This window comes from Bifidobacterium primatium (assembly GCF_002802875.1).
Lineage (GTDB): Bacteria > Actinomycetota > Actinomycetes > Actinomycetales > Bifidobacteriaceae > Galliscardovia > Galliscardovia primatium.
This window is the reverse complement of the sequence record NZ_PEBI01000004.1, coordinates 1-373,181: the sequence shown is the minus strand read 5'-3', so window position 1 is coordinate 373,181 and position 373,181 is coordinate 1. Positions and strand designations below refer to the sequence as shown.

Annotated in this window: 288 protein-coding genes, 2 tRNA genes, 1 other RNA gene, 2 pseudogenes, 1 CRISPR repeat array and 2 riboswitches; of the genes and pseudogenes, 195 read left to right on the top strand and 98 right to left on the bottom strand. The window is 64.3% G+C overall.

The features are described 5' to 3' along the window. Positions 1 to 41 precede the first annotated feature (41 nt). From CS006_RS09475 to serB, 3 genes are all read right to left on the bottom strand, one after another. The gene (locus CS006_RS09475; RefSeq protein WP_225432970.1) at positions 42 to 701 is read right to left on the bottom strand and encodes a potassium channel family protein; all 660 of its coding nucleotides are present in this window, start codon (positions 699 to 701) and stop codon (positions 42 to 44) included. A gap of 70 nt (positions 702 to 771) precedes the next feature. Beyond that, positions 772 to 2,190, bottom strand: a complete 1,419-nt coding sequence (locus CS006_RS09470; protein ID WP_243386985.1) for a TrkH family potassium uptake protein — start codon at positions 2,188 to 2,190, stop codon at positions 772 to 774. A 69-nt stretch (positions 2,191 to 2,259) separates the two neighbouring features. Continuing rightward, a complete protein-coding gene (gene serB, locus CS006_RS09465) occupies positions 2,260 to 2,937 on the bottom strand; it encodes a phosphoserine phosphatase SerB (protein ID WP_100511567.1) in 678 nt (225 codons plus the stop codon). A 160-nt stretch (positions 2,938 to 3,097) separates the two neighbouring features. Between serB and CS006_RS09460 the strand changes: the two genes are divergently transcribed. From CS006_RS09460 to pafA, 6 genes are all read left to right on the top strand, one after another. Next, positions 3,098 to 3,796 carry a DedA family protein gene (locus CS006_RS09460; protein ID WP_100511566.1) on the top strand — a complete coding sequence of 233 codons (699 nt, stop codon included), beginning with the start codon at positions 3,098 to 3,100 and terminating at the stop codon, positions 3,794 to 3,796. A gap of 71 nt (positions 3,797 to 3,867) precedes the next feature. After that, on the top strand, positions 3,868 to 5,388 hold the full coding sequence (gene arc / locus CS006_RS09455; protein ID WP_243387016.1) for a proteasome ATPase: 1,521 nt from the start codon (positions 3,868 to 3,870) through the stop codon (positions 5,386 to 5,388). A gap of 65 nt (positions 5,389 to 5,453) precedes the next feature. Next, a complete protein-coding gene (dop, locus tag CS006_RS09450) occupies positions 5,454 to 7,016 on the top strand; it encodes a depupylase/deamidase Dop (RefSeq protein ID WP_100511564.1) in 1,563 nt (520 codons plus the stop codon). A gap of 91 nt (positions 7,017 to 7,107) precedes the next feature. Beyond that, positions 7,108 to 7,938, top strand: a complete 831-nt coding sequence (locus CS006_RS09445) for an inositol monophosphatase family protein (protein ID WP_100511563.1) — start codon at positions 7,108 to 7,110, stop codon at positions 7,936 to 7,938. A 78-nt stretch (positions 7,939 to 8,016) separates the two neighbouring features. After that, positions 8,017 to 8,214 (top strand): ubiquitin-like protein Pup, encoded by a 198-nt coding sequence (locus CS006_RS09440; protein WP_100511562.1) that lies wholly within the window; start codon positions 8,017 to 8,019, stop codon positions 8,212 to 8,214. Continuing rightward, a complete protein-coding gene (pafA, locus tag CS006_RS09435) occupies positions 8,215 to 9,684 on the top strand; it encodes a Pup--protein ligase (protein ID WP_100511561.1) in 1,470 nt (489 codons plus the stop codon). A 114-nt stretch (positions 9,685 to 9,798) separates the two neighbouring features. Here pafA and CS006_RS09430 read toward each other — a convergent pair whose 3' ends face one another. From CS006_RS09430 to CS006_RS09375, 12 genes are all read right to left on the bottom strand, one after another. Beyond that, entirely contained in the window at positions 9,799 to 10,080 is a 282-nt protein-coding gene (locus CS006_RS09430; RefSeq protein ID WP_093959424.1) for an HU family DNA-binding protein, read from the bottom strand. A 162-nt stretch (positions 10,081 to 10,242) separates the two neighbouring features. Next, complete coding sequence (locus CS006_RS09425) at positions 10,243 to 12,732, bottom strand: lysylphosphatidylglycerol synthase transmembrane domain-containing protein (RefSeq protein ID WP_100511560.1); 2,490 nt, start codon at positions 12,730 to 12,732, stop codon at positions 10,243 to 10,245. Further along, positions 12,732 to 14,162 (bottom strand): adenylosuccinate lyase, encoded by a 1,431-nt coding sequence (gene purB, locus CS006_RS09420; protein ID WP_100511559.1) that lies wholly within the window; start codon positions 14,160 to 14,162, stop codon positions 12,732 to 12,734. Before purB ends, CS006_RS09425 begins: the two co-directional genes overlap by 1 nt. Before the next feature lie 27 nt (positions 14,163 to 14,189). Beyond that, entirely contained in the window at positions 14,190 to 15,677 is a 1,488-nt protein-coding gene (locus tag CS006_RS09415; protein WP_100511558.1) for an esterase/lipase family protein, read from the bottom strand. Continuing rightward, positions 15,674 to 16,033, bottom strand: coding sequence for a hypothetical protein (locus CS006_RS09410; protein ID WP_100511557.1), 360 nt, complete (start codon positions 16,031 to 16,033; stop codon positions 15,674 to 15,676). Before CS006_RS09410 ends, CS006_RS09415 begins: the two co-directional genes overlap by 4 nt. A 170-nt stretch (positions 16,034 to 16,203) precedes the next feature. Continuing rightward, positions 16,204 to 16,812: a DUF6466 family protein gene (locus CS006_RS09405; protein WP_100511556.1), complete on the bottom strand. Its 609-nt coding sequence runs from the start codon at positions 16,810 to 16,812 to the stop codon at positions 16,204 to 16,206. Next, complete coding sequence (locus CS006_RS09400; protein WP_100511603.1) at positions 16,809 to 17,825, bottom strand: vWA domain-containing protein; 1,017 nt, start codon at positions 17,823 to 17,825, stop codon at positions 16,809 to 16,811. The genes CS006_RS09405 and CS006_RS09400 overlap by 4 nt, the downstream gene beginning before the upstream one ends. Before the next feature lie 2 nt (positions 17,826 to 17,827). After that, positions 17,828 to 18,901, bottom strand: a complete 1,074-nt coding sequence (locus tag CS006_RS09395; RefSeq protein WP_100511555.1) for a vWA domain-containing protein — start codon at positions 18,899 to 18,901, stop codon at positions 17,828 to 17,830. Continuing rightward, positions 18,898 to 19,377 carry a hypothetical protein gene (locus CS006_RS09390; RefSeq protein ID WP_133119560.1) on the bottom strand — a complete coding sequence of 160 codons (480 nt, stop codon included), beginning with the start codon at positions 19,375 to 19,377 and terminating at the stop codon, positions 18,898 to 18,900. Before CS006_RS09390 ends, CS006_RS09395 begins: the two co-directional genes overlap by 4 nt. A gap of 47 nt (positions 19,378 to 19,424) precedes the next feature. Continuing rightward, positions 19,425 to 20,417, bottom strand: coding sequence for a DUF58 domain-containing protein (locus CS006_RS09385; protein ID WP_100511553.1), 993 nt, complete (start codon positions 20,415 to 20,417; stop codon positions 19,425 to 19,427). Then, positions 20,414 to 21,481 carry an AAA family ATPase gene (locus CS006_RS09380; protein WP_100511552.1) on the bottom strand — a complete coding sequence of 356 codons (1,068 nt, stop codon included), beginning with the start codon at positions 21,479 to 21,481 and terminating at the stop codon, positions 20,414 to 20,416. Before CS006_RS09380 ends, CS006_RS09385 begins: the two co-directional genes overlap by 4 nt. Before the next feature lie 135 nt (positions 21,482 to 21,616). Beyond that, complete coding sequence (locus tag CS006_RS09375) at positions 21,617 to 22,324, bottom strand: uracil-DNA glycosylase (protein ID WP_100511551.1); 708 nt, start codon at positions 22,322 to 22,324, stop codon at positions 21,617 to 21,619. Between the two features lie 149 nt (positions 22,325 to 22,473). Here CS006_RS09375 and CS006_RS09370 point away from each other — a divergent pair, with 149 nt between their 5' ends. The 3 genes from CS006_RS09370 (at position 22,474) to groL (ending at position 25,415) form a co-directional block, all read left to right on the top strand. Continuing rightward, positions 22,474 to 23,133 (top strand): LytR C-terminal domain-containing protein, encoded by a 660-nt coding sequence (locus tag CS006_RS09370; RefSeq protein WP_165777330.1) that lies wholly within the window; start codon positions 22,474 to 22,476, stop codon positions 23,131 to 23,133. Between the two features lie 214 nt (positions 23,134 to 23,347). Continuing rightward, a complete protein-coding gene (locus tag CS006_RS09365) occupies positions 23,348 to 23,551 on the top strand; it encodes a cold-shock protein (RefSeq protein WP_100511549.1) in 204 nt (67 codons plus the stop codon). 247 nt (positions 23,552 to 23,798) lie between these two features. Further along, the gene (gene groL / locus CS006_RS09360) at positions 23,799 to 25,415 is read left to right on the top strand and encodes a chaperonin GroEL (protein ID WP_100511548.1); all 1,617 of its coding nucleotides are present in this window, start codon (positions 23,799 to 23,801) and stop codon (positions 25,413 to 25,415) included. A 213-nt stretch (positions 25,416 to 25,628) separates the two neighbouring features. Here the strand turns inward: groL and CS006_RS09355 are convergent, their stop codons facing one another. Beyond that, positions 25,629 to 25,919, bottom strand: coding sequence for a WXG100 family type VII secretion target (locus CS006_RS09355; protein WP_100511547.1), 291 nt, complete (start codon positions 25,917 to 25,919; stop codon positions 25,629 to 25,631). Between the two features lie 152 nt (positions 25,920 to 26,071). Between CS006_RS09355 and CS006_RS09350 the strand changes: the two genes are divergently transcribed. From CS006_RS09350 to CS006_RS09330, 5 genes are all read left to right on the top strand, one after another. Then, the gene (locus CS006_RS09350) at positions 26,072 to 26,926 is read left to right on the top strand and encodes a TPM domain-containing protein (protein WP_165777329.1); all 855 of its coding nucleotides are present in this window, start codon (positions 26,072 to 26,074) and stop codon (positions 26,924 to 26,926) included. Between the two features lie 3 nt (positions 26,927 to 26,929). Continuing rightward, positions 26,930 to 27,673 carry a response regulator transcription factor gene (locus tag CS006_RS09345; protein ID WP_100511545.1) on the top strand — a complete coding sequence of 248 codons (744 nt, stop codon included), beginning with the start codon at positions 26,930 to 26,932 and terminating at the stop codon, positions 27,671 to 27,673. Between the two features lie 80 nt (positions 27,674 to 27,753). After that, the gene (locus CS006_RS09340) at positions 27,754 to 29,523 is read left to right on the top strand and encodes a sensor histidine kinase (protein ID WP_165777328.1); all 1,770 of its coding nucleotides are present in this window, start codon (positions 27,754 to 27,756) and stop codon (positions 29,521 to 29,523) included. A gap of 95 nt (positions 29,524 to 29,618) precedes the next feature. Continuing rightward, the gene (locus CS006_RS09335; RefSeq protein WP_100511543.1) at positions 29,619 to 30,008 is read left to right on the top strand and encodes a cold-shock protein; all 390 of its coding nucleotides are present in this window, start codon (positions 29,619 to 29,621) and stop codon (positions 30,006 to 30,008) included. A gap of 39 nt (positions 30,009 to 30,047) precedes the next feature. Next, entirely contained in the window at positions 30,048 to 31,157 is a 1,110-nt protein-coding gene (locus CS006_RS09330) for a DUF3027 domain-containing protein (RefSeq protein WP_100511542.1), read from the top strand. Between the two features lie 121 nt (positions 31,158 to 31,278). Here CS006_RS09330 and CS006_RS09325 read toward each other — a convergent pair whose 3' ends face one another. Beyond that, complete coding sequence (locus CS006_RS09325) at positions 31,279 to 32,280, bottom strand: universal stress protein (protein ID WP_100511541.1); 1,002 nt, start codon at positions 32,278 to 32,280, stop codon at positions 31,279 to 31,281. A gap of 159 nt (positions 32,281 to 32,439) precedes the next feature. On the opposite strand from CS006_RS09325, the gene CS006_RS09320 reads away from it, so the two are divergent. Beyond that, positions 32,440 to 35,022, top strand: a complete 2,583-nt coding sequence (locus CS006_RS09320) for an ATP-dependent Clp protease ATP-binding subunit (protein ID WP_100511540.1) — start codon at positions 32,440 to 32,442, stop codon at positions 35,020 to 35,022. A gap of 74 nt (positions 35,023 to 35,096) precedes the next feature. Here the strand turns inward: CS006_RS09320 and CS006_RS09315 are convergent, their stop codons facing one another. Together CS006_RS09315 and CS006_RS09310 are read right to left on the bottom strand one after the other, a co-directional pair. Continuing rightward, a complete protein-coding gene (locus CS006_RS09315) occupies positions 35,097 to 37,790 on the bottom strand; it encodes an energy-coupling factor transporter ATPase (RefSeq protein ID WP_100511539.1) in 2,694 nt (897 codons plus the stop codon). Positions 37,791 to 37,871: 81 nt separating this feature from the next. After that, positions 37,872 to 38,483, bottom strand: a complete 612-nt coding sequence (locus CS006_RS09310) for an ECF transporter S component (RefSeq protein WP_100511538.1) — start codon at positions 38,481 to 38,483, stop codon at positions 37,872 to 37,874. Between the two features lie 6 nt (positions 38,484 to 38,489). Next, a riboswitch (FMN riboswitch) is annotated at positions 38,490 to 38,634 on the bottom strand. Positions 38,635 to 38,777: 143 nt separating this feature from the next. Between CS006_RS09310 and CS006_RS09305 the strand changes: the two genes are divergently transcribed. From CS006_RS09305 to tpiA, 6 genes are all read left to right on the top strand, one after another. Beyond that, complete coding sequence (locus CS006_RS09305) at positions 38,778 to 40,010, top strand: pyridoxal phosphate-dependent aminotransferase (RefSeq protein WP_100511537.1); 1,233 nt, start codon at positions 38,778 to 38,780, stop codon at positions 40,008 to 40,010. 121 nt (positions 40,011 to 40,131) lie between these two features. Continuing rightward, a complete protein-coding gene (locus CS006_RS09300) occupies positions 40,132 to 40,578 on the top strand; it encodes a MarR family winged helix-turn-helix transcriptional regulator (protein ID WP_165777327.1) in 447 nt (148 codons plus the stop codon). 132 nt (positions 40,579 to 40,710) lie between these two features. Continuing rightward, the gene (locus CS006_RS09295; RefSeq protein ID WP_100511535.1) at positions 40,711 to 42,228 is read left to right on the top strand and encodes an MDR family MFS transporter; all 1,518 of its coding nucleotides are present in this window, start codon (positions 40,711 to 40,713) and stop codon (positions 42,226 to 42,228) included. Between the two features lie 322 nt (positions 42,229 to 42,550). Next, complete coding sequence (locus tag CS006_RS09290) at positions 42,551 to 43,600, top strand: class II fructose-bisphosphate aldolase (protein WP_100511534.1); 1,050 nt, start codon at positions 42,551 to 42,553, stop codon at positions 43,598 to 43,600. Between the two features lie 232 nt (positions 43,601 to 43,832). Then, positions 43,833 to 44,489, top strand: a complete 657-nt coding sequence (locus CS006_RS09285; protein ID WP_100511533.1) for a histidine phosphatase family protein — start codon at positions 43,833 to 43,835, stop codon at positions 44,487 to 44,489. 46 nt (positions 44,490 to 44,535) lie between these two features. Further along, positions 44,536 to 45,987 carry a triose-phosphate isomerase gene (tpiA, locus tag CS006_RS09280; RefSeq protein WP_100511532.1) on the top strand — a complete coding sequence of 484 codons (1,452 nt, stop codon included), beginning with the start codon at positions 44,536 to 44,538 and terminating at the stop codon, positions 45,985 to 45,987. Between the two features lie 194 nt (positions 45,988 to 46,181). On the opposite strand, the gene CS006_RS09275 is transcribed toward tpiA, so the two are convergent. The 3 genes from CS006_RS09275 to CS006_RS09265 all read right to left on the bottom strand — a co-directional run bounded on the left by CS006_RS09275 (position 46,182) and on the right by CS006_RS09265 (position 47,640). Beyond that, on the bottom strand, positions 46,182 to 46,586 hold the full coding sequence (locus CS006_RS09275; protein WP_100511531.1) for a Fic family protein: 405 nt from the start codon (positions 46,584 to 46,586) through the stop codon (positions 46,182 to 46,184). Then, a complete protein-coding gene (locus tag CS006_RS09270) occupies positions 46,583 to 47,095 on the bottom strand; it encodes a Panacea domain-containing protein (RefSeq protein WP_100511530.1) in 513 nt (170 codons plus the stop codon). The genes CS006_RS09275 and CS006_RS09270 overlap by 4 nt, the downstream gene beginning before the upstream one ends. A 353-nt stretch (positions 47,096 to 47,448) precedes the next feature. Then, the gene (locus CS006_RS09265; protein ID WP_133119559.1) at positions 47,449 to 47,640 is read right to left on the bottom strand and encodes a hypothetical protein; all 192 of its coding nucleotides are present in this window, start codon (positions 47,638 to 47,640) and stop codon (positions 47,449 to 47,451) included. A 952-nt stretch (positions 47,641 to 48,592) separates the two neighbouring features. Between CS006_RS09265 and CS006_RS09260 the strand changes: the two genes are divergently transcribed. From CS006_RS09260 to ppgK, 6 genes are all read left to right on the top strand, one after another. Continuing rightward, a complete protein-coding gene (locus CS006_RS09260) occupies positions 48,593 to 50,518 on the top strand; it encodes a SpaA isopeptide-forming pilin-related protein (protein ID WP_243386997.1) in 1,926 nt (641 codons plus the stop codon). A 132-nt stretch (positions 50,519 to 50,650) separates the two neighbouring features. After that, positions 50,651 to 52,396 carry a SpaH/EbpB family LPXTG-anchored major pilin gene (locus tag CS006_RS09255; RefSeq protein WP_100511527.1) on the top strand — a complete coding sequence of 582 codons (1,746 nt, stop codon included), beginning with the start codon at positions 50,651 to 50,653 and terminating at the stop codon, positions 52,394 to 52,396. 222 nt (positions 52,397 to 52,618) lie between these two features. Beyond that, entirely contained in the window at positions 52,619 to 53,500 is an 882-nt protein-coding gene (locus CS006_RS09250) for a class C sortase (protein ID WP_163199078.1), read from the top strand. A 2-nt stretch (positions 53,501 to 53,502) separates the two neighbouring features. Further along, the gene (locus tag CS006_RS09245) at positions 53,503 to 54,003 is read left to right on the top strand and encodes a hypothetical protein (protein ID WP_100511525.1); all 501 of its coding nucleotides are present in this window, start codon (positions 53,503 to 53,505) and stop codon (positions 54,001 to 54,003) included. A 75-nt stretch (positions 54,004 to 54,078) separates the two neighbouring features. After that, positions 54,079 to 55,344 carry an MFS transporter gene (locus CS006_RS09240; RefSeq protein WP_100511524.1) on the top strand — a complete coding sequence of 422 codons (1,266 nt, stop codon included), beginning with the start codon at positions 54,079 to 54,081 and terminating at the stop codon, positions 55,342 to 55,344. A gap of 94 nt (positions 55,345 to 55,438) precedes the next feature. Next, on the top strand, positions 55,439 to 56,203 hold the full coding sequence (gene ppgK / locus CS006_RS09235) for a polyphosphate--glucose phosphotransferase (RefSeq protein ID WP_100511523.1): 765 nt from the start codon (positions 55,439 to 55,441) through the stop codon (positions 56,201 to 56,203). 27 nt (positions 56,204 to 56,230) lie between these two features. On the opposite strand, the gene CS006_RS09230 is transcribed toward ppgK, so the two are convergent. Continuing rightward, positions 56,231 to 58,522, bottom strand: coding sequence for a hypothetical protein (locus CS006_RS09230; protein ID WP_100511522.1), 2,292 nt, complete (start codon positions 58,520 to 58,522; stop codon positions 56,231 to 56,233). 242 nt (positions 58,523 to 58,764) lie between these two features. On the opposite strand from CS006_RS09230, the gene CS006_RS09225 reads away from it, so the two are divergent. Next, positions 58,765 to 62,397 (top strand): tetratricopeptide repeat protein, encoded by a 3,633-nt coding sequence (locus tag CS006_RS09225; RefSeq protein WP_133119558.1) that lies wholly within the window; start codon positions 58,765 to 58,767, stop codon positions 62,395 to 62,397. A 98-nt stretch (positions 62,398 to 62,495) separates the two neighbouring features. Beyond that, positions 62,496 to 65,180 (top strand): NAD-dependent DNA ligase LigA, encoded by a 2,685-nt coding sequence (ligA, locus tag CS006_RS09220; RefSeq protein ID WP_100511520.1) that lies wholly within the window; start codon positions 62,496 to 62,498, stop codon positions 65,178 to 65,180. Between the two features lie 3 nt (positions 65,181 to 65,183). Here the strand turns inward: ligA and CS006_RS09215 are convergent, their stop codons facing one another. Further along, positions 65,184 to 66,299: an Mrp/NBP35 family ATP-binding protein gene (locus CS006_RS09215; RefSeq protein WP_100511519.1), complete on the bottom strand. Its 1,116-nt coding sequence runs from the start codon at positions 66,297 to 66,299 to the stop codon at positions 65,184 to 65,186. Between the two features lie 218 nt (positions 66,300 to 66,517). On the opposite strand from CS006_RS09215, the gene CS006_RS09210 reads away from it, so the two are divergent. Continuing rightward, positions 66,518 to 68,872: an alpha-galactosidase gene (locus CS006_RS09210; protein WP_243386981.1), complete on the top strand. Its 2,355-nt coding sequence runs from the start codon at positions 66,518 to 66,520 to the stop codon at positions 68,870 to 68,872. Positions 68,873 to 68,882: 10 nt separating this feature from the next. Here the strand turns inward: CS006_RS09210 and CS006_RS09205 are convergent, their stop codons facing one another. Then, on the bottom strand, positions 68,883 to 71,972 hold the full coding sequence (locus tag CS006_RS09205) for a DEAD/DEAH box helicase family protein (protein WP_100511518.1): 3,090 nt from the start codon (positions 71,970 to 71,972) through the stop codon (positions 68,883 to 68,885). 448 nt (positions 71,973 to 72,420) lie between these two features. Here CS006_RS09205 and CS006_RS09200 point away from each other — a divergent pair, with 448 nt between their 5' ends. The 5 genes from CS006_RS09200 (at position 72,421) to CS006_RS09180 (ending at position 79,121) form a co-directional block, all read left to right on the top strand. Next, positions 72,421 to 73,872: a tagaturonate reductase gene (locus CS006_RS09200; RefSeq protein ID WP_100511517.1), complete on the top strand. Its 1,452-nt coding sequence runs from the start codon at positions 72,421 to 72,423 to the stop codon at positions 73,870 to 73,872. Between the two features lie 144 nt (positions 73,873 to 74,016). After that, the gene (locus tag CS006_RS09195; protein WP_100511516.1) at positions 74,017 to 75,588 is read left to right on the top strand and encodes a UxaA family hydrolase; all 1,572 of its coding nucleotides are present in this window, start codon (positions 74,017 to 74,019) and stop codon (positions 75,586 to 75,588) included. Positions 75,589 to 76,005: 417 nt separating this feature from the next. After that, positions 76,006 to 76,992, top strand: a complete 987-nt coding sequence (locus tag CS006_RS09190) for a LacI family DNA-binding transcriptional regulator (protein WP_100511515.1) — start codon at positions 76,006 to 76,008, stop codon at positions 76,990 to 76,992. Positions 76,993 to 77,084: 92 nt separating this feature from the next. Next, positions 77,085 to 77,465: a glycerophosphodiester phosphodiesterase gene (locus CS006_RS09185; protein WP_100511514.1), complete on the top strand. Its 381-nt coding sequence runs from the start codon at positions 77,085 to 77,087 to the stop codon at positions 77,463 to 77,465. A 90-nt stretch (positions 77,466 to 77,555) separates the two neighbouring features. After that, positions 77,556 to 79,121 (top strand): MFS transporter, encoded by a 1,566-nt coding sequence (locus CS006_RS09180; RefSeq protein ID WP_165777326.1) that lies wholly within the window; start codon positions 77,556 to 77,558, stop codon positions 79,119 to 79,121. A 26-nt stretch (positions 79,122 to 79,147) separates the two neighbouring features. Here the strand turns inward: CS006_RS09180 and rhaM are convergent, their stop codons facing one another. After that, positions 79,148 to 79,462, bottom strand: coding sequence for an L-rhamnose mutarotase (rhaM, locus tag CS006_RS09175; RefSeq protein WP_100511512.1), 315 nt, complete (start codon positions 79,460 to 79,462; stop codon positions 79,148 to 79,150). A 178-nt stretch (positions 79,463 to 79,640) separates the two neighbouring features. Next, positions 79,641 to 80,528 (bottom strand): AraC family transcriptional regulator, encoded by an 888-nt coding sequence (locus tag CS006_RS09170; RefSeq protein ID WP_100511511.1) that lies wholly within the window; start codon positions 80,526 to 80,528, stop codon positions 79,641 to 79,643. A 219-nt stretch (positions 80,529 to 80,747) separates the two neighbouring features. On the opposite strand from CS006_RS09170, the gene CS006_RS09165 reads away from it, so the two are divergent. Together CS006_RS09165 and CS006_RS09160 are read left to right on the top strand one after the other, a co-directional pair. Then, complete coding sequence (locus tag CS006_RS09165) at positions 80,748 to 81,596, top strand: sugar phosphate isomerase/epimerase family protein (RefSeq protein ID WP_100511510.1); 849 nt, start codon at positions 80,748 to 80,750, stop codon at positions 81,594 to 81,596. A 258-nt stretch (positions 81,597 to 81,854) separates the two neighbouring features. Beyond that, positions 81,855 to 82,676, top strand: a complete 822-nt coding sequence (locus CS006_RS09160) for an endonuclease domain-containing protein (protein WP_133119557.1) — start codon at positions 81,855 to 81,857, stop codon at positions 82,674 to 82,676. Between the two features lie 420 nt (positions 82,677 to 83,096). Here CS006_RS09160 and CS006_RS09155 read toward each other — a convergent pair whose 3' ends face one another. From CS006_RS09155 to bglB, 3 genes are all read right to left on the bottom strand, one after another. After that, the gene (locus tag CS006_RS09155) at positions 83,097 to 83,735 is read right to left on the bottom strand and encodes an RpiB/LacA/LacB family sugar-phosphate isomerase (protein ID WP_100511508.1); all 639 of its coding nucleotides are present in this window, start codon (positions 83,733 to 83,735) and stop codon (positions 83,097 to 83,099) included. Positions 83,736 to 84,090: 355 nt separating this feature from the next. Continuing rightward, positions 84,091 to 84,900: a gluconate 5-dehydrogenase gene (locus CS006_RS09150; protein ID WP_100511507.1), complete on the bottom strand. Its 810-nt coding sequence runs from the start codon at positions 84,898 to 84,900 to the stop codon at positions 84,091 to 84,093. 101 nt (positions 84,901 to 85,001) lie between these two features. Beyond that, positions 85,002 to 86,117 (bottom strand): beta-galactosidase BglB, encoded by a 1,116-nt coding sequence (bglB, locus tag CS006_RS09145; RefSeq protein ID WP_100511506.1) that lies wholly within the window; start codon positions 86,115 to 86,117, stop codon positions 85,002 to 85,004. A 389-nt stretch (positions 86,118 to 86,506) separates the two neighbouring features. Between bglB and CS006_RS09140 the strand changes: the two genes are divergently transcribed. The 6 genes from CS006_RS09140 to CS006_RS09125 all read left to right on the top strand — a co-directional run bounded on the left by CS006_RS09140 (position 86,507) and on the right by CS006_RS09125 (position 92,682). Then, entirely contained in the window at positions 86,507 to 87,985 is a 1,479-nt protein-coding gene (locus CS006_RS09140; RefSeq protein ID WP_100511505.1) for an MFS transporter, read from the top strand. 297 nt (positions 87,986 to 88,282) lie between these two features. Beyond that, positions 88,283 to 88,408: a hypothetical protein gene (locus tag CS006_RS11050; protein ID WP_279324831.1), complete on the top strand. Its 126-nt coding sequence runs from the start codon at positions 88,283 to 88,285 to the stop codon at positions 88,406 to 88,408. Positions 88,409 to 88,677: 269 nt separating this feature from the next. After that, a complete protein-coding gene (locus CS006_RS09135; RefSeq protein ID WP_100511504.1) occupies positions 88,678 to 89,655 on the top strand; it encodes an SGNH/GDSL hydrolase family protein in 978 nt (325 codons plus the stop codon). Positions 89,656 to 89,911: 256 nt separating this feature from the next. Continuing rightward, positions 89,912 to 91,255, top strand: a complete 1,344-nt coding sequence (locus CS006_RS09130) for a glycoside hydrolase family 28 protein (protein ID WP_100511503.1) — start codon at positions 89,912 to 89,914, stop codon at positions 91,253 to 91,255. Between the two features lie 34 nt (positions 91,256 to 91,289). Further along, positions 91,290 to 92,024 (top strand): hypothetical protein, encoded by a 735-nt coding sequence (locus CS006_RS10795; RefSeq protein ID WP_163199112.1) that lies wholly within the window; start codon positions 91,290 to 91,292, stop codon positions 92,022 to 92,024. Continuing rightward, entirely contained in the window at positions 92,011 to 92,682 is a 672-nt protein-coding gene (locus CS006_RS09125; RefSeq protein WP_163199114.1) for an SGNH/GDSL hydrolase family protein, read from the top strand. Before CS006_RS10795 ends, CS006_RS09125 begins: the two co-directional genes overlap by 14 nt. 10 nt (positions 92,683 to 92,692) lie before the next feature. Here the strand turns inward: CS006_RS09125 and CS006_RS09120 are convergent, their stop codons facing one another. Next, entirely contained in the window at positions 92,693 to 93,754 is a 1,062-nt protein-coding gene (locus tag CS006_RS09120) for a LacI family DNA-binding transcriptional regulator (protein ID WP_163199116.1), read from the bottom strand. Between the two features lie 123 nt (positions 93,755 to 93,877). Here CS006_RS09120 and CS006_RS09115 point away from each other — a divergent pair, with 123 nt between their 5' ends. The 6 genes from CS006_RS09115 to CS006_RS09090 all read left to right on the top strand — a co-directional run bounded on the left by CS006_RS09115 (position 93,878) and on the right by CS006_RS09090 (position 103,889). Then, entirely contained in the window at positions 93,878 to 97,051 is a 3,174-nt protein-coding gene (locus CS006_RS09115; protein WP_100511500.1) for a glycosyl hydrolase 115 family protein, read from the top strand. Positions 97,052 to 97,364: 313 nt separating this feature from the next. Then, a complete protein-coding gene (locus tag CS006_RS09110; RefSeq protein ID WP_100511499.1) occupies positions 97,365 to 100,079 on the top strand; it encodes an exo-rhamnogalacturonan lyase family protein in 2,715 nt (904 codons plus the stop codon). 32 nt (positions 100,080 to 100,111) lie between these two features. Beyond that, the gene (locus tag CS006_RS09105; protein ID WP_100511498.1) at positions 100,112 to 101,695 is read left to right on the top strand and encodes a GDSL-type esterase/lipase family protein; all 1,584 of its coding nucleotides are present in this window, start codon (positions 100,112 to 100,114) and stop codon (positions 101,693 to 101,695) included. A 36-nt stretch (positions 101,696 to 101,731) separates the two neighbouring features. Next, entirely contained in the window at positions 101,732 to 102,466 is a 735-nt protein-coding gene (locus CS006_RS09100) for an SGNH/GDSL hydrolase family protein (protein ID WP_100511497.1), read from the top strand. Positions 102,467 to 102,532: 66 nt separating this feature from the next. Continuing rightward, a complete protein-coding gene (locus CS006_RS09095) occupies positions 102,533 to 103,354 on the top strand; it encodes an alpha/beta hydrolase (protein ID WP_100511496.1) in 822 nt (273 codons plus the stop codon). Positions 103,355 to 103,628: 274 nt separating this feature from the next. After that, entirely contained in the window at positions 103,629 to 103,889 is a 261-nt protein-coding gene (locus CS006_RS09090) for a hypothetical protein (RefSeq protein ID WP_100511495.1), read from the top strand. A gap of 662 nt (positions 103,890 to 104,551) precedes the next feature. Here the strand turns inward: CS006_RS09090 and CS006_RS09080 are convergent. Beyond that, positions 104,552 to 106,114 (bottom strand): MFS transporter, encoded by a 1,563-nt coding sequence (locus tag CS006_RS09080; RefSeq protein ID WP_100511493.1) that lies wholly within the window; start codon positions 106,112 to 106,114, stop codon positions 104,552 to 104,554. A 408-nt stretch (positions 106,115 to 106,522) separates the two neighbouring features. Between CS006_RS09080 and CS006_RS11045 the strand changes: the two genes are divergently transcribed. After that, positions 106,523 to 111,328 carry an Ig-like domain-containing protein gene (locus CS006_RS11045; protein WP_100511492.1) on the top strand — a complete coding sequence of 1,602 codons (4,806 nt, stop codon included), beginning with the start codon at positions 106,523 to 106,525 and terminating at the stop codon, positions 111,326 to 111,328. Between the two features lie 40 nt (positions 111,329 to 111,368). On the opposite strand, the gene CS006_RS09070 is transcribed toward CS006_RS11045, so the two are convergent. Further along, positions 111,369 to 112,367, bottom strand: coding sequence for a LacI family DNA-binding transcriptional regulator (locus tag CS006_RS09070; protein WP_100511491.1), 999 nt, complete (start codon positions 112,365 to 112,367; stop codon positions 111,369 to 111,371). Positions 112,368 to 112,695: 328 nt separating this feature from the next. On the opposite strand from CS006_RS09070, the gene CS006_RS09065 reads away from it, so the two are divergent. Then, positions 112,696 to 114,174 (top strand): amino acid permease, encoded by a 1,479-nt coding sequence (locus CS006_RS09065; protein ID WP_100511490.1) that lies wholly within the window; start codon positions 112,696 to 112,698, stop codon positions 114,172 to 114,174. A gap of 146 nt (positions 114,175 to 114,320) precedes the next feature. On the opposite strand, the gene CS006_RS09060 is transcribed toward CS006_RS09065, so the two are convergent. From CS006_RS09060 to CS006_RS09030, 7 genes are all read right to left on the bottom strand, one after another. Further along, positions 114,321 to 114,396: transfer RNA gene (locus CS006_RS09060), tRNA-Asn, on the bottom strand. A gap of 256 nt (positions 114,397 to 114,652) precedes the next feature. Further along, positions 114,653 to 116,311 carry an ATP-binding cassette domain-containing protein gene (locus CS006_RS09055; RefSeq protein WP_100511489.1) on the bottom strand — a complete coding sequence of 553 codons (1,659 nt, stop codon included), beginning with the start codon at positions 116,309 to 116,311 and terminating at the stop codon, positions 114,653 to 114,655. Between the two features lie 356 nt (positions 116,312 to 116,667). Then, positions 116,668 to 117,174, bottom strand: a complete 507-nt coding sequence (locus tag CS006_RS09050) for a hypothetical protein (RefSeq protein WP_100511488.1) — start codon at positions 117,172 to 117,174, stop codon at positions 116,668 to 116,670. 160 nt (positions 117,175 to 117,334) lie between these two features. Next, positions 117,335 to 118,783: a type I glutamate--ammonia ligase gene (gene glnA / locus CS006_RS09045; RefSeq protein ID WP_100511487.1), complete on the bottom strand. Its 1,449-nt coding sequence runs from the start codon at positions 118,781 to 118,783 to the stop codon at positions 117,335 to 117,337. A gap of 356 nt (positions 118,784 to 119,139) precedes the next feature. Next, on the bottom strand, positions 119,140 to 119,859 hold the full coding sequence (locus CS006_RS09040) for a DUF4191 domain-containing protein (protein WP_100511486.1): 720 nt from the start codon (positions 119,857 to 119,859) through the stop codon (positions 119,140 to 119,142). A 108-nt stretch (positions 119,860 to 119,967) separates the two neighbouring features. Further along, a complete protein-coding gene (locus tag CS006_RS09035) occupies positions 119,968 to 121,467 on the bottom strand; it encodes an FAD-dependent oxidoreductase (RefSeq protein ID WP_165777325.1) in 1,500 nt (499 codons plus the stop codon). Between the two features lie 141 nt (positions 121,468 to 121,608). Beyond that, positions 121,609 to 122,226: a DUF3043 domain-containing protein gene (locus tag CS006_RS09030; protein WP_100511485.1), complete on the bottom strand. Its 618-nt coding sequence runs from the start codon at positions 122,224 to 122,226 to the stop codon at positions 121,609 to 121,611. 75 nt (positions 122,227 to 122,301) lie between these two features. Between CS006_RS09030 and CS006_RS09025 the strand changes: the two genes are divergently transcribed. Next, positions 122,302 to 123,672 (top strand): dipeptidase, encoded by a 1,371-nt coding sequence (locus CS006_RS09025; RefSeq protein WP_100511484.1) that lies wholly within the window; start codon positions 122,302 to 122,304, stop codon positions 123,670 to 123,672. A gap of 192 nt (positions 123,673 to 123,864) precedes the next feature. On the opposite strand, the gene CS006_RS09020 is transcribed toward CS006_RS09025, so the two are convergent. The 4 genes from CS006_RS09020 to CS006_RS09005 all read right to left on the bottom strand — a co-directional run bounded on the left by CS006_RS09020 (position 123,865) and on the right by CS006_RS09005 (position 128,853). Further along, entirely contained in the window at positions 123,865 to 124,665 is an 801-nt protein-coding gene (locus CS006_RS09020; RefSeq protein ID WP_100511483.1) for an SDR family oxidoreductase, read from the bottom strand. A gap of 26 nt (positions 124,666 to 124,691) precedes the next feature. Then, positions 124,692 to 126,230: an acyl-CoA reductase gene (locus CS006_RS09015; protein WP_100511482.1), complete on the bottom strand. Its 1,539-nt coding sequence runs from the start codon at positions 126,228 to 126,230 to the stop codon at positions 124,692 to 124,694. Next, entirely contained in the window at positions 126,227 to 127,354 is a 1,128-nt protein-coding gene (locus CS006_RS09010; RefSeq protein WP_100511481.1) for a LuxE/PaaK family acyltransferase, read from the bottom strand. Before CS006_RS09010 ends, CS006_RS09015 begins: the two co-directional genes overlap by 4 nt. A gap of 143 nt (positions 127,355 to 127,497) precedes the next feature. Continuing rightward, on the bottom strand, positions 127,498 to 128,853 hold the full coding sequence (locus CS006_RS09005) for a solute carrier family 23 protein (RefSeq protein ID WP_100511480.1): 1,356 nt from the start codon (positions 128,851 to 128,853) through the stop codon (positions 127,498 to 127,500). Between the two features lie 164 nt (positions 128,854 to 129,017). Next, positions 129,018 to 129,123: riboswitch (TPP riboswitch) on the bottom strand. Positions 129,124 to 129,231: 108 nt separating this feature from the next. Between CS006_RS09005 and CS006_RS09000 the strand changes: the two genes are divergently transcribed. Then, complete coding sequence (locus CS006_RS09000) at positions 129,232 to 129,429, top strand: hypothetical protein (RefSeq protein ID WP_100511479.1); 198 nt, start codon at positions 129,232 to 129,234, stop codon at positions 129,427 to 129,429. Positions 129,430 to 129,619: 190 nt separating this feature from the next. Here CS006_RS09000 and phnX read toward each other — a convergent pair whose 3' ends face one another. The 5 genes from phnX to CS006_RS08975 form a co-directional block, all read right to left on the bottom strand. Further along, positions 129,620 to 130,402 carry a phosphonoacetaldehyde hydrolase gene (gene phnX, locus CS006_RS08995; protein WP_100511478.1) on the bottom strand — a complete coding sequence of 261 codons (783 nt, stop codon included), beginning with the start codon at positions 130,400 to 130,402 and terminating at the stop codon, positions 129,620 to 129,622. Positions 130,403 to 130,636: 234 nt separating this feature from the next. After that, a complete protein-coding gene (locus CS006_RS08990) occupies positions 130,637 to 131,845 on the bottom strand; it encodes a 2-aminoethylphosphonate--pyruvate transaminase (RefSeq protein ID WP_100511477.1) in 1,209 nt (402 codons plus the stop codon). A gap of 76 nt (positions 131,846 to 131,921) precedes the next feature. Beyond that, on the bottom strand, positions 131,922 to 134,762 hold the full coding sequence (locus CS006_RS08985; protein ID WP_207760037.1) for an extracellular solute-binding protein: 2,841 nt from the start codon (positions 134,760 to 134,762) through the stop codon (positions 131,922 to 131,924). Between the two features lie 2 nt (positions 134,763 to 134,764). Beyond that, a complete protein-coding gene (locus CS006_RS08980; RefSeq protein WP_100511476.1) occupies positions 134,765 to 135,553 on the bottom strand; it encodes an ABC transporter ATP-binding protein in 789 nt (262 codons plus the stop codon). 317 nt (positions 135,554 to 135,870) lie between these two features. After that, entirely contained in the window at positions 135,871 to 136,737 is an 867-nt protein-coding gene (locus CS006_RS08975) for a MurR/RpiR family transcriptional regulator (RefSeq protein WP_100511475.1), read from the bottom strand. A gap of 166 nt (positions 136,738 to 136,903) precedes the next feature. Here CS006_RS08975 and CS006_RS08970 point away from each other — a divergent pair, with 166 nt between their 5' ends. From CS006_RS08970 to CS006_RS08860, 23 genes are all read left to right on the top strand, one after another. Next, the gene (locus tag CS006_RS08970; RefSeq protein ID WP_100511474.1) at positions 136,904 to 137,812 is read left to right on the top strand and encodes a TrmH family RNA methyltransferase; all 909 of its coding nucleotides are present in this window, start codon (positions 136,904 to 136,906) and stop codon (positions 137,810 to 137,812) included. 74 nt (positions 137,813 to 137,886) lie between these two features. Continuing rightward, complete coding sequence (pheS, locus tag CS006_RS08965) at positions 137,887 to 138,954, top strand: phenylalanine--tRNA ligase subunit alpha (protein ID WP_100511473.1); 1,068 nt, start codon at positions 137,887 to 137,889, stop codon at positions 138,952 to 138,954. Between the two features lie 6 nt (positions 138,955 to 138,960). Continuing rightward, complete coding sequence (pheT, locus tag CS006_RS08960) at positions 138,961 to 141,576, top strand: phenylalanine--tRNA ligase subunit beta (protein WP_100511472.1); 2,616 nt, start codon at positions 138,961 to 138,963, stop codon at positions 141,574 to 141,576. 166 nt (positions 141,577 to 141,742) lie between these two features. Continuing rightward, complete coding sequence (locus CS006_RS08955) at positions 141,743 to 142,324, top strand: hypothetical protein (RefSeq protein ID WP_100511471.1); 582 nt, start codon at positions 141,743 to 141,745, stop codon at positions 142,322 to 142,324. Positions 142,325 to 142,467: 143 nt separating this feature from the next. Then, positions 142,468 to 143,562, top strand: coding sequence for an N-acetyl-gamma-glutamyl-phosphate reductase (argC, locus tag CS006_RS08950; protein ID WP_100511470.1), 1,095 nt, complete (start codon positions 142,468 to 142,470; stop codon positions 143,560 to 143,562). Further along, the gene (argJ, locus tag CS006_RS08945) at positions 143,559 to 144,728 is read left to right on the top strand and encodes a bifunctional glutamate N-acetyltransferase/amino-acid acetyltransferase ArgJ (protein ID WP_100511469.1); all 1,170 of its coding nucleotides are present in this window, start codon (positions 143,559 to 143,561) and stop codon (positions 144,726 to 144,728) included. The genes argC and argJ overlap by 4 nt, the downstream gene beginning before the upstream one ends. Positions 144,729 to 144,779: 51 nt before the next feature. Then, the gene (gene argB / locus CS006_RS08940) at positions 144,780 to 145,751 is read left to right on the top strand and encodes an acetylglutamate kinase (RefSeq protein WP_100511468.1); all 972 of its coding nucleotides are present in this window, start codon (positions 144,780 to 144,782) and stop codon (positions 145,749 to 145,751) included. Further along, positions 145,738 to 147,027 (top strand): acetylornithine transaminase, encoded by a 1,290-nt coding sequence (locus tag CS006_RS08935; protein ID WP_100511467.1) that lies wholly within the window; start codon positions 145,738 to 145,740, stop codon positions 147,025 to 147,027. Before argB ends, CS006_RS08935 begins: the two co-directional genes overlap by 14 nt. 93 nt (positions 147,028 to 147,120) lie before the next feature. Next, positions 147,121 to 148,095 carry an ornithine carbamoyltransferase gene (argF, locus tag CS006_RS08930; RefSeq protein WP_100511466.1) on the top strand — a complete coding sequence of 325 codons (975 nt, stop codon included), beginning with the start codon at positions 147,121 to 147,123 and terminating at the stop codon, positions 148,093 to 148,095. Positions 148,096 to 148,117: 22 nt separating this feature from the next. Beyond that, on the top strand, positions 148,118 to 148,669 hold the full coding sequence (locus CS006_RS08925; RefSeq protein WP_100511465.1) for an arginine repressor: 552 nt from the start codon (positions 148,118 to 148,120) through the stop codon (positions 148,667 to 148,669). An 87-nt stretch (positions 148,670 to 148,756) separates the two neighbouring features. Continuing rightward, positions 148,757 to 149,995 (top strand): argininosuccinate synthase, encoded by a 1,239-nt coding sequence (locus tag CS006_RS08920; RefSeq protein ID WP_100511464.1) that lies wholly within the window; start codon positions 148,757 to 148,759, stop codon positions 149,993 to 149,995. A 611-nt stretch (positions 149,996 to 150,606) separates the two neighbouring features. After that, the gene (gene cas7g, locus CS006_RS08915; RefSeq protein ID WP_100511463.1) at positions 150,607 to 151,812 is read left to right on the top strand and encodes a type I-G CRISPR-associated RAMP protein Csb1/Cas7g; all 1,206 of its coding nucleotides are present in this window, start codon (positions 150,607 to 150,609) and stop codon (positions 151,810 to 151,812) included. 16 nt (positions 151,813 to 151,828) lie between these two features. Beyond that, positions 151,829 to 153,544 carry a type I-G CRISPR-associated protein Csb2 gene (gene csb2 / locus CS006_RS08910; RefSeq protein ID WP_100511462.1) on the top strand — a complete coding sequence of 572 codons (1,716 nt, stop codon included), beginning with the start codon at positions 151,829 to 151,831 and terminating at the stop codon, positions 153,542 to 153,544. After that, on the top strand, positions 153,541 to 156,651 hold the full coding sequence (gene cas3g, locus CS006_RS08905; RefSeq protein WP_100511461.1) for a type I-G CRISPR-associated helicase/endonuclease Cas3g: 3,111 nt from the start codon (positions 153,541 to 153,543) through the stop codon (positions 156,649 to 156,651). The genes csb2 and cas3g overlap by 4 nt, the downstream gene beginning before the upstream one ends. 3 nt (positions 156,652 to 156,654) lie before the next feature. After that, positions 156,655 to 157,773, top strand: coding sequence for a hypothetical protein (locus tag CS006_RS08900; protein ID WP_100511460.1), 1,119 nt, complete (start codon positions 156,655 to 156,657; stop codon positions 157,771 to 157,773). Then, positions 157,770 to 159,365 (top strand): CRISPR-associated endonuclease Cas4/Cas1, encoded by a 1,596-nt coding sequence (locus tag CS006_RS08895; RefSeq protein WP_100511459.1) that lies wholly within the window; start codon positions 157,770 to 157,772, stop codon positions 159,363 to 159,365. Before CS006_RS08900 ends, CS006_RS08895 begins: the two co-directional genes overlap by 4 nt. A 30-nt stretch (positions 159,366 to 159,395) precedes the next feature. Then, positions 159,396 to 159,665 carry a CRISPR-associated endonuclease Cas2 gene (cas2, locus tag CS006_RS08890; protein WP_165777324.1) on the top strand — a complete coding sequence of 90 codons (270 nt, stop codon included), beginning with the start codon at positions 159,396 to 159,398 and terminating at the stop codon, positions 159,663 to 159,665. 245 nt (positions 159,666 to 159,910) lie between these two features. Next, positions 159,911 to 161,466: direct repeats of the CRISPR family, unit length 36 nt; unit sequence AACTCTAGAGCCTCAGCTCTAGAGCTTCATTGAGGA. A gap of 2,115 nt (positions 161,467 to 163,581) precedes the next feature. Beyond that, positions 163,582 to 163,791, top strand: coding sequence for a hypothetical protein (locus tag CS006_RS08885; RefSeq protein ID WP_100511457.1), 210 nt, complete (start codon positions 163,582 to 163,584; stop codon positions 163,789 to 163,791). A gap of 623 nt (positions 163,792 to 164,414) precedes the next feature. Continuing rightward, a complete protein-coding gene (gene argH / locus CS006_RS08880) occupies positions 164,415 to 165,893 on the top strand; it encodes an argininosuccinate lyase (protein WP_100511456.1) in 1,479 nt (492 codons plus the stop codon). Between the two features lie 243 nt (positions 165,894 to 166,136). After that, positions 166,137 to 166,703: an alkyl hydroperoxide reductase subunit C gene (gene ahpC, locus CS006_RS08875; protein WP_100511455.1), complete on the top strand. Its 567-nt coding sequence runs from the start codon at positions 166,137 to 166,139 to the stop codon at positions 166,701 to 166,703. A 132-nt stretch (positions 166,704 to 166,835) separates the two neighbouring features. Further along, positions 166,836 to 168,587: an FAD-dependent oxidoreductase gene (locus CS006_RS08870; RefSeq protein ID WP_100511454.1), complete on the top strand. Its 1,752-nt coding sequence runs from the start codon at positions 166,836 to 166,838 to the stop codon at positions 168,585 to 168,587. 149 nt (positions 168,588 to 168,736) lie between these two features. Continuing rightward, the gene (locus CS006_RS08865; protein WP_100511453.1) at positions 168,737 to 169,273 is read left to right on the top strand and encodes an HD domain-containing protein; all 537 of its coding nucleotides are present in this window, start codon (positions 168,737 to 168,739) and stop codon (positions 169,271 to 169,273) included. After that, positions 169,273 to 170,205: a putative ABC transporter permease gene (locus tag CS006_RS08860; protein WP_207760036.1), complete on the top strand. Its 933-nt coding sequence runs from the start codon at positions 169,273 to 169,275 to the stop codon at positions 170,203 to 170,205. Before CS006_RS08865 ends, CS006_RS08860 begins: the two co-directional genes overlap by 1 nt. A gap of 141 nt (positions 170,206 to 170,346) precedes the next feature. On the opposite strand, the gene CS006_RS08855 is transcribed toward CS006_RS08860, so the two are convergent. Together CS006_RS08855 and thiS are read right to left on the bottom strand one after the other, a co-directional pair. Then, the gene (locus CS006_RS08855; protein ID WP_165777323.1) at positions 170,347 to 171,213 is read right to left on the bottom strand and encodes a thiazole synthase; all 867 of its coding nucleotides are present in this window, start codon (positions 171,211 to 171,213) and stop codon (positions 170,347 to 170,349) included. Between the two features lie 40 nt (positions 171,214 to 171,253). Further along, on the bottom strand, positions 171,254 to 171,448 hold the full coding sequence (gene thiS / locus CS006_RS08850; protein WP_100511451.1) for a sulfur carrier protein ThiS: 195 nt from the start codon (positions 171,446 to 171,448) through the stop codon (positions 171,254 to 171,256). A gap of 281 nt (positions 171,449 to 171,729) precedes the next feature. Between thiS and CS006_RS08845 the strand changes: the two genes are divergently transcribed. The 10 genes from CS006_RS08845 to CS006_RS08805 all read left to right on the top strand — a co-directional run bounded on the left by CS006_RS08845 (position 171,730) and on the right by CS006_RS08805 (position 180,347). Beyond that, positions 171,730 to 172,059 carry a putative heavy metal-binding protein gene (locus tag CS006_RS08845; protein ID WP_100511598.1) on the top strand — a complete coding sequence of 110 codons (330 nt, stop codon included), beginning with the start codon at positions 171,730 to 171,732 and terminating at the stop codon, positions 172,057 to 172,059. A gap of 124 nt (positions 172,060 to 172,183) precedes the next feature. Beyond that, a complete protein-coding gene (locus tag CS006_RS08840; RefSeq protein WP_100511597.1) occupies positions 172,184 to 172,993 on the top strand; it encodes a HesA/MoeB/ThiF family protein in 810 nt (269 codons plus the stop codon). 84 nt (positions 172,994 to 173,077) lie between these two features. Further along, a complete protein-coding gene (locus CS006_RS08835; protein WP_100511450.1) occupies positions 173,078 to 173,404 on the top strand; it encodes a rhodanese-like domain-containing protein in 327 nt (108 codons plus the stop codon). A gap of 108 nt (positions 173,405 to 173,512) precedes the next feature. Further along, positions 173,513 to 174,826, top strand: a complete 1,314-nt coding sequence (gene tyrS / locus CS006_RS08830; RefSeq protein ID WP_100511449.1) for a tyrosine--tRNA ligase — start codon at positions 173,513 to 173,515, stop codon at positions 174,824 to 174,826. Then, on the top strand, positions 174,823 to 176,700 hold the full coding sequence (locus CS006_RS10865) for a tetratricopeptide repeat protein (RefSeq protein WP_100511448.1): 1,878 nt from the start codon (positions 174,823 to 174,825) through the stop codon (positions 176,698 to 176,700). Before tyrS ends, CS006_RS10865 begins: the two co-directional genes overlap by 4 nt. Continuing rightward, positions 176,700 to 177,773, top strand: a complete 1,074-nt coding sequence (locus CS006_RS08820) for an HAD-IIA family hydrolase (RefSeq protein ID WP_100511447.1) — start codon at positions 176,700 to 176,702, stop codon at positions 177,771 to 177,773. Before CS006_RS10865 ends, CS006_RS08820 begins: the two co-directional genes overlap by 1 nt. 15 nt (positions 177,774 to 177,788) lie before the next feature. Continuing rightward, the gene (locus CS006_RS10785) at positions 177,789 to 177,938 is read left to right on the top strand and encodes a hypothetical protein (protein ID WP_165777322.1); all 150 of its coding nucleotides are present in this window, start codon (positions 177,789 to 177,791) and stop codon (positions 177,936 to 177,938) included. A gap of 10 nt (positions 177,939 to 177,948) precedes the next feature. Next, the gene (locus CS006_RS08815) at positions 177,949 to 178,692 is read left to right on the top strand and encodes a TlyA family RNA methyltransferase (RefSeq protein ID WP_100511446.1); all 744 of its coding nucleotides are present in this window, start codon (positions 177,949 to 177,951) and stop codon (positions 178,690 to 178,692) included. 126 nt (positions 178,693 to 178,818) lie between these two features. Then, on the top strand, positions 178,819 to 179,070 hold the full coding sequence (locus CS006_RS08810; protein WP_100511445.1) for a hypothetical protein: 252 nt from the start codon (positions 178,819 to 178,821) through the stop codon (positions 179,068 to 179,070). Further along, positions 179,067 to 180,347, top strand: coding sequence for an aryl-sulfate sulfotransferase (locus CS006_RS08805; RefSeq protein WP_100511444.1), 1,281 nt, complete (start codon positions 179,067 to 179,069; stop codon positions 180,345 to 180,347). The genes CS006_RS08810 and CS006_RS08805 overlap by 4 nt, the downstream gene beginning before the upstream one ends. Before the next feature lie 24 nt (positions 180,348 to 180,371). On the opposite strand, the gene CS006_RS08800 is transcribed toward CS006_RS08805, so the two are convergent. After that, entirely contained in the window at positions 180,372 to 180,728 is a 357-nt protein-coding gene (locus CS006_RS08800) for a hypothetical protein (RefSeq protein ID WP_100511443.1), read from the bottom strand. Between the two features lie 315 nt (positions 180,729 to 181,043). On the opposite strand from CS006_RS08800, the gene CS006_RS08795 reads away from it, so the two are divergent. The 8 genes from CS006_RS08795 (at position 181,044) to xylA (ending at position 193,869) form a co-directional block, all read left to right on the top strand. Further along, entirely contained in the window at positions 181,044 to 182,669 is a 1,626-nt protein-coding gene (locus CS006_RS08795) for an ABC transporter substrate-binding protein (protein ID WP_100511442.1), read from the top strand. Positions 182,670 to 182,922: 253 nt separating this feature from the next. Next, the gene (locus CS006_RS08790; RefSeq protein ID WP_243386991.1) at positions 182,923 to 183,948 is read left to right on the top strand and encodes an ABC transporter permease; all 1,026 of its coding nucleotides are present in this window, start codon (positions 182,923 to 182,925) and stop codon (positions 183,946 to 183,948) included. 1 nt (position 183,949) lies between these two features. Then, on the top strand, positions 183,950 to 185,059 hold the full coding sequence (locus CS006_RS08785) for an ABC transporter permease subunit (RefSeq protein ID WP_165777321.1): 1,110 nt from the start codon (positions 183,950 to 183,952) through the stop codon (positions 185,057 to 185,059). Further along, positions 185,056 to 186,789 (top strand): dipeptide ABC transporter ATP-binding protein, encoded by a 1,734-nt coding sequence (locus CS006_RS08780; protein WP_100511596.1) that lies wholly within the window; start codon positions 185,056 to 185,058, stop codon positions 186,787 to 186,789. The genes CS006_RS08785 and CS006_RS08780 overlap by 4 nt, the downstream gene beginning before the upstream one ends. A 198-nt stretch (positions 186,790 to 186,987) precedes the next feature. After that, entirely contained in the window at positions 186,988 to 188,610 is a 1,623-nt protein-coding gene (locus CS006_RS08775; RefSeq protein WP_100511440.1) for an ABC transporter substrate-binding protein, read from the top strand. A gap of 242 nt (positions 188,611 to 188,852) precedes the next feature. Next, entirely contained in the window at positions 188,853 to 190,490 is a 1,638-nt protein-coding gene (locus tag CS006_RS08770; RefSeq protein WP_100511439.1) for an ABC transporter substrate-binding protein, read from the top strand. 179 nt (positions 190,491 to 190,669) lie between these two features. Then, entirely contained in the window at positions 190,670 to 192,295 is a 1,626-nt protein-coding gene (locus CS006_RS08765) for an ABC transporter substrate-binding protein (protein ID WP_165777320.1), read from the top strand. A gap of 224 nt (positions 192,296 to 192,519) precedes the next feature. After that, on the top strand, positions 192,520 to 193,869 hold the full coding sequence (gene xylA, locus CS006_RS08760) for a xylose isomerase (RefSeq protein ID WP_100511437.1): 1,350 nt from the start codon (positions 192,520 to 192,522) through the stop codon (positions 193,867 to 193,869). 177 nt (positions 193,870 to 194,046) lie between these two features. Here xylA and CS006_RS08755 read toward each other — a convergent pair whose 3' ends face one another. Further along, positions 194,047 to 195,549, bottom strand: a complete 1,503-nt coding sequence (locus tag CS006_RS08755) for a xylulokinase (protein ID WP_100511436.1) — start codon at positions 195,547 to 195,549, stop codon at positions 194,047 to 194,049. A gap of 204 nt (positions 195,550 to 195,753) precedes the next feature. Between CS006_RS08755 and CS006_RS08750 the strand changes: the two genes are divergently transcribed. Next, positions 195,754 to 196,980, top strand: coding sequence for an ROK family protein (locus CS006_RS08750; protein WP_100511435.1), 1,227 nt, complete (start codon positions 195,754 to 195,756; stop codon positions 196,978 to 196,980). Positions 196,981 to 197,051: 71 nt separating this feature from the next. Here CS006_RS08750 and CS006_RS08745 read toward each other — a convergent pair whose 3' ends face one another. The 3 genes from CS006_RS08745 to CS006_RS08735 all read right to left on the bottom strand — a co-directional run bounded on the left by CS006_RS08745 (position 197,052) and on the right by CS006_RS08735 (position 199,646). Next, positions 197,052 to 197,342: a hypothetical protein gene (locus CS006_RS08745; protein ID WP_133119555.1), complete on the bottom strand. Its 291-nt coding sequence runs from the start codon at positions 197,340 to 197,342 to the stop codon at positions 197,052 to 197,054. A 176-nt stretch (positions 197,343 to 197,518) separates the two neighbouring features. Further along, positions 197,519 to 198,019 (bottom strand): NUDIX hydrolase, encoded by a 501-nt coding sequence (locus CS006_RS08740; protein WP_100511433.1) that lies wholly within the window; start codon positions 198,017 to 198,019, stop codon positions 197,519 to 197,521. Between the two features lies 1 nt (position 198,020). Next, a complete protein-coding gene (locus tag CS006_RS08735) occupies positions 198,021 to 199,646 on the bottom strand; it encodes an aminopeptidase P family protein (RefSeq protein ID WP_100511432.1) in 1,626 nt (541 codons plus the stop codon). Between the two features lie 615 nt (positions 199,647 to 200,261). On the opposite strand from CS006_RS08735, the gene CS006_RS08730 reads away from it, so the two are divergent. Next, positions 200,262 to 201,695, top strand: a complete 1,434-nt coding sequence (locus CS006_RS08730; protein WP_100511431.1) for a bifunctional folylpolyglutamate synthase/dihydrofolate synthase — start codon at positions 200,262 to 200,264, stop codon at positions 201,693 to 201,695. 72 nt (positions 201,696 to 201,767) lie between these two features. Then, positions 201,768 to 205,352, top strand: a complete 3,585-nt coding sequence (gene smc / locus CS006_RS08725) for a chromosome segregation protein SMC (protein ID WP_100511430.1) — start codon at positions 201,768 to 201,770, stop codon at positions 205,350 to 205,352. A gap of 83 nt (positions 205,353 to 205,435) precedes the next feature. Here the strand turns inward: smc and CS006_RS08720 are convergent, their stop codons facing one another. Continuing rightward, the gene (locus CS006_RS08720) at positions 205,436 to 206,686 is read right to left on the bottom strand and encodes a carboxylate--amine ligase (RefSeq protein ID WP_100511429.1); all 1,251 of its coding nucleotides are present in this window, start codon (positions 206,684 to 206,686) and stop codon (positions 205,436 to 205,438) included. A gap of 196 nt (positions 206,687 to 206,882) precedes the next feature. Between CS006_RS08720 and CS006_RS08715 the strand changes: the two genes are divergently transcribed. Then, positions 206,883 to 208,094: a DegT/DnrJ/EryC1/StrS family aminotransferase gene (locus CS006_RS08715; RefSeq protein ID WP_100511428.1), complete on the top strand. Its 1,212-nt coding sequence runs from the start codon at positions 206,883 to 206,885 to the stop codon at positions 208,092 to 208,094. A 133-nt stretch (positions 208,095 to 208,227) separates the two neighbouring features. On the opposite strand, the gene CS006_RS08710 is transcribed toward CS006_RS08715, so the two are convergent. From CS006_RS08710 to CS006_RS08700, 3 genes are all read right to left on the bottom strand, one after another. Then, entirely contained in the window at positions 208,228 to 209,229 is a 1,002-nt protein-coding gene (locus CS006_RS08710) for a lipid II:glycine glycyltransferase FemX (protein WP_100511427.1), read from the bottom strand. A gap of 90 nt (positions 209,230 to 209,319) precedes the next feature. After that, complete coding sequence (locus CS006_RS08705; protein WP_100511595.1) at positions 209,320 to 210,876, bottom strand: UDP-N-acetylmuramoyl-L-alanyl-D-glutamate--2,6-diaminopimelate ligase; 1,557 nt, start codon at positions 210,874 to 210,876, stop codon at positions 209,320 to 209,322. A 155-nt stretch (positions 210,877 to 211,031) separates the two neighbouring features. Next, positions 211,032 to 211,790 carry an exonuclease domain-containing protein gene (locus tag CS006_RS08700; RefSeq protein ID WP_100511426.1) on the bottom strand — a complete coding sequence of 253 codons (759 nt, stop codon included), beginning with the start codon at positions 211,788 to 211,790 and terminating at the stop codon, positions 211,032 to 211,034. Between the two features lie 161 nt (positions 211,791 to 211,951). On the opposite strand from CS006_RS08700, the gene CS006_RS08695 reads away from it, so the two are divergent. Beyond that, positions 211,952 to 212,593 carry a sigma-70 family RNA polymerase sigma factor gene (locus CS006_RS08695; RefSeq protein WP_100511594.1) on the top strand — a complete coding sequence of 214 codons (642 nt, stop codon included), beginning with the start codon at positions 211,952 to 211,954 and terminating at the stop codon, positions 212,591 to 212,593. Further along, positions 212,590 to 212,901, top strand: a complete 312-nt coding sequence (locus CS006_RS08690; protein WP_100511425.1) for a hypothetical protein — start codon at positions 212,590 to 212,592, stop codon at positions 212,899 to 212,901. The genes CS006_RS08695 and CS006_RS08690 overlap by 4 nt, the downstream gene beginning before the upstream one ends. 100 nt (positions 212,902 to 213,001) lie before the next feature. On the opposite strand, the gene CS006_RS11140 is transcribed toward CS006_RS08690, so the two are convergent. Beyond that, positions 213,002 to 213,076 (bottom strand): 50S ribosomal protein bL37, encoded by a 75-nt coding sequence (locus tag CS006_RS11140; RefSeq protein WP_369299097.1) that lies wholly within the window; start codon positions 213,074 to 213,076, stop codon positions 213,002 to 213,004. A gap of 123 nt (positions 213,077 to 213,199) precedes the next feature. Further along, entirely contained in the window at positions 213,200 to 214,153 is a 954-nt protein-coding gene (locus CS006_RS08685) for an aldose 1-epimerase family protein (RefSeq protein ID WP_100511424.1), read from the bottom strand. Positions 214,154 to 214,282: 129 nt separating this feature from the next. Here CS006_RS08685 and CS006_RS08680 point away from each other — a divergent pair, with 129 nt between their 5' ends. Together CS006_RS08680 and CS006_RS08675 are read left to right on the top strand one after the other, a co-directional pair. Beyond that, a complete protein-coding gene (locus tag CS006_RS08680) occupies positions 214,283 to 215,266 on the top strand; it encodes a 4-hydroxy-3-methylbut-2-enyl diphosphate reductase (RefSeq protein ID WP_100511423.1) in 984 nt (327 codons plus the stop codon). A gap of 112 nt (positions 215,267 to 215,378) precedes the next feature. Then, positions 215,379 to 216,656 (top strand): zinc ribbon domain-containing protein, encoded by a 1,278-nt coding sequence (locus tag CS006_RS08675; protein ID WP_165777319.1) that lies wholly within the window; start codon positions 215,379 to 215,381, stop codon positions 216,654 to 216,656. A 42-nt stretch (positions 216,657 to 216,698) separates the two neighbouring features. On the opposite strand, the gene ybaK is transcribed toward CS006_RS08675, so the two are convergent. The 3 genes from ybaK to CS006_RS08660 are packed head-to-tail and all read right to left on the bottom strand — an operon-like array spanning position 216,699 to position 221,221. Further along, complete coding sequence (ybaK, locus tag CS006_RS08670; protein WP_100511593.1) at positions 216,699 to 217,205, bottom strand: Cys-tRNA(Pro) deacylase; 507 nt, start codon at positions 217,203 to 217,205, stop codon at positions 216,699 to 216,701. A gap of 51 nt (positions 217,206 to 217,256) precedes the next feature. Next, the gene (locus CS006_RS08665; protein ID WP_243386978.1) at positions 217,257 to 219,824 is read right to left on the bottom strand and encodes a bifunctional lysylphosphatidylglycerol flippase/synthetase MprF; all 2,568 of its coding nucleotides are present in this window, start codon (positions 219,822 to 219,824) and stop codon (positions 217,257 to 217,259) included. Then, positions 219,824 to 221,221, bottom strand: coding sequence for an alpha/beta hydrolase (locus tag CS006_RS08660; protein WP_165777318.1), 1,398 nt, complete (start codon positions 221,219 to 221,221; stop codon positions 219,824 to 219,826). The genes CS006_RS08665 and CS006_RS08660 overlap by 1 nt, the downstream gene beginning before the upstream one ends. A 370-nt stretch (positions 221,222 to 221,591) precedes the next feature. On the opposite strand from CS006_RS08660, the gene gap reads away from it, so the two are divergent. Continuing rightward, the gene (gap, locus tag CS006_RS08655) at positions 221,592 to 222,647 is read left to right on the top strand and encodes a type I glyceraldehyde-3-phosphate dehydrogenase (RefSeq protein WP_100511420.1); all 1,056 of its coding nucleotides are present in this window, start codon (positions 221,592 to 221,594) and stop codon (positions 222,645 to 222,647) included. 148 nt (positions 222,648 to 222,795) lie between these two features. On the opposite strand, the gene CS006_RS08650 is transcribed toward gap, so the two are convergent. The 3 genes from CS006_RS08650 to CS006_RS08640 are packed head-to-tail and all read right to left on the bottom strand — an operon-like array spanning position 222,796 to position 224,621. Then, positions 222,796 to 223,173: an arsenate reductase family protein gene (locus CS006_RS08650; RefSeq protein WP_100511419.1), complete on the bottom strand. Its 378-nt coding sequence runs from the start codon at positions 223,171 to 223,173 to the stop codon at positions 222,796 to 222,798. 60 nt (positions 223,174 to 223,233) lie between these two features. Then, positions 223,234 to 224,013, bottom strand: a complete 780-nt coding sequence (locus CS006_RS08645; protein WP_100511418.1) for a thiamine diphosphokinase — start codon at positions 224,011 to 224,013, stop codon at positions 223,234 to 223,236. A gap of 32 nt (positions 224,014 to 224,045) precedes the next feature. Further along, entirely contained in the window at positions 224,046 to 224,621 is a 576-nt protein-coding gene (locus tag CS006_RS08640) for a TetR/AcrR family transcriptional regulator (protein WP_100511417.1), read from the bottom strand. A 282-nt stretch (positions 224,622 to 224,903) separates the two neighbouring features. Between CS006_RS08640 and CS006_RS08635 the strand changes: the two genes are divergently transcribed. Both CS006_RS08635 and CS006_RS08630 read left to right on the top strand, forming a co-directional pair. Next, on the top strand, positions 224,904 to 227,669 hold the full coding sequence (locus CS006_RS08635) for an FtsX-like permease family protein (protein WP_207760035.1): 2,766 nt from the start codon (positions 224,904 to 224,906) through the stop codon (positions 227,667 to 227,669). A gap of 119 nt (positions 227,670 to 227,788) precedes the next feature. Continuing rightward, complete coding sequence (locus CS006_RS08630) at positions 227,789 to 228,193, top strand: pyridoxamine 5'-phosphate oxidase family protein (protein ID WP_100511415.1); 405 nt, start codon at positions 227,789 to 227,791, stop codon at positions 228,191 to 228,193. Between the two features lie 98 nt (positions 228,194 to 228,291). Here the strand turns inward: CS006_RS08630 and CS006_RS08625 are convergent, their stop codons facing one another. Next, positions 228,292 to 229,947, bottom strand: coding sequence for a PH domain-containing protein (locus CS006_RS08625; protein WP_100511414.1), 1,656 nt, complete (start codon positions 229,945 to 229,947; stop codon positions 228,292 to 228,294). Next, complete coding sequence (locus tag CS006_RS08620; protein WP_165777317.1) at positions 229,944 to 230,477, bottom strand: PH domain-containing protein; 534 nt, start codon at positions 230,475 to 230,477, stop codon at positions 229,944 to 229,946. Before CS006_RS08620 ends, CS006_RS08625 begins: the two co-directional genes overlap by 4 nt. A 107-nt stretch (positions 230,478 to 230,584) precedes the next feature. Between CS006_RS08620 and CS006_RS08615 the strand changes: the two genes are divergently transcribed. Beyond that, on the top strand, positions 230,585 to 231,382 hold the full coding sequence (locus CS006_RS08615) for a Cof-type HAD-IIB family hydrolase (protein WP_100511412.1): 798 nt from the start codon (positions 230,585 to 230,587) through the stop codon (positions 231,380 to 231,382). A gap of 119 nt (positions 231,383 to 231,501) precedes the next feature. Here the strand turns inward: CS006_RS08615 and CS006_RS08610 are convergent, their stop codons facing one another. After that, complete coding sequence (locus tag CS006_RS08610) at positions 231,502 to 231,855, bottom strand: VOC family protein (RefSeq protein WP_100511411.1); 354 nt, start codon at positions 231,853 to 231,855, stop codon at positions 231,502 to 231,504. 142 nt (positions 231,856 to 231,997) lie between these two features. Here CS006_RS08610 and CS006_RS08605 point away from each other — a divergent pair, with 142 nt between their 5' ends. From CS006_RS08605 to CS006_RS08550, 12 genes are all read left to right on the top strand, one after another. Next, positions 231,998 to 233,767 carry a spermidine synthase gene (locus CS006_RS08605; RefSeq protein WP_243386975.1) on the top strand — a complete coding sequence of 590 codons (1,770 nt, stop codon included), beginning with the start codon at positions 231,998 to 232,000 and terminating at the stop codon, positions 233,765 to 233,767. Positions 233,768 to 234,093: 326 nt separating this feature from the next. Then, positions 234,094 to 234,819: a translation initiation factor IF-3 gene (gene infC, locus CS006_RS08600; RefSeq protein WP_163199505.1), complete on the top strand. Its 726-nt coding sequence runs from the start codon at positions 234,094 to 234,096 to the stop codon at positions 234,817 to 234,819. Further along, on the top strand, positions 234,800 to 234,994 hold the full coding sequence (gene rpmI, locus CS006_RS08595) for a 50S ribosomal protein L35 (RefSeq protein WP_100511409.1): 195 nt from the start codon (positions 234,800 to 234,802) through the stop codon (positions 234,992 to 234,994). Before infC ends, rpmI begins: the two co-directional genes overlap by 20 nt. 50 nt (positions 234,995 to 235,044) lie before the next feature. After that, positions 235,045 to 235,428 (top strand): 50S ribosomal protein L20, encoded by a 384-nt coding sequence (gene rplT / locus CS006_RS08590; RefSeq protein WP_100511408.1) that lies wholly within the window; start codon positions 235,045 to 235,047, stop codon positions 235,426 to 235,428. A gap of 122 nt (positions 235,429 to 235,550) precedes the next feature. Then, complete coding sequence (gene xerD, locus CS006_RS08585; RefSeq protein WP_100511407.1) at positions 235,551 to 236,456, top strand: site-specific tyrosine recombinase XerD; 906 nt, start codon at positions 235,551 to 235,553, stop codon at positions 236,454 to 236,456. An 86-nt stretch (positions 236,457 to 236,542) separates the two neighbouring features. Then, positions 236,543 to 237,382, top strand: a complete 840-nt coding sequence (locus tag CS006_RS08580; RefSeq protein WP_100511406.1) for a ParA family protein — start codon at positions 236,543 to 236,545, stop codon at positions 237,380 to 237,382. Positions 237,383 to 237,386: 4 nt separating this feature from the next. Beyond that, positions 237,387 to 238,235, top strand: coding sequence for a segregation and condensation protein A (locus CS006_RS08575; protein ID WP_100511590.1), 849 nt, complete (start codon positions 237,387 to 237,389; stop codon positions 238,233 to 238,235). After that, positions 238,235 to 238,825, top strand: coding sequence for an SMC-Scp complex subunit ScpB (scpB, locus tag CS006_RS08570; RefSeq protein ID WP_100511405.1), 591 nt, complete (start codon positions 238,235 to 238,237; stop codon positions 238,823 to 238,825). The genes CS006_RS08575 and scpB overlap by 1 nt, the downstream gene beginning before the upstream one ends. Before the next feature lie 173 nt (positions 238,826 to 238,998). Beyond that, a complete protein-coding gene (gene typA, locus CS006_RS08565; RefSeq protein ID WP_100511404.1) occupies positions 238,999 to 240,921 on the top strand; it encodes a translational GTPase TypA in 1,923 nt (640 codons plus the stop codon). A 250-nt stretch (positions 240,922 to 241,171) separates the two neighbouring features. Continuing rightward, on the top strand, positions 241,172 to 241,588 hold the full coding sequence (locus tag CS006_RS08560; protein WP_133119554.1) for an alcohol dehydrogenase: 417 nt from the start codon (positions 241,172 to 241,174) through the stop codon (positions 241,586 to 241,588). A 92-nt stretch (positions 241,589 to 241,680) separates the two neighbouring features. Further along, positions 241,681 to 242,634 carry a prephenate dehydratase gene (locus CS006_RS08555; protein ID WP_100511402.1) on the top strand — a complete coding sequence of 318 codons (954 nt, stop codon included), beginning with the start codon at positions 241,681 to 241,683 and terminating at the stop codon, positions 242,632 to 242,634. Positions 242,635 to 242,639: 5 nt separating this feature from the next. After that, positions 242,640 to 243,695 carry a prephenate dehydrogenase gene (locus tag CS006_RS08550; protein WP_100511589.1) on the top strand — a complete coding sequence of 352 codons (1,056 nt, stop codon included), beginning with the start codon at positions 242,640 to 242,642 and terminating at the stop codon, positions 243,693 to 243,695. Between the two features lie 33 nt (positions 243,696 to 243,728). Here CS006_RS08550 and CS006_RS08545 read toward each other — a convergent pair whose 3' ends face one another. The 3 genes from CS006_RS08545 to CS006_RS08535 all read right to left on the bottom strand — a co-directional run bounded on the left by CS006_RS08545 (position 243,729) and on the right by CS006_RS08535 (position 246,377). Beyond that, a complete protein-coding gene (locus CS006_RS08545; RefSeq protein ID WP_100511401.1) occupies positions 243,729 to 244,331 on the bottom strand; it encodes a TetR/AcrR family transcriptional regulator in 603 nt (200 codons plus the stop codon). Positions 244,332 to 244,413: 82 nt separating this feature from the next. Continuing rightward, the gene (locus CS006_RS08540; RefSeq protein ID WP_100511400.1) at positions 244,414 to 244,683 is read right to left on the bottom strand and encodes a DUF6725 family protein; all 270 of its coding nucleotides are present in this window, start codon (positions 244,681 to 244,683) and stop codon (positions 244,414 to 244,416) included. 263 nt (positions 244,684 to 244,946) lie between these two features. Further along, on the bottom strand, positions 244,947 to 246,377 hold the full coding sequence (locus tag CS006_RS08535) for a DASS family sodium-coupled anion symporter (RefSeq protein WP_100511399.1): 1,431 nt from the start codon (positions 246,375 to 246,377) through the stop codon (positions 244,947 to 244,949). 296 nt (positions 246,378 to 246,673) lie between these two features. On the opposite strand from CS006_RS08535, the pseudogene CS006_RS08525 reads away from it, so the two are divergent. The 3 genes and pseudogenes from CS006_RS08525 to CS006_RS08515 all read left to right on the top strand — a co-directional run. After that, positions 246,674 to 248,308: pseudogene (locus CS006_RS08525) on the top strand (NAD-dependent malic enzyme); the annotation flags it as partial. 28 nt (positions 248,309 to 248,336) lie between these two features. After that, positions 248,337 to 249,332, top strand: a complete 996-nt coding sequence (locus tag CS006_RS08520) for a LysR family transcriptional regulator (RefSeq protein ID WP_165777316.1) — start codon at positions 248,337 to 248,339, stop codon at positions 249,330 to 249,332. Positions 249,333 to 249,452: 120 nt separating this feature from the next. Then, positions 249,453 to 250,211, top strand: a complete 759-nt coding sequence (locus tag CS006_RS08515; RefSeq protein WP_100511395.1) for a carboxymuconolactone decarboxylase family protein — start codon at positions 249,453 to 249,455, stop codon at positions 250,209 to 250,211. A gap of 102 nt (positions 250,212 to 250,313) precedes the next feature. Here CS006_RS08515 and CS006_RS08510 read toward each other — a convergent pair whose 3' ends face one another. Then, positions 250,314 to 252,350: a bifunctional ADP-dependent NAD(P)H-hydrate dehydratase/NAD(P)H-hydrate epimerase gene (locus CS006_RS08510; RefSeq protein ID WP_207760033.1), complete on the bottom strand. Its 2,037-nt coding sequence runs from the start codon at positions 252,348 to 252,350 to the stop codon at positions 250,314 to 250,316. A 205-nt stretch (positions 252,351 to 252,555) separates the two neighbouring features. Here CS006_RS08510 and CS006_RS08505 point away from each other — a divergent pair, with 205 nt between their 5' ends. Next, the gene (locus CS006_RS08505; protein WP_100511394.1) at positions 252,556 to 253,206 is read left to right on the top strand and encodes a GNAT family N-acetyltransferase; all 651 of its coding nucleotides are present in this window, start codon (positions 252,556 to 252,558) and stop codon (positions 253,204 to 253,206) included. Between the two features lie 118 nt (positions 253,207 to 253,324). Beyond that, the gene (locus CS006_RS08500; protein ID WP_100511393.1) at positions 253,325 to 254,056 is read left to right on the top strand and encodes an SGNH/GDSL hydrolase family protein; all 732 of its coding nucleotides are present in this window, start codon (positions 253,325 to 253,327) and stop codon (positions 254,054 to 254,056) included. A 39-nt stretch (positions 254,057 to 254,095) separates the two neighbouring features. On the opposite strand, the gene CS006_RS08495 is transcribed toward CS006_RS08500, so the two are convergent. Both CS006_RS08495 and CS006_RS08490 read right to left on the bottom strand, forming a co-directional pair. Continuing rightward, a complete protein-coding gene (locus tag CS006_RS08495; protein WP_100511392.1) occupies positions 254,096 to 254,953 on the bottom strand; it encodes an exodeoxyribonuclease III in 858 nt (285 codons plus the stop codon). Between the two features lie 27 nt (positions 254,954 to 254,980). Further along, positions 254,981 to 255,955 carry a tyrosine recombinase XerC gene (locus tag CS006_RS08490; protein ID WP_100511588.1) on the bottom strand — a complete coding sequence of 325 codons (975 nt, stop codon included), beginning with the start codon at positions 255,953 to 255,955 and terminating at the stop codon, positions 254,981 to 254,983. A 119-nt stretch (positions 255,956 to 256,074) separates the two neighbouring features. Here CS006_RS08490 and CS006_RS08485 point away from each other — a divergent pair, with 119 nt between their 5' ends. From CS006_RS08485 to CS006_RS08450, 8 genes are all read left to right on the top strand, one after another. Next, complete coding sequence (locus tag CS006_RS08485) at positions 256,075 to 257,097, top strand: glycosyltransferase family 2 protein (protein ID WP_100511587.1); 1,023 nt, start codon at positions 256,075 to 256,077, stop codon at positions 257,095 to 257,097. A 107-nt stretch (positions 257,098 to 257,204) separates the two neighbouring features. Then, a complete protein-coding gene (locus CS006_RS08480; protein WP_100511391.1) occupies positions 257,205 to 258,050 on the top strand; it encodes a DUF3710 domain-containing protein in 846 nt (281 codons plus the stop codon). A gap of 13 nt (positions 258,051 to 258,063) precedes the next feature. Beyond that, the gene (locus tag CS006_RS08475; protein ID WP_100511390.1) at positions 258,064 to 258,795 is read left to right on the top strand and encodes a DUF3159 domain-containing protein; all 732 of its coding nucleotides are present in this window, start codon (positions 258,064 to 258,066) and stop codon (positions 258,793 to 258,795) included. Further along, positions 258,792 to 260,051: a class I SAM-dependent RNA methyltransferase gene (locus tag CS006_RS08470; RefSeq protein ID WP_100511389.1), complete on the top strand. Its 1,260-nt coding sequence runs from the start codon at positions 258,792 to 258,794 to the stop codon at positions 260,049 to 260,051. The genes CS006_RS08475 and CS006_RS08470 overlap by 4 nt, the downstream gene beginning before the upstream one ends. 47 nt (positions 260,052 to 260,098) lie before the next feature. Next, a complete protein-coding gene (locus CS006_RS08465; protein WP_100511388.1) occupies positions 260,099 to 260,644 on the top strand; it encodes a substrate-binding domain-containing protein in 546 nt (181 codons plus the stop codon). A gap of 56 nt (positions 260,645 to 260,700) precedes the next feature. Continuing rightward, entirely contained in the window at positions 260,701 to 263,163 is a 2,463-nt protein-coding gene (locus tag CS006_RS08460; RefSeq protein ID WP_100511387.1) for an HAD-IC family P-type ATPase, read from the top strand. A gap of 39 nt (positions 263,164 to 263,202) precedes the next feature. Further along, positions 263,203 to 265,905, top strand: a complete 2,703-nt coding sequence (acnA, locus tag CS006_RS08455) for an aconitate hydratase AcnA (protein WP_100511386.1) — start codon at positions 263,203 to 263,205, stop codon at positions 265,903 to 265,905. A 366-nt stretch (positions 265,906 to 266,271) separates the two neighbouring features. Continuing rightward, positions 266,272 to 266,898, top strand: a complete 627-nt coding sequence (locus tag CS006_RS08450; RefSeq protein WP_100511385.1) for an isochorismatase family protein — start codon at positions 266,272 to 266,274, stop codon at positions 266,896 to 266,898. Between the two features lie 17 nt (positions 266,899 to 266,915). Here CS006_RS08450 and CS006_RS08445 read toward each other — a convergent pair whose 3' ends face one another. Together CS006_RS08445 and CS006_RS08440 are read right to left on the bottom strand one after the other, a co-directional pair. Next, entirely contained in the window at positions 266,916 to 267,620 is a 705-nt protein-coding gene (locus tag CS006_RS08445) for a response regulator transcription factor (protein WP_100511384.1), read from the bottom strand. A 4-nt stretch (positions 267,621 to 267,624) separates the two neighbouring features. Further along, positions 267,625 to 269,001, bottom strand: a complete 1,377-nt coding sequence (locus CS006_RS08440) for a sensor histidine kinase (RefSeq protein WP_165777315.1) — start codon at positions 268,999 to 269,001, stop codon at positions 267,625 to 267,627. 174 nt (positions 269,002 to 269,175) lie between these two features. On the opposite strand from CS006_RS08440, the gene CS006_RS08435 reads away from it, so the two are divergent. After that, entirely contained in the window at positions 269,176 to 269,799 is a 624-nt protein-coding gene (locus tag CS006_RS08435; RefSeq protein ID WP_100511382.1) for an Ltp family lipoprotein, read from the top strand. 310 nt (positions 269,800 to 270,109) lie between these two features. After that, positions 270,110 to 270,265: a hypothetical protein gene (locus tag CS006_RS10780; RefSeq protein ID WP_165777314.1), complete on the top strand. Its 156-nt coding sequence runs from the start codon at positions 270,110 to 270,112 to the stop codon at positions 270,263 to 270,265. Between the two features lie 123 nt (positions 270,266 to 270,388). On the opposite strand, the gene CS006_RS08425 is transcribed toward CS006_RS10780, so the two are convergent. From CS006_RS08425 to CS006_RS08415, 3 genes are all read right to left on the bottom strand, one after another. Next, entirely contained in the window at positions 270,389 to 271,336 is a 948-nt protein-coding gene (locus CS006_RS08425) for a DMT family transporter (protein ID WP_165777332.1), read from the bottom strand. Positions 271,337 to 271,550: 214 nt separating this feature from the next. Next, on the bottom strand, positions 271,551 to 272,396 hold the full coding sequence (locus CS006_RS08420; protein WP_100511379.1) for a Bax inhibitor-1/YccA family protein: 846 nt from the start codon (positions 272,394 to 272,396) through the stop codon (positions 271,551 to 271,553). A gap of 114 nt (positions 272,397 to 272,510) precedes the next feature. Then, positions 272,511 to 273,209 (bottom strand): GTP pyrophosphokinase, encoded by a 699-nt coding sequence (locus tag CS006_RS08415; protein WP_100511378.1) that lies wholly within the window; start codon positions 273,207 to 273,209, stop codon positions 272,511 to 272,513. Between the two features lie 104 nt (positions 273,210 to 273,313). Between CS006_RS08415 and miaB the strand changes: the two genes are divergently transcribed. The 9 genes from miaB (at position 273,314) to CS006_RS11135 (ending at position 283,105) form a co-directional block, all read left to right on the top strand. Continuing rightward, entirely contained in the window at positions 273,314 to 274,771 is a 1,458-nt protein-coding gene (gene miaB, locus CS006_RS08410) for a tRNA (N6-isopentenyl adenosine(37)-C2)-methylthiotransferase MiaB (RefSeq protein WP_100511377.1), read from the top strand. Further along, positions 274,755 to 275,807, top strand: coding sequence for a tRNA (adenosine(37)-N6)-dimethylallyltransferase MiaA (gene miaA / locus CS006_RS08405; protein ID WP_100511376.1), 1,053 nt, complete (start codon positions 274,755 to 274,757; stop codon positions 275,805 to 275,807). The genes miaB and miaA overlap by 17 nt, the downstream gene beginning before the upstream one ends. An 86-nt stretch (positions 275,808 to 275,893) precedes the next feature. Further along, a complete protein-coding gene (locus CS006_RS08400) occupies positions 275,894 to 278,701 on the top strand; it encodes an FtsK/SpoIIIE family DNA translocase (RefSeq protein ID WP_100511375.1) in 2,808 nt (935 codons plus the stop codon). A gap of 120 nt (positions 278,702 to 278,821) precedes the next feature. Beyond that, positions 278,822 to 279,466 (top strand): CDP-diacylglycerol--glycerol-3-phosphate 3-phosphatidyltransferase, encoded by a 645-nt coding sequence (pgsA, locus tag CS006_RS08395; RefSeq protein WP_100511374.1) that lies wholly within the window; start codon positions 278,822 to 278,824, stop codon positions 279,464 to 279,466. 97 nt (positions 279,467 to 279,563) lie between these two features. Next, positions 279,564 to 280,127 carry a CinA family protein gene (locus tag CS006_RS08390; protein WP_100511373.1) on the top strand — a complete coding sequence of 188 codons (564 nt, stop codon included), beginning with the start codon at positions 279,564 to 279,566 and terminating at the stop codon, positions 280,125 to 280,127. A gap of 124 nt (positions 280,128 to 280,251) precedes the next feature. After that, complete coding sequence (locus tag CS006_RS08385) at positions 280,252 to 280,782, top strand: helix-turn-helix domain-containing protein (RefSeq protein WP_100511372.1); 531 nt, start codon at positions 280,252 to 280,254, stop codon at positions 280,780 to 280,782. A gap of 11 nt (positions 280,783 to 280,793) precedes the next feature. Next, positions 280,794 to 281,036, top strand: a complete 243-nt coding sequence (locus CS006_RS08380) for a DUF3046 domain-containing protein (protein ID WP_100511371.1) — start codon at positions 280,794 to 280,796, stop codon at positions 281,034 to 281,036. A gap of 198 nt (positions 281,037 to 281,234) precedes the next feature. Then, entirely contained in the window at positions 281,235 to 282,350 is a 1,116-nt protein-coding gene (gene recA / locus CS006_RS08375; RefSeq protein ID WP_100511370.1) for a recombinase RecA, read from the top strand. Next, a complete protein-coding gene (locus CS006_RS11135) occupies positions 282,347 to 283,105 on the top strand; it encodes a regulatory protein RecX (RefSeq protein ID WP_100511369.1) in 759 nt (252 codons plus the stop codon). The genes recA and CS006_RS11135 overlap by 4 nt, the downstream gene beginning before the upstream one ends. A 93-nt stretch (positions 283,106 to 283,198) precedes the next feature. Here the strand turns inward: CS006_RS11135 and rnpB are convergent. Next, an RNA gene (gene rnpB / locus CS006_RS08365) (RNase P RNA component class A) lies at positions 283,199 to 283,562 on the bottom strand. 155 nt (positions 283,563 to 283,717) lie between these two features. On the opposite strand from rnpB, the gene hpf reads away from it, so the two are divergent. The 4 genes from hpf to CS006_RS08345 all read left to right on the top strand — a co-directional run bounded on the left by hpf (position 283,718) and on the right by CS006_RS08345 (position 289,971). Then, positions 283,718 to 284,380: a ribosome hibernation-promoting factor, HPF/YfiA family gene (gene hpf, locus CS006_RS08360; protein ID WP_100511368.1), complete on the top strand. Its 663-nt coding sequence runs from the start codon at positions 283,718 to 283,720 to the stop codon at positions 284,378 to 284,380. A 239-nt stretch (positions 284,381 to 284,619) separates the two neighbouring features. Continuing rightward, positions 284,620 to 287,535, top strand: a complete 2,916-nt coding sequence (gene secA, locus CS006_RS08355) for a preprotein translocase subunit SecA (RefSeq protein ID WP_100511367.1) — start codon at positions 284,620 to 284,622, stop codon at positions 287,533 to 287,535. A gap of 174 nt (positions 287,536 to 287,709) precedes the next feature. Continuing rightward, positions 287,710 to 288,762, top strand: a complete 1,053-nt coding sequence (gene trpD, locus CS006_RS08350; protein ID WP_100511366.1) for an anthranilate phosphoribosyltransferase — start codon at positions 287,710 to 287,712, stop codon at positions 288,760 to 288,762. Between the two features lie 255 nt (positions 288,763 to 289,017). After that, positions 289,018 to 289,971, top strand: a complete 954-nt coding sequence (locus CS006_RS08345) for an ROK family glucokinase (protein WP_100511365.1) — start codon at positions 289,018 to 289,020, stop codon at positions 289,969 to 289,971. 156 nt (positions 289,972 to 290,127) lie between these two features. Here the strand turns inward: CS006_RS08345 and CS006_RS08340 are convergent, their stop codons facing one another. Continuing rightward, positions 290,128 to 290,604, bottom strand: coding sequence for a hypothetical protein (locus CS006_RS08340; RefSeq protein ID WP_243386969.1), 477 nt, complete (start codon positions 290,602 to 290,604; stop codon positions 290,128 to 290,130). A gap of 117 nt (positions 290,605 to 290,721) precedes the next feature. Between CS006_RS08340 and CS006_RS08335 the strand changes: the two genes are divergently transcribed. Continuing rightward, positions 290,722 to 291,417, top strand: a complete 696-nt coding sequence (locus CS006_RS08335) for a lysophospholipid acyltransferase family protein (protein WP_100511363.1) — start codon at positions 290,722 to 290,724, stop codon at positions 291,415 to 291,417. A gap of 103 nt (positions 291,418 to 291,520) precedes the next feature. Here the strand turns inward: CS006_RS08335 and CS006_RS08330 are convergent, their stop codons facing one another. Next, positions 291,521 to 293,533 carry a protein kinase domain-containing protein gene (locus CS006_RS08330; RefSeq protein WP_100511362.1) on the bottom strand — a complete coding sequence of 671 codons (2,013 nt, stop codon included), beginning with the start codon at positions 293,531 to 293,533 and terminating at the stop codon, positions 291,521 to 291,523. Positions 293,534 to 293,550: 17 nt separating this feature from the next. Next, positions 293,551 to 294,741 carry a polyprenyl synthetase family protein gene (locus tag CS006_RS08325; protein ID WP_423734839.1) on the bottom strand — a complete coding sequence of 397 codons (1,191 nt, stop codon included), beginning with the start codon at positions 294,739 to 294,741 and terminating at the stop codon, positions 293,551 to 293,553. Positions 294,742 to 294,916: 175 nt separating this feature from the next. Between CS006_RS08325 and CS006_RS08320 the strand changes: the two genes are divergently transcribed. The 9 genes from CS006_RS08320 (at position 294,917) to CS006_RS08285 (ending at position 311,270) form a co-directional block, all read left to right on the top strand. Next, a complete protein-coding gene (locus CS006_RS08320) occupies positions 294,917 to 295,675 on the top strand; it encodes a hypothetical protein (protein ID WP_133119553.1) in 759 nt (252 codons plus the stop codon). Positions 295,676 to 295,751: 76 nt separating this feature from the next. Beyond that, the gene (locus CS006_RS08315; RefSeq protein WP_100511360.1) at positions 295,752 to 297,200 is read left to right on the top strand and encodes an RNA polymerase sigma factor; all 1,449 of its coding nucleotides are present in this window, start codon (positions 295,752 to 295,754) and stop codon (positions 297,198 to 297,200) included. Between the two features lie 127 nt (positions 297,201 to 297,327). Continuing rightward, positions 297,328 to 299,613, top strand: a complete 2,286-nt coding sequence (locus tag CS006_RS08310; protein WP_100511359.1) for a DNA gyrase/topoisomerase IV subunit B — start codon at positions 297,328 to 297,330, stop codon at positions 299,611 to 299,613. 200 nt (positions 299,614 to 299,813) lie between these two features. Further along, a complete protein-coding gene (locus CS006_RS08305) occupies positions 299,814 to 300,809 on the top strand; it encodes a ribokinase (protein ID WP_279324830.1) in 996 nt (331 codons plus the stop codon). Between the two features lie 12 nt (positions 300,810 to 300,821). Beyond that, entirely contained in the window at positions 300,822 to 301,838 is a 1,017-nt protein-coding gene (locus tag CS006_RS08300) for a LacI family DNA-binding transcriptional regulator (RefSeq protein ID WP_100511358.1), read from the top strand. Positions 301,839 to 301,967: 129 nt separating this feature from the next. Next, the gene (locus tag CS006_RS08295; RefSeq protein ID WP_100511357.1) at positions 301,968 to 303,488 is read left to right on the top strand and encodes a purine-cytosine permease family protein; all 1,521 of its coding nucleotides are present in this window, start codon (positions 301,968 to 301,970) and stop codon (positions 303,486 to 303,488) included. Positions 303,489 to 303,519: 31 nt separating this feature from the next. Further along, on the top strand, positions 303,520 to 306,318 hold the full coding sequence (locus tag CS006_RS08290; protein ID WP_100511356.1) for a type 1 glutamine amidotransferase family protein: 2,799 nt from the start codon (positions 303,520 to 303,522) through the stop codon (positions 306,316 to 306,318). Positions 306,319 to 306,387: 69 nt separating this feature from the next. Next, on the top strand, positions 306,388 to 306,546 hold the full coding sequence (locus CS006_RS10775) for a hypothetical protein (protein ID WP_165777313.1): 159 nt from the start codon (positions 306,388 to 306,390) through the stop codon (positions 306,544 to 306,546). Then, positions 306,543 to 311,270 carry an ATP-dependent helicase gene (locus CS006_RS08285; protein WP_100511355.1) on the top strand — a complete coding sequence of 1,576 codons (4,728 nt, stop codon included), beginning with the start codon at positions 306,543 to 306,545 and terminating at the stop codon, positions 311,268 to 311,270. The genes CS006_RS10775 and CS006_RS08285 overlap by 4 nt, the downstream gene beginning before the upstream one ends. Before the next feature lie 21 nt (positions 311,271 to 311,291). Here the strand turns inward: CS006_RS08285 and CS006_RS08280 are convergent, their stop codons facing one another. Then, complete coding sequence (locus tag CS006_RS08280) at positions 311,292 to 313,940, bottom strand: DNA gyrase/topoisomerase IV subunit A (RefSeq protein ID WP_243386963.1); 2,649 nt, start codon at positions 313,938 to 313,940, stop codon at positions 311,292 to 311,294. Positions 313,941 to 314,018: 78 nt separating this feature from the next. Between CS006_RS08280 and CS006_RS08275 the strand changes: the two genes are divergently transcribed. Next, positions 314,019 to 315,236, top strand: coding sequence for an alkaline phosphatase family protein (locus CS006_RS08275; protein ID WP_100511354.1), 1,218 nt, complete (start codon positions 314,019 to 314,021; stop codon positions 315,234 to 315,236). A gap of 45 nt (positions 315,237 to 315,281) precedes the next feature. Here the strand turns inward: CS006_RS08275 and sepH are convergent, their stop codons facing one another. Then, positions 315,282 to 316,295, bottom strand: coding sequence for a septation protein SepH (sepH, locus tag CS006_RS08270; RefSeq protein ID WP_165777312.1), 1,014 nt, complete (start codon positions 316,293 to 316,295; stop codon positions 315,282 to 315,284). Between the two features lie 166 nt (positions 316,296 to 316,461). Here sepH and CS006_RS08265 point away from each other — a divergent pair, with 166 nt between their 5' ends. The 3 genes from CS006_RS08265 to CS006_RS08255 are packed head-to-tail and all read left to right on the top strand — an operon-like array spanning position 316,462 to position 319,615. After that, positions 316,462 to 316,758 (top strand): DUF4193 domain-containing protein, encoded by a 297-nt coding sequence (locus CS006_RS08265; RefSeq protein WP_100511352.1) that lies wholly within the window; start codon positions 316,462 to 316,464, stop codon positions 316,756 to 316,758. Position 316,759: 1 nt separating this feature from the next. Then, positions 316,760 to 317,233, top strand: coding sequence for a dUTP diphosphatase (dut, locus tag CS006_RS08260; RefSeq protein ID WP_100511351.1), 474 nt, complete (start codon positions 316,760 to 316,762; stop codon positions 317,231 to 317,233). 51 nt (positions 317,234 to 317,284) lie between these two features. Then, on the top strand, positions 317,285 to 319,615 hold the full coding sequence (locus tag CS006_RS08255; RefSeq protein WP_100511350.1) for a RelA/SpoT family protein: 2,331 nt from the start codon (positions 317,285 to 317,287) through the stop codon (positions 319,613 to 319,615). A 204-nt stretch (positions 319,616 to 319,819) separates the two neighbouring features. Here the strand turns inward: CS006_RS08255 and CS006_RS08250 are convergent, their stop codons facing one another. Beyond that, positions 319,820 to 321,217 (bottom strand): DUF349 domain-containing protein, encoded by a 1,398-nt coding sequence (locus tag CS006_RS08250; RefSeq protein ID WP_100511349.1) that lies wholly within the window; start codon positions 321,215 to 321,217, stop codon positions 319,820 to 319,822. A gap of 88 nt (positions 321,218 to 321,305) precedes the next feature. On the opposite strand from CS006_RS08250, the gene hisS reads away from it, so the two are divergent. The 3 genes from hisS to CS006_RS08235 all read left to right on the top strand — a co-directional run bounded on the left by hisS (position 321,306) and on the right by CS006_RS08235 (position 325,400). After that, entirely contained in the window at positions 321,306 to 322,691 is a 1,386-nt protein-coding gene (hisS, locus tag CS006_RS08245; RefSeq protein ID WP_100511348.1) for a histidine--tRNA ligase, read from the top strand. 82 nt (positions 322,692 to 322,773) lie between these two features. Continuing rightward, positions 322,774 to 324,573 carry an aspartate--tRNA ligase gene (gene aspS, locus CS006_RS08240; protein WP_100511347.1) on the top strand — a complete coding sequence of 600 codons (1,800 nt, stop codon included), beginning with the start codon at positions 322,774 to 322,776 and terminating at the stop codon, positions 324,571 to 324,573. A 275-nt stretch (positions 324,574 to 324,848) separates the two neighbouring features. Then, positions 324,849 to 325,400 carry a YbaK/EbsC family protein gene (locus CS006_RS08235; protein WP_207760032.1) on the top strand — a complete coding sequence of 184 codons (552 nt, stop codon included), beginning with the start codon at positions 324,849 to 324,851 and terminating at the stop codon, positions 325,398 to 325,400. A gap of 128 nt (positions 325,401 to 325,528) precedes the next feature. Here the strand turns inward: CS006_RS08235 and CS006_RS08230 are convergent, their stop codons facing one another. From CS006_RS08230 to CS006_RS08220, 3 genes are read right to left on the bottom strand one after another with little or no spacing between them, the layout of a single operon-like run. Further along, the gene (locus CS006_RS08230; RefSeq protein ID WP_207760031.1) at positions 325,529 to 326,299 is read right to left on the bottom strand and encodes an ABC transporter ATP-binding protein; all 771 of its coding nucleotides are present in this window, start codon (positions 326,297 to 326,299) and stop codon (positions 325,529 to 325,531) included. 14 nt (positions 326,300 to 326,313) lie between these two features. Beyond that, positions 326,314 to 327,117, bottom strand: coding sequence for an ABC transporter permease (locus CS006_RS08225; RefSeq protein WP_100511346.1), 804 nt, complete (start codon positions 327,115 to 327,117; stop codon positions 326,314 to 326,316). A 2-nt stretch (positions 327,118 to 327,119) separates the two neighbouring features. After that, positions 327,120 to 328,127 carry an ABC transporter substrate-binding protein gene (locus tag CS006_RS08220; protein WP_100511345.1) on the bottom strand — a complete coding sequence of 336 codons (1,008 nt, stop codon included), beginning with the start codon at positions 328,125 to 328,127 and terminating at the stop codon, positions 327,120 to 327,122. Between the two features lie 213 nt (positions 328,128 to 328,340). Here CS006_RS08220 and CS006_RS08215 point away from each other — a divergent pair, with 213 nt between their 5' ends. The 18 genes and pseudogenes from CS006_RS08215 to CS006_RS08130 all read left to right on the top strand — a co-directional run bounded on the left by CS006_RS08215 (position 328,341) and on the right by CS006_RS08130 (position 352,217). Continuing rightward, on the top strand, positions 328,341 to 329,111 hold the full coding sequence (locus CS006_RS08215) for an amino acid ABC transporter ATP-binding protein (RefSeq protein ID WP_100511344.1): 771 nt from the start codon (positions 328,341 to 328,343) through the stop codon (positions 329,109 to 329,111). Between the two features lie 70 nt (positions 329,112 to 329,181). After that, on the top strand, positions 329,182 to 330,021 hold the full coding sequence (locus tag CS006_RS08210) for a glutamate ABC transporter substrate-binding protein (protein WP_100511343.1): 840 nt from the start codon (positions 329,182 to 329,184) through the stop codon (positions 330,019 to 330,021). 1 nt (position 330,022) lies between these two features. Then, positions 330,023 to 330,700: an amino acid ABC transporter permease gene (locus tag CS006_RS08205; protein ID WP_100511342.1), complete on the top strand. Its 678-nt coding sequence runs from the start codon at positions 330,023 to 330,025 to the stop codon at positions 330,698 to 330,700. A 7-nt stretch (positions 330,701 to 330,707) separates the two neighbouring features. Beyond that, positions 330,708 to 331,748 (top strand): annotated as a pseudogene (locus tag CS006_RS08200) (amino acid ABC transporter permease); the annotation flags it as partial. A 347-nt stretch (positions 331,749 to 332,095) separates the two neighbouring features. After that, complete coding sequence (locus CS006_RS08195; RefSeq protein WP_100511340.1) at positions 332,096 to 332,836, top strand: ubiquinone/menaquinone biosynthesis methyltransferase; 741 nt, start codon at positions 332,096 to 332,098, stop codon at positions 332,834 to 332,836. A gap of 13 nt (positions 332,837 to 332,849) precedes the next feature. Continuing rightward, complete coding sequence (gene ptsP / locus CS006_RS08190; RefSeq protein WP_100511339.1) at positions 332,850 to 334,484, top strand: phosphoenolpyruvate--protein phosphotransferase; 1,635 nt, start codon at positions 332,850 to 332,852, stop codon at positions 334,482 to 334,484. Between the two features lie 80 nt (positions 334,485 to 334,564). Beyond that, positions 334,565 to 336,172, top strand: a complete 1,608-nt coding sequence (locus CS006_RS08185) for a bifunctional metallophosphatase/5'-nucleotidase (RefSeq protein WP_133119552.1) — start codon at positions 334,565 to 334,567, stop codon at positions 336,170 to 336,172. Between the two features lie 47 nt (positions 336,173 to 336,219). Beyond that, positions 336,220 to 337,200, top strand: coding sequence for a PPK2 family polyphosphate kinase (locus CS006_RS08180; protein WP_100511337.1), 981 nt, complete (start codon positions 336,220 to 336,222; stop codon positions 337,198 to 337,200). Between the two features lie 57 nt (positions 337,201 to 337,257). After that, the gene (locus CS006_RS08175; RefSeq protein ID WP_100511336.1) at positions 337,258 to 339,816 is read left to right on the top strand and encodes a DEAD/DEAH box helicase; all 2,559 of its coding nucleotides are present in this window, start codon (positions 337,258 to 337,260) and stop codon (positions 339,814 to 339,816) included. A gap of 74 nt (positions 339,817 to 339,890) precedes the next feature. Continuing rightward, positions 339,891 to 341,288 carry a replication-associated recombination protein A gene (locus CS006_RS08170; protein ID WP_100511335.1) on the top strand — a complete coding sequence of 466 codons (1,398 nt, stop codon included), beginning with the start codon at positions 339,891 to 339,893 and terminating at the stop codon, positions 341,286 to 341,288. Between the two features lie 133 nt (positions 341,289 to 341,421). Continuing rightward, a complete protein-coding gene (gene mtrA, locus CS006_RS08165) occupies positions 341,422 to 342,093 on the top strand; it encodes an MtrAB system response regulator MtrA (RefSeq protein ID WP_100511581.1) in 672 nt (223 codons plus the stop codon). 27 nt (positions 342,094 to 342,120) lie between these two features. Continuing rightward, the gene (gene mtrB, locus CS006_RS08160) at positions 342,121 to 343,797 is read left to right on the top strand and encodes an MtrAB system histidine kinase MtrB (protein ID WP_100511334.1); all 1,677 of its coding nucleotides are present in this window, start codon (positions 342,121 to 342,123) and stop codon (positions 343,795 to 343,797) included. Continuing rightward, the gene (locus CS006_RS08155; protein WP_165777310.1) at positions 343,794 to 345,542 is read left to right on the top strand and encodes an LpqB family beta-propeller domain-containing protein; all 1,749 of its coding nucleotides are present in this window, start codon (positions 343,794 to 343,796) and stop codon (positions 345,540 to 345,542) included. Before mtrB ends, CS006_RS08155 begins: the two co-directional genes overlap by 4 nt. 311 nt (positions 345,543 to 345,853) lie before the next feature. Further along, positions 345,854 to 346,840 carry a fructose ABC transporter ATP-binding protein FruE gene (fruE, locus tag CS006_RS08150; protein ID WP_100511332.1) on the top strand — a complete coding sequence of 329 codons (987 nt, stop codon included), beginning with the start codon at positions 345,854 to 345,856 and terminating at the stop codon, positions 346,838 to 346,840. 135 nt (positions 346,841 to 346,975) lie between these two features. Then, a complete protein-coding gene (fruK, locus tag CS006_RS08145) occupies positions 346,976 to 348,505 on the top strand; it encodes a fructose ABC transporter ATP-binding protein FruK (protein WP_100511331.1) in 1,530 nt (509 codons plus the stop codon). A 1-nt stretch (position 348,506) separates the two neighbouring features. Continuing rightward, positions 348,507 to 349,580, top strand: coding sequence for a fructose ABC transporter permease FruF (gene fruF, locus CS006_RS08140; RefSeq protein ID WP_100511330.1), 1,074 nt, complete (start codon positions 348,507 to 348,509; stop codon positions 349,578 to 349,580). Continuing rightward, positions 349,577 to 350,596 (top strand): fructose ABC transporter permease FruG, encoded by a 1,020-nt coding sequence (fruG, locus tag CS006_RS08135; protein ID WP_100511329.1) that lies wholly within the window; start codon positions 349,577 to 349,579, stop codon positions 350,594 to 350,596. The genes fruF and fruG overlap by 4 nt, the downstream gene beginning before the upstream one ends. A gap of 307 nt (positions 350,597 to 350,903) precedes the next feature. Next, positions 350,904 to 352,217 (top strand): MFS transporter, encoded by a 1,314-nt coding sequence (locus CS006_RS08130; protein WP_243386957.1) that lies wholly within the window; start codon positions 350,904 to 350,906, stop codon positions 352,215 to 352,217. Positions 352,218 to 352,364: 147 nt separating this feature from the next. On the opposite strand, the gene CS006_RS08125 is transcribed toward CS006_RS08130, so the two are convergent. Beyond that, a complete protein-coding gene (locus CS006_RS08125; protein ID WP_100511328.1) occupies positions 352,365 to 353,399 on the bottom strand; it encodes a threonine aldolase family protein in 1,035 nt (344 codons plus the stop codon). 216 nt (positions 353,400 to 353,615) lie between these two features. On the opposite strand from CS006_RS08125, the gene CS006_RS08120 reads away from it, so the two are divergent. Together CS006_RS08120 and CS006_RS08115 are read left to right on the top strand one after the other, a co-directional pair. Further along, entirely contained in the window at positions 353,616 to 354,818 is a 1,203-nt protein-coding gene (locus tag CS006_RS08120) for a pyridoxal phosphate-dependent aminotransferase (protein ID WP_423734837.1), read from the top strand. 39 nt (positions 354,819 to 354,857) lie between these two features. Further along, positions 354,858 to 355,844 carry a D-2-hydroxyacid dehydrogenase gene (locus CS006_RS08115; RefSeq protein ID WP_243386955.1) on the top strand — a complete coding sequence of 329 codons (987 nt, stop codon included), beginning with the start codon at positions 354,858 to 354,860 and terminating at the stop codon, positions 355,842 to 355,844. 88 nt (positions 355,845 to 355,932) lie between these two features. On the opposite strand, the gene CS006_RS08110 is transcribed toward CS006_RS08115, so the two are convergent. From CS006_RS08110 to CS006_RS08095, 4 genes are all read right to left on the bottom strand, one after another. Further along, on the bottom strand, positions 355,933 to 356,613 hold the full coding sequence (locus tag CS006_RS08110) for a methionine ABC transporter permease (protein WP_100511327.1): 681 nt from the start codon (positions 356,611 to 356,613) through the stop codon (positions 355,933 to 355,935). A 1-nt stretch (position 356,614) separates the two neighbouring features. Then, positions 356,615 to 357,415, bottom strand: coding sequence for a methionine ABC transporter ATP-binding protein (locus CS006_RS08105; RefSeq protein ID WP_100511326.1), 801 nt, complete (start codon positions 357,413 to 357,415; stop codon positions 356,615 to 356,617). A gap of 113 nt (positions 357,416 to 357,528) precedes the next feature. Beyond that, the gene (locus CS006_RS08100; protein WP_165777308.1) at positions 357,529 to 358,371 is read right to left on the bottom strand and encodes a MetQ/NlpA family ABC transporter substrate-binding protein; all 843 of its coding nucleotides are present in this window, start codon (positions 358,369 to 358,371) and stop codon (positions 357,529 to 357,531) included. A gap of 193 nt (positions 358,372 to 358,564) precedes the next feature. Continuing rightward, positions 358,565 to 359,101 carry a peptidylprolyl isomerase gene (locus CS006_RS08095; protein ID WP_100511325.1) on the bottom strand — a complete coding sequence of 179 codons (537 nt, stop codon included), beginning with the start codon at positions 359,099 to 359,101 and terminating at the stop codon, positions 358,565 to 358,567. A 136-nt stretch (positions 359,102 to 359,237) separates the two neighbouring features. On the opposite strand from CS006_RS08095, the gene CS006_RS08090 reads away from it, so the two are divergent. From CS006_RS08090 to CS006_RS08035, 12 genes are all read left to right on the top strand, one after another. Continuing rightward, the gene (locus CS006_RS08090; protein WP_100511324.1) at positions 359,238 to 360,935 is read left to right on the top strand and encodes an NAD+ synthase; all 1,698 of its coding nucleotides are present in this window, start codon (positions 359,238 to 359,240) and stop codon (positions 360,933 to 360,935) included. Between the two features lie 63 nt (positions 360,936 to 360,998). Next, entirely contained in the window at positions 360,999 to 361,181 is a 183-nt protein-coding gene (locus tag CS006_RS08085; protein WP_100511323.1) for a hypothetical protein, read from the top strand. A gap of 258 nt (positions 361,182 to 361,439) precedes the next feature. Next, positions 361,440 to 363,815 (top strand): formate C-acetyltransferase, encoded by a 2,376-nt coding sequence (gene pflB / locus CS006_RS08080; protein WP_100511322.1) that lies wholly within the window; start codon positions 361,440 to 361,442, stop codon positions 363,813 to 363,815. 92 nt (positions 363,816 to 363,907) lie between these two features. Beyond that, positions 363,908 to 364,789, top strand: a complete 882-nt coding sequence (gene pflA, locus CS006_RS08075) for a pyruvate formate-lyase-activating protein (RefSeq protein ID WP_100511321.1) — start codon at positions 363,908 to 363,910, stop codon at positions 364,787 to 364,789. Positions 364,790 to 364,960: 171 nt separating this feature from the next. Then, complete coding sequence (locus CS006_RS08070; RefSeq protein ID WP_165777307.1) at positions 364,961 to 365,599, top strand: DUF3000 family protein; 639 nt, start codon at positions 364,961 to 364,963, stop codon at positions 365,597 to 365,599. Continuing rightward, a complete protein-coding gene (locus tag CS006_RS08065; RefSeq protein ID WP_100511319.1) occupies positions 365,571 to 366,881 on the top strand; it encodes an HRDC domain-containing protein in 1,311 nt (436 codons plus the stop codon). Before CS006_RS08070 ends, CS006_RS08065 begins: the two co-directional genes overlap by 29 nt. A 51-nt stretch (positions 366,882 to 366,932) precedes the next feature. After that, positions 366,933 to 368,294 (top strand): trigger factor, encoded by a 1,362-nt coding sequence (gene tig, locus CS006_RS08060; RefSeq protein ID WP_100511318.1) that lies wholly within the window; start codon positions 366,933 to 366,935, stop codon positions 368,292 to 368,294. A gap of 310 nt (positions 368,295 to 368,604) precedes the next feature. Beyond that, positions 368,605 to 369,219, top strand: coding sequence for an ATP-dependent Clp protease proteolytic subunit (locus CS006_RS08055; RefSeq protein WP_275575984.1), 615 nt, complete (start codon positions 368,605 to 368,607; stop codon positions 369,217 to 369,219). A 1-nt stretch (position 369,220) separates the two neighbouring features. Further along, positions 369,221 to 369,874 carry an ATP-dependent Clp protease proteolytic subunit gene (locus tag CS006_RS08050; RefSeq protein WP_100511317.1) on the top strand — a complete coding sequence of 218 codons (654 nt, stop codon included), beginning with the start codon at positions 369,221 to 369,223 and terminating at the stop codon, positions 369,872 to 369,874. 119 nt (positions 369,875 to 369,993) lie between these two features. Further along, positions 369,994 to 371,292, top strand: coding sequence for an ATP-dependent Clp protease ATP-binding subunit ClpX (clpX, locus tag CS006_RS08045; protein WP_100511316.1), 1,299 nt, complete (start codon positions 369,994 to 369,996; stop codon positions 371,290 to 371,292). A 111-nt stretch (positions 371,293 to 371,403) separates the two neighbouring features. Beyond that, positions 371,404 to 371,476: transfer RNA gene (locus CS006_RS08040), tRNA-Asn, on the top strand. A 173-nt stretch (positions 371,477 to 371,649) separates the two neighbouring features. Next, positions 371,650 to 372,633 carry a GmrSD restriction endonuclease domain-containing protein gene (locus CS006_RS08035; RefSeq protein ID WP_207760029.1) on the top strand — a complete coding sequence of 328 codons (984 nt, stop codon included), beginning with the start codon at positions 371,650 to 371,652 and terminating at the stop codon, positions 372,631 to 372,633. A 156-nt stretch (positions 372,634 to 372,789) separates the two neighbouring features. Here the strand turns inward: CS006_RS08035 and CS006_RS10770 are convergent. Beyond that, positions 372,790 to 373,181, bottom strand: a 392-nt coding sequence (locus tag CS006_RS10770) for a hypothetical protein (protein ID WP_165777306.1), incomplete at its 5' end; no start/stop codon positions are given.

The window sequence follows — 373,181 nt, the reverse complement described above, 5'->3', positions numbered from 1 at the left end:
GTCGCCGTCATGACGCGGTATGGCCGCCGCCGTCGGGATTCTCAGGATTCGATGAACTTGTCGATCTGCTTCTGCGATCCGAGGATGATGATCTCGCCGTTGTGACGCATCACGATGTCGTTCGAACCGTATTGGAACTCCTCGCCGGGGTTCTTCACGCCGATGACGCTCACGCCATAGCGGCCGTGCACGTCGGCCTCGGCGATGGTCTGGCCGCACACCGCCGGCGGCGTCAGCACCTTCACCACGGAATACGGGCCCTCGATCTCGATGTAGTCGAGGTAGCGGCTGGCCAGCAGATGACCGACGCGCTTGCCGCCGTCGGTCTCCGGGCGGAACACGTGGCTGGCGCCGATGCGCTGCAGGATGCGCGTGTGCTGATGCGAGATCGACTTCGCCCACACGTCGGGGATGCCGGCGTCAAGCAGATTGCCGGTGGTGAGGATCGACGCCTCGACGCTGTCGCCGATGGCGACCAGCGCGGCGTCGAAATTCGAGGCGTTGATCTGCTCCACGGCCAGCGGGTCGGAAAGATCGGCCTCCATGACCGGCACCTTGCCCGCCCAGCGGGCGATGATCATCGGATCCTTGTCGACGGCGAGCACGTCCTCGCCGAGCTCGCCCAGCGTGCGCGCGGCGGCCGTGCCGAAACGTCCCAGCCCCACGACCAGAACCGACCGGTTCTCATTGCTCGAACCCATCTGCTCATTCCTCCTCGGGCGAGTGAACAAATCCTGTAACAGTGACATCATAGTGAACCATCCGTCCCGGTCATCCGACGATGATGCTTTCCGCCGGGTATCGAACCGCCTGCGGCGGCTGCGGCTTCGAGATCGCGTATGCGACGGTCATCGGGCCCAGACGTCCGACGAACATCAGTATGGCCAGCACGTACAATGTGCCGGGATTGGCGGGATCGGCCACGCCGAGCGTATAGCCGCCCAGACCGAACGCCGAACACACCTCGAAGAGGATGTCGGTCAGGGACCGCTGGGTGATCGTCAGCAGGATCAACGATGCGATGTACACCATCGCGCCGCAGGTGGCGGTGATGGCGATGGACATGATGACCGTCTGGGTGTGCAGGCGCTTGCCGAACACGGCGTCGTCCTTGCGCCGCAGGATGGCGGCGCGGCACACCAACACCAGCACGGCGAGCGTGGTGACGCGGATGCCGCCGGCCGTCGAGGCGCTGCCGCCGCCGACGAACGTGACCATCGACATGAACAGCTTCGTCTGCTCGCTCACATGTGGCATCCACGAGATGTCGAATCCGGCCGACCTGGGCATGACCGCGGCGACGAGGGAATGCCACAGCTTCGACGAGATGTCGGAGTTCCAGAACAGCGTCTGGTTGTTCCATTCCACCAGGAGGAACCAGACGAGCGACATGGTGACCATCGACAGCGTGGTCACCATGGTGAGCTTGGTGTGCAGGTTCCAGCGCCTCGGGCCTTCAAGGCGTTTCGTGCAGCGGAAGATGTTGAGGATCACCGGGAAGCCGAGCGTGCCGACGAAGGCGCTGAGCAGGATCGGCAGGCCCACAGACCAGCTGTTGACGTAGAGGCCGGCGGAATCGGGGGTGAATCCGGCGTTGTTGTATGATGCCACGGCGAAGAACAGGGCCTCCCACAGCGAATTGCCCAGACTGCCCGAGTTGATGTGCAGCAGACCCGGCAGCAGCATGAGGAACGCCACCGTCTCCACGCTGAACGTGCACACCAGCACCACGGCGATGACCGACTGCACCTCGCTGAGTTTCGAAGCCCCCAGTTCATCGGCCGTCAGCAGCTTCTGCGATACGCGGATGCGGCGGCTGATGGTCATGGTGATCAGGGAGGCGAAGGTCATGACGCCGAGGCCGCCCAGCTGGATGGCGATGAGGATGACCGCCTGGCCGAAATACGTCCAATAGGCGGCGGTGTTGACGATGGCGATGCCGCACGTCGACAACGCCGAGACCGCAGTGAAGAACGCGGTGTTGAAATCGGTGAACTCGCCGCTGCGCGACGAGACCGGCATGGCCAGCAGGAATGTGGCCAGAAGGATTAGCACGATAAAATATGCGAGCGACAGGCGTCCCGGATGCGATGCCACCTTCTCGATGAGCGCCTTGTTCAGGGCCGTCGGGGAGGAATCCTGCGAATTGCGCGAGCCACCGCCGAACAGCCGGAGTCCGTCGTTATGCACGTCGATACGCTATCTCGCCTCTGCGACAACGCCGACCGTCGTCGCAGAGGCCATGGGAGGCCGGGAGGACTACTGCTCGTCGACGATGTCGAAGACGCGCATCAGGTCGCGCTCGTTGAGCACATGGGGGGCGGCCTGCTGCGTCTTCGGCTTGGCGCAGAACGCGATGCCGACGCCGGCGGCCTGGATCATGGGGATGTCGTTGGCGCCGTCGCCGATGGCGACGGTGTGCGCCATGTCGATGCCCATGCGTTCGGCCCACAGACGCAGGGAGTGGAGCTTGGTCTGCTTGGTGACGATGTCGCCGACCAGACGTCCGGTCAGCACGCCGTCGTGGATCTCCAGGCTGTTCGCGGTGCAGAAGTCGATGCCGGCGTCGGCGACGAGCCGGTCGGCGATCTCATGGAAGCCGCCGGAGACCACGCCGACCTTCCAGCCGCGTTCATGGCAGGTGCGGACGAGGTCGAGCGCGCCGCGGGTGAAATGGCAGCGGTCGTAGACCGTGTCCAGCACCGACGCATCCATGCCCTCGAGCAGGGCCACGCGTTCGTGCAGCGCCGCGTCGAAGTCCAGTTCGCCGCGCATGGCACGTTCGGTGATGGCGGCCACGCGCTCGCCGATGCCGGCCTCCTCGCCGAGCATGTCGATGACCTCCTCGTCGATCAGCGTGGAGTCCACGTCCATGACGACGAGTCGACGGTCCTGTTCGGCGGAGACGTCAGAATGAGAGAAAACTTGTGCGCACATTCTTCTTATTGTCGGTCGGCGTTGGACAAAGGCGACGTGGGGACGGCCGGCGTGGGGACGACGGGGGAACCGGGGAAGCCGGCGGGAAGATTGAAAGATTGTGTGTGCGGCGGACACCGAAGCCGGCCATGGCGCGCCGATGCTGGAAGAATCATGAACCATGACATTCGCGAATACCGTCACCGCGGCCGCAGCGGCCCCGGTGTGCCCCTCCGCCCAGCCCGGTCTCGTCGGCGCCATGACGGACTGGCTGGTCTCCCTGATGTCCGTGCTCGGCGGCCCCGGCGTCGGACTGGCCATCGCATTGGAATCCGTGTTTCCCCCGATTCCCAGCGAGATCATCCTGCCGTTGGCCGGATTCACCGCATCCACCGGTCGGCTGTCGCTGCTGGAGGCCATCATCTGGGCGACCATCGGCTCGCTGGCCGGCGCATGGGTGTTGTACGGGGTCTCACGATGGATAGGTCTCGAACGACTGCTGGCGATCGCCGACCGCATCCCCGGCGTCTCACGCGCCGACATCGAGAAGGCCGACCGCTGGTTCGCCAGATTCGGCTCCTGGTCGGTGCTCATCGGCCGTGTGATCCCCGTGGTGCGCTCGCTGATCTCCATCCCCGCAGGATTCAACGCCATGAACTTCGCGCGGTTCACAGGCTGGACGCTGCTGGGCTCGTCGGTGTGGAACACCATACTCATCGGCTCCGGATACCTGCTGGGCGAGAACTGGTGCTCCATGCTCGGGGCGCTCGGCGTGTTCGAGGACGTGGTCGTCGTCGTGGCGGCGCTCGTCGTGGTGGCGCTGCTGGTGCGATGGGTGCATAATCTGATAGGAAACGCGCGGAAAGGCGGCGACAGATGACTGACGCAACGGCGGAGCGGACGTCGGCGGGGGAGCACGACGACGAAGGACTGGAACAGCGGTACCGGCGGATGGCCGAGCATGCCGACGTGCTGCAGGCGAAGAACCATGCGCTCGCCCAGGCGCTGAACCGCGCCGGCAAGGAGCTGAGGCAGGCGAAATCCCAGCTGGTGAGCCTCGCCCAGCCGCCCGAGAACTTCGCCGTGTTCGTCCGCGTCGACTCCAGCCGTGTCGACGACGACGGCGTGCGGCACGCCGCCGCAGAGGTGGTGATGGGCTCGCGCCGCATGGTCGTGCCGGTCTCCGGCCTGGTGAACGTCGATCGGCTCTCCTGCGGGCAGACGGTGCTGCTCAACGAGAACATGGTGATCGTCGCCACACGTGATGTGGCCCTCGCCGGCACCGTGCGCACGCTGACGGAGATCCTGCCGTCAGGCCGTCTCGTGGTGTGCGACCAGAACGGCCAGGCCAGCGTGGTCATACGGGCCGGAGCATTGACGAACGCCGACCTGGAGCGTGGTGACCGTCTGCTGACCGACCCCTCCGGCACCATAGCCGTCGAATCGCTGCCCAGGCAGGACGAACGCGACCTCGTGCTCGAGGAGGTGCCGGATGTCTCCTTCGCCGACATCGGCGGACTCGACGCGCAGATCGACCAGATCCGCGACGCCGTGGAACTGCCGTTCCTGCATCGCGACCTGTTCGAACGCTACGATCTGAACCCGCCGCGGGGCGTGCTGCTGTATGGTCCTCCCGGCAACGGTAAGACGCTGATCGCCAAGGCCGTGGCGAATTCCCTCGCCCGGGGCAGCGGTTCTGAGGCCGGCGTGTTCCTTTCGGTCAAGGGACCGGAGATCCTCAGCAAGTTCGTCGGCGAATCCGAACGCATCATCCGCTCCATCTTCGACCGGGCGCGCAAACGCGCCGCAAGCGGCGTGCCGGTCATCGTGTTCATCGACGAGATGGACTCACTGCTGCGCACGCGAGGCTCGGGCGTCTCCTCCGACGTGGAGACGACGATAGTGCCGCAGTTCCTCGCCGAACTCGACGGCATCGAGACCCTGCACAACGTGATGGTCATCGGCGCATCCAACCGCGTCGACATGATCGATCCCGCCGTGCTGCGGCCGGGAAGGCTCGACGTGAAGATTCGCATCGACCGTCCGGGCCGAACACAGGCCGCGTCGATCCTGCGGCACTACCTGACCGACGACCTGCCGCTGGCCGCGGGCACGACCGCCGACGATCTGATCGCCGTGATGGTGGGCGACATCTTCCGCCGTGACGACAGCCGGCACGTATGCGACGTCGAGGACGACCACGGCGAATGGACGGGCGTGTACTTCGGCGACCTGATCTCCGGCGCGATGCTGAAGAACATCGTCGACCGGGCGAAGACCGCCGCGGTCAAGTCGTCGCTGGTCTCCGGTCGCGAGGCCGAACTCGACGCGACGGCGCTCGGCCGCGCCGTCGACGAGGAATGCCGCGAATCCATGGACTCCATCACCGGAGCGAATCCGAGGCAGTGGACCATGCTCAACGGCATCGACGTGAACCGAGCCACCGCCGTGGTGCCGGCCCGACGCCGGTAGGCCGGCGGCCCGGCATCGCGCCGACAAGACCGACGAAATGCTTTCGACTAAAGAGGTTTGACTATATGAGCGTTCTTCGACCAATGGGCACCGAAACCGAATACGCCGTCGTCGACAGGGCCGACCCCCGCGCCAACCCGGTGCAGTTGTCGTTCGACGTCGTGGCCGACGCCGCCGACGAGCGGACGCGGCACATCCGCTGGGACTACCGTCCCGAGGACCCCGTCAACGACGCGCGCGGATACCGGCTCGAACGCGCCGCCGCGCGTCCCGACATGCTCACCGACGCGCCGCAGCTGCAGATCACCAACACCATCGCTCCGAACGGCGGCCGCATCTACGTCGACCACGCGCACCCCGAATACTCGTCTCCCGAGACCTGCGATCCGTTCGAAGCCGTGCGCTACGACCACGCCGGCGACCTGCTCATGGCGCAGGCGGCCCGCAAGGCCAGCGCCACCACCGGCAAACGCATCATGCTGTACCGCAACAACGTGGACGGCAAGGGCGCCAGCTGGGGATCGCACGAAAGCTACCAGATCTCACGGGCCGTGCCGTTCGACACCCTCTCGGCGCTGATGACGGCGCACTTTGTCACCCGGCAGATTTACTGCGGCTCCGGCAGAGTGGGACTGGGAGAACGCAGCGAGACCGCGGGATTCCAGCTCAGCCAGCGCGCCGACTACATGCACGCCAGAGTGGGACTGCAGACCACGTTCGACCGGCCGATCGTCAACACCCGCGACGAATCGCACAGCACCGACGAATACCGCCGTCTGCATGTGATCGTCGGCGACGCCAACCGCATGGACGTGCCCGACGCGCTCAAACTCGGCACGACCAGCATGCTGGCGTGGCTGGCCGAACAGGCCCCGGCCGTCGGCTACGACCTGGACGGCCTGCTGAAACGCCTCGCGCTCGCCGACCCCGTCGACGCCATCCACACCGTATCCCACGATTTGACGCTGCGCGCCCCACTGGCGCTCGAGGACGGCGGCTCCATAACGGCATGGCAGATGCAGGTGATGCTGCGCTCCGCCGTATACGAGGCGGCGGCCGCGGCCTACGGCACCGACATCGAGGGCGAGCCGCTGTGGCCCGACGATCCCACCAGGCGCATCATGGCCATGTGGGGCACCGCACTGGAGGACGTGATCCGCGTGGCCCATGCGGACGATGCCGAACGCCTGGGCATGGCCTCGGCCGCCAGCCGTCTGGAATGGCTGCTCAAATGGCAGCTGATGGAACGCCTGCGCGTCAAGCGCGGCACGGATTGGGACGATCCGCGGCTCGCCGCCATGGACATCGCATGGGCCGCGCTGGAACCCGGGGCCTCGGTCTTCGAAGCCGTGCGGTCGCACGCATGCAGCCTGTCGGACGACGAGACGGTGCGGTCGGCCGGCGTCACGCCGCCGGAACAGACGCGAGCATGGTTCCGCGCCGCGCTCATCGACCGCTTCCCCGACGACGTGGTCGCCGCCGCATGGAAAAGCGTCACCGTGCGTACGGCCGACGGCACGCTGCACGACATCGACATCGCCGACCCGTGCGGGCATGCGGCCGGCCGATATCGCGTCGCGCTCGAATCCGCGCGCAGCGTGGACGACCTGATCGCCGGTTTGGAATGAGGCCGGCGGCCCGTACCATGGAGACGGAACACGATACGCGGACACGGATACGAACGAACGAAACCGACGATACGAACGAGGAGCATACTGCATGGATTTGCGCGAACTCGCGGTGAAGGTCTCCGCGGTGGTGAGCGAGGCCGGAACCCTTGCCTACCAGGACCAGATGAAGCCCCATGATTTCATAGAGGACGCGCGCGAGGACCGTTCCCGCAAGCGCCAGTACACCACCGTGGACGATCGCCTGGTGCGGTTCTGCCACGAACGCATCAATGCCATCCACCCCTACGAATGCTGGGAGGAGGCCGGCTCCGACCGCAAACCCGGTGAACGGTACTGGTGCATCGGCCGCATCGACGGCGCCATCAACTACATGAGGAACATGCCGGAGTGGACGGTCACCGTGTCCCTGTTCGAAGTGGACGAGGACGGTACCAACGTGCCCATCCTCGGCGTGGTGCACGCGCCGGTCCAGGGACTGACCTACATGGCGGCGAAAGGCTACGGCGCCATCCGCATCCGTTCCACGGCGCTGGGGGAGAAGCGCGAGAAGATCATGCCCTCCACCACGGCGACGCTCAAGGAGTCCGTGGTGAGCTTCGGCATGTCGTACTTCCCCGACGAATCCAAGCGCGCGCTCAACACCGCCGCCGCGCTCGCCGGCAAGCCCGCCGACATCAAGCGCGTCGGACCGGTCTCCATGGACCTGTGCAAGGTCGCCGACGGCACCTACGACGCCTACTTCGAGCCCTCGCTGCATTCGTGGGACGTGCCGGGGGTATCGGCCGGCGCAGTCATCCTGCGCGAGGCCCAGGGGCGTCTCGAACGCTGGGACGGCAGCGACATCATGTGGGGCGCGTCGAACGACGTCGTGGCGTCGAACGGACCCATCATGGACGAACTGCGCCCATACCTGCGGTGATGCGCTATCGTGCAATCGAAGCATCGAATAAACCGGATGCAGGACCGGATACCAGACCAGACAAAGGAGCGTCGCATCATGCCACAGGAACAGCGGTCGGCACAGTCGTCCGACCTCACCCAGCAGGAAACGGACCAGCAGGACGTCACCCGTCAGGAGGGCGACTTCGCCGAGCAGGCGTCGAGCCTGGATTCCCTGCTCGACGACATCGAATCCACGCTGGAGACCAACGCCGAGGAGTACGTGTCCAGCTTCGTGCAGAAAGGCGGCGAGTGAGTGCCGCAGCTACGCGACAGCCGTGACACCGGCGCCGAACATGGCCACGCCGGCGCGGAGCACGCCCACGATTTCGCCCGCATATTCGGCGTGGAGACCGAATACGGCGTCGCCGTGACCGAATCGGACAGGCCCGTGGACCCCGGACAGGTGGCGATGACGATGTTCCGCCCCGTGGTCTCCCGCTCCCGCTCCACCAACACGTATCTGGTGAACGGCTCGCGTCTCTACCTCGATGTGGGCAGCCACCCCGAATACGCCACGGCCGAGGCCGTCCGTCCGATGGACGCGCTGGCCCAGGACCTCGCCGGCGAACGGGTGATGCGCCGTCTCGCCCTGCAGGCGCAGGAGAGCCTGCACGAAGGCTATGGGCAGCGTGCCCGCATCCACCTGTTCAAGAACAACGTGGACTCCGCCGGCCACTCCTTCGGATGCCATGAGAACTACCTGCTGCGTCGACAGGTGCCGCTCAGCGCCATCGAACACGAGCTGGTGCCGTTCCTCGTCACCCGTCAGCTGTTCACCGGCGCCGGACGGTTCACCGCCGATCCGACCGTCGAGGACGGGTTCGAGATCTCCCAACGTGCGGAATTCCTCGACGATGCGGTCTCCAGCTCCACCACACGTTCACGACCGATGGTGAACACCCGCGACGAACCGCACGCCGACTCCGACCTGTTCCGCCGGCTGCATGTGATCGTCGGCGATTCGAACCGCTCCCAGACGGCGACATGGATGAAGATGGCCATCACCCACCTGGTGCTGTGCGTCATCGAGGAAGCCTGGCGAAAGGACGCCGTCAGCGAATGCGCGTCGATGACGCTCGCCGACCCGAGCGAGGCCATCCGCGCGGTCAGCCGCGACCGTACCGGCACGGCGCCGGTGACGCTCGCCGACGGCTCGACCACCAATGCGCTCGCCATGCAGCGACGCTACCACGACATCGTCAGCGGATTCATCGACCGCCACGCCGACGCGATGGCCGCCATCCTGCCGGATTACGAACAGGCGATGGCATTATGGAGCCAGGCTCTGGACGCCATCGAGTCCGGTGACTGGCGGCGGCTGGCCTCCTGGGTGGACTGGGCGGCCAAGCTCCAGCTCATCCAGGCGATGAGACGACGCGACCCGAATCTGTCGGACGCCCGTATCAGGCAGATCGACTTCGATTACCACGACATCGTCAACGGCACGATCTTCCCCCGGCTCGAACGCGGCGGCTTCATCCGCACCATGGTCGACGAGGCGCACATCGAACAGGCCGTCGAGCAGCCGCCGGCCGACACCCGTGCCGCCCTGCGCGGACGGTTCGTGCGCGAGGCGCTGCGCACCGATGCGCACTGGTCATGCGACTGGACGCATGTGTCGCTGATCGGTCCGGTGAAACTCGAGGCCGAGATGCTCGACCCGTTCGATCCCAGGCCCGACGACGCCTACGACGCCGTTCTCGACACGTTGCGTTCCCTGTGACGCATCGTCGTTGTCGTTTGCGGTCGGGACGGGATGCACGCAAAAAAGAGCCCCGCAGCCATGATGGCTGCGGGGCTCTTCTACAAGTCTTTTCGCGTTGCTGGCGGCTTATGCTTACTCGGCGACGGCCTTCTTCAGCAGGGAGCCGGCGGAGAGCTTCACACCGTAGCCGGCCGGAATCTTGATGGTCTCGCCCGTGCGCGGGTTACGACCGGTGCGGGCGGCGCGCTTCACACGCTCGGCGGAGAAGACGCCGGTGAGCTTCAGGCCTTCGCCGGACTTCAGGGACTCGACGAGCACTTCCTGGAAGGCGTTCACAGCTGCCTCGGACTGGGCCTTGGTCAGGTTGGACTTCTGAGCGATCTTGGACACCAGGTCAGACTTGTTGTATGCCATAATGCACAATTTCCTTCTGTCAGTGGGTCAACCCTCTAAATCGGGAAAACCCTTGGAACACAACCGATTGTAACGTATCGCTGGGGCAATTTACGCATTCTTCGCGAAAAACCCGCCCTTTTGGCGTTTGCGTGAAGATTCTGTGCCCGATACGTCTGCGACTCATAGCAAATCATGGGAATTCATCCATTTCATGGCCATGCCGCCGATGGGGATGCGCAGCCAGTACGTGAGCAGACGGAACAGCATCGTGGACGACAGAGCCACCGCCGAGGGGATGCCGACCGAGGTGAAGCCCAGGGTCAGCGCCGCCTCGATGGCGCCGAGGCCGCCCGGCGTCGGAACGGCCGAGGCCAGCGTGTTGGTCAGCACGTAGATGAACACGGTCTCCAGCGGATTCGTGTACTGGCCGAACGCCATGAGCGACGCCCAGAAGCTCATGCCCAGCATGGAGGTCTGGAACAGCCAGCCCAGCGTGGCGATCGCCAGCCTGCGCGGTTGGGACAGCAGGTCGACGAGCTGACGGGCGTAGGAGAGCACCACCGGCATCACCTTGTCGAGGACGAGCCTTCTGGTGAACGGGATGATCATGACCAGCGAAACCACCGCGGCAGCCAGACCGATCACCGTGACCAGCGTATTGGTGGGAATCATGCCCGAAAGCGAATTGCGGCCGGTGAAGACGCCGATGACCAGCAGCAGCGACGTGATGGCGATCGCCTGGATCACGATGATGGCGCTGGTAATCGCCGTCGCCGCCGAATTGCGGTAGCCGCTCTTGCGCAGATACTGCAGCATGACGAACGCGGGGCCGACGCCGGCGGGCATCGATATGGTGGTGAAACCGGAGGCCGCCTGCACGGCGAGCACGCCGGAGGGATGGCAGCGGTCCCTATCGACATACACGTACAGCGCCACGGCGGAACCGACCCACGACAGCAGGCCGAAGAGATAGCCGAGCGCCGCCATCCACGGGTTCGCACGGGAGACCGCCGTGATGACCTCGTGCATGTTGAGCTGGGTGAACACCACGACCACCGCCACGATGATCAGGGCGATCATGATGACCGAACGGGCGTTGAAGCGGGAGAGCGTGACCTGGGGGAGAGCCTCGGCCTCCTCGGCCGGTGCCAGCGCGCTCAGACCGCCGCGCAGCTCGCGCATGGTCTGGCGCGACCAGAACTCATCGGCCTTCGTCTCCTGGGGAATCGCCACGTTCTGCACGAACGGCACCAGCGCCACCAGCGCCTGCCTGCCCCAGCAACGCTCCGCGCACGCGATGACGCGGGCTATGCTGGTACGGCAGCTCAACGCCGTCAGCAGCTGGATGCGGTCGATGGCGACGTTCGCCGCGGAACTGGCGTCGTCGCCGTTCTGCCACCCGGCAAGCACCAGACGGCCGGAAGCGGACCGGGCGAACGACATGGGCGTGATCGCGCGATGCGTGATGCCGCGCGCGTTCGCCGTGCCGAGATACTCCATCACCGACGTCAGGTCATCGTCGTCGACCTCGTTCCAGTCGACGGGCGAACAGGGGTGCGTGCCGGCGAAGACGACGATGGACGATTCGCCCACCTCGGCGCGGCCATACACCTCCGGCGTCTCCAGACCGATGTTGCGCAGGGTCAGCAGCAGGTCGACGTGATGATGCGTGGTCGCGCTCATCGACCGGTCGGTGCGCAGGTCGACGCCGCTGGCCAGGCGCAGCCACTGCCACAGCTGGGAGAGATAGCCCACGGTGCGCGTCTGTTCGTCGCGGACGGACACGATATAGGTGTCGCCGTCACGGGTCTTCGCCTTGTAGATGCGCGACAACGGCGCCAGATCGTCGACCAGCGACGGGCGTTTTGCCCCGGCCGGGCCGTGGATGCCCTCCTGCCGGATCAGTTCCGACACGTCCAGTCCTATGGACGACATCGACTGAACGATCTGCATGCCCCACGCGCCCTTGTTCTGCGTGCCCATGGCGAACCGCACCAGCAGGCCGATGAGCCGACCGCTGGCCAGGGCCACGGCCACGCCGGCGATGGGATCGATGGAGATGACCACCAGCAGTATGGCCAATGAGAACAGGCTGTTCCATCCCCATTTCACCGTACCGCGCAGCCGATGCGGGCCTGCTGCGGTAAGGAACGCGGCGAGGCCGGCGAACATGTCGGGCAGCAGCGGACCATGTCCCAGCACACCGGTGGAGTCCAATGCGGTCACCAGCTGGTCGGAGCCGAACAGGTCGATGACGAGGCTGAGCCCGCCCGCCAGCCCGTAGCCGAGGAACATCGAGACGATGGAGACGATGGCCTGCACCCATTCCCTGGCGATGAGCAGCTGCACGAGCACGGAGCCCACCACCAGCACGGTGACGACCTGCTGCAGCAGCGATAGCGGCAGCTCGACCAGCCAGCCCACCGCGGTGCCGGCATGATGCACGTCGGACTCCACGCCGCTGGATATGCCGGTGAGATACACGGAGGCCAGCATCACCAGCACGGCGATGGCGACGGCGCCGGCGGCGCTCACCAGATCGGAGAAATCATGGACCCTGGTGGGAGGGACGTCGCAAATGGAGACGTCGTCCCCTGCTGCCTCGGCGGATGCGTTGGCGGAGGGAACGACGTCTTCGGAAATATCGGTTGAATCGTCGCGAACGGACATCAGTCGAAATCGACGAGCTTGTCGGCGATACCGGTGTAGGTGGCCGGGGTCAGCGCGCTCAGACGCTTCGCGGTCTCTTCGTCGAAGTCGAGCGTGGCGATGAAGCTCTCCACATCCTGCTTGGAGATGGAGTGGCCGCGCATGAGCTCCTTGACCTTCTCGTACGGCTTGTCCATGCCTTCGCGGCCCTCGAGGGCGGCGGCGCGCATGGCGGTCTGGATCGGCTCGCCGAGCACCTCCCAGTTCTCGTCGAGCTCGCGTTCGATGACGATGTCGTTCGGGTGGATGGAGTTCAGGCCGCCCAGCAGGTTGTTCAGGGCGAGCAGCGAGTAGCCGAGGCCCACGCCCACGTTGCGCTGCGTGGTCGAATCGGTCAGGTCGCGCTGCCAGCGGCTCTCGACCAGCGTGGCGGCGAGGGTCTCCAGCAGCGAGCAGGAGATCTCGAAGTTCGCCTCGGCGTTCTCGAAGCGGATCGGGTTCACCTTGTGCGGCATGGTGGAGGATCCGGTGGCGCCCTTGACCGGGACCTGGGCGAACACGCCGCGGGAGATGTACATCCATACGTCCACGCACAGGTTGTGCAGGATGCGGTTCACGTGGCTGATCGTGGAGTAGAGCTCGGCCTGCCAGTCGTGGCTTTCGATCTGCGTGGTCAGCGGGTTCCAGGTCAGACCCATGCGGTTGGTGACGAACTCGCGGGAGACGGCGACCCAGTCCACGTCCGGATAGGCGGCCAGATGCGCGCCGAACGTGCCCGTGGCGCCGTTGATCTTGCCCAGGTACTCCTGGTCGGCGATCTTCCTCATCTGGCGGCGCAGACGGTACACGTACACCGCCAGCTCCTTGCCCAGCGTGGTGGGCGTGGCCGGCTGGCCGTGCGTCAGGCTCAGCATGGCCTTGTCCTTGAACTCCTCGGCCTTGCCGGCGAGATGGTCGACGATCTTCTCGGCGGCCGGGGTCCACACGTTCTCGACGGCCTGCTTGATGCACAGCGCGTAGGAGAGGTTGTTGATGTCCTCGGAGGTGCAGGCGAAGTGCACCAGCTGCTTGATGTGCGGCAGCTGCGTGTCGGAGCCCAGCGCCTCGGGGGCCTTGTCGAGCTGGTCGTCGATGTAGTACTCCACGGCCTTCACGTCGTGGTGGGTGATGGCCTCGTGCGCGGCCATCTGGGCGATGCCCTCGGCGCCGAAGTTCTCCGGGATGGCGCGCAGGTACGCGATCTCGGCGTCGGTGAACGGCTTCACGCCGCCGACGATCGGGCCGTCGCCCATGCCGTTGGCCAGCAGGATCATCCACTCGACCTCCACGTGCAGGCGCTCGCGGTTGAGCGCCGGCTCGCTCATGTACTCGGTCAGTTCGGCGGTCTGCTTGTGGTAGCGCCCATCCAGCGGGCTCAGTGCGATTGCGGGGGAGATGTCAGTCAACTTCATGCACAACACAATACGTGAAGCCGTACCCTACTTGGATATGCGGCCGCGCCAGTATGTGGTCTCCTTCAGCTCGCCGCCGATGACCTCCCGGAAATGCCGCTCATGGCCCTGCAGCGCGGTGGAGCCGAGCTTCTCGGCGTCGCGCCACGTCGCCTTCATGTAGTTCATGTCGTGCGTGATGGACTTGCCGTCCCCGGTGTTCTCCACGGCGGTTCCCCGTTCGACGCCGAGCGGCTGGCTCATGCCGCGCACGGTGAGCCATGTGGGCGACATCGGGTTCTGGGCGCCGTCGAGGTTCGACACCAGCTCGTCGTTCACCTCGATGCTCGTGACCCACGTGTTCGGGCCGATCGGATGGTTCGCGACGGGCGACCCGGCGGTGACGATGTGCTGGATGTTGTACTTGTCGGAGAAGTCTGCGGCCATCGTCGCCGCCACAATGCCGCCCTGCGAATGGCCGACGATGGCCACCGGATCGTCGGGTCCGATGCCGGCTCGGCTCATGGCCTCGTCGACCATGCGCGCGCTGTCGGCGGCCTTGCGCTGTTCGGCGTCGGAGCTCATCAGCTCCACGTTCGTCTGCCAGCTGAACGGCGAATCGAAATGTCCGTCGGTGCCGGGCACCGTGACCATCCACGCGGTCGTGCCGTCGTCGCGCAGATAGCGCTGGATGGCGATGGAACCGTAATCCACCTTGTTGAGCCTCATGTCATGCACGTTCGTCAGGGAATCCGCGATGGTCCGCGTCTCGCCGATGCCATGCAGCGGACGTATCCGGGTCACCATCAGCCTGTCGCCGAACGCGGCGTTGTTCAGGGGAGCGAGATACTCCGATATCTTTCCCGCGGCCTCGTTGACCTCGTTCGTGGATACGGCACCGTGCAGCTTCGCCTTGCCGCCCGTGCCGTTGGTGATGCCCGTTCCCAGCGCCGCGAGCAGGCCCTCCTGCGCCCACCACGAATCGGTCACCGCATATATCGGGTTGAACCGGCCCTCCTCCAGAGAACCCTTCAGCACGCTCGCCCCGGCCAGCGCCGCGAATATGCCCGCGGCATACCCCGGCTCCGTAAGCGCGCCGAGCTGCAGCATCTCGCCCACGATCCGGGCCGCGGCATGTTCGGCATTGGAATACAGCGAATACGCGCGGATGATGCGGTCGGACAGGTCCTGCAGCGTCGACGAGAGCTTCGCCGCCTCGGCCGCCCGCGCGTTCGCGTGGCTTGTCACCGCGGCATAGTCCAACGACACATGCGCTCCGCCCGTTCCCCCGACCACGCACGAGCCGTCGGCCATGACGGAACCGGATGCGGCCGTCCCGCCGAGTTTCGGGCAGAACGGGGCGGCGGAACGCCGGTGCCGCAGCTGTATGGGCAGCGACTGCCAGTGGCCGTCTATGCGTTCCGCCGCCAACGCGGCCGATTCCAGGGCCTTCGCGACCTCGCCGAAACGGTCGAGGTCGGCGCTCGTCGTCGTTCCCGTTCCGCCGTATACGCGGGATTTCACATGCGCGCTCATAATACGGCCTCCGCGCTGTCGAGGAACCCTGCGGTGCCCCGCGATCCCGATTCGAGGTCCTGCGCTAATACGGAGGCCTTGCGCACCGTGGCGTGGAAGCGTTCTCCGGCCTCGCCCTGCCAGGTGAGCGTCGCCGCGGAGGCCAATGCGTCGGCCGCCTGCTGGGCGATGACCGCCGACGATGCGGCCAGGGTGAGGGCCTGCGCGCGTGAGTCCTCAAGCACTGCGGCGCAGCCGCATTGCGCGGCCGGCGTCTGGCCGGAGGAGGCGCGGATCGCCTGTGCGAGCGGACTGCCCGACGGCGCCTGGCCGAAGGAGGCCTGTCCGAACGATGGTGTTGGGGTGTTCTGCGTCATACCGCGATTGAACCATGGGCATCCCGCGCGTGGGAACCTCCTCCGGCAATGTTGACGAACGGCCCACCCATGCGACGAAAATGTGGATGGATGGGCCGTTCGTCAACATCGGTCCGATGATTCGCTCGGCGCGCCGGGCCGATGCCCGTTGCGCCGGAGGACGGTCCGCGTCACCAGGGTTTGGCGTTGCGGTTGGTGTCGCCCTCCGTCTTGGTGGAGTCGCTTGGCGTATTGCTCACGTTGGCCTTCGAGCCTTGCGAGTTCTGCCTGAGCAGACGATCGATCTTCTCGGCGTCGGCGCTGTCCTGCGACGAAGCCTTGCCCGACTTGCCCTGAGCGGTCTTCCCGCCCGTGGCCGTGCCGTTCGACGTCGTGTTCTTCCGGCTCTTCTGTCTGTTGAGGTCGGACTCGATTTGCCGGGTCAGTCGCGCGGATTGCGCGGCGTTGTCGGCGATGGTCCTCTTCACCTGCGGCAGCTGCACAGCCGAAAGGCTTTGCGCATCGGCGAACTGCGCGTCGTTCTGCTGCTGGGCCTTCCGCAGCGCGTTGAGGTCTGGCGAGTCCTTGGCATAGGCGGCGATGGCGGCGTTGAGGCCGGACACCGCCGTGTTGTTGGTGGACAGCGAGCTGAGGTTGAGCGCCGCCACCGCAGCGCCGACCAGCATCAGCGCAGCCAGGATTCCCAGTGCCACGCGCACCGCCAACGGCGCTCGTGCGGTGCCGGCTGCGGCGCGTGCGGCACCCCTCGTGCTCTTCGTGTTCTTGGAGCTCCGGTTCACAGCAGCCTCCTTGAGGTTCGGGCCCAGTCCACGGCCTCCCATGCGAGCAGCAGCGTCAGCAGTATCGCGAACGGCCACACCAGGGGAACGACCCGCTCGCGGTCCTGATGCGTGTTCGCCATGCGGTAGTCCTTCGACGTCGTCTTCGCGTCCTGCGAGCCGAGCGTCCGATCGGCGTCCGCATGCACGTATGAGCCGCTCATCTCGTCGGCGATGGTCTTGAGGCTCTTCTCGTCGAGCATCGACACCCCCGGCTGCTTGGTCGTCGGGTCGGTGACGAATTTGTCGGACCGGATGGCGCCGGTGCTGTCGATCTGCGGTATCCTGCCGCCCTTGGTCGAGCCCACGCCCACCGCGACGGCGTCGTCGGCATAGGCACGCAGCGAGGAGAACGTCCGTCGGGTTTTCGTGCTGGTCTGCTCCCCGTCGGAGATGTAGTAGACCAGCATCGTGTCGTCGGGGTGCTGGTCGTGGGCGCTTTTCATCGTCGTGAGCAGCGGGTCTATCGCCTTGTCCAGGTTCGATCCCGCCGAGGACGACGTCGGCTCCAGCGTCAGCGCCTCGGCCCAGTTCGTGATGGCCTGCGCGTCCGGCGTCAGCGGGACGTCGAGCGTTCCGGAGGTGCCGAAGCCGACGGCGGCGAAGCTCGCGTCGGGATACAGCGCGGTGATGTCGGCGACGGCCTTGCGCGCCGCCTCGATGCGCGTGATCGTCGCCGACGATCCGTAGTGCGCATCGGCGACCGCCATGGATCCGGTGATGTCCACGGCGATGAACACGTCGGTCGTGTTGACGGCCTTGCTCTGCGTGACCCGCACCGTGCCCGGCGTGACCAGCATGACGGCGATCGTGACCGCCGCGAGTATGCGGCGGACATACGTCGCCTTCGTGGCGTCCACATGTCGGCGGCTCGTCATCCACATCACATGGCCGATGGCGGCCGCGATGACGAGTGCCGCCAGCAGCGGCGAGATGATCCACCCGAACACGGGGGAGAGGGTCAGTCCGTTCAGATTCATCGTTGCAGCCTCCCCGCCGTCAGCAGGAATCCCAGGAACAGCACCACGATGACGGGAATCCAGTACTGCGGGGCGTCCACGAGATTCGATTGGTTCCGCTTCTCGTCGTCGGCATGGCGTTGGTTCTCGATGGTCCGCACCAGGGCCGACACCGACGAATCGCCGCCCTGGGTGAGGAACGTGCCCCCATGCGACTCGATCTGGCTCTTCATCTCCAGCGTGGTCTGCTCGCCGTTCGTCGAAACCGGTCCGGAATACAGGCCGTCCACCACGATTCCCGAACGCCTCGTCAGGTCGAGCGCCTTGCCCAGCTGGTATGTCGGCGTGCCGGAGAGCACGTTGTCGGTCGCCAGCACGATGGACGCGTTGCGGTTCGTGTTCGCCGAACCGCCCGCGGCGGTGAACTCCGGCAGCATGGCGGCGCAGCTGACCAGTCCGTCGCCGATGAGCGAGGTGACGTTCTTGCGGTTCTGCGTGCCTTCGAGCCAATCGGAGACCTGCTGGTACTGCTCGTCGCTCATCTTGTCGATGCTTTCCTGATTGACGACGCCCTTGAGAATCGTGTTCGCGTAGGACAGCTGCTTCTCGACGAGGTCGTAGTCGTCGGTCAGCGGGAACACCGTGCGCGACGTCGAGTTGAAGATGCTCAGGCCGATGCGCTCGCCCTGGAAATGCTGGATGAGGTCGAGATACGTGGCGATGACCTCGCGGTCGTACGGCAGGGTGGAGCCGGAGACGTCAAGGCACAGGATGATGTCGCGGGTGGAATTGCTGCTGGACTCCGAATCGATGTGCGACGGCCTCGCCGCCAGCGTCACGGCGGCGACCAGGCCCAGCGTCAGCAAGGCCACGGCGACGCGGTTGAGCAGCCGCCACCGACGCCACTGCGCGGCGACGTATTCGGTCTCCATGTCGTCGTCGAGATTCCATACCCGCGCGTCGGCATCGCCGCCGTCACGTTGCGGGGCGTCGCGACGGGCAAACCCCCACAGGAGCAGCGCGCCCGCCGCAACGATGACGAGGCCGATCAGGGCCCACGGCCACTGGAACGTTATCCATGATGACGTCATGCGCGCCACCTTTCCACAAGCCTTGCGACCCAGCCGGCGGCGTCGTCGACCGACGCGTCCGCATGGGCGTGGGTGAACGGGCCGGCGAATTCCGGCGGATACAGCGCCGAGATGGTCTGACGCAGCAGATCGAGGCCACGGCCGTTGCCACGGGAGCGCGGCAACGTGCGCAGCTCCGCGAGCGTATGGCTGGTGACGTCCCTACCCAGACGCGACGACGCGAACCGGCGTGCGATGCCCGCAAGCTCGCTGAACGCATCGTCCTCATCGATCTCGCCGGCATGGAACCGTTCTCGAACATCGTCGATCTGACGCAGCCACTCGTCATTTCCCGTCGACCGGCGGTGCACGCCGCCCGGCGCGGGCACGACGCGACGCGGCCGTCCAAGCGCCATCACGATGACGCACAGCAGCACCGCCGCAACCGCCAACGCCACGGCGGCGGCGACGAACGGCCTGACGTCCGTCTGACTCACCGGTGCGAACCTCTGCGCCGAGAGCGTCAACGAACCAAGTCGAGACATCACGACAATCCTCCTGACGTGTCCGATCCCCCTGACGCATCCATGGCCGTCACGTCGCCGGCGCCCGCAGGCGGCGACTGACGGAATCCGCCCCTCGCCAGCGTCGTGGAGACGAGGGACACGAACTCATTGAACATGGCGTCGCTCGAGGCGCCGCGTATCATCGTCGAACCGTTTTTCACGACCTCGCGCGCGGCCGCAGCGGCCTGGAACTCTCGATGGACGTCCACGCTGGAGGCGACCTTCTCCGTCCTCATGAACGCGGGGACGCGGCGGCCGTCGCGCGCGTCGACGACATGGTCGAACCGGTCGGTGAAGGCGAACGGGTTGATGGTCGACACATTCACCGTGATGATGGGATGCGTCTGCGCCAGCGTCCGCAGCCGACGGGCGCGCTCGCCCGTCCACACGGCCTCGTCGGTGGCCAGCACCACCAGCGACCTGCGGTTGCGAATCCGGCCCGCATAGTCGATGAGCGCGTCGAAGTTGCGGGGACGGACGAAATCGCGGTCGAGCAGGTTGTCGAACACATGCTCGAACTTGGCGAAACCGCCGTTGAACGGCACGCGCGTGATATGCGAGTCGTCGCCAAGCACGATGGACAGGTCGTCGCTGCGTCGCAGCGACAGCATCGCGAACATGCGCAGTGCGTTGGCGGCCACGTCGATGGCGCGTTCGCCGCTCGGGCAGGCGCCGGTCATCTCTCGGCCGATGTCGAGCAGCAGCCATACGTTGCCGTTGCTCTCCCGCTCCTTGTCGATGATCATCGGGCGTCCCGCGCGGGCGCTCGCCTTCCAGTCGATGAGACGGGCCTCCTCGCCGGGCTCGTACGGGCGGATGTCGAGATAGTCATAGCCGGTTCCCCGCCGGGACGCGGGATGCTCGCCCTCCAGCACGCCCAGGGCCTTGATGACGGTGGGCAGGCTGAGCCGGGTCCCCAGCGATTCGATCTTGCGACGAATCGGGTCGCCTGACCTGGGCGCCTCGATCATGGTACGGGAACCGCCTCAAGCATCGAATCGATGACCTGATCGGCGTTCACGCCCTCGGCCAGCGCCTCGAACGTCAGCAGGATGCGGTGGCGGAACACCTCGTGGGCGAACGCCTTGATGTCCTCGGGCACCACATAGTCGCGGCCCGCCATCAGGGCATGAGCCTGGCCGATGCGCACCAGGGCGATGGACGCACGGGGGCTGGCGCCGAGACGGACCAGGCTCGACAGTCCCTTGATGGGGCGGGGCCCCCCGCCGCGGCTGGTCTGCGCAAGCTCGACGGCGTACTTCATGATCGGCTGGGACACATGGACCCTGCGGGCGCTCGTACGCAGGAACTCCACGTCGGCGATGGAGATCGCGGCGGGATCGACCATGGCGTCCTGCTGATCGGTGCCGCGTCGGGTGAGCAGGTCCAGCATGGCGATCTCATCGTCCTCGGTGGGGTAGGTCAGCACCGTCTTCATGTAGAAGCGGTCCATCTGCGCCTCGGGAAGGTTGTAGGTGCCCTCCTCCTCGATGGGGTTCTGCGTGGCGATGACCATGAACGGCCTCGGCAGCAGGATGCGCTCGCCGCCGATGGTGGTGGCGCCCTCGGCCATGGCCTCGAGCATGGCCGACTGGGTCTTCGCCGAGGAGCGGTTGATCTCGTCGAGCAGCACGAGGTTGGCGTGGATGGGGCCGATCTGCGTGCTCATCTTCTGGGTGGAGAAGTCGAAGATCTGCGTACCCACCAGATCGGAGGGCATGAGGTCGGGCGTGCACTGGATGCGCTTGAACGTGCCCGAGACGGATGTCGCCAGAATCTGCGCGGCCGTGGTCTTCGCCAGACCGGGGACGGATTCGATGAGCATGTGCCCGCCGGCGACCAGGGTGACGATCAGGGATTCGCGCAGCGTCTCCTGAGCCACCAGGCCCTGGGCGAAGTGCTGGCGAATGCGGTTGGTCAGGTCCTGCACGCGCTGCAGGTCGTCACGCGACACCGTGCCGTTGCCCGGGGTCGCGATCGGGGTCATCGGCAGGTCGGCCGGTTGCTGTGAAGGTCGGGGTGGGAATAAAGCCATGCAGTCCACTGTAACGTGCCGCATGACTTTTCACGCCGCATAAGCGTGCGGCGAACCCCGGCCCCGCCCCCGTCGGGGTCCGCCGCGACAGGGGCGGGGCCGATTCGTGTTCCTCCGTATTCCGTTGGAGAGGCTCTACGCCTCGGCTGCGGGCAGCGACCAGTCCACGGGCTCGGCCCCCATGGATGCCAGTGCCTCGTTGGCCCGGGAGAACGGCCTGGACCCGAAGAACCCGTATCGTGCCGACAGCGGGCTCGGATGCGGCGACTTGATGATGACGGCGTGTTTGAGCAGCGGCTCGAGCGTCTGCGCCTGCCGTCCCCACAGGATCGCGACCAGCGGCCGGGGATTGCCTTCGTCGTCGGTGCGGGAGTCCAGTGCCCGGATGGCGGCGTCGGTGACCTGCTCCCAGCCCTTGCCGCGGTGGCTGGCGGGCTTGCCGACCTGCACGGTGAGGCATCTGTTGAGCAGCATGACGCCGCGCTGCGTCCAGGGTGTCAGGTCGCCGTTCGCCGGCCGGGGCACATGGACGTCGTCCATCAGTTCCGTGTAGATGTTGCGCAGGCTTCCCGGAATCGGATCGACCTTGGGATCGACCGAAAAGCTCAGCCCCACGGGATGGCCCGGGGTGGGGTAGGGGTCCTGGCCCACGATGAGCACCTTGATGGAATCGAAGGGAATGGTGAACGCGCGCAGGATGTTATGGCTCGCCGGCAGATACCGGCGTCCCTGCGCCAGCTCGCCGCGCAGGAAATCCCCCATGGCGTGGACCTGCGGCTCCACGTCGGCAAGCGCATGGGCCCAGCCGGTTTCGACGAGCTCGTCGAGATTCTTGATCGTCATGGACCCCACTGTAGGACATGCCCGCCGATATCGGCCGTCCCTTGAACTACGATGAGGACAGACGTACATCCGACGGGGGATTCGACCACGGCGCTGGTACACTGTGGTTGTTGAAACGAGCGGTTGTCGCAGATGCAAGAGGAGTTCGCATGTCCGATAAGCAACACGGTGTCTATCCGGCCGATGAGTTCGACAATCCCTCGCAGGGGCCGGTCGGTCTTCATCGCGGGCCCCGCAGTCTTGCGTCCCGTGCGCTGCCGTACGTGATCGTGCTGCTGGTCGCCGCGGCGCTGGCGTTCGGCGTCTTCGCATGGCTCTCCCACGCCAACGCCGGCTCGTCGTCGGAGGCGTCGCAAAGCGCGTCGACGTCCGTCTCCTCCGCGACGTCGTCCAAGTCATCCAAGTCGGCATCCACGAAGACGGCCACGAAATCCGCCACCAAGGCGGCGACCACGGCGAGCCAGACGCCGACCGCCACGGAAACGGCCACTCCCACGTCGACGCCGAGCACGACGACCCCGACCCCCACGGCGACCGTGAACAAGTCCACGTCCGTCACCGTATACAACGGCACCCGTCGCTCCGGTCTGGCGGCCTCGAGCGCGACGACGCTGCGCAACGCCGGCTACGCATCCGTCTCGGCAAGGAACCCCAGCAACCGCAATACGTTGCCGTCGACGAGCACCGTGTGGTACTCCTCCTCCGAGGACGAGGCCACCGCCCGCGACATCGCATCCCAGCTCGGCATCGCCCAGGTGACCCGGGTCGACGGCCTCGGCACCGGGGTCGCCGTCGTCCTCATGCAGTGACGAAGGGGGCGCCGGACCCGTTCTGACCGCCATGTTTGTGCGGTTTGTCGGCGATTATGTAACGAAATTAACCTTTGCGATTATCGGATACGGACGATAACGGCCTAGAATAGGTAGCTAGCGCGCGGCGAAGTGCGCGACCGTCGAACTCCATGATGTGCGGTTTTGTCATGCGTGGGGCGGTGTTGGTACAGCTACTATAAGGGAAGTTGTTATGGCAACGGGTACGGTAAAGTTCTTCAACGCGACCAAGGGGTATGGTTTCATCACTCCCGAGGACGGCGGAGAAGACGTTTTCGTTCATTATTCGGCAATCAACGCTCAAGGGTATCGAACCCTGGATGAGGGGGACAAGGTCGAATACGAAGCGGAGAAGGGACCGAAGGGGATGCAGGCCACCAAAGTGACCAAAATCTGAACGGTTCCATGATGTGATGGCCCCGATGCGCGGTGTGGTGTGAGGCGCGTCGGGGCTTTTTCATGCCCTTTTCGCGTATTGCGCGCGTATTCGCTCGGCGAACAGTTGGCACTCTGCCGCCGAGAGTGCTAATCTCGCTTTTAGCACTCGAAGCGTGAGAGTGATAACGCGGCAGCTGACGGCCGGGTTCCTCGCGATCCGTGGACGGTGAATACGTAACACAAGCCATTTGGAGGAAATGACAACCATGGCAAAGATCATCTCTTACGACGAGGAAGCTCGCCAGGGAATGCTCGCCGGCCTCGACAAGCTGGCCAACACCGTCAAGGTTACGCTGGGCCCGAAGGGCCGCAACGTTGTGCTCGACAAGACCTACGGTGCCCCGACCATCACCAACGACGGTGTCTCCATCGCCAAGGAAATCGAACTTGACGATCCGTTCGAGCGCATCGGCGCCGAGCTGGTCAAGGAAGTCGCCAAGAAGACCGACGACGTCGCCGGCGACGGCACCACCACCGCCACCGTGCTCGCCCAGTCCGTGGTGCACGAAGGCCTGAAGAACGTGGCCGCCGGCTCCAACCCGATCGCCCTGCGTCGCGGCATCGAGAAGGCCACCGACGCCATCGTCAAGGAGCTCGTCGCCGCCGCCAAGGATGTCGAGACCAAGGACCAGATCGCCGCCACCGCCACGATCTCCGCCGCCGATCCCGAGGTCGGCGAGAAGATCGCCGAGGCCCTGGACAAGGTCGGTCAGGACGGCGTCGTGACCGTCGAGGACAACAACCGCTTCGGCCTGGACCTCGAGTTCACCGAGGGCATGCGCTTCGACAAGGGCTACATCGCCCCGTACTTCGTGACCAACGCCGACGAGCAGACCGCCGTTCTCGAGAACCCGTACATCCTGCTCACCTCCGGTAAGGTCTCCAGCCAGCAGGACGTCATCCACATCGCCGATCTGGTGATGAAGTCCGGCAAGCCGCTGCTGATTATCGCCGAGGACGTTGACGGCGAGGCCCTGCCGACCCTGATCCTGAACAAGATCCGTGGCACCTTCAACTCCTGCGCCGTCAAGGCCCCTGGCTTCGGCGACCGCCGCAAGGCCATGCTGCAGGATATGGCCATCCTGACCGGCGCCCAGGTCGTTTCCGAGGAGCTGGGCCTCAAGCTCGACTCCATCGACGCCACCGTGCTCGGCTCCGCCGCCAAGGTCATCGTCTCCAAGGACGAGACCACCATCGTCTCCGGCGCCGGCTCCAAGGAGGACGTGGCCGCCCGCGTCGCCCAGATCCGTGCCGAGATCGAGGCCACCGACTCCGACTACGATCGTGAGAAGCTGCAGGAGCGTCTCGCCAAGCTCGCCGGCGGCGTCGCCGTCATCAAGGTCGGCGCCGCCACCGAGGTGGAGGCCAAGGAGCGCAAGCACCGCATCGAGGATGCCGTGCGCAACGCCAAGGCCGCCATTGAGGAAGGCCTGCTGCCCGGTGGTGGCGTGGCCCTGATCCAGGCCGCCGCCAAGGCCGAGGGCGATGTCAAGCTCGAAGGCGACGAGGCCACCGGTGCCTCCATCGTCTTCCGTGCCATCGAGGCCCCGATCAAGCAGATCGCCGAGAACTCCGGCCTGTCCGGCGACGTGGTGATCGACAAGGTGCGCTCGCTGCCTGACGGCCAGGGCCTGAACGCCGCGACCAACACCTACGAGGACCTGCTGGCCGCCGGCGTCGCCGACCCGGTCAAGGTGACCCGTTCCGCTCTGCAGAACGCCGCCTCCATCGCCGGCCTGTTCCTGACTACCGAAGCCGTCGTGGCCAACAAGCCGGAACCGCCGGCCGCCGCTCCGGCCGCCGGTGCCGACATGGGCTACTGATCGGCGGATGAACCCCGCCCGGGGTATCGTCGATAGTGCTCGAATGCGCTGATGCGCATTGATGTGCAATCGCATTGATATGCAATGACCGGTTCCGAACCGGTGAAGGGCTCCGACCCATATGGGTCGGAGCCCTTTTCGCATGTCACCGCATATCACATGGTCATGGTTTCACATGGACCTCGGATGCGGGCTTCGATCGCCGGGCCGCGGTCAGCCGGCGAACAATCTCGCCGCCTGTGCCTCGGCGTCGGAATAGACCATGGACGCCTGGGCCAGGGCGTTCTGGATGGATTCCAATGAAGCCTCCATCTGCTGCTGGGCACCGCGCCACTGCGCGGCCACCGACGCGAACTGCGCGGAGGCGCCTCCCGTCCACACGCTTTGAAGCTGGTTGAGATTGGCGTACATGCCGTTCACCGCCTCGCGTATCTGGCTGACGGAGGCGGAGACGGCGGCGCTTGACGACTGTATCTGTTCGGAATCCACTTGGTATTGCGGCATGGGCGTTCCTTTCGCTGGTAGGGTGATGTCGTGGTCCACGGTTTCCGCGCTATCGCGGAGCCGTTACAGTTGAGGGTATGGAAAGCAATCAGATGGAGCCAAGTGTTATGGGGAATGTTGACGGACGGGGCACCCTCGCGGGGAAAATGTGGATGAACGCGGCCCGTGCCGCGCGGGTGTGGATGCTCGTGGCGTCGCTCATCATCGCGGCCATGGTCGGCGGGGCCGCGGCCCCGGCCGTCCACGCCGCCGATGCGACGTCCACGCCGTCGGCCTCCGCCACGGCGTCCGGCTCCTCCTCGTCCTCGGATTCGGGTGATGCGGTGACCGTCACCGACAACATCACCGATACCGAGAACCTGCTCGGCGACAACCTCGGCAAGGTCTCCGACGCCCTCGACCGGGTGAAGAAGGAGGACGGCGTCACCGTCAAGCTCATGTTCCTGCCGAAGTTCGTCGAAGGCAAGGATCCGAACGAATGGGCCAAGGAGGTGCTCAAGGCCACGAATCCCGCGCCGAACACGGTGCTGCTGGCCGTCGCTTCCGAGGACGGCAACCTCGTCGTGGCGGTCTCCGCGAACTCCGATGACTGGCTGAGCAGCAAGGAGGCGGTCGACTCGCTGTCGAAGGCCGCATGGGCGCCGCTGAACGAGCAGACCCCCGACTGGTCCGGTTCCGCGATCGCCCTGGCCACGCAGATATCCGCGTTGAAGAAGTCGTCCTCGTCGTCGCGCTTCAGCACGGTGGGCATCGTCGTCTTCGTGATCGCACTCGTGGTCCTGGCCGCCGCCGCCACCGCCTTCGTCGTCATCCACCGCCGTCGCAAGGCGAGGATCAACAGGCAGCTCGCCCGACGCGAACGCCGGCGCGCGCGCCGCAATGCGGGCTCGGCGAATGATTCCACCGACGGTTCGGCCGATGGTTCGTCAAGTGTCGGTTCGCCCGATGATTCAACGAACGATTCAGCGGACATTCAGGAAACATCCAGTACCGAGGTCCATGCTTAGACCATGAGCAAATCCATTGAAGCATCCATTGTTGTTGTCGACGACGAGCCGTCCATCCGTGAGCTGCTGGTGGCTTCGCTTCATTTCTCCGGTTTTGAAGTGCATACCGCCGCTTCCGGTTCCGAGGCCATCGAGGTCATCGAGAAGACCGAGCCGGACCTTATCGTGCTTGACGTCATGCTGCCGGACATCGACGGATTCACCGTCACCCGACGCATCCGCCAGGAGGGCATCGATGCGCCGGTGCTGTTCCTGACCGCCCGCGACGACACCCAGGACAAGGTCATGGGCCTGACCGTCGGCGGCGACGACTACGTGACCAAGCCGTTCAGCCTGGAGGAGGTCGTCGCCCGAATCCGCGCGATCCTGCGCCGCACGCGCGAACAGGTCGAGGACGATCCGATCATCCGCGTGGCCGACCTCGAGATCAACGAGGACTCGCACGACGTCACCCGTGCCGGCCAGGTCATCGAGCTGAGCCCCACCGAATACAAGCTGCTGCGATACCTCATGGACAACGAGGGCAGGGTGCTCTCCAAGGCGCAGATCCTCGACCACGTGTGGCAGTACGATTGGGGCGGGGACGCCGCGATCGTGGAATCCTACATCTCCTATCTGCGTAAGAAGGTCGACGGCATCACCTACACCGACGAGAACGGCGAGACCCGCAAGGTCGACCCGCTCATCCAGACCAAACGCGGCATCGGCTATATGATTCGTTCGCCGAAGTCGGCTCCGGGGGCGTGACCCTCGTGGGCGGTATGGCGCAGTCCGGCACCCCAGCCCATCCGGGTGCCGGCGGGTCCGGGTGCGCCGGTACGAGGCCGGTGGCGGCACACCCGCAGCAGGTGAAGAAGGGCAATTGGCTGACGCATCGTCTGGACGCCGTCTCCCTCTCCACGAAGCTGATCTCCATCATCCTCGTGCTGCTGCTGGTCAGCGGGGGCATCATCGCGTTCGCTGTGCGGCAGCTGGTGAGCGCCTACATCATCGACAAGACCGACACGCAGCTTTCCCGACAGTCGACTCTGGTGCTCAACAGCATCAGCGAGCTGCAGCAGTCCGACAACTTCGGCACGTTGGGCCTCATCGACTACTATGTGCAGATTCGCGACTCCGACTTCAACATCACCTCCACGCCGGTCGTGCCCAAGCTCTCCGACAACGTCATCTCCGAACCGGTGCTGCCGGTCTCGGGAAGCAGCGGCGGCGTCGAGTTCAACAAGCCGTACACCACAGCGGCGCGCGTGCAGATGTCTTCGGGCGGCGACGTGAGCCGCACGTCCCTGCAGATGGCCTCGGCGCCGTGGCGCGTGATAGCCGTCAAATGGAAGATGAACGGCAACGGCACCACGCCTGCCACCACGGGCGTGGCGTTCATCGCGTTGTCGCTGCACGACATGCAGGACACGCTCGCCATCATCACCAAGTACTTCCTCGTCGTGGGCATCGCCATCATGGTGTTCGCCACCGTCATGGCCACGCTCGCGATAGACCGGACGCTGCTGCCGCTCAAACGCATCGAAAAGACAGCCGCGAAGATCGCCAACGGCGACCTGTCGCAGCGTGTGCCGCCCGCCCCCGAGAACACGGAGGTCGGCTCGCTCTCCTCGTCGCTCAACCAGATGCTCTCGCGCATCGAGCACAGCTTCCATGAGCAGCAGGAGACCACCGAGAAGATGAAGCGGTTCGTCTCCGATGCCAGCCACGAGCTCAGGACGCCGCTCGCCGCCATCCACGGCTACGCCGAGCTGTACAAGATGCAGCGCGAATACCCGGGTGCGCTCGAACGCGCCGACCAGGCCATCGACCACATCGAGAAGTCGAGCACCCGCATGGCGAGCCTCGTGGAGGATCTGCTCTCGCTGGCGCGCATGGACGAAGGCCGCGGCGTGAACATCAACCAGAAGGCGAAGCTCCACGAGATCGTGGCGGAATCCGCCGAGGACCTCCACGCGCTCGATCCGGGCCGCTCCATCCGGCTCGGCGGCATCACCGTCGCCGGCGGGGACGCGCCGCTGGTCTCCGGCGACGGGACGCAGCCCATGCCCGCGCATCTGGCGTTCGTGCCCGGCAAGGTCGAGAACGTCACGCTGCAGGGCGACCCGGCCCGTCTGCGCCAGGTCATCACGAACATCGTGGGCAACATCCATCGCTACACGCCGGCTGATTCGCCCGTGGAGATGGGCATCTCCGTGGTGCCGGCGTCACTGCATCTGGTCGACCTGGGCAAGATGCCATCCACCGACGTGTCGCTGGACCAGTTCATCCAGGCGGCGCAGGTGGCGGCGTCCACCGGTTCCGGCCGCAGGTATGCCGTGCTGCAGGTCATCGACCACGGTCCCGGCATGCCGGGCAAGGCCAGGCAGAAGATCTTCGAGCGCTTCTACACCGCCGACCCCTCGCGCGCCCGCGAAAAGGGCGGCACCGGACTCGGCATGGCTATCGCGCAGTCCGCCGTCAAGGCCCATCACGGTCTGATCTGCGCCTCGGAGACGTTCAACGGCGGCCTCACCTTCACCGTGATCATCCCCATGCCCGAGGAGGCGCCGCAGGCGTCCCCGTCATCCGACGGCGTAGCGCCGGCGAAGGCGTAGGATATAATAATCCTTTGGCATTGCGGGACGGATACGCCGCCGCCCCGAATATACGGGTAGAGAAGTTTGTTTGTATCAGTGAGGTGTGAGTAGATATGCCCAGCGGAAAGATTCGTTGGTTCGACGCGAAAAAAGGCTACGGTTTCATCACCGCCGACGACGGCAAGGACGTGTTCCTGCCGTCCTCGGCCCTTCCCGCCGGCACCGCCAACCTGCGTAAGGGCGCCAAGGTGGAGTTCTCGGTCGTCGACGGCCGCAAGGGGCCGCAGGCCATGGGCGTGACCCTGGTCGGCCCCATGCCGTCGATGGTCAAGGCCGCCCGTCCCAAGCCGGACGACATGGCCGCCATCGTCGAGGACCTCATCAAGCTGCTGGACGCCGCCGGCAACGGCCTGCGCCGCCACCGCTATCCCTCGCCCGCCGAATCGAAGAAGCTCGCCACGCTGCTGCGCGCCGTGGCCGACAACTTCGACGTACAGGATTGATGACCAGCCGTGACCGATAACGTGAATGAAGGTGCTGCGATGAACGCAACCGCTGAAGATCCCCGTTCCCTCGCTAGGGCCGTGGCCTGCGAGGTGGCGGACGAGACGTCGCACGTCGGCGATTTCCTGGGCGCCACGGAGCTCGGTGACGGCGTCAGCGACTTCAGGTTCGCGTCCAACATCGTCGGATACGAAGGCTGGCAGTGGTCGGTCACGCTGTACCACGACGTCGAGCGGGACGCGTGGACGGTGAACGAATCCTCGCTGGTCCCCGGCGACGACTCGCTCATGCCGCCGAAGTGGATTCCCTGGAAGGACCGTCTGCTGCCGACCGATCTGGCGGTGACCGACGCTTTGGGCACCGAGCCCGACGACCCGCGTCTCGAAGACGGCGGGGAGTCGCTGAAGACCGTCGAGAAGAGCATCGAGGAAAACGGCGTGAAGCCTGCGGAGACGCGGAACGACGACGAGGCAGGGGAGTCCGACGGCTCCGATGCCTCTGCCGTTGTCGGCGACTCCGGCAATGACGACGCCGCAGCCGCCGACAACGGCGATGCCGGGGCCGCCGCGAACGCGGAAGACGCTGAAACGGCCGACGCCGCCGACGACACCGGCGCCGCGAAGTCGGCCGTGAAGGACGAACTGGCGCAGACGGCGGCCATCGCCAAGGAGTTCGAGCTCTCCCGCCGTCGCGTGCTCACGCCGCTGGGTCGTGCCCAGGCGGCGCAGCGCTGGTACTCCGGGCCGCACGGGCCCAAGTCCCTCTCCACCAAGACCGCCGACGGCCTGGCCTGCCAGACCTGCGGATTCTTCGTACCGCTCACCGGTGAGCTGAACCTGATGTTCGGCGTCTGTGCGAACAAGTGGAGTCCTGACGACGGCCGCGTGGTCTCGCGCGACCATGGTTGCGGCGAGCATTCGGAGATCGAGCCGCCGGAGCCGAGCAGTCTGTGGATCCAGTCCAAGCCGGCGTTCGACGACATGCACATCGACATCGTGCGGCAGGCGCCGCGCGAGGAACGCGGCGACGTGGAGGCCATGGAATCGGCCGAGAAGCCCCGATTCGACGCCGCCGGCCATTATCTCGGCGTCAAGGCGGGAGACGTCGTGCTGTTCCATTCCCAGATGCCCGAACGCGAACAGGCGTAAGGCGGACGCAGTCGATCGCCATACGAGAATCGGCCGGCGGCCATGGAATCGAATCCATGGCCGCCGGCCGATTCATATCGTCTATCGTCAGTGCATCGTCAGTACATCATGCATGACCGTGTCAGTGCACCACGGTGACGGTGCATTCGGCGTCGTTGAGCACCTGCGAGGACACCGACCCGAGGAAGTGAGCGTCAAGGCCGGAAAGGCCTCGCGTGCCGACGACGATCTGATGCGCGTATCGGGAGGCGCTCACCAGGCCCTTGCCGGCCGAGATGTGGAAGGCGCTGGGACGCACGTCGATGGATTCGGGGATATCCGCCTCGGCGAGCGTCCTGCGCAGAATCTTCTCGGCGCGCTCCTGGCCTTCGGCCACCGACGGCACCGTCGTCTCGAAACCGGGAATCCTGCCAAGATCCTTCATCTGCCAGCAGAACAGCACATGCAGCGGACGGCCGTCGATCGCCGCCGCATGCACGGCGAACCGCAGAGCGCGCTGCGCTCCCTTGGAGCCGTCGATGCCGACGACGACCGGCAGATGACGTTCCGGTCCCCTGGAGGTGTCGTCGACGGCGTCGGGATTCAGCGTGCGGGCGATGGCATCCTGCATCGAGGTCTCGGAATCCCTGGCCCCGGCTCGCACGACGGTCACCGGCACCTTGGCCTCCTCGGCCAGCGAGGACGACATGGATCCGAGGAACCATCGGGCCACCCGGCCTAGGGACCGACGCCCGACCACGATCTGCTCGGCGTACGAGCCGATCTGCAGCAGCGCCGCGGAGCCGGACGCCTTCACCGACGTGAGCTTGAGGTTCTCCGGATTGAAGTCGATGCCCTCCGAGGCCTTGTCGACCCACGAGCGCAGCGTTTCTGTGATCTGCTTGCGGACCGTCTTCCAGGCCTCGTCGCTGTCGGGCTCCGAGCCGACGTCCCATGAATGGGTCCAGCCGAATACGGCGTTCACGTGCTGACCGGTCTTGCCGGCCTCGATAAGCGCCCACTTGAGCGCGGCGAACGATTCCTCGGAGCCGTCGACGCCGACGACGATGTCCTTCAACCGGCCGTCCGCGGCATCGCCGGCCTGCACCACGCCCTCGTTGGCATGAATGTGTTCAGCGGTCATGACACACCTCCTGATGGTCGTAACGATTCCAGCATAGCCGACCGCAACGGGAATGTGGGGTATATCAATTTCCGTTCACAGCGCAATATATGGGCGCCGAGGAATGTTCGTCACAGCAAATCGGTAGAGTGATACAGAGTTTTATTAGGGAGGACAAGCATGTTCGAACGGTTTACCGACCGTGCTCGTCGCGTCATCGTGCTCGCTCAGGAAGAGGCACGCGCGCTGCAGCACAACTACATCGGTACTGAACACCTGCTGCTCGGCCTGATTCGCGAAGGCGAAGGCAACGCCGCCAAGGCGCTGGCCTCCAAGGGAGTCGAACTCGACGCCACGCGCAAGCAGGTCGAAGAGATGATCGGCAAAGGCAACGCCGCTCCGAACGGGCACATTCCGTTCACGCCGCACGCCAAGCAGGTGCTGGAGCTCAGCCTGCGCGAGGCGCTGCAGCTGGGCCATAGCTACATCGGCACCGAGCACATCCTGCTCGGCCTGATCCGCGAGGGCGAGGGCGTGGGCACCCAGGTGCTCATCAAGATGGATGTCGACCTGGGCGAGCTGCGCACCGCCACCATCGACCTCATCCGCGGCAACCACGAGGGCGCTGACGGCGGCAAGGGAGACCTCGCCAACGCCGGAGGCGTGCAGAACAAGAGCAGCCAGACCGGTTCCGCCATCCTCGACCAGTTCGGCCGCAACCTGACCGTCGAGGCCGCCGAAGGCAAGCTCGACCCGGTCATCGGTCGTTCGGGCGAGATCGAGCGCGTGATGGTCGTGCTCTCCCGTCGCACCAAGAACAACCCGGTGCTGATCGGCGAGCCCGGCGTCGGCAAGACCGCCGTCGTCGAGGGACTGGCCCAGAAGATCAACGCCGGCGACGTGCCGGAGACGCTCAAGGGCAAGCAGATCTACTCGCTCGACCTCGGTTCCATGGTGGCGGGCTCCCGCTACCGCGGCGACTTCGAGGAACGCCTCAAGAAGGTGCTCAAGGAGATCAAGACCCGCGGCGACATCGTGCTGTTCATCGATGAGATCCACACCATCGTCGGCGCCGGTTCCGCCGACGGCGCGCTCGGCGCCTCCGACATGCTCAAGCCCATGCTGGCCCGCGGCGAGCTCCAGACCATCGGCGCCACCACCACCGAGGAGTACCGCAAGTACATCGAGAAGGACGCGGCCCTCGAACGTCGATTCCAGCCCATCCAGGTGCATGAGCCGACGATCGCCGAGACCATCGAGATCCTTAAGGGTCTGCGCGAGCGCTACGAGAACCATCACCACGTGACCATCACCGACGGTGCGCTGCAGTCCGCCGCCGAGCTGTCGTCCCGTTATATCCAGGACCGTCATCTGCCCGACAAGGCCATCGACCTTATCGACGAGGCCGGCGCCCGTCTGCGCATCAAGCGTCTCACCGCGCCGCCCGAGCTCAAGGAGATCGACGCCAAGGTGGCGAAGGTCAGCGCCGAGAAGGACAAGGCCATCAAGGACCAGGACTTCGAGAAGGCCGCCGAACTGCGCGACCGTCAGGAGAAGCTCGAGTCCGAGCGCAAGGAGAAGGAGAAGGCCTGGCGCGAAGGCGAGTCCGACGTGTCGATGACCGTGGACGAGGACGTGATCGCCCAGGTGATCTCCTCCACCACCGGCATCCCCGTGTTCAAGCTCACGCAGGCCGAATCCAAGAAGCTGCTCAACATGGAGAAGGAGCTGCACAAGCGCATCATCGGCCAGGACGACGCGGTCACCGCGCTGTCCCGCTCGATTCGTCGCGCCCGTGTGGGGCTCAAGGACCCGAAGCGTCCTGCGGGCTCGTTCATCTTCGCCGGTCCCACCGGCGTGGGCAAGACCGAGCTGGCCAAGACGCTCGCCGAGTTCCTGTTCGACGACGAGGACGCGCTCATTCGCGTCGACATGTCGGAGTTCTCCGAGAAGTACGCGGCCTCGCGACTCTTCGGTGCGCCTCCGGGATACGTCGGCTACGAGGAGGGCGGCGAACTCACCGAGAAGGTGCGTCGCAAGCCGTTCTCCGTGGTGCTGTTCGACGAGATCGAAAAGGCCCACCCCGACATCTTCAACACGCTGCTGCAGGTGCTGGACGACGGCCATCTGACCGACGGTCAGGGACGCAAGGTGGACTTCAAGAACACCATCATCATCCTGACCACCAACCTCGGCACCCGCGACATCGCCAAGGCCGCCAACACCGGCTTCAACGTGGGCGGCAACACCGAGACCAGCTACCAGCGCATGAAGGACCAGGTGAGCTCCGAACTCAAGCAGCAGTTCCGCCCCGAGTTCCTCAACCGTCTGGACGACATCATCGTGTTCAAGCAGCTCACCGAGCCGCAGGTGCGTCAGATCGTCGACCTCGACATCAAGCGCCTCAACGACCGTCTGTTCGAGCGCCACATGTCCATCGAGCTGACCGACAAGGCCAAGGACCTGCTCGCCGAGAAGGGCTTCGACCCGCTGCTCGGCGCACGTCCGCTGCGCCGCGTCATCCAGCGCGACATCGAGGACGCCATCTCCGAGAAGATCCTGCTCGGCGAACTCGGCGACAACGAGGCCGTGGAAGTGGATTCCCAGGGCGAAGGCCTGCTGGGCGAGTTCACCTTCACCGGCAAGCCGATCCTCGACGCCACACCGGCCAAGGACGATGACGACGCCGACAAGGCCGATACCGCGGCCGAACCGGAGCCGGTGGCCGCTGCAGCCGAAGGCGACAAGCCGGCCGAAGAGTAAGACCTCGAGACAAAAACAAATAAGCTCCCTCGTCAGAGGGAGCTTTTTCTGTTCTGTATAGGGGAACGCTAACGCTATACCAGCGGTACCGCGAACAGCACTACAAGATACAGCACGCAGAACACGGCGAAGACGCCGTCCCGCCATGAAATCCGCAGCAGCCGGTAATACGTGCGGTTGGCGCCGCCCTCATAGCAGCGGGCGTCAAGCGCCAGTCCAAGATTCTCGGCATGACGCAGCGCGCCGGCGAACACCGGCACAATGATGGCCGTCAGCGCGCGAAGCCGCTGCAGCGGCGTGCCGGATTCGATGCTGCCGCCGCGGGCCGACTGCGCATCGATGATGGCCTTCGTCTCGCCCGTCAACGTGGGAATGAACCGCAACGCCAGACTCATGACCAGTGCGATCTCGCCGGTATGCACGCCGAGACGACGCAATGGACGCAGCAGCGCCTCGAACGCATCGGTCAGCCGAGTCGGCGTGGTCGTGAGCAGCAGCACGGCTCCCAGCACCACCACCAGCGCGAGACGCCCCGCATAGACGACCGCCGTCCAGACGCCGTCGTCGGTGATGGGAACAGGGCCGAGATGCACCAGCGGCGTGCCCGTACGTACGAAGAAGACATTCAATGCGCTCATGACGACGAACAACGCCAGAAACAGCCGCACCGAATGCAATACGGCAACCGGATTAAGCCGGGACGCCGCCAATATGGCACCGACCGCAACAGCGGCGACACCCAACTGAACCGGCGTCCCGATGGCGAACGCGGTGAACATCAGCACCAGCGTCAGCACCATCTTCACGCGCGGGTCAAGGCGTGCGACGAAGGATGCGTTGTCGCTGCGGCTGCCGGCGTCCGGTGGTTCGACCCCCTCAGTCCGACGTTCGTCGGACAGCTCCCCCTGCCAGGGGGAGCCAGAGAAAGAGGAGACTGTGTTATTCCTCTGGCTCCCCCTAGGTTCAGGGGGAGCTGTCGGCGTGAGCCGACTGAGGGGGTTCGTCTCCGATTGCGCGTTTCGATTGGTAATCTCGCCGTCGCGCAGTTCGACCACGCGGTCGGCCAACGCGGCCTCCGCCTCGTCATGCGTGACGATGATCACCGTCACGCCCTGCGCTTTCAGATCGGCAAGCAGCCGATGGATGCGGGCCGCCGCATCCACGTCAAGACTGCTCGTCGGCTCATCCATGATGAGAATCCTCGGCCGGCAGGCCAGAATGCCGGCGATGGCCACCATGCGCTGCTGGCCGCCGGAAAGACCGAACGGCGAACGGTCGGCAAGATGACCGATATGCAGGGCGTCGAGCGTTTGCCGCACCCGTGCGTCAAGCTCATCGCCGGAAAGACCGAGATTGCCCGGTCCGTACGCCACATCCTCGGCCACGGTCTCGGCGAACAGCTGACGTTCGGGATGCTGCATCACATAGCCGACGACGCCTCGCAGCCGACGACGGTCGCGCTTGCTCGGCGGCTTGCACCGCCTGCCTGGGCTCCTGGCCACGGCGATGCCATCCACGGTGATGTCGCCGCCGGATGGTGTCTCCAACGCGCACAGGAGGCGGGTGAGCGTGGACTTGCCGCCGCCGTTGCGCCCCATGATGGCCACGGTCTCGCCGGCGTCTATCGTAAGGTTCACGTCGCGCAGTACCGGATGATCATGGTCATAGGCGAACGAGACATGCGACATCGTGACGATGGGGGAGGGGGTTGCGGTGTCGCGAATGGCTGGGGCGACATCGGTGTGTGGGGTGTCGACCCCCTCAGTCCGGCTTTCGCCGGACAGCTCCCCCTGCCAGGGGGAGCCAAGGGAAGGAAATATGCCGGCAGCGGTCGCGAAACCGCGCCAGGGGGAGCCAGGGGAAGAGGGGCGTGCATCCTCCGCGAAACCGCGCCAGGGAGAGTCGAAGGAAGAGGAGACGATGTCATTTTCTTGGCTCCCCCTGGTATCAGGGGGAGCTGTCGGCGACAGCCGACTGAGGGGGTTCGTCCCCGAAGCATGTCCGTTCTCATCATCGTTTTTTGCATCCTCTGCGATTCGGCCGTCGCGCATCACGATCACGCGGTCGGCGGCGACCGCCTCGGCGGCCGAATGTGTGATATGCACGATCGTCGTGCCCTGCGCATGCAGATCATCCAGTACGGTCATGATCTCCGCGCGGCCCGATTCGTCAAGCATCGCGGTCGGTTCGTCCAATACCAGCATGCGCGGCCGCATGGCCAGCATGCCGGCGATGGCCACGCGCTGCTGCTGGCCGCCGGACATCCGCGTCGGATCGGCGACACCGAAACCATCCATATCGACCTGACGCAACGCCGTATCGACGCGCTCGCCGATACGCTCATGCGGCACGCCGAGATTCTCCGGTCCGAACGCCACGTCGTCGTCGACTATCGTCGTGACGATCTGATCCTCCGGATTCTGGAACACCGCGCCGATGTCATGCCGGGCCTCGCGATACCGGTCGGCATGCGCCTCGCCATCGAACACGACACGGCCGAACAGGGTCACGGTGCCGGAATCCGGCGCGGCAAGCGCGGCGATGATGCGGCCCAACGTCGACTTTCCCGAACCGTTGGCGCCGACGACGGCGATGCGCTCGCCGGCGCGAATCGTCAGACCGACGCCGTCGACCGCCCAGGAGGCGCCGTCGTCATAGCTGAATCGGACGTCGTCGAGCGCGACGATGGGGGAGTCGGTGTCATTCACGGGAGAATCGGGGCCTTTCTTATATCGGTATATCGATACATACAAAATTCGTCGGAACATCCGGGGATCCGGAATGTTCCGACGAACATCATTCCAACAGATCGTCAGGTATCGCGATACCGTTGATTCTACTTGCTGATTCTACTTGCGCAGCAGGTTGGCGATGGGCTTGTAGACGAGGAACGTCACCACGCCGTGGATGGCGAACTTCAGCAGATTGAACGGCAGCAGGATCGGCACGATCATGGCCGCCACCTGTGCCACCGTCATATGCGCGTAGATGGGCGTGACCACCAGGTTGCCGCCGATGGCCACGGCCAGCGCCAGCACGGCGCCCAGCAGGATGCCGGCCACGGCACCCTTGCGTGAGCGCCAACGGCGATACACCAGCGAGGCCGGCACGCTCAGCGCCAATGCCACGCCGACGGCCATCAGCGTGCCCCACGGGTCGCCGAACAGGTGCGGCGCGAAGCCCAGCACGCTTACGATCGCCGCGGCCGACGGGCCGAACGCGAAGCCGGCAATCAGGCACACGATGCCGGACGGATCGTACTTGAGCCACGGGGCCGCAGGGAAGATGGGCAGTTCGATGAAGCTCGTCACCATGGTCAGCGCCACGAACAGCGCGTAGATGGCGATGCGTTTGGTGGACCAGCGTCCGGAATCGGAGACGCCGGTGGCATGGGAACGATTGGACGATGCCCGATTGGACGATGCCCGATTGGACGATGCGGAAGATGAAGAAATGCTCATGAGAGCCCCTCGTTTCTTTCATCCGGACTATACCGTTGGCTCCGGAATTCCACCGGATCAGCCGCTTTCGCGGGTCGCGGGCTGTGGCCGGCGCGAACCGCCGTGTGCCATCACCGCCAGTAGGGAATTGCACCCTGCCCTGAAACTTGCGTTTCCGACTGTATCACGGCGGATGCCCCCACGGCGCGGAATCATGCCGAAAACGGCCGTTCTTCGCTATACGAGGATTGTATGGCCCGCTATCGGGGCATCGGCCTCCAACGTTTTTCGCCGCCAAGTGCCACAATGCAATATATGTCTGTGCATTTTTCCTCTAGGGTGGATGGGTCCCGGCCAAATGCGATTTCCTTGGCGGAGGCGCGGTGCCGGCGCGACGGTGTCGCACTGACGAAGCTCAACGACTCGAACCCGACCCGTCACGGACTGGCGCCGGCGTTGGTGCCGGGCGTGTACGAGGCGAATCCGCGCGGACCGCTCGCCGCCCGACGGGCGCTCGCCGAATTCCTTGCGGCCGGTGGCGCCGACAAGGGTGCCGGAGAGAATGCCGGCGGAATCCCCGCCGAGGCTCATGACGAGTGCAGCGGCGTCGACCCGGATCGGCTGTACCTGCTCAGCTCCACGTCGGAGGCGTATTCGTGGCTGATGAAGCTGCTGTGCGATCCCGGCGACGCCGTGCTCGCACCCAAGCCCGGATACCCGCTCATCGAATCCATCGCACGGCTCGAGAACGTGGAGACCATCGAATACTCGCTGATGTTCGACGGCTCGTGGTTCTTCGACCTGCCGCGCATCGAGGAGATCCTCGACTCCGACGAGGGCTCGCGGATCCGCGCCATGGTGCTCATCAACCCGAACAATCCGACCGGCTCATACGTGAAGCCGGAGGAGCGCCGTCGGCTGGTGGCGATGTGCCGCGAACACGAGGTGGCCATCATCGCCGACGAGGTGTTCTTCGGCTACGATTTGGAGCCGTTCGCCGGCAACGCGCGGCTCGCGGGGGAGTCCGGCGTGCTCACGTTCGCGCTCGACGGGTTCTCGAAGATGCTCGCCGCCCCGCACGCCAAGGTCGGATGGATAGAGGTCTCCGGCCCGGAGGCCGACGTGGCCGAAGCGCAGGCGCGGCTCGACGTGATCGCCGACGACTTCCTGCCGATGAGCGACATCATCGCCGAACGCATCCCCGACCTGCTCGCCGCCGCGCCCGGACAGACCGCCCGCGTGCGCGAGCGTACTCGCGGCAACCTCGCGCGACTGCACGACCTGCTCGCCACCGACCCGTTGGGCGTGACGAGCGTGCTGCGCGCCGAAGGCGGCTGGAACGTGCTGCTGCGCTTCCCCTCGAGCATCGACGAAAGCGAGCTCGTGCTCTCGCTGATTCGCGATCATCGGGCCACCGCGCAGCCGGGGTTCTTCTTCGACATGACCTCCAACGGGTATCTGGCGGTGTCGCTGCTGCCCGAGCCCGACGTGTTCGAGGCGGGGATCCGCGCCGTGCTCGCCGCCATAGGCGAGATGCTCGGCGAATAGCGACGCATCGTTTTTCCTTCCGCGTGTCGCATGGTCCAATGCTGTCGTAGAATATTTATCGCAGATAGTTATCAGATATAAATATCTATCATAAATAAATAAGTCGTATATGGTGGAAGGCATGGATATCAACCTGCTCGACAGGATTCTGCACGCCATGGAAGAGGCCGGCTCCGTACGGACGCTGGTCCCCGAACTGCCCAAAGGCGTCCGGCCGGTGCATCTGCGCGTGCTCGACGCGCTCAGCCGCACCCGCGGCGACGACGGATGTGCCCGCGTCTCCGACATCGGCGACGCGCTCGACATGCGCATGCCCAACGTCACGCGCGCCGTGCGCGAGATGACCGACCTCGGTCTGCTCGACAAGACGGCCGACCCGTCCGACCGTCGCGTGGTGCTCATCCGCGCCACGCCGACCGGCGGGGAATACATACGCCGATACGTCGTCGGCGTGCGCCAGCGCGTCGAGACCGAGCTCATGGCAACCGTGAGCGAGGAGGACATCGATTCCATGATCGCCACCATCGACGCAGTGAAAGCCGCGGTCGGCAAGGCCTGCGGACGATAACCGCACAATCCCGAACATGACTGCCGCGTGAGGGCGCATGCCTTGGACTCCCATGTCCCAGGCGCAAAAGGTTCCCGTACGCGGGCGAAGCCATGCCCGGAAGGCGGTGCGATCAGAAGGAAGAAACGGATTATGGCCGAAACCCGGCATGATGATATGAACCGCATGAAGGCCCGCGTGGACGTGAGGCACCCCGCGCTGGTGATGCTCGGACTGTACCTGGGCGCGTTCCTGGGCATGCTCAGCGAAACGTCGATGAACATCGCGCTGCCCAGCCTCATGGAGGCGTTCGGCGTGAGCGCCGGCACCGCGCAGTGGCTGGTCGTCGGCTACATGCTCGTCATCGGCGTGGTGCTGCCGTTCGTCGGACTTCTGCTCAAGTGGTTCCGCGCCAAGACCCTGCTCATCGTGGCGTTGGGCGCGTTCCTCGTCGGCTCGCTGATGTCGGGCTTCGCGCCCACGTTCGCGCTGCTGCTCGCCGGCCGCATGATCCAGGGCATCTCCACCGGCCTGGTGCTGCCGATGATGTTCTCCGTGCTGCTCGAGGTGTTCCCCAAGAACAAGATCGGCGCCGCCATGGGCCTGACCACGCTCATCATCATGTTCGCGCCGGCCGTAGGCCCGACCCTGTCCGGCTTCTTCATCGGCGTGCTCAGCTGGCGCTGGATCTTCCACTTCTTCGCCATCGTGGCGGCCGTGGCCCTGCTGTGCGCCATCGCGTTCATGGTCAACCCGTATGAGCTCACCCGCCCGCGCATCGATGCGTTCAGCTGCGTGACGTCCGTCGTCGGCTTCGGCGGCCTCGTGCTCGGCGTGAGCCTCATCAGCGAATTCGGCCTCTCCCCGGCGGTCGTGGCCATCCTCGTGGTCGGCGTCGTCGCCGTGGCGCTCTATGGCCGCCGCCAGCTGAAGATGGACGTGCCGGTCATCAACCTGCGAGCCTTTGCCATCCCGCAGTTCACCACCGGCGCCATCGTGGTCATGATGAACTTCGGCATCACCCTGTGCGCCATGTACCTCATGCCGCAGGAGATCCAGGACGGCATGGGCATCCCCGCCGCCATGGCCGGCCTCGTCATGCTGCCCGGCGGCGTCATCAACGCCGTGGTGTCGCTGCTTTCGGGCCGCCTGTACGACGTCATCGGCCCGAAGATCCTCGTGCGCTCCGGCCTCGTCGTCTCCGTCGTCGGCCTGGGGCTGCTCATGGCCGCTGGTACCACCAGCTCCGTGCCCTACATCATCGCCGCGCACGTGGTGCTCATGATCGGCGTGCCGCTCGCCATGAGCCCCGCCCAGTCCACCGCGCTCGCCGCCCTGCCGCCGCAGCTGGCGACCGACGGCAGCACCATCCTCAACACGATGCAGCAGGTGTGGGGCGCCATCGCCACCGCCGTGGCCACCGTGCTGCTCGGCGTCGGCCAGTCCTCCGCCGTGCGTGCGGGCGCCGGCCATGCGCAGGCGTTCGTCACCGGCTCCCGCTTCGGCTTCGCGTTCGCTGTGGCGTTGGCCGTTGTCGGATTCGTGGCCGCGCTGCGCATCACGTCGCTCAGCGGCCTGACCCGCGCCGAGAAGGTGCCGGACGTCGAGGTGCGCGACCTCAAGGCGGGTAAGGCCGCCAAGCCGGCCGTCGCCCGCGAACGCCGCGCCTGACGGCCGGCTCCGTCGGAGCGCAACTGACGAATGTTGCGTTTTGATGTGCGTTTTCTTGCCAGGGCGCACGACACCGAACATGAAAATTCGTTCTTGTTCGCGTGTCGTGCGCTTTTGTTGTCTCTTCTGTTGTTTTGCACCGTTCAAACCGACCGCAGTGAACGCTTTTGTGCGCTCTTGCGTGCTGATTATGTGACCTTTCCGCGTTGCCACAGATTGCACGCGCCGGTGCTTGCAAATCGAACATCGGAAGTGCGACCATTGGTTGTGGCGAGGCAAACGGACGCCCCGCCGCACACCGGATGTTCCAAAGGGGACGGATATGAGCGAGGATATGAGCGAAACCAAAAGCACCTTTGCAATGACCTCCGCCGAAGTGAAGCAGCTGCTTGACGAGGCGCACGACGGGGGATTCGCCTACCCCGCCATCAACATCAGCAATCTCGACACCGCCATCGCCGCCATGGAGGGCCTCGAGCAGGCGAACAGCGCCGGCTTCGTGCAGGTGAGCATCGGCGGCGCCAAGCAGGCCAGCCCGGTGGGCGACCCCGTCGAGGGCTCCATCATCATCGGCCGCATGATGCGCGACCTGCGCAAGAGCCATCACGTGCCCATCATGCTGCACACCGACCATTGCCACGCCGACTACGTGGACACCTGGCTCAAGCCGCTGCTCGTCGAGCTCAAGAGGCTCAAGGACGCCGGCGAGGAGAAGATCTTCGACTCGTTCATGTTCGACGGCTCCCATGACGAGATCCACGACAACGCCGCCACCATCAAGGAGCTGCTGCCGCTCGTGCAGGCCGTCGACGGCGTGCTCGAGGTCGAGGCCGGCGGCAAGTGGGGCGGCATGGAGGACGGCGTCGCCGACCAGGCCGTCTACTCCACGCCCGAGGACGTGGCCGTGATCCAGAAGACGTTCACCGACGCCGGACTCGACGAGGACGACTACCTGCTCGCCGTCGCCTTCGGCAACGCGCACGGCACCGCCGTCATCCCCGACCTCAAGCCCGAACTGCTCAGCGAGATCGCCGAGAAGACCGGCGTGCGCAACATGTACGTGTTCCACGGCGGCTCCGGCTCCTCCGACGAGGACGTGAAGGCGGCCGTCAGGGACGGCGTCGTGAAGATGAACGTCGACACCGACACCCAGTACGAGTTCACCAACGGCATCGACGCGTTCTTCGTCGCCGCCGACGGCAAGCAGCGCTCACACCGCGTGGGCAAGAAGTTCTTCGACCCGCGCAAGTGGAACGCCGCCGGCCGCAAGGCCATGACCGCCAAGGTCGTGCAGGTGGCCGAACTGCTCGGCAGCGCCGGCCACGCCAAGGCCGTCGACTACAAGTCGGTGCTCGAACCGGTGCTCGCGTAGCGCAGCCCATCCGACACGCCGATATGATTCCGCCCGAGCCGACGCCGACGACACGCCCGAAAACCGGGCGTGCGGCATCGGCGGGCGGACCTCCGGATTTTCCCGCATCGGATTCCATCCGGTCGGGCGGCGACCGCGCGACGACACGCCCGGACGCAAAATCGCCAAACAATCACAATTCACCGCAACGAAGCAACACACAGTACACAGTGGTACGGAAAGCGTAATACGAATGAAACCAGGCAACGTCTATCTTCTCCGTCATGGCCAGACCTACTGGGCCATGTCCGGCCAGCACACCGGCAGGACCGATGTGCCGCTGACCGAGGTCGGCAAGCAGCAGGCCGTGGCGGCGGGGGAGCGCGTGCGCGAGGCCCATCCCGAAGCCTTCGCGGCCGTCTGGTGCTCGCCGCTCATCCGAGCCAGCGAAACCGCGAAGCTCGCCGGATTCGACGCCAAGCCGTGCGACGACCTCATGGAATGGGACTACGGCCGCGCGGAAGGCCGCACCCGCGGCCAGATCGGCGAGGCCCTCGGCCGCGCATGGAACCTCTGGCTCGACGGCCCGCAGGCCGTTCCCGAAGCCCTCGGCGCCGAACGCGTGGAGACCCTGCCCGACGGCCAGCAGGTGCAGGTGCACCTGACCGAAGGCGAAACCCTCGACGAGGCGTTCGCCCGCGCCCGCCGCGTGGTCGAGAAGGTGCGCGCCTACTCCGAAGAAGGCAAGGACGTGCTCCTCGTGGCCCACTCCCACATCCTGCGGCTCGTGGCCATGGCCTGGGTGGACCTGCCGCCCGTCGAAGGCCGCAAGTTCGAACTCGGCACGGCGCGATACATCGTGCTGGGCGACCACAAGGGCCAGCCGGTCATCGAACACTGGGGCGCGTAGCCGCCCCGCGTAATCCGCAGCGCGACACGGAAGTAAGGAAACGTCAATGAAGTACAACGACACCGTCAAGCGCCGTCCGATGGTCATCGGCAACTGGAAGATGAACCTCGACCACGTGCAGGCGAGGCAGTGGCTGCTCGAATACGCAAGCTCGAACACCGCATGGCAGCATCGCATGGAAGACGCCGACGTGGTGGTCAACCACGTCGAGATCGGCGTGCTGCCCTCATTCACCAGCCTGCTGGCCATCCGCGACATGGCCCGCGACACCACGCTCGACCCCGAGCTCTTCTTCGGCGCGCAGAACGTGAGCGAGCTCGACGCCGGCGCCTACACCGGCGACATCAGCGCCCAGATGCTCGCCGCCCTCGGCTGCCGCTACGTGCTGCTCGGCCACTCCGAACAGCGCCGCTACCACCCCGAGGACGACGACAAGATCGACCGGAAGATGCGCGTCGTGCTCGACCGCGGCATGACGCCCATCGTCTGCATCGGAGAGACCAAGCTCGGACGCGAGGACGGCATCGGCATCGACTACGCGCTCAACCAGCTCGTCTCCGCCGTGCGCCTGCTCTCCGGCGAGGACATGAGCCGCGTCATCGTGGCCTACGAGCCCGTATGGAGCATCGGCACCGGCAAGACGCCCGACCCGTCCGTCATCGAATCCGCGCTCGCCGACATCCGCGACTTCATCAACGCCACATTCGGCGCCGACGTGGCCGCCAAGGTGCGCATCCTCTACGGAGGATCCGTCAACCCCGGCAACGCGGCGGAGATTATCCGCCGCTACGGCGTCGACGGGTTCCTCGTCGGCGGCGCCAGCCTCGACCCCGCCAAATTCGCCGAGATCTGCCAACTGGCCGCCGAGGCGAGCGTGGTGAGGCTGCGCCGCAGCGCGCACACCATCTACCGGCCGGGCAAGCGCACCGTGGAGGAGTTCACCGACTCCACGCTCGAGGCGCCGCATCGCATGACCGCCACCAAGGTGGCGCAGAACCATCCCGACGCCATGGCCTGGCGCGCCGCACTGGCGCTCGCCGCCTACCGCACCGTGGGCTTCCAATGGCTCGAGGAGCAGGCCGCCATCGAGCTCGAGGACGCCGCCGACGCCTCCGGCAACACGTACGTGGGATTCGACGCCGACGTATTGCGCGACATGATCTGGGCGAACAGGCTGCGCATCATCGAATCGATGATGAAGCTCATCGACGAACGGCGCATCCGCGGCATGTTCTCCATACGCCAGTGGCTCATCGAATGCGACGACTCGCTGAGCGCCGACCGCCGCGACGAGCTGCTCGCCGAGGAGTTCGCCACCGTGGCCTGCATGCGCGCCTACCATGAGATGGACACCGGCCTCGAGTTCGAGCAGTTCCGCAAGCCGTTCGTGGCCGGATATCTGCTCAGCGACGTCGATACCAAGAACCGCCTGTGGCGTGTGCGCGGCATCGACCGCAAGCTCCACAGCCCCTGGAAAAACGGCAGGGGAGGGCTGTAGGGAATAACGGCCTGTTGGCGAACTGACAGCGCCTTATGGGGAATCGCATCAATGACGATGTGCAACCCCATAAGGCGCTGATTTCGTGTGGGTATTCAGGCTATTTGAGCATGGCTGCGGAGAAAATCCGCCAGTTCGCTTTGCCTGCGATTTTTGGTTACCACGTCCTGAATCCATCGATACATTCCATTGGACTACGTGTCGTCCGTATCCGGGATGCCTACGAGACGAATGTCGGCAAGGTTTAGAAGACCAAGTGAAATCTGCATCGTGGTTCTTTTGTTCCCATCGGGAAAGATGTGGTCGCCCGCCAGATGTTCCGCCAGTCGGCCTATCTGCTCGAAGATATCGGCATAGCGTTCGGACGGCGGCTGTCCGTAGATAATGCTGAATATGGGATAAAGTACGGATTCGATTTGCTCAAGTTTCTCTTGCTTATACCGGTCTTCATCGGTAGGGGACAGGTCGAATCCGGCATGTTGCACGGTCTTGGTGTGGATGTCATACACCATTTCGGCAAAGGCTTCCATCACGGCCTGTGATTCAAAGACGATTGGAGGAGCGACGCTCCTCCAATCGATGTGTTCGCCTTCCATCATGAGTTCTCGAGCATGCGGAGGGCGTTCGGCCAGGAACGATTGACTCGCTCGATGCCTTCGGCCAGGGTGTTGGACAGGATTCCGTCCGTTTGCCAGTCCTTGGAATCCAGGATCATCTGATTCGTGATGGCATTGTTTTCGTGGGCGACGTAGGCCGAATCCCAAGCGCTGCCCTTGCGATGGGTGCGCCGGACGAGGTCGAACGCGGTCAGTCTGCCGAAAGAACCCATTACATCCTTCGCTACTGAGGCCAGCTGCTCGGATGTCTGAAAATCGCCGCTTGCCCGGAAGATTCGGGCGCTGCCGAATGTTCGGAACGTCCTATATACAAGAGGCTCGACGGGGCCGTAGTCCCAAGCCTGAATCTCATCGTCGAAAAGGGGAGAACCGAATCGCTTCAGATGAAGGGCCTGTGCGAAATACACCAGCTTATTCAACTTCAGATTCGTCAATTCCTCTTTATCGCCGTAATTGGCAATGAAATAATTCGCCACATCCAATGATTTCATCGGTTCCTCCTTTCATAAATCCTTCGCAATAAAGATTTTCTCACGATTGTAGTTGTGATGTGTGCCGGGCGGCAAGATACGACTCATAAGACGGGTATATTGCCTGGCGTCGTGAATCGGCTGGAACGAGGGCTTGATTCCGGCTTTTTGCGTGGGGTGGAGTGGCTGGCTGTCCCCGTAAGTCAACGGGGGGGGGTATATGTTGACGAGGGTCAACAGAAGGTGTGCCGGTGTTGGGACATACAGGTCTTTTCTACTTGACACTGATGGGACGTAGCTTGTGGTATCCGCTGTCGGCATGCCTCGTAATGGCCCCCTATGGGCGGTGAAGAGCCGCCCTGGGGTGGGTGCCATTAAAGGAGAAGGAGCAAAGCCATGGGCGGAACCGGAAAGCACCAGACGGCAAGAGGAGTGACATACATATGGCGCGCGATGCTGGGCGCGCTGCTGGCGGTGGTGACGCTGGCGACGATGGCGCTGCCGATGAACGCCGCATACGCGGCGGACGACGACCCGGCATGTTCCACCACCACGCTGCCGGTCAAAAGGGACGGCACGTCGGTGACGTGGGCCGAGGTGCGCGACTACATCGACAAGAACTTCACCGGCTCCAAGGTGTTCGCCGATGCTGTATACGACGCGATCTGCAAGTCGGGGCAGGACTTCTCGCGCAAGGATTATTACTACAACGACAAATACAATCAGACGCTGCGCGATGCGGAAGCAGTGATTAGGACTTATGGTGCGTATGATTCCAATGGTGATTTCGGTTCCCGAAATACGTCGATTACGCTTACCAAGCGTTTGGAGGATAACGCGGTACTGACCGGCATCGGCCAGCTACGGTATGTGTCCAGTCTGTATGTAGAGGACGTTGGCTCTCATAGAGGATTGGACTTTATAGAAGATGCCTATGAACCGGCCAAGGATGAAATTCATCCCAAAGAAAGCGACCCAATGGGGCCGGCGGTCATTGTAAAGAAAATTGCTATTACTGAGTTTCCCAAGAACCCGTATACATGGAACCTTTCTAGAACTATCGGCGTTAACTTGCATAATTTCCAGAGCACGAATTACATCAGTCTGTTGATACCGATTCTGCGTAAACCGGGCGGTGCCAAGACCACTCCAGTAGTCATTGACACGGCATTAACTGGGCGTGGTGGTTCCTCGGTGGATTTAACGCCCGCAGCCGATGCCGCATCTATCGCAGCGAAAAACGGTGTAATACATCCAACTGATGTGAGCATGATGCAAAACGATGATTTTGGTTGTGATCCCTTCCAATATAAGATTTGTGCGGATACGTCGACCAGCGGCGGGTATACGGCTTCGGGAAATCGTCTTTCCGTATCGATTCCTAACGATGTTAAACAGAGCAGGGCTTATTGGTCGCAGCTCATTTTCAACGAGATGTATTGGTACTTCGCGAATGCTGCAAGGCAGAGGAATTCTCCCGACTACTACTATCGTACGAGTGCTGATTACTTGAACCGTGTGACGCTGGTCGGCTCACAGGTGGTGATTTCCGGTGCTCGCGTGCAGAAGGTCGATGAAAACGATTCATCGAAGGGACTGAATGGTGCCGAGTTCGAACTCTATACGGACAAGGATTTCAAGCACCGTGCCCAGCAGGCCAAGCTGACCGCTGCCGGTAAACCGCAGTTCGAGACCAAGGACGGCAAATCGTCCTTGAAGATGACGGACACCGGCACGTATACATCCGAAACCAAGGACGGCAAGGACGGCATCATCGTTCTCGATAATCTGCTGCCAGGAACGTACTACCTCAAGGAGGTTAAGGCTCCGGAGGGGTATCAGACCGAATCAAATCCTCGACCCATCGAGGTGCTGGTCTCCGGCGAAGGAACCAATGCCGCGAAGGTGTCCGGTGGCGTGGGCGAGAGCGCCACGGTGGCCAAGGATGGGGAGACGGTTACCGCCGTTGCCGATCAATTCGCGGGAGCTACTACTTGGGCATCTACTTCCCTCAACAACGTGCGTGTCACCGCCGGCACCGAGGAAACATCCGCTTTGCTGAAGGACCAGCAGGGGAAGGACATCGCCGGTAGTGGCGTGTTTGTGAAGAACGATGACAGCAATGGTGGCGAGGGCAAGAGCGTCACCTTCACCAATGCGACCGCCCCCAAATCCACGACGCTGCTGGGCTCCTCCTCCGACACGGTGAAGGTGACCACCACCGACATGGACAAGGCGTCCTCCTCGGAGAACGTCGCCGACCTCGCCGCCGCGCAGACCAAGGTGAACGATCTGATTGCCAATAACAAGCTGGATGCGTCGAACGCGCTCATCGCTGTGGACACCGGCGTGAAGGTGTACCACAAGGCCATTCCGGTTACCGTGCAGACGACCATCACCAACAAGAAGTCCGCGAAGCCGCAGCCGGTGAACGTCACCCTGCAGGCGCGGAAGCACTTCACGTCGAACGGCAAGGACCAGCAGATCACGGCCGGCAGGTTCGCGTTCGACCTGACGCCGAAGCAGAACGACAACGCGCAGCTGCTTTCCAAGAGCACGCTTACCGCCAAGGTGGGCGCGGACGGCAAGGCCACGTGGACGCTTCCGCAGATTACCTCCGACATCTATGAGAAGGCCACGAAGAACGCCTCGGGCGTCGCCTCGTTCAACTTCACCGCCACGGAACAGAAGGGCGACGACAAGAACATCACGTACAGCGATGCCAAGATTCCCGTGCGCATCGACGTGTCGAACGTCTCGCCTGCCGACAACAACGGCAATGCCGGACTGAAGACGGAGGTGTTCGTCGACGGCACGTCGAAGGGGTCCGCGACAAGTGGCAAGGACGCCATCGACCTGCACATCACCAATTCGGGCGTCGAGTTCACGAACGTGCTCAAGCCGTCGTTCGAATTCACCAAGGCCAACGGCAGCGACCACGCGCAGCACCTGCAGGGTGCCGGGTTCACGCTGTACCGCTGCAACGCCGCCGACAAGCCGTGCGACGTCCGCGAGCTGGTCGACTGGCAGGGCAGGTCCAACATCGGCGCCGACAAGGCATGGTCCGAATTCGGCGCGCAGACCAGCGACGCGGACGGCAGGGTGAGGTTCTCCAGCCTCGACGACGGCGAATACCGACTCGTGGAAACCAAGGCCCCGAACGGGTTCACCCTTCCGAGCGGCCAGTGGAAGGTCACCGTCAAGAACGGCGTGGTCTCCATGCCGGAAGCCATCGCCGACAAGGAAGGCAACGAGCCCGCCGGCTTCGGAACCCCGACAGGCGGCGGACTCGAGCTCTACAACTACAAGCCGTTGAACGTGCCCTCCACCGGTGGACGCGGCCTCGTGCTGTTCGCCTCGCTCGGCGGCGGACTGCTGCTCGCCGGCGCAACGGTGGTGCTCATCGACTCGCGTCGCAGGAAGGCGCGCGCCGTAACCGCCTGACCGGTAGTCGGCGACAGTCAAGCCGGCGGCAACCAGTTTTCGGATGGTCGCGCCCACGGCGCCGCGAAGCGTCATGGGCTTGGCCATCCATTAATCCGAAATCAGCATTTCCGAGAAAAGAAAGGAAGAATCATGTTCCATCTCAAGAAAGGCGGCCTGAGGGCCGTCGCCGTCGCGGCAGCCGTCGCGACGCTCGGCTCCCTCGGCCTCGCCGCCCCGGCCATGGCCGCGGACGCGACGCCGAACGGCGCCGAGACGAACCAGGGCTCCATCACCGTCAAGAACGTGCAGGGCGGCGCAACCGTCACCGCATACAAGGTCATCGACGTCAACTACAAGAACCTGGGCACCGCCGACAATCCGTCCTACGTGCCCACCACGCCGCAGTACGAGTGGAATGCCGCCGTCGTCCAGTGGGTCAAGGACTATGACACCGAAAACGGCGTCGACTACATCGGCGACAACAACGCCGTCACCGACCAGTACGCGGCACTGCCGAGCGACACCAGCGGCGCGCCGAAGGCGGACGGCTCGTACTCCTCCAAGATCGCGAAGTTCTACGACAAGCTGTCCGCCGCAGTCGGCAGGGGCGAGGTCAGGCTGACCTCGTCGAAGGCGGTCACGGTCGGCGGCACCGCGGACGCGACCACGGTCACGCTCGACGGCCTGGAAGTCGGCGGCTACCTGGTGAAGATCACGAACACGAGCGGCAACACCGAAGGCGTCGGAACCGTCGCCGACTATTCATACCGTCCGGTCGTCGTGACCATCGGTTTCAGCCAGGAGGGAACCGGCCCCTGGACCATCGCCAACGCCGAGATCGACTCCAAGCGCGACAAGGCCACCATCGACAAGTCCGTCAACGAAGACACCTCCGGCCACAAGACCGGCGAGGGCGAGAAGAACACCGGCTCCGACACCGTCGGCATCGGCAGCGTCGTGACCTACAACGTGCGCTCCGATGTGCCCGTCTTCCCGAAGGACGCCATCGAGAAGAACTACGTCATCGCCGATACGATGGACAAGGCCCTCACCCCGAACTACACGAACTCCGGCAGCCACAAGTTCAAGGTCTACGGCGTCGACTCCAACGGCAAGGAAACCCCGCTCGGCGAAGGCGCAAGCAACGAGTACTACACGCTGACCACCACCGATGCCAAGGACCTCGACGGCAAGGCCGCCACCTGGGTGCTGAAGTTCGACTACGAGAAGATCCGCCAGTACAGCAAGATCCACGTGGAATACACCGCCACGGTGAACGAGCACGCCGTCGTCGCCTCGCCCATCAAGAACAGCGTGAAGCTCCAGTACACCAACAACCCGTACGAGCAGGACTCGCACCGCACGGTGCCGGACGAGGTCAAGGTCTACACCTTCGGCATCAAGGTCCACAAGGTGTTCATCGAGAACGGCGTGGAGAAGACCGACAACCTCCCCGAAGGCGCCGAGTTCGCCGTCTACAAGGACGGCGCCTCCACCCCGCTGCAGTTCGTCAAGACCGCAGACGGCGAATACCGTCTGGCCAAGGCCGGCGAGACCGGCACCGTGACCAGCCTGCCGGTCAAGGACGGCTACCTGAAGGTCACCGGCCTTGACGACGGCAAGTACCAGCTCGAGGAGACCAAGGCCCCGGCCGGCTACGTCAAGCTCGAAGGCAAGCAGGACGTCACCATCACCCCGGTGAAGGACGACGCCTCCGGCGAATACACCGGCGCGGTGTCGGCCCCGACCGACGAGATCGGCTTCGTCTCCACCGAGGTCAAGAACACCAAGGGCATGCTGCCGCAGACCGGTAGCGTCGGCATGGTGCTGATGACCGTGGCCGGCGTGCTGCTCATCGCGGGCGGCGTGACCGTGCTGCGCAGGCGCCGCGCCTGACGCATCCGCCTCGATGCGATGACCGGCCGGCCGTCGTCCGGCATCTCAGGCTTCGGCCGGCCGTCCATTGCATCGGCGGCGCCCCATGACGATCCCCGCGGAATGGCGATACGCATTCTGCGGGGATTTACGCTATCCAAATCACATACTCGGGCAACCCAATACCTGGGCAACCACATGCCCGGGCAACCACATATTCGAACAACCAAGGAGTCGGAGGACATGGCGAAACACAAGACGTCCCGAAGCAGGGCGTCCGACCGCCTCATCACCGTGGCGGCGATGCTGCTCATCCTCGCCGGCATCGGCGTGTTCTCCTACCCGATCCTCGCCGACCTGCTCTCCACGCGGCAGCATGACCAGGTCATCGCCGACTACAGTGGCACGGCCTCCACCATGTCGGCCGCCGAAAAAGCGAAGCAGCTCAAGCTGGCGCGCGAATACAACGACAATCTTTCCGGCGAGCCGCTGCACGATCCGTTCGTGCCCGGCAGCGGCTACGCGTTGCCGCAGAACTACACCGACGTGCTCAACATCAACGGCGACGGCGTGATGGGCACCATCAGCATCCCCAAACTCAAACTCAACCTGCCCATCTACCACGGCACCGACGACGAGACCCTCGCCAAAGGCATCGGCCACATGCGGCAGACCGCACTGCCCATCGGCGGCAAAGGCAACCGCAGCGTGCTCACCGGGCATCGCGGGCTGCCCGACGCGGAACTGTTCACCCGGCTCGACGAGCTGAAGAAGGGCGACGTCTTCCTCATCGGCGTGCTCGACGAGACCCACGCCTATAAGGTCGTGGACATCCGGGTGGTGAAGCCCGACGAACTCTCTTCGATTCGCGCCATCAAGGGGCGCGACCTCGTCACGCTCGTCACCTGCACGCCCTACGGCATCAACACGCACCGTCTGCTCGTCACCGGCGAGCGCACCGCCTACCATCCCAGCCAGAGGAAGGAGCCCGTCGTGTCGTTCTCGCCCACCTCGCCCGACACCTGGTTCCGGTTCGGCGGCATCGCGGCCGCGGCCACGCTGCTGGCCATCGGCGGCGCGCGCTGGTGGCGGGGCCGGCGGAACTGCCCTGCAAAGGAGGCATAACCATGACACAAGAATTCACGCCGATGCAGATTGCGATGCTGCAGCAGCTTCCCGTGGTCCGCAAGGTCAACGCCACGCGCATCCAATACACCGACGCGTTCCGCAGGGAGTTCCTGCTGCGTGACAGACGCGGCGAGTCGCCGACCGTGATATTCCGTTCCGTCGGCCTCGGTCCCGAGGTCATCGGACACAAGCGCATCGAGCGGTGCACCCGGCGGTGGCGCGACACCGCCGATGCCATCCTGGCCAGAGGGGGAAAGCCCGTGTGGGGCGATGACGCGGACGGCTCCGAGGGGGCCGGCGGCGCGGACGTCACCGACTTCCTGAAGTTTCTGGACGACATGCCGCGCAGCGAATCCGACAGCGTGCTCTCCGAGATGATGATCATCATCAACGGGCGTCGCATCGCGCGATTGGAGAAGGAGGTCGAGAGACTCACCAGGATCGTTCATGACATGGAGGGGGCGACGTGGGATGACGGGACCGGCGAGAACGCGGAATAGAACGGTCTAATCCTTGTGGCACCATGATGTGTACATACGTACATATTCATTATCGCGACCTGAGGAGAAACGCCCATGGGCAATCTGCTGCTCGCCGTCATCTACGTGGCCTTCATCAGTCTCGGCCTGCCCGACGCCGTGCTCGGCTCGGCATGGCCGGTCATGTACCACCAGTTCGCCGTGCCGGTCTCATACGCCGGCGTCGTGTCCATGATCATCAGCGCCGGCACCATCGTGTCGTCGCTGATGAGCGACCGGCTCACCCTGAAGCTCGGCGCCGGCAGGATCACCGCCATCAGCGTGGCCATGACGGCCGTCTCGCTCGGCGGATTCTCGTTCTCCTCGCAGTTCTGGATGCTGTGCCTGTGGGCCATACCCTACGGTCTCGGCGCCGGCGGCGTGGACGCCGCGCTCAACAACTACGTGGCCCTGCACTACGCGAGCCGTCACATGAGCTGGCTGCACTGCATGTGGGGCCTCGGCGCCACCGCCGGCCCGTACATCATGGGATTCGCCCTCACCCGAGACTTCGGGTGGAACAACGGCTACCGGTGGATCTCCATCCTGCAGATCGTGCTCACCGCGCTGATCGTGCTCAGCCTGCCGCTGTGGAAGGCGCGTTCGGGGGTCTCGGCCGGCGGTGGTGATGGCGCCGATGTCGGCGCCGATGACGGGACCGGCGAGGCCGGCGCCGCCGATGCCGGACGCAGGCCGCTCGGCCTGTTCGGCGTGCTCTCCATTCCCGGCGCGAAATCCATCCTCATCATGTTCTTCTGCTACTGCGGCCTCGAACTGACCGCAGGGCTCTGGGCGGCGAGCTACATGGTGCTTGACCGCGGCGTCGGCGCCGACCAGGCCGCCGCATGGGCGAGCCTGTTCTATCTGGGCATCACCGCCGGTCGCGCCATCAGCGGCTTCATGACCATGCGGTTCGACGATCCGACCATGATCCGCATCGGCCAGGCGATCATCGCCGTCGGCGTCGTCGTCATTGCCCTGCCGTTCGGCGGCACCATGACGCCGCTCGTCGGCCTCGTCCTCATCGGCCTCGGATGCGCGCCCACCTACCCGTGCATGATTCATTCCACGCCCGCGTATTTCGGCGCCGACAAGTCGCAGGCCATCATCGGCGTGCAGATGGCCACCGCCTATCTCGGCAGCCTCTCCGCGCCGCCGCTGTTCGGTCTCATCGCCAACCACGTCTCCATCGGCCTGTTCCCCGTCTACCTCGGCGTGATCCTCGTGCTCATGGTGCTCATGCATGAGAATCTTCGCCGTGTGCACGCTCACCAGAGCGAAAAACAGCCGGAAGCTGCCGGCGACGGCGAAAAAACGCGGTAGTGTTGGAACGGAATGATAACGGAACGGCTGCTATGGCAGCAGCCGGACGCCCGCGAACCCGTCGGCGTCGACATTCAGACCGAGGAGGAAAACCATGATTGAAACCGCACAGGCCTTCGGCATCGACATCGGCGGTTCCGGCATCAAGGGCGCGCCCGTCGACCTCAAGGAGGGCAAGTTCGCGGCGGAACGCCTGCGCATCCCCACGCCCGAGGTCTCCACACCGGACGCCGTGGCGGCGATTGTCAAGGAGATCCTCGACCACTACGAGGTCGAGGACGGCACTCCCATCGGCGTGGCGTTCCCCGCTCCCGTCAAGCCCGGCCGCCCGCTGAACTTCATGGCCAACCTCGACCAGTCCTGGGTGGGCGTCGACATCAACAGGCTGCTCAGCGAGAAGACCGGCCGCGAGGTGCATGTGGTCAACGACGCCGACGCCGCCGGCCTCGCCGAAGCCCAGTACGGCGCCGCCAAGGGCAACAAGGGCCTCGTCATCGCCACCACGCTCGGCACCGGCATCGGCACCGCGCTCATCATGAACGGCGTGCTCGTGCCGAACACCGAGCTCGGCCACCTCATCCTCGACGGCAAGGACGCCGAGAAGTATGCCGCCGACTCCGCGCGTTCGCGCAAGGAGCTCTCGTGGAAGAAGTGGGGCGCCCGCCTCACCAAGTACTACCGTCTGCTCGAGCACTACTTCAGCCCCGACATCTTCGTCGTCGGCGGCGGCGTGAGCAAGAAGCACGAGAAGTTCTTCCCCTACATCGAGGTCGAAACCCCGATGGTGCCGGCCACGCTGCTCAACGCCGCCGGCATCGTGGGCGCCGCCTACTTCGCCAGCACCCAGATGGGCAAGTAGCGGAAGCCGCCGGGGAAGCGGCGTCCGCTACCACACGAACCAGGACCTCACGGCGTAATACGCCGTGGGGTTCGTTCGTATCAGGGGGCTGACCTTGCTCGGCACGAACGTGCCGGCGATGGTCATGAGCATCGTGGCGAACACCAGCGCCACCACCACGCACACCGCGATGCGCGCGAGCCGCGCCTGACTGGTGGAGAACAGGAACCGGCGGTTCGCCGACCATTCGAATATCGCCGGAATCGTCATCGCCGCGACCAGCGAGAACAGCCAGCCGAAATCGCTCACATACCGCCAGTCGAGGCCTCCCTTGTAGGCGACGAACACCAGCTCCAGCACGCCCAGCGCCAGCAGCGAGCAGGCCAGGCCCCAGATGCGGTGGCGCATCAGCGTCCGACGCATCGCGGGCAGGGCGGCGATCAGCAGGCAGGCGGGCATGAACCACAGGAAGCCGCATATCATGCGTTCCGTGTACTGCCACGGCTCCACATGCGTGAAGGGCACGTCCAGCCACGGGAACGAGTCGATGAGCCGCGGCGGCTGGAACAGGTAATAGCCCAATATCTGCGGCAGCACGGAAAGCGGCTCGCGGTAGCGCGTCAGGTCGGTGACGGTGAGCTGGTAGTCGTTGCCGAAATCCAACGGCGAGCCGAAACGCCAGAGATTGTAGGCGAACAACGCGGCGAACACGGCCGCAGCCGGCAGCATCGCCGCAAGGTCGGCCCGCCATGTGGCCCACAGGCCACGGCGGGGCCACGGCAGCAGGCGCATGCGGCGGGGGAGCAGCGCGCCGAGGAAGCGCAGCATGCGGCCGGCGCGGATCTCGTCGGCGAAGATCGGCAGGAACAGCAGCGCCGAGAAGATGAACGTGGCGCGGCAGCCCAGCGTCAGCGCGATGCACAGCGACCCGAACGCCACACGCCGAAGGTCGATGCGGATCCCATCGGCCTCGCGGTCGGCGGTCAGGGCCGGGTCGTTGATGGTCCAGGTGCGCCAACGCGGCCTGTCGTTGTTATCGCCATTGCTGTCGCCGTCGTCGTCGCCGCCGGGCATGCGGACGCGGCGGGCGCTCAGCCAAAGCCACAATCCCAGGGCGGTGAACATCAGGGCCGAGGACGGCGCCAGCTCGTAGAACGTGGGGCGCAGCCACAGGAACCACGCGTTCGACCCGCAGGCGAACACGACCAGCAGCAGGATGACCACGCCGACGCTGATGGTGGGGAAGAACCGGTCGATGATGCGGATCACCAGCAGCAGGCTGAAGATGAGGAACCCGAACAGGAATACGGCTGTGGCCACCGACGTCGGCAGCCATGCGCCGCCCTCGATCCACAACGACGTGACGGCCCGATATGGCAGGAACAGCAGCACCGACGGCACCACGCCGAAATACGTGTACCAATGGCCATTGAAGAACACATGATCCCAGTAGATGTCGCCCACGCCCTGGGAGAGCAGCCGGTCGCGCGTGGCCACATCATACGGGTTGGCGGCGTCGAGCAGCGCCTGCGGCACGGGAAGGTCGAGCCACGGCCGGCCGTGCAGCAGCGAATCGGCGACCTGCGCATACTGGTTGAAGTCATACACATATGAATACGGCTGGTGGAACGTCTCGGAGGAGGCGGACCATATCGCGTTACACACCGTGAAGGCGAACATCGCGGCGAACGGCACGATGATCGCCGCGAAGGCGATGCGCTGCCTGCGGCTATGCGTATTCAACGCGATGCGGTAGAGCCTCGACCGGGGCCGGAGCATCGCGAACACGATGGCCACGGCGCTCATGGCCAGAATACGAACCGGGCTGATGCGCAGCGGCGGATGCGCGTTGACCTCCAGGGTGTCGAACGCGAACTGCGCGCCCTGCGTCTCCTGGACCCACACGCGCACGGCCTCGACAGGCCCGTCGCTTGCGCGGTTGCGCAGATAGGTGCTGGGCCTCACATGGCGGTGGAACGAATCATCGGTGCCGGTATGCCATACGCCGTCGGTCGTGCGCGCGTCGACGCGCACATGCAGCGCCCAGTCGAACGGATGACGGTCGTCATGCAGCGCGGCGTCCCTGTTCGTGGCGGAGCCCGGGTCGAAACGGATGTATCGCACGGTCTCGCCGGCGGCCCCTGCGGAATCGGCCAGTCCGCCGACCTCGATGTACGCCTTGGTCGGGTCGTCGACGCGCAGCACGCCGGCGCCGCTGCGGGCCAGTCCCTCGCCCAGCGTCATATGCGGCGACGTCACCGGGGCGGGGGCGCTGATGGCGGTCCAGAACGGCAGATTGAAGCAGACGACTTCAAGAATCAGGATGACGGCCGCCGCCACGCAACCATATCGGTGGTTGGAGAACAAGGAGCGCAGCCAAGGCCGCACGGAAGCGATTCGGGCATTCACGTTACCTTATTGTAAGGGCACCGGTGCGGACGGGGCCCGCGCCCTGCCCGGCCCACGGGGAACGACGGCTGCGCGGACGACCCGGCGGGCGTCCCTCCGGGCGTTCCGCCGCATGTTCTCTTGTGGCATGAAAACGGTGGGGCATGTCGTGATTGATTGTGACAATGGGCGGTATGTCTATGTCATCCTCCTCCCATCGTCATGACCGCAAACGCTCCCGTTATGCGCGTCTGCTGCGTTCCTTCGTCGACCGTACGACAGGGAGGATCAAGGATGCCGCCGGATTCGGCCATATCGAATCCGATCGTGCCGCCGGCCATGGCGGCGATGGCCGCGCCGACGCCGACAGGACGGCGGCCGCGGCCCGTGCCGCCGGCCCCGATGCGGCGGCGAAACGAACGCCGGCGTCGAAGCGGACGTCGGTCCGAACGCCGGCGGGACGCGCGGCGTTCGACGCGTTCCTCGATCACAAGGTCACGTTGAAGCCGCTCGTACGACGCCATGTGCTGCCGAAACTGCCGGGGCTTCCCCCGCATCTTTCCGTCGGCTGGGTGCAGTTCCCCGAAACCGGCGGCGACGGCTACTCGCTCGCCGTGTTCACCGACCGCAACCATTGCGCGCCCATCGCCTTCGTCGACCGTCAGGGCCGCGTATTCGCCGGCACGCAGATCCGTCCCGACGTGCAGCGTGCCGAACCGGTGTTCCTCTTCGCCAAGGAAAGCGAGATCGAAGTGCCGCGCAGCCGCCTCGACGGCCAGGGGCCGATGGGCTCGGACGAGGACGACGGCGAACTCTTCCACGCCCTGCAGGGCGGCATCGTCGGACGCGACGAAACCGGCGAGATGACGTGGCTCGCCTCCTGGCTCAAGGCCGACAACCGATACACGCTCGAACAGATGCGCGCCGACCTGCCGGTGTCGCTGCGCGCCGACCTCGAATTCCGCGACGCCATCGCCATCGCGTTCTTCGCCGCATACCTGCTGCCCACGCTCGACGGCTTCGTCGTCGGATTCGGCGCGGGCAACATCTTCCGCCGCCTTCGCCGCGAGGCCCCCGTAGGCGCCATCCGCCGCAGCATCAAGGACACCTTGCAGGCGCGGGCCCACGGCATGCGCGCCTCCGGACTCGAGGACCACTTCGCCGACCTGATGAACGAGGCCGGCGCGCTCGACACCATCGAAGGGCTCGAGGCCGTGCACGGCGCCGAACCGCTGCACCTCTACTCGTCGCCCTACTCCGGGGCCTACTTCTTCGGCTGGGACTCCAGCCTCGAATTCAGGCCCGCGCTGGCGTCGCTGCGCATCGAAGGCAACCTCAACCGCTTCGCCGCCGTGAGCATGTGGCTCGAACGCAACGCGCGCATCGGCGTATACCCCACGGAAGACACCGTGACGCGCGCGCAGGCCGCCCAGCTCGACCGCGCGCTCCTGCTCAACCCCGCCCTCACCGCACTGCCGTTGGAGGAGGAGCCCGGCGACTCGTTCGACCCCGTGCACGGCGACGGCACGTCCGCGCTCATGGCCATGGTGGACGCCGCCCGCGAGGCCGCGCGGGAAACCGCCATGGGACGGGGATCGCGCGACGCCAACGGCTCCGAATGGGTGTACCGCCAGACGTTCGCTTCACTGGTGAGGAAGCTCCGCCTGCCATACCGCTTCGACGTGGAGTTCCGCTCCAACCTCGCGGAAGGCAACGTCGCCATCGGATTCACCACCGCCGGCACCTCGATGATGCCGTCGACCCGCTACGACGAGAACCGCCGCGAATGGGTCAGGCTCACCGACGCCGAACGCGCCTCGTTCGGCGTGGACTACAACCTGCGCGTCGGCCTCATGCTCGCCGCGCTCGCCTTCGGCGTGGACTCGCATGTGAGCCACGTGTCGCTGCACATCGACTCCATCGGACTCGAGGAGGCGGTCGCCGAGCAGAACTCCGCCATCTCGGCCATGATGAACGAGGCCCTGACCACGTTCGAACGCATGCGTACCGGAAGCATGGGCGGCGGCACGAAGGCCGACCCCAAGGACGGCGACTTCCACGGCAATCCCTCGGCCCAGATGCCGGCCGCCGCGGAGACGATAGCCACCACGGATGCGCCGTCCCACACGGAGCCGTCGTCCATGGGGGAGACTCCGACGGCCGCCGACCCGTCATCCGGCATCGATCCGTCGGCCGTGGAATCGTCGGGCGTCTCCGGAACGTCGGGCGTCTCCGAGACGTCGTCGAATCCCGAAGGAACGACGGACGCCGCCGACGGCGAGTCCGTCGACCGGGCCTTCGAAGACCTCATGCAGGGCATGGACCTCGACGAAATGGCGTTCTCGCTGTCGCCGGACGATATGGACGGCGAAAACGGCGGCGGCTTCCCCGACGGATACGGTGACGGCTTCGCCGGCGACTACGGCGACGATTACGACGGCGAGGCGGCCGGCGACGCCATGGCCGCCGACGGCGACGTGGCGCAGGACGACCCCATCGCCGCATTGCGGCGCAACCCCACCGTGCGCAACCTCGTCACCGTGACGTTCGACCGTGACATGTTCCTCGACCATGTGCGCTCGCTCGGACTGGGCGAGCCGCGCAAGGTGTACCGCGACTTCCACGCCGTGATGGACATCGACGGCGCCGGCGCGCTGCAGCCCATCAACGCGGAATTCGACATCCGCGACAACAAGTACTCGCCGCTCGGCTCCCAGGAGGAGCCCGAGCTGAGCGACCAGCACTTCAGCCGGCCGCTGTCGACCGTGCTGGGGGCCAAGGACGCGCTCGGCCTCTCCATCCAAAGGGCCGACGTGCTGCAGCACGCCGTCAACGAATTCCATCGACTCGCCGACGATACGGGCTCCTCGGTCGACAAGGCGAGGCGTGCGATGGAGGTGATCCAGCGCATCGCCGACCCCGAACTGTTCGACATCGCCTCCGACGTGACCAGCGCGCTGATCGACGGCAGGGACACCCCGGACGCCAAGTTCACGCTCACCGACAGACTGGACGCCGAACGCGTGAAGGCCCGCGACCTGCTGTTCGGCGGGCAGCCGCAGAAGGCCGTGGAGGTGGCCGAGTCCGCCGTCGCCGACCTGGACTCGCTGTTCGCCGGCTCCGGCGGCGTGCCACGCTACTTCAACTCGTATGCCGAACGCGTGGTCTACAACCGGCTGTTCGCCACGCCCGACGAACGCACGCTGCTCATCCCCGACAACCTGTTCTACGCGCATATGGAACTCGCCGACGTGCGCGCCCAGCTCGAGGGGCCGGAGAAGGCGCTGCCGCATCTCAACGCCATGGTGTCGTACGCGCCGGCCTACCCGCTCTCGCACCTGCGGCTCTCCATCCAGCTCGCCCGGGCGCAGGACTGGGATTCGGCACGCGCCGCATGCCTCAACGCGCTGCGCGTGGCGCTCGACCGGGACGACGCCGCATTCGCCTACTACCGCCTCGCCTATGCGGAATGGATGCGCGACGAATTCGACGTGGCGGCCGCCGCCTACCTGATGAGCGACTACATCAGCTCCGGTGCCGTGCCCGCGCTGGAAGGCGAATTCAACGAGCTCATGGCCCGCGCGCGCTCGCAGTGCATCCCCGTGCCGCAGAACGTGGACGACGCCAAGCGGGTGCTGGCCGAGCACGACCTGCCCGTGTGGCCGGCTCCGGAAACGCTGTCGATCGTGCGCGACGCGGCCCGCATGTGCGTGGACAACGCGCTGTTCGTGCCCGCGCGTACATTGTCGATGGCCGCGGCCCGCATGGACGAGCACGACGGGCTTGACGCCATACAGATTCAGTTCCTCCGTTCGCTGAACAACTGAGTTCGGAGTTCGCCGAACACCGAGCCGGTTGGCGACCGAGTTCGCCGAACAACCGAGTCTGCCGAACAACCGAGAGAAAACAGGGAAACATCGAGATCATGAGCGCACACAAGACCACCGACTCCGCCGACCAGCTCGCCTGGGACTTCGACGGCACGGGCGACGTCACCGAAGACACGACGCTCGCCTCATACGAGCCCGGCTCCGCGCAGTGGGTGGCCGCATTGGGCGCCACCGACGCCGACGCCCTGCGGCTCGACGGACTCGACGTCGCCGCCATGCGTTCCGACGACGCCGCACGCCTGTGGACCAAGGTGGCCGCTTGGGTGGAGTCCGACCAGATCGCCTACTACATCGACGACGCGCCCACCTCGTCGGACGCCGCCTACGACGCGCGTCTGCGCTGCCTGCAGCGGCTCGAGGCCGCGTTCCCCACGCTCGACTCGCCGCAGTCGCCCACCCATCGCGTCGGCGGCACGTTCTCCAACGACTTCGCGTCGGTGCGGCATCCCTCGCGCATGATGAGCCTCGACGACGTGTTCAGCATCGAGGAACTGCGCGACTGGTACGATTCCGTGATCCGCGACCTCGACTGGCCGGAGGGCAGGCCGCTGCCCATGACCTGCGAGGTCAAGATCGACGGCCTCGCATTGAACATCATCTACCGCAACGGCGTGCTCGAACAGGGCCTGACGCGAGGCGACGGCGTGACCGGCGAGGACATCACCATGAACGCGCGCACCATCGCCAACATCCCGCAGAACCTCGGCGGCCCCGCCGACGACATCCCCGACATGGTGGAGGTGCGCGGCGAGGTGTTCATGCGCTTCGACGACTTCAAGGCGCTCAACGAACGCCAGGAGGAGGCGGGGCGGCCGCCGTTCGCCAACCCGCGCAACGCCGCCGCCGGCTCGCTGCGCCAGAAGGACCCGCGCATCACCGCCACGAGGCGGCTCACGTTCTACGCGCACGGCATCGGCACGCTCGACTGGGGCGCCGACCATCCGCGCGGCACCCACGACGTGGTGCACAACCAGTCCGAGGCGTACGAACTGTATACGAAATGGGGCGTGCCCGTCTCGCCGCACAACCGCGAGGTCACGTCGTTCGACGAGATCCTCGACATGATCGACTACTACGGCGAGCACCGCGACGACATCGAGCACGCGCTCGACGGCATCGTCGTGAAGGTCGACGACCTGGCGCTGCAGCGGCGCCTCGGCGCAACCTCGCGTGCGCCGCGCTGGGCCATCGCCTACAAATACCCGCCCGAGGAGGTCAACACCGAACTGCTCGACATCACCGTGCAGGTGGGCCGCACCGGCCGCGTGACCCCCGTGGCCGTATTGAAGCCCGTGTACGTGGCCGGCTCCACCGTGGCCCGCACCACGTTGCACAACCCGTTCGAGGTCAAGCGCAAGGGCGTGCTCATCGGCGACACCGTGATCGTGCGCAAGGCCGGCGACGTAATCCCCGAGCTCGTCGGCCCCGTGCTGGAACGCCGCAAGGGTCGGGAACACGAGCTGCGCGAGTTCGTGATGCCCGAGCACTGCCCCAGCTGCGGCTCGAGGCTCGCCCCCGCCAAGGAGGGCGACAAGGACATCCGCTGCCTCAACATGGCATGCCCGGCGCAGCTGACCGAACGCATCATCAACCTCGCCTCGCGCAAGGCGTTCGACATCGAGCATCTCGGCGACCAGAGCGCCATCGCTCTGACCAACCCCGAGGAGAACCGACCCGACACGGTGGACACCTACGACCCGAGTCGTCACGAGATCCTCGTCGGACCGGGGGAGGAACCCAAGCCGTACGAGCCGCCGGCGGGATTGCATCTGCCCGAACGCCAGCAACCGGTGTTGACCAGCGAGGCCGGCGTGTTCGACCTCGCCGTCGATGCGCTGCGCGACGTGTACGTGTGGCGTGAGATTCCCATCATCGAGGTGCGCGAGGGCGTGAGCGCGAAGACCGGCAAGCCGACCAAGAAGCGCAAGCGTCTCGGCGGTTCCGGTCTGTGGTATCGCACGCCGGCGTTCTGGACAGCCCCCACCGACGCGAAGAAGGCCAACGACAGGACCCCGGCCGAGGAGATCCGTGCCGACTATCCGGACTACGCCGTGCCCGCCGACGCGGTGATCGTGGACCATAGGACCCGCAAGGTTCGTGGCGGCGGCATGGTCGAACAGCCGGTGTATGTGCGCCCCGGCGAGAACACGCGCAAGATGCTCGAGGAGATCGAGAAGGCCAAGCACACGGACCTGTGGCGCGTGCTCGTGGCGTTGTCCATCCGCCGTCTCGGCCCGCCCACCGCGCGCCTCATCGCCAACCAGTTCGGCTCGTTGGACGCCATCGAGGCGGCGAGCGCGGAGGAGCTTTCCGAAATCGACGGCATCGGGCCGGAGATCGCCGAATCCATCGTGCAGTGGTTCACGGCCGCCCGCCGGCCAGACGACTGGCGTGGAAGGATCCTCGACGCATGGAAGGCCGCCGGCGTGGGCATGGTGGCCGAAACGAACGATACGCCGCAGACGCTCGACGGCATGACCGTCGTCGTCACCGGCTCGTTGGAGGGCTTCAGCCGGGACTCCGCGAAGGAGGCCATCATCGCGCATGGTGGCAAGGCGGCGGGTTCGGTGAGCAAGAAGACCACGTACGTGGTGGTCGGCGCCAACGCCGGCTCCAAGGCCGCCAAGGCCGAGACGCTGGGCATCCCCATGCTTGACGAGACCCAGTTCGCCCGGCTGCTGGAGACCGGCGAACTGGGGGAGAGGACGGAGTCCGAGTAGCGGCTACTTCATCAGCTGTTCGGCGATGGACTTGAATTCGGCGGCGAGCGGGGTGTCGGCGAGCGTGCCGTCGTCGTTCAGCACTACGGGGCGGCCGGCCTCGCCGTCGATGCGCACCTCGGGTTCGAGCGGCAGCGTGCCCAGCAGCGGCACGTCGTGCTTGAGGTCCTTGGTGAGCTGTTCGGAGACGCGCCGGCCGCCGCCCTCGCCGAAGATGCGCAGCTTCTCGCCGTTGTGCTCGTAGTAGCTCATGTTCTCGATGACGCCGCGCACCTTCATCGGCACCTGCAGGGCCACGAGGCCGGCGCGCACCGCCACGTCGGAGGCGCTCGGCTGCGGCGTGGTCACCACCACGAGCTCCGCGTTCGGCAGCGCCTGCGCCACCGAGATCGCCATGTCGCCGGTGCCGGGCGCCAGGTCGAGCAGCAGCACGTCCGGCTCGCCCCACCACACGTCGGAGAGGAACTGTTCGAGCGAACGCTGGAGCCTCGGCCCGCGCCACAGGATCGCGCGGTCGGCGCCGGCGAACATGCCGATGGAGATGAGCTTGACGCCCCACGACGTCACCGGCATGAGCATGCCGTTGAGATTCGTCGGATGGTCGTGCGTGCCGAACAGCGCGGGCAGCGAGAAGCCGTAGATGTCCGCGTCGATCGCGGCGGTGTCGTAGCCGAGCGCCGCGAACGTGGCGGCGAGGTTCGCCGTCACCGACGACTTGCCCACGCCGCCCTTGCCGGAGGCGATGGCGAAGATGCGGGTCTTCGTGCCCGGCTTGGTGAACGGGTTCTGCTTGCGTTCCGCCTTGAGGTCGTTGACCAGGCCGGTCAGCTTCGACTGGCTCATCGACGCCACGTCGATGTGCGGCACCAGCTTCGCCGCCGGATACGACGTCACCGCCTCGTTGATCTTGTCGATGATGGTCTGCGTCAGTGGGCAGCCCTCCACGGTGAGTTCCACCTTCACCGTCACGTCCACGATGGAACGGCCCGAATCGATGACGTCGCGCGGCACCGCCTCGATGCCGACGATCATGCCGAGGTCGGTGATGGACTTGCCCAGCTCCGGGTCGATGACGCGGCTCAGCCGGTCATGCACGTTCCGCTCGATCACATCGGTCATTCCCACCTGGTTCGCAGCCGCCATATCGTCCTTTCGTACGCCGAACGCCAATCCCGATCGCCAATCGTCGTGGGTCGCAATCGTTGCAGGTCGTATCCGTCTATTCGTGTCATTGACACTGTACCGTGAAGTCGTCCGGCGTGCCAGAGAAACCGGACATGGAAAACGAAATATGATGGGCGTGAATCCGTTTGCAGCGACACGAAAACGAGGTAACGATGCCGCAGTTCACGCCACTTCCGGCCCATCCCATCATCGAACGATACGACGGCACGTCCTCGGACGGCACGCGGGTGCATGTCGTCTACATGGAACAGACGACGGCGGACGTGGCGTTCGCGCTGGTGTTCCCCGATCATCTGCATGACGATGCCGGTCGCGACGATGCCGGCGGCATGGGTGGCGGCATCGTCGGTGAAGCCGGTGATGTCGCGGAGGGCATGGAACCGCCGCGCATTGTGCACTGGGGGCGGCCGTTGCCGGGCGTCGGACGCAAGGTCGTGCTGCTCGGCGCCTACGACGCATTGAAACCGCAGCGTGTCTCCGGCGCGCTGAGCGAGACGCCGTGGCCGAGCATCCTGCCCACGCAGGCCGAATCATGGCTGGGCAAACCGCGAATCGTCGTCCGACGAGACGGCGTGGAACTCTTCTGCCGATTCGCCGTCACCGGTGTGGCGGCGGCCGTCGACGGCGACACCGCGGCGGTGGACGTCGCCATGCGGGACGCCGAACAGGGCGTGCAGGTCGTCTGGCGGGCCGAACTCGAACCCAGTGGACTCGTCCGGCAGCGTGCCGAGATGCGCAATCTCCCTGCCGGGAATACCACCGACGGAACCGCTTGCGCATCACCGCTGGAGGTCGGCGGCATCGAACTCGGATTCCCCATCCCCGAAACCGCCTCCGAAATCCTCACCGCCACCGGCCACCACCTGCGCGAACGCTCGCCGCAACGCCAGCCGCTGACCATCGGCCGGTTCGAAAAGAACTCGCTCGCCGGCCGCCCCGACTTCGACGCCTCCCTGCTGCTCACCGCCGGCACACCCGGATTCGGCTTCGAACACGGCGAAGCGTACGCCGTGCACGTCGGGTGGAGCGGCAACTCCACCCTCTCCGCCGAACGCCTGCCCTACACCACCGGCATCATCGGCGGCGGTGAACTCCTCTCCGGCGGCGAAATCACCCTCGATGCCGGCGAAAACTACACGACCCCATGGGTCTACGGCTCATACGGCGACGGACTCAACGAGATCGCCGCACGATTCCACCATCATCTGCGCGCACTGCATCCGAACCTCAGCGCCAAGCCACGGCCCGTCATCCTCAACACCTGGGAGGCCGTGTACTTCGGGCAGAACTACGACACCTTGGCCGCGCTCGCCGACAAGGCCGCGGAAATCGGCGTGGAACGATTCGTCGTCGACGACGGCTGGTTCGGCTCCCGACGCGACGACACATCCGGCCTCGGCGACTGGCAGATCGCGAAATCGGTCTGGCCCGACGGCGAGAAAAGCCTCAAGGCGCTCGCCGACCACGTGCACGGCCTCGGCATGGAATTCGGCCTGTGGTTCGAGCCGGAGATGGTCAACCCCGATTCCGACGTCGCCCGCGAACACCCCGACTGGATGCTTGCGCCCACGCCGAACCGGGTGCCGATGGAAGGACGCAGCCAGCAGGTGCTCGACCTGACCAATCCGGATGCGTCCGCCTATATTCTCGGCAGCATCGATGCGCTGGTGAACGACCTCGGCATCGACTACATCAAATGGGACCACAACAAGCTCGTCACCGAGGCCGCAAGCCCGGTTCATGGCTACCGTCCCGCCGTGCATGCGCAGACCATGGCCGTATACGATATCTGGCGCACGCTCAAGGAACGCCATCCCGGACTCGAGATCGAAAGCTGCTCGTCGGGCGGCGGACGCGTGGACCTCGGCATCCTCGAATACGCGGACCGCATCTGGGCGTCCGACTGCGTGGACCCCGTCGAACGCGCCGACATCCAGCGCTACACATCGCTGCTCGTACCGCCCGAGATGATCGGCGCGCACGTGGGCGCCAGCCCCGCGCACTCCACCGGCCGCGCCACGACGCAGACCATGCGCATGGCCATGGCGTTCCTCGGCCACCTCGGCGTCGAATGGAACCTGCTCGATCAGCCGCAGCAGGACCTCGACCTGCTGGCCGAATGGATAGCCGAATTCAAGAAGCATCGCGAATGGTTCGCCATCGACACCATGGTGCACGCCGACAGCGCCGACCCGTCCGTGCGGCTCGACGGCGTGGTCAAGCCCGACCGTTCCGCCGCCATCTACCGGTTCACGCAGCTGACCACGTCGGCCACCTATCCCGTCGCGCCGATGCACGTGCCCGGCCTCGACCCCGCGAAGAACTACCTGCTCCAGCCCGTGCCGGTGAACGTCGACATCTCGGCGATATCCAACGGCCAGACGCCGCTCGGCTGGTGGAACGCCGACGGCATCACGCTCTCCGGCGCACAGCTCGCATCGTATGGACTGCGCATGCCAAGTCTCGACCCCGCCAACGCGGTGCTGTTCTGGGCCATCGAGGTGTGAGAGAACGACATCAGCGAATCATCGTCGTCACGGTGTTCGGCGTCCTGCCGCCGCGATTGAGGAACGACCGTAGCCGGCAGCGCAGCAGGATTCGCCGACCTTCCTCGGTGTGCGTGTCGATGATCGTGCAGCCGGCCCAACGCCGTTGCAGACTTCTCCGCAACACTTCGACGTCCCGCCTGCGTCGGGCGAATATGGCCGGACATGGCAGACTCACGCCATACTCGCGCACGCCCCACTCCCGCCCGACGATCACATACCTCGGATTATCGATAGGGGAGAGAAGTTCCGCCATGGTTTCGGCGAAGACGACCTGCTCGCGCCGCGTGCCGCCGACGGCCATGCATCGCAACGCTGTCCGCTCGTCATCCAAACCGGGAGCCGGCACATCCTCGATCGTCACGAACATCCGGTCGCCGATGCCGGTCCGTTCTCCATCGGCCGTAATACCGGGCAAAATTCCGGTCGACACATCGGACGATATCGCGCCGACGCCACGCAGCGCATCGAGCACCGCACACGACAGCGCGAACAACGATTGCCTCGGCACCATGACGGCCCGCCAACGCATGACCGCCCGTCCTATCGGTACCAGCGCCATCGCACCGCATATGAGCATCGTAGGCCAGAATCCGAAATTCGCGCCGGAACGGGCCGAGGAACGCGCCATGCCCGTCGCGACGTTCACCATCAACCCCACAACCTGCGACAACATGGCATACACAAGAATCTCGCCCAACGGCAGCAACAGCAGCGCCCGTGGCGGCGCAATCGGCCGGACCGATTGCACGGCCTGCGAAACCCGGCCGTCCGTATCGTCTACCGCGTTCCGCCATAGTTCGGCGGTCCGTGCACGATTCGCGCTTCGTCGCAGCATCACCGCATTGATGCGCGCGATGCCATCATGGTCGTATGGCGGCGTGAACACGCCCAGCCGGTCGATGCCGCTTTCCACACTGCGCGACACATACGACGGTCCGAGAAAACAGTCGAACCGACGACGCAGCATCGCGAAATCATCGCCGTGAATGGTCGAATCATCCGGCGGGTCAAGCCATCGCATCGTCTGCTCGCCGACGTCACTGAACGTCAGATGTTCGGGCTCCACGGCCGCCAGATGCCAGATGTTCGCCACCTTGCCCGGGTCGGCGGCCAGAGCGCGAATCGCGCGGCCTCGCATCTGATTGGTCAGCATGAACGAACCGACCGTGCTGGCCAGCACCAGCGTGTTGACGCTCGGCGAATCCCAGCCCTCACCCAGCAGCGACTTCGTGCCGACCAGCACATGCAGCAGCCCCGTCTCGACCAGTTCGGTAACGACGGCGGTCTTCACGCCATTCGACGAACCCAGGTCGACCTCGCAATACCGTTCGTCCGGCAGCGGACGATATGCGGGCATTACGCCGCGCAAGGACGCCAGCCGGTCGATATCGTCGGTCAGGCTCGCCGGCATGATGGTCAGACTGCCGGAGACGGCGCCGACCATCGGTATGAAATCGTTCGCCGGATCGGCCGGATCGGCCTTTGCATCCGCGATTGCCATATCCGAGCTGGCCATGTGCGGAGCCGCAGTGTTCAAGGCCGTTGCCCCTGAGACGGCACTCGCCGCCGTCGCATCCACCGTCCGGCGAATCGTCTCGAAAATCGGCACCAGTCCCATCGAGGTGATCGGCCCGTCGTCGCCGATGCGGCGCTTCTCGTCGGCGCGAATGTAGTCGGTCAGCACCAACATCCGCAGCCGTCCGCCCATCGACGTGCTCTCATGGCGGACGATGCGGCCTATGGACTCGAGTTTTCCGGCCGACGACACCAGCCGCCGGGTCAGCCCGTCATTGTCCAACAGGCAGACGCGGCCACGGTCGGTCATACCGAGGCGGGTCAGCTCGTGTTTGAGACGGTCCGACAACGACTTGCCGAACAGTTCCGGCGTGCCGACGATGAATCGGAACGCCCGCTGCGCGTACGCCATACGATACCGCGGCAGCATGCGTTTCGTTGTGACCAGACGAATCAGCCGCTTCGGCGGAACCATGCCGTCACGACGGTCCATCAGCACCAACAGCGCAAGATAATCGTCGGGATGGCTGTACAACGACGGCGGCACATGCTGCTGCCTGCCGTCGGCCGCGATACCGGCCACGGCGACGGCCTTCGCAAACAGATCGCCGTCCACGATCCGCCGCACGGCATCGCCGGCCTTGATGCGGAACCGGCGGATCTCCGCCGTCTCGGCCGGCGTCGGATAACCGAACATCACGAAATCCTGATGCGGGCACAGGTCACCGCTTTTGACCAGTTCCGGAGTGAAGATCTCCTCATCGATATCGCCGCACAATGCAATATATCGTTTCCATTCGTTGGCGTTCGCATCATATGGTGGCGTGGCCGTCAGGGCGATGACGAGGATGTCGTTGTTGACGCGCGGATTGGCACGCAACGCCGCGACGAACGCCTCGAGGATTCGCTGCCACTCGCGACGCAGATGATGCGCCTCGTCAAGACAGATGATTCGCACGCCGGCGTCGACAAGACGGTCGACCAATGCGGCAAGCAGACGGCGCTCGCGGTCCTTCGGGGATTCGGTGGTGGTGCTGGTTGTGTCGGTAGCGTCGTCGATGTTGACGGCATCGCGCTCGCTGACCGCCGCGTGCAGCGCCTGATACGTCACCGAGGTCAGGGCTTTGGGATGGTGAAGGTCGTCGGACACCATGGAACGCAGAAGGGAGGCGTTGTCGTCGGTGGTATCGAGGCCGTTGCCATCGGGATTGATCCGGTTGTCGCCGGTATCGGTGTAAGCGTCGCCGGGCTCGCCATTGCCGGTCTCGTCGTTCGGTTCAAAATTCTCGACGAACCGATTCGTCCATTGATCGGCGATGGCGACGGTGGGGGAGAGCACCAGCGCATTGCCGCCGTGTCGACTCCCATGCCGGCGGATGAGCTCGAGGCCAAGGATGGTCTTGCCGCTGCCGGGAGGCGCCACGATATGAACATGACCGTCGGCGGCATGAGTGCCGGCGGCGTCGAGCACGCGCCGCTGGTAGTCGCGGAACTCGCCACGGAACCGTAATCGCCGCCAGATGTCGTTGTCGTCCATCATCATGCTCCCCGCCGCCCAGCAACTGCCAACTGTCGCAGATTATCACGGCGGGTGGGGCTGTTGAACGATTGCCTGGCACGGAGTCGCGGAATGCCGGGAATCGCGTCCTCTGCCAAGCGCTCTTGGCACGGAGTCGCAAATACGCGACGTCACGTATCCCGTGTCACGGTTCTTCGCCACGGAACGGCGAATGCGCGGCATTATGTATTTCCGTGCCGCATCTTCCCGCCTCTGCGACGCATTCCGGCCCCATGTACGCCCATATCGCGGCGATGTCAAGACTTGACATCGGAATATGGTCAAAACAAGGCAACGATTGGCAACAATTTCCCTGCGAAAAGCCGCAAGCACATACGCTGAAATCAGCCAAACGAAGTGCTGGAATACGAAGCTGTAACGGCGTTTCGCCAAGCTGGATCATCGCATTTCACCGAGCAGAAAGCAGGGAAAAATGACAGACAACAATCTTCCGGTTCTCAATGCCGAGGTCGCCATCGAGAAGGGTCTGACCACTGCGGATGCCGCCAAGCGTCCCATCAAGGTCATCCAGTTCGGCGAGGGCAACTTCCTGCGCGCATTCGTCGACTGGACCATCCAGCAGCTCAACAACAACGACCTGTTCGGCGGCAACGTCGCCATCGTGCAGCCGATCTCCCAGGGCCGCGCCAAGGAGCTCGCCGCCCAGGACAACCTCTACACCGTCGTCCTCGAAGGTCTCAAGAACGGCGAGCAGGTGCAGTCCCGCGAGCTCATCGACTCCATCGGCAAGTCCCTCTCCGCCGTCGGCGACTGGGAGGAGTTCCTTGCCCTGGCCGACGAGCCGGAAGCCAAGATCATCATCTCCAACACCACCGAGGCCGGCATCGCCCTCGACGACTCCGACACCGCCGAGACCGTGCCGCCGAAGAGCTACCCGGCCAAGCTCGTCCACCTGCTCAAGCGCCGCTTCGACAACGGCCTGCCCGGCTTCCTCATCATCCCCTGCGAGCTGATCGCTGACAACGGCGACACCCTCAAGAAGTACCTGCTCGAGCTGGCCGACAAGTTCGGCTACGGCGAGGACTTCAAGGCCTGGCTCGAGAACGACAACAAGTTCTTCAACACGCTCGTCGACCGCATCGTCCCCGGCTACCCGCGCGACCGCGCTGAGGAGCTGTGGAACGAGCTCGGCTACGTCGACAACAACATGGTCAAGGCCGAGCCGTTCCTGCTGTGGGTCGTCTCCGGCGACGCCGAGGCCATCGACGAGGCCCTGCCGGCCAAGAAGCTCGGCATCGACCTGGTCACCCCCGAGTCCGTCAAGCCGTACCGCGAGCGCAAGGTGTTCCTGCTGAACTGCCCGCACACCACGCTCGCCTCCGTGGCCCGTCTGGCCGGCGTCGCCACCGTGGGCGAGGCCATGAACGACGCCGACGTGCGTCCGTTCATCGAGAAGGAGATGCACGAGGAGATCATCCCGGTGCTGTCCCTGCCCGAGGACGAGCTCAACAAGTTCGCCGAGGCCGTGCTGGAGCGCTACGCCAACCCGTTCGTCAAGCACGCGCTCGACGCCATCGGCCTGAACTCCGCCGCCAAGTACGTCACCCGCTGCCTGCCGGTGCTGCTCAACAACGTGAAGGAGGGCCACGGTCTGCCCAAGCGCCTGGTGCTGGCCCTCTCCGGTCTCATCTACACCTACGGCGGTCTGGCCGAGGGCAAGGTCAACATCTCCGATGACCCGGCCGTCGTCGCCAAGTTCGAGGAGGCCGCCAAGAGCGAGAACTACGCGGCGACCATCCTCGCCGACGCCTCCGTGTGGGGACAGGACCTCACCGAGGTCGAGGGCCTGGTCGACGCCGTGGCCGCCAACCTCGAGGCCATCAAGGCCGAGGGCATGCGTCCGCTCATCAAGGCGCTCGCCTGATTCATTCGCCCATGGGAGCGAACAGCTCCCCCGGTCCGATTCCACTGGTTCGGCTCCCCTCCCGACGGAGGGGGAGCCGTCATGCCTGGCATGACCGAGGGGAGCCATCCCATGCATGCACGTTTTATAGGAAGGGCTTTCATCATGGATACGATTCATCTCGATCCGCATGACAAGGTCGCCGTCGCCGCACGCGACCTGAAGAAGGGCGAGGCCGTCAAGGTCGAGGGGCTCGCCGAACCGGTCGTCGCGCTTGAGGACGTCGGCCGCGGCCACAAGATCGCCATCGAGGACATCCCCGAAGGCGAGCAGATCATCAAGTACGGCTATTCCATCGGCCATGCGAAGTGCGACATCGCCAAGGGCTCGTGGGTGCACACGCACAACACGAAGTCGAACCTCGGCCCGGACCTGCAGTACACGTACGATCCGGTGCCGGACGTCGTCAAGCCGGGCAGCAAGCCCAGCGACCTGACGTTCCAGGGCTACCGCCGCTCCACCGGCAAGGTCGGCATCCGCAACGACCTGTACATCGTGCCGGCCGTCGGCTGCATCAACTCGCTGTGCGACAACATCGCCAAGCAGTTCGAGGCCCTGCATCCCGACCGCGGCGCCTTCGACTCCATCATCATCGCGCATCATCCGTACGGCTGCTCCCAGCTGGGCGGCGACCATGAGATGACCAAGCGCATCCTGCAGGACATCGCCATGCATCCGAACGCCGGCGGCGTGCTCGTCGTGGGCCTCGGCTGCGAGAACAACCAGATCCCGCAGTTCAAGTCGGAGATGACCCCGCTCATGGGCTGCTGCGGCACGGACGCCGAGCCGAGCGACGCCGTGGTCAAGGACCTTCAGGAAGGCCTCGTCTACGACCCGCATCGCGTGAAGTTCATGATCTGCCAGCTTGAGGACGACGAGTACGAGACCGCCGCCAAGCTGCTCGAGGAGCTCAACACCGAGGCGCTGAACGACCATCGCGAGCCCATCCCGATCAGCGAGCTGACCGTGGGCGTCAAGTGCGGCGGCTCCGACGGCCTCTCCGGCGTGACCGCCAACCCGCTCGTCGGCAAGTTCGCCGAATGGCTGGCCTCGCAGGGCGGCAAGGTCGTGCTCACCGAGGTGCCCGAGATGTTCGGCGCCGAGCAGGTGCTCATGAGCCAGGCCAAGGACGAGGAGACCTTCGAGGACATCGTCCACCTGATCAAGAACTTCAAGGACTACTTCCGCAAGTACAACCAGCCGATCGGCGAGAACCCGTCGCCGGGCAACAAGGCCGGCGGCATCACCACGCTCGAGGACAAGTCGCTCGGCTGCATCCGCAAGGGCGGCAAGTGCGAGGTCACCGACGTGATCGCCTACGGCCATCAGGCCTCCGAACCGGGTCTGACCCTGCTGCAGGCTCCCGGCAACGACCTGGTCTCCTCTTCCGCGCTGGCCAGCGCCGGCTGCAACATCGTGCTGTTCACCACCGGCCGCGGCAACCCGTACGGCACCTACGTGCCCACGTACAAGGTCGCCACGAACGTGCCGCTCGCCACCAAGCATTCGCGCTGGATCGACTTCAACGCCGGCCGTCTGCTCAGCGAGCACATGGAGGACGTGCTGCCCGACTTCATCGCCAGCGTGATGGCCACCGTCAACGGCGAGCGCAGCACGCGCAACGAGGAGTACGGCATGCACGAGATCGCCATCTTCAAGGACGGCATCACCGAGTAGTCGGGGTCCGGCGTCCGACATCGTCTGGTCGGAACCGCCCTTCGGCCCGTATTCCGTCTGCAGGCGTCCCTGCCGTCTGCAGACGGAATCCCCTCGGACGGCCTGGCCGATGCCTCTTCTCCGAAAACGAGGGGAAGTCGCCTATTCGCATATCTATACCCAATAAAGGAGCGGCCTTCGTTTCCATCTCTTCTTTCCTGTGATCGGTTTGTCAATGTCCCGAAGACGTCACGTCGTCTTCGGGACATTCTCGTATGCGCGTCCATATCGACATGTGAACGCTTACATGTCCATTGAAGTCGTCGCCACGCGTCGCGGGCGACGGAGAAAAACGATATATTGCACGAAAATAAGCCGTTTTTGGCATCCGTTGCGTAAACTCGACAAGAGAAGAAGTCTTGTTTTGATGGAGAAGTAATGAGCAAGGTGACGATTCGCGATGTTGCGAAAGCCGCAGGGGTGTCTCCCTCGACCGTTTCCAGGGCGTTTTCCATGCCCGGCAGGGTCAGTCCGGAGACCACGAAACGTATCTTCCAGGTGGCCGACGAACTCGGCTACCACGGCGTGCCCATCGAATCACGTCCGAGCGTGGGATACAAGGGGCTGGTCGCCATCATCGTCCCCGACATGACCAACCAGTTCTTCACCGACATCATCCGCAGCGTGCAGCGCGAATGCGCCAACCATGGCGTCGGCCTGCTGGTGAGCGAATCGCGCGAGTCGGCGTCCATGGAACGCGTGGCGTTCGACCGGGCCGTCTACTATGCCGACGGCGTCGTGCTCGCCTCCAGCCGCATGCCCGATTCCATGATCCGCAAATGCGCGCAGGTCAAGCCGGTCGTGGTCACCAACCGCATCATCCGCGGCGTGCCATGCGTCATCACCGACGTGGCGCCGGGCATGCGGCAGGCCGTGCGTCATCTCAAGGAGCTTGGATTCGGCAGGGTCACGTATCTCGATGGCCCGGCGCATTCATGGTCGGCCGGCATGTGCTGGAACGCGCTGACGCGCGCCTGCGGCGAGGAGGGCATGAAGATCAAGCGCCAGTGGCCGGGCGTACCGACGGTCGAGGGCGGCTTCCAGGCGGCGAAGGAGTATCTGAAGAACCCCACGGGCGCCGTGATTGCCTACAACGACCTGATGGCCGTGGGTTTCCTCAGCGCGATGCGCCAGAGCGGCTACGAATGCCCGCGCGACTTCTCCGTCATCGGCATCGACGACGATATGGCCGGCAGGCTCGCCGTGCCGCCGCTGACCACCATCCACCGGTCGACCAGACTGGTGGGCGCGCAGGCCGCGCAGACGCTGCTCCAGCGGTTCTCCTCGGGAGGTGCGGACACGTCCGTGCAGAGCACGCCGACGCGTCTGGTCGTGCGCGAAAGCACCGCCCCGCTTGCCGTGTGACCCGTATCGTTCGCCGGTTTTCCGTTGACCGGTAGTGGGTGTAAACATGATGGTTGGAAAAACGTTTGAACCGACCATGATAGGGGACTGACATGCCGCTGCCCACACCGCCGGAGGACTCCGGATACGACCGCGCCACCGCCGACGACCTCGCACGCAGGGCCGGCGCGCAGGACGCCGACTTCCCGATTGCCGACGCCTACGGTGCCCTGCTCGACGAGCACCACGCCTGGGGGCTGCCGTTCAACGGCTACGCCAACGCTGCCGGCTACGGCTATGTGCAGGAGCCGACGCTCGGTGTCGCGCAGGACGGATGGGACTCCCACAAGGCGTTCAAGGAGCTCACGCCCGGCGCGCAGACCATCGTCGTCTACCGCAGCCTCGAGCGCGGCCACGACATCGACCGCGAATCCGCCCGCAACTTCCTCAAGCACGAGCGCGGCATCATCATCCACGGCAACCAGCCGTACTAAATCGCATACGCTGGCATCAGGGGGTTGATACCCGGCTGGGAGTAGTCCGGACGCTGCAATCCCGACGTGACCATGAGAAGAGGACGGGCATTGACGACCCAGACGCAGTCAGAACCGCAGCAGGGCAAGCCGCAATCCAGACGACACGGCAAGATCACCATAGGCAACGCGTTGAGCTATGCCATGGGCGACGTCTACGGCGGCGGCGGACCGACGCTCGCCGGAACCTACCTCGCCGTGTTCTGGACGCACTTCTGCGGATTCGACATCTCCACCGCCCAGGGCATCATCGGCGGCGCGGCCGTCGTCAGCGCCGTTTGCGCCATCCTGTTCGGCCTATTGTCCGAACGGTTCTACCTGTACCGTCTGGGACGCCGGTTCGGCCGGCGACGCTTCTTCATCATGCTGTGTTCGCCGCTCGTGCTGGTCACATTGCTCATGTGGGTGCCGGGGCTGCCGCAGCCGTTGTATTTCGCGCTCTACGTGCTCTACATCGTGCTATTGCAGATGTTCGGCGTCTGCTATGCGGCCCTGCCCGGCGAGATGACCACCGATTTCGCCGGACGATCCATGCTCTCCACGGTGCGGCTGCTGCTCAGCGGCATATCCACGGCGGTCATCCCCATGTTCGCCAGCTGGGTGCTCTCTCATCTCGGCGAGACCAACGCCTACTCGTACCAGCTGTTCGCCACCGTGGTCACCGTGGTGTTCGCCTGCGTCACGTTCGCCAGCTCCCGGCTCACCTGGGAGCTCACGCCCGAGGAGGCGGGATTCGGCGAGGCCGAACTCGCCCGGCGCCGCGCCGCGGCGCATCGGAGGACCCCGCGCGAGATGCTCGCCGCGGCCGGGCGCGTGGTGAGCGAATACGCGTCCACGTTCCGCATCGCCACGTTCCGCATCCACATCACGCTGTATCTTATCTGCCTCACGTTGCAGGACATGTTCACCCAGACGTTCGTGTTCTTCGTGCTCTACGACTGGAACAGGACGGCCGCCTTCGCCTCGCTGCTGCTTTCGCTCGCCATCATCGCCGAGGTGTTCAAGCCGCTGTGGGGCTGGCTGTTCATCCATATCGGACCGAGGAACCTGTACGCCGTATGCTATACGGGCGCGCTCACCGGACTGGCGCTGCTGTTCCTCGCATGGCGCACGGCCGGCGTGCTCTCCGGCGCGGCATGGACCGCGCTCGCCGTCGCCGCGTTCCTTGTCTGGTGCGTGTTCCGCTCGCTCTCCGGCACGCTGCCGTGGCTCATCTTTCCGTTCATCCCCGACGTCGACATGATCGTGACCAAACGCAACCGCGCGTCGATCTTCTCGGGTATCACCACGTTCCTGCGGTTCATCTGCACCGGCGTGGCATCCATAGCCTGCGGCGCGTTCCTCGCGACCACCGGCTTCGAACCGAATCACGCCGGCGGGCAGAGCACCGGCGCCCAGATGGGCATCGCCTTTGTCTGCCTCGGATGGTCCGCCATCGGATTCCTGGTGGCGTTCGTCATCTCGCGTCGTTTCGCGCTCGACCAGCGTGGCGACCTCATGCTGCTGCACGAAATCGACCGTCTCAGGTCCGGCGGTTCGAAGGAAGACGTCGAACCGGAGGTGCGAAAGACGGTCGAAAAACTCACAGGCGTGCCCTACGAGCGGTGCTGGCGGTAGCTTGGATTGGCGCGGATCGGTCCGAATCAGTCCAGATGGAACACCTCACGCAGGTCCTCGCACACGGGGGAGTTGTCGGGATTCGTCTCCATCACCGGCGCCATGAAATCCCACCATTTGCGGTTGATGGGCGTATCGGCCGACTCGGCCCAGCGCGCCTCGTCCTCCACCTCGATGTAACCGAACAGCGTGTTCGTCTCGGCATCGAACGAAATCGTGTAGTTGTGGCCGCCGTATTCGTGGATCATCGCCTTCATCTCAGGCCACAGCTCGTTGTGGCGTCTGGCGTACTCCTCCACCATGCCGGGATAGAGATGCATCTTGAACGTCTTGCGGGTCATCGGTCCTCCTTTGGACTGCGCGTAATCATTCATACGCATCGTAGGCAGCGTGCCGACGGCATATGGCATGCGAAACATATCGGGAATTGACTTCGGGCTTGCCGAAGTTGCGGCAGGCGATGCCGCCGCAGGCCGAGGAAGGTCCACGGCGACGCGTCCGCATCTCGATCCCGGCCGGTTATTCGTGCGCGGTGAAATACACGACGTCCGTGCTGTCGTTGCGACTCAGGAACTCCTTCGTCGTCATATGGAACTCCTGCTTGAAGCAGCGCAGGAAATGCGTGTACGAGGCGAAGCCGCACTGCCGGTACACGTTCTGCGCGCTGCCGTATTCGCGCAGCAGCTCCTTCGACCGCAGCAGACGGCGCTTGAGGATGAACTCATGCAGATTCAATCCCGTGCTCTTCTTGAACTGTCGCGAAAGATAGTACTTGTTGATGAAGAACCGGCTTGCGATATGATCCAGCGAGCAGTCGCCGTCAAGATTCTCGCTCACATACTCCATCACGTTCGTGATGAGCGAGGAGACCGGCTTGTTCACCGGCGCCACATCGGTGCTTGAATCGGCGACCGCCTTGTTCAGCGTCACCATGAAGTTCAGGAACCGCTGTTCGTACTCCAGGTCCTCGCCGTAGCCGTCGCCCGGCTTTTCGTCGAGCGTGGCGAACTCGCGGCGCAGCGCATCCGGATCCATGGTGATCACACGGCTCGCCGGCTTGCCGTTGTTGGAGAAGCAGGCGGTGAGATTCGTGTTCGAGGTCGAACGCGAGGCGAGGAAATCGTCACGCACGTAGATGTACGCGCGCTCGTAGTAGTCGCTCGACTGCCGCACGATGTTGTGCAGGTCGTTGCTGTGCGCGAACGTGACCGTGCCCGGCCCGGTCGTGTACTCCTTGCCGCCGAGATGGAAGACGCCCGTGCCCTGCAGCACGCAGTTGATCTCATGGAAGTCGTGGTAATGCAGCTGGGCGTGCTCCACGACCTGCGAATCGACATGATAGATCTCGAAACGGTCGGAGATCATGGAATTCACGATGACCGCGCGCGGCTGATCCTGATGCGTCATTGCATATGCTCCTGTGTCTGTGTCCGCCATCCCGCGACGAGAGGGGTGGGATGACGGCTGTTGCGGCGGGGCCGCCGTATATATCCATTGTTGATTTCATGGTACCCGTGGAATCAAGGATGGATAGTAATTCAGCAAAACATACGCACTCATTCATATATTCGGTCGGCTGGCGGTCTCTACACTCAACAAGTGATAGACGGACACAATGGAGGTGCCATGATCAATTTCGGAGCGCGCGGACACGACGTGACCGACGCCGATACACCGGAGAAACTCGCCCGCGGACTCGCCGAATACGGCGTTCACAACGTGCAGCTGGCGTTGCCCCGCCAGTTCCCCGACCTCGCCGACGCGAAGAGGATCAACCCCGGCATGGGCTCATACTTCCGCCGCGTGCTGGGGGAGTGCGGCGTCGGCATCGCCGTGCTCGGCTGCTACATCAACATGACCCATCCCGACGACGCCGTGCGCGAGGCGCTGTTGCGGCGGTTCGAGGCATACCTGGCGAACGCGCGGTTCTTCGGCGCGCCCGTGGTCGCCAGCGAGACAGGCTCCGTCGACGCCGATCCCGGCCGGTTCACCGAGGAGAACTTCACCGAGGAGATGTACCAACGCTCGCTGGCGTCAGTGCGACGGCTCGCGGCCGTGGGGGAGCGGTTCGGCACCATTGTGGGCGTGGAGCCCGGCGCGAACCATCCGATCTACGACATCGCCACCACCGAACGGCTGCTTGCCGACGTGGACTCGCCGTATCTCGGCATCGTGTTCGATCCGACCGCGTACACCGCGCCGAACGGCCGGACCGTGCACGACGGCGACCAGGTGGAGGTCACCCGCAAGGCGCTCGAGACGTTCGGCGACCGCATCGTGGCCGTGCATATCGACGACTTCACCGTGGACCCGAACGGCGGCGGGCTGCATCGCTGCAACGTGGACGAGGGCGTGATGGATGTGCGTGGCATCCTCGAGGCCGTCTCCGCGGCCCGCCCGTACATTCCCGTGATTCTCGAGGAGACCCGCGACGAGGCCATCGCCCGCACCGTGCGCCGCTATGGCAGCCTGTGAGGGGACTTCGGGTTCACTCTTTTCCGGAGTGTATGAAGAGTGAATCGGGAAAGTGCCCTGTTGTTCTCTTTGAATGTCGTTTCCGGACATTTTAACCTCATTGACGTTTAAAAAATTGCGGTTTGGACTCACTCTTTTGGGATGTCGAAAAAGAGTGAATCCAACCATCGGATTGAGGGTGGTCCGTTCGTCAACATTTCCGCGAAACAATGCGCTCGGATGCCAATGTCCGCTAGCGTCGGTTTCATGATGAGTGATATGGGCAGAGAAGCCGGTCTGAGGAGTATTCAGCAGCGAATGACCTGCGCCGATGCTGCAGAACGTATGGGGTTCATTCCTACGTTCTCGCATGTTACGGCATTGCAGTGTTTTGGGGTTCAGGTTCCTGACGACTGTAATTTTCCTGCTGATTCTCTGCATATTGCTTTTGCGCAGCGAAAGGCGCGACGATGGTGCAAGGGCATGTACACCCATTACTGGAGTGGCGAATTCCGAGTATTGGCTTGTAATGCAGGATCATTCTTCATAACCGATCCGGCGATGACCTGGGCGCAGATGGCGAACCATGTTGGTGAGGAAGGTCTGATCGTGATTGCCGGTGCCCTGACTTGCCGTGACCCCGTACGTAAGGTTGCGTCTCTTGATGACTTGGAACGGTATGTGCGTGATAATCCTGGGTTTTATGGTCGCAGTAAGTGCAAGGCGGTATTGCCGTTCTTGATTGAGAATTCCGATTCCCCTCCAGAGTCCATTCTGGCCGTATTGATTATGAGAGAAGGGCTGGGGCGTCCCGTGGCGAACTTCAGGATTGAGTTGCCGGATGGTGGATATCGTTTGGCGGACCTTGCCTATCCTGACTTGAAACTCGCCATTGAGTATCAGGGAGCATATCATGCCAATCCCGCGCAGATGAGAATGGATGCCGCTCGGTGGAACCAGCTTCGTGCACTTGGCTGGGAGATTGTGTTCGTCACTGCTGATGATATGCGTACTGAGCGGACGCGATTTCTGATTGTGCAGACGATTCGTGCGATGATGCATCGTCAAGCCGCTTTGCTGAATCTTTCCACCGTGCTGTAATCGGAATTCAATTCACTCTTTTCGCCAGTTGTAAAAGAGTGAATTGGAAATGCACTTTTGTAAACATGAAAATACGGTTTTTGGTTCTTTTTCTTTGGAAAATATGTCCATGTAAACAAATCCAAGTTCACTCTTTGCGGCGCTTGAAAAAGAGTGAACGTGTAAGTATGAAAAACGCTCGCCGGGGAGGAACCGGCGAGCGGAAAATAACCGAGGAGAAGGAAAGGGATGATCCTATAACCGTCGGGGTCGGGCGCGAGGAGGAGATTCGCCTATCCGACGGCCACGGATCGCGCGAGACTGGCGGATACCGTTGAACCGGTGCCGCGGTCGGTGACCGGTTCAACAGCCGGTGCCGGCGTTCGCCAGTCGAAGCCGCAGGAAACCCGCGATGATGGCGGGAGTCCTGCGGCGACGGAGCTAGTCGATGAGGCTCAGGACGTAGTCCTTGATTTCGCCGTCCTTAGCGTTGGCGGTGAAGAGCTCCTTGAAGTGTTCGCCGGCGAAGGCGCCCTTGACGAGTTCGGGGTCGAGGGCCTTGTAGATGTCGACCAGCGGCTTGTAGGCGGCGGCGCGCACGCCGTCGAGGATCTTCTTGTTGCGCTGTTCGGGGACGACGCGGTCCTTCGGGTATCCGGAGCCCGGCTCCTCAAGCCACATCTGCTCGAAGATATACTTGAGCTGCAGTTCCTGACCCCAGCCGTTCTTCAGCGCGAACGGGATGGCCATGGCGTTGCCGTCGTTGATCTGGGCGAAGGTGTAGGCGTCGAGCGGATCCTCGACGTGGCCGCAGATGACGCCGGGGAAGGAGTTGAGGGCCAGCATGGCGCCCTCGCCGGTGCCGCAGCCGGTGACGACGAAGTCGGCGGCGCCGGTGTTGAGCAGGGCGGCGGCGAGGATGCCGTTCTGCACGTAGGTGAGCTGGGCGGCGTCATCGGCGGCGTACATGCCGTAGTTGTCGACGTCGAAGCCCTTCTCGTCGGCGACCTTCTTCAGGGCGCCGTAGATGAGACCGTTCTTGGCGGCCTGCGAGTTCTCGTTGATGAGTGCGATACGCATTGGTGTTTTCCTTTCGTGAGGTGTGGGATGACTGGAGGGGCGGTGCCTGCCTCCCCTCCAGTCAGCTCCGTTGGCAGCTCTTTCCAAGAGGGGAGCCGTCGAATGTCTGGTGCATGTATGGGTAAAACGGCGGCGTGTGGTTTCGGCCGTCGCCGGGCGAAGACCGAAACCACCTCCTGAGGGTGATTGTTGCCTGATGCGTGCGACTTCAAGGCGTGGGCGACGAAGCACGCGGATGCATCAGGCAGCTATGAAGTGAAAATGCCGGCGTGTGTGGTTTCGGCCGTCGCCGGGCGAAGGCGTACGAATGGTACGTCGAGCCCGCCGTAAGGGCGAAAACGCCCCGCCGTCATTTTCACGGCTGCTTGCCGATGTAGGCGAGGATGCCGCCGTCAACATACAGCACGTGTCCGTTGACGAAGTTGCTGGCGTCGGACGCGAGGAACACGGCGGGACCCTTGAGGTCGTCGGGGGTGCCCCAGCGGGCGGCCGGGGTCTTGGCGATGATGAACTGGTCGAAGGGGTGGCGCGATCCGTCGGCCTGGCGTTCGCGCAGCGGCGCGGTCTGCGGGGTGGCGATGTAGCCGGGGCCGATGCCGTTGCACTGGATGTTGGCCTCGCCGTATTCGGAGCAGATGTTGCGGGTGAGCATCTTGAGTCCGCCCTTGGCGGCTGCGTAGGCGGAGACGGTTTCGCGGCCGAGTTCGCTCATCATGGAGCAGATGTTGATGATCTTGCCGTGGCCCTTCTCGATCATGCCGGGGATGACGGCCTTGGAGACGATGAACGGTCCGTTGAGGTCGATGTCGACGACCTGACGGAAGTCGGCGGCGCTCATCTCGGTCATGGGGATGCGCTTGATGATGCCGGCGTTGTTGACGAGGATGTCGATGACGCCGTACTTCTCGTTGATGTCCTTGACCATGGCCTGCACGGCGTCCTCGTCGGTGACGTCGCACTTGTAGCCGTGGGCCTCGTAGCCGAGGGCGGCGTAGTCCTTTTCGGCCTGGTCGATCTTGGCCTGGTCACGGTCGTTGAACACGATCTTGGCGCCGGCCTGGGCGAACGCCGAGGCGATGGCGAAGCCGATGCCGTAGGTGGCGCCGGTCACGAGGGCGAGCTTGCCTTTGAGGGAGAAGCTGTCCATGGAGAATTCGTCTGCCATGATTCCTTCTTTCTGTCGGTTGGGTTGGATTGGTGATGGTTGGTTGCGTTCTGTCTATAGCTATAGTCGCGTCCTGCGCCGAATGCGCGCCGTCGTCGCGTTCAGCAGAACGAGACGAGATACTCGGTGAAGGCGAGCACGGTGAGCGACTGACCGTAGGGCATGGCCGTGCGGTCGATGTTGCGGTAGTAGTCGAGGCTGTCTTCGAGGCCGGTGCCGACGGAGACGTTCTGCACTTCGCCCTTGTCGTCGATCTGGCCGAGCAGCGCCTTGATGGCCTTTTCGGCGACGGCGGCGTACTTGGGGTCGATGTAGCGGCGGTGCACGGCCTTGAGGATGCCGTAGGCGATGCCGGCGGTGGCCGAGGACTCCACGTAGGAGTTCGGGTCGTCGAGCAGGGTGTGCCACATGCCGGACTCGTCCTGGAGTTCGGCGAGCGTCTCGACCTGCCGGTTGAGCAGGGTGATGAGCCATTCGCGCACGAGGTCGCCCTTCTTGAGTCCGGCGGTCTCGATGAACTCGGGGATGCCGATGGTGATCCAGCAGTTGCCTCGCGCCCACAGGGCTCCGGCGTAGTGGTCGCGGCGGTTGAAGTTCCAGCCGTGGTACCACAGGCCGTTGGTGCGGTTCATGAGGTATTCGGCGTGGATGAGGAACTGGTACTTGGCCTCCTCCACGTAGTCGGGGTGGTCGAGCAGGCGGCCGATCTTGGTGAGCGGCATGACCGTCATCATGAGGGTGTCGTCCCACAGCTGTTCGAGATGCGGGTCCTGGATGGTGGCGTGCGCCATGCCGCCGCCGGTGGTGCGGGGCATGTCCTCCATGGCCCACTTGGCCCACTGGTCGAGGTAGGGGTGGAAGCGGGTGTCGCCGGTGTCCTCGTAGAGGCAGGCCATGGCGAGCAGCGGCGCCATGGAGTTGACGTTCTTGGAGGGGGAGCCTTCGGCGAGCGCGTTGTCGAACCAGTCGGTGACGACCTTGAGGGCCTTCTTGTTGCCGGTGAGCTTGTAGTTCTTGTAGATGCCGTAGAGTCCGACGCCCTGCGGCCAGTTCCAGACCTTCCAGCTCTTGTCGTCGACCACGATGTCGCCGAAGTGCAGGAGGAACTTGCCTTCGGGGTCGTCGATCGTGGTGAGGTTCTCGATCATGAGGTCGATCTTGCTTTGGATGAGTTCGCGGCTCGGCCGATCGTCGGTGGTCTTGTCGTTGGTGGTCATTGCTGTGGCGTTCCTCTTTTCTGTCATCGCCGTTGATGCGGGTTGGGTGGATGCCTCCATCGTATGGTGTTTGGTTCTGTGACATCCGTTGAAATAATTGCAGTTTTTGACTGTGAACTATGGAAAATTGAACAAAGTCGTGCGATTGGCGATAGGTTCCCTGATGAAGACTATGTCATGTTGTCGAAAAACGTTGTTTGGGAGAAGATGGCAATTTTGCATAGTTGCTCGGCGTCTTTTGATATTTCTTGCCGATGTTTACCGAATTGATATCGATTACATTACGTAATCGTATTCGCAATTCAAACAAAAGCGAACAGAATCAATCATTTAATGTTCCAGGCCGAACGTCTATGGAGACTCCGGCCGTGGGACGAAAGGGGAAAGACATGGCTTCGGCAACAGCACCAAGGGTGGTGTCGCGCACACCGTCCGCACGGAACCACGATGGCGGGCCGTCCGTAAAGGCCGCGCCGTTCGGCATCAGGGACAAGATCGGCTACATGTTCGGCGACGTCGGCAACTGCTTCATCCTGAGCCTGGTCAACGGCTTCGTGCTGAAGTTCTACACCGACGGCCTCGGCATCCCCGCCGCCATCGTCGGCGTGACCATGATGCTCACCAAGGTATTCGACGCATTCGTCGACGTCTACGTGGGCAACAAGGCCGACGAAAGCCACGCCAAGCCCGGCGAAGGCCGCTTCCGTCCGTGGATCCGCCGCTTCCGCTACCCGTTCATCCTCGTCTCCATCCTGCTGTTCCTGCCGATGGTGGCCTCGTGGGCGCTGCCCGCCAAGGTGGCGTACATCGCCGTCACCTACGTGCTGTTCAACGTGTTCCTCTCGACCGTGAACATCCCGTACGGCGCCCTCGCCTCCGCGCTGAGCGCCAGGTCCGACGAGCGCGCGTCGCTGTCCACCTACCGTTCCACCGGATCGGCCATCGCCAACGTCGCCACCGGCTACATGATCCCGATGTTCATGTACGAGACCGACGCGAACGGCAACCTCGCCGTCTCCGCAACCCACTTCTTCCTCATCGCCATCGTCTGCGGCGCGCTCGCATACCTCTCCTACGAGATCACCGTGCGTCTGACCACCGAACGCACCAACGTGCAGACCGGCCGCAAGCTCGACGCGAAGAAGATGGTCACCTCCATGTTCCAGGACCGCGCCCTGCTCGCCCTGATCGTCGCCGACTTCTTCGTCGTCATCAACCAGCAGCTCGCGTCCATCAACCAGACCTTCCTGTTCGACACGTACTTCCACAGCAAGACCGGCATGGCCATCGCCGTGATGTTCAACTTCATCACCGTGCTCGTGCTCGCCCCGTTCGCCACCGGCATCGCCCGCCGCTTCGGCAAGCGCGAGACCTCCGTGGTCACGCTCGCCTTCGCCGTGGTCATCTACGGCATCATGTACTTCGCGCACCTGACCGACTGGCGCGTATACCTCGTGCTCATGTTCTTCGGCGCCATCGGCGCGGGCTACTTCAACCTCATGGTTTGGGCGTTCATCACCGACGTCATCGACCACCACCAGGCCATCACCAAGATCCGCGAGGACGGCACCATCTACGGCCTTAACTCGTGGGCCCGCAAGATGGGCCAGGCCGCATCGAACGGCATCAGCGGCCTGCTGCTCGGATTCATCGGCTACCGGTCCGCCGCCGGCCACGCCGTGACGCAGTCCGCCGGCACCGTCGAGGGCGTATACGCGCTCACCACGCTGCTGCCCGTCGTCTGCCTCGGCATCGCCGCGCTGATCCTCGCGTTCTGGTACCCGCTCGGCAAGAAGGAGATCGCCGAGACCGAACGCATCCTCGCCGAGGACCGCGCCAAGCTCGAGGCCGAGGGCGCCAAGGCCTGATGCCCCGTCGGATCGCCGACGTCCGCCGGCCGTTTCCGCGGATGGTATGACCGCCCGCCCGTGCCGACGTCCGACGGGTGGATCGGCATGGGCCGTGTGGCCATGATGGCGGCATGATTCCCGTACGGGGTCATGCCGCCATCGTCGTTTTGGCTGTGTTGCCGGCCTGATATCAGCGATGTCAACGAACGATAGATAACGAACATCATTTGATATTTATTGCGCCGTATTGCCGGGAAAACCGCATATATTACTAACTGTCAACGAAAAACGATGAAAAAAGGAGGTGAACGAACGATGGGATTCAAGAAGAACCTGATGCGTGGCATGGCCCTCGCCGGTTTCGCCGGCATGTCCTTCATGTCTGACGAGATGGTACACACGGCCTACGAGGTGGCCCGCGAGGTCGAGAACGATCGCTGACGCGACCCGAAATCGACCGGGATTGCGATACGGCCAATGGCGTCCGTACCAGCCATCGACATATCCCCGATGGGAGAATGCCTGAAATGCATGACCTTTGGATTTGATGATCATGGACTTGTGATCTCGCCGATTCGGCGGGATTTTTTGTATTCCGGCAACGACCGGCAAGGCGTCGTCGCCGCGGTCCGGCCTCGTATACGCTGGTCCCGTGAGGCGGCGTCGATGTGAGGCGGCGTTGACGCCGTGATTCCGCGTAAGGAGCATGAATGAACATCGAGGATGTATTCCATAACTGCGTAGGCGTGAAGACCGAACCGGACGGGCTGCGTCCGGTGAGGTTCCCCGACCGGCTGCTCGACCTCTACCGCGAACGCGGCGAGATGACCGACATCCGCGCCAATTCGACCGCCGGCATCACCATGGATTTCGTCACGTCGGCCGACACGGTGCGGTTCGACTACGCCACGGGCCGGTTCTGCCGTCCGTTCGTCACGTTCGACGTCTACGAGAACGACGTGTTCATGGCCACGATCCGCGAACCCGACGAATCGCCGTGTGGCACGGTGGCGTATGCCAAGCGCAATCCCGGCGCCGCGCGGCTGACCTTCGTGCTGCCGTATACGACCGACGTGCGCATCTCCCACTGCGACTTCGGCGCCGACGCGCGGCCGGTGAACGCCGCGGACGACGACCGGCCGCTCATGCTGTTCCTCGGCGACTCCATCACCCAGGGCATGACCTCGCTGCGCCCCTCGCAGGGATACGCGTACCTGCTCGCCCGCACGCTGGGGTTCCGGCCGCTCAACTGGGGCGTGGGCTCCTATGTGTTCGACGCGCGTACGCTCGGCGACGTGGCCGGCGTCGGCGCCGCCGCGATCGTGGTGGCCTATGGCACCAACGACTACACGAAGATCCGCGAGGGGGAGATGACGTTCGAACGGTTCGAGGCCACGGTCGCGGAATATATGACGACGCTGCGTCTCGCCGTCGGCGAGGGGACGTCCGTCAGGGTGGTCACGCCGCTGTGGCGTTCCGCCGGATGCTCCACCGACGAGGACCGTGCGCTGCTGGACCGTGTGCGTGCGACGATCGCTAACCAGGCGATGCGCCGGCGGTTCGACGTGGTCGACGGCCTCGCGCTGGTCGGCCATGACGATGTGTTCCTCGCCGACGGCCTGCATCCCAACGACCTCGGTGCCGCCATGATGGCGAACAACATCGTCCGCGCGATGCTGGGGCAGTGAGGGCGGATTCGGTGCTGAATGGCTGAGATGCGGTGGCTCCCCTCAGTCGACTGCGTCGACAGCTCCCCTTGGAGAGGGGAGCCAAGGCGGTGAGATGCTCGTCGTCGACTTCGTGCGATGCCGGGGTGGCGGGAGTCGTCGGTAGGCCGGCCAGAGGGGCCGAAACGCGTCTTGGCGGAACCGTTTCCGTTGGTGTAGACTCGTTGTTATTCATCGATGTTATCGATGTCATTTTTTATTCAACGGAGAACCACCCATGGATTACCTCATCACCGCATACGGCGCCGTCGCCGACGGCGTGACCAACAACCGCAAGGCCATCCAACAGGCCATCGACGCCGCCAACGAGGCCGGCGGCGGTCGCGTCGTCGTGCCGACCGGCCGGTTCCTCACCGGAGCACTGGTATTGAAAAGCAACGTGACGTTGCATCTCGGGACCGGCGCATGGCTCATCGGCAGCCTGGACCTCGCCGACGGCATCGACTTCGCCGCCGAATTCGACGACGACACCGAGAACGCCGGCTGGACCGGCGGCTGCTTCCTCTTCGCCCGCCACGCCGAGAACATCACCATCGAAGGCCACGGCACCATCCACGGCCAGGGCGACACGGTGTTCTACGACGACAACGCCGACAATGGGCTGCACGAATGTCCCAAGAACGTACGCACCCCCGCGTGGGAACGCCCGCGCACCACGTTCTTCGAGGACGTGGAGAACCTCACCGTGCGCGACGTCACCTTCCGCGACGCCGCGTTCTGGACCCTGCACATGGCCGGCTGCCGTCACGTGCTCGTCGACGGCGTGCGCATCCTCAACGACCAGCGCGGCGCCAACAACGACGGCATCGACCCCGACACCTGCCAGGACGTCGTCATCACCAACTGCATCGTCAAGGCCGGCGACGACGCCATCGTCGTGAAGAACACCCCGCCCATGGCCGCCAAATACGGCGCCTGCGAGAACATCGTCATCTCCAACTGCGTGCTGTACTCGCATGACTCCGCATTGAAGATCGGCACCGAGACGGCGAACGCCATCCGGCATGTGGTGCTCTCCGACTGCGTGTTCCGCGACTGCTCGCGCGGTGTCGGCATCTGGGCGCGCGACGGCGCGACCATCGAGGACATCCACGTGCATCACGTCTCCGGCAACACCCGTCACTTCGCCGACTGCCCGCAGCGTGAGTTCGCGCCGCGCTGGTGGGGCAAGGGCGAGCCCGTCTTCATCTCCGCGACGCCGCGCGTCAGGCCGTCGTCGCCGCTGCCGGGCGTGATCCGCGACGTGACGTTCGACCACATCTGGATGACCTGCGAATCGGGCGTGTTCATCGCCGGCGAGGAAGACGCGGTCATCGAGAACGTCGACATCGCGGACCTTTCGCTCACCCAGCGCGTGCAGGGCACGCAGAGGCCGGCCCTCTTCGACGAGCAGCCAAGCGTGCACGGCGTCTACGAGCACGAGATCCCCGCCCTGTACGTGCGGCATGGGCGCGATATCCGCGTTTCCGGTACGGTGCGGCGCGAGGGCGAGTTCCGCGCGTTCCCGCTCGTCGAGACCGAATCGTCCGAACGCGTGAGCGTGAACCTGCGCGAACGGTGATGAGGCGAAGTACGGACCTGAAGGAGTGATGATCATGGCGAATGTTGAACGGGCGTCGTATCGGGCGGTGCTGAGGCCCGGGGCCGACGGCACCGAATCCCTGGAGGCCGCGGTCCGGGACGCCGCCGCGCAGGCGAAGCGCCTCGTCGACGACGGAGCGCTGCTTACGGTCGGCATGTACCGGCACGGCGACCAGCTGTTCCTGTACGCCGAGCACATGTACGAAGGCGATTGCCGTTCCGGTTCGGACGCCGTCCGCCGCGCGCCCGACGACTGGGGCTGGCTGCATGGTCTGCTCAGGCCGTTCCCGTCCATGAACGGCCGTGACGTCGAAGAGGTCGAATGGGCGGCCATGCATCCGGTGTTCTGGTTCGACGAGCCGAAAAGCGCGGACTATTACACGCGCCGTCCGAGGCCGGACGCCCGGTGCGGACGCATCGCCGTGCTCTACCCGGACAAGCTCATGGACTACGTATGCCATCATCAGGCCATCGTGCGCGAGGGTCTGCTCGTCGGCGACCGCTACCAGTTCATCTCCATCCACGACAATGTGCTGTTCAGCTACTTCGAACGGCCCCGTGACCGCGGCCGGCGGAACATCAGCGGCGTCGACCGGCCGTCCGAGGAGATTCGGCGGTGGCTGGACGTCGACCCCGCCTCGCATTTCAATCATTTCCCCGAGGCGAACGGTGACGACTTCCTCGTCATCGACACGCTGTTCGATTTCGGACTGTCATCGGTCCAAGAAGGGAATCATGATGATGCGTGATTTCTCACGGGTCTCCATCAACTGTCTCGGCGATTCCACCACATGGGGTGACGACGGCACGCGCGGCGGCGGTCCGACGATCTCCTGGCCGGCCCATCTGCAACGGCTGCTTGGGGCCGGGACGGTGCGCAACTACGGCATCAAGGGATGCAGCGTGGCCAAACACCCCGACCGCACCGACAGTTTCATCGAGCGCTATGGGGATATGGACCCGGACGCCGACATCGTCCTGGTGTTTGGCGGAGTCAATGACTTCAACTATGGATTGCCGCTTGGCGGTATGGGCGATACCGATGTGCGATGCTTTTTCGGCGCGGTCGATACGCTGATTCGCGGGCTCGTCCACCGGTATCCGGATGCCGACATCGTGTTCATGACATCGGCGAAGACCGGAGGGGTGGATCATGGGCATTTTCCTGCGTTTTTCGACCATAACGCCGCCGGTCTGCAGCAGGCCGACTATGCCGATGCCATGAAGCGGGTGTGCGCATGGTATGGCGTTCCCGTCATCGACATGTTCAACGAATCCGGGATGTCGGCATTGACGCCGGAGCATCAACCGGCGTATCTGCCGGATGGACTGCATTACAGCATCGCCGGGTATGATCGGTTGGCTCGGCGCGTCGCCGCGGAGCTGCTGCGGTTCGTGGCGTTCTGAGGTCGCCCGGTCAACGTTCCCCATCGGCCCATCGTGTGGACCGCCTTCGGGGATGTCGCTTCTTCGGGAGAGCGGTTGATGACGTGGAGGCGCGCTGGATCAGGTTGCCCGAAACCGTGATCATGCCGTGATGGGGGTTGCCTTGGATGGCGTCGAGCAGCGCCATCGCCGCCACCCGGCCGATGCGTTCGCAGTCGCTGTCCACGGTGGTGAGCGGCACGGCGGCATCGACGATCTGCCGTTCCCAGTTGTCGTGTCCGATCACCGCCACGTCGTCGGGCACATGCAGGCCGTGTCCCATCAATGTCTCCAGTGCCCCACGGGCGATGCGATCGTTGAGGCAGTACAGTCCGTCAAACGGCATGTCGTCCTGCAGCAGCAGTTCGGTGGCCTTGCGTCCCCAAGAGACATCCCAGCTGCCGAATCTTGGCGGGGCCACCGGGCGAAGCCCATGCATGGCGAACGCGTGTTTCACGCCGATCATGCGTTCGGATGTGGCGCGTGCATGCTCGGGTCCTCCGATCACCGCGATGCGTCTTCGACCGCGGTCGATCAGATGGCTGATCGCCAACTCGGCCCCTTGCCGGGAATCCGCCGTCACGGAACAATCGTCGGGATCGCGTGACGGGCCATAGACGTATACCACCGGGGTGTCCCCGATCAGGCTACGGGGGATGGGGGAACGCGGATCCACGGACTTGTTGACGACGAGCAGTCCGTCAATGTTGCGGGACATAAGCTGCTCTATGCGACTGGTCTCCAATCTGGCGTCGCCGCGCGAATTGGCCAGCAGGATGGAATGCTTCATCGGGCCCAGCGCGTCTTCGGCCCCGATGAGCACCGGCAGCGACGGTCGGCCCTCAAGATCGGTGGTGATGAGTCCGACCATGCCGGAATGCCAGGTCTTGGCGCGTCCCTTGTCGCCCGGGGTGTATCCCAATTGCACGGCGACCTGATGTACGAGTCTCTTGGTGCCGGCCGCGGTGCCGCCGTGGTCGGCCAATGCGCGGCTCACCGTGGACACCGATACGTGCGCCGCTCTGGCGATGTCCTCCATCGTTGGTTTGACCATGCCGGCCATCATAGACGATGCCCATTGCAAAATTGCAAAAACGGATGCGCCGCGAGTGCACTGCCGGAATAGTCGGTACCGTGGGAATGTAATCGATGACAAAGTGGTCTGTAAGGAGTACTCATGACCTCCACCATGATCTACGACGGCGTACGTACTGCCCCGATACTGACTGACGCCGCCTACGAGCCCAACGCATCCGATCCGTTTGCGCCGCGCAGCTACGCGCAGGTCCTACGGGCGGTCGGCGACCTACGCCAGGACATCGCCATGGTCACGGGGGCGATTCGCTATCACGTCGTGCGTGACGCCATGGTCGACGACGCCGTCGCCCGTGATGCCCGACTTGCCGCTGCGGACGGGAACAAGGTCCCGGCGCTGGAGACGGACCCCGCCCTGGTCGCCGGTTCGAATGCGATCATCATCGGATCCATGGCGTCAAGCGCACTGCTGCGTGCCATCGTGGCCAACGGCGGGTTCGACGAAGCGCGGACCATCGCCGGCGAGCGCGAGTCCTATGCGATCAAGTCCATAGACGATCCGCTGCCCGGTATCGGTCATGCGCTGGTCGTCGCCGGCTCGGACGCCAGGGGGACGATCTACGGCACCTACGCGGTGTCGGAACGCATTGGCGTCTCCCCGTTCTACTGGTACAGCGATGTTCCGGTCGTCGTGCGCCCCCATATCGACGTCGATTTCACCGAAGCCCTCGTTGTGCATGCGCCGGCGGTGCGGTTCCGCGGATTGTTCATCAACGATGAGGATCTGTCCGTCACCAATTGGGCGGCCCGCAAGTTCCCGGTCGGTCATGGCACTCCCGACGTGAACTACTACCGGCACCTGTTCGAGATGATGCTGCGACTGGGGCTGAACACGTTATGGCCGGCCATGCATCCCGTATCCACGGCGTTCAACATGGCCGAAGACGATGCCGGCGTGCCGATCAACGCCAGGGAGGCATCCCGATACGGCATCGTCATCGGTACTTCGCACTGCGAAAACATGCTGCGATCCAATCCGGGCGAATGGGAGCCGTGGTACCGTGCGCACAAGAGCGAATACGCCATGACGAGCAATGGCGTCGAGCATGCCGATTACACGGGTGCCCAGCGCGCCCGGTTCACCGGCGTCTCCTTGGAGGCCGACCGCGCGTTCGATTTCACGACCAATCGTGACGCGGTGATTCAGTATTGGCGTGAACGACTGGAGGCGAACAAGGGTTTCGAAAGCATACTCACACTCGGCATCCGAGGCATTCACGACGGCGGATTCAATGCGAGCGGGCTCGACGAATGCTATGAGGGCGCCACCGTTCAGGAGCGTCAGGTGGCGTTCATGACCGACGTGATTCGTACGCAGCGTGCGCTCATCGACGAGGTGTATGGCGAGGGCGCCTCCCGCAGCGTGCCGCAGGTGCTTATCGTGTACAAGGAGATCGCCGACGTCTACAATGCCGGCCTGCGCGACGTCATGACGTCCGAATTCGACGATGTCATGCTCATGTGGGCCGAAGACAACTACGGGTATCTGCGGCAGTATCCCACCGGACGCGAAGCGGCCCGTTCCGGCGGTTCCGGCGTATACTACCACAGTTCGTATCTTGGTTCGCCCGGTTCGTGGCTGTGGCTCAACAGCATCCAGCCGGCTCTGATGGGCGAGCAGTTGCGCCGTGCCTACGACACGGGCATGCGCGCTGTGTGGATCCTCAATGTTGGCGATGTCAAGCCGGGTGATCTGGTCACGGAATATTTCTCCCGGCTCTCATGGGATCCCGATATGTGGAGCGCCGACCGGATCCGTGAATATCTGGTGGGACAGGCCCGGCGCGACTATCGGCTCGACGGTCCGGACGCCGCCGCGGTGGCCGAGGCCGTGTCCGACTATCATCGGCTGATCGGTGTCAAGCGAGCCGAGTTCTACACCACGTTCTATCACGATTTCGACCTGAGCGTCACCGACGAGGGGGATGAGGCGCAGCGCATGCTCGATCGCGCCCGCGATGTGGTGGAGCGCCTTGATCGGGTGGCGGCCCGTCTTGACGGGGACGCCGCCGACGCCTTCTATGAGCAGATCCGCTACCACGCGCTGTCCATGTTCGACGTGCTGGACGAGTATGTCAACTGGTGGAAGTGCCGGAGGGCGGTGAAACAGGGGCGCTTCGGCAGCGCCCGTGTTCACGAGCGTGCATCGATCGCCGCCGCCGATCGCATCAGGGCGCGTGTGCAGGACTTCGGCGGGTGCACTCACGGCAAGTGGGTGGGATACATGGGCTGGCAGGGCATTATGTGCACCAATCCGATAGACGTCGAAACCTGGGGCGCCGACATCATCCAGCGTGACCAGTATCCGTATCTTGACGAGCCGGGGACGGGTGTGGGCGCCGTCGCCGAAGGGGAGACGGACGTCCTGCGGTTCAGCGTCCGCGAACCCCGACGGCATCTGTTCCTCGACGTGTTCTCCCGTGCGGACGGGCCGGCTGCGTGGGTCATCGACGCGCCGCAATGGGTGGTTCTATCGTCCCGTTCGGGCGTCACCGACACCGAGCGGCGCATCATCGTGGGCATCGACTGGAATGCGGTCGCCGCCGCCGGCGCGCATGCGGACGTCGTCGTTCGCAACGCGGCGCTCGGCGAGGACGGGGAGGCCGGGGAACCCGGCGACGTGGCGGCCGTGTTCCATGTGGAGGCCGACGCCGCATGGCCTGATGCCGCCGTCGGTGGACATGGTTTCGTGGAGGCCAACGGCCGGGTGGTGATGCGGGCGGAGCATAGCTCAAAGGTCGTCGTGGGGGCGGACGGCAGCGAATGGCGGTATGTCGCCGATGAAGGGCCGCATGGCGGCGTGATGAAGGCGTATCCGCAGACCGGACGGTCGGCTGTCGGTCGCGGGGCGGCGATGCTGTTCGATGCGTATTTCGACCGGGCCGGCGACTATCGCGGCATCGTCAAGCGTCTGCCCACGCTGAGCGAGGGGGTCGAGGACGACGGATCCGAGCGTTCGTGCGCCCTCGCCGTGGAGGTGAACGGCGGCGGCGCGCAATTGCTGCGGGGCAATCGTTCGTGGATCGCCCAGAAAGGCAACAGCTTCACCGTGGCGGACATGGGCAATCCATGGGTCGTGAACATGCTGCGCGGGGTGGAGCCGTTGGAATTTCGTGTCAGGGCCCGCGCCGGATGGAACACCATCGTGGTGCGTCGTGTCGATCCTTCGATAATCGTCGACGGCATTGAGGTCGAAACACGCGAGGGTGCTTTGGGGGCGTCTCTGACCGGTCCTGGTGAGAGTCCTCGGGCGTGAGCGCCGGCCGCCGGATGCATCGATATGACCTTGTGGTGATATCGATAGGGAGATATGCGTATTCATCATGGGTAAACCCTTTGCTATCATTAATGTTATCGATAAAATTACAGAATCAAAAAAAGATATCTATCTATCACGATTTGATATTTTTTGACCTGTAAAACGATGGCAACGCTGATAGATTGTTCAGCAAGAGGCAGCCCGCCGCGAATGCGGCGGACCGCCCGACAAACGACGATGTTGCACAGCGACAACCGTTCCCACCACAACGGCGTAGGACGATGGGGCGGTCGTAAGGAGATGAACGCAGATGAAACTTCATGCGATGCGAAAGAACGGCAGTGGCGGATACGTCACCTTCGGCAGCATGTGGAAGCGCGGCGAATGTTCCGCCGACGCCGCCCGCGCCAATTCCTTCAAAATCACGACGGCCGACGGCGCCGAGGTGCCGGCGCAGTCGCGCATCACCGCCTACTGGCCCGACGGCACGGTCAAGTGGATGGCCCACACCGCCGACGCCGCCAGGCTCGGCGACGAGATCGACGTGACCATGACCGACGGCGCCAACCCCGTCGCCGCCGCCGAATCCCAGACCGTCGAGGACGACGGCACGACCATCACCGTGACCGGCGGCAGGTCCAGGGTCGTCATCCGCCGCGGCGCCAACCGTCTCGTGGAATCCTTCGACTTCGACGGCCGCCGCATCGTCTCCGACGCCGTCGAGGTGCTCGACCTCGAGGACCCGAACGCCGGCGAACATGAGGGCGACGTCGTGCGCCGCACCTCGTACACCGGCCGCATCGACGACGTCGAACTCGAGGAGCGCGGCCCGCTCGTCACCGTCGTCAGGTTCACCGGCACCCACGTGGCCGCCGACGGCACCGAACGACTGCCGTTCATCATCCGCATGACCATCGGCCACGACGCCGACCGTCTCGACTTCCAGCACACGTTCATCTACGACGGCGACGAGAACCACGACTTCCTCAAGGGCCTCGGCGTGCGGTTCGAGTCCCCGATGGCCGGCAAGCCCTACAACCGCCACGTGCGGTTCGAAGGAGACCACGGCACCATCCACGAATGCCTCGCCCAGCTGCTCACCTGGAAGCCCGTCATCCCCAGCCACCTGTACGAGGACCAGCAGGCCGGCAGGCTCATCCACCCCAGCGACGAGACCGGCGAGACCATCGACGCCTCCGGCGTGCTCAACCAGACCGCCAACTCCGATTCCGACAACGAGAAGGTCGAGACGGTGCTCAAGGACATGCCGTGGTGGGACGAATACCACATGGTGCAGGATTCCCCGAGCCACTTCGCCATCACCAAGAAGACCGCCGACGAGCAGGTGTGCCGCCTGACCACGCTGCACGGCAGGCGCACGCGCGGCGGCGCTTCCTTCGGCTCCGAGGCCGGCTCCGTGATGTTCGCCGTCAAGGACTTCTGGCAGAAGTACCCCACCGGCTACACCTTCACCGGACTGACGACGGACACCGCCACCGCCACCGTATGGCTGTGGAGCCCCGACGCGCAGGCCATGGACTTCCGCCACTACGCGCAGGACGGCTACCAGTGGGCCTACTACGAGGGCTACGACTACAAGGGCGCCGACCCCGTCGGCATCGCCTGCACCAACGAGTTCTCCGTCGCCGCCGGTCCCACGCCCATCCCCGACGACGAAACGCTGCTCGCGTTCTCCACCGCCGTCGACAAGCCCGAACAGTACCTCGCCGACCCCGGGTTCTACCACGACATGGGCGCCTTCGGCCGCTGGTCGCTGCCCGAGCGCGGCACCGAGATGGAGAACTGGATCGAGGACCAGCTCGACCGCGCCATCGCCTTCTACGAGAAGGAGATCGACCTGCGCAACTGGTACGGCATGTTCGACTACGGCGACATCATGCACTCCTACGACTCCGCCCGCCACCAGTGGCGCTACGACATGGGCGGCTTCGCCTGGGACAACGCCGAGCTCGTGCCCACCTACTGGATGTGGTACGCGTTCCTGCGCTCCGGCCGCGAGGACATCTTCGACATGGCGAGCAAGCTGTGCCGCCACGTCTCGGAAGTGGACGTCTACCACCTCGGCCGCTACAAGGGACTCGGCTCGCGCCACAACGTGCGCCACTGGGGCTGCCCCTGCAAGGAGGCCCGCATCTCCATGGCCGGCCACCACCGCGTCTACTACTTCCTCACCGGCGACCGCCGTTTCGAGGACCTCTTCGACGAGCTCGGCGACGTGGAGCAGACGTTCTTCGAGAAGGACCCGCTCGGCGACTGGTACGACAAGGACTCCATGGTCTACCCGGCGCACGCCCGCTCCGGCCCCGACTGGTCGAGCCTGTGCTCCGACTGGATGACCCAGCTCGAACGCACCAACTCGCCGAAGTTCCTGAACAAGATCCAGACCGGCATCGACGACATCAAGGCCATGGACCTGCAGCTCAACTCCGGCGTCGACATGGAATTCGACCCCGCCACCTGCCACCTGCGGTTCATCAACAACGAATCCACCGGCGGCGTGCACCTCGCCATCTGCCAGGGCGCCCCCGAGGTGTGGATCGAGATGAAGGACCTCGTCGACGACCCCGACTGGCCGAAGATGGTCGCCGACTTCGGACGCTTCTACTTCCTGCCCCACGAGCAGGTCGTCAAGGAGTCGAACGGCGCGCTGGCCGACCGCGCCTACCCGTTCCCGTTCTTCGCCTCCGCCATCGGCGCATACGCCGCCGAATACTACGGCGACAAGGACATCGCGCGCAAGGTGTGGAAGTACCTCATCCACGCGCTCATGGACTCCGCCGACCACACCGGATTCGACACCGTGACCCTGCACGACGTCGGCAACCACGCCGAACTCGAGGAGATCCCGTGGGAGAACCCGTGGGTCAAGACCAACTTCGTGGCCCAGTGGTGCCTCAACGCCATCGTCACGCTCGACTTCATCCGCGACGACGCCCCGAAGACCCTCGCCGAAGCCGACGAGCTCACCGAAGGCCTCGGCTACGACACCCAGCGCAAGTCGTGATTTCCCTCCCGACGGATTGTAAGGAAGCTTCAATGACCACCATCACCTTCACCGAACCATACGAGCATGCATTCGTGCGCGACTATCCGGACGAGGCGGCCGGCTGGGTCGACGGCGCCTACGAGCGCCGCGTCGCGACCGTCGCCGACGTGCCCGCCGACGCCTACGGCCCCGACGGACTGCGATTCACCACGCGTCGTCTCTCCGAGGAATCCGAGGCGCTGAACGGCGATCCCAACACCATCGCCCGCACCTCCTACTTCATCGGCACCGCCGTCACCGTGCCGGCGCCGTCCAAGGGCTACCATCTCGTCGCCGACGTGCTCGGCTCCGACGAGATCGGGCGCACCTTCCGCGCCATCGTCAACGGCCAGGACGTCGCCCAGTTCACGCTGCTGCCCGGCCAGCGCCGCGAAATCGGCTTCGACGTGCAGCTCACCAAGCGCGACATCGAGCTGACGTTCGTGCCCGTCGAGGGCGACGACGACGCGACCACCGGCCGGGGTGCGCTCACGCTTGCCTCGCTCTCCTACGAGGAGCTCGCCGCACGGCGCGCCAGCAGCCCGAACATCTTCATCGCCGCCGACTCCACCGTGCAGACCTACTTCGACGAGGAGGCTCCGCAGGCCGGCTGGGGCGAATACCTCTACTGGTTCCTCTACCGTGGCCACGCCGGCACGTACGAGCACGACGCCGCCTCCACGGTGCCGCAGGCCCGCGTGTTCCGCGGCGACGGCCCCACGATCCACAACCGGGCGCTCGGCGGCCGCGGCCTGCGCAGCTACCTCAACGAGCATCGCTTCCACAAGCTGCTCGGCTCGCTCGCCCCGAACGACGTGGTGCTCATCCAGTTCGGCATCAACGACGAGTCGAAGACCCGCCCGATGCGCTACATCCCGCTCGACGAATACGCCTCCTGGCTCGACCGTTACGTGGTCAGCGTCGCCGACCGCGGCGCGCGTCCGGTATTGGTCACCGCCATCCCGCAGTATCCGCAGGGCGCCGGCGTGGCAGTGGGCGAGGCGCTCGACCCGTACGCCGAGGTCACCCGCAGGTACGCCGCGGAACACGACGTGCCGCTCATCGATCTGCGACGCCTGGCGGGGGAGTACCTCGCAAGCCTGCCGGCCGAGAACGTGGACGCCGTCTTCCTGCGCGCCTCCGCGCTGCAGTACCCGCGCCACCTCGACGGCATCCAGGACATCGTGCACATCGGCTTCACCGGGGCCAAGGCCTATGCGCGCCTCGTCGCCGGCCAGCTTGCGAGACTGTATCCGGAATTCACCTTCCACGACGAGGAGGAGGGCGCGCCCGAACCGGTCGCGAACCTCACCGCCGCAGGCGTCACCGGACTCATCGGCGCCGAGGTCGACCTCACCTGGGACGCATCCCCGCACGCGAACTACTATGTGGTGGAGAAGTCCAACGCCGAAGGCCGCCTCTACTCGCGCGAGGTGATCGTCAAGCCCGGGTTCCACGACCTTCCGCTGCCCGGCCAGAGCCGCCACGTGGTATACAAGGTCACCGCATGGCGTGACGCCGTGGCCGCCGAATCAAGGCAAATCAAGGTCACGATTCCCGCCTCCGACGACATCTGCGCCATAATCGAAGACTGAACCGAGCCTGCAAGCCATAAGCAAAGGAGCTTTTCCATGAGCGAATCCATTCTCAACGGCAAGGTGCTGTATGCGTTCGGCGACAGCATCATCGACGGCCACTACTACACCAGGCGTTCCTGCGTGAACGTCGTGGCCGACAACGAGGGCATGACCCTCGTCAAGCGTGCACGCAACGGCGCCACCATCCGCTTCAGCACCATCAAAAACGGCCTTGAGGGGCAGATCCTCCAGCAGGCCGAATTCGTCGGCATCGACCAGCCCAAGCCCGACGTCATCATCTTCAACGGCGGCGCCAACGACGCCTGGCCCGAAACCATCCCCGCCTATCTGGGCGCCGTGGGCGAGGCGAAGGATCCGGCCGAGCTGGACCTCACCACCTACGCCGGCTGCTTCGAGGCCACCATCCTCGCGTTCCGCCGCCACTGGCCGGACACTCCGATCGTCTACCTCGCCGTCGCCAAGATCGGCCGCGACTGGGCCGTGCAGAACTACCTGCGCCAGGTGCAGCTCGCCGCCTGCAGGAAGTGGGGCGTCACCGTGGCCGACGTGTTCGGCGAAACCGACCTCGACGCCCGCGACGAGGAGATGCGCGTGAAGTACTCCTTCGACATGCTCGGCACCGACGGCCTGCCCGGCACCCCCGAGACCGCCACCTACCCCGACCCGGACGTGCATCCCTCCGGCACCCACCCGAACTTCGCGGCCATCGACAAGTACTACGCACCCGTCATCACCAAGGCGCTCAGGACGGCGCTGGGCGGCGAGTGACCGCATCGGCCCATTTCGGCCCATATATTGATTCGTCCGTCAACCATATGAAATCAGGCGTCAATCATGATCAATGAAAAAGTCTCGCTATCCGTGGCCGGTTCCTCCGCCACACTCAGCACGTTCTTCCTCGAGAACTGGGAGACCATCGACCCCAAGCGCAAGCGTCCCGTGGTGCTTGTGGTGCCCGGCGGCGGCTACCACTTCTGCTCCGAGCGCGAGGCCGAGCCCATCGCCCTGCGCATGGTGGCCGAAGGCTTCCAGGCCTGCGTGCTCAACTACAGCGTGGCGCCGGCGCGTTTCCCGCAGTCGCTGCTCGAGCTCGTCAGCGCGGTCGCCTATCTGCGCTTCCACGCCGAGGAGTTCAACATCGACCCCGACCGCATCATCCTGTGCGGCTTCTCCGCAGGCGGCCATCTGTGCGCCAGCCTCGGCACCATGTGGAACGAATCGTGGCTCGTCGACAAGACCGGCATGCCGGCCAACCGATTCAAGCCCAACGGCATGATCCTCGGCTATCCGGTGATCACGTCCGGCGAGTTCGCCCACCGCGGCTCGTTCGACAACCTCGTCGGCACCGACGACCCCGAGCTCGTCGAGCGGCTGTCGCTGGAGAAGCGCGTGAGCGCCGACACCGTGCCCACGTTCCTGTGGCACACGTTCGAGGACCAGCTCGTGCCCGTCGAGAACAGCCTGCTGTTCGCCGCCGCGCTGCGTCGCGCCGGCGTGCACTTCGAGATGCACATCTTCCCGTACGGTCCTCACGGACTGGCCCTGGCCAACGACGAGACCACCACCGTCGGCGAGGACGCCTACAACCAGCCGCTCGCCGAATGCTGGCCGCATCTCGCCGCCGAATGGGTGCGCGCCCTGCCCAAGCAGCAGTAGGTCGCAGCCATGCCCCGCATGTGATTCGACGGCTATGGGCCGGACGAGGCCTCCGACCCGTCTGCCAGACCGTCGAATCCTTAAAGATTTGGTTTGGAAGTATCGCTGTGCTGACAACCGTTGCCAATCCTTCCTGCCTCTCGATATTCCAAGCCAATATGAATCCTCCCCGCGTTGGGTTGCGGGGAGGATTTTTCATGCCGTTCAGGCGCTCCACAGGAACGGTGCGTATCATCGCGTCGGTAACTATCGAGGAATCCCGCAAGGAGCGCATATGCAATCGTCCATCAACGACATCATCCTGTGGTACGGCCAGCTGCCGGACACGGCACGGACGTTGGTCACCGTAGTCGTCGGCGCCATCGTGGCCTACGTCGTCTTCAAGATCGTCGTACGCCTGCTTTCCGGTCTGCTGGCCGCCGCCATCGCCGCGGCTCTGGCGTTCCTGCTCACCACGGTCCCCGGCAACATGCTGCTCTCTCAGGCGTACGACCGCATCGAGCAGGAGGTCTCCAACAGCTCGCTCATCCAGTGACGTTGGAGGGCGAAGAGGCGTCATGGCCCGTATGGAGGTTGTATGCGACGGCATGGAGCGAAATATGGGGTGGTGTCATCGTTCTGTGCCATGCGCTGCGGCAGGGAATGGCGGGATGGAAGGATTTTGGATTGCATGACGATGCAATGTGGCAGGCGATGCAAAAATCCATTGGTTCCGTATTCCGTGCCATGAGATCCTGGCAGGCGGCGCCGAAAACGTCGAAAATCGAATTCGCTGCCGCATCCTGAATGATGGTAGGCAGCCCAATCGTTGCAATTGCAATGATGCGGAGCTGGTTCGCATGGTGTCGCCTGGCAGGGAATCGTCATCGGGGCGGATTCGGTACTCCGTGCCGTGAAATCCTGACGGGGAATATCGAAATCGGTCAGAATCGGTCTGCGTGCCAGTCGACTGCGACGGGCGGCGTAAAAAACGGATGTTATCGGGTTCCGTGCCACGGATGATGGCGGGAACGTTCTTATGGAGAGATGGTTGCGTTCCTCGCCATGGTCGCCGACCTCCCGCGGAGCCGATCATCGATGCCGACGGCCGTTCGTCGGCATCGGCCGGACCGGCAGACGCGAAAAATCCCCTGCCGTAGGGGAAGGGTTCCTACGGCAGGGGATTCGAGAAAGAAAACCGAAAACAGGAGTTACAGATCAGGCAGTGGCACCCTCCTTTTCCTTGTGGGCGGCGTTGATCACGTTGTTGTGGCCCCAGCACTGCTCGTACTTGAAGCCGGAGAGCTCCTCGATGACGGCCTTGGTCTCGTCGTCGACGTCCTTCATGTCGCCGCCGTTGCGCAGACGGGTGACCTCGGCGAGGACCTTCTTGTGGTTGGCGCTGGTCATCTTGAGCAGGCGGGAGACGATGTTGCCGAGGATGACGAGCACGACCGGGACGACGGTGTAGAGAATCATGATCCAGTCGACCGTGGCGGCGGGCTGCGTGGTGGCGCCCTCGACGAAGCCGGTCCAGCTCAGCACCATGCCGATGATCAGGGTCTCGACGGCGGTGAAGATGACGTCAAGCGTGGAGTTGATGCCGGCGTACTGGCCTTCGCGGCGCTTGGAGGTCACGATCTCGTCGACGTCCGGAACCAGGGTGAACACGAACTGGGTGGCGTTCACGACGCCGGAGATGCCGAAGTTCATGAGGATGAGGAACACGACGAACAGGGTGGCGCGCAGGCCGCTGGAGACGCTGGCGTGGAAGATGCCGAGGCCCAGCATGCAGGCGAAGGCGAGGATGCAGGCGTAGCCGCCGAGGCGGAAGGTGCGCATGCCGTCGAGCTTGGCGGTCAGCCAGATCCACATGGCCACGAACGCCATGCCGAAGATGAAGCCGACGCCGGTGCCGAGGGAGACGGTCTGCGGGTCAAGCAGCAGCACGAACATCACGAAGTAGGTGTTGATGGTGCCTCGGATGGCGCGGAAGGTCTGCTCGCAGATGTACATGCCCAGGTAGACGCGGTAGGACTTGACGCGCATGGCGGAGATGAAGTTCCAGAACACGCTGAGGAAGCCCGCGGCCTTGCTGTCGGAATCGGCCTCGGCCACGTCGGTGGACTCGTCGTACGGGCGCTCCTGCACGGTCAGGAAGCCGATGAACAGCACCACGGTGCCGACGATGCCCCACAGCAGGGCGATCTTGAAGTAGGAGTCCCAATCGTCCTTGCCCCAGACGGTGAACAGCCAGATGTTGAGCATGGACAGGGCGGTGCCGCCGATGGCGCCGGCGATCTGGTTGATGCCGACGATCTGGGCGCGCTGGGTGGTGTTTTCGGTCATCTCGGCCGGCAGCGCGTACTGCACGGTGGTGATGCCGGCCCAGGAGGCCCAGTAGAGGATGTTCACGGCGAAGTAGGCCCAGGTGGGCAGGCCCATGACCCACAGGCCCATGTAGAAGACGAAGTTCAGCGGGGTGGCGAGCAGCAGCACGGCGCGGCGGCGGCCGAACCTGCGGCCGAAGGCGGTGCGGTAGAGGCGGTCGGAGAGGTAGCCCCAGAACGGGGTCGCGATGGCGCCGACGACCTTGCCGACGGTGAGCATGAGGGTGACTAGCATCACCGACATCTTGACGAACGTGGTGAAGTAGAACATCTGCCATGTGATGACCATGGTCTGCATGACCCAGGAAAGCGGAATCATGGCGAAGCCGAATTTGGCGAGCAGGGGGACCTTGCCCTGCAGGTCGTAGCTCATGGTGTTATTGCCCGACATTATTGTCGTCCTTTCTCTTCATCGAGATAGAGGGACCGCTGGGGACCCAACTGACTTTAGTTATATCGACGCCGGTTGCAACTCTGCCGGCGGAACACTGGCGGCTGTTGCCGTGGGGCTATGAATAAATGACCTTCATGGACGCTTATTCATAACGAATCCATAACGTTATCGATATAACGTCAAGCTGAAATCGAGAGGTTGTTTAGCTTGTTGATTGGTACTATAACACGAATTTTATCGATGTAAAAATCAGTGATACACTTCAATCATCGACCACGAATAATCGTGGCAAGAACAGGCAGTCGGCAACGTTCGCCGATTGCAAGAATCCATAGTTTTCTGACCGAAGAACCCGCGAAGCCGCGTAGACGTCGGTCACGAATCGACAGCAAAGGAGCGTTGGTCATGGCAACGGACATCAACCACGGCGGCACGGATATTCCGCGCGTGTCGGACTTCAATGACGGATGGAAATTCCATCGCGGCGTGTCGTCGGGCGCGCAGCAGGAGTCGTTCGACGACACGTCATGGAGGGACGTGCGCCTGCCGCACGACTTCGGCGTCGAGGGCGCGTTCTCCAAACTCGCCCGCTCGACCGTCGGATTCCTGCGCACCGGCGAAGGCTGGTACCGCAAGACGTTCGAGGCTCCCGAGGCCTGGCGGGGCCGCCGCGTGTCGCTCTCGTTCGACGGCGTGATGGAGCTGGCCGAGATCTGGGTCAACGGCGAGAAGCTCGCCGAACACCACAACGGCTACGCCCCGTTCTTCGTGGACGTCACCGACGCCCTGCGCTTCGATGCGCCGAACGTGCTGGCCATACACACCAACACGCCCGAGCCGTGCTCCCGCTGGTACCCCGGCGCCGGCCTCTACCGTGGCGTCGAACTCGTCGTCACCGACCGCGTGCACGTGCGCGACTGGGGCGTGCGCATCGCCACGCCGACGCTCGAGGACGACGTGAAGCTCGACGTGGCCAAGGTGCATGCGGAGACCTGGCTGGTCAACGAGACGTCCTCGCCCGTCGACGTGACCCTGCACAGCACGGTACTCGACGCCGACGGCGCGCCGGCATCCTCCAGCGAAAGCTCCTTCACGCTGAATCCGGGCACCTCCGCCGACGTGGAAAGCCACATGCCCGTCAGCCAGCTCATCATGGTCTCGAAACCGCACCTGTGGAGCACCGACGACCCCTACCAGTACACGTTGCGCACCGACGTCGTAGTCGGCGGCAAGGTCGTCGACCGTGTCGACACGCGATTCGGCCTGCGCTGGGTGGGCATGTCGAGCGAGACGGGACTGTCGCTGAACGGAGTGCGCATGAAGATCGCCGGCATGTGCATGCACCACGACCTCGGCTCCCTCGGCGCCGCCGTATACCGCCGCGCCGTGGTCCGCCAGCTCGAGATCCTCAAGGAGGCCGGTGTCAACGCCATCCGCACCTCCCACAACATCGGCTCGAAGATCCAGGTGGAGGAGGCCAGCCGCATGGGCCTGCTCGTGCTCGAGGAGCTCGCCGACATGTGGACCGCGCCCAAGGACCGCAACGACTACAGCAACTACTTCCTCGCCGCCTCGGCCACCGACCTCGAGGCCATGATCGGCCGCGACCGCAACGAACCCAGCGTGTTCATGTGGAGCCTCGGCAACGAGGTCGCCTGGCAGGAGAGCGAACTGCCCCTGGCCGAGAGGCTCGTGGCCGTCGCCCACGCCGCCGACCCGACCCGCCCGGTGTGCATCAACGACTCCTCGTACCTGAGCAAGGGCATCGACGGCATCGGCAACGAGATCCACAAGCGCATGGACGTGCGCGGCTACTCCTACGCCTCCGAGGACCACCTCGTCGCCATCCACGCCAAGCATCCGAACGACCTCATCATCAACTCCGAAAGCGGATGCAGCCTCGGCTCGCGCGGATACTACGTGTATCCGACCGACGTGCCCGACGGCGTGCGCGGCACCGAGTTCCCGTTCGAACCCGGCCGTCAGCCGTGGGACGACGACACGTACGAGATCACCTCCTACGACATCACCGCCAACCGCGGCACGCCCATCCGCAAGGACTTCATGCGCTCCATGAACCTCGACTTCCACATGGGCGAGTTCACCTGGACCGGCTTCGACTACATCGGCGAGCCGGCGCCCTACATCGGCAACTTCTACTGGAACGACCAGTCGCAGACCGAATCCGACGGCACCGTGCTCGCGCCGAAGACCGCCTACTACGGCATCGTCGACTCCGCCGGATTCCCCAAGGACGAATGGTGGCTCTACCGAAGCCTGTGGACCGACCCCGACGACGCGCCCATGGTGCACCTGCTGCCGCACTGGAACTGGCGCCAGGGCGAACCCGTGCAGGTGTGGGCGTACTCCAACGCCGCCAAGGTCGAACTGTTCCTCAACGGCCGTTCGCTCGGCGTGCGCGAATTCGAGCCGCACGCCACCGGATTCCACATCGACACCGCCCACCCCGACAAGCCGTTCGAATACCGGTTCGCCAAGGGCGACCCGCGCGACTCCATCTACCTGCACTGGGACGTGGCGTTCGAACCCGGCGAGCTCAAGGCCGTGGCCTACGACGCCGACGGCGACGAGGTCGCCCAGGACGTGCTGCACACCGCCGGGTCGCCGGCCGCCGTGCGCCTGACCCCCGACCGCGCCGTGCTGCATTCGGGCGAGACCAGCGCCAACGACCGCGACATGAGCTTCGTCACCGCAGACATCGTCGACGCCGACGGCACCATCTGCCCCGACGCCGACGACCGGCTGACCTTCACCGTCGAGAACGGCGTCATCCTCGGCACCGACAACGGCTACCAGGCCAGCACCGAGGCGTTCCAGCTGCCCGTGCGCAAGGCCTACCGGGGCAAGGCGCTCGCCATCGTCGCCTCCGACGGCTCCGGCAGGCCCATCATAGTGCGTGCGAAGGCCAACGGCATCGACGCCGGCGAGACCGTCATCGACGTCAAGGCCGCCTCCGCCGTCGAATCCGTGCCGGCCTCCGCGGCCCGCGAAACCGTCGCGGCCGAGGACGCCGCGTCCCACGACGGAAAACGGCCGCGCGTGCGCCGCCCGTTCGCCGTCGTCCCCCATACCGCCGCCGTCGCCGCAGGCACCGTCCCGTCCCTGCCCGACAACGCAACGGTCGTCTACGACGACGGCGGCAAGCGTTCCGGACACGTCACCTGGCAGATGCCCGACGACCACGACTGGTCCGGCGTCGGCCTGGTGACCGTTCGGGGCGCCGTCGCCGATCCGGATGGCGCCGTCGACGGCGGACTCGCCACGGAGGCCGCCATCCGTGTGCTCGACGCCGGCGAGGACGCATCATCGTCCGTGCTGCTCGACGACCTGCACGTCAACGGCGCGACCATCGACGGCTTCGCCCCCGACAGGCGTCATTACACACTGTCGTTGCCATACGACGCCGGGGCCCCCGCATTCGAGCCGATCGCGCGCGACAACGCCGCAGCGGCCGTCATCCCGCCCGTCGACCCGGCCAACGGCAGATACCTCATCGAAATCACGTCCGAGGACCACAGTCGCGGCGCGACCATCGACGTCACCGTCGTCACGCAGCCGGCACCCATCGACTCCATCTCCGCGCACCTCGCCGACGTCGCCGGCCTCATCGAGGACCGGTCCGCGGCATTGGCCATCGAGGCCCGCGACGTACTGGGCCGTCCGATCGACGTCGCCGATCTCGACCTGCACATCGACATCGACGACCCGTCGGTGCTTGCCGTCGTCGGCGGCAACGATGCCGACGGCAACGCCGCCGGTCTCGCCGTCGCCGGCACGCTCGCCGGCGAGACCGAGCTGACCGTCCACGCCGCATACGCCGGCGCGACCGTCATCTCGTCGCCGCTGCCGGTCACCGTCGGCAAGGCCGCATACGAGAAGCGGCCCGTCGCCGCGGAACCCGTGCGCGTACGCTGCGAAGTGGGGGAGTGGCCCGACCTGCCGAGCCTCGTGACCGTACGGTTCGACCATGGCCTCGACGCCACCATGCCCGTCACATGGAGCGCCGACGGCGACCTGTGGCAGACCGTCGGCGAGCACGACATCACCGGAACGATCACTGGACCGGGCGGATTCGATGCCGCCGATGTCGTCGCCAAGGCGACGGTCGGCGTAGTTGACGTCATCGCCGTGCAGAAGACCTCCGCGGCCACGGTGACGGGCATCGTCCCCGATCTGGCCGAAACGACGCCGACCGTGCGCGTATGGTGGAGCGACGGCCTCGCCGAGGAAAGGCCCGTCGTCTGGCATGACGCGCTGCCGGAGGACTACGGCCGGCCCGGATCCTTCACCATGGCCGGCGACGTCGACGGCATCGACGCCAAGGCCGAAGCCACCGTGCGCGTGACCGACGAATACACGAAGAACCGCGACCTGTTCTCGTTCCGCAACGACGTATACCCCACGGTCGAGGCCTCCTACACCAACCCCGACCCCAAGATGATGGAGGACGTCTCCAACCTCATGGACGGCACCGTGTCGTACACCGCCCGCGCCGGATACAACCTCAAGAACCGCTGGTCCACCTACGGCGACCCCAGCCGCGAGGCATGGCTCGAATACCGGTTCGGCTACGGCACCGAGACCCCGTTCATGCTGAACTCCTTCACCATCTACTACTGCCTGGAAGGCAAGGACGTGGCATTGCCGCAGGACGTGCGCGTGCTGGCATGGGACGGCGGCACGGGAGACGACGGCGAGTGGAAACCGGTGACGAACCTCAGGACCCACGACAAGCCGGTCGAGCAGCAGGGCAGCGCGGGCTGGATCTACGGCTCCTTCGGCGACAAGACCAAGTCGGAGAAGATCGACCATGGTCTCGAACGCACCTACACGTTCGACATGGTGAAGACCTCGCGCATCCGCATCGAATTCACCGCGAACGAGGGCGAATGCGTGGCCATCACCGAGATTCGCGGCGACGCGCAGGTCGCCGTCGTCAACGAGAGCTGCGCGCTCGCCGGCCTCGCCGTCGACGGCGTCGACGTGCCGGGCTTCTCTCCGGACGTCGAATCATATACGGTAGCGCGCGGCGACGATGACGGCCATGTGCCGAACATCGAGCCGAGGCCGGCCGGCGACAACGCCGCGGTCACCGTCGTACCGCCCGTTACGGGCGGTGACGCGGTCCTCGTGGAGCTCACGGCCGAAAACGGCGTCACCAAGCGCACCTACACGGTTCGATTCGCGTAGGCATGTCTGCCGTTTCCCATCGGGATCATCCGTCGGTCGGCTATCGCCTCGTCGACTCGCGTTCGATGAGGCGATAGCCGACCGTCACCGTCTGCGGATAGCGTTCCTCCTCCGGATGATTGATGCGATGCGTCAGCAGCGAGACCGCCGCCTGCGTCATGCTGGTGAAATCCACGGCGATGGTGCTCAGCGTCGGCACGCTGTACTCGCCGTCGGTGATGCCGTCGAACCCGATGACCGCCACATCCTTCGGCACGTTTACGCCGCGGTCGGCCAATCCGCGCAGCACGCCCAGCGCCAGGCCGTCGCTCGGGCAGAACAGGCCGTCGAACCCGAGCCGCTCGTCCGCCCAGCGATGACCGGCCTCCACGCCGCCGGCCCGCGACCACGGCACGCTGATCAGCGAATGCTCGTCGAATTCGAGGCCGAGCTCCTGGCATTCGTGCTTGGCGGCCAGCATGCGCACCTGCTGCGAGGCGCCGGGGTTCGACTCCGGCGGAATGTCATGGCCCACCAGGCCGATGCGACGGCATCCCTTCTCATACAGGTGGCGAATCGCCGCGCGGGTGCCGGCCTGGCTCGGTGCGTTCACCTGATCGTACGGGCTGTCGATCGTGTAATCCTCCAGAAGGACGGAGGGGTGCGAGGCCAGCGCCTTTGACGCATGCTTGGCGTTGATGCCGATGATGCCGTCGGAGAACAGGTACGACATGTCCTTCTCGTTGCCATGCTCGTCCACCAGATACTGCGACGATTCGATGAGCATGTGCATGCCCTGTTTGTTCAGCTCCGCGGCGAACCGCATGGCCAGGCTGGAGAAGTAGGCGCCGTCGATGCCGGCGGTGAGGAACGTGACGGTGCCGCTTTTGCCCGTGCGCAACGATTGTGCGGAGATGTTCATGCGATAGCCGAGCTTCTCCGCGGCGGCCAGCACCTTCTGCGTGGTCTTCGGCGTGACCATGTCCATGCCGCGCAGGGCCCGTGACGCGGTGGTCGCGGTCACCCCGGCCTCCTTGGCGACGTCCTTGAGCGTGACCATGCCGCATCATCCTTTCCCGAGGCGCACAACCGGGCGCCTCGCTCCCATCGTCGTGGTTTCAAAGCGAATTCAATGATGACATCGATAATATCGCGGTCGGCCGAGCGACATTCGCAATGGCGTCACCGTATGGCCGCAGCCGTTGTGCGCTGCGGAATAATAGCCGGCCATAGGCTATTGCTATAGCCCCGATGGCATATTCCTTGGCAAAGGCGTGGTGGGGGTGCGCCGCTTCGGCATACAGTGATACGGATCGGGCCGACCGGGGGAAGGGGCCGCAGGTGCGGACGCCGGATCGGCGAAACACAGAACGAAGGGACGACGAACCATGGCTTCGGCCACAACAACCACAACGGACAGCAGGACGGCGGAGCCGGCGACGCACGACGCGGCGGCCGGCGGCGCGGCAGGAGCGGCGAACGGCACGGCGAACGGCCACACCGGACTCCAGCGCAAGATGGAGACGCGCCACCTCATGATGATCTCCCTGGGCGGCGTCATCGGCACGGGACTGTTTCTGAGCTCCGGATACACCATCCACCAGGCGGGGCCGCTCGGCACCATACTCGCCTACGCCGTCGGCGCGCTCAACGTATACATGGTCATGCTGTGCCTCGGCGAGCTCGCCACCGCCATGCCGCAGACCGGCTCCTTCCATGTGTACGCCGGCCGGTTCATCGGCCCCGGCACCGGATTCACCGTCGCCATCATCTATTTCCTGGCATGGATGGGCGCCCTCGGCTCGGAATTCACCGCCTCCGGCCTCATCATGCAGAAATGGTTCCCCGGCTCGCCGGCATGGGCATGGAGCGCCCTGTTCATCGCGTTCATCTTCACGCTGAACGCATTGTCCGTGCGCTCATTCGCCGAAGCGGAGTTCTGGTTCGCCGGCATCAAGGTGGTCGCCATCATCGTGTTCATCGCCATCGGCGCGCTCGCCATCATCGGCGTCATCCCCATCGCCGGGTACTCGCATGCGCCGGGACTGACCAATCTGGTCAAGGACGGCGTGTTCCCCAACGGGTTCGCGCCGGTGTTCTCCACCATGTCGACGGTGGCGTTCGCGTTCTCCGGCACCGAGCTGCTGGGCGTCACGGCGGGGGAGACCAAGGATCCCGGCAAGAACATCCCCAAGGCCATCCATACGACGTTCTGGCGTCTGGCCATCTTCTTCATCGGGTCCATCGTGGTGATGTCGGCGCTTATCCCATGGCAGGACGCCGGAGTCGACAAGAGCCCGTTCGTGCTGGTGTTCGACGCCATCGGCCTGCCGTTCGCCGGCGACATCATGAACTTCGTCGTGCTCACTGCGATCCTCTCCGCCGCCAATTCGGGTCTGTACGCCTCCACGCGCATGCTGTGGTCGCTGTCGAACGAGCATATGATCCCGAGGGTGTTCGCGCGTACCACGAAGCACGGCGTGCCGCTGATCGCCCTGTGCACGGCGATGGTCGGCGGCCTTATGGCGCTGCTCTCCTCGGTCACCGCCGCATCGGTCATCTATCTGGCATTGGTCTCCAGCGCCGGTCTCGCCATCGTCATCGTATGGGTCGTGCTGGCGGTGTGCGAGATCCGGTTCCGCCTCGAGATGCGTCGGGAGGGCAGGGGCGTGGATGAGCTGTCGTTCCATACGCCGGCCTGGCCCGTCGTGCCGATCGTGGCGCTGGTGCTCAGTGTGGGGACGATCATTCTGTCGGGCGTGTATGAATCCATGCGGCAGTCGCTCATTTATATGGCCGTCATCGTTGCGCTGTGCTATGCGGTCTACGGCGTGAAGCGCCTCGTCTCCGCACGACGCCGTGGCTGACCGGACGCGATAAGTCGGATTTGTGGGTCTGCGGCATACAGGAGGACATGGTTTTCGGTGTCCCCGTGTATGCCGCAGACCCGCTTTTCGAAAAAGAAAAGAAAAAATATGAAAAACCCGAGGCTTTATGGCCTCGGGTTTTTCATTGGCTCCTGCGGCTGGGCTTGAACCAGCGACCGTCCGATTAACAGTCGGATGCTCTGCCAACTGAGCTACGCAGGAATATTTCCTGTGCAAGCTTTGTGCTGTGCACAAGACATAAATAATACATATGGAGCGTCGATATGCAAATCATCGGCGTGTCGCGTGTTGTTCATTGTGTTGTACGTAGGTCGTCCGTGGGAACTGATGGAGCGTTTTGGGCATGAATCCCCGCACGACATGGTCGACAATCCCGAAATCCGGAATCTACGGTGTTTTCCGGTCGTTGCATGCACCGAAAACGACCGAAGAACACCGTAAATTGCCGGGAACGGGGCTACCGGCGCAGAATCGAGCCGTTGCCGTTGCCGTTGCCGTTGCGGGCTTCGCATCGCCAGAGCGTGCGGATGCCGGCGTCCCGCAGGAACGCACGATTATGCGAGACGACGATGACGGCGCCGGGGAACGTGGCCAGAGCCTTTGCCAGGGCCTGTTGCGAATGCAGGTCCAGATGGTTCGTCGGCTCGTCCAGCATGATAAGATGCGGATGGCTTCTCGTTCCCAGACACAGCAGCAGCTTGCGCAGTTCGCCTGGGGAGGGGACGCCGCCGGCCAGCAGACGATCGGGGTCGGCATTCAGCTGGGCATAGGCACCGAGCGTGAGCGAGCGTCCGGCGTCGTCAAGGTCATTCAATCGCCGCAGCGCATCCTGTGCGTCGGCGGCCGTGGTGTTCTGTGATATCGACAACGTCGGAACCGGCGGAAGGACATCGTGAAGCCGCCGTAACAGCGTTCGGCACAGCGTCGACTTTCCGCTGCCGTTCACGCCGACGATGCCGATGTGGTCGTGTGGCCCCACACTGAGCGCGGGAATGGCCAGACCGGGGACCGGATCCTCGGCGAGGAAGCGGCCGCCGTGGCCGGAAGCCCTGTCATTGCCGTCCATGCGGCCGTCCGCGCCGATACGGGGTTCCACGGTGTCGCCGCCGTATCGAATCAGTCCCTCCTCCAGCCTCACCAACTGCGGTCGATGACTTGCCTCGGCATCCATCCAGATGTCGCCGTCATAGCGTTTCGCCGCGGTCGCCACGGCCTCCGTGCGCCTTCGCGCCGCATCCGTTCGGGATGCGATTCGCGCACTCGCCGCGCCGGCGCTGCCGTCGGTGCTCAGCGATTTGTGCAGCTTCAGCAGATTGCGTGCGTCATGGTCCCTCCGGTTTACGCCGGCGCCCACGGCGCGCGCCCTTGTGGCCGCCAACGCCGCCTCATGCCTGCGCTGCGCGGCCACGTCGGCCAATCGTGACGCCTCGTGCCGGGACCGCTGCAGCGCCGCGTCCGCCGAGCGCCGGTCGTTTTCCGCCGTCGCGTTGGCCTGGCTGTAGTTTCCCGGTCGGGTCCTCACCACGGTGACGTTACGGCCGTGCACATGGTCGCGTTCGAAGAACACGCATCGTGTGGCCAGTCGGTCGATGAAGTCGACGTCATGGGAGACGACGATGCCGATGCCGCGGAAATCTTGCAACGCCGAAACGATGCGCGTGATGACGGCCTCATCCACATGATTCGTGGGTTCGTCGAGCATCAGCACATCGGGGCGTTTCGCCAGTGCACAGGCGATCTGCAATCGTTTGGCCTCACCACCGGAAAGTTCGTCGTACCGCCATGGCCAGTCGTCGCCGATGCCGAGATCGCGTCGGACACGCATCGTCTCCGGTGACCAATCCGCGGCGAAATCGTCGAGGTCGTCCGGCCGCTCGTCGGTGTTCTGCGGACAGTATCCGACGATCGGCGTGCCGGGGGAGGGGCTTACCGTACCGGTATCCGGTCGGAGCCAACCCATGGCGATACGCAGCAGCGTGGTCTTGCCGATGCCGTTGTCGCCGAGGACCGCCGTCCACCCTCGCGGAAACGTTGCCGACACGTTCTCGAACAGCGGTTCCGTCGCCTCCGGCGGGGTGTAGGTGATGTGCGCAAGCGTGAGTGTTGATAGGGGCATGACGGTTCTCCTTTTCGATTCGTTTCGACTGCATACGACGATGTATGGCGGAGAATGCGAAACGTCATGCATGAATGCCGGCGTCTTTCGACGACGTCGGTGATTCGGGAAATCGAAGGATTCAAGGCAATGCCGTGGCCGTGATCGAAAACGACGGGGTATGCCGCGATAGCCAGCATGACGGGGCGCGACGGCGCAGTCGGCCGTCACATTCCGCATTGTCCGCTGTCTATCGGGAAATCAATTCGAGAAAACTCCTTCATATGGATTCCCCGGCATATCGGGAACCCGTGAAACATTCGACGGCAAGCATAATACCTTTGCCTGCCGTCGTGCAAATCGGTATGGCGGGCGGCCTATAGTTCGCGCTGCATGGGGCCGTGCCAGGAGACGTTGGGGCACATGATGTCGTTGCCGTGAAGGCCTCCGAGACGCACGCAGTCATCGCAGCGTGCGACGAAGCAGTACGGGCACAGGTAGTGGCAGTCCTTGCAAGCCACCTTCTTGCAGTCCACGCAGCGTACGTAGAAGCGGTCGTCCTTGTGAACGTATTTGTGGCAGACGCAGCAGGTGTCGATGATGCCCTGCTCGTTGAAGGCGAACCAGGTGTGCTGTTTGATCCATCCTGCATACCTGGATTCCTTGGGGGCCATCACGACGGTGTTCGGCGGTGCGTTGCGAAGATCGCGGCCGGGGGCGTACGGGATGATCGGGCTGTTCATCAGGACGCTGTCTGGAATGGTGCGGGTGGTGCCTTGGCCTGTCGACTGGTCGGCTGGCTTGCGTTCGTTCTTTCGCTTCGTCATCTTGACGGCCATGAAGATGCAGAACGCGATGAACGCGAGCATGAGGATGAGAACCATGATGGGGTTTCCTTGGTGGTTGATGAAATATCGAGGGAGACGGTCGTGGAAAACGAATAGGCCGTTCATCCGGCATTGCGAATGAACGGCCTATTGACTACCTACTGGCTGCCCCTAATGACGGAATCGCCGCAACTGCAACGATTCCGAGGGTGATCGATCAGATGTGGTAGTAGAGCTCGTACTCGAGCGGGGTCGGGGCCAGACGGGCCTGGTCGATTTCGCCGCGCTTGAGGTCGATCCACGTCTCGATGAGATCCTCGGTGAAGACGTCGCCGGCGGAGAGGAAGTCGTGATCCTCTTCGAGGGCGTCCATGGCCTCGGCCAGAGAGCTCGGAACCTGCTTGATGCCGGCGTGCTCTTCCGGAGGAAGCTCGTAGAGGTCCTTGTCGACCGGCTCCGGGGGCTCGATGTGGTTGAGAATACCGTCGAGACCGGCCATGAGCTGGGCGGAGAAGGCGAGGAACGGGTTGCAGGACGGATCCGGAGCGCGGAACTCGATGCGCTTCGAAGCCGGGGAGGTGCCGGCCAGCGGAATACGGATGGCGGCGGAGCGGTTACGGGCGGAGTACACCAGGTTGACAGGAGCCTCGAAGCCCGGAACCAGACGGTGGTACGAGTTCAGCGACGGGTTGGTGAAGGCAAGCACGGAGGAGGAGTGCTTGATCAGGCCGCCGATGTACCAGCGAGCGAGGTCGGAGAGCCCGCCGTAGCCCTTCTCGTCGTAGAACAGCGGCTTGCCGTCCTTCCACAGGGACTGGTGGCAGTGCATGCCGGTGCCGTTGTCGCCTGCGATCGGCTTCGGCATGAAGGTCACGGACTTGCCGTTGAGGAAGGCGGTCTCGTGAACGACGTACTTGTACTTCATCAGGTCGTCGCCGGCGTGCTGCAGGGTGTTGAAGCGGTAGTTGATCTCCTGCTGGCCAGCGCCGCCGACCTCGTGGTGGGAGCGCTCGAGCTGCAGGCCGACCTTCTGCAGGTTGGCGACCATGTCGTCGCGCAGGTCCTGGTAGTGGTCGATCGGCGGGACCGGGAAGTAGCCGCGCTTCACACGGTTCTTGAAGCCGATGTTCGGGGTGCCGTCCTCTTCGGTGTCGACGCCGGAGTTCCACGGAGCCTCGATGGAGTCCACCTCGTAGAAGGAGCGCTGCATGTTGTTCTCGAAGCGCACCTTGTCGAAGATGAAGAACTCGGCCTCAGGAGCGAAGGAGGCGGTGTCGGCGATGCCGGTGGACTTCAGGTAGGCCTCGGCCTTGGCGGCGACCTGACGCGGATCGCGCGAGTACGGCTCGTCGGTCAGCGGGTCGACGATGGAGAAGGCCACGTTGAGGGTCTTGTGCTTGCGGAACGGGTCGACGTAAGCGGTGGTCACATCGGGAACCAGCTTCATATCGGACTCGTTGATGGCCTGGAAGCCCTGCACCGAAGAGCCATCGAACGGCATGCCGTCGGTGAAGGCGTTGTCGGTGAACTCGCTGGCAGGCACGGTGAAATGCTGCTGGACGCCGATGAGGTCGGTGAAGCGGACGGAGACATACTCGATGCCTTCCTTGTTGATCAGCGCTTCGACTTCTTCAGGCGTGTGGGCGAAAATCTTATTCTCTGCCACAATCGCTCCTTTATTCGTGAGAACTTACGTATGAAGAATGTACTCTCGGATATTTCCCACAGGGTGCCGTTGGGTTACGAGAATGTTTCGCGAAGAGAAAAACAGGGAAAAAGTGTGTGTCAGTATTTGATATGACCTTGACAATCGTTTGAGAGGTTCCCCGTGATGTCGCGCCATGTGACGTGATCGCCGGATAAAGCGTTCGATGCCGGTTCCGAAAGATGCGTTCCGACGGTGATGATGCCGTCTGGAGGGCCGAATACGAAAAATGTCGGTAATGTCACATTTCGTGCATTACCGACATTCCTATGAAATGAATCTTCCGCGATGCGAGACCGAACCGCGGAAGGGGCGGGTCACCTGCCTCGCATCGCGCGGCGGCTGACGTGCATCCTGCTCGGGTCCATGCCCTTGGGCATGCCCATCGTGTTCTTGGCCTGTAGGGTCTTCAGACGGGAGTTCAGTTCGTCGAGCTCGTATTTGGTGAGCTTGACCTTCTGCTTCATCACGGTCTTCTGCAGCTTGTCCAGTGGAACCTGCTTCTCGCCGTGGCCGACGCAGATCTTGATGACGGGGATGTCGGAGCCGCGGGTGATGCGCTTGACCTTGGCCTCCTCCTTGTCGATGGCCTTCATCACGCGACCGTACTCGCCTTCGCCCACCAGGTAGACGCCGGTGCGGCCGGTGCCGCGCCAGATGGCGTCCTTGGTCTTGGCATCGACCCACACGGGCTCCTGCGGGAACGAGAATCCGCCCTTGGTGATGTTGTTCAGGATGGCTCCGGTGGCGCCGGGGCGTCCGTCCATCTGACGGAAGCCGACCTTGTCGGCGCGGCGGGTGAGCACCAGCGTGCCGAACAGCAGGCCCACCATGACGCCGAGGATGATGGTGAAGATGTCGGTGATCCAGGAGAACCAGAGGACCGCGACGATGACGGCGGCGACGATCGGGATCACGATGGCACCGGCGATGAGGAACGGCAGCTGCTTGTCGTCCTGGGCGGTGAACTTGTAGATCTGGATGATCTGGCTGATGGTGCCTTGCTTCTTCGGCTTCTGTTCTTTCTTCTCTGCCATGATGTCCTTTTATATAGAGCGTTGTCGGGGTCGTTGAGACAATTGCTGGACAACCAGTGTACTTGGTTTTCTGCCAAATGGCGCCTTCGGCCTTGGTGCCGGCCCCGGTCAGCGCATATGCAGCGGCCGGCCGTCCGCCTTGAGCAGCGCCTCTCCCAATGCCTCGCCGAACGTGGGATGCGGATGGATCAGGCGTGCCGCACGGCTGAGAGGCACCGCGTTGCCGACGAGCTGCTCGGCCTCGCCCGCCAGCTCGTTGACCTCCGGTCCGACCATGTGCACGCCGACGATGACGCGGCGCGACTCGGGCTCGTCGGCCGGCACCGCGCCGATCACCGTGACCGATCCGTTCTCGCCGGTCATCAGCGTGCGGGCGTTGCCCATCATCGGATATATGGTCTCGGTCACGTCGTCATAGCGGTCGTCAGCCTGGGCCTGCGTGCGGGTCAGGCCCACGGCCGCGGCCTCGGGGGAGGAGAACACCACGCGCGGAATCGTCTCCTCGCGCACGGGTTCGGGGTCGAGGCCCGCGATGGCCTCCGCCACGACGATGCCCTGTTCGAATGCACGGTGGGCGAGCTGATAGCCGCCGGTGATGTCGCCGACCGCCCATATATCTGCCAGGTTCGTGCGGCCGAGCCCGTCCACGCGAACGTAGCCCGAATCATCGCGGGCCAGGCCAAGGGAATCGAACCATGGGGCGTCCGTGTTGGGGTCGCGGCCTATCGCGACCAGCACGATCTGCGCGGCCGCGGTCCTTTCCTCGTCCGTCCTGCCGGCGTCGACCCGGTAATGCACCGCGGCGCCGAGGTTCACGCCGGTGTCGATGCCGGTCACCGAGGCCTTGGTGACCACGTCGATGCCGCGGCGCTTGAGCTCGCGAGTCATCGTGGCGCTGGTGCGGCGGTCCCAGTTCGACAGCACGCCGTTTTTGCGGGCCAGCAATGTGACGTGGCTGCCGGCGGCGTTCCACAGCGAGGCGAACTCCAGGGCGATGGCCCCCGATCCGATGATGATGACGTCGTTCGGGAACTCGTTGAGCTCCAATGCGGCGTCGGAGTTGATGACGCTCTGGGAGAAGGGGATGCCGGGCAGCGGACGGGGCCGCGAGCCGGTGGCCACGACCACGTGACGGGCGAGCAGGGTCCGGGATCCGCCTTCCCCGCCGGACCGCAATGCGACGTCGACGGCGTATGCGGCGGCATCATCTTCCCCGCCGTTCGCGCGGGCGACGCCGCGCACCTCGCCATGGATCATCTCGACGCCGCGGAAGCGAAGCAGGCCGGAAAGCCCCTCGACGACGGTGTGCACCGTGCCCCGGCGGTAGTCGCGCAGCGCGCCGAAATCGATGCCGTTGACCGACATGTCGATGCCGTAGCGCGAGGCATGGCGGCCGGTCTCGACGCTGCGCGCAGCGGTGATGAGCGCCTTCGTGGGAATGCACCCGCGATTCAGGCAGGTGCCGCCCGGCCTCTCGTCCCTTTCGACGAGCGCGACCTTCAATCCCAGTTCGGCGGCGCGCAGGGCGGCGGAATATCCGCCGGGACCCGCGCCCACGATGACGACGTCGTAATCCATCGCGTTCTCCTCGGCAGTGATGCCCGTCATGATGGGACCCCCTTATTCGAATGTATATGTATTGATATGGTCGTGAACGAATGACGCCTGATGGCGTCCGGTCATGAAAAAACGCCGATACCCAGCATAATTCGCCGGGCATCGGCGTTCTCGCTCATACGCTCCGTCTCATCATTCCGGCCACACGCCGCGCTTCTGGTTGCGCGGGCGGGGCAGGCGCCAGCGACGCATCTGCATGGAACGCGACCAGGCGTAGCTGGCCGAACGCGTGCCCTTGGCCACGGACTTCTCGCCGTACTTGGCGATGAGCTTCTTCTTCAGGCCATGCCACATGATGGCGATGTCGATGATCGCCGCGAAGAAGTAGGCGTACATCACCAGCATGAGCAGCCACGTGATCTGCGGGTTCGTCGACGTGATGAACATCGAGGCGACCAGCATGATGATGACGAACGGCATCATGAACTCGGCCAGGTTCCAGCGGGCGTCAACATAATCGCGGATGTAGATGCGGTAGTCGATGCGCTCCGACTTCGGCATATGGGCCAGGTCGCCGCTCTTCATGGCGGCGTACTCCGAATCCTGCTTCTCACGCAGCTTTGCCTTGGCGACCTTGTTGCTGGCCTTGCGGTCCTTCGGCACCAGCGGACGGATCTTCGCCGCCTGCGCGTCCTTCATCTTCGGGGTCGGACGGTTCTTCTTGCCGTTATTCGGCTTCGTCTCGGCCGCGGCGGGGGATTCCTCGCTCTTTTCCTTGTCTTCTGAACGTTTGAAGGGGTTCCATGTCATGCGAACAGGTTACGGTGACGCCTAGACTCATTCGGCTTGATTGCCAATGCCGAACACCTATCGAAGGAGGTTGCAATGACGGACATCACCGTGGAGGAGCTCCGCGCGCGCATCGACGACGACTGGAAGCGCGTGGTGGCCGCGCTGAGCGACAAGATCGCGCTCGGATCGGTCTCCGCCAAGGGCATCACCGGCGAGCACATGAAGCGCTCCGCCGAATTCGTGGCCGACCTGCTGCGCAAGGAGGGCGTCGACGCCCGCGTCGTGCAGTCCACGAACCCCGACGGCACACCCGGCGCATGGGAGGTCGTCGGCTCCCGCATCGTGAACCCCGAAGCCCCGACCGTGCTGCTGTACGCCCACCACGACGTGCAGCCCGTACCCGACCCGGCCGAATGGGAGACCGAACCGTTCGTCGCCACCACCAAGGACGACGGCCGACTCTACGGCCGCGGCGCAGCCGACGACGGCGGCGGCATCGCCATCCACTCCGGCGCCCTGCACGCGCTCGGCGACGACCTCGGCGTGAACATCAAGGTGTTCATCGAAGGCGAGGAGGAGATGGGCTCGCCCAGCTTCATCCCGTTCATCGAGGCCCACAGGGACGAATTCGACTCCGACGTGATCATCGTGGCCGATTCGGGCAACTGGTCCGCCGAAATCCCCTCGCTCACCACGTCGCTGCGCGGCAACACCTGCGTGGACGTGACCGTGCGCGTGCTCGGCCATCCCGTGCACTCCGGCCAGTTCGGCGGCCCGATCCTCGACGCCAACACGCTCGCCTCCATGCTCATCGCCTCCATGTACGACGAGAACGGCAGCCTCGTGGTGCCCGGCGTCGCCTCCGAGGAGCCCATCGGCGGCCTGCAGCGCGATCTCGACGAGGCCTCGCTGCGCGCCGACGCCGCCATCGTGGACGGCTACCGTCTCGCCGGCACCGACTCGCTCGCCTCCCGACTGTGGACCAAGCCCTCCGTCACCGTCATCGGCTTCGACGCCCACCCGGTCGACGGCTCCTTCAACGTGATCGCCGACTCCGCACGGTTCCGCCTCTCCATGCGCACCTCGCCCAACCAGAAGCCGGCCGAGGCGCAGCAGGCGCTCGCCGACTTCCTCGTCGCCCACGCGCCGTTCGGCGCCGAAGTGAGCGTCGAGCCATTGGAGAACGGCCAGGGCTGGGCCATGGATCCGGACAGCACCGTCGTGAAGGACGCCGAGGAGGCGCTCGCCGAGGCGTTCGAGACCGAGCCGGCCAACAAGGGCGAGGGCGGATCCATCCCGTTCATCCCCGAACTGCAGCGCATCTTCCCCGGCGCCCAGGTGCTCGTCACCGGCCCCGAGGACCCGAAGGCCAATGCGCACAGCCCCAACGAGTCCATCGACCTGCCGAGCCTGAGGAAGAACATCCTCGCCGAGGCGCTCATCCTCGCCAAGCTCGCGAAGTAGGGGAGCGCGGGTCTCTGTCAACTCCCCTCAGTCAGGCAAAGCGGAGATGGTTTGGCTCCTTTCGGAAAACGAGGGGAGTCGGAGCGGAGACGGTTTTCTTATTGGCTCCCCTCGGAGATCGAGGGGAGGTGTCCGCGTCAGCGGACTGAGGGGAGTGTGACACACCCCGCCGGAGCCGCTCCAACCGTGCCGCTACCGCATCACCAGGCCGCCGTCGGCGTGCAGGGTCTGGCCGGTGATGAACGCGGCGTCGTCGCCGGCCAGCATCACCACGGCCCCGGCGATGTCGTCGGCGGTGGCGAGACGTCCCAGCGGCGTCATCGCCACGATGCGCTCGCGCACGTCCTCCGTGGTGGCGCGGCTCGAATCCGTGCCGACGGTGAGCCCCGCCGCCACGGCGTTCACGCGGATGCCCCACTTGCCCAGCTCCTGGGCGAGCGAACGGGTGAATCCCACGAGCGACCCCTTTGCCGCCGTGTAATCGTGGTATGGCACGATCGGCGCGTCGACGAGGTTGCTCGACACGTTGACTATCGCGCCGCCGGCCTGCCTGCGCATCCGCGGCAGGCAGGCGGCGCATGTGTTGTAGGCGCCGCGCAGGCAGCCGTCGATCTGCTCGCGGTAGTCGTCCCACGAAATGCCGTCGAACGTGCGGCGCTGGCGCGGGTCGAACGAATAATGGCTCAGCGCGTTGTTGACGAGGATGTCCACGCCGCCGAACGTCTCCTCGGTGAACGCCGCCAGCGCACGGACCTGCTCCTCGTCGCGCACATCCGCCCTGAACACGGCCACGCGGCCTTCGGCGCCGGTCTCCCGTTCGATGGCCGTGGCCGTGGCGAGGGCGCGCTCGTCGTTGCTCAGATAGTCGATGACCACGGCCGCGCCGAGCTCGGCGAACCGTCTGGCGATGGCCGCGCCGATGCCACGGCTTGCGCCGGTGACGATCGCCGCCTTGCCGGCGAGGGGCAGGGTCGGGGATGATGCTGTTGTCATGATGATGCTCCCGAAATGTATCGTTGTTATTCGAAGTCGTCGTCGAAGGAGTCGGCGAACCGGTCGGTGCCGCGTTCCACGTCCACCGCACGCACCAGGTCGAGCAGGTTGAATCCGCCGTCATGATGCCATCCCGACTTGGCGCGGTTCATTTCGCCGACCGGGCATATGCGGTCGATGCCCAGTTCTCCCACCCGCTGCGCCAGCGGGAACAGCCGCGTGCTGTCCACGGCCACGCCACACGACTGGAGCCATTGGCGGTACGGTGTCATCACCGGCAGGGCGTCGGCGAGATCATTGACCGCCACCACGGTGATGGTGCGGTTCAACGGGGAGGCCGGCGTGGGCAATGACGCCGCATCTGGGTAGTACAGCACCGTCCAGTCGGTGCCATGCGGCGACGCGATGACGAACGGTCCGGAACCGTCGTCGGCCATGCCCGTGCCGGAGCCGCCGGCGAACAGCGACATCATCTCCACGGAGGAGCGCATGCGCCGGATGGCCAGCGACTCCTCCTGCGTGGGCGTGGACCGCGGGTACTTGCGCTGCTGGGACTCCAATTCATGGGCCAGCAGCTCGGCCGTCTCATGCGGAGCCAGCACGCCGCCACGCTCCACGAACACCGTCTGTGCGGCCAGACAGCTTTGCTGGTCGTACGTGGCCACATCCACCGCCATGTGATGAATCGTGGACTCGTAGCAATCCGCACGCAGCGACTCCCGGCCGACAAGCGAGAATCCGATGCGCGCCCCATAGCTGAGGAACGGCTTGCTCTCCGCCACCTTCGGGCGCAGCAGCTCCGTCGTATGCGAGGAACCATAGACGATGACCGCGTTCGCCTCCCCGATGGCGGCGTTCTCCAACGGCTCCGTCCCGCCCTTCCACGGCACCACGGCGATCGCATCCGCCAGTTCGGGGTCGACCTCGCGAATCGACTTCGCGAACAGCACCGGCATCAGCGGCTCGTCGAACGACGACTTGCCGACGATACCGCTTTTGACCAGCAGGCCCATCGTCATGCTCCACACCGGAATGCCCGGCACGTTGCTTGAAAACACGTGGAACGAGAGGTCCGGACCATACAGTCGCGTATAGCCGCCGGACCTGTTCGGACGGTACTCGTCCAGCATCTGCGGACACGGCAGGTCGTCGTCCACGAACCTCAGCAGCTCGCGACGACGGAACATGCGCATATAGCGTTTGAGCTCGATCCGCGTCATATCCGCGTCGTATCCGGTGATCGCCGGGACCAGCCGTTCGGCAAGACGACGCAGCGGATAATCGGGGTCCGTCCACAGTTCCACGGCCTTCGCCAACACGTCGATGATGTCGTTCACGGGCATGGAAGCAAGACAATCATTGCGGTTCTTCCGAACGTCATCGCACAACGCATGAATCACATCGGCGTCAAGACGCGGATACCGCAGCGACACAGGTCCATCGGGCGTCGTGATTTCGCGTGTATCGAACGCAGTAAACGAAAAACCGGCCGGAGCATGGAAGACATCGACGATATCGGCGTTATCGACGACATTGCCGCCAACGGAGACGCCGTCGCCGCTCATGCGTTCGCCGCCATGACCTCGTCCACCGTGATGGAGCAGCCACGCGCCTCCGCGCCCTTCGCACGACCCAGCAGACGATAGCCATCCGCCGAGCGCACACCCAGATCCTCGGTGAGAATCGCCAGACACGAATTCCAGTTCGCAAGATCGTAATGCGCGATCACACCGGTCTCGCCGTCGGCCACAGGCGTCAGCGTCTGCGGATCCAGCATGACCGAACGCACCCACGCCGGCGTGGCCTTCAGCGTATTGACCGAACCATCCGTGTAGTACGACAGCAGATTCTGATCGTAGATCTGCGAGCTCAGCTCCGTCATGCCGTACATGTTCACGCAGTGCGTGCGGTCCACGCCGAACACGTCGGCGAACATCGCATACATGTCATCCACGGTGATGCCCGTCTTCGTGCTCTTGAAACCACCCGTATCGAACAGGCGGGAATCGTCCGGCAGAACGAACGTGCGGCCCGACTCGCGCAGATGCTCCAGCAGATACCAGTACGCCGACGACGCGCCCATCAGCATCACCGGCACATCGTCCGTCACCGCCTGCTCAAGGAATCGTTCGATGCGATCGAACTCCAGCCCCTGCTCATGGAAGAAGTAGTCACTGCCCTCGGCACCGCACTGCTCAAGCGCGCGCGTCAGATACCGCGACAGCGACGAATGCTCGTTCATATCCCACGCCGGCGAGATCACGCCGATACGGATGCGCTCGCGGTCGGGCAGGATGAAATGACGGAACGGGCCGATCATCGACGCATCCCAGACCTCGAGGTCGGGATGGAAATTGCGGCCCTTCTGACCGGGGCGCGTGGTGCCGCTCGTCGTGAACACGGCCTCGCAGTCGGCCTCCGGTGTGGACGTGAGCGTAAGCATCTTGAAGCCGTCCACCGGCATCGGCGGAATCGACGACCAGCTGTCGAGCGTCGGCGGCGTCACGCGCTTCGACGTGCAGTAGGCGCGGTACGGCACGTTGTTGGCGAACTGGAAGGCGAAGATCAGGCGGGCGAGCCTGTCGAATTCCTCGTCCGGGGCCTGCTCGCAGCCGTAACGGTCGATGAAGTCCAGCACCGCCTGCTTCACGGTTTCGCGGGCGGGGGAGACGGCTGGCTGTATGGGCATGATGGGTCCTTTCCTTGGGGCTGCCGGGCCTGCTATACGGACATATGGAACAGGCGCGAACGATGCTTCCGTCCGCGCCTGTTCCATATGCCTTGTGGCATGGGATATCGGCTATCGTCTGATACCGATTCTAAATGGTGAGACTACTTGGTCTCGGACGCGCCGTCGCCGGCATCAGTCGTTTCGGCAGCCGCCTTGGCAGTGGTCTTGCCGGTCTTCCTGGCGACGAGATTCGGCAGGTCGATGAGCAGCAGCTTGAGGATGACCACGGCGAACGCACCGACGAGGATGCTGTTCGAGAAGAACACGTGTGCGCCGCCCTCGAGGCCGCTCAGCGCGCTCGGCAGGGCGATGCCCAGCAGCAGCGACAGACCGATGACCACCTGGTTGCGTTCGGTGGACTCCACCTTGCGCAGCGTGTTGAAGCCGGTGGAGATGAGGCTGGCCGCGGCCGGCAGGAAGATGCCGCCGATGACCGGCGAGGGGATGAGCGAAAGCACGGCGCCGGCCTTGGGGATGAAGCCCAGCACCACGAAGATCACGCCGGCGATGATCACCGGCACGCGGGTGCGGGTCTTGCCCTCGTCCGTCACCTTGAGCAGCGCCACGTTCTGCGGGTAGGCGGTGGTGGTGAAGCCGCCGATCAGCGACGAGAGCGCCGAACCGGCCGCCTCGCCGGCCAGACCGTAACGCACCTGCTTGTTCTCCAGCTTCGTGCCCTGGATCTCCGTGGCGGCCTGGTAGACGCCCAGCGCTTCCATGACGGCCACCATGTAGGCGATGAAGAACGGCACGAAGATAGCGGCATCGAACGTGAAGCCGCCGTACGGCATGAACGTGGGCAGGCCGATCCACGGCTTGGAGGCCACACCGGAGAAGTCGGACAGGCCGAAGGCGATGGCCAGGGCGGTGCCGGCCACGAGTGCGATCAGATACGAGAGCGAACGCCACAGACCCTTGCCGAACTGCGAGAGCACCACCACGAGCACGGTGGTGAGGATGGAGACGGCCAGCACCTTCGGGTCGGCGAAGCCCTTGTCGCCGGGCGCTCCGCCGAGGAACTCGCTGAGCGTGAAGCCGGAGAGCGAAACGCCCACGAGGAAGATGATGACGCCGGAGACGATGGGCGCGAACAGGAACCGCAGGTTCTCGATGACGCGCGTCAGGCACAGCACCAGGAAGATCAGCGAGGCGATGAAGATGGACGTGCCGGCCGCGGCGAGCGAGCCCGCGGTGCCGGCGGCGATCATCAGCGCGTCGAACGCGGCCGACGGGCCCTGCACGATCGGCAGGCGGACGAGCCTCGTGGCCTGCACGAGCGTGACCAGGCCGGAGATGATGAAGATGGCGTTGACCATGTTCGACGACAGCGCCAGAGGCAGGCCGATGGCCGCCGCGACGAACACCGGATCGAGCCAGACGTTGGAGACGAGCACGTGCTGGAAGCCCAGCAGCATGTTCTTCGGGGTGAGTTTGGGGCTCAGTGATTGCTGAGTCATGGAGTCTCTTCCTCTCGGTTTTCGGGCCCGCGCGGCGTCACGCATCGCGACGCATTGTGTTTGTCGCTTGCGCTGCGTGCGTTTCAATTGGGGTGCCAAGAGGCCGAGAAGACCGGTGCCTTTCCTCGCATGTGTGGGCACACGAGACCGGCGTGCATGGGCCGGCATGATGCGGCGTGACATCCCTACGCAGGCATTATCCTGTTCAGGTCAACGGGTTCGGGCGGCGTTCCGCCCATCTCAGCCATGAAGGCACCCCCGTCAGTCCGTCCCACAGACGATACCGAAAACCGTCACGCCACGCAATAGCCGACCATGGAATATTCGTTGTGTGTTTTCGATTATTGTGGGAGCCGGGCCACGGAAGGAGATTCGGATATGGATTTGGAGACACGGCGGAAGCTGCAGATGCAGTTGCTTCGCATCGACGGACTCAAGGATGAGATAGGGGAGCTGCGGGACAGGCTGCAGGAGCCTGACGTCGATGCCGGGGCGATCACGGCGCGGATTGCGCAACTTCAGGGCGAGATCGACCGGATTCACGAAGCGGTCGAGCGGGCGAAACGCGGCGAGTAGGAATGTGTGGCCGATACGGTTCGCGATTACTCACCAATATGGACGCAAAGCCGGTCACTCACTGTTTCCGGACGCGACACGCCGAAGGGGCGGCTCGTACGTGGCGGAAAACGGTGAGTGACCGGCTTTGCGGTGGATTTGGCGAGTAACCGGATCGGGGCGGACGGACCGGCCGTCCGGTCACGGAGCGTCAGGCGATCTGGGCGATCAGGGTCGGCAGCTCGGCCATCGTGTTGATGACGGCGTCGGCGCCGGCCTCGGTGAATGCGGCCTTGGCCTTTGCGCGGGCCTCCGCCTTCCCGGTCTCGGACAGCGCCTCGAACTCCTCCTGGCTCAGCGCCAGCTGCGAGCTGCCCTCGACCACGCCGATCGTGAACACGCCGGCGTTCTTGCCCTCGCGGATGTCGGACAGCGTATCGCCCACCTTGGCGGCGGCATGCACGGAGGAGACACCCAGCTTCTCAAGGTTCCTGAAGATCATGTACGGGTAGGGACGGCCGAAACCGTTCGTGCCGTCCGGGCTGATCCAGAAGTCCGGATCGTAGCCGTTCTCCTTGGCCTTCGGCACCACGATGTCCATCATCTTGTCGGTGTAGCCCGTGGTCGAACCGATCTTCAGACCGGCCTCGCGCAATGCGGCCACCGCATCGAGCACACCCGGCTTCGGGCCGGCGTAGCCGTCCAGAATCGACAGCAGCTTCGGCTCGAAATGCGCGTACACGTCATCCACGTCCTTGTCGGTGGGGGCGTGGCCGTGCTCGTCCTCCCATGCGCGGGCGATGCGCTCCATGTGCAGCATCGTGTTGATGTGGTCGTGCTTGAGCATGCCCATCGGCTTGCGGGTCTCCGCCATCGTCGGATCGATGCCGAACTCGCGGAACGCCTCCTGGAAGGCGCGGACGGGGGCGAAGCAGCCGTAGTCGACGGTGGTGCCGGCCCAATCGAAGATGACGGCCTCAAAACGGTTGGTCATAGTGATGTTTCCTTTTTGCTGGTTTGTTGATGATGTCATGTAACGCGCGGTAGGCCGGAGTCGAGATTGGCACCCTTGTTCGACACACTCAAGGCCGTTCGGCCTCGCTCCGTCGTTTGCTCGCAAAGCGTAGCAAACGACTTCGCTGCTTACGGTCGAACAAGGGTGCCAATCTCTCCAGAGGATTTCACGTTGATGCCCGGCCTGTTTTGAGCGGGCCGGGGAGCGGGAGGGTCAGGCGGCGAGCTTGACACCCATGGGGGCGGCGGCCTTGATGGGCTCGCCGGCCTTGTCCATGGCGGCGATGGCGGCCGGCACGGAGGCCGAGCCGGTGGCGGCCTCAAGCAGGCCGCGCTCGCCCATGTACATGGCCAGCAGCTCGGTGACCTTCTCGATGTCGTCGGCGTAGATCTCGCCGATGTTGCCCAGACGGAACGTGTCCTCGTTCGTCAGCTTGCCCGGGTAGATGGCGTAGCCGCGTTCCTTGATGAACTCGTACATGTCGTGGAAGTCGAAGCTCGTGCCCTTCGGGTAGAGGAACGTCGTGATGATCGGGCCCTGGTGGTCGGCGAGGAACGTGGAGAAGCCCAGCGCCTTCATGCGGGCGATCAGCAGGTCGTTGTTCAGCTGGTAGCGGGCCGAACGCACCGGGATGCCGCCCTCCTCAAACATCTCGTCAAGCGCCTTCGAGAAGGCGAGCACCACGTGGGTGGGGGAGGTGTAGCGCCACTTGCCGTTGGCCTTCTCCAGCGTGTTCCACTGGTCCCACAGGTCCAGAGACAGGCTGCGGGCCTTGCCCTTGGAAGCTTCGAGCTTCGCCTTGTTGCAGATGATGAAGCTGAAGCCGGGCACGCCCTGGATGCACTTGTTGGCGGAGGAGACGATGAAGTCGATGCCCCAGTCGGCAACCGGGATGTCCACGCCGCCGAACGAGCTCATCGCGTCCACCATGAACGTCTTGCCGTGCGCCTTGGCCACCTTCGCCACGGCCTGGATGTCGTTGAGCAGGCCGGACGTGGTCTCGGAGTGGATCATCGACACGTGCGTGATCGACGGGTCGGCGTCAAGATACTCGGCCACCTTCTCGGCGCTCGGAATACGGTCGTACGGCTCGGCGTACTGCGTGTACGCGATGCCCGCGTGCTCGCAGATCTTCACCTGACGGTCGCCGTAGGCGCCGTTCGTGCACAGCAGCACCTTCTCATCCTTGCTGACCACCGAGGTCAGCACGCTCTCCACGCCGAACGTGCCGGAGCCCTGCATGACCACGACGGTGTACTCCTGCGGATCGCAGTGCGCGAGCTCGAGCAGCTGGCGACGGATCTTCTGCGTGATCTGCTGGTAGTCCTCGTCCCACGTGCAGTGGTCGAAGAGCATCTCCTCCTTGACCGTTCGGGTCGTGGTCAGCGGTCCGGGGGTGAGCAGCTTGTATTCGTTGGTCATTGTTGTTCCTTCTCTATTGGTTGGTTGAATTATGGGATGAAAGGTTGGGCTGTGCGGGAGGGCTGCCTTCGAAGGGTCAGCCCTCCTTGGCGGCGCGCTTGCAGGCCTCGGAGAAGTCCTGGTGCTGTTGCAGCAGGTCCACCGTCAGCGGCTTGTCGAAGGTCTTCGGATACTTCGAGCCGTTGGCCGGTTCCTTCTCGCCCTGGTAGAGCGGCGTCGGATACGTCTCGAGCAGTTCCTTGCGGCCCTGATCGATGATCACCCCGGCCATCTTCTGCGCCAGCGGATTGGTCTTGGAGCCCTTGTCGAGCACCGCCACCGATTCGGTCAGCGAGTAGTTGCCCTCGGTCGGGTCCACGTAGTCGATGGGCAGACCCTTCTTCTTGTCGGCCGCGGCCTGATGCCTCAGACCGAATCCGACGGCCACCTCGCCCGAACGCACGGACTTGAGCGGGCCGGAGCCGGACTGTTCCAGATGCGGGCCGGCGTTCCTGTAGATGTCGGTCAGGATCTGCTTGCCCTCGTCGCCGGTGCCGTAGGCGCCCACGATGGCCTGCACCATGAGCCAGCCGGTGGAGGAGCCCTCCATGTCGGGCACGGAGATCAGGCCCTTGTACTTCGGGTCGGCGAGGTCCTTGAAGCTCGTCGGCACGGGCACGCCCGCCTGCTTGATGGCCTCGGTGTTGTAGAAGATCGCGCCCTCCTGGGCGGTGGTCGGGCGGCGGTAGTCCGGCGCCTTGGTGTTCACGTTCGTGTTCAGCAGCTTCGACTTCACGTCGGTGAGCGGCTGGAACATGTGGTTGCGCTCCTGGGCGGAGTCCACGTAGTAGGAGCTCATGGTGATCATGTCGGCCTCGAGGCTCCTGCCCTCGGCCAGCATCTTGCCGCCGAGTTCGGAGGTGCCGAAGCCCTGCATGATGTACTTGCCCTTGTAGCCGTTGTTGTCGAGCGCGTGCTCGAACGCGGCCACGGCCTCGTCATCAGCGTTCGTGTAGATGACGACCTGCTGGCTGGCGGCGGCGGTGCCGGAGAAGGCTCCGAAGCCGAAGGCCACGAGGATCGCGGCGGCCACGCCGGAGGCGATGCCCGTCACCACGTTGCGGTTACGCGAGCGCGGGTTGATGGGAGGCAGCGCGAAGCTGCCGGCGGCGACCTGCTCGGCCGTCCTGCGGGCGCCCTGCTTCACGGTGGCGGCCGCGGCCTCGGTGGCCTTGACCTTCACCGGCTTCTTGCGGGTGGCGAAGGCGATGACGCCCTTGACCACGAGGTTCGTCACGAGGATGAGCAGCGACAGGGCGAAGATGTCGTCGAACTTGGCGAGGTGCTGGAGCGCGGAGATCTTCGTGGTGATGACCTGCGTCTTGGCGCCGGTGAGGAACACCACCGCGGAGATGGTGACCATGGCGTTCACGAAGTAGTAGCCGAACACCTGCAGCACGGTGGGCCACGCGTTCGGCGTGACCACGCGCACGATGGTCTTGAACCAGCTGTCGCCCATGAGCTTGGCCGTGGTCTCCCACGAGGCGTTCATCTTCGACAGCGAGTCCTTCATCATCTGGTACGGGGTGGCGAAGTAGTGGATCATGTTCGCGATGATGAGGATCCAGAAGGTGTTCTGCATCGGCGTGCCGCTGAACGCGAACAGGAACGCGATGCCGAGCACCATGCCCGGCACGGTGTTGATGATGGAGCTGATGGAGTCCACGAACCGCTTGGCGGCGGCCGGCAGCTTCGAGCGCGACGTCACCAGGGCGGCGGCGTAGGCGAACACGCAGCCGAGGATGGCGGTCATCACGGCCACGTACACCGAGTTGGTGAACACGGCCGTCAGCTCGGAGTCGGCGAAGATGCCGGTGATGTGGCTGAGCGTGAAGTTCAGCTTGAACGGCCACATCTCGACGAACGGGATGAGCAGGATCACGGCGAACACGCTCAGCACGCACACGAGCACGACCGCGGAGGCGACGGCGCAGAACGTGTCGCGCTTCCTGCCCTCCGGCAGGTCGATCTGCGAGACCTTGGAGTAGCGGATCGAGTACTTCTCGAGGATCGTCATCAGGATGATGGAGATGATCGACGGGATGAGCATGAACACGGCGATGACGGCGCCGCGGTTGAAGTTCGGGATGGAGCCGAGCATCTGGTTGAACAGCGTCATGGCCAGCACGTCGTAGGTGCCGCCCACGGATGTAGGAATACCGTAGTCGGTGAAGCTCAGGAAGAAGCTCTGGATGAACGCCACGCACATCGTGCCGATGAGCGGACGCACGGTCGTCATGAAGAACGTCTTGACGTGGCTGTCGCCCATGATGTGGGAGACGATGATGAACTTCTTGTCGACGAACTGGAACGAGTTGTTGATGAGCAGGAAGCAGGTCGGCAGCGTGTAGATGACGTAGCCGATGAGCAGGCCGTTGAACCCGTAGATGTCGAACAGCTGGTGGCCGAACAGCTTGGTGATCAGGCCCTCCTTGCCGAACGAGTAGATGATGGCGAAGCCGTACGTGATGGTCGGCAGCAGCATCGGCACCTGCGTGAGCAGGGCGATGGCCTTCTTGAACTTCGGCGGCAGGTTCGTGCAGTTGACGGCGTAGGCCAGCAGGAACGCCAGCAGCATGGCCACGAGGGCGGCGGCCGCGGCGACCTTGAGGCTGTTGAACACGGAGGTGAGGAACTCGGGCCGTGCGAGGATGGCCGCGTAGTTCTCCATGGTGGCCGCGCCGCTTCCGGTCTGGAACGACTTGGCGAGCACGAGGATCATCGGCACCACCAGGAAGATGGCGAAGATGACGGTGACGGCGACGAGCAGGGCGGTCAGCTCGGGCTGCCGCGGCTTCATCGGGCGGGGTTCGTGGTTCTTGATCTCAGGCGCGATGTTCGGCAATTGCTTGCCGGCCTGAATGGATTCGACGCTCATGCTCAGGCCTCCTGTCCGGCGAGGGCGGGCTGCTTGGCGGCGGGGGAGCCGTCCTCGTTGAACAGCGTGTAGATGTTGTTGCGCTTGACCTCCAGCTGGTGGAGGATGAACTTGCGCACGAACTCGCTGGCCGGATGGTGGATGATGTCGTCAGGCGAGGCGAACTGGGCGATCCTGCCCTGGTTGAGGATCAGCACCTTGTCGCTCATCGTGCAGGCCTCCTCGGGGTCGTGGGTGACCATGATCGTGGTGAGGTTGTACTGGTTGACGATCTGCTTGATCTTCGACTTGATGGACTCCTTGATGACGCCGTCCAGTGCGGAGAGCGGTTCGTCGAGCAGCAGCTTCGGCTTCATCACCAGCGTGCGGGCGAGGGCCACGCGCTGCTTCTGGCCGCCGGAGAGCTCGTCGATCTTCTTGGTCAGATGCTCCTCGAGACCGAGCAGCGAGATCATCTCCTTGATCTCCTTCTCGGTGGAGATGCCGGGGTTGTTCTTCAGACCGTACGTGATGTTCTCGTAGGCGTTGAGGTTCGGGAACAGCGCGTAGTCCTGGAACACGATGTTGAATCCGCGCTTCTCCATCGGCACGTTCGTCAGGTCCTCGCCGTTGTAGACAATCTGTCCGCTGGTCGGCTGCGAGATGCCGAGGATGATGTTCAGCAGCGTGGTCTTGCCGCCGCCGGAAGGACCGAGAATCGACATGATCTGGCCGTCCCCAATGGCCAGTGAGATGCCGTTGAGCACATGGGTGTCACCAAACGACTTGGTGATGTCCTTGAGTTCCAACATGATGTTGCCTTTCACGGAGCATTGACCGGTTCCGCACGGTGTGATGGTCTGTATGTCTTTACTGCAAAATTCGTGACTTACACATGTTCATTTGTATGGAGATCAGGTGTTTCCCCGACTTCCTCTACGATTCTGGCATCGAAATCGGCGGCGATGGGAGGCCTGCGCTGAAGCTTTGAGGAAACCAAGGTGAACAGCAAACGAACTTACGCGTCGAGCATGTAGTTTCTTGTGTTTTTCGATTGACTATGTAAATGGATTACATATGAAAAGGCCTCGGATTCGCAAGGAACCCGAGGCCTTGATATGAAAACCGTTCAGCCGTGGAACACGCGGTCGCGGATGTAGCGTCCGGAGTCGTCCAGCGCGGACGAGTACCTGGTGTAGTTGCTCAATATGAGCCCCATGTACAGCATGTCGACGATCGCGACGTGCGAGACCCTGGAGAAGATGGCGTTGCCGTAGATCGTGCGCTCGCCATGCCCGGCGCACAGACAGATGTCCGCCCAGTTGGCGAGCGGCGTGCCCGACGAATTGGTCACGGCGATGGTCTTCGCCCCCTGGTTGCGTGCCAGACGCAGCGCCTTGACGGTATCGTCGGAGCTGCCGGAGTACGAGAACGCCACCGCCGCGTCTTCGTCGGTGAGATGTCCGGCGGAGATCTGCTGCATGTAGGCGTCGGTGTGCATGCGGCACTGCAGGCCGAGATACGTGAGCTTCGTCAGCAGGTCGTTGGCCGGGACCATGGAGTTCTCCACGCCGTAGATATCGATGACGCGCGCCTTGCCCAGGGCGTTGACCGCCTTGTGGAATTCCTTGAGCGACAACGAATCGAGCATGTCGTCCAGCATGGATTTCGCCCCGGCCGCGGCACGCGCCGGAACGTCGTCGATGCTGTCCCACGGATGCAGGTCGAATCCTTCGAGCGGATCGAACGACTGCGCGTTGTCCGTCGGATGCCGGAGCACATAGCGCATCTCCCGGTAGCCATTGAACCCGAGCTTTCGGGCGAAGCGGATGACCGTCGGCTGGCTCACCGACGCCGCGTCGGCCAGCTCGGAGACGGTGAGCGAGGCTATCTCGTCATAATGGTCCCGGATGTACGAGGCCACGGACTTCTCCGCGGGACGAAGCGCGGAATAGATGTTGCTGATGCGCTGCCGAATATCGACCGGAACGCCCACGTCGTCCCCTTTCGTGTCCCGAACATGCGGATTGAGAGCGGATTGAAATACCAGAACCGACAATAGCGGTCGTTTGCGTATGCATGCCCCCGCCAATCTGACGGCAATATGAATTGTTGATGAATCCGCTCCGCACGGTCCCACGCCCGTGAGTTACAGTTGACCCATGCCATTGACTCAAGGAACGATGACCAATCCCAATGCCGACCGCGTCCGCCGCATCGCCGAGCTGACGCGCGCCAAGACCCGCCGCAAGGTGGGCAGGATGCTGGTGGAGGCGCCCCAGGCCGTGCGCGAGGCCGTGACGTTCCATCCGGAACGCGTCGAGGACGTCTACATCGCCATCGACGAGGACGGCAACACCGTCAGCGCGAGGGCCGCCGAGATCGCCGCATACATCATGGGCCACAAGGACGAATGCGGGGGCATCTATGTGCACTACGTCACGCAGCGCGTGATGGACGCCATCAGCGGCGACGCCCAGGGCATCGCCGCGGTGGCGTCCACGAAGGGCATGGCCGGCCGCCTCGCCGACTTCGCCGCCGGAGGCGATAACGACGTCGACGGCCGGCGCGGCCCGTTGACCATCGCCGCATTCTGGCAGGTGCGCGACCCCGGCAACGCCGGCACGGTCATCCGCACCGCCGACGCGGCGGGCGCCGACGCCGTGGTGTTCGTGGACGACTGCGTCGACCCGCTCGGCCCCAAGGTCGTGCGCTCCACCGCCGGCTCGCTGTTCCATATCCCCGTGCTGCGCGCGAGCGTCGACGAACTGTTCGCGTGGAACGCCGACCACAACGCATCCGTGCTCGCGGCCGACGTGCGCGGCACGGGAGACCTGAAGCCGGTGCCGCTGCCCGAGCTGCTCGCCGCCGAACCGAAGGACGATGCGCACACGTCGCGTTCGATCCTGTTCGGAAACGAGGCCCGCGGATTGGACGACGACATCCTCGAGAGATGCGACGGCATCGTCTCCATCCCCATATACGGCAAGGCCGAATCGCTGAACCTCGCCACCAGTGCGGCGGTGCTGCTGTATTCCCTCGCTATGTCTAGTCATGTGGGGAAAATGTGAGATTGGTGTTTCGCGTGTATGCCACGCGATATGCAGTTGTGTAAGCGAAATTTTGCCAACGGAAAGGTGTCCCTGTGGCAGATATTGCAACCTTCGACGCCCAGGCGGTGACGGCAGACGTCGCCGAGGGTATCGAAAAGATCCAGAACGCCTCCACACTGGAGGAATTGAAGGCTTTGAAGTCCCGCTACGCCGGGGCTGATTCGGCGATGACCAAGGCCAGCAAGGCCATCGGCGGTCTGCCGAAGGACCAGAAGAAGGACGCGGGCAAGCTCATGGGCAAGCTGCGTGCCGATTTCGGCCGCGCGTTCGGCGCCAAGGAGGCCGAGGTCAAGCAGGCCGCGGAAAAGGCCAGGCTCGTCGCCGAGACGGTCGACATGACCCAGCCCGTGCGCCGCCACCCGCTCGGCGCCCGCCACCCGCTGCCCAAGCTGCTCGAGGACGTCGAGGACTTCTTCGTCTCCATGGGCTGGCAGATCGCCGACGGTCCCGAGGTGGAGACCGAATGGTACGACTTCGACGCCCTGAACTTCGGCCCCGACCACCCGGCCCGCCAGATGCAGGATACCTTCTACGTCAAGGGCAACCAGGCCAAGGACGCCGCCGGATTCGTCGGCTCCAACATGGTCATGCGCACGCAGACCTCCTCCGACCAGGTCCGCGCCCTGCTCACCCGCGGCGTGCCGCTGTACATCGCCAGCCCCGGCCGCGTGTTCCGTACCGACGAGCTCGACGCCACGCACACCCCGGTCTTCCACCAGTGCGAGGCGCTCGCCGTCGACAAGCACCTGACCATGGCGAACCTCAAGGGCGTGCTCGACAAGCTCGCCGTCGCCATGTTCGGCCCCGAGGCCAAGACCCGACTGCGTCCGAGCTACTTCCCGTTCACCGAGCCGAGCGCCGAGCTCGACCTGTGGTTCCCCGACAAGAAGGGCGGCGCCGGCTGGCTCGAATGGGGCGGCTGCGGCATGGTGAACCCGAACGTGCTCAAGTCCGCCGGCATCGACCCGGACGTCTACACCGGCTTCGCGTTCGGCGTGGGCATGGAGCGCACGCTGCTGCTGCGCCACGACATCAACGACATGCACGATCTGGTCGAGGGCGACGTGCGTTTCAGCGAACAGTTTGTTATGGGGGAGTGAATCCACATGCCAATGATTGATATTGACTGGCTCAAGGACCATGTCGAAGTCCCCGAAGGCCTGACGTACGAACAGCTCGCCAAGGACCTGGTGAGGGTCGGCCTTGAGGAGGAGGAGATCCACCAGTCCCAGGTGACCGGACCCATCGTGGTCGGCTACGTGGTGGATGCCACCCCGGAGCCGCAGAAGAACGGCAAGACCATCAACTGGTGCCACGTGGACGTCGGCGACGAATACAACGACGTCGACGAGAACGGCAACAAGGTGCCGCGCGGCATCGTGTGCGGCGCGCCCAACATGGCCGCCGGCGAGAAGGTCGTCGTGACCCTGCCGGGCGCCGTGCTGCCGGGCGACTTCCGCATCGAGCCTCGCAAGACCTACGGCCACATCTCCGACGGCATGTGCGCCTCCGAGCGCGAGCTCGGCCTCGGCGACAGCCACAACGGCATCATCCTGCTGCGCGAATACGGCTTCTCCAAGGAGGAGTACGAGGCGCTCAAGCCGGGTGACGACGCCATGGAGCTGCTGCACATGAACAACCCCGTGCTGGAGATCAACATCACGCCGGACCGCGGCTATGCGTTCTCCTACCGCGGTGTGGCCCGCGAATACCATCACTCCACCGGCGCCAAGTACATCGATCCGGTGATCGGTCTGAACGAGAAGGCCCCCGCCGAGCCGAAGGGCATCGACGGCCAGACCGAGCACGACATGGACGTGCTCATCGAGGACAACAACCCGATTCACGGCGTCGTCGGCTGCGACCGCTACTACGGCCGCATCGTGCGCGGGTTCAACCCCGCCGCCCCGACGCCGAACTGGATGCGCCGCCGCCTGATCCGCGCCGGCATGCGCTCCATCTCGCTTGCCGTGGACGTGACCAACTACGTGATGCTCGACCTCGGTCAGCCGCTGCACGCCTACGACCTGAACAAGATCGAAGGTCCGGTCGTGGTCCGTCGTGCCAACGAGGGCGAGGAGCTCACCACCCTCGACGAGAAGAACCACAAGCTCAGCCCCGAGGACCTGCTCATCACCGATTCGCCGAACGGCGAGCACGGCTCGCGCATCCTCGGGCTTGCCGGCGTGATGGGCGGCCTGTACGGCGAGGTCACCTCGGAGACCACCGACCTGTTCATCGAGGCCGCGCACTTCGACCAGGTGTCCATCGCCCGCTCCGCCCGCCGTCACAAGACCCCGTCCGAGGCGTCCCGCCGCTTCGAACGCGGCGTCGACACGCAGCTGCAGCCCGCGGCCGTGGAGAAGGCCGTCGAGCTGCTCACCCGCTACGGCGCCGGCGAAGGCTCGCGCACCCCGGTGGACGTGAACAACACTAAGCGCCCGGCCGACATCCGCTTCAAGGTGAGCGAGGTCGCCCGCGTCGCCGGTCTCGACACCGACACCAACACCATCTCCGACATCCTCACCGACATCGGCTGCAACGTCGGAGGCGGCGGCAATGGCGAGTTCTCCGTGGCCCCGCCCACGTGGCGCCCGGACCTCACCGAGCCGTGCGACCTGGTCGAGGAGGTCGCCCGACTGGTCGGCTACGACGAGATCCCCGTCACCGTGCCTGCGGTCCCGGTCACCGGCGTCACCGGTCTGACGCTCGAACAGCAGCGTCAGCGCTGGATCGCCAACACGCTCGCCCAGTACGGTCTCGTGGAGACGCTGAGCTACCCGTTCGTCGGCGATGCCGACTACAAGGCGTTCGCCATCGACGCCGAGGCCATCAAGCCCGTCAGCGTCGAGATCGCCAACCCGCTGGCCGGCGACCGTCCGTTCCTGCGCCGTTCGCTGCTGCCCACGCTCGCCCGCACCGTGCAGCGCAACATCCGCCGCGGCCTGATGGACGTGAGCCTGTACGAGATCGGCCATGTGTTCCTGTGGGATCCCGAGGCCCCGGCCATCCCGGCGCTGCCCGGCGGCGTCAAGCCGACCGACGAGCAGCTCGCCGCGCTCGACGCCGGCCTGCCCGAGCAGCCGCAGCACGTCGCCGCCATCCTCACCGGCAAGGCCGAGAACTCCGGCTGGCTGGGCGAGACGCGTGACGTCGACTGGTCCGACGCCGTCGAGGCCGTCATGCGCGTTTCCGACCGTCTCGGCGCCAAGCTGCAGCTCAAGCAGCCCGCCGCCGAGGACGTTCCGGCCACCTGGCACCCCGGACGCTTCGCCGAGGTCGTGCTGCCCGATGGTACGAAGGTCGGCACGGTCGGCGAATTCCATCCGCACGTCAACGAGGCCCTGGGCTTCCCGGAGCACTCCGCCGCGTTCGAGCTGAACCTCTCCGCCCTGCTGCCGGCCCTGAACGACAAGCCGGTGCAGGCCAGGCCGATCTCCACCTTCCCGCCGGTCCGTCAGGACCTGGCGTTCACGGTGCCGGCCGAGGTCACCGCCCAGCAGCTCAGCGATGCGATTCGCGCGGCCGCCGGCGACAGCCTCGAGTCCATCGAGCTGTTCGACGTCTTCACCGGCGATCAGGTGGGCGAGGGCGCGAAGTCGCTGGCATTCGCCGTCACGTTCCGTTCCCCGGACAAGACGCTCGAATCCTCCGACAGCGAGGCCATCCGCAAGGCGATCGTGGAGAAGGCTGCCGAGCTCGGCGCGCAGCTGCGCGCCTGATTCGATGGGATGCGGCCGGGCATCGAGCCGAACCGCATCCCGTGGCTTCCTCCGCCGCCCATAGGGCGTGACGGAGGAAGCCACGACGGCCGGTAGGCCGTCTTCCACTCTTACACTGCGGGCGAAATCCTGTGATTTCCCCGCAGTTACTGCTATCAAGGGAACTATGAACCGCATCGTATGGAACAGCCAGAGCGACGGACCCGCTCCGCAGCAGCCCGCCTACGGTGGCGCACCACGGCAGGACCAGCCGCAATACGGCCAGTACAAGGAGCCGGAATACGGCGAGATGGCCAGCCGATATCCAGGCTGGAACCCCTATGTATATGGAGCCCCCGAACCTGAGCCGAGCGACAAGGGCGATGCGGACGATGAGCGTCGGAATCCGAAGGTGCCGGGCGGTCCGGGCAATGCCGGCGACAATTACCGCAACGGCATCGATCTCGACGATCCCGCGCAGAACCCGTTGTACGGGCGCTGGGACCCGGCCGCCATCATCGCCTTCATCTCGGCGCTGATCGGAGTTCCCGTCCTGCCCGTGCTGCTCGGCGCCTTCGCCATATACCGTTCCGGGCTCTTCCGTATGAAGGGCAGGGCGCTGGCCGTCGCCGCCGTGATCATCGGACTGCTGACCACCGCCTTCGACATCTATGTGATGGCGACGGGAGTCGACCCCTACCAGCTGATATATCAGCTGTACGGCATCGACATGGGCGGCTCGTCGGGCTCGGGGGAGACTTCGGTCTGAGCCGTGTGTTTCCGGTTGCGCGGCCGTATGTTACGGCTTGATGTCATCGCGAGAAACGCGAACTGCATAGTTATGCATAAGTCTGCATAGTGTGTATAATCGGCGCTGTTGTAGTTTTCTAACGAACTCGAAAAGAGAGACCTATGCCGAAATACACGGTCGCGGTCGCCGGAGCCACCGGATACGCGGGTGGCGAGGCCCTGCGAATTCTCGCCGCGCACCCCGATATGGAGGTCACCTGCGTTGCCGGCCATTCCTCGGTCGGAGACAAGCTGGGCAAGCATATGCCGCACATTCCGCAGCTCGCGGACCTGACGGTGGAGGACACCACCGCCGACGTACTCAACGGGCATGATGTCATCGTGCTGGCGCTGCCGCACGGCGCCTCGGGCGCACTGGCCGCACAGCTCGACCCGAACAGCGTCGTCGTGGACCTCGGCGCCGACCACCGACTTGAGGAGCGTTCGGCCTGGGATGAATACTACGGCGGCGACTTCTACGAACACTGGACGTACGGCATGCCGGAGCTCATCGTCGGACGTGAGGCCGACGGCTCCTATGCCCGCCAGCGCGAGGCGCTCAAGGGCGTCAAGCGCATCGCCGGCCCGGGCTGCAACGTGACCGCCACCACGCTGGCCATGCAGCCGGGCATCGCCGAAGGCCTTGTGCAGCAGGACGATCTGGTCGCCGACCTGGTGGTCGGGTACTCCGGTGCCGGCAAGAACCTCAAGCGCATCAACCTGCTGGCCGCCGAGGCATTCGGTTCGGCCGTCCCCTACGGCGTCGGCGGCACCCACCGCCACATTCCCGAGATTCTGCAGAACTTCGCGCACGCCGCCGGCCTGAGCGCCGACAAGGCCGGCGAGTTCACCCTCGGCTTCACCCCGATCCTGGCTCCGATGTCGCGCGGCATCCTTGCCACCGTATCCGCCAAGCTTACCGACAAGGCCCTGGCGATGAGCGACGCCGAGATTCGCGCCGTCTGGGAGAACGCCTATGCCGGCGAGCACTTCATGAACCTGCTGCCCGAGGGCGTGCTGCCTGCCACCGCGAACATCATCGGCTCGAACGCCGCCCACATCCAGGTGGCCGTGGACCGCAAGGCCGGCAGGCTTCTGGCGTTCAGCGCCATCGACAACCTCAACAGGGGAACCGCCGGACAGGCGGTGCAGTCGCTGAACATCGCATTGGGACTTGACGAAAGCACAGGATTGACGACGATTGGAGTGGCACCGTGAGTGTAACGTTCGCACAGGGATTTTCCGCAAGTGGAGTGGCGGCTGGGGTCTCGGCCGTCGAAGGCAAGAAGGACCTCGCCGTAGTGGTGAACAACGGTCCTCTTGACGTGGCCGCAGGCGTGTTCACCGCCAACCGATTCTGCGCAGCGCCCGTGCAGTGGTCGCGCAAGGCCGTGGCCGACGGCCACATCAAGGCCGTGGTGCTCAACTCCGGCTGCGCCAACGCATGCACCGGCAAGGAGGGCTTCCAGCAGTCCGCCGACACCGCCGCCAGGCTCGGCGAGCTCGCCGGTGTGCCGGCCGAGTCCATCGCCGTATGCTCCACCGGTATGATCGGTGATCTGCTGCCGCTCGACAACGTGCTTTCCGGCGTGGAGAAGGCCTACGGCGAAGTCTCCGACTCCGCCGAGGCCGGCGAGCTCGCCGCCGAGGCCATCCTCACCACCGACACGAAGAAGAAGACCGTCGCGCTCGAAGGCGCCGGCTACCGCATCGGCGGCATGGTGAAGGGCTCCGGCATGATCGCCCCGCAGCTGGCCACCATGCTGTGCGTGATCACCACCGACGCCAAGGTCACCGCCGAACAGGCCAGGGCCGCGCTGTCCGCTGGAGTGGAGACCTCGTTCAACCGCATCGACGTGGACGGCTGCATGTCGACCAACGACACCGTGCTGCTGCTCGCCTCCGGCGCCTCCGGCGTGGAGCCCGACGCGGCCGAGTTCAACAAGCTGGTCGCCGATGCGTGCGCGTCGCTGTCCCGCCAGATCATCGGCGACGGCGAAGGCGCATCCCACGACATCCGCGTGAAGGTCACCGGCGCCACCAGCGAGGACGCGGCCCTGGCCTGCGCCCGTGCGGTCGCCGCATCCAACCTGCTCAAGTGCGCCGTGGCCGGCAACGACCCGAACTGGGGTCGTGTGGTCTCCTCCCTCGGCACCGTGCCGCAGGACGTGGCCCCCTACGATCCGAACAACGTGACCGTCGACGTCAACGGCGTGCGCGTATGCGACGGCGGCCGTCCGGGCCGTCCCCGCGCCGAGGTCGACATGACGCCGCGCGAGGTGCACTTCGACATCGACCTGGGCGAGGGCGACGCCGAGGCCACCGTATGGACCGATGACCTGACGCACGAGTACGTGCACATCAACGCCGACTACGAGTCGTGACGAAACAAGGAGCCGCCGGGCAGGACCGGCCCGGCGGCCATAGGAGCAAGCATGGTTAAAGCAGAGACAAAGAACGTAATCGGACCGGGATTCCACTTCGACGTGCATACCGACCTCCGTGCCGATCAGAAGGCGGAGGTGCTCATCGAGGCACTGCCGTGGCTTGAGGAGTTCTACGGCCAGCGCATCGTCATCAAGTACGGTGGCAACGCCATGGTCGACGAAAAGCTCAAGCAGAACTTCGCTGAGGACATGGTGTTCCTGCGCCAGGTCGGCCTCCACCCGGTCGTGGTGCATGGCGGCGGTCCGCAGATCTCCTCCATGCTCAAGGCATTGGGCATCAAGTCGGAGTTCAAGGGCGGCCTGCGCGTCACCACGCCCGAGGCCATGGACGTGGTGCGCATGGTGCTCACCGGCAAGGTCTCCCGCGAACTGGTCGGCCTCATCAACTCGCACGGTCCGCTCGCCGTCGGTCTTTCCGGCGAGGACGGCGGACTGTTCTCCGCCATGCAGCGCAAGCCCATCATCGACGGCAAGCCGACCGACATCGGCCTCGTCGGCGACGTGGTCTCCGTCGATGCATCCGCCGTGGAGGACCTCATCTCCGCCGGCCGCATCCCCGTGGTCTCGTCCGTCGCGCCGAACGAGGACGACCCCACCGAAGTGCTCAACGTGAACGCCGATTCGGCCGCCGCCGCACTGGCCGCCGCGCTCGGCGCCCGCAAGCTGGTGATCCTCACCGACGTGGACGGTCTGTACGCCGACTGGCCCGACAAGGATTCGCTGATCGGCCGCATCGGCGTGGAGAACCTGCGCGACATGCTTCCCGATCTCGAGTCCGGCATGAGGCCGAAAATGGAAGCGTGCGTGCGCGCGCTCGACGGCGGCGTCGAGGAGGCCCACATCATCGACGGGCGCAAGCCGCATTCGATTCTGAACGAGATATTCACCTCCCAGGGCATCGGCACCATGGTCATCCCCGAGGACGGCATTGAAATGAGGAGCTCCTATGTCAGGTCTTGAAACAGCAGGCATCAACGACAACAAGTGGCTGGGCGAGTACAGGAACGTCCACATGAACGTGTTCGGCACCCCGCTGCGCGTCATGGACCACGGTGAAGGCGCGCACATCTGGGACGTCGACGGCAACAAGTACCTCGACTTCCTCGGTGGCATCGCCGTGAACTCCCTCGGCTACGCCCACCCCAAGTGGGTCAAGGCCGTGGCCGAGCAGGCCGCCAAGGTGGCCCACACCAGCAACTACTTCGCCACCGAGCCGCAGATTGAGCTCGCCGCCAAGCTCATCGAGCTCGCCGGCGCACCCGAAGGCTCCCACGTGTACTTCGGCAATTCCGGCGCCGAAGGCAACGAGGCGGCCATCAAGCTGGCCAAGCTCTACGGTCGCACGCTGCCGGGCGCCCTGCCCGACATCGGCGGCAAGCCCGCCCGCATCATCTCGATGACCCACGGATTCCACGGCCGCACGCTGGGTGCACTGAGCGCCACCTGGAAGCCCGCCATCCGCAAGCCGTTCGAACCGCTGGTCCCGGCCATCGAATTCGCCGAGGCCGGCAACATCGAATCGCTGCAGCGAGCCTTCAACGAGACCGGCGTCGGCCGCTACGGCAAGGGGCCCGTCGCCGCCGTGATCATGGAGCTCATCCAGGGCGAGGCCGGCGTGGTGCCGATCGGCGCGGACTTCGTCAAGGCCGCCCGCGAACTGTGCGACAGGAACAACGCCCTGCTCATCGTGGACGAGGTGCAGACCGGCGTCGGCCGCACCGGCGAATGGTTCGCCTTCCAGCGCGAGGACCTTTCCGGCGGCGTGACCCCCGACGCCATCACCTTCGCCAAGGGCGTGGCCGGCGGCTTCCCCATGGGCGGCCTCATCGCCTTCGGCGAGAAGCTCTCCGCGCTGTTCACCCCCGGCTCCCACGGCTCCACCTTCGCCGGCAACCCGCTCGGCGCGGCCGCCGGTCTCGCCACGCTCGGCGTGATCGAGGACGAGGGCCTGGTCGAGAACGCCGAGAAGCGCGGCAGGCAGCTGCGTGAAGGCCTCGCCGGTCTCGACAACCCGCTGTTCGGCGAAGTCCGTGGCCGTGGCCTGCTCGACGCCGTCGAACTTGCACATCCGTGCGCTCACGCCGTCGCCGACTGGGCCCTCGAACGCGGCCTCATCGTCAACGCCGTGGCGCCGAACGCCCTGCGCTTCGCCCCGCCGCTGATTGTCAGCGAGCAGGACGTCGACGAATGCCTGTCCATCCTCTCCGGCGTGCCAGCCGACCTGCCCAACGACTGAGTCCCGGACGACATCGCCAATCAAGCAAAGGGGAGTGGTCTTCACACATCGAAGAAGGCCACTCCCGCACCTTTTCCAAGTAAGGAGTCCACGATGACCCACGAACTGCGCCACATGCTGCGCGACGACGACATCAACCACGAGGAGCAGAAGCAGATCCTCAAGCTCGGCATGAAATTCCGCGAGAACCGCTTCTACGCCCGCCCGTTCGAAGGCCCGCAGGCCGTCGCCGTGCTGTTCGACAAGCCCAGCACCCGAACGCGCTCCAGCTTCTCCATCGGCGTGGCCGAGCTCGGCGGATACCCGCTGGTCATCGACAAGTCCAGCTCCCAGCTGGGCCGTGGCGAGCCGGTCGAGGACACCGCCCGAGTGCTCACCCGCATGGCCTACGGCATCGTGTGGCGCACGTTCGGCCAGGACCGCGTGGAGACCATGGCCAAGTACGCGACCTGCCCGGTCATCAACGCGCTGACCGACCAGTTCCATCCCTGCCAGATCCTCGCCGACTTCCTCACCATGGCGCAGTTCCGCGGGGGAGTGGACGCTCTGGCCGGCCAGACCATCGCCTACCTCGGCGATGCGGCCAACAACATGTCGAACTCCTACCTGCTCGGCGGTGCCGTCGCCGGCATGCACGTGCGTGTGGCCGGCCCCGAAGGCTACCTGCCCGACCCGCAGATCGTCGCCGACGCCAAGGCCATCGCCGAGAAGACCGGCGGCTCCATCACCGTCACCACCGATTCGCAGGCCGCCGTCGCCGACGCCGACTGCGTGTTCACCGACACGTGGGTCTCCATGGGCGAGGAGGCCGAGTACGCCATCCGCTCCAAGCCGTTCTGGGATTATCAGGTGAACCCCGAGCTCATGAAGCTCGCCAAGCCCGATGCGCTCTTCCAGCATTGCCTGCCCGCCTACCGCGGCAAGGAGGTCACCGCCAGCGTGATCGACGGCCCGCAGTCCGTCGTCTGGGACGAGGCGGAGAACCGTCTGCACGCGCAGAAGGCGCTGATGACCTGGCTGATCGCATGGCAGCGCGAGGACCCGTCCCTGCTTGGCGACCTCGACTGACCGCATCTCACAAGAGGGGAATATGTCCGGCGATACTCCGTCTTTGCAGCGTCCGACGACGCGGGCGGCGCGACTGAGCGCCATCGAGCAGGCCCTGCTCACCCACGTCGTCACCTCGCAGTCGCAGCTTTCCGAGATTCTGTCGAATCAGGGGATCGAGGTCACCCAGGCCACGCTCAGCCGCGATCTCGACGAGATGAACGCCGTCAAGGTGCGTACGGCAAGCGGTTCGATGGCCTATGCCATCGAACCAATGCCGAAGCATTCCGCATCGTCGCATTCATCGTCCGACGCGAACCGCGCCAAGGGCGAGCAGCAGATGACCCGTGTGCTTTCCGGCCTGGTCACCTCCGTGGCGGCGGCCCGCAACCTCGTCGTCGTGCACACGCCGTCAGGTGCCGCGCAATATGTCGCCAGCGTGATCGACAAGCAACCCATGACCGATATTTTGGGCACCATCGCCGGGGATGATACGGTGATGATGATCTGCACGGATGACGATACCGCGCGCACCAGCGCCGAATGGCTGCTGTCTCTCGCCTCGCAAGGCCGGGACAAGGCCGATCGGGCATAGCGCGACGCACCGATTGCATAAATATACGGGATTATGTATATAATACATCCCAGTGTTCGATAACCGTTAAGAAAGGTAGCCACTCTCATGGCAGATAACAAGCGCCTCGTTCTGGCGTATTCCGGTGGTCTTGACACCTCCGTCGCCATTCCGTACCTCAAGGAGCGCACCGGCAAGGACGTCGTCGCCGTCTCGCTCGACGTCGGCCAGGGCGGCGAAAGCCTCGAGACCATCAAGCAGCGCGCCCTCGCCTGCGGCGCCGTCGAAGCCTACGTGGTCGACGCCCGCAACGAGTTCGCCGAGGAATACTGCATGAAGGCCCTCAAGGCCAACGCCATGTACGAAGGCGTGTACCCGCTGGTCTCCGCCATCTCCCGCCCGCTCATCTCCAAGCACCTCGTACGCGCCGCCCACCAGTTCGGCGCCGACACCATCTCCCACGGCTGCACCGGAAAGGGCAACGACCAGGTGCGCTTCGAGGTGTCCATCGCCTCCATCGACCCGACGCTCAAGGCCATCAGCCCGATCCGCGACCTCGCCCTGACCCGCGACGTGGAGATCGCGTTCGCCAAGGAGCACAAGCTGCCGATCACCCAGACCGAGAAGAGCCCGTACTCCATCGACCAGAACGTGTGGGGCCGTGCCATCGAGACCGGCTTCCTCGAGGATCCGTGGAACGGACCGACCAAGGACTGCTACTCCTACACCGACGATCCGGCGTTCCCGCCGGTCGAGGACGAGGTCGTCATCGAGTTCAAGCAGGGCGTTCCCGTGAAAATCGACGGCCGCGACGTCACCCCGCTGCAGGCCATCGAGGAGATGAACCGCCGCGCCGGCGCCCAGGGCATCGGCCGCATTGACCTCATCGAGGACCGTCTCGTCGGCATCAAGTCCCGCGAGCTGTATGAAGCCCCGGGTGCCGTGGCCCTCATCACCGCCCACCAGGAGCTCGAGAACTGCTGCCTCGAGCGCGAGCAGCACCGCATCAAGCGTGACATCGACAAGCGTTGGGGCGAGCTCGTGTACGACGCCCAGTGGTTCAGCCCTGCCACCCAGTCGCTTAACGCCTTCATCGAAGACACGCAGAAGTACGTCTCCGGCGAGATCCGCATGACCCTGCATGGCGGCCGCGCCGTCGTCACCGGCCGTCGCTCCGACAGCTCGCTGTACGACTACAACCTGGCCACCTACGATTCCGGCGACAGCTTCGACTCGAAGTCCTCCAACGGCTTCATCGACATCTACGGCCTGCCGAGCCGCGTGGCCGCCGCCCGCGACGTCAAGTTCGGTAACGGCATCGACGTCCCGGAAAACGCCGTGGAGTAGTCCGCTGAACGCTTTTTAGCCTAACCGAGGCCCGCATTCCTGATAGGGAGTGTGGGCTTTTTTGCGTTTTGAGCAGAAGTATAGGTGTATGATATGGCTCATAAGTCAATTGACCTAGTAATATAAAGTAAGTCCGACTGCCTGTAAAGCGCCAATAATGCAGTCGGAAGTTGGGAAAGGAGGTTTTCGTCTATGGCCGAATTAAAGCTCGTAGTAGTTATCGTTGTTCTGCTGATGCTACTGTGACGAGCTAACCAAAGTCTCTCCCTTTTGCCAAGGATACCTTGGCAAAAGGACAGGGGCTTAAAAATCGCTTTGACTCCACTCTTGGTTTTATTCATTGAGGGTAGGTTAACTGACTTATCTTGATGGAGCTGAAGCGAACACAGCCTCTACTGGTGTGGAGGCCTTCATTGGAGATGCCGCTCCGGGGTTTCCGGAGCGGCATCAAATTTTTGGGTGTTTTGAAAGACCGTTTCGCTGTCTGAGGCGCCATTCCATGGATGTACTCTGCTTTTCAGGTAGAGTTGGAGAGCAAAGAGGCAGGGCATGCTTCTCATGGAAACTACGAAGTTTCTTTGAAGATTTGATATTGATGGAAGGGGTGCGTAATGGTACGCAAATTGACTCTTGAGGATTTGAACGAAGCCGCTCGTCTTGGTGGCCCGAGTACTTTGTCGGAAAAAACGCTTCTTGAACCGGCGGCGGGTAAGGAAGGGGTCGTCGCACCGGCCAAATACACGGCGGGGAGAGCCGCCACCTATATTTTCGAGGATCGATATATTGATGGCAAAGCGGTTCACACGGTTCTGATTGATTCGCGTACATCGCAGAGCAACAGGCTCGAGGAATATATCATGCAGGCCATTAAAGATGGTCATCCCGTTTTTTCTCGGATGCCTCGTATCAAGGTGACGTATAAGGCTGCCGATGAGCTGGGAAATATGATTGAGCGTTCCTATCTTGATATTCAGCTTCCGCATCGTGCGTTTGATGCGCATTTCCGAATTGGAACGGTGAATGGAATTCCGGCATCGGAGTTTCCTGAATATGTCCAGGCACGAAATTCGACTGCGGATGACATGATGCCGCTGTTTGAGCTCTCCCCGGTCACCGTGGCGTTCGGAGGCTGGGATTCCACCCGGAAGAAGAACCAGCTGCGTATCGCCTCGTCCTTCAACGGGGAGATCATCGGTGTATTGGCCAATCAGGATGACGGTCGCCCTGTGTTCCGTGCCGGTGCGCGTGTGGATCCCGTTGCCGCGAGCATCAAGTTCAGCACGAGCGATGCCAAGAAAATCGGCAAGATTGTCGAACCGGAGGTCAGCAAGAACCTAAAGGACAAGTTTGAAAAAGAGGGTAAAGGTTCCGCTATCGGTCTTGGCGCCATACCGCCGTCCAGTGAGGAGACAAACTATGATGGCATCGCGGTCAGCGATATCATTCGCACGCATGTGCTGAGTTTTTCCACGTTGCGTGCATTGCGATTTGGCAAGGGGCGGGAAGGAGACGAGTCCGTCAGGGTTCTCGTCGCCGCAATGATCATTAATGCCATGGCTGGCAGTAACGCCGAGCTCAACTTGCGCGCGAATTGCCTTTTGCGTGAATCCGAGAGGCCGACGACCATTCTCGACAAGCGTTTTGGGGAGAGCGAGGAGCTGTCGATGATTACGCTTGATGACGCCGATGTACTTTTCGAACAGGCTTATGAGCAGGCGCATGCCAAGGCGGGTGTCGATTGGCATGGTCAGGTTCTGGAAGTCGAAGGCAATCCGCTGGTGATGAAGTCTGGCAGCGATGACGAAGACAACGAGTAGGGGAGGGCGATAGCTTATGCCTTTCGCCATTTCCGCTGGATTTCTAATGCACACCTATCAAGGAGCGGACGATACCGGCAGCGCCGAATGCTACCCATCACCTGAACGCCTGTATAGGGCATTGGTTTCGGTTGCCTACGGGGTGTTCGGATTTCATTCCGACTATGGTCAGCGTGAGAGCGGGATAACCGATGCCCAGCTGGAGTCGGTATTCCACTGGCTTGAGTCCAATCCTCCCGATTGGATTCGGCTACCGATGCATATGCGAGACAACAGGCGCTCATCGGTGATTGTGTATCGCAATCGCGGGTCTTATAGCAGGAAAAAGGTCAAGAGCGCAAATGCCATGTCTTCGGTTGCGTATGGTGATACCGAGGAGGATTCATTGCTCTGGCAGTGGGAACAGGAGCCTGACCACGAAACCGCCGATCTGCTTGCCCGCATGTGCTGGGAGATTCCGTATCTCGGAGAGGCGTGCACTCCTGTCAGAGTCACTGCAGCGGTGATCGATGCCGGAAGCTTCCCGATCGATGAGGAGCATTCGTTGCAAATCAGTGATGACGACCTGTCCTTTGGCGGTATGTCGTCAATGCTGGAATTCCCCATGCCTTGGGAAGGTCATCTCCAGGAACTGCAAAAAGGGCATGCCAGTGTGTATCCGCGGAAGCCTTCCGCAATACGAGGCAACGGTGGCGAGGAGGAGAAGCAGGCACTGCCTAATACTCTGATCTCATGCGTGCGTCATATCGGGTATATACGTCCCACGGCTAATGATGAATACGAATCGTTACATCCGTGGACTCAAGGATTCTTCATTCCCGCTCGTGTCATTGCTGATAAGGGGAGCACTCGCTCCGTTTCCGACCGATACGAGGAATGGGAGCCCAAGGAATCGACGTTGGTCGCATGGGCTGTCGCCATGCACCGTATGCTGATTCGCGAGTGGGGCTACGGAGCCTCTCCCATGCTTACCGGAAAATACGGGAATATCGATGCCGTGGAACGGCCTGCGAATAACGTGGCCATACAGATACTGACGTCGGACATGCCGGTCAGTCCGGAACTCAACCTTGAACTTCCGGGATTCCTATTGATGATTCCCCGTGACATGCCGGTGGAAGAAATAGGAATGCTGGCGAATGTGTGCGACCGTATGCAAGGCCGGAAGCTGTTTTATTCCAGACATTCCCAGACGTTGGAATTGGGTTTTGCTGACACGACGGTTGACCTCGACAGGCTATGGCAACCGGTCGAGCAGGGACACACGCGATTGTGGGTGCCTTATCCGCTATGCATGAGGGAGACGAGGAACATCCCCGATCCGACAGGTACTCGCAAATGGGGCGCGAGGGAGAGCATCGCACTTGCGGTGGCTCACATATGGCGTGATTATCTCAACCAATCGGTTGATGACGGCGAGTATGAAAATCCTGACAGGGAGATGCAATATTGGCGACAGTCCGATTGGTGCCTTGACGAGAGCAGTCCCGTTGGAATCCATGACGCACATACGGTGATCCGTACTCATATGAGTGATTACGTGCATAAGACGCAGCCGGGAAACCTATTGGTTGGATTGTCCGCATTGCTGTCCTTCGATACGCAGTGCGGTCTGGACAGAACCGCACTGGCGATTGGGCAGAGTCGGCACCTGGGTGGAGGACTGCTCGTTCCGATGGATGTTCCCAAGCAACTGCTCGATGATACAGGGAAGCCGAAGTGGATACGATGATTGACGATACGATTGCAATGGTTATCGAGGATCGGTTCGAGCGGTTTATCGCCGCAGTGCATGACGGTCGCCGGCCATACCAATGGCAGAAGCGTTTGGTCCGCACTATTATTGATGCGGGGCGCTGGCCGGACCGGTTGTCGGCCCCCACCGGTTCGGGCAAGACCATGGTCATTGATGTGCATGTGTTCCTCAATGCCCTTGCCGGTCTGTCCCGATCGAATGACGAATCCTTCGACCCCGAATTGGTTGATGCAATACGAGGCCTGCACTTGGAGGAACTTCCTCGTCGTCTGGTCATGACTGTGAACCGACGTTCCTTGGTGGACGATCAATATGATGAGGCAGTCGAACTGCGAAACCTCATCCGGACGACCGATGATGATGGTGGAGTCGGCGAACAGGAGCGAGGACGTCATGTTCTTTCCTTGATTCGGCAGGGATTGAATGTACGTGAAGGCACCATTGTCCGAGACGGGGATGAAGCCGATTCATACGACTCATTCCGAGTCACCAGATTGCGCGGCGGCGAGCCTGTCGACCGTGCAGTCAGGGAATGGAGATATCGGCCAACCGCATGCCAGGTAATCTGCGCGACACCTGACATGTTCGGTAGCCGCCTGCTGTTCAGTGGATATGGCACGACGCCGCAGGCGCGCCCGATTGAAGCCGGTCTGCTCGCCTACGATACGGTGCTGGTCGCCGATGAGGCTCATCTCAGCCGGCAGCTGGTCGAGACCGCAAAATCCATACGGCGGTTGGAGCAATCCGGAGAAAGTTCCGTGCTGCGTGGAGTGTCGCCGTTGCAGGTGATGTCTACCACGGCGACGCAGACAATCGGTGACGATGATCTGAATGTCGCCGTCGAAGAACCCGATTTCGATACGGATATCGAACTGCGTGATCGTTTGACCAAACCCAAAACCGTCGAAATCGTCACTACCGAACAAAAGAGTCTGGCAAGGGCCATGGCTGAACGATGCGTTGCCGAATACGATGGGACGGCCGTCGTGGGATGCATTGTCAATTCCGTGAAAATGGCCGAGAATGTGATGAAGGCCATGAAAGCCATCCAAAAGGAATGGAAAAAGGCCGGAAAGCCATTCCAAGGGGAAATTCGCTCCTTCGTGGGACCGATGCGACGATACGACAAGAAACAGCTCACCGGCAGTGCCCTGTTCCAGGCCATGAAAGGCGATGAACAGGCCGTTGAATCTACAAACCTGCACTATGTCATTGCCACGCAGACCTTGGAAGTGGGCATTGACGCCGATTTCTGCACTCTGATTACCGAATTGCCTTCGGCCAGTGCGTTGGTACAACGCGCCGGTCGAGTGAATCGTCGTGGACAAAGGGATTCCGGCCATGTCATCGTGTTCCGGGAACCGGATTTGTCCAAAGTCAAGAACAGTGTGTATACGTCTGATGAGTTGCAGTATGCCGCGCAGTGGTTGGAGACCTTCGAGGAAACCGATTCCGGCCTTTCCGCTTGGGCTTGTGCACAGAATCCTCCACGGTCTGCCGAATTGCCGCGCGTCGCGCTGCAACGGCTGGAGACATGGGATGTGGAGAATCTCTCCCACACGGATGAGGAACTGGCGGCCGGAATGGCTCTGCCGTCGCAGAGCTCGTTCGACGTCAACCTGTGGCTACGCGATGACTTGTCGTCCGAAGACACTCCCAATATCGGCGTGGTCGTACGGTCTCTGCCGGAAAATGATACAGATGCATTGGGCTTGCTCGAGGTTGCCGCTCCGACGGCGGACGAGGCTTTTCCCGTTCGCAACCGTAGCCAGCTCGCGGAGATTGAGAAACAGTTCGACTTCCGCAAAGCGTTTCGTATCTTCATCGTGCGTGCCAGGGAAACGGATGAGGATACGGTGACCCTATGGGATGACCGGTCGGGCTCTTTGATTGATTGTCTGCATTCCGGCGATACGCTGGTCGTGGACGCATCCGCTCCGCTGTTCGATGCGAATCTTCATATGCTCAAGCCGACAGGAGGGGCATGCGAAGCCGATGTGTACGACCTGTGTCAAGACCGAGGCATTATACTCTCGACGGGGTCTGGCAACGACGACGATGGCAGCGACCTTAAGAGAATATTCTCCTTGATTCGGTTGCAGGATATTTCCGCGGATACCGCTGATGGTTCTTTGAAGACGGACGCGGGGAATAGAGAGAATATGAACTCTCAGTTATTGCGGAATGTGCTTGTCGATGAGCGTGATCGAGAGATTCTTCGACATGCGATTCGGAAGTGGATGCTTAGGGAGATAAGTCCCCGCGAATATGACGCCGTTTCCGATATTCCGAATGGGTTCGTTGAAAACTATGAAAACGTGCTGACGAGCTGGTTCACGTTCCCCGCGATTGACGTCGGAGAGGAGGGGCCTTCCTGGTTGTTCATCCAACGAGCCGAGGATTCCCTGGATGATGTTGCCCAACAGGAAATTCGAAAAACGGTTTCTGGGCGGAAAGATGTCCCCGTATATTTGGATACGGACGACGGACATCAGCGTTCTGTGGAACGCCGGGCTGGACGTTTCCTGCGTACGCTTGGCCTGTCCGATGAGATATGCCGGGACGTCATGGTTGCGGCCCGCCATCATGATGACGGAAAAAAGGATTCACGATTCCAACGGCTGCTGCGGGGGGAGAGCTCCGAAAACCATGATGGACAGTATCTTGCCAAGAGCCGCCCTCGCGCGCTCATATATGAGGCCAGCATTCGACGGGAGCTGAATTTGCGTGGCTGGCGGCATGAACAACGGTCCGCCGCTGAATGCTGGGCGAACCGTACTGGTATCGGTGCAAACGACGTCGAGTTGGTGACGCGTCTGGCTGGTACATCCCACGGTCATGGTCGTTCATGTTTCCGAGACGACGCGGCGGCCCTGATTCCAAAGTACGTGTTGGACCATCGTGATCTCGACTTGGCATCGAATCTTGATGAGATTCGTGCCGCCGCCGAGGAACTGTTCGATGATGGTGTATGGGAGCGAATCATCTCCCGAACAAATATGAGATATGGGTACTGGGGAATTGCCTATCTCGAAGCGATTCTACGTTCCGCCGACATCACAATCTCCGCAGAAGGACGGTGAGCGATGGATTTGGAAATCAACGGACGATATGACGATGCGTTCTCCCACCTGTTTTTGGTGGGTCTCGCCTCCATTCTTGAAGACGCCGATGATCATCGCGCTTGCATGATTTGGTGGAAGGGACGCGGAAAGGCGCTGCTCCGTACCAGCGACGATCTGTCCTGGGACGATTGTTCCGCGATCGTTCAGGCGCATGCCAGCCGTTGGAGGGATTCATCGTGGCTTAACGCCAGTGATGTGTATGCAGAGGTCAAGAAGGGTGCGAAGAAAACGGGCAATGCGGTCCCGGCGGAGCGTGCGACATTGAGTCCTCGACTCGGTACTCCCGGCTCGCTGGATAAATGGCGGCTGCTGGAGCGGAATCGTGCGCGGGCCATTGACGCGTTGCAGACGGATTTGGATCGTCGGTACGTTGGGGCCTTGGGCGAACCGTCGTATTGGTCCGGCGATGTATATGCGAATGGATACAACCCCGATCGGGGTGCTTCCCGATGGGAGATGGTGGCACGAAACCGGGGACAGGAGTTCATCACCGGGCGTCTGCGTCCTTTGGCCGGAACGGTGTCTTCGCGTAGTCTGTCGCAGATCAGGGACGGATTGCAGGGAACGAAAGTCGTCGATGAGACCGGAAAGAACAAGGACGACAGTCGTACTCCCACCGGTTTGAGAAGTCCCTCAGTCACGGACAATGCAAGGGCATGGTGTGCGCTGTTCGGCGTTTCTGCCTTTCCGGTTATGAAGTCAACGGCTCCCAGACGCGGTAGTACGGCGGCATTTGCCCAAATCAGCGGACGGAATCCATTCGCGGTGCTACCAATATGGCTGAATCCATGGACTCTTGACCGATACCGTGCCGTCGTGCGTAGCCGCGCATTGCTGACGGTTGGCCTGGATGAGGTTCTGGGACCAGTCTCAAACGAGTCTGAGCAAGACCTCCGTGTTCGCTCCGGCATCACGACGGTAACGGTGGGACAGAGCCGTCAATGGCTGAAAAAGAAGGGAGTGGAGTACTGCATGCTGTTCTCGCAATATGCGTCGGACAATAAGGTTCCCGAACGTTGGCTGTTGAAGGGACATCCTGTTTTTCTGGAAGATACGGTGAAGCAAAGGAGCGTCTCATGAACGATGACCCCATTCCCATTAGCTTGGTAGCCAACTACATGTTCTGTCCTAGACGGGCATGGCTGGAATCGGTTGGCGAGCAAGTGGATTCCGCTCAGATGTCGCAGGGCCTCTACGATCATCGCAAGGTTGATCGCAATAGGAATTCTTCCGCCGAAGATGGTGGAGATTACCAGTCCATCAACATTCGACATGAGGGGTGGGGAGTTTCTGGGAGGCTTGATGCGGCGAAGTTGACGGACGACGGGGTGATTATACGAGAATACAAAGCTACGCCGGTCAAACGAGAGATGATCGTTACGGATGCAATGCGTACGCAGCTTGCGTTGCAGGCGGCATGTTTGGAAGATATGGGATATCGCGTCGCGCGCACTGAGATTTTCTTTACCACCCATCACCGAAATGTAGAGGTGGAATTGACGGTTGAAGATTATTCCAAGGCTCGTTCGGCGGTTGAAGAGACCAAGCGGTTGATTAGTTCCGATACTGCGCCTGAACCGTTGGAAGATAGTCCTCGGTGCATGAAATGTTCTCATGTGGGAATCTGTCTTCCCGAGGAACGTCGTCTAAAACCCGTCAATCGACGTGTCATGGTCTCTTCGCCGGATAATCAAGTGACGCATCTTGTCACTCCGGGTGCCAAGGCATTCAGCCGGTCCGGTCGGATGCTTGTTTTCAAGGACGGTCAGGAACTGGCCTCTATACCAATTGACACCATTCAAGGGCTGCAGGTACATGGAAACACTGATCTTTCTAGTGGGCTGATTCGTGAATTAATGTGGCGGAATGTTCCGATTCTATGGTGTAGTGGCACTGGTCGCTTATACGGTTGGGCCATGTCCACTTACGGTCCCAATGGATTACAACGTGTGGAACAGCATGTGGCTTCTCAGGAGGGGAGACTGGGACTGGCCAGAGAATTTATCATCGCAAAAGTGCATAATCAGTCGGTTTTGCTACGTCGCTCCGATAAAGACAATCCGATAGTGGAACAATTGCGGGATATTGAAAAGACCATTGGCAATGCCAATCGTTGGCAGGATGTATTGGGTTTGGAAGGAGAGGCCGCCTCTCTGTATTTTTCCCAATTCGGTATTCTGATTAAACCGGGCCGTCGTAATTGCTGGCCATGGAACGGCCGCACCCGCAGACCGGCGCTTGATGAATTGAATTCTTTACTGGACTATACATATGCGCTTCTTCTTTCGGATTGCATACGTGCATTGATTTCCTGTGGTCTGGATCCTCACGCAGGTTTTCTGCATAGTAGTAAACGCAATAAGCCGGCTTTGGCGTTGGACCTCATGGAAGAATTCCGTGCCCCTGTGGCTGACTCTGTTGTGCAGACGGTAGTGAATAACGGAGAAGTTCGTTCTGATGGGTTCGTTCACGCTCTTGGCTCAGTAAGAATGAAAAACGAAACCAGAAAAGCATTAATCGGAGCCTACGAACGTCGAATGAGTACCGAACTGACCCATCCGATTTTCGGGTACAAAGCCTCATGGAGACGTATCATCGAAATACAGGCGAGAATGATTCTCGGGTACCTTGACGGAACGCAATCCTCGTATCGTGGAATCAGAGTGAGGTAAGCCATGACTGCGGTACAAAGGAGCTACCTAGTGGCATACGACGTCAATGATGACGTAAGAAGAGCGCACATTGCCCGAATTTTGCAGGGTCATGGCGAGAGATTGCAGTACAGCGTGTTTCTGCTGCGGATACGTCCATCGAAGATGTTGGAGGTTCAGGCGTCCATAGAGGAAGAACTTGACTCTGCTACGGATTCGATACTGATTTGCGATTTCGGACTTAGCGAACAGGCGGAACAGTCCATGCTGTTTCTTGGCAAACGAGGGTACCGAGACACGGTAATTCCTACAATTATTTAGGCCGTTCATCTTGGGATTGGCCATGTGTGGAAGATGGTTGATAACTTCAAAGAGTATTCATTTCGTCTATGAACTATATTGCGAATGCTGAATCACTTTGGCTTTTGCAAGTCAGCTCTCGCGGCTGGTATTCCCTGCATATCGTTTGGCAGGAGCAGGAGCCCCCTTTTGGATTTCCTTGTTTTTCGAAGCCTCTCGCAACGTTCCTAAAAACGACTATAGTGCTAGGCTATTTACTGTCCACGAACTCTAGAGCCTCAGCTCTAGAGCTTCATTGAGGATCCGTTTCTACCCATGGGCCCATGTTAGCGCGTGATTAACTCTAGAGCCTCAGCTCTAGAGCTTCATTGAGGAGCGCGTATAGAGGACCTGTCTACCGCGTATATAAGCGAACTCTAGAGCCTCAGCTCTAGAGCTTCATTGAGGATGAACAGTACTGATGCCCAGGATCACGCCAATAAATAACTCTAGAGCCTCAGCTCTAGAGCTTCATTGAGGACCGACACAAATCGCGCAGTGTGAATGAGCGACGACCGGAACTCTAGAGCCTCAGCTCTAGAGCTTCATTGAGGATACGGGTTCGCCATCAGCAGCTCCGACGCGCAGATTAACTCTAGAGCCTCAGCTCTAGAGCTTCATTGAGGAGGCATCAACTACGGCACCCCCTCCATAAACAACTCGGAACTCTAGAGCCTCAGCTCTAGAGCTTCATTGAGGAACCCGTAATCCCGCGCCACGCTACTGCCTCAATTGCGAACTCTAGAGCCTCAGCTCTAGAGCTTCATTGAGGAACGCGGTCGAACGGCATGATCGACGTGGCCGACACGAACTCTAGAGCCTCAGCTCTAGAGCTTCATTGAGGAAAAAGCCTCAGCAAGGACGGCAACCCCAGCTTCGCCAACTCTAGAGCCTCAGCTCTAGAGCTTCATTGAGGAGACGAGATCGCGGCCGCACTCATGCCCAACCCCGAAAACTCTAGAGCCTCAGCTCTAGAGCTTCATTGAGGATTGATGACGCCGGCGTAGGGTACGCGCTTGCTGCCGAACTCTAGAGCCTCAGCTCTAGAGCTTCATTGAGGAGAGCAACATCACCTACCATTTCAAACTGAATAACTCAACTCTAGAGCCTCAGCTCTAGAGCTTCATTGAGGAGGCATCAGCCTTAACGACGCCACGCTGAAGGCTCAGAACTCTAGAGCCTCAGCTCTAGAGCTTCATTGAGGAAGGGTGACGGTGCCGCCATCCGTGGCCGTCAGGTTAACTCTAGAGCCTCAGCTCTAGAGCTTCATTGAGGAGCTTGATGGCATCCGGGTCACTGATATGCGACAGCAACTCTAGAGCCTCAGCTCTAGCGCTTCATTGAGGAATCATCCCCTCCGACACGTCGCAGAAGCTCCTCGAAAGCTCTAGAGCCTCAGCTCTAGAGCTTCATTGAGGACAACAGGTCCTCGCTCATACGGTCAGCCTTTGCACGAACTCTAGAGCCTCAGCTCTAGAGCTTCATTGAGGAGCCTTGGTGAATACGACGTCGTCGATGAGGTTGCCTTAACTCTAGAGCCTCAGCTCTAGAGCTTCATTGAGGATGCGGCCAAGCATGACCCTCCATCGCTTGCAGACATCAACTCTAGAGCCTCAGCTCTAGAGCTTCATTGAGGACATCGCGGCCGGTCGCCGACGATTCGCGGTGAATGCGAACTCTAGAGCCTCAGCTCTAGAGCTTCATTGAGGAGTATCCGACGAAACCATGCAGCAGGGATTCATGCAGGAACTCTAGAGTCTCAGCTCTAGAGCTTCATTGAGGATTCTCGGGCGTCGCCCGCTTCGACCCGTACGAACTAACTCTAGAGCTTCATTGAGGACAGCTGACCACCCAGCCCAAGCTGCCCGCCGAACTCGCAACTCTAGAGCCTCAGCTCTAGAGCTTCATTGATGAGGCGCTCAGGGCATCGCCGCCGCGCTGTCCAAGCTGTTAGCTCTAGAGCTTCATTGAGGAGTGAAGAAGCTCAACCTCAAGGGCCCCAAGGACGATTTCTAGAGTCTTAGCTCTAGCTTCATTGAGGAGCGGCTCGCGCCATGTCAGCCCTCGGCCGGTTTCGTATCTCTAGATCCTCGGCTCTAGACCTTCATTGAGGAATCGGGGACGAATACTGGAACCGCCTCGACGACCTCATCTCTAGAGCTTCGTTGAGAAGAGAATCAGGGCGGTCCACAGACTGAGCAGGTCGGATCTCTAGAGCTTCATTGAGGACCCCTGCTCGGCAAGGAAGGCGACCTTGACCTCGACATCTCTAGAGCCTCGGCTTTAGAGCTTCATTGAGGAACGACCGGCGCGGAAAGCCGCCAATACTCGGCGGCATCTCTAGAGCCTCAGCTCTAGAGCTTCATTGAGGGGAGAAAACGCAGGCAACCCGTCCTACCGCAAGATGGGATCTCTGGAGCTTCATTGAGGAGAGGGCGTTCTCAACGTCCGATACACGAGCAACGCATCTCTAGAGCCTCGGCTCTAGAGATGCATTGAGGATCCGACGAATCGTCCAATCTGCGTGATCTTCTCGACATCTCTGGAGCCTCAGCTCTAGAGCTTCATTGAGGAACGTTCGTCACTGATCTGTCCGGCGCGCAGGGCATCCATCTCTGGAGCCTCGGCTCTAGAGCTTCATTGAGGACTGGGCCGGTACAAGGGCGAGAAGATTCTGTGGGGGCAGATCGCTAGAGTCTTGACTCTAGAGCTCCATTGAGGAGACGCGGGCCAGAACGTGGAGTTCGGCATCTACCTGATTTCTAGGGCCTTAGCTCTAGAGCTTTATTGAGGAACGGGGATCTTTGTTCTCACCCAACCCACGAACAACGATCTCTAGAGCCTTGGCTCTAAGGCTTCATTGAGGAAAGGACGACGTGTATGCCCTCAAGACCGGCGGGATATCTCTAGAGCCTTAGCTCTAGAGCTTCATTGAGGATGGCGGATGAAACACGAATACGCGCCCTCGTTCCATGATTTCTGGAGCCTTAGCTCTAGAGCTTCATTGAGGAGAGCTCACCAGCAGCGAGGGCACCGAACCCGCGAACAATCTCTGGAGCCTTAGCTCTAGGGCTTCATTGAGGATGCTTTTCGAGGCCCATGGAAGCGGCCTGAGCCTTATCTCTAGAGCCTTAGTTCTAGGGCTTCATTGAGGACCTGGACAGAAGGTCGAATACCAGCTGACCATCCAGCCCATCTCTAGAGCTTCATTGAGGAGTGTTCATGTGTCACGGACCTCCCGAGGAGAACCAATATCTCTAGAGCCTTAGCCCTGGAGCTTCATTGAGGACGCGTCGAGGGTGGACTCCGCTGCAAGGTCACCGACATCTCTAGAGCCTTAGTTCTAGAGCTTCATTGAGGAAGCACTTGCGAGGAACGTTACCGGTGTGCGCTCGGCCATCTCTGGAGCCTTGGCTCTAGAGCTTCATTGAGGAGAGCTCGCCAAGCTCGCCGAACTCGATGCCGACTGCTGATCTCTAGAGTCTTAGCTTTAGAGCTTCATTGAGAATCGAACACGTGCCATTGGTCGTCGATGCCGGCAATGCTCTCTAGAGCTTTAGCTTTGGAGCTTTATTGAGGACAGGACATTCAGGCCGCGCCAATCGCGCCCAAGACGATCTCTCGAGCTTGCTTCATTGAGGAGAGCCGCTCATCACCCAGGTCGACACCACCGGCGTAATCTTTAGGGTCTTAGCTCCAGAGCTTCATTGAAGATTCGGCGGGACGAAATGCCACGACCTGACCCACCCCATCTCTAGAGCTTCATTGAGGAGAATGCGACCGCGACGGATGCCCAGTCAAGGAATAATCTCTGGATTCTTATCTCTAGAGATTCGTTGAGGACAGAATATTTTTCGGTAAATTGATACGTCATAATTGCTTATATGAAGGAGGAAAGATGACCATTCATTATCTCGGCGTCACCGATGTCGCCAATAAGCTTGGCATAGCCACGTCTGCCGTCAGTGCCTATAAGCTTCCTGAACCGGACGTCATGATAGGACGTACCCGAGGCTGGAAAGAAGAAACCATCGACGCGTGGAATGCCGCTCGTCCCGGGCGTGGCGTTGGTGGGGGTCGGCCGCGCAAGAAGCCGAAGACCGACTGAAAAAATGACGAGGCTTCAAAGTGGACGAAGAACATGACACGGAATTCGATATCACGTTGGTTGAGGATTCCGTGCCAGGTTTCAGCTTGTTGTTACCGGTAGAATCGTTGAAATTTCAACGATGATGGCTGCCTGACTTGCGTGGATTGTGGCAGGGAAGGATGATTTGGGCGAAACTGGTGTTCCGCGCCGCTGATTTGTGGCAGGGAGTGGCGATGGTGAGGGGATTGTCGTTCCGTGACAGAGGATGATGGCAGGGAGCGACGATTTCAGGAATCGCCACGTTCCGTGACGGATATCGGTGGCAGGGAGGAACAAGGAACGCATGTTATGCCGTTCCATGACAAGAAGTCGTGCCATGGGACGACGATGCCGGGGATTCTTTCGCTCCGTGATAAGGAACCATGCCACGAAACGACGATACGGGGAATTGTCACGTTCCGTGCCGTGGGACCTGGCCGTGGAACGGCTGCATCGAACGCGTCTCGCATTCCGCCGCAAACCGACCCTATGTAGCCATACGCTGATAGCCTTGCAAACAGCTTCGTACACGCGCGTGCGTTCGCATCTACGCATACGCACGCGCGTACACGCATGTCCACGATGACAGAAGGAGAGCATCCATGACCGAACAGTCCGAACACCTCGCCCTGTGGGGCGGCCGCTTCACCTCCGGTCCCTCGCCCGAACTGGCCCGACTGAGCAAGTCCACGCAGTTCGACTGGCGACTGGCCGACGACGACATCGCCGGTTCGCGTGCCCACGCCCGCGCCCTCGGTCGTGCCGGCCTGCTCACCGACGACGAGCTCAAGCGCATGGAGGATGCCCTCGACGAACTGCAGCGCCGCGTCGACTCCGGCGAATTCGCCCCCATCGAAGACGACGAGGACGAGGCCACGGCCCTTGAGCGCGGACTCATCGAAATCGCCGGCGACGAACTCGGCGGCAAGCTGCGCGCCGGCCGCTCCCGCAACGACCAGATCGCCTGCCTCATCCGCATGTGGCTGCGCCGCCACTCCCGCGTGATCGTCGGCGAGCTCATCAAGCTCGTCAGCGCCATCATCAAGCAGTCCGAGGCCGCCGGCCACACCGTCATGCCCGGCCGCACCCACATGCAGCACGCCCAGCCGGTGCTGCTCGCCCACCAGCTCATGGCCCACGCCTGGCCGCTCATCCGCGACATCCAGCGCTTCATCGACTGGGACAAGCGCATCGACGCCAGCCCGTACGGCTCCGGCGCGCTCGCCGGCAACACACTCGGTCTCGACCCGCAGGCCGTGGCCCGCGAGCTCGGCTTCTCCCGCGTGACCGACAACTCCATCGACGGCACCGCCGCCCGCGACTGCGTGGCGGAGTTCGCGTTCATCGCCGCCATGACCGGCGTCGACATCTCCCGCCTTTCCGAGGAGATTATCATCTGGAACACGCAGGAGTTCGCGTTCGTCAAGCTCGACGACGCCTACTCCACCGGTTCCTCCATCATGCCGCAGAAGAAGAACCCCGACATCGCCGAGCTCGCCCGCGGCAAGTCCGGCCGCCTCATCGGCGACCTGACCGGCCTGCTTGCCACGCTCAAGGGCCTGCCCACCGCATACGCCCGCGACCTGCAGGAGGACAAGGAAGCCGTGTTCGACCAGGTCGACACGCTCGAGGTGCTGCTGCCCGCCTTCACCGGCATGGTCGCCACCATGCGCTTCGACGACAAGCGTCTCGAGGCAGAGGCCCCCACCGGCTTCGCCCTCGCCACCGACATCGCCGAATGGCTCGTCAAGAACGGCGTGCCGTTCCGCCACGCGCACGAGCTCTCCGGCGCCTGCGTGAAGATCGCCGAAAACCGCGGCCAGGAGCTGTGGGACCTCACCGACAAGGACTTCGCCGAGACATTCGCCGAATTCCTGCCCGAGGAGAAGGCCCCCGGCGTGCGCGAGGTGCTCTCCAGCCGCGGCTCCGTCAACTCCCGCAACGGCAAGGGCGGCACCGCCTACGGCTGCGTGCGCGAGCAGATCGTCGACGCCAAGGCCACCATCGAACCGCTCAAGCTGTTCGCCGACTCCCGTTCCGACGGCACCGCATACAAGGCCCCGAGCGAGCTGCTGCGCTAGTCGCTTCATAGGATTCGAAGGATTCCGAGAAGACCGGGAAGACCATGAAGGCCCGCATCCCCGAACGCAAACAGGGGAGTGTGGGCCTTTTTATGCGTCCGCCGGCTAATGTGATGTTGCTCATGATTCGCCGCGTGTCCCGGTGTTGTTGCGCCGAGGGTGAATCCCCGGCGGATACACTGGAAGGCGGATAGCACAGGGCTGCGGAATCGCGGCCGCGTAGTTGCGCAGAAAGGACATCGCATGGGCAACTTCATCAACACCGAACTCGAGGACTTCACCGTCAACGCCTACCACGACGGCGAAATCGAGACCGTCTCCAAGCAGGACCTGCTGGGCCACTGGTCCGTCGTCTTCTTCTACCCGGCCGACTTCACCTTCGTCTGCCCGACCGAGCTGGGCGACCTGGCCGACCACTACGCCGAATTCAAGGATGCCGACGCCGAGGTCTACTCCGTCTCCGAAGACACCGAATTCGTGCACAAGGCCTGGGCCGAGGCCACCGACACCATCGCCAAGGTCAAGTACCCGATGCTCGCCGACCCGGCCGGCAAGCTCGCCCGCTTCTTCGGCGTGCTCGACGAGGAGGCCGGCCTGGCCTTCCGCGGCGTGTTCATCATCGACCCTGACGGCAAGATCAAGTCCTACACCATTAACGACAACGGCATCGGCCGCAACGCCGAGGAGATCCTCCGCACGCTTGAGGCCGCCAAGTTCGTCCGCGAGCACGGTGACAAGGTGTGCCCGGCCAACTGGCACCCGGGCGAGGACACCATCGCCCCGAGCCTCGACCTCGTCGGCAAGATCTGATTTTTCGATGATCGCTTGATTGTAGATAATCGATAGTTTCCTCAAGGCGCCCGAATCGTATTCGAGCGCCTTTTTGACAATTCCAGTCATTTCTCCCATCAGCCGTTTCATCAGCAAAGGCAAAAGCAAACCATGACCAACGAACACATCTACGACGTCATCATCGTCGGCGGCGGCCCGGCCGGACTCTCGGCCGGCATCTACGCAGGCCGCGCCACCATGGACACCCTGATCATCGAGAAGGACCAGGTCGGCGGCCAGGTCACCACCACATCCGTCGTCGTCAACTATCCGGCCGTCAAGGAGATCGAGGGCACCGCCCTCATGAACCTCATGAAGCAGCAGGCCGAAGGCTTCGGCGTCGAGATCGCCCACGACGACGTCACCTCCTACGAACTCGACGGCGACGTCAAGGTGCTGCACGGCAACAAGGGCGACTACAGGGCGCGTGCCGTCATCATCGCATCCGGCGCGCAGCCGCGGCAGCTCGGCATCCCCGGCGAGCAGGAGCTGCGCGGCAGGGGAGTGGCCTACTGCTCCACCTGCGACGGCGAACTGTTCAGCGGACTGCAGGTGTTCGTCGTCGGTGGCGGATTCGCTGCGGCCGAGGAGGCCGACTACCTCACCCGCTACGCCCGCAAGGTCACCGTGCTCGTGCGCGGCTCGCAGTTCAGCTGCCCACCGCTCACCGCCGCCCGCGCGCTCGACAACCCCAAGGTCGAAGTGCTCTACAACACCGAGGTCGAGTCGCTCGCCGGCGACGACTACCTCACCGACGCCACGTTCGTGAACAACAAGACCGGCGAGAAGACCCACTACCACGTCGAGGACGGCGACAACGTGTTCGGCATGTTCATCTACGTGGGCACCACGCCCGAAACCACCGGCCTCGACGCGCTCGCCAAGGATGAGCGCGGCTACATCACCGTGGACTCCTGGCAGCGCACCAACATCCCCGGCGTGTTCGCCGCCGGCGACGTCGTCTCCAAGCCGCTGCGCCAGATCGTCACCGCCGCGGCCGACGGCGCCACCGCCGCCACCGGCGCCGAGGAATACGTGACCGCCGAGAAGAAGCGCCTCGGCATCCCCGTCGTGCCCAAGCAGACTAAGGCCAAGGCCGCTGCGACCGACGAAGGCAAAACGGCCGCGAAGTCCGCGTCGAAGTCCTCCGCCAAGCCGCAGGGCTCCGCCACCGTCGGCCAGACCAGCGCCATCGCAGACACCCCGTCCGTGCCCCAGCACAAGGGCGTATGGTTCAGCGCCGAAATGAAGCAGCAGCTCGCAGGCATCTTCAACCGTCTCACCGAGGACGTCACCCTCCTGCAGGTCGACGACGGCGGCCAGCCAAGCATCGAGCTCGCCAGCTTCGCCAAGGAATTCGCCTCCATGCACGCGCACCTGCATTATCGCAGCGTCGCCGCCGACTCGGCGGAAGGCAAGGCCATCATCGACAAGGCCGCCATCGTACGCTACCCGGTCTTCGTGCTTCTCGACAAGGACGGCGAATACACCGGCGTCAAGTACAGCGGCATCCCCACCGGCCACGAGGTCAACTCGCTCGTGCTCGGCGTCTACAACATCGCCGGTCCCGGTCAGGCCGTGGACCCGCAGCTCGCCGAACGCATCAAGGCCCTGCCCGAAACGCACATCGAGATCGGCGTCTCGCTCACCTGCCACTTCTGCCCCGACGTGGTCGCCGCCTGCCAGCATATGGCCGCGATGAACCCCAACGTCACCGCCGAAATGATCGACCTCGGGCTCTTCCCCGAGATTCGCAAGGAACGCAAGATCATGAGCGTGCCCGCCACCACCATCAACGGCGGCGACATCCTCTTCGGCAGCCAGAGCCTCGAACAGCTCGTCGCCGCCTGCGAAGCGGCGTGACGGTACCGTCCCCGCGAAACCGCATGATATGAATCATCCCGCATCGAATCATCCGCGGGGATGAATACGCCAGCAAAACCCATCGTCTACAATCGGAATGTCGAAATACCATCGTCATTCCGATTGCAGACCCGGGGAGGGGCTTTATCGTGCTGGCACGCCAGAGAATCCACGAACTCGTACACGAATACGGCCACGATGTGCTCGAACACGAGCGCATGCGCATCGAAAAGCACTGCTACCAGCATGGCGCCGTCACCACGTTCGAGCATTCCGTACGCGTCGCCTGCCTCGCCGTCTACTTCGCCGACCGACTGCACCTATGGCGCTTCATCGACCTGCGATCGCTCGTCCGCGCCGCGCTCCTGCACGACTACTTCCTCTACGACTGGCACTACGACGGCGACGGCACGCACAAACTCCACGGATTCACCCACCCGCGCCGCGCCCTGACCAACGCGCTCGAGGACTTCGACCTCAACCCTGTGGAGCGCAATTCCATCCTGCGGCACATGTTCCCGCTCACCCCCATACCGCCGCGCTACATCGAAGGCTACCTCGTCACCATGGCCGACAAGATCAGCGCCACCCGCGAGACCTTCTCCATGGCACGCTTCTCCAAGCCCGCACTCGCGCCCGTGCCCGAACGCCTCGTCATCACCGACAGCACGAAGAAAGCCGCGTGATGGCCTCGGAACTGCTTGATAACATCCAGTACCTCGACAGCATCCAGTACCTCGAACGGCTCTTCCTCTGGGCGGTGTTCTACAGCTTCCTCGGCTGGGTGTACGAATCCATCCTCGTCTCCGTGCAGGAGCGCCGACCCGTCAACCGAGGATTCCTCAACGGGCCGCTCTGCCCCATATACGGTGCCGGGGCGGCGCTCGCCATCGTCGTGCTCACCCCGCTCAAGGACGTCCCCGCCGCACCGGCCGTGATGTTCATGCTCGGCGCGTTGGGCGCATCCGTACTGGAATACGTGACCTCGTGGGCCATGGAGAGGATATTCCATGCCAGATGGTGGGATTATTCGCATTTCCGATTCAACATCAACGGTCGTGTATGTCTCATCGGAGCCATCGTCTTCGGCGTATTCGGCATCATCATCGTCGACGTCACCCAGCCATGGGTCGAACATTGGACCGACATGATACCCACGACGGCGTTCCACATCCTGGTCTCGGTGCTCTTCGTGGCGTGTCTCGTCGACTTCATCGTCACCGTCGTCGGCGTCAGCGGATTCCACCGTCGTCTCGCCGAATTCGCGCGTGTGCTCGAGCGGGGCAGGGAGAGGATGGCCGACGGCGTCAACCTGTTCGACGGCGTCAGTCTGCTTGACGTGAGCGAGGCGCTGCAGCAGTACACCGACGCGGCCGCCGGTCGTCTTCAGACGTATCGCGACGCCGCCACCGGCAAGGTGCGTGAGCTTTCCGAAAACCTCACGGAGAACATGCCGAAGCCGTCCGTGCCCTCCGTTCCCGTGGCCAAGCTGTATGGCAAGCTGCTCGGGGCCCTGAACTTCCAGCAGCGCCGAATGCTGAGCTCCTTCCCGCGTATGACGTCCGACGAATACGGCGACCTCATCAAGAAGCTCCGCGAGAAGCTGGTGCGCAAGTAGGGTGCATTGTCATCCCTGGCGGAGCCATGGAATGACAAAGCCGAAGGTCCCCGTGACCATCACAAGGATCCTTCGGCTCAGGTCTCTTCCTCCGTCACGCCTTACGGCGTGCCGTCTCCCTTATTATCGCCGATTCCGTTATCAGTGCAGATAGCCGGTCGTCGGGCTGGAGGGGACGGCATGGCCCTCCGTCACCTTGCCAAGACCCGAAAGATAGGCCGCACGGCCGGCGGCGATCGCGTCCTTGAACGCCTTCGCCATCAGCGGGATGTTGCCGGCGCTGGCCACGGCGGTGTACGCCATCACCGCGTCCGCGCCCATCTCCATCGCCTCGCACGCCTGGCTCGGCCGGCCGATGCCCGCGTCGATGATGACCGGCACGTTCGCGTTCGCGATGATGATCTGGATGAAGTCGCGCATGCGCAGTCCCATGTTCGAGCCAATCAGCGAGCCGAGCGGCATTACCGCCGCAGCGCCCGCCTCCTCGAGCTGACGGGCTGCGATGGGATCGGGAAACATGTACGGCATGACCACGAATCCCTCCTTCGCCAGCATCTCCGTCGCACGGATCGTCTCCGCGTTGTCGGGCAGCAGATACTTGGTCTCATGCTCGATCTCGACCTTCACGAAATCGGTCTGGCACACCTCGCGGGCCAGACGTGCGATGCGCACCGCCTCCTCGGCGTTGCGCGCGCCCGACGTGTTCGGCAGCAGCGTGATGCCCTCGGGAATGTAGTCGAGCACGCTGTTCTCCGTGGTCTGCGCGCGACGCAGCGCCATCGTCACGATCTGCGTGCCGGCATGCTCCACCGTGGCCTTGATGAGATTGAGATCGTAGCGGCCGGACCCCAGAATGAACCGGGACTCGAACTCATGGCCGCCGAGATTCAGCGGCTTGTCGACGACGGGCGTCACCGGCGCGGCCGTGCCCACCGGATTCGTGACCTCCGGCTGCGGCGGCAGAGGGGTGTTGGCTACGGACTCTTCGGTTACGGGATTGGGAATCATGATTGCTCCTTGATTGCTTGACGACGATTTGCCTGACGGCTCAGCCGCCCTGAACGAACTGGACGATCTCCATCACGGACCGATCGTCGAGCATGGCCTCCTCTCGCTTGCCGCGCGGCACGATGGCTCCGTTGAGCTCCACCGCAACACGCTCGGCACGATATCCGTGCTCGGCAAGATAGTCGGACACGCTCAGCGGCTTCTCCAACGTGACCTGTTCGCCATTGACCTGCATATATCCTCCGATTATGAGACTCCAAATATGAAAGACGCACAGTATGAAAAAAGGGCGCACGAAAGCAAGCCGTACCCGTGGTGGTGCGCCCCTTCATGAACCCAATCATTCTGTATTCGGTTATCGTCGATAATCCGTTATCTCCGGTCATATTCAGCGTACCTGTCCACCCAGACCGGTGTTTCGCGTTTCGCGGGGCGCGTGCACGACACCCGTATGCGAAGATGGAACCACATCGGCCGCGAAAACGGGTTCGTGCCGAGATCCCAAGGAGGGGAAGCATCATGATCGTCACCACCACACCCACCGTCGAGGGATACGCCATCACCGGCTACTACGGCATCGTATTCGGCGAGGTCGTCTCCGGAGTCAACTTCCTCAAGGACATCGGCGCCGGACTGCGCAACGTGTTCGGCGGCCGCAGCCAGGGCTACGAGGACGAGCTCGTCAAGGCGCGCGAGGGTGCGCTCGCCGAAATGCAGGAGCGTGCCGCGGCCCTGGGCGCACACGCCGTGGTCGGCGTCGACATCGACTACGAGGTGCTTGGCGAGGGCGGCAACATGCTCATGGTCACCGCATCCGGCACCGCCGTGCAGCTGGCCAGGGCGTAGCCGCAAGGGGGCGGGTCTCCGATTCGCCGTCCAGCCTTGAACCCAAGATGATGAACAATCGAATTGGCCAGAAAGGACGGCACCAATGACCGAATCGCAGCAGACGGGCTCGCCGAAGCCCCGCATCACGCTTTCGGACGACCAGCTCGAACGCTATGCCCGGCATCTGATTCTCAAGGGCGTCGGCGTGCGTGGGCAGAAGCGTCTGCTTGCGGCGAAGGTGCTCATCATCGGCGCGGGAGGTCTCGGATCGCCGGTCGCGCTGTATCTCGCCGCGGCCGGCGTCGGCACGATCGGCATCGTGGACGACGACGTGGTGGACGTCAGCAACCTGCAACGCCAGATCATCCACGACGACGACCGCGTCGGCATGCCGAAGGCCGAATCCGCGAAGCTGAGCATCAATCGGCTCAACCCCGACGTGAAGGTGAACGTGCATGGGACGCTGTTCACCGCCGACAATGCCGCGGACATCATCGACGGCTACGATCTCGTGATCGACGCCACCGACAACTTCGCCGCGAAATTCCTCATCAACGACGCCTGCGTGCTCGCCGGCAAGCCGTTCATCCACGGCGGCGTGGTGCGTTTCGCCGGCCAGCTCATGACCTATGTGCCCGGCGAGGGCCCCTGCTACCGCTGCATCTTCCGCGAGATGCCCGCGGCCGGCGAGGTGCCCACCTGCCGTGAGGCCGGCGTGCTCGGCGCGGCGGTCGGCGTCGTCGGCAGTCTGCAGGCCGTGGAGGCGGTGAAGATGATCACCGGCGCCGGAGACCTCCTGACGGCGCGCATGCTCACCGTGGACCTGCTCACCATGAACATCCGCACCGTGCCGCTGCCCAGGCATGAGCCCGACTGCCCGGTATGCGGCGAGCATCCCACGATCACCGCGCTCGAGCCGGACAACTACATCCAGCCGGCGTGCGCGGTCTGACCGGCACGGCCGGACGCAGCCGGAGCGCGGACGACGATACGGCGAGGAGACGATTCATGAAGAAGAAGGGAAAAGGGGAACACCATGTTCGATGACGACGAGATCGAAGTGAGGCAGATGACGCCCGAGGAATTCGCCGGGCTCGACTATTCCTCGGTCACGCTGCTCGATCTGCGCGAGCCGCACGAGGTGGCGGCACACGGCATTCCCGGCGCATTGAACGTGCCGTTCGACCCGCTGCCGCACGTACTGCGCAACGTGCCCAAGGACAAGCCGGTCGTGGTGTACTGCCGCGAGGGCAGCTGGAGCGAGGAGGTCGCCGAGATCCTCGCCGACCGCGGATACGATGCCGTCAACCTCACCGGCGGCTTCGAGGCCTACGAACGCTATCTCGCCGACCGCGAAGAGTAGCCGCTCCGACAGATGCCGGCCCGCCCGTGCTTGTCATACTCTACTGTCAAACTGATGGATGCGAATATGCGCATTTTCACCAATTCAACAGGGAGTGACAGGGAACACATGTCTCAGGTCAGAAGTTACAAGGAAGCGGGGTTCGATTCTCTTCTCGAAGAGCTCGAATGGCGCGGTCTGGTCAATCAGTCCACTGACAAAGAGCAGCTTGCCGAAGCGCTGGACGGCGATCCCATCACCTATTACTGCGGCTTCGACCCCACGGCGGCCTCCCTGCACATCGGCAACCTCGTGCAGCTCATCAACATGAGGCACCTGCAGGCAGCCGGACACCATCCCATCGCCCTGGTCGGTGGCGCCACCGGTCTGATCGGCGACCCTCGCCAGTCGGGCGAGCGCACGCTCAACCCCAAGGAGACCGTGGCCCAGTGGGCCGAGAAGCTGCGCGTGCAGATCAGCCGGTTCCTTGAGGCCGACGGCGACAACCCGGTGCGCTTCGTGAGCAACTACGACTGGACCGCGCAGATGTCGGTCATCGACTTCCTGCGCGACGTCGGCAAGAACTTCCGCATGGGCACCATGCTGGCCAAGGACACCGTCGCCCGCCGTCTGAACTCCGAGGAGGGCATCTCCTTCACCGAGTTCAGCTACCAGGTGCTGCAGGGCAACGACTTCCTGCACCTGTTCGACGAATACCACTGCGTGCTGGAGCTCGGCGGCTCCGACCAGTGGGGCAACCTCACCTCCGGTCTCGACCTGATTCGCAAGGTGCGCGGCGAGAGCGTGAACGTGTTCACCAGCCCGATCATCACCGACAGCCAGGGCAAGAAGTTCGGCAAGTCGGAGGGCAACGCCATGTGGCTCGACCCGACCATGCTCAGCCCGTACAAGTTCTACCAGTTCTGGTTCAACCAGCCCGACGACCAGGTGGTGAAGCTGCTCAAGGCGTTCACCTTCCTGCCGAAGAGCGAGATCGAGCGTCTCGCCGCCGAGGTGGAGGAGAACCCGGGCCGTCGCGAGGCGCAGAGGACCCTCGCCTGGGAGGTCACCAGCTACGTGCATGGCGAGCAGGCCACGCAGCAGGCCATCGACGCGGCCGCCGCCCTGTTCGGCCGTGGCGGCGACCTCGGCTCCATCGACGAGGACACGCTCGAATCCGCGCTCGGGGGCCTCAAGCAGGCCGACGGCACGTTCGCCCGGGCCAAGGCCGGCGACCGCATCATCGACGCGGCCGCGGCGGCCGGACTGTTCAAGTTCGCTTCGGAGGCGCGTCGCGCCATCAAGTCCGGCGGCGTGTACGTGAACAATGCGCGTGTGGAGGACCAGGAACAGACCCTTACCGCAGAAGATTTTCTGCATGACCGATTCGTATTGATCCGCCGCGGCAAGAAGTCGCTGGCAGCATTGGAGGAGACTCGATGAGCGCTGAGAATTCCGGCAATCGTTCAGGAAACCGTTCGGGACGTTCCGGCGGCTATGGCAACGGCAACCGCGGCGGCAAGTCCTACGGTCCACGCCGCGGCGGCCAGGGACGCGGCGGCTTCGGCCACCGCGGCGGCGGCAACGGGGGCAGGCGCTTCCACCGCGACGGCGAGTTCCACAAGGACCGCGACTTCCGTAGGGACGGCGACGCCCCGCGCCGCGACGGCGAGCACGGTGAGGGACAGCGTCGCGAAAACGGCCAGCACGGCGGCTTCCGCCGAGGCGACCGTCAGGGCTTCCGCGGCAACGGCGGCAGGTTCCACCGCGACGGCGATCGACGCGGCTTCCGTCGTGACGACCGCCGCGACAACCGCGACGGAGAGCGCAGGGACTTCCACAAGGACGGCGAGCGTCGCGATGGCGAACGTCGTTTCGAGGGGCGTCGTGATGATCGTCGCGACAACCGTCGTTTCGATGACCGTGGCGGCAAGCGCCGCTTCGACGACCGTCGTGGCGATCGCCGCGGCAATGACGGCGGCTACGACAAGGGCGGACGCAGGTTCGATCGTGACGACCGTCGTGGCGGTCGTGACTTCGATCGCAAGCCGCGCCGCTCCTTCGACGACAAGCCACGCAATCCGCGTTACGAGCGTGACGGCGAGCATCAGGAGCATCGTTTCGACGGTCAGGGAGAGATTCGCGAGAACCGTCGCGACTTCCATCGCGACGACCGCCGCAACAATCGCTATGAGCGCAGCGGCAAGGGATCGCATGGCTTCTATCAGGACGGCCGTCGCAATTCCGACGGCACGGTGAGCTACCCGTCGCAGAACCCGTACACGCACCGCCGCCCCGATGAGCCGAAGATGCCGAAGGGCCTGGAATGGTCGATGCTGTCGACCGATGAACGTGAGCGTCTGCGCGGTCTGAGCAAGGAGCACGCCGAGAACATCGGTCTGCACATGCTCGCGGCCTACACGCTGGAGGAGGAGCATCCCGAAGAGGCGCTCGAACACGCGAAGTGGATCGCCCGACAGGCCTCCCGCATCGACATGACCCGTGAGGTGCTGGCGCTGATCGCATACCGTCAGGGCGATTACAAGCTCGCGCTGCGCGAGTTCCGCACCGCCTACCGCATGAACGGCTTCCTCGACTACCTACCGTTCATCGCCGACTGCGAGCGTGGCGTGGGCAATCCGAAGAAGGCCATCGAGCTCGCCGCCTCCGATGAGGCCAGGGCTCTGCGCGGCGAGGCCAAGGCCGAGATGTTCCTCGTCGTGGCCGGCGCCTACGGCGACCTCGGCAACTGGGACAAGGCCATCGAGCTCGTGCACACCGTCGGCCGTTCCAAGGGCATTTCCGGCGAATACCGCATGCGTGCCGTGCAGGCCGAGCAGAACTTCCTCGAGCAGGCCGGCCGTACCGACGAGTCCCTGGCCCTGGACGGTCTGGTCGACCGTCTTGAGGACGAGTACGCCGAAGTCGATGACGAGGATGACGACACCATCATCGACAACGATCTCGAGGACATCGACGACGAGCTGCTCGAAGGTCTCGGCATCGACCTGTCCGTCCCCGACGACGACGATGAAGCCGAATCCGAGGATGCCGACGCCGAAGAGTCCGAGGACTCCGAGGAAGGCGCCGCGGAGACCGAAGGCGAGCAGACCGAGGAGGCCGGGGACGCCGAAGAGGCGGCGCCTGCCGATTCCGACGGTTCCGAGGAACCCGAGACCGAAGCTGAGGCCGAGTCCGAAGCCGAATCCACGGACGGCGAGCCGGCCGAGGAGGGTACCGAACCCGCTGAGGATGCGAAGTCCGACGATTCCGATGAAGCCGATGATTCCGTCGAAGCCGAGGAGCAGGCCGAGTAATGACCGGCGCATACCTCAAAGGCTCCGACCGGCCCCTGAGCCAGGCGTACCGTCTGGCGCTACTCGACCTTGACGGCGTGGTCTACCGCGGCAAGAACCCGGTGGAGCATGCCGCCGACTCCATCGCCCAAGCCGAATCATCCGGCATGGCGATGGAGTACACGACGAACAACTCCTCGCGATTCCAGTCCGTCGTCGCCGAACAGCTGCGCGGCTTCGGACTGAACGTCGAACCCTGGCAGGTCATCACCTCGTCCGTGGTGGCCGCCCGCATGGTCGCCCATCACGTTCCCGCCGGCACCAAGGTGCTGGCGGCCGGCGCCCCGCATCTGCGCGAGGAGGTCGCCAAGGCCGGCCTCACCCTGGTGGATAGCGTGGAGGATGGGCCGGAGGCCGTCATCCAGGGCTGGTATCCCGAGATCACGTGGAACGAGCTCGCCGCCGTGGCATACGCCGCACAGCGGGGAGCCAGGTTCTTCGTGACCAACCGCGACCTGACGATTCCGCGCGAACTGGGCATCGCCCCCGGCTGCGGATCGCTGGTGAACGCCGTCATTGAGGCCGTGGGCCGTCAGCCCCTCGGCTCGGCCGGCAAGCCCGAATCCGCCATGTACGACGAGGCCCGGCAGCTCGTGGCCGACGCGCAGAGCGCGCAGGGCAAGGCCGCCGAACCCGTGGCCAAGGAGCAGTGCCTCGCGATCGGCGACCGTCTCGACACCGACATCGAGGCGGGCAACCGCGGCGGCTATGATTCGCTCGTCGTGCTCACCGGCGTCGCCGACCCCAGGGGCATCATGCTCGCCGAGCCGATCCTGCGCCCCACGTACATCGCCAAGGACCTGCGCGGTCTCAACGAGGCGCATCCGGCTCCGGCGCCGCTTCCCGAGGGAGGATACGCCTGCGGCCGGGCCAGCGCATGGATCGACGGCGGCGAACTGCATGTGGCGTCGCAGGGCGACGTCGAGGCGCCGTCGGCGCTCGACGCGCTGCGCGCCGCCTGCTGCACGATGTGGCAGGCCGCCGACCGCGGCATCGACACCGGCGCCATCGTCCTTCCCGATTTCGACATCTGACGGACGATGCGATCCATGAACGACAGCATTGATACCGGCGCCGATCTCGCCGATCGTTTTCCCGTTCTCGGCGAGATCGACGCCGCCGACTATGACGCCCAGATCGTGGCCTACCGCGACATCCTGCGCACTCTCGGCGACGAACTTGATCGGCTCAAGAACTGAAAGGCGGCACATGGCATCATCGCGTCTCGACGCCGAACTCGTCTCCCGAGGACTGGTCGACTCCCGATCGCGCGCGCAACGGCTCATCAGGGATGGTGCGGTGGTCGTCAACGGCACGGTCGTGACCAAGCCCGCCGCCAAGGTGTACACCGCCGACGACATCGTCGCCGACAATGGCGACGACTACGTCTCCCGCGGCGCCTACAAGCTCATCGGCGCCTATGAGCACTTCGGCCCGATGGGACTGCTTTCGCCCGAGGGGCTGGACTGCCTTGACATCGGCGCCTCCACGGGCGGCTTCACCGAGGTGCTGCTGCGCAGGGGCGCAGCGCGTGTGCTGGCCCTCGACGTCGGCCACGGACAGCTGCATCCGCGCGTCGCCGACGATCCGAGGGTCATCGACATGAGCGGCACGAACATCCGTGACGTGCAGGCCGACGACCTGCCGTTCACTCCGCGGCTCATCGTCTCCGACGTCTCCTTCATCTCGCTCACCTATGTGATACCCGTCATCGAACGCATAGCGCCGGCCGGAGCCGACGTGGTACTGCTGGTCAAGCCGCAGTTCGAAGTCGGTCGCGAGCATCTCGGCAGGGGCGGCATCGTGACGGACGACGACGCGCGGCGACAGGCCTTCGACCGTGTCGTCGCCTGCGCGAAGAATCACGGTTTCGATGTAAGGGCCACATCCCCCTCGCCGATCACCGGCACCCACGGCAACGTCGAATACCTGTTGTGGATCACCCGCCGATAGCGACGCTCGACGAGCGTCACCGGCGTCGCCGTCGACGGCGGGAGCGAGGTGTGCCGCAGGTTACATCTCCATGAAGAGACTCCCACACCTTCCGTCGCGCGGAGTGCACGGCGGAATAATGGCGGTATGAGGGATAAGATTATCGCGGCCGTCGTGGGGGCGGTCCTCGTCATTCTCGCCGGTCTTGTCGGCGTCGGGGGATTCCTCGGCTACCAGGCCATCGAACGGCTCGACGCCAACGCGCAGACGACGGCATCCAACGTCAAGGAACTCGACGAAACCATCCAGGACCAGTCCGACAGCCAGTCCTCGCGTATCGACGATTCGCTCAGCGGCGTCGACCTCGGCTCAAGATCAATGGCATTCCCACGCCGGTGAAGCTCAACGTCGTCAATCCGAGGGTCAACGCCAAGTCGCTGGCGGTCGGCATCGACAACCGTCTGACCCTCGACGTCCCCGTCAACAGCGTCGTCACGGTCAACGGCCGCCGATACACGGGGACCGTGAACCTCCGGTTCGACCGGCTGTCGCGTGAGGTCAGCCACAACACCGTCATCAAGATCAGCCGCACGACGGGCGAGCAGCGTACGATCACCATCCCGGCCCTGCCCGGCGACTTCCCGAACCTGGAGGTGTCCGGCCAGAACTTCACCACGCCCAAAGGCGACTACTACGGCAACGTCGGCACCGGCGCCAGCACCTACGTCTATCGCATGACCCCCGACGGCCGCATCCTCTACTACCGCCGCGGACAGGATATCGACAACCTCAAGAAATACACGTTCGGCGGCAAGACCTACTACTCGTTCTTCGAGGCGGTGCCCGAATACAACCAGATCGAGGACTTCAGCCTGAAATTCGGACAGATCGTACTGCTCGACGACCAGTACCGGCAGATCAGACGCATCCGTCTGACCCCCACGAGGAAACTGCCGCAGGGAGGGTACGCGGAGAACCACGACTACATCTTCCTCTCGCCCACGCACTACATCCTCATGGGGGAGGTGTACTCGCCCATCAAGGACGGCAAGGGCAACACCAACGAGATGCGCTCCACGTACATCCAGGAGCTCGATGGCGGCAAGGTCACGTTCGAATGGCTCAGCAGCGAGCATCACGAACTCGACGACAGCTACCAGGAGCTCATGGACAACAACGAGGACTACATGCACTCCAACAGTCTCGTCCTCGACCCGAAGGACGGCAATTTCGTCCTTTCGGCGCGCAACCAGGACGCCGTCATGAAGATAGACCACCATACCGGCGCCATCGTATGGACGCTCGGCGGCAAGAACGACCAGTTCTCCCTGCCCAAGGACCAGAGGTTCTCGCGCCAGCACTACGCCTACTTCGACGACGACCACAACCTGCTGCTGTTCGACAACGGCGTCTCGTCCGGGCACACGACCATCAAGCGCTACACCCTCGACGAGAAGGGCCACAAGGTGACGGCGTTCAGGAACTTCGACCTCGGCGACCACTTCTCCATGTACTGCGGCAGCGTGCAGCAGATCTCCGCGGACCGGTACTTCATCGGATGGGGCATGGCCTCCAACAAGGTGCTCGCCACGCTCTACGACTTCAGGAACGACAAGGTGATCAGCGAGATCGTCTCGTCGACGTCGCAAAGCTACCGCACGCAGTACTTCGAATAGACGACGACGTTCCCGAAGGGGACGTTACTTGCGCTTCGAGCCCTTCTTCGGGGATTTCGGGGACGAGCCCTTCGCGGGTTCGTCCTTCTTGGGCTTGACCGGGGGAGCGAAAAGCACAAAACGCTCCTGAAGCCCGCGCTTCACCGGCGGAATGGAGCCGATCACGAAGCCGACGAGCCCGCCTCCGATGATGCCCCACGATTCCAGGTCGCGTCCGGCGATCATGAAGACGAAGAACAGCAGACAGAATACGACGCCCAGCGCCTGGGAGACCTTGCGCTGCAGCGCGTCCATATCGGTCGTGCGGCGGGGCAGCACCGCGAAGACACAGCCGATGACGGCGCACGCCACGGCGATCACCGCCACGAAGACATACTGCATGGCCCCATCCTTTCCCTGATTTCGCCATAAGCATAAACAGGCATACATGCATGGCCGTCACCGACGGCCACCGGAACCATTCCATCGTTCGCGGTATGCCATATCCGTCCCATTCTATGGGCATTGTGGGAAAAACCGTGGAAATATCAGGAAAAAATCCGGGGTTTCGGATATAACTCTAAGTTGTACTTCCGTACCCCGGGTTTGTTTCGGCTTCATGCCACGGCAACATATTCGTTGCCCGCCGGACATGTCGCAGAAATCCGGGCCCGGCGGCCCCGGCCGCAGGGACGATTGATATGAAGAGAGGTACTCGTGCAGAGTAAAAAGATTCTCGCGGCAGTCGCTTCCATCGCCGCGATCGCGTCGCTCGCGGCCTGCGGCGGCGTCAAGGACGGCGGCACCGCCTCCGATGCCAACGCCATCACCATCGGTACGACCGACAAGATCGTCAGCCTCGATCCGGCCGGCCAGTACGACAACGGCTCCTTCGCCGTGATCATCAACGTGTTCCCGTTCCTGTTCTCCCAGAACTACAACGAGTCCGAGATGAGCCCCGACATCGCCGCCGATGACGGCAGCTGGAACGCCGATGGCACCGAGTTCACCGTCAAGATCAAGCCGGGCCTGAAGTGGGCCAACGGCCACACGCTCGACTCCAAGGACGTCAAGTTCTCCTTCGACCGCGTGAAGAAGATCAACGACGAGAACGGCCCCGCCTCGCTGCTCGCCAACATCACCGACATCGAGACCCCGGACGCCACCACCGTGGTGTTCAAGGACTCCGTGAAGAACGACGTGACCCTCAAGCAGGTCCTCGGCTCCCCGGCCGGCCCGATCGTCGACGACGAGGTCTTCAGCGCCGACAAGCTCACCTCCGCCGACGACATCATCAAGGCCAACGCCTTCGGCGGCCCGTACAAGCTCACCTCGTTCAAGCTCAACGAAGCCGTCAGCTACGAGAAGTACGACGGCTACAAGGGCCTGACCCCGGCCAAGAACAACGCCGTGCAGGTGAAGTACTTCGCCGACGCCTCCAACCTGAAGATGGCCATCGAGCAGAACCAGGTGGACGTCGCCTACCGCACGCTGACCCCGACCGACATCTCCGACCTCAAGAAGAACGACAAGGTCAAGGTCGTCACCGGCCCCGGCGGCGAGGAGCGCTTCATCACGTTCAACATGAACATCATGCCGTACGGCACCAAGCAGAAGGACGCCGACGCCAACAAGGCCAAGGCCGTCCGACAGGCCGTCGCCAACCTCATCGACCGCGAGGAGCTGGCCCAGACCGTGTACAAGGGCACCTACACCCCGATGTACTCCTACATCCCGTCCGGCATCACCGGCCAGGTGAACACCTTCAAGGAGAAGTACGGCGAGAACGGCAAGCCGAGCCTCGAGAAGGCCAAGAAGGTCCTCGCCGACGCCGGCGTGAAGACCCCGGTCGACCTCAAGCTGCAGTACAACGCCGAGCACTACGGCTCCAGCTCCGCCGACGAGTACTCCGCCATCAAGTCCCAGCTCGAGCAGGGCGGCCTGTTCAAGGTCGATCTGCAGCAGACCGAGTGGACGCAGTACCAGAAGGAGCGCGTCGTCACCGACTCCTCCGACGGCGTGTACCCGGCATACCAGCTCGGCTGGTACCCGGACTACTCCGATCCGGACAACTACCTGTCCCCGTTCTTCCGCGACGGCAACTTCGTGAACAACGGCTACGCCAACAAGAAGATCAACGACCTGATCGTGCAGCAGGCCGGCGAGCAGGACAAGGCCAAGCGCGTCGCCCTGCTCAAGCAGATCCAGGAGCTGGAGACCGAGGACATCTCGACCCTGCCGCTGCTGCAGGGCGCCCAGGTCGCCGTCACCGGCACCAACATCTCGGGCGTGACGCTGGACGCTTCGTTCCGCTTCCGCTACGCGTCCGTCACCAAGTCCTGAAAACGGGTTCCCCGATGACGGCGCGATGATTTTCGCGAAACATTGGGGAACTACGCTCGGCGCTTAGCCATTTGGGGGATGCCAGAGGCCATGCGGTCGTCTTCGGATGACCGACACGGCCCCTGACATCCCCCTTAAACAGTAATTTCATCAATCCAAGGAGAAACGAGTGGCGTCGAAAGCCCAAGCTCAGACCGAGCAGCCGCAGAACAAGGCGGTTGACACTCCTGAGAACAAACCGAAAAAGAACAGGATATCGGGCGGGTTCTTCCGATTCGTCATCGTCCGCTTCCTGCTGATCATCCCCACCATCTTCATTCTGGTCACCATCGTGTTCTTCGTGATGCGCGCCACCGGCGACCCCATCACCGCAGCACTCGGCGGACGACTCACCCCGCAGGAGCTGCAGGCCAGAATCCACGCAGCCGGCTATGATCGGCCGCTGCTGTCGCAGTACATCGACTACCTCGGCGGTCTGCTGCACGGCGACCTGGGCACCACCCTCACCGACAACCAGCCGGTCATCACCGTGCTGACCCGCTACGGCGCCGCCACGTTCGAGCTGGCGCTGCTCGCGCTGATCATCGCGCTCATCGTCGGCATCGGGCTCGGCCGCATCGCCGCCCGCCGCCGCGACCAGGCCGTCGACGCCGGCATCCGCACGTTCGCCATCCTGTGCTACGCCACCCCGGTGTTCTTCCTCGGCCTGCTGCTCAAGCTCATCTTCTCCGTCTGGCTCGGCTGGCTGCCCAGCTCCGGACGCTCCTCGCTGGCCTCCGAGATGCAGTTCTCGCGTCTTGTCTCGCCGACCGGCTTCTACGTCATCGACGCCTTGCAGCTCGGTGACCCCGCGGTGCTGCTCGACGTGCTCCAGCACGCCATCCTGCCGGCCCTGGCCCTCGGCCTGCTGACCGCCGGCGTATTCATCCGCCTTGTGCGCACCAACGTGATCAGCACCTACACCTCCGGCTACGTCGAGGCCGCCCGCTCCCGCGGCGTCTCCGAGAAGCGCCTGCTGAGCAAGCACGCCTGGAAGCCGGCCCTCATCCCGATCATCACCGTCATGGGCATGCAGATCGCCCTGATGCTCGCCGGCGCCGTGCTCACCGAGACCACCTTCGAATGGAAGGGTCTCGGATTCATGCTCTCCACGTACCTCAAGGCCCGAGACTTCGTGGCCGTGCAGGGCATCGTGATCCTTATCGCAATCATCGTTTCGGTGGTGAACTTCATCGTGGATGTCGTCAGCGCCCTTATCGACCCGAGAGTGAGGTACTGACATGAGTGCAGCGAATTCCACTCCCACCGTTCCCGGCGACGACCGTCTCGCCGAGCTCAAGGCCAAGAGCCGTGAGACCTTCTTCTCCAAGCTGCCGATCGTCAAGCAGCTGAAGATCGCCGTTGGCTGGCAGAAGGGCATGCTCATCACCGGTCTGGTGCTGTGCGCCTTCTTCCTGCTGGTCGCCATCTTCGCGCCGCTCATCGCCCCCTACGGCTTCTCCCAGATCAAGGACGCCTCCGGCAAGGCCTTCGACACGCAGGCCGCGCCGAGCGCCGAGCACATCTGGGGCACCACGGTCGGCGGCTTCGACGTGTTCAGCCGCACCGTCTGGGGCGCCCGCACCGCCGTCATCGCCATCATCATCGCCGTGCTGTGCTCCATCTTCATCGGCGTGCTCCTCGGCCTCGTCTCCGGCTACTTCGGCGGCTGGATCGACCGCGTGCTCGTGGTCATCGCCGACGCCGTTTACTCCTTCCCGTCGCTGCTGCTCGCCATCCTCATGGCCATCATGATCTCCGGCGGCCAGTCCAGCCTGTGGGGCGGCATCCTCGCCTCCGGCCTGTCGATCACCGTGGTGTACATCCCGCAGTACTTCCGCACCATCCGTGCCGAGGTCGTGCGCATGAAGGAATCCGCGTTCATCGAGTCGGCCCGCGTCATCGGCGCGCCGACGTGGCGAATCCTCACCAAGCACCTGCTGAAGAACTCGACGCGAACCCTGCCGGTCATCCTCACGCTGAACTCCTCCGAAGCCATCCTGACCCTCGCCGGCCTGGGCTTCCTCGGCTTCGGCATCGAACCGACCGCCGCCGCCGAATGGGGCTACGACCTCAACCGCTCCGTCTCCGACGTGACCGCCGGCATCTGGTGGACCGCCGTGTTCCCCGGTGTCGCCATCGTGCTCATCGTGCTCGGCATCACGCTCGTCGGCGAATCGCTCAACGATCTGGCCGATCCGCGCCTGCGCGCCCGCAAGTCCGCAGGCGAGGTCATCGGCAGCATCGAGGACACGTCCGTCGATCCCTCCACCCAGAAGTCCGCCGCCGAGGTCGTGCTCCCCGGCGAGCAGACGCCCGACGCCAAGGCAAGCAAGGGAGAAGAATCATGAGTGATTCCGTGAAGACCACGCAGGACGCCGTCAGCGACGGCGACCTTGCCGCCATCAAGGACCTGAGCGTCTCGTTCGTCACCGACGCCGGCCCCATCAAGGCCGTCGACAAGGTGAACCTCACCATTCCGAAGAAGTCCATCGTCGGCATCGTCGGCGAATCCGGCTCCGGAAAGTCGGTCACCGCGCGCTCCATCCTCAAGCTGCTGCCGGCCACCGCCTCGACCGCAGGCGCCATCTACCTCAAGAGCCGCGACGGCTCCAAGGAGCTGGACGTGCTCTCGCTCTCCGGCGAGGAGCTGCGTCAGATGCGCGGCGAAGAGGCGGCCATGGTGTTCCAGGAGCCGAACTCCGTGCTCAACCCGGTGTACACCATCGGCTGGCAGATCGCCGAGGGCCTGCGCGCCCACGGCATCACCGACAAGCACGAGCAGCGCGTCAAGTCCATCGACATCCTCAAGAAGGTCGGCATCCCCGACGCCGAGACCCGCATCGACTACTACCCGCACCAGTTCTCGGGCGGCCAGAAGCAGCGCATCGTCATCGCCATGGCCCTCGTGCTCAACGCCGGCCTGATCCTGGCCGACGAGCCGACCACCGCACTGGACGTGACCGTGCAGGCCGAGATCCTCGACCTGCTGCGCATGGCCCGCGACGAGTTCGACGCCTCCGTGCTCATCATCACCCACAACATGGGTGTGATCGCCGATGTCGCCGACAACGTCATCGTCATGTATCGCGGCCACGTGGTCGAGCAGGGAAGCGTGGAGCAGATCTTCTACTCCCCGCAGCACGCCTACACCAAGCGTTTGCTCTCCGCCGTGCCGCGCATCGGCCAGAAGCTCGTCGTGCGCGGCGACGACGGCAAGATCGTCGAGCGCAAGCAGGACTGGCGCACCCAGCCCATCGCCGTCAAGGCCAAGGGCCTGGAGATCACCTACCCCGGCCACCTCATGCAGCCCGACTTCAAGGCCGTCAAGGGCATCGACTTCGAGATCCACCGTTCCGAGGTCCTCGGCCTCGTGGGCGAGTCCGGCTCCGGCAAGTCCACCACGGGCCGCGCCATCGCCGGCCTGCAGCGCATCTCCGGTGGTTCGCTCAACGTGCTCGGCATGGAGATGAACGGCTTCAAGGAGCGTGAGTTCAAGTCCAAGCGCGCCGACATCGGCTTCGTGTTCCAGGACCCGGGCAGCTCGTTCAACCCGCTGATGACCATCGCGCAGAACGTGGCCGAGCCGCTGCTCGTGCACAAGCGCTACGATTCGCTTGCCGCCGCCCGCAAGTACGTGGAGGAGCTGCTCGAAATGGTGCAGCTGCCCAAGGCGTACATGGACCGCTTCCCGCACGAGCTCTCCGGTGGCCAGCGTCAGCGTGCCTCCCTGGCCCGCGCCCTCGCCCTCAAGCCGTCGCTGCTCATCGCCGACGAGCCGACCTCCGCACTCGACGTGTCGGTGCAGGCCAAGGTGCTCGAACTGTTCAAGCGCCTGCAGGTCGAGATCGGATTCGCCTGCCTGTTCATCACCCATGACCTCGCCGTCGTCGACATGCTCGCCGACCGCATCATGGTGATGCACCAGGGCGAGATCGTCGAACACGGCGAGGCCGACCAGATCCTCGGCGACCCGAAGAACCCGTACACGAAGAAGCTGCTCGCCTCGCTGCCGATCCCCGATCCGCGCGAACAGCAGAAGCACCGTGCCCACCTGCACGAGCTGCTCGCCGCCGAATAATCGACGGATCTTCGTCGCGATACGGAAAACGAAGGGCGCGCATCGTTGAGATGCGCGCCCTTCGTTTATTTCGCGCAGGAAAATTCCGTACGTCATTATCGTTTCCGCATAATCTGCGCGAAATCGCAAGGCAACACCGTCGCCGGATAGTACTCCCTAGTCCCATGGTTTTCAGATGGGCAAGGAGGACGGAAGTACATGAACATCAAGAAGATCGGAGCGGCGGTGGCATCGCTCGCGGCCATAGCCTCGCTCGCGGCATGCGGCGTGAAGGGCGGCGACGCCGCATCGGACGGCAACGCCATCACCATCGGCACGACCGACAAGATCGTCAGTCTCGACCCGGCGGCATCCTACGACAACGGCTCCTACGCCGTGCAGATCCAGGTGTTCCCGTTCCTGTACGCGCAGGACTACGGCAGCTCCGAAATGAGCCCGGACATCGCGGCCGACAACGGCACGTGGAGCAAGGACGGCACCGAGTTCACCGTCAAGCTCAAGAGCGGCCTCAAGTTCGCCAACGGCCATGACCTGACCGCCTCCGACGTGAAGTTCTCCCTCGACCGCATCAAGAAGATCAACGACGAGAACGGCCCGGCATCGCTGCTCGCCAACATCTCGTCCGTCGAGGCGCCGGACGACACGACCGTCGTCATCAAGGACTCCGTGAAGAACGACGTCACGTTGAAGCAGGTGCTCGGCTCCCCGGCAGGCCCGATCGTGGACGAGCAGGTGTTCTCCGGCAGCAAGGTCACCGACGCCGACACCATCGTCAAGGGCGACGCCTTCGCCGGCCCCTACAAGCTCACCTCGTTCAAGCTCAACGAGGCGTTGAGCTACGAGAAGAACCCCAGCTACAAGGGCCTCACCCCCGCGAAGAACGACGCCGTGCAGGTCAAGTACTTCGCCGACGCCTCGAACCTCAAGCTCGCCATCCAGCAGGGACAGGTCGACGTGGCCTACCGCCAGCTGACCCCGACCGACATCTCCGACCTGCAAAAGGACAAGAACGTCAAGGTCGTCAACGGCCCCGGCGGCGAGGAGCGCTTCATCACCTTCAACATGAAGATCCAGCCGTACGGCACCGCCCAGAAGGACGCCGACGCGAACAAGGCCAAGGCCGTGCGTCAGGCCGCCGCCAACCTCATCGACCGCGAGGCGCTGGCGACCGACGTGTACAAGGGAACCTACACCCCGCTGTACTCGTTCATCCCCGACGGACTGGCCGGCCATGACGATACGTTGAAGGCCGTTTACGGGGACAACGGCAAGCCCAGCCTCGAGAAGGCCAAGAAGGTGCTCGCCGACGCCGGCGTGAAGACCCCCGTGGAACTGAAGCTCCAGTACAACGCCGAACATTACGGCGCCTCCTCCGCCGACGAGTACTCGGCCATCAAGTCGCAGCTGGAGACGGGCGGCCTGTTCAAGGTCGATCTGCAGCAGACCGAGTGGACGCAGTACCAGAAGGAGCGTGTGGTCACGGAAAGCTCCGACGGCGCCTATCCCGCCTACCAGCTCGGATGGTTCCCCGACTATTCGGATCCGGACAACTACCTGTCCCCGTTCTTCCGCGACGGCAACTTCGTGAACAACGGCTATGCAAACAAGGAGGTCAACGACCTGATCGTGCAGCAGGCCGGCGAGCAGGACAAGGCCAAGCGCGAGGAACTGCTCAAGCAGATTCAGAAGCTCGAAACCGACGACCTCTCCACACTGCCGCTGCTGCAGGGCGCCCAGGTCGCGGTGACGCGCACGAACATCTCGGGCGTCAAGCTCGACGCCTCGTTCCGATTCCGCTATGCCTCGGTGACCAAAGGCTGATACGCCGACCACTGCATGAACGTGAGATTGGTCACGCGGCCGTATCGTTCAGGCCCGCTCCCCAATACGGAGAGCGGGCCTTTTCGCGTTCGTTCGTGTTCGATGGCCAGGGTTCTAAGTTTTCCCTATAACAAAGCGCGTCGCGGCAATGGGCCGAAGGTCGATAATGATGATTTGGCCGCGGTCCCGGCAATCTATCGGGGAACAGCATGAACCGGGGATGACGGTCATGGAGGGGAATCATGCATAATTTCGTCATACGACGCGTCGCGGCAACGCTCATCGCCATGCTGATGATGACACTCGCGGCCTGCGGGGGAGTGAAGGCGGTCGGCGGGACCACGGCCGGCGATGCCATCGCCATCGGAACCACGGACAAGGTCAACATGCTCGATCCCGCAGGCACCTACGAGATGGGATCGTTCGCCGTGTTCGTGCAGATATACCCGTTCCTCTACTCCCAGAACTACGGCAGCGCGGACATGAGCCCCGACATCGCGGCCGACAACGGTACGTGGAGCAAGGACGGCACCGAGTTCACCGCCAAGCTCAAGGGCGGCCTCAGGTTCGCCAACGGCCATGACCTGACCGCCTCCGACGTGAAGTTCTCATTCGACCGCATGAAGCGCATCGACAGCGCGAACGGTCCGCTGCCGCTGCTCGCGAACATCGAGTCGGTCGCGGCTCCCGACCCCACGACCGTGGTGTTCAGGGACTCCGTGAGAAACGACGTCACGTTGAAGCAGGTGCTGGGCTCCCCGGCCGGTCCGATCGTCGACGAGCAGTCGTTCGACGCCGACCGGCTCACGCAGGACGCCGCCATCGTGAACGCCGACGCCTTCGCCGGCCCATACCGTCTCTCCGCCTTCAAGCTCAACGATTCCGCCACCTACGAGCGCAACCCCGCATACCGGGGCCTCGCCCAGGCGCGCAACGACATCGTGCAGGTGAAGTACTTCGCGGACTCGGCGAATCTGAAGCTCGCCGTGCAGCAGGGACAGGTCGACGTGGCCTACCGGACGCTCACCCCCACCGACATCGAAGACCTCAGAGGCGGTGCCGGCAACGTCCGGGTCGTCGCCGGTCCGGGCGGCGAGGAACGGTACCTCGTGTTCAACATGAGGCTCATGCCGTACGGTTCGTCGAGGGCCGACGCCGACCCGGCCAAGGCGCTGGCGGTGCGCAAGGCGATGGCCGACCTCGTGGACCGCCCGGCATTGGCACGAGATGTCTACAAAGGCACCTACGAGCCGTTGTACTCGTTCATCCCGAACGGTCTCGCCGGTCACGAGGACACGCTCAAAACCGCATACGGCGACGGCAGGGGAGGTCCAAGCCTGAGCAAGGCCGGGAAGACCCTGCACGAGGCGGGCGTGAAGACCCCGGTCCGGCTCGCCATCCAATACAACACCGACCACTACGGTCCGACCTCCGCCGACGAGTACGCCGCCGTGAAGGCCCAACTGGAGAACGGCGGACTGTTCTTCGTGGACCTGCAGCAGACCGAATGGACGCAATACACCAAGGACCGGGTGGTCACCGGGACGTCGGACGGGAACTATCCCGTATACCAGCTCGGCTGGCTGCCCGACTATTCGGATCCGGACAACTACCTGTCCCCGTTCTTCCGCGACGACAACTATCCCGCCAACGGATACCGCAACGAACGCATCAACGAACTGCTCATCCGTCAGGCCGGCGAACAGGACCGCCGGCGCCGCGCCGAACTGCTCGGACAGGTCCAGGAGCTGGAGACCGCGGACCTTTCGACGCTGCCGTTGCTGCAGGGGTCGCAGGTCGCCGTCGTCGGACGGAACGTGCATGGCGTGACGCTGGACGCCTCGTTCCGTTTCCGCTACGCGCCCATCACCAAAGACTGACATCGCCGAGCGGATATCACGCGATGCATCGCAACGTAGGGCTATAGATTTTTCCTATGCCGTCTCCGACTTTCGTCCGCGGCGTTTGCACCATAATGGGACGCGGCTATATGCGTATATGCAATTGACGGGGGAGCTGACGACACATGACGAAAACGTTGAGGGCGTTTGCCGGCATCATGGCAGCGGTCATGACATTGGCCGCGCTGTCGGGATGCGGAACACGCGTGGATTCCGCCGGCGAGGCCGTGGACTCCGCGCGAACCATCACCATCGGCACGACCGACAAGGTCTCGACCATCGACCCGGCGGGATCGTACGACATCGGATCGTCGACCGTGAAAATCCAGATATACCCGTTCCTCTACGCCCAGAACTACGGCAGGACGACCATGAGCCGCGACCTCGCCGCCGACGACGGCGCATGGAACGGCGATGGCACACGCTTCACCGTCCATATCAAACCCGGTCTCAAGTGGGCGAACGGGCACGCATTGGACGCGCACGACGTGAAGTTCTCGCTCGACCGCATGCGTGCCATCGACGACGCCAATGGACCGGCTTCGCTGCTCGCCAACATCTCGAACATCTCCGTGACGGACGCCACGACCATCGTGATTGACGACAAGCTGCCGTACGACGTCACGCTGAAGCAGGTGCTTGGCTCCCCGGCCGCCGCCATCGTCGACGACGAGGTCTTCCCCGCGGACAGGCTGGCCGACGGTCAGGCCATCATCGCGGCGGACGCGTTCGGAGGACCGTATTCCCTGACGTCGATGAAACGCGACGAACTGTTCGAATACCGTCGCAATCCGAACTATCGTGGACTCACGCCGGCGAAGAACGACATCGTGCAGGTGAGGTACTTCGCCGACTCGGCGAATCTGAAGCTCGCCGTGCAGCAGGGGCAGGTCGATGTGGCCTACCGTTCGATGACCCCGACCGACGTCAACGACCTGCGGCGGCATGACGGGCTGAAGGTCATCACCGGCGCGGCAGGCTCGCAACGGTATTTGACGTTCAATCTGCGCACCCAGCCATACGGGACGAAACAGCCCGGCGCCGACGCGAAGAAGGCACTCGCCGTGCGTCGTGCCGTCGCCGATCTCATCGACCGCAAGGCGTTGAGCAACAGCGTGTATTTCAAAACATATCTGCCTACATATTCGTATCTTCCCGACGACTACCTCGGTCATGAGGATACGTTCAGGTCGTCGTACGGCGACGGCAGGGGAGGAGCGAGCCTCGCCGCCGCCCGCCGTGTGCTCGCCGAAGCCGGCGTGGAGACGCCGGTGACGCTGAGCATCCAGTACAACACCGACCATTACGGCCAGAGCTCCGCCGAGGAGTACGCGGCCATCAAATCCCAGCTGGAGTCCGGCGGTCTGTTCCGCGTGGACGTGCGGTCGACCGAATGGACGCAATACAACAAGGAGCGTGTGGCCACCGAGGATTCCGACGGCGCCTACCCGGCCTACCAACTCGGCTGGGGGCCCGACTTTCCCGATTCGGACGACTATCTCTCGCCGCTGCTGCGCGACGTCGGACTCGGCAACTATCTCGGCAACTATCTCGGCAACGGCTACCGCAGCGACGTGGTGAACGGTCTGATCGCGAGGCAGCAGTCGGAACGTGACGAAAGCCGCCGTGCGGAGCTGCTGCGGCAGGTGCAGCGACAGGCCACGAAGGACGTGCCGGCGATACCGCTGCTCGAGGTGCCGCAGATCGCCGTGGCGCGCTCCGGCGTCTCGGGGGTGGTCCTCGACTCGTCGCTGCGATTCCGCTACGCGGGAATCGCCGGATAGTCGTCGAAGGGCCGCGTTCGCCGGGCGCCGACGGCTTCGATAGATTCGCCGGCTCTGCCGGCGCGGCGAAATGACACGCCATAGTTGGTTTTATCATTTGACAAACTTAGTTCAAGCGATTTACTATATGGGTGTCAGCGCGAGGCCGGAGCGTCCGGCGCATCGCGGGGAAGCAGTACGCATCATGGCGCGGCAGCGACGCGCTTAGGACCGAAGGAGTTCTCATGGCATTGTGGGACATCGACAAGATTCCGTTCGTCGGCAAGGAGAAGGGGCTGCAGCAGGGCCTCGGCTTCCACTACTACGACGCCGACCGCGTGGTCGCCGGCAAGAAGATGAAGGACTGGCTGCGCTTCGGCGTCGCCTGGTGGCACACCTTCGATCAGGAGCTCGTCGACCCGTTCGGCGTGGGCACCGCGCAGCGTCCGTGGCAGGGCAAGTACTCCGATCCGATGGACGAGGCCCTCGCCAAGGTGGACTACGCCTTCGAGTTCTTCACCAAGCTCGGCGCCGAATACTTCTGCTTCCACGACCGCGACATCGCCCCCGAAGGCGACACCCTGCGCGAGACCAACGCCAACCTCGACAAGGTCGTCGACAGGATCGAGGAGAACATGAAGTCCACCGGCGTCAAGCTGCTGTGGAACACCTCCTCGCTGTTCACCAACCCGCGCTTCGTCGCCGGCGCCTCCACCTCGCCGTACGCCGACATCTACGCCTACTCCGCCGGCCAGCTCAAGCACTCGCTGGAGATCGCCAAGCGTCTCGGCGCCGAGAACTACGTGTTCTGGGGCGGCCGCGAAGGCTACGAGAACCTGTGGAACACGCAGATGAAGCGCGAGCAGGAGCATATGGCCAGGTTCTTCCATATGTGCCACGACTACGCCAAGGAGATCGGCCTCGACGCCCAGTTCCTCATCGAGCCGAAGGCCAAGGAGCCCACCACCCACCAGTACGACTTCGACGCCGCCACCGCCATCGCGTTCCTGCGCGGCTACGACCTCATCGACATCATGAAGCTCAATCTGGAAGGCAACCACGCCAATCTCGCCGGCCACACCTACCAGCATGAGATCCGCACCGCCCGCGACGCCGGCGTGCTCGGATCCCTCGACGCCAACCAGGGCGACAAGCTGCTCGGCTGGGACCTCGACGAGTTCCCGACCGACCTCATGGAGACCGTCTCCGTGATGTGGGAGGTGCTCGACGAAGGGCAGATCGGCCCCCATGGCGGACTCAACTTCGACGCCAAGCCGCGTCGTTCCTCCTTCTATGCCGAGGACCTGTTCCGCTCGCACATCGCCGGCATGGACACCTACGCCGCCGGTCTGCTCGTCGCCGCCAAGCTGCACGAGGACAAGGTCATCGAGAACCTGACCGCCGACCGCTACAGCTCCTACGACTCCGGCATCGGCGCCACCATCGAGAACGGCACCGCCACGCTGGCCACCCTGGAGGAGTACATCCTCGACAAGCCGCAGTCCGAGCTGATCGCCGCCACAAGGTCCGATCACCTCGAATGCGTCAAGGTGACCCTCAACAACTACATGATCGAGGCGCTCGCCGAGGCATGACATGGATTTCGGCGATGTGAGTCGCCGCTTTGCCAAGGGAATGAAGGGGCATCCGGTTCGCCGGATGCCCCCTTTTCGTTCCTTTTGCCTGATTGGCGATTCCGGCGATATACGAAGTCCGGTCATACGAACCGTTGTGTATGACCGGACTTGCGTTATCTCGGGACTTCCCGCCCGTCAGCCGCGCCACCTGGCGTAGGCCTCATAGACCTCGGGGGTCGGTGTCGCGGACTCGGTGCCGTCGATGGAGATTCCCCATGTCGGTGGCTGTGCGTCGGAATTATCCTTCGACGCCAGTACCCATGCCGCCTGACGCGCGGCGCCGATGGCCACGTATTCGTCAGTCGCCGGCAGGGTCACGTCCATGCCGAAGACCGCGGGCGCGAGCTCGCGAATCGCCCGGGACTTGGCGCCGCCGCCGATGAGCAGGATGCGGTCGATGCTGGCGCCGAGCGCGCGGACCAGTTCGATGCAGTCACGCTGCGAGCACAGCAGCGACTCCACGAATGCACGGGCCAGATTCTCGCGTGTGGTGTTCGCCAGCGTCAGTCCCTCGAAACGGGCCTTGTCGTCCGGACGGTTCGGCGTGCGCTCGCCGTCGAAATACGGGATGAGCGTGATGCCGCCGGCGCCCGGCTCGGCCGCGAATGCCAGCTCGGCCAGCTCGTCGTAGCCGACACCGAGGGCGTGACGGCCGGCGTCGAGGATGCGCGAGCCGTTGATGGTGCAGGCCAGCGGCAGGAAGTGCCCGGTGCAGTCGGCGAAGCCGCTGATCGCGCCCGTCATGTCGTACACCGGGTTCTCGGCGATCGCCGCCGCCACGCCCGAGGTGCCCAGCGACACCGACACGTCGCCGACGGCCATGCCCAGACCGAAGGAGGCCATGGCATTGTCTCCGCCGCCGGGGCCGATGAGGCAGCCGCCGGGCACGTCCTTGCCGGCGATGGCGGGATCGGCCTTCGCCGGGGCCGCGGCGTTGGGGCCGAGCACCGCGGGCAGGATGATGTCGTGACGGCCTAGGGCCATGTCGATGAGGTCCGGGCGGTACGTGTCGTGGGCGGCGTCATAGTAGCTGGTGCCGGAGGCGTCGGATCGGTCGGTGAACAGGACGTCGAGATGCGCGTCCTCGTCGGGGCCGACCGGGCCGAATCCGGCGATGCGCCAGCTGAGCCAGTCGTGCGGCAGGCAGACGGCGGCGATGCGTGCGGCGTTCTCCGGCTCGTTCTGGGCCACCCACATGATCTTGGTGAGCGTGTACGAGGCGACGGGGGAGGAGCCCACGGCCTTGACCCAGCGCTGCACGCCGCGCTCATGCGGGTCATCGCTTTCGCCCTCGGCCGCCGGCGCCTCGCCGAGCATGCCGATGAGCCGCTCGGCCTGGGGAGCGCTGCGAGTGTCGTTCCACAGCAGCGCGTCGCGAATCACACGGCCCTGCTCGTCAAGCAGCACCATGCCGTGCTGCTGGCCACCCACGGCGATGGCGGCCACGTCATCGAGACCACCCGCCTTTTCGGCTGCCTCGAGGAAGGCGTTCCACCAGGCCTCGGGGTCCACGCTGGTGCCGTCCGGATGCTTCGCCTGACCGAACCGGACGAGTTCGCCGGTGGCGGCGTCGGTGACCCGGACCTTGCAGGACTGCGTGGATGTATCCACGCCGGCGACCAGAATGCTGTCTGCCATGACTGCTCCTCATCGATTGAGATATGGATGTGCGATATGAATCTATCGTGTTCGCCAGTATACCAAGTTAATTAGACGAAAAAACTAAATGGCGATATTCAATCCACACGACAGGCCGTGCGGATGCCTCGCGGTGTGAAAAATGCTGTATTCTTAAGTGGCTACAATTAGTTCATTACGATTCCTAAAGGCTGGTCAAGCGATATGCCGCGTTCCCGAAGCATCAATCAGGACGACCTGCGCAACCATAATCTCTCGGTCGTGCTCAAGACGCTGCTGCAGTCGCGCACACCACTCAGCCGAGCGCAGCTCGCCAAGCAGACGGGCCTGACGAAGGCGACGATGTCGCTGCTTTCGGAGATTCTGCTCGGCAACGACGTCGTCGAGCAGCTGGCCCCCCTGCAGGAGTCCACGAACGGCCGACCGAGCACGCCTCTCGGATTCCATGCCGGCCGTTGGGCGGGCATGGGCATGCAGGTCAATACCGACGGCTACGGATACACCGTGCTCGACATCGCCGGCAGGGTCGTCATGACGCAGTGGGTCGACCGCGATATGACGCAAAGCACGCCCGACGACGTCTTCGAGGCCCTTGACGATCTGGTCCGGCCCGTCGAGGTCAGGCTGAAGCGCCGTCGCTACCGCCTCGTCGGCACGGGGCTAGCCTTGCCGGGACTGATCGCGGACGACCGGCATCTGATCATGGCCCCGAATCTGGGATGGGCGAACCTCGAACTCGAACGCTTCGCCGTGGTGAGGCGCCTGGACGCCGATGTCGACAACGAGGCGAACCTTGCGGCCATCGCGCAGATTCCCGGCTATGCGGTGCACCGTGCGGCCGACGAAACCGGGCTCGAACCCGACGATTCGTTCCTGTACATCTCCACCGACATCGGCGTCGGCGGCGCCATCGTGCGATCGGGCGGCGTCATGCGTGGCGACCACGGCTTCGGCGGCGAACTCGGCCACATGTCCGTCGACATGAACGGGCCGAAATGCCGGTGCGGCCGTCGCGGCTGCCTCGAAATGTATGCGGGGCGCCGCGAACTGGTACGGGCCGCCGGCATCGCCGATGGCGCCGATGCGGCCGCCGCCTCGCACATCGACGAACTGTACCGTCGTTGGAAAGGCGGCGATGTCAGGACCGTCATGGCCATCGAACAGGCGTTGGACGCCATGGCTTCGGCGGCGGTGTCCGTCATCAACATGGTGGATGTGAGCACCATCGTGCTCGGCGGGTTCTGGTCGGGGTTCGAGGAGGACCTGGCGTCGAAGCTGCGTATCCGCATCGTGCCGCAGCTGCTCGCCCGGTACGCCATGGATGTGCGTGTGCTCGACTGCAAGACGGTGGAGCGGCCGGCGCTATACGGCGCGGCCTGCCTCGGCATGCGCAGGTTCATCGACCGTCCCGTGGGCTACCTGGATATCTGACGTATCTGACGGTCCGGCATCCGGATAGCCGGACCGTCATGGAACACCGACTGCCGGCCCGGTGACTGGCATTACCGAAGCGCGAACAGATCCCACGGATCGTGGTCGACGATGAACTCGTTGACCGGACGCAGACGGCCGATGATGTTGCCCGCGAATGCGGCGATGATGATCGCCCACGACGCCGGCTCGCTGTGGAACATATAGGTGGCCGCCAGCACGCCGATGAGCAGTATGGTCAGCAGCAGCATGACGATGAGCTGTGCGCGGCTCATCATGCGGGCCGAACGCGGCAGCGACGCCATCAGCATGCCGATGAGGAACGCGGCGATGGTCAGTATGGTAATCAGTGCATAGAACATGGTCACCATCATCGCTCACCGATTCGACCACAAGCGCAACCGGCCGTCATATCCACCGCAATGCGCCGGCATTCGAAGGGAATATACGGAAAATATGACGAGCGGCCGGGCTCCGCAGACGAATCGGTGAACGATTCGCTTCGCGGAACCCGGCCGCTCGTTTCCTGAAAACGCCGCTATTCGGCGGAAAACAGCGCGCGATGGTCGCCGCGACGACGGAACTCGCGAACGTAGCCCATGCGCTCCACCGTGGTCTTCGCCAGCGGCTGCGGCAGGTCGTCGGGGGAGAACCAGCCGACGGTGAGGCTCTCGTCGTCGCCGACGAACGGCTCCGCATTGCCGCCCGGCTTCAGCGAGCACAGGAACAGATGGTCCATGTACATGGCCTGGTCGCCGTTCGCATACGTGAGCATGACGGTGGAGGACTTGACCGAGACCAGTTCCGTGGGCACGCAGTCCACGCCGGTCTCCTCCTTCACCTCGCGCATCACCGTGACGGCAGGCTCCTCGCCCGGCTCGTTGATGCCATAGACCAGGGCCCATTCGCCCGTGTCGGCGCGACGGCCGAGCAGCACGCGGCCCTCGCCGTCCTCCACGTAGGCGGAGACGCCACTGAGCCACAGCGGGTCATGGCCGATCTTCCTGCGCAGCTCGAGAATGAACTCGGGGGTCGCCATGTCAGTCGGCCTCTCCATCGGCGGAACCGGCCTTTGCCTTCGCCGCCTGCGCGGCCATCCACGCCTCCACGTCGTCGGGCTGCTTCGGAATGGCCTTGCTGATCCATTCGGGGCCGTTCTCGGTCATGAGCACGTCGTCCTCGATGCGGATGCCGATGCCACGGTACTCGGGCGGCACCAGCAGGTCGTTCTCCTTGAAGTAGAGTCCCGGCTCGATGGTGAACGTGATGCCCGGCGTGATGGGACGCTCCTGATACGACTCGAAACGCGCCTGCGCGCAGTCGTGCACGTCGAGGCCGAGATGATGCGCCACGCCGCAGGCGAGCCAACGGCGGTGCTGCTGGCCCTCGGGGGAGAGCGACTCCTCCACGCTCACCGGCAGGATGCCGAACTCATGCAGGGATTCGGCGATCGAACGCATCACCGCATCATGGATGTGGTGGTAGGTCACGCCCGGCTTGGCGGCGTCGAAACCGGCCTGCTGCGCCTTCAGCACGGCCTCATAGAGACGACGCTGGAACGGAGTGAACTTGCCGTTCGTCGGGAAGGTTCGCGTGATGTCGGCCGTGTACAGGCTGTTGACCTCCACACCCGCGTCGATGAGCAGCAGCTCGCCGGAGCCGATGCTGCCCGTGTTGCGCACCCAGTGCAGCGTGGCCGCATGCGGGCCGGACGCCACTATGGTCTCATAGCCTTCGTCGTTGCCCTCCTCGCGGGCGTTCGCATTGAACGCGCCCTCGAGGATGCGCTCGCTGCGCGGCTTGCCGAGCGCGCGCGGCAGGGCGGCGAGCATACGGTCGAAGCCGCGATGGGTGGCGGCCACGGCCTTGCGCAGCTCGCCCACCTCGTACTCGTCCTTGACCATGCGCGCCTCGGCGGCGAACTCGTGCAGACGGTCGTCGGCCGCACGGTTGCGGTCCGGATCGTCCCAGCCGTTCTGTTCGCGGATGCGCTCCACCTCGCCGGTGATCTGCGGATCGGCCTCGCGGATTACGCGCAGCTGCACGGCGCCGGCCTCGGGGCCGACGTCCTTGCTCAGCGCATCATCGAGCTGGGAGATGTCACGGGTTTCGAGCCCGGTCATCGTGGTGAACTCCTCCAGACCCGGGCGTGCGCCCACCCAGTACTCACCGTAGCCGGAACGATAGTAGTCCTCGGTGGTCTGGTCGGCGCGGGGCTTGAGGAACAGCGTGGCCGTATGGGTCCTGCCCGCCTTCGCCTCGGGGGAGTCCGGCGCCACCGGGTCGAGCACCAGCACGGCGCCCGCCTCATAGTCCTCGCCAAGGCCCGTGTAGTAGGCGAACGAGGTGTCGGCGCGGAACGCATAGTCGCAGTCGTTGTTGCGGGCCTTCGGCTGGCCGGCCGGCAGCACGATGCGGCTGTCGGGGAACCGGCGGCCCAGGGCCTCGAGACGGGCCGGAATGTACTTGCTGGACTCCAGCGGCTTGACGCCGGGATCGACCGCGCCCCAGCCCTCGGTCATGAACGCCTTGAACGACTCCGACTTCGGGGAGAGCGTGCGGTTCGTCACGCGCTCGCCGACCGCCTGCGCGGTCAGCTCCTCCTCATCCGCCTCGTATCGTTTCGCCGCCTGCGCCCTGCGCGCCTCGTCATCTGCCGACACCATCCGCTCCTTTCATGAGAACAGTCAATAACCTCTGCTCATTGTAGGGCCCGTAAGCTGGTCCATCCGTTCACAAAGACGTCGTTTTCCGCCTCTTCGTAAACGTTTTGGCCAAGTGTCCGTTGGGTGGAAGACCATTCGGCCTTATTGCGGTGACATGGAATGAGTGGACACGCCACTCGATGATTCCGTGCCGGGAAATCGTGGCAGGGAACGTCAATGGCAGATGGATTCGGATTCCGTGACGGAACCATCGCATACCGGTCGGACGCGAACGTTGAAATCATGCGGTTTCGTATTGGAAAGGTGCGGGGAATCCTGTCAGGGAACGATGAAATAGGAAGTCTCGTTCTTCCATGCCAAGGAATTGTGGCGGGGAATGGCGGGATGAGGAACTTCGGCACTCCGTGCCAAGAGAGTCGCGTCACGGAATGGGACATCGACGGTGATGAATGTTCCGTGGCATCGTGCTCATGTGGAAAGGCTCGATCCTTGGGGAGAACGCGGCGGATGTTCGCCCACACCGTAGCGGGTGAGCCCGGTCACGGCGATTGCCTAGAATACATCGAGCGAAAAAGTAAGTGATTCGACGCCCTGATCGGGCAATGAAGGCGGAGTATGTCGTTCGAACATCCCAACAGGGAGGGCAAGACCCTCGACGAAGTGTACCGTACGATCATGGGGCGTGCCCCGGAGCATGACTTCGATCCGAAGATCGACCGCATGGCCGAGATCATGGACATGTTGGGCAACCCCCAGCAGTCGTTCCGCGTGGTGCACATCACCGGCACCAACGGCAAGGGATCCACGGCCCGCATGGTCGAATCCCTGTGCCGCCACTACGGACTGCGCACCGGCCTGTATACGTCGCCGCACGTGGAGAAGGTGACCGAACGCATCCGCATCGACGGCCAGCAGCTCTCCGACGACGAGTTCATCGACATCTGGGACCAAGTCAAGGGCTTCATCGACATGCTCGACGCCAAGTCCGCCAAGCTCGGCGACCCGAAGATGAGCTTCTTCGAGGTGCTCACCACCATGGCGTTCTGGGCGTTCGCCGACGCCCCGGTCGACGTGGCCGTTGTCGAGGTCGGCATGGGTGGCCTATGGGATGCGACCAACGTGCTTGACGGCGACGCGTCCATCATCGGCCCCGTCGACATGGACCACATGCAGTGGCTGGGCGACACCGTCGAACAGATCGCCGAGCAGAAGGCCGGCATCATCAAGCCGAACTCCACCGTGATCGTCGGTCCACAGCCTCATGCCGAGCAGGTCATGCCGATCATCGAAGGCACCGTGCGCGAAAAGCACGCGCAGGGACTGGTGCGCGACGGCGAGGAGATGGAGGTCGTCTCCCGCAAGCCCGCCGTCGGCGGCCAGCTCGTCACGCTGCGCACCCCCAACGGCCTGTACGAGGACGTTCCCGTCTCCATGTTCGGCGAGCACCAGGCGCACAACGCGCTGAGCGCCCTCGCCGCGGCCGAGGTGGTCGTGCCGGTCAACGGCCCGCTCGACGGCGACGTCGTCGCCGAATCGCTGAGCTCCGTCAGGGTGCCGGGCCGCATCGAGGTGGTCCGCACCTCGCCGACCATCATCGTGGACGGCGGACACAACCTCAACGCCGTCAATGCGCTGCGCGACGCCATCGAGGAGAACTTCGACTTCCAGCAGCTCGTCGGCGTGGTCTCCATGATGGCCGACAAGGACGTGGAGGATGTGCTCGGCGTGCTCGAGCCCATGCTCGACACCATCGTCGTCACCGAGAACTCGTGGAAGGGCCGCGTCATGTCGGCCGAGGATCTTGAGAAGATCGCCGTCGACGTGTTCGGAGAGGATCGCGTGATCCGCAAGGACTTCCTGCCCGACGCCATCCAGACGGCTGTCGACCTCGTCGACGCCGCCGACGAGACGGGCGTCGGCTACGGCCACGGCGTGCTCGTCTGCGGCAGCTTCGTCACCGCCGGCGACGCCCGTCATCTGCTCAAGGAGCAGATGAACGAGGACCTGAAGAAGCCGAAGTCCGAGCGCGTCGATTCCGAGCAGGACTGAACGAGGCGGTTCCCCACACGCACCACGGCGCCGCCGCGCGCGGCGCCCAGATCACCATATAGGCATCACCATATGTATCTCAAGGAACTCACGCTCAAGGGGTTCAAATCCTTCGCATCGGCCACCACGCTGCGGTTCGAGCCGGGAATCACCGCCGTGGTCGGCCCCAATGGGTCCGGCAAATCCAATATCGTCGACGCCCTGACCTGGGTCATGGGCGAACAGGGGGCCAGGAACCTTCGCGGCACCTCCATGGAGGACGTGATCTTCGCAGGCACGTCCTCCAGGCCGCCGCTGGGCCGCGCGCAGGTGAGCCTCACCATCGACAACACCGACCGTACGCTCGACATCGACTACACGGAAGTCACCATCACCCGCACGATCTTCCGCAGCGGCGGCTCGGAATACGCCATCAACGGTTCCCCATGCCGACTGCTCGACATCCAGGAGCTGCTCAGCGACACCGGTCTCGGCTCGCACATGCATGTGATCGTGGGTCAGGGGCGCCTCGACCAGATCCTGCGCGCCGACCCCTCCGGCCACCGCGCCTTCATCGAGGAGGCCGCCGGCATCCTCAAGCACCGCAAGCGCAAGGAGCGCGCGCTGCGCAAGCTCGCCGCCACGCAGACGAACCTCTCCCGTCTCGACGACCTGCTCGGCGAGATCCGCCGGCAGATGGGGCCGCTCGGACGCCAGGCCCGAGTCTCGCGACGCGCCGACGCCATACAGATCGCCATGCGCGACGCCCAGGCGAGACTGCTGGCCGACGACGCGTCCCACATCGTCGGCCAGCGCGACGACGTGCGCGGCCGGCTTACGAAGGTCCGTGGCGAACTCGCCGGACTGCAGCGGGAGATGGCGGGTATAAAACTGCGCATCGAACAGGCCGAGAACGCCTCCCGTGCGGCCAGCCCCGAAATATCGAGGCTCACCGGCATATGGCATGAGATGGGCCAGATTCAGGAGCGTCTGCGCTCGCTGGGCTCGCTCGCCGAGGAAAGGCGACGCTCGTTCGAAGACCAGATCGTCACCGATTTCGGCGACGACCCACAACTGCTCGACAACCGCGCGAACGAGCTCGCCGGTCAGGCACGGCAACGCGAACGCGAAGCCGACGACCTGCGTCGGGAACTCGACGGCACCATCGAACATCGTTCCGACATCGAACGGCGTCTCGCATCGCTGCAGCAGACCAGCGAGGAACTGCGCACGGCCACCCGGCAGCGCGAGTCTCAGCGGTCGTCCCTGCGCGAACGCATCGCCCGCGAGGAGACGATGGCGCAGGCCGTCGCCATGCGTCACGACGACGCCGTCGCCCAGCGCGAGGCATCGGCCGCCGACCTCGCCGCCGCAACGGACACGTTGCGCACGGCACAGGCCTCGGCCACGGAATCCGGCGACGACGAGACCTCTCTGACCAAGGCCCGGCGCGATCTCGCACAGGCGAACGCCGCCACCGGAGACATCGAGAACCATCTGCGCAGCCTGGACACGGACATCGCCTCATTGCAGGCCAAGGCCGAGGCACTCGCCGACACGTTGGCGAACCGTAGCTCCTCGACGGTCTGGGAGAGGAACCGCTCATTGCCGACGCTGGGACGGCTCGTGGACTTCATCCGCGTGACCGAAGGCTGGGAGGACGCCGTCTCCCGCGCGCTCGGCGACCTCGCCGGCGCCATGATCGTTCCCGACGACGACAGCATGCTCGCCGCATTGCGGCAGGCCGTAGACGACCGTATGGGCAAGGCCTCGATAGTGCGACCGGGCATGGACGTCGCCCGTTATGATGATGGTCATTCGCATGATGGGACCGATGCCGATGCGATCTCGCCGGCGACGCTGATCGACGCCAACCCCCATGCCACGGACGAGCGTGTCGCGCGCGCGGTCGTGCATGCGGTGGTCACGCTGCTTGACGACGTGGCGTTCGTGCATACCCGGCAGGAGGCGCTGGACGCCGTGGCCCACGGCCGTCACCGTGCGGTGACGATCCAGGGCGAGGTCTTCCAGCGGGGCGTGGCCGCCACGGGCGGCACGGCGTCATCCCACAGCGATCTGAACCTGGCCGCACGCCGTGACAAGGCCATCGCACGGGCGGCCGAACTGCGGGCCGAACGCGAACGCATCGTTCGCAGCCTCGACGAGGCGCAGAGGTCCGTCTCCGCCGCCGCACAGCGCGTGCAGCAGGAACAGGACGCGCTCACCGAACGCAGGATGCATGCGCAGCAGGCCGCCGCCGCGGTACGGGCGGCACGGCATGACGTCGAATCGCTGACCTGCGCCATGGAGGCGGCGGAGCGGAAGATCGCACAGCTCGCCGAAGAACGAAAAACCCATCTGGCAACGGTACAGGACCTCCATGACGCACTGCAGGCGTTGGAGAACACCGAGGACGCCGACACGGACCTCGACGCGCTCGCCGGACGCGAGCGGGAGCTTGCGGCCTCGCTCGCGTCCGTTCGGGAAACCGAGCTTGCCGTCACCATGCGTTGGAAGGACGCCGGACGCGAGGCCGCCTCATACCGTCGTCAGGAGACGCTGCTGCGGGACAATGCCGAACGCAGCCGTCGTCGTCGGACGGAACTCGAGGCATCGAACCGACGTCGACGCGAGCAGGCCGAGCAGGCCGCCGGCATCGCCGCAATGGCCGCCGCAGCCGCCGAAAGCCTCTCCACGAGAATCGCGACGGTGGAGGCGCGCCGTGAGAAGCTTCAGAGGGAATCCTCGGCGTACGACGACGAACTTGCTGGACTCAGGACCCGTCGTGACGAACTCGATCCGCAGGTATCCGAGCTGCAGCGCAGCGAGCATGCGCTGGACGTGGACCGCGAGCGCCTGACGACGCGGCACGACGAACTCGCCGAACGGATATCCGATGTGCTGGGCATGACGTTCGACGAGGTAATCGCGCAATATGGTCCCGATCAGCCCGTGCCGGTCGTCGACTCCGACGGGGAGGTGTCCGGCGGGACGCCGTATGTGCGCGAGGAGCAGGAGCGCAGGCTGGAGCAGGCGCGCCGCGACCTGGCCAGGCTTGGGCGAATCAATCCTCTGGCCACGGAGGAGTTCGAGGCGTTGCAGGCGCGCAACAGGTATCTCAACGAGCAGCGCAACGACGTCGTCAAGTCGCGTGACGATCTGATGACGCTGGTCGATGAGCTCGACCGGACGATGATCGATGTGTTCCGCAAGGCCTTCGACGACACCGCCGAGGCATTCGAGCGGATGTTCTCCGTGTTGTTCCCCGGCGGACATGGCTCGCTCGTGTTGGAGAACCCCGATGACCTGCTGTCCACGGGCGTGCTGGTGCGGGCCAGACCCGCCGGCAAGCGGGTGCGTCAGCTGAGCCTGCTTTCCGGCGGCGAGCGCTCGCTGACCGCGCTGGCGTTCCTGCTCGCCATCTTCGAGGCGCGTCCCAGCCCGTTCTATGTGATGGATGAGGTGGAGGCCGCTCTCGATGATGTGAATCTCACGCGTCTGCTCAATGCGCTCGATGAGCTGCGGGAGCATGCGCAGCTCATCGTCATCACGCATCAGCAGCGCACCATGGGAGTCGCCGATGCGCTGTATGGGGTCACCATGCGTGCGGACGGCGTGACCGCTGTGGTCTCGCAGCGGTTGGAGCATTCCTTGGAGCGGATTGCCGCGGGCGACTAGCGTCTGTGCGAATACAGGGCGGGACGGGAGGATTCCTGGGAATCCATCCCGCCCCGCCCTTACGTTTTCCGTGGGGAACGTTCCTAGAAGCCGGTGTCAGTGGGCTTCGGATAGTACTTGCCGAACTTGCGGTACTGGTTGAGCTCCGATTCGGTCAAGTGCAGCCAGCGCTTGAATCCGCCGTCCTTCGGGTTGCGCTGCGGATTGATGCGGCCGGCCTTCTGCAGTCGCCTCACCTGTGCCTTGAGATCGGGGTCGACCACATAGCGCAGCAGCAGACGGTCGGGGATGATCGAGTACAGTACTTCGCCGTCGGCCACGCGGGGCGCCATCGGATGCCCGTCGATGACGTCGGAGACGAGCACCTCCATCGGGTTGATGCCGGCGCCGTACACGTAGAAGCTGTTGCGGCCGATACGTGGATTGACCTCGAGGAAATAGAATTTCCCGGTGTTCGGGTCGCGTTTGACGTCGAAGTTGGCGAAACCGCGGTAGGGGAGCGATTCGAGGAACCGCTTCGCCGGCTGGAGGATCTCGTCGATCGGTTCGGTGATCATGGAGCACGGGTTGCCCAGCGTGGCGGGATGATGCTCCTCCAGCAGCACGCGTGCCGAGCACAGCAGCGACACCGTTCCCGTGGAGTCCACGTATGCGGTGACCGAATACATCTCGGTGTCGTCGCCCTCGACGAGCTCCTGTGCGACGAACGTGCCGCGGAACCCGGCGTCGGCCAGCCTGTGCCACAGGGCGGTCAGCTGCTCGTTCGTGTCGATGCGGTAGACCTTCTGACGTCCCTCGAACATCAGGTTCTCGTATTCGGAGCTGTCGGCCGGCTTGGCCACCACGGGGAACGCGAGGTCGGCCGGCGTGGGCTGCGGCTGCCATCCGTTCGTGTCGGCGCCGGAGAAGTCCTCGTAGAACGACTTCGGCACGGGCATGCCCTGCGCGGTCGCCAGTCGCTCGAAGCCCTGCTTGTCGCTCACCTGCTCGATGACGTCCAACGGCGGGATCGGCACCACGTAGTAGCGTTCCAGCTCCTCGCGGTGCGACGCCAGCACATGGATGCGCCAGTCGGTGTTGGCCAGCAGCAGCAGTCTGCGCTTCGGATTGCGGGTCCTGAGGTCCTTGCCCAGTCGGAGCAGCTCCTCGACCAGGGGGCCTTCCTCGTTGGCCTCGGCGAATTCGTGGCGCGTGATGATCGCCGAATCACGGATCGCGTTGGGGTTATAGGCGGTCACCATAATCGGCTTGACGCCATAGGCGTCATTGAGTTCGCGGGCCAGCGCATAGGCGCCGAGGTCGCCGCCGAGGATGATCGGCTGAAAAGATGCCATATCGTATTACGTCCTTATCAATACCATTGTCGTATGCTCGGCCATCCCCGCGGGATGGCCGTTCCAAGGCTTCTGTCATTCTACAATCACGTATGATGGCGTGGCGCGATTCGGCCGTCGGACACGGTGTCGGCATGCCGCATCATCGGTCGTGCCGCGATATCGTGGTGTCATCACCGTCGAGGAAAGAGGTTTCATGAACGATCGACTTTCGGCCCGTCAGCGGGTCTCGGGGCTGTGCGACGCCCTGGCCGCACGCACGGGAACGGACGCCCGGGACTGGTTCCCGGTGTTCAAGGCGCGCTACGGCATGCAGGTGGCGTTCGATGCCATCAAGGGCAGGCGCGGCAGGGGAGCCGTGATGACCCAGCTGTTCACCTGCTGCACGGCGGTCGACCCCATCGTATGCACCGGGTTCGCGCCGCAGTACGCCGATGTGGACGCCGATACGCTGTCCATCGACGTGGACTCGGCGAACCGCCTCGCCGCCGTCGACGATCTTCGCGCAGTCATGCTGCAGCACACGTTCGGCCTGATCGACGACGCATCGTCCCGGCGACTGGCTTCCTTCGCCCGCGAACGCAAGGCCCTGGTCATCGAGGACTGTGCCCACTGCGTGACGCGCATGGCCCGCGACGGCGGGGAAACGCCATTGGCCGACATATCCGTGCACTCCTTCGGCGTGGAGAAGATTCTGCCCACGCGTTTCGGCGGCGCCATCTGGATCAATCCGAGACTCGCCGCGACCGACCCCCAGCTGGACGCGGACCTGCGTCGCCATCTCGGACGTCTGCCGCGTCCCACGAAACGCATCGGCATGGTCACCAGACTGTATGTGAACGAGAACCGTGTATTGAGCAGACTCCCCGGAGGCTCGGGCGGCGCGCTGCGCTCGCTGCTGACGAACATCGGCCTGTATGAGCCGCCGATCGCCGAATCCGAGCGTCGCGGCCGGCTTGCCTACGGACCCATGGGCATGACCCCATGGATGGCACGCCGCGCCACGGCCGGCATCGACGCCCTCGACGCCAACGAGACCGGCCGCCGCCGGGTGACGGCGATATACCGCGACGGGCTGCACGATCTCGAAGCCGTGCACATCCCCGGCCGCATCCTCGACGGCGAGGCCCAGCCGCTGCTGCGATTCCCCCTGTTCGCCCAGGACACGCCGCAGGCCGAACGCATCATCGCTTCCGTGAGGGCCGTGGGCGGCTACGCCGAACGCTGGTATCGTCCCGAACTGTTCCCCGGGGTCGTCGACGGGCACGCCTACGGTCTTGACACGCTCGACCGTTCGACGGTGCAGGTCACCGGTCGATTGGTCGAAGGAGCGGTGAGCCTGCCCACCGAGGTCGGTCTCGACAGGGCCGGCGAGATCGTTACCGCCGTGCGTTCCGCAATCGCATAGCGGATGCCGTCGCCGACGGTGACACCATGTCGGCGAATGCGACAAAGAAAGGGCCGTCGTCCGGGATGAACCGGACAACGACCCTTTTTGCGTGTGGCAGGCGGTGAGGACAGGAATCCGCCTGACCTGCCGCCTACTTCTTCAGCGCGTTCTTGACGGACTTGGCGACCTTGAGGGAGCGGTAGAACGCCTTCTTGATCGGCATGTCGTGGCCGGCGGCCACAGGCGTGATCTCGTCGGTGAACTTGCACTTGAACTCGTTAAGGCCCTTGAGGCTCGGTGCGAAGTCGGAGCCGATGCCCATGAGGTCGTATTCGGTGATGCCCTGGGCGCCCAGCATGCAGCACTCGTTGTACAGCAGCTTGTCGGTCACGTGCAGGCGCATGACCTCGTTGCGCATGCCGGCGTAGTAGCGCACCGCATGCGTGCCGTTCACGGTGACGATGGACCAGGCGACCACACGGCCGTCGATGCGGGCGGCGAACACACGGCAGTGGTCGGGGCCGAGCGCGCCGATCATGTCGGAATAGTCGGTGATGGGGGCCGGGGTGAAGCCGTCGCGCTTGCCGGTCTCCACCATCACGTCGTAATACTCGGTGAAGTCCTTGAGCGCCTGCCGGGTCTCGTCGGCGCTGTCGGCCGGGCATTCGCGCAGCGCCTTGCGCACGTCGCGGCGTCCGCGGCGCTTCATGCGCTTGAGGATCTCCTCGTCGCCGCCGGTCACGTCGATGACCACGGTCTGGTCATACGGCACGGTGGACAGCACGGTGTCGTAGTCCTCGCCGAACCACACGTCAAGACGCAGGAACGCCTGGCGCTTGTCCTCGCCGTGCACGAAATCGACGACGGCCCTCACCACGTCGCGCTCCAGTTCCTGCTCCGGCTTGCCGGACAGCCACACCGGGCCGTGCATGGAACGCAGGTAATGATAGCCGTGCGTCTCCATGTCGATGAGCAGCAGCACGGCCACCGGCTCGCCGTCGCGCTTCGCGACGAGCGTGCCCCACGGTTCGCGGCCGGGGATGTCCTTCTGGAACCTCGCCCACACCTCGGTCTGCTCGATCGGCAGCGTGACGCCGGCCTCGCCGGCCAGACGCTCGCATTCCTCGAACGACGTCTTCTCAACGGAAATCATGAAACCTCCACTCGGGTCTTTCATTTGCGTAAGTCAACAGATCGGCGGCCACGATTCGGACCGCCGCTTCAGGCATTGCCGAGCCGGTCGTCAGGCGTTGCCGCCCAGGCCGAACAGCCGTTCGATGATGCGGTCGTCGCCCTCGAACGGCACATGCTTGTTGTGCTCCTTGATCCAGCGCTCGTCGCCCTTGCCGATGATCAGGATCACATCGAAACGGTCCTGATGCGCACGGGCGTCGTACACGGCGCTGGTGATGGCGGTCGGACGATCGGAGATGACCGTGGAGGCGACGTCCTTGTTCGTGATGTAGCCCTGCATCTGCATGCAGATGTCGATGAACGGCTCGGTATCGGTGTCTTCCGCGGTGAACACGAAGTTGCCGATGCGGTCCTGCGCGGCCCTGACGATCTCCTCGCGGCGGTCGTACGCCTTGTTGCCGGCCGAGCCGGTGATCAGCGTGATGTGCGGGGAGCGGGCGCCATAGCGTTCGTCCACGAAGTCCAGCAGCGCCGTGACGCTGGCGTAGTTGTGGGCGTAGTCCACGATGGCCAGCGTATCGCTCTGCGTGTCGGTGAACTGCTCCATACGGCCGGCGATGCGGACCGATTCGAGCGCATGCAGCGCCTCGACGTCGTCGGACGGCACCCCCGCCGCCCTCGCGATGGTGATGGCCGCAGCGGCGTTGGCGTAGTTGAAGTCGCCGTCGATCGCCAGATGGAACCTGCCGAGGTCCTCGCCCTTGCACGTGATGTCGAAGTCGACGTGATCGGCGTCGGCGGGGCTCGCCACCGTGTCGGCCGGGGTGGAGGAGCCTGCGGTGTGCAATGCGAACGTGTCGACGTCGATGCCGTGCGCCGCCGCGTCCTCGCGCAGCAGGTCGGCGTGCGCGGCGTCGACGTTGAGCACCAGACGGCGGCTGTTGGCGACCAGCTGGCGCTTGCAGTGGAAGTAGTCCTCGAACGTCGGATGCTCGATGGGGCTGATGTGGTCGGGGGAGATGTTGAGGAACGCGCCGACGTCGAACGTCAGACCGTAGACGCGGTCCACCTTGTACGCCTGCGACGAGACCTCCATGACCAGATACCTCATGCCGTTGTCGACGGCGGTTCGCATCATGCGGAACGCGTCCATGGACTCCGGCGTGGTCAGGTCCGACTCCTCGTAATGCTCGCCGTCGAGGCAGTTGTCGACGGAGGAGAACAGCGCGGCCTTGCCGTGCGAGGCGGCATTGAGGATGGCCTGCGTGAAGTACGCCGTGGTCGTCTTGCCCTTGGTGCCGGTCACGCCGACCACCGTGAGCGAATCCTGCGGACGGCCGTAGAACGCCGACGACAGCAGGCTCATGGCCTTGCGCACGTCGTCGACGATCAGGCCCGTGGCGCCGGTCACGTCGGAGTAGTCCGTCTCGGCCACGTAGCACGGCAGCTTGGCGGCGTCGGCTCCCGCCAGATACTCGGCCTTGAACCGTCCCTTGCAGAACAGCAGCGTGCCGTCGTTTATGGCACGAGAATCATAGGAGACCGCGGTGAACTCGGTCTCGGGCAGACGGCTCGGATCGAGGGTCCACATGGACGGGGTGATGATTTCACGAAGCAGATGATGTTCTTTGAGCAGGTCTACGGCCGAAGCGAGTGTAAGGGTCATGTTCTCCATAGTTCTTTCATGCGCCGATGGTTGTGCATCGTCGGCTTCCATGACCGTATGCGGCCGTGAAAGCCAACTGCCAGTCTACATCCCGCGCGCTCGCGGGATATGTCGAGCGTGTACCGATTTGGTGAGGAAGCACGGGGCGGCCTCCGCTAGTCCTGGTCCTTCCCGAACCAGTCCTCGCGGATGGGACGTCGTCCCCTCGCCTCGAGCCAGCGGTTGAACGACTCCTTCCATTCGGCGTGGGCCGCGCGCTGCCAGTCCATGAGTTCATCGAGCCTCAGGGCGGCGGCGTCCGGATGCAGCCGTGCGATTGGCGCGACCAGGTCCACGGCGGCGATGGTGTCGGCGGTGGCGTCGTGGAAGTCCCCGTGGGGCTCCACGCCGTAGTAGAAGGTGGTGTCGGTGAGCGTGCGCTTGCCCTTGCGGTGGGAGACCTTGCGGTCGATGACCAGAGGATCGATGACGAGCAGGCCGTCGTTCAGACGCTCATGCAGCGGCTTGAGATCCCACCGGGCCAGATCGCCCTCCAGCATATGCACGTCGAACGGCGCGTTGTAGGCGAGCAGGGGGACGCGACGGTTCTGCGCCTCGGCGATGACGGAGGCGATGGCTTCGAGCAGCTCGACCGGCTCGCCGCCGTTGGCCTGCAGGAACTCGTCGGTGAAGCCGTTGACGCGCGAGGCGCCGGGGGAGACGGGGCGGTGCGGGTTCATCAGCCATTCGCCGACGACGTCGCCGTCGTGTCCTTTGGCCGGGTCACGCAGCACCAGCGTCGCCGAGCAGATGGCGTCGCTGCCGGCCCGTGTGCCGGTGGTCTCGGTGTCGAATCCCAGGATGCGGGTGTCCGCCAGCGTCGTGTCCTCGGATTGGGCGGCAATGGAGTCAAGGGCCTGAAGCAATTCGGTCATGCCATGTATTGTCGCGATGTTGCCCGACAAATCACGGCCGTGAATCGCCGGCCCGTTCAGCAGGGGCGCCGCGGACGGCGTGGCACAATGGAGGGGTGGCTGAGACGAATACACCGGAAACCGATGGCGAGGCGAGGCGCGCCGAATTCGAGGCGCTGGCCATGCCCGTCGTCGACGGCCTGTACCGGCAGGCCATGAAACTCACCAACAACCCCGACGACGCGCAGGACCTCGTGCAGGACACGTTCGAGCGCGCCTACAAGCATTACGGATCGTTCAGGCAGGGCACGAACTTCGCCGCATGGATGACCACCATCGAACGCAACCTCTACTTCAACCAGTACCAGAAGGCCAAGCGCCGCCCGCAGCGCGCCAACGACTCGACCGGCGAATACGACGACTGGGACATCTATTCCGCGTCCGAACACAGTTCGGAGGGGCTCAAATCCGCCGAGGAGACATATCAGGACGCGTTCGCGCCCGAGGAGATCATGGCGGCGCTGGACAAGCTCAGTCCCGAACGCCGGCAGGTGTTCATCGACGCGGCCATCGACGGCAAGTCGTACCAGCAGGTCGCCGACGAGCAGGGCGTGAAGATCGGCACGGTGATGAGCCGTCTCAACCGCGCCCGCGCCCAGCTCAAGCAGGAGCTCGCCGCATATGCGAAGGAACGCGGATACCGGACCGGCGGCGGACGGCGCGGACGGGTTTCACCAACCGCGAACGGCAAGGCCGGGCATTCGGGCGATAATGGAGGAAGCGCCGTGAAACGCGGCGCGGACACGGAAGGGAAGCGACTATGAACGGGCATGTGGAACGCCATACCAGCGTGAGCGTCACCGGCGACGCTTCCGGCGTCGTACGACGCACCATGGTGGAGGAGACGGTCATCAGGGTCGACGGCGGTGATGCCGCGACGACGTCGTTGCCGGCATCCGACGGCATGGGAGACTGCTTCGACATCGACAGCTGCTGCGATGCGCGCGAGAAGGCCATGATCGAGGCGCTGCGCGCCTACCTTAGGCCGGTGAACGCCCCGGACTGCCTGATAGACCGGCTCCATCGATGCATCCGGTCGGCTGCGCAGGACGCCGCCCGCGAGCAGCGATAGCATCCGACGGCATGTGCAGCCCCGAAAGGGCGGAAACGTACGAAAAAGGCTCCACGGTTTCCCGTGGAGCCTTTTGAGCTTCATCGAAGCCTGAATGAAATCAGGCGTTCGGCCTCTTGCCGTGGTTTGCAGCCTTCTTACGGCGGTCACGACGCAGACGTCCGCGCTTGCCCATGTTGGACTCCTTTACTTTGATAGATAAGCCTTGTGGATTATCTCACACATCGCGCGAGTTTACAACTCGCACCGGAAAACACGGAATCACGCGGTCGCGCGTCATGGGCCGGAAACGATGCGATCAGACCTCGGCGGCGCTGATGAACAGCTTCGTCTCGCTCGTCTCGCCCGGCTTGATGACGATGAGGTCGTCGCCGGTGTTGAAGGCGTTGGCATAGGCGGTCTGCGGCTCGACGGCGGTGCCTGCCGGATGCTGGAACGCCGGGAAGCCGGTGCCGGTGCACACCTGGAAGGAGGTGACGGTCTCGTCGCCGCCGACCTTGATCTGCAGGCCGTCGGGGCGGGTGAACGTCGCGTGCACGCTGCCGTCCTCCTCGCGGTACAGGTCGGTCCAGGCGTCATCGAACGGCTGGTTGACCAGCAGCGGATTGTCGCGCATGTCGTACTTCGTGCCGTCCACCGGTTCGGTGCCCGTGGGGATGAGGTTCTCGTCCACGGTCACGTGCGTGTCGGCCGGAACGGTCAGATGGCACTGGGCGTTATGGCCGTCGATCTCGTCGCCGTAGCCGTTGAAGCCGTTGTCGAGCCACGGGTGGATGGCCAGGGCCCACGGGGCGTCCTCGCCGCCGTTGTTGTAGGCGCTCACCGTGATGTGCAGACCGTCCTCGGCGAGCTCGTGCTTCGCGGTGACGATCACGTCGAACGGGTAGCCGTTCATGTTCGGCACGCGCCACGACTGCGTGACGGACGATTCGGTGAGCTCCTCGAGCTTCCAGTAGGAGCGGTAGCCGTAGCCGTGGATGGCGGTGTTGCGCTCATGCTCGTCGATCGGCAGCACGTAGGTCTTGCCCTCGAACGTGTAGGTGCCGGCCTCGATGCGGTTCGGGAACGGGACGAGCAGCTGGCCATGGCAGCAGGTGATCGGATCGTCCGCGCCCAGCGGCACGATCACGTTCTTGCCCTTGTAGGTAACCTTGCGCATGGTGGCGCCGAGCTCGGTGATCACGGCCTTGTAGTCGCCGTAGGAAATCGAATACTGCTGACCGGTGCGCGGAGGCAGGTTCTTTGCCATAATCCATCACTCCCATAGTGAATCGTGTGTATGAACGAATGGTATCGTCACCGCCCAAGTCTACCCTCGGCGACTCCCCATGCCCTACTATGTTATGAGTTCGTTATGGTGGATGCACAGGAAGGCGGCGATATGGGCGGACGAATCGTGTTGGCGGACCCGAGGGGGTTCTGCGCGGGCGTGGACCGGGCCATCCAGACGGTGGAGACCATCCTCTCCGCGGCCGACGGCACGGCGCGGCCCGACGGCGTGCCCCCCGTCTACGTGCGTCGGCAGATCGTGCACAACCGGCACGTGGTGGGGGACCTCGCCGCGCAGGGCGCCGTGTTCGTCGAGGAGCTCGACGAGATTCCCGACGAGGCCGTCGAACACGGCGTGCCCGTCGTGTTCTCCGCCCACGGCGTATCGCCGGCCATCCAGCAGGAGGCACGGCGCCGCGGCATGCACGTGGTGGACGCCACATGCCCGCTGGTGAGCAAGGTGCATCGCGAGGTGCTGCGCTACGTGCGCGAAGGCTACGAGATCGTCTACATCGGTCATCGAGGCCACGACGAGGCCGTCGGCGTGGTGGGGGAGTCGCCCGAGCACGTGCACCTTGTCGAACACGCCAGCGACGTGGAATCCCTGGACTTCCCACCGGATGTAAAGCTCATCTACCTTTCGCAGACCACGCTGTCCATCGACGAGACCCATGCGGTCATCGAGGCGCTCAAGGCACGGTTCCCGTGGATCATCGAGCCGCCGAGCTCCGACATCTGCTACGCCACGCAGAACCGGCAGACCGCCGTCAAATCCGTGGCCGAGCAGTCCGACTGCGTCGTGGTCGTCGGCTCGGCGAACTCCTCGAACTCGGTGCGCCTCATGGAGGTCGCGGAACAGGCGCTCGCCGGTCGCGGCCACGCCCATAGGGTGGACGATGCCGGCGAACTCGACCCGTCATGGTTCGACGGCGTGGGCACGGTGGGCATCACCTCGGGCGCCTCCGTTCCCGAAGATCTGGTCTCCGGGGTCGTGGACGCCCTTGGGCCGCTCGGCTACGACAAGGTCTCCTACGTGACCACCACCAGGGAGAAGATGCATTTCGTGCTGCCCGCCGAACTGCGCAAGGCCAGATAGTCCCACAAGTCCCGCAGTCGCGGACCGTCGCACCGGGCCGCCGTCCGGCGGCACTACAATGTGGGGGAGAACGCCCTATAGAGAGAGCGGAGAGGCGAGGACGGGAGCGGACATGACATGCGTCGGATGCGGTAATGCACTGGAGCCCGAGGATGGTTTCTGCCCGCAGTGCGGTCGGCCGGTCGCATCCTCGTCCGCAGCTGACGAGACCGTCCTGCGTGATTCCGTGCTCGGCGGTCAGGTGTGCCCGCGATGCGGCGCCACCGTGGAGGCCGGCAATATGTTCTGCACCCAATGCGGAGGCAGGATCGACGTGATGCAGACCGCGTCCGGCGTCGCCGGCGAAGGCGACCTGCCGCCGATCGCCATGCCGGGCCGTGCCGAGACTCCGGTTCCCCTCCCCGCGAAACAGACGGGAGCGCAGCCGCCGACAGAACCGGTAGCGGCTTCTGCCGGTTCGAAGACCGACAAACGATTCATCATGGTCATCGCCGCCATCGTCGCGATCGCGCTCGTGGCGGTCATCGGCGCATTCGTCTTCGCCAGGGCATGGAACTCGGGCGTGCGTGATGTCGGTGGCGATTCGACGACACAGACGCAATCGGACTCGACGAACGGCCCCTCGGGTTCCGGTTCCTCCACGGTTTGCGATACCGCGCCCAAGGCCACGGTCACCTCGGTGGATGACGTGAACGGAGGACTCCTGCTCGATGTCGAGTTCTCGTCCGCATGCCAATCCGCCGACAAGGACACGCTCAACGATTCCGGTACGAAGGTTACCGTCACCGACGCGGATGGCAACACCGTGGCGGCGGCCGTATTCGACTTCTCCGCCGACCCCGTCGACCTGACGGCATCGGCGCCCAGCGCCCGACTCGGATTCTCATCGGGGCAGTTCTGGCAGCTCGCCGACCAGATCAGCCCCAGCGCGCTCACCGTATCCGTGCAGTCCGGAGCCAAGGGGAGCGGCGCCGCATCCGAATTGCAGTCCGGAGCCATGGCCGGCTCCGACGCATTGGACGGCGATGCCCGCGAGAACGTGGCCCACGCCGCCCTCGAACAGCGCATCAAGCAGGACAAGTCCACCGCATCGGGCTTCTACACCACGTACACCACGCAGCTTTCCAGCAAGAGGCTCGGTCTCAAGGCCGACGGCAAAACGTGGACGTATCAGGACATCTGGAACGAATTCGTCTCATTCCGCACCAAGTATCCGAACTCCATCCTCATCTGGTCGAACGATTACCCCACCTACACGAAGAACGGTCCGAGCCAGTGGTACGTCACGCTTTCGGGCGAACGGTTCGCCACCACCGACGCCGGCGACTCATGGTGCACCGCCAAGGGACTCAACGACGGCGAGCACTGCCTCGTCGTGGACCTGCAATAGGGAATAGGGACCGCGGCCCGCGCGGAGACGAGAAACCGCCCTTCACCATGTGGCGATGGGAGCGGTGACGGCGTCGAGCACGGCGATGAGATCATGCGGATCCACACCGATGCTCAGACCGCGCTTGCCGCCCGAGACCAGAATCTCATCGAATTCGAGCGCTCCCTCGTCAAGTACGGTGCGATGCCGGGTCTTCTGCCCGAGCGGCGATATGCCGCCGACCACGTAGCCGGTCTGGCGCATGGCCTTCTTCGGGTCGGCCATCGCGGCCTTCTTCGCGCCCACGGCCGCGGCCAGCGCCTTCATGTCGAGGTGCCCGCTCACCGGCACCACGCCCGTCACGAGCTCGTCACCCGTATCGGCCAGCAGCGTCTTGTACACCTGATGCCGGTCGAAGCCGAGCTTCTCCGCCGCCTCGATGCCGTAGCCGTCATCCATGTGGTCGTTCGAATGCTCGTACTCATACAGACGGAACTCCACGCCCGCACGCTCCAGTTGCAGCGTGGCCGGTGTGGAGCCCTTGCCCTTGTCATGCTTCTTTTTGCCCATGACCATCAGTAATACTCGCGACCTCGAACCTTGACGGCCGGCCATGCCGTCCTATCTGCCGAGGGCGCGCACGAAGCGTGCCGCATCGGCCGGCTTCATGTCGGGCAGATAGCTCTGCACCACGGCGAGCGCGATCTGCGGCAGCTTCGCCGAATCCGGATAGGCGACGTACACGCTCTCCTCATGCGGCTGGAACTTCCTCTTGAACCGGAACAGCGAGTGGAATCCGTACACCGGCTCGATGATGTCGGCCACGGCCATGAGCACGTGCTGGAGGAATGCGACGCCGGACGGCTCCCCGTCCATCGTCATCACCGATATGCCGGCCAGAGGCGCCGCGGAAAGGCTCATGAATTCGGCGCCCTCGTAACGCAGCCGTTCGGCCATGCGGGCGATGAGGAACTCCATCACCCCGTTGGGGCTGTCGTCCCGGTGCCTCATGAAGTCGAGCGTCCAGCCGACGACCTCGCCGTCGCGCCAGGTGGGCAGCCAGCTGGTCACGGCCTGCACGACGCCGTCCGTATCCACGGCATACAGCAGCCGCACGCGCGGGTCCATGAGTTCGTCCACGCCGCCGAGCGTGAACTTCATCTCCGGAAGCGACTTCTCCTCCGCCCATTGTTCGGAGATGTCGACGATCTGCGTCTGCACGTTCAGCGGCGAATCATCGAACGTGCACATCACGTCGGTGATGCCCACGCGCTTCGCCTTGTTGATGGCGGTGCGCACATCCTGCCACTTCTTGCCACGCGTCTGCCATTCGGCGGGATGCACCACCATCTCCGTGCCGATGTCGAGCGAGGAGAACCCCATGGCCGCAAGCTCATCGCGTTGCCCCTCATGCACGCTGTAGAACACGGGCGTCCATGAATGCTCGGCGCAGAACATGGCGAATTCGCGCAGGTCGCGCGACCATTCGCCGCGTTCGCCGAACGGTCCGGTCACGGTCAGGGCGATGCCGTGGACCACGCGGTAGGCGATCGCCGAGCGTCCGGACGACGAGAACCAGTAGCGGTTGCCTCCCCATGTGCCCATGAACGACATCGACTCGCCGCCGTGCTCCACCAGCTCGGAGGCGTGGCGACGCTCCTCGCGCCCCTCCATGGCGGCGTCGGTGAAGCACCAGAGCGCGGCCACGGTCAGCACGGACCAGAACACCGGACCGATGCCCTGATAGACGACCGACGTGAACGCCGAGGCCGGCAGGAAATACGGTTGGATGCCGTTGAGGAAGCCGATGGGCAGGAACCGCTGCGGCAGGTCCGCGAGCAGCATGGCAAAGGTCGGCTCGATGGTGAACTCATGGGGCCGGGTGATGCCGACTGCGAGATAGGCGCCGCACAATACGAGAGACGTGACGCCGACCAGACCGGCGGATTCGATGAGCCGGCCGCGCCTGGTGCGAAGCGGGAAGCATCGACGGAACAGGCACACCAGTATGGCGCATGCCAGTGGAAGCATGGCCGTGGCGAACGCGGCACGCACCGCGCCATGGGCGATCAGCGCGCGAAGACCGTCGGGGGACTGGGCGATGGGCAGCATGAAGCAATACACCAAAGCCATAACCACCGTGCAGGAGTTGAGCAGCACGCTGAGTGCGGCGGCCGTGCGACGTCCACGGTATAGGCCATAGGCCACGACGAGCATAAGCAGCAGCGGCAGCACCGACACGATGACGCCGCCGGGCATGGAGACCCGCTGCACGCGATACTGCAGGAAACAGTCCGCATGCCCCGCATCCGTAAGGCATTCATGCAGACGAGAGTAATCAAGGCGGTTCGGGCCCAGCAGCAGGCCGAGCGTGGAAAGCGGGCCGTGATGCATCGGGGACGCCAGCGCGACCAGCGGCCCAAGGGCGCAGACGGCGCTGAGCACGCCCACCATCTTGCGCGCCTCCAATGCGGTGATGCGCGGACGCGCTCCGCCGGCATCCAGGGAACTCATGTCCGGGGAATCCTCATTTTGGGAGGCGCCGTCGCCCGGAAAGGCCTCCTGCACGGCGGCGGGCGCCATGAGGTAGCCGAGCAGATGGCCGAACACGGCGGCGAAGGCGATGCAATAGTCTCCCGGCTCCCCACGATACAGCACGAACACCGCCACGATGGCATACGTGACCACGCGGATGCGCCGCCGCCACATCAGGGAGGAGAATGCGCTCGCCGCCATAAGCGGTCCCACGGCCAGCGTCAGCGGCCCCAGCACATAGCCGAACCGGACCAGCGAACCCCATGCGGGGGAGTGGCCGTTGACCATGACGCTGACCCCCATGCCGGCGGCGATGCCGCCGATCGAACACAGCAGTGCGATCCATATGGTCTTGGCCACGCCGAACCGCGATTCGGGGACCGAGCCTGCGGCCAGCAGCGCCGGCACGTCGATGAGCAGCCGCAGCGGATGGGCGACCAGCACCAGTGCGGACGGCACGACGTAGAGCATGCCCGCAGCGAGACGGCTGTAGCTGACGCGTCCGAACGACGGTGGGAACGCACCGCCCGTCAGTGCGCACCATGCGGCAAGGGCGACGTTCACCAGCAGGACGAGCGCCGTGAACACGATGGTCAGCGGATGCGTTCTCGCCCATGCCGAGGCATCCTGCATAATCGGCTTCCAACGTGTCATCAGTGCTTTCCTTTCATATCGTATGTCATATCGTGCGAGTCGGTCGTGACGGCCATCATGTGAATATGCGGCGACGGGACGATTTGTCCTTCGGCTTCATCCGCCAGTCCCATGCGCGCGCCGAGCCTGCCGAGACCGGCCTCGAACGCCCGCCGCACGGCATGCCAGTCGTGCCCGGTGTCCGCCACCGTGAACGCGGTGACATCCATGCCGATGGATTTTGCCACGGGCGCGATGGCGCCGATGTTCCTGATGGACTCGGCATCCATCGCCCCGGACGCCATGATGAGCATCTGGTCGGAACGGCTGCGGGCGCGCATGATGTCGATGGGCACGTGCCGGCGGTATGCCGCCGCATCGCCGTCGAAGAACTCTCGGATCATCGAGCGTTCGCTGCCGTTATGCGGCCCGAGTTCGGATCCCACGGTAAGCATCGAGCCGTAGAGGTCCGGATGGCTCGGCCCCAGTTGCACGGTGCAGGTTCCGCCTTGCGAGAACCCGCCGATGGCCCATTGCCGGGCGTCATGCGAGACGGGCAGGCGGCTCTTCGCCCAATCGGTCACGTCGCGGGTCAGATAGGTTTCCACGTTGCCGTATTTGGCCGAATCCACGCACAGCGTGTTGTGCAGGGGATTGCCCAGCTGGTCGGCGGATATCACGATGGGCGCCAGACCGTGGTGCGCGGCGGCGTAGGAATCGAGGACGTCCGACAGGCCTCCCGCCAGGAACGTGCGGTCGGGGCTTCCGGGCTGCCCGGAGAGCATGAGCATCACCGGCAGCCTCGGCGGCCGGTCCGACAACGCGGCCGGCGGCAGGTACACCACCGCCTCGCGGGCGCGGAACCCCGATGCCGTGGCGGGGATGTCGACCGAGCCGACCCTGCCATGCCCGGGAACCCTCGGCAGGCCGCCGTCCCGCGCCATGCGCCGCCATTGCCCGACCGTCATCGTCGCCGGGCGCAGGGCGGCGACGTCCAGGTCGGAGAACGCCGAGACGCCGAGCGCGCTGCCCAGCGTCGGATACTCCCCGTACACGACGTTGATGTTCGCCGCGCAGGACAATATGCCGACGGGGACCATGACCGCGGCGATCGTTCTGACAACGCCCGAGGACGCGATCGACGTCGCGACGAGGGCCCCGACGAGGGCCGTCCCCGCCGCGGCGGCCCAGACCACCTTCATGCCCAGCGAGACGCCGAACACCGTGAAGCGGTCCAGCAGCCATGTGACGGCGAACCCGAGGGCGAATCCTCCCGCCGCGCCGACGCAAGGCGCGCCGACGGCTCGAATCCGCCGCCGGTCGGCGATGCGTGCCGCCGCAAGACCCACGACGGCGACGCACGTCACGACGGCCAGCGTCGCCGGAATCCATCCCGAATCGATGCGCAGCCCCAGCATCCATCTCAACCATTGCGCCCGCATACGGACCTCCCGATGCACATGCCGGCCGAATTCCGGCCGGCGACCGGGGAAACACGATAGTCCGCCGTCGGATGACGCCACATCATCCGAAAGAATGAAATGCCTCCGTCCGCATCATGGCCCTGTGCGTTCCCGTCCGTGGACGGTCGTGACGTCGACGATGCGGGCAAAAGCGTCGTTTTCTCGACACGTGGAATAAACAATGAACAAACTTTCAGCGTAAACGCCGAAAAAGTACAGAATACCCAGTAGGATGAGAGTCGTTGGCAACAGCTGGCACAAGTATGTGAGCGTACGCTCAGCGCCGTTCCCACGTTTGGGCCACTTCCATTCAGGAGATACATAAATGACAGTAAAGATTGGTATCAACGGCTTTGGCCGCATCGGTCGTCTCGCCTTCCGCCGCATCTTCGAGCTGCAGGCTCGCGGTGGCCAGGCCGGCGATATTGAAGTCGCCGCCATCAACGATCTGACCACGCCTTCGATGCTCGCCTACCTGCTGAAGTACGACAGCACGCACGGCACCTTCCGTCACGACGACGGCACCCCGGTCGAGGTCTCCGCCACCGACACCGCCATCGTGGTGGACGGCAAGGAATACACCGTGTACGCCGAGAAGGATGCTAACAACATTCCGTGGGTCAAGAACGACGGTGTCGAGTACGTGCTCGAGTGCACCGGCTTCTACACCTCCGCCGAGAAGTCCCAGGCCCACATCAACGCCGGCGCCAAGAAGGTCCTGATCTCCGCCCCGGCCAAGGACGACACCACCCCGACCGTCGTGTTCGGCGTGAACCACGAGATCCTCAAGCCGACCGACGTCATCGTCTCCGCCGGCTCCTGCACCACCAACTCCATGGCCGCCATGGTCAAGCTGCTCCAGGAGAAGTGGGGCATCAAGGCCGGCTTCATGACCACCATCCACGCCTACACCGGCACCCAGATGATCCTCGACGGCCCCCGTGGCTCCAAGCCGCGCAACAACCGCGCCGCCGCCATCAACACCATCGAGCACTCCACCGGCGCCGCCAAGGCCATCGGCAAGGTCGTGCCCGAGGTCAACGGCAAGCTGCAGGGCCACGCCCAGCGTATCCAGGTCCCGGACGGCTCCGTCACCGAGCTGACCTCCGTCCTCGACAAGCCGGCCACCGCCGACGAGATCAACGAGGCCTTCAAGGCCGCCTTCTCCGACACCGAGTACTTCGGCTACAACGGTGACGGCATCGTCTCCTCCGACATCATCGGCGACACCCACGGTGGCGTCTTCGACCCGACCCAGACCGACGTCAACACCGTTGACGGCGTGACCCTGGCCCGCACGGTCACCTTCTACGACAACGAGTACGGCTTCACCTCCAACATGATCCGCACCCTGCTGTACTTCGCCGAGATCTCCGAGTGAGACCAGCGATACGACAGTAGTCTCGTAGCATAGCGAAAGGTCCTGCCCCGGTTCGCCGGGACAGGACCTTTCTCCGTTATTGCGCTTCTTGTCATTGCGCGTTCGCCGCCTTTCGGGGGTATCCTCCATCAGCCGGCAAAGCCGGCTGTCATGCCAACGCCTGCTCCCACTGCGGCTCGCGGAAGCCGACGAGCACGGTCGGTTCGCCGCCGTCGGCGGACGGCACGATGAGCAGCGGCCGTTTGACGAGCATGCCGTCGGTGGCAAGCAGCTCGACGGCCTCCTCGTCGCTCATCGACGGCAGGCGGTCCTTGAGCCCCATCGCACGGTACAGCTGACCGGACGTATTGAAGAACCGCCGTATCGGCAGTCCGCTGGCCCGATGCCATGCGGCAAGCTCGTCGGCGTTCGGATTGTCGCCCTTGATGTCGCGTTCCGCATATGCGATTCCATGCCCATCCAGCCACTTGCGGGCCTTGGCGCATGTGGAACAGCGTGCGTAGCAGAGGAACAGCGCCTTGTTCATGATTCGGTTTCCTTTCCTGATGATCGATGGTCTTGCATCGGTTTCTGCGCCGCGATGCGGTCAACGTTCGTCCGAGCCGCCGTCTGCCGGACGGTCCCGCGTCGCAAGCAGCGAGGATACGTGGGTGTTGATGACGCCGAGCGCATCCGGCCCCTCCTCGGGGCGGTCGGTGCGCCATTGCGGTGTCGGCGCGGCGGCCGGATAGACGACGGCGAGCGTGCCGTCCCCCACCGATACCGATGCGGCGTCGCCGTCCCGGAACTCGTTGCTCACCCCCAGCGCCCGCGTATTGCGCAGCGTCGCGTCGTCGACCTCGTATTTCAGCCCCCGTATGGAGACGTGCCGGGCGACGTCGCTATGGGCGAACACCGATATCATGCGTCCGTCTCCCGGCTCCGGACCCCATGCGGGGAACGACAGCGTCGCATCGGTGACCGCCGTGGCCACCGTGCCGTCGCCGTGCAGGAACCCGATGCCGCCGTGACGGGATATCTGCGCCAGCATCTGCATGTTCGCCAGCGTATGGTCGAGACGGCCTCCAAGACCTCCGAGGATGTGGAACCGACGCACGCCCTTCGACCAGCCGAGCTTCACCGCGGCGAACATGTCGGTGTCGTCCTTCTCGCTGGGCAAGCGCATGACGTTCGGATACCGCGAGTATTCGGCGAAGTCGTCGGCTGCGGAATCGAAGTCGCCGATGACGGCGTCGGGGACGACCCCGAACGATTCCGCATGGTCGATGCCGCCGTCCGCGGCGATCACATACGCCTCCGCGGGAATCTGCGGCTCCCCGCCGTAGTATTCGCCGGCGCCGAAGATGAAGCAGACGTCGATGCTCATGATACCTCCTGTGTCGTTCCTGCCGTCGGCCGCTATCGGATGTTCTCGGACTGGTTCGGGAACATGGTGGTCAGCGCGAATGCGATGAACCGGTCGAGCGGCATGCGGTTGCCGGAGTTCAGCCATGCTCCGATCACGGCGATGAGTCCTGAGAGATAGAACTGCTTGAGCAGTTCGCGTTCATCGCGAGTCATCTCCACCGACTGCGTGATGCCGAGATAGCGGTCCACCAGCGGCCACAGCAGCTCCTTGAGCCTGGTCACGAACGTCGGGTCGCCGTGGTCGCTGAGCAGCACCGACATGTACGCCGAATGCGTCTTCGCCATGGTCAGTATCGTGCCCATGTTCGAACTGATGTCGATGCGCCCCTCCTGTGCCAGCATGTCCTCGATGAGATCCTCCACGATGTTGAGCAGGCTCTCCTCGATCTGGGAGAACATGTCGTGAACGTCGCGATAGTACAGGTAGAACGTGCCTCGGTTGTATCCGGCGATCTCGGTGATCTCCCGCACCGTGATCTTGTCCATCGGACGGGTCCGGTACAGCTTCCAGAACGCCTTGCATAGGTTGGCCTTGGTCCGTTCCGTCACCTGGGGCTGTTTCTTCATCGTCTGCTCCAATCCTCATGCATGGCGTCGGTGCCGGCGTGACGGGTGTGGCCCGTGCCACATCGCTCAACATGGGCCGGCGTCGATGTCTATTGATGGCCGTGCGATTCGGCGATACTGTGATTGTATAACACAACACGATGTGCAGTGATTCATGTCCGCACGATGACGGCGGAAGGGGTACGGGCGATGGCGCATACCAGATTAGACGGCGCGGCAAGGCGCCGAAACAGGCGTTCGGGCGTCATCGGGTCCGCGTTCGCCAAGGACGTCCGGCGTACGATGACGCATCACATCGGCAGGTTCCTCTCCATCCTCGTCATCACCGCATTGGGCGTCACCGTGGCGACGGGACTGCAGGCGGCATGCACCGACCTCAAACGCACGGCCGACGCGTTCTTCGACGGCCGGCATCTCCACGACATCGCCATCGTCTCCACGCTCGGACTGACCGACGACGACGTGCGGGCACTGGGCGACGTCGACGGGGTGAAGGCGGTCGAGGGGCGCTACGGCGAGACCGCCATCGTCGACCTCGACGGCAGCCGGACGAAGGTGACGGTGAATGCGCTGCCCGCCGCCGGGACGGACGCCGCGGATTCCAAAGTCATGGACGAACCGTATGTCGTCGACGGTCGGCTGCCGGCCGACGGCGACGAAGTCGCCGTGACCCAGGGGTTTCTGATGGCAAGCGGTCTGCGAATCGGCGGCAAGGTGACATTCTCCGCGGACGATACGGCATCGTCGACGGGGAAGGGCTCCGAATCGTCGGACGCCGCCACGGAGATCTTCAAACAACACGAATACACCATCGTCGGCACGGTGATCGACGCCACCGATGTGGGCGGGGGAGAGGGATCGTCCACGGCGTTCCGCAAAAGCTCCACCGTACCCGACCACACGTTCTTCGTCACCGGTGACGCCGTGAACGACGACGCCAGGGACGTCTATACCTCCGTGATCCTCACCGTTGACGGCGCGGCGGACGGGCAATCGTTCTCCGACTCGTACAAGACGGACGTCGACGTGGTCAGAACCCGTATCGACGACATCAGTGAAAAGAGGGAGAAGGCGCGCACCGATGCCGTCAAGGCCGAGGCCAATGCGACGATCGACAAGGAGAAGGCCAAGACCGACAAGGACCTCGACGACGCCGAGACACGTCTTGACGACGCCGGTCGGCAGCTGGGGCAACAGCGCGCATACCTTGTCATGCTGGGCATGGATACCACGCAGATCGACGCGGCGCAACGGCGGTTGGATGAACAGCGGAACACGTTGAACGAGCAGAGGTCCAAGGCCGAGACCGAATTCGCCGATGCAAGGGCCGAGGTGGAGAAGACCGACGAGGCACAATGGTATGTGCGCGACCGCACGGCGCTGAGCGGCTATTCCAGCATCGACAGCGACTCCAAATCCATCGAGGCCATCGGCACCGTGTTCCCCGTGCTGTTCCTGCTCGTCGCCGTGCTCATCAGCCTCACGGCCATCACCCGCATGGTCGAGGAGGAGCGCGGCCTCATCGGCGTATACAAGGCGCTGGGCTACCGCAAACGCGAGATCCTCGCCAAGTACGTCGTCTACGCGCTGCTCGCCTGCGTGCTCGGCGGCTTGCTCGGCGACGCGGTCGGATTCATCGTCATGCCGAAGATCCTGTTCTCCATATTCGCCACCATGTACCAGCTGCCCGCATACCACCTGTATTTCGACACGGCGTACGGGCTCGTCTTCGCGGCGCTGTTCATCGTGGCGGTGGTCGGCAGCGCCATATGGGCGTGCCGCAGCGAACTGCGGCTCGACCCGGCCGCGCTGCTGCGGCCCAAGGCGCCACGCGCGGGCAGACGCATACTGCTGGAGCGCTTCGGCCCCCTATGGCGCCGCATGTCGTTCCTCAACAAGGTGACGGCCCGCAACCTCTTCCGCTATAAGAGCCGCGCGATCATGACCATCGCCGGCATCATGGGATGCACCATGCTCATGATGTGCGGGTTCGCCATCAGGGATTCCGTGGTGCAGCTGCGCCCCAACCAATACGGCGGCGTCGTGGCCTACGATCTCATGGCGGTGACCGGCGACGACGACAACGCCGACGCGCTGCGGCGGCTGAGGGCCTCCGACGAGGTGAAGGACGTGCTCGGCGTGCGCGTCGACTCGGGCACGGTCTCCGCCGTAGACGGCGGACGCGAGGAGAACGTGCAGCTCATCGTCATACCCTCCGGGGAGGAGCAACGGTTCGACGACTACCAGCATCTGCGGTCCGCGCAAAGCGACTGGAGCGCAGCCCTCGGCGGGGGGAGGCGTCTGACGCCGACGGACACCGGCGCCATCATGACCAAGAACGCCATGCAGATGCTGGGCCTGCAGCCGGGCGACTCCGCGCATTTCAAGGATTCGACGTTCAGCGGCGTCGACGTCGTCATACGGGACGTCGCGGAGAACTACATGGGCAACAGCATCGTCATGACGCAGAAGCTCTACGAGCGGCTGTTCGGCAAGACGTACCGGGCCAACGGCATGCTCGTGCACCTCAACGGCGACGATGCGGCGCAGATGTCCTTCGCCGACGCGCTCAAACGCGACGACGCGTATCTATCGGTGACGAGCGTGGCGGAACTGAGACACGAGTTCGAGAAGAACTTCACGCTCATCAACACCGTGGTCTACGTGCTGCTCGTCCTGGCCGGCGTGCTCGCCTTCGTGGTGCTGTTCACGCTGTCGACCACCAACATCTCCGAGCGCGAGCGCGAACTCGCCACCATCAAGGTGCTCGGATTCCGCCGGGGCGAGGTGAGGCACTACGTGAACAAGGAGATGCTGCTGCTCACCCTGATCGGCGTGGCGTTGGGACTGCCGCTCGGCCGTCTGGTGAGCGAGGGGTTCACCATGGTGCTGCGCATGCCCGGCATCTACTTCGCCGTGCACGTGCACTGGGCCAGCTATGCGATATCCGCCGTCCTGGCGCTGGGCTTCGCCGTGGTCGTCACGTTCGTCACCAACCGGATGCTCGACCGCATCGACATGGTCGGCGCGCTGAAGAGCCCCGAATGACGTCCGTCCCCTGGCGCGGCGTTTCGCGTGATGTTTCTCACAGGCGTGCATCGTGCGTGTCACCGCGCCGGCGAGTACCCTTGAATCGGATACCGAACGACTGCTGAAAGGATTGCATTATGGCAACGCTCACCGCTGAGATGAAGACTTTCATCGAGAACAACCTGGGCTGGATCGCCACCCAGAACGAGGACGGCACGCTCGACCTCGGTCCGAAGATGTCGCTGTTCGTGCTCGACGACAACCACATCGCCTACCACGAGCGCACCGCCGGCCAGGCCTACAAGAACCTGCAGGCCAACGGCAAGCTCGTCATCGCCTTCGCCAACCTCGCCGAGAAGAAGGGCTACCGCTTCCGCGGCAACGTCGTGCTGCACTCCGACGACGCCATCTACGAGGAGCAGGTGAAGGTCGCCGAGGAGAAGGGCACCAAGAAGCCCGCCGTCATCCCTGTGCTCGAGATCACCGAGATCGAGGACCTCGCCTCCGGCCCGAACGCCGGCAAGACCATCGTCAAGGACTGACCGACGTCGGCGTCCGATTGACGAGGACTCATCCTCCGGACGTGCGATTGCAACGGAGGGGAACCGGATGCATATCTCCGGTTCCCCTCCGTTTTCGTTTACCTGCAGCCGACCGCCCAGTCGTGCAGGCGCTGCGCCTCGGCGGAGCGGATCGCGGCGAGACGCAGACACGAGTGGCCGTTCATCACGAACAGCGGCATGACCATGGATTCCACGCCGGCCCGCATGCGCCATGGAAGCATCCGCCGCCGTACATACTGGATACGTGACCGACGGGTGATCATGGTGACGAGACCGAGGCCACGGGCCCCGGTGACGACGATCCGGTTGCCCGGCAGCAGTGCGTACCCTTCCGTGCGCCATTGCAGCAGGCGTCGGACGCATATGATGCCGCCTCCGACGGCGGGTATCAGGACGAGCCACAGCAGCCATATGACACGGAATCCATCGAGAGGTCCCCATCCCGCGTCGAACGTCGCCGTCAGGATGCCCGTTGCCTCTCGCGATGCACGCATGCCGGCCGCAATCATCGCCGCGGCGGCGACGGCGCCCATGCCGGCCAGCGTTCCCATCAGGGGAGCGAGCATCAGGTACCGTCCCAGTCCCCGTGCCGTACGACGGACACGTGGCGGGGCGGGATGCCATTCGGGCAGCATGGCGCGCAATACGCCGTACAGCCGTGCATCGGCGATGACGGGAAGGATCGCGCCGCGCACATCGTCGCCGCTGTCGCCGGTTCCCGGCGTGGTGAGCCCCACCTGCACCGAGCTCAGATGCAGCAGACGGCGCAACAGGGACCGTCGTATGATGATGGACTGCACGCGCCGGACCGGAACCGTGGCCGATCGGCGGGTGAACAGACCCCGCACGACGACAAGGTCGTCGCCACGCCTCCACACCTCGAACCGATGATACTGGGCCAGTGATTTCACGATGCTGACCGTCAGCATCGCCGCCACCACGATGATGACCATCACGACGATGTGCAGCGCGCCATGGGTGGAGAATCTGATGACGGAATCCTGGGTGGAATCGTAGACGTCCCGCGGAATGATGTCGCGGAGGTTCTGCAGGAAGCCGGTGATGACCGCGAGCGCCGCCAGGAATCCCAGGTCGGTGACCGCGAACAGCAGGGTGTCGCGTATGGATGCGCGGAATACGAGCCGTTCTCGCGTATCCGACACGGTGTCCGTGTCCGATGTGACGGCCGGCCGGAGGTCCGTCGCGGCCGTCACCTGCCGGGCATGCGCGGCAGGGTCGTGCGGGGCGGGGCCGCAGGCCTGTCGACGCAGCCGTTCCAACGTCGTGGACAGCGTCGCCGGAACGGCGGTCAGCGTTATCGTGGAGCCGTCCGAGACCCCGCCGGAATCCACGGTCAGCGTCACCAGCGCGAACGGGCGGAAGAAGAACGGGGCGGAGACATCGACCGCGTGGATGTGGTCGTAGGGGATGGTCTTGCGTGTGTCGGTGAACAGGCCCGTTCGCAGGGTCAGCGCATCGCGTTCCAGCCGGTATCGTCGGGACGCCCATTCGGCGATGAGCCAGACGACTCCCATGAGGATGATTCCCGCCGCGAGCATGCAGACGGTGCGGAACGTCATGTGCAATCGGGGCAGTATCACCAGCATGGAGAACACGAATCCGATGATCGCCTTGCCCCAGTTGTAGACGTCGATGACCAGCGCCAGAGGATGCGTCCGATGCCATGCGCCGGAGGCATGAGGCGTGCGCGGGTCCGTTTGCTCGCCGGTCATACGTCGTCCTTCGAGGCGAGCACGCGTGCGCTGATCTGCCCGACGATCGCCGTCGCGTCCGCGTTCTCCAGTGCCGGAATCTCATGCTCGCCCACGGCGGTATGCACTTCGACGGCCGTCAGTCCGAAGCGTCTTAGCAGCGGCCCCTGCCTGGTCTCCACATGCTGCACACGGTTGTAGGGGATGGTCGTGGTGTCGCGCAGCAGCCAGCCCCGGTGCAGCATCACGTCATGCTCGCCGATGGAATACCGGCTGAACGCGTAGGAGTATGTCGTACGCAACGGCTGGGTGACGAGGTCCAGCAGCAACAGCGCCGCAGCCGCCGCCAACACGAGGCAGTGCCAGACCGACCACCAGCCCACGACGCGGCAGATTATCGCCGCCGCCGCGCAGCCGGCCAGGCCGACGCCGTCGCGCGACAGGGCCCGCAGCAGCCACACGCGTTTCACCGCGGCCGGCAGACTATGCCAACGGCGTGCGCCGTCCATCGTGGCGTCTTCCGGCAGATCCGCGATGCCGTTCCCCGTCATCGTCATCACCCTCCCGTCGTCATACATAGCGTAGCAGCCGACGACACGGCCGCGCATCGCCGGCCGTTGGTAAGCTGATGGCGATACGACCAACGGAGGAGACGCCCATGGCGCAGCAGATCAAAGCCGTGTTCTTCGACATCGACGGCACCCTGACCAGTTTCACCACCCACGAGGTGCCGCAGTCCACCAAGGACGCCATCGAGGCGCTGAAGGCGAAGGACATCAAGGTGTTCATCGCCACCGGACGCTCGCCCACGCAGATGGGCATCGTCACCGCGCGGCTCGGCATCGACTTCGACGGCTACATGACCATGACCGGCCAGTACTGCTTCGACGACAACGGCTTCCTCAAGACCCACGACATCGACAAGACCGACCTGCGCATCTTCCTCGACTACCTGGCCGCCCATCCCGAGGTCGGCGCGAACTTCGCCGAATCGGACTACGTGTATTTCAACCAGATCACGCCGAAGATCCGCGAACAGTACGCCGGACTCGGCGCCACCGCGCCCTCGCTGGTCATCGACGACCCCGCGCGCACGCTCGAGCACCCCACCTTCCAGTTCTCCGCATTCGTGGATGAGAGCGAAGAGGAGCGGATCGTCGCCATGCTTCCCGGATGCCGGTCGGTGCGCTGGCACCCCTCGTTCTGCGACTTCATCCCCGCCGACGGCGGCAAGCCCGCCGGCATCAAGGCGTTCATGGAACTCTACGGATTCTCTCGCGAGGAGACCATGGCGTTCGGCGACGGAGGCAACGACGCCGACATGCTCGCCTACGCCGGCATAGGCGTGGCCATGGGCTCCGGCGGCGACAAGGCGAAGGCCGCCGCCGACTACATCACCGCCTCCGTGGACGACGACGGCATCCTCAAGGCCCTCAGGCACTTCGACGTGCTGTGACGCCCATGCCGTAAACGACATGGGCGGCTCCCCTCGGAAACGGGGAGCCGCCCATATCTATCATGCGTTCATGCCGCACCGGCCGCGGAGACGGCCCGATGCATCGTCCATCGACGGCATCAGTGCCTGCAGGCCTCGATGTTGTTGCCTTCGGGGTCATGCACGAACGCCGCGTAATACGTCGGACCATAGTTCGGGCGCGGCCCCGGCGCGCCGTTGTCGGTGCCGCCGGCCTCGAGACCGGCCCTGTGGAACGCGGCGATCGCATCCTCGTCGCCGGTGAACGCCACATGCACGGGCGTCACATCGCCGTCCGCCCGGCTCACCCACACGCTCGACCCATCCGCGGCGGCGAACTGCACGGCGCCGGGGAACTCCACGCCCTTCTCATAGCCGAGCGGCGCCAATGCGGCCTCGTAGAACGCCGCCTCCTTCTCGAAATCCTTCGCCTTGATGGTCAGATGGTCGATCATGATGGTTCTCCTTCGTCGTCGATGGAACACTCACATCTCATTCTAGGGGCGAAACGCATGACGGATCCGCACGCCGGCGGCATAATGGGCGAAGACGAACCCGGACGGAACACAGACGGCGATACGGATGAAAGGCGGCGGCATGAGAAAGACGGAAGCCAGGGAACGACCGATACTGCGGTCCAAGGTGTTCCTCTACATCACGGAGTTCTTCTCCGGCATGGCTGTCATGGCGGCCGAGCTCGGCGCATCACGTCTGCTCGCGCCGTACTTCTCCAGCTCCCAGATCGTATGGACCATCATCATCGGCACCATCATGATCGCCCTCGCACTGGGCGCCGTGTTCGGCGGACGATGGGCCGACCGCAACCCCGACCCCGACCGCCTGTACCGGCGCATCCTGATCGCCGCCGTATGGATATCGCTCATCCCGCTGGCCGGAAAATACATCATCCTGCTGGTCTCCGGACTGCTCATCGTCACCGTCTCCACGAACTTCCTGATCATCGCCGCGTTCATCAGCTGCATGCTCATCTTCGTGCCGCCGCTGTTCCTGCTCGGCACCGTCACGCCCGGACTCAACAAATTCGCCACCGACTCGCTCGACGACAACGCGTCCGTGGTCGGCCGGCTCTCCGCCTGCAACACCGTCGGCTCCATACTCGGCACGTTCCTGCCCACGTTCGTCACCATCCCCGCAGCCGGCACGTTCGTGACCTTCCTCATCTTCGCCGGCATGCTGCTCGTGCTGCCCCTGGTCTACTTCATCAGCGCACGGACGCGGCTCGTCGCCTCGGCCGTCTCCGTCGTCGTGTTCGTCGGCAGCGCCATCGTCTCGCCGCTCACCGGATTCGCGTTCTGGGAGAACAAGGCCACCCTCGCCTACGAGGGGGAATCCATCTACAACTACCTGCAGGTCAAGAACCTCGCCGACCGGACCATACTCTCCACCAACGTATTGTTCGGCGTGCAGTCCGTCACCATGAAATCCGACGGGCTCACCGGCATGTACTACGACACCGCGCTCGCGGCCCCCGCGCTCGCCGACCACGCGGACTCGGCGCTGATCCTCGGCATGGGCACCGGCACCTATGCCCGCCAGCTCAAACGCTATTACCCGAAGATGCGCATACAGGGCGTGGAGATCGACGGCGGGATCACCCGATTGGCGGGGGAGTACTTCGACGAGCCGTCCGACATTCCCGTAAGCACCTACGACGGCCGCGCATGGCTCGCCGCCAGCCGGGACAAGTATGACGTCATCATGGTCGACGCGTACCAGGACATCACCATCCCGTTCCAGATGAGCTCCGACGAGTTCTTCTCCATGGTGCGCAGGCATCTCAACCCCGGCGGCGTGATGGTCGTCAACATGAACATGATCTCCGACGGTCAGGGCTCCATCAACGAGGCGTTGCAGACGACGATCGCCAACGTGTTCAACGGAGCGTGCCGCGTGGGCACCACGTATACCGCCGACGTGCCCGGCACCACGAACCGCGAGCTGTTCGCCAAGGCGCCCACCGGGAAGGAGTCGAAGAGGCTCGCCGATCCGGTGACGCCATGCGACGACTCGTGGCGCCGGACCGGCGGCATCGACACGGTCGGCGAGCCGGTGACCAGCACGATGCTGCGCGACACGACGGCCGAATCGCTGGTCGAGACGACGCTGCGACGCACCGGCGACCAGGACCTCGCCGCATACATGGGCGAGGTCGCAGGCCGGATGAAGGCCGTACGCGACCCCTCGCCCGGTTCCGGCGACCAGTCGCTCATCCTCACCGACGACCATGCGCCCGTCGAACTGCTCGGCATGAAGGCCATCGACCAGCTCATCGCCGAACAGGCCGGCCCATACCGCACGATCCTCAGGGAGCAGGGCATCCGGGGACTGCTCAAGGCCGTGCGGTAGCCGCCGACGTCGTGCCGGTTCGACACATGTCATGAGGCCATGCCGCGTCTGCAGGTGCGCCATACCGGCGCGCCACGCCGGTTGCGCGCCGGAAAAACTGTGGTATTATCTTCAAGGCTTGAGTAATCAAGAAAGTGGAGAAATCCCACCTGGAAGCCTTTCATGGCCTCGGGTCCAAGGCATACAGCCTTACGAGACGCATCTCGTATGAGGGAGCGGAAGCTCCCATGGAATTCGTTTGACGGCTCCTCGTGGCCTTCGACATTCCCCAGGCATGTTTTGCATGCGCGCTGTAGTTTCGGACGCAGATAGGATTTCGCCGGGCAATAGGGAATGGAGTCATCATTAGCGCCGAACCACGTATCAACGAAGAGATTCGCGTACCGCAAGTACGCCTGATCGGCCCGAAGGGCGAGCAGGTGGGCGTCATCGCAACCTCGGTCGCGCTGAATCTGGCGCGTGAGGCCAGCCTCGACCTCGTCGAGGTGGCGCCGAACGCCAAGCCGCCGGTGGCCAAGCTTATTGACTACGGCAAGTACAAGTACAACGAGAAGATCAAGGCGCGCGAGGCCCGTCGTAACCAGAGCACCGCCGAGATCAAGGAGATTCGTTTCCGCCTGAAGATCGACGACCATGACTTCGACGTCAAGAAGGGTCATGTGGAGCGCTTCCTCTCCGGCGGCGACAAGGTGAAGGTCACCATCATGCTGCGTGGCCGCGAGCAGTCCCGCCCCATCGGCGGCGTCGAACTGCTGCGTCGCCTTGCCGACGAGGTCTCCGAGCTGGGCACCATCGAATCCCAGCCCCGTCAGGACGGCCGCAACATCATCATGGTGCTGGCCCCGAAGGGCAAGAAGGTGCACACCCAGTCCGAGCAGCGTCGTCGTGGCGCCTCCGCCCGCGCCGAGCGTCAGGCCCGCCAGGCCGCACGCCTGGCCGCCAAGAAGGAGGCACAGGCCGAGGCCGCAGCCGAAGCCAGCGCCGAGCTGAAGAACTCTTCCCCGAAGAACACCACTCATAAGGAGGGCAGCAATGCCGAAGATGAAAAGTAACTCCGCTGCATCCAAGCGCGTCCGCGTCACCGGCACGGGCAAGCTGATGCACGCTGGCAGCTCCATGCGCCACAACCTCGAGCACAAGTCCGCTCGCGTGCGCCGCGCCCTGAAGGCCGACAAGGCCCTCGCCAAGGCCCAGACCGCGAACCTGAAGAACATGCTCAACCACTGATCCGTGGTCTGAACGCATACAAGACGTATTAGAAAGCTGAGGAATACCATATGGCACGTGTAAAGCGCGCAGTCAACGCCCACAAGAAGCGTCGCGTCGTTCTCGAAAGGGCTTCGGGCTACCGCGGCCAGCGCTCCCGCCTGTACCGCAAGGCCAAGGAGCAGCTGCTGCACTCCTTCAACTACAACTTCCGCGACCGCAAGGCTCGCAAGGGTGACTTCCGCAAGCTGTGGATCCAGCGCATCAACGCCGCCGTCCGCGCCGAAGGCATCACCTACAACCGCTTCATCCAGGGCCTGCGCCTCGCCGACATCGACCTGGACCGTCGCGCCCTCGCCGAGATCGCCGTCTCCGATCCCGACACGTTCAAGACCATCGTGGAGGCCGCCAAGGCCGCCCTCCCCGAGGACGTGAACGCTCCGGCCAACGCCTGATAGCGAACCTTTTCGAAAAGGCCGTGGTCCGTACCATCCGTACGGACCACGGCCTTTCTCATTCGCGCATCGAAAACGCGACGACGAGGGGGAGTCGGGTACGATTGCCTGATGTGAACGATATGGATGAGCTCGTCGAACGGTTCCTGGCCTACATCGACGTGGAACGGGGACTGGCGAAGTCCACCATCGCCGCATACCGCTCCGACCTCGGACGATACACGGCCTGGCTGGCGAAGAACGGCGTAGGCGCGCCCGCCGCCATCACCCGCGGCCACGTCGAGGGATTCATCGCATCCCTCGCCGACGAAAGCGCGCGAAGCCGTGCACGCCGCCTCGCGGCCGTGCACGAGCTGCACCGGTTCATCGTGGCCGAGGGCAAGGCGCCGGCCGACGTCTCCGAAGGCGTCAAGGCGCCGAAAAGCCTCGACACCCTGCCCGACGTGCTCACCATCGACGAGGTGAAGGCGCTTCTCGACGCCGCCTCGCCGAAGGGGCCCGACGACGCCGTGGGACTTCGCGACAAGGCGCTGCTCGAATTCATGTACGCCACCGGATGCCGCGTCTCCGAGGCCGTCGGCGCCGACCTCGCCGACCTCGACCTCGAGGCGCGCGTCGCCCGGCTCATGGGCAAGGGATCCAAGCAGCGGCTCGTGCCCATCGGATCCTATGCGTGCGCCGCCCTGCGCGACTATCTCGCCGGCGGCCGCACCTCATTGATGGAACGGGCGAAACAGGGACCGGAGCTGCGGGCGGTGTTCCTCAACAAGCGGGGGCGGCGATTGTCAAGGCAATCCGTATGGGAGATCGTCAAGCTCGCCGGAAGACGCGCCGGCATCACCCGTCCGCTGCATCCGCACACCCTGCGGCATTCATACGCCACGCACCTGATCCAGGGAGGCGCCGACGTACGCAGCGTGCAGGAGCTGCTCGGCCACGCCTCGGTGACCACCACGCAGATCTACACGCATGTGAGCCCCCAGACGCTCATCGAGACGTACCTCACCTCGCATCCGAGGGCGCGATGAAGGCGCGCCGGGCGTCGTCGCGTAACCGAACCACATGTTGTCGAGTAATGCATGATTGATGCACGGCTGTTGTTAGCATGGTGCCTATGCCTACTGATCTGTTGGGGCGCGACTACGAGACCTTTCCCGCGCCAGAAGCTTTGGACCATCACGGACCTGCGACCATCATCGCCATGTGCAACCAGAAGGGCGGCGTAGGCAAGACCACCTCATCCATCAACATCGCCGGCGCGCTGACGAACTTCGGCCGCAAGGTGCTCATCGTGGACTTCGACCCGCAGGGCGCATCCTCCGTCGGGCTCGGCATCAACGCGAACTCCGTGGACAACACCATCTACACGGCGATGTTCAACATGTCGATGGACCCCCATGCCGTTATCCACCACACGCGGTTCCCCGACCTCGACATCATCCCCGCCAACATCGACCTGTCCGCCGCGGAGGTGCAGCTCGTCACCGAGGTCGGTCGCGAACAGGTGCTCGCCGGCGTGCTGCGTCCGCTGCGCGACGAATACGACGTCATCATCATCGACTGCCAGCCCTCCCTGGGCCTGCTCACCGTGAACGCGCTGACCGCCGCGGACGGCGTCATCATCCCCGTCGCCGCCGAGTTCTTCGCGCTGCGCGGCGTGGCGCTGCTCATGCAGTCCATCGAGAAGGTCAAGAGCCGCATCAACCCCGGGCTCGAGGTCTACGGCGTATTGGTGACCATGTACACGCGCACCCTGCATTCCGAAGAGGTACTCGACCGCATCTACGAGGCCTTCCAGGACAAGGTGTTCCACACGGTCATCACCCGTTCCATCAAACTGCCCGACGCCACCATCGCCGCCGCGCCCATCACCATGTACGCGCCGCAGCACAAGACCGCCAAGGAATATCGCGAGGTGGCCCGCGAGCTCGTCGCCCGTGGTGTCGTCGCCTGAGCGCATGCCCGTCCCGGATTCCGAGACCGCCGTCGAGGCGTCGCCGGGCGGGTTCACCGTCGAGCTCGAGGCGTATCAGGGCCCGTTCGACGTCCTCCTCGGCCTCCTGGCCAACAAGCGCCTCGAACTGACCGAGGTGTCGCTCTCCGCCATCACCGAGGAGTTCCTGCATCATCTCGATGCCCTGGACTTCGAGCGCAACATGGACGAGGCCAGCGCATTCATCGACGTGGCCTCGGTGCTCATCGAGGCGAAAAGTGCGGCGCTGCTGCCGTCGGACGATGACGGCGAGCCGGACGGTCACGGCATGGATGCGCTGCGTGAACGCGACCTGCTGTTCGCCAGACTGCTGCAGTATCGCGCGTTCAAGCAGGCCGGCGAGGACTTCCGCCGGCGTTTCGCCGACAACGCCGGCCGCATGCCCCATCCGGGCGGCGCCGCCGACGTCGTCGCCGAACCGCCGGAACTCGTCTGGACCGTCACGCCCGAACAGCTCGCAGGACTGGCGGCGCATGCCCTGGCCAATGCGCCCGCAAGCGAGGTGTCGCTGCATCAGCTGCATGTGCCGCTGGTCGACCTGCGACAGCAGGCGGCGATCGTGCGCACCCGTCTCCGCTCGCTGCCCGTCGGCGAATCGCTCACCTTTGCCGAACTCACCGCCGATGCCGAGACCCGTCTGCAGATCGCGGCGAGGTTCCTCGCGCTGCTGGCGTTCTTCAAACACGGCGTCGTACAGTTCCGACAGGACGAGCCGTATGCCGCACTGCACCTGCGCTGGGCCGACCACGACGGGTCGCGGCACGATGCCGCGATCGACGACATCGCATTGATCGACGAGGGGGATTTCGCCTGATGGCCAATACCGCAGAACACCACACCGAACGACTCGACCCCGCCGGATTCCCCGGCGGACTGGGCGCATGCCTGGAGGCGATCCTCATGGTGGCCGACCATCCATGCGGCGCCGACGAACTGGCCCGGGTGCTCGCCGCGGATGTGGAATCCATCGAACACGCCCTGAAGTCCCTGCAGGACCGCTACGACGACGAAACGACCCCGCACGGCTTCGAACTCCGCCACACCGCACGAGGCTGGCAGTTCGCCAGCCGAAGGGAATTCGAGCCGGTGGTGACGGCCTACCTCGGCGGAGGACAGACGGCGAGACTCTCGCAGGCCGCGCTGGAGACGCTGGCCATCGTCGCCTACCAGCAGCCGGTCACGCGCGCGCAGGTGGCCGCGATCCGCGGCGTGAACTCCGACGGCGTCATCCGGTCCCTCGCCATGAGGGAGCTCATCGCCGAACGCGGCGTGGACGACGAGACCCATGCGGCGCTGCTGGTCACCAGCGACCTGTTCCTCGAACACATGGGACTGCGCAGCCTCGACGAGCTGCCCTCATTGGCGCCGTTCCTCCCCGGCTCGGCCGACGAGGCGGCGCAGTAGCCGAATCCGTCCCGTTCCCCGACGTGCCCCGCCGCATCTTCCGGCAGGTCCGCTGTCAAGGAATACGGCTATCATTGGTGCGGTTTGTGTATTTCAGGGATAAAGACAGAACCAGTTTTTCCGAAATAATCCATTCGAGACGCAAATAGACAGTCAACTAAGAGAGGTTTTCGATGGCGGTACGCGGTGATATCCGTAATGTGGCGATTGTGGCTCACGTCGACCACGGCAAGACCACACTGGTGAACGCAATGCTCCAGCAGTCCCACGTGTTCAACGAACGCGAGGAAGTCCCGGATCGCGTGATGGACTCCAACGATCTGGAACGCGAGAAGGGCATCACCATTCTCGCCAAGAACACGGCCGTGGAGTACACCGGCCCGCTGGCCGCCAAGTACGGCCATCCCGAAGGCATCACCCTCAACATCATCGACACCCCCGGCCACGCCGACTTCGGCGGCGAGGTGGAGCGCGGCATCTCCATGGTCGACGGCGTCGTCCTGCTCGTGGACGCCTCCGAGGGCCCGCTGCCGCAGACCCGCTTCGTGCTGCGCAAGGCCCTCGAGGCCAAGCTGCCGGTCATCCTGTGCGTGAACAAGGTGGACCGCCCCGACGCCCGTATCGAAGAGGTCGTCGGCGAGACCTCCGACCTGCTGCTCGGCCTCGCCGACGACGTGCAGCACGAGGGTATCGACCTCGATCTCGACCAGCTGCTCGAAATGCCGGTGATCTACTGCGCCGCCAAGGCCGGCTACGCCTCCACCGACCAGCCCGCCGACGGCGGTCTGCCCGACAACGACAACCTCGAGCCGCTGTTCGAAGCCATCATCTCCAACATCCCCGCCCCCGAATACGAGGAAGGCGCCCCGCTGCAGGCGCATGTGGCCAACATCGACTCCTCCGACTTCCTCGGCCGACTCGGTCTGGTCCGCATCTACAACGGCACCCTGAAGAAGGGCGCCACCTACGGCCTGTCCCGTGTGGACGGCTCCATCGAGAACTTCCGCGTCTCCGAGCTGCTGCGCACCCAGGGCCTCGACCGCCAGCCGGTCGAGGAGGCGGGCCCCGGCGACATCGTGGCCGTCGCCGGCGTGAACGACATCATGATCGGCGAGACCATCGTCGACCCCAACGACCCGAAGCCGCTGCCGCTCATCCACGTGGACGACCCGGCCATCTCCATGACCTTCGGCGTCAACGACTCGCCGCTGGCCGGCACCGAAGGCAAGGACCACAAGCTCACCGCCCGCATGATCAAGGACCGCCTCGACCGCGAGCTCATCGGCAACGTGTCCATCAAGGTGCTGCCCACCGAGCGTCCGGACGCCTGGGAGGTCCAGGGTCGTGGCGAGCTGGCGCTGGCCGTGCTCGCCGAGCAGATGCGCCGCGAAGGCTACGAGCTGACCGTCGGCCGTCCGCAGGTGGTCACCAAGACCATCGACGGCAAGGTCAACGAGCCGATGGAGAACACCACCATCGACGTGCCCGAGGAATACATGGGCGCCGTCACCCAGCTCATGGCCGACCGCAAGGGCCGCATGGACAACATGACCAACCACGGCTCCGGCTGGGTGCGTCTGCAGTTCACCGTGCCGTCCCGCGGCCTCATCGGATTCCGCACCGCGCTGCTGAGCGCCACCCGCGGCACCGGCATCGCATCCTCCATCTCCGCCGGATATGCCCCGTGGGCCGGCGAGATCACCATCCGCCAGAACGGCTCCATGGTCTCCGACCGTCAGGGCGTCGCCACCCCGTATGCCATGCAGCGTCTGCAGGCCCGCGGCAACTTCTTCGTCGAACCGCAGTCCCCGGTGTATGAGGGCCAGGTCGTCGGCATCAACAACAAGCCCGATGAGCTCGACGTGAACATCACGCTGGCCAAGCACATGACCAACATGCGCTCCGCCACCGCCGACGTGCTCGAGACCCTCACCCCGCCGATCAAGATGAGCCTCGAGGAGTCCCTGGACTTCGCCAACGAGGACGAGTGCGTCGAGGTCACCCCCGAATCCATCCGCGTGCGCAAGATCATCCTCAGCCGCGACGAATGGTACAAGTGGCGTGCCAAGCAGCGTCGTCAGAACAACAACAAGTAGTTGTTCTGACGACCGTCGACGGCCTTGGCGGCCGCCTCCCTTCACCTACGGGGAGCCCTGATGGGCTCCCCGCTTGACGGTTCAGCAGAACAACAACAAGTAGTTGTTCCGACGACCGTCGACGGCCTTGGCGGGGCGTCGGCGGTCGCAACATCGCGCCATACTGGAACGTATGGCTCAGCGAACGATGAAACGAACTCCACGGCAGCGATCCGACGACACCATGCGACGGATGCCGTGGAGTTTTCGTTTGCCCATGTGGGCGCGCCTGTTCGTCTGCGTCCTCTCCGGCTTCATCGTCGGCCTCGTCGGTTCGGCGGCCCATCGCATGGGCGTGCCGTGGAACATCCCCTACGGTCTTGTGCTCTCGCTGCTGCTGGTCGGCATATCCGCGTGGTCGGCGCGAGCACGCTGCGACGGTCTCGGCGTGGGCTTCCATCTCATCGCCTCCGGCGCGGCGGCCATGCTCATCGCCTCCCATGCATCGAACTCCAGGGCGCTCATCATCTTCGGATACACGTCCGACGCCTATTCCCCGATCATGCAGAAGGCCGGCATCATCTGGCTGCTCGGCATGGTCGCCGTGCAGGTGCTCGTGCTGGTCATGCCCCGGCAATGGTGCCATGTGCCACCGCGCGAACGCTACCCGCATGAGTCCACGCACTGAAACGAGCCTCTCGTCTCGCCGCGCTCCCGCCTATGGTGGATAGACACCCATCGTCTCCGCGGCGACGCTCATCGATTCGGGAAAGGACCGGCATGGCCACAACGCTGCATTATCTCGGCCCAAGAGGGTCGTTCACCCATCAGGCCGCCATGGAGGCGTCCCGGCTCATCGACGGCGCGGGGGAGTGCGTCGCCGAACCGAACGTCGCCGCCATCTTCGACGCCGTGCGCAACCATGAGGGCTGGGGCGTCATCGCCTGGGAGAACAACGTCGAAGGCTACGTCGTGCCGAACCTCGATGCGCTCATCGACGCGGACGACATCGCCGGATTCGCACGCGTGGGGATGGGCATCGCCTTCGACGCCCTCGTCAGACCGAACCATACGGAACTCACCACCATATGCGCGCATCCGCATGGGCTGGCGCAATGCGCGGGATTCATCGCCGAACAGGGGCTCGCGGTCCGGCCGACGGCGTCCAACGCCGCGGCATGCCGTGACATCGCCGATGACCAGATCGCGCTCGCGCCGTCCGTCTGCGCCGACATCTACGGCCTCGACGTGCTGTCTCATGCCGTGCAGGACTTCGACGGCGGACGCACCGAGTTCCTCGTTCTCGCGCCCCGCGACGAGGTGAGGCGCCAGCTCGCATCCATACGATCCGACGATCGGGACTTCGAATCCATCGTGGCGTTCATCCTGCTCAACACCGGCCCCGGCGTACTCGCCAACCTGCTCGACATATTGCGATACGCCGGTCTCAACATGACCAGCTTCATCTCGAGGCCCATCAAGGGCAACGACGGCACCTACAGCTTCATCGCCACGTTCGACGCCGCCCCATGGCAGCCGCAGTTCAAGGCCGCGCTCGGACAGGTGCTCGCCCACGGCGACTGGGTCAAGACCCTGGCCGTCTATCCCCGGAGGGAGAGGCCCAGTCCGCCCGTCAGCGCGTGGATGCTCCCGCAGGGCGGCATCCATCTCGACGACACGACGACCGGCCGGAACAACGGCCCCGAGACCGATAGGGAACTGCTGTGGAAATGAACGACATGAACGAAAACGGCGGACTGCCGCAGGCCGCCACCATCGCCATCGCCGGACTCGGCCTGATCGGTGGCTCCCTGGCACGCCGCCTCGTCGCCGACGGGCGCCGCGTCGTGGCATGGAACCATCGTCCGCACCCGTACGAGCAGGCGCGGGCCGCCGGCATCGAATGCATGGACCGCATCGAGGACCTCGCCCTCGCCAAGCCGGACGTCCTCGTGCTGTGCACCCCGCTGAAGGCCATGCCGCAGGCCTTGGCGAGTCTCGCTCCGGTGCTCGGCCCCCATACGACGCTCACCGATGTCGGCAGCGTCAAGGGACAGGTGCGCGACGAGGTCAAGGCCGCCGGACTGGCCGACCGCTACGTCGGCGCCCACCCCATGGCCGGCAGCGAGTTCTCTGGATACGGCGCCTCCAGCCCCGACCTCTACGACGACGCGCTCTGGGCCGTCACCGTGGACGGCCACACCGACTACGACCGCTTCCTCATCGTCGCCGACATGATCTGCAACGGCGTCGGCAACCGCATCATCGTGCTGGACGACGACACCCACGACCGCGCGGCCGCCATGATCTCGCACATGCCGCACGTGGTCGCCACCGCGCTCGCCAACGAACTGACCGCCATGCCCGAACGCAACATCGCGCAGGCGCTCGCCGCCGGCTGCTGGCGCGACATGACGCGCGTGGCGCTCACCGATCCCGACCGCACCCGCGCCATGGTGGAGGAGGACGCCGCGAACGTGGCCGAACTGCTGCGCCATATGAGCCGACGTCTCGCCGGCATGGCCGACCTGCTTGAGAGTGAGGCCACCGCGGCGAGCGACGCGACGGCCGAATCCAGTCGTGAATCCATCCGCGGGTTCTTCTCCGTCGCGCAGCCCTACCGGGAATTCAAAGCCTGGCAGCGTTCCGGTGACGTCGACTACGACGAGGTATCGCTGTCGATCGATGCCGGCAATTGGCGCGCCGACCTGCTGGAATCCGCGAAGCGGGGCGAGCACATCATCCGCCTCGCCGGCCGTCACGGCTTCGTGGCGCAGGTGCGCACGGCGCTGTAGCCGTCCCTCTCCGCTTCGGAATCAGGGCGGGACCTACCGGGAGACGTCATCCGACAGCGCCGCGTCGAGCGGTCTGTCGGATGCGATCTTCTTCGCCCGTTCGATGAGCATGGCCATGTCCTCCGGCGATTCGTCGCAGCCGCGTCGCAGCCACATCCAGATGGCCGAGGTCAGGGCCGAGGCCATCATCTCCTTGCCGTACATGACGGGGATGCCGTCCGCCTCCAGCCGTATCCCCGATTTCTCCGTTTCGACCACCAGCAGGTCGGCGATCAGCTCCTTCGTCTTGGTGTAGAGCTCCATGTCGGAGCCGCTGTGCGATATGGCGTCGAAGAAATCGAAATCCCCCTTGATATAGCGCAGTCCGCCGAGAATGGCCTCATACGGGATGAACTCCTGCCCCGGCTGACGCTGCGATCTGAGGATGATGTCGGCCAGATCGCCCACGGCGTTGGCCATGAGCTGCTGTAGCAAATCGAACTTGTCGGTGTAATGCGTGTAGAACGTGCCGCGGTTGATCTGCGCCTCGCGGGCGATGTCGCTCACCGTGGTGGCGTCGAATCCCTTCTTCCGGGTCAGGGTGATGAACGCCTGCTTGACCGCCGCCTCGGTCCGCGTATTCCTGCGCTGTGCCATGTCGTCTCCTTGCCGATGGGCGTCGCGATGATTGTCCCGTCGGCAACATCTTACAGCATCAACACGTTGTGCAAATAAGGAATCAGGCTCGGTGTCCGGCGCGCAGTCGTTCGATGTTCGTCGGGCGTTCGGGGACCGGCTTGAACCGAACGATGTCGGCCGCCTTGATGTCGACCAGCTGGGCCGGACGGCGCCCGTTCGCGGATTCGTCGCGCAGCAGGCTCAGCGTCACCCCGTCCCATGCCGTCACATGGCCGACGAAATCGCGGTACTGCTCGCGTCCCTCTTCGTTCGTTCCTGCCGTCGTACGGACCACGAGCCGGGCCCCGACTGGAATATGGACAATGGTCATGCCCCGAGTCTATGGCTGACGTCTCGGGTCGGATTCTTCCATTCCTGTGATTTGCATCACATTTAACGTTTGCCTTTGGGGTGGTAGAGGTGTGTCGGGACAAACAAGGGTAGCGTGAGAGGTGGCGGGAAGCTCACTGCCCTCGATACCGCGATACGCGTATGAGGAACCAAGAACGACGAAGGGCCTCTTCGCCGGCGATGACGCCGGGAAGAGGCCGGGGCGCGAATGATTCCGCGTCTATGATCCGGACGTCGTTCCGATCACCAGATGCCGATGATCTTCCACCAACCCATGCCGACCGTGAGCCAGACGGCCACCGAGACGATGCCGCACAGGAAACCGATCTTCAGGAACTCGGGCGTCTTCACGTAGCCGGCGCCGTAGATCAGGGCGGCCGGGCCGGAGGCGTAGTGCGTCATCGCGCCGATCAGGCCGGTGGTGCAGCCGAGCATGAGTGCGGAGGCGGCCGGGGGAGCGCCGGCGGCGACGGCCACGCCGAGGAACAGCGTGTACAGGGCCACCGCCTGGGCGAGTTCGGCGGCGAACAGGTAATGCATGAGGAAGTAGCAGACCGTGAGCAGCGCCAGCACCGCCATCCACGGCAGGCCGTCCGTGGCCTGCGCGATGATCTCGCCGGCCCATTCGGCCACGCCGAGCTTATTGATCGGGGTGGCCATGCCGACCAGCACGCCGAAGAAGATGAGCGTGGACCAGGCGGAGGTGTTGGCCGCCATGTCCTTCCACGTGATGATGCCGGAGACGAGCAGCACGGCCACGCCGAGGAACGCGACGGTGGTGGCGCTGATGCCGGTCATCGAACCGGTGGCCCACAGCACCAGCATGACGACGAACGTGGCGGCCATGATCCACTCCTTGACGCTCAGGCGTCCCAGCTCCTTGAGCTCCTTGCGGGCGTCGCTCTGCGCGGACGGCACATGCTTGATGGTCGGCGGATACACCTTGTAGACCAGCGCCGGGATGATGAGCAGGCACAGCACGCCGGGGACGATGCCGGCGAGCGCCCACGTGCCCCATCCGATGGTGACGTCCGAGTCGGCGGCGAGCTGGGCGACGACGGGGCCGGCGGCCATGGCGGTGATGAACATGGCGGAGGTGATGGCGTTGACGTTGTTGGCGGTGATGGCGAGGTAGGCGCCGATGCGGCGACGGGATTCGTCGGATTCCGGCGTGGACTTCTGCACGTCGCTGATGGACGTGATGATGGGGAAGAGGATGCCGCCGAGGCGCGCCGTGTTCGACGGGGTGGCGGGGGCGAGCAGCAGGTCGGCGGCGGACAGGCCGTAGGATATGCCGAGCGTGGACTTGCCGAGCAGGCTGATGAACACCAGGGCGATGCGGCGACCGAGTCCGGTCTTGACGAAGCCCTGGGCGATGAAGAACGCGGCGACGATGAGCCAGATGGATGCGCTGCCGAGCCCGGCGAACGCCTCGGTCTTCGGGTCCATGGCGCCGGTGAGCATGGCGATGGTCAGGCCGATGATGGCGACTGCCGATGTGGGCAATGGCTGGAGGATGAGGCCGAGGATGGTGCCGAGGAAGATGGCGAGCATGTGCATGGCCCTGGGCTCGAGGCCGCCGGGCGGCGGCACCATATAGATGGCGACGGTGACGGCCACGCAGACCGCGGCCTTGATGAGCTGGCTGGTTCGTTGCCTGGTTGTCTGCGTCATGATGCTCCTTCGTGCGGCGTTGCGTTTGGGTGGGACCGCGGATGGCGTCGTCGTCATCGTGCGGATCCAATGTGATGCAATCGAGCGTAGGGAAACTGTGACGTGGTTCACAAATAAGCATCGTCTATATGGGGTGGACTCGCCGTTGGTCATGGCTATGAACGTTGATATTTCAGGCGTGTCGTACATATAAGCGTTGTTTATTTGTAGGGTGCGCGCCGTCTTCCTAGGTTGGTAGACATCAGCCGGGCAGCGAGGCCCGGACGTCGGCGGAAGCCGGCGGGAAGTCGAGACTAAGGACGGTAATCATGACCGGAATGGAAACGCTGAGGAACCCCTTCGCCAACAAGGGCGCCGCCTTCACCGCCGCGGAGCGCATCGCCAACGACGTGGACGGTCTGCTGCCCGCCGCCGTGCGCACGCTCGACGCACAGGAAAAGGTGATGCACGCCCGCTTCTCCGCCATCGACGGCGACCTCAACAAGCGGCTGTACCTGATGGGCGTGGCCCGCGAAAACCGTGCGCTGTTCTACCACGGCATGGCCCGTCACCTGACCGAATACATGCCGATCGTATACGCGCCGACCGTCGCCCAGTCCATCCAGCAGTACGACAGGTACTATCTCGGCAGCGACGTGGCCTACGTGTCCATCGAGCATCCCGAACGCATCAAGGACGCGCTGCGCCAGTACGCCCAGGGCCGCGACATCGACCTCATCGTGGCCACCGACGGCGAAGGCATCCTCGGCATCGGCGACTGGGGTGCGCAGGGCGCGGAGATCCTCACCGGCAAGCTCGCCGTCTACACGGCCGCCGCCGGCATCGACCCCTCGCGCGTGCTGCCCGTCATGATCGACGTGGGCACCAACCGCAAGGAACTGCTCGAGAACCCCGACTACGTGGGCAACCGGTTCCCCCGCGTGCGAGGCGAACGCTACGACGCGTTCATCGACGCGTTCGTGCACGACAGCCTCGAACTCTACCCGGACGCCCTGCTGCACTGGGAGGACTTCGGCCGCCCCACCGCCGCGCCGATCCTCGAACGCTACCGTCGTGACGTACTCACCCTCAACGACGACATCCAGGGCACCGGCGTGACCGTGCTCGCCGCACTCGTCGCCGCCCGCAGGATCGCCGGCACCGGCTACGAGGACACGCGCATCCTCGTGTTCGGCGCGGGCACCGCCGGCGTCGGCATCGCCGACCAGCTCGTCGACGACATGGTCATGAACGGCGGCATGGACCGCGCCCAGGCCATGGCGCAGGTCGCCCTCGTCGACCGCTACGGCCTCGTGCTCGAAGGCCAGGAGAATCTCACCGAAGGCCAGCGCAAGTACGCGCACGACCCGGCCGAATTCGCCGACGTGGCCGACACCACCGACCTCGCCCAGGTCGTCGACGCGTTCAGGCCGTCCGTGCTCATCGGCACCTCCACCCGCCCCGGCGCCTTCGACGAACGCGTCGTCACCGCCATGGCCAGCCACGTGGAGCGCCCGCTCATCTGCCCGATCTCCAACCCGACCGAACTCGCCGAGGCCAAGGCCGCCGACGTGATTCGCTGGACCGACGGCAAGGCGTTCGTCATCACCGGCACGCCATCCGCCCCCGTGGAATACAACGGCGTCACCTACCACATCGGCCAGGGCAACAACGCGCTCATGTACCCGGGCCTGTGCTTCGGCGCCATCGTCGGCAAGGCGCGCCTCATCAGCGACCGCATGCTGCTCGCCGGCGCCCACGCCATCTCCGACATGATCGACGTGGACCAGCCGGGCGCCGCCGTACTGCCGCCGGTCAGCCGCCTCACCGAGATCTCCCGAAGGGTCGCCACCGCCGTGGCCGAACAGGCCATCGCCGAAGGTCTCAACCGCGAACCCGTGCCCGATGTGCCCGCCGCCGTCGACGCCGCCACCTGGCACCCCGAGGACTGAGGTCGGTTCCTCGAACACCCCGCGTACAATGACACACACCAATGTCGTCGTACGCGGGGGAGGCAATGTGGCGTCGATAGAGAACATACGCGACCTCGAACTGTTCCAGCTCGTCGCCGAACTCGGCAGCTTCACCGACGCCGCCTCCGCGGCCGGAGTCTCCCAGCCCACCGTCTCACAGGCGGTCAAACGCCTCGAATCCCGACTCGGCGCCACCCTGCTGCAACGTCAGCGTTTCGGCGCCGGCGGAGGCCTCAGCCTCACCGCCGAAGGCCTTATCGTCGTCCGCCATACCGCCGCCATACTCGGCGAGCTCGACGCGCTCGCCGACGACCTCGACGCCGCGCACGCGCCCGACGTCTACACCGTGGGGCTGCCGCCCATCATCTCCGCCTATCTGCTCGGCGACGCCTCCATCGACATGCTTGCCGACCGGCTGCACGGCCGCATATCCGTGCAGTCGGTCGGCTCCAAACGGCTCATGGAGCAGATCGAACGCCACGACGTGGACTTCGGCGCCGTGGCCACCATCGACGACCGTCCCGACATCGGCGGCATCCAATCGTTCAAGATCGCGTCCTTCCCCTTCGAACTCGTCCATTCGACCGCCAACCCGCCCGACGCGCTCAAAGGACGTCACGACTTCGACTTCGCCGACGAGACGCTGTTCCGGGGCCTGCGGTTCGTCACTCTCGGCGACGACTTCGTGCATTCCAAGGCGGTCGCGGAGTTCCTCCGCTCGCGCATCGACGTCACCCAGCTCATCGAAGTCGCCGACGTCAACACCATGAAGGCCATCATCGCCTCCGGTCTTGCCGTCGGCCTCATGGCCTCCGTCGCCGTCGGGAACGACGACCGTCTCGCAACCCTGCCCGTGACCGGCGTGGAACTGCCCACATTCGACGTCTACGTGTTCAACGACGAGACCCGCGACGCCGCAGGCCAGAACGGCGGCCGCGCAGACGGGGCCCGGGCGTTCCTCGACGTCATCGGCCGCACCCTCGCCAACGGAGCCAATGACTGACGGAGCCAATGACTGACCGACGCGCGCCCGCCGCATGACGACGCTCATACGGTCCGCGCATGGACGACCATGCACAACGAACATTCGTATGGTCCGTGATTCCGTGGTAAGTGTTGAACCATGGCATTCGAATCATTCAGGAAGAAATACGACCAGCTCATGAACGACAAGCAGCCGCTCGGCGAGACCGACCCCGAATTCGTGGAGATGTTCAGCCGGTTCGCCTACGACGAAGTGGTGAACGATCCAGGCGCGGCACATCCCGACCTCGACGACCGCACCCGCTCCATGGCCATCCTCGCCGCGCTGCTCGGTTGCCAGGGACTCGACGAATACCGGCTTATGCTCCCCGCCGCGCTGAAGGCCGGCGTCACCCCGGTCGAAATCAAGGAGATCGTCTACCAGGCGACCGCCTACCTCGGCATCGGACGAGTCATGGGCTTCCTCAACGCCACCAACGACGTGTTCCTCGAGGAAAAGATACCCCTGCCGGTCGAGCAGCAGGGCACCACCGGCCCCGGCACCCGCATGGAGGCCGGCGAACGCGCACAGATCGAAATCTTCGGCGAACACATGCGCGGATTCGCCGACGCCGGTCCGGAGGAGACCCGCCACATCCATCGCTGGCTCGTCGGCAACTGCTTCGGCGACTACTACACGCGCGGCGGTCTCGACGCGCGCCGACGCGAGATAATCACGCTGTGCTTCCTGGCCGCGCAGGGAGGATGTGAGTCCCAGCTCGTCGCCCATGCGAAGGGGAACATGAACGTGGGCAACGAGAAGGCGTTCCTCATCGCCGTCGTCTCCCAGACCATGCCCTACATCGGCTACCCGCGCACGCTCAACGCCCTGAGCTGCATCGACAAGGCCGCCGAATAATCGCCCGGTCGCATATCGGTCGATGACATGGCGGGGCCGCCGGATGATCGTGACGAATCCGGCGGCCCCGCCATGCATCAGATACATATGGCCTATGACGTCCTAACGACGTTCCTCCTCCTCGTATTTGGCGAAGAGCGCGTCGGCGAGGGCGTCGAGTTCCTCGTCCGTGTAGTCTCGGTCCACATCAAGCACGACGTCCGCATCGTCCCCGTCGTCGGCCGTCACGGCTTCGTCCGTGCCCGATCCGCTTGAGAAGACGGGGGATTCCGCGTCGTCGCCGTCATCGTCGGACGTGGTGCCGTCGGTGACGTTATCGTCATCGTCGTCTCCGTCGTTGTCGTCATACATGCCGATGAGCGTGCCGAAGACACCGGGAATGCAATCGGCGACCTCGCCCGCCACGATCGGATGGCCCAGTGTGCCGTCCAGTACGCTTCCGGGTTCGATACGCCGCGGCTGCATGGCATGGAAGAACTCCAACGGGCTTGCGCCGTCATACACCACCGGCGGGCACGACCCGCGCTGGAACGACTCGGACGCCATGCCGGCGGCGAGGCCATGGATGTAGGAGCCGACCGCGGCGAACACGGCCATCTGGTCCGGCAGCCTGACCAGCGTCTCCGCGTTCTGCGCCAGCACGGCGCCGATGACGCCGGCCAGCACGTCGCCGGCGCCGGCAGTGGCCAGCCATGCCGGCCCAGACCCCGAAACGAACACATGCGGATTGCCGTCGCCGTCGTCGCCGACCACCACGGTGACCGCTCCCTTGAGCAGCACCGTCGCACCGGTGAGCTCCCATGCGCGCGTCGCCCAGTTCAGCGGCTCGGCGAGCACGTCCTGCACGCTCACATCCTCGTCGCGTTCGCTGAGCAGCCGGGCGAGCTCGCCGGCATGCGGGGTGATGAGAACCTGCGGCACGCAACTCTCCGGCAGCAGGTCGAGCGCGCCCGCATCCACGACCACCGGCGGCAGATCCTCGCTGCCGTCCTCCTCGGACGAATAATGCGCCAGCAACGCGGCGATGCGCCTACGCTGCGCATCCATATCACCCTCATCGGGACCGGACGGAACGCCGGAGCCGACCACCCACGACTGCACATGCCCCTTGCCCATCACGGCCTCCGGCACACGGGACAGCACCATATCCTGTGCGATCCGCGGGCCGACATAGCGAATCATGCCCACATTCGACAGCGCGGCCGCACGCGACGACAGCACGGCCGCCCCCGGATACTCGTCCGAACCGGTGACCAACCCCACCACGCCACGCGAATACTTCGAATCGTTCACATGCGGCAGACGAATCGACTGCGCCGCCGTACGCTGGGTCACGTTCTCCACCGCCGGCAGGAACGGCTCGGTGTCGAACCCGAAGTCCACCAGCACCTGCTGGCCGCACACATACGTCGCCGGCGGCAGCAGGTCGCACGGCTTGAGCGCACCGAACGTAATGGTCGCATCCGCCGGAATATACGGTCCGGGAAGCGTGCCGTCATCGATGCCCACGCCGGATGGTGCGTCGACGGCCAGCACGAGCGGGAATCCATCATGCCCCGCACCGCACGGCGTGGCGATGACATCGGGCAGCTGCCCATGCTCGCCGAGCGCCGCCGCGACCTGCGCGGGAATGCCGCGAAGCGCGCCATGCAGCCCGATACCCGTCATCGCATCGATGACCAGATGCGAGCTCTCCGCCGCCGAAACGGCCTCCTCGAACAGATCGGAGGCCTCCTGCGCATCCTGGGGTCCGTCCACACCGGGAATCTCCGCATCGGAATCCAGCACGATGACCTCGCCGCCCACGGCGCGGAACGCGGCAAAACCCTCCTCATGCAACGAACGCCCCACGGCCACGACGGTCACATCCACGCCGTCGGCGGCAAGTTCGGCCGCCGCGAACAGCCCGTCGCCTCCATTGTCGCCGCCTCCGGCGAGCAGGGTGATGCGCGCGGTATCGGGGGAGACATGGGCGCGGGCCATCATCACGCGCGCGGTCATCGCAGTCGCCGAGGCGGCCATGCGCATCAGCGGCACGCCATCCTCCAACAGGGGCCGTTCCATCGCGCGCACGTCATCGGACGCGAACGCCACGGACCTGAACTCGTCCTCCAGCTCGGCGTCGTCATCGAACAGCATCGACATCATCGTTACCCAGCTTTCCCGCCGGCCCGTCCGGTGCCTTTCACCATCGCCGGCTGCCACACCATTGTCTCTCGATCCGGGGAAAAAACCTGAAGATACGCCGCACGTCGCCTGAATGTCGTCATTCCGTTCCGGACTGGCGTGCGGCGGGGCCGTCGGCTAGGGTGGGGGAAGCCCGACGAAACAGGAAGGACTGCCAATGACATCGCAAGCCGTGCTCAGGGCCATGCGAACCGAGGACATGCCGAAGATCGAGGACATCGTAAGACGCACCTGGAACTACGACGGCCTGGTGTCGCCTCGCACCGCCGAACTGCTCGCCCGCATCGACGCATGCAACTGCCTCTCCCGACGCACGTTCATGCGCGTGGCCGACATCGACGGCGACGTCGCCGGGCTCATCGTCGTCAACGACCGACGCAACCCCCGCCGGGACCTTCGCCTGACCTTCCGCCAGATCGCCTCATATGCTGCGCTCGCCACCAGCCGCGACGGCAGGGAGGGACTGGCCATGTTCCACGAATACATGCGGACCGACCGCGAGCTGAGCCGGGACGCCAGAACCCAGGGCATGAGCTACGACGGCGAGATCGTGCTGTTCATCGTCAACGACAGGTACCGCGGCCATGGCGTCGGACGCAGGCTGTTCGACGCGGCGCTCGAGCACATGGACGACGCCGGCATCGGGGATTTCTTCCTCTACACCGACACCACCTGCGATTTCGGGTTCTACGACCACCGGGGGCTCACCCGCCGATGCGAGCGTCACGCCTCCTATACACTCGCCGGCAAACGGTTCGACGAGGACATGTACATCTACGACGGCATCATCGGTCGTTTGAAGTCATGACCGCAGGTTCGCCGGGCAGCATATAGTGGTCCCGAATGAACCACGGGCAGGCGGCGGACGAATCTCAGGCGATGCGCGCCAGGCGGACGCCTGCCCACGAACGGGGAAGGGAAGAGACATGAACGTCATGCACAAGACGGTGGCGATGCTCGAGGCATGGTGGGCGAAGCATCATGTGCATCTCGCGCCGGAACCGGAAGGCGAGCGCGCCGGACTGGTCGGCGAACGATACGCCGCAGACGGCTCCGCCCGCCCGTTCACGCTCGTGGCCGTGGGCGACTCCATGGTCGCCGGCTGCGGCGTCGACGACCAGTCCGATGGCCTGATCCCCGATCTGGCGCGCGGCATCGCCGACGTGCTGGAACGGCCGGTGCATTGGAGCACGCACGGCAGGCTCGGCGCCACCATGCGACGCGTGCGCTACCGTCTGCTGCCCGAGGTCGATGAGAAACCGGACCTGCTGGTGCTGTGCGCAGGCTCGAACGACATCATGGCCCGGCGCAGCGTCGGGGAATGGTCCGAGGACCTCTCCGCAACGCTCGACGAGGCCAAGGCCCTGGCCGACGACATCGTCGTCTACAGCTGCGGACAGCTGTACAACAGCCCCTCGCTCGGCGCCACGCTGCGACGATACCTCGAAGGCCGCATCGACGAGCAGACCGAGGCCAGCCGCCGCATCTGCGCCGAGCGCGGCGTCACCTACCTCGACATGACGCATGAGGACGTGAAGGCCGACGACGCGCAGTTCTACGCCTCCGACCACTTCCATCCCGGCAGGTTCGGCTATCGCTACATGGCCGACCGCAGCGTCGAGCTCCTACGCGACCATCTGCTGTCCATCAAAGACTGAGAACCGGGGCGGCGGAGCCGGCCTCGCCGCCCCGCCGCATCATACGGCGTAGCTGATGGTCAGCGGCGCATGATCCGACCATCGCGCCTCATAGGTCGGCGCCTTGTCGATGACGAACCCGCAGGCGCTCTCCGCCAGCTCCGGCGTGGCGAACTGGTAGTCGAGCCGCCAGCCCACGTTGTTGTCGAACGCGCGGCCGCGCTGGCTCCACCATGTGTACGGCCCCTGGATGTCGCCGGCAAGGTCGCGCATCACGTCGACGAACTCGTATTCGCCCAGCCAGCGGTCCACATAGGCGCGCTCCTCGGGCAGAAAACCCGCATGCTTCACATTGCCCTTGGCGTTCTTGATGTCGAGCGGCGTATGCGCGATGTTGAAATCGCCGCACAGCACCGCCTGCCGGCCGCCCGACGCGGCCTCCTCCTGCAGTTGGCCCAGACGCACGAGCATACGGTCGAGGAACCGGTACTTCTGCGCCATCTTCGTCTCGTCCTCCGCGCTGCCGGCATGCACATACACGCAGGCGACGGTGATCACATAGCCCTCCGGGGTCCGTACGTCGGCCTCTATCCAGCGGCCGGAATCGACGTCCTCGTCCAGCCCGGGCAGACCATGACGCGTCTCGACCACGGGCAGCGACGAGAGAAGCCCCACGCCGGCACGGCCCTTGACCCGACACACCTCGTTCACCCGCCGGAGGACGTCCGGCCTTTCGACGGCACCGGCGGCCGCATACCGATTCGCGAAATCGTCGAATATCGGGTCGAGCGCATCCTGCGGGGCACGCACCTCCTGCATACACCACACATCGGGCGTGTGCGCGTCCACCCAGGCTCCGACGTTCTTACGGGCCGCCGCCCGGATGCCGTTCATGTTCGAAGTCGTAATGGAAATCATGAACAGCAGTCTACCCACGTCCGTCCCTCACGCCCGAGGGAACGCCTGCTCGTACCGTTTCGTCAGCTGTTCGATGGACACATGGGTATAGCGCTGCGTGGTCTGCAGCGAGGAATGCCCGAGCATCTCCTGCACCTCGCGCAGATCGGCCCCGCCGTCGAGCATATGCGTGGCCGCGGAATGACGCAGGGAGTGCGGGCCGATGTCGGGGACCCCCGCAGCGGCGGCGGCACGATGCACCACCCGGCGCGCCTGACGCGGATCGAGCCGGCCTCCGCGCGAACCGAGGAACACCGCCTGTCCGTCACCGCCGTTCGTCGCGGAACGCAGCACCACGCGTCGTCCCCGTTCCATCCACTGGCCCAGCGCCCTGGCAGCCGGCGCGCCGAACGGAACCACCCGCTGCTTGCCGCCCTTGCCCAGCACGCGCACGGTGCGGGCGGAGAAATCGACGTCGCCCACGTCGATGCCGACGAGCTCGGAGATGCGGATGCCCGTGGCATACAACAGCTCCACGATGGCCGCGTCCCGCATCCCGATCGCCCGGGCCTTCTCCCCGTCGCCATGCCGCTTCGCCGCCTCCGTCGGAACCGGCCGTGAGCCGCTCCCGCCCTCGCCGGCGCCGGCGTCGGCCCGGTCCATCATCCGTTCCGCCTGAGCCTCGCTCAGCACCGTCGGCAGCGTCGAAGGAATCTTCGGCGTCTTCAGCCCGGCTGCGGGATCCGAGTCCGTCACGCCATGCTCGTATGCATAGGCGAAGAACGCACGCACCGACACGACCTTTCTCGCCATCGACGAGCGTGCATGATCGCGTGACGACGACGCCATCCACAGACGAAGAGCGTCCACCGTCACATCGCCCGGGGCATCGACGCCATGCGACCTGAGCGAGGCGAAGCACTCCTTCAGATCGGAGGCATACGAACGCACCGTGTTGGCGCTCAGACCGCGGTTGACGGACAGATACCTCAGGAAGGCGTCGGCCGCGCTCTCGAATCCCATCATCGCTCCCTCCATTTGGAAAAACACCGATTCTATGGTTTAACAGTAGGGTGCAGAACAGCGAAAATCACATCGTCGACGGCGCGCCCGACCAGGCGCGGCCGACAGACGGCAGCCGGATCGTACTGACCTTCGTGGTCCCCTCCTACAACGTGGAGGACTATCTCGGCCGATGCCTCTCCTCACTGCTGATCGAACAGGACCTGAGCGACACGGAGATCCTCATCGTCAACGACGGATCCAGGGACGGCACGCTCGCGCTCGCCCGCGAATACGAAAGCCGGTATCCGAACGTCATCCGCGTGATCGACCAGCAGAACAAGGGACATGGCGGCGCCGTCAATACGGGCGTGGCCGACGCGCGCGGCATGTACGTGAAGGTCGTCGACGCCGACGACTGGCTCGACATGGTCGCCCTGCGCAACGTGCTCGCCGAACTGCGCACGCAGGCGCAGGCCGCGGCGCCCGTCGACCTGGTCGTCACGAACTACACGTACGAGAAGCAGGGCAAGCGCATCAAGAAGACCGTGCGATACGGCAGCGTGATGAAGCCGAACACCATCCTCGGATGGAACGAGGTGAAGCGTTTCCGCCCCGACCAGAACCTGCTCATGCATTCGCTCATCTACCGCACCAAGGTCCTGCGCGAGAAGGCCCGGCTCGAACTGCCGGAGCACACGTTCTACGTCGACAACATCTACGCGTACTCGCCGCTGCCGCAGGTGCGCACGCTCATGTACCTCGACGAGGACCTCTACCGATACTTCATCGGCCGCGAGGGACAGTCGGTCGAGGAGGAGACGATGATCCGACGCATCGACCAGCTCATCCGCGTGGTGCGCACCATGATCGACACGACGCCCGAACGCGACGCCGTGCCCGCCGGCCTCTACCGGTACCTGATCCACTACCTGACCATCAACATGGCCATCGACTCGGTGTTCATGGTGCTGTCCAAGGACAAGGAGAACTACCGCCGCAAGGACGAGCTGTGGGCGTACCTCGCCGAGCACGCGCCCGAGGCCGACGAGGACGTGCGCCGCACCGTCATCGGACGACTGCTCACCGTGCGCGGGCCGCTCGGCCGCGGGCTCATCCGCCTCGGCTACGGCATCGCCCACAACATCGTCGGCGTCAACTGACGCCCGACGCGGCGATCGGGGGATTGTGTGAGCCTTCACCGAATTGACCCCACGCACCATTAAGCTATAAACGGTAAAAACCCACGCATGTGACGAAACGAGGAACAATGGGACTGTTCGGATTCGGCAAGAAGCACCATGAAGCCGAAGAGGAATCCAAGGCCGTCGACGTCGACGACGCCGTCGAGACCGTCGAGGAGACGGAAGCCGACGAGGCCGCGGAAAACACCGCCGATACCGCGAAGGACGGCGGATTCGGCGAGGGCGAACGCGGCGTCGACCACGGCCCGTGGGACGTCGACGACGAGAACATTCCCGACTACGACGACTACCTCGACATCGGCTCGCTCTACCTGCCGTTCCTCCAGGGCATCGAGCTGCGCCTCAAGGGCGCCCGCAAGACCGGCACGGTGATGGGCGCCACCATCACGCTCGGCAACTCCAGTCTCGAGATGGAGGCGTTCGCCGCACCGAAGTCATACGGCCTGTGGGACGACGTGCGCGCCGACCTGCTCGCCGCCAACGAAGGATCCCGCGAGGTCGAGGGCGTGTTCGGCACCGAGCTCATCCTGCCGGTGAAGGTCAAGGACAAGACCCTCGACACCCGCATCGTCGGCATCGACGGCCCGCGCTGGATGCTTCGAGGCATCTTCACCGGCCCGGCGGCCCGGCCCGACGGCGACGACGAGGAGAAGACCACGCTCGACAAGTACTTCTCCGACCTCGTGGTCGACCGCGGCGAGGAGCCGCTCGCCCCGCGCGACATGATTCCGATGCACGCGCCGGTCGGTCCCGCCGAACGCGCCAAGCAGGCCGAGGCCGAATCCAAGGACGACGAGCAGTCCACCGGGAAGGACATCCCCGGCAAGCCGAAGGGCCCGCTGAGCAAGACCCTTGAAACGCAGACCCAGACCACGCTGCGCCGTGGTCCGCTGTTCTCCGAAGTCCGATAGGCGTCGGACGGCCATGAGCGAACGTCATGACGGCCCCCGATCCGCAACGAACGGCAACGGGGCGAACGGGGCGAGAAAACGCAGCGGACTGGCGTCGCTGGCGGACGAGGACTTCTCCGTCATCGACGCCATCGGAGGCCCCCGAGGCGTCGTCGAATCGATTCTGCCGGGCGTCGTGTTCGTCGTGCTGTTCGTCGCCACACGCGACCTGCATATGACGGTGATGGTCTCCGCGGCCGTCGCCGCCGTGCAGGTGATCGTGCGTCTGATTCAGCGGCAGTCCGTGTTTGGCGCGCTCACCGGTGTGATGGCCGTGGCCATCTGCCTCGTATGGGCGTGGTTCAGCCACGACGCACGCAACTACTACCTGCCCGGCTTCCTCGTCAACACGTTCTGGATAGTCGTGTTGGGCGTCTCGCTGATCGCCCGGGTCCCCGGCATCGGCGTACTCGTCGAATTCGTGCGCAACCCCGCGACCGACCATTTGGGCGACTGGCTGCGCGCATGGCGCGATGACGGACCGCTGCTCAAGGCGTATATGATGGTCACCGGCATATGGATCGCCGTGTTCGCGCTGCGGCTCGGCGTGCAGGTGCCCATGTACCTGACCAACCACGTCGGCTGGCTCGGCACCGCGCGGCTCATCATGGGCGTGCCCATGTTCGCCGCCGCCATCTGGATCTCGTGGCTCATCATCGCCACGCCGCTGCATCGTCACCGCATCGCCGAGGAAAGGAACTCATGACCTCACAAGTCCGCATCGAACGCTACGCCGACCAGGGACGCTGCGTCGCCCACATCGACGGGCGCGTCGTGTTCGTCCGCTTCGCCCTGCCCGGCGAACTCGTGAACATCAGGCTCGACGAGCCGCACGACCGCGACGACCGGTTCTGGACGGGCGAGGTCACCGAAGTGCTCGAACCCAGCGACGAGCGTGTGGACCCCGTGTGGCCGCTCGCCGGACCGCTCGCCTGGGGCGGGGGAGTCGGCGGCGCCGACATGGTGCACGTCTCCATCCCCGGACAGCTCAAGTGGAAGTCCGCCACCATCGCCGAGCAGATGCGGCGCCTCGGCCATGTGGACGTCGACGTGCCGGTCGCGGGTGTGGAAGACGACGTCGAGCGTCGCGGTCTCGGATGGCGCACCCGCATCGAGATGATCGCCGACGACGAGGGACGACCCTCCATGCGCCGTCGCGAATCCCACGTGCGTGTGCCCCTGGACGCCATGCCGCTCGCCACCGACGCCGTGAACGCCGTCGCCGAAGCCGAGCGCGTATGGGAGGGCGGCTTCGAGCCCGGCTCCCAGATTCGCCTCGCCGTCCCCGAGCCACGTGACGGGGAAACGACCGGCGACGACTACGCCCTGCTTGTCGATGGCGGACTCCGTGCCGGCAGCCAGCATCTCACCGAGACCATGACTCTTGCCGATGGCCACGAATACACGTACACCGTCGACGCCGGCGGCTTCTGGCAGGTGCATCGTCAGGCGCCGATCGTCCTCGCCAACGAGGTCATCGACCTGGTCAGACAGCAGCTCGACGGCGCCGAATCCGCTACGATATGGGATCTGTACTCCGGTTCCGGACTGTTCACGCTGCCACTCGCCTCCGCCACCGCGCCACGCACCCGGATGCTCAGCGTCGAGGGCGCGAAGATCGCCGTGCGCAACGCGCAGCGCAACCTGCGCGCCATCGGACTCGACAACGTGGACCCGCGCACCGGCGACGTGTCGAAGACGCTGCGCAACATCCCGAACGACCTCGCCCATCCCGACGTGGTCGTGCTCGACCCGCCGCGCGCCGGCGCCAAGAAGCGCGTATGCGAGCAGATCGCCGAATCCGGCGCACGGTCCGTCGTCTACGTGGCCTGCGACCCGACGAGCCTCGCCCGCGACACGGCCACGCTCACCGACCTCGGCTACGAGCTCAGGTACATCAAGGGCCACGACATCTACCCCAACACCCACCACGTCGAAACCATCGCCCTTTTCGTGCGATGAACCGGCGAATGACGATGCGACGGGTCATAAGGACGTTGGCCGGACTGATGGCGGCGACCATGCTGCTGCCGTTGGCCGGATGCATGCCGCAGGACAGGGCGGTGGGAGATACGCACGAGACTCCGGAGGCCATCGCGCATGACGGCGTGGACCGCAACGACGTGGGCGTCGGCGTGGTCGGCAGCGCCAAGCCCGTCAATGCCGACCGCGACTCGGACATGGTCCGCGCACTGCGCCAGGAGGGCATGCAGCCGATGTACGCCGCCGCGAACGGGGACGCCGGCAGTCAGCAGAAGGGCGTCGAGGGATTCGTGCGACGCAACGTGAAGATCATCGTCCTATGCGCCGACAGTCCGACCGGATGGGACGAGGCGCTTGGCAAGGCGCGGCGGGCCGGCATCCCCGTCGTTCTCATGGAAAGCTCCATCAGGCCGGACAATCGGACGCTGTATGCGGCGCGATTCCACGTCGTCGAACAGGGGACGACGCCCAAGGGCGGCGCCGACGGCATCGGCGACGCGCTGATGGACATCATCGACGACAAGCCGCATGCCAAGGACATGAACGTGATGCTGACGGGGGTGCACGGATGAACGATGCGATGGCGACGACAACGGCGGCTCCGACGACCAGGACGGGGCGCGCAGCAATGCCCGAGGTCGGGGAGACGGGGCTTACCAGCGAACAGGTCAAGCACCGCATCGCCCAAGGTGAAATCAACATCACCAAGGACAAGTCGTCACGGTCGATCGCGCAGATCGTACGCGCGAACGTGTTCACCCTGTTCAACGCCATCATCGCCGTGGCCATGGTCATGGTGCTGCTCACCGGCCAGTGGCGCGACTCCGTGTTCGGATTCGTCATCATCATCAACACCGGCATCGGCATCGTCACCGAGCTCAGGGCCAAGCGCACGCTCGACCGGCTGTCCATCCTCGTCGCCTCGAAATACCTTGTCCGCCGCGACGGCGATGACGTCGAAATCGCGCATGACGAAATCGTCAGAGACGATTTGCTGTGGATCCGCTCCGGCGACCAGATTCCCGCCGACGTCGAAATCGTCAAGACCTGGGGGCTTGAACTCGACGAATCCATGCTGACCGGCGAATCGCGGACCGTGCGCAAGAACATCGGCGATCCGGCGTATTCGGGATCGACCGCCGTCTCCGGCATGGCGCTGGGACGCGTCACCGCCGTGGGGGAGAACAGCTACGCGGCCAGACTCGCCGCCGAGGCCAAGATATACAAGAAGACCCACTCCGACCTCAACGCCGGCATCAACACGATACTGAAGTTCATGACGTTCCTCGTCGTGCCGTTGTGCGCGCTGCTGATCTGGACGCAGATGAACACCGTCGGCGGATGGGACGCCGCCATCTCGTCGGGCGCATGGCGGCAGGCCGTGGTCTCCGCCGTCGCCGGCGTGGTCGGCATGATTCCCGAAGGCCTCGTGCTGCTCACTTCGTTGAACTTCGCCGTCGCCGCCATGCGGCTCGCCCGACAGCACACGCTCGTGCAGGAGCTCGAATCCGTGGAGACGCTTGCACGCGTCGACGCCCTGAACCTCGACAAGACCGGCACCATCACCGACGGCGGCATCGCCTTCGACCGACTGGAGATGCTCGGCGTCGATGCGGGTGACGGCTTGCGGCGGACCGCGGAACAGGCGTTGTACGACCTCGCCAACGAGGAACAGCCCAACGGCACCGGCAGGGCCGTCCTTGACGGACTGGGGGAGCGGGGCATCGCCGCAAGCGAGATCGCGGCTCGAGTGCCGTTCTCATCGGCACGCAAGTGGAGCGCGGTGGTCGAAAACGACGAGATCTGGTACATGGGCGCACCCGAGGTGCTGATTTCGGCCATGCGCGGCGACCACGCCGCCATCCTTGAACGGGTCAATGCCATCGCCGGTGAAGGCAGCCGTGTGGTGCTGCTTGCCAATGCCGATGCCGGTGATGCGGCCGGTGACATCGTTCCAACGGAATTCGCCAACGATCCGCGGCTTCTCCCCGATGCCGAACCCGTCGCGCTGGTGGTCTGCTCCGAACGCATCCGCCCCGACGCCGAACGCACGCTCGCATGGTTCCGCGAACAGGGTGTGCGATGTCGTCTCATCTCCGGAGACAACCCCCGCACCGTCGCCGCCATCGCCGGCAAGGTCCGGCTCACCGGCGACAAGACGCCGCGCTATATGGACGCACGCGAGCTGCCCGACGACATCGAAGCGCTCGCCGAAACCCTCGAACACGTCGACGTGCTCGGCCGCGTACTGCCCGACCAGAAGAAGGCCATCGTGCAGGCATTGCACCAGCGCGGCCACACCGTGGCCATGACCGGCGACGGCGTCAACGATACGTTGGCGTTGAAGGAGGCCGACCTCGGCATCGCCATGGGCAACGCCGCGCCCGCCGCCAAGGCCGTGGCCCAGGTGGTGCTCGTCGACTCGAAATTCTCCCACCTGCCCGACGTCGTCGCCCGGGGCCGACAGGTCATGGCCAACATGGAACGCGTTGCCAGCCTGTTCCTCGTCAAGACCGTGTACTCCGCCATCATCTCCCTCGGCGTCGTGCTCACCGCCATGCCCTACCCCTACCTGCCGAGGCACATCACCTACGTGGGGGCGCTCACCATCGGCATGCCGGCGTTCATCCTCGCGCTCGCACCCAACACGCGCCGATATATTCCCGGATTCCTCAGGCGCGTCGTCGCCTTCGCCCTGCCCGGCGGCATTGCCACGGGACTGTCGGTATTGCTGTGCGCATGGATCGTGCCGCACGTCATGGGATGGAACCTCGGCAACCCGGCCGACCTCGAATCCCTGCGCGCCACCAGCGCCATCATCCTGTTCCTCATGGGCGTGTTCGTCCTCTCGCGCGTGGCCAGCCCCCTCAACTCCTGGCGCGGCGGCCTCGTCGCGTTCTTCGCCGCATGCGGCGTCATCGGCATGTTCATCCCCTTCGTCGCAAGCTTCTTCGCACTCATCATCCCCGCCGGCCGCACGCTCGCCGCCACCCTCGTGGCGCTTGCCATCGCCTCGGTCATCTTCCTTGTCTGCATCGTGGTCGTTCCAAAAATCGGGCGTATTATTCCACACGAAACAAAAACACGCTAGAACTAATGTGTTAATGATTTCGTACATCACGGAGGTCGTATGTCCATCCATGACGATCAACTTGCCCGACTGAACGTCGCCGGCAAGGATTTCGACTACTATTCCATTGCTGACCTGCCCGGCATCGACCATCTGCCGTACTCGCTCAAAGTCCTCGTCGAAAACCTCGTGCGCAACATCGACGGCGCCAACATCACCGACGAGCACGTCAAGGCGCTGCTCGACTGGGATCCCAACGCCGAACCCAGCCACGAGATCCAGTTCACGCCCAGCCGCGTCGTCATGCAGGACTTCACCGGCGTGCCGTGCATCGTCGACCTCGCCACCATGCGCGACGCCGTGAAGAAGCTCGGCGGCGACCCCGAGGTCATCAACCCGCAGGTCCAGTCCGACATGGTCATCGACCACTCCGTGCAGATCGACAAGTATGGCATCGCCGACGCCGTCCAGCAGAACATGGACATCGAATACCAGCGCAACGGCGAACGCTACCAGTTCCTGCGCTGGGGCCAGCAGGCGTTCCGCAACTTCCGCGTCGTGCCTCCGGGGACCGGCATCATCCACCAGGTCAACATCGAATACCTCGCCAAGGTCATCATGAGCAAGGCGGAGGAGAACGGCCGCACGCTCGCCTACCTCGACTCCTGCGTCGGCACCGACTCGCACACCACCACCGAAAACGGACTCGGCGTGCTCGGCTGGGGCGTCGGCGGCATCGAGGCCGAGGCCGCCATGCTCGGCCAGCCCATCTCCATGCTCGTGCCGCGCGTCGTCGGCTTCAAGCTCACCGGCTCCATCCCCGAAGGCGTCACCGCCACCGACGTGGTGCTCACCATCACCGACATGCTCCGCCAGCACGGAGTCGTGGGCAAGTTCGTCGAATTCTACGGCGAAGGCATCGCCTCCGTGCCGCTCGCCAACCGCGCCACCATCGGCAACATGAGCCCCGAATTCGGCTCCACCTGCGGCATCTTCCCCATCGACGACGTCACCCTCGACTACCTGCGCCTCACCGGCCGCAGCGAGGAACAGGTCGCGCTCGTCGAAGCCTACGCCAAGGCCAACAAGCTCTGGGGCGACGCCAAGGACCCCGACTACGTGGAACCGGAGTACTCCGAATACATGGAGCTCGACCTCGGCGACGTCGTGCCGTCCATCGCCGGCCCGAAGCGTCCGCAGGACCGCATCAAGCTCAACGAGGCCAAGCAGGTGTTCGAGGAGACGCTGCCCGCCTACGAGACCGAGAAGACCGTCAAGGAGCCCGTGGCCGTGTCCACCAGCTTCCGCGGCGACTTCGACCTCAACAACGGCGACGTGGCCATTGCCTCCATCACCTCCTGCACCAACACCTCCAACCCGAGCGTCATGATCGCCGCCGGCCTCATCGCCCGCAACGCACATGCCAAGGGACTGAGCCCCAAGCCATGGGTCAAGACCTCGCTTGCTCCCGGCTCCCAGGTCGTCGCCGACTACCTCAAGGCCGCCGGCCTCCAGGACGACCTCGACGCCCTCGGCTACCAGCTCGTCGGCTTCGGCTGCGCCACCTGCATCGGCAACTCCGGTCCGCTGCTGCCCGAAATCAGCGAGGCCATCAACGCCAACGACATGACCGTCACCGCAGTGCTGTCCGGCAACCGCAACTTCGAAGGCCGCATCAGCCCGGACGTCAAGATGAACTACCTGGCCTCGCCGCCGCTCGTCATCGCCTACGCGCTCGCCGGCACCATGGACTTCGACTTCGCCACCCAGCCGCTCGGAACCGACGCCGACGGCAACGACGTCTACCTCAAGGACATCTGGCCCACCAACGAGGAGGTCGAAGCCGTCGTATCCGGCACCGTCAACCGCGAGATGTTCCTCAAGGACTACGCCTCCGTGTTCGAAGGCGACCGCCGCTGGAAGGGACTCGACGTGCCCGAAGGCGAACTGTTCGCCTGGGATCCCAAGTCCACCTACGTGCGCAGGCAGACGTTCTTCGATGGCATGAACGCCACGCCCGACCCCGTCGAGGACATCCACGGCGCCCGCGTGCTCGCACTGCTAGGCGACTCCGTGACCACCGACCACATCTCCCCGGCCGGCGCGTTCAAGGCGTCCAGCCCCGCAGGCAAGTACCTCACCGAACGCGGCGTCGAACCCAAGAACTTCAACTCCTACGGCTCGCGTCGAGGCAACCACGAGATCATGGTCCGCGGCACCTTCGGCAACATCCGTCTGCGGAACCAGCTGCTCGCCTCCACCGGCAACGAGGTCACCCCCGGCGGCTTCACCTATGACTTCACCACCGGCAAGCCGTCCACCATCTTCGACGCCTCGCTCAACTACAAGGCCGCGGGCACCCCGCTCGTCGTGCTCGCCGGCAAGGAGTACGGCACCGGCTCCTCGCGCGACTGGGCAGCCAAGGGAACCCTCATGCTCGGCGTCAAGGCCGTCATCACCCAGAGCTTCGAGCGCATCCACCGCTCCAACCTTATCGGCATGGGCGTGCTGCCGCTGCAGTTCCCCGAAGGCGAATCCTACGAATCGCTCGGCCTCGACGGCACCGAGACCTACGACATCGCCGGCATCGAGAAGCTCAACGAGGGCGAGACCCCCAGGACCGTGCACGTCACCGCCGCGCACAAGGACGGCTCCACCACCGAGTTCGACGCGGTCGTCCGCATCGACACCCCCGGCGAGGCCGACTACTACCGCAACGGCGGCATCCTCCAGTACGTACTCAGGAACCTCATGAGGAAATAAGATAACGGAGTGTCTTTGGCACGCCGGCAGACTCGACGTATGTCAATACGCCTTCGTCTGCCGGCGCACTAAAGCCGCACGCGTTATCTCATTTAGAGTTCATACTTGTGCTCCTGGCTTTCTTCAGGCTCCCCTTGTCAGGGGAGCTGGCCGCCTCAAGGCGGTCTGAGGGGTAGGTGACACCGCCACAGTGGATTTTTCCAATATCGATTGGTCACGGTTTTCCGCCACGACACGCCGATAAGACGGCACGTTCGTGGCGGAAAACCGTGACCAATCGTGTTTGCGGCGGAAACCGTGAGCGAACGTCCCATCAGCCTGCCATCGGTCCCCGTCGTAAGATGAAAAACGAACGAAAGGGGACATATGAGCACGAAAGCACTGATCATCGTCGACGTGCAGCCGACGTTCTGCGAGGGAGGGGAACTCGGCGTGGACGGTGGCAACACGGTCGCCGAACGCATCGCCGACTACGTAACCGACCACCGCGACGACTACGCATACATCGCCACCACGCAGGACTGGCATATCGTGCCGGGCGGGCACTTCTCCGAACATCCCGACTTCGTCGACTCATGGCCGCCGCACGGCGTCGCCGGCACGCCGAACGCCGAACTGCACCCCGCCATCAAGTCGCTGAACATCGGCCATCACTTCAAGAAGGGCCAGTATTCGGCAGCCTACTCGGGATTCGAAGGCATCGAGGACAATTCCGATCGTCAGCAGTCCCGCGCCGAAGTGCGCATCGCCCTCGAGGAAGGCCATACACTCGCCAACGCGCTGAAAACGGCCGGCGTCACCGACGTGGACGTCGTCGGCATCGCCGAATCGCACTGCGTCAAGGAGACCGCGCTCGATGCGGTCAAACTCGGCTACCACACCCGCGTATTCACCGACCTGACCGTACCCGTCAGCCCGGAACTCGGCGAACAGGCACGCAAACAGATGACCGCCGCCGGAGTCGAGCTCATCGAATCCGGACGTGCCTTCTGACCTCCCGCATCATCGGCCTACCGGCACAACGGGGAGGGAAGATCGGCCCTCCCCACCAGCTGCGCCAATTGCACACGGCTCATGCTCAGTTTCTCCGACGCCGAGGAGAGATGCGCCTTCGCCGTCCGCTCGCTGACGAACAACCGCGCGGCGATCTCCTGATTGGTAAGTCCCTCGGCCGCCAGCAGCACGGCCTGACGCTCCCTTTCGGTCAGTGCGTCCAGAAGCGCCCTGGCCTCGTCGCGCCGCGTCATCGGACGATGCGCATGCAGATCGGCCAGCAGCTGCCGCTGACTCGCCGGATTATACTGCGGCCTGCCCTCGCAGACACTGACGATACGGCTGATGATCTCCTCCGGGGCATCCGTCTTCGAGACAAACCCCTCGGCACCGGCCTCGGCGGCACGCTCCACCGTGCCTTTGGGCGACAGCGACGTCAATATCAGCACATGCGGGGGAGCGGGCAGCCGACGCAGACCCGCCGTGGCCGTGATGCCATCGCCGTCGGGCATGGCGATGTCCATCAGTACCACGTCCGGACGCTCCTCACGCGCCCTGGCCACGGCATCGGCACCATTATGCGACGTGGACACCACGCTGATTCGACCCTGCGAATAGTCGTTGAGAATCAGCGACATCGCCTGACAGATCATCGGATCGTCATCGACGACGCTCACCGTTATCGGCGAAGCCGGAGCATTGGATGGTTCGGATGAAGGCATACCCTCATCGTAATGGGGTGAACGGCAGTCTGACGTCAAGATGGAAGACGTTTTGCCGGTCGTAGCCGTATTCGCAGGTACCGCCCGCCTGCTGGACCCGTGATTTCAGTCCGGGCAGCCCGTTGCCTCCGGAATTCGTGGAATCAGATGTCGTCGGGGCTTTCATCGGCACGGTGGCGACTGGCGCCGTAGTGGCGTTCGTGAACAGAATGACCACGCCGCGAGACTTCGCCGCTGAAATCTCCAACGACACGCGCTGCCCCGGCGCATGTCTCCGGGCGTTCGTCAGCCCCTCCTGCACCGCACGGAACGAGATCTTGCCGACATCGGGGTCCAACGAGCTCAGATCCTGAACGTCGATCCACGTATCCAGCATCATGCCGGCCGAACGCGCGGCATCGATGATCTCATACAACGCCTCGCGCGTCAGCGCGGTGTCGGAATCCGGCTGCAGCATCGCCTGCACCTCCTGCGGATGACGCAGCATGTCGATGATGTCATGCGCCTCATCCAATGCGCCCGCAGCCTGACGGCGAATCTCGTCCGCCCGCTTCGCCAACGCCATGGCGTCTGCAGCCGGTCCGGCGGAGGGCATACCGCTTCCATCCGTCGGACGCAGCGTCGAGGAAAGACGCACGGCCTGCGCCTGCAACGCGCTCGCGTTCACCGCGATCAGCGACAGACTGTGCGCCAGCGTGTCATGGGCCTCCGCGGCCACGGCATCCGCGAACCGCTGCATGCTCAGACTCGTCTGCAGCTGGTCGGCTCGGTCGCGCTCGCTGTTCGCCCGCGTGTTCGCGTTCGCCGCCGCCGCGGCATTGCGCATATGCAGGCCGGACAGTATCGCCGCCGCAAACGTGGCGACGGTCCAGATCGTGGCCACGGCAACGATGGCGGACAGGTCGGTGTCTACCACCGCCGGAACGCCGTCCACGCCGGTGCCGGTCTTGGCGAACATCATGCGCCAGGTCGAATAGTCGTCCGGACGCAGCAGGTCCAGCACCTCGACCTTTACGCAGCATATGGCTACCAACGTCGTGCACAAAATCATGGCACGGCGTTCCCGCACACGCGCATACACCGAGGCGAGGGCGAACAGCGACAGCGCTGAGCCGAACGGCAGCAGCAGCGTCGTCATGGCGGCGGCCAGACAGCAGAACACCGGACGCGTGCCCCGGCGCAGCAGCAGGAACGGCGCCGCAAGATCGCCCACCAGACCGAGCACGCACCATACGTAGCCGAGGTCATTGCCGGTGTACTGGAAATGATTTGCCGCATACGCGGTCTGCACCAGTGCATCGAGCATCGAAACCACGACCATCACGATGGTCCAACGTCGTTTCGTGCCTATGGCCGGACCGTTATCCGAAGCCTGTGTCATATCGGTCATATCCGTCAAGAGTAGACGCACGGGGGAGCGGACGCCATTGACCGCGCCGACGTACCGTATTGCCCGTTCGGGCGAACGGAAACGGCCGTTCGTACACTGACGCCGGAACCGCGAAATCGGTACGTTGAATCATGTACCCGACATCACGGAAGGAAAGAGGGAATCATGACCAACAGCAATGGTGTCGTACCGAACGGGCAACCGGCTCCGCAACAGCCGACCACCGTATACCAGCCGCCGTCACAGGGCTCCCGCAGGGGAGGCAAGGCCGGCAGACCGAAGAAACCGTTCTGGAAGAAATGGTGGTTCTGGCTGATCGTCGTCGTGGCCGTCGCCGCCATCGCGACCAGCGCCGGAGGCTCAGGCGACGACACATCGTCGACGAACGTCGCGACCGGAACCTCGCAGTCGCAGTCCGCCCAATCCGGCGACTCCAAGACCTCCGACGGGGCCGCGGCCCAAAAGAGCAAGCAGCCGTCCGTTCCGACGGAATACACGTCCGCGCTGCGCCAGGCCGACACCTACGCGAACACCATGCACATGTCGAAGCAGGGCGTGTACGACCAGCTGACCAGCGAATACGGCGGCCAGTTCTCCAAGGAGGCCGCACAGTACGCCATCGACAACGTGAAGGCCGACTGGAACGCGAACGCGCTCGCCAAGGCCAAGACCTATCAGGAGGACATGGCCATGTCCCCCGAAGCGATTCGCGACCAGTTGACCAGCGAAAGCGGCGAACGGTTCACCGCCGACGAGGCGAACTACGCCATCGAGCACCTCAACGATTGAGATGACGGCGCGGCCGCAGACCTCGGCCGACGGTCACACGGCGCCTCGGCGTCTCGGATGTCTTGTCCGATGAATATGGCATGGGTTCGAGTACAGTGCGTTTGCACGATAAAAAGCATGCAAACGCACTGTCAACGAACACAACACGCCGTGCGAAAAGCCTTTTGCTGAGAAAAAGCTATCAATCCCATAACAAAAATGAAGAACACTGCTACTGTTGCGAATGAAGGGAACGAAGGGTCTTGCGCTGCAGCAGTATTCGGCGCTCCTGAGGATACAACGAAACAGCAGGAGCGAAGGAGTTCTTACTATGACGCAGCATCAATGCACCATCGCGGGATGCGATGAGCCGGCGGAAGCCAGCGGACTGTGCGAACGGCATTTCACCAGGGCCTTGGTATACGGCCAGTTCAGGACGCCGAGGCATCAGTCCCCGGTCGCTGCCGCCGCAGTGAAGCGTCAGTGACGGCCCGACGGACCTGAGGATTTCATCGAAGGCCCGAACACGACCATAACGCGGATGGCGTTGGCCCGTTCATCGTGGAACGAGCCAACGCCATCCGTCATATACGGGATGTCATACGACCCGTCATGAATGATGCGCCGTATCGGCGGTTTCCCCCTTTCGTCCGGACAGCCAACGGGGCAGGCGCGGCGGAAGCTGGGCGAGCACGGTGCCGACGAAAATCAGTATGCAGCCCCAATAGCCACGAGCGGTCATCACTTCGCCCAGCAGCAGCGCGCCGCCGACGGCGGAGAAGAACGACTCCAACGACATGATGAGCGATGCGCGTGTCGGCGGCACCCACTGCTGGCCGACCACCTGCAGCGTATACGCTATGCCCACCGAGCCGATGCCGGAGTACAGGATCGGCAGCCATGCGTCGGCGGCGCCCGACCAATTCACCGAGCCCTCCAGCAGCGATCCCATCCAGCTGAGCAGCGCCGTGGTGACGAACTGGCCGAACGACAGCAGCACGGGGTCTATGCCCGACGCCAACGTGTCGATGACCAGGATATGCACGGCGAACAGTATGGCGCACAGGAACACCATCGCATCCCCCAATGTCAGCGCCCCTCCGGAGTCCGTCATGCACAGCAGATAGAAACCGGCCACGGCCAGCGCCACGGCCACGCCGGTGAACAGCGTGACGCGGCGGCGCAGAAACGCCCATGCCAGCAGCGGCACCATGACGATGTACAACGCGGTGATGAACCCCGCCCGTCCGGCGGACCTGCCATAGAGGATGCCGTACTGCTGCAGCGTGCTCGCCGAGAACAGCACCAGACCGCACAGGGCCGAGACCAGAACGGTCCGTCTCGCCGATGGGACCGGAGTCATGCGAGGGACCGTGTCGGCGTCGCCTTCCGCCGTCGCCCGCCTGCGATGCAGCACCAACAGGATGGGAAGCAGCGACACCGCGCCGAGCGTGAACCTCGTGGCGTTGAAGAACATCGGGGACGTCGAATCCATGCCCGCCACCTGCGAGACGAAGGAGAAGCCCCAGATCATGGCCGTAAGCAACAGGCAGGCCATGCCGCCATACTCGTTTTTCCGCACGCGAATACCGTAATGCGCCCGTGTGAACCGTCCGCATGACGTTCCGGATTATGATATCGGCGCATATGGCGGCATATGGCGTCCGCGAGTTTGGCGTCAACGGTCACATGCGGTCATGACGACGAATATGAGAAGGCCGCCCGGCACGATGTGTGTGTCGGGCGGCCTTGAAGCCGGATGCCCGCGGCGTCTAGTCGCGCGAGCCGAACAGCTGCAGCAGATTGATGAAGAAGTTGATGAAGTCGAGGTACAGGTTCAGCGCGCACAGGATCGAGACGCGCCTGATCATCGTGCCGTCATAGGAATACTGCTGGAACATGGCGCGTGTGAACTGTGCGTCATGGGCGGTCAGCCCGGCGAAGATCACCAGGGCGATCGCCGAGCAGACCATGGTCATCGTCTGGCCGGGGAGGAAGATGGCCATGAGAATCTCCGCGACGATGAGCACGATCAGCGCGACCATGAGAATCGGGCCGAACCGCAGCATGTCGATCTTCGTAGTCAGGCCGAGCATGGTCAGACACAGGAAGAATCCGGCCGTCATCGCCAGCACCATGACGATGCTGCCCAGCGAGTACACGGCGAAGATGGAGCTGAGCGTGAAGCCCATCAATGCCGCATAGATGTAGAAGACCACACGTGCGGTGGCCGGGTTCATCGACATCACCTTGGCGCTCAGCGCCACGGCCATCACCACCTGCACGATGGACAGGCCGATCCAGCCGAGCATGCCGGTGGTCATCAGGAACGCGTACAGCAGGCCGCTCGCCTGCGTGACCACGGCGGCGACGGCGGTAACCAGCAGGCCCGCGGTCATCTCGGCGTACGCCTTGGTGACCGAGACGCGGGCCGCACGCTGGTAGCTGTCCTGCGTATAGACCGCCTGCGCATCCATCACGGGAGCCTGCGCGGCGTATCCCTGCCGGAAGTTCTGGGGCTGCTGGTTCTGGAAGTACTGCGGATTCTCATATGGCTGATTGAACTGCTGGTCGCCGTACGGTCTGTTCTGGGGCTGGCGGCTGTTGCCGAATGCCATGATCGCTCCTTTTCGTTCATAGATGGCTCTCACCCTAGAGGGCCTACCTGAACAAACGCTGGTATTCTTCGCCCGCAACGAACGAAAAGAGGGGAGCGGCCGTATGGGATGGCCTCAGCCGATCTCCTGATGGATCTGCTGCATGCGGTTCTCGATGTCGGCGAGCTGGGAGGCGCATTCCCTCAGCGTCTCGAAATGCTGCTCCCTTGCATTGTCCTCGATACTGTTCTTGTAACGCAGACGATGCTCGAGACTGGCCCAGTAGTCCATGGCGATGGTGCGGAACTGCACCTCCACCGGGGTCGGATGCGGGCCGTCGGAGAGGAAGACCGGCACTTGGTAGATGACATGCAGGCTGCGATACCCGTTGGGCTTGGGATTCCTGATGTAGTCCTTGACGCGGATCACCTCGATGTCCGACTGCTGGGACAGCGTATCCGCCACATTGTAGACGTCGGTCACATAGTTGCAGATCACGCGGATGCCGGCGATATCGTACAGGTTCTCCCGAATCGAATCGATCTCGATGGGCAGGCCCCGCTTCTTCAGCTTGCCGATGGTCGAACCGATGCTTTTGAGCCGGCATTCGATGTGATGGATGGGATTGTGCTCGTTCTTCAGCTGGAACTCGTCATCAAGATTCTCCAGCTTGGTGCTGATCTCGCGCATCGCGCCCGAATACACCTGTTCGAGCTCGGCATACTCCACGATCTGCGCACCGCGGAAGGTGTCGGTGCCAAGTTCCGCGGAGACCTGCTCCATACGCGTGCGAATCTCGGGTACGTTGAAGCGCTGCTTGCGTTCCAGGATCATGAATCGGACCTCCTCGTCGAAAAACCAAGGGCATGATAGCAGAAGAGGCGCGTGAGTTCCTGAAAATTCCATGAGGTTCGTGTCGTTCAGTAGGATGGAGCGATATGAACGAGGACATGATGACGATTGAGGAACGCAACCCCATATCGGCGGACGCCCTGACCGGGGAGCGGGAAAGCGGACGGGGCAAGGGCGTGTTCGCCATACATACGCTGGGATGCCAGATGAACGTGCACGATTCCGAATGCATCTCCGGCGTGCTGCAGTCCGCCGGGTACGTGCCCGCCGACGAGGAGCACACCAAAAACGGCGACTACGACCTTATCGTGCTGAACACCTGCGCGGTGAGGGAGAACGCCACCGAACGCATGTACGGCACACTGGGCCGATGGGCCCGCTACAAGCACCGTCACCCGAACATGCAGATCGCCGTCGGCGGCTGCATGGCGCAGAAGGACCGCGAACGCATCACGAACCGCGTGCCATGGGTGGATGCCGTGTTCGGCACGAAGAACATCGGCTCGCTGCCTCGGCTGCTTGACGAGGCCAGACAGTCCGGCAAGGCGCAGGTGGAGATCTCCCGGGACCTCGAGTACTTCCCCAGCCAGCTTCCCACGGCCCGAGCCTCCAGAATCTCGTCGTGGGTGTCCATCTCGGTGGGCTGCAACAACACATGCACGTTCTGCATCGTCCCTGCCGTGCGAGGCAAGGAGCGCGACCGCCGGCCGGGGGCCGTGCTCGATGAGATCCGCCGCTGCGTCGACGACGGCGCCAAGGAGATCACCCTGCTCGGCCAGAACGTGAACTCGTACGGGTATTCGATGGGGGACCGCATGGCGTTCTCCAGACTGCTGCGCGCCTGCGGCGAGATCGAAGGGCTGGAGCGCGTGCGGTTCACGTCGCCGCATCCGGCTGCGTTCACCGACGATGTGATCGCGGCGATGGCGGAGACGCCGAACGTGATGCATCAGCTGCATATGCCACTGCAGTCCGGCTCCGACCGCATCCTGCGCGCCATGCGCCGCTCCTATCGTTCGGCGAAGTTCATGGATATCCTGCGCAAGGTGCGCGAGGCCATGCCGGACGCGCAGATCAGCACCGACATCATCGTCGGATTCCCCGGTGAGAGCGACGAGGACTTCGAACGCACGATGCAGGTCGTCGAGGAGGCCAGGTTCTCCTCGGCATTCACCTTCGAGTATTCGCCGCGTCCCGGAACCCCCGCCGCGGTGATGGACCAGGTGCCGCATGAGGTGGTCCGCGAACGATACGACCGGCTCCACGCCCTGCAGGAGCGCATCACCGCCGAGGGATTGCGCGAGTTCGAAGGACGCGACGTGGAGGTGATGGTGTCCGCCACGCAGGGCAAGCGTGACGAGGAGACACACAGAGTGACCGGACGCGAACGCAACGGCGTGCTCGTGCACATCGGCGTGCCCGAAGGGGGGCCGCAGCCGCAGGTGGGTGATTTCGTCACCGCGACCGTCACCCGAGCCGCCGCCCACTACCTCATCGCCGATCCGGACACGAAAGCGGGGCAGACCTATGCCGTCCGTCACTGAACACGATATCGAAGAGAACGCGCCCGTCATCGGACCTGATGCGGCGAACGGCCCCCATACCAGGGTGGTATCCATCGTCGGCCCCACGGCATCGGGCAAGACCGGCCTCGCCATCGCATTGGCCAAGGCCTTGCAGGCCAAGGGCCAGCGTGCCGAGATCGTGAACGCCGACGCCTATCAGATGTACTCGGGCATGGACATCGGCACCGCCAAGGCCTCCGCCGAGGAGCGGGCGGCCGTGCCCCATCATCTGCTCGACGTCATCGACCCCTCGGAGACGATGACGGTCGCCCGCTTCCAGACGATGGCGCGCGACTGCATCCACGACCTGAGACGGCGGGGCATCCGGCCGATACTGGTCGGCGGGTCCGGGCTCTACGCACGCGCGGCCATCGACGACATCAGCTTCCCCGGAACCGACCCGACAGTGCGCGAACGGCTCGAGCGCCGTGAACGCGAGGAAGGCGCCGGAGCGCTGTTCAAAGAGCTCCGGGACAAGGATCCGCAGGCCGCGGAGCGCATGGACCCGCGGAACCCCCGACGCACCATACGCGCGCTGGAGGTCATCGAGATCACCGGCCGGCCGTATTCGGCGAGCCTGCCACGATACCGGTACGTGCTTCCCTGCGTGCAGATCGGCCTTGACCTTCCCCGAGAGGAGCTCGACCGACGCATCGGCATACGCACCATGCGCATGCGCGACGAAGGCCTGCTCGAGGAGGCCGAACGGCTGCGCGACCACCTCGGCGTGACTGCGGCCAGGGCCCTCGGCTACCAGCAGATGATCGACGTGCTCGACGGTCTCATGGACGAGGATGAGGCGTTCGCCGACATCGCGCAGAAGACCCGCAGACTCGCACGCAAGCAGATGGGCTGGTTCGGCCGCGACCCGCGCATCCACTGGCTCGACGCCCTCAACCCCGCGTTGCTCGACAACGCGCTCGCCATCGTCGAACACGCCGACGCCGGCGACTACGATGCCATCGACGCACGGGCCGACGACTACGTGCAGCATCATCTCGGCGACATCGCCTGACGCCGTCGATGATATCGACGTCTTTGGTGAATATCGGGCCGGCTTTGCCGGCCCGCGGTGTGAACGCGGTATTGTAGGTCATTGCTATGGCACAGAAATCATCCCCACGCTCGACCTCCGGACGGTCGACCTCACGAAAAACGGCGTCATCGGGCCGCGGTCGCACGAGTTCGACCTCGGCCATGCCCGACGACGAACCCGGGTGGCAGCGGGCCCTGCTGGCCATTCCCCGGGGGCTCGGCATGATGGTGCGCACCCTCACCGGCGTCGGCGAATTCGACCCGGCATACCGCAGGGACGGCCTGTGCTTCACCTTCGCCATATTCGCCGTGTTGTTCATCGCCAGCGAGTGGTTCCGGGTCAACGGCTTCATCGGCCGGGTGCTGCACGCCTTCGCCTCGTCGCTGTTCGGGGTCATGAGCGTGGTGCTGCCGGTGCTGCTGCTCATCATTGTCTGGCGGCTGCTGCGCAACGCAGGCCGCAACTCCGGCAACCCCCGCGTGGTGTGCGGATGGTCGATGCTGCTGTGGTCCGTCTGTTCGATCATCGACGCCGCCATGCTCGGCGACGTGGACGGCTTCAGCATGGCGCAGATACAGAAGGCCGGTGGACTGCTGGGCTTCATTCTCGGCTCCACCCTGTCGTGGGGCCTTTCCAAGGTGTTCGCCATCATCCTGTTCGTGCTGATGGCCCTTGCATCGGTGCTGCTGATAACCCGCACCCATGTGGCCGAGATACCCCAGCGCATCAACGACCTCGTGGCCGGCCTCACCGGCGTGCGCGAGGACGAGGACGCCGCCGCCGGACACGGCGACTTCCCCAACGAGGTCCGTGTCGGCGACGACACCATGGCCTTCGCCGAAGGAGTCCCCGCACACGACGGCTCCGATGGGGAACCCGGCGAGAACATCCCATGGTGGCGCCGCCTGTTCTTCGGATACCGGGGAAGTGACGGGCGCGAGGACGGCAAACTCGACGAGTACGCGGCCGACCGCGCCTTCGACAAGGCCGCAAGCACGCATGGCCAGACCGCCGAGACCTCGCTGGTCGACCGGCACGACGACCTGCCTCCGCACCGGCCCCGTGCCGTCGTCTCGAACGCGGCCGTGGTGCCTCCGACCATGCCGATGACCACGTCCTCTACATCCATGCCCGCGGTGGCCGCCGACCCCTGGGCCACCGCGCTCATGCCCACGGACGGCGGGACCATGCCTGCGGCTTCCCGCTCCGGCAATACCGGCGACGGGGGAGCCTCCCCGTCTTCGGGCGCGCCATCGCAGAAGGCCCCCGTGTCTTCGGAGCCATCGGCATCCGTGCCTTCGGCCGCGCACGCCGCCTCGCCCGTCCCGTCCGCCGACGGCGGCGAATACCATCTTCCCGATCTGGAACTGCTCAAGCACGGCAAGCCCCACGCCGCCAGGACGCCGGCGAACGACAAGGTCATCGCCGCGCTGCGCGACACCTTCGAGCAGTTCAAGGTCGACGCCCAGGTCGTGGGCTTCCTGCGAGGTCCCTCCGTCACCCAGTACGAGGTGGAGCTCGGCCCCGGAGTCAAGGTCGAGAAGGTCACCAACCTGCGTCGCAACATCGCCTACGCCGTGGCGAGCTCCGACGTGCGCATCCTCTCCCCGATACCCGGCAAATCGGCCATCGGCATCGAGATTCCGAACATCGACCGCGAGATCGTGCATCTCGGCGACGTGCTGCGCTCCGACAAGGCGAGAGGGGACCATAACCCCATGCTCGCCGGCGTGGGCAAGGACGTCGAGGGCCATTTCGTCACCGCCGACCTCACCAAGATGCCGCACCTGCTGGTGGCCGGCGCCACCGGTTCCGGCAAGTCCAGCTTCATCAACTCGATGCTGACCTCCATCATCATGCGCGCCACGCCCGAGCAGGTGCGCCTCATCATGGTCGACCCCAAGCGCGTGGAGCTGTCCGCCTATGCGGGCATCCCGCATCTGCTCACGCCCATCATCACCGATCCGAAGAAGGCCGCGCAGGCACTCGAATGGGTGGTCAAGGAGATGGACGCCCGATACGACGACCTGCAGTACTTCGGATTCCGCCATGTCAAGGACTTCAACGAGGCCGTACGGGCCGGCAAGGTGCATGCGCCCGAGGGGTCGAACCGCAAGGTCGCCCCGTATCCGTACCTGCTGGTGGTCGTCGACGAGATGGCCGACCTCATGATGGTCGCCAAGAACGACGTGGAAAGCTCCATCCAGCGCATCACCCAGCTTGCGCGAGCGGCGGGCGTGCATCTGGTGCTCGCCACGCAGCGTCCGTCCGTGGACGTCGTCACCGGCCTCATCAAGGCGAACATCCCCTCCAGGCTCGCGTTCGCCACGTCGTCCGCCACCGACTCCCGCGTCATCCTCGACACCACGGGCGCCGAAAGCCTCATCGGCCAGGGCGACGCGCTGTTCCTGCCGATGGGCAGTGCCAAGCCGCTGCGTGTACAGGGGTCGTGGGTTTCCGAATCCGAGATCCGCGACGCGGTCGATTTCGTCAAGACCCAGCGCAAGCCGCACTACCGCGAGGACATCGAGCAGATGGCCAAGGACGCCGAGAAAAGCGCCGTCGAGCCGGACGAGGAGATCGGCGGCGACATGGACGTGCTGTTGCAGGCCGCGGAGCTTGTGGTCTCCTCGCAGTTCGGATCGACGTCCATGCTGCAAAGGAAGCTGCGCGTCGGATTCGCCAAGGCGGGCCGTCTCATGGACCTGCTCGAGTCGCGTGGCGTGGTCGGGCCGTCCGAGGGCTCGAAGGCCAGGGAGGTGCTCGTCCAGCCGCAGGACCTGCCCCAGGTGCTGGCGTTCATCAAGGGGGAGACCCCGTCGCTGACGCCGTCGGCTCCGGCATCGCCGGAGGCGGGGACGGGGGCCGAATAGGCCCCGGGTCTTCTTGGCGCTTTCCCGGCAAGGGCATGGTATGGCCATGCGGTACGCTTGGGAATCGCATAACGGTGTTCAGGATAAGCGGCCGCGCATCCGTGCGGCAAGGAGTATTTGATGTCCGAGAGCAATGATTCGGAAAATGTGAGGCATTCGCTTCTGGAAGGATGGAACACGCCGGCGAATCTCGTCACCTTCGCGCGTATCATCCTCGTGGTGGTGTACATCGCGCTGACGGTGCTGGCCGGTCCCGAGGGACACGCGGACCTGACGCTGCGATGGGTCGCCGCGGTGCTGTTCATAGTGGCGGCAAGCACCGATAAGATCGACGGCTACCTCGCCCGCTCTCGCAACGAGGTCACCGAGCTCGGCAAGCTGATGGACCCGATCGCCGACAAGCTGCTCATGTGCTCGGCCCTGATCATCTTCGCCGCGTTCGGCGAATTCGCATGGGCGTGGCCGATCACCATCCTGTTCCTGATTCGCGAGATCGGCATCACCGTCATGCGGTTCTTCGTGATGGAGCGGCCCGGCGGCAAGGTCATCGCCGCCGCGTGGCCGGGCAAGCTCAAGACGGTGTTCCAGTCCGTCTCGCTGTCCATGTTCATGGTGCCGATGTGGTCGCTGTCCGGCGTCATCGCTCCCGGCGTCGACTGGGCGACGTGGTACTACGGCCTTGCCTATGTGCTGCTGCTTGTGGCCCTGGTGCTGTGTCTGTATTCGGGCTATGTCTATCTGAGAAACACGTTCGGACGTCGCTGACCGTCCGTTCACGATCGTCGCCGCGTCGTATGACGCGGTGATTTGCATATCCGCCGTCTTGCGGCGCAGGATGGGTCGCGGAAGAAAGGGGGATGCCATGGCCGATCGCGGCAACGAGGCGTCGAGGGACTATCACGCCGCCAGGGTCCTGTCGCTGTGCGAGCGGCGGGGGCTGTTTATCGCATGTGCCGAATCGCTGACCGGGGGACTGCTTGCCGACGCGTTCGTAAGGGTTCCCGGCGCCTCCAGGGTGTTCCTCGGGTCGGCGGTGACGTACGACATCCACGCCAAGGCCGGCGTGCTGGGTGTCGACGAGCGGCTGCTCGACGCCGAAGGGGCGGTGCATCCCGAGGTCGCCCGGCAGATGGCGAGGGATACGGCGAGGCTGTATTGCACGCGCCCCGAATATCGGGGGCGCGTGATCGGACTGTCGACCACCGGGGTGGCCGGCCCAGGGCCGGACGGCGACAAGCCCGCCGGCCTGGTGTACATCGGTCTGTGCGTGCCGACGGACGTGGAACATCGCGGATACATGCTCGAATCGCGGGAGCTGCGTCTTCAGGGCTCGCGCGAGGATGTCCGGCGCGCCACGGTCGGCAGGGTCGTCGCGGCGCTGCTGGAACGACTGGACGGCGTCGACTGCGGCGACACGTGCGTGTAGCACATCGAGCCGTTCTTGTTGTGAAGTGTGTCACATTTGCATCGCACAGCGGAATAAACGGGAGCCGGTCCGGTTGAAGCATGTAGGGAAACGAGGAACGTTAGGGTTGGACAAAGGAGCGAATATGACGGCTACGGCAACGCGATACGACAACGAGACGAAGACGGTCGAGCGGGCCGCGGTGGCCATGCCCGACGGCAGGGCCATGGCGCGCAACCTCACGCCGGCGCAGAAGCGTGCGGTGGCGTTTGCGCAGCAGCAGATTCTTCGTGCGAGGGCGGCCCGTAAGGCCAAGGACGACCGTCAGGCGGCTCTGAGCCGCATGTGGGCGAACGCCGACCGTGAGGACGGCGTCGCCGACATGGCCAACGAAGCCGAGCGTACGCGCGTGGTCTCCGGGGACGAAGGCCAGATTTCGCTGCGCAAGGTGATTGGCGAGGTGCTGCGGTCGCTGCGCACCAAGGACCACAAGACCCTTCGCGAGGTCAGCGGCAAGGCCGGCGTGTCGCTCGGCTATCTCTCCGAAGTGGAGCGCGGGCAGAAGGAGGCCAGCTCGGAACTGCTGGTATCCATCACGCAGGCCCTCGGCGTGAGGCTTTCCGACATGCTGGTCATGGTCGCCGACCGCGTGCGCGAAGTTGAGGCCAACGACTAGTTTCGTCTGCTGTGCAGGAACGAGAATTTTGGCAGCTGCTGGAGGAGGTGTTCGGCCGGTCCTACGGCCGGAGCCTCTCCCGTGATCAGAGTCTGGATGCGTTGGATTCCATGACCGTCGTCGAGGCGCTTGGCGCCGGTGTCGAGCCGCGCGTGGTATGGAACGTGCTGTGCGACCATATGGATGTCCCCGATGCCCGTCGATGGGGGAGCGGGCACAATGCCCCGCCCATGCCGCCGAAGTCATGGCGGTGATTTTCGGCGTGTCGCATTTCTTCGAACAAATGTTCGAGTATAGTTGCTCTCGGAGATAGCGGGATGTTGCGCGCAATGCAACATTGATCATGTTCGATTAAGGGTGGCACGTTTTTCCACATTTTCCGCACGACTGGCATTCGCCATGCATGCGGGCTTACCGTGGAAGTCCGGGTACACCGACGCAAGGAGCAAGTGATGGCACAGCAGAAGAAGCAGCAGGATTCCCCCGAACAGCTCGCCGCACGAAGGCAGGCGGCGCTGAACACCGCGCTTGCGCAGGTCGAGAAGAGCTTCGGCAAGGGGTCGGCGATGCGACTGGGCGACAAGCCCGTGCAGACCGTCGAGGTCATTCCCACCGGGTCGTTGGCGCTTGACATGGCGCTGGGCATCGGCGGCCTTCCCAAAGGCAGGATCGTCGAGGTCTACGGTCCCGAATCATCCGGAAAGACGACCCTCGCTTTGCATGTCGTGGCCAACGCCCAGAAGAAGGGCGGCGTGGCGGCGTTCATCGACGCCGAACATGCGCTCGATCCCGAATATGCCCGCAAGCTCGGCGTCGACACCGATTCCCTGATCGTCTCCCAGCCCGACAATGGCGAGCAGGCGCTGGAGATCGCCGACATGCTCATCCGTTCGGGCGCGCTCGACATCATCGTCATCGATTCCGTCGCGGCGCTGGTGCCCAAGGCGGAGATCGAGGGGGACATGGGCGACAGCCATGTCGGCCTGCAGGCCAGGCTGATGAGCCAGGCGCTGCGTAAGATGACCGGTGCGCTCGCACAGGCCGGCACCACCGCCATCTTCATCAACCAGCTGCGTGAGAAGATCGGCGTGTTCTTCGGATCTCCGGAGACCACGACCGGCGGCAAGGCACTGAAGTTCTATGCATCGGTCCGTCTCGACATCCGACGAATCCAGACATTGAAGAACGGCGATGAGGCCGTCGGCAACCGCACGAAGGTCAAGGTCGTGAAGAACAAGATGGCGCCGCCGTTCAAGACGGCCGAATTCGACGTGCTGTACGGCGAGGGCATCTCCCGTGAGGGCTCGGTGCTCGATATGGCCCTGCAGAGCGACATCGTCAGGAAATCCGGCTCCTGGTTCACCTACGATGGCGACCAGCTGGGGCAGGGGCGCGAGAAGGTCCGCCAGTTCCTCAAGGACAACCCTGCCCTCACCGACGAGATCGAGCACAAGGTCAAGGTCGCATTCGGTGTGGAGAAGCCGGACCCCGATGAGGCGGACGAGGCCGTCGGCGCCTCGGGAGTCGCCGATGCTTCTGCGGATGCGACGGAGGACGTCAAGGCATGATATCCGCGGAGGCGTTTCTTCGCTCCCATCCCACGCCGCCGCATCCCTCCGGGAGCGGCGGGACGACGGACGGCGCACCTGTGTGCGACGAATCCGCGGAGACCACGTCCCGCAAGTCGGCCGGGGCCTCGCATGAGTTCCCTCATGGGTCGCCGTCATATCCTGCGACGCGTCGTGGGGCTTTGGGCCAGCGGGCGGACAGAAGACCGCGACGCGGGGGATTCGGCGCACGCGGCCGGACCTCGGGAGCCGACGGTCCACGGGATCCGGCCGACGAGGATGCCTGCCGAGAGGCCGCGCTGACCTTGCTGGACTATGCCGCGCGGTCGTCCGCCGCCCTGGCCGAACGTCTCAGCCTGAAAGGCTATGACGCCGAGGTCGTCGACATCGTCGTCGGCAGGCTCACCGAGCTCGGTCTCATCGACGACGAGGCCTATGCGGCCTCCGTGGTGCGCTACTGCATCGCACGCCAGATGGGCCGCTCCGGAACCTTGCGGGAGCTTTCCCGCAAGGGTGTGGGCAGGCAGGTCGCCATCCGGGCCGTGTCCGAGGCCGACGGGCGGGGCGCGTTCGTGGAGTCCGCATATGAGCTGGGCCGCAAAGTGGCCGCAAGAACCCGCGGACTTGACATGCGAAAGCGTCGGCAGCGCCTATGGGGCGCCGGTGGACGCAAGGGGCACAGTCCCAATCTGATTCGTCAGGTGGCCGACGAGCTGTTCGTGGAGGGTGCGGACGATGCGGACGGCATGGACTGACCGGCGTCTCAGCGCCTGAAGGCGAATCGCCGAAGTCGTTCGGAGCCCCGTGAATCCGGCGCCGTCGCGATTCACGGGGAGGAACGGGAAGAAGAAACGAGACCCCCGGTACCCCGGGTTCTGTCGTATGGAGGAACCATACGGATGACCATCCATCTCGACCTGACGTTGCCGTCAGGCTCCAGCAGCCTACCCGAAGGCACGGGCGAGCAGCCCTTGACGCCTTCTGCTTGGCCTTGCTCCCGATGAGGCTTGCCATGCGACTTCCGTTACCGGTCGTCCGGTGGTCTCTTACACCGCCGTTTCACCCTTACCCGGCCGGGCCGGGCGGTCTGTTCTCTGTTGCGCTATCTCTCAGGTCGCCCTGGGCGGACGTTATCCGCCATCGTGCTCTGTGGAGCCCGGAAGTTCCTCAGTCCGCGCGGATGCGCCGGACCGCGGTCATCTGGGGGTCTCGATGGATAACCATAGCAGTTATGGTGAACACGAGTTTTCATATCGCTGAATTCCACAAAAATACGACAACGTCGGCTAGAATCGGAAGTAGCTTTTCGGCGAGGTTGCCGATTGGTGTCCACAGCGGTGGCAAACCGCTTGATAAAGGAGGTCCACATGGAAATCGTCGTTACCGGGCGTCACACTCAGATCAAGCAGCGGTTCCGTGATGTCGTCGAAAACAAGATGAATCGTGTGACCGCAATTGCTCCAGACGCGCAGCGTGCTCAGATTGTGGTGACGCATGAGGGAAATCCCCGTCAGGCGGATACCGCGAAGCGAGTCGAGATCACGGTCATCGCAGGCCGTACCGTGGTGCGTGCGGAGGCCTCCAGCGCCGACGAGTTCAGCGCGCTGGATCTGGCGCTGGACAAGCTCACGCTGCGTCTGCGCCGTTCGAGGGACCGTCGCAAGGACCACCGTCGCGGCTACACGAACCCGCAGCCGGTCGACCTCGGCGTCGTCGAGCCGCCGGCCGTGGAGGAGCCCGCCGTCGACGAGCCGAGCAACAGCCCGGCCGACGCCGTCGCCGGAGACCTCGGCCCCGGCGAATCGGTGGAGGTCCAGGTCGGCGACACCCCGATCGTCATCCGTCGCAAGCTGCACATCGCCGAGCCGATGAGTATCGACGAGGCCCTGTACGAGATGGAGCTCATCGGACATGACTTCTTCTTGTTCGTGAACAAGGAGACCGGACGCCCGTCCGTCGTCTACCACCGTCACGGCTGGAGCTACGGCGTATTCGAGATCGATACCCCGGAGAACGTCAAGAAGGACTGATCCGGTCGATGTCGAATCGTCGCGCACGCCATATGCGTGAACTGGATGCCCTCGGAAAACCCGAGGGCATCCTCATATGCGGGGACGGGGGCCGAAGGCCCCGCGTCCCCGTCGTCTTTTCGACAAAAACATCGCATAATCATTGAAATTCATCGCAATCGCGTACTATGTATACTGTTTGTGCCTGAACAGGGTTATCGTTCGGGCCGAAGGCAACGTCATAGTTGAGGAGATAACTCGTGGTAAACGTTCTGGACAAGGTCCTGCGTATCGGCGAAGGGCACCAGCTTCGCAAGCTTCAGTCCGTGGCGGAGGCGACCAATGCCTTGGAGGACACCATCTCCGCCCTGTCCGACGAGGATTTGAAAGGGCAGACCGCCAAGTTCAAGCAGCGTATCGAGAACGGGGAGAGCCTCGACAAGATCATGCCCGAGGCGTTCGCCACGGTGCGTGAGGCGTCCAAGCGCACGCTCGGCATGCGTCACTTCGACGTGCAGCTCATGGGCGGCGCCGCCCTGCATTGGGGCAACATCGCCGAGATGAAGACCGGCGAGGGCAAGACCCTGGTCGCCACCCTGCCGAGCTACCTCAACGCGCTCGAGGGCAAGGGCGTCCACGTCGTCACCGTCAACGACTACCTCGCCAGCTACCAGAGCGACCTGATGGGCCGCGTGTTCCGCTTCCTCGGCATGACCACCGGCTGCATCATCACCGACCAGAAGCCGGCGGAACGGCGCAAGCAGTACGCCGCCGACGTCACCTACGGCACCAACAACGAGTTCGGCTTCGACTACCTGCGCGACAACATGGCGTGGGAGAAGTCCGACCTGGTGCAGCGCGAGCACCATTTCGCCATCGTCGACGAGGTCGATTCCATCCTCATCGACGAGGCCCGAACCCCGCTCATCATCTCCGGCCCGGCCGAAGGCGACGTGACGCGCTGGTACCGTCAGTTCGCCAAGCTGGTGCCGAAGCTCAAGCGCGACGAGGACTACGAGGTCGACGAGAAGAAGAAGGTCGTCGGCATCCTCGACCCGGGCATCACCAAGGTGGAGGACTACCTGGGCATCGACAACCTGTACGAACCGAGCAACACCGCGCTGATCGGTTATCTGAACAACGCCATCAAGGCAAAGGAACTGTTCCTGCGCGACAAGGACTACGTGGTGCAGGGTGGCGAGGTGCTCATCGTCGACGAGCACACGGGCCGCATGCTGCCCGGCCGCCGCTACAACGAGGGCCTGCACCAGGCCATCGAGGCGAAGGAGGGCGTCGAGGTCAAGGCCGAGAACCAGACCTTCGCCACGATCACCCTGCAGAACTATTTCCGCATGTATGACAAGCTCGCCGGTATGACCGGTACCGCCGAGACCGAGGCCGCCGAGTTCATGAACACGTACAAGCTCGGTGTGCTGCCCATCCCGACGAACCGCCCGATGATCCGTCAGGACAAGGACGATCTCATCTACCGCACCAAGAAGGAGAAGCTGACCGCCATCGTCAAGGACGTGGCCAAGCGTCACGCCAAGGGCCAGCCGGTGCTGCTCGGCACCGCCTCCGTCGAGTCCTCCGAGGTCGTCTCCTCGCTGCTCGACGTCGCCGGCATCCCGCATCAGGTGCTCAATGCCAAGCAGCATGCCAAGGAGGCCGCCGTCGTGGCCGTCGCCGGCCGCAAGGGCGCCGTCACCGTGGCCACCAACATGGCCGGTCGAGGCACCGACATCATGCTCGGCGGCAACGTCGAGTTTCTCGCCGACCAGAAGCTCAAGGCCCAGGGCTATTCCTCCGAGGACACGCCCGAGGAATACGAGAGGCTGTGGCCCGAGACCCTTGCCGAGGTCAAGGCGCAGGTCAAGGACGAGCATGAGGAGGTGAAGAAGCTCGGCGGCCTGTACGTGCTGGGCACCGAGCGTCACGAGTCCCGCCGAATCGACAACCAGCTGCGCGGACGTTCCGGCCGACAGGGAGATCCGGGCGAGTCCCGCTTCTACCTGTCGCTCGAGGACAACCTCATGCGCCTGTTCAACACGCAGCTTGTGGCCCGCGTGATGGCCAAGGGCATGCCCACCGGCGAGCCCATCGAGTCCAAGAGCGTCTCCAAGGGCGTGCGCAACGCGCAGAAGGCCGTGGAATCGCGTAACTTCGAGATTCGCAAGAACGTGCTCAAGTACGACGACGTGATGAACAAGCAGCGTACCGTGGTGTACGCCGAGCGTCAGGCCGTGCTCAAGGGCGAGAACATCGACGAGGACATCAAGCGCTTCCTGTCCGACACCGTCGCCTCCTACATCAAGGGAGCCACCCGGGGCAGCGACAAGCCCGCCGAGTGGGACCTCGAAGGGTTGTGGAAGGCCCTCGGCCAGATGTATCCGGTCTCGCTCGACCTCGATGACGTGAAGAAGGAGCTCGAAGGCCTCAAGGCGGAGAAGGCCTCTGCCAAGCTGCGCGAGCTCATCGTCGAAGACGCCGAGGCCAAGTACGCCGAACTCGAGAACGTGGCCGGCTCCGCCGCCATGCGTCAGCTCGAGCGCCGCGTGGTGCTCGCCGTGCTCGACCGCAAGTGGCGTGAGCACCTCTACGAGATGGACTACCTCAAGGACGGTATCGGCCTGCGTGGCATGGGTCAGCGCGATCCGCTCACCGAATACCAGCGTGAGGGCTACCAGATGTACAACTCCATGGTGGAGGGCATCAAGGAGGAATCCATCCAGCTGCTGTTCCATGTGGACATCCAGCAGGTGGCGCGCACCGAGGACCTGAGCACCGAGTCCGACGAGGACCAGGCGGTGGCCGAGGCCACCCAGCAGCTGTCCGAGGACGGCGATAAGCCGGCCGCCGACGAACTCGAGACCTCCGCCCCCGCGGACCCCGACACCGAGGACGAGGACGCCGACGAGGCCCAGGCGGCCGAAGACGGCACCGAGGACGAATCCGGCGAGGCCGAGCCGGTGAAGACCGAGATGGGCAGCGTGACCGGGCCGAAGCCGATCAGCCACGCCGAAGGCAAGGTCCCCGCCTCCAAGCGTCCGAAGAGCGAGGAGCTTCACGCCCCCGAGGCCGACGGCCGCACCTTCCCCGGCACCGGCAGGAACGCCCCGTGCCCCTGCGGCTCCGGCAAGAAGTACAAGCTGTGCCATGGCAAGAACGAGAAGTGACGGCATGTGACCCGGCCGCGGCCGGAGCATAGCGTCAGGCGTCCTGCGGAGAATTCCGCAGGACGCCTTTTCGCATAGTGGGATATTTCGTCCGGCGCGGGGACGCCGTAATGACGACTCGCTACAATGGCAGCGAATCTACAGCAGGCGATTCTTTCGCCAAGGAGGAATATCATGGCCGAGCCATTCACGTGGAAATCAGTGCTGAACAAGCTGGTGCAGGGGGAGCACCTGACCGCCGCGGAAAGTGAGTGGTATGTCGACGACCTCATGAAGGGCCAGGCCAATGCCGCCGCCGTGGGCGCGGTCCTGGCCATGCAGCAGCAGCTCGGCCTGACCCCCGAAGAGGTATCCGGCGCGGCCAAGGCCATGGTGTCGCATGCCGTGCCGCTCAACGTCTCCGGAGAGACCACCGACATCGTCGGCACCGGTGGCGACGGCTTCGCCACGGTCAACCTGTCCACCATGGGCTCCGTCGCCGCGGCCGCGGCCGGAGTCAAGATCGTCAAGCACGGCAACCGCGCGGCCTCCTCGAAGTGCGGCGCCGCCGACGTGCTCGAGACGCTCGGACTGCCGTTGGACCTGACGCCGGAAGCCGTCGGTGAGGTGGGCGACGAAGTGGGCATCACCTTCGCGTTCGCCCGCACCTTCCACCCGGCCATGCGATTCGTCGGCCCGATTCGCGCCGCACTCGGCATCCCCTGCGTGTTCAACGTGCTGGGACCCCTGACCAACCCGGCCAGGCCCGCCCACGTGGCCATCGGCTGCGCCAGGCGCGAGGTCAGCCCGATCATGGCCGCCGTGTACGCCGCCAACGGCCAAAGCGGCATGGTCTACACCTCGCACGAGGGCATGGACGAACTTGCCCCCACCGGCCCGGTCTCCGTATGGGAGATTCGCGACGGCAAGGTCGTCGAAACCGAGTTCGACCCGACCGTGGAACTCGGCCTCGCCAAGATCGACGTCAGGGATCTGAAGGGCGGCGAACCCGAGGTCAACGCGACGGCGTTCCGCGACTTCGTCGACGGCAAGGACATCCCCTCCCGCAGCACGGCGCTGCTCAACGCCGCCTCCGCAATCGTGGCGGACGGTCATCTGGTCGGTGACGGCACGCTTGCCGAGCGCTTCCGCGAGGCATATGCACTCGCCGAGAAGACGGTCGATTCCGGCAAGGCGGCGGAACTGCTCGACAAGTGGATTTCCACGGCGGTCTCCAAGAAGGCCTGACCGCACGACTATGGAATAGGGTTTCCGGAGAGTCGGTTTCCGGTTACGGGGTTCCCACCATTATCCCAATGGCGGGAACCCCGTCGTATATGAAGGTGTGTGATGTATACGCCGATAAAATACCAACCGATTGGTAAGTTTTTCGGCGTGTCGCTCCCGCCGCTGGTATCATGGGCAGTGTTGAACGTTCTAATTTCTGATGGGCGATGCGTCATCGACGAGCGTCATCCGCAGGAAAGGCGATAGGGAGGAACCATGTACACACTGGGTATCGATATCGGCGGCACGAAGATCGCGGGAGCAGTCTGCGACGAAAACGACAAGGTGCTCAGCCAGTGGCGCGTCCCCACGCCAAGCGAACCCGACGAAATCAACGACTGCATCCTCGAGATCTACAACGAGGCGCTGAAGCTGCATTCCGACATCCCCACCATGGGCATCTCCGCCGCGGGCAACGTCAAGGCCGATCGCCGCACCATGAGCTTCTCCGCCAACATCGCCAAGTGGATCGACTACCCGCTTGCCGACCGCATCGAGGAGCTGACCGACCACAAGTGCAAGGTCGTCGTGGAGAACGACGCCAACTGCGCCGGCTGGGGCGAATACATCCTTGGCGCCGGCCGCGGCAGCCGCAACATGGTCATGCTCACCGTGGGCACCGGCCTCGGCGGCGCCATCATCATCAACGGCGAACTGTACCGCGGTTCCTTCGGCATGGCCGCCGAGCTGGGCCACCTGCCCATGGTCTCCGACGGCGACTTCTGCGGCTGCGGCCTGCGCGGCTGCGCCGAGCGTTACACCTCCGGCAACGCGTTGGAGCACTTCGCCCGTTCCGGCATCCGCCGCATGCCGCAGAAGGGCAAGCGCCTTCTCGAACTGTGCGGCGGCGACGTGGACACGCTGGAAGGCAAGATGGTCTCCCAGGCCGCCCAGGAGGGCGACGAGCTGGCGCTCTACGCCTTCGGCAAGATCGGCGAGTGGCTGGGACGCACCATGGCCGCCATCGCCGCGGTCATCGATCCGGACCTCTTCGTCATCGGCGGCGGCGTCATCTCCGTCGGCGACATCCTTCTGGAGCCGGCGCGTTACAACTACACCCGCTTCCTGCAGGCCGCCGCTTACCGCGAGCACGCGAAGATCCTGCCCGCGACCGCAGGTGGCGACGCCGGCATGATCGGCGCCGCCGATCTGGCGATGCGTGAGGCGTAAGGTCATCTCGAGTCACTGTGTCACGCTGGTGCGTGACATGAACGGTGGTCAGGGCCGGGCCGTGCGTTCCGTATGAAAATCGGGGCGCGGGCCCGGCCCGACGCATATGCCGTGCATGTGCGGCCGCACATCAGCCGGGAACGGGGGTATTCGACGCTAGACCCTGGCTCCGTCGTCGAACTCGTCGCGTCTGGTCTCGCTATGGCCCCGATGCCGCAGGAACATGCCACCCGCGCCAAGCAACGTCAACACACCGCCGACGGATCCCAGCAGCGCGGAGACCGAGGGAACCAGTATCGAAGCGACCAGGCACAGCACGCCGACCGTCGTCATGCCGACGAACAATGCCGCGGCACGGTTCACCGGGCCGAGATCGGGATTCGGAGGAGTGAACGTGGAGTCCCCATCCATCACATCGTCGGTGTCAAGCCAGCTGCGTCCCTGGAAATCACGCGGGCCACGTCCATACGACGGCGTGGCGAAGGCATCGTCCTTCAGGTCGTTGACGTCGAATTGGGCCTTCTTCTCCGCCTTCCGCGCCGCCTTGTCGAATTTCCGCGCGCTGCGCGATCGGGCCACGTCGTTCAGATCCCCTTCGTGGGAGGCGAGGAAGTCCTCCCACTGCCGATCCATGTCGGAGCCGTCGTTTGGCCCTGTATTTGAAGACGATGCATCGGCATTGCTATTCTTGTTGCCAGTCATATCTATAACTGTAACCATGAGACTGCCGTTTTCCGGCCTGGAGGTATCGTGCTTTACTGGTTCTTCGTCAAGCTGCTTGGCCCGCTGGCCCGTCGGAGGTTCAATCCCACCGTCCGGGGGCTTCACAACATCCCCCGGAAGGGCGGTGCCATCATCGCGGCGAACCATCTGGCGGTGATTGATGACGGGCTGCTTCCCCTGGTCTGCCCGCGCATGATCCACTTCATGGGCAAGGCCGAATACTTCGAGGGCAAGGGCATCAAGGGCAAGTTCAAGAAGTGGTGGTTCACCTCGGTAGGCGTATTCCCCGTCGATCGCTCCGGCGGCTCGAAGTCCCTGGGCGCCATGGAGACGGCACGCGGCATCCTCGAGGACGGGCATCTTTTCGGCATTCATCCGGAAGGCACCCGCAGCCCGGACGGCCGGCTCTACCGCGGCCACACCGGTGTGGCGCGTCTCGCCCTGGAGACCGGATGCCCCATCATCCCCACCGCCATCATCGGCACCAGGGAGCTGCAGAAGCCCGGACAGGTCATGCCGGGCAAGGGCAGCACCACCGTGATCTTCGGCGAGCCGATTCCCGTGCAGAAGACCGACACCAGCCGGATGACGCGTGACGAACTGCACGCCAAGCTGCGTGAGCTGACCGACCGCATGATGCATGTCATCGGCGAGGCCAGCGGTCAGGAATACGTGGACGAATACGCGCAGAAGATGAAGAAGAAGCTCGCCGGACAGGCATGATTCCCGGCTGATCCATCGAAGGGGCCCGACCGAATCGGATTCGGTCGGGCCCCTTCGTCGTTGTGTCGTTTGCTCGGCGGTACGGGCCGATGTCGTTCGGCCGTCAGACCACGGTGAGCGTGACGGTCGTGGCCTTGCCCTTCGTGTCCCGCACACGCACCTGCTTGCCGGGCGCCGGATCCTGCAGACGCACCGTATGGGTGAGGTTGCCCAGCGGGGCGCTGATCTTCACGTCCAGACCCAGGGCCTTCAGCGTCTTCGTGGCCTCGTCCTGGCTTTTGCCGCGCACATCGGGGACGGTCACCATCTGCGGTCCCTTGGAGACGACCAGGCTGACCGAATCGCCCCAATGCAGCTGCGTCCCCGCCTTGACGGAGGAGGAGATCACCTTGCCGGAGGCCACCGTGTCGGAATACGTCTCGCTCGCGCTCACCTTCAGACGGGCCTGTCCGAGCATGGAGAGCGCGTCGGCCTTCGTCCGGCCGACGACATCGGGCATGCTCACCGGCATCGGTCCCTTGGACAGCACCACGGTGATCGTGCGGTTGTGGTCGACGGTCGAGCCCGGTTTCGGGTCGATGCTGATGACCGCGCCCTCGGGCACGTCCATGGAGTATTCGTCCTTCGACGTGTCGTGCGCGATCGAGGTGAACCCGGTCTTCTCTAAGGCCCCGATCGGGTCCTTGCCGTTGGCGGAGCCGGAGTCGGCGATGTCGGCGGGAATGGTCAGCTGCCGCACGCCCTTGGAGATGACGAACGTCATCACGTCGTTGTTGCGCTTGCTCACATGATCGCCCACGTTGGACGGACTGGCCGAGATGATGGTCCCCTTCTTCGCGGTGTCGCTGAACTCCTCGGAAGTCGTATAGGGGATGCCGGTCACCTTCAGCGTGCGCTCGTAGTCGGCGAACCTCGCTCCCTTGATGGAGCATGTCCGGCCCTGTGTACAGGCCACGTCATCGGCCGAGGGCACGGTCCAGTAGCTTCCGGGACCGAGATAGTGCCACCAGGCGAATCCGCCCGCGGCGATGGCCGCCACGGCCGCAATCGTGCCGAGAATGATGGCGAGGCGCCTGCGCGGCTTGCCGGCGACGGCATCGGATGCGCCGGACGTCGCCGCGTCCTTCCCCCCGTCGCCGATGACCTCCGTGGCAAGCGGCGCGACATCGTCCTCCTGAACGGGTGCGGCGATGTCGGAGACCGGCAGCACGCTGGTCGGCTGCGGCTGCGGGCCGTCCCCGATGCGGTAGGCGAGCTCGGTCGGGGTGAGCGACCGCGAGAAGTCCTGCAGTTCACGCAACGCCTGCGCGGCGTCATCCGGCCTGTCCGAAACGCTTCTGCCGGTCAGGCGCGCTATGAATTCGGAGACGGGCCTCGGCACACCGGGATGCTGCGCCGCCAGGGCGGGAACGTCCTCATGCACATGCTTGAACACCATGGTCACGGGATTGTCCGAGGTGAACGGCACCTCTCCGGCGAGCATCTCCCAGGCCATGATGCCCACGGAGTACAGGTCTCCCTGCGGGGTGGCGAGATTGTCCTCGATCATCTCCGGCGCGAGATACGCGGCCGTGCCCAGCAGCATGCCGGTGGTCGCCAGCGTGGCCTGTGACGCCGCCTTGGCGAGGCCGAAGTCGGTGATCTGCACGCGGCCGCGGTCGTTGAGCAAAATGTTCTCCGGCTTGATGTCACGATGCACGACGCCCACGCCATGCGCCGCCGCGAGACCGTCGAGTATCTCCCCGATGATGCGAATCGTCTCGCGCACGCTGAACGTGCCGACCCGGTTCATCTCGTAGCGCAGGTTGACGCCATGCACGTACTCCATGACGAGATAGTCCAGTCCGTCGTATTCGCCGGTGTCGTAGATCTGCACGATATGGGGGTTCGCGATCGCCGCGGCGGATCGTGCCTCCCGATGGAACCGCTGCACGAACTGGTCCCTGTGGGGGCCCTGCGCCAGCTGGATGTGCATGATCTTGATGGCCACGGAGCGGTCAAGGCGGACGTCGGTGGCCTGGTAGACGGTGGCCATGCCGCCCTCGGCTATCTTGCGCGTGATTCGATAACGATTGTCGATGATCTTGCCGATGGGGGCTCCCGTCACTTCGCTCATGCCTATCATCCTACGATTCAGCGTCGTCCGTCGTCGGCCCCGCCACGCGATGAGGTGGAAATCTCCACGCGCAGGTCCGGGGGGATGAAACGCGAACACGCCGAAACGAGCATGGCAAGGTCCCGGTCGTCCAGTCCCAATGCGTCGGCGTACGCCGCGATGCCCTCGTTCGCCTCGCGCCATAGGCCGATGATGCGCTCTCGGGAGCGTTCCACAGCCCCGGTGGATACGAACAGGCCGATGATGCGACGCACGTCGACGTCGCCACGGTGCGGTGCGGTGAACCGTTCGCGCAGATATGCGGCGTCATCGGCGTCTGCCCCGGCGAGTGCGTCGGCGAGCAGCACGGTCCTCTTGCCCTCGCGGATGTCTCCACCGACCGGCTTGCCGGTGGCCGCGGTGTCCGCGACGACGTCGAGCAGGTCGTCGGCGAGCTGGAAGGCGATGCCCAGCGGCGTGCCGATGCGCAGCGCGGCGTCATGGCAGACGTCCTCCTCCAGCCCCGAGGCGAGCAGCGCCAGCTCGATCGGCGCGATGGTGGTGTAGCTCGCCGTCTTCCATCGGAAGACCGCGAGCGACCCCTCGGCGAGGGCGGCGGGATCGTCGAGGCTCAGATGCTCCGCCGCGAGGTCGAGCACCTGACCGACCTCCACATCGCGGTGCATGGCGAGGAACCGGTCCATGATGCGTCCCCGGTTCGGCAGCGCGTCGATGGCTGCGTTGATGATCGACACGCTCGCCGTGGCCATGAGATCGCCGAGCATGATGCCCAGCCCGCTTCCCAGGGTCCGCGCCCGTGCGTCATCGACATCCCGGAAGCTGCCGAGTGCGAAGGCCCCGAGCGCCCTGTGGGCGGCGGGACGGCCGCGGCGGACGTCGGCCTCGTCGATGATGTCGTCGTGGATCAGCGCGGCAGTCTGGAACACCTCGATGCCGCAGGCGATGTCGAGGGCACTGCGCGCGGCGGCGGAATCCGTTTCGTCGGGGTTTGCCGCGCCGAATGCATCGAGCAGCAGCAGCGCCCGAAGCCGCTTGCCTCCCTTCCCGGAGACCAGGGCCTGCTCGGTGACGGCCGGACCCAGCACGTCATCGGGCATGCCGGTCTCCCGCGCGGAGCAATACAGCCGCGTCAGTTCGGCGATGCGCCGCTCGATGCAGTCGCGGGTCCGGGAGGGCCCGCCGTCGGAGAATCCCCGAGCCGGGGGCATGGACGTGTTGGTCAGGTCAGGAACGGTCATACCTATGAGAGTAACGAATCGGTGTTGACAACCGATGCAGCCGTCAACAATCCGCAAAACGTTCTGCCGCCACGCATGCCGCACATCCGTCAACAATGTCCGACGGGCCGCGGGGGAGATGCCGGAATCTGCCATAGTGGCAGGTATGGGGCAGGACGGGGGAGAGGACGACGACAAGGAGCCGACGATGGCCGACGACAACATGGTCGATGGAAACACGACCGACGGCGACATGACCGACATCAACGACGTGGGACTGCATCCCCTCACCGGGCCATACGCCCGCGAGGAGGACCTATGCGAGCTGAGAATAGCCCCGGAGCGCATGGACGGGGTCCGCGACTCGTTCCGGCGGCGACGGCGGGCCGAAGGACCATCCGAAGCGGACGGGGAATGGGCCCGCGGGCTCATCGGTTCCTGGACGAGCAGGCTCTCCGGGGAAACGGACGAACTGGACTCCCACATGGTCGTCGGACTGTGCGTGGGCATGAGCGAGACGCTGTCCATGCGCGACGCGGTGCTGCTGGCCGTGATGGGACCGGTGGACGAACGACGGCTGGTTGAGCTGGTGGCGAAACCGCGCGATCCGCACAGTGTCGGACTCGTCTACGACACCCTGACCACAGGGTTCGAGGATGAGTCCGCCATACCGGATCCGGTTCGATGCCAGCGGGGCATCGACGCGCTCGCGCATATGGTCTGCCGCGTGCCCGTGCCCTACTGCGTGCAGCCGCTGGCGGTGCTGTCGTTCGTGCTGTGGTGGGTCGGCCGGGACGAGCAGTCGCTCGCCTGCGCCCTGCATGCGCTCAGCCTCGACGAGCAGTGCATGCTGGCGGCCATCGTCGCCGGCGCGATAGGCCGCGAGGTCCGTCCCGCATGGCGGGAGCGGCGGGACCGGGAATAATCGTCCTTGGAACGTGGTTCACTCTATTAGTTGACAATTTGCTCTTGCCATAAGTGTGCTTTCATGCTAGAAGGCGATGGCAGGACGAAGCCAGGAGGACAAGTTGGCAGGCGAGAAGACGACGGCAACGCGTAGAACCACACGTAGTGCGGCGGCGAAGGATGCGACTTCCGGCGAGAACGAGGCGGAGGAAACCACCACCGCGGCCGGCACGAAGAAGCGGGCCTCGGCGAAGTCGACACGCAAGTCCTCCGGTACCAGGCGGACCAAGTCGGCAACCGCGAAGAAGCCGACCAGGAAGACCGCGTCGCGTTCCCGCAAGAAGAGCGACGACGACATCGAACTCGACGACGAACTGCTCGACGATGCCGACGGCGTCGACGAGGACGCGGACCTCGACGGCGATTTCGATGACGTCGACGGCGGCATCGCCGACGGCGAGGACGAGGCCGACGGCGAGGACGGCGAATCCTCCGAGGACGAGGAGGAGTCCAAGCCGAAGCCGCCGGAACAGCCGAAGGAGAAGGGTGCGTTCGTCGTCACCGACCTCGACGACGACGACAACTACACGCCGTCGGGCAACCCGAAGCGACGCGTGATCGCCACCGGCGCCACGGCCGACCCGGTCAAGGACTACCTCAAGCAGATCGGCCGCGTCAGCCTGCTGAACGCCGAGCAGGAGGTCGACCTCTCCGAACGAATCGAGGCCGGACTCTACGCGCAGCATCTGCTCGATACCCAGGGCGACGACCTCGACTTCAAGCGCCGCCGCGAACTCAAGTGGGCCGCAAACGACGGCCGCAAGGCCAAGGACCACCTGCTCGAGGCCAACCTCCGACTCGTCGTCTCGCTGGCCAAGCGCTACACCGGCCGCGGCATGCTGTTCCTCGACCTCATCCAGGAAGGCAACCTCGGCCTGATCCGCGCCGTCGAGAAGTTCGACTGGAAGAAGGGCTTCAAGTTCTCCACGTACGCCACCTGGTGGATCCGCCAGGCCATCACACGAGCCATGGCCGACCAGGCCCGCACCATCCGCGTGCCCGTGCACATGGTGGAGGTCATCAACAAGCTTTCCCGCGTGCAGCGCCAGATGCTGCAGGACCTCGGTCGCGAGCCCACGCCGGACGAGCTGGCGCGAGAGCTCGACATGCCGGTCGAGAAGGTGCAGGAGGTGCAGAAGTACGGCCGCGAGCCCATCTCCCTGCACACCCCGCTCGGCGAGGACGGCGACTCCGAGTTCGGCGACCTCATCGAGGACACCGACGCCATCGCACCCTCCGACGCCGTGGCGTTCTCGCTGCTGCAGGAGCAGTTCAAGCAGGTGCTCGAGACGCTTTCGCCGCGTGAGGCCGGCGTCATCAAGATGCGCTACGGCCTCGAGGACGGCCAGCCCAAGACGCTTGACGACATCGGCCGCGTCTACGGCGTGACCCGCGAACGCATCCGCCAGATCGAATCCAAGACGATGTCGAAGCTGCGTCATCCGTCGCGCTCGCAGACGCTGCGAGACTTCCTCGATCAGTGACGCGCGACGGTCATGTCATATCGACTGCGGTTCGGCGGATGCCATGCATGGGCATCCGCCGTTCGCGTGATATGGGATGATGCATGATTCCAATACAGATGTAATCCGATAACGATTGAGTGGGGATATGGCAGCAACCAAGGAAGACTACGGCGCGAAGGACCTGGCGGTGCTCGAAGGCCTGGACGCGGTGCGTAAGCGTCCGGGCATGTACATCGGCACCACCGACTCCCAGGGGCTCATGCACTGCCTGTGGGAGATCATCGACAATTCCGTCGACGAGGCCCTGGCCGGATTCTGCACGAAGATCGTGGTGACGCTGCACACCGACGGGTCCATCACCGTGGCCGACAACGGCCGCGGCATCCCCGTCGACAAGGAGCCGAAGACCGGTCTGACCGGCGTGGAGGTCGTGCTCACCAAGCTGCACGCCGGCGCCAAGTTCGGCAACGCATCGTACAACGCCGTCGGAGGCCTGCACGGCGTCGGCTCGTCGGTGGTCAACGCGTTGAGCTCGCGTCTCGACGTGGAGGTCGACCGCAACGGCAAGACCTACCGCATGGAGTTCCGCCAGGGGCATCCCGGCGTGTACACGGACGCCGACCCCGAGCATCCCTCGCCGGCCTCGCCGTTCAAGAAGACCCGCAAGCGTTCCCCCACGGAACTGCGCGAGGTGGGCGAGGTGTCGAAGAAGACCACGGGCACGCGCATCCGCTACTGGGCCGACCCGGAGATCTTCAACTCCACGGCGAAGTTCAGCTATGAGCAGCTCATCGACCGCGTGCGCCAGACCAGCTTCCTCGTGCCGGGCCTGTCCATCACGGTGATCGACGAGAACATCCCCGAAACCGGCGACGAATCCATCGACGACGTGCGCGAGGTGGACGGGCCGCTCGCCGAAACCTCCGCGACGCCGGAGACGCAGGGTGCCGGGACGGAAGACGACGCGGCCGGGAAGGCCGATGCCGTGACGGCGCCCGCGCCTTCGCAGGAGGCCGTGGACCGACATATGGGGCGGCACCCGCACGCCCGCGTCGAGGAGTTCCTCCACACCGGAGGCGTCATCGACTACGTCGACTTCCTCTCCAAGGGCGAACCCGTGTGCGACATCTGGCACGTGAGCGGCGAGGGCACCTACCAGGAGGAGACCCAGGTGGTCGGCCCCGGCGGGGACCTGCATGCGCAGATGGTGGAACGCACCTGCGGCGTCGACATCGCGCTGCGGTGGACCAACGACTACGAGACCACAATCCGCAGCTTCGTCAACGTGGTGGAGACCCCGGGCGGCGGCACGCACGTCGACGGCTTCCTCAACGCGCTCACCCGGCAGGTTCGCAGGAACGTGGAGGCCAACGCCCGCAGACTCAAGGTCAACCTCAGGGATTCCGCCACCAAGGTCGAACGCGACGACGTGATGACCGGACTCGTGGCGGTGGTCACGGTGCGCATCGCCGAACCGCAGTTCCAGGGCCAGACCAAGGACGTGCTCGGCACCGCGCAGGTCAAGCCCATCGTCACCAAGCTCACCGACAGGCAGTTCGGCGAGATGATCGCCGGCTCCAAGCGCGGATACAAGGAGCAGTCCGGCCGCGTGCTCGAGAAGATCGTCGGCGAGATGCACGCCCGAATCCAGGCGCGCAAGACCAAGGAGGTCACACGTCGCAAGAACGCGCTCGAATCCGCGTCCATGCCGTCGAAGCTCTCGGACTGCCAGCCCGGCAACGACGACATCGCCGAGCTGTTCATCGTGGAGGGCGACTCCGCTCTGGGAACCGCCAAGGCGGCCCGCAACTCCATGTTCCAGGCCCTGTTGCCGATTCGAGGCAAGATACTCAACGTGCAGAAGGCGTCCGTCTCCCAGATGCTCGCCAACAAGGAGTGCGCCTCGATCATCCAGGTCATCGGCGCCGGCTCGGGGGCGACCTTCGACATCTCCCAGGCGCGATACAACAAGGTCATCATGATGACCGATGCCGATGTCGACGGCGCGCACATCCGCATCCTGCTGCTCACCCTGTTCTACCGGTACATGCGGCCGCTCATCGAGCACGGGCACGTCTATGCGGCCGTGCCGCCGCTGCACCGCATCGCGCTGACCGGCAAGCGCAAGGGCGAGGTCATCTACACGTACTCCGACGACGAGCTGGCCCGCCGCACCGCACAGCTCAACCGCGACCACATCGGCTTCGACGGCGACATCCAGCGGTACAAGGGCCTCGGCGAGATGGACGCCGACCAGCTGGCCGACACCACCATGGACCCGCGAACGCGCATGCTGCGCCGCATCCGCATGGAGGATGCCGCCCAGGCGTCGGAGATCTTCAGCCTGCTCATGGGCGGCGAGGTCCCGCCGCGCAAGCAGTTCATCGTCGACAACGCCGACGACTTCGACCGCGCCAACATCGATGCGTGACCCTGGTCCCCAGGCGTTTTCACGGCCGTCCCGTCATCATGGGACGGCCGTTTTCGTAGGAGAGCCGTCCGAGGGCGGCTTGCACAATCTGGTTTAGCGTTTTACCATAAGGAATGACAAAGCAATCCCGCCCATCGTGGAGCGGTGTGACAATGCGGTTGTGTTTTTCGCGCCGGGCGGCTGACCGTAAGGAGACGGTTATGGTGATGAACGTGGTGAACATCGGCAGGGACGAGGCCCTCGGCCATCTTGATTCCTTCGCGCAGACGGACAGGTCCCTCATTGTGGTCGGCTCGATGAACGCCGACTACACGGTGACGACCGAACGGCTGCCCCAGCCGGGGGAGACCGTGAACGGAGGTCCCCTGCGCGTGCTGCCCGGCGGCAAGTCCGGCAACCAGGCGGCGACGGCGGCCAAGATCGGGGCGAACGTCCACATGCTCGGCGCCGTGGGCGACGACGACAACGGCAGGTTCCTGCTCGACCGTCTCGCCGAGGCCGGGGTGCGCACCGACGACGTGAAGCATGTGGACGGCGCGAGCGGCACCACCGTCATCACCGTCGACTCGCACGGCGAGAACACCATCGTCTACTCGCCCGGCTCGAACGGCAAGGTCACCGTCGAATACGTACGCGACCATGCCGATCTCATCGCCGACGCCGCGGTCCTGGGACTGTGCCTCGAAAGCCCCATGCCGACGGTGATCGAAAGCGCCCGCATCGCCCACAAGGCCGGAGTGAAGGTGCTTGTCAACGATTCGCCGTTCATCCCCGAACTGCCGCGGGACCTCATCGACAACGCCGACATCCTGCTCGTCAACGAGCATGAGATGAGCCAGCTGCTCGGCATCGACGAGCCCGGGGACGGCGACTGGGACGCCGTGGACTGGGACGCCATCGTCGCGCAGATGGCGGGATTCGGCTTCGACCAGGCCGTGGTCACCCTCGGCGGCGACGGCAGCGTGGTCATCGACTCCGGCCGGGCGCACCGCATCGCGCCGGTGAAGGTCGACGCCGTGGACACCACGGGGTGCGGCGACTCCTTCATGGGCACCATCCTCGCCGGCCTCGCATCCGGTCACGATCTGGTGACCAGCGCGCAGGTGGCATCCTACGTCTCCGCCTACGCCGCCACCGGACAGGGCGCCCAGGCCTCGTACGGCACCACGCGGCAGGTGCGCGAGCTGTTCTCCTAGACCGGGAGTCACATGGCCAAGCGAACGACCATCAGGGATGTGGCGGCCGCCGCGGGCGTCTCCGTGACGGCCGTCTCCCTCGTGCTCAACAACCGCCCCTCGCGGGTTTCCGAAGAGACCCGCCGCGCCATCCTCGAAGCGGCGGAGGCATTGGACTACGTGCCCAACCAGGTGGCGCGCACGCTGGTGACGCAACGCTCCATGCTGCTGGCGCTCGTCGTGCCCGACATTCAGAACCTGTTCTTCGCGTCCCTGGCCAAACGCCTCGAGGACGAATGCCGGCGTATGGGATACTCGCTCATCATCGCCAACACCGACGATTCGCGCGGCACGGAGCATGACGTCATCACCCGTCTCGCGGCCCGCGGCGTGGACGGCATGTTCCTCATATCCGCAGGGGAGTCGGGATCGGACATGGAGGGGTTCCGCCTCGACGTGACCCGCTGCGGATGCCCCGTGGTGCTCGTCGACCGCATGCCCTCCGGCGAATGGTGCGACGCCGTGGGCATCGACAACCATGAGGGCGGCCGGCTCGCGGCCGGATACCTCATGGAATGCGGTCACCGGCGCATCGCCTGCGTGTACGGCGACGCCCGCGTCGGCAATGCAGGCGACCGTCGTGACGGCTTCGTCGAGGCGCTGGGCGAGGTCGGTCTGCGGCCGTCGGCGCTGATCGAAGGCGACTACCGCCATGCCGGCGGATACGCCGCGGCCGACGCCGTCGTCGAGTCCGGCGCCACGGCGGTGTTCTGCTGCAACGACCTCATGGCGCTCGGTCTCATGGGGCGTCTTTCGCAACTGGGCCTGCGGGTCCCCGACGACATGTCGGTCATGGGATACGACGGCATCGCCGAACGCTTCGGATTCGAATTCGACCTGACCACCATCGGTCAGGGAATCGGCCGTCTCGCCGGCGAATCGGCGACGATGATGCGGGGGCGGATCGAACGTTCCGACGCTCCTGCGGGTCGGCGCGTCGTCATTCCCCCGAAGCTCATCCGTCGTGGCAGCGTCGCCGTGGTCCGGTGACACGCCGTATCTTATGGTCAAAATGACCATAACTTCTCGATCGCGTGCTACATTCACCCTGTACCTGTTTCGACCGGCCCGTGCGCCCCGACGGCTCGCGGGCCTTTCCGCGATCAAGGAAGTACGGCAATGAGCGACAACGACACGACGGCGGTGAAGGCCGCCCCCTCGGCGGGACCCGAATCCAACGGCGTCAAACCCGTGCCCGAAGGCGAACGGCACGGCAGGTCACGGGACCTGTTCTCCGTATGGTTCGCATGGAACGTCTCCATCATGGGCATCAGCTACGGCATCTACGTCTACGGGCTCGGCCTGAGCCCGTGGCAGGCCATCGTCGCCGGCACCCTGGGATACGCCATCTCCTCGTTCCTCGTCGGCGTGCTCTCCGTCGGCGGCCCCCGCACCGGCCTGCCCACGCTCACCCAGACGCGCTTCGCATTCGGATACCAGGGCAACCGCATCATCGCGTTCTTCGCCTACCTGTCGAACATCGGATGGAAGGTCACCATCATCACGCTGGCCTCCACCACCGGCGCCAACATCTTCGCCCGGCTCAACCCCGCCATGTTCGCCAAGGCCGACGGCACGCCCGCCACATGGCTCGTGCTCGTCTGGTTCATCGTCGTGCTCGTCGTCACCATGGCGTTCGCCGTCGCCGGCCACGGTCTGATCATGAAGGCCGAGAAGTGGATCTCATGGATCACCGGCGTGTTCACCGTCGTGTTCATCGCCATGATCCTGCCGCACATCCACTGGGACAAACTGGCCGCACACCCCAACGGCGGACCCATGGTGTTCGTCGGCGGCATCGTCATGGCCATGACCATGGTCGGCCTCGGCATGCTCAACTACGGTGGCGACTTCGCTCGCTACCTGCCTAAGGACACCAAGGCGCGCGGCGTCATCGGCTGGACCACCCTCGGCATCTCCCTGCCCGTCACCGTATTGCTGATTCTCGGCATCCTGCTCGCCGCCACCAACGACAAGCTCGGCGAGGCCGCGGCCGCCGACCCGATCGCCGCGCTGACGGTGCTCCTGCCCACCTGGTTCTTCGTGCCGTTCAGCATCGTCATCGTCATCTCCCTCGTCTCCGCGGCCATGACCGGCATCTACTCATCCGGACTGGCCCTCATGGCAGTCGGGCTGCCCGGCTCCCGTGTGGTCATCACCATCATCAACGGCTGCATCATCGCCTTCGGCGCCTTCTACCTGCTGTTCATCTCCACGTCGTTCCTCGCCACCTTCCAGGCGTTCCTCGCGCTCATCGCCGTGCCCATGGGCACGATGGGCGGCATCCAGCTCATCGACTTCATCCGCCAGAAGCGCTACGGATGGGATGTGCGCATGGCACAGCCCAAGGGGCTCGGCGGCAGGTCCGGCCGATGGACCGCACTGACGGCCATGGGCGTCGCCACGGTGGTGGGTCTCGGCATGGTCACCAGCGCCGACCCGAACATCGCCAGGGTCGTCGGCTTCCTGCTCACCCCCGAACAGCGCGCCGGCGTCATCGGCTCGACCAACATCGGCGTGGTCGTCGCCATGATCGTGGGCACCGTCATCTACGCCATCCTCACCTACGGATTCAAACTCGGCCCCAGGCCCGACCGGTCCCGAATCGAAACCGCCGCAGAACAGTCAGCGGCCGACTGACCGGCCGGCGCAGAGGAAGGAGCGGCATCCGATGGACGCGTTGAACGCATACGACAGCCGGGAGCTCGATGATTTCCGGCACCCCGGCGTGTGGAACGCACCGGCCACCTACTGGTTCTGGCATCGCATCCCCACCGAAGACGAGATCGACGACCAGATCCGCCGGATGGACGAAGCCGGATACCGCTCCTTCCAGATACAGGCGCGCATGTCCATGCCGCTCGCCGACTATCTCGGCGACGACTACCTGCGCATGTGCCGCCACGCCACCGACGTCGCCCGCAGCCACGGCATGACGATCGGCATATACGACGAATACAACTGGCTGTCCGGCCACGCCGGCGGCCGCGTCGTCGCCGGCGGCCACGACGATTTGCGCGAACGGCACCTGTTCCATGTGACCGCCGACGTCGACGACCGCGGTCACGTCGAAGGCGCCATCGACGGCATCCACGCCGTCGACGTCGACTACCTGCTGCAGCAGGGCCGCGACTGGGTGTTCGAGGGCGGCCGGCCGCAATGGAACCAATGGCGCCTCGTCGCCGCCGTCGCCTACGACGTCGACGACAACGATGCAGCCAAGGCCCCGACCATCCTCGATGTGACGGATCGGGCGCGGCTCACGTCCGCCGACTCCGACGGATGCGCCGCCGAGGCCGACCTCACGGACGGCACCGTCTACGGACGCCGGAAAGTCACGTTCTTCGTGGCGGCGCGCTGCGCCACCAGCCGCATGATCAACTACCTCGACCCCGCCGCCGCCCGCCGGTTCACCGAAGTAGGCTACGAACCATACGCGAGGGCGTTCGGCGAACATCTCGGCACGACCGTCGCCTACGTGTTCTTCGACCAGCCTCACGCCTGCTTCTTCGACTGGGCGCAGAACCACGGCACCACCGCATCCACGCTCATGTACGACGAACGGTTCTACCGCGAACTCGCCCACGAGGCGGGGAAGCGATGGCCGCACATACTGCTGGCATGGGCCACGGACGTCGGCGACGACACGGTGGACGACCGCATATGGTTCTACGAACGCTACGCCAGACAGGGCATCGACGCGTTCTTCGGCACCATCAGCGCCTGGTGCCACGACCACGGACTCAAACTCAGCGGCCATGAGGTGCTCAGCCACGTCTCCTCATGGGATCCGACCAGCACCATCATCGCCGACGACCCGCGCACCAACTTCGGACTCGACTACTTCGGCATCGACGCATGGCGCGACATCACCGGCGTCGACGCCCGTAACGACTACCCGCAGCTCTCCGCCAAATTCGGCGACTCCGTGGCCCGCAGCCACGGCCGCAGCGGCTGCATCGTCGAACAGTACTTCGGCCGAGTCGTGTCCGGCTCCCACTTCGCGGCAGGATGGTGGGAACTCACCCTCGACCAGCTGCGCTCGCAGACCATGCGGCACCACGTACTCGGCATGAGACAGCTGCTCATGCACGCCTTCTGGCTCACCGATGGCCATGAGCCGGCCGGCGGCGGGCCGCAGGGCGACGACTCGGCCGAGATGTTCGTCAACCCCCGGTTCGACTTTGCCCCCGGCGTCAACCACGAACCATGGTTCCGCTTCCACCGGCGTTTCGCCGACGAATCCGCCAGGGTCTCCGTGTTCCTCGACGGATGCGAGCCATTGGACGAGGTCGCCGTGCTCTACCCGCTGGCCACCGACTGGGCGTACGGGCCGAAGCACGGGTTCGGCCGGCACATGGCGATGTGGTGCGAGAACCTCGCCCGCGACGGCATCGACTACGCCATCATCGACGAACGCGACCTCGCAGGGGGCTCCGTGGAGGGCGGCGCCCTGCGTCTTCCGGACGGCAGAACGTTCCCCGTGCTCGTGCTGCCGGGAGTGCAGGTGCTTGGCGACGCACGCTCCGTCGACGTCATCGAACGGTTCGTCGACGCCGGCGGTACGGTGTTCGCCACCGGCGGACTTCCCAAGGCAGTGGCGGGGGAGCCTGCCGGAAGCCTCGTTCCGGGACGGTTGGGGAGTCTGACGATCGACGGACGGCACATTCGCGACGGACTGCCGCAATGGCACAGGCTGACGGCCGACGTAATGGAGACCGTCCGGCCGTGCCCTCGTGTGACCGACACGACGCCGGAATCCGGACAACTGTGGGTGCGACGTGGACGGGACCGCCACGGCTGCCAGCGCATCATGCTGTTCAACGACTCCGACCGGAGCAAGACCGCGGTCGTCGAAACCGGCGTAAGCCATGCCCGGCTCATCTCATGGAATCCGGCGGACGGCATGGTGGGGGAGCCGGCGGAGGTCCGCGGACGCGGCGTCGGTCCGCGCATCGAACTGCGGATGCGCCCCCATCAGGTCATGCTGCTGCAGATCGTTGCCGATGGGACGCCGACTCCCGCATCGATGACGTTGGCGTCCGGCTGGCGGTTCATGCCATACGACGGCACGGGAACGATGCCGGTGTCAATCGACCCGACCGTCGGCTGGGAGCGTCAGGGATATCCCACGTTCTGCGGTACCGGACGATACGTTCATGACGTCGTCATCGACCAATCGCCGGAACGGGGATGGAACCTCATCATCCCGCGGGTCAAGGGATCCGTCACCGTGCACGTCAACGGACGGCGCGCGGCCGAAGCGCCATGGCCGGCCGGCCCGATACCGCTGGGCCACGCCCTCGAAGCGGGTGTGAACCGAATCGTCCTCGACATCCTGCCGTCCGCCGCGAACCGATACTACGCCGGAACGTCGCAGCAGGGGGACGGGCCGGCGCCATGCGGTCTGCTCGCCGCGCCGATACTCGCGCCGGACGACGGCGTCACGTATATCACCGGCATCGAATGACATCGGATCATGGCGACGCCGGACGGACGATGTTGACGACGGACGATGGACACGGCTAGGTTGAAACGTATGAACACACGTCCCATAGTCATCAGCCTGCTGGTAATCACCGCCCTCGTCGTGGCGCAATGGCAGAACTGGCTGCCGAACTCGATGTGGATACGGCTCCTGACCGGCATCGTCGTCGTGATCTGCCTCATCGTCATCGCCTACCAGCGACACCAATGAGCGAGGACAAGGCGGCGGACGGGGCCATGTCGTCGTTCGCCGAGCAGACGCGGCGCTGGTTCACGGCGACGTTCGGCGAACCCACCGAGGCGCAGCGCGAGGCATGGCCCGCCATCCGCTCCGGCGACAACGTGCTCGTCATCGCCCCCACAGGCTCGGGCAAGACGCTCTCGGCGTTCCTCTACGCCATCGACCGGATGATACGGGAACGCACAGCCTGCGACGCTGCATCATCTGACGACATTCCATCATCCGACGATGTTCCCTCGCCCGGCGGCGTCGAACGCGACGTGCGGCGTTCCGGCGTGCGCGTGCTGTATATTTCGCCGCTGAAGGCGCTGGGAGCGGACGTGGCCAGGAACCTCACCGGGCCGTTGGACGGCATCGCCTGCGAATTCGAACACGACGGCGGCCAGCGGCCGAACATCAGCGTCGCCATGCGCAGCGGCGACTCCACGCCGCAGGAACGCCGCCGCATCGCATCCCATCCTCCGGACATCCTCGTCACCACGCCCGAGTCGCTGTACCTGATGCTCACCTCCAAGGCGCGGCGCATCCTGAGCGGCGTCGACACCGTCATCATCGACGAGGTGCATGCCATCGCCGGCACCAAGCGCGGCGCCCACCTCGCCGTCAGCCTGGAACGACTCGACCGGCTCACCGGCAGTCCCACGCAACGCATCGGGCTGTCCGCCACGGTACGCCCCGCCGACGAGGCGGCGCGTTTCCTCGGCGGCAACCGCCCCGTCACCATCGTCACCCCATCGCAGACGCCACGATACGAGCTGAAGGTCATCGAACCCGTCAGGGACATGCATGACCTCGCCTCCTCCTCCACCGACGAGGACGACGACCGGAAGACCGGCTCCATATGGCCCATGGTCGAACGCAGCGTGCTCGACGCGGTGCTCGACCACCACACCACCCTCGTCTTCGTCAACTCGCGAGGACTGTGCGAGAAACTCACCGCACGGCTCAACGACCTCTATGCGCAGCGGCGTCACGGGCCGCAGCCGGTGGAATACGGGTCATCACAGCATTATGCGGCCGTCGTCGGCTCCTCGACCATGCTCGTCAACGACCACGACCCCGACGACACCATCGCCATGGCCCATCACGGCTCCGTGTCCAAGGACCGGCGCAAACAGGTCGAATACGACCTCAAGGCCGGCCGTCTGCGCTGCGTGGTGGCCACCAGCAGCCTCGAACTCGGCATCGACATGGGAAGCGTGGACCTCGTCATCCAGATATCGCCGCCGTTCTCCGTCGCCAGCGGACTGCAGCGCATCGGCCGCGCCGACCACCGCGTCGGCGGCGTCTCCCACGCCAGATTCCACCCGCTCACCCGCCGGCAGATCCTCGACACGACGGCCGCCGTGGAGGCCATGCGTTCCGGCGACATCGAAGCGTTCGCCGTCCCCGCCAACCCGCTCGACGTCCTCGCCCAGCAGACCGTCGCCGCAGCCGCCATGGACCCGCTCGACGCCGACGACTGGTATCGCACCGTACGCCGCGGCGCCCCCTTCGCCGACCTGCCGCGAACGATGTTCGACGCGGTGCTGGCCATGATGTCCGGCGCATACTCCACCGAGGCGTTCGCCGCATTCCGCCCCATACTCCTCTGGGACCGCAAGACCGGCACCATAACCGCACGACCCGGCGCGCAACGGCTCGCCGTCACCTCCGGCGGCACCATACCCGACCGCGGCACCTACAGCGTCGTCCTGCCCGACGAACTCGCCGGGAACGGGCCCAAACGCGTCGGAGAACTCGACGAGGAGATGGTCTACGAATCCCGCGTGGGCGACGTGATCACACTCGGAACCTCCACATGGCAGATACGGCAGATCACCCACGACCGCGTCATCGTGCTGCCCGCACCGGGACGCACCGCACGACTGCCGTTCTGGCACGGCGACGGCGACGGCCGCGACGCGGAATTCGGCCGCAGGCTCGGCGACATGACCCGGGAACTGGCCGACGGACTGGACGGCACGCGATTCGACGAACCGACAAGCGAGCGCCTGACCGCCGACGGCCTCGACCGCAACGCCACGGACAACCTCGCACGACTGCTCCACGAACAACGGGCCGCGACCGGCGTCATACCCGACGACCGCACGCTGGTCGTCGAACGCTGCCAGGACGAGGACGGCGACTGGCGCGTACTCCTCCATTCGCCATACGGCCGCCGCGTGCATGAGCCCTGGGCTATGGGCATCAACGCGCGACTGCGCGACCGATACGGATACGAGGGCCAGACCGTGGCCGACGACGACGGCATCGTGCTGCGACTGCCCGACACCGGGCAGCCCATGCCCGGCGTCGACCTGTTCGTCTTCGACCCCGACGATCTGGAGCACACCGTACGCGGGGAGATCTCCGGAACCGCGCTGTTCGCCGCACGATTCCGCGAATGCGCGGCACGCTCGCTGTTCATGCCCCGCATGAACCCCGGCCGCCGCGTCCCACTCTGGCAGCAGCGGCTGCGAGCCGCCCAACTGCAATCCGCCGCAAGCGGGCTGAGGAACTTCCCCCTCATGCTCGAGGCCGCACGCGAGTGCCTCCAGGACGTCTACGACATGCCCGCCCTGCGCTCGCTGATGGACGCGCTGAACGAACGGCGCATCGATATCGAGGACGTGACCGTGAACACGCCGTCGCCGTTCGCGCAGACGCTGCTGTTCGGCTACACCGGCGCGAACATGTACCAGTACGACGTGCCGCAGGCCGAACGCAGCGCCGCCATGCTGTCCATGGACGTCGACGTGCTCGCCGAACTGCTCGGCAACGGCGACGAGGACCTGACGCAGGTATTGGACGCGGACGTGACCGCCGATGTCGAACGGGGGCTGCAATGCCTGTCCGACGGGCGGCGCAGGCACGGCATGGAGGGCGTGGCCGACCTGCTGCGCACGCTCGGACCATTGACCGCGGAGGAGATCGCGCAACGCATCGACACCGGTGCCGGCACCGGAACCGTCGGAAACGATGCGGACACGGCTCCGATCGCGCAGGTGAACGACATGCTCGAAACGCTGCATGAGGCCCGGCGCGCGGCCCCCATGCCCATCGGACCGCACCGGTACTGGGCCACGCCCGAAGACCGTCGGCGACTGGACGAGGACCCGGACGACCTGATCCTCCGATATGCACGCACGCATGGGCCGTTCCTCGCGCGGGACATCGCCGAACGCTTCGGGCTCCACCTCGGACAGACGCGGGCCGAACTGCGCTATCTGGCCGAGGAGGGCCGACTGCTCGCCGGCACGTTCGCAGCCGCACTCGTCGCCATGGACGGACCGGACGATGCGGGAGAGCGCCAGTACCTGCATCCGGACGTGTTCCGCATCCTCCGCTCCCGTTCGCTGGCCAAGGCGCGGGCGGCGGTCCGCCCCGTGGATGCGGAGACCTATCAGAGCATGGTGCTCGCCATGCAGGGCGTCGGATGCGTGGGAGGGGAACGATACGAAGGCCCCGACGGCGTGCTGCGCGTCATCGAGCAACTGGAGGGGCTGGCGCTGCCGGCGGCGATGTGGGAAACGGCCGTGTTCCCCGCACGCGTACGCGACTACCGGCAGCCGATGCTCGACGAACTGCTCGCCTCCGCGGAAACGACGTGGGTGGGCTCGCATCCCGGAAACAGCGCGTCGGCGACCGGCTCCATAGCCTGGTACATCGCCGCCTCCGCCATCATGCCCACGTCATCGGAGCCTGCGGAAGCCGACCCCATACTCGAACGCCTGCATGACGGCGGCGCATTCCACGCGCGTCAACTCGTCGGCGACGACGGTCCATCATCGTTCGAGAGCCATATGCGGCGGCTGATATGGCATGGACTCATCACCGGCAGCGCATTCGCCCCCATACGGGCGCAGATCGGACAGGCATCGGCGTCGAAACGGCATACGGCGACCATGAAGCGCCCGTCGGTCCGCCGCCGGAGGACGGCCGTGGCTAGGGGATCTCGACGGGTGGCCGACGCGCCGGCATACGCCGAATTCGGCGGACTGTGGTCGAGCGTGCTCGCCATCGCGGCCGGCGATGGCCCGGAAAACGACAGGGACCGTGGAACGGCCGGGGCACAGCGCGCCGTCGCAACCGTGGACATGCTGCTCGACCGCTACGGCATCATCGCGCCGTCACTGGTGCAGATGGCCGGCATCGACGGCGGCCTCACCGCGTTGTACCCCGTCCTGAAGGCCATGGAGGAGCGCGGCGACCTCGTGCGCGGCATGTTCGTCGAAGGCCTCGGCGCATCACAGTTCGCGAAACGCCGAACCGTGGACGCCCTGCGCCGGCGTGCGGAGGAGCGGCCGCAAAGCGTGGCGGCGGTGGATACGCTCGACCCCGCGAACCTTTACGGCGCCATCCTGCCGTGGCCGACCGCACACCACGATCCCGGCGACCTGGAGTCGCGCCCGGCGTCGAAACCCGCACGGCGAGAAGGAACCATGACCGTCATCGTCGACGGATCGGCGGTCCTGTACGCCGCTCCACGCAGCCATCATCTCACCGCCCTGACGTCGATCGACGACGCGCATGAACGGATGCTGAGACGCGCGCTGACGGAACTGGCGTACGCACTGCGCCGCAGATACGAATCCACGCTGTTCTTCGCCGACATCAACGGCATGCCGCTCACCGCGCGGACGCCGATACGGACATGGATGCATGCGGCGGGCTTCACGCCGGCGCCGCAGGGCATGAAACTCTACCCCTGATCGCCGGCGGCCGCCAACCGGTCAGGCGACGCAACCGATGGGGGCGGTCAGCTCCACACCCGATCCGTCACGGCGCATGTCGACGTTCGGCAGCTCCACCGGAACACCCGAATCCGTGGCGGCGAACAGCGGCCACGGCCCCACATGGGCGAGAATCAGCGTGTCCTGCCCCTTGAGGAAGCGCTGCGAACGCACGCCGCCCGTGCCACGGCCCTTCGTGGGATACATCTCCAGCGGCGTCACCTTGGCGGAACCGTTCTCCGTGCCCTCCAGCGCCTCCGAATCACCGGCCACGGTCAGCACCACGGCCCCGGACTGCGAGGTCCGGCCGTCGGCGCCCTCCTCATACGTCCACGCCACCTTGCCTGCCGGCACCGTCGCGAACGCCGCCACATGACGGCCCTCGGCAAGACGGATTCCGGCCATGCCGGCGGAATTGCGACCCTGGGCGCGCACGCTGCCGGCCGCGAACGTCAGCAGGGAGGAATCCGACGACACGAACACGATACGGTCGTCGTCACCGGCCGGGGCCGCATGCAACGCCGCATCGCCGTCCTTGAGGTCGATGACCGACCAGGAATCCATGGTCGTGGGGGACTCGCGGTTCCAACGCTTGACCACACCGTTGCGCGTACCGATGGCCAGCGGCGTGGAATCATCCAGAGACACCGCCGCGATGACATGCTCGCCGTCGACCGGCTCGGTGCTTTCCGTCATCGTCAGCAGCTCGTCCGCACGAACGCCGCCCTCCACGCTCAACGTCTCCGCGGCCGGCAGCGACGGCAGGTCGCTCACATGCGCCAGCACGAACCGTCCGGCCGACGTGACCAGACCGTAATCCGACCTGGTCGTCGTCGAGAATATGGAAACGATCTGATCGTGCCGCGCACGCGGCGTGGCGGCGGTACGGGCCGCATACGCGTCCATCGCGCCCTGCGGCATGCGGGCGATCAGTCCCGTGGCGCTCAGCAGCACCGCGCACGGTTCGTCCGCGATCGTCAGCGGCACCGCCGCCGGATTCGCCGCCGCCTTCGCGGTCTGCTGCACGGCGCTCGACGCAGGAGCCATGTTCTGCGCGCTCGCGATGATGGCGTCGGCGGCCGTCCCATCGCCGGAAGACGCCGACGGGGCCTCGCTCGTCACCGCATGCAGACCGCCATCCTCGTCCCGGTCGAGCAGCACGGTGCGGCGGGCATCCCCCCACTTCGCCACGGCGGCGTCCATCTCGTCGACCACCACGCGGTCGAGCCTCTCGTCGGAGCCGAGGATCTCGGTCAGCTCCTCGATGCGCCTGCGCAGGTCGTCGCGTTCGGCCTCGAGTTCGATGCGGCTCATCTTCGTCAGCCTGCGCAGACGAAGATCGAGGATGTACTGCGACTGGATCTCATCGAGGTCGAACACCGCCATCAGACGGTCCTTCGCGGTGTCGGCGTCCTCGGAACTGCGGATCACCTGGATAACCTCGTCGATGTCGAGCAGTGCCAGCAGCAGTCCCTCGACCAGATGCAGACGCTCCTGCGCCTTGCGCCGACGGAATTCGCTGCGCCGACGGATCACCGACCGGCGATGGTCTATCCACACCGACAGCAGCTCGCGAAGCCCCATCGTATGCGGACGCCCGTCGACCAGCGCCACGTTGTTGATGGTGAACGAATCCTGCAGCGGCGTATGCCTGAACAGCTGCGCCAGCACGGCCTCGGGATTGAACCCCGTCTTCACCTCGATCACGATGCGCGTGCCGTTATGACGGTCCGTCAGATCGAGGGCGCCGGTGACCCCGTCGATCTTCTTGTTCTTCACACCCTCGGAGATACGCTCGAGCACCTTCTCCGGGCCGACCATGAACGGCAGCTGCGTCACCACGATGCCCTTCTTGCGGGCCGTGATGTTCTCGATATGGGTCACCGCCCGCGTGACGAACGCGCCACGACCCGACTCATACGCGTCGCGGATGCCGTCGCGGCCGATGATCACGCCACCCCCCGGCAGGTCCGGACCCGGAACGAACCGCATCAGCTCGTCGACCGACGCCTCGGGATGACGCATCAGATGCTTCGCCGCGGCCACGACCTCGCCGAGATTATGCGTGATCATGTTCGTCGCCATGCCCACCGCGATGCCGGACGAGCCGTTGACCAGCAGGTTCGGAATCGCCGACGGCAGCACCTCCGGCTCCTCAAGCTTGTTGTCGTAGTTCGGGCGGAAGCCCACGGTCTCCTCGTCGATGTCCGCGTTCATGCCGAGCGCGGCCGGCGCCAGACGCGCCTCGGTGTATCGCGAGGCGGCCGGCCCGTCGTCAAGGGAGCCGAAATTGCCATGGCCGTCGACCAGCGGAAGCCGCATGGCGAACGGCTGCGCCAGACGCACCATGGCCTCGTAGATGGCCGAATCGCCGTGCGGATGCAGCTTTCCCATGACCTCGCCCACCACACGCGCCGACTTCATATACGCACGATCCGGAGTCAGGTTCATCGCGCCCATCTGATAGATGATGCGCCGCTGCACCGGCTTGAGGCCGTCGCGGGCATCGGGCAGCGCACGCGCGTAGATCACCGAATACGCATACTCGAGGAACGATTTGCTCATCTCCTCGTTCAACGGCGTATCGACGATGTTCTCCTTGACCGAACGCGGGTCGAAGGAAGGCTTGGTTCTGTGCTTGGTGGCCAACGCGTGAACTCCTTACGTGGGTGAATCGACTATCTATATTACGTCGTGTTGACCTGTGCCAGTGGTTCAATGGAACGTATGAGTGTGGAAGTGCCCGATACCAGCGACCTGTTACGTCTACGACCGACGGTGCGCTACGACGTCGAAGCCGACGGCAGGGGAGGGGGCCGCCACCTCGGCGCCGTGCTCCCCGCGATCAGCGACGCCATCGGACACCCGACGCCCACGCCGATACACCCCGACCCCCATGCGCTGCGCGAACAATTGGGACTGCCCGACGCCGCCAGCGCCATCATCGTGCTCGTGGACGGACTCGGCTACTGGAACATCGCCATGCGCCGCGGACACGCCCCCTACCTGCGCTCCCTGATGAGCGACTCCATCGGAGAGAGGCCCATATCCACCTGCTACCCGAGCACGACCGTGGCCGCCATGAGCACATTCGGCACCGGCACATGCCCCGGCCTGACGGCCATGACCGGCTACACGCAGATGAACACCGAGACCGGGCAGATCTGCCAGCTCATCCAGTTCAAGGACGCCGTCGACCCCGAACGCCTGCAGACCCAGCCCACCATATTCGAACGCCTCGCCGCGCAACACGTGCGCGTGACCTCGTCCGGCCTGCCGAAATTCGCATCATCGCCGCTGACCATGGCGGCGTTCCGCGGAGCCGACTACATACCGAACGTACTGCCCAAGGACCGTGTGATGGCAGCCTGCGACGCCGCCCGCACACCCGGACTCACCTATCTGTACATCCGCGACGCCGACAAGACAGGCCACAACTACGGATGGAACTCCGACAAATGGATCGGCGCATTCGAACGCATCGACGCACAACTCAGCGCACTGCGCAGAAACGCCCCCAAAGGCACGCTCATCGTCATCACCGCCGACCACGGCATGGTGAGCTCGTCGCCGGAACAACGCATCGACATCGCGGCCGAACCGCAGCTCGCCCGCGGCGTTGCGGCCGTCGGCGGCGAACCCCGAGCCGCCATGCTCTACGTCGAGGAAGACGAGAGCCCCGACGACGTCGCCGACCGATGGCGCGAACGGCTGGGCGATCTCGCACTGGTGCGAACGCGCTCGCAGGCCGTCGCGGACGGCGTCTACGGACACGTCGACGAGAGGGTGCTTCCGATGATCGGCGACGTGCTCGTCAGCGCCGCGCAGCATGTGACCGTGGTCGACTCCCGCATACAGTCCGATAAGGCGACGAGGCTGCCGTCGGTCCACGGTTCGCAGACCAGCCTGGAGATGGACATCCCCTTCCTCGTGGACATGGCCTGATTCATCCGGCGACGGTCGGCGGCACGGGGTCTCGCCGACCGTCGATCATTCGCCGAACAGAATCTCGTCCCAGCTGGGCACGGCCGAGCGGCGTCCCTTACGCTTCTGCCGCGCGTCGTCGGTCTCGCCATCCTGCGCGGAAGGCACCAGCGGCGGGAGAGGCGCATCCCCCGTGGATGCCTTGGGAGAGCCGTGGGCATCCGATGCCGGCTGCCGTGCGGAGCCGGCATCGCCATACAGCCAGGAGCCGGTGGCCTGCGCGTCGTCGGTCGTGGAATCGGGCTCCGTCGCGGCATCCGCGGACACGGTGGTCCTGCGGTCATGGGCGGCGGTCTGCTCCTCGGACGGCAGAGGGACCGGTGCGGTCTGCGCTGCGGGGGAGACCGATGGGTTGTCCACGATGCGGACATTATCGCCATCGGTTGGGGAGCCCGCTGAAACGGGAATCGGCCCGAGCCCGTCGTCGAACAGATCGTGGCTCGCCGCCGCCTCGAACTCCGCGGACTTCAGCAGCTTGCGCGCTGTGGGGTTCATGGGCGTGACCGAATTGTCGCGCATGTCCCACGACCATTCGGCCTTGATGGGCCGGCCCGCCGTCTCGAACGAGGCGTGGATGCGCCATGGCTCCCTGCCGTTGCGGGTGGCCCGCCATTGCACGGAATCCATGGAGACATGCGCGCCGCGCAGCGACGACGCGATCATGTCGGAGACGTTGCGGTTTTTCGCGATGCCCGGCACCGGAGCCGAGAAGAACTGGCTGATGGCGTACTTCTTCTCCGTCTCCACCGGCTGGGCGAACCTGCGCACCAGGGCCTCGCCCACCGAATAGTTGCGCGCCACCTCCTCGGGGGAATAGCCGGCGCGGATCATGGACTGGATGGTGGAGATCGGTATCGTGGCGCTGGCCTGGGGATCGGGGGAGCCCTCCCGCTCCTGCCTGATCTGCTTGCTGGCGAGTATTCCCTGCTCCAGCCGGTCGTCGACACGCACCGCGAATGTGTTGCCGTCCACGGAGAACACCAGGTCGCCGTTTTCGCTGACACGTTCGAAATGCGCCACTTTGAGCGTTTCGTTCGACATAAAAGCACCCGACTTCCAGAAAAGTTTGTTGATTACTTCTATTGTGCCCCACGTGTCGTATTTTGCGGGTATTTGAAATCGTGTATCCTATGGCGCAGAACACGACATCAGGTTCTATAGGTTCTTATGGGAAAGGAGTTCACTCATGGCACAGGATTATGATTCCCCGCGCAGCAAGGACGAAGACGAGGAGTCCATCGAGGCGTTGGGCAAGAGCTCGCGTCAGAGCCAGGCGAGCGACATCGACGATGACGAGAACGCCATCGCCGAGGACTATGAGCTGCCGGGCGCCGACCTGAGCAATGAGGATTCCTCGGTCACCGTCATCCCCATGCAGGGCGACGAGTTCGTCTGCTCCGAGTGCTTCCTCGTCAAGCACCGCAGCCAGCTCGCCTATACCACCGCCGACGGCGAGCCGGTGTGCGAGGAGTGCGCTGACTGACATGGCATTTGACGAATCATACGACGGGCCGGAAAACGTCGAAGTGCTGGTCCGATCGCTTGACGGTGGACCGGCCACGCTGCACTACGCGCATGCCGGGGACGCCGGCGCCGATCTGATCACCACCGTGGACGTCGAGCTGGCCCCGTTCCAGCGGGCGCTGGTGCCCACCGGAATCGCCATCGCGCTGCCCGGCGGATACGTCGGACTCGTGCATCCGCGCTCCGGGCTCGCGGTCAAACAGGGCGTGACCGTGCTCAACGCGCCCGGGACCATCGATGCGGGGTATCGCGGCGAGATCAAGGTGCCGCTCATCAACCTCGACCCGGAGCACACGGTGACGTTCAAGGCGGGGGACCGCATCGCACAGCTGGTGATCCAGCGCTATGTGGAGGCCAGGTTCGTTCCGGCGGAGAGGCTGCCCGGATCGGATCGCGCCGAGCGCGGTTTTGGCTCCACCGGCGTGAAATCGTGAACCGAGCGGTTACAATAGTCAGCACCATTTGTGTAGGGAGAGGAGCGAAACATGGCTGAGCATGCCGTCGACAAGCCAAAGGACGTCTCCGCGCACGAATTGGGGTGTGAGATCAGCGACGATCCGCTGAACCCCCTGCTGCCCATCTGGCAGATGTGCGAGATGCACCATCCCGGCGAGGACCTTTCCATCCTGCAGCGCGCGTATGACCGTGCGGTGGTGCAGCATGCGCCGCAGCGGCGCAAGTCGGGCGAACCCTACATCATCCATCCGCTGGCCGTGGCGCAGATCCTGGCCGACCTCGGCATGGGGCCCCTGGTGGTGGCAGCGGGACTCCTGCACGACACCGTGGAGGACACCGACTACACGCTCGACGAATGCCGCAAGGAATTCGGCGACACGGTCACCGGTCTCGTCGACGGCGTCACCAAGCTTTCCAAGATGGACTACGGCGACTCCGCGCAGGCCGAGACCATCCGCAAGATGGTCGTGGCCATGAGCCGCGACGTGCGTGTGCTGGTCGTCAAGCTCGCCGACCGCGTGCACAACGCCCGCACCTGGCGTTATGTGAAGACCTCCAGCGCCCAGCGCAAGGCCCGTGAGACCCTCGACGTCTATGCGCCGCTCGCCAACCGCCTGGGCATGAACGCCATCAAGACCGAGCTCGAGGAGCTGAGCTTCAAGGTGCTCTACCCGAAGATCTACAACGAGATCGTGGTGCTGGTGGCCCGTCGCGCCGGCCAGCGCGAGGTGTATCTCAAGCAGATCCTCGAAGAGGTCAACGCCGACCTGAAGAAGCAGAACGTCAAGGCCTATGTGACCGGACGGCCCAAGGACTACTTCAGCATCTACCAGAAGATGATCGTGCGCGGCCACGATTTCGAGAACATCTACGATCTGGTAGGCGTGCGCATCATCGTCGACTCGATACGCGACTGCTATGCCGCGCTCGGCGCCGTGCATGCGCGATGGAACCCCGTCCCCGGACGGTTCAAGGACTACATCGCCATGCCGAAGCTCAACATGTACCAGTCCCTGCACACCACGGTCGTGGGGCCGGGCGGCAAACCCGTCGAAATCCAGATCCGAACCTGGGACATGCACCGCCGTGCCGAATTCGGCATCGCCGCCCACTGGAAGTACAAGGAGAACGGTCAGGCTGGTCGTGCGTTGTCGTCCCCCGACAAGTCCGACCTCAAGCGCGAGAACGGCGAGGAGTACCGCGAGCTTTCCGAGGCCGACAACCTCAAGTGGATACAGCAGCTCGCCGACTGGACGAGCGAGACGCCGGACTCCGACGAGTTCCTCGGCTCGCTCAAGCAGGATCTCGGTTCGGCCGAGGTGTATGTGTTCACGCCGAAGGGCAAGATCGTCTCGCTGCCCGCCGAGGCCACGCCCGTCGACTTCGCCTATGCCGTGCACACCGAGGTCGGCCACCGCACCATGGGCGCGCGCGTGAACGGACGTCTGGTGCCGCTCGACACCAAGCTCGACAACGGCGACACCGTCGAGATCCTTACCTCGAAGTCCGACACGGCCGGCCCCTCACGCGACTGGCTGAGCTTCGTGAAAAGCCCGAAGGCCCGCAACAAGATCCGTCAGTGGTTCAGCAAGGAGCGCCGCAGCGAGGCCATCGAGGAGGGGCGTGAGGAGCTTACGCGCGCCATGCGCAAGCGCAACATGCCCATATCCACGCTGCTGACCCCCGAGGCCCTGATAGGCGTGGCCGAGGAACTGAACTATCCCGATCCGAACGCCGTCTTCGCCGCCATCGGTGAGGGCCAGGTCTCCACGCAGAACGTCATCTCCCGACTGGTCAAGGATGTCGGACCGGCCGAGGTCGACGACGAGGTGGAGCAGGAGGCGCTGCCACTGCAGCGCGTGCGCAACGTGGATGCCGCCCCCGGCGTGTCGGTCAAGGGCGTGGACAACATCTGGGTCAAGCTCGCCAAATGCTGCATGCCGGTGCCCGGCGACTCCATCATCGGATTCATCACCCGCACGCAGGGCGTGTCGGTGCATCGCGCCGACTGCCAGAACCTGCTTGACCTCAAGAAGCATCAGCCGGACCGCATCGTCGACGTCTCGTGGACCAGCGCCAACGGCACCTTCCTCGTGAAGATCCAGGTGGAGGCACTCGACCGTCCGCATCTGCTCTCGGACGTCACCCGCATGCTGTCCGACCACGGCGTGAACATCATCTCCGGTTCCATAGCGACCGGCGACGACCGCGTGGCCACCAGCCAGTTCGTCTTCGAGATGGCCGACCCGCAGCACCTCAACACATTGCTGGCCGCCGTGCGCAAGATTGACGGCGTGTTCGACTGCTACCGCATCACCGGTGCCAAGGACAGCGCCGAACCCAAGCTGCGACATATGTGACGACAACAAAGGTTTTTGTTTTTCGCGAGACAAAGCAAAAATTTCGAGATTCCGTTGAATGGGAGGGGGGCTGGACGGTTCATTTCGTTCAGACCCCCTCCGTCCGCAATCGTTCCCTTTGGCGTTTTATATACGCCACGGTGACATCGAAAAAAGGCAGACGCACCAATTGTGCGCCTGCCTTGGCGGAGTTTCCGGTGAAAACTACTTCACCGCGTTGAGCCACTGCTCCTTGGTGGCCTTCTCGGCCTCGAGCGCGGCCTTCTTCTTCGGATCGGTCGCGGCGGCAATCTTCTTGTCGAGCTCGGCGAGCTGGGCGGTGAGCTGCTCCTCGAAGCTGGACTTGCGGGCGTCGGTCTCCGGGTCGGACTGCGTCCACTCGGCGTCCTCGACGGCCTTGATCTGCTTCTCCACGTCATCCAGACGGCTTTCGATGCGATGCACATCGCCGCGCGGCACGTAGCCGATCTCATCCCATTCGTCCTGGATCTTGCTCAGCGCCTGACGTGCCTCCTTGGCGGCCTTCACGTCCTTGACCGGCAGCAGGGCCTCGGCCTTCTTGAGCAGCTCCTCCTTCTTGGCGAGGTTCTCCTTCTCGCTGGAGCTGATTTGGTCGCGGTCGGCCTGGCGGGCGTTGAAGAACGTGTCGGCGGCCTCGCGGAACTTGGCCCACAGGGCGTCGTCGTCGTTGCGCCCGGCGCGGCCGGCCTTCTTCCAGCGGTCCATCAGGTCGTTGAACTTGCGGGAGGTCTCGCCCCATTCGGTGGAGTCCTTGATGGCCTCGGCCTCCTGGATGATGGCCTCCTTGGCCTTCTTGGCCTGGGCGCGCTCGGCATCGCGGTTCTGGGCCCACTTGCGGCGCGACTGGTTGAACGTGGTGCGGGCCGCGGAGAAGCGCTTCCACAGCGCGTCCGCCTGCGGCTTGTCGATGCGCACGCTGTTGCGCTGATGGGCCTGCCACTCGTCGAACAGGGCGCGGAACTTGTCGGCGGTGGAACGCCAGTTCGTCTTGTCGCCCAGCGAGGCGGCCAGGGCCTCGGCCTTCTCCACGATCGCGGTGCGCTCCTCCACGGCCTTCGCGACGGCGGCCTTGCGGGCGGCGGCGAGCTCGTCCTTCTTGGCCTTGCCGGCGGCCTTGAGCTCCTCCAGCTGGGCCTTCAGCGCGGCGATGTCACCGACAACCGGCGGGTTGTCGACCTCCTGCTCGAGCAGCTTGAGGGACTCGTCGATCTCGTGGGACTTGATGTTCGCCGCGTTCAGACGGGTGGCCAGGAAGTCGAGCTTCGCTTTGAGGTCGAGGAAGCGGGTGGCGTACAGCTTCAGCGCGGCCGTCTTGTCGGCGTCGGCGAACTGGCCGACCTCGCGCTCGGAATCGCCCTCCCTGACGAACACGGTGCCGTCGTCGGCGACTCGCCCGAACGCCTCGGCCTTGGCGATGTCCTCGTCGGAATACGTGCTCTTCACCACCGCGACCTTGGGGGCCTTCTTGGCGAATGCCGCCGGCGACGGCGCATGCGGTTTCGGCGCCGCCTTGGGGTGTGCGGCGGGCTTCGCCGCCGCTGCGGATACGTTCTCGGGTGTGGTTGCAGTCTCGTCCGACATGGCCAGCTCCTTGTGTTAATGCGTGAGAGAGATGGGAAGAACCATGAAAGCCACGGTTTTTCCACAACTAGACCTATTATATGGACTCGTGGCAAAAGGTGCATCATTATCAGGTTTCCCGGAGTGGCTCCCCGAAGAACGGGTCGTCGAGCAGCGCGCTATCGACACGCTCCGCAGGATTTTCGAACTCAATGGATTCCTCGGCATCGAGACGAGGGCGGTGGAACAGGGCTCAAGCCTTCTGAAGAAGGGCGAGACCAGCAAGGAGATCTACCTGCTGTCCCGTCTGCAGGAGGTCGGTCAGGAGAACGACACGCCCGTCGAGGACCGGCTCGGTCTTCACTTCGATCTGACGGTTCCGCTGAGCCGCTATGTCGTCGAGCATTCGGGCGACGTCGTGTTCCCGTTCAAGCGCTGGCAGATCCAGAAGGTCTGGCGCGGCGAGCGCCCGCAGGAGGGCCGCTTCCGCGAGTTCATCCAGGCCGACATCGACGTGGTGGGCAACGGCGACCTGCCTTCCCACTATGAGGTCGAACTGCCGCTCGTCATGGTCTCGGCCCTTGAGGCACTGCGCGAGTTCGGGCTGCCCAAGGCGACCGTCCATGCCAACAACCGCAAGCTTTCCGAAGGCTTCTACCGTGGTCTCGGCCTCACCGACGTCGAGGGCGTGCTGCGCGAGATCGACAAGCTCGACAAGATCGGTGCCGACGAGGTGAGCAAGCTGCTCGTCTCCGAATGCGGAGCCAGCGAGGCGCAGGCCTCGGCGTGTCTCGAACTCGCCGGCCTGAGCGCGGCCACCGGAGAGGAGTTGGGGGAGCGCTTCCGCGAACTGTGCGCCAGGCACGGCATCGAGGAGTCCTCCGAGGCATATCAGCTGGCGAACGAGGGACTCGCCACGCTCGCGATGATTGTCGACGAGGCGGCCCGCATCCGTCCGGGCGCCGTCGTGGCCGACCTCAAGATCGCCCGCGGACTCGACTACTACACCGGCTCCGTATACGAGACCTTCCTCGACGGCGCGGCCTCGCTCGGCTCCATCTGCTCCGGCGGCCGCTACGACAACCTCGCCACCCAGGGCAAGAAGAAGTACCCGGGCGTGGGTCTGTCCATCGGCCTGTCCCGACTCGTCTCCTACATGCTGCACACCGCAGGCGCCAAGGCCAGCCGCCAGTCGCCGGCCGCCGTGCTCGTGGCCGTGTGGAACGAGGACGAACGCAGCCGGGCCAACCGTATCGCCGCCATGCTGCGCTCGCGCGGCATCGCCACCGACGTGGCCCCCACCGCCGCCAAGCTCGGCAAGCAGATCAAGTACGCCGATAGGCTGGGCATCCCCTACGTGTGGTTCCCCGGACAGGACGGCGCCGACGACGAGGTGAAGAACATCGTCTCCGGCGACCAGTCCAAGGCCGACGCCGAGACGTGGACGCCGGACGAGCGGGTCGCCCTGCAGACCGTCGAATACGGCGAGCGGTGACGGTTCGCGATTCGTTACCGACCCACGACGGCGATTCGATATAATACGTGAGATTTCAACCCATAAAAGGAATAGAGGCACAATGAGCCAGACGGCTTACAGAACACAGCATGCCACCGAGGTGACCGAGGCCCTCGTCGGCCAGAAGGTCACCCTCGCCGGTTGGGTGGACCGTCGCCGCGACCACGGCGGCGTCGCGTTCATCGACCTGCGCGACAGCACCGGCCTGGTGCAGGTCGTCATCTACGACGAGGAGGTGGCCCGCCCCCTGAGGAGCGAGTTCGTCATCCAGGTCGTCGGCGAGGTCCGCCTGCGTCCGGAAGGCAACGAGAACGACCATCTCGCCACCGGCAAGATCGAGGTCGTCGCCGAGAGGATCGAGATCCTCGCCAAGTCCGACGCCCTGCCCTTCCAGGTGTCCACCGCGCTCGAGAACGAGTCCGAGAACAAGCTGCCCGGCGAGGACGTGCGCCTCAAGTACCGCTACCTCGACCTGCGCCGCCCCTCCATGCAGCACAACCTCAAGCTGCGCTCCGACATGGCCAAGGCCGCCCGCCACGCCCTCGAGGACATGGACTTCACCGAGGTCGAGACCCCGACCTTCATCAAGTCCACCCCGGAAGGCGCCCGCGACTTCCTCGTGCCCGCCCGTCTCGTTCCCGGCTCCTGGTACGCGCTGCCGCAGTCCCCGCAGCTGCTCAAGCAGCTGCTCATGGTCTCCGGCGTCGAACGCTACTACCAGCTCGCCCGCTGCTACCGTGACGAGGACTTCCGCGCCGACCGCCAGCCCGAGTTCACCCAGCTCGACATGGAGATGGCCTATGTCGACCAGGAGGACGTCATGGCCATGGCCGAGAAGGTCATCGCCGCCATCTGGAAGTCCGCCGGCTACGAGGTCCAGCTGCCGCTGCCACGCATCAGCTGGCAGGACGCCATGGACAAGTACGGTTCCGACAAGCCCGACCTGCGCTTCGGCAACCAGATCGTCGAACTGACCGAATACTTCAAGGACACCCCGTTCCGCGTGTTCCAGGCCCCGTACGTCGGCGCCGTCGTCTACAAGGGCGCCGCCGACCTGCCGCGCCGCAAGTTCGACGCCTGGCAGGACTGGGCCCGTCAGCGCGGCGCCAAGGGCCTCGCCTACGTGCAGTTCACCGCCGACGGCACCCTCAAGGGCCCCGTCGCCAAGAACCTCTCCGACGCCGAGCGCGAAGGCCTTCGCGAGGCCGTCGGCGCCGAGCCCGGCGACGCCGTGTTCTTCGCCGCGGGATCGCGCGAATCCTCGCAGCTGCTGCTCGGCGCCGTGCGCGTCGAGATCGCGCGTCGACAGGGCCTGCTCGATCCGAAGCAGTTCGCCTTCACCTGGGTCGTGGACTTCCCGCTGTTCAAGCCCACCGACGATCCCGATGACGATGACGTCGCCGTCGGCCACTCCAAGTGGACCTCCATGCACCATCCCTTCACCATGCCGAGCGCCGACTGGATCGACAAGTTCGACAAGGATCCGGAGCACGCCATGTCCGACTCCTACGACATCGTCTGCAACGGCGAGGAGATGGGCGGCGGCTCCGTGCGTATCCACCGCGACGACATCCAGAACCGCGTGCTCGACGTGCTCGGCATCACCAAGGAGGAGGCCGACGAGAAGTTCGGCTTCCTGCTCGAGGCCTTCAAGTACGGCGCCCCGCCGCACGCCGGCATCGCCCTCGGCTGGGACCGTACCGTCTCCATCCTCGCCGGCGCCGACTCCATCCGCGACGTCATCGCCTTCCCGAAGGCCGGCGGCGGCCGCGATCCGCTCACCGGCGCCCCCGCCCCGATTTCGGATGAGCAGCGCGCCGAGACCGGCGTCGATTACGACCCCGAGGAAGACGAGGACTGATGAAGACTGATTGATGGAGCGTTAGCGGCGTCATTGCGAACTTCGACGTACTGTTGTACGCCTTCGTCCGCATTCCTTGCTACCGCACGCATCAATCAGCCTTCATCGAGTAGCCGTTCTCAAATGATTCGGACGGGCACTCAATGGAACAACCGAGGCGTAAGCGATAACGGTTCATAGGCAATGTGAATAGCGCCACCGGCATGTGCCGGTGGCGCTTTCGCTATCCTCGGCATCAATGCGTCGCCGAAGGCGCATGGAAACGGGGGAGGCTCATGACGTTGGAGATACTGGACTGGCATGATGGGCGGCTGCTGGCGAAACCGGTGTTCGAGGCGTTGAACGCACTGGTCGCCGCCGGTGTGCCGCAGGAGAAGATCGTCGGCGTCACCGAGAACACCGACGAGGAATCCGACACCGACCTGTGGTGCCCGAAATACGGCGTCCCGTTCGAGTCCACCGGCAACGTCGTGGTCGTGCATACCCACAAAACCCGCAAGGCGCCGCCGCAGTTCGCCGCCGCGTTCGTCACCGCCGACACCCGCGCCGACCTCAACGGACTCGTCAAGCACACGCTCGGCGTCAGCAAGGTGTCGTTCGCGCCCATCGACGCGGCCGTCGAGGCCACGGGCATGGAATCCGGGGGCATGTCGCCGATCGGGCTTCCCGCCGCATGGCCGCTGCTCGTCGACCGTCGCATCCTCGGCATCCCGAGGCTTTACCTCGGCTCCGGCATCAGACCGTCCAAACTCGTCGTCGACGGCTCGATCTTCGCCGACATCCCCGGCGTCGAACTCGTCGACGGGCTCGGCAGACCACGTTTCTGACATCGCCTCGCCGCACGATGAGATCACAATACGATGGCCCCGCCTCGAATGATTTCCGAGGCGGGGCCATCGTGGTCGACCGGCTTCATGACGACGAACGGCCGGCGTTTTCACGCGGCCCGATTCGTCTAGCCTTCATGGATGAGATCCCAGATGCGCTGCACATAGGACTGGAACCGGTCGGTGGCAATCATCTCCTGCGTGCGTGGACGAGGCAGGTCGATGGCGATGTCCTCGCGGATGCGTCCCGGGCGAGGCGTAAGCACCACCACGCGGTCCGCGGTGAACACCGCCTCCTCGATGTCGTGGGTCACCATCATCACGGTCATGCGGTTCGCCTCCCACACCTGGGTGAGCAGGATCTGCATCTCCTGGCGCGTCAGCGCATCCAATGCGCCGAACGGCTCGTCCATCAGCAGCACCTGCGGACGGTACGACAACGACCGCGCCAGGGCGAGACGCTGCTTCATGCCGCCCGACAGCTCGTTCGGATACGCGTCCTCGAATCCAGAGAGCTTCACGTCGGCCAGATGGCGCCGGGCAATCTCCGTCCGTTCGGCCTTCGACAGGTTCTTCTCCCCGCGCAGCGCGAACTCCACATTGCCCAGGCAGCTCAGCCACGGCAGCAGCGCCGGCTGCTGGAACACGATGCCGCGGTCGCGCCCCGGTCCATCCACCGGTTTCCCGCCTGCGGACACCGAACCGGCAGTGGGCTCCAGCAGTCCGCCGATGATCGACAGCAGCGTGCTCTTGCCGCAGCCCGATGCGCCCACGACGGCCACGAACTCGTTCTCGTGGAAGTCAAGGTCGATGTGCTCCAGCACGTTCAGGTCGCCGAACGACATCGACACGTCCTGCACGCTGATACGCGGCCCGGCCGTCGCCTCCGTGCTCCGCATGGTGTTCTCGTTCATCATCTTCCCTCCCAGCGCCTGAACGCGCGCTTGCCGATGGCCCGCATCACCTGATCGAAGAACAGACCGAGGATGCCCAGCACCACCACGTACCCGATGATCACGTCCGTGGCGAAATACCGCTGCGACACGGTGATCCGGTAGCCCAGACCCGACGTGGCGGCCACCAGCTCGGCCACCACGAGCCATGTCCACGCCCAGCCGAGGCTCACGCGAAGCGCGTCCCAGATGCGCGGCAGCGACGCGGGGAACACGATGCGCATGATGATGTCGTGCTTCCGCATGCCCAGCGTCTCGCCGAAGTCGATGAGGTTCTGCGGCACCTGCATCACCGCGTCGCATACCAGCAGCACCAGCTGGAAGAACGTGCCCATCCATATGATGAGGAACTTCTGCAGGTCGTCGGTGCCGGCCCAGATGATCGTCAGCGGCACGAACGCCACCACGGGCATGTACCGGATGAAGTCCATCAGCGGCTCGACGGCGCTGAGCACCCATTCGTTCACGCCCATCATCACGCCCAGCGGAACCGCCATCGCCACGGCGATGAGATAGCCGACGGTGATGCGGTACACGCTGGTGCCGACGTCGGCCAGCAGCACGCCCTGCGCGGCCTGATCGGCCAGCGCCCGCGCCACCGCGGAGGGGGAGGGGAGGAACAGCGGGTCCACCGCGCCGGTCTCGGTCACCGCGGCCCACAGCGCCAGCAGCACCGCGAAGGTGACCACGGGTGCGGCGATGCGCCGGCCGCGGGTCAGCGGCGTGCGCAGACGACGCGAACGCTTACGTTTCGTGGCGCCCATCGTCACTTGGCCGCCTTGGTCGCGAACTCGGCGTTCACATAGTCGTCCGGGTTCAGCGTGCCGCTGACGATCTTGGCCTTGATGGAGGCCTTGTTCACCGCCTCGAACGTGGATTTGAAGTCACCGTCGAGCTTGCTCGCGTTGTCCTTGGCGGTGAAGTACTTCACGCCGGCGAACGCGGTCTTGAGGTCCTCCTTCTTCGAGCCGATCGCGGTGGCGATGATCTCCTGGCCCTCGTCGGTGTTCCTGTCATAGAAGTCGATGGACTGGTCCCAGGCCTTGAGCAGGCTGGTCAGCTGGTCGGGGTGGTTCTTGATGAAGTCGTTGCGCACCACCAGCACGTCGGAGATCAGACCCTCCTTGGCGCTCGGCGTGTACACCACCTTGATGTTCGGGTCCTTCCGCCTCGCCTCGGTGATGTACGGCTCGTAGGTCACCGCCGCAGGAACCTTGCCGGCGATCACCGCGGTGCCGGCGGAGCTGGCGCTCATCGGCACCTTCTTGATGTCGTCCACGCCCAGTCCCTGCTCCTCGAGGGCGTAGTTGAGCAGCACGTCGGATGTGCTGCCCTCCTCGTAGGCCACGGACTTGCCCTTGAGGTCGGCCACGCCGCTCACGCTGCCGTCGGAGATGATGGCGTCCGCGGTCTCGGAGGCGTCGAGCACCATCACCACGGAGACGTCCACCTTGTTCTCCAGCATCTGCAGCGCGCTCTGCGTGCCGACGTTGCCCGCCTGGATCTTGCCTGCGGCGATGGCGGCGTTCATGTCGGAATCGGTGTCGAAGTTCGTGATCGTGGCCTTGACGTTCTGGTCCTTGAAGTATCCGTTCTTCTCGGCGATGTACCAGGGGGCGTATCCCAGCCAGGGCTCCACGCCGATCGACACGGCGGCGTCGGCGTCCTTCGAGGACGCGGAGGAGCCTCCGCAGCCGGCCAGGGTGGTGGCGGCGATCAGCACGGCGGCGGTGGCCGCCACGACGGAACGGAACTTGCGGGTTGCTGCGTTCATGGATGTCCTTCTGTTCTCTCGCGGTCGTGCGCTTTTGCGCGGACGGGCATCATGATAACGGCGGCCGCGTTAATTTGGTGGGTTTGTCCGCTAGGTGGGCACCCAGCCAAAATCGTGTCCGCGGCACCGGGCGGGGCGCCTCCGCCTTGTCCGCGATTCCACGAAGAGAGCGCGTAAAACGTTTGAAACCAAGGCATGGGCTATACTGCACCTATGTCAGAAGAGAAAATTTACCGTACGGACGACTCCCGTCCACTTGTGGAACTCACCCACGTGGAGAAGCACTTCGGCGACCTCCACGTTCTGAAGGACATCAATCTCAAGGTCGCCAAGGGCGAGGTGCTCGTCGTCGTCGGCCCCTCCGGCTCCGGCAAATCCACGATGTGCCGCACCATCAACCGTCTGGAGACCATCGACTCGGGCGATATCCGCATCGACGGCAAGCCCCTGCCCCAGGAGGGCAAGGAGCTCGCCCGCCTGCGCGCCGAGGTCGGCATGGTGTTCCAGTCGTTCAACCTGTTCGCCAACAAGACCATCCTCGAGAACGTGGCCCTCGCCCCCATCCGCGTGCGCCACATGGCGAAGAAGGAGGCCGAGGACCAGGCCATGGAGCTGCTCGCCCGCGTCGGCGTCGACTCCCAGGCGTCCAAGATGCCCGCCCAGCTCTCCGGCGGCCAGCAGCAGCGCGTCGCCATCGCCCGCGCCCTCGCCATGCATCCCAAGGTCATGCTCTTCGACGAGCCGACCTCCGCGCTCGACCCCGAGATGGTCAACGAGGTGCTCGACGTCATGATCGAGCTGGCCCACGAGGGCATGACCATGATCTGCGTGACCCATGAGATGGGCTTCGCACGTCGAGCCGCCGACCGCATCGTGTTCATGGCCGACGGGCAGATTCTCGAGGAGGCCTCGCCCGACGAGTTCTTCGACCATCCGAAGAGCGAGCGCGCCAAGGACTTCCTCTCCAAGATCCTCACGCACTGATGCCGCCGCACGACGGCATCCCGACAGGACAGGACGGATCAGGAAGAACAGAGGAAACGGAAGAACATCTATGAACAGAGTGAAGACAGCCCTCGCACGGCTGTGGAAGAGACTGCTCGCCGCGGTCTGCGTCGTGGCGTGCATATGCTCGGTCGCCGCCTGCGGCTCGGGCGACGAGACGGGCAAGATCCGCATCGGCATCAAATTCGACCAGCCGGGCCTCGGCTTCAAGAAGTCCGGCACCTACGTCGGCTTCGACGTGGACGTGGCCAAGTACGTGGCCAAGCAGCTGGGATACTCCGAGGACGAGATCGTCTGGAAGGAGGCTCCTTCCAAGCAGCGTGAGGCCATGCTGCAGAACGGCGACGTCGACATGATCCTCGCCACGTACTCCATCACCGACGCGCGCAAGAACGCCGTGTCGTTCGCCGGCCCGTACTTCGTGGCCGGCCAGGACCTGCTCGTCCGACGCGACGACACCAGCATCAAGGGCCCCGAGGACCTCAACGGCAAGCGCCTGTGCTCGGTGACCGGCTCCACCTCCGCCACCACCGTCAAGGAGAAGTTCGCCAACGAGGTGCAGCTCATGGAGCAGCCCGGCTACGCCGAATGCGCCACCGCGCTGTTCTCCGGCATCGTCGACGCCGTGACCACCGACGACATCATCCTCGCCGGCCTCGCCTCGGCCTCCCGCGGCAAGCTCAAGGTCGTGGGCAAGCCGTTCACGCAGGAATACTACGGCGTGGGCATCAAGAAGGGCGACAAGGCGTTCGCGAAGAAGATCAACGCCGCCATCGAATCCATGATCAAGGACGGCGCCTGGCAGCGCGCCGTCGAGGACAACACCAAGGGCACCGGATACAAGCCGAACGCGCAGTACAATCCGCCGAAACCCACGGAGGGGGAGTGACATGGAAAGCTTCATCAGCCTGTTCTCCGAATACGACATCCCCGCCGCGTTCCTCGTCAACATCGAGCTGACCCTGTGGTCGGCGCTGTTCTCGCTCATCCTCGGCGTCATCCTCGTGATGATGCGCATCTCGCCCATCGGCTCCATGCGCGCCGTCGCCGGCGGATACGTGGAGTTCTTCAAGAACATGCCGCTGACCATCATCATGGTGTTCATGGTGCTCGGCGCCTACGCCCAGCTCAAGCTCACCTTCTCCGACACGTTCGCCACGAACTTCTTCTGGCTCGCCGTCACCGGCCTGAGCCTGTACACGGCCGCGTTCGTGTGCGAGTCGCTGCGAAGCGGCATCAACACGGTGCCGCTCGGCCAGGCCGAGGCGGCGCGCGCGCTGGGCCTGGGCTTCATGCAGTCGGCCACCGAGATCATCCTGCCGCAGGCCTTCCGCGGCTCCGTGGCGCCGCTGGGCAACACGTTCATCGCACTGCTGAAGAACTCCACCGTCGCGGCGGCCGCATCCGTGGCCACGGAGACCTCGTCGCTGATGAGCCAGATGATCGAATACCACCCCGACGTGATCGTCTCGATCTTCCTGATCTTCGCGTTCGGCTACGTGATCCTCATCATCCCCATCGGCATGCTGACCACATACCTGTCCAACAAGCTCGCGGTAAGAAGGTGACCCGGCAATGAACAACACATCCTCATCGGTCCTGTTCGACCAGCCCGGTCCCAAGGGCCGCCGCCGCATCGCCGTCATCAACTGGGTCGCGGCCGCATGCTTCATCGTCATCCTCGCGCTCATCCTCATGCGCCTGCACAACCCGCCGGACGGCGAGAACCAGCTCAGCTGGGAGCTGTGGAAGCCCGCGCTCGAAAAGGAGGCATGGACCGACTTCTACCTGCCCGGCCTGTGGATGACCATCAAGGCGTCCGTGCTCGCCGTCGTCGGCTCCGTGCTCTTCGGCCTGCTCTTCGGCATCGGCCGACTGCTGCCCAGCATCATCGTGCGCGGCATCTCGTCGGTCGTCGTGGAATTCTGCCGAGCCGTGCCCGTGCTGCTGCTCATGATCTTCTTCTGGCGCTGGTTCGCCTTCGCCGGCATGGGCGCGCCCTCCTACTGGGCCGTCGTCCTGGCGCTCGTGCTCTACAACGGCTCCGTCGTCGCCGAACTCGTACGCTCCGGCGTCGGCAACCTGCCCGGCGGCCAGCGCGAGGCCGCGCTCGCACTGGGCCTGACCCGCACCGAGTCGCTCATGCAGATCGAGGTGCCGCAGGCCATCAACGCCATGCTGCCCGCCGCCGTCACCCAGCTGGTCGTCGTGCTCAAGGACACCGCCCTCGGCTCCATCATCATGTACACCGACCTGCTGCAGGAGTCCCGACGACTCGGATCGATGTACTTCAACATCCTCCAGACGCTCGTCGTGGCCGGCGTGGTCTACTTCTTCGCCTGCTGGCTGCTGTCCAGGCTCGCCGAATGGCTGCCCGAACACATGCAGCAGCGGACCGCCGCACCCGTCGACACCGAGCCGGTCGCGCCCATCGCCGTGATGGACCCGTCCAACGTCAACCAGATCGCCGTGGCCCAGGAGGTCAAGGAGCTGCCGCTCGGCGGCACCCCGCGCAAGTACCACGTGCACCACCGCGGCACGAACGCGTCGATCCACAACTGGCGCCGCACCCGCTACGAGCAGGGCTACGACGAGACGCATCCCGACAGCCGCGACCGGAAACCCGCCGAGAAGAAGCCCGGCAAGCCCGAAAAGAAGACGGACGGCCATCCGGAATCCAAGAAGAGCTTCTCCGGAGACCACCACCGCTTCGGCGCCGCCTCCTTCAAGCACGGCAACGACATCGGCAAGGGGCACAACGACATCGGCGGCAAGACGAAGATCTGACCGAACCCGCCGATCGATGCCGTTCGTTGAATGACGGGCGGTCATGAAGGCCTCCGCATGAAACCATGCGGAGGCCCTTTCATATCCGACCGACGCATCCGACCACAAGCAACAACAGCGCACGGACGGATGCATCACGCACCGGCCACATCCGTGACACGCGGTATCGTGGCCGCATGGACACGGACCCCCATAAGAGCACACAGCGGCAGAACGCCATGTTCTCCGCAATCGCCGAACGCTACGACCTCGTCAACGGCCTCGCCTCGATGGGACAGGACCGGCTATGGCGACGCGCCGCGGTCCGTGCACTGGAAACCTCCTACGGCGGATCCCTCGCCGGCCTGCGCGTCCTCGACGTCGCCTGCGGAACCGGATCATCCTCCCGTGCGCTCGCGGACCGCGGCGCCGACGTCATCGGATGCGACGTCGCCGTCGGCATGCTTGACGTGGCCCGACGGCATGAAGCCGATGGGCCGCACGCGTGTCGTCGTGGCCGCCGACGCGGGGGAGTGCGCTACGTCGTCGCCGACGCCATGCGACTGCCGTTCGCCGACGGGGAGTTCGACGCCGTTGCCGTCTCCTACGGGCTGCGCAACATGCCGAATCCCGGCGTCGCGCTCGCGCAGATGCGGCGCGTATGCCGTCCCGGCGGCCATATCGTCGTACTCGACTTCGATATGCCGGACGATCCCCTGTGGCATGCGATCTACACGCGCTACGCGAACGTGGCGTTGCCGCTTCTGGGCGGCCTGCTCGGCGGGAACGCCGACGCCTACCGGTATCTCAACGCGTCCATCTCGCAATGGCCGGGCCGACGCGGCGTCATGACGATGCTGCACGAGACGGGGTGGCATGACGTGGCCGCGAGGCCCCTGACCGGAGGCATCGCGTCGCTGTGCCGGGCCGTGGCGTAGGAGGAGGGGCATGATGGAAACGATACGAGGCATCGGCGTGTCCGGTGGCATCGCCATCGGCGCGATCCGCGTGCTCGACACCGTCGACCACGCCGTTGAACGCCGCGTGGTCGACGACCCGAAGGCCGAGGTGGAACGCTTCCGCGCGGCCCGTGATACGGCCGTCGACCAGCTCAAGCAGTTGCGCGACAGGACCGCCGCCGAATTCGGCGAAGGCAAGGCCGAGCTGTTCGACACCCACCAGCTCATGCTCCAGGATCCGGACTACGTGGAAAGCATCGAGGACCTGATTACGTCGAGCAGGGTGAACGCCGAGTTCGCGGTCAACAGCACCGCCGAACAGTTCGCCGCCATGTTCGCAGCAATGGACAACTCGTACATGCAGGCGCGCGCCGCCGATGTCAGGGACGTCTCCCGCCGCGTGATCAACGTGCTCGAAGGCAAACGCGGCGGCGGAGCGCAGGACGGCGACGGCGACAGCCACATCATCCTCGCCGAGGACTTGGCCCCCAGCGAGACCGTGCAGCTCGACCGGTCGAAGGTGCTGGGCTTCGTGACCGCCAAGGGCTCCGCGAACTCGCACACCGCGATCCTGGCCCGCACGATGGGCCTGCCCGCCATCATCGGCATCGGCGACGGCTTTGACCCGGCTGACGACGGCCACACCGCCGTGATCGACGGCACCAGCGGCATGGTGTTCGTTGACCCGGACGAGGCCACGCTGACCGAATACCAAGGCAAGAAGGCCCAGTACGAGGAACACCTGCGCCTGCTGCAGGAGCTCAAGGGCAAGCCCACCGAGACCAAGTCCGGCCAGCAGGTGCGCCTGTACGCCAACATCGGCCGCCCCTCGGACGTGACCGCGGTACTGGCCAACGACGCCGAGGGCATCGGCCTGTTCCGCAGCGAGTTCCTGTACCTGGAGAGCCGGGACTACCCGACCGAGGAATTCCAGTTCGAAGCCTACAAGGAAGTCGCGCAAAAGATGGGCGACCGTCTGGTCGTCATCCGCACGCTCGACATCGGCGCGGACAAGCAGGTCGGCTACTTCAACCTGGAGCACGAGGACAACCCCGCGCTCGGCTATCGTGCCATCCGCATCTGCCTGACCCGGCCGGAGATCTTCAAGGTCCAATTGCGCGCTTTGCTGCGGGCCTCCGTGTACGGCAACATCGCCATCATGCTGCCCATGATCACCTCGGTCCAGGAGGTGCGCGACGCCAAGCAGATCCTCGGCGAAGTCAAGGACGAGCTGCGCGGCGGGCACATCGACTTCGACGGGCACATCCAGGTCGGCATTATGATCGAGACGCCCGCCTCGGTCATCATGGCCGACGAGCTGGCCGCCGAGGTCGATTTCTTCTCCATCGGCACCAACGACCTGACCCAGTACACGCTGGCCTGCGACCGGCAGAACCCGAATCTCGGACGCTTCGCCGACCCGCACTCGCCCGCCGTGCTGCGCATGATCCGCATGGCCACCGAGGCCGCGCATCGTCACGGCATCTGGTGCGGCATCTGCGGCGAGCTGGGCGCGGACCTGGAACTGACCGACACGTTCCTCGAAATCGGACTCGACGAACTGTCCGTCTCGCCCACCAGCGTCCTACCCCTGCGCAACGCCATCCGCAACCACGAAAACGGCTGACATAAGAATTCACCATGCCGTAGCCTGGAATCCGATTGCGTAACCAAAGGCGTCAACCTCGCGCCGATACCGTGGCGAGCGTGGGATTCGAGAGCAACACCGAGAGCAGCATCCTGTCCTGGCTGGTGAGAAGCGTCACGATCCTCGCCGCCGTATCCGTTCTCGCCGGAACCGCGGCCGCACAGACCACCAGCGCGGCGGAGGACGAACGCAAGATCACCATCGCGGCCATCACCGACTTCCACGGCCACATCGAGAACGGCCGGTGGGTCGGCGAACGGTTCGAAAAGGCCGAGGAATACAATCCCGGCAACACCGTGCTCGTCTCCGCCGGCGACCTCGTGGGCGGCTCGCCCTACGAGTCCGGCTCGCAGAGGGACGAGCCCACGCTCGCCATGGCACGGGCGTGGGGACTGGGCATATCCGCCATGGGCAACCACGAGCTCGACCGGGGCGTGAACGACTTCGGCGAACGAATATCGAAGCCTGAGAACCATATCGACTGGCTGTCGGCGAACATCCGCAGGACCGGGGAATTCTACCGCCTGCATGACTACACGATACGCATCGTCAACGGCAAGCGCATTGCCTTCGTCGGCGCCGTGACGGACGGCCTCGGATCGGTGCTCTCACGTAGCATCATGGACGACGTGCACATGGACGGCAAGGCCATCGACCAGGTCAACCGTGTGGCCGACAGGCTCTCCGACGGCGACGAGCGCAACGGCGAGGCCGACGCCGTCGTCGCGCTCATCCACGAGGATGCCGACGTCATAGCCCGCTCCCCGATAGGTCTCGACGCCAACGTCGACCTGGTCTACGCCGGCCACACCCATGCGGTGAAGACCGGGCGGCACACCCGTTCGGGAGCGCCCATCATCGAAGCCGGCTGCTTCGGCCGTCAGGTCGCCGTGCAGGACCTGCTGGTCACGGGAAGCGGTCGGGACGCCAGGGTCACGGTGGCCGACGCCTTCGGCTCGCCGGTCGTCGGCATGTCGGCGGGGGACGGGGATCCCGCGCGGATCATCAACGCCTCGCATACGGCGAACACATCGCTTGAGCGCGTGGACGCCATCATCCGGCGGGCGGATGCGGCGGCACGGCGCAGCGGCGACCTCGTGGTCTCATCCGTCGACGAGCCCTACGACAAGACCACGCCCAAAGGACGGGACCATCTGGAGACGCTGATCGCCGACGCCGCGCTCGACGGGGCGAGACGCACCACCACAGGAGCCAGGGCCTCGGTGGGATTCGTCAACCCCGGCAGCCTGCGCACCCGGGCGCTCGACCTCGACGGCGACGGATTCGTCACCGTGCGCGAGGCGAAGGACATGATGGCCCTGCAGTTCGACAACGCGGTGACGACGCTCACCGGCGCCCAACTGCGCCACGCCATCGCCCAGCAATGGCATCGCAGAGACGGCTCATGGCGCGACGGCCATCTCGGCATATCGTCGAACGTGCGCTACGACATGCGGTTCGACGACGACGGCCCAACGGTCGAGCATCTTTCCGTGGACGGCCGGCCGGTCTCCGACGGCGAACGGATCGTCGTGGCCGGCAACACGTTCCTGCTCACCGGAGGAGACGGCTACACGGCGTTCCTCGACGGCACCGGGTACGCCGACACCCACGTGCCATATGCGCAGACACTCATCGACCACCTGAAATCACGCGGAGGAGACTGAAAGGGTACTACAGTGGTGTCCACCAACTCAACGCGGAGGAGGCAGCCATGGGCGACACCCGATACATCAGCAACACGCTGAAAAGCGCATCCGATTCCAGCCGGGGCCTCGACAAGGCCATCAAACGCCGCAAATCCCTGCAGAGGCGATTGGAGCTGGCCAGCGAGACATCCGAACGACTCAGCTCGGTATGGAGCAAGCACCCATCCACCAGACTGCGCTTCGGACAGGGCGTCACCGACCTCGCCGACGTCAAGGGCCCGTCCACACCTGGATTCCACGCCACCCGCGACGAAGGCGAACGGTTCATCGCCCTGAGCGCCACCGAGATCGCACGCTACCAGGAACTGCTCTATGCCAACGGCGCGCACGGCAGCAACCGTCGGCTGCTCATCGTGCTGCAGGGCATGGACGCCTCCGGCAAGGGCGGCATCGTGCGCCACGTGTTCCGCCAGGTCAACCCCATGGGCATCCACTACCACGGCTTCGGACGGCCCACCGACGAGGAGGCCTCCCACGACTTCCTCTGGCGAATCCGCCGCGAACTGCCCGCCGACGGATGGATGTCCATCTTCGACCGCTCCCATTACGAGGACGTCGTCATGCCGAACGTGTACCGGTCCATGGAAGAGGACGCCTGGCGCCGTCGCTACGACGTCATCCGCCGATTCGAGAAGGAACTCGTCGCCGACGGATGCGCGGTCGTCAAGATCTTCCTCGTCGTCTCCCGCGAAGCCCAGCGCAAGCAGTTCCTCGAACGGCTCGACGACCCGACGAAATACTGGAAGTTCGACGTCTCCGACCTCGAGGCGCGCGACCGATGGGACGACTACATGGCCGCATGGCAGGACGTGTTCGAGAACACAAGCACCGACTACGCCCCCTGGTACATCGTGCCCGCCGACAACCGCTGGTACTCCAGGGCCGTCGTCTCCGAGCTCCTGCGCGTCACCCTGAAAAGCATGGAGCTCTCCTGGCCCGAGGCCGAATTCGACTTCGACGAGGCGCGCCGCCGCCTCGCATCATGACGACGCCGCCCCAAACGCAGACGGGGCCGTCCGGCACGGCCCCACCACACGCTACACTTGAAGCCCGTGGAACAAGGAACCTTGGAGGCGCTGATTCCGGGCTACGGCGACGACGACCGCAATCTGAGCGCAGATGACATCTACGACCGTTTCTTCGACTGGGTCGCCTCACGCGGCATCGAACCATGGCCGCATCAGGAGGAGGCCATCCTCTCGCTGCTCGCCGGCGACCACGTGATCCTATCCACCCCGACGGGCTCCGGAAAGTCGCTGGTCGCACTGGGCATGCACTTCGCCGCCCTGTGCACCGGACGACGCTCCTACTACACCGCCCCCATCAAGGCGCTCGTATCAGAGAAGTTCTTCGACCTCGTCGCCACGCTCGGCCGCGACAACGTCGGCATGATCACCGGCGACACCCACATCAACACCGATGCGCCGGTGATCTGCTGCACCGCCGAGATCCTCGCCAACCAGGCACTGCGCGAAGGCCCCCATGCCGACATCGGATGCGTCGCCATGGACGAATTCCACTACTACGGCGACCCCGAACGCGGATGGGCGTGGCAGGTGCCGCTGCTCACCCTGCCGCACACCCAGTTCCTGCTCATGAGCGCCACCCTCGGCGACGTGACCGGCATCGCCGACACCCTCGAAAAGCACACCCGAGGGGACGTCGCCATCGTCGACAACGCCCGACGGCCCATCCCGCTCGGCTACGAATACGTCGACACCCCGCTGGCCGCCACCGTCGAACGCACCATGAGCAAGGGCGAGTCCCCCGTATACGTCGTGCACTTCTCCCAGGACGCCGCATTGGAGACCGCCCAGGCCCTCTCCAGCGCCGGAGTCACCACCAAGGAGCAGCGCGACCGCATCAAGGACGCCATCGCCGGCACCAAGTTCACCACCGCCTTCGGCAAGATCCTCCAACGACTGCTGCGCACCGGCATCGGCGTCCACCACGCCGGCATGCTGCCCCGATACCGCCGACTCGTCGAGCAACTCGCCCAGCAGGGACTCCTGCCCATCATCTGCGGCACCGACACCCTCGGCGTCGGCATCAACGTGCCCATCCACACCGTCATCCTCACCCAGCTCACCAAATTCGACGGCACCCGCATGAGGCGCCTCAAGGCCCGAGAATTCCACCAGATCGCCGGCCGGGCCGGCCGCTCCGGATTCGACACCGAAGGCCTCGTCATCGCCGAGGCCCCCGAATACGAGATCGAAAACGCACGCGCCCTCGCCAAAGCCGGCAACGACCCGAAAAAACTCAAGAAGATCAAACGCAAGAAACCCCAGGAAGGCTTCGTCACCTGGAACAACGCCACCCTCGACAAACTCATCGACCAGCCACCCGAGACGCTCACACCCCACATGCGCATCACCCACTCCATGGTGCTCGCAGAAGTCGAACAGGGCGGCGACGCCCGAGCCCGCGTCAACGACCTCATCGACGACTCCGCGCAAAGCCCCAAGCAGAAGGAGAAACTGCACGAACGCGCCGACGAGATCTTCGGCACCCTCATCGACACCCGGGTCATCGAACGCGAAACCGCACCCGACGGCACCGACGAATACCTCACCACCGTCGACCTGCCCGACGACTTCGCCCTCGACCAGCCCCTCAGCCCATTCCTGCTCGCCGCGCTCGAACTGCTCGACCCCGAATCCGATACCTACGCCCTCGACGTCATATCCATGGTCGAAGCCACCCTCGAAGACCCACGCCAGGTACTGCGCGCCCAGGAACGCCAGGCACGCGACCAGGCGCTCGCCGACATGAAGGCCGACGGCATCGACTACGACGAGCGCATGGACCGGCTGCAGGACATCACCTACCCCAAGCCGCTCGAGGACATGCTCGACGCCGCGTTCGACGAATACCGCAAGGACGTGCCCTGGGCCAACGACTACTGGCTCAGCCCCAAATCCGTGCTGCGCGACATGATCGAAACGGCATCCGACTTCACCGGATACATCGCCCGATACAACATCGCCCGCTCCGAAGGCACCCTGCTGCGCTACCTCTCCGACGCCTACCGCGTGCTCGAGCGCACCGTTCCCGAGGAGAAATGCGACGAACGGCTCGACGACATCATCGCCTGGCTGCGCGTCGTCGTACGCGGCATCGACTCCAGCCTCGTGGACGAATGGGAAAACGCCGGAACCGACCCGGCCGACGCCTCGTCCGTGGCCCCGCCGACCCGGGACGACGAGGTCGTGCACGACCGACGCGGCCTCACCGTGCTCGTACGCAACGCGCTCTTCCGCCGCATCGAACTCATGGACCGCGAGGACAGCAAAACCCTCGCCGACCTCGACTCCGACTGGGGCATGGGACTGCGCGACTGGGAGGACACGCTCGACGACTACTACGACGACCACGAATACATCAACGTGGACGCCGAAGCCCGGTCCCTCGACTACTTCATCCTCGACACCGGCGCCGAACGCAGCGAACACCAATGGAAGGTCCGCCAGATCATCGACGACTCCGACGGCGATCACGACTGGGCCATCGCCGGAACCATCGACCTCGACGCCACCCAGGACAGCGCCGAAGTCATCTTCGACGACTACCGCGTCGGCCCCGTCGAGGACCTCGACTGACCCACCACGCAGACCCCAATCGAAAGCCCACAGGTTCGAACACATGTTCGAACCTGTGGGCTACACTATACGATATGCCAGAAGATCTCTTCAGCTCCGCCGACGCCCCCGAGGAAGTCACCCGCCCGCTCGCCGTCCGCATGCGCCCCACCACCCTCGACGACGTCGTCGGACAACGCCACATCCTCACCGAAGGCTCACCCCTGCGACGCCTCGCCTCACCAGCCAGCCGCGGATCGCTCACCGCCCCCAGCTCCATCATCCTCTTCGGACCACCCGGCGTGGGAAAAACCACCATCGCCACCATCGTCGCCCACCAGTCGGGCCGCATCTTCGAAGAACTCTCCGCCGTCACATCCGGCGTCAAAGACGTACGCGACGTACTGCGCCGCGCCCACGAAAACCTCGTCACCCAAGGACGGGAAACCGTCCTCTTCATCGACGAGGTCCACCGCTTCTCCAAATCACAGCAGGACGCACTCCTGCCCAGCGTCGAAAACCGCGACGTCACCTTCATCGGCGCCACCACCGAAAACCCCAGCTTCTCCGTCATCTCGCCACTGCTGTCACGATCCGTCGTCGTCAAACTCGAACCACTCGAACCCGACGACCTGAAAACCCTCATCACCCGAGCCCTGCACGACAAACGAGGCCTCGCCGACGAAATCAAAGCCACCGACGCCGCCATCGACGAAATCATCCGCATGGCAGGCGGCGACGCACGCAAGACCCTCACCATCCTCGAAGCCGCAGCCGGCGCCCTCACCGGCGACAAACACCGCAGAAAAGGCGCCCGCCGACCCACCATCACCCCCGACGTCATCTCCCAGATCATGGACACCGCCACCGTCCGCTACGACAAAAACGGCGACGACCACTACGACGTCGCCAGCGCATTCATCAAATCCATGCGCGGATCCGACGTCGACGCCGCCCTCCACTACCTCGCCCGCATGCTCCGCGCCGGCGAAGACCCACGATTCATCGCCCGCCGCATCATGATCGCCTCCGCCGAAGAAGTCGGCATGGCCGCCCCCCAGATCCTGCAGACCACAGTCGCCGCAGCCCAGGCCGTCGCCATGATCGGCATGCCCGAAGCACGCATCATCCTCTCCGAAGCCGTCATAGCCGTCGCCACCGCCCCAAAATCCAACGCCAGCTACAACGCCATCAACGCCGCGCTCGCCGACGTCGACGCCGGACTCATCGGCCAGGTGCCGCTTCACCTGCGCAACGCCCCCACCAAACTCATGAAGCAATGGGGCAACCACGAGGGATACCAATACGCGCATGACGCCCCCGGAGCCGTCGCCACCCAGCAGTACATGCCCGACGAACTCGTCGGTCGCGAATACTACCATCCGAACGACCGCGGATACGAGCACGAGATCGGCCCGCGCCTCGACCGCATCCGCCGCATCCTGCACGGCGACGACGAACAACGGCCGGAACGGACGGGCGAGGCAGGATGAACATCGTCCGCTTCGGCGAGCCGGTGGTATCATCATTGATGATTTACGAAGCGGTGGCATATCCGAAGGAGGGTTCGAATTGGAGTCGAAAACGACCATATTGATTGTGGATGACGATCAGGCACTGGGGGAGATGCTCTCCATCGTCCTCGAATCGGAAGGCTTCGCCACCGTGGTCTGCTACGATGGGCTGCGCGCCGTCGAGATGTTCCCCACCATCGACCCCGACCTGATCCTGCTCGACGTCATGCTCCCGGGCCTCGACGGCGTGGAGGTGGCCAAGGAGATACGCACCACGTCGCAGGTGCCCATCATCATGCTCACCGCGAAATCCGACACCCGCGACGTGGTATCGGGCCTCGAAGCCGGCGCCGACGATTATGTCGCCAAACCGTTCAAGGTCGCCGAGCTCGTGGCCCGCATCAAGGCCAGGCTGCGCGTGGCGGCACCGACGCGTCAGTCGCGCGACGAGACGCACGAGCACGCGCAGGTCGTCAGCGAAGGCGGCATCGTCATCAACCGCGCGGAGCACACCGCCACGAAATCCGGCTCCGACCTGAACCTCACCCCCATGGAATTCGAGCTGCTGTTCGTGCTCGCGGCCAACAGCGGCGACGTGCTCTCCCGCAGCGACCTGCTCGAAAAGGTCTGGGGATACCAGAACTCCGGCGACGCCCGACTCGTCAACGTCCACGTCCAGCGACTGCGCCAGAAGGTCGAGGACAATCCGGAAAGCCCGGAGATCATCCAGACCGTCCGCGGCATCGGATACAAGTTCGTCCCCCCGGCCCAGCAGGCACGATAGCCGACGGAACCCACGGTCGGAGCCCGCATGAGATTCGACATCAAGGCATTGGCCCGGAAAGGCAACCCGTTCCTGTGGCTGTTCCGCAGAATGCGCTCGTCGGTCCGGCGCTCGCTGCAGCGCCGCGTCATCGTATCCACGGTGCTGCTGTCCCTTGTCGTCGCATGCGTGTTCTCCGCCGTATCCATATTCTCCGTGCGCTCGTCGCTGCTCAATCAGGCGTCGGAGCAGGCCCAACGGGATTTCACCGAATCGGTGCAGCGGGCCCAGACGAACCTCGACTCCTCGGACGTCTCCGCCCGCAGTGACTACCAGCATCTGGTCACCGATCTGGCATCGACCCTGCAAAGCGAGGGCAGCTCGAATCTGCTCGGGGTGTACCTTGTCGGCGAAGCCGGCAATTCGGATTCCATCATTCCCGTCTCCACCGACCCGCAGTATCTTTCGCTGATCTCCGAATCCATGCGCAACCAGGTCAACCAGTCCAATGCGGGCAGCATCTTCTACCAGCCCGTCGGCTATAGCCGGGACGATGACTCGGACCTTCCCGGAGCGATTCTCGGATCGTCGCTCACCATGCCCGACGGCAACCAGATAAGCCTGTTCGCCGCATACTCCTACGAGGCGCAGCAGCGGTCGGTCATGAGCATCCAGATCACGTTGCTGAGCTCCGTGCTGGTGCTGAGCGTGGCGATCGGCATACTGATATGGCGCGTGCTGCGTGGCATCATCCGTCCCGTGGAATCGGTGGCGGTCGCCGCCGAATACCTGTCCGAAGGCAACCGTTCCGCCCGAGTCGACGTGAACCGCAACGACGAGATCGGCGTATTGCAACGGTCGTTCAACGAGATGGCCGACTCCCTGAACGACACCATCGAGGAGCTGGAGAACATCAGCTCCATGCAGAGACGGTTCGTCTCCGATGTCAGCCATGAGCTGCGCACGCCGGTCACCACGATCCGCATGGCGGCCGACCTGCTTGAATCGCGCAAGGCGGGCTTCGACCCGACCACCGCCCGCACGGTGGAACTACTCAGCGACCAGACGGGACGGTTCCAGTCCATGCTCGCCGACCTGCTGGAGATCTCACGCTACGATGCCGGCTCCGCATCGGCCGATCTGGTGTCGTCCGATATCCGCATGCCGGTGCGCGAGGCCGTCCGCGACGTGGAGGACATCGCCAAGGCCAAAGGCGTGACCATCGAGACATGCATGCCTCAGAGGCCGATATTCGCCGATATCGACGCTCGTCGCATCGAACGCATCCTGCGCAACCTGCTCGGTAACGCCGTCGACTTCGCCGAAGACCTGCCGGTGGAGGTGCATATGGCGGCGAACGACAAGGCGGCGACGGTCAGCGTGCGCGACTTCGGCACCGGCATCGCCGCGATGGATCTCGAACACATCTTCGACCGGTTCTGGCGCGCAGACACCTCACGGTCCCGCATCACCGGCGGCACGGGCCTCGGCCTGTCCATCGCTCTTCAGGACGCCCGTCTCCATCACGGCGACCTGTCGGTGCGCTCCATGCCGGGCAAGGGTACATGGTTCCTGCTCAACATCCCGCTCGATTCCGGCGCAAGGGTGGATTCGGGCGACTATCCGGTACGATTCGCCGACGCGACCTCCCTGAACATCCTGGGACGCTTCCTTCCTGGCGAGACCGTCATGGATGGAGCGGAACGCGAGGAGGGCGAACGATGACGAAGCATAACGGATTCCCCGGCCCCATGGTCCTGCGCCTTGGCCGGCGTGCCATGGCCCTGGCGTGCGGCGCCGCCATGACGTTTTCCCTGTCCGCATGCTCCCTGACGCTGGGACTTCCCACCAGCGGACCGGTGCAGCGCATGACCCAGGTCTCCAAAGGGGAGCATCGCGTGTTCATCGACCCCCAGGGTCCCCAGGATGACGCCACCGCCGAGGAGATAGTGCGAGGCTTTATCGCATCCCTGCCTGCCGGTCCCCAGACCGACGGGTTCAAGGTCGCGCGTCAGTTTCTGACCGCCGAGGCTGCGGCGAAATGGAAGCCGGACGCCAAGGTCAGCATCTATACCGGCGAGCCGACCATCCAGACCGGGGGCTCGAGCGCGCAGGAGGAATCCTCGAAGACCACAGTGCGGGTCAACATGTCGTTCAGTAATGTGGGTCAGGTGAACTCGCACGGCATCTATTCCGTGGCGCAGACCAGCGGCGCCAATGAGGCCTTCACCGTGCGCAACGTCGGTGGCCAGTGGCGCATAGCCGCGCTGCCCGACGGCATATTCATCGGCGAATCCGACTTCCAACAGGTATTCCGTCAGGTGCAGCTCTATCAGCTGTCCAATTCCGGCAACACCCTGGTGCCCGACACCCGATGGTTCGGCTGGCGGCAGTGGCGTACGCTCGCCGTGCGCGAACTGCTCGACGGCGCCGCCCCGTGGATGGGCAACGCCGTACGGTCGGTGTCCGCAGGCAAGGTGTCCCTTTCCATGGACTCGGTCCCCTCCACCGGAGGCCGGATCGACGTGAAGCTTTCCAACGCCGCAGCCTCGCTGCCGTCGGGGGACCGTTCCATGCTGGTGCGGCAGATCCGTCTCACCCTCGGCGACGGCAACGACGACTACGACCTGCATATCGTCGACGACTCCGGACTGGATCTTTCCGACGCCGACTCCCATGTCGACCTCGCGGTCGAACAGCCGAACCGACACCTCTATACCCTGGCCAACAAGTCGCTGGTCTCCATAACCTCGCAGAACCTCGTCAAGGTCGGTGAGACCAACAGCGCGGTGAACGCCCGTGCGCTTGTCTTCTCGTCCCGGGGCGGGGGCGCGGTGCTGCGCGCCGACGGTGACGTGGAATGCATCGACTCTTCGGTCAGATTCTGCGGCATCATGTTCGACGGCATCGGGGCCGCGTGGATGACCGCCGGACTCGATCGCGAGGTATGGATGGTCCCGTCCGGCGGACGGACCCTGTTCGTCGGCGATACGGGCAATACCGAACGCGTCGTCGAACTGCCCACGCCGTGGTCGGGGGAGCGGGTCCGCACCATGGCGATTTCGCCCGAAGGATCGAGGATCGTGGCCGCCATCGAGAACGGGGATTCGTCCGAACTGGTCATGGCCGGTGTGCGAAGGGACTCGGATGGAACGGCCGTGGGGCTCAGTCCCCAATACGTCGTGCTCTCGCATGTCTCGGGCATCAATGCGGTGACCTTCTACAACGACACGACCGTCGTGTATTCCGTCACCGATTCGCCAAGCGGCCACCAGCAGTCGGCACCGGGGCCGGAGGAGACGCAGACGCTGCCCAACGGCACCGTCGCCGTCACATCCGCGCAGATCAATCAGACCCAGAGCCTCATCGCCCTGGACGATTCCGGCAACGTCCGCTATGCGCGTGGGTCGCTTTCCTCCTCATGGCGCATGCTCGACCTTCAGACGTCGGCCGTGGCGAGCGGCGAATGATTCCGCGAGATTCCCATCGGCCCCTGTGACGTATCCGTCACAGGGGCCGATTCATGGTGCCGGGTCATGGTGTGTCGTGCGCTCACATTCAAAAAGGCACAATATCCAACAAAAAAGATAACAAAATCGGACGAATAGTCGGTTTCTTTGAACAAAACCGCAGAAAACCATTCATAACGACACTGTTACCGTTTTGTTATCGGATGATGTTGAGTGAGCGCTCACTTCCGCATATGGTTATAGACATCGACAGATGAACACCATCTGTTAGACGGCAGAATGTGCTGTTGTCTTACTCAAGGAGGAGTTATATGAAGAAAGCAATCAAGTCGGGTCTGGCGGCAGTCGTCGCAGCTTCCACTCTCGTCGGCCTCGCCGCATGCGGCGGCAGCGCCGGTGACAGCAAGAGCGACAGCGGCCAGAAGACCGTCGGCTTCGTCGCCGTCGGTCCCGAGGGTGGCTTCCGTACCGCGAACGAGAACGACATCAAGCAGGCGTTCAAGGATGCGGGCTTCAACCTCGTCTACTCTCCGACGCAGAACAACGATCAGCAGAAGCAGATTCAGGCGTTCAACAAGTTCGTCAACGACGAAGTGGATGCCATCATCCTGTCCTCCACCGAGGACAAGGGCTGGGATGACTCCCTGAAGAAGGCTGCCGAGGCCGAGATTCCGGTCTTCACGGTCGACCGTAACGTCGAGGTCAAGGACGCCGAGGCCAAGAAGGCCATCGTCTCCCACATCGGACCCTCCAACGAGTGGGCCGGTGAGCAGGCCGCCGAGCGCATCGCCAAGGACTTCCCGAACGGTGCCAACGGCTTCATCCTCGAAGGCCCCGCCGGTCTGTCCGTGGTGAAGGATCGTGGAACCGGCTGGGACAACAAGGTCGCCTCCAACATCAAGGTCCTCGAATCCCAGTCCGCCAACTGGTCCACCGATGAGGCCAAGACCGTGACCGCCGGTCTGCTCGACAAGTACAAGTCCCAGAACCCGCAGTTCATCTTCGCCCAGAACGACGAGATGGGTATCGGCGCCGCCCAGGCCGTCGACGCCGCAGGCCTCAAGGGCAAGGTCAAGATCGTGACCATCGACGGTACCGAGGCCGCTCTGAAGGCCGTCGTCGCCGGCGATCTCGACTACGTCATCGAGTACAACCCGATCTTCGGCAAGGAGACCGCCCAGGCCGTGAAGGACAAGCTGGACGGCAAGACCCCCGAGGCCGACATCCAGATCGAGTCCAAGACCTTCGACGCGGCCGCCGCCAAGAAGGCCCTCGATTCCGGCGAGCGCAAGTACTGATTGCGCACTCTGACGAGTACAACCAAACAGTAACGAAGTGAACGGTGTATCAGCAGAATGGTCTGCGATACACCGTTCACCATGTTTGGGCCAAATGTCACAAAACGATAACATTCCCTTTCGTAAGGCAAAGACATGACAGATAAGCAACCAATCGTCGTGATGAAGGGCATCACGATCGAATTCCCTGGTGTCAAGGCTCTGGACGGTGTCAACCTTCGCCTCTTCCCGGGTGAGGTCCACGCTCTCATGGGTGAGAACGGCGCCGGCAAGTCCACGATGATCAAGGCGCTGACCGGTGTGTACAAGATCGACGCCGGCTCCATCACGGTCGATGGCAAGCCCACGCAGCTCAACGGCACTCTCGACGCCCAGAACGCGGGCATCGCCACCGTGTACCAGGAAGTCAACCTGTGCACCAACCTCTCCATCGGCGAGAACGTGATGCTCGGCCACGAGAAGCGCGGCCCCTTCGGCATCGACTGGAAGAAGACCCACGCCGAGGCCCGCAAGCACCTCGCGAAGATGGGCCTCGAGCACCTCGACCCGCGCGCCCCGCTGAGCTCCATCTCCATCGCCATGCAGCAGCTCGTCGCCATCGCCCGAGCCATGGTCATCGATGCGAAGGTGCTCATCCTCGACGAGCCGACCTCCTCCCTGGACGCCAACGAGGTCCAGGAACTGTTCGCCATCATGCGCAAGGTGCGCGACTCCGGCGTCGCCATCCTCTTCGTCTCCCACTTCCTCGACCAGATCTACGAGATCACCGACCGTCTGACCATCCTGCGCAACGGCCAGTTCATCAAGGAGGTCATGACCAAGGAGACCCCGCGCGACGAGCTCATCGGCATGATGATCGGCAAGTCTGCGGCCGAGCTGAGCCAGATCGGCGCCAAGAAGGCCCGCCGCGAGATCAAGCCCGGCGAGAAGCCCGTCGTCACCATCAAGCAGCTCGGCCGCAAGGGCCAGATCGAGCCCACCGACCAGGACGTGTACGCGGGCGAGGTCGTCGGCTTCGCCGGTCTGCTCGGCTCCGGCCGTACGGAACTCGGCCGCCTGATGTTCGGCGCCGACAAGCCCGACCACGGCGAGTACCTGCTCAACGGCAAGAAGGTCACCATCGACAGCCCGTACGTCGCGCTGAAGAACGGCATCGCCTACTCCACCGAGAACCGTCGAGACGAGGGCATCGTCGCCGACCTGACCGTCCGTCAGAACATGCTCATCGCCCTGCAGGCCATCCGCGGCATGTTCAACCCGATTCCGAAGAAGGAAGCGGACGAGATCGTCGACAAGTACATGAAGGAGCTCAACGTCCGCCCGCCGGATCCGAACAAGCTCATCAAGAACCTCTCCGGCGGCAACCAGCAGAAGGTGCTGATCGCCCGCTGGCTGGCCATCCATCCGAAGCTGCTCATCCTCGATGAGCCGACCCGAGGCATCGACATCGGCGCCAAGGCCGAAATTCAGCAGAAGGTCCTCGAGCTCGCGGCCGAGGGCATGGGCGTGGTCTTCATCTCCTCCGAGCTCGAGGAGGTAGTCCGACTCTCCGACACCATCACCGTGCTCAAGGACCACAAGAAGATCGCAGACATCGTAAACGACGACACCGTCTCGCAGGCCACCATCGTCGAGACGATCGCAAATTCCGGAAAGGAGGCGTGAGATGGCAGCAGCAGAGAAGAAGGACGACAAGAACAACGTCGTCGCCAAGCTCCTCGGCAACAACCTGACCTGGTCGGTCGTCGCACTGATCGCGCTGATCATCATCTGCACCATCGTCGACCACCAGTTCCTCAGCCTCACGTGGAACAAGAACACCGGTGGTCTCGCGGGCCCGCTCATCACCATGCTGCAGGAATCCGCGCGATACCTGATGATCGCCACCGGTATGACGCTCGTCATCTCCACCGCCGGCATCGATCTGTCCGTCGGTTCCGTGATGGCCGTCGCCGGTGCGACCGCCATGCAGCTGCTGACCAACGGCGCCAACGTGTGGGTCGCCATCCTCGTGGCCCTGCTCATCGGCCTGGTCATCGGCTCCATCAACGGCGTGCTGGTCTCCATCCTCGGTCTTCAGCCGTTCATCACCACCCTGATCATGATGCTCGCCGGTCGAGGCATCGCCAAGGTCATCACCTCCGGCGAGAACACCGACGCCTCCCAGGTCGCCGGAGGCGAGCCGCTGCGCTGGATGGCCAACGGCTTCATCCTCGGCATCCCGGCCAACTTCGTCATCGCCCTCGTCATCGTCCTTGCGGTCGGCGCCGTCGCCCGTAAGACCGCCATGGGCATGATGATCGAGTCCGTCGGCATCAACCAGGAAGCCAGCCGCATGACCGGCATCAACCCCCGCAAGATCCTCTTCCTCGTCTACGCGATCTCCGGCGTGCTCGCCGCCATCGCCGGCCTGTTCGCCACCGCATCCGTGATGCGAGTCGACGTGGTCAAGACCGGCCAGGATCTTGAAATGTACGCAATCCTCGCGGTCGTCATCGGTGGAACCTCGCTGCTCGGCGGCAAGTTCTCCCTCGCGGGCAGCGCCCTCGGCGCCGTCATCATCGCGATGATCCGCAAGACCATCATCACCCTCGGTGTCGATTCGGCCGCAACCCCGGCCTTCTTCGCCGCCGTGGTCATCATCATCTGTGTGATGCAGGCTCCGAAGGTTCACAACTTGAGCGCCGAATTGAAGCGCAAGCGCGCGCTCAAGGATTCTCAGAAGGCGGTGGCAGCATGAGTTCCGCAGCAGTGACTCCAAAGGCCAAGAAGGCCAAGGGCGGCAAGTTCGACGCCCAGATGATTCCGACGATTGCCGCCGTGGTGATCTTCATCCTGATGCTGATCATGGGTCAGGTGCTGTTCGGCACCTACTTCAGGCTCGGCTTCATCTCCTCGCTGTTCATCGACCATGCCTACCTGATCATCCTGGCGGTCGCCATGACCCTGCCGATCCTCACCGGCGGCATCGACCTTTCGGTCGGCGCCATCGTGGCCATCACCGCGGTCGTCGGCATGAAGATGCTCAACGGCGGCACCCCCGCCCCGCTGGTCCTCATCGTCATGCTGCTCATCGGCGCGGCGTTCGGCCTGCTCGCCGGCGTGCTCATCGAGGAATTCAACATGCAGCCGTTCATCGCGACGCTGTCGACCATGTTCCTCGCCCGAGGCATCGCCTCCATCATCTCCACCGACTCCCTGACCATGCCGGCCGACAACGGTTACGCCTGGATCGGCGGCGAAGGCTGGAAGATTATCGACAACCCGAAGGTCGCCAACGATCTGAGCATCAACCTCGGTGTGATCATCGCCCTGGTCGTGGTCGTGTTCGGCTACATCCTGCTGCACCACACCCGCACCGGCCGCACGATCTACGCCATCGGCGGTTCCCGCTCCTCCGCCGAGCTCATGGGTCTGCCCGTCAAGCGCACGCAGTACGTCATTTACCTGACGTCCGCCACGCTTGCCGCTTTGGCCTCCATCGTCTACACCGCCAACATCGGTTCCGCCAAGAACACGGTGGGTGTGGGCTGGGAGCTCGACGCCGTCGCCTCCGTCGTCATCGGCGGTACGATCATCACCGGCGGCTTCGGCTACGTGCTCGGCTCCGTGCTCGGCGCGCTGGTCCGCTCCATCCTCGAGCCGCTGACCACTGACTTCGGCGTCCCCGCCGAGGCCGTGCAGATTGTGGTCGGTGTGATGATCCTCATCTTCGTTGTCCTCCAGCGTGCGGTCACCGCATTCAAGAAGGAATAGCAACGTCTCATTTCCCTCCTTCGGAGAGGCCCGTCGGGTTCGCCCGGCGGGCCTCTTTGCGTATCGCATGCCCATCATCACCGGCGGCAACGCAATGTGAACCATCACACATTTTCGGGCGGGCGAGTCCACTATTCGAGAATAAAAACCGCCGTCACGACGGAGGGGCCATGATGGTTGCAGCCTCCAAGAAGGGGAAACAAAGCTCCGCATCGTCGCCCGGCATTTGTGATGCGGAACGCCACCCGCCGAACGCATCCGGCCGGTCTCGATGCACGTACTGTGTAGAGAGAAAGACATACCAATCATGTCAACCACAACGGCAACACTGGCCGGCACCAAGGCGGTAAAGAAGGATTCCGTCGCCGAGATCATCGCGGCATCGATGGTCGGCACCGCCATCGAGTTCTACGACAACTACTGCTATTCCATCGCCGCAGCCAGCTATTTCGGCCTCATCTTCTTCACCGACGTCGCCAAGTCCAACCCCGCCATCGCCACGCTGATGGCATTCGTCACCTTCGCCGTCTCCTTCCTCGCCCGCCCGTTCGGCTCCATGCTGTTCGGCCACTTCGGCGACAAGCTCGGCCGTAAGAAGACCCTGGTCGTGGCCCTGATGACCATGGGCATCTCGACCTTCCTCGTCGGCGTGCTGCCCGGCTACGAGCAGATCGGCGTGTGGTCCGTCGTCATCCTGTGCCTCTGCCGTGCATGCCAGGGCGTCGGCCTCGCCGGTGAATGGTCCGGCGCCGCGCTCGTCGCCACGGAGAACGCGCCGGCCAACAAGCGCGCCCTCTATGGCTCCTTCCCGAACCTCGGCGCCCCCATCGGTTTCTTCTGCGCCTACGGCATCAACCTGCTGCTCACCACGCATCTGAGCAAGGCCCAGATGGTCGCCTTCGGCTGGCGCATCCCGTTCCTCATGTCCGCCATCCTCGTCATCATCGGCCTCTACGTGCGTGCCCGCATGAGCGAGACCCCGGTCTTCCAGAAGGCCTCCGAGGAGAAGCGCACCTCCAAGCACCCGCTCACCGACCTGCTGCCGTACTGGAGGCAGGTGCTCCTCGGCACCGTGGCCATGGGCATCACCTACACGCTGTTCTACATCCTCGGCACCTGGTCCCTGAGCTACGGCGTCTCCGGCCTCGGCTTCAGCCAGCCCGAATACCTCGCCATGCAGATGGTCTCGGTGTTCTTCTTCGCCGCGTTCATCGTCGTCGGCTGCCTGCAGGCCGACAAGCGCGGCCGCAAGAAGGTGCTGCTCGCTACCACGGCCGTCACCCTCGTGTTCAGCTTCTTCGCCCCGGCACTGCTCCAGCACGACGCCACCCGCATCATGCTCTTCCTCTGCCTCGGCTTCGTGCTCATGGGCGGACTGTTCGGCCCCTCCGGCGCCTACCTGCCCGAGCTCTTCCCGATGCACGTGCGCTACTCCGGCGCCGGCCTGAGCTACAACCTCGCCGCCATCTTCGGCGGTGCGTTCGCCCCGTCGCTGGCCACCTGGCTGGTGAGCACCTACGGCATCATGTCAGTCGGCTGGTACATGGCCGCCATGAGCGCCGTCGCCCTGATCGCGCTGCTGCTCATCAAGGAAAGCAAGAACATGGACTACACCAAGTGACCGACTGAACGTCGTTCCACTTCGAAGGGCTTCCCGGAAAGGAAGCCCTTTTTCGTTCCGCCCCGACGCAATCGGCGGCCGATGGGCAGGGTGTCTACGCAATACCCATATCGACGTGCGGTGGCCGGCCAGCCGAATCGTCGCCGATCATGGATGCTGCAGCAGTTGCAGCAATGCGTCGACATCCTCCGGTTTCGTCGCCCAGCTGGTCGCGAACCGTACGACGGTGTGACCGTCGTCATACTTCTCCCAGAAGCTGAACGAGACGTCCTTTCGCAGGCAATCCATTGTCTCATTGTCGAGGATGAGGAACTGTTGGTTGGTGGGGGAGTCGAACAGCTGGCGGTAGCCTTTTTCGGCGAATCCACGTTTGATGCGCATGGCCTGAACGATGGCGTTCCGTGCGATGCGCTCATACAATCCATCGGTGAACAACGTGTTGAACTGCAATCCAAGCAGCCATCCCTTCGCCAGCAGCGCGCCGTTGAGCTTGATCTGCGGGAAGAACCCGTCGATGAGGTGCGGATGCGTGATCACCACGGCCTCGCCGAACAACGCCCCCACCTTGGTGCCGCCGATATAGAACACGTCGCAGCATTCGGCCACGGTATGCAGCGTCACGTCGGTGCCGTCCGCCGCCAGCCCGTAGCCCAGACGAGCGCCGTCGAGATACAGCGGAATGCCGTGGTCATGGCAGATGCCGCTGATCTCGCGCAGTTCGCCGGCCGAATACAACGTGCCGAATTCCGTGGGATGGGAGATGTACGTCATGCCGGGCTTGACCATATGATCGTGGTTCTCGTCGTGTTCGAACGTCTCCAGATAGTCGCGCAACTCGGCCGCGTCGATCTTGCCGTCATGCTGGGGAAGCGTGATCACCTTGTGGCCGCTCGACTCTATGGCTCCGGCCTCATGAACGCTGATATGCCCGCTTTCCGCGGCGACCACACCCTCGTAGGGGCGGAGCGTGGAATCGATGACCGTGCGATTGGTCTGCGTGCCGCCGACGAGGAACCACACCTCGGCGTCAGGCGTGCCGCAGGCCTTCCGTATGCGGTCCTTCGCCTCGCCGCAGATGCCGTCGAGGCCGTAGCCCACATGCTGGCTGCCGTTGTCGCGGCATAATGCCTCAAGGATGCGTGGATGGGCGCCCTCCATGTAATCGCTGTCGAAATGCAGCATGCTTCCCCCTGTCATGGCAGTACGCCGTCGTACGATGCGACGGCGATGATTTGGGACCGTACTATCCTGAGGATAGCAATATCGGGATAACGTCCTACATAAAGGGAACCCTGTAAGGTCAACGCCGATATGGGATTTTGACGATGAGCCGAACGAGGGAGTATTTCGGCGTTAAGATGCTACGAGACCACCACATCCGTTCACACATACCGAGGAATGCATATCATGAGCCAGCAGTCGCCGAAGATGTCGATTCGAGCCGAGCGATCCGAGCCGTTCAGGGCCATGGCGTTCGGCGCCCGGGCGGACGAGCTCATCGCCCAGGGGCACGACGTTATCAAGCTGGGACTGGGGGAGCCTGATTTCGGTGCCCCGAAGGCCGTACGTCGCGCCATGGCCGAACTCATGGACGGCCGTCCGCTGCCCTACACCGCCACATTCGGCATCCCCCGGTTGCGTGAGGCCATCAGCGGCTTCTATCGTGAGCGTCACGGTCTCGACGTGGATCCGGCCCGCATCTGCATCACCTGCGGGGGATCCGAGGGACTGCTGCTCGCCGCCGCGCTCACCGTGAACCCCGGCGACCGGGTGATTGTGGCCGACCCGTCCTATCCGTGCAACCGCGAGCTGGTGAAAACATTCGGCGGCACTGTGGTCAACGTGCCGACCAGCGCCGAGACGCGCTACCATCTCGATCTCGCCGGCGTAAGCGAGGCATGGGACGACGACGTGGCCGCCGTGATGATCACGTCCCCGTCCAACCCCACGGGAACCTGCATACCGTTCGACACGCTGACCGAGGTGTGCGACTACGCGCGAGAGCATAGTGCGTGGCGCATCGTGGACGAGACCTATCTCGACCTGGCCGATGTCGACGCCGACGGCAACACCACCGTGCGATCCGTACTGGCCTGCGATCCCGACGCCATCACCGTCAACAGCTTCTCCAAATACTTCGGCATGACCGGCTGGCGACTCGGTTGGATGGTACTGCCCGAGCCCCTGCTGCAGGCGGCCGATAATCTCGCCATGAACTACCTGCTGTGCGCGCCCACGCCGGTGCAGTATGCGGCCGTGGAGTGCTTCACCCCGGAGTCGTATGCGGAATGCGACGCTCGTCGCCGTGAGTTCCTCGCCCGTCGCAAGGTGGTCGTCGAAGGACTGGCCGATATCGGCTTGCCGTTGGAAGTGCGGCCGACCGGCGCGTTCTACGTGTACTTCGACATCAGCTCCACGGGGCTGGACTCCTGGACGTTCTGCGAGCGTCTGCTCGATGAGTATGATGTGGCGTTGACGCCGGGACGCGACTTCGCGGTCGCCACGGCGGACACCCATGTGCGGCTTTCCTACGCGGCCTCACGCGACGCTCTTCGTGAAGGGCTGCGGCGTGTGAAGCTGTTCTGTGACGGGCTGCGTTGAATCCGCATGGAAACGCGGAATATGGAAACAGGAGGGGTCATGTTGAATGGCACGATGCCGTCGGAAAAGATGATAGTGAACTGCCTGCCGCTGGATTCGGGGGAGAGGCGCCGTTTCGCAGAGGCCGCCGCCGGCATGCGGCAGGAGTTCGTCGGCGACGACTCCATGCGTGGCCAGATGGCGTGGCCCGCCGGTGTGCCCGAAGGCATGAGGGCATCCGCCACGGCCATCATCGGCAACGTGCCGCCGACCGACATGGGCGACTATCCGAATCTGGAATGGCTGCAGACCTGGAGTGCCGGCGTCGACAAGTATCTCGCCCCCGGCGTGCTTGGCGCCGCCGTGCAGGTAACCAACGCCACCGGTGCCTATGGGCAGAGCGTCGCCGAGCACCTGTTCGCCATGATGTGGTCGCTGATGAAGAACCTTCCCGGCTATCGGGACAACCAGCGTGAGAACGACTGGCATGACCTAGGCCCTGCGATGTCACCCCGCAACGCCGAGGTGCTGGTCATCGGCACCGGCGATATTGGCTCCACGTTCGCCACGATGGTCAAGGGCGTGGGCGCCCACACCATCGGTGTGCGACGCGACCCGAATAAACCGGCCGGCGGCATCGACGCCATGTTCGGATTCGATGCGCTCGATGTGCTGCTCACCAAGGCCGACGTGGTGGCCAGCACCGTGCCGGCGTCCCCGCAGACCCATCATCTGCTCGACGCACACCGGTTCGCCCTGCTCAAGCCCGGAGCCATCGTGCTCAATGCGGGGCGCGGCGACGTCATCGATCCATCGGCGCTGCATGATGCGGCCCCTCGCCTGCGCGGTATCGGACTCGACGTCACCGAACCCGAGCCGCTGCCGGCGGACGATCCGCTGTGGGGCATGCCGAACGTGCTGATCACCCCACACGTGGCCGGCGGCAACCATCTTGACGTCACTGTCGAGCGCATCATCGAGATTGCATTGGAGAACGTCTCCAACTATGCGCAGAACCGGCCTCTGCATAATCTGGTACGGCGCTGATCGGACCCGGATGACGAAAAACGCTCCTGCGGAAACGGTGTTCCGCAGGAGCGTTTTTGCAATGGCACGATATGCCATATGCGCTGCATCAGCGCGAGTGATGGTCGATATGACGGGCCAGCACGTTGCCGAGGCTTTGGAAGATCTGCACCAGAATCACGCAGAGCACCACCGAGACGATCATGACGTCATACTGGTAGCGCTGGTATCCATATCGGATGGCGATGTCGCCTAGGCCGCCGGCGCCCACGGTTCCGGCCATGGCCGAATAGCCGAACAGATTGATGAAGGTGATGGTGGCGCCACGGACCAGCGACGGCAGACTTTCGAACAGCAGCACCTTCGTGACGATCTGCCAGGTGCCGGCGCCGAAGCTCTGCGCCGCCTCGATCAGTCCTTCGTCCACTTCGGCCAGCGATTGCTCGACCATGCGGCCGACGAACGGCGCCGCGGAGACAATCAGCGGCGGAATCGCTCCGGCGACACCCAGAGACGTGCCCATGATGAGTCGCGTGAGCGGAATCATCGCGACCAGCAGAATGATGAAGGGAATGGAACGGCCGATGTTGACGATCCAGCCCAGCACGGTATGCAGGACGCGATTCGGTCTGAGGGCGCCGGGGCCGCTGATGGTCAGCAGCACGCCGACCGGTACGCCGATCACATAGGCGACCAGTGTGGAGACGATGGTCATGACCAGCGTCTCCCATGTGCCGTCCAGCAGTAGTTCGCCGTATTCGTTGATGAACTCCTGAATCACCGCGGTCATGTCACTTCACCTCGCTGTTCGTCGTATCGGCCTCGATCGCATCATCGGCTCGGCGTGTGTTTTGCGCATTGGCGCTGGCGATAAGAGCCTTGAGGATGTCGCTCTGCGGGTTGGCGAACAGCGCCTCCGTCTCGCCCTCCTCGACGATGCGACCGCCGTCGATCATGGCCACACGGTCGCAGATGCTGCGCGCGACCGGCAGCGAATGCGTGATGACGACCATGGTCACGTCCATCTCGCGGTTGATGCGGCGCAGCAGGTCGAGGATCTGTACGGTGGTCGTCGAGTCGAGCGCACTGGTCGCCTCGTCGCACAGCATGATGGAGGGGTTGTTCGCCAGGGCGCGGGCGATGGCCACACGCTGCTGCTGGCCGCCCGAAAGCTGGCTGGGGTAGCGGTCGCCGTAGCCAGCGAGCCCCACCATGTCGAGGAGCCTCTCCGCCCGTGCCGTGCGCTCCGCCCTGGATACATGGTTGAGTTCCAGCGGGAAGGTGATGTTGCGCAGCACGGTGCGCTGCTGGAACAGGCTGAAGTTCTGGAAGATCATGCCGATGGAGGAGCGCAGTTCGGCAAGACGGGCGCCGGAGGCGTCGGTCACGTCCTTGCCGTCGATGACGACCTTGCCCTTCGTGGGACGTTCCAGCAGGTTGATACAGCGTACGAGGGTGGATTTGCCCGCGCCGGACGAGCCGAGGATGCCGAAGACCTCGCCCTTGCGGATGTCGAGGTTGATGTCGTGCAGCACCTCGTGCGCCTCGCGGCCCTCGCCGTAGCTCTTATGAAGATGTTCGAATTGAATCATGGTGTTCCGATGCATCGAAAAAACAGTATGGATAAGACGATGATGCCGCCCTCCCCGTCAGGGGTCGGGCGGCATCACCACATGCGTTGTGTCATGGTATCGGACGGCGTCGATTAGAACACGGGGACGACGGCGCCCTTGTAGTTCTTGTTGATGTAGTCCTTGACCTCGCTGGACGTCAGGGCCTTCTTGAGCTCCTTCGTCTTGGCGGTGTTCTCATTGCCCTCCTTGACGACGAGGATGTTCGCGTACGTCTTGGCGGCAAGGCCCCCGACCTTCTCGGTCACCAGCGCGTCCTTCTCGGGATCGAACTTCGCCTGGATGGCGTAGTTGCCGTTCAGTGCCGCGATGTCGACGTCCTGGAGCACGGTCGGGACCACGGCGGCCTCGAGCTCCTTGAACTGCAGGTTCTTCGGATTGCTGGTGATATCCTTCGGCGTGGCGTTGATGTCCTTCGGATCCTTGAGCTTGATGAGGCCGGCATCCTGCAGCAGCAGGAGGGCGCGGGCCTCGTTCGTCGCGTCGTTCGGCACCGCCACCGTGGCGCCGTTGCCCAGCTTGTCAAGCGACTTCGTCTTGCCCGGGTACAGGCCGAACGGCTCGAAATGCACTGCGGCGACCGACACCAGATGGGTGCCCTTCTCCTTGTTGAAGTCATCGAGGTACGGCTTGTGCTGGAAGTAGTTGGCGTCCACCTCGCCCTCCTCGGTCGCGGTGTTCGGCTGCACGTAGTCGGTGAACTCCTTCACCTCGAGCTTGTAGCCGTCCTTCTCCACCAGCGGCTTGACCGCGTTGTTGAGGATTTCGGCGTGCGGGGTCGGGCTGGCGGCCACCACGATGGTCTTGTCGTCGGAGGAACCCGACGAGCCGGTGGAGCTGCCGCATCCGCTGAGCGCCAGCGCCGCGATGGTCGTGACGGCCAATGCCGCACCCACAATGCCCTTGCGATTGATCATGACGTGTCCTCTCTTCATAACGTCCCTTTGAACGGACCCCACTATAAGGGAAAACCGTATGGAACACGACGTGGGAATAATCGAAATAATTTATAGGCGGCGTTCAACGACGGAATATGAAAAAGGGGAGGGCGTGCATGCACGATATGTGCGCGTATGCACGCCCTCCCGAGGGCCGGCGTCCGATGGCGTCTTACAGAATCTCGACGGTTTCGATGATCACGGGGTCAAGCGGCTTGTCGCCGCGGTCGGTCGGCACGGCGTCGAGCTTGTCGACCACGGCCTTCGACTCGTCATCGGCGACCTCGCCGAAGATGGTGTGGTGTCCGTCCAGCCAGGGGGTGGGGACGGTGGTGATGAAGAACTGCGAGCCGTTGGTGCCGTGGGGCAGGCCGTCGGCGCCGCGGCGCAGGCCGGCGTTGGCCATGGCCAGCAGGTACGGGCGGTCGAACTTCAGGGACGGGTCGATCTCATCGTCGAAGGTGTAGCCGGGGCCGCCGGTGCCGGTGCCGAGCGGGCAGCCGCCCTGGATCATGAAGTCCTTGATGATGCGATGGAACGACAGGCCGTTGTAGAACTTCTCGTGGGAGGACTGGCCGGTGAACGGGTCGAGCCACTCTTTGTCGCCCGTGGCGAGTCCGACAAAGTTCTCGACGGTCTTCGGGGTCTGGTCGTCGAACAGGTTCAGGCGGATGTCGCCTTCCGAGGTATGCATGATTGCTGTAGTCATACTGCATAGTCTCGCATGGATGCCAGACCGGCGCGAGGCGACGCCGGACAGGTTCCGACACCGCCGCGACGATGCCGTCGTCGGGCGCCGGTTCGGCATAGTATGAACACATACCGATCGAACAGGAGTCAAGAATATGAATACCGAGGAAATCCGCTTCGCGCTGGCCCAGATCGACACCTGCGTCGGCGATCTTGACGGCAATGCGCGCAAGGTCCTGGAATACGCGCGCAGGGCGGCGCGCGACCACGCCGATGTGGTCGTGTTCCCCGAGATGACGCTGACCGGATACCCCATCGAGGACCTCGCCTTCCGGGCCACCTTCCGCAAGGCCGCATGGAACACCGCCGACCGTCTGGCGGCGGATCTCGCCGAAGAAGGACTCGGCGGCCTGTACGTCGTGGTGGGCACGGTGGGCACCGAGCGTGACTCCTCACTGCCGCAGAACCGTCTCGTGGTCCTGCATGAAGGCGTGGTATGGGCCGGCTACGACAAGCACTTCCTGCCGAACTACGGCGTCTTCGACGAGTTCCGCATCTTCAGCCCCGGTTCGCGTTCCGTGGTGCTGGAGGTGAACGGCCGCCGCATCGGCGTGGCCATCTGCGAGGACATCTGGCAGGACGGCGGCCCGGTCGCCGAGCTCGCCGGCCGGGACATCGACGTGCTGCTGACCATCAACGGCTCTCCCTATGAGGAGGGCAAGGGCGACACCCGCGTCGACCTCGGTGCGCGCCGTGCCGCCGAGGTCAATGCCCCGCTCATCTACCTCAACCAGGTCGGAGGCCAGGACGACCTGGTGTTCGACGGCGGCAGCTTCGTCATCGCGCCGGACGGGACGCTGCTGGAGCGTTCGCCGAGGTTCATGGAGGACCTCAGCTATTGGACGCTGGGCGCGAGGGGGCAGGAGGCGACGGTCTCCACGCTGGCCGACGAGCTCGACCCCGATGAGGAGGTCTACACGGCCTGCGTGCTGGGCCTCAAGGACTACATGGTCAAGAACGGCTTCACCGGGGTTGTTCTGGGTCTCTCCGGCGGCATCGATTCCGCGCTGGTGGCGGCCATGGCGGCCGACGCCTGCGGAGGGGGGCACGTCTGGGGCGTCTCCATGCCCAGCATGTATTCGTCCGACGGCTCCAAGGACGACGCGGCCGACCTCGCCCGCAACCTCGGCGCCCATTACGACATCCAGCCGATCGAACCGCTGTTCAATGCGTACCAGAGCCAGCTCGGACTCGATGGCGTGGCCGCGGAGAACCTGCAGGCCCGCATCCGCGGCGTAATCGTCATGGCGTATTCCAACTCCAAGGGGCTGCTGGCTCTGGCCACCGGCAACAAAAGCGAGCTCGCCTGCGGCTACTCGACCATCTACGGCGACGCGGTCGGCGGATACGCGCCCATCAAGGACCTGCTCAAGACCCGCGTCTGGCAGCTGGCCCGCTGGCGCAACGAGGCGGCTCGACGCGGCATCGGCATCGGCGGGCTCGCCGTGGTGGGCAACGAGTCGGGCTCCCGAGGCGTGCCGTGTGAGGAGATCATCCCCGTCAACTCCATCGTCAAGCCTCCGAGCGCGGAGCTGCGTCCCGGGCAGAAGGACTCCGATTCCCTGCCTGAATACGATCTGCTGGACAAGGTGCTCGCCGCGTATATCGAACACGCGCATGGACGGGCCGACCTGCTCGCGGACGGCTTCGACGAGCAGACCGTGGACACCGTCATGCGGCTGGTCGACCGTGCGGAATGGAAGCGGCGCCAGTATCCGCTGGGGCCGAAGGTCACATCCCTGGCATTCGGCCGCGATCGCCGTCTTCCGATCACCAGCCGTTTCCGCGAATAGGCCCGGACCGTTCCCGGACGCCGCACTCAACCGTCACGCACAACATGGAAAGGAGCGTCGTCGATGGTCGATGACAAGAAGAAGTGGTATTTCAACACGCGTACCGAGCAGGCAGAACTCGGGCCCAAGTCCCCGATAGGGGAGCGCATGGGACCGTATGACTCCGAGGAGGATGCCCTCAACGCCTGGAAGATCGTCGAGGAGCGCAACCGCAAATGGGAGGAGCAGGACCGCGGATGGCGGTGACCGCCGAACGGGCCCGCCGAACGTCGTCCGGCGGGCCCTCGTCGTCCTCCGTCCGGAAGTCTCCGTCACCGTATGCACGGCTAATGTGAGCTGGGTCATACGGGTTGTGTGACGTGGGTCATAAAAGGCCCTGGGAGCGTGCTCCAAATGTGAGGAACGTCACGCGAAAACCGCTCTCGCACCTAGAAAACCTTGGCTAGAATGGACACTGACATCGGGCGATGATGCAACCGATGCAGTCCTCAACAAGGAGCGAATATGACAGCAGTAGATGCCGCTAAGGTTTCCGCCGAAGACCTCCAGGCCAAGGCCTGGGACGGCTTCAACGGCGGCAACTGGCAGAATGAAATCGACGTGCGTGACTTCATCCAGAAGAACTTCACGCCGTACGAGGGTGACGAGTCCTTCCTGGCCGACGCCACGGACAAGACCAAGCACCTGTGGAAGTACCTCGATGACAACTACCTCGCTGTGGAGCGCAAGCAGCGCGTCTACGACGTTGACACCCACACCCCTGCAGGCATCGACGCTTTCCCGGCTGGCTACATCGACAGCCCCGAGGTCGATAACGTGATCGTCGGCCTTCAGACCGACGTCCCCTGCAAGCGCGCCATGATGCCGAACGGCGGTTGGCGTATGGTCGAGCAGGCCATCAAGGAAGCCGGCAAGGAGCCGGATCCGGAGATCAAGAAGATCTTCACCAAGTACCGCAAGACCCACAACGATGGCGTCTTCGGCGTGTACACCAAGCAGATCAAGGTCGCCCGCCACAACAAGATCCTCACCGGTCTTCCGGACGCCTACGGCCGTGGCCGCATCATCGGCGACTACCGTCGTGTCGCTCTGTACGGTGTGAACTTCCTCATCGAGCAGAAGAAGAAGGATAAGGACTCCATTCCTTACCGCAACGACTTCACCGAGACCGAAATCGAGCACTGGATTCGCTTCCGCGAGGAGCACGACGAGCAGATCAAGGCCCTCAAGCAGCTGATCACCCTCGGCAACGAGTACGGTCTGGATCTGTCCCGCCCGGCTCAGAACGCTCACGAGGCCGTGCAGTGGACCTACATGGGCTACCTCGCCTCCATCAAGAGCCAGGACGGCGCCGCCATGTCCTTCGGCCGCAACTCCGCCTTCTTCGACTGCTACTTCGAGCGCGACCTCAAGGCCGGCCTCATCACCGAGACCGACGCCCAGGAGATCATCGACAACATCGTCATGAAGCTCCGCATCGTCCGCTTCCTGCGTACGAAGGACTACGACAACATCTTCTCCGGTGATCCTTACTGGGCCACCTGGTCCGACGCCGGCTTCGCCGACGACGGCCGTGCCATGGTCACCAAGACCTCGTTCCGTCTGCTCGCGACCCTGACCCTCGAGCACCTCGGACCTGGCCCCGAGCCGAACATCACCATCTTCTGGGATCCGAAGCTGCCGGAAGGCTACAAGCGCTTCTGCGCCAAGATCTCCATCGACACCTCCGCCATCCAGTACGAGTCCGATAAGGAAATTCGTGGCCACTGGGGCGACGACGCCGCCATCGCCTGCTGCGTCTCCCCGATGCGTGTCGGCAAGCAGATGCAGTTCTTCGCCGCTCGTGTGAACTCCGCCAAGGCCCTGCTGTACGCCATCAACGGCGGCCGCGACGAGATGACCGGCATGCAGGTCATCGACAAGGGCGTCATCGATCCGATCACTCCGGAAGCCGACGGCACCCTGGATTACGCCAAGGTCAAGGACAACTACGAGAAGGCTCTCGAGTGGCTGTCCGAGACCTACGTGCAGGCTCTGAACATCATCCACTACATGCACGATAAGTACGCCTACGAGTCCATCGAGATGGCTCTGCACGACAAGGAAGTGTACCGTACCCTTGGTTGCGGTATGTCCGGTCTGTCCATCGCCGCCGACTCCCTGGCCGCCATCAAGTACGCCAAGGTGTACCCGATCTACAACAAGGACGCCAAGAACCTCGAAGGCCACGAGTACGAGTACGTCGAGGGTGCTGACGACGATCTGGTGGTCGGCTACCGCACCGAGGGCGAGTTCCCGATCTACGGTAACGACGACGATCGCGCCGACGACATCGCCAAGTGGGTTGTGTCCACCGTCATGGGTCAGGTCAAGCGCCTGCCCGTCTACCGTGGCGCCGTCCCGACCCAGTCCATCCTGACGATCACCTCCAACGTGGAGTACGGCAAGAACACCGGTTCCTTCCCGTCCGGCCACAAGAAGGGCACCCCGTACGCTCCGGGCGCCAACCCGGAGAACGGCATGGACTCCCACGGCATGCTGCCGTCCATGTTCTCCGTCGGCAAGATCGACTACAACGATGCTCTCGACGGCATCTCGCTGACCAACACCATCACCCCTGACGGTCTTGGCCGCGACGAGGACGAGCGCATCAACAACCTGGTCGGCATCCTCGATGCCGGCAACGGCCACGGCCTCTACCACGCGAACATCAACGTTCTGCGCAAGGAGACCATGGAAGACGCCGTTGAGCACCCCGAAAAGTACCCGCACCTGACCGTGCGTGTCTCCGGCTACGCTGTGAACTTCGTGAAGCTCACCAAGGAGCAGCAGCTCGACGTCATCTCCCGTACGTTCCACCAGGGAGCCGTCACCGACTGATTTCTAAACCAGTCACAGCCGCATAAGCGGTAACATGATGGGGACGGGGCACACGTTGCTCCGCCCCCTTTTCTCTAGAAATGAGGACGCCGATGTCTGAGAGCATTCAGTTCAAAACCACGCAGCCGCATATGCTTAAAACCAACAAGGAGTATGCGAGCCAGACCCTGATGGGTGGCCTTTCCGGCTTCGAATCGCCCATCGGTCTCGATCGCCGCGATCGCATTCGCGCACTGAAGTCAGGTGACATCGGATTCGTCCATTCATGGGACATCAACACATCCGTCGACGGCCCGGGCACCCGCATGACCGTCTTCATGAGCGGCTGCCCGCTGCGCTGCCAGTACTGCCAGAACCCCGACACCTGGAAGATGCGCGACGGCAAGCCCGTCTACTTCGATGCCATGGTCAAGAAGATCGAACGCTACAAGGAGCTGTTCAAGGCCACCGGCGGCGGCATCACCTTCTCCGGCGGCGAATCCATGATGCAGCCGGCGTTCGTTTCTCGAGTGTTCCGCGCCACCAAGGAGATGGGCGTGCACACCTGTCTCGACACCTCGGGATTCCTTGGCGCAAACTACACCGACGAGCAGCTCGACGACATCGACCTGTGCCTGCTCGACGTCAAATCCGGCGATGAGGCGACCTATAAGAAGGTCACCGGCGGCATCCTCCAGCCCACCATCGACTTCGGCCGTCGTCTCGCCGACCACAACGTGAAGATCTGGGTGCGCTTCGTCCTCGTCCCCGGTCTCACCGACTCCGAGGAGAACGTCGAGAACGTCGCCAGGATCTGCGAATCGTTCGGCGACGCCGTCGAGCACGTCGACGTGCTCGGCTTCCATCAGCTTGGCCGCCCGAAGTGGCACGAGCTGCGCATCCCGTATCCGCTCGAGGACGCCAAGGGCCCTTCAGCCAAGTTGCGTCAGCGTGTCGTCAAGCAGTTCGAGGACCACGGCCTGACCGTGTACTAGACGCATCATCCGATTCTTTTCGCATATCGTCCCGGTCCTTCGCATGGGGGAGCGGGACGATATGCGTTCTCGGCGCTTTCGCACTGCGTGTTTTCGGAAGAAGGGTGTGCTTTGGGTGGACCCTGATAGTAAATCCGCATGATTCCGTTGCCGTTGGGTTATTGTTGGACTATGGCCGAGATTTACGCTTTCCCTGCGGGCGTGTCGGCGATGACGCCCCATATGCAGCAATCAGCCTCGGACAACAGCGACCGTGGCGTTCCGGCCCCCGACGTGGTGTTGCGGGCCGTGGAATCGGTGCGTTCCATGACGCCTCGCAAGGGTGTGTCATATCGGGAGATAGCAGTGCCGGCCTCCATGGCCGATTACGGCATAGGCGTGCAGTTGGGCATCGAGGACGTTTCCCATTGCACGGTCGGCGGCTGGCTGCTGCTGCTGTACCGGGAACGTGTGCAGGAGGCATGGGATTCGCATTGGCGCTGCGTCGCCTTTGCGTCGGTGACATCGGACGAGCGACGCGTCGACGATCTTACGGCGTCGTTGACCTGGGACTGGCTGGAAAGGATGATGACCGGCGTCCAGGAGGAAACCCTTGGTGGTACGGTAAGTCTGAATCAGAACACTTCGTTCGGGACCCTGGCACGATACTCCACGCAAGAGCGGAGCCACGGCTGCGAGCTCCGGGTGTCATGGACTCCTGTGCTCGGCCCCGACGGAAGCCCGGATGCCGCGATGCAGATCGATGGCTGGGCGCGATTCCTGCAGACCCTTGACGACAACGATGAACTGGAAGAACCAAACATTGATTGATTCCGTAGAACCCCACCTGTTGAAAGAACCCCGTGGGGGAGTACCCGACGTCATCGACACCAGAGAGGCGTTCGACGCGATGGTGGAGCGTTTCGCGCAGGCCGACGGACCCGTGGCGGCCGATGCCGAAAGGGCGTCGGGTTTCCGGTACGGGCAGGAGGACTGGCTCGTGCAGTTCAAAAGAAACGGGGCCGGCATAGCCCTGTTCGATCCCGTGGCCCTTGAGGCCGAAGGTGTCGACTGGGGGGATTTCAACGATGCGGTGAAAGGCGTCGACTGGATCATCCACGACTCCCTGCAGGACCTGCCGGGCTTCTTTGCGCTGGGCATGAGGCCGTCGGCGGTGTTCGACACCGAGGTCGCCGCGCGACTGATCGGCAACACGCGTTTCGGCCTGGCGTCGGTGACGGCGAAGTATCTGGGGCTGGTGCTGTCGAAGGAGCATTCCGCAGCCGATTGGTCGTACCGCCCCCTGCCTCGGGACTGGCGGAACTACGCCGCGCTGGATGTCGAGGTGCTCATCGAGCTGCGTGCCAGGCTGCTTGACGAGCTCCGCGGTCAGGGCAAGCTGGAATGGGCGCGCGAGGAGTTCTCATATCTGCTCGTCAAGGGAGGCGAGCCCCGTGCGGCGCATCCTGAACCATGGAGGCGGGTGTCGCATATCACTGCGCTGAACCATGACCCGCGTGGCCTTGCCGTGGTACGCAGCCTCTGGACCGTCAGAGACAGATACGCCAGGGAGCTGGACATCGCTCCCACGCTGCTGCTGTCCGATACCGCAATGATCGAGGCGGGGGAGCGCAAGCCCCGCAATTCCAGGCAGTTCAAGGCCATACGCTCCCTGAACGAACGGGTGCGCATGCATACCGACAGCGAACAGGACAAGATGTTCGAGCGGTATGCCCCGTTGCAGCGCCGAGTGAAGCCCTCCGTGTGGAGGCAGGCCATCCTCGACGCCTTGGCGCTGTCGGTGGACGAGCTGCCGACCACCGCGCCGAAGCCGATGAACGAGGACATCACGAATGCGCCCCGCTCCATGAAGTACTGGAGGGTCCATCATCCCGAACGATTCGCGCGGCTGCAGGCGGTCCGGCAGGTGATCGCGCAGATCGGAGAGGACACGCATACGCCCGTCGAGGTGCTGCTCAAACCACAGATCGTGCGTAATCTTTGCTGGAAAAACCCACGTCCCGAGGACATCCCCGACTTCCTGAAGGCGCAGGGTGCCAGAGACTGGCAGATTTCGCTCATTGCAGAGTCCGTGAGTAGGGTTACAATGTAACGGTTGCCTTGAATGGCTATAACCGAAGTTTTCTACGAATTGGAGCGCAGAGTGAAAATCACCGTGAGGAATCTGGAACCCACCAAGGTCCGTCTGACGGTCACCGTCAATCCTGAGGAGTTCGATCCGTACCTCGATGCGGCTCGCAAGGAGATCGCCAAGCAGGTGAACATCCCCGGCTTCCGCAAGGGCCACGTCCCCGGCAAGATCATCGACCAGCGCGTCGGCTTCGGCGCCGTCGCCGGAGAAGCCGTCAACAATGCCGTTCCGGAGCTGTATTCCAAGGCCGCCGAGGAGAAGGAACTGCGTCCGATGGATCAGCCGAAGCTCGACATCAAGGAGCTTCCGGAGTCGGCCAAGGACGACACCAAGCTGAAGTTCACTGCCGAGGTCGAGGTCCGTCCGAAGTTCGACCTGCCCGAGCTCGACGGCCTGAGCATCGAGGTCGCCAAGCCGGCCGTGTCCGATGAGGACGTCGAGAAGCGTCTCGAGAACCTGCGCCAGCGCTTCGGCACCCTGGTGGGTGTGGATCGTCCCGCCGGCAAGGGCGACTACGCCAACATCGACCTTGAGGCCCAGATCGACGGCGAGTCCGTCGACTCCCAGGAAGGCGTGAGCTACGAGCTCGGCTCCGGCACCATGCTCGAAGGCATGGATGAGGCCCTCGAAGGCCTGTCCGCCGGCGAGGAGACCACGTTCGAAAGCACTCTCGAGGGCGGCGATCACGCCGGCGAGAAGGCCCAGATCAAGGTGAAGGTCAACTCCGTCAAGGCGGAAGAGCTCCCCGAGCTCAACGATGACTTCGCCCAGGAAGCCTCCGAGTTCGACACGCTCGACGAGCTGAAGGCCGACGTGCGCAAGCAGTGCGAGCGCGACGCCGAGGGCCGTCAGGCGAACGACGCCCGCGACGCCTTCATCGCCAAGCTGCAGGAATCCGTCGAGATTCCGGTGCCGAAGGGCATCAAGGCCAACCTCGTCGCCGAGCACATCAAGTCGATGACCCCGGATCCGGAGAGCGCCACCGACGAGCAGAAGAAGGAAGCCGAAGAGTCCGCCGAAAAGGAACTTCGCGACCAGATCACGCTCGACGCCCTCGCCGAGAAGATGGACGTCAAGGTCTCCCAGAACGATGTCATGCAGTTCCTGTCCTCCATCGCCCAGCAGTACGGCATGGACCCGAACCGCTTCATCAGCTCCATCATCCAGAACGGTCAGATCGGCTCCGCCGTGCAGGAAGTCGGCCGCTCCAAGGGCCTGCTGGCCGGTATGCGCGCCGTCTCCTTCGTCGACCCGGAAGGCAACGCCCTCGATCTGAGCCAGTTCCTCGGTGAGGAAGAGGAAGCCCAGGAAAGCGTTGAGGCCGCCTCCGCCGCTGCCGCCGTCGCCGACCAGATCGCCAACGACGCCGAGTAGTCGTATTCACGGTCGTCCATCGGAAGATTCCGTATCGGATGGTTAACGTATGAACGGCGCGGACCAGTCATGGTCCGCGCCGTTCTCGTATTCGTCGGGAGCATCGGGGGAGCGGCCCGTTACGTGGACGGCTGCGAGGAACGACTCCTGCTTCGTGTTCTTTGCGCATTCAGCGCAAAATACCACGGAAGACGACATCAGGCGGTAGCCTACTACTAGTGCCGAATACGTTCGGCAACCAATCAATGACCGTGATGTGCATGCAAAAGTGCGTCACGCATACAAGGAGATAGGTGACAAGGTGACTACCATGCTTACCCCATCGCCGGTGATGGCCGCTGATGACGCCCCGGCAGGTCCCGTCGACCCGATTTTCAATCGTCTGCTGAAGGACCGCATCATCTGGCTCGGCGAAGAAGTCAAGGATGATATGGCCAATCGCATCAGCGCCCAGATGCTGATGCTGGCTGCTGAGGATCCGAAGAAGGACATCTGGCTGTACATCAATTCGCCCGGTGGCTCCATCACCGCCGGCATGGCCATCTACGACACCATGCAGCTCATCGAGCCCGATGTGGCCACCGTGGGTCTGGGCATGTGCGCCTCCATGGGACAGTTCCTGCTCAGCTCCGGCACCCCCGGCAAGCGTTTCCTCACGTCGCACGCCCGTGTGCTGATGCACCAGCCCTCCGGCGGCATCGGCGGCACCACCACCGATGTGCGTATCAGCGCCGAACTCATCATGGACATGAAGCGCACCCTCGCCGAGCTCACGGCCCAGCAGACCGGCCATACGCTTGAGGAAATCTATCGCGACAACGAGTACGACCACTGGTACACCGCCAAGGAAGCCTTGGAATACGGATTCGTCGATAAGATCGTAACGACCGCCGGTACCATGACCGCTGAAAAGAAGGGTGAGTAACATGGCCTCCGAAGAAGCACAGTACGTGGCGCGCGCCCAGCGCCTGGCCGGCATGATGCCGCAGAACCGCTATATCCTTCCCCAGTTCGAGGAGAAGACGCCATACGGGTTCAAGCGTCAGGACCCCTACACCAAGCTGTTCGAGGACCGCATCATCTTCATGGGCGTACAGGTCGACGACACCTCTGCCGACGACATCATGGCGCAGCTGCTGGTTCTGGAGAGCCAGGACCCGAACCGTGACGTCATGATGTACATCAATTCCCCCGGTGGCTCCATGACGGCCATGACCGCCATCTACGACACCATGCAGTACATCAAGCCCGATGTGCAGACCGTCTGTCTCGGACAGGCCGCTTCGGCCGCCGCCATTCTCCTTGCCGCCGGCACGAAGGGCAAGCGACTGATGCTGCCGAACGCGCGAGTGCTCATCCACCAGCCCGCCATCGATCAGGGCTTCGGCAAGGCCACGGAGATCGAGATCCAGGCCAAGGAAATGCTGCGCATGCGCGAGTGGCTCGAGAACACTCTGGTCAAGCACACCGGCCAGGATGTGGAACGAATCCGCAAGGACATCGAAGTGGATACCTTCCTCACGGCCCAGCAGGCCAAGGAATACGGCATCGTCGACGAGGTGCTGGAACATCGTCAGTGATGCCATGTCATCAAGGATGAGACCGAGTGCCCCGAAAGGGGTCCCGGTCTCATCCTTATCACATACCTGCAATCGAATACGGACGAATACGTAGTACCCGCGTCGGAGGGAAAGAGCCTATGGGAACGGTGATCAGCTACAACGAAGAGACGCCAACCTGTACGTTTTGCGGGAAAAACGAGCATCAGGTACGTAAACTCGTCACCGGCCCCGGAGCATCCATCTGTGACGAATGCATCGAACTGTGCGTGGATATCATTTCCGACGAACGGCGACGTGACGCCGAAGCCGATGCCTTGAGACTGCCCGTTCCCCGACGAATATTCGATTACCTCAATCGTTTCGTCGTCGGACAATCCGACGCGAAACGCACTCTCTCCGTCGCGGTGTACAACCACTACAAACGCGTGAACATGGAACTGCAGGAGAAGGCGGAGCGGCTGTCCATAAGGCAGGGGAGCAGGCACGGGCGATTCGACGACGTGGAGATCGCCAAGTCGAACATCATGCTGCTCGGTCCCACGGGAGTAGGCAAGACTTATCTCGCCCAGACCCTCGCACGGGTGATGAACGTGCCGTTCGTGATCACCGACGCCACCACGCTGACCGAGGCCGGCTACGTGGGGGATGACGTCGAAACCGTGCTGCAACGACTCATACAGGCGGCCGACGGCGACGTCGAGCGTGCCGGCAGGGGCATCATCTATATCGACGAGATCGACAAGATCGCGCGCAAAAGCGGAGAGAACGTCTCCATCACGCGCGACGTCTCCGGCGAAGGTGTCCAGCAGGCGCTGCTGAAGATTATCGAAGGCACCGTCGCCACGGTCCCCATGGAAGGGACGAGAAAGCATCGCGACCAGGATTCCGTTCAGATCGACACGCGCAACATCCTGTTCATCTGCGCGGGGGCATTCGTCGGGCTCAAGGACCTCATCGAGCAGCGTCTTGGCCGTCGTGAAAGCGGATTCGGCTCCGCACGGCGGCAGAAGGAACTCTCCGATTCCCAGATTCTCAAACAGGTGATGCCGGACGATCTGGTCGAATACGGCCTGCTGCCCGAATTCATCGGGCGTCTTCCCGTGCTTAGCGTATTGGATGATCTGACGGTAACGGATCTTGAGAGGATTCTGAGAGAGCCGGTGAATGCGCTGACCAAGCAGTATCAGAAGCTGTTCATCGCCGACGACGTCGATCTTGTCTTCACCGATGAGGCCATTACCGCCATAGCCTCCAAGGCCATTGCCAGCGGAACCGGCGCCAGGGGGCTGCGTGCGATCATCGAACGCACACTCGAGGACATCATGTTCCGTCTCCCCGAAATGGACGACGTCAGCAAGGTCGTGATCGACGCCGTGACCGTAAACGATGGTGATGAGCCGAGATTGATGCGTCGCCGCAGACAACGGGAGGCATGATCGCATACACGCCGGTGGTTCGCCGAATGGTAGACACGCCGAAGTTGCATGCACTCATATTTACAGCTATCCTTCATTTCTTGTGAGCCGCGCAAGCGACTTATCAGATATTCCTGCGTAGCTCAGTTGGCAGAGCATCCGACTGTTAATCGGACGGTCGCTGGTTCAAGCCCAGCCGCAGGAGCGGACTAAGCCGAAGCATTGCTTCGGCTTTTTTCATATCCGCATTCGATTCCGCGCACCCGTATACCAACGGTCCGCGAGATCGAACTCAGCATGAAAGGATCCGGCATGATGCCCCTACATGGACACTCTTTCGCGACGACGGCCCGCCGTATAACCTGTGCCGCCGGATGCATGGCGTTGATCATCGCTCTGGCGGCCTGCGATGACGCGGGAGATTCCGCTTCCTTCCGGTCCGTCCAGTCATCCTCGTCCTCTACGTCGGCCGCGTCGGGCACTGCCGGCGGTTCCTCCACGAATACGGGGGATGAGGACCGGGCCATCACCGTGCTTGCTTCATTGCCGATCAAGGGACGTGCGCCGAAAACGGGCTACGCGCGCACCCAATTCGGCCCCGCATGGGCGGACGTGGACGGCAACGGATGCGACACGCGCAACGATATCCTCAATCGTGACATGACGAATGTGACCTACCGGAGCGGCACCCACAACTGCGTGGTCGCAACCGGGACGCTTGCCGACCCGTATACGGGCAAGACCATTCAGTTCCAACGCGGGCAGAACACCTCCACGGCCGTCCAGATCGACCATGTGGTCGCCCTGTCCGATGCCTGGCAGAAGGGAGCGCAGCAGCTCGACTCCGATACCCGCAAGCGCCTTGCCAACGACCCCTATAACCTTCTTGCCGTCGACGGCCCGTCGAACGAGCAGAAAAGCGACGGCGATGCTGCAACATGGCTGCCTGCGAACAAAAGCTACCGATGCTCATACGTGGCCAGGCAGATAGGTGTGAAGCACAAGTACTCGCTCTGGGTCACGCAGGCCGAACATGACGCCATGGAATCCGTGCTTGCGTCATGTCCATCCCAGACCGTTCCCGCTGATAACGGGCTCTCGGCGTCTGCTTCGGCAAAGGCCACGCCGAGCGTGACCGGCAGCGCTACGAGCTCGCCGACCGCTTCGGCCGCATCCTCGCCGACGGCGACCTCCACGCCGACCGCGTCATCGGCGCCTACGGCTTCCGCCCAATCGACAGGTGACGCCTATTATGCGAACTGTTCCGCGGCCCGTGCCGCAGGTAAGGCTCCGCTGTACAGGGGACAGCCCGGATACTCCACGAAACTGGACCGTGACGGAGACGGTGTGGCCTGCGAGTAGGGAGGCAGATAGATGTCATAAACGGCAGACGATAACGTCTGCCGTTTTGTCATACCAGGAGAATGACGATGCGTACGACGTTCCTCGCTGGGGTGGGAATCTCGCGTCTCTTCGGAATCGTGTTGTTCCGTTGTTTTCGTTGTGGTGTTTTTGTGGTCATGTTCCGGTAATGTTCGAGGTTTTTATGCTGGTTTCAGCGACGGAGAGCCCCGCTGCAGGGGCTTTTCGTCTTTTTGCGACACGCCGTGGGTGGCGTTTGTTTTCAGTGGTTTTGGGGTTGTTGTTTTGTTTGGGTTTGCGTTGTGGTGTGGGTTGGTGTAAGTTTCTTACTCGCTGCCCGGCACGGCCGGCCTGCTTCCTTGGGTTGTGGGTCTGGTTTGTTGGTGTGGTGGTGGTTTGAGAACTCAAGAGCGTGTTTTGTACTACTGAATTTTTGTTTTTGATTGCCAGTTGATGGCCCGGCCGGTTGGTTTTTTCCGGTTGGTTGGGTTGTCGTTTTGAAGGATTGTGCGTTTCCGGTTGGTCTTCGGGCCGGCTGGTTGTGCCGT

Coding starts and splice junctions, on each gene's coding strand:
- CS006_RS09475 (WP_225432970.1), bottom strand. CDS start 701: ATGGGTTCGAGCAATGAGAACCGGTCGGTTCTGGTCGTGGGGCTGGGA.
- serB (WP_100511567.1), bottom strand. CDS start 2,937: ATGTGCGCACAAGTTTTCTCTCATTCTGACGTCTCCGCCGAACAGGAC.
- CS006_RS09460 (WP_100511566.1), top strand. CDS start 3,098: ATGACATTCGCGAATACCGTCACCGCGGCCGCAGCGGCCCCGGTGTGC.
- arc (WP_243387016.1), top strand. CDS start 3,868: ATGGCCGAGCATGCCGACGTGCTGCAGGCGAAGAACCATGCGCTCGCC.
- dop (WP_100511564.1), top strand. CDS start 5,454: ATGAGCGTTCTTCGACCAATGGGCACCGAAACCGAATACGCCGTCGTC.
- CS006_RS09445 (WP_100511563.1), top strand. CDS start 7,108: ATGGATTTGCGCGAACTCGCGGTGAAGGTCTCCGCGGTGGTGAGCGAG.
- CS006_RS09440 (WP_100511562.1), top strand. CDS start 8,017: ATGCCACAGGAACAGCGGTCGGCACAGTCGTCCGACCTCACCCAGCAG.
- CS006_RS09430 (WP_093959424.1), bottom strand. CDS start 10,080: ATGGCATACAACAAGTCTGACCTGGTGTCCAAGATCGCTCAGAAGTCC.
- CS006_RS09425 (WP_100511560.1), bottom strand. CDS start 12,732: ATGTCCGTTCGCGACGATTCAACCGATATTTCCGAAGACGTCGTTCCC.
- purB (WP_100511559.1), bottom strand. CDS start 14,162: ATGAAGTTGACTGACATCTCCCCCGCAATCGCACTGAGCCCGCTGGAT.
- CS006_RS09415 (WP_100511558.1), bottom strand. CDS start 15,677: ATGAGCGCGCATGTGAAATCCCGCGTATACGGCGGAACGGGAACGACG.
- CS006_RS09410 (WP_100511557.1), bottom strand. CDS start 16,033: ATGACGCAGAACACCCCAACACCATCGTTCGGACAGGCCTCCTTCGGC.
- CS006_RS09395 (WP_100511555.1), bottom strand. CDS start 18,901: ATGACGTCATCATGGATAACGTTCCAGTGGCCGTGGGCCCTGATCGGC.
- CS006_RS09385 (WP_100511553.1), bottom strand. CDS start 20,417: ATGATCGAGGCGCCCAGGTCAGGCGACCCGATTCGTCGCAAGATCGAA.
- CS006_RS09380 (WP_100511552.1), bottom strand. CDS start 21,481: ATGGCTTTATTCCCACCCCGACCTTCACAGCAACCGGCCGACCTGCCG.
- CS006_RS09375 (WP_100511551.1), bottom strand. CDS start 22,324: ATGACGATCAAGAATCTCGACGAGCTCGTCGAAACCGGCTGGGCCCAT.
- CS006_RS09370 (WP_165777330.1), top strand. CDS start 22,474: ATGTCCGATAAGCAACACGGTGTCTATCCGGCCGATGAGTTCGACAAT.
- CS006_RS09365 (WP_100511549.1), top strand. CDS start 23,348: ATGGCAACGGGTACGGTAAAGTTCTTCAACGCGACCAAGGGGTATGGT.
- groL (WP_100511548.1), top strand. CDS start 23,799: ATGGCAAAGATCATCTCTTACGACGAGGAAGCTCGCCAGGGAATGCTC.
- CS006_RS09355 (WP_100511547.1), bottom strand. CDS start 25,919: ATGCCGCAATACCAAGTGGATTCCGAACAGATACAGTCGTCAAGCGCC.
- CS006_RS09350 (WP_165777329.1), top strand. CDS start 26,072: ATGAACGCGGCCCGTGCCGCGCGGGTGTGGATGCTCGTGGCGTCGCTC.
- CS006_RS09345 (WP_100511545.1), top strand. CDS start 26,930: ATGAGCAAATCCATTGAAGCATCCATTGTTGTTGTCGACGACGAGCCG.
- CS006_RS09335 (WP_100511543.1), top strand. CDS start 29,619: ATGCCCAGCGGAAAGATTCGTTGGTTCGACGCGAAAAAAGGCTACGGT.
- CS006_RS09330 (WP_100511542.1), top strand. CDS start 30,048: ATGAACGCAACCGCTGAAGATCCCCGTTCCCTCGCTAGGGCCGTGGCC.
- CS006_RS09325 (WP_100511541.1), bottom strand. CDS start 32,280: ATGACCGCTGAACACATTCATGCCAACGAGGGCGTGGTGCAGGCCGGC.
- CS006_RS09320 (WP_100511540.1), top strand. CDS start 32,440: ATGTTCGAACGGTTTACCGACCGTGCTCGTCGCGTCATCGTGCTCGCT.
- CS006_RS09315 (WP_100511539.1), bottom strand. CDS start 37,790: ATGTTCCGACGAATTTTGTATGTATCGATATACCGATATAAGAAAGGC.
- CS006_RS09310 (WP_100511538.1), bottom strand. CDS start 38,483: ATGAGCATTTCTTCATCTTCCGCATCGTCCAATCGGGCATCGTCCAAT.
- CS006_RS09305 (WP_100511537.1), top strand. CDS start 38,778: ATGTCTGTGCATTTTTCCTCTAGGGTGGATGGGTCCCGGCCAAATGCG.
- CS006_RS09300 (WP_165777327.1), top strand. CDS start 40,132: ATGGATATCAACCTGCTCGACAGGATTCTGCACGCCATGGAAGAGGCC.
- CS006_RS09295 (WP_100511535.1), top strand. CDS start 40,711: ATGGCCGAAACCCGGCATGATGATATGAACCGCATGAAGGCCCGCGTG.
- CS006_RS09290 (WP_100511534.1), top strand. CDS start 42,551: ATGAGCGAGGATATGAGCGAAACCAAAAGCACCTTTGCAATGACCTCC.
- CS006_RS09285 (WP_100511533.1), top strand. CDS start 43,833: ATGAAACCAGGCAACGTCTATCTTCTCCGTCATGGCCAGACCTACTGG.
- tpiA (WP_100511532.1), top strand. CDS start 44,536: ATGAAGTACAACGACACCGTCAAGCGCCGTCCGATGGTCATCGGCAAC.
- CS006_RS09275 (WP_100511531.1), bottom strand. CDS start 46,586: ATGATGGAAGGCGAACACATCGATTGGAGGAGCGTCGCTCCTCCAATC.
- CS006_RS09270 (WP_100511530.1), bottom strand. CDS start 47,095: ATGAAATCATTGGATGTGGCGAATTATTTCATTGCCAATTACGGCGAT.
- CS006_RS09255 (WP_100511527.1), top strand. CDS start 50,651: ATGTTCCATCTCAAGAAAGGCGGCCTGAGGGCCGTCGCCGTCGCGGCA.
- CS006_RS09250 (WP_163199078.1), top strand. CDS start 52,619: ATGGCGAAACACAAGACGTCCCGAAGCAGGGCGTCCGACCGCCTCATC.
- CS006_RS09245 (WP_100511525.1), top strand. CDS start 53,503: ATGACACAAGAATTCACGCCGATGCAGATTGCGATGCTGCAGCAGCTT.
- CS006_RS09240 (WP_100511524.1), top strand. CDS start 54,079: ATGGGCAATCTGCTGCTCGCCGTCATCTACGTGGCCTTCATCAGTCTC.
- ppgK (WP_100511523.1), top strand. CDS start 55,439: ATGATTGAAACCGCACAGGCCTTCGGCATCGACATCGGCGGTTCCGGC.
- CS006_RS09225 (WP_133119558.1), top strand. CDS start 58,765: ATGTCTATGTCATCCTCCTCCCATCGTCATGACCGCAAACGCTCCCGT.
- ligA (WP_100511520.1), top strand. CDS start 62,496: ATGAGCGCACACAAGACCACCGACTCCGCCGACCAGCTCGCCTGGGAC.
- CS006_RS09215 (WP_100511519.1), bottom strand. CDS start 66,299: ATGACCGATGTGATCGAGCGGAACGTGCATGACCGGCTGAGCCGCGTC.
- CS006_RS09210 (WP_243386981.1), top strand. CDS start 66,518: ATGCCGCAGTTCACGCCACTTCCGGCCCATCCCATCATCGAACGATAC.
- CS006_RS09205 (WP_100511518.1), bottom strand. CDS start 71,972: ATGATGATGGACGACAACGACATCTGGCGGCGATTACGGTTCCGTGGC.
- CS006_RS09200 (WP_100511517.1), top strand. CDS start 72,421: ATGACAGACAACAATCTTCCGGTTCTCAATGCCGAGGTCGCCATCGAG.
- CS006_RS09195 (WP_100511516.1), top strand. CDS start 74,017: ATGGATACGATTCATCTCGATCCGCATGACAAGGTCGCCGTCGCCGCA.
- CS006_RS09190 (WP_100511515.1), top strand. CDS start 76,006: ATGAGCAAGGTGACGATTCGCGATGTTGCGAAAGCCGCAGGGGTGTCT.
- CS006_RS09185 (WP_100511514.1), top strand. CDS start 77,085: ATGCCGCTGCCCACACCGCCGGAGGACTCCGGATACGACCGCGCCACC.
- rhaM (WP_100511512.1), bottom strand. CDS start 79,462: ATGACCCGCAAGACGTTCAAGATGCATCTCTATCCCGGCATGGTGGAG.
- CS006_RS09170 (WP_100511511.1), bottom strand. CDS start 80,528: ATGACGCATCAGGATCAGCCGCGCGCGGTCATCGTGAATTCCATGATC.
- CS006_RS09165 (WP_100511510.1), top strand. CDS start 80,748: ATGATCAATTTCGGAGCGCGCGGACACGACGTGACCGACGCCGATACA.
- CS006_RS09160 (WP_133119557.1), top strand. CDS start 81,855: ATGGGCAGAGAAGCCGGTCTGAGGAGTATTCAGCAGCGAATGACCTGC.
- CS006_RS09155 (WP_100511508.1), bottom strand. CDS start 83,735: ATGCGTATCGCACTCATCAACGAGAACTCGCAGGCCGCCAAGAACGGT.
- CS006_RS09150 (WP_100511507.1), bottom strand. CDS start 84,900: ATGGCAGACGAATTCTCCATGGACAGCTTCTCCCTCAAAGGCAAGCTC.
- bglB (WP_100511506.1), bottom strand. CDS start 86,117: ATGACCACCAACGACAAGACCACCGACGATCGGCCGAGCCGCGAACTC.
- CS006_RS09140 (WP_100511505.1), top strand. CDS start 86,507: ATGGCTTCGGCAACAGCACCAAGGGTGGTGTCGCGCACACCGTCCGCA.
- CS006_RS11050 (WP_279324831.1), top strand. CDS start 88,283: ATGGGATTCAAGAAGAACCTGATGCGTGGCATGGCCCTCGCCGGTTTC.
- CS006_RS09135 (WP_100511504.1), top strand. CDS start 88,678: ATGAACATCGAGGATGTATTCCATAACTGCGTAGGCGTGAAGACCGAA.
- CS006_RS09130 (WP_100511503.1), top strand. CDS start 89,912: ATGGATTACCTCATCACCGCATACGGCGCCGTCGCCGACGGCGTGACC.
- CS006_RS10795 (WP_163199112.1), top strand. CDS start 91,290: ATGGCGAATGTTGAACGGGCGTCGTATCGGGCGGTGCTGAGGCCCGGG.
- CS006_RS09125 (WP_163199114.1), top strand. CDS start 92,011: ATGATGATGCGTGATTTCTCACGGGTCTCCATCAACTGTCTCGGCGAT.
- CS006_RS09120 (WP_163199116.1), bottom strand. CDS start 93,754: ATGGTCAAACCAACGATGGAGGACATCGCCAGAGCGGCGCACGTATCG.
- CS006_RS09115 (WP_100511500.1), top strand. CDS start 93,878: ATGACCTCCACCATGATCTACGACGGCGTACGTACTGCCCCGATACTG.
- CS006_RS09110 (WP_100511499.1), top strand. CDS start 97,365: ATGAAACTTCATGCGATGCGAAAGAACGGCAGTGGCGGATACGTCACC.
- CS006_RS09105 (WP_100511498.1), top strand. CDS start 100,112: ATGACCACCATCACCTTCACCGAACCATACGAGCATGCATTCGTGCGC.
- CS006_RS09100 (WP_100511497.1), top strand. CDS start 101,732: ATGAGCGAATCCATTCTCAACGGCAAGGTGCTGTATGCGTTCGGCGAC.
- CS006_RS09095 (WP_100511496.1), top strand. CDS start 102,533: ATGATCAATGAAAAAGTCTCGCTATCCGTGGCCGGTTCCTCCGCCACA.
- CS006_RS09090 (WP_100511495.1), top strand. CDS start 103,629: ATGCAATCGTCCATCAACGACATCATCCTGTGGTACGGCCAGCTGCCG.
- CS006_RS09080 (WP_100511493.1), bottom strand. CDS start 106,114: ATGTCGGGCAATAACACCATGAGCTACGACCTGCAGGGCAAGGTCCCC.
- CS006_RS11045 (WP_100511492.1), top strand. CDS start 106,523: ATGGCAACGGACATCAACCACGGCGGCACGGATATTCCGCGCGTGTCG.
- CS006_RS09070 (WP_100511491.1), bottom strand. CDS start 112,367: ATGGTCACGCTCAAGGACGTCGCCAAGGAGGCCGGGGTGACCGCGACC.
- CS006_RS09065 (WP_100511490.1), top strand. CDS start 112,696: ATGGCTTCGGCCACAACAACCACAACGGACAGCAGGACGGCGGAGCCG.
- CS006_RS09055 (WP_100511489.1), bottom strand. CDS start 116,311: ATGCCCCTATCAACACTCACGCTTGCGCACATCACCTACACCCCGCCG.
- CS006_RS09050 (WP_100511488.1), bottom strand. CDS start 117,174: ATGGTTCTCATCCTCATGCTCGCGTTCATCGCGTTCTGCATCTTCATG.
- CS006_RS09040 (WP_100511486.1), bottom strand. CDS start 119,859: ATGGCAGAGAAGAAAGAACAGAAGCCGAAGAAGCAAGGCACCATCAGC.
- CS006_RS09035 (WP_165777325.1), bottom strand. CDS start 121,467: ATGACGGGCATCACTGCCGAGGAGAACGCGATGGATTACGACGTCGTC.
- CS006_RS09030 (WP_100511485.1), bottom strand. CDS start 122,226: ATGACATGGAACCCCTTCAAACGTTCAGAAGACAAGGAAAAGAGCGAG.
- CS006_RS09025 (WP_100511484.1), top strand. CDS start 122,302: ATGACGGACATCACCGTGGAGGAGCTCCGCGCGCGCATCGACGACGAC.
- CS006_RS09020 (WP_100511483.1), bottom strand. CDS start 124,665: ATGACAACAGCATCATCCCCGACCCTGCCCCTCGCCGGCAAGGCGGCG.
- CS006_RS09015 (WP_100511482.1), bottom strand. CDS start 126,230: ATGAGCGGCGACGGCGTCTCCGTTGGCGGCAATGTCGTCGATAACGCC.
- CS006_RS09010 (WP_100511481.1), bottom strand. CDS start 127,354: ATGCCCATACAGCCAGCCGTCTCCCCCGCCCGCGAAACCGTGAAGCAG.
- CS006_RS09005 (WP_100511480.1), bottom strand. CDS start 128,853: ATGACTCAGCAATCACTGAGCCCCAAACTCACCCCGAAGAACATGCTG.
- CS006_RS09000 (WP_100511479.1), top strand. CDS start 129,232: ATGGATTTGGAGACACGGCGGAAGCTGCAGATGCAGTTGCTTCGCATC.
- phnX (WP_100511478.1), bottom strand. CDS start 130,402: ATGACCAACCGTTTTGAGGCCGTCATCTTCGATTGGGCCGGCACCACC.
- CS006_RS08990 (WP_100511477.1), bottom strand. CDS start 131,845: ATGACCAACGAATACAAGCTGCTCACCCCCGGACCGCTGACCACGACC.
- CS006_RS08985 (WP_207760037.1), bottom strand. CDS start 134,762: ATGAGCGTCGAATCCATTCAGGCCGGCAAGCAATTGCCGAACATCGCG.
- CS006_RS08980 (WP_100511476.1), bottom strand. CDS start 135,553: ATGTTGGAACTCAAGGACATCACCAAGTCGTTTGGTGACACCCATGTG.
- CS006_RS08970 (WP_100511474.1), top strand. CDS start 136,904: ATGCCATTGACTCAAGGAACGATGACCAATCCCAATGCCGACCGCGTC.
- pheT (WP_100511472.1), top strand. CDS start 138,961: ATGCCAATGATTGATATTGACTGGCTCAAGGACCATGTCGAAGTCCCC.
- CS006_RS08955 (WP_100511471.1), top strand. CDS start 141,743: ATGAACCGCATCGTATGGAACAGCCAGAGCGACGGACCCGCTCCGCAG.
- argC (WP_100511470.1), top strand. CDS start 142,468: ATGCCGAAATACACGGTCGCGGTCGCCGGAGCCACCGGATACGCGGGT.
- argB (WP_100511468.1), top strand. CDS start 144,780: ATGGTTAAAGCAGAGACAAAGAACGTAATCGGACCGGGATTCCACTTC.
- CS006_RS08935 (WP_100511467.1), top strand. CDS start 145,738: ATGTCAGGTCTTGAAACAGCAGGCATCAACGACAACAAGTGGCTGGGC.
- argF (WP_100511466.1), top strand. CDS start 147,121: ATGACCCACGAACTGCGCCACATGCTGCGCGACGACGACATCAACCAC.
- CS006_RS08925 (WP_100511465.1), top strand. CDS start 148,118: ATGTCCGGCGATACTCCGTCTTTGCAGCGTCCGACGACGCGGGCGGCG.
- CS006_RS08920 (WP_100511464.1), top strand. CDS start 148,757: ATGGCAGATAACAAGCGCCTCGTTCTGGCGTATTCCGGTGGTCTTGAC.
- cas7g (WP_100511463.1), top strand. CDS start 150,607: ATGGTACGCAAATTGACTCTTGAGGATTTGAACGAAGCCGCTCGTCTT.
- csb2 (WP_100511462.1), top strand. CDS start 151,829: ATGCCTTTCGCCATTTCCGCTGGATTTCTAATGCACACCTATCAAGGA.
- cas3g (WP_100511461.1), top strand. CDS start 153,541: ATGATTGACGATACGATTGCAATGGTTATCGAGGATCGGTTCGAGCGG.
- CS006_RS08900 (WP_100511460.1), top strand. CDS start 156,655: ATGGATTTGGAAATCAACGGACGATATGACGATGCGTTCTCCCACCTG.
- CS006_RS08895 (WP_100511459.1), top strand. CDS start 157,770: ATGAACGATGACCCCATTCCCATTAGCTTGGTAGCCAACTACATGTTC.
- CS006_RS08885 (WP_100511457.1), top strand. CDS start 163,582: ATGACCATTCATTATCTCGGCGTCACCGATGTCGCCAATAAGCTTGGC.
- argH (WP_100511456.1), top strand. CDS start 164,415: ATGACCGAACAGTCCGAACACCTCGCCCTGTGGGGCGGCCGCTTCACC.
- ahpC (WP_100511455.1), top strand. CDS start 166,137: ATGGGCAACTTCATCAACACCGAACTCGAGGACTTCACCGTCAACGCC.
- CS006_RS08870 (WP_100511454.1), top strand. CDS start 166,836: ATGACCAACGAACACATCTACGACGTCATCATCGTCGGCGGCGGCCCG.
- CS006_RS08860 (WP_207760036.1), top strand. CDS start 169,273: ATGGCCTCGGAACTGCTTGATAACATCCAGTACCTCGACAGCATCCAG.
- CS006_RS08855 (WP_165777323.1), bottom strand. CDS start 171,213: ATGATTCCCAATCCCGTAACCGAAGAGTCCGTAGCCAACACCCCTCTG.
- thiS (WP_100511451.1), bottom strand. CDS start 171,448: ATGCAGGTCAATGGCGAACAGGTCACGTTGGAGAAGCCGCTGAGCGTG.
- CS006_RS08835 (WP_100511450.1), top strand. CDS start 173,078: ATGTTCGATGACGACGAGATCGAAGTGAGGCAGATGACGCCCGAGGAA.
- tyrS (WP_100511449.1), top strand. CDS start 173,513: ATGTCTCAGGTCAGAAGTTACAAGGAAGCGGGGTTCGATTCTCTTCTC.
- CS006_RS10865 (WP_100511448.1), top strand. CDS start 174,823: ATGAGCGCTGAGAATTCCGGCAATCGTTCAGGAAACCGTTCGGGACGT.
- CS006_RS08820 (WP_100511447.1), top strand. CDS start 176,700: ATGACCGGCGCATACCTCAAAGGCTCCGACCGGCCCCTGAGCCAGGCG.
- CS006_RS10785 (WP_165777322.1), top strand. CDS start 177,789: ATGAACGACAGCATTGATACCGGCGCCGATCTCGCCGATCGTTTTCCC.
- CS006_RS08815 (WP_100511446.1), top strand. CDS start 177,949: ATGGCATCATCGCGTCTCGACGCCGAACTCGTCTCCCGAGGACTGGTC.
- CS006_RS08810 (WP_100511445.1), top strand. CDS start 178,819: ATGAGGGATAAGATTATCGCGGCCGTCGTGGGGGCGGTCCTCGTCATT.
- CS006_RS08800 (WP_100511443.1), bottom strand. CDS start 180,728: ATGCAGTATGTCTTCGTGGCGGTGATCGCCGTGGCGTGCGCCGTCATC.
- CS006_RS08785 (WP_165777321.1), top strand. CDS start 183,950: ATGAGTGCAGCGAATTCCACTCCCACCGTTCCCGGCGACGACCGTCTC.
- CS006_RS08780 (WP_100511596.1), top strand. CDS start 185,056: ATGAGTGATTCCGTGAAGACCACGCAGGACGCCGTCAGCGACGGCGAC.
- CS006_RS08775 (WP_100511440.1), top strand. CDS start 186,988: ATGAACATCAAGAAGATCGGAGCGGCGGTGGCATCGCTCGCGGCCATA.
- CS006_RS08770 (WP_100511439.1), top strand. CDS start 188,853: ATGCATAATTTCGTCATACGACGCGTCGCGGCAACGCTCATCGCCATG.
- CS006_RS08765 (WP_165777320.1), top strand. CDS start 190,670: ATGGCAGCGGTCATGACATTGGCCGCGCTGTCGGGATGCGGAACACGC.
- xylA (WP_100511437.1), top strand. CDS start 192,520: ATGGCATTGTGGGACATCGACAAGATTCCGTTCGTCGGCAAGGAGAAG.
- CS006_RS08755 (WP_100511436.1), bottom strand. CDS start 195,549: ATGGCAGACAGCATTCTGGTCGCCGGCGTGGATACATCCACGCAGTCC.
- CS006_RS08750 (WP_100511435.1), top strand. CDS start 195,754: ATGCCGCGTTCCCGAAGCATCAATCAGGACGACCTGCGCAACCATAAT.
- CS006_RS08745 (WP_133119555.1), bottom strand. CDS start 197,342: ATGTTCTATGCACTGATTACCATACTGACCATCGCCGCGTTCCTCATC.
- CS006_RS08740 (WP_100511433.1), bottom strand. CDS start 198,019: ATGGCGACCCCCGAGTTCATTCTCGAGCTGCGCAGGAAGATCGGCCAT.
- CS006_RS08735 (WP_100511432.1), bottom strand. CDS start 199,646: ATGGTGTCGGCAGATGACGAGGCGCGCAGGGCGCAGGCGGCGAAACGA.
- CS006_RS08730 (WP_100511431.1), top strand. CDS start 200,262: ATGTCGTTCGAACATCCCAACAGGGAGGGCAAGACCCTCGACGAAGTG.
- smc (WP_100511430.1), top strand. CDS start 201,768: ATGTATCTCAAGGAACTCACGCTCAAGGGGTTCAAATCCTTCGCATCG.
- CS006_RS08720 (WP_100511429.1), bottom strand. CDS start 206,686: ATGGCATCTTTTCAGCCGATCATCCTCGGCGGCGACCTCGGCGCCTAT.
- CS006_RS08715 (WP_100511428.1), top strand. CDS start 206,883: ATGAACGATCGACTTTCGGCCCGTCAGCGGGTCTCGGGGCTGTGCGAC.
- CS006_RS08710 (WP_100511427.1), bottom strand. CDS start 209,229: ATGATTTCCGTTGAGAAGACGTCGTTCGAGGAATGCGAGCGTCTGGCC.
- CS006_RS08705 (WP_100511595.1), bottom strand. CDS start 210,876: ATGACCCTTACACTCGCTTCGGCCGTAGACCTGCTCAAAGAACATCAT.
- CS006_RS08700 (WP_100511426.1), bottom strand. CDS start 211,790: ATGACCGAATTGCTTCAGGCCCTTGACTCCATTGCCGCCCAATCCGAG.
- CS006_RS08695 (WP_100511594.1), top strand. CDS start 211,952: ATGCCCGTCGTCGACGGCCTGTACCGGCAGGCCATGAAACTCACCAAC.
- CS006_RS08690 (WP_100511425.1), top strand. CDS start 212,590: ATGAACGGGCATGTGGAACGCCATACCAGCGTGAGCGTCACCGGCGAC.
- CS006_RS08680 (WP_100511423.1), top strand. CDS start 214,283: ATGGGCGGACGAATCGTGTTGGCGGACCCGAGGGGGTTCTGCGCGGGC.
- CS006_RS08675 (WP_165777319.1), top strand. CDS start 215,379: ATGACATGCGTCGGATGCGGTAATGCACTGGAGCCCGAGGATGGTTTC.
- ybaK (WP_100511593.1), bottom strand. CDS start 217,205: ATGGGCAAAAAGAAGCATGACAAGGGCAAGGGCTCCACACCGGCCACG.
- CS006_RS08665 (WP_243386978.1), bottom strand. CDS start 219,824: ATGACACGTTGGAAGCCGATTATGCAGGATGCCTCGGCATGGGCGAGA.
- CS006_RS08660 (WP_165777318.1), bottom strand. CDS start 221,221: ATGCTGGGGCTGCGCATCGATTCGGGATGGATTCCGGCGACGCTGGCC.
- gap (WP_100511420.1), top strand. CDS start 221,592: ATGACAGTAAAGATTGGTATCAACGGCTTTGGCCGCATCGGTCGTCTC.
- CS006_RS08650 (WP_100511419.1), bottom strand. CDS start 223,173: ATGAACAAGGCGCTGTTCCTCTGCTACGCACGCTGTTCCACATGCGCC.
- CS006_RS08645 (WP_100511418.1), bottom strand. CDS start 224,013: ATGAGCATCGACGTCTGCTTCATCTTCGGCGCCGGCGAATACTACGGC.
- CS006_RS08640 (WP_100511417.1), bottom strand. CDS start 224,621: ATGAAGAAACAGCCCCAGGTGACGGAACGGACCAAGGCCAACCTATGC.
- CS006_RS08635 (WP_207760035.1), top strand. CDS start 224,904: ATGACGCATCACATCGGCAGGTTCCTCTCCATCCTCGTCATCACCGCA.
- CS006_RS08630 (WP_100511415.1), top strand. CDS start 227,789: ATGGCAACGCTCACCGCTGAGATGAAGACTTTCATCGAGAACAACCTG.
- CS006_RS08625 (WP_100511414.1), bottom strand. CDS start 229,947: ATGACCGGCGAGCAAACGGACCCGCGCACGCCTCATGCCTCCGGCGCA.
- CS006_RS08620 (WP_165777317.1), bottom strand. CDS start 230,477: ATGACGGGGAACGGCATCGCGGATCTGCCGGAAGACGCCACGATGGAC.
- CS006_RS08615 (WP_100511412.1), top strand. CDS start 230,585: ATGGCGCAGCAGATCAAAGCCGTGTTCTTCGACATCGACGGCACCCTG.
- CS006_RS08610 (WP_100511411.1), bottom strand. CDS start 231,855: ATGATCGACCATCTGACCATCAAGGCGAAGGATTTCGAGAAGGAGGCG.
- CS006_RS08605 (WP_243386975.1), top strand. CDS start 231,998: ATGAGAAAGACGGAAGCCAGGGAACGACCGATACTGCGGTCCAAGGTG.
- rpmI (WP_100511409.1), top strand. CDS start 234,800: ATGCCGAAGATGAAAAGTAACTCCGCTGCATCCAAGCGCGTCCGCGTC.
- rplT (WP_100511408.1), top strand. CDS start 235,045: ATGGCACGTGTAAAGCGCGCAGTCAACGCCCACAAGAAGCGTCGCGTC.
- xerD (WP_100511407.1), top strand. CDS start 235,551: ATGGATGAGCTCGTCGAACGGTTCCTGGCCTACATCGACGTGGAACGG.
- CS006_RS08580 (WP_100511406.1), top strand. CDS start 236,543: ATGCCTACTGATCTGTTGGGGCGCGACTACGAGACCTTTCCCGCGCCA.
- CS006_RS08575 (WP_100511590.1), top strand. CDS start 237,387: ATGCCCGTCCCGGATTCCGAGACCGCCGTCGAGGCGTCGCCGGGCGGG.
- scpB (WP_100511405.1), top strand. CDS start 238,235: ATGGCCAATACCGCAGAACACCACACCGAACGACTCGACCCCGCCGGA.
- typA (WP_100511404.1), top strand. CDS start 238,999: ATGGCGGTACGCGGTGATATCCGTAATGTGGCGATTGTGGCTCACGTC.
- CS006_RS08555 (WP_100511402.1), top strand. CDS start 241,681: ATGGCCACAACGCTGCATTATCTCGGCCCAAGAGGGTCGTTCACCCAT.
- CS006_RS08550 (WP_100511589.1), top strand. CDS start 242,640: ATGAACGAAAACGGCGGACTGCCGCAGGCCGCCACCATCGCCATCGCC.
- CS006_RS08545 (WP_100511401.1), bottom strand. CDS start 244,331: ATGGCACAGCGCAGGAATACGCGGACCGAGGCGGCGGTCAAGCAGGCG.
- CS006_RS08540 (WP_100511400.1), bottom strand. CDS start 244,683: ATGACCATTGTCCATATTCCAGTCGGGGCCCGGCTCGTGGTCCGTACG.
- CS006_RS08535 (WP_100511399.1), bottom strand. CDS start 246,377: ATGACGCAGACAACCAGGCAACGAACCAGCCAGCTCATCAAGGCCGCG.
- CS006_RS08520 (WP_165777316.1), top strand. CDS start 248,337: ATGACACACACCAATGTCGTCGTACGCGGGGGAGGCAATGTGGCGTCG.
- CS006_RS08515 (WP_100511395.1), top strand. CDS start 249,453: ATGGCATTCGAATCATTCAGGAAGAAATACGACCAGCTCATGAACGAC.
- CS006_RS08510 (WP_207760033.1), bottom strand. CDS start 252,350: ATGCTGTTCGATGACGACGCCGAGCTGGAGGACGAGTTCAGGTCCGTG.
- CS006_RS08505 (WP_100511394.1), top strand. CDS start 252,556: ATGACATCGCAAGCCGTGCTCAGGGCCATGCGAACCGAGGACATGCCG.
- CS006_RS08500 (WP_100511393.1), top strand. CDS start 253,325: ATGAACGTCATGCACAAGACGGTGGCGATGCTCGAGGCATGGTGGGCG.
- CS006_RS08495 (WP_100511392.1), bottom strand. CDS start 254,953: ATGATTTCCATTACGACTTCGAACATGAACGGCATCCGGGCGGCGGCC.
- CS006_RS08490 (WP_100511588.1), bottom strand. CDS start 255,955: ATGGGATTCGAGAGCGCGGCCGACGCCTTCCTGAGGTATCTGTCCGTC.
- CS006_RS08480 (WP_100511391.1), top strand. CDS start 257,205: ATGGGACTGTTCGGATTCGGCAAGAAGCACCATGAAGCCGAAGAGGAA.
- CS006_RS08475 (WP_100511390.1), top strand. CDS start 258,064: ATGAGCGAACGTCATGACGGCCCCCGATCCGCAACGAACGGCAACGGG.
- CS006_RS08470 (WP_100511389.1), top strand. CDS start 258,792: ATGACCTCACAAGTCCGCATCGAACGCTACGCCGACCAGGGACGCTGC.
- CS006_RS08465 (WP_100511388.1), top strand. CDS start 260,099: ATGGCGGCGACCATGCTGCTGCCGTTGGCCGGATGCATGCCGCAGGAC.
- CS006_RS08460 (WP_100511387.1), top strand. CDS start 260,701: ATGCCCGAGGTCGGGGAGACGGGGCTTACCAGCGAACAGGTCAAGCAC.
- acnA (WP_100511386.1), top strand. CDS start 263,203: ATGTCCATCCATGACGATCAACTTGCCCGACTGAACGTCGCCGGCAAG.
- CS006_RS08450 (WP_100511385.1), top strand. CDS start 266,272: ATGAGCACGAAAGCACTGATCATCGTCGACGTGCAGCCGACGTTCTGC.
- CS006_RS08445 (WP_100511384.1), bottom strand. CDS start 267,620: ATGCCTTCATCCGAACCATCCAATGCTCCGGCTTCGCCGATAACGGTG.
- CS006_RS08440 (WP_165777315.1), bottom strand. CDS start 269,001: ATGACACAGGCTTCGGATAACGGTCCGGCCATAGGCACGAAACGACGT.
- CS006_RS08435 (WP_100511382.1), top strand. CDS start 269,176: ATGACCAACAGCAATGGTGTCGTACCGAACGGGCAACCGGCTCCGCAA.
- CS006_RS10780 (WP_165777314.1), top strand. CDS start 270,110: ATGACGCAGCATCAATGCACCATCGCGGGATGCGATGAGCCGGCGGAA.
- CS006_RS08425 (WP_165777332.1), bottom strand. CDS start 271,336: ATGGCCTGCCTGTTGCTTACGGCCATGATCTGGGGCTTCTCCTTCGTC.
- CS006_RS08420 (WP_100511379.1), bottom strand. CDS start 272,396: ATGGCATTCGGCAACAGCCGCCAGCCCCAGAACAGACCGTACGGCGAC.
- CS006_RS08415 (WP_100511378.1), bottom strand. CDS start 273,209: ATGATCCTGGAACGCAAGCAGCGCTTCAACGTACCCGAGATTCGCACG.
- miaB (WP_100511377.1), top strand. CDS start 273,314: ATGAACGAGGACATGATGACGATTGAGGAACGCAACCCCATATCGGCG.
- miaA (WP_100511376.1), top strand. CDS start 274,755: ATGCCGTCCGTCACTGAACACGATATCGAAGAGAACGCGCCCGTCATC.
- CS006_RS08400 (WP_100511375.1), top strand. CDS start 275,894: ATGGCACAGAAATCATCCCCACGCTCGACCTCCGGACGGTCGACCTCA.
- pgsA (WP_100511374.1), top strand. CDS start 278,822: ATGTCCGAGAGCAATGATTCGGAAAATGTGAGGCATTCGCTTCTGGAA.
- CS006_RS08390 (WP_100511373.1), top strand. CDS start 279,564: ATGGCCGATCGCGGCAACGAGGCGTCGAGGGACTATCACGCCGCCAGG.
- CS006_RS08385 (WP_100511372.1), top strand. CDS start 280,252: ATGACGGCTACGGCAACGCGATACGACAACGAGACGAAGACGGTCGAG.
- recA (WP_100511370.1), top strand. CDS start 281,235: ATGGCACAGCAGAAGAAGCAGCAGGATTCCCCCGAACAGCTCGCCGCA.
- CS006_RS11135 (WP_100511369.1), top strand. CDS start 282,347: ATGATATCCGCGGAGGCGTTTCTTCGCTCCCATCCCACGCCGCCGCAT.
- hpf (WP_100511368.1), top strand. CDS start 283,718: ATGGAAATCGTCGTTACCGGGCGTCACACTCAGATCAAGCAGCGGTTC.
- trpD (WP_100511366.1), top strand. CDS start 287,710: ATGGCCGAGCCATTCACGTGGAAATCAGTGCTGAACAAGCTGGTGCAG.
- CS006_RS08345 (WP_100511365.1), top strand. CDS start 289,018: ATGTACACACTGGGTATCGATATCGGCGGCACGAAGATCGCGGGAGCA.
- CS006_RS08340 (WP_243386969.1), bottom strand. CDS start 290,604: ATGGATCGGCAGTGGGAGGACTTCCTCGCCTCCCACGAAGGGGATCTG.
- CS006_RS08330 (WP_100511362.1), bottom strand. CDS start 293,533: ATGAGCGAAGTGACGGGAGCCCCCATCGGCAAGATCATCGACAATCGT.
- CS006_RS08325 (WP_423734839.1), bottom strand. CDS start 294,741: ATGCCCCCGGCTCGGGGATTCTCCGACGGCGGGCCCTCCCGGACCCGC.
- CS006_RS08320 (WP_133119553.1), top strand. CDS start 294,917: ATGGGGCAGGACGGGGGAGAGGACGACGACAAGGAGCCGACGATGGCC.
- CS006_RS08315 (WP_100511360.1), top strand. CDS start 295,752: ATGGCAGGACGAAGCCAGGAGGACAAGTTGGCAGGCGAGAAGACGACG.
- CS006_RS08310 (WP_100511359.1), top strand. CDS start 297,328: ATGGCAGCAACCAAGGAAGACTACGGCGCGAAGGACCTGGCGGTGCTC.
- CS006_RS08305 (WP_279324830.1), top strand. CDS start 299,814: ATGGTGATGAACGTGGTGAACATCGGCAGGGACGAGGCCCTCGGCCAT.
- CS006_RS08300 (WP_100511358.1), top strand. CDS start 300,822: ATGGCCAAGCGAACGACCATCAGGGATGTGGCGGCCGCCGCGGGCGTC.
- CS006_RS08295 (WP_100511357.1), top strand. CDS start 301,968: ATGAGCGACAACGACACGACGGCGGTGAAGGCCGCCCCCTCGGCGGGA.
- CS006_RS08290 (WP_100511356.1), top strand. CDS start 303,520: ATGGACGCGTTGAACGCATACGACAGCCGGGAGCTCGATGATTTCCGG.
- CS006_RS10775 (WP_165777313.1), top strand. CDS start 306,388: ATGAACACACGTCCCATAGTCATCAGCCTGCTGGTAATCACCGCCCTC.
- CS006_RS08285 (WP_100511355.1), top strand. CDS start 306,543: ATGAGCGAGGACAAGGCGGCGGACGGGGCCATGTCGTCGTTCGCCGAG.
- CS006_RS08275 (WP_100511354.1), top strand. CDS start 314,019: ATGAGTGTGGAAGTGCCCGATACCAGCGACCTGTTACGTCTACGACCG.
- CS006_RS08265 (WP_100511352.1), top strand. CDS start 316,462: ATGGCACAGGATTATGATTCCCCGCGCAGCAAGGACGAAGACGAGGAG.
- dut (WP_100511351.1), top strand. CDS start 316,760: ATGGCATTTGACGAATCATACGACGGGCCGGAAAACGTCGAAGTGCTG.
- CS006_RS08255 (WP_100511350.1), top strand. CDS start 317,285: ATGGCTGAGCATGCCGTCGACAAGCCAAAGGACGTCTCCGCGCACGAA.
- CS006_RS08250 (WP_100511349.1), bottom strand. CDS start 321,217: ATGTCGGACGAGACTGCAACCACACCCGAGAACGTATCCGCAGCGGCG.
- aspS (WP_100511347.1), top strand. CDS start 322,774: ATGAGCCAGACGGCTTACAGAACACAGCATGCCACCGAGGTGACCGAG.
- CS006_RS08235 (WP_207760032.1), top strand. CDS start 324,849: ATGACGTTGGAGATACTGGACTGGCATGATGGGCGGCTGCTGGCGAAA.
- CS006_RS08230 (WP_207760031.1), bottom strand. CDS start 326,299: ATGCGGAGCACGGAGGCGACGGCCGGGCCGCGTATCAGCGTGCAGGAC.
- CS006_RS08225 (WP_100511346.1), bottom strand. CDS start 327,117: ATGGGCGCCACGAAACGTAAGCGTTCGCGTCGTCTGCGCACGCCGCTG.
- CS006_RS08220 (WP_100511345.1), bottom strand. CDS start 328,127: ATGAACGCAGCAACCCGCAAGTTCCGTTCCGTCGTGGCGGCCACCGCC.
- CS006_RS08215 (WP_100511344.1), top strand. CDS start 328,341: ATGTCAGAAGAGAAAATTTACCGTACGGACGACTCCCGTCCACTTGTG.
- CS006_RS08210 (WP_100511343.1), top strand. CDS start 329,182: ATGAACAGAGTGAAGACAGCCCTCGCACGGCTGTGGAAGAGACTGCTC.
- CS006_RS08205 (WP_100511342.1), top strand. CDS start 330,023: ATGGAAAGCTTCATCAGCCTGTTCTCCGAATACGACATCCCCGCCGCG.
- CS006_RS08195 (WP_100511340.1), top strand. CDS start 332,096: ATGGACACGGACCCCCATAAGAGCACACAGCGGCAGAACGCCATGTTC.
- ptsP (WP_100511339.1), top strand. CDS start 332,850: ATGGAAACGATACGAGGCATCGGCGTGTCCGGTGGCATCGCCATCGGC.
- CS006_RS08180 (WP_100511337.1), top strand. CDS start 336,220: ATGGGCGACACCCGATACATCAGCAACACGCTGAAAAGCGCATCCGAT.
- CS006_RS08170 (WP_100511335.1), top strand. CDS start 339,891: ATGCCAGAAGATCTCTTCAGCTCCGCCGACGCCCCCGAGGAAGTCACC.
- mtrA (WP_100511581.1), top strand. CDS start 341,422: ATGCTCTCCATCGTCCTCGAATCGGAAGGCTTCGCCACCGTGGTCTGC.
- mtrB (WP_100511334.1), top strand. CDS start 342,121: ATGAGATTCGACATCAAGGCATTGGCCCGGAAAGGCAACCCGTTCCTG.
- CS006_RS08155 (WP_165777310.1), top strand. CDS start 343,794: ATGACGAAGCATAACGGATTCCCCGGCCCCATGGTCCTGCGCCTTGGC.
- fruE (WP_100511332.1), top strand. CDS start 345,854: ATGAAGAAAGCAATCAAGTCGGGTCTGGCGGCAGTCGTCGCAGCTTCC.
- fruK (WP_100511331.1), top strand. CDS start 346,976: ATGACAGATAAGCAACCAATCGTCGTGATGAAGGGCATCACGATCGAA.
- fruF (WP_100511330.1), top strand. CDS start 348,507: ATGGCAGCAGCAGAGAAGAAGGACGACAAGAACAACGTCGTCGCCAAG.
- fruG (WP_100511329.1), top strand. CDS start 349,577: ATGAGTTCCGCAGCAGTGACTCCAAAGGCCAAGAAGGCCAAGGGCGGC.
- CS006_RS08130 (WP_243386957.1), top strand. CDS start 350,904: ATGTCAACCACAACGGCAACACTGGCCGGCACCAAGGCGGTAAAGAAG.
- CS006_RS08125 (WP_100511328.1), bottom strand. CDS start 353,399: ATGCTGCATTTCGACAGCGATTACATGGAGGGCGCCCATCCACGCATC.
- CS006_RS08120 (WP_423734837.1), top strand. CDS start 353,616: ATGCATATCATGAGCCAGCAGTCGCCGAAGATGTCGATTCGAGCCGAG.
- CS006_RS08115 (WP_243386955.1), top strand. CDS start 354,858: ATGTTGAATGGCACGATGCCGTCGGAAAAGATGATAGTGAACTGCCTG.
- CS006_RS08110 (WP_100511327.1), bottom strand. CDS start 356,613: ATGACCGCGGTGATTCAGGAGTTCATCAACGAATACGGCGAACTACTG.
- CS006_RS08105 (WP_100511326.1), bottom strand. CDS start 357,415: ATGATTCAATTCGAACATCTTCATAAGAGCTACGGCGAGGGCCGCGAG.
- CS006_RS08100 (WP_165777308.1), bottom strand. CDS start 358,371: ATGATCAATCGCAAGGGCATTGTGGGTGCGGCATTGGCCGTCACGACC.
- CS006_RS08095 (WP_100511325.1), bottom strand. CDS start 359,101: ATGACTACAGCAATCATGCATACCTCGGAAGGCGACATCCGCCTGAAC.
- CS006_RS08090 (WP_100511324.1), top strand. CDS start 359,238: ATGAATACCGAGGAAATCCGCTTCGCGCTGGCCCAGATCGACACCTGC.
- CS006_RS08085 (WP_100511323.1), top strand. CDS start 360,999: ATGGTCGATGACAAGAAGAAGTGGTATTTCAACACGCGTACCGAGCAG.
- pflB (WP_100511322.1), top strand. CDS start 361,440: ATGACAGCAGTAGATGCCGCTAAGGTTTCCGCCGAAGACCTCCAGGCC.
- pflA (WP_100511321.1), top strand. CDS start 363,908: ATGTCTGAGAGCATTCAGTTCAAAACCACGCAGCCGCATATGCTTAAA.
- CS006_RS08070 (WP_165777307.1), top strand. CDS start 364,961: ATGGCCGAGATTTACGCTTTCCCTGCGGGCGTGTCGGCGATGACGCCC.
- CS006_RS08065 (WP_100511319.1), top strand. CDS start 365,571: ATGAACTGGAAGAACCAAACATTGATTGATTCCGTAGAACCCCACCTG.
- CS006_RS08055 (WP_275575984.1), top strand. CDS start 368,605: ATGCTTACCCCATCGCCGGTGATGGCCGCTGATGACGCCCCGGCAGGT.
- CS006_RS08050 (WP_100511317.1), top strand. CDS start 369,221: ATGGCCTCCGAAGAAGCACAGTACGTGGCGCGCGCCCAGCGCCTGGCC.
- clpX (WP_100511316.1), top strand. CDS start 369,994: ATGGGAACGGTGATCAGCTACAACGAAGAGACGCCAACCTGTACGTTT.
- CS006_RS08035 (WP_207760029.1), top strand. CDS start 371,650: ATGGCGTTGATCATCGCTCTGGCGGCCTGCGATGACGCGGGAGATTCC.